Origin of the sequence: Brevibacterium sp. CT2-23B (assembly GCF_013168765.1) — a bacterium.
Lineage (GTDB): Bacteria > Actinomycetota > Actinomycetes > Actinomycetales > Brevibacteriaceae > Brevibacterium > Brevibacterium sediminis.
Map to the genome: position 1 here is coordinate 111,822 of NZ_JABBYK010000002.1, position 458,139 is coordinate 569,960.

The 458,139-nt window shown below is 64.3% G+C and carries 437 protein-coding genes, 3 tRNA genes, 1 other RNA gene and 1 riboswitch (2 of these 442 running past the window's edge); of the genes, 265 read left to right on the forward strand and 176 right to left on the reverse strand.

Going from position 1 to position 458,139, the window contains the following annotated elements:
• The 7 genes in view from HIM68_RS05600 to HIM68_RS05630 are tightly spaced (at most 21 nt apart) and all read left to right on the forward strand, a layout consistent with a single transcriptional unit that may run on beyond the window.
• Window positions 1-222: the 3' portion of a gas vesicle protein GvpG gene (locus HIM68_RS05600; protein WP_039206887.1), read on the forward strand. It extends 30 nt beyond the left edge of the window; only the last 222 of its 252 coding nucleotides appear in the window; its start codon lies beyond the left edge, outside the window; the stop codon is at window positions 220-222.
• Window positions 219-707 carry a gas vesicle protein gene (locus HIM68_RS18920; RefSeq protein ID WP_172170513.1) on the forward strand — a complete coding sequence of 163 codons (489 nt, stop codon included), beginning with the start codon at window positions 219-221 and terminating at the stop codon, window positions 705-707. Before HIM68_RS05600 ends, HIM68_RS18920 begins: the two co-directional genes overlap by 4 nt.
• A gap of 21 nt (window positions 708-728) precedes the next feature.
• Window positions 729-1,235, forward strand: coding sequence for a gas vesicle protein (locus tag HIM68_RS19165; RefSeq protein ID WP_172170515.1), 507 nt, complete (start codon window positions 729-731; stop codon window positions 1,233-1,235).
• Window positions 1,183-2,247, forward strand: a complete 1,065-nt coding sequence (locus HIM68_RS05615) for a gas vesicle protein (protein WP_216656961.1) — start codon at window positions 1,183-1,185, stop codon at window positions 2,245-2,247. Before HIM68_RS19165 ends, HIM68_RS05615 begins: the two co-directional genes overlap by 53 nt.
• The gene (locus HIM68_RS05620) at window positions 2,238-2,561 is read left to right on the forward strand and encodes a gas vesicle protein K (RefSeq protein ID WP_139908837.1); all 324 of its coding nucleotides are present in this window, start codon (window positions 2,238-2,240) and stop codon (window positions 2,559-2,561) included. The genes HIM68_RS05615 and HIM68_RS05620 overlap by 10 nt, the downstream gene beginning before the upstream one ends.
• Window positions 2,558-3,394, forward strand: a complete 837-nt coding sequence (locus HIM68_RS05625) for a GvpL/GvpF family gas vesicle protein (protein WP_172170517.1) — start codon at window positions 2,558-2,560, stop codon at window positions 3,392-3,394. Before HIM68_RS05620 ends, HIM68_RS05625 begins: the two co-directional genes overlap by 4 nt.
• Entirely contained in the window at window positions 3,391-5,037 is a 1,647-nt protein-coding gene (locus tag HIM68_RS05630; RefSeq protein WP_172170519.1) for an NAD-dependent epimerase/dehydratase family protein, read from the forward strand. The genes HIM68_RS05625 and HIM68_RS05630 overlap by 4 nt, the downstream gene beginning before the upstream one ends.
• 118 nt (window positions 5,038-5,155) lie before the next feature.
• Here HIM68_RS05630 and HIM68_RS05635 read toward each other — a convergent pair whose 3' ends face one another.
• The 4 genes from HIM68_RS05635 to HIM68_RS05650 all read right to left on the reverse strand — a co-directional run bounded on the left by HIM68_RS05635 (window position 5,156) and on the right by HIM68_RS05650 (window position 9,952).
• Complete coding sequence (locus HIM68_RS05635; RefSeq protein WP_172170521.1) at window positions 5,156-7,309, reverse strand: catalase; 2,154 nt, start codon at window positions 7,307-7,309, stop codon at window positions 5,156-5,158.
• A 44-nt stretch (window positions 7,310-7,353) separates the two neighbouring features.
• Window positions 7,354-8,538 (reverse strand): zinc-dependent alcohol dehydrogenase, encoded by a 1,185-nt coding sequence (locus HIM68_RS05640; RefSeq protein WP_172170523.1) that lies wholly within the window; start codon window positions 8,536-8,538, stop codon window positions 7,354-7,356.
• 62 nt (window positions 8,539-8,600) lie between these two features.
• Window positions 8,601-8,861, reverse strand: coding sequence for a CDGSH iron-sulfur domain-containing protein (locus tag HIM68_RS05645; RefSeq protein WP_139908832.1), 261 nt, complete (start codon window positions 8,859-8,861; stop codon window positions 8,601-8,603).
• Window positions 8,858-9,952 (reverse strand): iron-containing redox enzyme family protein, encoded by a 1,095-nt coding sequence (locus HIM68_RS05650; protein WP_172170525.1) that lies wholly within the window; start codon window positions 9,950-9,952, stop codon window positions 8,858-8,860. Before HIM68_RS05650 ends, HIM68_RS05645 begins: the two co-directional genes overlap by 4 nt.
• A 345-nt stretch (window positions 9,953-10,297) precedes the next feature.
• On the opposite strand from HIM68_RS05650, the gene HIM68_RS05655 reads away from it, so the two are divergent.
• A complete protein-coding gene (locus tag HIM68_RS05655) occupies window positions 10,298-10,711 on the forward strand; it encodes a CBS domain-containing protein (protein ID WP_172170527.1) in 414 nt (137 codons plus the stop codon).
• 9 nt (window positions 10,712-10,720) lie between these two features.
• Here HIM68_RS05655 and HIM68_RS05660 read toward each other — a convergent pair whose 3' ends face one another.
• From HIM68_RS05660 to HIM68_RS18800, 3 genes are all read right to left on the reverse strand, one after another.
• Complete coding sequence (locus HIM68_RS05660; protein WP_172170529.1) at window positions 10,721-11,032, reverse strand: hypothetical protein; 312 nt, start codon at window positions 11,030-11,032, stop codon at window positions 10,721-10,723.
• Window positions 11,033-11,150: 118 nt separating this feature from the next.
• Window positions 11,151-11,942 (reverse strand): GAF and ANTAR domain-containing protein, encoded by a 792-nt coding sequence (locus tag HIM68_RS05665; protein WP_367647443.1) that lies wholly within the window; start codon window positions 11,940-11,942, stop codon window positions 11,151-11,153.
• A gap of 130 nt (window positions 11,943-12,072) precedes the next feature.
• Complete coding sequence (locus tag HIM68_RS18800; RefSeq protein WP_216656962.1) at window positions 12,073-13,209, reverse strand: hypothetical protein; 1,137 nt, start codon at window positions 13,207-13,209, stop codon at window positions 12,073-12,075.
• Between the two features lie 294 nt (window positions 13,210-13,503).
• Here HIM68_RS18800 and HIM68_RS05675 point away from each other — a divergent pair, with 294 nt between their 5' ends.
• The 3 genes from HIM68_RS05675 to crtI all read left to right on the forward strand — a co-directional run bounded on the left by HIM68_RS05675 (window position 13,504) and on the right by crtI (window position 16,514).
• A complete protein-coding gene (locus HIM68_RS05675; protein ID WP_172170531.1) occupies window positions 13,504-13,869 on the forward strand; it encodes a VOC family protein in 366 nt (121 codons plus the stop codon).
• Window positions 13,870-13,932: 63 nt separating this feature from the next.
• On the forward strand, window positions 13,933-14,871 hold the full coding sequence (locus tag HIM68_RS05680; RefSeq protein WP_172170533.1) for a squalene/phytoene synthase family protein: 939 nt from the start codon (window positions 13,933-13,935) through the stop codon (window positions 14,869-14,871).
• Entirely contained in the window at window positions 14,868-16,514 is a 1,647-nt protein-coding gene (crtI, locus tag HIM68_RS05685) for a phytoene desaturase family protein (protein ID WP_172170535.1), read from the forward strand. Before HIM68_RS05680 ends, crtI begins: the two co-directional genes overlap by 4 nt.
• 18 nt (window positions 16,515-16,532) lie before the next feature.
• Here crtI and HIM68_RS05690 read toward each other — a convergent pair whose 3' ends face one another.
• Genes HIM68_RS05690 through HIM68_RS05710 form a run of 5 tightly spaced genes read right to left on the reverse strand, consistent with a single transcriptional unit; the run spans window position 16,533 to window position 21,163 of the window.
• Window positions 16,533-18,203: an FAD-dependent oxidoreductase gene (locus tag HIM68_RS05690; protein ID WP_172170537.1), complete on the reverse strand. Its 1,671-nt coding sequence runs from the start codon at window positions 18,201-18,203 to the stop codon at window positions 16,533-16,535.
• Window positions 18,200-18,538: a lycopene cyclase domain-containing protein gene (locus HIM68_RS05695; RefSeq protein WP_172170539.1), complete on the reverse strand. Its 339-nt coding sequence runs from the start codon at window positions 18,536-18,538 to the stop codon at window positions 18,200-18,202. The genes HIM68_RS05690 and HIM68_RS05695 overlap by 4 nt, the downstream gene beginning before the upstream one ends.
• A complete protein-coding gene (locus HIM68_RS05700; protein ID WP_172170541.1) occupies window positions 18,535-18,879 on the reverse strand; it encodes a lycopene cyclase domain-containing protein in 345 nt (114 codons plus the stop codon). The genes HIM68_RS05695 and HIM68_RS05700 overlap by 4 nt, the downstream gene beginning before the upstream one ends.
• Complete coding sequence (locus HIM68_RS05705; RefSeq protein WP_172170543.1) at window positions 18,876-20,126, reverse strand: cytochrome P450; 1,251 nt, start codon at window positions 20,124-20,126, stop codon at window positions 18,876-18,878. The genes HIM68_RS05700 and HIM68_RS05705 overlap by 4 nt, the downstream gene beginning before the upstream one ends.
• Window positions 20,123-21,163, reverse strand: a complete 1,041-nt coding sequence (locus tag HIM68_RS05710) for a polyprenyl synthetase family protein (RefSeq protein WP_172170545.1) — start codon at window positions 21,161-21,163, stop codon at window positions 20,123-20,125. The genes HIM68_RS05705 and HIM68_RS05710 overlap by 4 nt, the downstream gene beginning before the upstream one ends.
• Window positions 21,164-21,216: 53 nt before the next feature.
• Between HIM68_RS05710 and HIM68_RS05715 the strand changes: the two genes are divergently transcribed.
• Window positions 21,217-21,792: a MarR family winged helix-turn-helix transcriptional regulator gene (locus tag HIM68_RS05715; RefSeq protein ID WP_367647444.1), complete on the forward strand. Its 576-nt coding sequence runs from the start codon at window positions 21,217-21,219 to the stop codon at window positions 21,790-21,792.
• A gap of 53 nt (window positions 21,793-21,845) precedes the next feature.
• On the opposite strand, the gene HIM68_RS05720 is transcribed toward HIM68_RS05715, so the two are convergent.
• From HIM68_RS05720 to HIM68_RS05750, 7 genes are all read right to left on the reverse strand, one after another.
• On the reverse strand, window positions 21,846-22,127 hold the full coding sequence (locus HIM68_RS05720; protein WP_167198733.1) for a DUF6480 family protein: 282 nt from the start codon (window positions 22,125-22,127) through the stop codon (window positions 21,846-21,848).
• A 50-nt stretch (window positions 22,128-22,177) separates the two neighbouring features.
• Entirely contained in the window at window positions 22,178-23,071 is an 894-nt protein-coding gene (locus HIM68_RS05725; RefSeq protein ID WP_167198730.1) for an SDR family oxidoreductase, read from the reverse strand.
• Window positions 23,068-23,313 (reverse strand): hypothetical protein, encoded by a 246-nt coding sequence (locus HIM68_RS05730; RefSeq protein WP_172170547.1) that lies wholly within the window; start codon window positions 23,311-23,313, stop codon window positions 23,068-23,070. Before HIM68_RS05730 ends, HIM68_RS05725 begins: the two co-directional genes overlap by 4 nt.
• Window positions 23,314-23,387: 74 nt before the next feature.
• Window positions 23,388-23,912, reverse strand: coding sequence for a Dps family protein (locus HIM68_RS05735; RefSeq protein ID WP_172170549.1), 525 nt, complete (start codon window positions 23,910-23,912; stop codon window positions 23,388-23,390).
• 124 nt (window positions 23,913-24,036) lie between these two features.
• A complete protein-coding gene (locus HIM68_RS05740; protein WP_172170551.1) occupies window positions 24,037-24,453 on the reverse strand; it encodes a ChaB family protein in 417 nt (138 codons plus the stop codon).
• Window positions 24,454-24,558: 105 nt separating this feature from the next.
• On the reverse strand, window positions 24,559-25,806 hold the full coding sequence (locus tag HIM68_RS05745) for a cytochrome P450 (RefSeq protein ID WP_172170553.1): 1,248 nt from the start codon (window positions 25,804-25,806) through the stop codon (window positions 24,559-24,561).
• A 22-nt stretch (window positions 25,807-25,828) separates the two neighbouring features.
• Complete coding sequence (locus HIM68_RS05750; RefSeq protein WP_172170555.1) at window positions 25,829-26,731, reverse strand: Ku protein; 903 nt, start codon at window positions 26,729-26,731, stop codon at window positions 25,829-25,831.
• Window positions 26,732-26,837: 106 nt separating this feature from the next.
• Between HIM68_RS05750 and HIM68_RS05755 the strand changes: the two genes are divergently transcribed.
• The gene (locus HIM68_RS05755) at window positions 26,838-27,467 is read left to right on the forward strand and encodes a LysE family translocator (RefSeq protein WP_172170557.1); all 630 of its coding nucleotides are present in this window, start codon (window positions 26,838-26,840) and stop codon (window positions 27,465-27,467) included.
• Window positions 27,468-27,613: 146 nt separating this feature from the next.
• Window positions 27,614-28,711, forward strand: a complete 1,098-nt coding sequence (locus HIM68_RS05760; RefSeq protein WP_172170559.1) for a hypothetical protein — start codon at window positions 27,614-27,616, stop codon at window positions 28,709-28,711.
• Between the two features lie 45 nt (window positions 28,712-28,756).
• Here the strand turns inward: HIM68_RS05760 and HIM68_RS05765 are convergent, their stop codons facing one another.
• Complete coding sequence (locus HIM68_RS05765; RefSeq protein ID WP_172170561.1) at window positions 28,757-29,860, reverse strand: aromatic acid exporter family protein; 1,104 nt, start codon at window positions 29,858-29,860, stop codon at window positions 28,757-28,759.
• Between the two features lie 235 nt (window positions 29,861-30,095).
• Here HIM68_RS05765 and HIM68_RS05770 point away from each other — a divergent pair, with 235 nt between their 5' ends.
• The 4 genes from HIM68_RS05770 to HIM68_RS05785 are packed head-to-tail and all read left to right on the forward strand — an operon-like array spanning window position 30,096 to window position 33,080.
• Window positions 30,096-30,239, forward strand: coding sequence for a GPGG-motif small membrane protein (locus HIM68_RS05770; protein WP_172170563.1), 144 nt, complete (start codon window positions 30,096-30,098; stop codon window positions 30,237-30,239).
• 36 nt (window positions 30,240-30,275) lie between these two features.
• Window positions 30,276-31,532, forward strand: coding sequence for a phosphatidylserine/phosphatidylglycerophosphate/cardiolipin synthase family protein (locus HIM68_RS05775; RefSeq protein WP_172170565.1), 1,257 nt, complete (start codon window positions 30,276-30,278; stop codon window positions 31,530-31,532).
• A gap of 33 nt (window positions 31,533-31,565) precedes the next feature.
• Window positions 31,566-31,895, forward strand: a complete 330-nt coding sequence (locus HIM68_RS05780; RefSeq protein WP_172170567.1) for a DUF3224 domain-containing protein — start codon at window positions 31,566-31,568, stop codon at window positions 31,893-31,895.
• Between the two features lie 54 nt (window positions 31,896-31,949).
• Window positions 31,950-33,080 carry an XdhC family protein gene (locus tag HIM68_RS05785; protein ID WP_172170569.1) on the forward strand — a complete coding sequence of 377 codons (1,131 nt, stop codon included), beginning with the start codon at window positions 31,950-31,952 and terminating at the stop codon, window positions 33,078-33,080.
• Here the strand turns inward: HIM68_RS05785 and HIM68_RS05790 are convergent.
• Genes HIM68_RS05790 through HIM68_RS05805 form a run of 4 tightly spaced genes read right to left on the reverse strand, consistent with a single transcriptional unit; the run spans window position 33,064 to window position 37,331 of the window.
• The gene (locus tag HIM68_RS05790; protein ID WP_172170571.1) at window positions 33,064-33,726 is read right to left on the reverse strand and encodes a nucleotidyltransferase family protein; all 663 of its coding nucleotides are present in this window, start codon (window positions 33,724-33,726) and stop codon (window positions 33,064-33,066) included. The genes HIM68_RS05785 and HIM68_RS05790 overlap by 17 nt on opposite strands.
• Window positions 33,723-35,795, reverse strand: coding sequence for a xanthine dehydrogenase family protein molybdopterin-binding subunit (locus HIM68_RS05795; RefSeq protein WP_172170573.1), 2,073 nt, complete (start codon window positions 35,793-35,795; stop codon window positions 33,723-33,725). The genes HIM68_RS05790 and HIM68_RS05795 overlap by 4 nt, the downstream gene beginning before the upstream one ends.
• Window positions 35,788-36,822 (reverse strand): xanthine dehydrogenase family protein subunit M, encoded by a 1,035-nt coding sequence (locus HIM68_RS05800; RefSeq protein WP_172170575.1) that lies wholly within the window; start codon window positions 36,820-36,822, stop codon window positions 35,788-35,790. Before HIM68_RS05800 ends, HIM68_RS05795 begins: the two co-directional genes overlap by 8 nt.
• Complete coding sequence (locus tag HIM68_RS05805) at window positions 36,819-37,331, reverse strand: (2Fe-2S)-binding protein (RefSeq protein ID WP_172170577.1); 513 nt, start codon at window positions 37,329-37,331, stop codon at window positions 36,819-36,821. The genes HIM68_RS05800 and HIM68_RS05805 overlap by 4 nt, the downstream gene beginning before the upstream one ends.
• A 259-nt stretch (window positions 37,332-37,590) precedes the next feature.
• Between HIM68_RS05805 and HIM68_RS05810 the strand changes: the two genes are divergently transcribed.
• Window positions 37,591-40,155, forward strand: coding sequence for an ATP-dependent DNA ligase (locus tag HIM68_RS05810; protein ID WP_172170578.1), 2,565 nt, complete (start codon window positions 37,591-37,593; stop codon window positions 40,153-40,155).
• 36 nt (window positions 40,156-40,191) lie between these two features.
• Here the strand turns inward: HIM68_RS05810 and HIM68_RS05815 are convergent, their stop codons facing one another.
• The 3 genes from HIM68_RS05815 to HIM68_RS05825 form a co-directional block, all read right to left on the reverse strand.
• Window positions 40,192-41,289, reverse strand: a complete 1,098-nt coding sequence (locus HIM68_RS05815; protein WP_172170580.1) for a DUF418 domain-containing protein — start codon at window positions 41,287-41,289, stop codon at window positions 40,192-40,194.
• A gap of 57 nt (window positions 41,290-41,346) precedes the next feature.
• Entirely contained in the window at window positions 41,347-42,933 is a 1,587-nt protein-coding gene (locus tag HIM68_RS05820; protein WP_172170582.1) for an FMN-binding glutamate synthase family protein, read from the reverse strand.
• A 98-nt stretch (window positions 42,934-43,031) separates the two neighbouring features.
• Window positions 43,032-44,468: an MFS transporter gene (locus HIM68_RS05825; protein ID WP_216656963.1), complete on the reverse strand. Its 1,437-nt coding sequence runs from the start codon at window positions 44,466-44,468 to the stop codon at window positions 43,032-43,034.
• A gap of 160 nt (window positions 44,469-44,628) precedes the next feature.
• On the opposite strand from HIM68_RS05825, the gene HIM68_RS05830 reads away from it, so the two are divergent.
• Window positions 44,629-45,051: an organic hydroperoxide resistance protein gene (locus tag HIM68_RS05830; protein ID WP_139908814.1), complete on the forward strand. Its 423-nt coding sequence runs from the start codon at window positions 44,629-44,631 to the stop codon at window positions 45,049-45,051.
• Between the two features lie 15 nt (window positions 45,052-45,066).
• On the opposite strand, the gene HIM68_RS05835 is transcribed toward HIM68_RS05830, so the two are convergent.
• The 6 genes from HIM68_RS05835 to HIM68_RS19170 all read right to left on the reverse strand — a co-directional run bounded on the left by HIM68_RS05835 (window position 45,067) and on the right by HIM68_RS19170 (window position 50,018).
• Window positions 45,067-45,807: a TrkA family potassium uptake protein gene (locus HIM68_RS05835; protein ID WP_172170584.1), complete on the reverse strand. Its 741-nt coding sequence runs from the start codon at window positions 45,805-45,807 to the stop codon at window positions 45,067-45,069.
• Between the two features lie 64 nt (window positions 45,808-45,871).
• A complete protein-coding gene (locus HIM68_RS05840; RefSeq protein ID WP_172170586.1) occupies window positions 45,872-47,215 on the reverse strand; it encodes a TrkH family potassium uptake protein in 1,344 nt (447 codons plus the stop codon).
• Window positions 47,216-47,384: 169 nt separating this feature from the next.
• Entirely contained in the window at window positions 47,385-47,603 is a 219-nt protein-coding gene (locus HIM68_RS05845) for a hypothetical protein (protein ID WP_101555755.1), read from the reverse strand.
• A 180-nt stretch (window positions 47,604-47,783) separates the two neighbouring features.
• On the reverse strand, window positions 47,784-48,293 hold the full coding sequence (locus tag HIM68_RS05850) for a flavin reductase family protein (RefSeq protein ID WP_172170588.1): 510 nt from the start codon (window positions 48,291-48,293) through the stop codon (window positions 47,784-47,786).
• Complete coding sequence (locus HIM68_RS05855; protein WP_172170590.1) at window positions 48,290-49,051, reverse strand: pyrimidine reductase family protein; 762 nt, start codon at window positions 49,049-49,051, stop codon at window positions 48,290-48,292. Before HIM68_RS05855 ends, HIM68_RS05850 begins: the two co-directional genes overlap by 4 nt.
• Window positions 49,052-49,142: 91 nt before the next feature.
• Window positions 49,143-50,018, reverse strand: a complete 876-nt coding sequence (locus HIM68_RS19170; RefSeq protein WP_172170592.1) for a glycerophosphodiester phosphodiesterase family protein — start codon at window positions 50,016-50,018, stop codon at window positions 49,143-49,145.
• A 195-nt stretch (window positions 50,019-50,213) separates the two neighbouring features.
• Here HIM68_RS19170 and HIM68_RS05865 point away from each other — a divergent pair, with 195 nt between their 5' ends.
• Both HIM68_RS05865 and HIM68_RS19295 read left to right on the forward strand, forming a co-directional pair.
• Window positions 50,214-51,110 carry a CPBP family intramembrane glutamic endopeptidase gene (locus tag HIM68_RS05865; RefSeq protein ID WP_216656964.1) on the forward strand — a complete coding sequence of 299 codons (897 nt, stop codon included), beginning with the start codon at window positions 50,214-50,216 and terminating at the stop codon, window positions 51,108-51,110.
• 108 nt (window positions 51,111-51,218) lie between these two features.
• Window positions 51,219-53,111, forward strand: a complete 1,893-nt coding sequence (locus tag HIM68_RS19295) for a glycosyltransferase (protein WP_172170594.1) — start codon at window positions 51,219-51,221, stop codon at window positions 53,109-53,111.
• Here the strand turns inward: HIM68_RS19295 and HIM68_RS05875 are convergent.
• Complete coding sequence (locus HIM68_RS05875; RefSeq protein WP_172170596.1) at window positions 53,095-54,222, reverse strand: magnesium and cobalt transport protein CorA; 1,128 nt, start codon at window positions 54,220-54,222, stop codon at window positions 53,095-53,097. The two genes, HIM68_RS19295 and HIM68_RS05875, sit on opposite strands and share 17 nt — an antisense overlap.
• Window positions 54,223-54,276: 54 nt before the next feature.
• On the opposite strand from HIM68_RS05875, the gene HIM68_RS05880 reads away from it, so the two are divergent.
• The 11 genes from HIM68_RS05880 (at window position 54,277) to HIM68_RS05930 (ending at window position 65,620) form a co-directional block, all read left to right on the forward strand.
• Complete coding sequence (locus tag HIM68_RS05880) at window positions 54,277-54,540, forward strand: hypothetical protein (protein WP_172170598.1); 264 nt, start codon at window positions 54,277-54,279, stop codon at window positions 54,538-54,540.
• Between the two features lie 99 nt (window positions 54,541-54,639).
• A complete protein-coding gene (locus HIM68_RS05885; protein WP_172170600.1) occupies window positions 54,640-55,713 on the forward strand; it encodes an aldo/keto reductase in 1,074 nt (357 codons plus the stop codon).
• Window positions 55,714-55,761: 48 nt separating this feature from the next.
• On the forward strand, window positions 55,762-55,986 hold the full coding sequence (locus HIM68_RS05890; protein WP_172170602.1) for a DUF2795 domain-containing protein: 225 nt from the start codon (window positions 55,762-55,764) through the stop codon (window positions 55,984-55,986).
• A gap of 60 nt (window positions 55,987-56,046) precedes the next feature.
• Window positions 56,047-56,430: a DUF2267 domain-containing protein gene (locus HIM68_RS05895; RefSeq protein WP_172170604.1), complete on the forward strand. Its 384-nt coding sequence runs from the start codon at window positions 56,047-56,049 to the stop codon at window positions 56,428-56,430.
• 192 nt (window positions 56,431-56,622) lie between these two features.
• On the forward strand, window positions 56,623-56,922 hold the full coding sequence (locus HIM68_RS05900) for a hypothetical protein (RefSeq protein WP_172170606.1): 300 nt from the start codon (window positions 56,623-56,625) through the stop codon (window positions 56,920-56,922).
• A gap of 70 nt (window positions 56,923-56,992) precedes the next feature.
• Window positions 56,993-58,261: a CDP-glycerol glycerophosphotransferase family protein gene (locus tag HIM68_RS05905; RefSeq protein WP_172170608.1), complete on the forward strand. Its 1,269-nt coding sequence runs from the start codon at window positions 56,993-56,995 to the stop codon at window positions 58,259-58,261.
• A 103-nt stretch (window positions 58,262-58,364) separates the two neighbouring features.
• Window positions 58,365-58,754, forward strand: a complete 390-nt coding sequence (gene tagD, locus HIM68_RS05910) for a glycerol-3-phosphate cytidylyltransferase (RefSeq protein ID WP_172170610.1) — start codon at window positions 58,365-58,367, stop codon at window positions 58,752-58,754.
• A 65-nt stretch (window positions 58,755-58,819) separates the two neighbouring features.
• Window positions 58,820-59,650 (forward strand): CDP-alcohol phosphatidyltransferase family protein, encoded by an 831-nt coding sequence (locus tag HIM68_RS05915; protein WP_367647447.1) that lies wholly within the window; start codon window positions 58,820-58,822, stop codon window positions 59,648-59,650.
• Window positions 59,647-60,570 carry a glycosyltransferase family 2 protein gene (locus HIM68_RS05920; protein WP_172171357.1) on the forward strand — a complete coding sequence of 308 codons (924 nt, stop codon included), beginning with the start codon at window positions 59,647-59,649 and terminating at the stop codon, window positions 60,568-60,570. The genes HIM68_RS05915 and HIM68_RS05920 overlap by 4 nt, the downstream gene beginning before the upstream one ends.
• Before the next feature lie 162 nt (window positions 60,571-60,732).
• On the forward strand, window positions 60,733-62,853 hold the full coding sequence (locus HIM68_RS05925; protein ID WP_172170614.1) for an acyltransferase family protein: 2,121 nt from the start codon (window positions 60,733-60,735) through the stop codon (window positions 62,851-62,853).
• Window positions 62,854-62,968: 115 nt separating this feature from the next.
• The gene (locus HIM68_RS05930) at window positions 62,969-65,620 is read left to right on the forward strand and encodes a hypothetical protein (RefSeq protein ID WP_172170616.1); all 2,652 of its coding nucleotides are present in this window, start codon (window positions 62,969-62,971) and stop codon (window positions 65,618-65,620) included.
• A gap of 229 nt (window positions 65,621-65,849) precedes the next feature.
• On the opposite strand, the gene HIM68_RS05935 is transcribed toward HIM68_RS05930, so the two are convergent.
• Window positions 65,850-66,188, reverse strand: coding sequence for a hypothetical protein (locus tag HIM68_RS05935; RefSeq protein ID WP_172170618.1), 339 nt, complete (start codon window positions 66,186-66,188; stop codon window positions 65,850-65,852).
• 240 nt (window positions 66,189-66,428) lie between these two features.
• Between HIM68_RS05935 and HIM68_RS05940 the strand changes: the two genes are divergently transcribed.
• On the forward strand, window positions 66,429-67,547 hold the full coding sequence (locus HIM68_RS05940; RefSeq protein ID WP_172170620.1) for a glycosyltransferase: 1,119 nt from the start codon (window positions 66,429-66,431) through the stop codon (window positions 67,545-67,547).
• 76 nt (window positions 67,548-67,623) lie between these two features.
• On the opposite strand, the gene HIM68_RS19300 is transcribed toward HIM68_RS05940, so the two are convergent.
• Window positions 67,624-68,904, reverse strand: coding sequence for a CDP-glycerol glycerophosphotransferase family protein (locus HIM68_RS19300; RefSeq protein ID WP_367647448.1), 1,281 nt, complete (start codon window positions 68,902-68,904; stop codon window positions 67,624-67,626).
• Window positions 68,905-69,333: 429 nt separating this feature from the next.
• Between HIM68_RS19300 and HIM68_RS05950 the strand changes: the two genes are divergently transcribed.
• The 5 genes from HIM68_RS05950 (at window position 69,334) to HIM68_RS05970 (ending at window position 75,637) form a co-directional block, all read left to right on the forward strand.
• Window positions 69,334-70,929: a CDP-glycerol glycerophosphotransferase family protein gene (locus HIM68_RS05950; RefSeq protein WP_367647449.1), complete on the forward strand. Its 1,596-nt coding sequence runs from the start codon at window positions 69,334-69,336 to the stop codon at window positions 70,927-70,929.
• Complete coding sequence (locus tag HIM68_RS05955; RefSeq protein WP_172170624.1) at window positions 70,911-71,633, forward strand: 2-C-methyl-D-erythritol 4-phosphate cytidylyltransferase; 723 nt, start codon at window positions 70,911-70,913, stop codon at window positions 71,631-71,633. The genes HIM68_RS05950 and HIM68_RS05955 overlap by 19 nt, the downstream gene beginning before the upstream one ends.
• Complete coding sequence (locus tag HIM68_RS05960) at window positions 71,623-72,732, forward strand: NAD-dependent epimerase/dehydratase family protein (RefSeq protein WP_172170626.1); 1,110 nt, start codon at window positions 71,623-71,625, stop codon at window positions 72,730-72,732. The genes HIM68_RS05955 and HIM68_RS05960 overlap by 11 nt, the downstream gene beginning before the upstream one ends.
• Before the next feature lie 100 nt (window positions 72,733-72,832).
• Window positions 72,833-74,251, forward strand: coding sequence for a polysaccharide pyruvyl transferase family protein (locus tag HIM68_RS05965; RefSeq protein WP_172170628.1), 1,419 nt, complete (start codon window positions 72,833-72,835; stop codon window positions 74,249-74,251).
• Between the two features lie 27 nt (window positions 74,252-74,278).
• Entirely contained in the window at window positions 74,279-75,637 is a 1,359-nt protein-coding gene (locus tag HIM68_RS05970) for a polysaccharide pyruvyl transferase family protein (RefSeq protein WP_172170630.1), read from the forward strand.
• 337 nt (window positions 75,638-75,974) lie between these two features.
• On the opposite strand, the gene HIM68_RS05975 is transcribed toward HIM68_RS05970, so the two are convergent.
• Window positions 75,975-77,786, reverse strand: a complete 1,812-nt coding sequence (locus tag HIM68_RS05975) for a glycosyltransferase family 2 protein (protein ID WP_172170632.1) — start codon at window positions 77,784-77,786, stop codon at window positions 75,975-75,977.
• 240 nt (window positions 77,787-78,026) lie between these two features.
• On the opposite strand from HIM68_RS05975, the gene HIM68_RS05980 reads away from it, so the two are divergent.
• Genes HIM68_RS05980 through HIM68_RS06000 form a run of 5 tightly spaced genes read left to right on the forward strand, consistent with a single transcriptional unit; the run spans window position 78,027 to window position 84,279 of the window.
• Complete coding sequence (locus tag HIM68_RS05980) at window positions 78,027-79,052, forward strand: TetR family transcriptional regulator C-terminal domain-containing protein (protein ID WP_367647450.1); 1,026 nt, start codon at window positions 78,027-78,029, stop codon at window positions 79,050-79,052.
• A gap of 11 nt (window positions 79,053-79,063) precedes the next feature.
• The gene (locus tag HIM68_RS05985) at window positions 79,064-80,611 is read left to right on the forward strand and encodes an ABC transporter substrate-binding protein (protein WP_172170634.1); all 1,548 of its coding nucleotides are present in this window, start codon (window positions 79,064-79,066) and stop codon (window positions 80,609-80,611) included.
• 1 nt (window position 80,612) lies between these two features.
• Entirely contained in the window at window positions 80,613-81,566 is a 954-nt protein-coding gene (locus HIM68_RS05990; protein WP_172170636.1) for an ABC transporter permease, read from the forward strand.
• Window positions 81,563-82,480: an ABC transporter permease gene (locus HIM68_RS05995; RefSeq protein WP_172170638.1), complete on the forward strand. Its 918-nt coding sequence runs from the start codon at window positions 81,563-81,565 to the stop codon at window positions 82,478-82,480. Before HIM68_RS05990 ends, HIM68_RS05995 begins: the two co-directional genes overlap by 4 nt.
• Window positions 82,480-84,279 carry an ABC transporter ATP-binding protein gene (locus HIM68_RS06000; protein ID WP_172170640.1) on the forward strand — a complete coding sequence of 600 codons (1,800 nt, stop codon included), beginning with the start codon at window positions 82,480-82,482 and terminating at the stop codon, window positions 84,277-84,279. Before HIM68_RS05995 ends, HIM68_RS06000 begins: the two co-directional genes overlap by 1 nt.
• Before the next feature lie 55 nt (window positions 84,280-84,334).
• Here HIM68_RS06000 and HIM68_RS19305 read toward each other — a convergent pair whose 3' ends face one another.
• A complete protein-coding gene (locus HIM68_RS19305; protein WP_172170642.1) occupies window positions 84,335-85,060 on the reverse strand; it encodes a helix-turn-helix domain-containing protein in 726 nt (241 codons plus the stop codon).
• A 185-nt stretch (window positions 85,061-85,245) separates the two neighbouring features.
• Between HIM68_RS19305 and HIM68_RS06010 the strand changes: the two genes are divergently transcribed.
• Window positions 85,246-86,214 (forward strand): ABC transporter substrate-binding protein, encoded by a 969-nt coding sequence (locus HIM68_RS06010; protein WP_216656965.1) that lies wholly within the window; start codon window positions 85,246-85,248, stop codon window positions 86,212-86,214.
• A 12-nt stretch (window positions 86,215-86,226) separates the two neighbouring features.
• Here the strand turns inward: HIM68_RS06010 and HIM68_RS06015 are convergent, their stop codons facing one another.
• Window positions 86,227-86,457, reverse strand: coding sequence for a hypothetical protein (locus tag HIM68_RS06015; RefSeq protein ID WP_172170646.1), 231 nt, complete (start codon window positions 86,455-86,457; stop codon window positions 86,227-86,229).
• 103 nt (window positions 86,458-86,560) lie between these two features.
• Window positions 86,561-87,307, reverse strand: a complete 747-nt coding sequence (locus HIM68_RS06020; protein ID WP_172170648.1) for a GAF and ANTAR domain-containing protein — start codon at window positions 87,305-87,307, stop codon at window positions 86,561-86,563.
• Window positions 87,308-87,597: 290 nt separating this feature from the next.
• On the opposite strand from HIM68_RS06020, the gene HIM68_RS06025 reads away from it, so the two are divergent.
• Complete coding sequence (locus HIM68_RS06025) at window positions 87,598-87,771, forward strand: hypothetical protein (RefSeq protein WP_172170329.1); 174 nt, start codon at window positions 87,598-87,600, stop codon at window positions 87,769-87,771.
• Between the two features lie 65 nt (window positions 87,772-87,836).
• Here the strand turns inward: HIM68_RS06025 and HIM68_RS06030 are convergent, their stop codons facing one another.
• From HIM68_RS06030 to HIM68_RS06040, 3 genes are all read right to left on the reverse strand, one after another.
• A complete protein-coding gene (locus HIM68_RS06030; RefSeq protein WP_172170650.1) occupies window positions 87,837-88,271 on the reverse strand; it encodes a DUF6098 family protein in 435 nt (144 codons plus the stop codon).
• A complete protein-coding gene (locus HIM68_RS06035) occupies window positions 88,271-88,618 on the reverse strand; it encodes a hypothetical protein (protein ID WP_172170652.1) in 348 nt (115 codons plus the stop codon). The genes HIM68_RS06030 and HIM68_RS06035 overlap by 1 nt, the downstream gene beginning before the upstream one ends.
• 412 nt (window positions 88,619-89,030) lie before the next feature.
• Window positions 89,031-89,495: a DUF4383 domain-containing protein gene (locus tag HIM68_RS06040; RefSeq protein WP_172170654.1), complete on the reverse strand. Its 465-nt coding sequence runs from the start codon at window positions 89,493-89,495 to the stop codon at window positions 89,031-89,033.
• A 281-nt stretch (window positions 89,496-89,776) separates the two neighbouring features.
• Between HIM68_RS06040 and HIM68_RS06045 the strand changes: the two genes are divergently transcribed.
• Entirely contained in the window at window positions 89,777-90,814 is a 1,038-nt protein-coding gene (locus HIM68_RS06045) for a Vms1/Ankzf1 family peptidyl-tRNA hydrolase (RefSeq protein ID WP_172170656.1), read from the forward strand.
• Window positions 90,815-90,912: 98 nt separating this feature from the next.
• The gene (locus tag HIM68_RS06050) at window positions 90,913-92,463 is read left to right on the forward strand and encodes an SDR family oxidoreductase (RefSeq protein ID WP_172170658.1); all 1,551 of its coding nucleotides are present in this window, start codon (window positions 90,913-90,915) and stop codon (window positions 92,461-92,463) included.
• A gap of 23 nt (window positions 92,464-92,486) precedes the next feature.
• On the opposite strand, the gene HIM68_RS06055 is transcribed toward HIM68_RS06050, so the two are convergent.
• The 4 genes from HIM68_RS06055 to HIM68_RS06070 all read right to left on the reverse strand — a co-directional run bounded on the left by HIM68_RS06055 (window position 92,487) and on the right by HIM68_RS06070 (window position 97,350).
• On the reverse strand, window positions 92,487-93,353 hold the full coding sequence (locus HIM68_RS06055) for an NAD-dependent dehydratase (RefSeq protein ID WP_172170660.1): 867 nt from the start codon (window positions 93,351-93,353) through the stop codon (window positions 92,487-92,489).
• Window positions 93,350-94,786, reverse strand: a complete 1,437-nt coding sequence (locus HIM68_RS06060) for a deoxyribodipyrimidine photo-lyase (protein ID WP_367647452.1) — start codon at window positions 94,784-94,786, stop codon at window positions 93,350-93,352. Before HIM68_RS06060 ends, HIM68_RS06055 begins: the two co-directional genes overlap by 4 nt.
• Before the next feature lie 44 nt (window positions 94,787-94,830).
• Window positions 94,831-95,409, reverse strand: coding sequence for a MarR family winged helix-turn-helix transcriptional regulator (locus HIM68_RS06065; protein ID WP_172170662.1), 579 nt, complete (start codon window positions 95,407-95,409; stop codon window positions 94,831-94,833).
• A 105-nt stretch (window positions 95,410-95,514) separates the two neighbouring features.
• Complete coding sequence (locus HIM68_RS06070) at window positions 95,515-97,350, reverse strand: DEAD/DEAH box helicase (protein WP_172170664.1); 1,836 nt, start codon at window positions 97,348-97,350, stop codon at window positions 95,515-95,517.
• 416 nt (window positions 97,351-97,766) lie between these two features.
• Between HIM68_RS06070 and HIM68_RS06075 the strand changes: the two genes are divergently transcribed.
• From HIM68_RS06075 to HIM68_RS06095, 5 genes are all read left to right on the forward strand, one after another.
• Window positions 97,767-98,894, forward strand: coding sequence for an ABC transporter substrate-binding protein (locus tag HIM68_RS06075; protein WP_172170666.1), 1,128 nt, complete (start codon window positions 97,767-97,769; stop codon window positions 98,892-98,894).
• Complete coding sequence (locus HIM68_RS06080) at window positions 98,891-99,754, forward strand: ABC transporter permease (protein WP_172170668.1); 864 nt, start codon at window positions 98,891-98,893, stop codon at window positions 99,752-99,754. Before HIM68_RS06075 ends, HIM68_RS06080 begins: the two co-directional genes overlap by 4 nt.
• On the forward strand, window positions 99,730-100,503 hold the full coding sequence (locus HIM68_RS06085; RefSeq protein WP_172170670.1) for an ABC transporter ATP-binding protein: 774 nt from the start codon (window positions 99,730-99,732) through the stop codon (window positions 100,501-100,503). The genes HIM68_RS06080 and HIM68_RS06085 overlap by 25 nt, the downstream gene beginning before the upstream one ends.
• A 90-nt stretch (window positions 100,504-100,593) precedes the next feature.
• A complete protein-coding gene (locus HIM68_RS06090) occupies window positions 100,594-101,964 on the forward strand; it encodes an LLM class flavin-dependent oxidoreductase (RefSeq protein WP_172170672.1) in 1,371 nt (456 codons plus the stop codon).
• Window positions 101,965-101,966: 2 nt separating this feature from the next.
• Entirely contained in the window at window positions 101,967-103,076 is a 1,110-nt protein-coding gene (locus tag HIM68_RS06095; RefSeq protein WP_172170674.1) for an LLM class flavin-dependent oxidoreductase, read from the forward strand.
• Here HIM68_RS06095 and HIM68_RS06100 read toward each other — a convergent pair.
• The gene (locus HIM68_RS06100) at window positions 102,958-104,097 is read right to left on the reverse strand and encodes a phosphatase PAP2 family protein (RefSeq protein ID WP_253903776.1); all 1,140 of its coding nucleotides are present in this window, start codon (window positions 104,095-104,097) and stop codon (window positions 102,958-102,960) included. The genes HIM68_RS06095 and HIM68_RS06100 overlap by 119 nt on opposite strands.
• Before the next feature lie 141 nt (window positions 104,098-104,238).
• On the opposite strand from HIM68_RS06100, the gene HIM68_RS06105 reads away from it, so the two are divergent.
• Complete coding sequence (locus tag HIM68_RS06105; protein ID WP_172170676.1) at window positions 104,239-105,324, forward strand: AI-2E family transporter; 1,086 nt, start codon at window positions 104,239-104,241, stop codon at window positions 105,322-105,324.
• A 26-nt stretch (window positions 105,325-105,350) separates the two neighbouring features.
• Window positions 105,351-106,235 carry a YihY/virulence factor BrkB family protein gene (locus tag HIM68_RS06110; protein WP_172170678.1) on the forward strand — a complete coding sequence of 295 codons (885 nt, stop codon included), beginning with the start codon at window positions 105,351-105,353 and terminating at the stop codon, window positions 106,233-106,235.
• Here HIM68_RS06110 and HIM68_RS06115 read toward each other — a convergent pair.
• Window positions 106,196-107,257, reverse strand: coding sequence for an alpha/beta hydrolase fold domain-containing protein (locus tag HIM68_RS06115; RefSeq protein WP_367647453.1), 1,062 nt, complete (start codon window positions 107,255-107,257; stop codon window positions 106,196-106,198). The genes HIM68_RS06110 and HIM68_RS06115 overlap by 40 nt on opposite strands.
• Before the next feature lie 182 nt (window positions 107,258-107,439).
• Here HIM68_RS06115 and HIM68_RS06120 point away from each other — a divergent pair, with 182 nt between their 5' ends.
• The gene (locus HIM68_RS06120) at window positions 107,440-108,129 is read left to right on the forward strand and encodes a peptidyl-tRNA hydrolase (RefSeq protein ID WP_253903777.1); all 690 of its coding nucleotides are present in this window, start codon (window positions 107,440-107,442) and stop codon (window positions 108,127-108,129) included.
• 212 nt (window positions 108,130-108,341) lie between these two features.
• A complete protein-coding gene (locus HIM68_RS06125) occupies window positions 108,342-110,144 on the forward strand; it encodes a thiamine pyrophosphate-requiring protein (RefSeq protein ID WP_172170680.1) in 1,803 nt (600 codons plus the stop codon).
• Window positions 110,145-110,203: 59 nt separating this feature from the next.
• On the opposite strand, the gene HIM68_RS06130 is transcribed toward HIM68_RS06125, so the two are convergent.
• A complete protein-coding gene (locus tag HIM68_RS06130) occupies window positions 110,204-110,392 on the reverse strand; it encodes a hypothetical protein (RefSeq protein WP_139468354.1) in 189 nt (62 codons plus the stop codon).
• Between the two features lie 165 nt (window positions 110,393-110,557).
• Here HIM68_RS06130 and dgt point away from each other — a divergent pair, with 165 nt between their 5' ends.
• Entirely contained in the window at window positions 110,558-112,087 is a 1,530-nt protein-coding gene (dgt, locus tag HIM68_RS06135; protein WP_172170682.1) for a deoxyguanosinetriphosphate triphosphohydrolase family protein, read from the forward strand.
• A gap of 181 nt (window positions 112,088-112,268) precedes the next feature.
• Here the strand turns inward: dgt and HIM68_RS06140 are convergent, their stop codons facing one another.
• Window positions 112,269-115,919 (reverse strand): choice-of-anchor G family protein, encoded by a 3,651-nt coding sequence (locus HIM68_RS06140; protein ID WP_172170684.1) that lies wholly within the window; start codon window positions 115,917-115,919, stop codon window positions 112,269-112,271.
• A 477-nt stretch (window positions 115,920-116,396) separates the two neighbouring features.
• Here HIM68_RS06140 and lhgO point away from each other — a divergent pair, with 477 nt between their 5' ends.
• On the forward strand, window positions 116,397-117,611 hold the full coding sequence (lhgO, locus tag HIM68_RS06145; protein ID WP_172170686.1) for an L-2-hydroxyglutarate oxidase: 1,215 nt from the start codon (window positions 116,397-116,399) through the stop codon (window positions 117,609-117,611).
• A 96-nt stretch (window positions 117,612-117,707) separates the two neighbouring features.
• On the opposite strand, the gene HIM68_RS06150 is transcribed toward lhgO, so the two are convergent.
• Window positions 117,708-118,232: a Dps family protein gene (locus HIM68_RS06150; protein ID WP_172170688.1), complete on the reverse strand. Its 525-nt coding sequence runs from the start codon at window positions 118,230-118,232 to the stop codon at window positions 117,708-117,710.
• Window positions 118,233-118,318: 86 nt separating this feature from the next.
• On the reverse strand, window positions 118,319-119,374 hold the full coding sequence (locus HIM68_RS06155; protein WP_172170690.1) for a hypothetical protein: 1,056 nt from the start codon (window positions 119,372-119,374) through the stop codon (window positions 118,319-118,321).
• A 153-nt stretch (window positions 119,375-119,527) separates the two neighbouring features.
• Between HIM68_RS06155 and galE the strand changes: the two genes are divergently transcribed.
• Together galE and HIM68_RS06165 are read left to right on the forward strand one after the other, a co-directional pair.
• The gene (gene galE, locus HIM68_RS06160) at window positions 119,528-120,520 is read left to right on the forward strand and encodes a UDP-glucose 4-epimerase GalE (protein WP_172170692.1); all 993 of its coding nucleotides are present in this window, start codon (window positions 119,528-119,530) and stop codon (window positions 120,518-120,520) included.
• Between the two features lie 86 nt (window positions 120,521-120,606).
• Window positions 120,607-121,407, forward strand: coding sequence for a DUF3626 domain-containing protein (locus tag HIM68_RS06165; protein WP_367647454.1), 801 nt, complete (start codon window positions 120,607-120,609; stop codon window positions 121,405-121,407).
• A 10-nt stretch (window positions 121,408-121,417) separates the two neighbouring features.
• On the opposite strand, the gene HIM68_RS06170 is transcribed toward HIM68_RS06165, so the two are convergent.
• Entirely contained in the window at window positions 121,418-122,062 is a 645-nt protein-coding gene (locus tag HIM68_RS06170) for a YdhK family protein (RefSeq protein ID WP_172170696.1), read from the reverse strand.
• 285 nt (window positions 122,063-122,347) lie between these two features.
• Between HIM68_RS06170 and HIM68_RS06175 the strand changes: the two genes are divergently transcribed.
• Window positions 122,348-122,842: a CueP family metal-binding protein gene (locus HIM68_RS06175; RefSeq protein WP_367647455.1), complete on the forward strand. Its 495-nt coding sequence runs from the start codon at window positions 122,348-122,350 to the stop codon at window positions 122,840-122,842.
• A gap of 51 nt (window positions 122,843-122,893) precedes the next feature.
• Window positions 122,894-124,042, forward strand: a complete 1,149-nt coding sequence (locus HIM68_RS06180) for an FAD-dependent oxidoreductase (protein WP_172170700.1) — start codon at window positions 122,894-122,896, stop codon at window positions 124,040-124,042.
• 43 nt (window positions 124,043-124,085) lie between these two features.
• Here HIM68_RS06180 and HIM68_RS06185 read toward each other — a convergent pair whose 3' ends face one another.
• The gene (locus HIM68_RS06185; protein WP_172170702.1) at window positions 124,086-124,835 is read right to left on the reverse strand and encodes a class I SAM-dependent methyltransferase; all 750 of its coding nucleotides are present in this window, start codon (window positions 124,833-124,835) and stop codon (window positions 124,086-124,088) included.
• A gap of 25 nt (window positions 124,836-124,860) precedes the next feature.
• Window positions 124,861-125,844, reverse strand: coding sequence for an alpha/beta fold hydrolase (locus tag HIM68_RS06190; protein ID WP_253903778.1), 984 nt, complete (start codon window positions 125,842-125,844; stop codon window positions 124,861-124,863).
• Window positions 125,845-125,898: 54 nt separating this feature from the next.
• On the opposite strand from HIM68_RS06190, the gene HIM68_RS19310 reads away from it, so the two are divergent.
• Both HIM68_RS19310 and HIM68_RS06200 read left to right on the forward strand, forming a co-directional pair.
• Window positions 125,899-126,261: a MerR family transcriptional regulator gene (locus HIM68_RS19310; RefSeq protein ID WP_172170704.1), complete on the forward strand. Its 363-nt coding sequence runs from the start codon at window positions 125,899-125,901 to the stop codon at window positions 126,259-126,261.
• A gap of 211 nt (window positions 126,262-126,472) precedes the next feature.
• Window positions 126,473-128,179, forward strand: a complete 1,707-nt coding sequence (locus HIM68_RS06200; protein WP_172170706.1) for a formate--tetrahydrofolate ligase — start codon at window positions 126,473-126,475, stop codon at window positions 128,177-128,179.
• Between the two features lie 124 nt (window positions 128,180-128,303).
• Here HIM68_RS06200 and HIM68_RS06205 read toward each other — a convergent pair whose 3' ends face one another.
• The 3 genes from HIM68_RS06205 to bla all read right to left on the reverse strand — a co-directional run bounded on the left by HIM68_RS06205 (window position 128,304) and on the right by bla (window position 130,740).
• Complete coding sequence (locus HIM68_RS06205) at window positions 128,304-128,771, reverse strand: SRPBCC family protein (protein ID WP_172170708.1); 468 nt, start codon at window positions 128,769-128,771, stop codon at window positions 128,304-128,306.
• Between the two features lie 79 nt (window positions 128,772-128,850).
• Window positions 128,851-129,633 (reverse strand): NAD(P)-binding domain-containing protein, encoded by a 783-nt coding sequence (locus HIM68_RS06210; RefSeq protein ID WP_172170710.1) that lies wholly within the window; start codon window positions 129,631-129,633, stop codon window positions 128,851-128,853.
• A 177-nt stretch (window positions 129,634-129,810) separates the two neighbouring features.
• Entirely contained in the window at window positions 129,811-130,740 is a 930-nt protein-coding gene (gene bla / locus HIM68_RS06215; protein WP_172170712.1) for a class A beta-lactamase, read from the reverse strand.
• A 176-nt stretch (window positions 130,741-130,916) separates the two neighbouring features.
• On the opposite strand from bla, the gene HIM68_RS06220 reads away from it, so the two are divergent.
• Both HIM68_RS06220 and HIM68_RS06225 read left to right on the forward strand, forming a co-directional pair.
• On the forward strand, window positions 130,917-131,912 hold the full coding sequence (locus HIM68_RS06220) for a LysR family transcriptional regulator (RefSeq protein ID WP_172170714.1): 996 nt from the start codon (window positions 130,917-130,919) through the stop codon (window positions 131,910-131,912).
• A complete protein-coding gene (locus HIM68_RS06225; RefSeq protein WP_172170716.1) occupies window positions 131,909-132,808 on the forward strand; it encodes a serine hydrolase in 900 nt (299 codons plus the stop codon). Before HIM68_RS06220 ends, HIM68_RS06225 begins: the two co-directional genes overlap by 4 nt.
• A gap of 99 nt (window positions 132,809-132,907) precedes the next feature.
• On the opposite strand, the gene HIM68_RS06230 is transcribed toward HIM68_RS06225, so the two are convergent.
• From HIM68_RS06230 to HIM68_RS06240, 3 genes are all read right to left on the reverse strand, one after another.
• A complete protein-coding gene (locus tag HIM68_RS06230; RefSeq protein WP_139468371.1) occupies window positions 132,908-133,744 on the reverse strand; it encodes a MetQ/NlpA family ABC transporter substrate-binding protein in 837 nt (278 codons plus the stop codon).
• Between the two features lie 161 nt (window positions 133,745-133,905).
• Complete coding sequence (locus tag HIM68_RS06235; RefSeq protein ID WP_139468372.1) at window positions 133,906-134,580, reverse strand: methionine ABC transporter permease; 675 nt, start codon at window positions 134,578-134,580, stop codon at window positions 133,906-133,908.
• A complete protein-coding gene (locus HIM68_RS06240; protein WP_172170718.1) occupies window positions 134,580-135,548 on the reverse strand; it encodes an ATP-binding cassette domain-containing protein in 969 nt (322 codons plus the stop codon). Before HIM68_RS06240 ends, HIM68_RS06235 begins: the two co-directional genes overlap by 1 nt.
• A 406-nt stretch (window positions 135,549-135,954) precedes the next feature.
• Between HIM68_RS06240 and HIM68_RS06245 the strand changes: the two genes are divergently transcribed.
• The 3 genes from HIM68_RS06245 to HIM68_RS06255 are packed head-to-tail and all read left to right on the forward strand — an operon-like array spanning window position 135,955 to window position 139,071.
• Window positions 135,955-137,025 carry a glycosyltransferase gene (locus HIM68_RS06245; protein ID WP_229664254.1) on the forward strand — a complete coding sequence of 357 codons (1,071 nt, stop codon included), beginning with the start codon at window positions 135,955-135,957 and terminating at the stop codon, window positions 137,023-137,025.
• Entirely contained in the window at window positions 137,022-138,545 is a 1,524-nt protein-coding gene (locus HIM68_RS06250) for a hypothetical protein (protein ID WP_172170720.1), read from the forward strand. The genes HIM68_RS06245 and HIM68_RS06250 overlap by 4 nt, the downstream gene beginning before the upstream one ends.
• A gap of 13 nt (window positions 138,546-138,558) precedes the next feature.
• Window positions 138,559-139,071, forward strand: coding sequence for a GtrA family protein (locus HIM68_RS06255; protein WP_172170722.1), 513 nt, complete (start codon window positions 138,559-138,561; stop codon window positions 139,069-139,071).
• Between the two features lie 36 nt (window positions 139,072-139,107).
• Here HIM68_RS06255 and HIM68_RS06260 read toward each other — a convergent pair whose 3' ends face one another.
• The 8 genes from HIM68_RS06260 to HIM68_RS06295 form a co-directional block, all read right to left on the reverse strand.
• On the reverse strand, window positions 139,108-139,347 hold the full coding sequence (locus tag HIM68_RS06260) for a hypothetical protein (RefSeq protein WP_062243290.1): 240 nt from the start codon (window positions 139,345-139,347) through the stop codon (window positions 139,108-139,110).
• Between the two features lie 252 nt (window positions 139,348-139,599).
• Window positions 139,600-141,042, reverse strand: coding sequence for a DUF6716 putative glycosyltransferase (locus HIM68_RS06265; protein WP_253903780.1), 1,443 nt, complete (start codon window positions 141,040-141,042; stop codon window positions 139,600-139,602).
• On the reverse strand, window positions 141,029-142,030 hold the full coding sequence (locus tag HIM68_RS06270) for a hypothetical protein (RefSeq protein WP_062243292.1): 1,002 nt from the start codon (window positions 142,028-142,030) through the stop codon (window positions 141,029-141,031). Before HIM68_RS06270 ends, HIM68_RS06265 begins: the two co-directional genes overlap by 14 nt.
• Window positions 142,027-143,487, reverse strand: coding sequence for a polysialyltransferase family glycosyltransferase (locus HIM68_RS06275; RefSeq protein WP_172170724.1), 1,461 nt, complete (start codon window positions 143,485-143,487; stop codon window positions 142,027-142,029). Before HIM68_RS06275 ends, HIM68_RS06270 begins: the two co-directional genes overlap by 4 nt.
• Complete coding sequence (locus HIM68_RS06280; protein ID WP_172170726.1) at window positions 143,484-144,479, reverse strand: glycosyltransferase family 2 protein; 996 nt, start codon at window positions 144,477-144,479, stop codon at window positions 143,484-143,486. Before HIM68_RS06280 ends, HIM68_RS06275 begins: the two co-directional genes overlap by 4 nt.
• A 114-nt stretch (window positions 144,480-144,593) precedes the next feature.
• On the reverse strand, window positions 144,594-145,481 hold the full coding sequence (locus tag HIM68_RS06285) for an N-acetylneuraminate synthase family protein (protein WP_172170728.1): 888 nt from the start codon (window positions 145,479-145,481) through the stop codon (window positions 144,594-144,596).
• Window positions 145,478-146,932 carry an acylneuraminate cytidylyltransferase gene (locus tag HIM68_RS06290; protein ID WP_253903781.1) on the reverse strand — a complete coding sequence of 485 codons (1,455 nt, stop codon included), beginning with the start codon at window positions 146,930-146,932 and terminating at the stop codon, window positions 145,478-145,480. The genes HIM68_RS06285 and HIM68_RS06290 overlap by 4 nt, the downstream gene beginning before the upstream one ends.
• A gap of 430 nt (window positions 146,933-147,362) precedes the next feature.
• Window positions 147,363-149,246, reverse strand: coding sequence for a dolichyl-phosphate-mannose--protein mannosyltransferase (locus tag HIM68_RS06295; protein WP_253903782.1), 1,884 nt, complete (start codon window positions 149,244-149,246; stop codon window positions 147,363-147,365).
• Window positions 149,247-149,532: 286 nt separating this feature from the next.
• Here HIM68_RS06295 and HIM68_RS06300 point away from each other — a divergent pair, with 286 nt between their 5' ends.
• The 11 genes from HIM68_RS06300 (at window position 149,533) to HIM68_RS06350 (ending at window position 162,659) form a co-directional block, all read left to right on the forward strand.
• Window positions 149,533-150,234 carry a DUF4190 domain-containing protein gene (locus tag HIM68_RS06300; protein ID WP_367647456.1) on the forward strand — a complete coding sequence of 234 codons (702 nt, stop codon included), beginning with the start codon at window positions 149,533-149,535 and terminating at the stop codon, window positions 150,232-150,234.
• A gap of 406 nt (window positions 150,235-150,640) precedes the next feature.
• The gene (locus HIM68_RS06305) at window positions 150,641-151,096 is read left to right on the forward strand and encodes a DUF4190 domain-containing protein (protein ID WP_139468378.1); all 456 of its coding nucleotides are present in this window, start codon (window positions 150,641-150,643) and stop codon (window positions 151,094-151,096) included.
• Between the two features lie 192 nt (window positions 151,097-151,288).
• The gene (locus tag HIM68_RS06310; RefSeq protein WP_172170730.1) at window positions 151,289-151,723 is read left to right on the forward strand and encodes a DUF4190 domain-containing protein; all 435 of its coding nucleotides are present in this window, start codon (window positions 151,289-151,291) and stop codon (window positions 151,721-151,723) included.
• 131 nt (window positions 151,724-151,854) lie between these two features.
• The gene (gene rsmI, locus HIM68_RS06315; RefSeq protein ID WP_367647479.1) at window positions 151,855-152,727 is read left to right on the forward strand and encodes a 16S rRNA (cytidine(1402)-2'-O)-methyltransferase; all 873 of its coding nucleotides are present in this window, start codon (window positions 151,855-151,857) and stop codon (window positions 152,725-152,727) included.
• A 480-nt stretch (window positions 152,728-153,207) separates the two neighbouring features.
• Window positions 153,208-154,092 (forward strand): hypothetical protein, encoded by an 885-nt coding sequence (locus HIM68_RS06320; protein ID WP_172170732.1) that lies wholly within the window; start codon window positions 153,208-153,210, stop codon window positions 154,090-154,092.
• A 205-nt stretch (window positions 154,093-154,297) separates the two neighbouring features.
• Window positions 154,298-156,013, forward strand: a complete 1,716-nt coding sequence (gene metG / locus HIM68_RS06325; protein ID WP_172170734.1) for a methionine--tRNA ligase — start codon at window positions 154,298-154,300, stop codon at window positions 156,011-156,013.
• Window positions 156,013-157,014 carry a TatD family hydrolase gene (locus HIM68_RS06330; protein ID WP_172170736.1) on the forward strand — a complete coding sequence of 334 codons (1,002 nt, stop codon included), beginning with the start codon at window positions 156,013-156,015 and terminating at the stop codon, window positions 157,012-157,014. Before metG ends, HIM68_RS06330 begins: the two co-directional genes overlap by 1 nt.
• A gap of 218 nt (window positions 157,015-157,232) precedes the next feature.
• On the forward strand, window positions 157,233-158,444 hold the full coding sequence (locus HIM68_RS06335; protein WP_172170738.1) for a ubiquitin-like domain-containing protein: 1,212 nt from the start codon (window positions 157,233-157,235) through the stop codon (window positions 158,442-158,444).
• Window positions 158,445-158,835: 391 nt separating this feature from the next.
• Window positions 158,836-159,129, forward strand: a complete 294-nt coding sequence (groES, locus tag HIM68_RS06340) for a co-chaperone GroES (protein ID WP_039209993.1) — start codon at window positions 158,836-158,838, stop codon at window positions 159,127-159,129.
• A gap of 36 nt (window positions 159,130-159,165) precedes the next feature.
• Window positions 159,166-160,758 (forward strand): chaperonin GroEL, encoded by a 1,593-nt coding sequence (groL, locus tag HIM68_RS06345; protein WP_172170740.1) that lies wholly within the window; start codon window positions 159,166-159,168, stop codon window positions 160,756-160,758.
• A 281-nt stretch (window positions 160,759-161,039) separates the two neighbouring features.
• Window positions 161,040-162,659, forward strand: a complete 1,620-nt coding sequence (locus HIM68_RS06350) for a polysaccharide pyruvyl transferase family protein (protein ID WP_172170742.1) — start codon at window positions 161,040-161,042, stop codon at window positions 162,657-162,659.
• A gap of 233 nt (window positions 162,660-162,892) precedes the next feature.
• Here the strand turns inward: HIM68_RS06350 and HIM68_RS06355 are convergent, their stop codons facing one another.
• Entirely contained in the window at window positions 162,893-163,297 is a 405-nt protein-coding gene (locus HIM68_RS06355) for an SRPBCC family protein (RefSeq protein ID WP_172170744.1), read from the reverse strand.
• A 282-nt stretch (window positions 163,298-163,579) separates the two neighbouring features.
• Here HIM68_RS06355 and HIM68_RS06360 point away from each other — a divergent pair, with 282 nt between their 5' ends.
• Window positions 163,580-164,356, forward strand: coding sequence for an ABC transporter ATP-binding protein (locus HIM68_RS06360; RefSeq protein WP_172170746.1), 777 nt, complete (start codon window positions 163,580-163,582; stop codon window positions 164,354-164,356).
• On the forward strand, window positions 164,353-165,774 hold the full coding sequence (locus tag HIM68_RS06365; RefSeq protein ID WP_172170748.1) for an FtsX-like permease family protein: 1,422 nt from the start codon (window positions 164,353-164,355) through the stop codon (window positions 165,772-165,774). The genes HIM68_RS06360 and HIM68_RS06365 overlap by 4 nt, the downstream gene beginning before the upstream one ends.
• Before the next feature lie 137 nt (window positions 165,775-165,911).
• Here the strand turns inward: HIM68_RS06365 and HIM68_RS18950 are convergent, their stop codons facing one another.
• Entirely contained in the window at window positions 165,912-168,746 is a 2,835-nt protein-coding gene (locus HIM68_RS18950) for a PEP/pyruvate-binding domain-containing protein (RefSeq protein WP_253903784.1), read from the reverse strand.
• A gap of 144 nt (window positions 168,747-168,890) precedes the next feature.
• Complete coding sequence (locus HIM68_RS06380; protein ID WP_172170750.1) at window positions 168,891-169,613, reverse strand: hypothetical protein; 723 nt, start codon at window positions 169,611-169,613, stop codon at window positions 168,891-168,893.
• Here HIM68_RS06380 and HIM68_RS06385 point away from each other — a divergent pair.
• Window positions 169,604-169,951: a hypothetical protein gene (locus HIM68_RS06385; protein ID WP_172170752.1), complete on the forward strand. Its 348-nt coding sequence runs from the start codon at window positions 169,604-169,606 to the stop codon at window positions 169,949-169,951. The two genes, HIM68_RS06380 and HIM68_RS06385, sit on opposite strands and share 10 nt — an antisense overlap.
• A 243-nt stretch (window positions 169,952-170,194) precedes the next feature.
• Here HIM68_RS06385 and HIM68_RS06390 read toward each other — a convergent pair whose 3' ends face one another.
• Complete coding sequence (locus tag HIM68_RS06390; protein ID WP_172170754.1) at window positions 170,195-171,712, reverse strand: class I adenylate-forming enzyme family protein; 1,518 nt, start codon at window positions 171,710-171,712, stop codon at window positions 170,195-170,197.
• Window positions 171,713-171,847: 135 nt separating this feature from the next.
• Between HIM68_RS06390 and HIM68_RS06395 the strand changes: the two genes are divergently transcribed.
• Together HIM68_RS06395 and HIM68_RS06400 are read left to right on the forward strand one after the other, a co-directional pair.
• Complete coding sequence (locus tag HIM68_RS06395) at window positions 171,848-172,450, forward strand: TetR/AcrR family transcriptional regulator (protein WP_172170756.1); 603 nt, start codon at window positions 171,848-171,850, stop codon at window positions 172,448-172,450.
• A complete protein-coding gene (locus tag HIM68_RS06400) occupies window positions 172,447-174,120 on the forward strand; it encodes an acyl-CoA dehydrogenase family protein (RefSeq protein ID WP_172170758.1) in 1,674 nt (557 codons plus the stop codon). Before HIM68_RS06395 ends, HIM68_RS06400 begins: the two co-directional genes overlap by 4 nt.
• Before the next feature lie 121 nt (window positions 174,121-174,241).
• Here HIM68_RS06400 and HIM68_RS06405 read toward each other — a convergent pair whose 3' ends face one another.
• Window positions 174,242-174,694, reverse strand: a complete 453-nt coding sequence (locus HIM68_RS06405; protein WP_139468392.1) for a hypothetical protein — start codon at window positions 174,692-174,694, stop codon at window positions 174,242-174,244.
• A gap of 210 nt (window positions 174,695-174,904) precedes the next feature.
• On the opposite strand from HIM68_RS06405, the gene HIM68_RS06410 reads away from it, so the two are divergent.
• Complete coding sequence (locus HIM68_RS06410) at window positions 174,905-175,990, forward strand: pseudouridine synthase (protein ID WP_172170760.1); 1,086 nt, start codon at window positions 174,905-174,907, stop codon at window positions 175,988-175,990.
• 9 nt (window positions 175,991-175,999) lie between these two features.
• Entirely contained in the window at window positions 176,000-176,662 is a 663-nt protein-coding gene (locus tag HIM68_RS06415; RefSeq protein WP_025776861.1) for a GntR family transcriptional regulator, read from the forward strand.
• A gap of 64 nt (window positions 176,663-176,726) precedes the next feature.
• Here the strand turns inward: HIM68_RS06415 and HIM68_RS06420 are convergent, their stop codons facing one another.
• Window positions 176,727-177,041, reverse strand: coding sequence for a hypothetical protein (locus tag HIM68_RS06420; RefSeq protein WP_139468394.1), 315 nt, complete (start codon window positions 177,039-177,041; stop codon window positions 176,727-176,729).
• A gap of 171 nt (window positions 177,042-177,212) precedes the next feature.
• On the opposite strand from HIM68_RS06420, the gene guaB reads away from it, so the two are divergent.
• The 14 genes from guaB to HIM68_RS06490 all read left to right on the forward strand — a co-directional run bounded on the left by guaB (window position 177,213) and on the right by HIM68_RS06490 (window position 194,653).
• A complete protein-coding gene (gene guaB, locus HIM68_RS06425) occupies window positions 177,213-178,739 on the forward strand; it encodes an IMP dehydrogenase (protein ID WP_172170762.1) in 1,527 nt (508 codons plus the stop codon).
• A gap of 499 nt (window positions 178,740-179,238) precedes the next feature.
• Window positions 179,239-180,891, forward strand: coding sequence for an aspartate aminotransferase family protein (locus HIM68_RS06430; RefSeq protein WP_367647457.1), 1,653 nt, complete (start codon window positions 179,239-179,241; stop codon window positions 180,889-180,891).
• Window positions 180,888-182,321, forward strand: coding sequence for a lysine N(6)-hydroxylase/L-ornithine N(5)-oxygenase family protein (locus tag HIM68_RS06435; protein WP_172170764.1), 1,434 nt, complete (start codon window positions 180,888-180,890; stop codon window positions 182,319-182,321). The genes HIM68_RS06430 and HIM68_RS06435 overlap by 4 nt, the downstream gene beginning before the upstream one ends.
• Window positions 182,318-184,948: a GNAT family N-acetyltransferase gene (locus HIM68_RS06440; RefSeq protein WP_253903785.1), complete on the forward strand. Its 2,631-nt coding sequence runs from the start codon at window positions 182,318-182,320 to the stop codon at window positions 184,946-184,948. Before HIM68_RS06435 ends, HIM68_RS06440 begins: the two co-directional genes overlap by 4 nt.
• 698 nt (window positions 184,949-185,646) lie before the next feature.
• The gene (locus HIM68_RS06445) at window positions 185,647-185,916 is read left to right on the forward strand and encodes a TfoX/Sxy family protein (RefSeq protein ID WP_367647458.1); all 270 of its coding nucleotides are present in this window, start codon (window positions 185,647-185,649) and stop codon (window positions 185,914-185,916) included.
• A gap of 164 nt (window positions 185,917-186,080) precedes the next feature.
• Entirely contained in the window at window positions 186,081-186,479 is a 399-nt protein-coding gene (locus tag HIM68_RS06450) for a hypothetical protein (RefSeq protein ID WP_172170766.1), read from the forward strand.
• A gap of 110 nt (window positions 186,480-186,589) precedes the next feature.
• The gene (locus HIM68_RS06455) at window positions 186,590-187,687 is read left to right on the forward strand and encodes a LacI family DNA-binding transcriptional regulator (RefSeq protein WP_172170768.1); all 1,098 of its coding nucleotides are present in this window, start codon (window positions 186,590-186,592) and stop codon (window positions 187,685-187,687) included.
• A 92-nt stretch (window positions 187,688-187,779) separates the two neighbouring features.
• A complete protein-coding gene (locus tag HIM68_RS06460; protein ID WP_139468400.1) occupies window positions 187,780-188,874 on the forward strand; it encodes a substrate-binding domain-containing protein in 1,095 nt (364 codons plus the stop codon).
• Between the two features lie 98 nt (window positions 188,875-188,972).
• A complete protein-coding gene (locus HIM68_RS06465) occupies window positions 188,973-189,797 on the forward strand; it encodes an ATP-binding cassette domain-containing protein (RefSeq protein ID WP_139468401.1) in 825 nt (274 codons plus the stop codon).
• Complete coding sequence (locus HIM68_RS06470; RefSeq protein WP_139468402.1) at window positions 189,794-191,005, forward strand: sugar ABC transporter permease; 1,212 nt, start codon at window positions 189,794-189,796, stop codon at window positions 191,003-191,005. The genes HIM68_RS06465 and HIM68_RS06470 overlap by 4 nt, the downstream gene beginning before the upstream one ends.
• Before the next feature lie 151 nt (window positions 191,006-191,156).
• Window positions 191,157-191,290: riboswitch (TPP riboswitch) on the forward strand.
• On the forward strand, window positions 191,278-192,207 hold the full coding sequence (locus HIM68_RS06475; RefSeq protein WP_172170770.1) for a hydroxyethylthiazole kinase: 930 nt from the start codon (window positions 191,278-191,280) through the stop codon (window positions 192,205-192,207). Its footprint overlaps the riboswitch before it by 13 nt.
• Window positions 192,204-192,962: a thiamine phosphate synthase gene (thiE, locus tag HIM68_RS06480; protein ID WP_172170772.1), complete on the forward strand. Its 759-nt coding sequence runs from the start codon at window positions 192,204-192,206 to the stop codon at window positions 192,960-192,962. The genes HIM68_RS06475 and thiE overlap by 4 nt, the downstream gene beginning before the upstream one ends.
• Complete coding sequence (thiD, locus tag HIM68_RS06485; RefSeq protein ID WP_172170774.1) at window positions 192,959-193,828, forward strand: bifunctional hydroxymethylpyrimidine kinase/phosphomethylpyrimidine kinase; 870 nt, start codon at window positions 192,959-192,961, stop codon at window positions 193,826-193,828. The genes thiE and thiD overlap by 4 nt, the downstream gene beginning before the upstream one ends.
• Before the next feature lie 84 nt (window positions 193,829-193,912).
• On the forward strand, window positions 193,913-194,653 hold the full coding sequence (locus HIM68_RS06490; RefSeq protein ID WP_172170776.1) for a TenA family protein: 741 nt from the start codon (window positions 193,913-193,915) through the stop codon (window positions 194,651-194,653).
• 85 nt (window positions 194,654-194,738) lie between these two features.
• Here HIM68_RS06490 and HIM68_RS06495 read toward each other — a convergent pair whose 3' ends face one another.
• The 5 genes from HIM68_RS06495 to nadA form a co-directional block, all read right to left on the reverse strand.
• A complete protein-coding gene (locus HIM68_RS06495; RefSeq protein ID WP_139468407.1) occupies window positions 194,739-194,954 on the reverse strand; it encodes a hypothetical protein in 216 nt (71 codons plus the stop codon).
• Between the two features lie 128 nt (window positions 194,955-195,082).
• A complete protein-coding gene (locus HIM68_RS06500; protein ID WP_172170778.1) occupies window positions 195,083-196,336 on the reverse strand; it encodes a cysteine desulfurase family protein in 1,254 nt (417 codons plus the stop codon).
• A gap of 1 nt (window position 196,337) precedes the next feature.
• Window positions 196,338-197,189, reverse strand: coding sequence for a carboxylating nicotinate-nucleotide diphosphorylase (gene nadC, locus HIM68_RS06505; RefSeq protein ID WP_172170780.1), 852 nt, complete (start codon window positions 197,187-197,189; stop codon window positions 196,338-196,340).
• Entirely contained in the window at window positions 197,183-198,814 is a 1,632-nt protein-coding gene (nadB, locus tag HIM68_RS06510) for an L-aspartate oxidase (protein ID WP_172170782.1), read from the reverse strand. Before nadB ends, nadC begins: the two co-directional genes overlap by 7 nt.
• Window positions 198,814-200,097, reverse strand: a complete 1,284-nt coding sequence (gene nadA / locus HIM68_RS06515; protein WP_172170784.1) for a quinolinate synthase NadA — start codon at window positions 200,095-200,097, stop codon at window positions 198,814-198,816. The genes nadB and nadA overlap by 1 nt, the downstream gene beginning before the upstream one ends.
• Window positions 200,098-200,413: 316 nt before the next feature.
• Between nadA and panB the strand changes: the two genes are divergently transcribed.
• From panB to HIM68_RS06530, 3 genes are all read left to right on the forward strand, one after another.
• The gene (gene panB, locus HIM68_RS06520; protein ID WP_216656967.1) at window positions 200,414-201,382 is read left to right on the forward strand and encodes a 3-methyl-2-oxobutanoate hydroxymethyltransferase; all 969 of its coding nucleotides are present in this window, start codon (window positions 200,414-200,416) and stop codon (window positions 201,380-201,382) included.
• The gene (gene panC, locus HIM68_RS06525) at window positions 201,382-202,293 is read left to right on the forward strand and encodes a pantoate--beta-alanine ligase (protein WP_172170786.1); all 912 of its coding nucleotides are present in this window, start codon (window positions 201,382-201,384) and stop codon (window positions 202,291-202,293) included. Before panB ends, panC begins: the two co-directional genes overlap by 1 nt.
• Window positions 202,294-202,552: 259 nt before the next feature.
• On the forward strand, window positions 202,553-203,905 hold the full coding sequence (locus HIM68_RS06530) for a mechanosensitive ion channel (protein WP_367647480.1): 1,353 nt from the start codon (window positions 202,553-202,555) through the stop codon (window positions 203,903-203,905).
• A gap of 91 nt (window positions 203,906-203,996) precedes the next feature.
• On the opposite strand, the gene HIM68_RS06535 is transcribed toward HIM68_RS06530, so the two are convergent.
• Complete coding sequence (locus HIM68_RS06535; RefSeq protein WP_367647459.1) at window positions 203,997-204,722, reverse strand: LysE family translocator; 726 nt, start codon at window positions 204,720-204,722, stop codon at window positions 203,997-203,999.
• A 190-nt stretch (window positions 204,723-204,912) separates the two neighbouring features.
• Between HIM68_RS06535 and HIM68_RS06540 the strand changes: the two genes are divergently transcribed.
• The 10 genes from HIM68_RS06540 to HIM68_RS06585 all read left to right on the forward strand — a co-directional run bounded on the left by HIM68_RS06540 (window position 204,913) and on the right by HIM68_RS06585 (window position 214,419).
• Window positions 204,913-205,818, forward strand: coding sequence for a LysR family transcriptional regulator (locus HIM68_RS06540; protein ID WP_172170790.1), 906 nt, complete (start codon window positions 204,913-204,915; stop codon window positions 205,816-205,818).
• Between the two features lie 135 nt (window positions 205,819-205,953).
• Window positions 205,954-207,087, forward strand: a complete 1,134-nt coding sequence (locus HIM68_RS06545) for a GuaB3 family IMP dehydrogenase-related protein (protein ID WP_139468415.1) — start codon at window positions 205,954-205,956, stop codon at window positions 207,085-207,087.
• A 55-nt stretch (window positions 207,088-207,142) separates the two neighbouring features.
• Window positions 207,143-208,069 carry an SURF1 family protein gene (locus tag HIM68_RS06550; protein ID WP_367647460.1) on the forward strand — a complete coding sequence of 309 codons (927 nt, stop codon included), beginning with the start codon at window positions 207,143-207,145 and terminating at the stop codon, window positions 208,067-208,069.
• 2 nt (window positions 208,070-208,071) lie between these two features.
• The gene (locus HIM68_RS06555; protein ID WP_172170792.1) at window positions 208,072-208,509 is read left to right on the forward strand and encodes a DUF3817 domain-containing protein; all 438 of its coding nucleotides are present in this window, start codon (window positions 208,072-208,074) and stop codon (window positions 208,507-208,509) included.
• A gap of 170 nt (window positions 208,510-208,679) precedes the next feature.
• Window positions 208,680-210,263 carry a glutamine-hydrolyzing GMP synthase gene (gene guaA / locus HIM68_RS06560; RefSeq protein ID WP_139908708.1) on the forward strand — a complete coding sequence of 528 codons (1,584 nt, stop codon included), beginning with the start codon at window positions 208,680-208,682 and terminating at the stop codon, window positions 210,261-210,263.
• A 180-nt stretch (window positions 210,264-210,443) separates the two neighbouring features.
• On the forward strand, window positions 210,444-211,100 hold the full coding sequence (locus tag HIM68_RS06565) for a biotin transporter BioY (RefSeq protein WP_172170794.1): 657 nt from the start codon (window positions 210,444-210,446) through the stop codon (window positions 211,098-211,100).
• Window positions 211,101-211,114: 14 nt separating this feature from the next.
• Window positions 211,115-211,825: an energy-coupling factor ABC transporter ATP-binding protein gene (locus HIM68_RS06570; protein WP_216657007.1), complete on the forward strand. Its 711-nt coding sequence runs from the start codon at window positions 211,115-211,117 to the stop codon at window positions 211,823-211,825.
• A complete protein-coding gene (locus HIM68_RS06575) occupies window positions 211,822-212,520 on the forward strand; it encodes an energy-coupling factor transporter transmembrane protein EcfT (protein ID WP_216656968.1) in 699 nt (232 codons plus the stop codon). Before HIM68_RS06570 ends, HIM68_RS06575 begins: the two co-directional genes overlap by 4 nt.
• Window positions 212,521-212,628: 108 nt before the next feature.
• Window positions 212,629-213,579, forward strand: a complete 951-nt coding sequence (locus tag HIM68_RS06580) for a hypothetical protein (protein WP_172170796.1) — start codon at window positions 212,629-212,631, stop codon at window positions 213,577-213,579.
• A gap of 270 nt (window positions 213,580-213,849) precedes the next feature.
• A complete protein-coding gene (locus HIM68_RS06585; RefSeq protein ID WP_244882205.1) occupies window positions 213,850-214,419 on the forward strand; it encodes a cysteine hydrolase family protein in 570 nt (189 codons plus the stop codon).
• A gap of 114 nt (window positions 214,420-214,533) precedes the next feature.
• Here HIM68_RS06585 and HIM68_RS06590 read toward each other — a convergent pair whose 3' ends face one another.
• A complete protein-coding gene (locus tag HIM68_RS06590; RefSeq protein ID WP_172170798.1) occupies window positions 214,534-215,715 on the reverse strand; it encodes a glycosyltransferase family 1 protein in 1,182 nt (393 codons plus the stop codon).
• A gap of 250 nt (window positions 215,716-215,965) precedes the next feature.
• On the opposite strand from HIM68_RS06590, the gene HIM68_RS06595 reads away from it, so the two are divergent.
• From HIM68_RS06595 to HIM68_RS06605, 3 genes are all read left to right on the forward strand, one after another.
• Window positions 215,966-216,592, forward strand: a complete 627-nt coding sequence (locus tag HIM68_RS06595) for a LemA family protein (RefSeq protein ID WP_172170800.1) — start codon at window positions 215,966-215,968, stop codon at window positions 216,590-216,592.
• Window positions 216,589-217,443, forward strand: a complete 855-nt coding sequence (gene truA / locus HIM68_RS06600) for a tRNA pseudouridine(38-40) synthase TruA (RefSeq protein WP_172170802.1) — start codon at window positions 216,589-216,591, stop codon at window positions 217,441-217,443. Before HIM68_RS06595 ends, truA begins: the two co-directional genes overlap by 4 nt.
• A 231-nt stretch (window positions 217,444-217,674) precedes the next feature.
• Window positions 217,675-220,314 (forward strand): bifunctional UDP-sugar hydrolase/5'-nucleotidase, encoded by a 2,640-nt coding sequence (locus HIM68_RS06605; RefSeq protein WP_172170804.1) that lies wholly within the window; start codon window positions 217,675-217,677, stop codon window positions 220,312-220,314.
• 248 nt (window positions 220,315-220,562) lie between these two features.
• Here the strand turns inward: HIM68_RS06605 and HIM68_RS06610 are convergent, their stop codons facing one another.
• Together HIM68_RS06610 and HIM68_RS06615 are read right to left on the reverse strand one after the other, a co-directional pair.
• Window positions 220,563-222,905, reverse strand: a complete 2,343-nt coding sequence (locus tag HIM68_RS06610) for a hypothetical protein (RefSeq protein WP_253903787.1) — start codon at window positions 222,903-222,905, stop codon at window positions 220,563-220,565.
• Window positions 222,902-225,220: a hypothetical protein gene (locus HIM68_RS06615; RefSeq protein WP_172170806.1), complete on the reverse strand. Its 2,319-nt coding sequence runs from the start codon at window positions 225,218-225,220 to the stop codon at window positions 222,902-222,904. The genes HIM68_RS06610 and HIM68_RS06615 overlap by 4 nt, the downstream gene beginning before the upstream one ends.
• Window positions 225,221-225,636: 416 nt before the next feature.
• Between HIM68_RS06615 and rplM the strand changes: the two genes are divergently transcribed.
• The 3 genes from rplM to glmM all read left to right on the forward strand — a co-directional run bounded on the left by rplM (window position 225,637) and on the right by glmM (window position 228,466).
• Window positions 225,637-226,080, forward strand: a complete 444-nt coding sequence (gene rplM / locus HIM68_RS06620; protein WP_101554123.1) for a 50S ribosomal protein L13 — start codon at window positions 225,637-225,639, stop codon at window positions 226,078-226,080.
• A gap of 32 nt (window positions 226,081-226,112) precedes the next feature.
• Window positions 226,113-226,622, forward strand: a complete 510-nt coding sequence (gene rpsI / locus HIM68_RS06625; protein WP_025779545.1) for a 30S ribosomal protein S9 — start codon at window positions 226,113-226,115, stop codon at window positions 226,620-226,622.
• 491 nt (window positions 226,623-227,113) lie between these two features.
• Window positions 227,114-228,466, forward strand: a complete 1,353-nt coding sequence (glmM, locus tag HIM68_RS06630; RefSeq protein ID WP_172170808.1) for a phosphoglucosamine mutase — start codon at window positions 227,114-227,116, stop codon at window positions 228,464-228,466.
• Window positions 228,467-228,819: 353 nt separating this feature from the next.
• Here glmM and HIM68_RS06635 read toward each other — a convergent pair whose 3' ends face one another.
• On the reverse strand, window positions 228,820-230,682 hold the full coding sequence (locus tag HIM68_RS06635) for an ABC transporter ATP-binding protein (protein ID WP_172170810.1): 1,863 nt from the start codon (window positions 230,680-230,682) through the stop codon (window positions 228,820-228,822).
• Window positions 230,683-230,935: 253 nt separating this feature from the next.
• Complete coding sequence (gene coaA / locus HIM68_RS06640) at window positions 230,936-231,973, reverse strand: type I pantothenate kinase (RefSeq protein ID WP_025779539.1); 1,038 nt, start codon at window positions 231,971-231,973, stop codon at window positions 230,936-230,938.
• Between the two features lie 230 nt (window positions 231,974-232,203).
• Here coaA and glmS point away from each other — a divergent pair, with 230 nt between their 5' ends.
• From glmS to HIM68_RS06655, 3 genes are all read left to right on the forward strand, one after another.
• On the forward strand, window positions 232,204-234,078 hold the full coding sequence (glmS, locus tag HIM68_RS06645) for a glutamine--fructose-6-phosphate transaminase (isomerizing) (RefSeq protein ID WP_172170812.1): 1,875 nt from the start codon (window positions 232,204-232,206) through the stop codon (window positions 234,076-234,078).
• 73 nt (window positions 234,079-234,151) lie between these two features.
• A complete protein-coding gene (locus tag HIM68_RS06650; protein ID WP_139908697.1) occupies window positions 234,152-234,610 on the forward strand; it encodes a holo-ACP synthase in 459 nt (152 codons plus the stop codon).
• A gap of 44 nt (window positions 234,611-234,654) precedes the next feature.
• Window positions 234,655-235,275 (forward strand): DJ-1/PfpI family protein, encoded by a 621-nt coding sequence (locus HIM68_RS06655; protein WP_229664269.1) that lies wholly within the window; start codon window positions 234,655-234,657, stop codon window positions 235,273-235,275.
• Between the two features lie 27 nt (window positions 235,276-235,302).
• Here HIM68_RS06655 and HIM68_RS06660 read toward each other — a convergent pair whose 3' ends face one another.
• Window positions 235,303-235,803 (reverse strand): GNAT family N-acetyltransferase, encoded by a 501-nt coding sequence (locus HIM68_RS06660; protein WP_367647461.1) that lies wholly within the window; start codon window positions 235,801-235,803, stop codon window positions 235,303-235,305.
• 116 nt (window positions 235,804-235,919) lie between these two features.
• On the opposite strand from HIM68_RS06660, the gene HIM68_RS06665 reads away from it, so the two are divergent.
• The 4 genes from HIM68_RS06665 to HIM68_RS06680 all read left to right on the forward strand — a co-directional run bounded on the left by HIM68_RS06665 (window position 235,920) and on the right by HIM68_RS06680 (window position 239,652).
• The gene (locus HIM68_RS06665; RefSeq protein WP_139908696.1) at window positions 235,920-236,225 is read left to right on the forward strand and encodes a nucleotidyltransferase family protein; all 306 of its coding nucleotides are present in this window, start codon (window positions 235,920-235,922) and stop codon (window positions 236,223-236,225) included.
• A gap of 20 nt (window positions 236,226-236,245) precedes the next feature.
• Window positions 236,246-236,575: a DUF86 domain-containing protein gene (locus HIM68_RS19315; RefSeq protein ID WP_367647481.1), complete on the forward strand. Its 330-nt coding sequence runs from the start codon at window positions 236,246-236,248 to the stop codon at window positions 236,573-236,575.
• A gap of 124 nt (window positions 236,576-236,699) precedes the next feature.
• On the forward strand, window positions 236,700-238,016 hold the full coding sequence (locus HIM68_RS06675) for a M20 family metallopeptidase (RefSeq protein ID WP_172170816.1): 1,317 nt from the start codon (window positions 236,700-236,702) through the stop codon (window positions 238,014-238,016).
• 106 nt (window positions 238,017-238,122) lie between these two features.
• Window positions 238,123-239,652 carry a bifunctional ADP-dependent NAD(P)H-hydrate dehydratase/NAD(P)H-hydrate epimerase gene (locus HIM68_RS06680; protein ID WP_172170818.1) on the forward strand — a complete coding sequence of 510 codons (1,530 nt, stop codon included), beginning with the start codon at window positions 238,123-238,125 and terminating at the stop codon, window positions 239,650-239,652.
• Window positions 239,653-239,667: 15 nt separating this feature from the next.
• On the opposite strand, the gene HIM68_RS06685 is transcribed toward HIM68_RS06680, so the two are convergent.
• Window positions 239,668-240,345, reverse strand: coding sequence for a hypothetical protein (locus HIM68_RS06685; protein WP_172170820.1), 678 nt, complete (start codon window positions 240,343-240,345; stop codon window positions 239,668-239,670).
• A 152-nt stretch (window positions 240,346-240,497) separates the two neighbouring features.
• On the opposite strand from HIM68_RS06685, the gene alr reads away from it, so the two are divergent.
• The 4 genes from alr to HIM68_RS06705 are packed head-to-tail and all read left to right on the forward strand — an operon-like array spanning window position 240,498 to window position 243,548.
• On the forward strand, window positions 240,498-241,712 hold the full coding sequence (gene alr / locus HIM68_RS06690) for an alanine racemase (protein ID WP_172170822.1): 1,215 nt from the start codon (window positions 240,498-240,500) through the stop codon (window positions 241,710-241,712).
• Complete coding sequence (gene tsaE / locus HIM68_RS06695) at window positions 241,709-242,314, forward strand: tRNA (adenosine(37)-N6)-threonylcarbamoyltransferase complex ATPase subunit type 1 TsaE (protein ID WP_172170824.1); 606 nt, start codon at window positions 241,709-241,711, stop codon at window positions 242,312-242,314. Before alr ends, tsaE begins: the two co-directional genes overlap by 4 nt.
• Window positions 242,311-243,045 (forward strand): tRNA (adenosine(37)-N6)-threonylcarbamoyltransferase complex dimerization subunit type 1 TsaB, encoded by a 735-nt coding sequence (gene tsaB, locus HIM68_RS06700; RefSeq protein WP_172170826.1) that lies wholly within the window; start codon window positions 242,311-242,313, stop codon window positions 243,043-243,045. Before tsaE ends, tsaB begins: the two co-directional genes overlap by 4 nt.
• The gene (locus HIM68_RS06705) at window positions 243,042-243,548 is read left to right on the forward strand and encodes an N-acetyltransferase (RefSeq protein WP_172170828.1); all 507 of its coding nucleotides are present in this window, start codon (window positions 243,042-243,044) and stop codon (window positions 243,546-243,548) included. The genes tsaB and HIM68_RS06705 overlap by 4 nt, the downstream gene beginning before the upstream one ends.
• Before the next feature lie 18 nt (window positions 243,549-243,566).
• Here HIM68_RS06705 and HIM68_RS06710 read toward each other — a convergent pair whose 3' ends face one another.
• Together HIM68_RS06710 and HIM68_RS06715 are read right to left on the reverse strand one after the other, a co-directional pair.
• Window positions 243,567-244,205, reverse strand: a complete 639-nt coding sequence (locus tag HIM68_RS06710; RefSeq protein ID WP_172170830.1) for a heme oxygenase (biliverdin-producing) — start codon at window positions 244,203-244,205, stop codon at window positions 243,567-243,569.
• A gap of 143 nt (window positions 244,206-244,348) precedes the next feature.
• Window positions 244,349-246,835, reverse strand: coding sequence for an HtaA domain-containing protein (locus tag HIM68_RS06715; protein WP_172170832.1), 2,487 nt, complete (start codon window positions 246,833-246,835; stop codon window positions 244,349-244,351).
• 226 nt (window positions 246,836-247,061) lie between these two features.
• Here HIM68_RS06715 and HIM68_RS06720 point away from each other — a divergent pair, with 226 nt between their 5' ends.
• The 9 genes from HIM68_RS06720 (at window position 247,062) to HIM68_RS06760 (ending at window position 257,382) form a co-directional block, all read left to right on the forward strand.
• Window positions 247,062-248,309, forward strand: coding sequence for a hemin ABC transporter substrate-binding protein (locus HIM68_RS06720; protein WP_253903789.1), 1,248 nt, complete (start codon window positions 247,062-247,064; stop codon window positions 248,307-248,309).
• Window positions 248,306-249,520: an iron ABC transporter permease gene (locus HIM68_RS06725; protein WP_216656970.1), complete on the forward strand. Its 1,215-nt coding sequence runs from the start codon at window positions 248,306-248,308 to the stop codon at window positions 249,518-249,520. Before HIM68_RS06720 ends, HIM68_RS06725 begins: the two co-directional genes overlap by 4 nt.
• A complete protein-coding gene (locus tag HIM68_RS06730) occupies window positions 249,517-250,362 on the forward strand; it encodes a heme ABC transporter ATP-binding protein (RefSeq protein WP_172170836.1) in 846 nt (281 codons plus the stop codon). The genes HIM68_RS06725 and HIM68_RS06730 overlap by 4 nt, the downstream gene beginning before the upstream one ends.
• A 3-nt stretch (window positions 250,363-250,365) precedes the next feature.
• Window positions 250,366-251,775 (forward strand): hypothetical protein, encoded by a 1,410-nt coding sequence (locus HIM68_RS06735; protein ID WP_172170838.1) that lies wholly within the window; start codon window positions 250,366-250,368, stop codon window positions 251,773-251,775.
• A gap of 47 nt (window positions 251,776-251,822) precedes the next feature.
• Window positions 251,823-254,150, forward strand: a complete 2,328-nt coding sequence (locus tag HIM68_RS06740; RefSeq protein WP_172170840.1) for an HtaA domain-containing protein — start codon at window positions 251,823-251,825, stop codon at window positions 254,148-254,150.
• A gap of 95 nt (window positions 254,151-254,245) precedes the next feature.
• On the forward strand, window positions 254,246-255,193 hold the full coding sequence (locus HIM68_RS06745; RefSeq protein ID WP_172170842.1) for an aldo/keto reductase: 948 nt from the start codon (window positions 254,246-254,248) through the stop codon (window positions 255,191-255,193).
• Window positions 255,190-255,765 (forward strand): hypothetical protein, encoded by a 576-nt coding sequence (locus HIM68_RS06750; RefSeq protein WP_172170844.1) that lies wholly within the window; start codon window positions 255,190-255,192, stop codon window positions 255,763-255,765. Before HIM68_RS06745 ends, HIM68_RS06750 begins: the two co-directional genes overlap by 4 nt.
• A complete protein-coding gene (tsaD, locus tag HIM68_RS06755) occupies window positions 255,762-256,841 on the forward strand; it encodes a tRNA (adenosine(37)-N6)-threonylcarbamoyltransferase complex transferase subunit TsaD (protein ID WP_172170846.1) in 1,080 nt (359 codons plus the stop codon). Before HIM68_RS06750 ends, tsaD begins: the two co-directional genes overlap by 4 nt.
• Complete coding sequence (locus HIM68_RS06760; RefSeq protein WP_139908679.1) at window positions 256,819-257,382, forward strand: NUDIX domain-containing protein; 564 nt, start codon at window positions 256,819-256,821, stop codon at window positions 257,380-257,382. Before tsaD ends, HIM68_RS06760 begins: the two co-directional genes overlap by 23 nt.
• A gap of 162 nt (window positions 257,383-257,544) precedes the next feature.
• Here the strand turns inward: HIM68_RS06760 and HIM68_RS06765 are convergent, their stop codons facing one another.
• From HIM68_RS06765 to HIM68_RS06780, 4 genes are all read right to left on the reverse strand, one after another.
• Entirely contained in the window at window positions 257,545-258,672 is a 1,128-nt protein-coding gene (locus HIM68_RS06765) for a glutamate--cysteine ligase (RefSeq protein WP_139908678.1), read from the reverse strand.
• Window positions 258,673-258,770: 98 nt separating this feature from the next.
• Window positions 258,771-259,868 carry an ABC transporter ATP-binding protein gene (locus HIM68_RS06770; protein ID WP_172170848.1) on the reverse strand — a complete coding sequence of 366 codons (1,098 nt, stop codon included), beginning with the start codon at window positions 259,866-259,868 and terminating at the stop codon, window positions 258,771-258,773.
• Between the two features lie 5 nt (window positions 259,869-259,873).
• Entirely contained in the window at window positions 259,874-261,529 is a 1,656-nt protein-coding gene (locus HIM68_RS06775; protein WP_172170850.1) for a xylulokinase, read from the reverse strand.
• Window positions 261,526-262,539: a sugar-binding domain-containing protein gene (locus HIM68_RS06780; RefSeq protein WP_172170852.1), complete on the reverse strand. Its 1,014-nt coding sequence runs from the start codon at window positions 262,537-262,539 to the stop codon at window positions 261,526-261,528. The genes HIM68_RS06775 and HIM68_RS06780 overlap by 4 nt, the downstream gene beginning before the upstream one ends.
• Window positions 262,540-262,669: 130 nt before the next feature.
• On the opposite strand from HIM68_RS06780, the gene HIM68_RS06785 reads away from it, so the two are divergent.
• The 5 genes from HIM68_RS06785 (at window position 262,670) to HIM68_RS06805 (ending at window position 269,200) form a co-directional block, all read left to right on the forward strand.
• Complete coding sequence (locus HIM68_RS06785) at window positions 262,670-264,028, forward strand: sugar ABC transporter substrate-binding protein (protein ID WP_172170854.1); 1,359 nt, start codon at window positions 262,670-262,672, stop codon at window positions 264,026-264,028.
• Window positions 264,029-264,121: 93 nt separating this feature from the next.
• Complete coding sequence (locus tag HIM68_RS06790) at window positions 264,122-265,063, forward strand: carbohydrate ABC transporter permease (RefSeq protein WP_253903790.1); 942 nt, start codon at window positions 264,122-264,124, stop codon at window positions 265,061-265,063.
• Window positions 265,060-266,013, forward strand: coding sequence for a carbohydrate ABC transporter permease (locus HIM68_RS06795; RefSeq protein ID WP_245395713.1), 954 nt, complete (start codon window positions 265,060-265,062; stop codon window positions 266,011-266,013). Before HIM68_RS06790 ends, HIM68_RS06795 begins: the two co-directional genes overlap by 4 nt.
• A complete protein-coding gene (locus tag HIM68_RS06800; protein WP_172170856.1) occupies window positions 266,010-267,524 on the forward strand; it encodes a mannitol dehydrogenase family protein in 1,515 nt (504 codons plus the stop codon). Before HIM68_RS06795 ends, HIM68_RS06800 begins: the two co-directional genes overlap by 4 nt.
• Window positions 267,525-267,562: 38 nt before the next feature.
• Window positions 267,563-269,200 carry a glycoside hydrolase family 3 N-terminal domain-containing protein gene (locus HIM68_RS06805; RefSeq protein ID WP_253903791.1) on the forward strand — a complete coding sequence of 546 codons (1,638 nt, stop codon included), beginning with the start codon at window positions 267,563-267,565 and terminating at the stop codon, window positions 269,198-269,200.
• A gap of 107 nt (window positions 269,201-269,307) precedes the next feature.
• Here the strand turns inward: HIM68_RS06805 and HIM68_RS06810 are convergent, their stop codons facing one another.
• The 3 genes from HIM68_RS06810 to HIM68_RS06820 all read right to left on the reverse strand — a co-directional run bounded on the left by HIM68_RS06810 (window position 269,308) and on the right by HIM68_RS06820 (window position 272,668).
• Entirely contained in the window at window positions 269,308-270,210 is a 903-nt protein-coding gene (locus tag HIM68_RS06810) for a C40 family peptidase (RefSeq protein WP_172170858.1), read from the reverse strand.
• Window positions 270,211-270,569: 359 nt separating this feature from the next.
• Entirely contained in the window at window positions 270,570-271,403 is an 834-nt protein-coding gene (locus HIM68_RS06815) for a sulfurtransferase (RefSeq protein ID WP_253903792.1), read from the reverse strand.
• 47 nt (window positions 271,404-271,450) lie between these two features.
• Window positions 271,451-272,668 (reverse strand): class I SAM-dependent methyltransferase, encoded by a 1,218-nt coding sequence (locus HIM68_RS06820; protein ID WP_172170860.1) that lies wholly within the window; start codon window positions 272,666-272,668, stop codon window positions 271,451-271,453.
• Between the two features lie 116 nt (window positions 272,669-272,784).
• Between HIM68_RS06820 and rsmA the strand changes: the two genes are divergently transcribed.
• The 3 genes from rsmA to HIM68_RS06835 are packed head-to-tail and all read left to right on the forward strand — an operon-like array spanning window position 272,785 to window position 275,458.
• Complete coding sequence (gene rsmA, locus HIM68_RS06825) at window positions 272,785-273,738, forward strand: 16S rRNA (adenine(1518)-N(6)/adenine(1519)-N(6))-dimethyltransferase RsmA (protein ID WP_172170862.1); 954 nt, start codon at window positions 272,785-272,787, stop codon at window positions 273,736-273,738.
• Complete coding sequence (locus tag HIM68_RS06830; RefSeq protein ID WP_253903794.1) at window positions 273,735-274,682, forward strand: 4-(cytidine 5'-diphospho)-2-C-methyl-D-erythritol kinase; 948 nt, start codon at window positions 273,735-273,737, stop codon at window positions 274,680-274,682. Before rsmA ends, HIM68_RS06830 begins: the two co-directional genes overlap by 4 nt.
• A gap of 2 nt (window positions 274,683-274,684) precedes the next feature.
• Complete coding sequence (locus HIM68_RS06835; RefSeq protein ID WP_172170864.1) at window positions 274,685-275,458, forward strand: FCD domain-containing protein; 774 nt, start codon at window positions 274,685-274,687, stop codon at window positions 275,456-275,458.
• Window positions 275,459-275,520: 62 nt separating this feature from the next.
• Here HIM68_RS06835 and HIM68_RS06840 read toward each other — a convergent pair whose 3' ends face one another.
• Together HIM68_RS06840 and HIM68_RS06845 are read right to left on the reverse strand one after the other, a co-directional pair.
• The gene (locus tag HIM68_RS06840) at window positions 275,521-276,924 is read right to left on the reverse strand and encodes a GntP family permease (protein ID WP_139908669.1); all 1,404 of its coding nucleotides are present in this window, start codon (window positions 276,922-276,924) and stop codon (window positions 275,521-275,523) included.
• Between the two features lie 50 nt (window positions 276,925-276,974).
• Complete coding sequence (locus HIM68_RS06845; RefSeq protein ID WP_229664230.1) at window positions 276,975-277,487, reverse strand: gluconokinase; 513 nt, start codon at window positions 277,485-277,487, stop codon at window positions 276,975-276,977.
• Between the two features lie 125 nt (window positions 277,488-277,612).
• Here HIM68_RS06845 and gndA point away from each other — a divergent pair, with 125 nt between their 5' ends.
• Together gndA and HIM68_RS06855 are read left to right on the forward strand one after the other, a co-directional pair.
• Window positions 277,613-279,055 (forward strand): NADP-dependent phosphogluconate dehydrogenase, encoded by a 1,443-nt coding sequence (gndA, locus tag HIM68_RS06850; protein ID WP_172170866.1) that lies wholly within the window; start codon window positions 277,613-277,615, stop codon window positions 279,053-279,055.
• A 151-nt stretch (window positions 279,056-279,206) separates the two neighbouring features.
• The gene (locus tag HIM68_RS06855; protein WP_172170868.1) at window positions 279,207-280,349 is read left to right on the forward strand and encodes an alanine--glyoxylate aminotransferase family protein; all 1,143 of its coding nucleotides are present in this window, start codon (window positions 279,207-279,209) and stop codon (window positions 280,347-280,349) included.
• Between the two features lie 218 nt (window positions 280,350-280,567).
• On the opposite strand, the gene HIM68_RS06860 is transcribed toward HIM68_RS06855, so the two are convergent.
• The 4 genes from HIM68_RS06860 to HIM68_RS06875 form a co-directional block, all read right to left on the reverse strand.
• Window positions 280,568-281,617 (reverse strand): homocysteine S-methyltransferase family protein, encoded by a 1,050-nt coding sequence (locus HIM68_RS06860; protein ID WP_172170870.1) that lies wholly within the window; start codon window positions 281,615-281,617, stop codon window positions 280,568-280,570.
• Window positions 281,618-281,840: 223 nt separating this feature from the next.
• Complete coding sequence (locus HIM68_RS06865; protein ID WP_172170872.1) at window positions 281,841-283,247, reverse strand: acyltransferase family protein; 1,407 nt, start codon at window positions 283,245-283,247, stop codon at window positions 281,841-281,843.
• 113 nt (window positions 283,248-283,360) lie between these two features.
• Window positions 283,361-283,711: a TraR/DksA C4-type zinc finger protein gene (locus HIM68_RS06870; protein ID WP_229664229.1), complete on the reverse strand. Its 351-nt coding sequence runs from the start codon at window positions 283,709-283,711 to the stop codon at window positions 283,361-283,363.
• Entirely contained in the window at window positions 283,712-285,568 is a 1,857-nt protein-coding gene (locus tag HIM68_RS06875) for an ABC-F family ATP-binding cassette domain-containing protein (RefSeq protein ID WP_172170874.1), read from the reverse strand.
• 337 nt (window positions 285,569-285,905) lie between these two features.
• On the opposite strand from HIM68_RS06875, the gene HIM68_RS06880 reads away from it, so the two are divergent.
• The 7 genes from HIM68_RS06880 (at window position 285,906) to deoC (ending at window position 293,898) form a co-directional block, all read left to right on the forward strand.
• Window positions 285,906-286,967, forward strand: a complete 1,062-nt coding sequence (locus HIM68_RS06880; RefSeq protein WP_229664228.1) for a BMP family protein — start codon at window positions 285,906-285,908, stop codon at window positions 286,965-286,967.
• 74 nt (window positions 286,968-287,041) lie between these two features.
• Window positions 287,042-288,601, forward strand: a complete 1,560-nt coding sequence (locus tag HIM68_RS06885; protein ID WP_172170876.1) for an ABC transporter ATP-binding protein — start codon at window positions 287,042-287,044, stop codon at window positions 288,599-288,601.
• Window positions 288,598-289,830: an ABC transporter permease gene (locus HIM68_RS06890; protein WP_172170878.1), complete on the forward strand. Its 1,233-nt coding sequence runs from the start codon at window positions 288,598-288,600 to the stop codon at window positions 289,828-289,830. Before HIM68_RS06885 ends, HIM68_RS06890 begins: the two co-directional genes overlap by 4 nt.
• 1 nt (window position 289,831) lies before the next feature.
• Entirely contained in the window at window positions 289,832-291,115 is a 1,284-nt protein-coding gene (locus HIM68_RS06895; protein WP_172170880.1) for an ABC transporter permease, read from the forward strand.
• A 74-nt stretch (window positions 291,116-291,189) separates the two neighbouring features.
• Window positions 291,190-291,696 carry a cytidine deaminase gene (locus HIM68_RS06900; protein WP_139468462.1) on the forward strand — a complete coding sequence of 169 codons (507 nt, stop codon included), beginning with the start codon at window positions 291,190-291,192 and terminating at the stop codon, window positions 291,694-291,696.
• Between the two features lie 130 nt (window positions 291,697-291,826).
• The gene (locus HIM68_RS06905) at window positions 291,827-293,116 is read left to right on the forward strand and encodes a thymidine phosphorylase (RefSeq protein ID WP_172170882.1); all 1,290 of its coding nucleotides are present in this window, start codon (window positions 291,827-291,829) and stop codon (window positions 293,114-293,116) included.
• A gap of 134 nt (window positions 293,117-293,250) precedes the next feature.
• Entirely contained in the window at window positions 293,251-293,898 is a 648-nt protein-coding gene (deoC, locus tag HIM68_RS06910; RefSeq protein ID WP_172170884.1) for a deoxyribose-phosphate aldolase, read from the forward strand.
• Window positions 293,899-293,968: 70 nt separating this feature from the next.
• Here the strand turns inward: deoC and HIM68_RS06915 are convergent, their stop codons facing one another.
• From HIM68_RS06915 to HIM68_RS06925, 3 genes are all read right to left on the reverse strand, one after another.
• The gene (locus tag HIM68_RS06915) at window positions 293,969-294,385 is read right to left on the reverse strand and encodes a hypothetical protein (protein ID WP_172170886.1); all 417 of its coding nucleotides are present in this window, start codon (window positions 294,383-294,385) and stop codon (window positions 293,969-293,971) included.
• 94 nt (window positions 294,386-294,479) lie between these two features.
• The gene (locus HIM68_RS06920; protein WP_172170888.1) at window positions 294,480-296,291 is read right to left on the reverse strand and encodes a phospho-sugar mutase; all 1,812 of its coding nucleotides are present in this window, start codon (window positions 296,289-296,291) and stop codon (window positions 294,480-294,482) included.
• Window positions 296,292-296,352: 61 nt separating this feature from the next.
• A complete protein-coding gene (locus HIM68_RS06925; RefSeq protein WP_172170890.1) occupies window positions 296,353-297,162 on the reverse strand; it encodes a purine-nucleoside phosphorylase in 810 nt (269 codons plus the stop codon).
• Between the two features lie 44 nt (window positions 297,163-297,206).
• Between HIM68_RS06925 and HIM68_RS06930 the strand changes: the two genes are divergently transcribed.
• Window positions 297,207-298,247 (forward strand): GNAT family N-acetyltransferase, encoded by a 1,041-nt coding sequence (locus HIM68_RS06930; protein WP_172170892.1) that lies wholly within the window; start codon window positions 297,207-297,209, stop codon window positions 298,245-298,247.
• Here HIM68_RS06930 and HIM68_RS06935 read toward each other — a convergent pair.
• The 8 genes from HIM68_RS06935 to HIM68_RS06970 form a co-directional block, all read right to left on the reverse strand.
• A complete protein-coding gene (locus tag HIM68_RS06935; RefSeq protein ID WP_172170894.1) occupies window positions 298,221-301,991 on the reverse strand; it encodes an FtsK/SpoIIIE domain-containing protein in 3,771 nt (1,256 codons plus the stop codon). The genes HIM68_RS06930 and HIM68_RS06935 overlap by 27 nt on opposite strands.
• 146 nt (window positions 301,992-302,137) lie before the next feature.
• The gene (locus HIM68_RS06940) at window positions 302,138-302,623 is read right to left on the reverse strand and encodes a pilus assembly protein TadG-related protein (protein WP_172170896.1); all 486 of its coding nucleotides are present in this window, start codon (window positions 302,621-302,623) and stop codon (window positions 302,138-302,140) included.
• Window position 302,624: 1 nt separating this feature from the next.
• Window positions 302,625-303,074, reverse strand: a complete 450-nt coding sequence (locus HIM68_RS06945) for a hypothetical protein (protein WP_172170898.1) — start codon at window positions 303,072-303,074, stop codon at window positions 302,625-302,627.
• Window positions 303,067-303,465: a TadE/TadG family type IV pilus assembly protein gene (locus HIM68_RS06950; protein WP_172170900.1), complete on the reverse strand. Its 399-nt coding sequence runs from the start codon at window positions 303,463-303,465 to the stop codon at window positions 303,067-303,069. The genes HIM68_RS06945 and HIM68_RS06950 overlap by 8 nt, the downstream gene beginning before the upstream one ends.
• 58 nt (window positions 303,466-303,523) lie before the next feature.
• On the reverse strand, window positions 303,524-303,712 hold the full coding sequence (locus HIM68_RS06955) for a hypothetical protein (RefSeq protein ID WP_172171405.1): 189 nt from the start codon (window positions 303,710-303,712) through the stop codon (window positions 303,524-303,526).
• Window positions 303,713-303,922: 210 nt separating this feature from the next.
• Window positions 303,923-304,861, reverse strand: coding sequence for a type II secretion system F family protein (locus tag HIM68_RS06960; protein ID WP_172170902.1), 939 nt, complete (start codon window positions 304,859-304,861; stop codon window positions 303,923-303,925).
• The gene (locus HIM68_RS06965) at window positions 304,858-305,832 is read right to left on the reverse strand and encodes a type II secretion system F family protein (RefSeq protein ID WP_172170904.1); all 975 of its coding nucleotides are present in this window, start codon (window positions 305,830-305,832) and stop codon (window positions 304,858-304,860) included. The genes HIM68_RS06960 and HIM68_RS06965 overlap by 4 nt, the downstream gene beginning before the upstream one ends.
• The gene (locus HIM68_RS06970; RefSeq protein WP_172170906.1) at window positions 305,829-307,052 is read right to left on the reverse strand and encodes a CpaF family protein; all 1,224 of its coding nucleotides are present in this window, start codon (window positions 307,050-307,052) and stop codon (window positions 305,829-305,831) included. Before HIM68_RS06970 ends, HIM68_RS06965 begins: the two co-directional genes overlap by 4 nt.
• A gap of 394 nt (window positions 307,053-307,446) precedes the next feature.
• Between HIM68_RS06970 and prfB the strand changes: the two genes are divergently transcribed.
• From prfB to HIM68_RS07025, 11 genes are all read left to right on the forward strand, one after another.
• Complete coding sequence (prfB, locus tag HIM68_RS06975; protein WP_139908580.1) at window positions 307,447-308,571, forward strand: peptide chain release factor 2; 1,125 nt, start codon at window positions 307,447-307,449, stop codon at window positions 308,569-308,571.
• Between the two features lie 230 nt (window positions 308,572-308,801).
• Entirely contained in the window at window positions 308,802-309,491 is a 690-nt protein-coding gene (gene ftsE, locus HIM68_RS06980; protein ID WP_139908579.1) for a cell division ATP-binding protein FtsE, read from the forward strand.
• A complete protein-coding gene (gene ftsX, locus HIM68_RS06985) occupies window positions 309,488-310,402 on the forward strand; it encodes a permease-like cell division protein FtsX (protein WP_172170908.1) in 915 nt (304 codons plus the stop codon). The genes ftsE and ftsX overlap by 4 nt, the downstream gene beginning before the upstream one ends.
• Before the next feature lies 1 nt (window position 310,403).
• Window positions 310,404-311,633: a M23 family metallopeptidase gene (locus tag HIM68_RS06990; protein ID WP_172170910.1), complete on the forward strand. Its 1,230-nt coding sequence runs from the start codon at window positions 310,404-310,406 to the stop codon at window positions 311,631-311,633.
• A 163-nt stretch (window positions 311,634-311,796) separates the two neighbouring features.
• On the forward strand, window positions 311,797-312,267 hold the full coding sequence (gene smpB / locus HIM68_RS06995; RefSeq protein ID WP_101547462.1) for an SsrA-binding protein SmpB: 471 nt from the start codon (window positions 311,797-311,799) through the stop codon (window positions 312,265-312,267).
• Window positions 312,268-312,488: 221 nt separating this feature from the next.
• Window positions 312,489-312,866, forward strand: a transfer-messenger RNA (tmRNA) gene (gene ssrA, locus HIM68_RS07000).
• Window positions 312,867-313,035: 169 nt separating this feature from the next.
• On the forward strand, window positions 313,036-313,422 hold the full coding sequence (locus HIM68_RS07005; protein WP_172170912.1) for an SdpI family protein: 387 nt from the start codon (window positions 313,036-313,038) through the stop codon (window positions 313,420-313,422).
• Window positions 313,423-313,670: 248 nt separating this feature from the next.
• On the forward strand, window positions 313,671-314,228 hold the full coding sequence (locus HIM68_RS07010) for a hypothetical protein (RefSeq protein ID WP_172170914.1): 558 nt from the start codon (window positions 313,671-313,673) through the stop codon (window positions 314,226-314,228).
• Window positions 314,229-314,323: 95 nt separating this feature from the next.
• On the forward strand, window positions 314,324-315,532 hold the full coding sequence (locus HIM68_RS07015; RefSeq protein ID WP_172170916.1) for a sensor histidine kinase: 1,209 nt from the start codon (window positions 314,324-314,326) through the stop codon (window positions 315,530-315,532).
• Window positions 315,529-316,167, forward strand: coding sequence for a response regulator transcription factor (locus HIM68_RS07020; protein ID WP_172170918.1), 639 nt, complete (start codon window positions 315,529-315,531; stop codon window positions 316,165-316,167). The genes HIM68_RS07015 and HIM68_RS07020 overlap by 4 nt, the downstream gene beginning before the upstream one ends.
• Before the next feature lie 159 nt (window positions 316,168-316,326).
• Window positions 316,327-317,409 carry a DUF418 domain-containing protein gene (locus tag HIM68_RS07025; protein WP_172170920.1) on the forward strand — a complete coding sequence of 361 codons (1,083 nt, stop codon included), beginning with the start codon at window positions 316,327-316,329 and terminating at the stop codon, window positions 317,407-317,409.
• A 10-nt stretch (window positions 317,410-317,419) separates the two neighbouring features.
• Here the strand turns inward: HIM68_RS07025 and HIM68_RS07030 are convergent, their stop codons facing one another.
• The 4 genes from HIM68_RS07030 to speB form a co-directional block, all read right to left on the reverse strand.
• The gene (locus HIM68_RS07030; protein WP_172170922.1) at window positions 317,420-319,096 is read right to left on the reverse strand and encodes a thiamine pyrophosphate-binding protein; all 1,677 of its coding nucleotides are present in this window, start codon (window positions 319,094-319,096) and stop codon (window positions 317,420-317,422) included.
• A gap of 270 nt (window positions 319,097-319,366) precedes the next feature.
• Window positions 319,367-320,923: a sodium:solute symporter gene (locus HIM68_RS07035; protein WP_172170924.1), complete on the reverse strand. Its 1,557-nt coding sequence runs from the start codon at window positions 320,921-320,923 to the stop codon at window positions 319,367-319,369.
• A gap of 24 nt (window positions 320,924-320,947) precedes the next feature.
• Window positions 320,948-322,600 (reverse strand): thiamine pyrophosphate-binding protein, encoded by a 1,653-nt coding sequence (locus tag HIM68_RS07040; RefSeq protein ID WP_172170926.1) that lies wholly within the window; start codon window positions 322,598-322,600, stop codon window positions 320,948-320,950.
• A complete protein-coding gene (gene speB / locus HIM68_RS07045) occupies window positions 322,601-323,611 on the reverse strand; it encodes an agmatinase (RefSeq protein ID WP_139908563.1) in 1,011 nt (336 codons plus the stop codon).
• 145 nt (window positions 323,612-323,756) lie between these two features.
• Here speB and HIM68_RS07050 point away from each other — a divergent pair, with 145 nt between their 5' ends.
• Complete coding sequence (locus HIM68_RS07050) at window positions 323,757-325,178, forward strand: PucR family transcriptional regulator (RefSeq protein ID WP_172170928.1); 1,422 nt, start codon at window positions 323,757-323,759, stop codon at window positions 325,176-325,178.
• Between the two features lie 54 nt (window positions 325,179-325,232).
• On the opposite strand, the gene HIM68_RS07055 is transcribed toward HIM68_RS07050, so the two are convergent.
• The 7 genes from HIM68_RS07055 to HIM68_RS07085 all read right to left on the reverse strand — a co-directional run bounded on the left by HIM68_RS07055 (window position 325,233) and on the right by HIM68_RS07085 (window position 331,750).
• Complete coding sequence (locus tag HIM68_RS07055; RefSeq protein WP_172170930.1) at window positions 325,233-326,420, reverse strand: histidinol-phosphate transaminase; 1,188 nt, start codon at window positions 326,418-326,420, stop codon at window positions 325,233-325,235.
• Between the two features lie 70 nt (window positions 326,421-326,490).
• Window positions 326,491-327,276 carry a tetratricopeptide repeat protein gene (locus tag HIM68_RS07060; RefSeq protein WP_172170932.1) on the reverse strand — a complete coding sequence of 262 codons (786 nt, stop codon included), beginning with the start codon at window positions 327,274-327,276 and terminating at the stop codon, window positions 326,491-326,493.
• Window positions 327,273-328,457, reverse strand: coding sequence for a VWA domain-containing protein (locus HIM68_RS07065; RefSeq protein ID WP_172170934.1), 1,185 nt, complete (start codon window positions 328,455-328,457; stop codon window positions 327,273-327,275). The genes HIM68_RS07060 and HIM68_RS07065 overlap by 4 nt, the downstream gene beginning before the upstream one ends.
• The gene (locus HIM68_RS07070) at window positions 328,454-329,428 is read right to left on the reverse strand and encodes a VWA domain-containing protein (protein ID WP_139470366.1); all 975 of its coding nucleotides are present in this window, start codon (window positions 329,426-329,428) and stop codon (window positions 328,454-328,456) included. Before HIM68_RS07070 ends, HIM68_RS07065 begins: the two co-directional genes overlap by 4 nt.
• Complete coding sequence (locus tag HIM68_RS07075) at window positions 329,419-329,871, reverse strand: hypothetical protein (protein WP_139470365.1); 453 nt, start codon at window positions 329,869-329,871, stop codon at window positions 329,419-329,421. Before HIM68_RS07075 ends, HIM68_RS07070 begins: the two co-directional genes overlap by 10 nt.
• A complete protein-coding gene (locus HIM68_RS07080) occupies window positions 329,858-330,742 on the reverse strand; it encodes a DUF58 domain-containing protein (RefSeq protein WP_172170936.1) in 885 nt (294 codons plus the stop codon). The genes HIM68_RS07075 and HIM68_RS07080 overlap by 14 nt, the downstream gene beginning before the upstream one ends.
• A gap of 12 nt (window positions 330,743-330,754) precedes the next feature.
• Window positions 330,755-331,750 carry a MoxR family ATPase gene (locus HIM68_RS07085; RefSeq protein ID WP_139908556.1) on the reverse strand — a complete coding sequence of 332 codons (996 nt, stop codon included), beginning with the start codon at window positions 331,748-331,750 and terminating at the stop codon, window positions 330,755-330,757.
• A 702-nt stretch (window positions 331,751-332,452) separates the two neighbouring features.
• On the opposite strand from HIM68_RS07085, the gene nrdH reads away from it, so the two are divergent.
• The 4 genes from nrdH to nrdF all read left to right on the forward strand — a co-directional run bounded on the left by nrdH (window position 332,453) and on the right by nrdF (window position 336,363).
• Window positions 332,453-332,698: a glutaredoxin-like protein NrdH gene (gene nrdH, locus HIM68_RS07090; protein WP_025778731.1), complete on the forward strand. Its 246-nt coding sequence runs from the start codon at window positions 332,453-332,455 to the stop codon at window positions 332,696-332,698.
• A 2-nt stretch (window positions 332,699-332,700) separates the two neighbouring features.
• The gene (gene nrdI, locus HIM68_RS07095) at window positions 332,701-333,114 is read left to right on the forward strand and encodes a class Ib ribonucleoside-diphosphate reductase assembly flavoprotein NrdI (RefSeq protein WP_101546862.1); all 414 of its coding nucleotides are present in this window, start codon (window positions 332,701-332,703) and stop codon (window positions 333,112-333,114) included.
• Window positions 333,115-333,119: 5 nt separating this feature from the next.
• Complete coding sequence (nrdE, locus tag HIM68_RS07100; protein WP_259357927.1) at window positions 333,120-335,246, forward strand: class 1b ribonucleoside-diphosphate reductase subunit alpha; 2,127 nt, start codon at window positions 333,120-333,122, stop codon at window positions 335,244-335,246.
• A 145-nt stretch (window positions 335,247-335,391) separates the two neighbouring features.
• Window positions 335,392-336,363: a class 1b ribonucleoside-diphosphate reductase subunit beta gene (gene nrdF / locus HIM68_RS07105; RefSeq protein ID WP_172170940.1), complete on the forward strand. Its 972-nt coding sequence runs from the start codon at window positions 335,392-335,394 to the stop codon at window positions 336,361-336,363.
• Window positions 336,364-336,421: 58 nt separating this feature from the next.
• Here the strand turns inward: nrdF and HIM68_RS07110 are convergent, their stop codons facing one another.
• The 5 genes from HIM68_RS07110 to HIM68_RS07130 are packed head-to-tail and all read right to left on the reverse strand — an operon-like array spanning window position 336,422 to window position 340,055.
• Window positions 336,422-337,519 carry a site-specific integrase gene (locus HIM68_RS07110; protein ID WP_172170942.1) on the reverse strand — a complete coding sequence of 366 codons (1,098 nt, stop codon included), beginning with the start codon at window positions 337,517-337,519 and terminating at the stop codon, window positions 336,422-336,424.
• Between the two features lie 3 nt (window positions 337,520-337,522).
• Window positions 337,523-337,933 (reverse strand): ImmA/IrrE family metallo-endopeptidase, encoded by a 411-nt coding sequence (locus HIM68_RS07115; protein ID WP_172170944.1) that lies wholly within the window; start codon window positions 337,931-337,933, stop codon window positions 337,523-337,525.
• A gap of 39 nt (window positions 337,934-337,972) precedes the next feature.
• Window positions 337,973-338,737 (reverse strand): hypothetical protein, encoded by a 765-nt coding sequence (locus HIM68_RS07120; RefSeq protein WP_172170946.1) that lies wholly within the window; start codon window positions 338,735-338,737, stop codon window positions 337,973-337,975.
• Window positions 338,713-339,501, reverse strand: a complete 789-nt coding sequence (locus HIM68_RS07125; RefSeq protein WP_172170948.1) for a HipA family kinase — start codon at window positions 339,499-339,501, stop codon at window positions 338,713-338,715. Before HIM68_RS07125 ends, HIM68_RS07120 begins: the two co-directional genes overlap by 25 nt.
• Window positions 339,498-340,055 (reverse strand): hypothetical protein, encoded by a 558-nt coding sequence (locus HIM68_RS07130; RefSeq protein ID WP_172170950.1) that lies wholly within the window; start codon window positions 340,053-340,055, stop codon window positions 339,498-339,500. The genes HIM68_RS07125 and HIM68_RS07130 overlap by 4 nt, the downstream gene beginning before the upstream one ends.
• Window positions 340,056-340,295: 240 nt before the next feature.
• Between HIM68_RS07130 and HIM68_RS07135 the strand changes: the two genes are divergently transcribed.
• From HIM68_RS07135 to HIM68_RS07370, 48 genes are all read left to right on the forward strand, one after another.
• Window positions 340,296-340,574, forward strand: a complete 279-nt coding sequence (locus HIM68_RS07135; RefSeq protein WP_172170952.1) for a hypothetical protein — start codon at window positions 340,296-340,298, stop codon at window positions 340,572-340,574.
• A gap of 8 nt (window positions 340,575-340,582) precedes the next feature.
• Window positions 340,583-341,017, forward strand: a complete 435-nt coding sequence (locus HIM68_RS07140; protein ID WP_172170954.1) for a hypothetical protein — start codon at window positions 340,583-340,585, stop codon at window positions 341,015-341,017.
• The gene (locus HIM68_RS07145; RefSeq protein ID WP_172170956.1) at window positions 341,014-341,283 is read left to right on the forward strand and encodes a hypothetical protein; all 270 of its coding nucleotides are present in this window, start codon (window positions 341,014-341,016) and stop codon (window positions 341,281-341,283) included. Before HIM68_RS07140 ends, HIM68_RS07145 begins: the two co-directional genes overlap by 4 nt.
• Window positions 341,280-341,432 (forward strand): hypothetical protein, encoded by a 153-nt coding sequence (locus HIM68_RS07150; protein WP_172170958.1) that lies wholly within the window; start codon window positions 341,280-341,282, stop codon window positions 341,430-341,432. Before HIM68_RS07145 ends, HIM68_RS07150 begins: the two co-directional genes overlap by 4 nt.
• Window positions 341,413-341,631 carry a hypothetical protein gene (locus tag HIM68_RS07155; protein WP_172170960.1) on the forward strand — a complete coding sequence of 73 codons (219 nt, stop codon included), beginning with the start codon at window positions 341,413-341,415 and terminating at the stop codon, window positions 341,629-341,631. The genes HIM68_RS07150 and HIM68_RS07155 overlap by 20 nt, the downstream gene beginning before the upstream one ends.
• Window positions 341,628-341,843 carry a hypothetical protein gene (locus HIM68_RS07160; protein ID WP_172170962.1) on the forward strand — a complete coding sequence of 72 codons (216 nt, stop codon included), beginning with the start codon at window positions 341,628-341,630 and terminating at the stop codon, window positions 341,841-341,843. The genes HIM68_RS07155 and HIM68_RS07160 overlap by 4 nt, the downstream gene beginning before the upstream one ends.
• Window positions 341,840-342,028 (forward strand): hypothetical protein, encoded by a 189-nt coding sequence (locus tag HIM68_RS07165; RefSeq protein ID WP_172170964.1) that lies wholly within the window; start codon window positions 341,840-341,842, stop codon window positions 342,026-342,028. The genes HIM68_RS07160 and HIM68_RS07165 overlap by 4 nt, the downstream gene beginning before the upstream one ends.
• Entirely contained in the window at window positions 342,025-343,053 is a 1,029-nt protein-coding gene (locus HIM68_RS07170; RefSeq protein WP_172170966.1) for a lambda-exonuclease family protein, read from the forward strand. The genes HIM68_RS07165 and HIM68_RS07170 overlap by 4 nt, the downstream gene beginning before the upstream one ends.
• A complete protein-coding gene (locus tag HIM68_RS07175; protein ID WP_172170968.1) occupies window positions 343,050-343,919 on the forward strand; it encodes a RecT family recombinase in 870 nt (289 codons plus the stop codon). Before HIM68_RS07170 ends, HIM68_RS07175 begins: the two co-directional genes overlap by 4 nt.
• Window positions 343,919-344,395: a single-stranded DNA-binding protein gene (locus tag HIM68_RS07180; protein ID WP_172170970.1), complete on the forward strand. Its 477-nt coding sequence runs from the start codon at window positions 343,919-343,921 to the stop codon at window positions 344,393-344,395. The genes HIM68_RS07175 and HIM68_RS07180 overlap by 1 nt, the downstream gene beginning before the upstream one ends.
• Entirely contained in the window at window positions 344,373-344,753 is a 381-nt protein-coding gene (locus HIM68_RS07185) for a WhiB family transcriptional regulator (RefSeq protein WP_253903796.1), read from the forward strand. Before HIM68_RS07180 ends, HIM68_RS07185 begins: the two co-directional genes overlap by 23 nt.
• Window positions 344,750-345,370, forward strand: coding sequence for a DNA cytosine methyltransferase (locus tag HIM68_RS07190; protein ID WP_216656972.1), 621 nt, complete (start codon window positions 344,750-344,752; stop codon window positions 345,368-345,370). Before HIM68_RS07185 ends, HIM68_RS07190 begins: the two co-directional genes overlap by 4 nt.
• Window positions 345,371-345,857: 487 nt before the next feature.
• On the forward strand, window positions 345,858-346,172 hold the full coding sequence (locus HIM68_RS07195) for a hypothetical protein (protein ID WP_172170974.1): 315 nt from the start codon (window positions 345,858-345,860) through the stop codon (window positions 346,170-346,172).
• On the forward strand, window positions 346,169-346,585 hold the full coding sequence (locus HIM68_RS07200; protein WP_172170976.1) for a hypothetical protein: 417 nt from the start codon (window positions 346,169-346,171) through the stop codon (window positions 346,583-346,585). Before HIM68_RS07195 ends, HIM68_RS07200 begins: the two co-directional genes overlap by 4 nt.
• Window positions 346,582-346,959: a hypothetical protein gene (locus tag HIM68_RS07205; protein ID WP_172170978.1), complete on the forward strand. Its 378-nt coding sequence runs from the start codon at window positions 346,582-346,584 to the stop codon at window positions 346,957-346,959. Before HIM68_RS07200 ends, HIM68_RS07205 begins: the two co-directional genes overlap by 4 nt.
• 13 nt (window positions 346,960-346,972) lie before the next feature.
• Window positions 346,973-347,236 (forward strand): glutaredoxin domain-containing protein, encoded by a 264-nt coding sequence (locus HIM68_RS07210; protein WP_172170980.1) that lies wholly within the window; start codon window positions 346,973-346,975, stop codon window positions 347,234-347,236.
• On the forward strand, window positions 347,233-347,424 hold the full coding sequence (locus HIM68_RS07215; RefSeq protein ID WP_172170982.1) for a hypothetical protein: 192 nt from the start codon (window positions 347,233-347,235) through the stop codon (window positions 347,422-347,424). The genes HIM68_RS07210 and HIM68_RS07215 overlap by 4 nt, the downstream gene beginning before the upstream one ends.
• Before the next feature lie 2 nt (window positions 347,425-347,426).
• Window positions 347,427-348,266 carry a hypothetical protein gene (locus HIM68_RS07220; protein WP_172170984.1) on the forward strand — a complete coding sequence of 280 codons (840 nt, stop codon included), beginning with the start codon at window positions 347,427-347,429 and terminating at the stop codon, window positions 348,264-348,266.
• Window positions 348,263-348,676 carry a hypothetical protein gene (locus tag HIM68_RS07225; RefSeq protein WP_172170986.1) on the forward strand — a complete coding sequence of 138 codons (414 nt, stop codon included), beginning with the start codon at window positions 348,263-348,265 and terminating at the stop codon, window positions 348,674-348,676. The genes HIM68_RS07220 and HIM68_RS07225 overlap by 4 nt, the downstream gene beginning before the upstream one ends.
• The gene (locus HIM68_RS07230) at window positions 348,673-348,984 is read left to right on the forward strand and encodes a hypothetical protein (RefSeq protein ID WP_172170988.1); all 312 of its coding nucleotides are present in this window, start codon (window positions 348,673-348,675) and stop codon (window positions 348,982-348,984) included. Before HIM68_RS07225 ends, HIM68_RS07230 begins: the two co-directional genes overlap by 4 nt.
• Before the next feature lie 142 nt (window positions 348,985-349,126).
• Entirely contained in the window at window positions 349,127-349,375 is a 249-nt protein-coding gene (locus tag HIM68_RS07235) for a hypothetical protein (RefSeq protein ID WP_172170990.1), read from the forward strand.
• The gene (locus HIM68_RS07240; RefSeq protein WP_172170993.1) at window positions 349,368-349,625 is read left to right on the forward strand and encodes a hypothetical protein; all 258 of its coding nucleotides are present in this window, start codon (window positions 349,368-349,370) and stop codon (window positions 349,623-349,625) included. The genes HIM68_RS07235 and HIM68_RS07240 overlap by 8 nt, the downstream gene beginning before the upstream one ends.
• Window positions 349,622-349,894 carry a hypothetical protein gene (locus tag HIM68_RS07245; protein WP_172170995.1) on the forward strand — a complete coding sequence of 91 codons (273 nt, stop codon included), beginning with the start codon at window positions 349,622-349,624 and terminating at the stop codon, window positions 349,892-349,894. Before HIM68_RS07240 ends, HIM68_RS07245 begins: the two co-directional genes overlap by 4 nt.
• 114 nt (window positions 349,895-350,008) lie before the next feature.
• On the forward strand, window positions 350,009-350,308 hold the full coding sequence (locus HIM68_RS07250; RefSeq protein WP_172170997.1) for a hypothetical protein: 300 nt from the start codon (window positions 350,009-350,011) through the stop codon (window positions 350,306-350,308).
• A 542-nt stretch (window positions 350,309-350,850) separates the two neighbouring features.
• The gene (locus HIM68_RS07255; protein WP_172170999.1) at window positions 350,851-351,609 is read left to right on the forward strand and encodes a hypothetical protein; all 759 of its coding nucleotides are present in this window, start codon (window positions 350,851-350,853) and stop codon (window positions 351,607-351,609) included.
• A gap of 119 nt (window positions 351,610-351,728) precedes the next feature.
• Complete coding sequence (locus tag HIM68_RS07260) at window positions 351,729-352,361, forward strand: hypothetical protein (RefSeq protein ID WP_172171001.1); 633 nt, start codon at window positions 351,729-351,731, stop codon at window positions 352,359-352,361.
• Between the two features lie 101 nt (window positions 352,362-352,462).
• Window positions 352,463-352,672, forward strand: coding sequence for a hypothetical protein (locus tag HIM68_RS07265; protein WP_172171003.1), 210 nt, complete (start codon window positions 352,463-352,465; stop codon window positions 352,670-352,672).
• Window positions 352,669-353,310: a hypothetical protein gene (locus tag HIM68_RS07270; protein WP_172171005.1), complete on the forward strand. Its 642-nt coding sequence runs from the start codon at window positions 352,669-352,671 to the stop codon at window positions 353,308-353,310. Before HIM68_RS07265 ends, HIM68_RS07270 begins: the two co-directional genes overlap by 4 nt.
• The gene (locus HIM68_RS07275; protein WP_172171007.1) at window positions 353,307-353,567 is read left to right on the forward strand and encodes a hypothetical protein; all 261 of its coding nucleotides are present in this window, start codon (window positions 353,307-353,309) and stop codon (window positions 353,565-353,567) included. Before HIM68_RS07270 ends, HIM68_RS07275 begins: the two co-directional genes overlap by 4 nt.
• A complete protein-coding gene (locus HIM68_RS07280) occupies window positions 353,564-353,785 on the forward strand; it encodes a hypothetical protein (RefSeq protein ID WP_172171009.1) in 222 nt (73 codons plus the stop codon). Before HIM68_RS07275 ends, HIM68_RS07280 begins: the two co-directional genes overlap by 4 nt.
• Window positions 353,782-354,006, forward strand: coding sequence for a hypothetical protein (locus tag HIM68_RS07285; RefSeq protein ID WP_172171011.1), 225 nt, complete (start codon window positions 353,782-353,784; stop codon window positions 354,004-354,006). Before HIM68_RS07280 ends, HIM68_RS07285 begins: the two co-directional genes overlap by 4 nt.
• Window positions 354,003-354,260, forward strand: coding sequence for a hypothetical protein (locus HIM68_RS07290; RefSeq protein ID WP_172171013.1), 258 nt, complete (start codon window positions 354,003-354,005; stop codon window positions 354,258-354,260). Before HIM68_RS07285 ends, HIM68_RS07290 begins: the two co-directional genes overlap by 4 nt.
• 121 nt (window positions 354,261-354,381) lie before the next feature.
• Entirely contained in the window at window positions 354,382-354,528 is a 147-nt protein-coding gene (locus HIM68_RS07295) for a hypothetical protein (RefSeq protein ID WP_172171015.1), read from the forward strand.
• Entirely contained in the window at window positions 354,525-355,199 is a 675-nt protein-coding gene (locus HIM68_RS07300; protein ID WP_172171017.1) for a hypothetical protein, read from the forward strand. Before HIM68_RS07295 ends, HIM68_RS07300 begins: the two co-directional genes overlap by 4 nt.
• Window positions 355,200-355,507: 308 nt before the next feature.
• Window positions 355,508-357,010, forward strand: coding sequence for a phage terminase large subunit (terL, locus tag HIM68_RS07305; protein WP_367647462.1), 1,503 nt, complete (start codon window positions 355,508-355,510; stop codon window positions 357,008-357,010).
• Between the two features lie 17 nt (window positions 357,011-357,027).
• The gene (locus HIM68_RS07310) at window positions 357,028-358,581 is read left to right on the forward strand and encodes a hypothetical protein (protein WP_172171019.1); all 1,554 of its coding nucleotides are present in this window, start codon (window positions 357,028-357,030) and stop codon (window positions 358,579-358,581) included.
• An 11-nt stretch (window positions 358,582-358,592) separates the two neighbouring features.
• A complete protein-coding gene (locus HIM68_RS19320; RefSeq protein ID WP_172171021.1) occupies window positions 358,593-359,645 on the forward strand; it encodes a phage minor head protein in 1,053 nt (350 codons plus the stop codon).
• Complete coding sequence (locus HIM68_RS07320; protein ID WP_172171023.1) at window positions 359,642-360,679, forward strand: hypothetical protein; 1,038 nt, start codon at window positions 359,642-359,644, stop codon at window positions 360,677-360,679. The genes HIM68_RS19320 and HIM68_RS07320 overlap by 4 nt, the downstream gene beginning before the upstream one ends.
• Window position 360,680: 1 nt before the next feature.
• A complete protein-coding gene (locus HIM68_RS07325; RefSeq protein WP_172171025.1) occupies window positions 360,681-361,025 on the forward strand; it encodes a DUF2190 family protein in 345 nt (114 codons plus the stop codon).
• Window positions 361,026-361,051: 26 nt separating this feature from the next.
• On the forward strand, window positions 361,052-362,143 hold the full coding sequence (locus tag HIM68_RS07330; RefSeq protein WP_172171027.1) for a hypothetical protein: 1,092 nt from the start codon (window positions 361,052-361,054) through the stop codon (window positions 362,141-362,143).
• A 77-nt stretch (window positions 362,144-362,220) separates the two neighbouring features.
• Entirely contained in the window at window positions 362,221-362,586 is a 366-nt protein-coding gene (locus HIM68_RS07335; protein WP_172171029.1) for a hypothetical protein, read from the forward strand.
• Window positions 362,583-363,023, forward strand: a complete 441-nt coding sequence (locus HIM68_RS07340) for a DUF6093 family protein (protein WP_172171031.1) — start codon at window positions 362,583-362,585, stop codon at window positions 363,021-363,023. The genes HIM68_RS07335 and HIM68_RS07340 overlap by 4 nt, the downstream gene beginning before the upstream one ends.
• Entirely contained in the window at window positions 363,023-363,394 is a 372-nt protein-coding gene (locus tag HIM68_RS07345) for an HK97-gp10 family putative phage morphogenesis protein (protein WP_253903846.1), read from the forward strand. Before HIM68_RS07340 ends, HIM68_RS07345 begins: the two co-directional genes overlap by 1 nt.
• Before the next feature lie 66 nt (window positions 363,395-363,460).
• A complete protein-coding gene (locus HIM68_RS07350) occupies window positions 363,461-363,802 on the forward strand; it encodes a hypothetical protein (protein ID WP_172171035.1) in 342 nt (113 codons plus the stop codon).
• Between the two features lie 303 nt (window positions 363,803-364,105).
• On the forward strand, window positions 364,106-364,321 hold the full coding sequence (locus HIM68_RS07355) for a hypothetical protein (protein ID WP_172171037.1): 216 nt from the start codon (window positions 364,106-364,108) through the stop codon (window positions 364,319-364,321).
• Window positions 364,322-364,323: 2 nt separating this feature from the next.
• On the forward strand, window positions 364,324-364,842 hold the full coding sequence (locus HIM68_RS07360) for a hypothetical protein (RefSeq protein ID WP_172171039.1): 519 nt from the start codon (window positions 364,324-364,326) through the stop codon (window positions 364,840-364,842).
• A gap of 107 nt (window positions 364,843-364,949) precedes the next feature.
• Complete coding sequence (locus HIM68_RS07365) at window positions 364,950-365,594, forward strand: hypothetical protein (protein ID WP_172171041.1); 645 nt, start codon at window positions 364,950-364,952, stop codon at window positions 365,592-365,594.
• A gap of 161 nt (window positions 365,595-365,755) precedes the next feature.
• Window positions 365,756-365,905, forward strand: a complete 150-nt coding sequence (locus HIM68_RS07370; RefSeq protein ID WP_172171043.1) for a hypothetical protein — start codon at window positions 365,756-365,758, stop codon at window positions 365,903-365,905.
• On the opposite strand, the gene HIM68_RS07375 is transcribed toward HIM68_RS07370, so the two are convergent.
• Window positions 365,906-366,229 (reverse strand): hypothetical protein, encoded by a 324-nt coding sequence (locus tag HIM68_RS07375; protein WP_172171045.1) that lies wholly within the window; start codon window positions 366,227-366,229, stop codon window positions 365,906-365,908.
• Between the two features lie 55 nt (window positions 366,230-366,284).
• Between HIM68_RS07375 and HIM68_RS07380 the strand changes: the two genes are divergently transcribed.
• Genes HIM68_RS07380 through HIM68_RS07395 form a run of 4 tightly spaced genes read left to right on the forward strand, consistent with a single transcriptional unit; the run spans window position 366,285 to window position 375,520 of the window.
• Window positions 366,285-372,530 (forward strand): phage tail tape measure protein, encoded by a 6,246-nt coding sequence (locus tag HIM68_RS07380; protein WP_172171047.1) that lies wholly within the window; start codon window positions 366,285-366,287, stop codon window positions 372,528-372,530.
• On the forward strand, window positions 372,531-373,412 hold the full coding sequence (locus tag HIM68_RS07385) for a hypothetical protein (RefSeq protein WP_172171049.1): 882 nt from the start codon (window positions 372,531-372,533) through the stop codon (window positions 373,410-373,412).
• A 2-nt stretch (window positions 373,413-373,414) separates the two neighbouring features.
• A complete protein-coding gene (locus HIM68_RS07390; RefSeq protein WP_172171051.1) occupies window positions 373,415-374,410 on the forward strand; it encodes a hypothetical protein in 996 nt (331 codons plus the stop codon).
• Window positions 374,411-374,422: 12 nt separating this feature from the next.
• Window positions 374,423-375,520 (forward strand): hypothetical protein, encoded by a 1,098-nt coding sequence (locus tag HIM68_RS07395; protein ID WP_172171053.1) that lies wholly within the window; start codon window positions 374,423-374,425, stop codon window positions 375,518-375,520.
• Here the strand turns inward: HIM68_RS07395 and HIM68_RS07400 are convergent.
• Window positions 375,463-375,846 carry a hypothetical protein gene (locus HIM68_RS07400; protein ID WP_172171055.1) on the reverse strand — a complete coding sequence of 128 codons (384 nt, stop codon included), beginning with the start codon at window positions 375,844-375,846 and terminating at the stop codon, window positions 375,463-375,465. The genes HIM68_RS07395 and HIM68_RS07400 overlap by 58 nt on opposite strands.
• A 195-nt stretch (window positions 375,847-376,041) precedes the next feature.
• Between HIM68_RS07400 and HIM68_RS07405 the strand changes: the two genes are divergently transcribed.
• The 8 genes from HIM68_RS07405 (at window position 376,042) to HIM68_RS07440 (ending at window position 382,583) form a co-directional block, all read left to right on the forward strand.
• On the forward strand, window positions 376,042-379,545 hold the full coding sequence (locus HIM68_RS07405; RefSeq protein WP_172171057.1) for a hypothetical protein: 3,504 nt from the start codon (window positions 376,042-376,044) through the stop codon (window positions 379,543-379,545).
• Complete coding sequence (locus HIM68_RS07410) at window positions 379,545-379,745, forward strand: hypothetical protein (RefSeq protein WP_172171059.1); 201 nt, start codon at window positions 379,545-379,547, stop codon at window positions 379,743-379,745. The genes HIM68_RS07405 and HIM68_RS07410 overlap by 1 nt, the downstream gene beginning before the upstream one ends.
• Window positions 379,694-380,137, forward strand: a complete 444-nt coding sequence (locus tag HIM68_RS07415) for a hypothetical protein (RefSeq protein ID WP_172171061.1) — start codon at window positions 379,694-379,696, stop codon at window positions 380,135-380,137. The genes HIM68_RS07410 and HIM68_RS07415 overlap by 52 nt, the downstream gene beginning before the upstream one ends.
• On the forward strand, window positions 380,137-380,541 hold the full coding sequence (locus tag HIM68_RS07420) for a hypothetical protein (protein ID WP_172171063.1): 405 nt from the start codon (window positions 380,137-380,139) through the stop codon (window positions 380,539-380,541). Before HIM68_RS07415 ends, HIM68_RS07420 begins: the two co-directional genes overlap by 1 nt.
• A gap of 2 nt (window positions 380,542-380,543) precedes the next feature.
• Complete coding sequence (locus HIM68_RS07425) at window positions 380,544-380,852, forward strand: hypothetical protein (RefSeq protein WP_172171065.1); 309 nt, start codon at window positions 380,544-380,546, stop codon at window positions 380,850-380,852.
• 31 nt (window positions 380,853-380,883) lie between these two features.
• On the forward strand, window positions 380,884-381,156 hold the full coding sequence (locus tag HIM68_RS07430) for a hypothetical protein (RefSeq protein ID WP_172171067.1): 273 nt from the start codon (window positions 380,884-380,886) through the stop codon (window positions 381,154-381,156).
• A gap of 1 nt (window position 381,157) precedes the next feature.
• On the forward strand, window positions 381,158-382,231 hold the full coding sequence (locus HIM68_RS07435; RefSeq protein ID WP_172171069.1) for an N-acetylmuramoyl-L-alanine amidase: 1,074 nt from the start codon (window positions 381,158-381,160) through the stop codon (window positions 382,229-382,231).
• A 118-nt stretch (window positions 382,232-382,349) separates the two neighbouring features.
• Window positions 382,350-382,583, forward strand: coding sequence for a hypothetical protein (locus HIM68_RS07440; protein ID WP_172171071.1), 234 nt, complete (start codon window positions 382,350-382,352; stop codon window positions 382,581-382,583).
• A 75-nt stretch (window positions 382,584-382,658) separates the two neighbouring features.
• Here HIM68_RS07440 and HIM68_RS19325 read toward each other — a convergent pair whose 3' ends face one another.
• A complete protein-coding gene (locus HIM68_RS19325; protein ID WP_367647463.1) occupies window positions 382,659-383,432 on the reverse strand; it encodes an HIRAN domain-containing protein in 774 nt (257 codons plus the stop codon).
• Window positions 383,414-384,340 (reverse strand): hypothetical protein, encoded by a 927-nt coding sequence (locus tag HIM68_RS07445; protein ID WP_172171073.1) that lies wholly within the window; start codon window positions 384,338-384,340, stop codon window positions 383,414-383,416. Before HIM68_RS07445 ends, HIM68_RS19325 begins: the two co-directional genes overlap by 19 nt.
• A 73-nt stretch (window positions 384,341-384,413) precedes the next feature.
• Here HIM68_RS07445 and HIM68_RS07450 point away from each other — a divergent pair, with 73 nt between their 5' ends.
• From HIM68_RS07450 to HIM68_RS07460, 3 genes are all read left to right on the forward strand, one after another.
• Complete coding sequence (locus tag HIM68_RS07450; protein WP_172171075.1) at window positions 384,414-384,683, forward strand: hypothetical protein; 270 nt, start codon at window positions 384,414-384,416, stop codon at window positions 384,681-384,683.
• A 10-nt stretch (window positions 384,684-384,693) separates the two neighbouring features.
• Window positions 384,694-384,891, forward strand: coding sequence for a hypothetical protein (locus HIM68_RS07455; protein WP_172170331.1), 198 nt, complete (start codon window positions 384,694-384,696; stop codon window positions 384,889-384,891).
• Window positions 384,892-385,110: 219 nt separating this feature from the next.
• Window positions 385,111-387,465, forward strand: coding sequence for an FdhF/YdeP family oxidoreductase (locus HIM68_RS07460; RefSeq protein WP_367647464.1), 2,355 nt, complete (start codon window positions 385,111-385,113; stop codon window positions 387,463-387,465).
• 123 nt (window positions 387,466-387,588) lie between these two features.
• Here HIM68_RS07460 and HIM68_RS07465 read toward each other — a convergent pair whose 3' ends face one another.
• From HIM68_RS07465 to sdhC, 6 genes are all read right to left on the reverse strand, one after another.
• A complete protein-coding gene (locus HIM68_RS07465; protein ID WP_172171077.1) occupies window positions 387,589-387,759 on the reverse strand; it encodes a hypothetical protein in 171 nt (56 codons plus the stop codon).
• 415 nt (window positions 387,760-388,174) lie between these two features.
• Window positions 388,175-389,401 (reverse strand): D-alanyl-D-alanine carboxypeptidase family protein, encoded by a 1,227-nt coding sequence (locus tag HIM68_RS07470; protein WP_172171079.1) that lies wholly within the window; start codon window positions 389,399-389,401, stop codon window positions 388,175-388,177.
• A 242-nt stretch (window positions 389,402-389,643) separates the two neighbouring features.
• The gene (locus HIM68_RS07475; RefSeq protein ID WP_101546859.1) at window positions 389,644-390,432 is read right to left on the reverse strand and encodes a succinate dehydrogenase iron-sulfur subunit; all 789 of its coding nucleotides are present in this window, start codon (window positions 390,430-390,432) and stop codon (window positions 389,644-389,646) included.
• Window positions 390,432-392,192, reverse strand: coding sequence for a succinate dehydrogenase flavoprotein subunit (sdhA, locus tag HIM68_RS07480; RefSeq protein WP_139470358.1), 1,761 nt, complete (start codon window positions 392,190-392,192; stop codon window positions 390,432-390,434). The genes HIM68_RS07475 and sdhA overlap by 1 nt, the downstream gene beginning before the upstream one ends.
• A gap of 9 nt (window positions 392,193-392,201) precedes the next feature.
• Entirely contained in the window at window positions 392,202-392,651 is a 450-nt protein-coding gene (locus HIM68_RS07485; RefSeq protein ID WP_025778711.1) for a succinate dehydrogenase hydrophobic membrane anchor subunit, read from the reverse strand.
• 1 nt (window position 392,652) lies between these two features.
• Entirely contained in the window at window positions 392,653-393,030 is a 378-nt protein-coding gene (gene sdhC / locus HIM68_RS07490; protein WP_081770431.1) for a succinate dehydrogenase, cytochrome b556 subunit, read from the reverse strand.
• Window positions 393,031-393,375: 345 nt separating this feature from the next.
• On the opposite strand from sdhC, the gene HIM68_RS07495 reads away from it, so the two are divergent.
• From HIM68_RS07495 to HIM68_RS07515, 5 genes are all read left to right on the forward strand, one after another.
• Window positions 393,376-394,485, forward strand: a complete 1,110-nt coding sequence (locus HIM68_RS07495; protein WP_139470357.1) for a mannose-1-phosphate guanylyltransferase — start codon at window positions 393,376-393,378, stop codon at window positions 394,483-394,485.
• A gap of 150 nt (window positions 394,486-394,635) precedes the next feature.
• A complete protein-coding gene (locus HIM68_RS07500) occupies window positions 394,636-395,808 on the forward strand; it encodes an amidohydrolase (protein ID WP_172171081.1) in 1,173 nt (390 codons plus the stop codon).
• 110 nt (window positions 395,809-395,918) lie between these two features.
• Entirely contained in the window at window positions 395,919-397,085 is a 1,167-nt protein-coding gene (locus HIM68_RS07505) for a BMP family ABC transporter substrate-binding protein (protein WP_172171083.1), read from the forward strand.
• 35 nt (window positions 397,086-397,120) lie between these two features.
• Entirely contained in the window at window positions 397,121-398,224 is a 1,104-nt protein-coding gene (locus tag HIM68_RS07510; protein ID WP_139470381.1) for an adenosine deaminase, read from the forward strand.
• Window positions 398,221-398,661, forward strand: a complete 441-nt coding sequence (locus HIM68_RS07515) for a hypothetical protein (RefSeq protein WP_253903797.1) — start codon at window positions 398,221-398,223, stop codon at window positions 398,659-398,661. Before HIM68_RS07510 ends, HIM68_RS07515 begins: the two co-directional genes overlap by 4 nt.
• A gap of 301 nt (window positions 398,662-398,962) precedes the next feature.
• On the opposite strand, the gene HIM68_RS07520 is transcribed toward HIM68_RS07515, so the two are convergent.
• The 4 genes from HIM68_RS07520 to HIM68_RS07535 form a co-directional block, all read right to left on the reverse strand.
• Entirely contained in the window at window positions 398,963-400,318 is a 1,356-nt protein-coding gene (locus HIM68_RS07520) for an FAD-dependent oxidoreductase (protein WP_172171085.1), read from the reverse strand.
• A 153-nt stretch (window positions 400,319-400,471) separates the two neighbouring features.
• The gene (locus HIM68_RS07525; protein ID WP_172171087.1) at window positions 400,472-401,182 is read right to left on the reverse strand and encodes a hypothetical protein; all 711 of its coding nucleotides are present in this window, start codon (window positions 401,180-401,182) and stop codon (window positions 400,472-400,474) included.
• Between the two features lie 190 nt (window positions 401,183-401,372).
• The gene (locus HIM68_RS07530) at window positions 401,373-402,062 is read right to left on the reverse strand and encodes a GNAT family N-acetyltransferase (protein WP_172171089.1); all 690 of its coding nucleotides are present in this window, start codon (window positions 402,060-402,062) and stop codon (window positions 401,373-401,375) included.
• 85 nt (window positions 402,063-402,147) lie between these two features.
• Entirely contained in the window at window positions 402,148-402,642 is a 495-nt protein-coding gene (locus tag HIM68_RS07535; protein ID WP_139908546.1) for a MarR family winged helix-turn-helix transcriptional regulator, read from the reverse strand.
• A 197-nt stretch (window positions 402,643-402,839) separates the two neighbouring features.
• On the opposite strand from HIM68_RS07535, the gene sucC reads away from it, so the two are divergent.
• The 3 genes from sucC (at window position 402,840) to HIM68_RS07550 (ending at window position 406,338) form a co-directional block, all read left to right on the forward strand.
• Window positions 402,840-404,009, forward strand: coding sequence for an ADP-forming succinate--CoA ligase subunit beta (gene sucC, locus HIM68_RS07540; protein WP_139908545.1), 1,170 nt, complete (start codon window positions 402,840-402,842; stop codon window positions 404,007-404,009).
• An 18-nt stretch (window positions 404,010-404,027) separates the two neighbouring features.
• On the forward strand, window positions 404,028-404,924 hold the full coding sequence (gene sucD / locus HIM68_RS07545) for a succinate--CoA ligase subunit alpha (protein ID WP_139468939.1): 897 nt from the start codon (window positions 404,028-404,030) through the stop codon (window positions 404,922-404,924).
• Window positions 404,925-405,246: 322 nt separating this feature from the next.
• A complete protein-coding gene (locus tag HIM68_RS07550; RefSeq protein ID WP_172171415.1) occupies window positions 405,247-406,338 on the forward strand; it encodes a beta-eliminating lyase-related protein in 1,092 nt (363 codons plus the stop codon).
• 39 nt (window positions 406,339-406,377) lie between these two features.
• On the opposite strand, the gene HIM68_RS07555 is transcribed toward HIM68_RS07550, so the two are convergent.
• Complete coding sequence (locus HIM68_RS07555; protein WP_139468937.1) at window positions 406,378-406,788, reverse strand: universal stress protein; 411 nt, start codon at window positions 406,786-406,788, stop codon at window positions 406,378-406,380.
• Between the two features lie 316 nt (window positions 406,789-407,104).
• On the opposite strand from HIM68_RS07555, the gene HIM68_RS07560 reads away from it, so the two are divergent.
• The 7 genes from HIM68_RS07560 to HIM68_RS07590 all read left to right on the forward strand — a co-directional run bounded on the left by HIM68_RS07560 (window position 407,105) and on the right by HIM68_RS07590 (window position 416,317).
• Complete coding sequence (locus tag HIM68_RS07560) at window positions 407,105-408,481, forward strand: MFS transporter (protein WP_229664088.1); 1,377 nt, start codon at window positions 407,105-407,107, stop codon at window positions 408,479-408,481.
• A 314-nt stretch (window positions 408,482-408,795) separates the two neighbouring features.
• Window positions 408,796-409,590: a DeoR/GlpR family DNA-binding transcription regulator gene (locus tag HIM68_RS07565; protein WP_172171091.1), complete on the forward strand. Its 795-nt coding sequence runs from the start codon at window positions 408,796-408,798 to the stop codon at window positions 409,588-409,590.
• Complete coding sequence (locus HIM68_RS07570) at window positions 409,587-410,729, forward strand: 1-phosphofructokinase family hexose kinase (protein WP_172171093.1); 1,143 nt, start codon at window positions 409,587-409,589, stop codon at window positions 410,727-410,729. The genes HIM68_RS07565 and HIM68_RS07570 overlap by 4 nt, the downstream gene beginning before the upstream one ends.
• The gene (locus HIM68_RS07575; RefSeq protein WP_172171095.1) at window positions 410,726-412,876 is read left to right on the forward strand and encodes a fructose-specific PTS transporter subunit EIIC; all 2,151 of its coding nucleotides are present in this window, start codon (window positions 410,726-410,728) and stop codon (window positions 412,874-412,876) included. The genes HIM68_RS07570 and HIM68_RS07575 overlap by 4 nt, the downstream gene beginning before the upstream one ends.
• A gap of 38 nt (window positions 412,877-412,914) precedes the next feature.
• Window positions 412,915-414,585 (forward strand): phosphoenolpyruvate--protein phosphotransferase, encoded by a 1,671-nt coding sequence (ptsP, locus tag HIM68_RS07580; RefSeq protein ID WP_172171097.1) that lies wholly within the window; start codon window positions 412,915-412,917, stop codon window positions 414,583-414,585.
• Window positions 414,586-414,704: 119 nt separating this feature from the next.
• A complete protein-coding gene (locus HIM68_RS07585; protein WP_172171099.1) occupies window positions 414,705-414,986 on the forward strand; it encodes an HPr family phosphocarrier protein in 282 nt (93 codons plus the stop codon).
• Between the two features lie 53 nt (window positions 414,987-415,039).
• On the forward strand, window positions 415,040-416,317 hold the full coding sequence (locus tag HIM68_RS07590; RefSeq protein WP_172171101.1) for a class I SAM-dependent methyltransferase: 1,278 nt from the start codon (window positions 415,040-415,042) through the stop codon (window positions 416,315-416,317).
• Window positions 416,318-416,373: 56 nt separating this feature from the next.
• Here HIM68_RS07590 and HIM68_RS07595 read toward each other — a convergent pair whose 3' ends face one another.
• A complete protein-coding gene (locus tag HIM68_RS07595) occupies window positions 416,374-417,345 on the reverse strand; it encodes a hypothetical protein (RefSeq protein WP_172171103.1) in 972 nt (323 codons plus the stop codon).
• Window positions 417,342-417,689 carry a PadR family transcriptional regulator gene (locus HIM68_RS07600; protein ID WP_172171105.1) on the reverse strand — a complete coding sequence of 116 codons (348 nt, stop codon included), beginning with the start codon at window positions 417,687-417,689 and terminating at the stop codon, window positions 417,342-417,344. The genes HIM68_RS07595 and HIM68_RS07600 overlap by 4 nt, the downstream gene beginning before the upstream one ends.
• Before the next feature lie 175 nt (window positions 417,690-417,864).
• Between HIM68_RS07600 and HIM68_RS07605 the strand changes: the two genes are divergently transcribed.
• The gene (locus HIM68_RS07605; RefSeq protein ID WP_216656974.1) at window positions 417,865-418,485 is read left to right on the forward strand and encodes an HAD-IA family hydrolase; all 621 of its coding nucleotides are present in this window, start codon (window positions 417,865-417,867) and stop codon (window positions 418,483-418,485) included.
• Window positions 418,486-418,886: 401 nt separating this feature from the next.
• Here HIM68_RS07605 and HIM68_RS07610 read toward each other — a convergent pair whose 3' ends face one another.
• Both HIM68_RS07610 and HIM68_RS07615 read right to left on the reverse strand, forming a co-directional pair.
• Complete coding sequence (locus HIM68_RS07610; protein WP_172171107.1) at window positions 418,887-420,248, reverse strand: APC family permease; 1,362 nt, start codon at window positions 420,246-420,248, stop codon at window positions 418,887-418,889.
• Between the two features lie 15 nt (window positions 420,249-420,263).
• Complete coding sequence (locus HIM68_RS07615; RefSeq protein ID WP_216656975.1) at window positions 420,264-421,910, reverse strand: amidohydrolase; 1,647 nt, start codon at window positions 421,908-421,910, stop codon at window positions 420,264-420,266.
• A gap of 134 nt (window positions 421,911-422,044) precedes the next feature.
• On the opposite strand from HIM68_RS07615, the gene HIM68_RS07620 reads away from it, so the two are divergent.
• From HIM68_RS07620 to HIM68_RS07630, 3 genes are read left to right on the forward strand one after another with little or no spacing between them, the layout of a single operon-like run.
• Window positions 422,045-422,674 carry a TetR/AcrR family transcriptional regulator C-terminal domain-containing protein gene (locus tag HIM68_RS07620; protein WP_172171111.1) on the forward strand — a complete coding sequence of 210 codons (630 nt, stop codon included), beginning with the start codon at window positions 422,045-422,047 and terminating at the stop codon, window positions 422,672-422,674.
• Complete coding sequence (locus tag HIM68_RS07625) at window positions 422,671-423,192, forward strand: ASCH domain-containing protein (RefSeq protein ID WP_172171113.1); 522 nt, start codon at window positions 422,671-422,673, stop codon at window positions 423,190-423,192. The genes HIM68_RS07620 and HIM68_RS07625 overlap by 4 nt, the downstream gene beginning before the upstream one ends.
• Window positions 423,189-423,818, forward strand: coding sequence for a maleylpyruvate isomerase family mycothiol-dependent enzyme (locus HIM68_RS07630; RefSeq protein WP_172171115.1), 630 nt, complete (start codon window positions 423,189-423,191; stop codon window positions 423,816-423,818). The genes HIM68_RS07625 and HIM68_RS07630 overlap by 4 nt, the downstream gene beginning before the upstream one ends.
• 73 nt (window positions 423,819-423,891) lie before the next feature.
• On the opposite strand, the gene HIM68_RS07635 is transcribed toward HIM68_RS07630, so the two are convergent.
• Window positions 423,892-424,323, reverse strand: a complete 432-nt coding sequence (locus tag HIM68_RS07635) for a DUF1772 domain-containing protein (protein WP_216656976.1) — start codon at window positions 424,321-424,323, stop codon at window positions 423,892-423,894.
• Window positions 424,324-424,446: 123 nt separating this feature from the next.
• Here HIM68_RS07635 and HIM68_RS07640 point away from each other — a divergent pair, with 123 nt between their 5' ends.
• Window positions 424,447-425,094 (forward strand): MerR family transcriptional regulator, encoded by a 648-nt coding sequence (locus tag HIM68_RS07640; protein ID WP_253903800.1) that lies wholly within the window; start codon window positions 424,447-424,449, stop codon window positions 425,092-425,094.
• On the opposite strand, the gene HIM68_RS07645 is transcribed toward HIM68_RS07640, so the two are convergent.
• From HIM68_RS07645 to HIM68_RS07690, 10 genes are all read right to left on the reverse strand, one after another.
• Window positions 425,072-425,452, reverse strand: coding sequence for a hypothetical protein (locus HIM68_RS07645; protein WP_367647465.1), 381 nt, complete (start codon window positions 425,450-425,452; stop codon window positions 425,072-425,074). The genes HIM68_RS07640 and HIM68_RS07645 overlap by 23 nt on opposite strands.
• The gene (locus HIM68_RS07650) at window positions 425,449-425,913 is read right to left on the reverse strand and encodes a GNAT family N-acetyltransferase (protein ID WP_172171117.1); all 465 of its coding nucleotides are present in this window, start codon (window positions 425,911-425,913) and stop codon (window positions 425,449-425,451) included. The genes HIM68_RS07645 and HIM68_RS07650 overlap by 4 nt, the downstream gene beginning before the upstream one ends.
• A 194-nt stretch (window positions 425,914-426,107) precedes the next feature.
• On the reverse strand, window positions 426,108-427,373 hold the full coding sequence (locus HIM68_RS07655; protein WP_172171119.1) for an SLC13 family permease: 1,266 nt from the start codon (window positions 427,371-427,373) through the stop codon (window positions 426,108-426,110).
• Window positions 427,374-427,534: 161 nt separating this feature from the next.
• Window positions 427,535-427,616: transfer RNA gene (locus HIM68_RS07660), tRNA-Leu, on the reverse strand.
• Between the two features lie 136 nt (window positions 427,617-427,752).
• Window positions 427,753-428,226, reverse strand: coding sequence for a thioredoxin-dependent thiol peroxidase (bcp, locus tag HIM68_RS07665; RefSeq protein ID WP_172171121.1), 474 nt, complete (start codon window positions 428,224-428,226; stop codon window positions 427,753-427,755).
• Window positions 428,227-428,365: 139 nt separating this feature from the next.
• Window positions 428,366-430,135, reverse strand: a complete 1,770-nt coding sequence (locus HIM68_RS07670; RefSeq protein ID WP_172171123.1) for a biotin carboxylase N-terminal domain-containing protein — start codon at window positions 430,133-430,135, stop codon at window positions 428,366-428,368.
• Window positions 430,136-430,138: 3 nt separating this feature from the next.
• A complete protein-coding gene (locus tag HIM68_RS07675) occupies window positions 430,139-431,884 on the reverse strand; it encodes a carboxyltransferase domain-containing protein (RefSeq protein WP_172171125.1) in 1,746 nt (581 codons plus the stop codon).
• Window positions 431,881-432,696 carry a putative hydro-lyase gene (locus tag HIM68_RS07680; RefSeq protein WP_216656977.1) on the reverse strand — a complete coding sequence of 272 codons (816 nt, stop codon included), beginning with the start codon at window positions 432,694-432,696 and terminating at the stop codon, window positions 431,881-431,883. The genes HIM68_RS07675 and HIM68_RS07680 overlap by 4 nt, the downstream gene beginning before the upstream one ends.
• On the reverse strand, window positions 432,693-433,478 hold the full coding sequence (locus tag HIM68_RS07685) for a LamB/YcsF family protein (RefSeq protein ID WP_253903801.1): 786 nt from the start codon (window positions 433,476-433,478) through the stop codon (window positions 432,693-432,695). Before HIM68_RS07685 ends, HIM68_RS07680 begins: the two co-directional genes overlap by 4 nt.
• A gap of 2 nt (window positions 433,479-433,480) precedes the next feature.
• Entirely contained in the window at window positions 433,481-434,785 is a 1,305-nt protein-coding gene (locus HIM68_RS07690; protein WP_172171127.1) for an NRAMP family divalent metal transporter, read from the reverse strand.
• A gap of 205 nt (window positions 434,786-434,990) precedes the next feature.
• On the opposite strand from HIM68_RS07690, the gene HIM68_RS07695 reads away from it, so the two are divergent.
• Entirely contained in the window at window positions 434,991-435,629 is a 639-nt protein-coding gene (locus tag HIM68_RS07695) for a GntR family transcriptional regulator (protein WP_172171129.1), read from the forward strand.
• 228 nt (window positions 435,630-435,857) lie between these two features.
• Here HIM68_RS07695 and HIM68_RS07700 read toward each other — a convergent pair.
• The 6 genes from HIM68_RS07700 to HIM68_RS07725 form a co-directional block, all read right to left on the reverse strand.
• Window positions 435,858-435,930: transfer RNA gene (locus HIM68_RS07700), tRNA-Lys, on the reverse strand.
• 204 nt (window positions 435,931-436,134) lie between these two features.
• Window positions 436,135-436,455 carry a co-chaperone GroES gene (locus HIM68_RS07705; protein WP_039209700.1) on the reverse strand — a complete coding sequence of 107 codons (321 nt, stop codon included), beginning with the start codon at window positions 436,453-436,455 and terminating at the stop codon, window positions 436,135-436,137.
• Window positions 436,448-436,732 (reverse strand): DUF3618 domain-containing protein, encoded by a 285-nt coding sequence (locus HIM68_RS07710; RefSeq protein WP_062862037.1) that lies wholly within the window; start codon window positions 436,730-436,732, stop codon window positions 436,448-436,450. The genes HIM68_RS07705 and HIM68_RS07710 overlap by 8 nt, the downstream gene beginning before the upstream one ends.
• A gap of 96 nt (window positions 436,733-436,828) precedes the next feature.
• Window positions 436,829-437,551 (reverse strand): ASCH domain-containing protein, encoded by a 723-nt coding sequence (locus HIM68_RS18960; RefSeq protein ID WP_367647466.1) that lies wholly within the window; start codon window positions 437,549-437,551, stop codon window positions 436,829-436,831.
• A 6-nt stretch (window positions 437,552-437,557) separates the two neighbouring features.
• A complete protein-coding gene (locus tag HIM68_RS18965) occupies window positions 437,558-439,195 on the reverse strand; it encodes a hypothetical protein (RefSeq protein WP_172171131.1) in 1,638 nt (545 codons plus the stop codon).
• 131 nt (window positions 439,196-439,326) lie between these two features.
• Window positions 439,327-441,012, reverse strand: coding sequence for a hypothetical protein (locus tag HIM68_RS07725; RefSeq protein WP_172171133.1), 1,686 nt, complete (start codon window positions 441,010-441,012; stop codon window positions 439,327-439,329).
• 227 nt (window positions 441,013-441,239) lie between these two features.
• On the opposite strand from HIM68_RS07725, the gene HIM68_RS07730 reads away from it, so the two are divergent.
• The 4 genes from HIM68_RS07730 (at window position 441,240) to HIM68_RS07745 (ending at window position 445,697) form a co-directional block, all read left to right on the forward strand.
• Window positions 441,240-441,312: transfer RNA gene (locus HIM68_RS07730), tRNA-His, on the forward strand.
• Window positions 441,313-441,460: 148 nt separating this feature from the next.
• Window positions 441,461-442,306 (forward strand): ribokinase, encoded by an 846-nt coding sequence (locus HIM68_RS07735; protein WP_172171135.1) that lies wholly within the window; start codon window positions 441,461-441,463, stop codon window positions 442,304-442,306.
• A gap of 108 nt (window positions 442,307-442,414) precedes the next feature.
• Entirely contained in the window at window positions 442,415-443,332 is a 918-nt protein-coding gene (locus tag HIM68_RS07740) for a dihydrodipicolinate synthase family protein (RefSeq protein WP_172171137.1), read from the forward strand.
• 211 nt (window positions 443,333-443,543) lie between these two features.
• Entirely contained in the window at window positions 443,544-445,697 is a 2,154-nt protein-coding gene (locus HIM68_RS07745) for a choice-of-anchor I family protein (protein ID WP_216656978.1), read from the forward strand.
• Between the two features lie 95 nt (window positions 445,698-445,792).
• Here the strand turns inward: HIM68_RS07745 and HIM68_RS07750 are convergent, their stop codons facing one another.
• The gene (locus HIM68_RS07750) at window positions 445,793-446,611 is read right to left on the reverse strand and encodes a siderophore-interacting protein (RefSeq protein WP_172171138.1); all 819 of its coding nucleotides are present in this window, start codon (window positions 446,609-446,611) and stop codon (window positions 445,793-445,795) included.
• Between the two features lie 208 nt (window positions 446,612-446,819).
• Window positions 446,820-448,151 carry a glutaminase gene (locus HIM68_RS07755; RefSeq protein ID WP_172171140.1) on the reverse strand — a complete coding sequence of 444 codons (1,332 nt, stop codon included), beginning with the start codon at window positions 448,149-448,151 and terminating at the stop codon, window positions 446,820-446,822.
• A gap of 248 nt (window positions 448,152-448,399) precedes the next feature.
• On the opposite strand from HIM68_RS07755, the gene HIM68_RS07760 reads away from it, so the two are divergent.
• Together HIM68_RS07760 and HIM68_RS07765 are read left to right on the forward strand one after the other, a co-directional pair.
• On the forward strand, window positions 448,400-449,269 hold the full coding sequence (locus HIM68_RS07760; RefSeq protein ID WP_172171142.1) for a hypothetical protein: 870 nt from the start codon (window positions 448,400-448,402) through the stop codon (window positions 449,267-449,269).
• Window positions 449,269-450,003, forward strand: a complete 735-nt coding sequence (locus HIM68_RS07765) for a hypothetical protein (RefSeq protein WP_172171144.1) — start codon at window positions 449,269-449,271, stop codon at window positions 450,001-450,003. Before HIM68_RS07760 ends, HIM68_RS07765 begins: the two co-directional genes overlap by 1 nt.
• A 139-nt stretch (window positions 450,004-450,142) precedes the next feature.
• On the opposite strand, the gene HIM68_RS07770 is transcribed toward HIM68_RS07765, so the two are convergent.
• From HIM68_RS07770 to HIM68_RS07800, 7 genes are all read right to left on the reverse strand, one after another.
• Window positions 450,143-450,496 carry an antitoxin gene (locus HIM68_RS07770; protein ID WP_172171146.1) on the reverse strand — a complete coding sequence of 118 codons (354 nt, stop codon included), beginning with the start codon at window positions 450,494-450,496 and terminating at the stop codon, window positions 450,143-450,145.
• 139 nt (window positions 450,497-450,635) lie between these two features.
• On the reverse strand, window positions 450,636-451,934 hold the full coding sequence (gene nhaA, locus HIM68_RS07775; RefSeq protein ID WP_253903851.1) for a Na+/H+ antiporter NhaA: 1,299 nt from the start codon (window positions 451,932-451,934) through the stop codon (window positions 450,636-450,638).
• Between the two features lie 395 nt (window positions 451,935-452,329).
• Window positions 452,330-453,838 (reverse strand): SulP family inorganic anion transporter, encoded by a 1,509-nt coding sequence (locus HIM68_RS07780; RefSeq protein ID WP_367647467.1) that lies wholly within the window; start codon window positions 453,836-453,838, stop codon window positions 452,330-452,332.
• A gap of 26 nt (window positions 453,839-453,864) precedes the next feature.
• The gene (locus HIM68_RS07785; protein WP_172171150.1) at window positions 453,865-455,103 is read right to left on the reverse strand and encodes a M20 family metallo-hydrolase; all 1,239 of its coding nucleotides are present in this window, start codon (window positions 455,101-455,103) and stop codon (window positions 453,865-453,867) included.
• Between the two features lie 80 nt (window positions 455,104-455,183).
• Window positions 455,184-455,918: a DUF2993 domain-containing protein gene (locus HIM68_RS07790; RefSeq protein WP_172171152.1), complete on the reverse strand. Its 735-nt coding sequence runs from the start codon at window positions 455,916-455,918 to the stop codon at window positions 455,184-455,186.
• Between the two features lie 91 nt (window positions 455,919-456,009).
• On the reverse strand, window positions 456,010-456,732 hold the full coding sequence (locus HIM68_RS07795) for an LUD domain-containing protein (protein WP_172171154.1): 723 nt from the start codon (window positions 456,730-456,732) through the stop codon (window positions 456,010-456,012).
• Window positions 456,729-458,139: the 3' portion of a lactate utilization protein B gene (locus HIM68_RS07800; RefSeq protein ID WP_253903802.1), read on the reverse strand. The gene runs 113 nt beyond the window's last position; only the last 1,411 of its 1,524 coding nucleotides appear in the window; the start codon falls outside the window, past its right edge; its stop codon occupies window positions 456,729-456,731. Before HIM68_RS07800 ends, HIM68_RS07795 begins: the two co-directional genes overlap by 4 nt.

Consider the following 458,139-nt stretch of genomic DNA (forward strand, 5'->3'; position numbering starts at 1 on the left):
CCCTTGGCACCGCTCAAGGGAACCGTCTGGGTCGCTGAGCAGGTCAGAGGAGAAGCCGAGAAGCGCTATTTCGATCCCGGTGCCATCCGGCGCCAGCTGGAAGAGGTCGCCGGGGCCCGTGAGCGCGGATCGATCAGTGATGACGAAGCCGATGCCCTCGAGCGTGAGCTCGTCGGGCGACTGCTCGAGGGCCGTCGGCGCAGAACCGAGGAGGACCGATGAGCGAAGATTCGAAAGCGAACGAAGAGTCGAGAGCAGAGAGCAGCTCTGCAGACGATGGAGGCGCGACCACGAAGCGCGCCCGGAAGCCGGCTGAGAAGGAGCGCACGACAGAGGGGACGTCCCGCCGGTCGTCCGGATCGGTGTCGGCCTCACACGAGAGACCGACGTCCCGGGAGAAGGCGGCGTCGACATCGCGTTCGAAGAGCGGGTCTCACAGCGCGACCGGTCAGAGGATATCTGCGGTGAAAGCAGTGAAGAAGGCGATCGAGCAATTCAGCACGCTGACGGGCAGGCCTCCGGAATCCGTCGTCGGCACGAGGTGGCACGACGACCACTGGTCTGTGCGTCTGGAAGTCGTCGAATCACGACGCATCCCCGACAGCGCGGATCTGCTGGCCGAGTATGAGGTCGAGCTCGACGGAGCCGGAGAACTCATGGCCTATGACAGAAAGGATCGCTACGTCCGCGGGCGTCCGAGCGAGTGATCGGGAGGCGAAATGAGCATCATGAATCAGCCGAACGAGGCGATGCAGCCGCAGCGCAGCCAGGAGGGCACGCTGCTCCACGTCGTGGAGACGCTGCTGGACAAGGGCCTGGTCCTCAACGCGGACATCATGGTCTCGGTGGCCGGGGTCGAGCTTCTGGGAATTCGGATCAGGGCCGCCCTCGCTTCTTTCGAAACCGCGGCGCGCTACGGTTTGGACTTCCCGGCAGGCACGGACCGCGAAACCGTCGCGTGGAAGGAAGCAGTCGAGCAGAAGGACACCTGCCCGGAGTGCGGAAAGCGATCCGAGCTCGCGCAGCTGATGAACGACTACTGCCCGTGGTGCGGATGGCAGAGCGCGCGTTCGAGGCGGATCGAGGCAGGGGAGCCGGCTCAGCTGAACTCCGCGGACGACGACAGTGCCGCGGACGACGACAGTGCCGCGGACGACGACACCGTGGATGACGGCGCCGTGGATGACGACAGTGCTGCGGGCGACGTCGGTGCCCCGGACGGCGACGATCGCTGAGACGACCATGGCATCTCAGTCGGCCCTGCAGCCCACCCGAGACCCGCGGGCGACCCTGCCCGATCTCCTCGAGGTCCTCCTCAACAAGGGCGTCCATCTCGACCTCGATCTCATCATCTCGGTCGCTGACATCCCGCTCGTCGGTGTCAACCTGCGCGCGACGATCGCCGGTATCGAGACCATGCTCGAATACGGGATGATGCGTCAGTGGGACAGCGACACCCGAGCATGGGTGCAGAAAGCGGTCCGCAGACATCTGCCTCTCGCCGCCGACGAGGAGATCCTCGCGAAGATGGCCGGCGGACACTATCAAGACAACTTCTATCGGACCTGGCGGCCCGGCAGCGCCTATCTCACCTCGCAGCGTCTGATCATCCACCGGCGGGATCCGGCTGAAACTCTGTGGCAGGCGCGCCTGAACTCGATCGCCTCCGTCTCCGCGCTGCGCGAAGCCTCCATCGGAGGTGAGGAACGCACCCGCATCCACGTCCGCCTCGACGACGGCAGCGAGACCACCTTGTCGGCACTCGAGCCGGATCGTCTCATCTCTCTGGTCCAGGCCCAGCTCGACGGGGCCGAGGGCTCCTCAGCCTCGGGACCGGAGGCGAGAACGACCGCGGACCGCCCCCTGCGAGAGGGGAGGATGTGGTTCCTCGAGGAGCTGTCGTCCGGGAGCACGTGGCGCGGGGGACGGGCTTCGCTGTCGAACACGGAACTGACCTGGCGCTCGCCGATGGACGGGCGCGCACGGGTGAGGCTCTCGCCCGAGCAGCTGCAGGACTCTCGCCGGGAGGAGCGCAGCAACCCCACTGACGAGAGTCAGGTCCTCATTCTCGACATCGGCGACTCGATCATCACCCTGGCCGCAGACGATGCGGGTGCATGGTCCGCCGCACTCGACTCCTGGCGGACCGCGCCGCTGGAGAGCGGGCCCGGATCCCCCGGGGGCACCGTGCCACCAGGCCGCAGACACGACGAACACGCCGGAGAAGGAGGCGCATCATGGCACTGAACGTCGACGAAGAGAGCCTCAAACACGGGGTTCTCACCCTCGTCGTCACCCTCGTCGAGGTGATCCAAGAGGCCCTCGAGACCCAAGCCGTGCGTCGGATGGAGGGCGGGGACCTCACCGAGGACGAGCAGAACCGCCTCGGCGAGGCCCTCCTCGAACTCGATGAGGCCATGGACCAGATCAAGGACCAGCACGGGATCACCGGGTCCGTCGAGGATCTGCATCGCGGCCTCGACGACGTCGTCGACGAGGTCGTCGACAAACTCATCAATCCGGCCAGATGGGCCGAGGAGAACGGAAAGGGCGTCGAATGAGCGACGGCACAGAGATGCTCTACGTCTATGCCATCGTCCCCGGCGGCGACTTCACACCCGCCGGCACGGGAATCGATGGGTCCGCCCTGCACGTGGTCGGCCGCGATGCGGGACCGAAGGCCGTGGTGCACCGGCACACCGGAGGCCCCTACGACGGACCCGACGGGGATGTGCGCCGGTGGGTGCTCGAGCACAGCGAGGTCATCGACGATGTCTGGCAGACCGCAGCTGCCGTCCTCCCGGTCTCATTCAACGTCATCGTCCGTTCGGACCCCGACACCGAGGCGACCGCCGCCGAGCAGCTCGAAAGCTGGCTCGACGATTCCGCAGCTGCGCTTTCGCAGCGTTTGGTTGAACTGCGCGGCACGTGCGAGGTGCGTGTCGAACTCACCCTCGACAAAGACCGCCTCGATGACGTCCACGCAGAGGTCGCCGACATGAAGGCGGAGATGGAGAGCCGTCCCGCGGGTGTGCGCAGGCTGCTCGAGAAGCGTCTGGAGAAGACCGAGAGGGACCTGGTCGATCGAACAGCCGATCAGATCTATCCGGAGGTGAGAGGCAGGATCGCCTCCCACTGCCTCGACATCGAAGAGTACCGCTCGACCCGCCGTGAACCCGGACACACGCCGGTGCTCATGGCCTCCTGCCTGGTGAGGAGTCCGGAGGTCCCGTCACTGGGGGCGGAACTCACCGCATTGCAGACAACGCAGCCCGGGCTGTCCATCCGCTTCCTCGGCCCCTGGCCCCCGTATTCCTTCGCCGACGTCACCCTGGACAAGAAGCCCGCGCAGCCCACATCGAGCACCACCGCCCCGGAAGAGGAGAGACCATGAGAGTCGCAGTCATCGGAGCCACCGGGAACGTCGGCACGGCGATCCTCGACGTGCTGGGCCGGACCTCTGAAGTCACCTCGGTGCTGGGGATCTCCAGACGGACGCCCGACACCGAGGCCGAGCCCTATGCGAGATGTGATTGGAGATCGATCGACATCGCCGCCGCGAGCAGCGCGGACACGGCCCACCGCGATCTCACCGAGGCGCTGACCGGCGCCGATGCCGTCATCCACCTGGCTTGGCTCATCCAGCCCAACAGCGACCGGGATCTGCTCCGGCGCGTCAATGTCGACGGCACGGCCCGGGTGGCCGCGGCAGCGGCGGCGGCCGGCGTGCCGCATCTCGTCGTGGCCTCCTCGGTCGGTGCCTACTCTCCCGATGACAGTCTGGACAAACGCGACGAGGGGTGGCCGACCGAAGGCATCCGCTCCTCCCACTACAGCGTGGACAAGGCCGCCCAAGAACGCGTCCTCGACGACTTCTGCGCCGATCATCCCGAGATCACCGTGACCCGGCTGCGTCCCGCACTCATCTTCGGCGCCCCGGCCGCCTCGGAGATCCAGCGCTATTTCCTCGCAAACTGGATGCCCGTGCAGCTGCTGCGAGCAGGCCGTCTGCCGTTCCTGCCGCTGCCCACGGGACTGCGCGGTGTCCAGGCCGTGCATTCCACGGACGTCGCGCGCGCCTATGTGTCCAGTGTCCTCCACCGCTGTGCAGGAGCCTTCAACATCTGCGCCGACGATGTGCTGTATCCGAAGGACCTGGCCGAACTGCTCGATCACGGCAGACACGTCCCGCTTCCGTACGGTGCAGTGCGTGCCGCGCTGGCCGTGGGCCACAGCAGCTCGCTCGTCGCCGCTGACGAAGGATGGTTGGACATGGGGCTCAACGTGCCGCTGATGGACAACACCCGTGCCCGATGGGAACTCGGCTGGGAGCCGGAGTACAGTGCCATGGACTCCGCGCGCGAACTGCTCAAGGGGATGGCCGACGGCGAGGGCGCCGCTTCCGTCCCTCTGCGTCCGCGCGACCCCGAGCAGCCGACGCTGCGGGCGAAGGACGAGAGGAGCACCGGGCCCGAAGCCTCCGATTCGGGCGGGCAGCACAGCGAGGTCGACATGGACCTCCTGGGTCTCTATCTCAGCGATCACCTCACCGGCGCCACCGCCGGAGCGGAGAGGATCGAACGGATGGCGACCGACTTCGTCGATACGCCCGTCTTCACCGCTCTGTCCGAGTTGGCCGCGGAGATCCGCGGCGAGCATCTCTACGTCCAGCACCTGATCGGGCAGTTGGGTCTGCGCCGCCGTCCCGTCGCCGAGGCTGTGTCGTGGGCGGGGGAGAGGGTCGGCAGGCTCAAGGGCAACGGCTCGCTGCTCAGACGCTCGCCCATGACTCTCGTGCTCGAAGCGGAGCTGATGCGCAGTGCGGTCATCGGCAAGCTCGGGATGTGGCAGACACTTGAGGACAACGCCGAGGCGCTCGGCTTGGACGCCGAACAGTTCCGTGAGTTCGCGCAGAACGCTGAACACCAACGCGAAGTGCTCGACACAGTGCACAGCTACGCTCGGAGCCGAGCGTTCCGCCGGGATCTGGCCGTTTTTGATCAGTCCTCGGAAGTCAGCCCTGTGCGGGGCGACTGAGAGACTGTATCCTGCTCCGGTATTCGATGCCTCCGGGCGCATCGACGAGCTGCGAGCCGTCTTCCCGGGCTTCCGCTGCCGGAGACGTCACGTTTCTTCGGCAATGGCATGCAGTGCCTCAGGCCTCGACCCGAGCCCAGGCCCGGTGCTCGCTGAGACCGGCCTGCAGCTGCGACAGCGCGGAGTCGATGTCATCGATGCAGTAGACACCGGGATCTTCCGGCGCAATGCCGTACTTCTCCATCATCGTGCACGAGTCACCGCTGGCGGCGATGAATTTCAGATGTCGCCAGGCCTCCGTGACGAGGAGGTCGATCTCCGTCGTCAGCTCGGTGCCGTCGGCGAAGTAGAGAGCATCGAGCTCGCTCGACGAAGCGGTCGCGTGAGTCCGCTCGATCGCGATGCTCCTCTCACCGGAAGTGATGCGTCCGCCGACCGGGGCGATCGTGATGGGGACCATTCCCGCCTCGGCGATGAGGTCATACGCTCTGACCACCACCTTGGGATCGGTTCCGCTGCCGGTGACGATGCCGACCTTGCGTCCCTCGACGGGCCAGCGCCTGCCCACCTGGGACAGCGCGGGGCTGGGGCGAACCTCGCTTCGCGGCGGCGTCTCGGCCCCTGGAGCCTCGAGTCCGAGACCCTCGGCGACCATGCGGGCAAGCTCCGAGTCCACGGAGGCGAGCACAGCGACCTCGCGGGCCCGGATCGTCTCCTCGTAGCATTTGCCGAGCTCGAAGATGAACGCGTCGGCGAGGTGGTCCTGCTCGACGGGGGTCAGGCTCAGCCAGAACATCCGCGGCTGTGAATAGTGGTCGTCGAAGGACTCTGGCGAACGCCGCTCCTTCGTCGCTGCCGGAATCTCCTGGGCCACCTCGGCGAAGGTGTGCTCATCGGTCTTCTCCGCGGGGAAGGGATTGCCGCCGTCGAGCGAATTGGGTCTGTACGGTGCGGCACCGCGGTGGTCGGCGGTCTGGTGCATTCCGTCGCGGAACATGTCGTTGACCGGGCAGTGCGGACGGTTGATCGGGATCTGGGAGAAGTTCGGTCCGCCGAGGCGGGTGATCTGGGTGTCCAGATAGGAGAAGAGCCGCCCTTGCAGCAGCGGGTCGTCGGTGATGTCGATGCCGGGCACGAGGTGTCCGGGGTGGAACGCCACCTGCTCGGTCTCGTCGAAGAAGTTGCTGGGATTGCGGTTGAGCGTGAGCATTCCCAGCGGCTGCACGGGTGCGAGCTCCTCGGGCACGATCTTCGTCGGGTCGAGCAGATCGATTCCTTCGAAGGTCTCACCAGGGTCGTCGGGGAAGACCTGGACGCCGAGTTCCCACTGCGGGCATGCTCCGGCCTCGATGGCGTCGGCGAGGTCCCGGCGATGGAAGTCCGGGTCGACGCCGTTGACCATCTGGGCCTCCTCCCAGATGAGCGAATGCACACCGGCCTTCGGCTTCCAGTGGAACTTCACCAGGGAGGTCTCTCCGGCGGAGTTCTCGACTCGGAAGGTGTGGATCCCGAAGCCCTCCATCATCCGGAAGGAGCGGGGGATACCCCGATCAGACATCTGCCACATCGTGTGATGAGTCGCCTCGGTGTGCAGGGACACGAAGTCCCAGAAGGTGTCATGCGCGCTCTGCGCCTGCGGGATCTCACGGTCCGGGTGCGGTTTGGCCGCATGGACGATGTCGGGGAACTTGATCGCATCCTGGATGAAGAACACCGGGATGTTGTTGCCCACGAGGTCGAACACACCGTCGGTCGTGTAGAACTTCGTGGCGAAGCCCCGGGTGTCGCGAACGGCATCGGCCGAGCCGCGCGAGCCGACGACCGAGGAGAAGCGGGTGAAGACCTCCGTCTCGACGTCGGGGGCGAGGAAGGCCGCCTTCGTGATGGTCGCGGCATTGCCGTAGGAGACGAAGGTGCCGTGGGCGGCAGAACCGCGCGCGTGGACGACACGTTCGGGGATGCGCTCATGGTCGAAGTGGGTGATCTTCTCCCGCAGGTGGTGGTCCTGCAACAGGGTCGGTCCACGGGAACCCGCCTTGAGCGAATGGTCCGTGTCATAGAGGCGGGTGCCCTGGGCAGTGGTCAGCCAGCTGCCCTGCTGGGCCTGGTCCTCCTGCTTGTCGCGACTGGGTGCCCCTGTCGGCGACGTCGGCTTCGGTCCGCTCTGATCGGACTTCGGCGGCAACGGCTCTCGCGGCGTCGTCGGCTCCTCGAAGTCCGGAATGCGGGAACCGGGTTTGCCCGGAATGATCGGTCGATCTTCTGTACTCATGGTGTCTCCTCAATGGTGGGTTGACTGCAGAAGCGGTGGGCGGCTCACAGATCCGCGTTCGGGTCGAGGATGACTTTGATGCAGCCGTCGGTCTTCTGCTGGAACATCTCATAGGCTTCGGGAGCCGATTCGAGGGGAAGCCGGTGGGTGACGAGGTCATCGACGCCCAGCGGATCCTCGGAGCTTTCGACCAACGGCAGGAGGTCATCGGTCCAGCTGCGGACGTTGCACTGTCCCATCCGCAGCTGGACCTGCTTGTCGAAGAGGGTGAGCAGCGGCATGGGTGAGAGTGCCCCACCGTAGACACCGCTGAGGGAGAGGGTGCCACCTCGGCGAACCAGGTCGATCGCCGCGTGGAGGACGGCTGTTCTGTCGATTCCTCCGGTCTCCATGAGCTTCCGTGCGGCGGGCGGGGGCAGCAGACCAGTCGCCTGCTGCGCTGCCGAAGCCAGCGGTGAGCCGTGGGCTTCCATTCCGACGGCGTCGACGACGGCGTCCGGTCCTCGTCCGGAGGTGGCCTCACGGATGGCCGAATGTGCGTCCTCGTCGAAGTCGAAGACCTCGATCCCATGGCGAGCGGCCATCTCACGGCGTTCGGGCACGGGGTCGAGGGCGAAGACCCTCGCACCGAGGTAGTTGCCGATGCGCGCTGCGAACTGCCCCACCGGCCCCAATCCGTAGACTGCCAGCGAATCTCCTTCCCCGATCCCGGCGTATTTCGCTGCCTGCCAGGCGGTGGGGAGGATGTCGCTGAGGAAGAGGTAGCGGTGATCGGGCAGATCGGCACCGACCTTGATCGGGCCGACATCGGCGTAGGGGACACGGAGGTATTCTGCCTGCCCGCCAGGAACGGACCCGTAGAGTCGGGAGTAGCCGAACAGCTGCGCCCCGGACCCGTACTGCCTCACCTGTGTGGTCTCGCATTGGGTGAACAGCCCTTGCCCGCACATCCAGCAGCGGCCGCAGGAGATGGGGAACGGCACGACCACCCGGTCCTCGACCGCAAGGCCGGATTCGGGTCCGGCTTCGACCACCTTGCCCATCGTCTCGTGCCCGATGATGTCCCCGCGGTCCATGAATGGACCCAGCACTTCGTAGAGGTGAAGGTCGGAGCCGCAGATGGCGGTGGAGGTGACTTCGATGATCGCGTCGTTCGACTTGTGACGGATCGGATCATCGACCGTCTCCACAGAGACGTCTCTCTTGCCTTGCCAAGTGACTGCACGCATTGTCTTCTCTCCTTTTCGATCGACAGTGTGTTCGCCCGTCGGAGCGGTCGCTCGCCCGCGGGTCAGTCGTTATCCGATGGCTCCGCGGGGTCTGTCGGCTGGTCTTCTGTCGGCGGTGGTGCGGGAGCACGGAAGCCGACGGCCCGATGCGAGCCGTCGCACAGCGGTGGGATTCCGGTCTTCCCGCACCGGCAGAGGGCGACGACCCGGCGTTCGGTTGCCGTCTCCTCCCGTCCTGGTGCTGTGAGGACCGCGAAGTCGCCTCGGATCAGCAGCGGCCCGTCCGGGCACGGAGTGATGGTGGTGGTCGGAGTCGTGTTCACAGTGACCTCACGCCCGCTCGCAGCGAGCTGGCTCCTGTGGACCAGGCCGCGAGCATCCGGGAACCGGTGATGTCGTCGAGGCGTAGGCAGGCTGCGGCACCGAAGAGGATGTCGGGGATGAGTCCCGGTTCGTCGTCGGCTGCCCCTCCCGCGAGGTCATGCGCGGCGATCTGTTCGTGAACGGCGTCGGCTTCGACGTGTTCGTCGAAGTACCACGTGACGTCCCGACCGAAGCCGTTTCTGGAGAAGGCACGAGAGTAGAGGCCGTTGGGGATGGACGAGGTCATCTCGAACGCCGCGAGATGACCGATGGCGGCACCTCGCAGGCGCCGGTTGAGACCGAAGAGGTTCATCGCGTTCACCGAGGCGAGAGTGACCGCAGGCACGTCATCGAGGTAGTGATCGGGTCGGTCGTCCAGACCGAATCCGCGCAGCGTCTGGGCGAAGATCTCGGCGTGGACGCGCTCGGGTCTGCCGCCGCCGTATTCGTCAGCCTGGATCTCGACGAGGGCTGCCTTCGCCCGTCCGCGCAGTCGAGGTATCGCCCAGGAATGGGGATCGGCTTCGCGCAGGGTGTAGATGGACTTGTGGATGAGGAATTCCCGCAGCTGGTCGACGGACGCGTGCTTCGCCGCCCATGTGGCCAGCTCCGGCTGCGCCACCTCGCTGGTCATCGAGAACAGTGTCTGTGCGAGTTCGGCGCCGGTGTTCGGAAGGGGTTCCGGGAACGGTGCGAGCGCCCGCAGCGCCGTCTCGAAGCTCTTTTCGATCCGTCCTCGGACTCCGATCAGCAGAGGGTTCCACTCCCATTCACCGCGCACGAAGTCGGCGGGCCCGGTGTGGAGGAGGTAGAGGAGGTGGAGTGACAGCTGGAGATCCTCGTCTCGGAGCAGATCCTCACTCGCCGTCAGGCCGCGTCGGGTCGCGGCGTCGAGTTCGAGCAGCGCCTCGGCCGACACGTGGCCTTCGGCAGTGAGCACGGTGAGCAGAAGGGAGCTGACCTTGCCTCTCGGCCGGGGCGTGAGTCCGCTGCCCGTCGGGGGACTCAGAACTCGGCCGTCCTGCTCATCGATCGCACCAGTCTGTGTCATCCGCTGACTCCTCATCGTCGGCCGTCCCTGAGTAGACAGCGTGGCAAAGTGCGCTGCCGATGTCAGCGTCCGCACGAGACTCATACTTCATCGCCGCTGAGCCGTCGGCGGCCAGCGCAGGCACGGAACGCGGCCCGAGGACGGTCGCTTGGGACGGCGTGACGACCGTCTCTGTGTCCGCGTACGGCAACGTTGTCTGAGGCACCCGTCCTGGGCATCAGGCCCCTGGACACTCATCGGGAGCAGTCAGCATGATGAGTGTCCCGTGGACGACGAGGCGAGCTTCGGGCCGCCGCGTCCACGGGGACACATTGATCGGCACCAATCTAAGAGGAGACGATGACAATGACCACGGCACGCGAACTGATGACTCCGGGCGCGAAGTGCGTCGGAGAGAACGAGACGCTCGAGAAGGCCGCACAGTACATGCGCGAGGACGGCTTCGGGTCCCTGCCGATCTGTGGTGAGGACAACCGACTCAAAGGCATGATCACCGACCGCGACATCGTTGTGAAATGCGTCGCCGAGGGCGGCGATCCGAGGACGGCCACGGCCGGAGAGCTGGCCCAGGGCAAGCCGGTGACCATCGGTGCCGACGACAATGTGGGGGAGGCTCTGCAGACGATGAAGGATCACCAGGTCCGCCGCCTCCCCGTCATCGACGGCCACGAACTCGTGGGCATGCTCGCTCAGGCTGATGTCGCTCGCAGCGAGTGGGACAACCGTGTCGGTGATCTGCTGGAGAAGATGTCCGAGTGAGACCGGTGGTTAGTCGAGTGCGCGCTCGTGCTTGCGGCCCACGCTCTTGGGCAGAGCCTGCATCTGGGCACCGATGACCGGGTCGCTGTCGATGTGCTTGCGCGCGATCGGGCACGAGATGGTGATGGGGATCCGTCGATTCAGGGAGTCTTCGAGAGCCAGGCGCAGAAGCTCGCGGCAATGCCGGTCCGAATCGAGTGGCTCAATGGCCTCGCAGTAGACGAACATGATCTCGCCCGGTGTGATCGTGTAGTGAAGCGAGGCGACGAGATGTCCAGGAAGGTAGAGATCGAACTTGGACGCTTCGCTGTTGTTGAGCAATGTGTACACAGTGGTCCCCTTGAGAAAGGAAGGAGGCCATCTGCTTGACCGGCTTTCAGGTTAGCTCACCGGAGCACCGGACAACAAGTGGCACGTCGAAGTGAGTGAGAGTGCCGGATCAGTCGGTGACCGTGCCCGGCAGCGCACCGGTGCTGACGAACTCCTCGGCGACCTCACGCAGCTTCGTGTTCGTCTTCGAGCTCACCTTCGTGAGCAGCAGGAACGCCTCGTGCTCACTGATCTTGTGCCGTTCCATGAGAATCCCCTTCGCCTGACCGATGAGATCCCGCGAGGCCACTGCCTCATAGAGCTGTCCCTGCTTCTGCGCATTGGCCAGAGCCAGAGAGGCATGAGCGGCCACTCCGCTTCCGATGTCTTCCGATTCCTGGTCGAAGGCGCGGGGAGTCTTCGAATAGAGATTGAGGGCGCCGAGGCTGTCGACCTCGACGAAGAGCTGGAAGGCGAGCATGCTCCTCACTCCCTCCGCGACCGCGCTGGAGGCGAACCGGGGCCAAGGGGTGGGCTCGGTGAGATCCGGGACCCGGACGATGCGATGCTCGCGGATGGAGTCGAAGCACGGTCCTTCGTGCAGCTCTGACTGCAGGGCGTCCAGTCGCTCGGGGACCATGGCAGAAGGAGCCCGGGAACGGATGAGGTCATCGCGGCTGACGATTGAGAGCGACGCGTAATCGGCCCCGGGAATGATTCGCAGTGCTTCGTCCACCATCACCTTGAGGACGAGGTCATCGGGTTCGAGGACGAGCGAGCGTGCCCACTCGCCGATCTGCGCTGTCAGCTGATGCCGCTCGGACTCGGGATCGATCGGCGCGGTATCCGCAGCCGCATCGCTGGGTATTCCGACGTTGTCGTCGGTCGGTTCTGCCGAGGTCTCGTCCATCAGAGATGCCACTCCAATCGTGTCTCAGGTGTCGACCCTGGGATCGCTGTCTTCAGTATTCGTCCATGTCGGGATCTTCGTCAATGGCCTCCGACGGCCGTTTCTCGTCGCCTACCGCCGGACCTGGCGGCGAAGTGTCCCTTCACCGCAGAGTCGACTTCAGCTCCTCGACGCGTGCGGTGAGCCCGGCGATGTCGAGTCCCTGACTCTTCTCAATCAGTTCCCGAGTCTGTTCGGGGCAGAGGATGCCGGATGCGATGAGTCGGGAGACCGGCGTGTCCGGACGATCGTATTCGCGTCGACGCTCTCCTGCAGGAGAGAGGCGCCAGCCCACGGGGTTCTTGACAGGCATGAAGTAATTGAGGCGGTCGGCCAGGGCCGACCACAGCTGGTTGACTCTCGCGACCGCGGCATCGATGTCGTGCGGCGTGCCGAGCGGGAGGTTGAGGCCGCTGAACGTCCGATCGGGTACGCGAGACCCTTGTCGGAGATCGCTCATGCAGTGGAATTCGATGAGGTTGTCCTCTGCCCACTTCTCGATGGCGCTGTCCGGGACCGCCGGCGGCAACAGGATTCCGGTGACGATGAAAGGCACCGCGCGCACCATCTGCGCGAGCATGTCGACCACTTGCGTGCCGGGGGCGAAGGTCCTTGTGTGCACCCACCCGATCTCCACGTCGGTGAATGTCACTGTGACGCAGTCCTCGTCGGTCGGTGTCGTGATCGTCAGCAGTTCGACGAGGAAGTAGCCGGGTTCGGGCTCGAGGAGCGAACGCATGCGCTGCCGCGGGAGGGAAGCACGCATCCCCGCCCCGGTGCCGGTCAGCCACGAATCGTCGTGGTCGCCGGCCTTGGCACCGCGCAGGTACCGATCGATCGTCGCCGCGGAGATGTCGAGGAGTTCCCCTCGCACCGAGGGCGAATAGCCGTGCCGTCCCTCGCGGAGGTGACCGTGCCTCTCCAAGGAGTCGAGGCAGTCGGCCATCGCCGCCTCGAGGTACTTGCCGCAGGGGCGGCCGGAGGACTTCCACACGAGTTCGAGAGCCCGCTGGGCACGAGAGGAGAACTTCTTCGGCTTGAGGCGACGGCGGTCGACGACAGCGTCGAGGGAGACCCCGGCTCTGATCTGGTGGAACTGGCTGCGCAGCTGGTGGCGCGCGTGATCACGAGTCCACCCGGTCGCCTCCGTGAGCGTATCGAGGATCGTGCCCTTGCCCTTGCGCGACGACGCCTCATAGGAGCGAGCATAGGTGCGGGCCAGTTGGATGGGTGAAGTCATGATGTCATCCTCCGAATCGGATCGGGGAGCCACCGGGACTCCCGTTGTGCCAGAGACGCTATTGAGCGCGAAGTTTCTGTGGAAGGGTCTTTACAGATCCGCGGGTTTCGTCTAGGCGACCCGAGCGACCTCGGGAATCCTCAACCTCGGTCCTCGCAACGGCAAAGCGGGGGTTTGCATTGGGCACCGACGGGTCTTGTCGCTGTCAAGGCCGGGAGCATAACGTGGTCCCATGGAGACTGCGCTCACGGCCACAGCATTCCCCTGCACTTCGGTGAGGAAGGAAGGATCACGATGATCGGACGCCTCAACACCACCGCTATGGACTGCCCCGTACCGATCGAAACGGCCCGGTTCTACCGCAGGCTGCTCGGCGGCAGCGTATCACCGGACGAGGACGCCGACTGGGTCAACCTCTACGAGCCCTCGGGCCGGGAGATCCTCTCCTTCCAAAGGGCAGAGGACTATGTGGCCCCGACCTGGCCGGACAACTCCGTTCCGCTGCAGGTCCATATCGACATCCTCGTCTCCTCCTATGAGGACGCCGAGCCCACGGTGTTCGACGCCGGCGGCAGGCTCCTCGACGATTCGGACGAGCACCCGACCTTCCGCGTCTACGCCGACCCGATCGGGCGTCCATTCTGCCTGGTCCTCGAGTGACACCGCGACGCCACCCGAGCGGAGATTCGCTTACTTGGCAGATATTTAGCTAAGCTAACGAATATGACGCCGCGCAGCTCCACCCCGACCGATGAGCTCTACACGCGCACCGCCGAGGACGCGGCCAGGGCAGTGATCGCGAGCTATTCGACCTCCTTCGGGCTGGCCGTCAGGTTGCTCGGCGTCAGGAACCGGCACCATATCCGCAACATCTATGCCCTGGTGCGCATCGCCGATGAGATCGTCGACGGTCTGGCCGCCGAGGCCGGGCTTGCCGAGACCGAGCAGCGGGAGATGCTGGGCAGTTTCGCTTCGGCCACCCGCGCGGCGCTGCACACCGGCATCAGCGATAATCTCGTCGTCCACGCCTTTGCCAGGACCGCTCGAGCAGCAGGCATCGACGACGAACTCATCGACCCCTTCTTCGCCTCCATGGACGCCGACCTCGATCCCGCGGATCCCGGTGGCCCATCCGGCCTCGAGGTCGAGGGCGGTACGTCCCCGGTCCGCGGCTTCGACTCTCATGCCCACGATGAGTACGTCTACGGGTCCGCCGAGGTCGTCGGGCTCATGTGCCTCAAGGTCTTCCTCATCGATCTCGATCGCACCCCCGCCGAGGTCGCACGCCTCGAGCACGGGGCACGGCAGCTGGGAGCGGCGTTCCAGAACGTCAACTTCCTGCGCGACCTGGCCGACGACGATCAGCGTCTCGGCCGCAGCTACCTCACTCCGGGACACCGACTCACCGAGGGTGAGAAAGCCGAGTGGGTGGACACGATCCGGCAGCAGCTCGCCGCCGCCCAGGACGCCATCACCGAACTGCCGAAGGACGCGCGCACCGCGGTTCGCTGCGCCTGCGCCCTCTTCACCGCGCTGACCGACAGGATCGCCGCGACCCCGGTCGCGGACCTCTACAGGCAGCGAGTGCGGGTCCCGAATGCCGTCAAGGCTCGGCTGACCGCGCACGCGCTCATGACCGCAGCCCGTGAGGGGCGTTCATGAGCCGGCGGCCCGGTCCCGGCGCTCCCGCCGGGAGTGGTCTGCGAACCGGGATCATCGGTGGGGGAGCCGCCGGGCTGGCCACGGCGATCCTCCTCGCCCGCGAAGGGCACTCGGTCGACCTGTTCGAGAAGAACTCCGAACTCGGCGGGCGCATCGGCGTGTTCGAGCGTGAGGGCTTCCGCTTCGACACCGGCCCGTCGTGGTACCTCATGCCCGAGGTCTTCGAACACTTCTTCGCTCTCGCCGGCACCTCCGCCGAGGCCGAACTCGACCTGCGCACGCTCGATCCCGGCTACACCGTGTTCAGCCCACCGGGACCGGTCGATGAGAACACGGGGGCCCCGGGACGCACGCGAGAACTGACGATCCCGCAGGGCAGGTCCCGGGTGCGGACGACCTTCGAAAGTGTCGAGCGCTGCACGGGAGATGCCCTCGACGACTACCTCGTCTCGGCCGAGCACACAAAGGAACTCGCGCTCGCCCACTTCCTCTACAACCCCTTCACCTCGCCACGGTCCCTGCTCCATCGGGACATCCTCGGCGCGCTGCCGACACTGTTCCGGCAGTTGGGGACCTCTCTGACCGACTTCGCGAACGCATCGTTCCACGATCCGGTGCTGCGCCAGATCCTCCAATACCCCGCGATCTTCCTCGGCACCGACCCGCGACGGGCACCGGCGATCTACCACCTCATGAGCACCCTCGACCTCGACCAAGGTGTCAGTTACCCCATGGGCGGGTTCCATACGATCATCGACGCCCTCGTCCGGCTGGCCGAACGCTCCGGGGTGCGCCTGCACATAGGAGCCGATGTCACGCACATCGACACCGAGGCAGCACCCGGCCCCGGACGGACCGGACGCCGGGCAACCGGTCTGCGTTGGACCGATGGCGCTGGACGCACACGCACGCATTCCGCCGACGTCATCGTCTCCGCCGCCGACCTCCACCACACGGAGACGCAGCTGCTCGGCCCCGAGGACCAGAGCTTCCCGGAACGCTCCTGGTCGTCAGTGACGAGCGGCCCCGGGGCGGTGCTCGTCTTCCTCGGCATCGAAGGCGAGCTCGAGGAGGTGGCGCATCATTCGCTGTTCTTCACCGAGGACTGGGAGTCGAACTTCGACGCGATCTTCGGGTCCACGCAGAAGATCCCCTCACCGGCCTCGATCTATGCCTGCCGTCCCAGCGCCACCGATCCCACCGTCGCTCCGCCCGGGCACGAGAATCTCTTCCTCCTCATCCCCGTCCCCGCCGATGCAGGGCTCGGAGCCGGGGGAGACGACGGGACAGGAGATCCGCGGATCGAAGCGGCCGCCGATCGTGCGATCGACCAGATCGCCCGATGGGCCGACATCCCCGACCTGCGCCGGCGCATCAGAGTGCGCAGGACGCTGGGACCGACGGACTTCGCCGAGGACTTCAACTCCTGGCTCGGCGGCATGCTGGGGCCCGCGCACACGTTGCGCCAGAGCGCGATGTTCCGATGGCAGAACTCTTCGAAGGCAGTCGACGGGCTGTTCTATGCCGGTGCCACGACGGCGCCCGGGGTCGGCGTGCCGATGTGCCTCATCAGCGCCGAACTCGTCCTCAAACGCCTCCGCGGAGACTCCAGCCCGGGACCACTGCCGATCCCTGCACAGTGAGGGACTTGGGGTCGGCGGTCAGCGCCCGGTGCCTACTCCTCGCCTGGGCCCCGTTGCCCCACTCCTGCGCAGTGCGCCGAGGGGACCCCGGCGGAGCAGACCGCGCCGAGGCGGCGACCAGATCTCGGTTCCCTCCACCCGCCAACCGGCGAGCAGTTCGTTCGCGGCCATGAATCCCGTCGTCGCCGCGCGTTCCATGAGCGCCACAGGTGCCTCACAGCGGATCGAATCCCCGGCGAGCACCAGTCCGGGAAACGCAGTTGTGACCCCGGGGCGGTCGTCGTGCGGCCGCGTGTCGGCCAGTGCGCAGTCATCGGCGATGAGCAGCTCCTGGGCGGTGATGGGGTTGTCGGCTGTCTCGGGATAGACCTCGTGGAGGTCGGCCAGCAGTTGGCGCGTCACGGCTTCCCGGTCGACGTCTTCAGACTCGAGCATCCCTCGCGGGCTGCCTCGATGCGCGGTGCCGAGCGCATAGGCGTGGAGTTCGACGACGGAACCGCCGTGCTTGTGCCGCCATCTCTCGGCCCCGGCCTCGAAGCGTTCGAGGATCGAGATGTTGTCGAGCAGCGCATAGCCGGTCGTGCCGAGGAAGGCCGGGCGGCTCGGATCCACCTCGTCTTGCAGCCACAGTCTGAGCACCGCGAACGGCGGCGCATTCCGCTGCGAGGTGACACTGCTCAGCCACCGCTCTCGAGTCTCCGTGCCCGCGGCCGGTGAGCCGGCGGCCGTCGAATGGTCGAGAGCGTCGGCGTCGATCGAGTCCTCGAGTCCGGCCAGCAGCGTCCGAGTGCTTCGCGAATCAGCGGCGAGCACGAGCGCATCGCTCTCGAGCACCCCACTCGTCGTCTCGGCGCGCCACCTGCCCGCTCGGTCCTGTGGGCGGAGCGCGGTGACCGCGGTGTCGGTCTCGATCCGCACCCCAGCCTCGGCGAGGTATTCGCTCAGGGGCGACCACAGCGCGGTGTCGTAGTCATCGTCGGGGACGTCGAAGAGCAACCCTTCGGCGGAGCCCGTGAAGTACGTGTGGAACATCGCGACGAGCTCCCCGGCGGAGAAGTCCGCAGGGTGAGCGAAGAAAGAGCGGGCGAAGACCTCGAGCGCGAGATGCCGCGCCCCGACCGGGAACCGCAGCCGGTCGAGGAACTGCTCGGCCGACTCTCCGTCGTAGCGTCGATAGGAGTCCGGGAAGTCGACGTCGATGAGTTCGAATGCCGTCGTCAGGTCGACGTCGGCCAGACCACGCAGCGGGAAGGACGGGCTGGTGAGCACGAATCCCGCGAGACTGAGCGGGGGAGTCCGGGGAATCCGGGCGAAGGAGTCGCGCAGACCGTCCCGACCCACGAGTGGATAGTCCGTGACCGGGACCAGACGGTCGAGGCCGGGATCGGCGCGTGCGAGCAGGCTGCGGAGATTGTAGTACTGGCGGAAGAAGGCATGGAATCCGCGGCTCATCGACCGGTCCCCGTCGAGGCTCCAGGCCCGGACCCGTCCACCGAGGCTGGATTCGGCCTCGACCAGGTGCACACTCACGCCGTGCTCGGCGAGGACCGCGGCCGCGGCCAGTCCGGCGATGCCGCCGCCGACGACGGTCACCCGCTTGGGCCGCAGCAGACGCGGACGCCCCGGGTGGGAGGGGTTGAGGATCGCGTGCCGGTCGCGGGGGCGTAGCTGGGAGGCGCGGCGGTTCATATGCTCTCTTCTCCGGTGGACGCAGCGTGCCTGTTCAGGCGCCACTGCCAGAGCATGAGGACGGCGGTGATCATGGCGAAGCCGAAGCCGAAGTCCTCGATCGGGATGTCCCACGGGAACCGGATGCCGCTCAGACCCTGCGGATTGTAGATGACGATGGGATCCGAAAGCTTCGTCAGCCAGCCGTCGACGAAGCACTGGAAGACCATGCAGATGCCCAGCGCCGCCCAGTACTTCGCCCGGCGGAAGATGCCTGATCGGAAGACGAACAGCTCGAGGCCGACGACGAGGATCATCCCGACGACGGTCATGATCGAGTACTCGGGCACGCTCATCGTTCGCCGCCTCCTTCGGAACGGCGCTTGCGAACCGCCGTGAGCACCGTGCCGACCGCCTCATAGCTGAGCAGGGCGCACAGGGGGATGACGAGGAAGAACACGAGCTCCTCGAGCGGCAGGTTGCCGAGGTGGATGCCGGTGACGAATCGCGGGTTGTACACCCAATGGTCGCGGGCGATGGCCACGACGTCCCAGAGGCAGAAGACGACCATGACGGGCACGAGCGCCCACAGCACGGTTCTCCACCGGCGGTACACCCGAGCCCGGAAGAACAGCTCCAGGGGCAGGGTGATGAGGACGCAGGCACCCATGAGGAGCAGATACTCGAAGGCGCTCACGGCAGTCTCCTCTCCGGGCCGGAGCCCTCGTCGAAGACCAGTTGGAGTCCGCGCAGCCGGTAGCCCGAGATGACGCTGTCCCAGCCGATCTTCGGTTCGGTGACCAGTCGCGGGCCGCGGTCGAGCAGGCGATGGACGAGCGCATCGGTCTCGAACAGCGCCAGCGACTGCCCCGGGCACTTGTGCGCACCGTCGCTGAAGCTCATGCCGACCGCCGGGACGGCTTCTGCGGTGTGCCGCACCGGACACAGGGAATGCGGCTCGGGCCCCATCGCTTGCTCATCGGTGTTCGTCGCGCGGACGCAGACGTCGATGAGGTCCCCGGCGGGGATCGTCACGGTGCGACCCGGCGCTGTGACCTCGATGTCGGCCTGAGCGCGTCGAAAGAGGTGGCCGACGACCGGTTCGAGGCGGATGATCTCCTCGAGAATCTCCAACCGGCGAGGCCGGTCGGCCGCGAGGTACTCCGCCCCGAGCTCGTCATCGGAGAGCAGGTGCCAGCACGCCATGGTGATGAATTCGCGGGTGGTGACCATCCCGGCCGTGCCGTAGGTGACGCACTCGACGAGGATGTCCGACGTGCTGTGTCCGGCCCCGATGAGATGGGACAGGACGTCTTCGCGCTGCCTGCGGCGCCGGGCCCGAAGCGCCGGTCGGACGTCGGCGAGGTAGAACCGGACGATCGGGACGAGGCCGTTGACCGCGGCCTGCAGCCACTGCTTCCGGGTCCGCCCCCAACCGGGGGCGGCGAGGTTGACCGGCGGCTGGGTGAAGAATCCCTCGAGCCGCCTCGACATGCCCGTGATGGAGGATTCGGTCAGTCCCACGACTTCGGAGGTCACGGCCACGGAGAAGCGCAGAGCCACCTTGTCGAGGCGGCACCGGCCGGTCGCGGCAACACGGCCGACCGTGTCCTGCGCGAGAGCATCGATGCGCTCGCCGTACCTGTCGGCGATCACAGCGGGGGCGAAGAATCGGGCGAGCTCTCGGCGCTGCGAGTCATGGGACTCCCCGTCGGAGATGAGGATCGGGTGGCGGCGGAAGACGCCGCGAGGAATCCGCTCTGCGGTGAATCCGGCTTGAGTCGTGAGGTGTCGGGCCCGCAGCACCTGGCGGGCGGCGTCGAAGGAGCGGATGCGCCAGAGGTCGGGACCGTGTTCGAAGGGCACCTGCTCGACCGGGGGACCGTCCGGCTCGTCGCCGGGTGCCGCCAGCCGGCTTGGACGGTGCCGATCGGCCCCGCTCATGCGCACCTCAGACTGCAGGCGGAGGTGAGGTCCGCGAGTCTGCCGGCAAGCGCCTGCGGCAGCTCCGCCTCGGCGATGAGCCCGGCGATGGTCTCGCAGTGCTCGGCGATCATCGACTCGACGTATGCCCTCGCCCCGGACTCCTCGATGGCCTGCCGCAGCCGGAGGCCACCCTCAGCGTCGAGGCCCCGATCGCCGAAGAGATGGGCGACCTGGGACCAGGCCGAATGGGTTCGGGCCGTGTTGATGAGCAGGGTCTCCTTGCCTTCTCGGAGGTCGCTGAGTACGGATTTGCCGGTCTCGTGCTCATCGCCGAAGAGCCCGAGGACATCGTCCCTGAGCTGATAGACGATGCCGATGCGGCGGCCGATGGCGCGCAGCCGCTCGACCAGTCTGTCGTCGCTTCCGGCGAGGACCGCGGCGATGGACAGCGGGGCTTCGAACGAGTAGGCGGCGGTCTTGCGTCCGATCATCGTGAGCACGTCACCGGAGTCAGCCTCGTCGAGGTGGAGGCTCAGCCACACGTCGGACTGTTCTCCAGCGACGCTCTCGGCGATCGTCTCATCGTAGATGTCGAGGATCGCGAGTCTGCGCGGCGCCTCGAGGTCGAGGCGCGCCAGGAGGGACTGGGCCTCGTTGAGCATGAGGTCACCGGCGAGCAGGGACGAGGAGATCCCCCACGTCTGCGCTGCGGCGCTCGTGGCGCCGAGGAGCATGGCCTCGGAGGAGAACTGACCGGTGATGTTCATCTCTCCTCGCCGGACGGTGTCGTTGTCGATGACATCATCGTGGATGATCAGGCCGATGTGCAGCAGCTGCATCGCGCCGGCGGCGTCCGTCGCGGCCTGCGCTGCCGTGCCTCCCAGGCCCTCATGGGCATCGATGAGCAGGCGGGGCCTGATCATCTTTCCGCCCAACGCCATCCTCGACAGCGCTTCCCAGAGCTGTTCGTACTGCTGAGTTCGGACTCGAGAGCGTCGCCGAGCAGCGGCGAGGACTTCGACGAGGCGGGATTCGACGGTCAGGACGCTCTCCAATTTCTTTAGCCTGGCGAGAGTTCAATCTAACACGTCAGCGGTATGCTGTCAGCGTGCCGTCCGCAGACTCGAAGGCAGCTGGGCTGACCTACTTCTCGAATGAATCGGAGTTCTCCGATCGCTCGGCCCTGTCCGAATCCGAGATCGCGGAGTGCACCGCGCTGATGGAGGCCCTGCGGCAGTGGCACGAGGCCGAACGCGACCTCGCCGAGGCGTCGCGGCGGTATATGCAGCTCAACGACAGCGATATGCGCACCATCCGCCTGCTCATCCGCGCGCAGCGCCAGGGGCTCATCGTCACTCCCAAGGACATCGCTGCTGCCGTCGGGATCTCCAGCGCCTCGACGACGAAGCTCGTCGATCGCCTCGTCGCCGGTGGGCACCTGATCCGGGTTCCCCACCCCCACGACAGGCGCACCACCAGCATCGAGGTGACAGAGGAGACCGCGCAGGCAGCGCACGAGTCGGTGGGGCGCCAGCATGCCCGTCGCTTCGACGTGATCGCGACTCTGAACAGCCGGGAGCGCCAGGCCGTGCTGCGGTTTCTCTCTGCCATGACCGAAGCCGACCGCCCGCAGGGCGTGCTGGCTGATGACGGGAGCGGACGGTCGACGCAGGACCGTGATTAGGACCGGGCTGTTCCCGTTCCTCTCACCGCACCTGAGTCTTCGCTGCGGTCGGATCAGCCGAAGACCCCGACGATATAGGCGACGAAGAAGAAGATCATGATCGCCAGCAGGCAGCTGATTCCGACGATCACCCATTTCGTCTTCGGGGGCCGCGACGCCGGAGGGTGAGGCGGCGAGGCGGTCGCCGAGTGCGACTCAGGAGGAGTCGCACCTGGTCGGACGCTTCCGCCCTCATCGAGGTCGGGGTCACCGGCTGGGCCCGGATCGAGGTTGGGATTGCCGGTGCCGTGCCGGTCGGTGTTCGGTTTCGGCTGCTTGTCATCGTGTGAACTCATCAGGTCTCCTTCGGGGCGCGGGGCCGCGGCGACCGTCCTGGAGCGGCCGATCAGGGGGTGGGCTGGCCGCCGTTGACGTTGAGGGTCTCACCGATCACATAGCTCGACTCCGACGAGGTGAGGAAGACGTACGCGGGTGCGAGCTCTGTCGGCTGCCCTGCCCGTCCCAGCGGAGTGTTCTTGCCGAAATGCGGCAACGCCTCCTTCGGCTGGCCGTCCGAGACCTGCAGCGGGGTCCAGATCGGCCCCGGTGCCACGGAATTCACTCGGATGCCCTTCGGAGCCAGTTGAGTGGCCAACCCCTTCGTGAAGTTGTTGATCGCCGCTTTCGTCGACGCATAGTCGATGAGGTGAGCGGACGGCGAATACGCCTGCACGGAGGTGCTGTTGACGATCGTCGATCCGGGCTCGAGATGTTCGAGCGCGGCCTGAGAGACCCGGAACATCGCGTGGATGTTCGTCCGGAACGTGTCCTCCCACTGCTCGTCCGTGAGGTCGGCGATGTCTTCGACGGCGATCTGTCGGCCGGCATTGTTGACCACCGCATCGAGCCCGCCAAGTTCCTCTGCCGCCCGGCGGACCACTTCGCGGCAGTACTCGGGATCGGACAGGTCTCCCGGGAGAGGCACGGCCTTGCGACCGGCCTGACGGATGACTTCGCAGACGTGCTGGGCATCCTCCTCCTCGGCGGGCAGATAGGACAGAGCGACATCGGCTCCCTCACGGGCGAAGGCGATCGCGACGGCGGATCCGATGCCGGAGTCCGAGCCGGTGATCAGCGCCCTGCGCCCGCGGAGCCTGCCTGTGCCGGTGTAGCTGTCCTCACCGCGATCCGTGCCGGGGATAAGTTCCGCGTCGAGGCCCGGTTCGGGCTGATCCTGCTTCGGCGGTGAGATGTCGGGAAAGCGAGTGGTGGGGTCCTGGAAGGTCAGTTGGTCGCTCATCGGCTTCCTCCTTTGTCGTCGGTGGCCTTAGTATGTCCTGCCTCGCGCGCACAGTGCGAGCAGCAGAACACGGATTCGCCGTCATGGACTCCGTGGCCGAGGATGCGGCATCCGCAGTGTTCGCAGGTGGGTGCGGCCTTGTGTATCGCGCATTCGAAGCTGTCGAATGTCCACGAGCTGTTTCCGAATGACAGGGTGAATGTCTGTTCGTAGTCGTTTCCGCAGGTGTCGCAGACGGACATGGGAATCTCCTTGCTGGTGGGTGGTTCATCGGCACCGCTACCGGGGCGGCTGTGCCTCCACGGCGGGGGCGGCCTCAGCTGGGCCGGCGCGTCTCTGCGCTGATGAACCAGGCCTGCTGCTCGAGCTGGGCGATGTATTCGTGGAACAGATCGGCGGTCGTCGGATCGGCGGAGTCGACCTCGTCGTGGCAGCTGCGCATGCTGCCGACCGTCGTCTCAATCGCGTCCACGACGTGGTCGATCGCATCGTGAGTGGTGATCTCTCCGGCCGGGAACGTCGCCAGATCGGTCTGAGCGGCGATGACCGCGGGCCGTCCGTCGGGCGAACCGTGCAGCGCCCTCATCCGTTCGGCGAGGGCGTCGCTGCCGCTGCGGGCCACTGTCGTCACTTCGTCGAGGTTGAGATGGAGATCTCGGAAGTTCGTGCCCACGATATTCCAGTGCGCCTGTTTGGCGACCAGGCTGAGAGCGATGAAGTCGACGAGGACGTTCTGCAGGTTCTTCGTCAGCGACTCGGGTGCGACGAATCCCCTCTCGGCGTTCTCCCTCTGGGTGGCTTTGGATCCTTGCGGTTCGGGAACGGTGACTGTATCTGTCATGGTGCTCCGATCTCTGATTGTGCGTCTGTTGGGACAGCGGGACGGAGATCCTCACGCTAGTCCCGGCGTTCGGCTGCCGGAAGATCTCTCCATGCCGCTTCGTTTTCGCCGCTTCAGCTCGGTGTCAGGAGTTCTGCTTCGTCTTGCGCTTGCTCTCCTTCTCGAGTGCGTCGACGAGTTCTTTCTTCGTCATCGACGAACGTCCCGAGATCTTCAGCTTCTTCGCTTGCTCGTAGAGGTGCTCCTTCGAGGCTTTCGCGTCGACTCCGCCGGCGGTCTTGCGGTCGGTGTTCTTGCCACCGGAGCTCTGAGCGTCCGACGGGCCGGAGGAGTCCTTCGCCTCCCACTTGTCGCCGACCTTCTCATAGCTGTGTTTGAGCGCGTCGTAGGCGACCTGGTGAGCGCGCTTCTCGTCTCCGTATTGGTCGATGGCCGAGTCGTAGGCCTTGGCGAAGGTCCGCTGCGCCTTCTTGCTCGACTTCTCCAGCGTCGAGGGCAGCTCGCTCTCCTTCGGCTTTCCTGTCTTCGTCGTCTTCGGCATGGTGTGAACTTCTCCTTCGTAGTCGGTTCGAGGTTTCGGTCATTGAGGTGTGCGGTGTACGCAGGCCGGCGAGGCTCGCGTCGGATGCATCGGGTCTCCTCCTTCTCAGCTGTCCGCTCCGATGGTTCCGGTGTGGAAGACGAAACCGCTGCGAGGCAGGGTCGGAAAGCGGTTGAGCGGGATGGACAGGTCCTGAGTGGGTACGTCGGACGCGTCGCGTGCCAAGAGTCGGGTCGCTCGCTTGAGGAGCTCGACGGTGCTCCATTCGCCGGGACAGCGGTGGTCGCTCTCGTGTCGGCCTGCTCCTTGGGCGATAAGTGTGTTGGGGTCTTCGGCCCAGCGGAATCCGCGGAATCGTGCGGGTTCGAATGCTCCGGGGTCTGCCCACAGACGTCTGTCGTGGCAGGTGCCGAAGAGGTCGAGAACGACGCGGTCGTCGACGTCGAACCGATGGCCGTGCCATTCGAAAGGTGTGCGGACCCGTCCGGGGACTGCAGGGAAGAAAGGAAAGAAGCGGCGTACCTCTTGGACGAATGGTTCGAGGTCGGTCTCCTCGTCCGCTGCGAAAGCCTCGCGCCAGCGTGGGTGTTCGGTGAGTGCGACGGCGGCGAACACGATGAATCGGGCCACGGCGACCGTGGGACGGAGGACATTGATGAGCTCGACGGCCGCGACCTCCGGCGACAGGAGCTGCCCATCGGCATCAGTGTGGTGGGCGAAGACGGCCAAGGCGGCCTCGTCAGACGGCGACGAGTCGCCTCGGCGCACTTTCTCGATCTGCCGGGTCGCCCAGTTCTCCGCGCCGCGCCTGCGCCGCCGGGCGTTCCAATTGCTAGGTCCCTTCGTGCCCGCCCGGTCGACCATGAGGCCCAGCTCGCGCGTCAGGCGAGGCACATCGGTGTCCTCGATGTCGATGCCCGCCCACCGGCAGGCCGTGCGCGTGAGCACTGCGCGGGCGAAGTCGTGCAGGACGATCCGTCGCGGCCCGGGCCGAGCATCGCGTGCCAGCGCCCATTCCTCCTCGAAGATCTCGCCGAGGCGGTCGACCGATCCGCTGTCCATGAGCGAGAGGAAGGCCGCCTTCCTCCGGTGGTGGGCCGGTGGGTCGAGGGCTTGGACGGAGCCTTCGTCCTGGAGCAGATGCTGGACGCTCGTGGGCATCGCTCCCGCACGGGTGAGGTGCTCGCCGTCGTAGAAGATCTCCGCCGCCTCCTCACCGAGGATGAAGGTGGTCGGTTTGAGGAACAGACGCGTGGTGAAGAGGTCGGCGCCCTCGGTCTCGCAGCGGCGGGAGGCGAAGGCATAGCCGTCTCTGAGGAACGCGACCGTGCTGTCGATGGGCTGTCTCGTCATGCCGATTCCTCTCCGCGGCTCCTCATCCCGTGCGTTTCTTCGCGGTGGACGACTTGTTCGTCTCCGACTTCTTCGTCCCCGATTTCTTCGCCGAGGTCTTCTTCGCAGCCGACTTCTTCGATGACCCCTTCTTCGACGACCGCGAGCTGTCCACGGATTTGCGCAGCGCCTCCATGAGATCGATGACATCGCCCCCGGTGTCCTCCTCGGAGTCTTCCTCGTCGAAGGTCTTCTCGATGTCGAGGCTCTCGCCGGATTCGATCTTCGCGTCGATGAGTTTGCGCAACTCGACCTGGTAATCGTCGCTGAACTCCTCGGGGGTGAAGTCCTCCGAGTAGGACTCGACGAGTTTCTCCGACATCTCGAGTTCCTTATCCGAGATCTTCGCCTTCGAGTTCACTCCCTTGAAGTCGACGTCGCGAATCTCATCAGCCCAGCGCAGAGTCTGGATCATGAGGACCTTTCCGCACACCCGCAGCACGGCCAGACGCGTCCGGGTGCGCAGAGTGAGCTTGACGATCGCGGTCCGCTCGGTGTCCTCGAGCGTCTTACGCAATAGGAGGTAGGCCTTCGGCGTCTTCGACGTCGGCTCGAGGAAATAGGCCTTCTCAAGCATGATGGGGTCGATCTCGTCGCTGGGCACGAATTGCAGGACGTCGATATCGTCGTTGTCCTCTGCCGGAAGAGCCTCGAAGTCCTCACTTGTGAGGACCACGCGGTGCTCGCCGTCGTCGAAAGCCTTATCCATGTCGTCGTACTCGACGGTCTTTCCGCATTCCTCGCAACGATGCTGATTGCGGATCCGCCCTCCGTCCTTCTTGTGGACCTGGTGCATTCGCACGTCGTGGTTCTCCGTGGCCGAGTACAGCTTCACGGGCACATTCACGAGGCCGAAGGCGATGGATCCGGTCCAGATAGCTCTCATGCCCCCATTGAAACGCAGCTTTCGAGCACTGGCTAGCCCCCTCAGCTGTCCCCATGCCGATAAGTTGGCACGGTTGACTACGAACAGTTTCGCTCGGAAGAGGACAATGGAACCACAGCAGCTGATAGCCTGGGCCCTCGTGGCAGTCATCGGCGCGGCCACACCTGGAGTTGACCTCATGATCGTCCTACGGTCGACACTCTTCCACGGTCGGCGCTCAGGATTCGCCGCCGTTGTCGGTGTCGAAGTCGGGCATGCCATATGGGCAGTTGCCAGCCTCGTCGGCCTGACTGCGTTGCTTGCCGCCTCAACGATCGCATACGACGTGGTGCGAATTGCTGGAGCGTGTTATCTCGTGTGGCTGGGGTGTATGGCGATCTGGAAGTCCCTTCCGCGCAACCGGGCAACCGACACGGAGACTGCGGCACCAGCTCCACAGAACGCGATCGATGCTGCTCGCAGCGGATTGATCAGCAATATGCTCAACCCCAAAGTCGGAGTCTTCTACATCAGTATCCTTCCCCAGTTCCTCCCCACAGAAGCGACAGCCGGCGGGTGGGGAATGCTGCTGGTGTCCATCGCTCTGGCAGTCGGCATCTTTTGGCATTCGGCGATCGTCCTCGCCGCCACTCGCGCTCGAGGCGTGCTCACACGTGAACGCGTCAAGATCTGGCTCGATCGCACGAGTGCTGCCGTGATGATCGCTCTCGGAGTGCGCTTGGCAACCGACCATTGATGCAGCGCGGCACCGACCATTGACGCAGCGCTACCGGCGAGCAGACGTGCGACGGAGGCACACAGGATGGTGGGCTGTTCAATAGGCACCGGGCGCACCTGCAGCAGGGGGTAGACGGTAGGAGCCCCGTGATTCAGGATAAAAGCATGGGTTCAGAAGCGAAGGTTGTCGGACTGATGGCTGATCCTGGTGTGCCGCAGAAGATCGCTCAGTCGGTCGCAGGGTCTCTGAAACGAGAATTGGCCGATCGTATCGAGGACATCGAGTGGCACGTCGAAGTCAGCACCGAATCGTTCTCACTCACCCCCGACGGCGATATCCCCTTCATGGATAGAGCCGAAGACCTGCGAAGCCGGTACGAATGGGACTACATCGTCTACCTGACCGAACTGCCCCGTCACCACGACACTCAGCCGATGCTGTGCGAAGTCAGCACCGCCAATCGGGCTCTGCTGGTCTCGGTTCCGGCATTAGGCGCTCATCGTCTTCTGGCACAGACACGGAATCTGGTGGTCGCGCTCATCTTCTCGACGCAGGAAGGGACGGGACAGAGCTCGTTGGAGGACTCCGTGCGATCGATCGCGAAACTCAGAAGTGCGCGCGGGGGCCGCGGTGACTCCGGTCCGGGACGGGATGACACCGCCTACATCGTGATGCCCGGATGGCTCAACCGGCTGCGGCTGCTGACGGGAATGGTGCGCAGCAACCGGCCCGGGCGGATGCTGCCCGCGCTGACCACCTCCATCGCCGCGGCGGCGGCCGTGGGCACATTCGGTGTCTTCTACAGTTCGATGTGGACATTGGCCGATTCCCTGCATCCGGCGCGTCTGCTCCTGATCGGTCTGCTCGTCATCGCGGCACTGACCTTCTGGCTGATCTTCCGCAATCGCCTCTGGACCAAGCGGCGCGATGCGGTGTACGCATGGCAGGGCGGGCTGGACAACACCACCACGGTCATCATGGTGGGTACCAGCGTGGCCCTGATGTTCCTGGTCCTGTTCGCCTTCTTGTTCGCACTGGGACTGGTCGTCGTCGATGATGGTCAGCTCGGTTCCGAACTCATGCATTCCGTGAGCTTCTTCAACTATCCGAGGCTTGCGTGGTTGGCGGCTTGTCTGGGCACATTGGCCGGAGCACTCGGCTCCAATTTCGACAGCGACGATGAGATTCGGCGAGCAACGTACAGCAAGCGCGAAAGCGAACGCCGCGAACGCCGCGACACCGACGACGAGGCAGAGGCCTGAGTTCTTCGGGCTCAGACCCGCGCGTACGTTCCCAGGGCGTCGGGGTCAGTCGGATTCCCGTGCGCCGCGCGCCGAGGCGATATCGTCGACGATGACGACGATATGGCGCAGGCTCGTGATGAGCGAGCCGTAGATCGGCCACGTGGTCTCCGGAAGCGACCGGTCCTGGGAGATATCGGTCGACAGTTGTTGGAGACGGTCGAAGATCGGTTCGACCTCGGCATCGGGATCGGCGATGGACCGTCCGGCATCGGCGACGATCGACGCCCACTCATCGCGGAACCAGGTGTTCCATTCTCTTTCGGATGAGGAGGCCTCACGGAGAGTGCGGGCGAGGTTCCGCAGGTGGGAGATGCCTTCGTCGGCTCTGAACAGGATGTTCTCGTAGCTTTCCTTCTCCGCGGAGTCGGCTATGTCTCCCCGGCGTCGCAGTCTCCTGGCACGGATCGCTGTGCGGGGATTGATGCGTCGGCTCTCGCGGGCGAATCGCACGGTCTGCCACGCCGATTGGAGCTCTCGGCTCATGGACTCAGTCCGCTCGAACCACTCCTGGGCGGCATCCGAGTCCCAGGAGCGGGAGAACTGGTCCGACATGTCGATGAGGACTTCGCCCATCTGACGGTTGACACTGTCGATGTAGCGAGCCGCCTGCCGGTCCCGCAGAGGCGGGACCATGAGGAGGTTGACTGCGAGGCCGACTGCCACTCCGAGGGCGAGTTCGACGAGTCGGTCGACGAGCAGGGGCTGCTGAGAATCGAATCCGGAGCCGAGGATGAAGATCGCCGTCGTCGCGATCGCCACTCCTTCGTCGCGGATCCACGACAGGCGGGCACCGGCCAGACCGACGAACATGGCCAGGGCGAAGGTCCAGAGGCTGACACCGAGGTAGTTGCCGATGAGGAAGGAGACTCCAACGCCGATCGTCGACGCGATCGTCGTCTGCACCCCTCGAGAGAACGATCTGTAGACGGTGGCGTGGACCGTCAGCAGTGCCGTCCACGGAGCAAGGAACGGCATCTGACTGTCAAGCACGGCGTCAGAGACCCACCAGGCGCCGGTGGCGGCGATCACGCCCTTGGCGATCTGCAGCAGGTCGGTGACGAACTCCGGCCGCCGGAGATATCCCGCCTGTGAGCGATAATGGGGCATGGCTGGCTCCTCGCCTCGAAGTCCGGTCAGAACAGTTCAGCTTCGGCAACAGTGTACGGGGGTGGTTCGCACGCTCTTCCATCGGATTCGCTTGCCGGGAGTGTCGTTCCCGGTTCCACCTGCTGAGGCACCGTCGCCGTCCTGCCTGGTCAGCGAAGCGGTGTTAGATTGGCGATTCGAAGGCGAACCGGTTGCCGGTAAGCGGCCTTCGCACTCACCGAATGAAGGAGTACCCATGGCTGTCATTCTCTGGATCATCGCAGCGATCCTCGTCATCTCAGGAATCTTCGCCATCTTCAGGAAGCAGATTCTCTGGGGAGTCGTACTCATCGTCGTCGGTTGCCTCGTCGGGCCCGGGGGAGTGAGCATCTTCGCCTGAGAAGGGCGGAGCTGGCGGAGGGGATAGAGTGAGCGGATGTCTCCTTTGAGAAATCCTGCGCTCCGCCAAGTCGACCGTCTGCGTCGGATCGTGCCCTGGGTGGTCGCCGGACTCGCCAGTGCGGTGCCGGCGACCGTCGCCGTCTCGATGGCCGTCGACCTCATCCAGAAACGAGGCCGTAAGTCGCGCCCCGCGCCGCGACCGGGAACGTTCAGGTCGACGGTCGAACAGTCGGAGCTCGACATCTACACCGATGGTGCCACTCTTTACGAGGACATGCTCGATGCGATCGGCTCCGCACGCGAGTCGATCCTCATGGAGACGTTCATCTGGAAGAACGACGAGGTGGGTCAGAGGTTCATCGACGCGTTCAACGCGGCATCGGCCCGCGGTGTGGAGGTCCATCTCATCTACGACGGTTTCGCCAACCTATCGGTACCCAGCTCGTTCTACCATCAGCTCTCCGAGAAGGTCCGTGTGCTGCGCCTGCCGACTGTGGCGCGGAAATTCTGGCGGGGACCGATGCGGCATTCGGGTTTCAACCATTCGAAGATCCTCGTCATCGACGACGATGTGGCCTTCGTCGGCGGGTTCAACATCGGTTCTCTCTACGCCCGTCACTGGCGCGACACCCACCTGCGATCGGTCGGCCCCGGAGCCTGGGGTCTGCGGCAGACCATCGCGGAAGTGTGGAACGAGTTCCACGACTCCGGCGAACAGATCGCATGGGTGCCGCCCGCGGCCTGGGAGTCGAAGCTGCGGGTCTCGGCGAATCTTCCGATTCACCTCGTCTATCCCATTCGCAGTATGTATCTCAACGCCTTCGCCCGTGCGCAGAAGCGGATCTGGCTGACGACACCCTATTTCATTCCCGACCAGCAGCTGCTGCACTCTCTCGTCGAAGCGGCGGAGCGCGGCGTGGACGTGCGGGTCATGGTTCCGCAGGAGTCCAACCACATCCTCGGCGATTGGCTCTCGCGGGGATTCTTCGAGCAGATGATCAACTCCGAGGTCACGGTTCTGCTCTACACCGCGAGCATGATCCATTCGAAGGTCGCCACCGTCGACGGCGAATGGTCGACGGTGGGTACGGCGAACATCGACCGGCTGTCGCTGACCTTCAACTATGAGACCAATGTCGAAGTCATCGACCGTGCATTCGCCGCCGAGATGGAGAAGGTTTTCGACAGTGACTCCATGCACTGTGTCGAACTCGGTTCGGAGTGGCTCAACCGCCACCGGCTGGCCAAGCTCGCCGAACGCGCCCTAGTGCCGATGCGCCCCTGGCTGTGACGCAGACTTTCCGCACTCTTCGCTCCTGTCCTCGTGCGCAGTCCCATCCCGATCATTTTCGGGGTAGCGTGGAAAGTCAGCGGGTACTCGACGACGCTGTTCACCTACGCGGTGGATCATTCGACCGACGTCGGCGGCTATGTCGCCATGGAGTCGTTCGCAGGGAAGCTGCACGAACGCTCGGGCACCTTCAACTTCACTCATTCCGCGACGACATCCGGTGAGGACCGGGACAACGAATCGTTCGTCATCATTCCGTCGAGCGGCACCGGAGACCTGGCCGGGATCACTGGGATCGGTGGGCTGAGGAACGAAGCCGACGGCACTCATCGTGTCTGGCTGATGTACGAACTGCCCGAATAATCCGTTCGCGTCAAGGCTCTGTCGGTGAGGTTCCCGACGGTATAGTCTCGGCCCATGCTCGATGTTCTCTTTGCCGCCGCAACGCGGCTCTTCGACTCACAGGAGCCGCAGGATGTCGCCGTCGCGACGATCGTCGCAACCGAAGGGTCGGTCCCGCGTCCGGCGGGGACCTCGATGCTCATCGATGCCGCCGGCGGAATCGTCGGCTCACTCACCGGCGGCTGCGTCGAAGGGGCCGTGCTCAAGGCGTGCCGGGAGGCGCTCGCCACCGGGGACGCCTCGGTGCAGAGGTTCGGCTACAGCGATGAGGATGCCTTCGACGTCGGTCTGATGTGCGGTGGCCGCATCGATGTGCTCATCCAGCCCTTCCGCTCAGGTGACGCCTGCCTGCGGCTTGACGCCGGCGGAAGCGAACCGGCCGCGGTGGTTCTGCGGTTGCCTTCCGCCGACGACGCTTGTGCCCCAGTGGCGCTCATTGCTGCCGACTCCGGAGGCGAACGCAGCGTGACCGGCATCGACGATCTCACCCTCGGCCTCGACGGCGTGGTGCCGACATCGGTGCTTGAGACCGCCGCCCACCGTGTCCAAGCCTGCATCCGCAACGGCCGCACGGGACCGGTCCGCCTCGCCCCGCCCGAGGGCGGCAGCGAACCGATCGAACTGTTCGTCGAGACCCGCACCCTGCCGGCCCACCTCGTGGTCGTCGGCGCCAACGCTTTCAGTCTCGCCCTCGTCGAGGCGGCCAGACCCTTGGGCCTGCGCATCACCGTGTGCGACCCCCGTCCGGCCTTCACCGATCCCACGTCATTTCCCGGCGCCGAGGTGGTCCGAGCGTGGCCGCACCGATTCCTTGCCGAGGCGGTCGAGACCGGGGACGTCGACGAGCGCAGCATGATCTGCGTCCTCAGCCACGACCCGAAGGTCGACGTCCCCACCCTGACCGCCGCGCTCGACCTCGATGTGGCGTATGTCGGGGCGATGGGCTCGCGCCGCAGCGACCGTGACCGGCGTGCGGCGCTGCGTGAAGCAGGAGTGGAGAATGCCGCTCTGGCTCGGCTGCATTCGCCGATCGGTCTCGACCTTGAGGCGTTCACACCCGCCGAGATCGCTGTGTCGATCCTCGCCGAGATCCTCGCTGTCCGCAGCGGTCGGAAGCAGGTCGCTCCCCTCAGCGGCGAACTCTGACGGCAGCCCTCAACCTGAGCAGGTCCTCAGGCTCATCGATATCGGTCCCGTCGTCGAGGTCGGAGCAGTCGACGAGGTCGACGGCTGACCGGCGCGCCTCGAGCAGGTCGCGGGCACCGACGTCCCCATGGGCGGCAGCTGCCGCGTGAGGCGTCCACCTCGCGTCGAAGAGCACAGGGTGACCGCGGCGCAGCGATCCGTTCGGATCCCGGTGGCCCGCGGCGGTGATCGCACCGGGACGATGGGCGGCGATGAGGCGCGCGACCTCCTCGGCGCTGATGCCGGGTCGGTCCACCGGCGTGACCATGACGTCGTGGCTGGGACCGATCGTCTGCAGTCCGCAGCGCAGGGAGGAGCCCATTCCCGACGACCATTCGGGGTTGTCAACGATCGACACCAGGTCGCGGCCGTCAAGCACTCTCGCGACCTCGGCGCCTCGTGCGCCGGTGACGACAGTGATGTCCGTGCAGCCTCCGCCGAGGAGGGCGAGGAGCACTGACTCCACCAGGGTGAGCCCGTCTTCCCGCACCAGCAGCGCCTTCGGTCCCCGGCCGAGGCGGCGGCCTGCTCCGGCGGCGAGGATGAGCCCTCTAGGGCGGCGGGCTGTGCGCCGATCGGGATGAGCCGTGGCGGACTCGGCGCTCACGTCGGCAGGAATGCGTCGCCGAAGACCGGCAGATCGCGGACCCGCACCCCGGTGGCGTTGAATGCGGCGTTCGCGATCGCCGCGGCGGCACCGACGATGCCGATCTCGCCGATGCCGCGAGCGCCGAGCGGCCCGGCGTGCGGGTCCTCCTCATCGAGCCAGTCGGCCTCGATATCGGTGATGTCGGCATTGACGGGGACGTGATACTCGGCGAGGTCGTGGTTGACGACGTGACCGAACCGGGGATCGAGTTCGCCTTTCTCATGCAGCGCCATCCCCACTCCCATGGTCATCCCGCCGATGAACTGTGAGCGGGCGGTGCTCGGATTGACGATGCGACCGGCGGAGAACATTCCGAACATGCGGTTGAGCCGGATCTCTCCGGTGGCGGGGTGGATGCGGACCTCGGCGAACTGGGCCCCGAAGGAGTGCAGGGCGAACTTCTCCGCCGCCGGATTTGCCTCGGCCTCACCGCGGGCCTCGGCGCCGACGGCGGGGTCGGTGCCGTGTTCGGAGCGGAGCGCCTGCGCTGCGGCGACGATCGCGGTGCTCCAGCTGGCCAACCCTGTCGACCCGCCGGCCACGGTCGCATTCGGCAGCGCGGTGTCGCCGATGTGCAGCTCGACCTGATCGATGGGGACGCCGAGGCAGTCCGCGGCCGCCTGTGACAGGGCCGTCCATGTGCCGGTGCCCAGATCGGCGGCACCGATCGAGACCTCGAAGCCTTCGGGGGTGCGGCGGATCCGCGCGACGGAGCCGGGCTGCCGACCGGCCGGATAGGTCGACGAGGCCACCCCCATGCCGATGAGCCAGCCGTTCTCCCGCCGGGTGCGCGGTTGTGGATTCCGCTTCTCCCAGCCGAAGCGGTCTGCGCCTTCTCGCAGACAGTCGACGAGGCGGCGCTGATTGAACGGCAGCCCGGTGTCCGGGTCCGTGGTCGGGTCATTGCGCACCCGCAGCTCGATGGGGTCGAGGCCTGCGGCGACGGCGAGCTCGTCCATGGCGATCTCGAGCCCGACCATGCCCGGTGCCTCTCCGGGGGCGCGCATCCATGAGGGCACCGGAACGTCGAGCGGAACCACTCGTTGGGTGAGGCGGCGGTTGTCGCCGGCGTACATCATGCGGCCCGGCTTCGTCGCCTCCTCGGGGAACTCCTTGGTCTGTGAGGACATGGACACTGCATCGAAGGCGAAGGCGGTGATCGTGCCGTCGCTGCGTGCGCCCAGACGAATGTGCTGGAGGGTGGGTGCCCGGTAACCGGTGATCGCGAACATCTGCTGTCGGGACACGGCGTACTTCACCGACCGGCGCGGCACTGCTTCGGCCGCGAGGGCAGTCAGCATCATATCGGCGTGGGGAACGCCCTTGGAGCCGAAGCCGCCGCCGACGTGCGGGGAGATGATGCGGATCGCCTCCGGGTCGAGGCCGAGGACCGGTGCCAGAGTCGACCGTGCGGGGTGCACCCCCTGCGTGGAGGTCCACAGGGTCAGTGAGTCTCCGTCCCAGCGGGCGACGGTGGTGTGCGGTTCCATGGGATTGTTGTGCTCCATGGGCGTGCTGTAGCGCTCATCGATGCTCACGGCCGCCTCGGCGAGGGCCGTGTCGACATCGCCTGTGCGCACATCCCCGCTGCCGGACTCCGGTTCTCGCGCGGCGGGGTGGTCCTCCCGCAGCTCGACATCGTGATCGTCCTGATCGTAGGTGATATCGACGAGTTCGGCCGCGTGGCGGGCCTGCTCGGGGGTGGTCGCGATGACAGCGCCGAGGTACTGGCCGCGGAATCCGATCTCAGCAGAGCGCAGGATCGCGAGTTCGCCGTCATCGGTGCTCGCCAGCTCGGGTGCGTTGTCGGCGGTGAGCACGTACACCACCCCCTCGGCTGCTTCCGCCGCGGAGGCATCGATGTGCGCTGCGCGTCCGCGGGCGATCTCCGCCTGCAGGGGGTAGAGGTAGAGAGGATCGGTCAGGGGGTGTTCGTAGGCGTAGGGGGCGCGTCCACGCACCTTGTCGGGTCCGTCGAGGCGCACCTGGTGAGTGCCGACGGACGTGGTCGTGAGCAGGTCACTCATGAGCGTCCTCCGTGGTCGTCTCCGGCAGGTCTTCCGAGGCTCCGGTGAGCTCGGCGAGCACGGTGGTGATCGCTCCACGGGTCATCGGAATTTTGAAGCTGTTGCCCTCGAGGGGCTCCGCGGCCTCGAGCTCGGCGTCGGCGGCTGCCAGGAACGTCTCGGCGGTCGGTTCCGCACCACGCAGCACCGCCTCGGCGGCGCGTGCACGCCAGGGTTTGTGGGCGACTCCGCCGAGGGCGATCGAGGTCTCACGGATGATCGGTGCCGGTCCCGAGGCGTCGACGTCGACCCGGGCCGCGACGGAGACGAGAGCGAAAGCGTAGGACGCGCGATCGCGGATCTTCCGATACGTCGAACGTCCCATGCGCGCGCAGGGAAGTTCGAGTGCCGTGATGAGCTCGCCGTGCTCGAGGACCGTGTCCTGCTCGGGGCGGTCGCCGGGCAGCCTGTGGAGCTCGGTGACCGGGATCCGGCGCTCACCGGTCGGACCGAGGACGACGACCTCGGCGTCGAGTGCGGTCAGAGCGACCGCCATATCCGAGGGATGCGTCGCCACACAGTCCGCTGAGGCACCGAGGATCGCGTGGTAGCGGGTGTAGCCGCCGATGGCCGAGCAGCCGGAGCCGGGTTCGCGTTTGTTGCAGGGGGTCGTCGTGTCCTGGAAGTACACGCACCGGGTGCGCTGCAGCAGGTTGCCGCCCATCGTGGCCACGTTGCGCAGCTGACCGGAGGCGCCGGAGAGCAGGGCGCGTGAGAGCATCGGGTAGTCGCGGCGGATGCGCGGATCGGCGGCGGCATCGCTGTTGCGCACCATCGCACCGATCCGCAGGCCCCCGTCCGCCAGCTCTTCGATGTCGGTGAGATCGAGGCGATTGATGTCGACGACCAGGGCGGGTTCCGCGACCCCGAGCTTGAGATGGTCGACGAGGTTGGTTCCCCCGGCGAGGAATACAGCATCGGGTCTGTCGGCGACACTGGCGACGGCACCGGCGGTGTCGGTTGCGCGTTCGAAGTCGAAGGGGTTCATCGTGACTCCTCTGCGGCTCGGCTCACGGCCGCGACGATGTTGACGTAGGCTCCGCAGCGACAGAGGTTGCCGCTCATCCGCTCGCGGATCTCCTCCTCGGACAGCTCCACGGGCCCTTCGAGGTCCTCGGTGACCACGCTCGGAGCGTCATCGGCGGCCTCGGCCAGCATGCCGGCGGCCGAGCACACCTGCCCCGGGGTGCAGTATCCGCACTGGAATGCGTCGAGGGCGAGGAACGCCCGATGCAAGGTGGAGAGTTCGCCTTCGGGAGCCAGACCGTCGGCGGTCGTGACCTCGGCACCGTCGTGGGTGAGCGCGAGCGCGAGGCAGGAGTTGAGCCGACGGCCGTCGACGAGGACGGTGCAGGCCCCGCATTGGCCGTGGTCGCAGCCCTTCTTCGCAGACATCACCCCCAGCCTGTCCCGCAGGGCATCGAGAAGGGTGGTTCGGGAATCCACGACCAGGGTGTGCTCCTGGCCGTCGACGGTGAGGTGCAGCGAGTGTCCCATGAGGGCCCTCCAGACAGCGTTGTCGACGTCCGGCCAATCTAACCCCGTTCGGACACCCCGACAAGAGGGGTCAGCTTTCGTCATCGCGGCGGCCCTGTCTGTGACGCGGATACTCGGCCACCTGTGGTGAGGATCGGGCGCTCGCAGATGCGGGAGGTCGGGACGATCTCGCACCCCCTGTTGCCCATGGCGGTCTCCGACTACCGTGAAAGGACGATCTTGGGTATGAGCCCGAACGGTGCACAGGAGGAGGTGCCCAATGGCACGCCACGAGCAGAAGGTCACGGTCGAGGGCCATCGGCTGACATTGAGCAATCTGGACAAGGTCCTCTATCCGGAGACCAAGACGACCAAGGGTGAGATCCTCGACTACTGCGCCACGATCGCGCCGCATCTCATTCGTCATGCTCGGGACCGGATCGCCACGCGCAAACGCTGGGTCGACGGGGTCGGCACTCCCGATGACCCCGGGGACGTGTTCTTCGAGAAGAACCTGCCCGAATCCGCCCCGTCATGGATCCGCTCCCGCGCGATCCGACACAGCACCGGCACCAAACGCTACCCCCTGGTCAACGATCTCGCGACGCTGACGTACCTCACGCAGATGGCCGCGCTCGAGATCCATGTGCCCCAGTGGACGGTGAGGGCCGGGGCGAAGGATCCCGGCACGATCGATTCCGAGAGCAGATACCCTGACCGGATGGTCTTCGACCTCGACCCGGGCCCGGGACGCGAATTGGCCGACTGCATCGAGGTGGCTCAGCTCGTCCGCGAACTGCTCGAGGGCATGGGCCTCGACGCATACCCGGTGACCAGCGGTTCCAAAGGCGTCCACCTCTATGCACCGCTGGACGGGTCGGTGAGCTCGCAGCAGGTCTCCGATGTCGCCCATGAGCTCGCCCGCAGCCTGGAGGCCGACCACAAAGATCTCATCGTCTCGGCGATGAAGAAGACGCTGCGTGAGAACAAGGTGCTCATCGATTGGTCGCAGAACTCAGCGGCTAAGACCACGGTCGCCCCGTATTCGCTGCGCGGACGCTTCACTCCCATGGTCGCCGCTCCCCGCAGCTGGGACGAGTTCGATGATCCGGCCGCGGTCGAGCAGGTGCGTTTCGAGGAGGTCCTCGACCGCGTGGACGACTTCGGGGATCTTCTCGAACCCCTCGCCGAGGCGGTCGGAGGAACCGCCTCGGCGCCGGAGCCCGGAGCCGGTTCGGAGTCCAAAGCCGAGCCGAGGTCGGACGAGGCCCCGGAGGTCGTGCGCGACCGACTTGAGGTTTACCGGTCCAAACGGGATGCGAAGCGCACGAGCGAACCCGTGCCAGCGAAACAGGGAACGAGCGGGGACGAACTGACCTTCGTCATCCAGGAGCACCATGCGAGGAGCCTCCACTGGGACTTCCGACTCGAACACGACGGTGTGCTGGTCTCCTGGGCGCTGCCGAAGGGGCCGCCGACGGACCCGGGGAAAAACCACCTGGCGGTTCAGACCGAGGACCATCCCCTCGAATACGGCAGCTTCGAAGGCACGATCCCGAAAGGGGAGTACGGAGCCGGCGACGTGGAGATCTGGGACTCCGGAACCTGCGACATCGAGAAGTGGCAGGAGGGCAAGGAGATCATCGCGGTCCTCCACGGGCGTGAGGACGGCGGCCTCGGGGGAGTGCGGCGGTTCGCCCTGTTCAACACCGGGGGCCACGGTCCGAACAAGGACCCGGAGAAGAACTGGATGATCCACCTTATGGAGGACCAGCCGAAGAAGCAGTCGGCGGCGGACCATTCCTCGAAGAAGGACACTCCGACTGGTCGTTCCTCGAGCAAGCGAGCCTCGAAGAATTCGAAGAAGGAGGCTCTGCCGGCGGATCTGTCTCCGATGCTCGCGAGCATCGGAGACATCGATTCCGTGCGCAGGGAAGCCGAGGACTGGGCCTTCGAGATGAAGTGGGACGGCATCCGTGCCCTGGCGAGGGTGCAGCCGGGTGACGGGGACCGCAGCGGCAGCATCGAGCTGACCAGCCGCAACGGCCGTGACATGACGAGCACCTATCCGGAGCTTCGCGAACTGACCGACTGTGTCGATGTCGACTGCGTCCTCGACGGGGAGATTGTCGCCCTCGGGCAGGGCAGCAGACCGGATTTCGGGAGACTCCAACGCAGGATGGGACTGACCCGAGAGCGCGACGTCGAACAGGAGCGGCGACGCACCCCCGTGTACCTCATGCTCTTCGACGTCCTCCATGCCGACGGGACCTCGCTGCTACGCGTCCCCTATACGGAACGGCGCGAACGGCTGTTCGAACTCGTGGCCGAGAGCGAGTACATCCATGTTCCCGACGCCTTCGAAGGAAGCGTCGATGCCGCCTTCGAATCCAGTCGGAAGCTTCGACTCGAAGGGGTGATGGCGAAGAGGACCGACAGCGTCTATCTCCCCGGAAAACGCACCCGCACCTGGGCCAAGCTCAAGCACGCCTCGACGCGCGATGTCATCATCGTCGGCTGGCGGACCGGAGAAGGCGAACGCTCGGACAGCTTCGCCTCACTGCTGGTCGCCGCCCATGACGACGACGGGCTCCACTACCTCGGCCGCGTGGGCACCGGGTTCGACGAGGCGGCCCTGCGGAGTCTGCGCTCCAGTCTCGGTCGCCGGTCGCGGAAGACGCCGGCGCTCACGGTGCCGGCTGCTGAGTCGCGAGATGCCCACTGGGTGCGACCCGATCTCGTCGGGGAGGTGAGGTTCTCGGGCCTGACCGAGGCCGGACGCCTGCGCCACCCGGTCTGGCGCGGCCTGCGCGCCGACATCGACTCAGAGGATGTGCGGATCTGAGTTTCCTTTGGAAGGCGGACGGTCGCCTGAGACCGATCAGCTATGCGAGGCGGATTCCGACCGAGTTTCGGCGGCGTATCGGAGCGGTGTGTGCTCCCAATAGGTGCCGCAGCGCCACAGCCATTCCAGGGGGCCGTAGCGGAAAAAGCGCAGCCACACCGTCGAGAATGCACACTGGGCAATGATGATGACTGCCCAGACGATGAGCCCGCCAGCCGCGGAGACATGTCCGTGAGCGGTCAGGAGCGGGATGACCAGCACGCAGACCACGGTCTGTCCCAGATAGTTCGAGAACGCCATCCGACCGTACAGACGCAGAAAGGACAGGCTTCTTCGGCCGAGTCGGGTGCGCAGCAGAAGGATGAGACCGATGATGTACATGAGACCGGGAATCAGAGCGGTGCGGAAGGCGATCTCGTGAGCCTCGGTCGATCCTGTCCCGGCAGCGGTGGTCCAGATCCAGATCGGCACCGAGCCGAGGAGACTGAGGACGAAGAGTCCGGTGACCGGGACTCGAGTTGCTGCGGAGTACAGGCCGAGACCGGTCAGCCAGAACCCCAGCATCATGTGTCCCAGAGTCCGGACGTACGACAGGATGGGAAAGAGCAGCGCCGGCGGCTGGAGATCGCCGAGGCTCGACGCCAGCTGCAGCACGTCGGGAACCGTCGCCGCCGCGACGCCGAGAATCACGAAGGCCCAGCGCGGCAGTCGAGTCAGCGGCAGAAGCAGGAGCGCGAGGACGCCGTAGGAGGCGAGCACATCGATGCCTCCGAGGGCCGAGTTGATGATGCCGGCCGCGATGAGGATGATCATCCGTCGCACGTAGACCCAAGTCGAACGATGCTTCGCACGCAGCCTGCTCAGGAAGATGTGCACGCCGGTGCCGAAGAGGAAGGCGAAGACGAAATGGAACTTGCCGAGGGCGACATCGTCGACGACCTGCCAGATCACCGCGTCGGTACCGACGGGATCCTCTGTCTGCCCGGCTTGGGACAGGAAGTAGCCTAAGTTGATGAGCAGAATGCCGGCGATGGCGATGCCGCGGATGACATCGATGGAGACGATACGGTCTTTCGGATTCGACGGCTGCGTTGGATCGGCGGCAGATTTCGCGTGCGCGGGTTCGTGGAACACGCCGAGCCACGGTATCAGACTAGGTGCCTTGTCAGTGAAAATCGCCGAATCTCGTGTTCAGACCGAACGGAACGTTCCCGCATCGGCCCTCGCCCAGTCGCTGCTCCAGGACTCGGGCGGCTGCTCCAGCAGCTCTCCTGGTTCGAGCCAGTCGTAGAGCTCGGCGTACGAGAGGTGTTCGTTGCGGCCGATGTTGCGGTGGAGCTGCTGTGGCGAGAGCTCGGTGGGATCGCTGACACCCATGGATGCCATGATCTCCACGGCCTGCTGCACGGTCGCCTCCTGGTAGTTCCGCACCCGCTCACTCTTATCACCCACATGCAGAGCCCTCTGCCGTTTGGGGTCCTGGGTGGTGACGCCTACGGGGCACTGACCGGTATGGCAGATCTGAGCCTGAATGCAGCCGACAGCCATCATCATGGCGCGGGCCGAGTTCGTATAGTCTGCCCCCTGGATGAGGCGTTTGACGATGTCGTTGCCCGCGGCGACCTTCCCGCTGGCGCCGACGCGGATCCGATCTCGCAAGCCCGTTCCGACCAGCGCGTTGTGGACGGTGAGCAGGCCGTCGGTGAGCGGTGTGCCCACGTGATCCTCGTACTCCAGGGGAGCGGCACCCGTGCCGCCCTCGGAGCCGTCGACGATGATGAAGTCGGGTGCGGTCCCGACCTCGAGCATCGCCTTGCAGATCGCGAGCACATCCGTGCGGGATCCCACGCAGAGTTTGAATCCCGTGGGCTTGCCACCCGAGAGTTCGCGCATCCGGGCGATGAACTCGATGAGTTCGACCGGGGTGCTGAAGACGCTGTGGGCGGCCGGGCTCACGCACTTCTCGCCTTGCGGGACGCCGCGGGTTCGAGCGATCTCGGCGTTGACCTTCGCCGCGGGCAGGACGCCTCCGATTCCGGGTTTCGCGCCCTGGCTCAGTTTGAGTGAGACGCACTTGACCTGGTCGCGGGAGCTCTGGTCGGCGAACTGGACGGGGTCGAAGTCGCCGCTGTCGGTCCGGGCGCCGAAATAGCCCGAACCGATCTCCCAGACGAGGTCGCCGCCGTTTTCGAGGTGGTAGTCGGAGATCCCGCCCTCGCCGGTGTCATGGGCGAAGCCGCCGAGTTCGGCACCGCGGTTGAGTGCTCTGACGGCGTTGGGCGAGAGGGAGCCGAAGCTCATGGCGGAGACGTTGAGCAGTGCCATGCTGTAGGGCTTTGCGCAGTCGGGCCCACCCACCTGCACACGAGGCGTCTGGTCCGGAACCGCGACGGGCGCGGTGGAGTGGATGAGGAATTCATAGCCGGCGGAGTTGACGTCCCGTTCGGTGCCGAAAGCGAGCTCTCCGTGGATTCCCTTCGCACGTTCGTAGACGAGGGTGCGGATGTCTCTATCGAAAGGACGTCCGTCCCAGTTGCGTTCGATGAAGTACTGCTGGAGTTCGGGGCGGAGAGTCTCCAACAGGAATCGCAGATGACCGACGACCGGGTAGTTGCGCAGAATCGAGTGTTTGCGCTGAAGCAGGTCGTACGCGGCCACGCCGACGATGGCGAGCACCACCGCACCGAGGACCCACCATGCCCACGGTCCGACGGCGGCTGCCCAGGCGACTGCGATGAGCACGATGAGTGTCGACGTGATCAGCAGAAAACGTCCCATGAGTCCTCCTCAGACTGGAATCCGAGCCGAGGTCGAGCTGACCCGCTCTCTCACTCCATCGTGGACCTCCGACCGGTGCTTGGGAAGCGGCAGCGGCGTCAGTGGGACGTCGACTTGTCCTCGGAGTCATCGTCGGTGCCGTTGTCGTTGAAGCCGATGAGGTCGTAGCCCATCTCGGCCAGTTCTTCGTCTTCGGAGCCGGGTGGAGTGGCGCCGTCGATGGGCCGGCCCGCCGTCTCGTTGAAGAAGTGGATGCCGATGAGTCCGATGACACCGGCGGCGACGAGGTAGACGGCGGGGAAGAGTTCGAAACCGGTCTTCTGGATGACGAAGGTATTCACCGCTGCGGTCGTGCCTCCGAAGATCGCGGTGGAGATGTTGTAGCCGATGGCGAATCCGGAGAAGCGCACCTGTGTGGGGAAGATCGCCGGCAGGGTCGCCGAGACGCAGGATTGGAGCATCACCTGGAGCAGGGCGATGATGCCCAATCCCAGGATCTGCAGGACGGTGCCCTCGGCCTGTATGAGCAGGAACGCCGGCACGGAGAGGATGATGAACCCGATCGCCGAAGTGTAGAGGACCGGTTTGCGCCCGATAGTATCGGTCAGCCGACCCAGTGGAGTGATGACGACCATCATCGCCGCGAGCACAATGACGAGCGTGAAGTTGCTCTCGACCTCCGAATGGCCCAATGTGCTGCTGAGGTAGGTGGGCATATACGTGAGCACCATGTACTGGCCGATGTTGAGCAGGACCACGAAGGCCATGAGCATGGTGATCTGCTTCGAGTAACCGCGGAAGAGATCTCGGAAGGGCTTCTTCGTCGTCTGCTGCCGGCTCGTCGCCGCGGAGAAGGCTTCGGGCTCATCGAGCTTCATCCGCAGCCACAGTGCGATCCCGCCGAGCGGGAGTGTGAGCAGGAACGGCAGCCGCCACCAGCCGGCGTCCATGCCGTCGCTGCCGACGAGGACGAGCAGTATGGTGCAGACCAGGGCCGCCGAGGCGGTTCCGGCCAAGGTGCCGAGTTCGAGGAACGACCCGCAGAAGCCTCGGCGCTTGTCCGGTGCCGACTCGGCCATGTAGACGGCCGCGCCACCGTACTCTCCACCCGTGGAGAAGCCCTGGACCATTCGGCACAGCAGCAGGAGCACGGGAGCAAACGCACCCAGGGTGGCATAAGTCGGCAAGATGCCGATCAGCGTCGTCGGGATGGTCATCATGATGATGGTGAGGACCATGATGTGCTGTCGCCCCACCTTGTCGCCGAGGGGGCCGAGGACGAACCCGCCCAAGGGTCGGAAGACGAAGGAGAGGGCGAGGAAGGCGAAGGTGAGCGCCACACCCCACTCGCCGGGGAAGAACGCATTGGCGATGTAGACCGAGACGTAGGAGTAGACACCGTAGTCGAACCATTCGACGGCATTGCCGAGGGCGGAGCCGCTGATGGCCCGTTTGAGGGTGCGTCTGTCTCCGGGCGGCATCGTCTTGATGTCGATGCCGTCGGGTGTGGGGATCTTCTCATCGGATTCGCTCACGGCGTCTGTCCTCCCGTCTGCGGTCGTCTGTTCCGTGCTGTCTCAACGGCTTCTGGCCGGCAGGTTAGCACTGCGACCAGGGCTTCTGCGCCCCCTTACGGGAACGCGGCAACTGCGTTAGTCTCGGTAGACCTGTGACGTCATCTGTGAGGAGAAGACAATGAACACACCGGAGAACATCGCCTACACCGCTCGTGCGGAGATCACCGGCGGCCGGGACGGACACGGCGCCACCGATGACAAGATGGTCGACGTCGACCTGCGCACACCGAAGGAACAGGGCGGACCGGGAGGCGGGACCAACCCCGAGCAGCTCTTCGCCGTCGGCTACGGTGCCTGCTTCCAGGGCGCTCTCGGTCTGGCGGGCAAGGAACAGGGCGTCGACACCTCGAAGTCCGTCGTCAACTCGCAGGTTGGGATCGGCAAGGAGGGTGAGAGCTTCGGACTGTCGGTGAGACTTGAGGTGAGCATCCCCGATGTGGACCTCGAGACCGCGCAGAAGCTCGTCGACCGCACCCACGAGCTCTGCCCGTATTCGAAGGCCACTCGCGGCAACATCCCCGTCGAGGTGGTCGCGGTCTGAGACCGGTTGAGGACTTCAGCCCTCCTCGTCGTCCTCTTCGTCGAGAGTGCTGAAGTCCTCCACCTGGCGGGGAGATCCCGCGACGAGGATCTCATCGTTGGCATAGAGAGTGACATCCTGATCAGCGATGTTCCAGGTGTCCTCACCGTCGCGTCTGAATGCGACGACACTGATCCCGTACTCGCGTCTGATGTCGAACGATGCCAGCGGCGAATCCGAGATGCGCACCGGCGGGGCAGTGCGAGCCAGCACGAAGTCTTCGCTGACTGACATGAAGTCGGACATGTGTCCGCGGATGAGATGCGCTGTCCGTCGCCCCATATCGTTCTCGGGACGGATCACATTGTCGACGCCCAACTGCCCGAGGATGTCCGCATGAGTCTGGCTGACGGCTTTGGCCCAGATATGCTGATTCCCGATCTTGAGGACCTTCGAAGCGACGAGGATCCCGGCTTCGAGATCGTTGCCGATGGCGATCACCACTCGGCTGACCTCCTCGAGGCCCACCTGGCGCAGCACGGTCTCATCCGTCGCATCCGTCCGGGAGACGAAGGCCAGTTTGTCAGAATATTGGGCCACGACCGCCTCGTCGATGTCGATGCCGATGACGTCGACGCCGTAGGCGGCCAGTTCTGTGGCCAGTGATCCGCCGAAGCGGCCCAGCCCGATGACGGCCACCGCCCCGTCCCTGGCCAGGGGGTGGGGGTTTCCCAAGAAGAACGCCGCAGGTCGCGTGCGCCACTTTCTGCTCTTCATCTCCGGTCTCCTTTCCTTAAGTGCGTGGGGTCTGACTGGCAGGCAGCGATGTCGGTCGGGCGGCTCAACCGATGAGCGGCCGTTCGACCGGAAGTTCGTAGCGGATGGCGCGTGCCCGCAGCGCCAGGCCGGAAGCGACGGTCACCGGGCCAAGCCGTCCCAGGATCATCACTGTGATGAGGACGGCTTGACTCGTTCCGGGCAGTCCGGCGGTGATGCCGGTCGACAGGCCGACGTTGCCGAAGCCGGAGATGACCTCGAAGAGGAGTCGGTCCAGCCCGGGCCGCGGGTCGTCGAGCATGAGGACGATGGTGGCTGTGGCGATGAGCGCGAGAGCCAGAACGATGACCGTCGCTGCCTGTCGGTACGCCGATCGTGCCACGCGGGATCCGAAGAGGTTCGTGGCCGTACCTCCGGAGATCTCGGCCCAGGTCATTGCCAGCAGCACGAGAACAGTGGTGATCTTCACGCCACCCGCGGTTCCCGCGGGGCCGCCGCCGACGAACATGAGGATGTCCATGACGAACCAGGTGGCGGGGTGCAGCTGCGCGAAATCGACCGTGCTGAAGCCTGCTGTGCGTGTGGTCGTCGATTGGAACGCGGCCACCTGCAGTTTGTCCCACCAGTCGAATCGTCCCAGTGTTCCGGGATTGTTCCATTCGACGGCGGCGATGAATACCGTGCCGGCAAGGAGCAGAATCGGAGTGGCGGCGACCATCGCACGCGTCGTCATGCTCCACGCCAGCGGAGTCCGGTAGCGACGGACGATCTCGATGAGCACCGGATAGCCGAGTCCGCCGAGGATGATGGCCGCGGCGACGGGACCACAGACTAAGGGATCGGTGGCGTAGCCGGCGAGACTGTCGGATCTGAGACCGAAGCCGGCGTTGTTGAAAGCCGAGACTGCATGGAAGACCGCGTCCCACGCCGCGTCTCCGGCTTCTTCGCCGTAATGGGTGGAGAAGCGAAGAAACAACGCCACGGCAACGACCGCCTCGGTGGCGATGGTGAGACCGATGATCCGCAGAACCATGGGTCGGACGCCTCCGATATCGGAGCTCTTGGCCTCGGCGGCAGCCGACTCCCGGAGCCTGAGCCCGACCTTTCCCGCGAGGAGCATGGCCAGAAGAGTCGTGAGCAGCAGGACGCCGAGGCCACCGATCTGGATGAGACCGAGGATCACAGCCTGGCCGAAGAACGTGTAGTCGCTTCCGGTCGAGAGCACCTCCAGGCCCGTGACGCTGATCGCCGAAGTGGCGGTGAAGAGCGCAGACAGGACCGAGATGCCGCCGGGAGTGGACGTCGCTGCGGGCAGCATCAGCAGGCCTGTGCCGAGGAGCAGAGCCGCAAGGTAGGTCACTACTACACGGTCGATGGCATTGCGATGAGGATGATGCGCGGTCGGCATGCTATCGACCCCGAATCAGCTCTGCCGTTGTCGTAATAGCTTCAACAGTACTGATGTCTGACCGGGCCACAAGGGGGGTCTGTTCGGTACTTACGCATCGGGGCGCCCAGGGTCCTGTCGCAGGCCCGGACAGACCAGAGCCCCGGCGAACCGGGGCTCTGTCTAGACCTCATTGAAGACGTTGGAGAAGCATCTCCTTGCCTTGCTGTCCGGCCGTGCGGTTGTTCTCCTGGATCTTCCTGAACCAGTCGGCGAGCTCCTCATCGCCCTGTTCCCGAGCATCCTGGATGTAGGTCTCGAGCTTCCACACATTGCTCAATGACGCTTCGATCGCCCAGATGAGGTTGTAGTTCTTGTCCTTGACCGGGCTGCTGATGTCGGTGGCCATCGTAATCATCTCCTTAACGCTCTGCGGGGGCTTCTGCTCCCGCTGAGATGATCCACGCTACGGATGGAATCTCGGCCACGACAGGGGTTATCGACCACGCTGTCTCTTGTTACCGTGTGGAGGAAGTGTGTCTGACCGGCTGCTCCGTCATCGCTGACAGCAGATCGGCACGCGGTCGGCTTACGGGCGGATCGCCCGTTCCTCGGCGCTGTGCCCGGGGCTGAGGTCTCCCAGTTGTGAAGGGCGCAGCGACGCGAAGCCGCCCTTCGTCTCGGTCGCAAGCACACGGGCCGTGAGGCAGACGTGATCGCCTCCGTCGTCGAGCATCGTGATGCGTTCGACGATGAGGCGGTTCGGCAGGTCCGCGAGCAGCGGCACCCCATCCCCGGTGACGGTGAAGTCAAGACCGGCGAACTTGTCCGTCTCCGATCCGGAGCGCGACCCGAAAAACCGGGCGAGCTCACTGTCCGCGGTGGTGGGGAAATGGACGGCGAAACGCTCGGAACGCAGCGCCACCCGGTAGGTGTGGTTGGCTTTCGACAGCCAGAAGCAGTAGTGCTCCGGATCGATGCTCGCCTGCGAATGGAAACCGACCAGACAGCCGGCCCGTTCACCCTCCGCCGAGGTGGTGACGACGATGAGCGGGGAATCGACCGATCCCATGAGGTCGTCGAGCCCGGGGGTGCTCATGATCGTCCCTCGTCTGCCGTCTTCGATTCGTAGCGGAGGAAGAGTGTGTCGTCGGCGACCATCGTCGATTTCAGAGAGAACTGTGCGATGTCGGCTCCCGGCGGCGCGACGCTCACGGGCAGCGCATCGCCGCCCATCATCGGTGAGATCGACAGGCACAGTTCGTCGAGACGGTTCGCGGCGACGAGCTCACCGAGCCACCGGGGCCCGCCTTCGCAGAGGACGACCTGATACCCGAGACCGGCGAGGGCCTGCAGAGCCTTCGCCGGTTCGACCCGGTCGTCACCGGCGATGATGACCGTGGCCGCCTGTTCGGCGGCTGCCAGCCGCTTCGGATCGGCCCCAGCGCACGTGATGACGATGGTGCGCGCGTGCTCGGGTGCTGCGGCGAAGACCTGTGAGGACCAGTCGAGGTCGAGGCTGCGACTGACCACCGCGACCGGCGGCATCTCGGACTGTCCCCGCGTTCGACGTTGCGATCGGGCGGACTCGCTCAGCCGCATCGGGGCATAGCCTTCGCTGCGGACCGTCTGCGCGCCGACCATAACGACATCGGCGATCTGCCGCATCCGACGGAACAGGTCCTGATCGGGTTCTGTCGACAGGGCGCCGACGCGTCCGTGGATGGCAGCCGTTCCGTCGAGACCGGCCACCATGTGACCGGTCACCCAGCATTCGTGCCGCGGCTGGGTGCGGTCGACCTCGAGATAGGGTGTCAGCGGGTCCGGCATCGGTGTGCCGCGTTCGAGTGGCTCCATCCATGCAGTCTACTGAACCTCGCCAGCACTCGCGGCGACGATTTTCCGACCACCACCGGGACCCCGCTGACTGTTCATCGACGCGAGAAAGTCAGTCCGTCCAGGCGTCGTCGGTGAAGTAGCCGTCGATGAACCCGGGCAGACGGTGACCGTCCTTCGCGGTCGCCAGTGTGTACGGGGCGACGTGGAAGCCGGCCTTGTCGAGTTCGCGCATCTTGTTCGTCGGCAGGTTCTTGCTCGGTCCCACCCATTCGATGCCGGCGTCCTTGATCTCTGCCGGTGATTCCTTCGGCATGGTCGAGCCCATGAGGTAGAGCGAGGTGTAGCCGCGCTCGGCGATCGTCTTCGCCGCCTCGAAGTCGAAGGACTGGACGACGAGGGAGTCCTTCAATCCGCGTTCGTCGAATTCGTCGAGAACCCGGTCGACCTCCTCGGGGGTGGCCCCGGGCTTGATCTCGGGCACCATGACGACCTCACCGCCCATTTCGTCGAGGAGTTCGTCGAGGGTGACGGTGGCGGCTTCTTCTCCGCCGGCCGGGTGCTTGATCGTGGCGGAGTCCCATTCCTCGCGGCTGAGATCCCGGATGGGTCCGGTCGCGCCGTTGAGGGTGCGGTCGGCGGTGTCGTCGTGGATGAGGACGGGGGTGCCGTCTGCGAGGAACTGGATGTCCATCTCGGGGAGGAATCCGTCCTTCGCCGAGGCGGTGAATCCTTCCATGGATTCTTCCGGATAGACGTCGGCACCGCCCCGGTGGGAGATCGTCGTCGGGAATTCGATGTCATCGACCTTGTCCGGGGCGGTGAAGCCGCTGGGGGAGCCGAGTCCCGGTGCTTCGCCGGCGGAACCGAGCCCGGCGGCTGCTGCGGGGGCTAGTCCGGCGCCGAAAGTGGCCGAGGCCGCGAGAACTGCAGTGGCGAGAATCGTGAACGGACGGGTGCGTGTGGATGTCTCTGTCTGTGTATTCACGTCCGCGACGCTACGAAGCGCAGGTGATCGTGTGGCGAAGCCACCGTGAACGTCATCGGCAGAGTGGACGAACGGGTGGGAAATGAATACCTTCGCCGAGGCGGCCGCCCCTGCCGTACCCCTGCTTGGCGGGCATTGAGCTGAGGAACGTCCATCCCTGGTTTCGGCCCGGACCGGACCTCTATTCTGTGCGCTATGGTCACCGACCCCGCCCTCGGCAGAGCTCCTGTGGATCCCGACTTCACACGGGGCCGCCAGGGCGAAAGGGTTCTGCACAAGTACGATCGCCCGGTTGCGTTCTATGTGTGGGCGACCGTGCTGCCGTGGGTGTTCTGGTTCGCGGCTGCCTATCTCAGTCATCTGCCGGAGCAGAATCAGGCTGTGCTCGTCGCGACCTTGGTGCTGTCATTGGCGGGATTGTTTGCCCCTCTTGCCGTGGTCGTTGCTTTCGTCCGGCATCGCCCGGAGCTGCGAGCCGACATCGTCAGCAGGTTGAAGTGGCCGAGTTCCGCGCGGTGGCCGTTCCTCGTCGCCGCGGTGTTCCTCGTTCCCCTGACTCTGATGGCTGCACAGGGGCTGTCACTGTTCTTCGGCTACGACCCCGGCCAGTTCAAGTTCCGGGGTGGGTTCACCTTCTCGACGGGGCTGATGCCGGTGTGGGTGACCCTGATCGGGGCCGCAGTCATCGAAGAGCTTGCTTGGCACAGCTACGGCACCGACACCTTGGTGAGGAAGATGCGGGTGTTCTCGGCCTCGATGCTCTTCACTCTCATCTGGGCACTGTGGCATGTGCCGTTGTCATTCATCGACGGGTACTACCAGAACGAGGTCGTCGAATCGGGCGTGCTGCAGACCCTGAACTTCCCGGTCTCGATGATGGCGTTCGTGCTCGTGATGAACTGGCTGTACTTTCGGTGCGGGCCTAGCATCCTGGTTCCGGTGGTCTTCCACGCCTCGGCGAATATGTCCGCGGAGATCTTCATGACCGACCCGGATTCGAAGATCATCCAGACCGGCCTGATGCTCGTCCTCTCGGCGATCATCCTGGTCAGGGAACGCCGACTGTTCTTCGACCGGCCGGCTGCGCAATGAACCGTCGTGTGCGTCGGAATCCGCAAAGGTCCCTCGTGAAATGCGCATCACTTTTCGGTTGTGGTGTGTCGACGGTGGCCGCTGCCGCGTTCGACTTATATTTCTGTAGTGAACAGCATCCCCGAAACATCCCCAAGGCGCCCCCATCCCCATCGATTCCCTCATCGCGGTCTCCTGCCCGAAGGCAGCTACTTCACTCTGACGTGGACAATCGGCTACGACTTCGGCGGCATGACCACAGTCGCGCTTGAACGGAGCTCCGCTTTCGCTCGGCTGGACAATAGGCGCGTTGAGATTCTGACTCTGAGTCCGGAGATGAAAGATCTGGATCGGGAGCGCGAGCTCCGCGAGCCGGGGACCATCGACCGCAAGGTGAAGATCCGCAATCTGTGGCAGGACCTCACCGCGTGGTCCGACAGGAAGCTGCGTCGAATGGTCGGCACGGTCGATCCCGATCCCACAGCAGTCCATGATGTCTTGAATCGGACCGGTCAGGAATGGACTGAGCTGAGGAAGGATTCCGGCGACCGCCTACTCCAGGCTGACCGATACCACGATCGCGGGCATCTGCTTGTCATCGATCGTCAGGACATGAAGAAATTCGGACGCCGAGGCGGGCGCCGGATCACACTGTTCGACCGTGACCAGAAGGTGATTGCTCAATGGGGCTCGGCTCGTGAGTTCTATCAGGCCTGGCTCGATGTGGTGATCGGGACGAATCCGTCCTACCTCATCTGTGATTCAGCGTTCGTCGGAAACTTCATCCATGGGTATCGCCGCGAGAACATCATTCTCTGCCAAGTGGTGCACAGCCATTTTGTTGATGACGTCACCAGTGATCACCTCGGTGTGATGTCTGAGGACAAGTTCGGGCTTCTGCGGCATCTTGATGCTTTTGACGTTGTCGCGATTCTCACCGATGGGCAGCGGAACGATATGAGCAGTCTCAATCTGGCAGCTCGCAGCATGAAGACGATATCGAACCTGACGGAGAACCTGCACGGTGACTCGACGTTTCCACGCCCTCGAGGCAAAGGAGCGATGATTGCCCGGCTCGCTCCGGTCAAGAGAGTTGAAGACGCGGTTCACGCGATGGCCGAAATCGGGGCCTCCAACGAGACCAATGCGACGCTGGACATCTACGGCGAAGGTGAAGAGCGCCCACTATTGGAAACTCTGATAGATGGGACGGGGACGCAATCACGTGTGCATCTGCACGGACATACGCCTGGAGCTAAGAGCAAGTTTCTCACCAGCTCGTTCAGCCTTCTGACGAGCCGTTCGGAGGGGCAGGCTCTGGTCGTCGCAGAAAGCATGTCTGCCGGATGCATTCCGATATGCTACGACATCGATTATCGGCCCTCGGAGATCGTCGACCATGGGATCAACGGATTCATTGTGCCGAACGGTGACGTCGACGCGCTGTCTGAAGCCATCTTGGAATTCCTCAATATGCCAGAGAGCGATGTCCGACAGATGCGCGCCAAGGCGATCGAGCGGGCGGCCGACTTTTCGGAAGATGCCATCATCCGACGATGGGGGCAGGTCTTGGCAGAGCAGTCGTTTGCACCCATCACGCATTTGAAAGGTGTGAGTGCAAAGCTTCGCGAAGCGGTGGTCACTGCCGACGGAATCTCCATCACGGCAGCTCTGTCGGGAACCGGGAACACGTTCGTCGACGATGCTTTCATCTCGTGGAAGTCACGAACTGGAACCTTCTATGGGCGAATCGACGCAGATATCAGCGACGACACGGTCACAGCGGAAGTTCCAATGAGAAGGATCAGCCGCATCACCGAAGAGTACGTCGACTTCTCGCTTGACCTCGTCGCGAGACGAGGATTCACACGAGCGCGTATCTCCAGTGACGACGGTTCAATCGTCAACCATCCGGGTCAGCTGAAGCTGTACACGACCAAGCACGGCAATCTCAGCGGTCAAATGCTCGAAGGACAGGGCGACGCGACCGCCGAGGCGCCCGAGCTCACATCCACTTCTTGACGCGGAAGACGACGTAGAGAACAACGCCCAGACTGAGCATGAGCCCCAGCGCCATCGGGTAGCCGAAGGCCCAGTGGAGTTCGGGCATATCGTCGAAGTTCATTCCGTAGATCGCACCGACCAGTGTTGGAGCAAAGAGGATCGCCGCCCATCCGGAGATCTTCTTCATGTCCTCGTTTTGCCGCTGCGCGACAAGGGTGGAATTGACGTTGAGGATCTGCGACAGGGCTTCTCTCAGCTCGCCCGCCTCGGCGAGGACTCGCGTGAGGTGGTCGGAGACATCATCGAGGTAGGCGCGAAGGTCGTCGGGAATCGCGTACTTGGCTGCCCCGTTCCCCAGCGCTTGCGTCAGTCGATTGAGGTGGGTGGAATTGTGAAGGACGTCGATCACCTCCTGGCTGAGGAGGTAGATGCGCTCGGCAGCAGCTGTGTCTCCGCTGAAGACCTGCCTCTCGATTCCGTCCTTGTCGACCTGCAGGCCGTCGAGGACGGGGAAGTACGTATCGACCGCAGTATCGAGCAGTCGGTAGATGAGTGCTTCGGGACCGAGCGCGAGCAGTTCGCGATCTTTCGTCCAGCTGCGCTTCTCATTCGTGAAGTACTCCTGGACCCCGCTGGTGTCCGCTGGGATCGGCGTACCGTCGATGAAGCGATCACCTTGGCAGATGATGACGAGCGCGTCGTCCTTCATGAGGAGGTGGAATTCATTGAACTCGACCTCTTCCTTGGCATCGATGTAGACCGCCGATTTGAGGACGAGGAAGAGCACATCGTCGTAGCGTTCGACCTTGGCTCGCTGGTTCGCGTGGAAGAGGTCATCGACGAGGACCGGGTGGAGGTCCCACGCTGAGGCGATCTCCTCGAGCAGCCCGGGAGCGGACCTGGGGATAACGACCTGCGTGATCGAACCCGGGATGGACGAGCCGGAGCCGTCCAGGTCATGTGCGGACAGCGCCTCGGCGAAAGACCGGGCCACGCTCATCTCCTGCGGCTCGCTGTCGATGATCCGGCGACTCAAGAACATCGGTTCCTCGGGGGCCGTCGTCTTCGCCGCCGCCGATCGCTTACGCAGTGACGGTCGCTCGGCCTTGTGCCGGCGTGATCTGCCCATGGTGCTCCTTTTCGTCCAACAGCTCTTTGACGATACTCGAGGTTGTGGCAGGCCGTGGAATCATTCACCCTCCTCGACCTGCCATCAACTGGGGCGCCGATGACCGGGAAGCCGGTCGGTCCCGCGAGGATGGACAAGCGCTTCACAGGGGACATCAGTGGTCGTGCGACGACACTGTCCACCTACGCCTTGGACCCCTCGATCGATATCGGCACCGATCGCAACGACGAATCATTCAGCATCATTCCCTCGAGCGGCACCGGTGACCTGGGTGGCGGCGAGAGGAGAGACAAGCCCGAATTGTATCCCGATCCCTGAAATGAGGGGAGGGGTAGCGAAGCCCCTCACCGTTCTGGAATCGTGAGGGCACAGTCCGCACACGTGCTCACCCGACGATATGGCGAGGAGGAGCTGCTCATGGACTACACCCGACTCGGGAACTCAGGCCTGCGCGTCTCACGGCTGGCTCTGGGGACCATTCCGTTCGGATCCGGTGGCGGATTCGAGAGGATCGCAGGCGTCTGCGGAGATGACGCTCGACGCCAGTTCCGCGAGGCTCTGGACCGTGGAGTGAACTTCATCGATACAGCCAACCTCTATTCGGCCGGGGACGCGGAAAGAGTCCTCGGCGAGATCATGGGCGACAAACGCGATGAAGTCATCCTCACCTCCAAGGCGCGGATGCCCACCGGAGAAGGCCCGAACGACTCCGGGGCAAGCAGACTGCATCTGACGCGAGCAGTCGAGGACAGTCTGCAACGACTGCGCACAGATCATCTCGATCTGCTCTACATCCATCAATGGGACGGGCAGACGCCGATCACGGAGACCATCGCCACCGTCAACGAGATGATCCGGGCCGGGAAGATCCGGTATTGGGGAGTCTCGAACTTCAGTGCCTGGCAGCTGACGAAAACCGTCTACGAAGCGCAGCTGGCGGGCCTCGAAGGCCCGATCTCCCAGCAGGTGTACTACACCCCCGAGGCTCGCGAGATCGAATACGAGATGATCCCGGCCGCCCGCGACCTCGGCGTGGCGACGTTCGGCTGGAGCCCTCTGGGCGAAGGTCTCCTCAACGGGAAGGTCAGACGTGGCCGGCAGACGCCCTCGGACACTCGCCAGGGAACTGGTTGGCCAGAACCCCATGTCGCTGATTGGAAGCGGGCCTATGATCTCATCGAACTCTTCGCTCAGATTGCGAACGAGTTGGACTGGTCGATCCCGCAGGTCGTGATCTCCTGGATCCTTGATCGGCCGGGCGTGGACGGCACGGTGATCGCGGCTCGGAAGTTCGACCATCTCACTGAGGACCTCGACGCCGCTGAGCTGACGCTTCCGGCAGACGCCCGGGATCGGATCACTGTGGCGTCTCAGCTGCCTGCCTTCTATCCGCATTGGCACAGAATGATGACAGCGCAGGACCGCCCCGAACCCGCCGAGGCTGAGTTCCACGTCGAGCAGCGTCGCCATGTCTTCGGAAACGAGCAATAGTTCAACGCGACAACACAGATATCAATCACAGATGAAGGAGAACCACCGATGACCACACGTGACGAACTCCGTGCAGAGAAGGCCCTGCAGGGGATGGAATTCCCCGCCTCGAAGACCGAGCTCATCGACTATGCGACCGAACGCTCGGCCACTGCGAAGACACTTCAGGCTCTGCAAGCTCTGCCGGATCGACAGTTCGAGAACAAGGACGAGGTCGTCGAAGCAGTCCCGCAGGAGCCCGAAGGCGACGCACCCGGAGGGGTCCACCGATGAGATCGGCCAGCGCACTGACGACGTGACAGAAGACTGCGAATCGGAAGAAGGTGCTTGAACATGCGCAGTGATGAGTTCCTCAAAAACGTCACCGAAACCGGCGGACCCGGCGATCCTGAAAGCGCCGCCGTCGTGACCAGGACGGTATTGGATAACCTCGGCAAACAGCTCAAAGGCGGAGAGGCGGCGGATCTGGCCGCCCAGCTTCCTGCCGAACTGCAGGAGCCGCTCCAACGGCACGGCTCGGAAGCGCCGCTGACCGACGACGTCGATGATTTCCTCCGTCGTCTGGCTGATCATCTGGGCGAGGGCGTCGGCCCCGATACAGCGAGAGTCTACGCGCGTGCGGTGCTCTCGACGCTTGACGCCGCAGTCTCCGAGGGCGAGGTCGACGATCTCCGCTCACAGCTGCCCGCAGGCTTTGCACCGCTGTTCGAAGGTTGATCTCTGCGTCGCCCCTCATTCTGGTGAAGGCACGGTCTGCGCCGGAGTGAGGCGCGATCTGTCTCTGGCGACATGGCCGCCCCTGAAACCGACGGCGCGAACACTAGCGTGATGAATGATTCCCGAGGCCCTCTGGCAGGGCACAGCGGGCGAGCCCCCATCCGATCTTTCGAGGGCTACGAATACGAGAGTATGGACAGAGCCATTCAGTCAAGAGGGGCAAAGCTGGCCGAGGTGATCGACTACTGGAAGCTCTCCCTCGAAGGAGTCTGGTTGCACAGCGTCAGTTTGGGCAGTGAGCTGAGCGAGCTGGAAATCGATGCCTATCTCCACGGAGTCTTCGGGCTCTCCGGCTATCAGCACGACATCATTGCGCAGGCCGTCAATGAACTCATCGGCATGTTGCCGGATCCACCTCGGGCATCCTTCAGCACCGAGCCTGATCTCGACGAGGTTGAGCCCTTGGCTCCGGATGACGACTTCGGGGCGTAGCTGACCGCGATTAAGTAGGAACGGAGGTCGAGTTCAGGTCGGACACAGATAGGCATGCACAATAGTGGGCATGACCTTTCTTCCGGCAGATTTGCCGCATACCGCGGTTCGTGGCGCCAACTTCGCGCAGTCAGTGGCGAAACTCGCTGCGCAGAGACTGCGTGAGCGCGTTCGCGAGTCTCGGCTGTCTGATGAATTCCATCCTCACGACGACGACGAGTTCGTGGCAGCTGCCTACTTTGCAGGGGATCTCAGTTCGGTCTATCAGCTGGAACAGTGGCTGTGGCCATTCGCGCAGCTTGAGGCTCGACTCAAAGAGCTCGGTCACGGTGATCGACCCTTCGGCATCATGGTCCGGAATGCCTTGGTCGCCAAACATCTGAAGGGTGTCACCTCTTTTCCAGTTCGCTTCTCACGACTGACAAAGGGACTGGACGAGTTCATGCAGTCGCCAAGCCTGAGAGCGGTGTTCTATGTCAACCAGGGAACGAGTAACTTTCAGGCGCTGCGTTATCCTGAACCGGCTCATGTGCACCTCAGCCATGGTGAGAGCGAGAAGATCTCGATGATCTCCAATCAGCTCAAAGGCTATGACTACGTCTTCACCGCCGGTCAAGCCGCCAGACAGAGGATTGAGCAGACGCTCTACGGCTTGGGCAAAGATCGCATGTTCGATGTCGGTCGACCTCAGCTGGATCGCCCGCGTTCCGTTCCTCGCGAGTGGAAAGAGTTCAAGACGAAGAATCCTGATGGCAAAGCGGTCTTCTACGCGCCGACGTGGGAAGGTGATTCCCCATCGATGGCCTACGGAACCATCGCTTACAACGGAGAACAGATCGTCACTTCGCTGCTGGAAGCTGGCTATCGGGTGATCTTCCGACCGCATCCACGTACCGGAGTGATGCGTGAAGATTTCGGTAAAGCCGCAGAAAACGTGGCGGAGATCGTCGAATCTGACCCTCGTGGATTCCTTGACGAAAGTTCGGACGTTTCTTGGCAATTGTATGAAGCTGATCTTGCCGTAGTCGAGATGTCGTCGGTGGCATTCGACTGGCTCGCGTCCGGGAAGCCGCTTGTGATGGTCAAGCCCCATGAACCGGCCGCGGAGGTGCTCGAGGGAGGTCTTCTGGATCGATGTCCGGCAGTCGACCCGATGAACAGGCAAGGAGTTGTCGATCTCATCGAAGAGGCCGAAGCGCAAAGTGGGTTGGTCGCTGAATTGGCTCAGTTCTATTTAGGCGACACAGCCGCCGGTGAGCAGACTTCACGGTTCATCCAGTCGAGTGAACAAGTGATCAGAAATCGCTCGGAGGAACGTCGTTTGAAGCACGCTGAGTGAGCCGTGTGACATTTTCTTAACTTGAAGTAACAGAATGATAAACTAACGCGGAACTAATTCTGCGGCTCACGAGGTGAGCTTTGACCTCTGGACGGAATCAGCAATGAAACGAGTCATCACGTACGGAACTTTCGACCTGCTCCATTACGGGCATATTCGACTGCTCCAACGGTGCAAAGATCAAGGTGATTATCTTGTGGTTGCGCTATCCAGTGACGAGTTCAATGCTGGCAAGGGCAAGAAGTCGTACTTCTCCTATGAAGAGCGCAAACACATGCTCGAAGCGATCCGCTATGTCGATCTCGTCGTTCCGGAGGACAACTGGGAGCAGAAATCTACGGATATCGATAAGTACCATATCGACACTTTCGTCATGGGGGACGACTGGACCGGGAAGTTCGACTTCCTCAAAGACAAGTGCGAAGTCGTCTATCTGGAACGCACGCCCGAGATCTCGACAACGCGGATCAAGAGCGAGCTGGGCAAGTCCTGACAGCAGCGGCGTGAACTTCGCGCTATCGTTGCTGGACATCATCCATGGATCTGAGAGGAACGGACGTGCCCGAAAAGTCTTCGGCGAAACATCCGACACTGTCGGAGCTTCGGGCGAAAGCACAGCCGATCGAGGTTCGCAGTCGCAAGAATGCGGAACATTGGTCGGCGCAGCTCTACCTCCGCCATATCTCGATCTATTTCACGATGCTGCTCGTACGCACGAGGATCAGCGCCAACGGCGTCACCGGCCTGATGATCTTGGCCGGTTGGTGCATCGCATTGAGCCTTCTGATTCCGGGCATCTGGGGAGCTGTCCTTGCTGTCTTCTTCTCGCAAGTCCAGATGTACATCGACTGCTGTGACGGTGAGGTCGCCCGATGGCGCGGAACCAGCGGCGCCAAAGGTGTGTTTCTGGACAAGGTCGGCCACTATACGACCGAGGGCCTGGTTGCGGTTGCGCTCGGAATCCGAGCTGTGGGGGAGTGGAACAATCTGATCGACGACCCCGCCGGTTCCTACCCGCTCCTGCTTGCCGGAACGGTTCTGGCGGGATTGGTACTTCTCAACAAAGCCCTCAACGACATGGTTCACGTCTCCCGTGCATTCAACGGACTCGATAAGCTCGCGGATTCGAAGGAAGCCACAGCGCTGAACCCTGGAGTTGTTGCCACTCTCAAACGAATCGCTCGGTTCGTGCCTTTCCACCGCATATTCCACTCGGTGGAGATGTCATTGATGGCACTGGCGGCGAGTATCGTCACCGCGATAGCAGTATCGGCAGGAGCTGAGCCTCTATTCGGCGAACGGTGGCTCGTCCTCATCATGGCTCCGCTGTGCCTGCTCTCCGTCATCGGCCACTTCATGTCGATCATGGCATCAAGGAGGCTGTCATGAGTGAGTCATCGAGGATCCTCTCCCAGCGAATCGAAGACAATCGACGTTACACCTTCGGCGTTGTCGTTCTCAGCCAAGGTAAGCGGCTGGACGACCTCAACCGTGGATTCGAGTCACTGCTGGCGCAGAAGGGCGTCGATCTCGACATCGTCTGCGTAGGAAACGGCTGGGAGCCGGAAGGCATACCGGACCAGGTCAAGAAACTGGGATTGCCAGAGAACCTCGGAATCCCTGCCGGCCGCAATGCCGGAGTCCCTCACGTCGACGGCGAGTTCCTGTTCTTCCTTGACGATGACGCATGGCTGCCGGACGACACCTCGCTGATGCGCATGGCACAACTGATGCGGACTAAACCGCAGATCGGACTGATCCAGCCAAGGGTTGAGGAGCCCGGTGGGCCAGATGCACCGAAACGGTGGATTCCCAGACTGAAGAAGGGAAGCGCCGACCATTCATCGAATGTGTTCTCGGTGTGGGAAGGCGCAGTCTGCATGCAGCGCCGGGCCTTCGACGAGTGCGGTGGATGGCCGGCACCGTTCTGGTACGCGCACGAGGGAATCGAGCTCGCGTGGAGGGTCTGGGACGCCGGCTACATCGTCTGGTACATGGGTGACCTCGCCGTCGCCCACCCGGTGATCGACCCGAGGCGCCACGACGAATACTTCTACATGAATGCGAGAAACCGAGTTTGGCTGGCGCGGCGTAATCTGCCGTGGCCGTTCAGCTGGGCCTATGTGGGTTCATGGACATTGATGCAGTTCATCAAGTGGGCCAATAAGCCTCACCAACTCAAAGCGTGGATGGAAGGATGGCGCGCCGGATGGCGTCTCGACCCGTGGGGTCAAGACGAAGACAGGCAGAAGCTGTCAAGAAGGGGCGTGCTTCGAATGTCCCGGCATGGCCGGCCGCCGATCGTGTGACTTCACGCTGCCATGGCGGAACGGCGCGCATCGTTACAGCAGTAATCAGACTGGGGATTCTCCGGAGAGCATGCTGTCTGCTGCGTACGAAAGAAGCGAGAAATGACAGGGACCACAGTCGGGTCCGAACCAACCGGCTGAGAAACTGAGTGGAGCCGATTGATGCAGTCGACAGCCCCCGTCGCTGAATACTCCCCGCAGAGGTCGAGCGTGCCCAAATCCTCGGGCTTCCGTTCCGATATCCAGGGGCTGCGAGCCCTGGCCGTGGGTATCGTTCTGCTCTATCACCTGTGGCCCGATCGGTTCGTCGGCGGGTTCGTCGGAGTCGACGTCTTCTTCGTCATCTCCGGCTTTTTGATCACCAGCCACCTCATCAAGTCCCCGCCACAGAGTTGGGGGGACGTGGCAAAGTTCTGGGCACGACGGGTCCGGCGGCTGCTGCCGGCATCCCTGCTCGTCCTCTTCCTCGTCGGCATCGCAACCTTCTTGGTTGCTCCACAATCAATCTGGGCCGACACCGGACGCCAGATCCTTTCCGCAGGGCTCTACGTCGTCAATTGGGACTTTGCCGTATCCAGCGTCGACTATCTGGCCGCCGACAATGCTCCGTCGCCGGTCCAGCATTTCTGGTCGCTGTCGGTCGAGGAACAGTTCTATTTCGTCTGGCCGATGATCATCGGCTTGGCTTTCCTCGTAGGGACGAAACTCGGACGGTCCAAGAAGTTCGTCGGATTCACCGTTCTCGGGATCTTCCTGGCCTCGTTCGTCTTCTCTGTTTGGTACACCGCCAACGAACCTGCAATGGCCTACTTCATCACCCCAACCCGGATGTGGGAACTGGCCACCGGCGGCCTCGTCGCCGTCTTCGTGCTCTATGTTCGACCAGAACGGCTTCCATTCAGTTCAGTGCTCGGGTGGATCGGTCTCGCCGGAATTGTGGCTGCCACCTTCCTCATCCGCGCAGACATGCCGTTCCCCGGCTACATCGCGCTGGTCCCGGTGGTGTCGACTGCACTCGTCATCCTCGCCGACTCCCGGGGCCGGGCGTCTGTGCTTCCACTGTTGTCACTGCGTCCGGTGCGCTTCCTCGGTGACATCTCGTATTCCGTCTATCTCTGGCATTGGCCCCTCATCGTCCTCGTGCCGTACCTCTCGGCCAAGCTCGGACGCTCCGAGAGTCTCGGCGTCCTGGACAATATCGCCATCATCTTGGTCTCGATCATCGCGGCCTGGGCTTCGACAACCTGGGTCGAGAACAGATTCCGCAAGTCGTCGTTCTTCAGCAGTTCGAAGAAGACATTCGCGTTCGCAGCCTTGGCGATGGCGCTCGTCGCCGCACTGGGACTCAGCCAGATGGTCATCGCCAACACCATCGTCGAGCAGAACGAAGACAAACTGCAGGCCCAGTTGGACGATCCCGACTCCTGCCTCGGCGCAGGGATTCTCCTACCCAACGCAAAGGACAATCCCAACTGCGAAGACAAGGATTCGCTGCAGATGGAGCCCGCTGCGGCGAAGAAAGACAAGTCAAAAGCCTACGCGGATGGCTGTTGGGCCAGTGCGCCATACGCAAGCAAACCGGAATGCACCTATGGCGACGGGTCGAAACATGTCGCACTCGTCGGAAATTCGCATGCCGGTCATTGGCTGCCGACCCTCGAGCGTTTGGCCGATGAACAAGATCTGACGATCACCACTTTCCTCGCCTCGAACTGCAGCATTTCTACCCTGCCTCAGGACCTGTCGACGCAGGACGAAACCAAGGGGTGTCAGGAATACGCCGAATGGGTCTCGAAACGAACGACCGAAGGAGGCTTCGACGCAGTCATCACCTCCGAGCGGCAGTCCACGCCGCTGGAAGGTATGGACTGGGAAGAAACAGAGAAGAAGGCGCCTGAAGGACATCGTGAGATCCTGCAGCGCTGGGTCGATGCTGATTTGGATGTTGTGGTCATTCGGGATACCCCATACCCAGGCGGGGCAGGTGTCACCGTGCCGGATTGCGTTGCCAAGCATGAAGACGACCTCGAAGAGTGCTCCGGAACTCCGGAATCATGGCACTGGATGGATCCGCTCGCGGCCTCCGCGAAGACCATAGACTCGAAGAAGATGTCGGTCATCTACCCCCAAGACTGGTTCTGCCCCGAGGGGCGCTGCGAGCCTGTCATCGGCGGCGTCATCACCTATTTCGACACCGCCCATATCACCGCGACCTATGCGCAGACTCTTGCCCCGCAATTCGACGCAAGCCTCCGCAAGACGGGCCTCGGCACCTTCGATTGAGACCTATGCGGTTCAACGAACTGACAGTCAAGTCGTATACCGTGTGCCTGATTGCTCTTGACCACCGACTGCTACGAACGACCGATCACCGAAACCTCTGCAAAGGATTGAACGAGTGACCACTGGACGAAACGCTGCCGACCGATACTTCAGCAAGGGACGCGAACTGGTGAAGCCAGTCGTCCACGGAATCGCCCGTCGTGCACTGCCCGTGGTCGAGCGGGCCTCCGGGACGAAGTACGTGCGCGAGCGCGCATCCGGCGGCACCGGCAAGTCGTCCGGCAAACCGAAGAAAATCGCGACCGAGACCGCTCGCGCCTACCGGAAACTGGCAACAGGATTGCGCGGAGCGACAGCAGAGGACATCGACGGATGGACCGTTGCGCCGTCGACCCGAGAGGTCGACACCAAGGCACGGCAACTGGCACGCCTCAAGGCGCACGCGGCATTGTCCGAGGCCCTGACTCAGGGATCGTCGTTCGGTCCCGCAGCTGTGCAGGTCGGCCGGTCACTCGTCGCTGCCGGGCACCTGGCTGACACCGTGTCGATCGGGCTCAACCTCCGCAGCAATCCCTCCACCGAGGAAGCCGGTAGGGTTCTCCTAGGCATGGCTTACCAGCGGTCATCGGACTCCGAGGTTGCCTGGGCGCAGTTTGAGAAGATCGATGACCGGGACATCATCGTTGCGGCCGCCGAGGAGTATTACCCAACCGCGATCGACACGCTCGGACACGACGCAATCCCGATCCTGGAGAGTGCGGACGAATCGGGCGAGACTAGACGGTGGAGTGCGAAGGCAGTGCTGCGCACCGCCGAATCGGCCTTCTGCATTGACGCTTTCGACCATGTCCGGACTCTTGTCGAAACGCGTCTCGACCAGATGGATGACGAGGCGGATCCGGCCGTGCGCTACGAACTCAACCGCATGCGCGACTGGCTCCCGGGAGGAAAACACCTCGAATCGCTTCCGACGACTGCCGGCAAGCGCAACTTCGGTGTCCTCAGCTACGACCAGCCGGGGATCCGTTCGCGTAACATCGGCGACTACATCCAGACGATCGCGTCGATCGGCCATCTTCTGCGGTACGAAAATCTCAGCTTCTCGGGTGACCAGGGACTGACCGAGCTCTTCAAGAAGTTCCGCAGGTCAGTCAAAGAGGAACGAAAGTACGATGGACCTGAAGCTGAGCTCAACCTCGTCGAGGTCTATCGAGACGGCAACGTCTATCAGGACATTCCGGAAGACACCTGGTACATCGCCTTCGGCTGGTACATGCACGACATCTTCGGTAAGTCGTTCAACATCCCGTTCCACCCGAATCTCCGCCCGATCCTGCTGTCCGTGTTCGTGCGCTACCCCGAGATGCTCACTCCCGAAGCCATCGCCTACCTCAAGAAGTACGGACCGGTCGGTTGCCGCGACTGGCAGTCCGTCGCCGTGCTGCGCGCAGTCGGCGTGCCCGCATTCTTCTCCGGATGCCTGACGACGACGGTCGACACTCTCTTCCCTGCGCCCTCACCCGACCGTCGCTCGGGAACGCTGCGAGTCGATTGGACGAAGGACAACAAGGGGCCGAAGAAGAAGCAGACCGTCACCGCGATCCGCGACAAATCGTTCCCGGAGAACCTGGAACTCGCACGCAACTGGGTTGCTGACTATGCCTACAAGTACAAGCACGTCCTCACTTCCCGCCTGCACGCGAATCTGCCGGCACGATCGGTCGGTGCCGACGTCGACTTCGAACCTAAGAACAAGTCCGATTCGCGGTTCGGCGGACTCATCGGCATCGACGCTGCCGAGTTCGATGCCATTCGCAATGGAATCCTCGATAAGCTCTCGGTGCTGCTGCCCCTCATCGCAACGGGCGCATCCGAAGACGAGATCTACGCGAAGTGGGTCGAGATCACGGCAGACGCGATGGCATTGGCTGACGAGTACCTGGCCACTGCCGAACTACCCGTCGCGGAAAGCAGGTCCGTTGTCTCGGCGCTGAACGGGATCGAACGGCCCGTACCCGAAGCGCAGGTCACCGACATTTTCATGACCGTTGAGAAGGGCGAGGCGCCTTTGGTTGGGCAGGCTCTCCGCAGTATCGAGACCCACACGGGAGCCGCATACAGAGTGTGGCTGCCGAACGGTGCGTTGACGTCAACCGAGGTCGACGAGATCCGAGGCGAGCTCACCCAGGGGAGCATCGACATCCTTCCGGCGGTGGGATTGGGCGACGAGAAGAACACGTCTGAAGTTCTGTCTGCCGTTCTGCCTGCGCTGTTTGCGGACCATGAGCGTGTCGTCGTTGTGCCTGCGGCCGCCGAGGTATCCGCAGACATCACCGAGCTCTCGACCGTCGACTTCAAGGACACGCTGCTGGCTGCGAAACATGACGTCAGGAAGAATCGCTCCAGCGGTCTCACACTGATGCGGCGGATCGCGAGCTCGTTCGGTGACGATCACACGGGCGCCCTCGACTTCGTTTTCGCCAGCCACGCAGGGATGAGCGAAGACTTCGTGCCGTTCGATCCGCAGATTGCCGTGCTCAATCTGGCTCGACTGCGCAGCGAAGATGTCGTGGAACGAGTCCTCGGTCTCGTGCAGCAGAATGGCCTCAGCTATATCGAGGCGATGCAGATGATCGTGAGAGAACGGTATGCCGACCTCGGCGATGACTGGAACATCCAAGCCCAGTGGGAGGCATCGGACGTTCCCAAGATCGTCAATTGGCGCCGTCAGGCTCGCCACTTCGGCCATATGGCACTGACGCGCTGATTGCCCGTTTGTCGTCGATGAGCTTTGAGGAAAGGTACCACTTGTGAGATTGCAAGCCCGAACGAACCCAAACGGCAACAGCCGGGACGTTGAACCAGACGGTCCCGCATTTGGGACCGACGCAGTCCACGTATACAACGTGCTCTGGGGCATTCCGGAGTCCATGGGCGGCATGACGACGGCTGCGCTGCGTCGGGTTCGGAGCTTCCAGAACTTTGGCAGCCCGCTGTCACAGACCATTCTCACGTTCAGTCCGCGCATGGAGACAGATGAGATCAGGGATCGTCTGATCGCACAGGGGAAGATGCGAGAGGACGTTGAACTGGTCAATATCTGGCAGGATCTTCGAGGACGAAGCGAAGCCGAACTGGCCCGCCTTGAGGGTGAGCCCCCGAGGATGCCGATCCCCGACGAAGACGGCGAACTCGAGAACATCACCGCTTTCTACGACGTGTTCCGAAACTCGCGGACCGGTCGTGTCATCCGGCGCAACTACCTGCGGGGCGACGGAAGTCTGCTGCTTGCTGACATTGAGGATCCGAAACTGGGCAGACGGTTCATCCTGCATTCTCCGGCGGGGGAGCCGATGGTCGAATGGTGTCGTCCGCGCGATTTCTACAATGCGTGGATCACAGCGACCGTGACGAAGTCGCCGGCAGCTGTCATCGTCGATGACAAGAAGGTCAGTGAATTCATCCATGAGATCTCTGACCGTGACTTCGCGCTCATCCTTTTCCTCCACGGAAGTCATCTCCGTCGACCGTGGAACGGCGATCACGGGCAGCCACTGAGGGCTCGTACGGATACGATGCGCAACTTCGACCGATTCGACATCGTCGGAGTACAGACACAACAGCAGGCCGAAGCAATTCGAGCGATGGGCTTCTCCGGCGACAACATCGGGTTGCTGACTGGGGAGCTGCCGCAAGGATCAGTCGTCTCTGATCCACCGATGCGGCGAGACATGGGGAATGCTGTAATGGTCGCGAACCTCATTGACCTCAAACGCATCGAGCACCCGATTCGCGCGGTCGCGAAGCTGCGCGACCGCGGTATAGCAGTCTCCCTGACCGTGCTCGGAGAGGGACCCGCAAGGCCGAAGCTTGAAACCCTCATCGATGAACTCGACCTCGGCGATCGCGTCGCACTGCCTGGGTACGTCAATGATGTGCATGAACGATTGACGTCGGCGTCGTTCTCCACGCTCACCAGCACAAGCGAGGGTCTGCCGCTGTCCCTGCTGGAGGCGATGGGCGCCGGCTGTGTTCCCATCGTCTATGACATCACCTACGGGCCGCAAGATCTCATCGATCAGGGCGATAACGGCTTCATCACGCCGTGGAGCGACATCGACGCACTGGCCGACCAGATAGAGGAATTCCTCTCCCTGGAGCCCAGCGAAGTGGAGTCCATGCGTCGAGCAGCGGTGAGATCCGTCGAACGCTACCTCCCCGAAGCCGGATACCTTCGTTGGCGGAAAGCGTTAGCCGAAATGAGGCTCGCTGATCTCCCAGCGGTCGGCAGCGAATATGAGGTTCCGTCGGTCAGGGCCAGGAAGCTCACCTGCAAACCGATAACGGGAGGATGCAGAGTCGAGGTCGAGATCGGCGGGATCCACAAATCGGTTGCAGAGACACTTCAGTTGGTCGTCGCAGGCAGAGAGCTCAGTACGTTCTTCCTCTGCGACCAGTCCGAGATCTCATTCCGCCGGTTCGGGCACCGAACGGTGCTTACGTTCGACGTGGACGATGAGAGCTTTTCCGAGTCCGCTGGTGAGACATTCGATGTCTTTCTTCGCCGACCCCATGATCTGTGGTCATCGAAGCGGAGAATCAGCACTCCGAAGCGATTCCGCGTCACGACTGCGACAGCCAGAGAATGGTATGCGACGAAGCACGGGAACCTCTCGGTCAGACCTCGGAAGTAATTCGAGCTTCTGGCGTCCGCCTGTTCCGGTGACGCGCTGACCGCGGCGATGACCCGCTGGCCGAGTCCGGCCGCGGCTATTCGTCGTCGGCCTCGGCGTTGACGCTCTCGGTATGGTAGCTCTGCAGCGCAGCCGTACGATCGGCGATCAGCCTGGACACCGCCTCGGTGAACAGAACGGTCGATGATCCGGGTTTGCCGTCGCCGAAATAGTGGCGGCGGAGGTCATGCCTGATCTCTGCAGAAGAATCGCGCACAAGCATCTCTTTGAGCAGTGATTCGACACTTCCGATCGACTCATCGTTGATGAGGGGCGCGGCGCGGCTGATCGGCGCCTCGGCATTGAGTGATTCGGTGTCACTGCGACGGTCGGTGAGCACGAGCGGCTTATCCGGGTGGAGATAGAGGAAGTCGAGTCCGACGCTGGAGATATCGGTGATGAGCAGGTCGACCGTGTCGAACATGCCGAGGATGTCTCCCTGCATGAGCACCTGGTGCTGCTGAGTCTCGTTGGCGATCGACACATTTGCCGCCTCGATGAGGTCGAGGATTCGAGCATTCGCCTCGACCACGTCCGGGTCTTTGGAGGTTTCGACCCGAGGATGGGGTTTGTAGATCAGACGCGCACCGGGAATCCGGAGGGCGGCTTCGACGATCTGCGGACCAAAGCGATCGACCGAGGTGTAGTTGTTCGCATCATTCTCGCCCTCCCATGTGGGCGCATACATGATCGTCCTGGCCGACGAAGGTTCGAGCTCGAGCGGCCTTTCGATATCCAATTGGGGCCGGCCGACTCGGACTAGCTGGGATTCATCAAAGTCGATGAGAGCCCTGCGGTGTCGTTCCACAGCGGCCTCGCCGGCAATGAAGACCTTGTCATAGGCCTTGGCCTGGTTGGACACCATGCTCAGCTTGTCGGACTCACCATGATTGACATGGACATGGACCATCGGAGCGAAGCTGAGCGACTGGAAATTCGTCATTCCGTTGTTGACGTACAGAGCGAGCTTGAAGTCATTGGCGTGGTAGAAGGTCTGCAGAGGATCGAACTTTCGTTTGAACACCACGGGGAGGTGAGTGGTTTCCAACACGCTGGTCAAGGCTGAACCTTTTCGCACGACGATGACGACCCTGTGCTCCTTATGGAGCTGCTCGAGGACCGGGAGCCACTGTTCGAGTTGGTAGAACTTCGAACTGCGGTCGCCGAAGTAGACGACAACTTCGGCTTTGACATAGCTGCCGTCATATTCGTCTTCGAGGCGGTTCCACCGCTCGGTTCCCCTGATCCATTTGCTGGTGCGTTTCCACGCGCTAGAACGCACCGCGGTGCGTGCGACCCATCGGACCGGGTTAGCCACTGTTCGAACTCCTTGCAGTTGTGAATTCGGATTCGCAACGGCTCAATGCCTTAGATGCAACCGACGACTCGGCCAGAATATCGTTTCATGACAGCCCATGAGAACACGAAGCCACCGGCTCGGATGCGGTCCGCGGGCGTGTCGTTTAGTTACCGACTGCCACAGGCAAACTGCTAGGCTATCAACGTTAATTGAGAGTGAACGAGTTGCGTCAGCATTTCAAAATCATGCTGGTGAGGGGAACCTGTGGTAGATGAGCTGACAATTGAAAGAATCTCGTGGGAACGTGTGATTCTGACATTTGTCGTCAGGGTTTCCGGCGATGCCCCTGACTCGTTTTTCCTGACCCCGAACTCGCGACCTTATGAGGTCGAACTCCCGGTTCGTGCAGAACCTCTGGGGGAGGGGCGTTTCGAGCTTACGATCAACGTGACCCAGTTCAATCGTCGTGCTCAGGTTCCCAATGGGACGTACTACCTTGTGGCTCGACGCGGGGAAGAGAACCTTCCTGCCGCGTACCCCTTGGCGAGAGCTGAAGAGCTCGGGGATGCTTCACGAGCATTCGTCTACAACAAGAACTTCTCCGCATACACCGTGACGTTCGGCATCTCAGACGACGAGGCGGCTCCATATTTCCTCATGCGCACGTATTCCTTCGGACGTTCCGGAGGCAAGCCCTCGTCCACCGTGGCACGCCTGAAGTCGAAGGCTCGCAAGAAGTGGACGAAGACCAAGCGGAAGGCTCTGCGCACCGTATTCGCCATCTCTGCTTACAAACGGCCGTCTGACGGAAGCAACATCTTGTTCGCCTCCGAGGCCCGTCCGAACATGCAGGGCAACCTCAAAGCCGTACATGACCGCATGCTCGAACGCGGTCTCGATTCGCAGTTCAACTTCGGTTATTCGTTCCGTACCGGCCGTACCAGCAGCCGCCAGAGTGCGTTTGCGCTGGCCTGGGAGATGGGCAAAGCGAACACCATCCTCATCGATGACTACTTCGCCATCCTCAAGGACCTGGGCAACCGAGACGAACAGAAGATCATCCAGCTGTGGCATGCCGGCAGCGGATTCAAGTCAGTGGGATACAGTCGGTTCGGGCAGTACGGTTCACCGAATCTGCGAAACGCCCATCGCCTCTATTCGTATGCCATCTGCGGTTCCCAGCACTTGCGGGATGTCTACAGCGAAGCTTTCGGCATCGAGAGAGAAGCAGTCCTCGCGACCGGTCTGCCCCGTATCGACGGTTTCCTTAGAGAAGGACGTGCAGAAGCGGTCCTTGTCGACTTCGAGAAGCAGTTCCCGACGGCGAAAGGCAAGAGGAAGATTCTCTTTGCGCCTACTTTCCGCGGTCGCGGCTCTGGAGACGCCCACTACGACTACGACCAGATCGATTTCCGGGAGCTGTACGAGTCGTGCGGCGACGATTCCGTCGTGCTGTTCCGACAGCATCATTTCGTGCCTGATCCGGCTCCGATTCCACAGGAATTCAGCGACCGACTCATCGACGTCGCGTCTTGCCCGGACACCAACGATCTGATGCTCATCTCGGACGTGCTCATCACTGACTACTCGTCGGTCATCTACGAGTATTCGCTGCTCGAGCGCCCGATGATCTTCTTCGCCTACGATCTCGATACCTATTCTGCGACGCGAGGAATGCACAAAGACTACCGGGAAGCCGCCCCGGGAAGCATCGCTACGACCTTCGACGAACTCGTCGAACTGCTCCGCCGTCCCCAGTTGAGCAACGAAGCGACGAAGGAGTTCGTCAAAGAGAACTTCGACTACGTGGACACGAACAACTCCGACCGAGTGATCGACACGCTCATCCTCAGCGAGCCTGCCACGGAACCACAGGTGCCTTCCGAAGACGAAGATCACCGTATGTCCGAACGTGTCGGTGAGGAAGATCCCGGCGCACCCGGGCAAGAAGACCAGCTCAACGACCCGACGGACAACGATTCCGACGGCAGCTATAAGACCGAAGAAGAGGACGAGGAGAACCAATGGCAAACATCGCAGTAGTCTTCGCAGGAGGCGTCGGCGCTCGAATGGCGCACAGCTCACGTCCGAAGCAGTTCCTGGAGATCCACGGCCGACCGGTGATCGTGCACACGCTCGACATCTTCCAGCAGCATCCGGAGATCGACTCGATCGCAGTCGCCATCCTTCCGCAATATCGCGAGCACCTGGAACGCCTGGTCAAACGTTACGAGCTGGACAAGGTGCAATGGATCGTCGACGGAGGGTCGACAGGCCAGGAATCGCGACACAATGCGCTCAAGGTCGTTGCTGAACACAACGACCCGGACAGCATCGTGCTCATCCACGACGGTGTCCGTCCCTTAATCGATGCCGACCTCGTCTCGCGGAACATCGAGAGTGCTCGTGAATTCGGTTCGGCAGTCACCTGTACGAAGATGACAGAGACAGTCGTTGTCGAAGAAGGCGCCGGCATCAAAGAGGTCATTCCTCGGGACCCGTTGTGGACCGCCCAGGCCCCGCAGACATTCCCGCTCAAGGACGTCCTTGCCGGATACGACCGTGCTGTCGCTGAAGGCGAGAACGATTCCATCGACACATGCACGCTCATGAACGGCTTCGGATATAACGTGCACCGAGTCGAAGGTCCGCGGACGAACATCAAAATCACCACTGCCTCGGACTACTATGTTTGCCGGACATTCCTCACTCTCATCGAAGACAGGGAGGCCTTCGGTGGCGAATGAGGGCGGAGCGGTCGCATCTGTTTCGGAAGCAACGGACGTCGTTCTCTTCGACACGCCGGTATTCTCCGAGGACGTCGCACGCATCGCCTCGGCTCGGCTGCCATGGGAACAGTACCGGAATGCGAAGATTCTCGTTACCGGTGCCTCCGGCATGATCCCGATGTACATTGTTGGTTCACTGCTGGCCGCGAACAATGCCTACGACCTCGGACTCCATGTCACGGGAATGGTGCGGAACCGGGACAAGGCAGTAAAGCGATTCGGCTCCGCACTCGAGCGGTCAGATTTCACCCTGCTGGCCAGCGACGTCATCGACACGAAGAGTTTCGAACGCAAGTTCTCGACGATCTTCCACGGCGCCTCGCCGGCTCGACCGAGCTTGCATAAGTCGTCCCCCGTCACGACTCTTAAGGCGAATACCCTCGGGACGATCAACCTCCTTGACGCGCTTGTCGACGCGGGCGGGAAGTCCTTTGTCCTCCTGTCCTCGTCAGAGGTTTACGGGGCGGTGAAAGGCAGTGGCCTTATCAGCGAGGACGACGAGGGAACGTTGCAGCATTTTGCGCCACGCGCCAGTTATTCAGAAGGCAAACGCATCGCCGAGACTGCCCTGGCTGCCTATGCAGATGAGTTCGGTATCAGGGGACTCAGTCTGCGTTTCGGGCATATCTATGGCCCGGGAATGGCTCTCGACGACGGTCGAGTACAAGCGGATTTCCTCGCCGACGTAGTTCGAGGTCGCAATGTGCGGATGATGAGTGCCGGTGCCGCGACCCGGACTTACACGTACGTTGCGGACGCCGTGGAGGGACTGTTCTTCGCCCATCTGCGGAGTGACGAACAGGTCTACAACGTCGCCGATCCCGCTGGGAACATCAGCATCCGTGAACTGGCGGAGACCTTTGCCGCGGCACGGCCAGATAAGAAGCTCGAGCTGGATTTCGTCAATCCAGAAGACGGTCGTTCTTTCTCCCCGGTAGCGTCACTCGGCTTGGACGCTGCCAGGCTCACCGGGCTCGGTTGGGACGCGGGAACTTCGCTTGCCGACGGCGTCTCCCGGACAATACGTGCGTTCGAAGACGGGCCAGTCATCATCTGAGCGAAAGACGCGATGTTTCTTGCACTCACCAGCCGGCACGACGTGCCACAATATCGGTAACGGCGTCGATCGCTGTAACGACGAGGAGACTTGAACGACTATGAGCCCCACCAGAATTCTGTTACTGACAAACCGGGATTCGGACAATGTCGGCGATCAAATCATTGAGGCGACCGTGCTGTCCATCATCAAAGGCGTGATGAAGAATCTCGAATTCAGCACAGATGATTTTGTTATCTCCAGCCGTGCTGCGGGGATCATTTCGAAGAGATATATGGCCACGAAAGATCCGGAGTTGTTGAAAGCGGCTCGTGAAGAAATTTCGAAGGCCGATCTCATCATTTTTGGCGGGGCGCCCCTCTTCAACTATGCTTATCAGAATTTCTATCGTCGTACGATTATCACTCTGGAACTGGCTCAGGAATATGACGTTCCGGTGATCTTCTCGAGCATCGGTGTGGAGAAGTTCGATGCGGCGAACAAAAAAAGCCAGGCTCTCAAGAAGGCGCTTGAACTTCCGGTGGTCCGACAGATCACAACGCGCGATGACATCGAATCACTCCGGAAATATGCCGAAGGATCCGGTACCCCGGTCGCCCACGTTGCCGACCCCGCAGTACTGGCCGATATCGTCTATCGCAAGAAGCCAGAACCTGCCCCGGCGCCTAAGCCAGTGCCGTCCGTCCCCGTGCGAGCGAAGTGGAAACTCAAGCGAATTGTCAAAAGCATTGTCGCCAGGTCACCTGGAGCCAGCGTGGCTCAGCCCGCGACAGCTCCGGTTCAACCAGTTGCTAAGGCGCCAGGTGCTGCGGAACCGAAACCTCAACGTATCGGTCTGGTTGTCACTAGGGCGGGTATCTTCGCTGACAACCGCATCGACTTCAGTGAAGATGATCAGCGCAGATTCTGGCTCGAGACGATCGCACTGCTCGAAGAGAAGGGATACGACTACCGTCTCTTCACCACTGGCCATTTCTCAGATGAGGTGTTCCTCGACACCCTCATCAAGACCTCTGGTATTCCGGCCAAAAAGGCTGCAGTTACGGTGAATTCTCCAGACGAACTCATTCGCGAACTGCGTGGGTGCAACGGGGTCATCGCCTATCGGCTGCATGCGAGCATCACGTCGTTTGCGCTCGGCGTTCCCTCTGTCGGCCTGTCGTGGAACTTCAAGGTGCCGTATTTCTACGAATCCGTGGGCTATGGGGATCGTGCGCTGAGCCCGGAAGAGTGGCAAGCCGAGAAGGTCGTTCCCGCGATCGAGCGAGCGATGAAGGACGGAGTCGTCAAAGACGAAGAATTTCTCAAGTCCGTCTACGACACACTGTTCACAGGGATCCGAGACGTGCTCGCTCCCGGCAATCCTGCAACTCCCTACGAACTCTCAGAGCTCTGGGAAGGGATGCCGCGCCAGTTGGCTACTGGTCCCAAGGGGTACCGGGAGAAAGTCAACCGGAAGTTGCGTCGTACTTACGAGAACTACCAGAAGCTATACGACAAAGCACAGTCAATGGATTGATTGTTAACGCTAGAGAAAGAGCCAAACGTGGCACGCACTGAAGTTCTGCTGCTGACTAACCGAGATTCTGACAATATCGGTGATCAGATTATTGAAGCCTCTGTTATCAGCCTGTTGAAAGCGGCTGCAGAGAACCTTGGAATTGCATCAGATTCGTTCATTATTCGCAGCCGAGCCGCCAGCATCATCAGCAAGAAATACATGAGCACGGGTGACGAGTCTCTGCTCGAGCCGGCTCGACGTGCCATTTCCAGGGCGGACATCATAGTCTTCGGCGGCGCGCCATTATTCAACTACGTCTACCAAGTCTTCTACCGGCGAACTATCCGGACGGTCGAACTTGCCGAGGAGTACGGGGTCCCTGTGCTCTTCTCCAGCATCGGTGTGGAGCCCTACAATGACGCAGACGAACGTTCGCTGGCACTGCAGACTGCACTGAGGAAACCAGTCGTCCGCCAGATCACCACCAGAGACGATCTGGAATCGACACAGAAATACGTTGAGGGGACAGGGACTCCTACGGAGCTCGTGTCTGACCCCGCTGTCTTCGCTAATTCGGTGTTTGAGAAGGTGCTTCCGATTGAAGACCCGCGTGGACGCAGCCGGAAACGTATCGGCCTCGTCGTCACCAGGTCCGGTGTGTTCCCCGACAACGGAATTTCATTCAGCGAAGCTGATCAGCGCGACTTCTGGCTGGGTGTGATCGACGAGCTGAACGCTAGAGGCGACGACTATCGACTTTTCACCACTGGTCATTTCGACGATGAGATCTTCCTCGATTCTCTGGTTCGACACCACGGGGTGCAGGGGAAGAAGGCTGCAGTCACACTCAACTCACCAGAAGAGCTCATCGAACAGCTTCGCAGCTGTGATGGTGTCATCGCCTATCGTCTTCACGCGTCGATCACCTCGTTCGCGTTCGGGATACCTTCGATCGGGCTGACTTGGAACTTCAAGGTTCCAGACTTCTATCGGTCTGTGGGGTATCCGGAACGAGCGCTGGATTCGGCAGATTGGAAGCCGTCCACAGTTCTCAGCGCACTCGACAGAGCAATGAGCGAGGGAGTGGAGAAAGATGACGACTTCATGATCTCGGTCTATCGAACGCTGTTCTCGGGGATGAAGGACATACTGAAGCCTGGAGAACAGATGGAACCCTATTCGCTTGAAGAGCTCCGCGCGAAGTTGCCCCGATATGCGGGAACCTCGCGCAAACAGTACCAGGAAAAGATGCGTCGTAAATTACGCCGTTCTTACGGTTTTTATCAGGACCAGATCCGCAAGAACGTTGCCAGTGATACTGATACGGGACCAAAGAAAACAACGCCTCCGAACTCAGTCGGGCGTGTAATGAAGAAACTGCGCAGTCGATTGACCGGATCATGATGACAGGCTGATTCGTTGCCGCTGATTTTCGGGGCGAATTGGTGAGCGCCCCGTATGCCAGACTATGCAGTGTTAAATAGCAATTTATGCAGAGCGTGACCCGTTTCCCGGGAATACTGGTTGCGGGAAAGGGTCACGCTTGAAGTTTCCTTCACAGCACGGGCACAGCCACTTCACGAACTGGAAAGGAGAGCTGCGACAGCTCTTATTCGGCTGTGTCATTTCTCGCCGTTGCGAATGCCGATGTGCCGCGTTACGAGGGCGATCGTATCAAGTGTCGTCGTGGATGCTTCGAGGCGAAAGCCACCGAAGGGGCCATCTGAGTGGAAATGGTGGCCTACCGGTCTGAGCCCTGAATGTCGATGGTGGTGCCTCTTGCATCAGCGAGCGTCAGCGTCCATCCTCCCTTCTTCGTGATCCCATAGGGCATGATCACGGAAGCCGATGTGGGCGAATGAACGATGAGTTCTACTGGTTTTGTGTGCGAACCTGATTTTGTGCAGATTTTGGCTGAGACTAGATCGCGAACCTGGCCGGCGAGTATGCCGACCTCTGAACGTCCTACTCGGTAGGAGTCGACAAGGTGTGTCTCTCCTCGGTCCCTGGCGTTGGCGTGTTCCTCGGTGGGACCCACATCTACAGAGAGGCCTTCGGACTTGGCGAAGAAGACCACAGCATCGAGGGGATTCCCAATGAGCATAGGTGAGATGTCGAGACTTTTCGACCGCGACTGACCGAACCGTTGTCGGACTGGAATTCCGCCCCATGTCGCTTCGACATCGATGTCCCATACGGACGAATCGGTGAGCGCAGCGACGTCGAAAGTCGTCCGGAAGCGAACTCGCGTGCCGAAACTGCGTGTATAGGATCGTGCGGTGTCGAGTTCGTGAGTGATTTCATCACCAACTTTGCGGTGTCGGAATATTAGGCGCGCTGACTCCGGTGGTGTACTCAGTCCATTGACTCCCAACTCTCCGGTGAATGTGATCGCTGTGTTCTTGTTTGCGATCGACTCGAGGTGAGCGCGGAGGTTCACTTTGAGGTCGCCAATCTTTCCTCCACGCTGGGGAACATACACAAACTGCGACTCATCGGAATCTAGGCTGATGGGCAGTGGCTTCTTCTCGTGGAGAATGCGGCTCACCTCCTCGACTTCATCGAGGTCGCCCCTTAACGCCAAGTCGACGAGAACTTGTGACTCCGCAGTTCCGTGATCGCGGATTCGGGGATTCCACAGCGGTGTGACGACATCGCTGAACTCGGCGAGCATTTCCTCCCTCTCAGATCGGTTGTGTGCAGGGAGCAACTTTTTGCCGAACACCGCCGTGACTCCGGCACCCCCGATGATCGGGCGTCTAAGTAGATGATCTCGGCGTTCGCCTGGTTCGGTGTTATCGACGATCGTTTGGATGAGCGTGAGGATTCGGGACAGATGCTTGCGCGGGGGTTGGCCAGTCGCGGTGATATTGGTTCCGTCGTCTCTGCCGCGCAGCCAATAATAAACTTGATCAGTAAGTATCGAGATGTGGGGGCTGTGAAGGTACGCCTTCATTGTGAACGGCTGATCTTCGCCGATCTTGTATCCGAGCGGAAATCGGACGTCATTGTCCATCAAGATCGATCTGCGAAACAGTTTCCACGCACCGAGCGTCGAATTGGCCTTTGACTCGATGAAATCGACTGCAAAAAGAGTGTTACGGAAAGCAGTCGTCGGCACACTTCCGGCCCTCTGCTTGCCGAAGAGCCCCATCTTGCCGAGCACAACGCCCGAGCCTGTGCTGTCCGCGACCTCGGTCAGTCGAGAAAGCGCGTTCGGGGAGAACTTGTCGTCCGCGTCGAGAAAGAAGACATATCTCCCGCGGGCATGTTCCAGCCCGACGTTACGTGGTGCAGCAGCAGAACCGCTGTTAGGGATCGAATAGACGTGGAGGTCGTCGCTGGCTTCGGCTAGTTCATCGAGAATTTTCAGAGAATCGTCTGTGGACCCATCGTCCACGGCGATGATCTCTACCGACCCGGGGGGCATGTCCTGAGCTCTGACCGAGCCGATTGTCTCGTGTAGATACTTCTCGCAGTTGTAGACAGGGATGACAACGCTGACGTCAATTTCGTTTGAATCAGGGAAGATCTCGTTGGGGTTGTCCGTCATTTTTCGGCTCCAAGGCAACATATCCGGGGGGATGGGTTTGCTTCAGGCATAAGAGTACATCTGCTGTTGCCCGGGGTTAGGGAGGCGCGTCGATGGCGCCGAAAGGGAAAACTCTTCTTGCTGGTAACGCGGGGAACGTGTGAACTACAGAGTTCGCTCACCGTTTCATTTGTGTACCGAGCACAGCCCAAAGCCCCAGTAAGTCTTGCCAAAATCGCAACTCACGTGCACACTATAGTGGTGGTCACGACAAGCAATGGCGCTGACAGCGCACAGACGTTGCTGGTCACCCGTGTCCGCACAGCTATCCGAGACGCGGGAATCAACCACAGCGAAGTCGCCCGACAGGTCGGGCTGGACGCGAGCAAACTCTCGAAATCCCTCGCTGGAACACGAAAATTCCGGGTTGAGGAGATCTCTCACATCGCCGAACTCACCGGGGTCACCACGGATTGGCTGACGACCGGGCGAACGGCACAGCCGCCTCGGCGAACGATCGTCTCCGAAGCTGCCGCCGCACATGAGGATGAGCCAGCGACTCATGCGAACGATGCGCCGGCGGCTGCTGACGGGGGAGAGACCCCCGCTCCGCCGCCCACGGCGGACTGGATGTCGAAGGGCACCCGCAATCGGGTGAAGATCATCGCGGCAGCCTGGCGGCTCTATGCCGATCTCGGCATCGACAAGGTCCGCACCGAGGACGTCGCCCGTGCCGCCTCGGTGACCATCTCGGCGGTGAACTACCACTTCCGGACGAAAGACCAGCTGCTGCAGTCGGCCCTTCGCTACTCTCTCGACGTCATCGCCGAGACCCGCCACCTCAACGATTCCGCCGACCCCATCGGCGTGCTCCGCCACTTCGCACGCATCCATGCCGGAGTCGACCCGAAGATCCGGAGAGTGTGGTCGATCTGGCTCCAATGCTGGGCCCGTGCAGCCACCGACGAAAGCGCCCGTGCGAACCTCACCGCCGTCTACGGCGAATGGATGGACATGATCACCACCGTCATCGACGGCGGCCAGCGCACGGGAACGATCCGGAAAGGCAACACCGCACTGATGGTGAAATCCCTGTCGATCTTCATCGACGGCCTCGGCGTTGCCCGCACCACCGAGCACATGCCCATCACCGATGACGAGGCACTGACCATGCTCGAGAATTACCTCGCTGCTCACATCCTCAACAACGACGCGTCCACCGACGACACCCGACACCCGAAGTCAGACCGGGTCGCCACAGCCGGCCGACCCGAACCGACGTCCTAGGAAGAAGGCACATGAGATCACCGAACCGAAGACAAGCGCTGGGCGCAGGCCTTGCCGTGGCCGGCGTCGCGGGCTTGAGCGCCTGCGGCGGCGGGGAAGTCGGTGCCGCCGACGCCGGCAAGCCCGTCAAAGGCGGAACCCTGCGCGTCGGAGTCACCGGCGGCAACTCCGCGGACACCGTCGACGCCCACATCCCCGTCAACAACGGCGACGTCTGCCGAGCCGTCAACCTCTACAACGCCCTCTACGGCTGGGACGACGACTCCCAGGTCGTGCCCCTGCTGGCCGAATCGATCAAGGCCAACTCCGACTCCACCGTGTGGACGTGCACGCTGAAGGAGGGCATCAAGTTCTCCGACGGCAAGCCGATCACCTCCGAAGACGTCGTGTTCACGTTCGAGCGGATCAATGACCCCGACGATCCGAAGACTGCGGCCGCGAACTTCTCCATGCTGGAGAAAGTCGTCGCCAAAGATGACCGCACCGTCGAATTCCGACTCAGCGAACCCAACGGCCTGTTCAAGGACGCCGTCGCCGAATACACCGCCGCCATCGTCCCCGTCGGCTACGACCCGGAAAACCCGGTGTGCTCGGGACCGTTCAAACTCAAATCCTTCACGGCTGCTCAGTCGACGGTGCTCGTGCCCAATGAGCACTATTTCGATTTCGACAAGATGTACCTCGACGAGGTGGAGGTGCTCAACTTCAACGACGACGATGCCCTCATCAACGCCCTCCTGTCGACCCAGGTGGACGCGATCGCCGGCATCCCACTCGCCCTCGTGGAAGTCATCGCCGCCGATGAGCGCATGTCCATCCTCAACTCGAAGACCGGCATGTGGCTGCCCTTCACCATGCGCGTGGACAAGAAGCCCTTCGACGACGTCAAGGTCCGGCAGGCCTTCCGGCTCGTCGTCGACCGGGAGCAGATGATCGAACAGGTGCTCTCCGGCTACGGCACCCTGGGCAACGACATGTTCGGTCCGCTGAGCGAAAACTACCCGAAGTTCCCGCAGCGCAAACAGGACCTGGACAAAGCGAAGAAGCTCCTCGCCGAGGCGGGCTACCCCGACGGGCTCGACGTCGAACTCGTCACCGCCCCCATCCAATCCGGAGCCGTCGAAGCCGCCCAGGTCTTCGCCCAACAGGCCGCCGACGCCGGAATCCGAGTCAAGATCCGCAAGGTCGACGCCACCACGTTCTTCGGCGACGGATACCTCCAATGGGACTTCGCCCAGGATTTCTGGTACACACGTGACTTCATGCCGCAGGTCATCTCCTGCGCACTGTCCGAATCACCCTTCAACGAAACCCACTGGGACGAACCGAAGTTCAACAAGGTCTTCGACAAAGCTCGAGCCATTCCTGACGCAGGGGAGCGGCGAGACCTTGAACACGAGCTGCAGAAGATGCTCTACGACGACGGCGGATACATCGTCTGGGGCTTCGCCAACCAGGTCGACGCCTTCCAGAAGTACGTCGGCGGGCTCGTCCCCAACTCAACAGGACGACCCCTGAGCGGTTGGAGATTCGACCGCGTATGGATCGGAGAGGTCTGACATGTTCGGAAAAGTCATCGGTAAGCGGCTGCTTTTCTCCGCGTTCATCCTCATCGCAGTCTCCCTGCTCGTCTTCGGCGCCACCCTGCTGCTGCCCGGCGACGCCGCTAGGGCGATCCTCGGCCAACAGGCCACCCCGGAGCGCATCGCAGCCCTGAACGAACAGCTGGGACTCGACCAACCCGCCTGGCAGCGGTACTTCACCTGGCTGGGAGGACTGTTCGTCGGCGACTTCGGAACCTCCTCGGCGACGGGAGGATCCGTCGGGGCACTCCTCGGCGATCGGATCGGTGCCTCCTTCATCCTCATGGGACTGGCCGCGATCATCTCCGTGCCCTTGGGCATCGGACTCGGCGTCTTTCAGGCGCTGCACCGCGGGAAGCGCCGCGATCAGGCGATGACCGGAGTCAGCCTTGTGCTGGCGGCCATGCCCGAGTTCGTCATCGGCATCGGCCTCATTGCCATCTTCGCCACCTCGGTATTCCAGATCCTGCCGGCCGTCACCCTGGCCCCGCCGGGAGAACCCGTGTGGAACCGGCCTGAGCAGCTCATCCTGCCGACCCTGACACTCATCCTCGTCGTCACCCCCTACATCGTGCGGATGATGCGGGCGACGATGATCGAAGTCCTCGACTCCGGATTCGTCGAGATGGCCAGGCTCAAAGGTGTCCCGGAGAAGCGCGTGATCATGCGCCATGCCGTGCCCCACGCACTCGGACCGGTCGCTCAGGTCGTCGCGATCCAGCTGGCCTGGCTGGCCGGCGGTGTGGTCGTTGTCGAGTTCCTGTTCCGCTACCCGGGACTCGGCCAAGCACTCATCGATGCGGTCACCTACCGTGACGTGCAGGTCGTCCAGGCGATCTCCATGCTCGTCGCCGCGGTCTACGTCGTGGTGAACCTGGCAGCCGACGTCGTCGGCATCCTCACCAACCCGAAACTCAGGAGCGCAGCATGAGCACCGACGCCCACAGCCTTGACGACCTCAAGTCCGCGGCCACCGATGCCGCTGAAGTTCCCAAGGAATCCGCCACCACCTACGTTCCCTTCTACAAGCGGGTGCTCGCGCAGAAACAGGGCAAAATCGGCCTGATCATCACCGTGGTCGTCGTCGCGCTCGCCCTGTGCGGTCCGCTGCTGCTGCCCTGGGCGACGGGCAACACCGCCACCGAGTTCGTCACGAAGCCGTTCAGTCCCTACGGTCTGTTCGGCTCGGACAACCTCGGCCGCGATGTGTTCTCCCGGTTCCTCGCCGGCGGTGTGACACTCATCGTCTACGGTGTGCTCGCCACGGCGCTCGGCATGGTCGTCGGTGCGATCATCGGCATGCTCGCCGCCTATGTCGGAGGAACCTTCGACGCCGTGATCATGCGGCTCAACGACGTCATCCTGGCTATCCCGCAGCTCGTGTTCGCCCTCCTGGCGATCACAGTGTTGGGCCCGCAGGGATGGGTGCTCGTGACCGTCATCGGCCTCACCCACGCACCACGCATCGCCCGTGTCGCGAGGTCCGCGACCCTGGGCGTCATCACCGAGGACTACATCAAGGCGGCCGAGATGTACGCGATGCCCCGGTGGAAGGTGCTCATCCGTGAGCTGCTGCCCAACATCACCGGCCCGTTGAGCGTAGAGGCGGGCCTGCGTCTGACCTACTCGATCGGCTACATCGCGTCGCTGTCGTTCCTCGGACTCGGCCTGCAGCCGCCCGCGGCCGACTGGGGTCTGATGATCAACGAGAACCGCATCGCCCTGTCCATCCAACCCTGGGGCGTGCTGCTGCCGGTCATCGCGATCGCACTGCTGACCATCGGCACCAACCTGCTCGCGGACTCCTTCGCCCGAGCTACCGCATCGACATCCGTGGAGGCATGATGAGCCCGAAGACAGAGACCGTTCGCCACGATGATGCGAACGAACCGAACGAGAAGATCGTTCTGCGCGTCAGCGACCTGCGCGTGCTCACGAACGCCGGCGACGAGATCCTTCACGGCGTCGACTTCGCCCTGTCCCGAGGCGAGATCCTCGGGCTAGTGGGGGAGTCGGGTTCCGGTAAGACCACGGCCGGTCTGGCCTGTATGGGGCACTTCCGGGAGGGCCTGAAGTTCGGGTCCGGGTCCGTGAGCATCTGGCCGCGCGGTGACGCCACCCACCTTGAGGTCGGCGACCTCGACGAGGTGGCCCTGCGAGATCTGCGTGGATCCCGAATCGCATACATCCCTCAGGACCCGGCACTCTCGCTCAACCCGGCCATGCGAGTGGGCGAGCAGATCCAGGAAGTCCTCGACATCCACGACTTCGGAGCCTCGGATCGTGAGCGAGCTGATCGCGTCGCAGAGGTGCTCGTCGACGTCGGCTTACCCGGGGATCGTGCCTATCAGCGACGCTGGCCCCATCAACTGTCCGGCGGTCAGCAGCAGCGCATCGGCATCGCCATGGCCTTCGCGATGTATCCCGACGTGCTCATCCTCGACGAACCGACCACCGGCCTGGACGTGTCCACGCAGTCGGTCGTGCTCGACACGATCCGGCAGATGACGGTGGCGAACAACGTCGCCGGTCTCTACATCACCCACGATCTTGCGGTGATCAAGGACATCTCCGACCGGGTCGCTGTGATGCTGCGCGGCGACCTCGTCGAAGAAGGCCCGGTGTCGGCGGTGCTCGAACGTCCGCAGCACGAGTACACGAAGATGCTCATGGCGGCTGTGCCCGATCTTGCCGGACGCAAGACCATCGGCGACGGGGCCGCGGAAGCGAAAGCCGTCGCCGAGGCTGATGAGAAGACACATATTCTCGTGTCGACGGGGGAGAAGCCCGACGACTCGGGATCGGATCGGTCCGATGCTGACGGGGCGGCCGCCTCGGCGGTTGATTCCGATGTCTCCGCTGTGGAGGGGAAGGGCAAGTCCGCCGCGGCGAACGCGCCTCTGCTCGAGGTCAAGGATGTGGCGCTCGCCTACGGGAAGGCGCAGATCCTCGACGGGATCAATATGGTCCTGGAGCCGGGGGAATGCACGATGCTGCTCGGCGAATCGGGATCGGGCAAGACGACACTGTCGCAGTGCGTGGCCGGGCTCAACGACGACTACCAAGGAGCGGTGAAGTTGCGGGGAACCGAGTTGGCTCGGTCGACGCGCAAACGCACGAACGAACAGCGGGTGGGCATCCAATACGTGTTCCAGTCACCGTTCTCCTCGCTCAACCCGCGGCGGTCGATCGGTCAGTCGTTGACGGTGCCGTTGGAGATGAGCGGTAACGGTACGGCCGCGAGCAGGAAGGCCACCGTCGAGGAAGCACTCGACTCGGTGCGGTTGGGACGGTCGTTCTATCACCGACGCCCCGGCGACCTCTCCGGCGGTGAGCGGCAGAGGGCCGCGATTGCTCGAGCGCTGGTCAACGCGCCGTCGGTGATGGTCTGTGACGAGATCACCTCGGCACTCGACGTCAGCGTGCAGGCATCGATCGTGGCGCTGCTGCGCACCCTGCGGGAGGAACGTCAGCTGGCGATGCTCTTCGTCACCCACAATATTGCGCTGTCGCGGCATATCGCCGACAACCTCGCGGTGCTCAATAAGGGCAAGATCGTCGACTACGGGCCGACCGCCTCGGTGCTCGAGGATCCATCGCACGAGTACACGCGGGCGCTGATCGCCGACGTGCCGAAGTTCTGAGGGGGCTGTCCGGTAGGTCGGCGGTCACCACGAGCGGCGATAGCCGGAGTATCGGTCACCTTGTGCGGGAATCCGCGACCGCACCCGCCAGGTCGCCGGAGAGCTCTTCGCGGGTGAGGTGGGTGAGGCGACTGATCGCCCTGATGAGCCCATCGGATCCGAGGTAGCCGACGGATCGGGCAGCGGAGGCAACTGTGAATCCTGCGCGGATTCTGCGCAGGGCCAGGTTGAGTCGCTTCCGCGTCCTCCACTGCACGAAAGACATGCCCAGGTCGTCTTTGATGATCCGTTCGACGTGCCGTTTGCTCATCGAATGTCGCTGGGCGACTGCGGTCAACGGCACTATCAGGCTCATGGGGTCGTCCACGATCGCTTGGACTGCGCGGTATTGCGGTTCCGGAATCGGGAAGTCATCAACGGCGAAGGTGCCCAGCTCTGCGTCGAGGGCTTCCCTGAGCGGCCGGCGCTCGGCCTCGCTGTTCGGAGACGAGGCGAGGATGAGCAGGGCGGTTTCGCGGATGGCGGTTGACCGGCGGATGTGGAGGAACCCTTCGGGCGGTTCCGTCTGCGGTGACAATCGTGGGCCGAGCATGATGGAGTCCGATTTCGTCGTGACCGAGTGGTCGATGCCCGAGCCCAGCCACAGGCTGGACTCGGAGGCGAGGCTGTGATGCGTCAATTCGAACCCGCGCCCGCGCAGATGGACGTCCACGGAGCCGCTGATGACATGGATGAGCAGAGGGTATGAATGGCTGTGCCAATCATGCCCGGTGAGGAGCACTGGTCGTTCCGTCCCGCTGTCGTCTCGTCGCAGGCGAGCGTGTCGTGTTGGTCGGGTGATGATGTCGCCTTTGTCGTAAGTGAAGCGAGAAGTTTGGTTAGGCTGGGCTATGTTCTTCGAGTCTAGTCCGTACCCGTCAATCGAGGTAGTCAATGTCCTTGCTCCGTCGAATCAGTGCGCTCTTCATGGGTGCAAGTCTTCTGCTCATCACCGCCTGTGCAGGTCCCACGAATACGTCCGAGACTGGTCCTTCGGCGACTGGATCCGAGGCCCGTACGGTCGTAACCGAACAGGGCGAGGTCGAGGTTCCGGCCGATCCGCAGCGGGTGGTTGTGCTCAACTACGCTCTCGCCGGTTATCTCTTCGACCTCGATGTGCCTGTCGTGGCCACGACTCCCGAGGTCACGGAAACCGACGGGGAGTTCTCGCCGTTCTGGACTGAGAAGGCTGAGGCGCAGGGAACCGAATTCCTGCCGTGGAGCAACGATGGATTCGATCTCGAAGCCATCATTGAAGCCGAGCCCGACCTCATCATCGCCGGAGGGATCGGATTCCCACTCAAGCACGCGACCGACTCCTACGACAGACTGCAGGAAGTGGCGCCCACAGTACTCGTATCAGGAGACAAGCAGACCTGGCAGGACCAGTTCTCCTTCATTGCCTCCGACGTGTTGGGCCGACAGGCGGACTATGAGAAGTTCGAGTCAGCCTATGAGGACCGAGTTGCCGAGGTGAAGGACACCATCTCGATCCCCGAGGGAGAGATCTCCATCCTCACGCTCGACAGCAAGGACACTCCCTATATCCTCATCGAGGACAAGAGCCTGTCGGCGGAGCTGAAACCGCTCGGCTTCACGACTGCTCCGCTGTTCGACGAGAACGACATCGAACCCTACACTGCGGGCGGAGACATGTTCGGACCCTCGCTCGAGGTGCTGCCTGATGTTCTTCGCTCCGAGACGGTCTTCGTGGTCGGCTTCAACAATGCGAGCATCGGCGTCGACGACCTCAAGGACGAAACGTCGTACGACCGCATCCCAGCTTTCGAATCCGGTCAGGCCCACGATCTCCCGTACTGGTCGATGCGCGGCGACTATGACGAGGCGATGGCTCTGCTCGACATCGTTGAGGAGATGTTCCCCGCGACGCAGTGACGACGAAGGCGATCAGCGATCTGTCGACGGCGTATCAGCCGGCTCGTCCTCCTCGTCGGCGTTCTCCTCGTCCTCGTGATTCTCATCCTCGGCGGTCTCGTCCTTCCGGCCGAAGTCGTCGGGGTCGACCTTGTCGAGATACTCGGACGACGGCGCGCCTCCGGCTTCGTGGTCGAGATTCTCCGTTGCCTTGCGCATGCTGTCGGCGGTGCTGCCGTCGGTGCTGTTGTCGTCGGTTGACATTCGGATCACCTTTCGCTGGAGTGCGCGGATGAAGAATCAGTCTACGGGGTGGTCTCGAGTGCGTCGACCGAACATTTCGACAATCCGCTGGAAGGCCGGTCACTCACTCGGTGAATGGCGTGATCGGCTCGGGCTGACCGAGTGAGTTGACGAGTTCTCCGGCGAGCGTGCGCAGTTTGATATTGCGATGCGATGAGGCCCTCTTGAGAATGGCGACAGCTTCATCCTGGCTGCAGGCCGCCTGGGCCATCGTGATTCCGATGGCCACGTCGATGACGGTGCGCGATTCCATCGCCCGCTGTCGGTGTTCGGCCGCCTCGGCGAAGCGGGCGGTTCGGACCGCCACTCGCAATGACCTCTTCACCGGTTCCACGAATCTCTGCACGGCCGAGAGCGTCGGCTCCCCGAAGCTGTGGGGCTGCATGGCGTAGAAGGTCACGACCGCTTGCGCAGTGTCGTCGATGTCGAGCGGGACCGCCACCAAGCTTCGCAGATCGTGAAGCACAGCGATCTCCATGAAGTCTCGCCAGCGCTTCTCATCCTCGGCGTCCTCGACGCAGATGATCGCACCGGTCTTCTTCGCCTCCACACGCGGTCCCGCTCCGAGATAGGTGTGGATGTCTTCGAATCGTCTCGCTGCGTCGTCGCTGCCGCAGACAATGGTGCTGCGTCTGCTGCGGACCAGCATGATCCCGCACGAGACCGGAGAGTCCTGCCCGATTTCGGCGGCGGCCATGAATGCGAGCTCATCCACGAAGCTGCCGAGCTCGTCTTCTGAGGCAAGGAGTCTGATGAGGAGTTCTGCGACCGATTCGCGGTGGGGGTCGGACGCAGCAACGGTGTCCTTCAACGTCTGCGGTTCAGTTCTGAGCCGCTGGCATGGATGGTCCGCGCGAGAATCTGCGGGTGAAGGGGAAGGCGATACACAATCAGGGGTCCTCACATCTGGAGGCCGCCTGCTTGACCTTGCAATATCTTACTCAAGGCTGGTGATATGCCCAAAATCGGTTCCGGGCAATTGTTCAGGCGGTCAGGCTGGGACACGATGACACGATCGGCATACCGGGCAACACCCCTACCGAGCCGCCTGAAACAGTGTCAGCATGGGTTCATACACTCGATGGAGGAAGGAAGATCGTGATGAGTGTTCACAGCGAAGACGAGAAGGAACCGACAAAGGTCCCCGAGGAAGCCAAAGACGATGTTGCGGAAAAGCCCGGTACGGATTCCGCTTCGAAGCAGCACGAGGATGAATTGGTGGATGAGTGGGAGGAAGAATCGTTCCCCGCGAGCGACCCGCCCGCACACTACTGAGAGGTGAAAGTGAGGGCCCGAGACCTGATGACCAGGTGTCGGGCCCTCGCCGCTGAGGAATCCTCCTATGCGGGTTCCGAGTCCTCGGGACCCTTCTCCGCGTCGAAATTCCGCCGGTAGCGCTTCTCCGCTTCGTCGAGCAGCCTCGGGGAAAGGCGGGCGATCGGTTCTACCTCGACGAGCAGCGGTTCGCAGTCAGGACCACGCCCCACCTGCTCTCCGGTGAGTATCCAGGCGAAGCGGTCGGGGTTCTTCTCCTGGAGATGCTTGTACTGGCAGAGCTGGCGAGCCAGCCAATCGCCCAGTGGGCGGGTCCACCAGTCTTCAGGGGTTAGAGGATTGACGGCCAGGCCGGGCAGCTCGAGACCCGACTCGAAGTCGATGCTCCCGCCCTGGGTGTCACTCTCGTAGCCTTCCGAATAGCGGACATAGAGCGGTCGCCCGGACGTTGCGAGCTCTTCGATCGTGTCCAGACTGTCAAGCCTGAGTCTCTCCGGCATCAGTGTGAAACCTCTCTCACCTTGAGGGCCACTGGCCAGGTCACTGACACCGACATTCCTCGGCTTTCCACGGCTTCGGTTGCCGTTGTCAAGAGCATCCTGCAGTGTTGTGCGGCGGCCAGCGTCTCCTCGATCTCGCAGCAGACGAAGACGGCCTGCTGATTCTCTTCATCGAGTGTGTAGTACAGCGCCGCAACCACGTCACCGGCGCGACGAAGCTCAAAAGCGGCTGCTTCTCGATCATCGATGACGGAGTAGGAGTCCGCTTCGTCCATTCCCGTCGGAAGTTCGGCGACTCGAAGAGGGTCGACCGGCGTTTCGCTTCTACTGCCAAGACTCTTGGGCATACCCGTACCTCACAAAGGAGAGGGCCGACTTCTTGACCTGCTCGAACTATACGTACAGTGCGCTGACACGGCAATAGGACTAATGCCTCACCTGCCGTGCGCTCGCGAACGAGAATCTGATGCACCGGACGATGGGCCTTTCGCGATGCGGTCTATGGACGAGGGACCATAGACCTCGACGTCACCGAGAGCGCTTTCCTCGAAAAGGTCATCGAGCTCGAGCAGCTGCTCGATCATCATGCTCAGGACGAAGAAGACGAGCAGTTCCCGAAACTGCGCGATAAGCTCACCGGCCGCGAGTCCTGAGGTTTCGCCAGCACGAGACGTCCCTCTGCGCCTTCGATGATGTACTAAGTGACGATCGAATCGTCGACGCGATGGATGCCTTCTGCAACCTCGGTGAGCGAGTTGATCAGGGGTCCTTGGTCTTGAAGCGTCGGCGGTTGAGAACGAGTGCGCTGCCGATCATCACGATCGCCAGCCCGAAATGCAGCCAGTTGTCCGGAGTGTTGAGGGGAACGAAATTCGCCGCGGATTCTGAACCGATGACGAGCCCGTAAATCCACAGGACGGCGTAGACGATTCCGCCCCACAGCAGGTAATGGAACGACCCGGTAGGGGAGCGGCGGACGAGGGCCCCGACGATGCCGAAAAGCAAGTGGACGATATTGTGCAGGATCGAGACCTGGAACAGGCCCAAAAGCAGCGCGGTCGAATGGTGGCCGGCGAATCGCATCGACATATAGTTCGACGTCGCTCCCGGGATGAACCCGAGGACGCCGGCTGCCAGGAAGAGTATGGTGACGATGAGAGCCGCCCACTGGATCGGGCGACCACGCTCATGGGGAACGTCTGGCCCTAGCTTTTCGGCGGTCATAATGCCTCCTCGACTGACGAACTGATCAGATTGCTGACGAACTGGTCAGATTGAGGTCCACGTTAGATTGAGGCCCCGCACCCCTCAACAGCTGCAGGTGACTCACAGACAACAGACGTGTGCACGAGTAGAAGGCCGGGACAGGTAAAGCGGCTGGCGCGGATTGTCAAGACTGTTTACAGGGGTCGTCGCACAATGCCAGGCTGAGAGGACCGCGCAGAGCGCGGCGGAATCCAGCGGGATTCCGACAGGTGAACACAGATGCTGAGGAGGAACAAGGGATGAACAATCACTTGCGCACGGTCTACGAGAGCGGCGGTTCATATGCCACCGTCTACCTTGAGGGACGAACTCCATCAGCCGATGCCGAGACGCAGCTGCGCCTGCGCTGGTCGGAGCTGCGAGACCAGCTGTCCGAAAGCGGGGCAGGGGAGTCTCTCCTCGAGTCCATCGATGCGATCATCCTCGTCGACGAACCCACCGAAGTGCACACAGACGGTCGGACCATCGTTGCGAACTCGGGGGGAGTTCTGCTGGACGAACACTGGGACGCGGCGCTGGGAGATGGCGACGCGGCGTACTTCGGAGACGTCCCCGAACTCGGAGCCTACCTCCGCCAGGAGTGCAGACAGTTCGATGTCGTTCTCGTCATCGCCGGGCAGGATGGTGCGGCCGTCCGCGAACTGAGCGTGACTCCGGATCGCGAACGCACCGAGAACGAGTCGGTCCACGTGACCGGCGACAACGACGAAGACATCAACAAGCCGCGGCGAGGAGCATATTCGCACAACCAGATCCGCCGCCGCGTCGACGAGATCATCAAAGCGAACGCCCGCAGCGTGTCCGACTTCGTCGATCGGCTCATCACGGAGAACGCGCCTGATGCGGTGGTTCTGGCAGGTGAAGTGCAGGGCAGAACGGTCGTCAAGGCCGAACTGTCAGTGAGGGCCGAAGAGCTGCTTCACGAGATCTCAGAAGGCGGCAACGACGATGACGGTGCCGAAGAGGCAATCGATGTGGCGGTGCGAACGCTCGTGACGAGACTCGCCGGCGAACGCGAGGCCGAGAACTCCGAAAGACTGGCCGAGAGTAAGGCCCACGACCGTGCGGTCGAGGGCCATGCCGAAGTCGCGAAGGCAGTCGAGCGCGGTGCGGTGGCGACCCTGCTGCTCGACGATGCTGAGGCAGCAGAGGGCGAAGCAGACATCATTGCCCAAGCTGTTCTGTCTTCAGCAGAGATCGAGCTCAGTCATGAGCCGATGCCTGAAGGCATCGCTGCGATCCTCCGCTACGACGTCGGCGCTGCGCTGGCGGACTGAGGAGTAAGTATCTATCGGTAGATATTAACCAATGAGTTAATACAACGTGTAGGGTTGGTCCATGACAGCCGATCTCGGCAGGCCGGAAGGACCCTCTGATGAATCGACCGACGAATAGTCCGACCCCGAACAACTCGAAGCCACCTGGCGACGAAGTCATTCGGCAGGCCCGGGTCTCGCGCCGTGTCCTCGTGCTCGGGGCGACCGGCTATATCGGGGGACGCCTCGTACCGCGACTGTTGCAGGCCGGTCACCAGGTCCGAGTCGGAGTGCGGCGACCGGAGAAGCTCAAGCAGGTTCCATGGGCAGCCGATGTCGACGTGAGGACCATCGACCTCGACACCGGTCGCGGTCTCGAGGACAGCCTCAGCGGCATCGATACGGCCTATTACCTAGTGCATTCCATGGGGTCCGGTGGGGACTTCGAGGCTGCCGAGGCCGAAGCTGCCAAGCGTTTCGTCGGCGTTGCCGCGTCTGCCGGCGTGGGTCGCATCGTCTACCTCGGAGGGCTGCATCCCGAAGGGCGCAAGTTGTCGAAGCACATGCGCTCGCGGGCGACCGTCGGGCGCATCCTGCTCGACTCCGAGGTTGACGCGATCGTGTTCAACGCCGGCATCATCATCGGCTCCGGCTCTGCCTCGTTCGAGATGATCCGCCATCTCGCCCTGACGCTGAGGTGGATGCCGGCACCGGACTGGGTGGCCAACCGCGTCGAGCCGCTGTCGGTCCGCGACGCTCTCTACTACCTTCTTTCCGCCGCGGATGTGGAAGGAACGGTCAACCGCTCGTTTGATATCGGTTCGCGGCAGATCCTCACCTACGCCGAGGTGATGCGCACCTTTGCCGCTGTCGCCGGTCTCAAGCCCCGTCACGTCATCGCCCTGCCGCTTCCCGCCCCGACCCTGTCAGGTATCTGGGTCGGACTGGTCACTCCGCTGCCGTTCGCTCTCACACTGCCGCTCGTCCAGTCTCTGCAGGAGGATGCGGTGGCCTCGTCACACGATGTCGACGAGGTCATCCGGCCGCCCGAATCCGGTCTCATCGAATTCGGCGACGCCGTCCGACTCGCATTACGTCGTGAAGTCGAAGGCGCCGTAGATACGAACTGGGACGCCGATGCCGGAGGACTCGACGAGGCGGCCCAGCCGCTGCCGAACGACCCGCAGTGGGCGGGCCGCCGCATCTTCACCGATGAACGGTCGGCGGCGATCCCCGGTCTCTCAGCCGCCGATGTGTGGCCCGTGGTCGAGGGCGTCGGCGGATCCAATGGCTGGTACTCCTGGCCGCTGGCGTGGAAGGCTCGTGGAGTCTGGGACAAAGCCGTCGGGGGCGCTGGCCTCAACCGAGGTCGACGGCTGCCGGACGCCCTGCGGATCGGAGACCCGGTCGACTGGTGGAGAGTCGAACGGCTGGAGCGGAACTCTCGCCTGTTGCTGCGCGCCGAAATGAAAGTCTCCGGTCACGCGTGGCTCGAATTCACACTGGCAGACTCCGACGATGGCTGCGAGTATCACCAGACAGCGACCTTCATCCCCACCGGGGCACGCGGTCACCTCTACTGGGCCCTCGTCGCCCCGTTCCATCGGTTCATCTTTCCCGCGATGGCGAAGAACATCGCCGCCGAGGCACGCCGCAGGGTGAGAGCGTGAATGTTCCCCGGTCTTGTTCGTGATCAGGGCGCTGCCGGCAGCATCGAAGCGAAGCCGTCCCGGTAGGTGGGGTAGCCGAGTTCGCCCATGAGCGAGCCGAAGCGAGTTCCATCGATCCGTTTACCGCCCGGCTTCTCGTCCTCGACATGGCCGGGGACGGGCACGCCGAGGCGGTCAGCGATGAAGGCGGCGACGTCGCCCATCTGAGCAGGCAGGGAATCGACAGCGTGGACCAGGTCCGGCGGTTTCGAGTCAAGTGCCAAGCGCTCGAGGCCGTAGACCAGGTCGTCTCGGTGGATGCGGTTCGTCCACCGATGATGGTTGAACTGCTGTCCGCGTCGCACGGAGTCGATGAGACGGGTGCGGCCAGGCCCGTAGATACCAGCCGGGCGGACGATCGTGAGATGGTCGAAGAGCTCGGCCGCCTCGGACTCGGCCGCAGCGAGGACCTCACCCGGCCCGGACCCTGGAGCGAGCGGAGCGTCTTCGGTGATCACACGCGTCGGATCCTCAGCAAGGACACGCGTGGAGGAGACCAGGACGACTCGGCCCGGCTGTGACTTAAGCACGCGTGCGAGACCTCTCAGCCCGTGGAGGTAGGACCGTTCATATCCGGTCCGAGTCGGTTCGTCCGAAGTGAGAGTGATGACGACCGCGTCGAGTGCGCCCAGTCGCGAAACGCTGCGGACCGGGACATCTGCCCTATCGCGGTCGGGAGCTCCGAAGCGGGAGAGGTCCATGCTGATCGCCTCGAAGGCATCGGGCAGTTCGGCGACGCGTCGGCGCAGCCCGATCACCTGGTGCCCCTGGTCGACCAGTCGCAGGCCCAACCGAGTGCCCAGGTCTCCGCACCCGGCCATGAGAATCCTGCGTCCGTTCGTCGTGCTCATTCCGCCTCACTCTTCATCCGGTCATAGGCGGCCAAAGCCGCCTGGCGCGATGCCTTGAGATCGACGATCGGCTCGCGATCACCGTGCGAGCGTTCCGCCCGGGTGAGACCGCCCGGACCGCGGCCCAACCACCTGCCCACGTACTCGTTGTTGGGATCGAAACGCTCACGTTGGCGTTCGGGATTGAAGATCCGAAAATACGGGGCCGCATCCGCGCCGCACCCGGCCACCCATTGCCACGAGACGGGGTTGTTGGCTTCATCGGCATCGACGAGCGTGTCCCAGAACCACTGCTCGCCGTGCCACCAGTGGATAAGCAGATTCTTCGTGAGAAGGCTCGCCGTGGCCATCCGCACCCGATTGTGCATCCATCCGGTCTGCCACAGTTGGGCCATGCCGGCGTCGACGAGGTCGATCCCGGTCGTACCGCTGCGCCAATGGTCGAGTGCCTCGGGGTCGTCCTCATAGGGGAAGGATGCGAATTCCGGCCGCATCGGCTCGGACTCGACGGCCGGCAGGTGATAGGTCAGGTGCCAGGAGAACTCCCGCCAGTAGAGCTGCCGGATCCATGCATGCCGGTCATCGTCGCTCATCTCCGGTATGTCCAGGGCCGCAGCCAGCAGCTGCCGCGGGGATAGTTCGCCGAAGCGCAGTCGCGGCGACAGGCCGGACGTGCTGTTAGGGTCGGCGGGGACATCATGCGAATCGGCGTAACCGTCGATCCCGTCGCTCAAGCACGCGAGCTCACGGGCCGCTTCCCGGCATCCGGGGTTCCAGTGCTCGGCCACGGTCGTCCGCCACCACTGCGGAGTCCTCGCCGAGGCGAAGCTGCCCGAGCCCGTGTCGGTTCCGTCGAGGAGGCCAAGATCGTCGAGACTGCGTCCCCAGGAGTGATTGTCCAGATTCTTCCGGTCTGCCTCAGCCAGGGGGCTCTGTTCGTCGGGCGGCGGCAGGACCTCTCCGACCTCGCGATCGCGCACAGCGTTGAAGAACGGCGTGAAGACCTTGTAGAAATCACCGCTCTGCGGGCTGACCGTCCAGGGTTCGACGAGCAGCGCGCCGGTATGGGAGTGCACGGCACGACCGGCATCAGCCAGGTCCGTCTTGATCTGTGCGTCGAGGCGACGTGCAGCCGGCGCATAACGGCGCGACCATCGCACAGCATCGACTTCCAGGTCCGCAGCCGCCTGCGGGACGATGTCGGCGGCGGAGCCTGCTGCGAAGAGCAGCGGGATACCGAGCTGTGCGAGTTCGGTCTCCAGGACGCGCAGCGATTCGTGCGCCCACCAGCGAGTGGCTCCTCCCAGCGGGCGTGGGCCCAGGCCGTCGTCGCCGCGGCACTCCCTGATCCAGAGGCCGATCACCTGCCCGTCGCCGCAGGCCGCTGTCAGGGCCTCGTGGTCCTCGACGCGCAGATCGTCGCGGAACCACACCAGGGTGAGATGATTAGAGTCTGTACTCGCTGGGGAAGCCGCGATCACAGCTGGTTCGCCCAGTCAGCGTTGCTCAGGGACAGCTCATCGGCCATTCCGTCGAGGAAACGGATGACGGCATCGCGTTCACGGTGACTGAGGCGGGCGGCGGCGTAGACGCGTCTGGCTTGGGAACGCCCCACGGTCTCTCGTGCCGAGCGCGCCGTCTCCGCGGTGATCTCGATGGCGTAAGCTCGGCGATCACTGGGATGCAGCCTTCTGACGACATGCCCTTCACGCTCCAGGCGATTGATCAGCTTCGTCACCGAGGCCGCCGACATGGACATGTGAGCAGACAGCATCTTCGGCGTCACCACCGAATCCTGCCGCTCCGCAGCGAGGAGATAGTGCAGGGCGTGCATGTCCTGTTCGCTGAGCTTCATGAATCTGCGTGAAGCCGCGGAGAGTCTGCGCTCGGCCTCGCGCAGTCGGGCGAGTGAGTTCATGAGTCGAGCGATCTGCTCGCGGTCGACATTCGACAGGTCGGAGGAGTCGATGAGGTCGCCGGGAAAACGGTTTTGCGATCCGGTGTACATGTTCTCTGTGATCGGGTCGTGAGCGCCCGCGGCCTCTGATGACTCCATGCCGCAATCCTACTGATTCCTGCCCCTTGAGCGTAGAAGAATAACCCTCCTAATATAGTACACCGAAGCATAGTATATGCGGAGGGTTATTACATCGTGAGTATGTCAGCTGCTGGTCGAGTAGACCTGCTCGGAGCCTCCGGTGCGCACGCGATTGCGGCGGCGGGTCTCCGGGCTCGTGCCGCGCGAATCGGATGAACGGCGGTTGGCCGGCTGACCGGAACGCGACGCCGAACCCTGACCACCGGAACGGCTGCCGCGAGCCGACTCGCGACGGCGGCTGCCCTCGCCGCCGCGACCGCCCTGGCCGGATCCGCCGCTGCGACCGAAACCATTGCCACGACCGCCTTGGCCGGAACCGGTGCCGCGGTTGTTCTGTCGGGAGGCGTTGCCGTTGCGCTCTCCGCCGTTGCCACGGGACTTCTCGCGGCTGCGACCCGACTCGTCGGCGGTGCCATCGCGGCCCGCGCTTCCACCGCGTCCACCACGGCCGCCTCGGCGACGGGACGACCGGCCACCGGACTTCGCCGGTTCGGTCTTCTTGCGCGGCTGGACGGGTTCCTTCGGCTGCGGGGCGACGTATTCGGCGATCTCACCGACGAGCTCGGTCACCTCGGGGGACTCTGCGGTGACCTTCTGCGGGGTCGCTTTGATGGCGGCCTTGCGCAGGAGGATCTGGGTGTCCTTGCGCTCTTCGGCGGTCATCACCGTGACGACGTCACCGGCGCTGCCGGCACGTGCGGTGCGACCGGAGCGGTGCAGGTACGCCTTGTGCTCGGTCGGGGGATCGACGTGGACGACGAGCTCGACGGAATCGACGTGGACGCCGCGGGCGGCGATGTCTGTGGCCACGAGCACCTTCGCCTCACCATCGGTGAACGCGGCGAGGTTGCGATCGCGGGCACCCTGCGACAGGTTTCCGTGCAGGTCGACGGCGGGAATGCCCGCTGCCGTGAGCTGGCGGGCGAAGCGCTTGGCCCGGTGCTTCGTGCGAGTGAAGAGGATGCGGCGGCCCGTGCCGGAGGCGAGCTTGTGCACGAGTTCGTTCTTGTCGTCGACCGACACCTCGAACACGTGGTGGGTCATGGCCGAAACATGGGAGGTCGCCTCGTCGACGGAGTGGAGGACCTCGTTGTGGAGGAAACGACGGACGAGCTTGTCGACGTCGTTGTCCAAGGTGGCGGAGAAGAACATCCGCTGTCCCTCAGCAGGGGTCTGGTTGAGGATTCGGGTGACTCCGGGCAGGAACCCGAGGTCAGCCATGTGGTCGGCCTCGTCGAGGATGGTGACCTCGATGTTCTCGAGCGTGAGGACGTCCTGCTGGAGCAGATCCTCGAGGCGGCCCGGGCAGGCCACGACGATGTCGACTCCGGCCTTGAGTGCGACCTCCTGTCGACGCTGCTTGACGCCGCCGAAGACCGTCGTCGTCCGCAAGCCCACGGCCTTGGCCAACGGGTCGATGACCTCGGTGATCTGCGTGGCGAGCTCACGGGTGGGAGCGAGCACGAGTCCGCGCGGATGGCGGAACTTCTGCGAACCCTTGCCGGATTCGGCCAGTCGGGCGACGAGCGGAATGGAGAACGCCAGGGTCTTGCCGGACCCGGTCTTTCCGCGGCCGAGCACATCACGGCCGGCCAGCGTGTCGGGCAGAGTGTCCTGCTGGATCGGGAAGGCCTGGGTCTTGCCTTCCTTGCTCAGCGTGTCGACCAGCTTCTGGGGAACACCGAGCTCGGCGAACGAGGTGGGGGCTGGGGAGGCCTTCTTCGTGCGATTGCCCGAGGCGTTGGCGGCGGTTGTGGCGGTGTTTCTGTTGCTGCCTCCGCGGGTGCGGGTACTGCGGGGATTGGTGTGAGTCTGTGACGTAGTGATGGGGTGGCCCTTCGACGTGCCGGAGGCCGTGCCGGTGCCGTGAATAGGTGGCAGGCAGCCGCTTCCGGTCATGGAATGAGCGCTGTCGGCGCTCTCGATCGCCGAGAGAAAACGGCTTCGGAAATGCGCGGGTGCTTTCACCCAGCTGCAGAGACGAGGCGTCCTGACGACGCAGGGAACCCGAAAACGGGTTCGCAAGTAGCACCAGTCTACAGGGCGTCGGCTCCCGAATCACATTGACCCCGCTGCCGGCCTGACTTCATCGGTCTGTGACGTCAGCAGACGTTCTCTGTCGGACTGTGACGCCGGCGGACGCCGTCGTTCGGTCTGTGAAGTCGCCGGACGTCACTCGTCGGCCCGTGAACTCAGCGGACTCGACATGGCGCGATCACGATTCGGATTCGGGCGCTGACCATAGCGTGAGGTCATCTCGGATCCACTCAGCTGGGATTCGAGGGCCAGCCATCGAACGATAGGACACCAGACCCATGGCACTCTCTCGACCCTCCACCGACCGGCGGACATCTCCGCCGCGCCACGGACGCCGAACTCTCGGATTCATCGGATTCCTCGCAGCAGCCGCCCTGACATTGTCCGCCTGCGGGGGAGCAGCCTCGGGGCAGGGATCGGTCGACGACCTCAAGGATCAGGCTCTAGCAGACGATGTCCCCGCAGGAACCGTGCTCAACATCGCCGACCAGCAGGAACAGCAGCAGGTGGCGTTGAAGTCCTCCGGTGAGCTCGACGACTTCAGCTTCGAATACGAATTCTCGAACTTCGTCGGCGGACCGGAGATCCTCGAAGCCTTCCGGGCCGGTGCCGTCGACGTCGCCCGCGTCGGCGATACCCCGCCCATCCAGGCCTTCGCCTCCGGGGAAGTCGTTCCGATCATCCTCGCCCTCCAATCCTCACCCGACGTCATCCGTCTGGCCACCTCCCCGGGCACGGACGTCGACTCGATCAGCAAGATCAAGGGCGCGAAGATCGGCTACGCAGAGGGCACCGCCCAGGGATCTCTGGTGCTGCGACTGCTCGACAAAGCGGGACTGTCAACCGACGACGTCGAACTCGTCCGCCTGGAACTCGGCGAATTCAGCGAAGCCCTGCAATCCGACGAGATCGACATCGCCCCGCTCACCGGAGCCAGGCTGGCCCGCTACCTCCAGGGATATGAGAAGGAAGGAGCCGGCTACCTGCCCGACAAGGAGACCGCAGGGCTGGGCACCGGGCTGAACTTCATCTATGCCCGCAAGGAAGTGCTCGAAGATCCCGCGAAGTCGGCCGCGCTGAGAGAATTCGTCGCCCATTCGATCCGGGCCAATCAGTGGATCAATGAGAACACCGACGACTGGGTCGAGGACTACTTCGTGAAGAACCAAGGGCTGACCGAAGACGAGGGCCGCTTCATCCGCGAGCAGGAGGGCACAACGGTCTTCCCGAAGCTCGACGACGTCATCGCCACCGAACAGTCCACCATCGACCTCAGCTACGACTCCGGAGAACTGCCGGTCGACGTAGACGCCAACGACATGTTCGATCGGCGCTTCAACGACGTCATCGAGGACACCGTCGACGAGGTCGGCGCCCACCAGGACCGAAAGGAACTCGACGAATGAGTGTGACAGTCCAGCCTCCGGAGACCACGCGACTCGAACCCGGTCAACACAGCGTCAGCTCCGACATCTCACCGGCACCGGAGCCGCGCGCGCCATGGTGGAAGCGCTTCTCACCGACACGCATCTCTCTCGGCATCGTCATCCTTCTGGCCATCTGGGTGAGCGGTTCGGCCACCGGTCTCATCGACCCGCGCGTCCTGCCCGCACCGTGGACGGCGATCTCGACGGGAATCTCCCTGACGGAGAACGGTCGCCTGCCCGAGAACCTCCTCACCTCCCTCCAACGAGCGGCACTCGGCCTGGGCATCGGCGTGATCGCCGCGATCCTGCTCGCCCTCGCAGCGGGACTGACCCGCCTCGGCGAGAGCCTCATCGACGGTCCGATGAACATCAAACGCGCTGTGCCCACCCTCGCCTTCATTCCGCTGGCGATCGTGTGGCTGGGCATCGGCGAAGGCATGAAGGTCACCCTCATCGTCTTCTCGGTCATGGTGCCCATCTACATCAACACCCACGCCGCACTGCGCGGACTCGACGGCCGGTACCAGGAACTCGCTGCCACGCTGCGGCTGAGCAGACGCGAATTCGTCACGAAGGTCGCACTGCCCGGAGCGCTTCCCGGATTCTTCACCGGATTGCGCCTGGCCGTGACCAGCGCCTGGACGTCCCTGGTCGTCGTCGAACAGATCAACGCGACCTCGGGCATCGGATTCCTCATGAACCAGGCCCGCCTCTACGGACAGATCGACATCATCGTGGTCGGCCTCGTCGTCTACGCCATCCTCGGCGTGGGCAGCGACCTGCTCGTCCGCATCGCAGAAAGGAGGGCGCTGACATGGCGCCAGACACTCTCACGGTGACCGACTCGGACACCACGACCCAGAACTCCACCACCCCCGCCGAGGCGGCTCCGCCCCTTGTGCACGTGCGCGGACTCACCCGCCGGTTCGCTTCCCGCACCGTGCTCGACTCCGTCGACATCGACATCGCCGCAGGAGAATTCGTGGCACTGCTGGGCCGCAGCGGCTCCGGGAAATCCACCCTGCTGCGGGCACTCGCCGGGCTCGACCCCGACATCGAAGGGCAGATCGACGTGCCCACCGAACGCTCGGTCGCCTTCCAGGACTCCCGGCTGCTGCCGTGGCAGAAGGTGCTCGACAACGTCACCCTCGGACTGCGCGGGGAGGGCCCTGGGCAGCGGGCCCGAGAGGCACTCGCCGAGGTGGGGCTGGCCGGACGTGAGAAGTCCTGGCCCAAGGAACTCTCCGGAGGCGAACAGCAGCGGGTCTCCCTGGCCCGAGCCCTGGTCCGCGAACCGGCACTTCTGCTCGCCGACGAACCCTTCGGCGCCCTCGACGCGCTGACGAAGTCGAAGATGCACGGACTGCTCCACACCCTGCTGACGAAACATCAGCCGGCGGTCCTTCTCGTCACCCACGACATCGACGAGGCGCTGCTTCTCGCCGATCGGATCATCGTCCTCGACGACGGCCGGATCTCCACGGACATCCGCATCGACGCAGCGCACCCACGCACCGTCACCTCCGCAGAGCTCTCCGAGCTGCGAACCTCGCTGCTCGAGGCCCTCGGAGTCGACGTCGCGGTCTGAGCCTCCACCCAGCCGAAGACGCCCCACCCACCCGACGGCCCCCACCCGCCCATCCCGCGACACCCATTCCATGACTCGGAAGGCACCGCTATGACGACGACACCACCGGAGAAGACTCTTCACCTCAACGCATTCCTCATGACCACCGGCCATCACGAAGCCTCGTGGCGGCTGCCCGAAAGCGATCCCGAAGCCGGCACGGACATCGACCACTACATCAGACTGGCACAGACCGCCGAGCGGGGAGGCTTCGATTCGATCTTCTTCGCCGACGGACCGAGCCTCCGCGCCGAGGTGGGCAGACGACCTGCCGGCAACCTCGAACCGCTCACCCTGCTCAGCGCACTCGCAGTGGCGACACAGCGCATCGGACTCATCGCCACCGCCTCGACGAGCTATAACTCTCCCTACAATCTTGCCCGCCGGCTCTCCTCGATCGACCACATCAGCCGGGGGAGGGTCGGCTGGAATGTCGTGACCACCGCCGGCGCGGACGCGGCGAGGAACTTCGGCCTCGATGAGCTTCCCGCCCACCGGACCAGGTACGAACGCGCCGAGGAATTCCTCGAGGTCGTCCAAGGACTATGGCAGAGCTGGGACGATGACGCCGTCCTCGGAGACAAGGAATCCGGCGTCTGGGGTGATGCGGAGAAGGTCAACGCCATCAACCACGAGGGCCGCTTCTTCAAGGTCGCCGGACCGCTCAACATCCCCCGCTCACCGCAGGTCTACCCGCTGATCGTGCAGGCCGGATCCTCGGAATCCGGCAAGGAGCTCGCTGCCAAGTTCGCCGAGGCGGTCTTCACCGCCCACCAGTGGCTCGACGATGCGATCGCCTTCGCCGCCGACGTCAAGAACCGTGCGCTCAAGCACGGCCGCAACCCGGAGCATGTGAAGATCCTGCCCGGCATCGTCCCGGTGATCGGAGCCACCGAGGCCGAGGCACAAGCGAAGGACGAGGAACTCGACCGCCTCATCCGGCCCGAGTTCGCACTCGCCCAACTCGCCCAAACACTGCGGGTGTCCCCGGACGAACTCTCCCTCGACCGGCAGCTGCCGGCCGATCTTCCCGCCGAGGACGAGATCGAGGGAGCGAAGTCACGGTACACGCTCATCGTCGACCTCGCCCGACGGGAAGGCCTCACGGCACGAGAACTCATCGGCCGCCTCGGCGGGGGTCGCGGCCATCGGACCGTTGCAGGCACACCCGAACAGATCGCCGACGCAATCGAAGAATGGTTTCGTGCAGGAGCCGCCGACGGGTTCAATATCATGCCCCCGTCGCTGCCCGGCGGCCTCGACGATTTCGTCGACACCGTGGTGCCGATCCTTACGCGACGCGGCCTGTTCAGACGCGACTACGAGACGACGACTCTGCGCGGGCACTACGGCCTGCCGACCCCCGGTCAACGGGACCACGGCGATGAACACACTGAAACGACGAGCAACGAGGTGGCATGACCATGACTGAACCCAAATACCTCTGGTACATTCCCAACCAAACTGAGCCCGGACACCGCGGCGATGAGGTGCGGGCCGATCACAACTCGTTGGACACGCTGACCGAGCATGCCCGGGCGGTCGAAGCCAACGGATGGGCCGGGGCGCTGCTGGGCACCGGATGGACGCGGCCGGACACCTTCACCGTCGGCACCGCGTTGGCTGCACGCACCGATTCCTTCCAGCCGCTCATCGCGGCCAGGCCCGGGTATTGGCATCCGGCGAACTTCGCGGCCGCCGCAGCCACCCTCGATCACCTCAGTCGGGGGCGGGTACTGATCAACATCGTCTCGGGCGCCGATTCGGCGTCGGCCTATGGGGACACTGTGACCGATCGGAGCGACCGGTATGCGCGCACTCTGGAGTTCATCCACCTGGTCAGACGACTGTGGTCGGAGGAATCGGTGACCTATGACGGGCGGTTCTACACCTTCAACGACGCCGCTCTCGGGGCACGACCGTTCACTGTGGGTGATCGGACGCAGCCGACGCTCTACTTCGGCGGGGCCTCGGTCGAAGCGGAGAAGGTCGCTGCCGCCGAGGCGGACGTGCAGCTCTTCTGGGGCGAGACCTATGCTGCCGTGGCCGAGCGGATCGCGCGACTCCAGGCGCTGTCCGAGGAAGTCGGGCGAGTGCATGCGCCGTTGGAATTCGGTCTGCGGGTGACCGTCGTCGTCCGGGAGACGAGCGACGAGGCGTGGCGTGTGGCCCGGAACCGCGTGGCAGGCATGCATCATGAGAGCCAGGCGAAGGTCTGGCGGGAGAACCACCGGCAGTCGGTGGGTCAGGACCGCCTCGTTGCTCTCGCCGATGAGGGCGACGTCCTCGACGATGTCCTCTACACCGCTCCCGGTCGCCTCGGAGGGCAGGGCGCCGGCACCACCTGGTTGGTGGGTTCGTTCCAGGAAGTCGCGGATGCGCTGAACCGCTACCGGTCACTCGGGGTCAGCCACTTCATCCTGTCGGACGCACCGTATCTGGCAGAGGTTGAACGGGTCGGGCAGAATCTCCTGCCATTGCTTCAGCGGGAGGATTCGGTTGCTGTCGAGCCTGCTGGCGCGGTACTCGGATAGTGTCTCTCAGTGCTGTTCGGGAAGGGGTTCGAGCTCGGCGATGTCCGGTCACTCGAGCGGCGAGCATCACCGAAGCCCAGCCGATGCCGATGCCCGCGATGTCGTCGAGGATGTAATGCCAACCGAAGTAGAGCGTGGCCACGACCGTCACACCGAAGAAGATCCAGGTGAACGCTCGAACGGCGCGATGTTGTTTCGTCAGCGTCATGAACAGAGCAGCGGCGAAGGTGACGGAGACGTGCAGAGATGCGAACGCGGCGACACCCTGGATGGAGTCACTGCCGATCGGGTTGCTGAGGTAGTCGAGGCGAGTGTCGATGAGGGATTGCTGGAGCTCACTGACCCCGGTCTCGGGCAGCGCCCGGAAGACCTCCGGGTGGCTGAATACCGGGCCGACCGATGGCAGGAGGTAGTAGCTGACAGTGCCGAGCACCCAATTGAGGCTCAACATGGTCGTATACCAAGCGCCGACGGCGTATCTGCGATTGAGCACGAGGACCGCGCCGAGGCTGATCGGAATGAGCGGCAGGTAGGCGAGGTAGGCGATCGACAGCAGGTTCGCCGCGATGCCGGTGCCGAGGAGTTCGTGCAGGAGCACCGCCGGAGTGTTTCCGCCCATGAGCCAATGGTCGAGGCGGAACAGCTGCTGATCGAAGAGGGTGCCCTCGCGGAACACCGGCAGCACGCTCTTGAGATTGCGGTAGGCGACGTAGCAGACGTAGAAACTCAGCAGTCCGGCACCGATGCACAGCAGACGGTGGGTGTTCCACTCCTTCTTGGCGATGTCGACGACAGACGTCGGCAGATTTCGCCACCCGTTTCGCCTCACCGTTTCCACGATCAGCCCGGCACCGATGAATCCGAGAACCAGCAGAGGCAGACGGATGTATGAGGGGCCGAGGAATCCGTCGGGGTCCCGCAACGGGAGATCGAGGAAGAGAGAGGAGAACACGGCGGCCGCTCCGACGAGGAGGGACAGCGCCATGGCAAAGGTGTAGGGCCAACGTCGCAATCTGGTCATCGGAACACCGTAGTGATTCACTTTTAGTACATCTTCGGATTTCCCTCGGAGGCGGCTGACCGGAGCCCCGTCTCGCCCGCGCCGGCGGGGCAGAACAGAATGGTTCACCCACTGTGCGGCTCGCGGCATTAGTGTTGGTTCATGACAGAAGGTCCATTGAACGCGCCCCCGAATCGCGATGACCCGATACCCGAGGGACTCAGACTCGGTGCCCGCTTCACCGGATACCTGCTGGTGATCATCGCGGGAATCACAGTCGCGATCTTCGTGGCACTGCAGGTCGCGCAGATCGTCGTTCCTTTCCTGGCCGGGCTCGTCCTCTCTGCCCTCCTGGTGCCCATGTCGACGTTCCTGCAGCGGCATCGGTGGCCGAAATGGTTGGCGGTGGTCACCGTCTGGGTCGTCGTCCTCGGCCTGTTGGCCGGACTCGTCCTCCTCATCACCTTTCAGATCAGAAGTGAGATACCTGAGATCCGGAAGCAGGTGGCGACGACCCTGGACGCGGCGAAGCAGCTCTTGGCCACGCAGCCGTTCAGAATCACCGAAGCCAAACTCAACGACCTCGTCGATTCCTCGGGGAAGTGGCTGCAGGACAACGCCGCCGGTCTCGGCTCCGGTGCCGCCGAGGTGGGCACGACGGCGGCTCATGTCATCGAAGGCGTCATCATCATCCTGTTCGTCACCCTCTTCGCGCTCATCGACGGACGCGGCATCTGGACCTGGGTCGTCAACATCTGGCCGAAGAAGGCGCATGCGCGGATCTCCGCGGCCGGTGAGGCCGGTTGGAAGACGCTGACGAACTTCATTCGGATCCAGCTGGTCGTCGCGGCCAGCGATGCGATCGGAATCGGAGTGGGTGCACTGATCCTCGGCGTCCCCTTGGCGGTGCCGATCGCCATGGTGGTCTTCCTCGGTGCCTTCGTGCCGTTCGTCGGAGCGATCGTGGGCGGAGCGGTCGCGGTGGGCTTGGCGCTGCTCTTCAACGGCTGGGTGCACGGCCTGATCATGCTCGGGATCGTCATCGTCGTCCAGCAGCTCGAGAGCCACGTCCTGCAGCCGTGGCTGACAGGACCCACAGTGAAGATCCACCCCTTGGCGGTGATCCTCGGGGTGACAGCGGGAGCAGCGGTGGCGGGCATCGCCGGGGCGTTCTTCTCCGTGCCGGTCATCGCGACTCTCAATGCGATGATCCACGCGGCCAAGGACTACAGAGTGGGACAGCGTTGAGACGGGCCGGGCCACGGTTGAACCGAGTGCGGATCGTCAAGGGCGCTCTTCGGCGTCTGCTCGACGACGAGTGCCTCGACAGAGCAGCCGGGCTGAGCTTCTACGCTCTGCTCTCTGCTGCCCCGGCGATCCTCGCCATGGTGTCGCTGCTCGGCGTGGTCGGGGAAGCCGAGTCGACCACGAAGGCGGTGCTCTCTCTGGTCCACGGAGTCTCGGCCGAGGCCGCCACGGCGATCCGCCCGTTCATCGTCGAACTCACCGAGTCGTCCTCGGCCGGAGCCACCCTCATCGGCAGCCTGCTGCTGGCGATCTGGTCGTCGTCGAAATACATCGGCGCATTCGGCCGTGCTCTGAACGCTGTCTACCGGGTCGAGGAGACTCGGCCGTACTGGAAGTTCAAGCCGCTCATGCTCCTGATGACCGTGGTCACGCTCATCGTCCTGGCCGCTCTGGGGCTGCTGCTCGTGCTGTCCGGGCCCATCGCCGAAACGCTCGGCGAGTTCATCGGAATGGGCGCGGTTGCCCTGCTGATCTGGAACGTGGTCAGATGGCCGGTCTTCGTCTTCTTCGTCATGCTGCTCATCGCCCTGCTCTACTACGTGACCCCGAACGTCAGGCAGCCGAAGTTCCGGTGGGTCAGCCTCGGTGCGTTCGTCGCGTTGCTCGTGCTGCTTGCCGTGTCGGCCTGCTTCGTTCTCTACATCAACAACTTCAGCAGCTACAACGTCACCTATGGGTCGATCGGGGGAGTGATCGTCGGGCTCGCCTGGGTGTGGATGGTCAACCTCTCGCTGCTCCTCGGCGCCGAGTTCGACGCTGAGATCGAACGCGAGCGGCAACGGCAGTCCGACGGTGCCGCAGACCGCAGGAATCAGTTCAGACGACGTGCGGCGAACTCGGCGGCATTGTGAAGCACGGTGTTCGTGTCGTCGAGGATCCGACCGAAGTGGAGGAACGAATGGAGCACATGCGGATACTCCTCGAAGCGGACGTCGTCGCCTGCCCGCTGCAGGGTCCTGGCCAATGCCCGGCTGTCATCGCGCAGCGGATCGAGCCCGGCGGCCGCGACGAACACCGGCGGCAGACCGGACAGATCGGCGGTGAGGTGCGCGACGAACGGTGAATGTTCGTCCTCCGGGGTCGGCAGGTAGTCGTCGAGGAGGTTGCTGAGGTCGTGGATGCCCATGCCGTCCCAGTCGCCGCCGTAGAGCCTGCGACTGGCCGAGTCGATGAGACCGTGGCTGCCGTAGATGGGCAGGAGGGCGCGCAGAGCCGAGAAGCTCGCGGGACTCGCCCCGATGATCTCCGGTTCGTCGCGCAGAAGCAGACCTGCGCCGAGGGTGAGAACCGCCCCAGCCGAATCTCCGGAGATGGCCAGACGTGTGCCGTCAATGCCGAAATCCTCACCGTGGCCGGCGAGGTGGTCGACGACCCCGGCACACTCGTGCAGCGCCTGCGGGAACTTCACCTCCGGCGACAGCGAATATTCGACTCCGATCACGGCGAAGCCGCCGGCAGCGGCGAGCACGCGCATGATCCGGTCATGTGTATCGAGGTCGCCGAGGCTGAACCCACCGCCGTGGAGGAACAGGAGACCGGGCAGGACCGCCTCGGTGGTGGGGCGATGGATGCGGATCGGAACGTCGACGTCGGCGGTGCGGATGTGGTGATCATCGGTGCGGCTCATGGTGGGGCCGCCTTCGTTCCACAGCGTGCGTTCGGTCCGGTATTCGGCGCGTTTGGCGGCCAAGGATCGAGCGGCAGGGGAGAGGTCACCGGCAGCAGCGGCGAAGTCCTCGCCGGCTCGGCGGCACGCGTCGGCCCGAGTGGCCTGGACAGCCATGACCTCGCGCATCTGCGGCGACATCGACGCAACGATGTCGGCAGGAATGGTGGCCAGCAGCGCTTCGGTGAGCGCAGGGTCGACGGTCACGCCGGGAATCATCAGCCTCATTCTTGGTCGGCGGCAATGATTCCCAGCTTAGCGAGGCCAGCGGCGGCGGCCACAGTAGGACTCACCTGCGAAGATCCGGAATATCCGCCGATCGACGCTGTTATGACAAGGGGACTGTGACACCAGTCCTTCACCGCCGAAGACACTGCAGGAGCGAACCCTTGACCGAACACATGCGTCGACACGAAACCGACCACGAAATCCCATGGTCACTGCCGATCGTCGTGCGCCGGTCCAAGACCGCCATCGCTCGCCACATCGACGTCCTCGAGACCACCTCTCGTGCTGTCGTGACCTTCCTCGACGATCCGCGCTCACAGCCGGGCGGGGACTGGAACGAGGCCGTCGAATACTGGCGTGACGGAGCGATCCGCAAGGTCGTGCGCCGTGGCGACGGGAAGAAGCTCGAGGACGCACGGGCACTCGGGTGCGTGAGCGTGACCTTCGGCGGCACCGACGATTTCGCTCCCGCCGAGGCGTTCGTCTTCGCACCCGGCCCTGTCGAACCCCTGCCACCGGAGCTGAAGAAGCTGCAGGTCGGCGGCACCGAATTCCCGGATGAGGGCGAATCCTCGATCCCCGCCGCCGAGGCGGTCGTGACGATCGAACTCTCTCCCGAGCTGACGCTCACGACCGGGAAGGCCGCTGCGCAATGCGGACACGCCGCGCAGCTGGCGTTCGAGCAGATGCCCGATGAGGTGCGCGACCGCTGGCGTGAGTCGGGGTTCAGTCTGCGCGTGCAGACTGCGACGAAGGACGCATGGGCGGCGAACGACCAGCAGATCAGCGTCGTCGACGCCGGCTTCACGGAAGTCGATGGGCCGACGGAAACGGTGCGGGCCTCGTGGTGAGGCCGCAGCTCGCGAGGACAAGACCCCCCTTCTGTGCTGATCTCCTCCGCCGGGAGACATGCCGCGGCGATGGTCGGTGAGGCCCGGGCGCCGGGGCTTCGGAGTCTTGACAGCTGACGGTGCCAGGACAAGCCTGGAGGGCCAGGCCGGGCCACGTCGCAGCACGTCGGCTGGGCACATTCGACACGCGAATATTCGTGAGGAGAAGGCACATGGCGACCTCCGTCAGCGACTTCATCATCGATCGGCTCATCGCCTGGGATCTGCACCACTGGTACGGATACCCCGGCGACGGCATCGGCGGCTTCGACGGGGCTATGGGCCGAGCGCAGGACGAGGGCAAGGACTTCACCTATGTGCGCCCCACCCACGAGGAGGAGGCGGCGTTCATGGCCACCGCCCACGCGAAATTCACCGGTGAGGTGGGCGTGTGCGTCTCGACCTCGGGCCCCGGCGCCATCCACCTCATGAACGGCCTCTACGACGCCAAGGGTGACAACGCCCCAGTCGTGGCCATCGTCGGGCAGCAGGCGCGAGTGTCGTTGGGTTCCGAATTCCAACAGGAGATCAACCTCGAACGACTCTTCGCCGACGCCGCGGTGTTCGTGCAGACAGTGGCCGCGCCGATGCACGCGCAGCTCATCGTCGACAAAGCCGTCCGCATGGCCAAGGCCTACCGCGGTCCGGCCGTCGTCGTCCTGCCCGCCGACGTACAGACGATGGACATGGAAGAGCCGGCGGTCGAGCATTTCGTCTCCCGTACCGGCATCGGCCACGCCGAGGACCGCCTGCGACCCGACGACGACGCGCTCGCCCGCGCGGCCGAAGTCCTCAACAGCGGTGAGAAGGTCGCCATGCTCGTCGGACAGGGCGCGATCGGAGCGACCGATGAGGTCATCGCCGTGGCGAAGCGCCTCGGTGCTGGTGTGATCACCACCCTGCTGGGCAAACAGGTGGTGCCCGGTGATGTCGACTTCCACACCCAGCAGCTGGGTCTGCTGGGATCGCGGCCGAGCTACGACATGATGCAGAAATGCGACACCCTGCTGATGGTGGGCACGAACTATCCTTACGGTGAATTCATGCCGTCGACCGGCCAGGCACGTGCCGTGCAGATCGACCTGTCGCCGCGTCACCTGGGGATCCGCTATCCCACCGAGGTCAACCTGTGGGGCGACGCGAAGACCACGCTGGCTGCCCTGCAGTCGCATCTGAGCCAGCACGAGACCGGGTGGCAGGAGAAGATCGCCGATGAGAACCGGGCGTGGATGAAGGAGAACACTCGGGTCGCCATGACCGAAGCCGACCCGATCAACCCCCGCCGTGTATTCGTCTCCCTCAACGAACATCTGCCCGAGAACGCGATCATCACCTGCGACGCCGGGAGCACAGCCGACTGGTACGGCTTCCACATCGAACTGGGACCGAAACAGATGGGCAACCTCTCGGGTCGGATGGCGTCAATGCTCGCCGCAATGCCCTATGCGCTGGCCGGCAAGTTCGCGCATCCCGATCGCCCGGTAGTGTGCACCATCGGCGACGGAGCCTTCCAGATGATGGGAATGAACGGTCTGCTCACCGTCAAACGCCACTGGCGGGAATGGTCGAACTCCACCTTCGTCGTCCTCGTCATCGACAACGGCGACCTCAACCAGGTGTCCTGGGAGATGCGGGAGGCCGGAGACCCGAGGTGGGACACGGCCCAGCTGGTCGAGTCGATGGACTACGCCGGCTACGCGGAGCTGCTCGGGTTCAAAGGCATCCGCGTCGACGATCCGGAGAAGATCGACGGGAGTCTCGACGAGGCCTTCGCCGCCGACCGGCCGGTCGTCCTCGACGTCCGCTGCGACCGCAACACGCCGCCGCTGCCGGCGCACATCGCCTTCGCACAGGCCAAAGGACTCGCGGAATCGCTGCTGGCCGGTGACCCCGAGCTCGGGCAGGTGGTCAAGCAGAGTTCACGGGCCACCGCCGCACGGCTGTTCGCACGCATGGGCCTGACCTCGGATGATTGAGGAGTTCTCTGCACGTCACGAGTACGCTGCCGAACCCATCGTGGGCGGCTGGTTCGCGATCAGGTCTCGGGCGCCTCGTCGAGGTCTTCGAGTTCTTCTTCGGACAGCGGCCGCGTCTTCGTGCCGTTGCCGAATTCGTCGAGGTAGATGACGTGTTTGACCATCTCGCCGGTCTCTTCGTCCTCGACTTCGATGATGTCACCAGGTTGGGTCGCTGGCTGGTAGAAATCTTCATTGACTCCGGTCATCGTGACCACCTCCTATAGGTATCTTCACCATACGATGCTGTGATCTGAGTCTCAAGGGATCCCCTTACTACCTGACGGGGGCCCAGCAACCTGGCGCCAGGTTGCTGGGCCCCCGTCAGGTAGCTATAAAGGGTCTTCAGGGTGCGGAATCGGTAGTCTGAGTTCATGGAACGACAGAGATATCACACCACCGGAGGTCGCGATCGCAATGTCGCCGAGGAGGCCCGCCCCGGAGAGGACGAGTTCCGCGTCGATATCGAACGGATCCGGTTCTCCCCGTTCTTCTCCCGCCTGGCTTCGGTCACCCAGGTCATTCCGCAAGCCGGATCCGGCACCGTCATCCACAACCGGCTGACGCATTCGCTCAAGGTCTCCGCGGTGGCCCGGTCGATCGCGATCACGTTGAACAATGCTGACGAGGCGACCCGGGAAACGGTCAGCCGCCTCGGCGGATGTGATCCGGTTGTCGTCCAGGCGGCCGCGGCCGCCCACGATCTGGGGCACCCTCCGTTCGGCCACCTCGGCGAGAAGGAACTCGACCGGGTGTCGCGGCAGGTGCTGCGCCTCGAGGACGGGTTCGAGGGGAATGCGCAGACGTTTCGGATCCTCACCGCCCTCGACAGCTGCGAGGCCACGGCGCGCGGTCTCAATCTCACGCGCGCGATTCGGGCTGCGGTGCTCAAATATCCGTGGGAGCGCGGGGAATGGACAGGCGACCGGGCTTCGTCGGCGGCGCGGATGCCGCGCGGGGTCGGTGACGATGTCAGTGAGGGAGCGATGAAGTTCTCCGCCTATGCGACCGAGGTCGAGGAGATGGCGGACGTGCTCTCGGCGTTCCCGGCGATCGGGCAGTATCAGCAGACGCTCGAGTGCGCGGTCATGGACGTCGCCGACGATATTGCGTATGCGGTGCACGACCTGGACGATTTCTACCGGTCGAACGTGCTGCAGTACACGGCTGTGTCCGCTGAGCTCGGGCGGTGGCTACGCGATCATCGCGAGTTGGCGGCCTTGGACACTGCGGAGTTGGATCGACGCCGTCCTGGCCATGCGCTCGAGGCGATCCGGCGGCACATCGGGGAGAAGGACCCATGGATTGCGTCGGAGGAGGCGTTCCGGGATTCGGTGGAGCGCGTCAATCGGGACCTTGTCGAAGGTTTGCTCGGGGTTCCCTATGACGGGGGACTGGAGGCGGATCGGGCGGTCACCGGATTCACCCGGCGGTGGATCGACCGGTTGCAGGCGTCCATCGTCGTTGATCCGGATCCGCATATCCGCAGTGGTCATGTGCGGCTGAGCCAGGAGGCTTGGCACGATGTCGTGGTGCTGAAATTCGTGCATTCGCGCTTCGTGCTCGAACGGTCTGACCTGGCTGTGTATCAACGTGGGCAGACGCGGATCATCGCGTCCCTGGTCGAGGGATTCCATGAGTGGCTGCTCGACCCGGATGAGTCGACGCGGATTCCCAGGCGTCTGGTCGATTCCGTCGAGGCGGCCACGCAGGAGTATTCGGATCTGTATGCGCGCAACCCTGCTGCTTTGGGGGAAGAAGGCGCGGCCGGGATCGTAAGGCGTGGTCGAGCACGGGCGGTCGTGGACTACATCGCCTCGTTCACCGATGCGCAGGCGATGTCGGTCAACGCCCTGATCACCGGTGCCTCGGAAGAGCCGTGGGAGGCCGGGCGCGGGTTGTAGGTCTAGTGCGTCGGGGTCGGGGCTCACCGCGGTCCCTTGTCCGCGGTCGAGGCCGTGGCCTGTTGTCGGCGGTTAGGAAGCGACAGGCACGCAAACGACGGGCATGCGAACGGCGGGGCCGGAGTTCTCACTCCGACCCCGCCGTTGGCGGTTTCAGCTCAATGACTGAGCTGGGTCACCCTCAGTGCTTGCCTGCACGGTAACGGCGAGTTGCCCACACCGCTGTTGCGCCGCCGGCGAGGAGCAGTGCGGCGAATCCGACCATGGCCGGGAGGCCGTCGGCACCCGTCCGCGGCAGGTCGCCACCAGCATTGCCCGAGGCGTTCGTGCTCGAACCGGCCGAGGTGTTCGAACCGGATCCGGCGTTGGCTGCCGAACCTGCGTTGGCCGATGCGGCCTGGTCCGAATCAGCCGAAGCCTCATTTGCATCGTCTGCCGACGAAGCGTTGGCCTCGTCGCCGTCGGCCGAGGCGTTCGCCTCTGCGCCTTCAGCAGCTGCGTCAGCCTCAGCGCCGTCTGCCGCTGCAGAAGCAGAAGCCTCCGAGGAGGAGTCCGCCGTCGACGCTGCCGAAGCGGCGGCACCGGCGTTGGCGTTGGCTGCAGCCGATGCCTGTGCGTTGCTGTCATCCGAGTTGTCGGCGTTCGCGGCGGCGTTGGCTGCCTGCTGCGCCGAGGCGTTCGGATCTGATGTCGCATCCGCCGAGGTCTCCGAGGAGGCCTCTTCGTTAGCGGCGGATTCTGCTGCTGCTTCGGCGTTCTCGTCAGCTGCTGCCGATGCCGTGTTGTTGGCATCGTTGTCAGCTGCTGCCTGAGCGGCTGCCTGTGCCGCCGGATCTGCGTCCGCATCGGCGGTGGCCGTGGCGGACGCCGAAGCCGAGGCCGCTGCGTTCACATTGGCGTTCGCGTCCGAATCATCCGAAGCGGTGGCCGCGGCTCCGTCATCAGCTCCGTCGGCATCCGCAGCGGCTTCAGCCGAAGCTGCAGCCGAGGAATCGGCGTTCGCTGCCACCGAAGCGGCTACCGCTGCATTGGCATCGGCTTCCGCGGTGGTATCTGCGCTCGCAGAGTCCTCATCGTTGCTGTCGGCCGTTGCTGTTGCTGCGGCCTGGGCTGCAGCGTTGGTCTCGGTCGTCGCGTCGGCTGAGGTCTCCGAGGTCGCCTCTTCGTTGGCGGCCGATTCGGCAGCTGCCTCGGCGTTCTCGTCCGCCGCTGCAGATGCTGTGTTGTTGGCATCTTCATCGGCCGCGGCTTCGGCTGCTGCCTGAGCAGCAGGGTCCGTGTCAGCGTCAGCCTGAGCGGATGCAGCGGCCGAAGCCGAAGCATTCGCGTTCGCCGTGGTCTCATTGCTGGCATCCGCGACCGTGGAGTCATCCGCATCTGCTGCAGCCGAGGCCGAAGCTTCCGAAGAGGAGTCCGCCGTCGCTGCGGTGCTGGCTGCTGCCGCCGCGTTGGCATCGGCCGCTGCTGAGGTATCAGCGTTGGTCGAATCCGAGTTGTCGGCGTTCGCGGCGGCGTTGGCTGCCTGCTGCGCCGAGGCGTTCGGATCTGATGTCGCATCCGCCGAGGTCTCCGAGGAAGCCTCTTCGTTAGCGGCGGATTCCGCTGCTGCCTCGGCGTTCTCGTTCGTTGCTGCCGATGCTGCGCTGTTCGCATCGTTGTCGGCTGCAGCCTGAGCTGCAGCCTGAGCGGCGGGATCGCCGTCGACGTCAGCGTCGGCAGATGCCGAAGCCGAAGCCGCTGCATTCACGTTCGCATCTGCTTCATCAGCGGCATCCGCGTTGGGATCGGCATCTGCCGATGGATCGGCGTCGGCGTCTGCCGCTGCGTTCTCCGATGCGGTGGCTGACGAATCTGCCGTCGAGGCCGCCGACGCAGCTGCCGCCGGGTCGGCGTTCGCTGCGGCGGAGGATTCCGCATTCGTGTTATCGGTGTTGTCGGCGTTCGCTGCGGCCTCGGACGCGGCTGTCGACGACGCGTTCTCGTCTGTCGTCGCGTCGGTCGAAGCGGTGGTTGATGCGTCTTCCGTCGCCGCAGCCTCAGCCGCAGCTTGTGCATCCTCGTCGGCGGCGGCCGAAGCGGTTGACGTGGCGTCGTCGTTTGCCGCGGCCTGCGAAGCTGCCTGGGCAGCTTCGTTGCCGTCGTCATCGGCGGTTGCCGATGCGGCAGCCGAAGCCGCTGCATTTGCGTTCACATCATCGTCACCGGGCTCCTCCGGAGCGTCCGCGGTCGCACGGACCGAGGACGACGCAAGGTTGATGTCGATGGCGTCCGCGGCTGGGAGCAGTTCCAAACTCACTGCACTGACCGTGAAGCCAGGCCCATTGTTGCCCTTGACCTGGCTCTCCTCTGCCGGATCCTTCGCAGTCGGCTGCTCGTTGATCGTGAGATCGACGACCTGATTGAGTGCGTTGAAGACCGGGTCGAGGGAGGTCAGGAGTGGGTTGACGATGCCGGTGACACTGTCAGCGACCTGCTCGGCTGTTGAGTCAAGGATTCCGCCGATGAGTGGCTTGGTGATGCCGAGCAGCTCGCTGATCAGCGGCTCTGTGATGGCATTGAGCAGTGTGCCCACTGGAATCCCAAGCAAGTCAATGTCGGCCTTGATGGTCGGATCAGTGTCATCAGTGCCTGCCAGCTGTCCAAGAGTGGCGTCCACGTTGATCGCGCCGCTTGCCGCGCTTCCGCCAAGCAGCCTGATACTGGCCGGCAGATCGATGACAAGGTGCACGTCGTTGAGCGCATCGGTCAACGTCTCATTGACCTTGCCGGACAGGGCGCCGAGAGCGTCGGCCACAGCATCGGTGATCTTCGAGATCGTGTCCGAGGTGAGCACCTGGGTATTCGGGTCGAGACCGTTGAGGTCTGAGGCGTCTCCGCCCTTGACGATCTTTGCGAGGTCGATCTGGATATCGCCGTTGCCGAGATCGATCGAGACGATGCCTGCATCGTCCGCGAGCTTCTCCTTGACGACATTCTCGACGACGCTGTTGAGTGCGTCTCGCACCTGTACAGAGACCTCCGCATCGTCGCCACCGATGTTGACCGATGCGAGTAGCGGAATGTTGACATTGACGCCGACACCGGTGAGGGCACTGACTAGCCCCTCGTCACCGATGACCTCTTCGAGAGTGCCACCCGCACCATCGACGACCTCATCGAGAGCGCCCGAGAGGTCGCTCACTGCGGGGCTCGAGACCGTGAGGATGCCATCGGCGACGGCGTACTCTGAGTCATCGGCTTCGCCGTTGCTGTTGGCCGTCGACGCGATCGCGCCGAGCTCGAGGCTCAGTTCATCGACGATCTGATCGGTGACCCCGTCGAGGTTGAGCTGGCCGAGCACTGAAGTCAGATCGACTTTGGCGTTGCCGTACTCGCCATTGTTGATGTCATCGAGATTGAGACCGCCGTCCGTCCCGACGGCACCGGCACTGGCCGTGGCGTCGTTGTAGGCAGGAGCGTTCCCATAGGCATTTAGCGCTCCGCCCTCACCGAGCTCGAGGAGGCCGTCGCCGCCCTCGTTGCTGATGAGCGGGATGCCGATTCCGGGGAGTTCGACTCCGATGGCTTGGAGCACCTCAGCGTTGATCGGAGTGCTGTCCGCGTCCGTGCTGGACGGAGAACTGCTGTACGCCGAGAGAGCGTCGACAGCGTCTGCGGTCAAAATGTCGGCATCGATCAGTTGCCCGTAGGCTTCTGAGTCTTCGTTCGGATTCTGTTCATCGGCGGCACCGGGCGAGGTCGTCAGCAGGGTCAGACCCACTGCTGTCGCCGCGGCGACAGACCCCACCGCGATCTTCCGACCGGCTCCGGGCCGGCCTCTCAGTATTCTCATGGTTCTCCACATCGTTCAGACCCTGATCAGGTCCAGGCGCCGCCTGGACGGAAACAGGCAGTTTCCTGACAGGACGCTCACAACGTTACGGAGTAATCAAAAAGTAATCAGCAGATCACAGGAAAAGTTACCTCGTCGTTATAGTTACGCCAAGGTAGGTTCTGATGGCTACTGCGGATGTCTGCGGCGGCAAGCCCCGTTTCTGCGCGATTCTATGAACCTGCAGGTGAAAGGCTTGCTACGAGGAGTGCGGTCTGACGAACTGAAATTTTCCACAGTCATAGTTAAGTCACTGCACACTCCCTTTTATGTCACGTATTGAGACGCGGGCGGGCAGTTGTGAAATCCGTCTGTGACCGTATGGCGACCGGCAAGGTCACGACTCCCGCGGTGTGGGCGGGACGCGCAAGACACCTCGCCGTCGCCTAAAGTCGACTCAACCGCAGCGAAGACGGCAATCAACGAAGGAGTTGACGCATGGCGAAGAAGGCACGATGGGCTGTCATCGGAGCAGGAATCATCGGCGCCGCAGTGGCACGCGAGGTCCTCATCCGCCACGACTCTGCCGATGTCACCCTCTTCGAGAAAGAAGACCACCCCGCCGCCCATCAGACCGGCCACAATTCCGGAGTGGTCCACGCCGGGCTCTACTACGAGCCGGGCAGCCTCAAAGCCACCCTCTGCCGTCGAGGCGTCTCCCTCCTGACCGACTTCGCTGCCGAACACAACGTCGCCTTCGACGAATGCGGCAAGGTCGTCGTCGCGACCGACGACATCGAAGTGGAACGCCTCCACGCCATCCATGACCGTGCCCTGGCCAACGGCGTCCCCGGCATTGTGCTGCTCGACCGCGACGGCCTGCGCGAGATCGAACCGAACGCCGAAGGCCTCGCCGCCCTCCACTCACCTCACACCGCGATCATCGACTACCCCGGCCTTACCGACGCCCTCGTCGCCGACTTCCGCGCCCACGGCGGCCGCGTCCGCTTCTCAACCCCGGTCAAAAACATCGATCACCGAGGCGGCCCCACCTCCCACGGCTCCGCAATCGTCCACACCCCGGTCGACGCCCAGGAGTTCGACCACGTCATCGTCTGCGCCGGCCTCCAATCCGACCGCCTGGCCGCCCGCTCCGGACAGGAGCGCACTCCCACCGTGGTGCCGTTCTTCGGGCAGTACTTCATCCTCGACGAGGCACACAGCAACACGGTCAACGGACTCATCTACCCCGTCCCGGACCCGAAGTATCCTTTCCTCGGCGTCCACGTCACCCGCCGCATCGACGGGGGACTGATGCTCGGGCCCAACGCCTTCCTCTCCTTCTCCCGCGAAGGCTACCGAGGACTCGGCCTCAGTATCCCCGACTCCCTGGCCGTGGCCGCCGACCCCGGATTCTGGCGCTTCGCCGCAGCCAATATGGCCACCGCTGCCCGTGAGCTGCCCGGGGTGCTCTCGATCGAGAAATTCGTCGCCGAGGCGGCCCGCTACGTCCCCTCGCTCGCCGGAGCTGACGGTCACCGCGCCACACGTGGAATCCGCGCGCAGGCCATGAATCGGGATGGAACACTCGTTGATGACTTCGTCATCGATCGGGCGGGAGCCACGATGTTCGTCAGGAATGCGCCATCCCCGGGAGCCACCTCGGCGCTGGCCATTGCTGAACACCTCGTCGGCATCATCGACGGGCGATGATGCCGGTGCCGGGCGTCGACGACGAAAGGCCGCCTGCCCGACCGTGAGGACGGGGAGACGGCCCGACGATCAGGGTGGCTGCTCAGCCGCACCGACTCACTTGGGTGTGCGGGTCTCTGCGCTGATGAACCAGGCCTGCTGCTCGAGTTGGGCGATGTAGCTGTGGAAGATGTCGGCGGTCGTCGGGTCCGCCGAGTCGACCTCGTCATGGGTGCTGCGCATCGACGCCACGGTTGCCTCGATCGACGCGACTATGTGGTCGATGGCGTCGTGGGTGCTGATCTCTCCATTCGGGAACTCCGGCAGCCCTGTCTGTTCGGCGATCACCGCAGGGCGACCATCCGGAGAGGCGTGGAGGGCACGCATGCGTTCAGCGATCTCATCGCTGCCTGCACGGGCGATGTCCGTGACTTCGTCGAGGTTGAGGTGGAGGTCGCGGAAGTTCGTGCCCACGATATTCCAATGCGCCTGCTTGGCAGTCAGGCTCAGAGCGATGAAGTCAACCAGAACCGTTTGGAGGTTCTTGGTCAGGGCGTCGGAGGCGATGAAGCCGCGTTCGGCGTTCTCGCGAGTGGTCTTCTCTGAGCCATGGGGGTCGGGAACTGTCACTGACTGTGTCATGATTCTTGCTCCTGTTCTCTCCGGTTTCGCGTTGACCCGGAGCCTGTGCCCACCATAACGCTGTCGGAGATGGCACGTAACCCCCGTCAGGATGTGCCTGACTCATCGTCCTGGGCGATATAGACGCGGGAACGCAGCCGCTGGGCGTGCGTGAGATTCTTGAGGTCGATGTCGCTGTCGAAGCTTGAGCCGAGTGCGCCGGCGACGACGCCCATCGCTGCGCTCAACCACGCGATGTCGAGGTAGTTCGTCAGCCGGGCTTCGGGCCGGTGGATCGTCTGGGCCATGAACTCGGGGTCGATGACGATGAGCCCTCCGGCGAGGATGCCGATGACCAGCAAAGCGTAGAGACCGGTCACGCAGACGATGAGCGTGAGCACTGTGGACAGGTTGTAGTAGAAGACGACCTGAGCCAGGCGTTCATTGACCGGGCGATCCCACAGGCGATTGATCGTCAGCAGCCATCCGACCATGACAGCGATGGCGATGATGCCGATCGAGATGAGTCGGAGAGTCGAGAGGTGATGCGACATCTGCCAGATGGAGCTGTAGAAGATGCCGAACGCCCCGGTCGCGGCGGCCGCAGCCATTGCACGGGAGAGTTTCCGCGCCATCCGCAGCGGCTCATTGGCCATGGTCATGCCCAGCACGAGGCGGGTCCCACCGGTGAAGGTGTGAGCGTGGAGGGTGCGGCGGCCGGATTCGGTTCGACTCGACCACTGTCCCCAGCGCGGAAGCCGATTCCTCTTCGCCGGCACATGCCCGTCGGGCAGAAGCTGATTGACACAGCTCATATAGATCTTGAGCAGACGGCGCTTGGTCGTCATCGCACCGAGGGTGGGGCAGGAGATCACGGCGACTTTTCGGGCGGGCAGCACCTCGGCGATCAGTGGTTTGCCCTGGGTGTGGCGGGGAATGTCGGTGAGCATGATGACGAGATCGGCATCGGGATACTGGGCGACGATCGCGTCCAAGGTGGACAGCTCCAGCTGGTGGTCGGCCTGGACACGCAACGTCTTCGTGCACACATCGACAGTGACCTCGGTCTCGAAGTCCTGTTGGAGGTGGTCGAGGAACTCGTCCTGGATCGAGGCCACACGGCGGCTCGGGGGACCGGGATCGGAGATGAGGAGGACGTGCATTTTCCCACTGTGGCAGGGGCTTCTCCCGCATGGCCAGAGCGGCGGCGAATTCCGACGCTTTCCCCACCGCGCATTCAGCCCGAATCTGAACTCGGACACCTGAACGCGTATTCTGATACCGACGTGTCGACGAGACGAAGGAGGACGCGGTCAATGGCAGTTCTGGTGACCGGAGGGGCAGGCTACATCGGTTCGCACGTGGTGCGGCTGCTCACCGAACGCGGAGACGACGTGCTCGTCGTCGATGATTTCTCCACCGGCATCGACGCTCGCGTCGAAGGCCTGCCCGTGGTCAACCTCGACCTCGCCGCCGCCGACGCCGAGGAACGCCTGGTGTCCGCGATCAGGGAACACGGCGTCGACTCGATCATCCACTTCGCCGCGAAGAAGCAGGTCGGCGAATCCGTCGAAGAGCCGGTCATGTACTACCGGCAGAACATCGGCGCGCTGACGAATATCCTCTCAGCCGTCGAAGCGACCGGCATCGAATCGCTCGTCTTCTCCTCCTCAGCGGCGACCTACGGCATGCCCGATGTCGACATGGTGCCCGAGGACCTCGAGTGCCGACCCATCAACCCCTACGGCCAGACGAAGCTCATCGGCGAGTGGATGATCGACAACCAGATCACCGCCTCGCAGATGCGGGGAACCACGTTCAATGCCGTGAAGCTGCGCTACTTCAACGTCGCCGGCGCCGGCTGGAACGAACTCGCAGACACCGCCGTCATGAACCTCATCCCGATCGTGCTCGGACGGCTGAAGGACGGCAAGGCGCCGATCATCTTCGGCGACGACTACGACACCCCCGACGGCACATGCATCCGCGACTACGTCCACGTCAAGGACCTCGCCGAGGCGCATATCGCCGCCCTCGACTACATGAAGGCCGGCGGCACCACGGAGACCGTGTTCAACGTCGGCACCGGAACCGGCGCCTCGGTGAAGGAAGTCATCGACACCATCGCCGAGGTGACCGGCCGTGACATCGTCCCCGACATGGGCGAGCGTCGCGCAGGTGATCCGCCTGCGTTGGTCGCCGATGTCACCCGGATCTCCGCCCTGCTCAGCTGGAAGGCCGAGTTCGGTCTCGAGGAGATCGTCCGCAGCGCCGTCGAGGCCGCCGGGATGCTACCCGAACTTGACTGATGAACCAGCCGGGCCCATCCGCGACAGCGCTTCAGTGGGTCCGAGCACGCTCCGCGCCAGGGCAGGAGCTGCCGGCCGAGGCGCGAGTGGCACTGCATTTCCATCCCGGTGCTGATGCTTCGGGGGCCGGAGTGCTCGCGTCGATCCTCGACTGTGGGCAGTATGTGTCCCAATTCGTCACGGGCACGAGCAACGGGGGCCTGACCGCCGTTCCCGGTGGCGACCGATGGCATTGGGAGCAGAGGATATTCGGCGGAGCCTATGACCATGCGGAGGTGCACCACCGACCGGTCTATGGAGCTCTTGACCTCGACGGCGACCCCTATGGTCCAGCACCGCGATTCGGGTCGTCCTACCTGAGGCTTCGACCGGAGACACTGGTAAGAGCGACCTTTGCCTATCCCGATAGCACTTTCGGCCCGGAACTCTTCGGTGTCGCTGATCGCATGGGACTCATTGCTCACTTTCGTCGCGACGAGTTTGCGGACGATGGGGCTGCCGCTCAATCGGGCGGTATGTATCGCGACAGTCTCGACCACTACATCGAGGCTCATGTCCATGGAGGGGTGAAGGTGCCCGAAGACGTTGAAGCATTAGTCGTCGATCCCAGCTTCGACGATCACGCGGTGCTGGAGACGGCGGACCGCTGTGGTCTCGCCGTCGAGACTCATCCGGGCTATGTCGCCGAGGTTGCCGAAATCGCCGCGCATCCGGACTATCGGGGCCAGGAGGTGGCGGATCTCGCGCACCGAGTCGCCGAGGTTATGGGGAATTCGGCGCAGCTGAGACCTATCGATATCGCACGCGCCCGCCGGGCGTGGGATCTCGACGGGCAGCAGTTAAAGAAGGTCTGGCACTGCCTCGCGCGATTCGGACGGACCTGGTGAAACCACGCTGTCACTCAGCGGATTTCATTTCGCTTTCGACGACCCATTTGTGGTTCGTCATCTCCATCTCATCTGTCGTGATGTCGACCATGTAAACGGTCTCGTCGGTCGCTGAGTCGATGGTCGCCTCGGCGCCCTTCATGCCGGGCATATGGTCGGCATTGACCGTGACCTTCGCGCCCTTACCCAGCGGCGCTTTGCCCGGGTCCTCAAGCTCTTCGTGGACGACCCACTTGTGATCCCTGACCGGCTCTCCGCCATCGGTCGGTGTGTAGCTGATCGAATAGGTTGTCGTGTCGAACGCGCCGGAGACGGTTGCCTCGGCGTCCTTCATCCCCGGCATATGATCGGCAGAGAGAACGACTGTGTCGCCGACGTCGAATTTGGGATCGGCGGCCTTCGTGATTCCCTCGGGCGGGTCGCCGCCATCGGCTGAGTGTCCTTCGTGACCGCCTGATTCGTGTCCTGAATCGCCGCTGTCCATGTCTTCGTGATCGGATCCGCTGGATTCGTCTGATGCGGACTCGTGACTTCCGTGGGAGCCTTCGCCGTCGGATCCCCGGGTGTCATCATTCGCAGTCGAACAGCCTGCCAATGCCAGTCCGAGTGCTGCGATGACTGCCGCAGATCGGATGGTCGGTGAGAGCTTCTTCATAAGTGGTCTCCTGGTTCTGCGAGACGGTCGCGTCGGTTTCACTCAGCGGCAGATGGGACCACTTCACGGCATCCCATCCCATGGACCCGCCATGCACACCCTATACCCCTGAAGGGTATGATTGCCAAGACGACAGAGGTGCTCTGCACCCGTAGTGAGATGGGGATATATATGAGAACGACGCGATTCGTGCTAGGGACGGCGGCCCTCGCTCTTGCCCTGACTGGGTGTTCTGCTTCTGACCCTGGAAGTGAATCATCGACAGATTCAGGAGAGTCTGCAGCAGTGAAGCCGGGTTTGGCCGAAGAACTGCTGGCGGACCTCGACCTGGCCGACGAAGACGTCACAGGAGTCATCGATCAGCTCGATCGCCTCCCAGTCGACGAACGGCCCACCGGCCTCATGGCCTCGGTCCAGACCGACGAACTCGTCCTCACCGACGGCCAGCAGGAGGCAACGATGGCATTGCCGCAAGGCAAGAGCTACGTGTCCATCGCTCCCTTCGTCGATGAGACGCACGACTGCTACTACCACAGCCTCACGACCTGCCTCGGCGAGATGAGCGGAGAGGACGTGGACGTAGTGATCACCGACTCAGAGACTGGAGAAGCGGTGGTCGACGAATCGACGACGACCTTCGACAACGGATTCGTCGGGTTCTGGGTGCCGTCCGACATCAGCGGCACCATCCGAATCACCGCTGAAGGCAGGAGCGGTTCTACCGAATTCTCGACGAAGAGCGACGGACCCACCTGCGTGACCGACCTCCAACTGCAGTAAGCGCGAGAATAGGAGACCGGCCGCTTTCACTCACTCAACAGGAGAACTGTCATGCCCCACCACATCGTCATCGGAGCAGGGTTGGCCGGTGCCGCTGCCGCGTATTCACTGACCGCGCGGGGCGAGGACGTCACCGTGCTCGAACGGCATACCCCGGCCAACGACCGTGGCAGCTCCCATGGTTCGGCCCGCATCTTCCGCTATGCCTATCGGGATCGTTTCTACACCGAACTCGTCGTGCGTGCGCGTGAGCTGTGGGACGACCTCGAAGCGAAATCGGGAGCTGAGCTGATCACTCGCACGGGGGCGCTCGACTTCGGCGACGCCCGGCACACTGATCTGCTCGCCGAGATCTTCGATGATGTCGGCGTTGAGTACGAGGTCCTCGACCCTGAGAGTGCCGCGGAACGGTGGCCGCAGTTCGCCTTCGACACCGACGTGCTGTGGCACCCCGACGCCGGCGTCATCGATGCCGAGACCACGGTGACCACCATGCTCGACCGTGCGGTGGACACCGGACGTGCCCGGATCCTCACAGATTGGACGGTCACCGAGGTGGCCCGACGATCCGCGGGCGGCTTCAGTGTCATCTCGGCGCCGGGGGACATTGTCGAAGGTGACCGCGTCATCGTCGCGGCGGGAGGGTGGCTGCCCGACCTCCTCGGCGATCTTGGTCTTCCGCAAGCGTTCCTCGAGGCGCTGCCGACATTCGAAGTCCGGCAGGAACAGGCGTTTCACATGCCCTACCGTGATGCCGGTGCGGACGGTCGGCCGAGCACACCGTGGCCGACGTTCATCCACAAATCCGGGGAGATGTTCACCTACGGACTGCCCGGCGGGCGGGACGCCGGTTTCGCGGGGCAGAAGTTCGCGCAGTTCAACGGTGGCAAGGTCATCGATTCGGCTCTTGACCAGGACGGACAGATCACCGAGGAGATGCGGGCTCGGATGATCGACTATGCGAAGCGGAACCTGCCGGGACTCATTCCGGAACCGTATGCGGAGACGACGTGTCTGTTCACGAACACTCCGAACGAGGATTTCGTCATCGACGAAGTCGACGGTCTCGTCATCGTCTCGGCCTGTTCGGGGCACGGGGCGAAATTCGCGCCGCTGCTCGGCGAATTTGCCGCCGACTTCGCTACGGGTGCCGGCGATGTTCCGGATCGGTTCCGGGTGGGCGGCGCTTCGACGATGTGATCTGGCGGCGAGGTGTCTCAGCGTCCTGTCGCGATGAATTGCCTCAGCGCTTTGACGCGATGATGAGGTGCCGCGTCGAATGCGCGACGAAGGGCTCGCCGTTGCGCATCTGCCTGTCGAGCTCTTGCAGCTGCGGAAGATAGTCGGCAAGCGAGAAATCGGGCACCCACCACGGACATTTGCGCAAGATCCACACGATCGCACCGACGTCGAAGAACTCCATGCGGCAGCGCGCGGTGCGCAGCGTTTCAACCGTGAGTCCGGCCGCCTCGGCGGATTCGGATTCGGTCTGCGGGTGCCGTGAGCGGCGATTTTCCGGCAGCGATCCGAGGAAGAACTCGATGAGCTCGAACGCCGAGGCCGGACCGACGTGCTGGGCGAGATAGGTGCCTCCGGGGACAAGCACCCGGGAGATCTCCGACCAGGCGGGGCTCACGGGATGTCGGGAGGTGACAAGGTCGAAGCTGCCGTTGGCGAAAGGCAGCCTGTGTGGGTCGGCTTCGACGACGTCGACGCCACGCGGACCGAGCCGGTGACGGGCTACAGCGATGTTGGGGCGGTACGACTCGGTCACCGCCATGCGCGGCGGCAGCACCGGTGCCTCGTCGACGACTTCACCGCCGCCGGTATCGATGTCGAGGGCCGCCGTCGCCGTCGACAGCCGCCTGGCAAGAAGACTTGCGTAACCCCAGGGTGGTCGCTCTTCGGTGGCGCGCCCAGCGAGCCAGTCGAACCCCCAGCCGGTGACATCGGCGGACTGTGCTTCGGTGACGAGCTCGTCGAATGCGCGCATACCGCCATCTTCGCGCACACGACTCTCACGCGTCGAGCCAAGCGGTCACATCGACGAGCAGATCGTGCGGCGCTTCGAGCGGCACAAGGTGGCCCGAGTGCGGGAACCGGGCCACGTGCGGGTTTCCGGGAAGCGCCTCGGCGAGGCGATCGGCCTGGTCGACCGGAATCCACGGATCGTCCTCACCCCAACCGATACGGACCGGGCAGTGCACCTCGCCGAGGCGGTCGACGACGGGCGCCGTGTGCTCGGGGCGCAGCGCGGCGATCTGCCGGTAGAACGCAGCTTGACCGGCGTCGGTGCGCCAGGGTGCGCTGAGTGCGGCGATCCATTCCTCGCTGAGACTCGAACGGTCTTCGCCCGATGGCGATTCGTCGGCTGGCATGGCCGCTGCCCCGGAAATGTATTCGCGGACCAAGGCGCGATGGAGTCGAGGTGGGAGGGCGGCGAAGACCTTTTCGTTCTCGGCGACGAGGCGGAAGAACGGTGAGCCCCACGGGTCGAGAGTGACGATGTCGAGCAGATACAACGACGCGAAATCGCAGCCTTCGAGCAGGTGTGCGCCGAGAGCGACAGCGCCGCCGATGTCATGGGCGATGACGTGGGGATTCGAGACGTCCCAGCAGTCGATGAGCTCGGCCAGTCGATGACGTTGGGTGACGAGATCGACGGCGGGGGCCGCCTCGGCGAGGGGATTGTCCGTCGGCTGTGCCGACGTTTCGGAGGGATCGGGGATGGAATCGCCGGATGTGGCGGGAATCGAGTCGCCGTAGCCGGGCATGTCCCAGAGGCGGACGCGGTTCGTCTGGGCGAGCTCGCGGGCAAGCGGCAGCCACATCCGTGCTGACCACGGGGTTCCGTGGCAGATGATGACCTCGCCGAGGCGGTCCTGGACGTTGTCGTGGGAGGTCGGTTCGAGGGTCGTGGTGGCCACCTCGGCGCCGTCGCTCAAGGTGATGCGGTCGGTGGATATGCGGATGGTGGGGCTGCGATCGGTCGGCGTCATCATGGATCGACGGTAGAACTTCAGGTCAACCTGAAGTCAAGGTGTCATCATGGAGTCATGAAGATCGGGGATGCGGCAGCGCAGCTGGGAACGGCCGCGCATGTGCTCAGGCACTGGGAGGATGAAGGCGTCGTCGTGCCGGACCGGACTGCGGCCGGGCACCGTGAGTATTCGGATGAGCATCTGAGCCGGTGTCGGATTGTGCTGTCGTGTCAGAGCGTGGGCATGAGCCTTGCCGAGATCAGGGCGATCCTGCATCGCGGTGAGGCGGGGCGTGCCTCGGTAATTGCGGCTCGCTTGTCGGCGATTCGAGCGCAGCGGACCGCGCTGGACTCAGCTGAGAGGTTTCTCCTCCATGTTCGCCATTGCCGGCACGACCTTATGACTCGGTGCCCGGAGTGCTCGGAGTATGCGGGGTGAGCGGTCAGCCGCCTTGGTGTGGGCTCGCCAAACGCTCAGTGGGAGTTCCGCGATTTGCTCAATGGGAACATCGCGAAGTGCTCAGTTGGTTACGCGGCGGTCGGCCGCCTCGGCGAGTTCGATGTTGCGGTGGGCGGAACTCAGTGCACATTGCGCGAATTCTCGGGTCGGTGATGGTCACAAAATCTCGCAGAACGGGCATGATGGCCTTATGACCACAGATATGGATATTGCGCTCAGCGCCGAGCTCGATCCCATCGTCGATATCGCCGCTGGGCTGGGTCTCGACGCGAAGGACATCATTCCCCACGGATGGACGAAGGCGAAGGTGCCGATCGACATCCTCGATCGGGCGGCCGAGAACGCCACAGACGGCAGGCTCATCCTCGTCACCGCCATGAGCCCGACCCCGGCAGGGGAAGGAAAGACCACGACGAGCATCGGCCTGGCCGACGGACTCAACGAACTCGCGCGGTCGAAACCCGAGGTCGGCAAGGCCGTGCTGGCGCTGCGGGAGCCGAGCATGGGCCCGGTCTTCGGAATGAAGGGCGGGGCGGCCGGAGGCGGATACGCGCAAGTCGTGCCGATGGAGGACATCAACCTCCACTTCACCGGCGACTTCGCGGCCATCGCTGCGGCGAACAACCTTGCCGCGACGATGCTCGACAACCACATCCATTTCGGAAACGAGCTCGACGTCGACCCGCGGCGTATCCACCTCCGCCGTGTCGTCGACCTCAATGACCGCGCCCTGCGCGGAGTCGTCGTCGGACTCGGCGGGCTCAACGGGGGAGTGCCCCGCGAGGATGCCTTCGACATCGTCGTCGCCAGCGAGGTCATGGCGGTGTTCTGCCTGTCCACCTCGCTTGCTGATCTCAAGGAACGGCTGGGACGGATCGTGCTCGCCCACAGTAGGGGGCGGGAGCCGATCACCGTTGCGGACATCGGGGCGGCGGGCGCGATGACCGCGCTGCTGCGCAACGCACTGGCGCCGAACCTCGTGCAGTCCCTGGAACATTCGCCGGCGTTCATCCACGGCGGACCGTTCGCGAACATCGCCCACGGCTGCAACAGTCTCTTGGCTACCAAGGCCGGGCTGGCGCTGGGGGACTGGGTGGTCACGGAGGCCGGTTTCGGTGCCGACCTCGGAGCCGAGAAGTTCCTCGACATCAAGTGCCGCACCGCCGGGATCTGGCCCTCCGCCGTGGTCGTCGTCGCGACTCTGCGGGCCCTGAAGTACCACGGGGGAGTCGACGTGGCCGACGTCAACTCTCCCGATGTGGCGGCAGTTTTGGAGGGTATGAGCAATCTCGAGCTGCACTGTCGGAACCTGCGTGAGATCTACGGACTGACCCCGGTCGTGTGCTTCAACCGGTTCCCCACGGACACCGACGAGGAGATGGCTGCGGCGATCAAGCATTTGGATGGTCTTGGAGTTGCGGCCGTGGAGTCCACGCACTGGGCCGACGGCGGCAAGGGCGCTTTGGCTCTGGCGGAGGCGGTCGTCGAGGCTGCGAGCGGGGCGCCGGAGGATCCGGCCGCCTCGGCGAGGTATTCGTACGAGCTCGGGGCACCGCTGGAGGACAAGATCCGCACGATCGCGCAGCGGATCTACCAGGCCAAAGATGTCGACTTGCCGGCCAAGGTGAAGCGGAAGCTGCGTCAGTTCACCGATGAAGGCTACGCCGATGCGCCCGTGTGCATCGCGAAGACGCAGTACTCGCTGTCGACGGACGCGAGCCTGCGTGGGGCGCCGACCGACCACGTCATCGAGATCAAGGATGTGCGGCTGTCGGCCGGAGCCGGGTTCATCGTCGTCATCGCCGGCGACATCATGACGATGCCGGGCCTGCCGCGCGAACCCTCAGCGCTGAAGATCGACGTCACCGAGGATGGCAACATCACCGGCCTCTTCTAAGAGCTAATTACTACCCGACGGCGGCTCAGCAACCTGGCGCCAGGTTGCTCAGCCGCCGCCGGGTAGCAATAGGGGTCAGTCGGGGCGGGCAGCCAGTTCTGTGGTTGCTCCGTCTGCCTCTGCCCTAGCGTGCTTCGACGACCTGCTTGATCGCTGCGAGAGTCTCGGGAATGCCGGTCTGCGCAGACGCCGTCCGTGCGGCGATCTCCTCGGATGCCCGTGCACCGTACTTCTCTGCGAAGAACTCCTGCCCCTCCGGCAGGAACTCCCATGATTCGGTGAGCAGTGTGCCTCCATCCGCATCCTGCATACTGTAGGTCCAGTTGACTCGGCCGGGTCCCACGTTCCATCCGAAAGCCCGCCCATGGTCGGCGACGACTACACGACTGCGAGTCTGCCACTCACGGTCAGGGGTGACGTTGCGCCCGGTGAACCAAGCTCCTACTCGTGGACCATCGCCTTCGTCCCACCAGCACTCTCGGCAGATCGGCGACCACTCTCCAGTCCGAGTCACGTCCGCAACAGTCCTGTAGACCGTCATGGGGTCGGCGTCGATGTGGATGGAATCTGCGAAGGTGAGAGACTCGGTCATGCTGGTGATCCTAGCGACCTTCGGAAGCGTACGGGCGATCTCTCAAACAGTGGTCGGGCAGGCACTTTGAACGGTCAGGTCAGTCTCCGGCGTTTCCTGTGACGCGGTCGAATACGGCGTCGAGATTCATCGCCAGAGAGTGGCGGTTGGCCTCGTTCATCCACTCGTTGTTGAGCATTTCGTTGAGGCCGCCCGGGGTTTCGTGAGCTGCGACCAGGTCGTCGATGGGGTCGGTGGTCTGGGCGAGAGTGGTGCCGAGACCGACGAACTGACCGCGGATGAAGTGATCGGCATCCGCCTGGTCCCAGCCGCGGTTGACGAGCCATGCCGTGATCGTCTGCAAGAACGCGAAGTGCGCCGACATCGTCGCGGTCACGGCCGAGAGCGTGGAGAACATCGTCTCATCGGCTGCGGTCACCGATCCGCCGAGGTGGCTCAGCAGCTCTTCGACCGCGTCATTGGCCGGGTACACTGCGGTCACTCCCTTGCGCTCGAGGACAGCCGGCAGGGGGATGACGCGCACGATCGTCGGGGAATGCGGAAGATGGGTCCCGAGCGTGGGCGTCGAAACTCCAGCGACGGCGCTGACCAGGGTCTTCTCTGCCGGGATGTCGAGATCGTCCAGGACTGCGTCGGTCTGCTGCGGCAGGACCGCGAGCACGATGAGGTCGCTGCGGTCGACGACGTCCTGATTGCTCTGACAGACCGTAGCAGACTCGATGGACTCAGCGAGTTTCGCTGCACGGTCGGCATTGCGTGGGGAGAGGAAGATCTGGAGGTCGGCTTTCGCCTCGCTGTCGGCAAGACCTTCGACCATCGCCGAGGCGATCTCTCCGACTCCGATGAATCCGATGCGTGTCATGTGCTCCTCCTTGAGTGGCGTGTCCCTGTTCGCATTGTGTCATTGACTCAATGGTCCGGGTGCGGGGACCTCGAAAGGGAGGTGAGCTGCCGTGCGTCCAAACAACCCGACGGCGGCTCAGATACCTCGCGCGAGGTATCTGCGCCGCCGTCGGATAGTAATTCGAGCGGGGCGGAGTCACTCGAATTCGGCGAGGACCGCCTCGGCGACGGCGGCGACCAGGGCCGGTCCGTCCTCAGATTCGGGGTCGTCGGTTTCTGTCATCACGGAGATGACGATGGGTTCGCGATCAGGAGGTGTCACCACTGCGATGTCGTTCTGAATGGCGTCCGAGTGTCCCGATTTGTCTCTGACCACCCAGCCTTCGGGAGCGCCGGCGCGGATGAGAGGATCGCCCGTCTCATTTGCCGACATCCAGTCGAGAAGCACCCTGCGATCATCGTCCGAGAGTCGGTCCGGGGCGAGGAGTCCCTGCAGACCGGCGGTGAATGCGGCCGGGGTGGTGGTGTTGTCCGTGCTGCCCTCTTCGACGTCGTTGAGCTCCGGCTCTTCGTCTGTGACCTCGGTGGTCGTGTCTCCGGCCTTCTCCAGGGCATCGTCGAGAGCCTCGGGACCGCCGAGCTCATCAAGCACAATGTTCATCGCCAGGTTGTCGCTGACCCTCAGCGCGCTCTCGGCCACATCTTCCAGTGGCAGCCCGTCGTCGACGTGCTTCTCCGTCACCGGTGTCCATCCGGCCTCATCGACATCGGCCTGAGTCCAGGTCACGTTCTTCTCAAGCTCTTTCGGCGTCGTGAGATCGAGGAGTTCGGCGACGGCGAAGACCTTGAGCGAGGAAGCGAAGCCGAAGCGCTCGTCTGCACGGTGGTCAACTGATTCGCCGGACTCGGTATCGAGCGCGCTGACTCCGACTCTCGCGTCGTAGCGGTCTTCGAGGTTCGTAAGCTGCTCTTCGAGTCGCTGGTGGTCGTTGTTGTCAGTCGGGCTGTTTGAGGTTTCGGTCTGTGTATTGGACCGGTCCGGCTGAGCCTCACTCGGAGTGCAGCCGGCCAATGCCATGGCTGCCAGTGTCGACGCAGCGACGCACTGCAGGATACGGGCGTTCATCGATTCGTTCCGTTCTCTCCCCGACGGGAGTCGACTTCAGGTGGATCGGCGGGCCGAGCACTGTCTCGGGTTCGATGTGCTTGCGATGCTCGCTGTTGAACATCTTTCTCCACTGCTGCCATGCGGTCGAAGACTGAAACCCTCGTTCTCATATCGATAGCGCATACCATGAGGTCATGGACCTGGTAGACGCCTGTCGGACATTCACCGCTGTCAGCGAACTCGGCAGTATGTCACTTGGTGCTGCCGCCGACGGAATCCCGCAGCCGGTGGCCAGTCGGCGCATCGCAGGGCTTGAGAAGCAGCTCGGTGCGCGGCTCCTCGAACGGACCGGACGGGGAGTGAGTCTCACACCGTTCGGTCGCGACATGCTGGTCCCGGCAACGCGGCTGGTCGAACTGGCAGACGAGCTGCTCATCGGTGCAGACCGGGCAAAGTTGCGGCCCATCTCTCTGGCAGTCCCGACTTCCTGCTCGACACGAAATCTTGCGGTGCTGGCGGCATCGATGAAGGACCGGGGGCTTCGGGTCGACTTCCGCTCGAGTCCGCCGGGAAGGCGGTCCGACGATCTCGCCGGGAGACGAGTCCGCGCTTCGGTGCAGACCGTTCCCGCAGACGAAGGCACTTGGATTGTCGCGTTGGGGTGTGCTCATCGCTCTCCGCTGACGGCTCCGGTGCGGATCGCAGACCTGCGGAGATCTCGGGCGCGGGTCCCCGGCGATGATCTCGAACTTGCAGGTCGACGCCTGCGAGTGATGAGCGAGGACAACGTTCCGCACATTCGCGACCGGGTCCGACGGTCCGCCGAGACCGCTGGTCTGCTTCCCTACCAAGTCATTGTGGACACCTCAGACCCTGACGCGGTCGCGGCGGTGCTCAGTGACGGTGATCTGCTGCTGTGCAGCGAGGCCGAGGCCGCAGAATTGGATCTTCCCTGGGCACCGCTCATCGACCCGACGATTTCTCGGGGCTATGAATTGGCGGCCGCCGCGGACGAGGACATAATGCTGCTTGCCGACTTCACCGAGGAGGTCGCTGATTGCCTCGGCGGATCGGTCGCCTCCGAGGCGAACAGGCGGCCTTCGAGGTCGGGAAGGCGACGATCGCTGTCCAGCGGTGCCGCCTCGGCGCCCGTTCCGCGGACCACGCGGTCGAGGGGTGAAGCGCCATGATCGAACGGAAGAGAGTCATCAGGGCGGCCGGAGCAGAGCTTGAACAGGCGGGTCTGAGCGCCAGAATCATCGCCCGTGATCTCGATACGAACGCCGAGGTTGCGCTCGCGCCCGACGGAGCGCTGCCGCTGGCGTCGCTGGTCAAAGTGCCGATTGCAGTGGCAGTGCTCAATCGGATTGTGGCGGGGGACCTTGCCGCCGACGAGCAGGTCCGAATCGAACCGGCCGTTGCCGAATCTGCGAGTCCGACAAGTGCTGCACGCTTTCGGCATCCGGCGCGGATCGCGGTCGAGGATCTGCTCACCTTGGCCGTGTGCTTCAGCGACAACACTGCTGCCGATGCACTGCTTGACCTTGTTCCTGCAGCCGAGGTGCAAAGGGATCTCGATGCTCTCGGGCTGCGGACCATCGATATCCGCCACCGGCTCGATGCGCTGACGATGACACCGTTGGAGAGCCTCGACAGAGCCGAAGCGCACCTGGCCTACGACCTCGCACAGATTCGATCGTCCCAGGGCGACGGGCATCGGATATGGCAGCTCGACGTCTCCCGCGCCAACTCCGCCACGGCTCGCGGGCTGATGGGCCTTCTCGCCGAGGTCTGGCGCCCCGCGAGGCTCGACCTCGGCGTCGCCGCCCGGCTGCGGGAGCTGATGTCCGGGAACGTCGTTCGCCACCGACTTGCGCCCGACCTGATGTCCGATTCGGCTCGGTGGTCGTCGAAGACGGGCACCTTGCTCCATCTCAGGCACGAGATCGGTGTCGTCGACCACGCCGACGGTCAGGCGATCGCCATCGTCGTGCTCAGCGAATCGAGCAATCCCGCTTCGGTTCAGCCCGCCGCGGAGGCTGCTCTCGGTGCCGCTGCCCGTGCCCTTCACGATCTGCTGAGGTGAGGGGAACGTCGGTCCGCAGACACTCTTTCCCGCCCAGAACTACCTGACGGCGGCTCAGCAACCTCGCGCGAGGTTGCTGAGCCGCCGTCAGGTAGTAATTCAGAAGGAGGGGAGGACGGAGCCGTCGGCCCACTTCTTCTCGATGAACTTCTTCACCTCGGGGGAGTGGAGCAGCTCGTCGAGCTTCTTGATGTTCTCGTCGTCCTTGTTCTCCGTACGCACGGCGAGGAAGTTGCCGTATGGGTTGTCCTCGGCCTTCTCCAGCAGGATGCCGTCCTTGGCCGGGCTCAGACCGGCTTCCAGGGCGTTGTTGCCGTTGATGACCGAAGCATCGACGTCTTCGAGGGTGCGAGCCAACTGCGCGGCGTCGGCCTCGACGAACTTCACGTTCTTCGGGTTGTCCTCGACGTCGGAGAGCTTCGCGTCGACCGCGTCCACGCCGTCCTTGAGGGTGATGAGCTTCGCGTCTTCGAGCATCTTCAGCGCGCGACCCTGGTTCGACGGATCGTTGTTGATGCCGATCTTGGCGTTCTTCGGGATGTCCTTGACGTCCTTGATGTCCTTCGAGAACAGCGCGAAGGGCTCGAGGTTGATCGGCTCGAAGCCGGTGATCTCGTAGCCCTGGCCTTCGACTTCGGAGTCGAGGTACGGCTTGTGCTGGAAGTAGTTCGCGTCGATGTCGCCGTCGTTGAGCGCCTTGTTCGGCAGCGTGTAGTCCGTGTACTCGGTGACCTCGATGTCGAGGCCGGCATCCTCGGCGAGGTTCTCATCCACGTAGCGCAGGATGTCGCCCTGCGGCACCGGGGTCGCACCCACGGTGAGCTTCGTGATGTCGCCGTCCTTCTCGCCGACGGAATCCGTGCCGCCGCCGACGAGTCCGCAGCCCGAGAGCAGCAGAGTCGCGCTGGCCGCGATCGCAATGAGCTTGGTCTTCATGATTCTCCTTGATGTGTTCTGTGTGTTGTGCAAAGGGATGAGCAGTGGTGGCCGTTGAATGTGCGCAGATTGCCGGTTTCGTCGCCGATTCGGACAATCTGAGCACACTTAACTCGGAGTTCCGTCGCCGCGCCGGACGTGATCGACGCCGCCGAGGCGGCTCACCGGTGGTCGACCGTGCGGGCCAGCCGATCGCCGATGAACTGGATGATCGTGACGACGAGGACGAGAACGATGATGCAGGCGATCATTGTGTCCGCCTGGTAGCGCTGATAGCCGTAGGAGATCGCCAGCGCACCCAGACCGCCGCCGCCCACGGCACCGGCCATCGCGGTATAGGACACCAGCGTCACCGAGGTGACCGTGGCTGCTCCGATGAGACCGGGCAGAGCCTCGGGAACGTAGACCTGACGGATCACCTGGCCGTTCGAGGCGCCCATCATCAGTGCGGCTTCGATCTTGCCTTCGGAGACCTCGCGCAGCGAGTTCTCGACCAGACGGGCATAGAAGGGGATCGCGCCGATCGTCAGTGACACCACGGTCGCCTGCCAGCCCAGCGCCGAGCCGACGACGAATCGGGCGAAGGGGATGAGGGCGATGATGAGGATGATGAAGGGGATCGAGCGCGTGATGTCGACGATGAAGGACAGCACCCGGTAGACGACCGGGTTCGAGTTCAGCCCGCCCTTCGACGCGGTGAACAGCCAGATTCCCAAGGGCAGTCCGAAGAGGACGGCGAGTCCGGTCGACCAGGCCGTCATGAGCAGAGTCTCGATGGTGGCCGGCCACATCTGATCGGTGATCGCCGGGTTGTCGAACCATGTGGGATCGTTCATCAGGCAGCCTCCTCCGCATAGATTCCATCGGCTTTCAGGGCGCTGATCAGCTCTTTCGCCTGTTCGGCCGAGTCGACGGAGAAGCGCAGCCGACCGACCTGGCGGCCTTCGATCGTCTCCACGGCTCCGGCGAGGATCGCCTCGGCGCTCGCTCCGGCATTCCGTGCGGCGGTGAGCACGGTGGGCAGATCGGTGCCGGCCAGGGACACCTCGACGAGGCGGCTCGCCCCGTCGTCGAGGCTGACCGGAGGCAGAGGGACGAGATCCTTGGCCAGGACCGAACCGGGCTCGGCGATGACCTCGGCGAGTTTCCCGGTCTTGGCCACGCGCCCGTCGGCGAGCAGCGTCACGGAGTCGCAGATCTCGCGGATGACGGACATCTCGTGGGTGATGATGAGGACGGTGATGCCCAGACGGTCGCGCAGCGAACGGATGAGGCCGAGGATCTGATCCGTCGTCGTCGAATCCAGAGCCGATGTGGGCTCATCGCACAGCAGCACCTTCGGCTCTGCGGCCAGTGCTCGGGCGATGCCGACGCGCTGCTTCTGCCCGCCCGAGAGCTGAGCCGGATAGTTGTCGACGCGGTCGCCGAGGCCGACGAATTCGAGGAGCTCACGGGCCTTGGCCAGGCGTTCGGCCTTCGGCACGCCGGCGATCTTGAGCGGGTGGGCAACGTTCTTCAGCGCGGTGCTCGAGTCGAGGAGGTTGACGTGCTGGAACACCATGCCGATGCTGCGACGGGCCTCGCGCAGTCCGGCACCGGACTGGTTCGTGAGGTCGACGCCGTTGATCGACACCGTCCCGGAGGTGGGGGACTCGAGCCCCGTCAGGCAGCGGATGAGCGTGGACTTGCCGGCGCCGGAGCGGCCGACGATGCCGTGGATCTCTCCGGCGGGGACCGAGAGGTCGATCTCCTCCAGGGCGACGGTCTCTCCGAACACCTTCCGCAGTGCGCGCAGTTCGATCACAGGCGCCTCCTCGTGTGGTTGACGAATGCCGCGCACGGTGGTGGACGGCAGAGATTTGGGGATGGGCCGGTCTACGGTCCAGTAGTGCCGACGATTCAGGATGACAAGGAATCGCCTCGGCGGCGTCACGAGATGTCATAAAAGGACGCATTGGCGGTTCATCGTGACGAAGAACTCACTGCGGCGGGGAAGGGTGTTGTTGCTCTCTTCGGTGTCAACTGATCCCGACCGCCACGGCGGCAGAGATGACGAGACGGTGAACGGCGGTCGAAGTCGGGGCAGAATCCAGCAGCATTTTCCTCCGACGTAACCCGATGTCCATATCCGGGGCGTACCTGTGGTTGATCGACAGGTTCGCTTGCCCGGTGTACCGGCAGGCGGACGAGCTCCACGACGGGACCGGTGAATGTACGAAGAATCGAGCAGGATCGCGGCGATTGTTCCCTGCCACAACGAGGAGATCACCGTCGCCAAGGTCGTCGGCGACCTCAAGGCCGCCGTCCCGGGCATCACGGTCTACGTCTATGACAACTGCTCGAGCGATCGCACCTCGCAGCGCGCTGCCGAAGCCGGTGCCATCGTGCGCAAGGAGAACGTCCCCGGCAAGGGCAATGTCGTCCGCCGCGCCTTCGCCGACATCGATGCCGATATCTACGTGATGATCGACGGCGACGACACCTACGAGGCAGCCCACCTGCCCGAGATGATCGACACCCTGATCTCCGGCCCTTACGACCACGTGCTCGGTGTTCGCCAGGACAATCAGGAGACCACGTCCTACCGTCCCGGCCACGAAGCCGGGAACAAGATGTTCAACCGGCTGACCGGGTGGCTCTTCGGTTCGCAGGTGTCCGATATGCTCTCGGGCTACCGCGTCTTCTCCCGCCGTTTCGTCAAGTCGTTCCCCGCGATCAGCCGCCGGTTCGAGATCGAGACCGAGCTGACCGTGCACACGATGTCGCTGCGCCTTCCCACCACCGAGGTGGCCGTGGACTTCCGTGACCGACCCGACGGAAGCGAGTCGAAACTCTCGACCTTCAAGGACGGGTTCCGCATCCTCGGGCTCATCTCCGCTCTCGTCCGCCACGAACGACCCCGCCTGTTCTACGGCACGCTGACGGTCGTGCTCGCCGCCCTGTCGCTGGTCTTCGGTCTGCCCGTGGTGTGGGAGTTCTGGCAGACCGGGCTCGTGCCGAGGTTCCCGACTGCGATTCTTGCCACCGCGCTCATGGGGCTGGCGTTCCTGCTCGGCAGCGTCGGCCTGACCTTGGACGGTCTGCGCAGGGCTCGCCGCGAGACTTCCCGCCTGGTCTATCTCAGCTTGCCCGCGGTGACCGGTCGACCCGTCACGCAGCGTCAGACGCCGCAGCAGACTGCTCCCGCGGACCGAGAGTTTTCAGCCCCGGAGGCAGAGATCTTTGCCGACGCAGCACGGATGAAGCCGAACCGGCAGGTGCGGGCACGCTTCGCTTCATGAGTCGTTCTGCTATTCGCAGGTGGCTGACGTCCCCGCTGGCATGGGACCTGCTGCTTGCTCTCTTCACCGTTGCATGGTCGTTTATCTTCCTGCGCCTGTTCTGGCCCGGTCGGGTCAACGTCGATATCGCCAATCAGTACCTGCAGGCAACCGGGAAGATCCCGTACTCCGATTGGCATTCGCCGGTGATGAGCGCGGTGTGGCGAATCCTCATCGACATCACCGGAGACCCGGGCAGTCTGCTCCTGCTGCAGGTCGGCCTGCTGGCCGCGGCCGCATGGGGGATCGGGGTGCTCGTCCACCGTTCTGGGGCGCCGAGGTGGGTGTCGCTCTTGGGGCCGACAATCATGGTCACGCCTTGGGTCGTCTCCCAGATGACGACGCTGTGGAAGGATACGCAGATGGCCGTGGCCATCCTGCTCGCCGTCGTCCTCATCATGATCACCCGCTTCGTCCCGAAGACATGGCTGCTGTGGCTTCCGGCCCTGGCCCTCCTCGTCTACGCGGTGGGAGTGCGGAAGAACGCGGTGTTCGCGGTCGTGCCGATCGCCGTATACGGCGGATGGTGCCTGTTGCAGCTGTGGCGGAATCGTCGAGGACGACCTGGAGACTCAGCCACGTCTACGGGCTCCGCGTCACTGGAGACTTCAGAGCCGCCAGCGGCCTCCGCGAAACGGGGACGCCCGATACTGCTGACGGCGGCCTCGTCGCTGATCGTGCTCGTGCTCATCGGCGGAGGCGTCAAAGTCACCGACGCGGTCATCGCCTCGCAGAAGGGAGTGACGAAGACCGGTCAGATCTCACAGATCTTCCTCGACGACGTGATGTTCTCCGTGCCGGAATCTCGACTTCAGTCGTCTGACGCACCCAGAGCGCTCAAAGACCACATCAGTTCTGCGCGCGACAAATGCCTGAAGAGAGGCGAGATCTGGGACGCCTACTGGAACTGCTACGGCAGAGGCACGACTGGGAAGGCATTCAGTCCCATTGCCTACCAGGATGAGCTGAAGTCGCTGTGGTTGAGCGAAGTCGTCACTCATCCGGTCAGCTACGTGGAATATCGGATATCGGTCTACTCCTCCTACTTCTTCACCTCGAAGCTCGAATACTGGGAGGCCGACTGGGATGGTGATGCGCAGAAGGCACGCTTGCCCGCAGGAAGCGCAAAGGCTGACTACATCGTCCGACCATATGTCGAGGACTTCGCGCTGGGAACTTTCCCGATGCTCTTCAAACCCTGGTTCTGGGCCCTCGTCGCCGTTCTGCTGCTCGGTCTCGGGTACCGATCGCACTGCCGCACCCGTCGCGAACTGAACGCGTCTGCCCACCGGCCGCGGTCCTTCTGGCCCGAGATCACGGTCCTGGCCGCCTCGGCGCTGTGCTACATCTTCGGGTACTTCCCGATCGTGCCGGCGAACCATTTCCGGTACACGTTCTGGCCGGCGCTCGCCGTCACCTTCGCGTTCGTCCTCTGGCTCGCCCAGCACCGCATCCAGCGAGTCCGAAACATCGGGCCATAGACTGAGTGCAGTTATGAAAGAGTCATTCTCGGACCGTCTCCGGCGCCTGGCGGTGGAAGCCTTCAAGTTCCTCACCGTCGGCGGGCTCGGCTATATCGTCGACGTCGGCCTGTCGAACCTTCTGGCCTACGGGTTCGGTCCGATCCCCGCCCTCCTCGAGGGCAGTCCGATCAAGTCGAAGATCATCTCGACTATTCTGTCGATGATCGTCGTGTGGATGGGCAATAAGCTCTGGACCTACGGCGACCGGACCACGAACTCGAACATGCGCGGCATCGTCCTGTTCGTCGCGGTCAACCTCGTCGGCATGATCATCACCGTCATCCCGCTCGGTGTGACCTGGTACCTGCTCGATATGCGCGACCAGCTCACCTACAACATCTCGACGAATGTCATCGGCATCGGACTGGCGATGGTCTTCCGCTTCTACGCCTACCGCACCTGGGTGTTCAAGGACCAGGCCCCCGACACCGAGGTGGTCGTTCCCATGGAGGAATCGAGCCGGGTCCCCGACGACCGGGGCTGAGCGCCACCGGCCGACAGCGCCGGCGTGCTTATCGGACTAACGAGGGTTCGAAGACTGGTTGCGAGCTATTCGGTGCATCACGGCCAGTACCGCAAGAAGCACTGGACAGAGCATCGCAAGGCCGGCAGCAGCAAAGCCGAGTCCGACAAGCCACTCGGAACCGGAGAATCCGCCGCCTTCGGTGGAGAACGTGACTGCGGCTATCGCGAGGATCGTCAGAACGCTGCCGCCGAACAGAGACAGCAGAGCGATCACAATCGGCTTGGGGACGGTCATCGGATTCAGTGTCCTTTTGGTCGCTGCTTTGTCTGTGCGGTCGTGTGGTCGATCAGCTTACAGGCCGCTGCTCATCCGACTCCCGGAAACGGCTGGGCGAACCATCGCGTTCTGGGCTCCGAAAAGCGCTGTTCACCCCAGAACCTAGGTCAGCATCGGATAGTCTCGGGCGCCAAAAGTATCCGATACTGACCCATCTTTGGGCCCGAACGTCCGTTGGTGACCTATTCTCGGGGCGCCAGGGGTTGGCCGTCAGCGGGTGCGGCGCAGCTTGCGGTAGGCGCTGACGACGGGGGCCGGAGTGACGGTGCGCAGTTCGGCCCTGATGAGCATCCGCTTCTGCTTGAGCAGTGCCGACCGACGGTTCGGCAGTTGACCGGCCCGTGCTCGGGTGGCCAACAGCCCCAGATCTCGGCGCAGCTGTCCGTCTTGCGCGTGGAAGTAGTTCTCGGTCAGCCATTCCGGGTCAGGGAATCCGATTGACCCGGCAGTCACATCGGCCAATGTGCCGGTGGCACCGGAGTCTGCGAAGACCTCGTTGAGCAGCTCGGCGTTGAAGCCGAAGTCCGAGATGAGCAGGGTCGGAATGCCCCGATCGATGGATTCGAGTGCCGCAGTCGAGGACACCGTGACCAGTGCCGAGCCGTCGGTGAGGAACTCGCTGAGGGGACCATATCCGAGCTCGATGCGGTTCGCTCCAGGCACTCTGCGGGTGCGGAAGTCGTCGAGGATCTCGAAGTAGGAGTGCTGTTCGTGATGGGTTTCGAACTCACCGGGACGCGACCGCATCTTGATGACCGCCGTCGAATCCGGGTGCCGGTCGGCGAACTCGGCCAGTGCCGCGATGATCGCCTCACGGTCGGCTCGCTCGGCAGGAACCTTCGCCTGCGGGGCGAAGAGCAGAGTCCGTGGGGCCGCAGAGTCACCGGTTCGTGCGGCACCCGCTGAGGACGGCGCGGTGGCGACGGACGGTGGGGTCTCCTCGGCGAGGGGTTCCGCTGGTGCCGCGAGCTGCGGAATGCCCTCCGAACGCAGCATCGGCAGGCGCGCCAACAGAACTTCGCAGGGCACCCGCGACCGGGCACTCGCCTCGGTGTAAGCGGCAACCTCGGCGGAGGAATGGGCGATGAACGCATCCATCAGACGGCGATAGTTCATCCCCTTGCCGCTGGCAGGCAGACCCATTCCGGGCAGCCCCGAGATCAGGGCCGGACGGTCAGCGCGGGTGTGCGCGGTGAGGAAGACCTGGGCGACGATCGGGCCGGTGGCGGCACCGAGGACGATATCGGGGGAGTGATCGGCGATGACCTGCGCGAGGTCGGCCCGCGCGATGACGGGGACCTCTCGGTGTTCCCAGTCGGTGCCGGCGACGGCGCTGGCGATCTGCTCATCTGTCGGCAGAATCGGATTGTCGACGAGGAACACGCGTCCCTCCACGTCGGGCAGGGACGACAGAAGCTGGGTCGCCCACTTGAGATACGACTCACTGTCGGAAATCGAGAGGATGCGGATGGGCGCAAGCCCGGCCGATCGCCGAGGCGGCAGCACAGGACCGTCCGGGAAGTTCGACTGCGACGACTGACCGTCCGCGCGGGTGCGTTCGGTCAGGTGTGAGGGCCGTGGCGGGGCGTCGGAGAGCGACGGCGGCATGATCGGCCCGCTGTAGTGGGGATCGCCTGGTTCAGGAATCGTCATCTGCCTTGACTGACTGGGCGTTGAGGGACTTTCGCAGACTATCGGGTGAGGCGCCGGTCCACCACTTCGCGGGGATCTCGGTGACATCGATGGTCACATCCGGATTGAGTACTGCCAGGGACACCGCCGCTGTCGACGGCAGGCTGCGGATCGTCGAGTCCGGCGGCAGGTTGATCAGCCGCAGCTCGATGGGCAGGCCGAGATGCTTGATCCTCACGCGTTCGTCCTGGGCGAGATCGGCGAGGAATTCCTCGGTCTCACGGCGGTGCGGATAGTAGGTGATCGATCCGTGAGTGTCGATGATGTCATCGACCCACGCCCGGTAGGCAAAGGCATCGATGAGGCCGTCGGCGGCCAGGGACGAACCGATGACTGGATTGTCCCGGGGGTGGCTGCCGCCAGTGGGCAGAGTCTGGAGATGTTCGAACCGGTGGCGAGTGATCTCACCGCCTGATTTGAGGAAAGCCTTGCGCAGCGGCTTCGCCACCGGCAGCGCCGTGTGCCAGCGCAGCTTGCCCACAGTGGCGAGGTGGCGAAGCCGGTCGGCGACGTGAGCGGCCATGACCGTGCGCGAAGCTTTGAGCTTCTGCCGGGGACGGACGAGGGGACCGCGCTTGGCGGTGAGGATCTCGATCGCAGAGTACGTGGCCAGACCGTCATCGAGAATGACGACCTCCGGCAGACGACGTTCCAGGTATGCCAGCGCCAAGGCTCTGTGCACCTGACCGGAGCAGGCATCGCCGAGGTAGATCCGGTCGAAGTTCGTCTTCCGCAACACTCCCGGTTTCGCCCCATCTCGCTCGAGGCGGACATTCTTCGGCAACCAGGCCGGATCGAAGGCATCGAGGAAGGACGTCATGCCTTTCGCGCTTGCCCGGGCCCGAATGAGCAGATCCTCCGTCGGCTCATGTGATTCGAGCGCCGAAAGGAACTGCAGTGGGGATTCGACGAAAGCGACGGCGCTCCGGCGCTTCTTCTTCGGTGTCACCGCTGTTGGATCCGTTTCATGATGCGTTGTTGTTTTCTTGTCACGGCTTTGATCACGAGCGTTCCCGATCGTTTGATCATCCGCTTCGGAGCAAACGCCTTCGACGTGCTGCCCGGCAGAGCGAGCGCGGTCAGGCGTCGGCGTTTGAAATAGCGACTGAATCGGTCAGCTGACTCGCCGCGGCCTGTGCTGACGCCGAAGACCTCTGTGAGGAAGTCAGTTGCCGCGTCACGCAGATCGTGCGACAGCGTCGGTGCCATGCAGTAGGTGACGGCTGCGAGCAGACGCCCCAGCTGCGGATGCGCGTCGGTCTTGTCCGGGGCGCTGCCGTCGCAGATCTCGGAGATGATCGTCAATGGGATGCGATTGCTGTTCTGATAAGGAGCGATGGCTTCGAGCAGCAGATCCGTACCCACAGCCAGGGCAGGTACCTGATAGATCTGGCGAGCAGTCATCAGTGCGGTGGAGAACCCGCCGACGATGAGGTCGGGAGCCAGACGATCGATGATGACCTCGGCCATGACGGGCAGGTCGAAAAGCTGCAGAGTGATCCCGAGTCTCTGTGCCGCCTCGAACAGTGGTCCTGTCTGCGAGGGAGGAGCGGCCGGGTGCGGTTTGAACACCACGACTTCCATTCCGCGCGCAGCGGCGGCTTCGATCATGTCGATGTGCAGCTGCGTCTCTTCCTCAGAAGTGATGAGTCCGAGCGCCGACAGATACTGGCCGACAACCAGTGCCCACGGACGATTGCTCGACGGCGCGGCGCTGAGAACCCCTCCCAGCTCGTCCTCCAGCGCTTCGGCCGAATGCTCGCCGAGCTCGCGCACCACACCGGTGAACGACTCGACACCCAGTGGGCGGTGGACGATTCCGAACTCGCGGAGCAGCTTCGGCGAGATTCCCGGCACCAGTGGCAAGTAATGCAGCACGGACATCCGCTGACCGTTCGTCAGCGGAATCTGATTGCGGGTCGGGCCGAAGCTCATCAGTCCGTCGGCATGTACCCTGATCGTCGCGCGGGAGAACACTCGGCTAAGCGCAATGGCCGGGTTGACCTGGGGCGATTCGATTACGAGTTCGATCTCGTCGGTATCGTCCAACCCCCACCGGCCACGCAGATACGATTCCACGACCGGCAGATCCGTATGATCGGGCCGCCATGACGAAGGATGGACGTGCAGAGGCGCGAGCGCCTCATTGAGGTTGACGACCCGATCGAACCGGGCGATCAACGAGGCGGCTCCCGGCGAATCGACGAAGGATTCCGAGAGCTCCATGACCACGGCGTTGTTGCTGACCAGCAGGATCCGTTCGGTCGGAGCCGGGGTGTCCTCGGGCGCGAATCCATCGGTTCCCATCAGCGCCGGAGCCGCCGGCCGGTCGTAGTCACCGCCATCGATTCCTGCCGCCAAGCAGACGAGTTCGAACAGGGTCGAGGCCAGAAAGATCTGTTTCACTTCACCATCTCCAGCATTAACGAAGGTGCGTCATTGAGGTAGCTGCTGACGTTGAGCTGTCGTCCCTGTTTCTGCAGAACGAATTCCTCACGCAGATACTCTGGCGGAATCTTCGCCGAAATCGTTCGTGCACCCCTTCGCAACTGGTTTCGCAGGGACGCCGGCGACGCTGCGAAACGATTGATCTGATGGTCGAGGATTGCCAACCAGTTGCGGATCGCCTTCGGCCACAGTTGGTCGGCGTCCGGCTCGGCAGCGACGAGATCGAAGATCTGTCCGAATGCGCGGATGAAATCCAGCTGTCGAATGTCGACGATGCGCGACAGAGAGCCCGCCATCCCTCTTCGATAGAGGATCCCTGGAGCATCGACGACGGCGAAGGACTCGGCCTGCAGGTGCAGTCGCCAGATCCAGGACCGGTCTTCGGCAGTCATGAAGTTCTCCGGGAAATGGAGGATCCCCTGTTCGAGCACTCGCCGGTGGAAGATGCCGGCCCAGGCGAACGGATAGTCGACCATCGTCGATTCGTAGACGGGCAGGATCCCCACCTTGGGATCCAATGGCACTTCTCGGACCGACATCGGCGCGAGTTTGCGCACCCGCTTGGTCCCCTCGACCGTCGTATGGTCACAGCGGATGAAATCGACTCCGAGCCTATGTGCTGCGGCAAGCATCGAGGACAGATGCCCCGGGGCCAACCAGTCGTCCCCATCGAGGAAGATGATGTGCTCTCCCCGGGCAGATGCCAGGCCCTTGTTTCGGGCATTGGCAAGTCCCGTCGCCTCCGGGTTGGTGAGGACCTCGAAATGAGGGAACCAAGTGTTGAACTCATCGAGCAGCTCCGGCGTCTCATCACTTGATCCGTCATTGACGAAGATCAGCTGAGTGCGGTCCCAGACGGGGCCCTGCTGCCTCAGCGAACGGAACAGCGTGCTCAGGTAGGGGGCACCATCTTTTGCGGGAATGATGATGCTCAGGTCGAAATCGGTCACGGGCCTTCTCCGAAGATTGCGGTCATGGGTTGGTCCACCAGAAGATCAGTGGATCGGACATGGAAGAGCCACCTCGGCGCAGAAAATCCTCGCCGAGGTGGCTCAGCCGATTGATCAGGCCGTGACCTTGCGCAGGGAATCGATCTTCGATTCCTCGCCCGGCATGATGCGCTTGACTCCGTCGCCGAATGCGGTTTCGATGACGCGGACGCCCTTGACGAGGGAGGCGAACTCGCGCGGTTCCATCGACGCGGACTGGTCGGATCCCCACATGGAGGAGTCGAGGGTGATGTGGCGTTCGATGGTCACAGCACCCAGTGCGGCTGCGGCGAAAGAGATCTCGAGGCCGAGCTCGTGGCCGGAGTAGCCGACGGGAACACCGTAGCGTTCGCGCATGGCCGGGATGGCCTTGAGGTTGACCTCTTCGGGCGGCAGCGGGTAGGTCGAGGTGGCGTGCATGAGCACGAGCTTGTCGCGGTCGAAGACCTCGACGGCCTTGTCCAGAGTCTCCCAATCGGACATGCCCGAGGAGCACAGGACGGGCTTGCCGGTGGCGGCGATCGCGCGCAGCAGCTCGAAGTCCGTCAGCGAGGCCGAGGCCACCTTGTAGGTGAGCGCATCGAATTCGTTCTCGAGGAAGTCGACGGAGTCGGTGTCCCATGGGGACGCGAACCACTGGAGTCCGACTTCCTTGGCGTAGCGGTCGATCTCGGAGTATTCGTCAATTCCGAACTCGACGCGGTGCTTGTAGTCGATGTAGGTCATCTCGCCCCACGGGGTCGAGCGCATCTTCGACTTCTGGTGTTCGGGAACGGCCACCTCGGGGTTGCGCTTCTGGAACTTCACTGCCTGCGCACCGGCGGTGACGGCGACATCCATGAGCTGCTTGGCGATGTCGACGTCGCCGTTGTGGTTGATGCCGATCTCACCGATCATGTACACGGGCTGGTTCGGGCCGACGAGGTGCTCTCCGATGGCCACGGGGGCGAGTTGATCAGTCATGAAACCTGCTTTCGGTTGGCACGCGAAATCTCCGCGCGGTTGGTGAACTGCGGCTGGTGCCGCGGGACGGATGGTTGCTGGTCGGGGAAGGCGGACGCGTGGCCGGACAGGGCCGCCGACTGGTGGCCGGCCGGGCGTCCTGACTGGTGCCCTGCCAAGGTCGATGGGTGTCCGGTGGGCGACCGCAGTGAGGTCAGGGTCGGATTCGGCAGGGGTTCGGCCGCCTCGGCGGGGATGGGAATGAGGTCGCAGACCTCACGCACCGCACCCCGTCCGCCTGGCCTGTCGAGGATGACGCGGGCGGCGGCGAGGACGCGCGGGTGGGCGTCGGCGACGGCGATGGGCCAGCCGACGACGTCGAAGGCCTCGAGGTCGTTGATGTCGTTGCCGACGTAGGCGACGCGCGCCGGGTCGAGGTCATTGGCGGTGATCCATGCGTCGAGGATGCTGGCCTTGTTGTCGATGCCTTGGGCGACGTCGACGCGCAGCTTCTCCGCGCGGCGGGTGACGACGGGGTTGCGTTCCTTCGACAGGATCATCACGGGCACGCCGGACTTCACGAGTCGGGAGATGCCCATGCCGTCGCCGCGATGGACGCGGACCTGTTCGTTTCCGTCCTCGTCGACATAGGCGCCGTCGTCGGTGTGGACGCCGTCGAAGTCGGTGACGAGGGCGTCGACGTCGATGACCTGCGCGGTCTCCTGCGTCGAGGCGATGGCGCGGACGAGGGTGAGGTCGGACATGTCGTCGATCTCGCGGGCGTGCTCGGGCGGGACCTCCTCGATGCCGATGCGGCCGAAGAAGCGGTGCTCATGCTCGATGAGGCCGGAGGTGCGCATGACGTAGAACGCGCCGGTTTCGTTGAAGTGCTTGGTGCGGTCCTGGCGGCGCGGTCGGAAGCTGGCTTCGTGCCCGACGGCCACGGCCTGGGTGTCGTCGTCGAGGCGCCACAGGAAAGAGTGGTCTTCGACGGCGGAGAAGACGACATCGGCGTCGTCGTCACGGACCGTGCGCACCGCGTTCTCGATCGAGGCGGAGTCGATGAAGGGGGAGGTGCACTGCATGAACACTGTGATGTCGAAGTCCTCATCGAGGGTCGACAGTGTGTGGATGAGCGCGGATTCGCTGGTGGCGGTGTCGCCGGCGATCTCGGCGGGGCGGTGGGCCACTTCGGCGCCGGCACGCAGGGCTTCGGCAGCGATTCCGTCGTGGTCGGTCGAGACGATCACACGGTCGATGCTGGGGCTGGCCTGGGCGGCGTTGATGGCGCGGGCGAGCAGGGAGATGCCGGCGACCTTCTGCAGGTTCTTCAGCGGGATGCCCTTGGAACCTCCGCGCGCGGGGATGATCGCGACGGTTCGGTGGGGAGTGGGGGAGGTGGTGCTGGTTGATGCGGTGGTGCTTTCTGCCGCCTGGTTCGCGGCCACGGTGGTGCGCGCATCCGGCTTCATTTCCGACTGAAACTCGGTTGCGTTGGGCTCGTAGGTCGTCGATTGGTCATTCACAATGATTCGACGCTAACGACGGGGTGTTACCTCAAGGTGAACACGCCATGTCGCCGAGGCGACCCTTCGATGGCGAACCCGTGACGGATCTGCCGGTGGGCCGCGGGCGGGGCCGTGCGGCGACGTTCAAGCCGGCCCCTGTGCCCGCGGGCGGTGGGTGCTGAGTGGGCAGAGCCGGTGGGAGCCTCATCGACTCTTGGGTAGGCCCGTGCATCGCTTCATCGACTTTTGGGCGAATAATCCGGTTCGAACATGAGTATCTGATCAAAAGTCGATGACGAATGGGACAAAAGTCGATGACGCGCGGCCCGAAGCTGCCGGTGGGGTGATTCGACGGAGCCAGTGCGGTGCGTGGGTGCACGCCAACGTCAGCCGATCAGCGCCAGGTGATGTTCCACATGCGGTTGTTCCAGGCCGAGAATGGGATGACCTCACCGGTGTAGACGGGCCAGAAGTAGGCGAAGGCGAGGATCGCTGCGACGAGAATGAGCCCGACGCTCAGTCGCCTGGCGAACAGCGCCGCGGAGATCCGCGCGAAACGCTGCTTCACCGACGGCCCTGGCGAGTCTCGCCCACGAACAGGCACTCGACCCCAGACGAGTGTCAGGCAGTACGTCACGGCCAGCACGACGAAGGGCACCATGACGATGGTGTAGAAGGTGAAGATCGTCCGCTCCTGGTAGGCGAACCATGGCAGCCAGGTCGCTGCGAGCCCGGCGAGGATGACGGCGGGGCGGACGTCCCGGCGGATGATCCACACGATGAGGCAGACGAGCACAGCCAAAGCGGCCAAGCCCCAGATCACAGGGTTGCCCACCGAGGTGATCGCCGAGGAGCACTTCGCGACCGTGCACCCCATATCGCCCCGGTCGTAGGACTCGTAGTAGAACGACGTCGGCCGCCACTGCACGATCCAACCCCACGGGTTCGACATGTACGGATGCTCCGAGTCCAGCCCGACATGGAACGAGTACGCCGTGTAGTGATAGTGCGCCAGCGACGGCAGCCAATCCAACCACTGCGGCAACGCACGCCACCAGCCGAAATTCTCCGCAGCCCACTGTCGGTCCCACGCGTCATCCGAACGGATCCACCCGGTCCAGCACGCCACATAGGTCACGAGTGCGATCGGCACGAGCTTGAAGAACGAGGGAATGCTGTCGCGGATGAACATGCCCAGCCACGGATGCACGACCCCGGCCCGATACCGCGAATGCACATCCCACAGGACGATCAGAATCCCGAACGCCGCCAGCGCATACAGACCCGACCATTTCACCCCCGTAGCCAGGCCGAGACTGATCCCTGCAGCGAAGATCCAAGGCCGCGCGCCGAGGCGGGGCCCGAAGTTGATCACGTCCCTGGACTTCGTCCGATGCCGACGTCGGGCTTCCGCGGTGGGCGGGGCCGCCTCGGGGAGTGGGGCGGCGGAGGTGATCGACTCGCTGAGTTCGGTCGGGAAGGTTCGGGGGACCTCCTCGGGGTCGGATGAGGAGGAAGCGGCCGCCTCGGGGAGGGGATCTGGATTCTGCAGTGTGCGGGACGGAACGGAGCTGTCGATCTCCGCGGTGCGCTGGGTCCAAGCGGCCAGACGCTTCGTCACCTGCTCGCGGTCGAGGAGGATGAAGAAGAAGGCGAGGAGGACGAAGGCCATGAGCACGATGTCGAGCAGGCTCGTGCGGGAGTGGACGAAGTGCTCGCCGTCGATGGCGAGCAGGCCGGCGGCGACGCAGGCGAAGAACGCCGAACGGAAGAGCTTCCAGGCGATGACGCCGAGGAGGAAGATCGTCAGGGTGCCGATGATCGCCACGGTGAAGCGCCAGCCGAACGAATCGTCGGCGCCGAAGAGGTCGATGCCCCACCCGATGAGCCATTTGCCCAGCGGCGGGTGGACGACGTATTCGGGGGTGGGCTCGATGACGCTGGGATCGCCGGCGTTGAAGGAATCGTCGGCGTTCTCGGGCCAGGAGCGTTCGTAGCCGAAGTTGAAGACCGAATAGCCGTCCTTGACGTAGTAGGTCTCGTCGAAGATCAGGCGGTGTGGGAAGTCGAGGCGGAAGAGTCGCAGGGCCGCACCGATTCCGGTGATGACGAGCAGGGCCGGCCACATCCACAGCGGTGCTCGGGTGGCCCACATGCCGGCGTGGAAGGTTTCGCGGCGCATCGCAGCGGCGCCGGAACGCACCTTTTCGCGTTTCCTCGCCAGGCGCTCGCGGGCGATGCGCCTGGTGGGTGCCGGGGAGTCTGCGGTGTGTGTCATCGGAGTCCAGTTTAGAGATCTCGGCGGGCAGGGCTCTCATGCGACCCGCAGGGAAGGGCGGGGCATTGGGAGTGATCGGGCCGGCGGGGTGAGGGCGAGGTCGTGCCGGGCTGGCTGGCGTAGGTCGGGGAGTGAGGGCGAGGGGGAATGTCGGGCTGGCTGACGCAGGTCGGGAGAGACAGGCCGGCATGAGGTTCGGCACCTTGAGCAGGATTCTTGGGCATTCGCCACCGTGCATCACTAGAGTAGTGGGAGACAGCCGGAGTCAGAGCGAATGGTGCACAACGTGTCGAACAACCCCAACTACCGCCCGAGCGATCCTCCCCAGGTCGGCTCGCAGCAGTTCAACAACAACTATGGGTCCCAGCCGCAGTATGGTCAGGGACAGTCGGGTCAGTACGGATCCGGTGCCGGACAGTATGGGTCCGGTGCGGGTCAGTATGGGTCCGGTGCCGGACAGTATTCGCAGGGACAGCCGTATGGGCAGCAGAACTCCTATGGACAGTCCGGCGCCTACGGTCAGCAGAACGCGTACGGACAGTCAGGCGGATACAGCCAGCCAGGTGCGTACAGCCAGCCGAACGCCTACGATGCCTACAGCCAGTCGGGCGCGTACAGCCAGCCGATGACCTACGGCGCGCAGCCGGTCTTCGTCCGGCCCGCACCTAACAAGATGGCCGTGTGGTCGATGTGGATGGGCATTGCCGGTATCGGCGGCGGATTCGTTTGCGGCCTGCTGTCGATGATTCCGGTCATCGGCATCATCTTCAGCATCATCGCGATGTTCCTGTGGATCGCACCGGTGCTCGCCGTCATCTTCGGCCACATCGGCCTCGGCCAGATCAAGCGCACAGGCGAAGAAGGCCGCGGACAGGCGATCGCCGGGCTCATCATCGGCTACGTGACCATCGCCCTGGGACTCATCATGGCGATCGTCATGATCGGCATCCTGGGCATCGGCTTCTTGGGCATGATGAGCAGCTACTGAGCCGACCCGGGTGACCTCGGCGCTGCCCGGGGCGACTTCGGCGCCGCCCCGCGTGACCTCGGCGCTGCCCGGGGTGACTTCGGCGCCGCCCCGCGTGACCTGGGCGCTGCTCCGGATGACTTCGGACGGGTGCCGAGGTCACGCTCGATTCGTACGGTCGGGCCGCTCTGCACGACCCTGAAAACGCCTGCCCGCAGCGTTGCGTGCGCCCCAAGGCCACGCGGGTACGGGACGGTCGGGCCGCCTCGGCGAGGGGAACCTGCAACCTGTGGTGCAGGATTGCAACACGATTCGGCCGCCGCGCTCGCTGCACGTGGGTAGCGTTGATGACAGATATCGGGACACCCGTCGAGGACGGCCCCGAACAGATTCAAAGATCAACGACAGCCAGCGGAACGGAACGGACATGAACACTCGCGTACTGCCTCTCGGGAACACCTACACCGGATCGAAGGGTTCGGTCCACGCCCCCGTCGCAGTCCACACGCCCGCACCGGTTCATACTCCGGCCCACCCTCATGCCCTGGTCCAGGCCCCCGTGACGTACGGAAACCGAGCACCGGTCGTCGTCTACCAGCAGGTGGCGCCGACGAATTCCTCGTCGATCGTCGCGCTGGTGCTCGGCCTCATCTCGTTCATCTCATCGTTTTTCTTCCTCGGCTTCGTCGGCATCATCTTCGGACACATCGCCCGTTCGCAGATCAAGGCCCGCGGAGAGCGCGGCAACGGAATGGCCGTGGCTGGACTGTGGCTGGGGTATCTCAGCGTGATCTTCTGGGTCGTGTTCTGGCTGCTCTACTTCGGCGTCATCGCGCTCGTCATCGGCGCCTCGATCGCCGCTGGAAACGCAACCGTCAGCTGAGGACCGGGACTCCGGGAAGCCGGCCCCGGCAAACGATCTGGCGCACGGCCTCAACGTCCGACACACGCGCCCGTCCCGGCATCACATCGCAAGGTGCCCACCCCGCCAACTGTGACTGACCTGTAACCGCCCCGCCTTTTGCCGCCACCGACGACTCTGTACCGTTGAAGGCAACCACAAGGAGACTTCGCTATGAGCAGCCAGAACAACTGGAACAACCCGGACATGTACTACCAGCAGCCCCAATCGAACGCGGGCGGCTCGTACGGTGCCCAGTCCTACAGCCAGAACAGCGCCTACGCGGCCAATGCACAGTACGCCGGCGGACCCGGCTACGTGTACCAGCAGCTGCCACCGACGAACGTGCTGGCCATCGTCGGCATGTGCGCCTCGATCTTCGGCGTCATCTCGTCCGTCTTCATCGGCGGCATCGCCGGCATCATCATGGGCCACATCGCCCGCAAGCAGATCCGCGAACGCGGAGAACGCGGCGACGGCATGGCCGTCGCGGCCCTGTGGGTCGGCTACATCGGCACCATCCTCTGGATCCTTTTCTGGGTCCTCTACGTCGGGGTATTCGTCCTCATCTTCGGCGCGGCAATGGTCGGCGCGGGTTCGACCAGTTGAGTTCAGACTCCTTCGCGTCGTCCGGCCAGGGTGCCGATACGGATCTTGGGTTCGGTGACGACGACAACCCCACCGAGGCGGCCGGCCACAGAGCCGACGACAGCCCCACCGAGGCGGTGCCGTCCGACGACATCGACCTGACCGATGACGCGGGGCCAAGATTCGGTCCGAACCTCACCGGCGGTCGACTGATCCTGGTCGGGACTCCGATCGGCAACCTCGGCGATGCGAGCCCGCGGATGCGGGAGGCCATCGAAACTGCCGATGTCATCGCCGCCGAGGACACGCGGCGGTTCCTGTCGCTCGCGCAGCGACTCAACCTCACGCACACGAAGCGTGTCATCAGCGTCTTCGACCACAACGAGGGCCACCGCGCTCCCGAACTCGTCGATATCATCGCCGCTGGTGAGACCGTTGTTCTGCTCTCCGACGCGGGGATGCCCGCCGTCTCCGACCCCGGCTACCGCGTGGTCAAGGCCTGCGCCGAGGCGGGACTTCCGATCACGTCGACACCGGGGCCGTCCGCGGTGCTCATGGCGCTCGCGGTCTCGGGACTGCCGAGCGACCGGTTCAGCTTCGAAGGGTTCCTGCCGCGCAAGTCCGGGCAGCGCAAGACCCTGCTGACCGAACTCAAGGCCGAGAAGCGCACGATGGTCTTCTTCGAAAGCCCACACCGCATCGCCGATGCGATGGACGACTTCGCCGAGATCATCGGCGTCGACCGGCCTATGGCCATCAGCCGCGAGCTGACGAAGACCTACGAGGAGACTCTGCGCGGAACCGTCGGTTCACTGCGCGATCAGGCCGCCGAGGGTCTGCGAGGGGAACTGACCCTCGTGCTCGCCGGTGCCACCGAGGTCGAAACGGCTCCGGAGGACCACCTCGGCGAGGTCAGCGCACTGGTCGACTCCGGTTCGCGTGCCAAGGACGCGGCCGGGCAGGTGGCGAAGAAGTTCGGCCTGTCCAAGCGCGACATCTACGAGGCCTGGCTCCACCGCGACTGACACGACTCGTGTGCAGTGGGCTGTGGATAGTCAGTAGCCCAGTTTCGGGTGGATAGCCCATGTCGGGAGGTGGGCTATCTACCTCAAACTGGGCCATCAGCGCGGTTGAGATACTCCCCAAACGAGCCTGGTGCGAAAGGCACGAGCCGCTGTGAAGCCGGTCGACGACTCGACTCGAGCGTTGAGGCTTGTTGATTGACTCCTTACTGAGGCGCTGTCGCCGTGTGGACGCCGGAGCTGATTCCACAGCAACAGGATTGAGCATTGCTGAATCAACGCGGATTTCGGCAGTGTGCCGGCATGAAGAACAACGTCGTGTATTTCACGGACCTTCGCAATGCTGGAGCCTCAACGGCAGACATCCGCAGCGCTTTGGGCTGCTGTCTGCGAAAGCTCTCTCGTGGAGTCTATACAGTCGTCAGATGTTGTGAAGTCCGTGCCCACCGATACCTCTCTCCCTTCGCCACAGACTCGGATTGGATGACGTATCACGAGGAAGGACGCGACAAAGAGCGGTCCCAGCAACGCAGATACGAGGCGAATCTGAAGCGTCTGCAAGTCCTCCACTATCCCCACTACCGCGCAGGAGACATCGTGTTCGGGATCTCGGCGGCCCGGCTGCACAGAATCGGTATGTTCGACGAGCCGGACGAACCAGTGTCGGTGTTCCACCCCATATCAAGCACCAAGTCACCCGAGCTGATCAGGCGACGCAGAACAATCGCAGCTGATGACGTCTGCCAGGCGGAAGGGCTTCGCGTCACTACTCCGGCTCGAACTGCCTTGGATCTGCGGGCCGAACTCGGCAGCGCTGCGGCGTTTGCCGCGATGGAACAGGTGGTCAGATGGCAACTTCTCGGCGACGACGAGGATCTGATCTTCAGGCTCGGGTATCCGGCACATCTGCTGGACGAGGTTCCGGGTGCAGTCGCAGCTCTGTTCGCAGCGCCCATTGATCGCCTAGCACGGGGCGCAAAGGTGGCCGCGAGACTGGTCTCACTCGCATCTCCGTTGTCCGAAAGCTATGCGGAGAGCAGAGCCGCCTTCAATCTGCATCTTCTGGGTCTGCACGACTTCGTGCAGCAGGTGAAAATTGCCGATGGCAGCCGACTTCTCACGAGACTCGACTTCCTGTTCCGTGACGATAGAGTCGCACTCTACGTCGATGGGACGCAGAAGTACGTCGACGGCGGCTTCGACGTCATGAACAAGGAGAGCCGACAGCACAATCGACTGCTGGCGATGGGCTATAAGATCGTGCGCTTCAAATTCAATGAAGTTCTGGACCCGAGGACCTTCGGACAGAAGCTCTTCTTTCAGGCACCTGAACTGCGTCGCCGGTGTGGGAAACCGCTGGTTCTGTGAGCTGGTGTCCAGGTGCGAACTGTTTCAGCCCAGTCCGAGGTGAGCAGCCCATCTTCAAACATGGGCTACTCACCTCAAACCGTGCTATTCGCTAATCCTCGGCAAAGCCCCGCGCCCACCCGCTGACGGCACCACACTCACCCGAGGGGGCGGCTCCCGGACCCATGCGCGCCCGCCGCGCCGCGTCCCTTAGACTGAGTTCCCTATGGGTTACTACTTGACGACAGCGATTGCCTACCCCAACGGGGCCATTCACATCGGGCATGCCTATGAGTACATTGCGGCCGACACGATCGCCCGGTTCAAGCGACTGGACAATCACGATGTCTTCTTCTGCACCGGCACGGACGAGCACGGACTGAAGATGCTGCAGGCGGCGAACAAGCTCGGCATCACCCCCAAAGAACTCGCTGACGACAACGCGAAGAACTTCCGCGACACCCAGCTCGCCCTCGGCTCGACCTTCGACCGGTTCATCCGCACCACCGACGAAGACCACTACGCTGCCTCGCAAGCCATCTGGCGCAAGCTCGAAGAGGCCGGCGACATCTACCTCGACACGTACTCCGGCTGGTACTCCGTGCGCGACGAGGCCTTCTACACCGATGACGAGACCGAAGTCGTCGACGGCGTGCGCCTGTCCAAGGAGACCCGCACCGAGGTGACCTGGACGGAAGAGGAGTCCTACTTCTTCCGCCTCTCGAAGTACCAAGACAAGCTGCTCGAGCTGTACAAGAACCACCCCGAGTTCATCGGTCCCGACTCCCGCCGCAACGAGATCGCCTCGTTCGTCGCATCCGGGCTCAAGGACCTCTCCATCTCCCGCACCACCTTCGACTGGGGTGTGCCGGTGCCGGGCAACGACAAGCACGTGATGTACGTGTGGATCGACGCACTGACGAACTACCTCACCGCCGCCGGCTACCCCGATGACCAGGAGCGCCTCAGCAAGTGGTGGCCCGCCGACGTCCACATCATCGGCAAGGACATCATCCGCTTCCACTCGGTCTACTGGCCCGCGTTCCTCATGAGCGCCGGCATCGAACTGCCCAAGCGGGTCCACGCCCACGGCTTCCTCTTCAACTCCGGTGAGAAGATGTCGAAGTCCGTCGGCAACGTAGTCGACCCCCTCGACCTCGTCGATGCCTTCGGCCTGGACACCCTGCGCTTCTTCCTCTTCCGCGAGTTCTCCTACGGCCACGACGGCTCGTATACGAAGGACTCGATCATCACACGGAAGAACTCCGACCTCGCCAACGAGTACGGCAACCTCGCCCAGCGTTCGCTGTCGATGATCCAGAAGAACTGCGACGCCCAGGTGCCGCAGCCGGGTGAGCTCACCGAGGCGGACGAGAAACTCCTCGCCCTCGCCCGGGCCGTGCCCGACACCGCCCGACGCCACGTCGACACCCAGGCCCTCCACCTCTATGTCGTGGCCTGCTGGAAGGTGCTGTCCGAGGCCAACCGCTATTTCTCCGCGCAGGAGCCGTGGAAACTGAAGAAGACCGATCCCGATCGTATGGCCACCGTGCTGTGGGTGACGACCGAGGTCGTGCGCATCATCTCCATCCTCATCCAGCCGGTCATGCCCGATTCCGCGGGCAAGATCCTCGACCTCCTCGGTGTGCCCGCCGGCGTCGGTGAGGCCGGTGCGAAGGTCCTGCCGACCGCCGTCGATTCCGGGTCCGGCGCCGAGGCGATGGGAGCCGTATCCGCTAGCGCGGCCATCGGCGTCGCCGCCGGTGCGGCATACGCTTCGGCCGCCCTGGCGCCGAATGTCGCCGAGGCCGCTGCCGACGGCATCGCCGCCGCCGAGGCGGATCCCCGGTCGTTCGCGGCCGTCGGGTTCCCGCTCGAACCGGGCACGCCCCTGCCGAAGCCCGAACCCGTGTTCCCGAAGTTCGTGGAGGAGACCGAATAATGGCCTCGCGCGCCGCCGGAACCTATCCACCGGTGCCCGAACCGCTCGCTCATCCCATCGTCGACACCCACACTCACCTCGACATCTGCACGGGTGTGCGGCTGCCGCTGGGTGCTGGTGAACCCGAACCCGAGGTGACCCCGAACGCGGACGAAGAGTTCCCGTCGCTGGATTTCTTCCATGACACCGCCTCCGAGGCGGGAGTCCGTCGCATCGTCCAGATCGGCTGCGACCTTCCGGCAGCCCGGTGGACGACCGCGCTCGTGGCTTCCCAGTATTCAGGCACCCCCGCCGAGGCGGCCACGGAGGTGGGATCCCTCGCCGAGGCGGCCGACCCCCGTACTGTGCCGGGCCCTCCTGCCGAGGGACGGACGTGGATGATCGGCGGGGCCGCCCTCCACCCGAACGAAGCCCCGCGGCTGGCCGAGCGCGGCCTGCTCGATGACGCTCTCACCGAGATCGAATCGCTCGTGAGCTCGCATGAGCGCATGCGCGTGGTGGGGGAGACCGGTCTCGACTACTTCCGCACGGCAGAAGAGGGAGTCGCCGAACAGCAGCGCTCCTTCCGAGCTCATATCGAGATCGCCAAGCGCACCGGACGTGCACTGCAGATCCACGATCGGGAGGCACACGCCGATGTGCTGCGCATCCTCAAGGAGGAAGGCGCTCCCGAAGTCACGATCTTCCACTGCTACTCCGGCGACGAGGCGATGGCCCGCGAATGTGCGGCCGAAGGCTATTACATGTCCTTCGCCGGCAACCTCACGTTCAAGAACGCCGACGAGCTGCGGCGGGCCGCGGCGGCCGCTCCACTGGAGCTCCTGCTGACGGAGACCGACGCACCCTTCCTCACCCCGCACCCGCATCGCGGTAAGCCGGGAGGTCCTTACCTCACGGCGGTCACGGCGCGGAAACTCGCCGAGGTGCGCGGGATGAGCGAAGAGGATCTGTGCGCGGCCGTGTGGAACAACGCGGAGCGGGCCCTCGGCAGCTGGGGCTGAGCCGGGCTCAGCCCTTCGTTCTGTGAGCGAGATAACGGGACGCGGCGCCGCCTCGGCGGGGGAATGTCACGATCGGGAAGGCCCCGGAAACACTGGGAACTCCAGGTCAGACACGCCCTCAGAAAACTCACACCGTTACATTTCCGTGATATTTTGCGAACCGTGTAACGAATCGGTTACAGTGAACAGGTCGATAAACTCTGCTCAGGGATATTTTTGTGATTGATTTTCTGAAGAACCGCAAGGTTCAGATCGCTGCACAGGCGGTCGTGATCACCGGACTCGTCGGTGGCACGGGCGCGGTTGTGACCATGAACAAGCCCGTGACCTTGGAGGTCAACGGACAGGCCGAAGAGATCCGAACCTTCGGAGGAACGGTCGGGGACATCCTCGACAGCCACGAAATCGATGTCGACAAGCGCGACCAGGTCAAGCCCGGTGTGGGCACCAAGGTCGACCGTGATATGACGATCACCGTCAACACGGCGAAGAAGGTTGCGCTGTCCGTTGATGGCAAAGAGACGAACGAATGGACCAACGCGAACACCGTGGGTCAGGCTCTGGCCGACCTGGGTGTCGACGCGAAGGGCGCCGACCTCAACGCGAAGGCCAGCCAGCGTCTGAAGGACGAGGGCAATGACATCGACGTGACCACGTCGAAGGACCTCACCGTCGTCGCCGATGGCAAGGACCACAAGGTCTCGGCCGCTGTGGGCACCGCCAAGGAAGCCCTCAAGGACACGGGTGTCAAGCTCGACAAGGACGACTTCCTGTCCGTGCCGATGTCCGCCGAGGTCTCCGACGGCCAGGTGCTGACCGTCAACCGCGTGAAGAACGACACCGTCAAGGACAAGCAGGCCATCAAGGCCAAGGTCGAGACCAAGAAGTCCGATTCCCTCTACGAGGGTGAGACCAAGGTCGAGACCGAGGGCAAGGACGGCGAGAAGCAGGTCACCTACAAGGTCAAGACGATCAACGGCGAAGAGGTCAAGAAGGAGAAGAAGGACGAGAAGGTCCTCTCCGAACCCAAGACCAAGGTCGTCATCCAGGGCACCAAGAAGAAGGAAGAACCGGCTGACACCGGCGGTTCCGACTCGGGTGACTCCGGCGATTCCGGTTCGGGCGACTCCGGTGACTCCGGTGACTCGAGCACCGGCGGCGGCTCCGGCGGCGGTTCCATGTCCACCGCTGAGATCAAGGCGATGCTGGGTGGGCCCGGTTCCAAGTGGTACCAGGTCGTCGAGTGCGAGTCGAACTTCGACCCGAAGGCTTCGAACGGCACCCACTTCGGACTGTTCCAGTTCCTTCCGCAGACCTGGCACTCCATGGGAGGCAGCGGCAACCCCTCGGATGCCAGCCCGCAGGAGCAGTTCCAGCGCGCCAAGAAGCTCCAGGCTGAAGCCGGCTGGGGTCAGTGGACCTGCGCCTGATCTGAGATCAGGTTCGCAGCAGCCGACTGAGCGCCTGTATAGGCCATGAACTCTGGCCGCCATTGACAACAGATATCGACAACTGAGCTGAGGCGGTCAGCAAGGAGCGTGGGCCCCGAGGAGAGATCCTCGGGGCCCACGCTTTTCGGTGCCCCGCTGCCCCGGCTTCCGGTGCCCAATCTGAACTTTCGCCCAGAGCATGACGAATTGCTGGCACTCAAGTTGACCGAGTGCTAAGAGCGTTCTAGAGTCAGAATTAGCACTAGCACTCATTGAGTGCCAGTTTCATGAGACGGTCGAATCGCTCGGCACCCGCGACGACGAGAGGTTCATGGCAGCAGCCGCCGTCTGACTCGATGAAATAGAACCCAGCGAAGGGAGAGGGCCCGATATGTCGGTCTCCATCAAGCCACTCGAAGATCGGATTGTCATCCGTCAGGTCGAAGCAGAACAGACTACCGCCAGTGGTCTGGTCATTCCCGAAACCGCCAAGGAAAAGCCTCAGGAAGGCGAAGTTGTCGCAGTGGGCCCGGGCCGCGTTGCTGACAACGGAAACCGCGTGCCGGTCGACGTCGCCGTCGGCGACAAGGTCATCTACTCCAAGTACGGAGGCACCGAAGTCAAGTACGCAGGAGAAGAGTTCCTCGTGCTCTCGGCTCGCGACGTGCTCGCCGTCATCGGCTGAATCCCCTGAACAACAACTTCACTGACAGGAGGACGAATGCCTAAATCATTGGAATTCAACGACGAAGCCCGTCGTGCACTCGAAAAGGGTGTCAACACCCTGGCCGACACCGTCAAGGTGACGCTGGGACCCAAGGGCCGCAACGTCGTGCTCGACAAGAAGTGGGGCGCTCCCACCATCACGAACGATGGTGTGACCATCGCCCGTGAGGTCGAGGTCGACGATCCTTACGAGAACCTCGGCGCACAGCTGGCCAAGGAAGTCGCCACCAAGACCAACGACATCGCCGGTGACGGAACCACCACCGCGACCGTTCTCGCTCAGGCCTTCGTCAACGAAGGACTGCGCAACGTTGCCGCAGGTGCCGCTCCCGGACAGCTCAAGCGCGGCATCGAGACCGCCGTTGAGGCCGTCTCGCAGCAGCTGGGCACCATCGCCCGCGACGTCGCCGACTCCTCGGAGATCGCACACGTCGCCGGTCTGTCGGCTCAGTCGCCTGAGATCGGCAAGCTCATCGCCGATGCCTTCGACAAGGTCGGCAAGGACGGCGTCATCACTATCGACGAGTCGCAGGCCGCGTCCGTCGAACTCGAGATCACCGAAGGAATGCAGTTCGACAAGGGCTTCCTGTCGCCGCACTTCGTGACCGATGCCGATCGCCAGGAGGCTGTGCTCTCCGACGCCCTCATCCTCATCAACCAGGGCAAGATCTCCAATATCCAGGAGCTCCTGCCCGTCCTCGAGAAGGTGCAGCAGGCCGGCAAGCCGCTGTTCATCATCGCCGAGGACATCGAGGGTGAAGCTCTGTCGACCCTGGTCGTCAACAAGCTGCGCGGAATCATCAACGTCGCCGCCGTCAAGGCTCCGGGCTTCGGTGACCGTCGCAAGGCCATCCTCGAGGACCTCGCCGTCCTCACCGGTGGCCAGGTCGTCACCCCGGACATGGGCATGAAGCTCGACCAGGTCACCCTGGAAGAGCTCGGCAACGCCCGCACCATCACCGTCACCAAGGACAACACCACCATCATCGATGGTGCCGGTGCCGACGATGCTGTTGCCGGTCGTGTCGCTCAGATCCGCGCCGAGGTCGAGAACACCGATTCCGACTGGGACCGCGAGAAGCTGCAGGAGCGCTTGGCCAAGCTCTCCGGCGGAGTCGCCGTCATCAAGGTCGGCGCCGCCACCGAGGTGGAGCTCAAGGAGCGCAAACACCGCGTCGAAGACGCCGTGTCCGCTACTCGAGCCGCCATCGAAGAGGGTGTCGTCGCCGGCGGTGGCTCGGCTCTGATCCACGCTGCGAAGGTCCTCGACGGCAACGACCTCGGACTGTCCGGTGACGCACTCACCGGTGCCGAGATCGTCAAGCGCGGAGTCGTCCAGCCGCTGCGCTGGATCGCCGCCAACGCGGGCCAGGACGGCTACGTCGTCGTCGCCAAGGTCCAGGACCTCGAGTCCGGCCAGGGCTACAACGCCGCCATCGACGAATACGGCGACCTCATCGGCGCCGGAATCATCGACCCCGTCAAGGTCACCCGTTCGGCGCTGCGCAACGCCGCTTCGATCGCCGCCCTGGTTCTCACCACCGAGACCCTGGTCGTCGAGAAGAAGGACGAGGAGGACGAAGCCTGAGCCATTCGCTCGGACTGAGTCGTCTCTGACCACGACAGTGGCCCGGAACATCACGTTCCGGGCCACTGTCGCATTCATCGGCGTATTCACCCTCACCGAGGCGGCCCACCCCATGAGATCGCCCGTGCCGTTCCGAGGTCGCCGCCTTTGCGGGTTCGGCCTGTCGACCCCGCCTCTGTTCACTCGACTGTCGCGCCTCGTTCACTTTCCCGAGGTCTCTCGCGGCTATGGTGTCGCGGAGGCCCCCCGATCCGGGGCCTCACCGCAGATCCAAGGGAGATATGAAGCGCATTACGATGATCGGCGATGTCGGGTGGAGCCGGTTCTACCACCTCGGCGATGAGGCGATGACGGAGCTGGCTATCGAAGCGCTCCAACGCAGAGGCGACATTTCGATCACCCTCATCGCCGGTCAGCCGCAGCACGCCAGCGAGATGTATGGTGTCGATGCCATCTCCCGCATCGGTTTCAAACGTGATCGCGAACCGAATATCACGCGGATGGAGCGCATCCTCGAGTTCGCCGAATCCGAAGGTCGCAGCCGCACTCTCACCCCGAACGACCCTGCGCGCACCGTCATCGAGACCGTTCGCGACTCGGACGCCGTGCTCATCGCCGGTGGCGGAAACCTCAACTCCATGTTCGCCCACCACATCTATGAGCGGGTGACACTGGGGCGATTGGCGAAACTGTTCAATCGACCCTATGCGCTCACGAGCCAGACCCTCGGCCCTCTCATCTACGACGAGGATCGCAAGCTCGTCTACGAATTCCTCGCCGACGCCGAATTCGTCGGCAGCAGGGAGAGCTATACGACCACTTTCGCGAAGCAAGTCGGCGGCAAGCGTGCCGTCGTACGCAGGCAGGTGGATGACGCCTTCTCACTGACTGCCCGGGAAGAGGACCGCGAAGCAGTCGACGACCTCACGGCTGAGCCGTTCATCTTGGCCAGCTACGCGGAGAAGGCATCCTCCCCGGTGCTCGCGGACAGCGACTATCACGCCCATCTCGTCGACATCACGCGCAGGCTCGCCGACGAGACCGGACTGAACGTTCTGTTGGTTCCCCACGGAGGCGGCCTGCCGCCTGCCCTGCCGACAAGGGACCAGCTGACCAATGACCAGATCGCCGGTGAGGTCGGACGCGAGTCCGTCACATCCACGAGGATGCTCACCGCCAGAGAGCTTATCGCCCTGACCGAAAAGGCGGAGTTCGTCATCGGCACTCGCTATCATGCGGGGATCTTCGCCGGTGCCGCCGCGGTTCCGTTCATCTCGCTCGTCCCGAACCTCTATTCGTCCATCCGCATGCGAGGGGCGGCAGAGAATGTGGGGATGGAACAGTTCGTCCTACCTGTGGACAGTGTCGATGATGTCGTCGCGACAGGAGTCGGAGTGGCGCAGAACCGGGCTGAGTTCCACGCCGCGCTCACCGACAGCTCTGCCCGCAGACGCGCCGAACACGACGACTGGTGGGACTTCGTCGTCGCTCATACCGTCGGCGATGGGTCAGGCGAGACTCCTAGCGCGTCTTCGGTGCCGGCCCCGGATTTCTTCCACGCGGACGAGGTGGATAACCGATTCGATTCTGCGGCAGCAGCCAATCGCGCACGGCTCTCAGCAATCGAAGAATTCGGTCTGCTGCTGGCCAAGCGCGACCGCCAGCTGGCTGTGGCACGAAAGCAGGCGAGGGACGCAGCTGCCGCTCTGGAGATCAGCAACGCCAGACATGAGCGGCAGGACGGCATGCTCGCGGTGAAGGCAGCCAGGAAGGTGCTGAGCTGGCAGCGGAAGGTCAAGCGGCGCGTTCGGCGCGGTACGAAGGCCGTCGGCAAACGCTTCACTGAGGCAGCGCAACGCCGCGGTGAGTTGGCAACGATGCAGTCGCGCAAGCAGGTCTGAGCGGGCCTCGGGCGCGCAGAATTCCACTTTCGACACACCCTGCTCTGAAATGCACACTGAGGAGCCTGGGCAATTCAGAGACAGGTGTACAAAAAGCCTGATGCCACTGTGACCCAGTCGAGGTTGCGCGCTTCGTGCCGTCTAGGGCGTGCTCGGGCGTGGGTCCGTGTCGTTGGTGTCGGCTTTGCGCACGCGCGCGAGGCCTGGACGAAGGCTGCTCAGGCAGGGCGTGTTCAGGCGCGGTCGCTCTCGAGCTGAGTGCGCAGGCGGACGAGGTCGGCACGAACCATGTCGGCGTCCCGGTCGAACTCGGCGTCGTCGACTCCCGGCAGACGGAACAGAGTGAAGACCACCTCGGTGCCGGTGCCGTTGGCGAGCACCCGCAGGGGATTGTGCACGATCGTGCCGTCGGGGAAGATCACGTCGTGATCGAGGATGCCCAGCTCCGTGTGCGGGCCGAAGCGGACTTCGACCTCGCCCATCGGGGAATCCGTGATCCAGCGGCCGCCCGCCTCGCGGATTCCATTGCTCAGTCCTGCGGCCCAGGCCGGAAGGTTCGCGGGATCGCCGGCGAAGGCCGCCACCTCGGAGGGTGAGGCGTCGATGGACGTCGATAGGTGGAGCGCTGGATTCGTCATCTCCCAAGTGGACCACAAGAGAAGCCGCGCGGCCAGGGAAAGGGAGCGGACCATGGCAGGCGGGACGGCCATCGCAGGCGGGTCGGTACCTCGCACGCGGGACGGCCGTTGCACGCGGGCCGACCATCGCACGCGGTCCGGCCCAGAGTGCCCTCCCTCGTGCCGCTCGCAGCAGACCTTACACAGCTCGCTCACACCTACTGGCCAGTCGCTTTTCATGTTTCTTAAGCCCGATCCTCGTTAGTCTGGAAATGACAGCTTGCACCGACGCATGAGGAATCTATGACCACCGGCCCAACGATGCCCATCGCCCGACTTCGCGACGTTTCGAAGGTCTTCGATCCGAAAGGGGCCGCGGTCACGGCTCTCAGCGGGGTCAGCCTCGACATCGCACCGGCCAAACTGACCGCGGTGATGGGGCCCTCGGGCTCGGGGAAATCAACACTCATGCACGTCCTCGCCGGACTCGATCGTCCCACCTCGGGCTCAGTCCACCTCGGCGAACAGGAGATCACGAAGCTGCGCGACGACGACCTCACCGCCCTGCGCCGCCGCCGGATCGGATTCGTCTTCCAAGCGTTCAACCTCGTGCCCACGCTCACCGTCAAAGAGAATATCCGCCTGCCCTTCGAACTCGACGACCGTCGGCCCAATGCCGACGAACGCGCCTGGATCACCACGGTCGTCCACCGCCTGGGGCTGGAAGACCGCCTCAAACACCGACCCAACGAGCTCTCCGGCGGTCAACAGCAGCGCACCGCCATCGCCCGGGCGCTCGCAACCCGCCCCGACATCCTCTTCGCCGACGAACCGACCGGCAACCTCGACGCGAAGTCCGGTCGCGAAGTTATGGCGATCATGGTCGAGGCCGTCCGCGACTTCGGCCAATCTATCGTGCTCGTCACTCACGACCCGATCGTCGCCGCCCACGCCGACCGCGTGATCTTCATCGCCGACGGCACCCCCGTGACGGAACTCAACGACACCATCACCGCCGAAGCGATCGCCTCGACCATGCTCGACATCGACGAACGCGCCGAATCCGCGGTGAGTCGATGAACCCGCTGCGCGAAATTCGAACCAACCCGCGGCAGTTCTTCCCCAGCATCCTCGTCGTCTTCATCGCCGCTCTCTTCGGCACCGCAATCATGCAGGGCATCGCGATCCTGACCGCGTGGCTGTCGTCCGAGAAGATCATCGCCGAGTCCGAGACCGCGCAGAACTTCCTCTCGATGATCGGTGTCACCTTCTTCCTCATCGCTCTCTTCGTCTCCGCGATCGTCATCGCGAACACGTTCTCGATCATCATCGCCGGTCGCAGCCGCCAGCTGGCTCTGCTGCGCCTCATCGGGGCGTCGTCGAAACGGCTGCGCAGGGCCGCCTCGGTGGAGGGCCTGGTCATCTCCGTCCCCGCCGCGGTGCTCGCCTTCGCGGCGTCGACCGGGCTGGCGAAAGCGGCCCAGAATTATCTGGGCAGCGCCATCACCGAGGAGGTCGCCCTCCTCACCCCGGCCATGGCTGTTCCAGCGCTCGCCACGATCATCGTGACCTGGCTGTCGGCGTACCTGGGTGCGCGCCGCATCACGGGGATCTCACCGATCGAGGCGACCTCGCAGGCGGTGGAGGCCCGGCCCGAGGATGCCCGCGCCTCACTCGGCGGGCTCACCGCCTCGCTGATTCTGCTGTCCATGGGGCTGACGTTCCTCGTCAATTCCGTGATCGGGGCCGCCGATCATCGGATCAGCGTGATCAGCGTGGTGCTCACCGCATTCGGCTCGGGCCTGACCTTCCTCGGCGTCATCATCGGCCATCCGTGGATCCTGCCGCCCCTGCAGTCGGCGATCGGCTGGCTGTGCGGGCGCACCGCTGTGTCCCGGTTGGCCGCCTCGACGATCGCCCGCCATCCCACCCGGAACGCGCGCACGGTCATCGGACTCGTCATCGGCATCACGCTCATCGTCATGTTCGCCACCGCCATGACGACCTTCCGCGATCAGCTGCTGCGGTATGCCAGGTCGCTCGGCGAAGAAGGGTGGGGCGGCCTCGAAGACGCGCTGGCCACCGTCATCGACAAGTCGATGCTGTTCGCGTTGGCCCTCATCCTCTTCTCCGTGATCATCGCCGTCATCGGCGTCGCGAACACACTCATGCTCTCCGTGCGTCAGCGCACTCAGGAGATCGGGCTGCTCATGGCGCTCGGCCAGACTCCGAAGCGCGTGCGTCGGATGATCACAGCCGAAGGCCTGCAGCTGAGTCTGACAGCCTGCGCGGTCGCCGTGCCGTTGGGCATCGGCTTCGGCTGGGTCGGTGCACTGACCCTGCTCTCGCCCCTGCTCGGCCTCTTCGCACCGAGCGTGCCCTGGACGGTCGTCATCGCCGTCATCGTCGGCACCCTCATCGCCGTGTTCATCGCCAGCCGCGAACCCGCCCGCGCGGCCACCTCGATCAGTCCCGTCGAGGCGCTCGAAGCCGTGTGAGGTGCGGGTGCTGCGGATGGCTACCGGCAAGGCCGCGGCGAGCAGCCCAGTTTGAGGTGAGTAGCCCTGTTTCAAACATGGGCTATTCAACTAAAACTGTGTAGAACTGTCGCCCGGGCTGAATCGAGCTCTGCGCCTCAGTCGAGTTCGATGACGTTTCCGTTGGATCCGTCGACGCGGACGCGCTGGCCCGAGGTGAATCTGCTGGTTGCGTCGCGCACGGCCATGACAGCGGGCAGTCCGAGCTCACGGGCGGTGACCGCGCCGTGTGAGAGTGCCCCGCCGCTTTCGGTGATCACCCCGCCGGCCTGGTAGAACAGGGCGGTCCATGCCGGGTTCGTGGTGCGCGCGACGAGGATCGCTCCGTCGGGGAATGACGAGAAGTCAGCAGGGGAGTGGACGACGAAGACCTCACCTTCGACGGTCCCCGGACTGCCCGCGGTGCCGGTGATGTGGTCGCTGTCAGCGTCGACTGCGGCTGCTGCTTTGCCGTACTCCCATTCGGGTGTGCGATCGACCGCAGCCTGGTAGGCAGCCTTGTTCTGTGCGGCGATCTCGGTGAGGCTCGTCAGAGCGGATCCTGTTCCCGTGGTGCCCGCGACCGCGCTCGCTGAGGCGCGGGTTGCGGCAGTGCCGGTGGCGTACACCTCGCGGTACGCGGCGCCGGTTGCGCCCAGGTCGCGGTTCGCGGCGTCGGTGGCGCCCAGGGCGCGGTTCGCGGCGTCGGCACGGATCGCCGTGTCGAGGTGCTCGAAGTCGATGAAGTACACATCCGAGGCCTCAACGAGGACCCCGGCATCGACGAGCCTGCCGCCGAGCTCCTTCAGCGCGCGCCGCATCGGCAGGGTCAGCCGCGTTGTCTGATAGTGCTCGAGGTCATCGAGTGCCGTGTAGGTGCGGGCCAGACGGATGACTTCCTGGACGAGATAGCGCAGCTTCTCAGGTGCCGCATTGACGACGGCGAGTTCGGTCTCTGCCTGCACGATCTTGCGCTCCATGTCCGTCATCGGCGCGGTCGCGGCCCCTGTGCCCGAACCCGACTCCGGCGAGCCGATTGTCGCAGCGGCCGAATGGTCTCCACCACCCGCTGGACTGGCCCCGGCGTCCGAAGCCTCTGCCTCGGCCACGGTCCGGGCGGCGAGGAGTCGGATCTGGTCGAGCACGATGTGCGGGGCCTCGACCCAGGTCGGATGATAGGCGTCGAAGTCGAGCTCACGGTGGCCGTGCTGTGCGAGGAACCGGTCGAAAGACGCCTTGAACTGCGAGAACCTCTCCAACTCCGCGACTCCGGCCTCACCATGGTGGGCTTCGAGCGCGGCGAGCAGATCGGCGTCGGCGGCCACGAGCTGCGACAGTTCGCGCAGTTCAGCGTTGACCTGGGAGGTCTTCGTCTCCGTCGATGCCATGAGGCGTTCGAACACCACCTGTGCCTGCTCGTCATCGAGTGCGAGCGAGAGCATGTGCTGCAGAGCCGCATAGAGCGTGCCCTGAGTCAGCGAGATCGCGATGTTCGGCCGGAAATATTCGGTGCCGAGGTCACTGATCGCAATGACGTGATCCCACACCTGTGCCAGCGACTTCTCTTCCAACGGCTCGTTCGACAGGCGACCGATCCCGATGAGATACGTGTCGAGATCACGCATCCACTGCACCGGCAGCTCCTGCACCCACCCGAACTGCCGAGCGATCTGGGGCAGCGACTCGGTGATCGTCTCGACGCTGGAGAGCATGTTCGTCGGCAGCCGACCGGCGTAGAGATCGACTGCGGTCTGATTGCCGTAGATATAGAAGTCGCGCATGACGAACCATTTGTCATCGAACGGCGGCAGCCCCATGAGATCGAAACTGTGATTGAGCGAATGATGGAAGCCGGCCTCCACGAGATCCCAGGTCAGCGGTGTCACCGGGGTGGGGAAGCGCTCCGCGGACTCATCGCGGGTCCACCGCGGAGCCACCCGCGTGATCGGCCGCGACTGCAGCAGATAGAGATCGCCGTCATGCAGCGCCCATTCGATGTCTTGAGCGAACCCGAAATGGTTCTCCGCGGCCACCGCGAGCTCGGCGACCTGTTTCGCCTGCGCCGTTGTCAGCGCCGGACGCGTGCGCTGCTCCGCGCCGAGGTCGACGACCCTCGTCCGCGCGCCGCCTCCCTCACAGAGGCGGTCGCCGCCCCGACCGTCACCCTCACCGAGGCGGTCGCCTCCGACGTCGTGGCCAGCTCCGTCGCCCGCGCCGTTCCCACCGCCGGTCATGACGAGCGCGGTGGGCTTCTCGGCGATCTCGGATGCGACCTGCTCGCCGGTGTCCCGGCGGACCCGGAATTCGTCGACGGGTTCCTCTCCGCCGACAACAGTCTCACCGAGGCCGAAGGCTGCGTTGATGAGCACCTCATCGGTGTTGCCGCGCACCGGGTCGACGGAGAACGCGACACCCGCGGCTTCGTCGGCGGCGACGGAGACCATGAGCTGGACGACGACGGCCATCTTCGCCTCAAGCTGATCGACGCCGAGCTGCCGGCGGTAGCGGAAGGCGTGCTCGTTCCACAGGGAGGCATAGCAGTCGCGCACCGCCTCGGCGATGGCTGCGGTTCCACGCACACCGAGGTAGGTGTCGTGCTGCCCGGCGAACGCTGCACCCGGCAGGTCCTCCATCGTGCCCGAGGACCGCACTGCCACGGCCTGCCCGGTCAGTCCCGCCTCGGCGACGGCTTCGTCGAATTCGGACAGCCAAGCATCGGGGATGGGGGTGGCACGGATGAGGTCGGCGATCGCCTCGGCGGGGGAGTCGGTGCCGATAAGCTCGGTGATCCGTGACTGGAGCGGTGCGATGAACTGGGAATAGGCGTCGGCGGTGACTATGAAGCCGCCGGGAACGGGCAGGTTCTGCGCGGACTTCGCCAGGCTGGCGCCTTTGCCGCCGCTGAGGGCCAGCTCGGTGGCGAGGGGATCGGTGAAGCGGAGTGTGAGGCTCATCGGGGCTCCTTCGGATCTGCGGTTCACGAAACTGTTCATCGGGTGCGGTGCGGTTCGTCGGGTGGGGTGGGGTTGGAGGGTCGGTGCGGTTCGTCGGGTGGGGTGGGGTTGAAGGGTCGATGCGGTTCGTCGAGCAAGAGCGGTTCACAGCCGGATGCGACGGACTCCCAGCAGCAGCCAGCCGAGCACCCCGCTGAGGACGCCGGCGCCGATGACCGCGGGCCAGAAGAACGCCGCGATGATCAGCGCCGGTATCCAGACCATAACCGCTGCGAAGCCCGCGAGGATGCGAAAGAATGTGACAGTATTGCGACCCTCCGCGCGTGACCCGGCGACTGCGGCGGCCACAAGGATAGGGGCGAAGAGCCACAGAGCCAGGAATCCGACCCACCTGATGACGGGATAGGTTCGCGGTCTGGAGACGGTATTCGCCGAGGTGGTGCGGCCCTCGGCCTCGTCAGCCGAGGTGGGGCCGTCTTCTTTGGGAGCGACCGAACCGCTCGCGTTCTGCAGCTCGAGGAACGACTGGGCATAGCTCGCCGAGCTGCCCGGAGTCCTCCGCGCCCGGTCGAGGGCGCGGGCTTCGACAGCGGTGAACGTCGCTTCGTCGGGGCAGTTCACCGACACATCGTCAAGGGCGGCACCCATCGCCGAGGCGACCGCCGCCTCCCATTCCTTGTCCTCCCTGCCGTCGCGGTCGGGAATCGTGACCGCGTGACCGCGGACCACCTCGGCGCGGGAGCGGAACCGATCCGGGGTCGAATAGAACAGGCCCACGGGGATGACCTCGACGTCGATGCCGTCTTCGATGAGGGCACACGCGATCCGGGCAGCGCCGGACTTGTACGGCGCGGACGGTGGCCCCAATCGCTGCTGGCCTCGGGGAAGATGCCGAGGTCACCGCCTCGGCGCAGGTGGGCGAGTCCTGCCTCGACGGGGCTGGCCACGGAGGCGGGATCGAGTCCGTAGCGCTCGACGTCCTTAGGGCGGACGACGGGGATGCCGGCGATGAAGAGGCGGAGGAACCAGTGGCGCAGCAGCTGGATCGAGACGAGGAACTGAGCGTGCGGGAACGCTGCGAGCACCTGGTGGCCATCGATCGCGCCGTTGCGGTGGCTGGCGATGATGAGGCGCGGTCGCCGGACGGGACCTCCGTCGGGCGCGGAAGGAGAGTCAGCGGATGCGACGGGACGGCCGGCACCTGAGGCGGGGGTCGCCTCGGCGGGAGATGATGCCGACTTCGGTGGCTGGGAATCCGGGCTCGAGCTGAGGTCGAGCACGCGGATGTGGCCGAAGTACACGGTGCGCATGGCCGCGTTGATGATCCGGTGGCGCAGGCTCAGTGAGGCATCGCTCATGACACCAGTCCACCACAGGTCCGGGTGGGATGGGACGTCCTGGCTATGCAATCGACGGTCGGCCAGGACGACCGCGGGTCTCGGCCTTCGTCAGTCGGCAGCCACCTCGCTGCGCAGTTTGTGCTTGAGTAGTTTGCCTGAAGGGTTGCGCGGAAGTTCGTCGATGACGAAGACTTCGCGTGGCAGCTTGTAGCGGGCGAGCTTGTCAGCCAGGTGGTCGCGCAGTTCCTCGACACCGAAGTCCTCACCATCTGCAGTCGTGATGAAGGCGACGACCTGCTCGCCCCATTGCTGATCCGGCTTCGCCACCACCGCGACATCGGCGACCCGGTCGTGAGTGATGATGGCCTCCTCGACCTCGAGGGAGAACACGTTCTCACCGCCGACGATGATGACGTCTTTCGAGCGGTCGACGATATAGAGGTACCCGTCCGCGTCGAGCCGGGCGAGATCACCGGTTTTATACCACTCTCCCGCGAAGGCCGCCTCGGTGGCTTGGGGATTGCCGAGGTATTCGCGCATCCGAGTGTCACCGGCGAACCAGATCTCGCCGGTTTCCCCGGGACCCGCCTCGGCCCCGTCGGCCGTGACCACCCGCATCGCGTTGCCGACCATCGCGTGCCGACCGATGGATCCTGCCTTGCGCAGCTGATCCTCGGGCCCGAGAAGACAACCGGTCGGACCCATCTCGGACATGCCGAAGAGGTTGTAGAACTGGTTGGTCCCGTAGGCGTCGATGAGCATGGCTGCCGTCGACCGGTCGATCGGGGCACCGCCGTAGTTCCACCGGCGAATGGAGGAGAAGTCGTAATCACCGAAGTCGAGGCCGAGCTTCTTCGCGGTCATGATCGGCGCGACATAGGCGACGGTGGGTCCGAAGAACGTCGTGATCTGCTTCGCGGCGATGATCTGCATCGATTCGACCGGGTGATACGCCCGCTGGAGGACGACGGTTCCACCCATCTGGATGGTGGGGACGAGGGCGATGTTCAGCGGCGCCGAATGCCAGATCGGCATGCAGATGAGGTACCGGTCATCGCTCTGGTAGCCCATATTGAGGTTGATGAGTGTGCCGACCTGGACGATATTGCGATGCGAATGCACGCACCCTTTCGGCGAGCTCGTCGTGCCCGAGGTGTAGAGAATCTGCGCGACCTGTTCATCGGTGAAGTCGCCTGGCGCCGCCTCCGTGGAGTTCTCGAGCTGGACATCGAAGCTGCCCGGGTCGTTGGGTTCTGTCTCCAGCCAGGTGACGCCCGGTGCCCCGGCCCGCGCGGTTCCGGCGAGTTCGGTGCTGACGATGCCGAGCTTCGCTCCCGAATGCTCGACCGTGTATTTGACTTCCGGAGCTTGGAACTTGTGATTGATCGGCACAACCGTCGCCCCGAGGTACCAGGCACCGAAAGCGGCGAAGACGAAACCTGGAACATTCAACGTCATGATGCCAACGGCGTCGCCGGGCCGGATTCCGTTGTCGGCGAGCACCTGCGCTGCCTTGAGCGCCCGGTGCCGCAGCTCGGCATAGGTGAAGCGCTGATCCTCGTAGACCACGGCCTCTTTGTCCGGGTTCCGCAGGACGGTGGTGTCGAGCATGGTTCCAAGCTTCATTGCTTCTCCTTGTGACGAGTGCCATACTGAGAACAATTGAACCACGATTCATTTCTTTGGGGAAGCGACAGTTCGGGCTGGCGCCGAGGTTGATGACGTCGACACCGTGGTGCCGCTGCGACCGATGGGGTGAGGATGGCATATCGCGCAACCCAGCGCACTCGGGCCAACGCCGAGGCGCGCCGCGCAGGCATCGAACGTGCTGCCCGACACGTCATCGCCCGCGGTGGATTCGCCTCGGCGAATGTGGCCGCCGTTGCCGTCGAGGCCGACTGCAGCGCCGGGTCGATCTACACGTATTTCAGCAACCGGGATGAGCTGTTGCGTCTCGTCTTCGCCCAAGCAGCCGGTCACGAGCTGGATGTCATCGCCGGCACAGTCGCCGAAGCATCCACGGCCTCGGAGATCGCGGAATCGACTGTCGAGGTCTTCGTTCGCCGAGCCGTCGCGGGGCGCAGGCTCGCCCACGCGCTGCTGCTTGAAGAGGTCCCCGAACCCGTGCAGAGCGAACGGCTGCGGCTGCGCCGAGGATACGTCGCCGTCATCGGAACCGCCCTGGACCGCGTGGGCGGCACGCAGATCCCCGCCGAGGTGGCCGCCCGTTCGATCGTCGGATGCGTGGGAGAGAACCTCGTCGACATCCTCGACCCGACTACCGCGAACCCGAGTCCTGCGGAGATCGAAACTCTCGTCAAGGCACTGACCACCTTCACCCGATCGGCATTAGGAGAACCATGACCACGACCGCAGAACCGACCGCCCCGCGGACGACGCATACCGTGTTCAACCAGGCACCACCTCGGCGAGATATCAACGAGTTCACGCTGAATACGGCCCTGAAGGACGCGCTCGCCCACTATGCGCCGGATGCCTCGCTTGACGAGGTCGAACGCATCGGAGCGCTCGTCGGCAGTGCGGACTTCATCAGCGACGCTCGCCTGGTCAACGTCCACGGACCGGAGCTGCGGACCCACGACGACTGGGGTAACCGCATCGACGAGGTCGACTTCCATCCGGCCTATCATCGGATTGTCGGAGATGCGCTGGAGGCGGAAGCTCACTCCTACGCCTGGACTCATCCCGGGCCGGGGGCCAATGTCGAACGTGCCGTACGGTTCATGCTCTTCTCCCAAGTCGAGCCCGGACATGCGTGCCCGGTGTCGATGACGCACGCGGTCGTGCCGTCCCTGCGTGCCGATCCCGCGCTCGCCGATTTCTGGGTGCCACGCGCCACGGCCGCCGGCTATGATCCGCGGCGGATGGACCCGGCGTCGAAGTCCGCAGTGTCCTTCGGCATGGCGATGACGGAGAAGCAGGGCGGATCGGACATCCGCGCGAACACCACCTACGGCGTTGCGTTCGGCGACCACTACCTCATCACCGGCCACAAATGGTTCTGTTCGGCTCCGCAGTCCGATGCGTTCCTCGTCATCGCCCAACTCGATGAGGGCCCGAGCTGCTTCGTCGTACCCCGTGTTCTGCCTGGCGGAGAACGGAATACGTTCCGGATCCAGCGGCTCAAGGACAAGCTCGGGAACAAGTCCAATGCCTCCTCGGAGGTCGAGTTCGACGCCACACACGGATGGCTTCTCGGGCAGGCGGGCAAGGGTGTCCGCACGATCATCGAGATGGTCGCCCAGACCCGCCTCGACTGCGTCCTCGGTTCGACCGCTGGGATGCGCCAATGCGTGGCCGAAGCGGCCTGGCACGCTCGCGGGCGTGCGGCCTTCGGGGCTGCGCTCATCGACCAGCCGCTCATGCGCGCCGTCATTGCCGACCTCCAGCTTGAAGCTGAGGCAGCCACCTATACGGCGCTGCACCTGGCCGCGTCCTATGACGACGATAGCGACGAGGCGGCCGACTTCCGACGTCTGGCCACCGCCGTAGCGAAATACTGGATCTGCAAACGCGGTCCCGAACATGCTTATGAATCGCTCGAATGCCTCGGTGGCAACGGCTACACGGAGTCCTTCCCTCTGGCTCGCCGCTACCGAGAGCAGCCGGTGATGGCCGTGTGGGAAGGCTCCGGAAACGTCATCGTCCTCGACGTGCTGCGTGCCTTGGCCCGCGAACCGCGCAGCGCGAAGACGTTCCTCGGCTTCCTCGAGACCGGGCTGGGCAGACACGCGGACTTCGATGCGGCGTATGAGTCGTTGGCCCGGTCGCTGCAGTCGGCGGTGCAGGATCTGGATTCCGGGGATGCGGCAGCGCAAGCGGCGCTGCAGGCGCGAGGCCGTGTCCTTGTGGAGAAGATGGCGCTGCTCATGCAGGCGTCGATCCTCTTCGAATCCGCCCCAGCTGAAGTGGCGGCCAGTTTTGCGGCGGCCCGCCTCGGTGCCGATCGGGGCCGCGAATTCGGTGCCCTGCCCGACGGAGTCGAAGTCGACTTCCTCGTCGCTCGGGCGTGAGCAGGCGGCCCGGGCGCTGAAAGCACAGTTTGAGTTGAATAGCCCAGTTTCAAACATGGGCTATTCAACTCAAACTGTGCTGCAACCCTCGGGTGACCTGTGACCTCAGTCGCGGCGGAATTCAGTCGCGGCGGTGAGCGGAGACGCAGCGGCGGCGGTCGACGCGCATGACTCGGCCGCGGTTGCGCAGTCGACGCTGAACGCAGTCCGGCGGTCCCTCGAAATCCGGTCGCGGAGTGCGAGAGACGACAGCAGGTTTGTGCTCGAGGGCGAATGAATCGGCCTCCCATTCCGGGGCGCGTCGCGCACCGAACTCAGAAGTTTCGATGAACGACCGGAACTCCGCGACCAGGCGCTCCTGCATGTCGTAGAGGCTCTCATCGTTGCCTGGGTAATCGAGGAGGACTTCAACGGCCTCCCCGGCGACGACGATCCGCGCGAAGAGCCGACGCTCATCTTCGGTATCGCGGAGCATCGCGATGCTGTCCCACTCGTGATCGGCGAACATCGCGAGAACGATCGGAGTGACGACCTTCTCGCAGAGGACATCCTGCGTGAGTTCGATGCGGTCCATGTGTCCCACCATAGGTGCTCAGTCGTTGGGAGTTCGAAGGCGTCTCGGAGTTTTGCGGAAACCGCGGCGGATCTGCGGTATGCGGCAGACTTCGTGCGGTTCCACGCCAATGCTTCCGCGACCGCGACGACGACGGGGCACCGCAAAGACTGGGACGAAGACGGCACCGCAAAGACTGGGACGAAGACGGCACCGCATAGACTTGACCCCATGCCCCGCAGTCCGCTCTCGCCCCGAGAAGGAATCTCGGCGACCGCGCTGCGCGCCCCCGGCGGCAAGGCCACCCACGCGAAGAATCACCTGCCCGTTCCCGACTCGATCGGGGAGTGGCTCGAATCCGAGTTCCCCGAGGCGGCCCCCGATTCCCGACGGGCGCTGCTGACAGATGGGGACATGCGCGACGAGGCGGGGCTCCCGGTGGCCTGGGACGATCCGGTCATTCCCGGCGGGTTCTACTTCTTCCACCGTCCGGTCCCGCCCGAAGAGCGAATCCCGTTCGAGGTCGGGATCGTCTTCGAGGACGATGACCTCCTCGTCGTCGACAAACCCCATTTCCTCGCCAGTACCCCGAACGGACGATTCGTCCGCGAATGCGTCGTCACTCGTCTGCGCGTCGACCTCGGCCAGCCCGATCTCGTCGCCATCCACCGCCTCGACCGGATCACCGCCGGACTGCTGGTCCTGTCGAAACGGCCCGAGACGCGCGGCCGTTACCAGCGCCTGTTCCAAGACCGACGAGTCAGCAAAACCTACCGCGCCCTGGCGCCGGCCCCGCCGCCGGAGCTCGAATTCCCGCTCGTTCGCGAATCGCGCCTGGTCAAACCCGTCGGCGGACGCCAGGTGCACGAAGTCGCAGGGGAGCCGAATGCGGTCAGTCGGATCCGACTGCTTCGGACCATCACCCCACCGGACGGCGAGCCATCGCGAGGTGACACGGATACCTCGCCGCCACCTCGGCGAGGTGGAGCTGACGGTGCCCCGTCCGAACGGGCGGGGGACGGAAACGGAGCACCACCTCGGCGAATTGATGCGATTGCCGAATACGAGCTGAGTCCGGTCACGGGCAAGACGCACCAGCTGCGGGTGCACATGAACGCGCTCGGGCTGCCCATCCTCGGTGATCCGGTCTACCCGGTCGACCTCGCCCCGGACCCCTACGACTTCTCATCACCGCTGCAGCTGTTGGCCGCGGAGATCGCGTTCGATGATCCGCTGACGGGGCTGAGCCGACGATTCGAGAGCGGACTCGAACTCGAACCCGCCGCAGTCAGCTCCGATCCAGGCGAAACCCGGTAGCCTGGTGTTATGAGTCCACACGCCCCCGGATGCACATCAGAGGCCATCGTCGCCCTTGTCCGCACCCGCATCACCGACGGTGAATACCCGGCAGGAAGCCCGGTCCGCGATGGTGCCCTGGCCAAGGAATTCAACGTTTCGCGCAACACCGCCCGCGAATCGCTGAGCCTGCTGCGCCACGCCGGGCTGCTCACTCAGGAACCCAACCGGGGCTTCTTCGTCTCCACCTTCGGCATCGACGAACTCAAGGACCTCTACCGTGCCCGCCGGGTCTTCGAGATCCGCGCCGTCCAGGAATCCCAGGACGCCACCGACGAGGCGATGGCCGCCGTCGAAGCCTCCGTGGTCCGGGCCGAAACCGCACCGAAGAACGAAACCTGGGCCGACGCGCAGGAACACTCGGCATCGTTCCACCGTGCGATCGTCGGGCTGCTGGGTTCACCGCTGCTCGACGAGTTCTACCTCAATCTCATGGCCCGACTGTCGACGACATTCTCGCGCTCGCCCGAACCAGGCAAGTACCACTCGCACTGGGCGAACCCGCACCGGGACATCCTCGAGAAGATGAAATCCGGGGACCGGCAGGGCGCCGAAGGACTGCTGCGCATCCACCTCGACGATTCCGAAGCCTCGACCCTCGACCTCGCACGGTCTGTGGGGGAGGGGCGCTAGCGCTTCGGTGAGGATGCGGCGCAGCGACGATCTGTGCCTGTAGGGCACGGAAAGCGGGGCGGAGTCAGTCATCTCTGTGCTCGACAGCGATGCCGTACTGAGCAACCTCATCGACCAGTTGGCGCCTCACTTCGGCCTCGGCTAACTCCCACACTCGCATATTCTCGTTCGTGTCCCACCCTGTTGCTGTCGGAGTGGTCCAGAAGCTGGTGTCATGGCGTTCCCAGAAGTCATGGAGTGCTCGGAGATTCAGAGTGAGCTCATCGGAGAGATCGAGGTCAGAGGGTTTGAGGCACAGTTCGTCATGCTCCACGTCGCCCCAGAGCGGCCAGCGGCGTCCGTGGCTGGGAAACATGCGGATCTCCGGCGTCTTGATCATGGAGCCAGGCTACTGGACCGGATTCCAGCGCGAGGCGCATCGACGTGCTGATTTCAGCGCCAGTGCCTGTGTAGCCAGTCTCACAGTGCCCGGTGCTTGAACCCATAGCGGTCGACTCTCTCGCTCCGATAGCATTGAGCCACCGTATCTTCGCGTCGAAAGGCTGTCTTCATGGGAAACCCTGAGCAGGAATCACAGGCCGCAAAGGATCCGTTCTCGCTGACGGGACTCACGTATGACGATGTCCTCCTCCTGCCAGGCGACACCGATGTCATCCCTTCCGAAGCCTCCACCGCCTCCCGGCTGACCAAGGAGATCGAGCTCAACATTCCGCTCGTCTCCGCGGCGATGGACACCGTGACCGAATCCCGGATGGCGATCGCCATGGCCCGCATCGGCGGCCTGGGCATCATCCACCGCAACCTCTCCGCCGAGGATCAGGCGAACCAGGTCGACTACGTCAAGCGCTCCGAATCGGGCATGATCAACGACCCGCTGACGATCACCCCGGACAAGACTCTGGAAGAGCTCGACGAGATCTGCGGCAAGTATCGCATCTCCGGACTGCCGGTCGTCGACGAGAACAATGTGCTCGTCGGCATCGTGACCAACCGCGACCTGCGCTTCGTCACCCGCAGCGAATTCCCCACACGCACCGTCGCCGAGACGATGACGAAGATGCCGCTGGTCACCGCGCCCGTCGGCGTGGCTGCCGAGAAGGCGTTCGAGCTGCTCGCCGAACACAAGGTCGAGAAGCTGCCCCTCGTCGATGACAACAACGTCATCCAGGGCCTCATCACCGTCAAGGACTTCGTCAAGACCGAGGAATATCCGCTGGCGACCAAGGACGACGAAGGCCGCCTGCGCGTCGGTGCCGCCGTCGGATTCTACGGCGACGCCTACGAACGTGCAGGACTGCTCGCCGAGGCGGGAGCCGACGTCCTCGTCGTCGACACCGCCAACGGCCACGCCCGCGGAGTCACCGAAATGATCAAGAAGATCAAGTCGGACCCGGCGTTCTCCGCCGTGCAGATCATCGGCGGAAACGTCGCCACGAAGGAAGGCGCGCAGGCGCTCGTCGAGGCCGGAGTCGACGCCGTCAAGGTCGGCGTAGGACCCGGATCGATCTGCACCACCCGCGTCGTCGCCGGTGTCGGCGTCCCGCAGGTCACTGCCGTCCACCTTGCTGCACAGGCCGCTCAGGCCGCCGGGGTGCCGGTCATCGCCGACGGCGGTCTCCAGTACTCCGGTGACATCGGCAAGGCCCTCGTCGCCGGTGCCGATACCGTCATGCTCGGCTCTCTGCTGGCGGGATGCAACGAATCGCCGGGCGAACTCATCTTCGTCAACGGCAAGCAGTACAAGGCCTACCGCGGCATGGGTTCGCTGGGCGCGATGGCCCCGCGCAAGGGCAAGTCGTATTCGAAGGACCGCTACTTCCAGGCCGATATCGCCACCGACACCGACCTCATCCCCGAGGGCATCGAAGGCCGAGTCGCCTACCGCGGTCACCTCAAGCAGGTCGCCCACCAGCTCACCGGAGGCCTGCGCCAGACGATGTTCTACGTCGGCGCGCGCACCGTCGGCGAGCTCAAGGCCAAGGGCAAGTTCGTCCGCCTGACCACGGCAGGGCTGAAGGAAAGCCACCCGCACGATATCCAGATGACCGTCGAGGCCCCGAACTACGTCGTGAAGTGACGTAGGCAGGCACATCTGACGGAGATGCCTCTGGTCGATGAGAAGCCGCAGCTTCCGCGTTTGAGCGGAGGCTGCGGCTTCTTGCGTGTGCGGTCGGCTGAGGGCACGGGGCGAATTCCTGGCTGTTCAACGGAAATCTGTGACTCTGCAGTGCCTGAGCAAATTGTTGGGTCGATCCAAGGTGTTCTGCGGTCTGAAACCACCGTGGATCGACCCAACAAATCGCGGTCACCCGGGCGCCCTTGGTCTCACGATGCTGGATGACACACCCCGATGTGACGAATGCCACTCGCCCATTTTCCGGCCGATGCACCCGTAGTGCGAACGGCCGCCTTGCCGTGTGAACGCTGGGAAGCGGGGCATCGTCCTTGGTGAGGGGTCTACTTCCGTAGTCATCGAATCCGCCCGGAGGCTCTTCGGGAACAAAAGAACTTAGGGTAGGTTTCCCTAATGCGAGCCGCGCTTCGCGGTGCGCATCATCGAAGGAGGAAACCTCACAGTGACGACTTCTCTGCTCTACGACACCGAAGCGACACCCACTTCAGCACCCCTTCAGACTCCCGAAATTCCCCACCCGGACGCCGCCGGCACCTTCAGCGATCGTGGCGCCCACACCGATGCCCTCCTCGGCGCCCACAGCGCAGACGAGTACACATCGCTCATGCACGACGTCGTCGACATCCTCGGCGATCGGTTCCGCACAACTGAGCGGGCCGCCTCGGCGAAGGAACGCTCCGGACTCCAGGCCGCCGTCGACGCCGTGGATCTCGACACCGCAGGCGTCGGCAACGCCGAAGCCCTGCGCGAGGTCGACGCTCTCTACGCCGACAATGCCGTGTGGTTCCACCACCCCAGCTACGTCGCCCACCTCAACTGCCCGGTCGCCGTGCCCGCCGTCGCCGCCGAAGCGATGCTCGCCGCCATCAACACCTCGGTCGACACCTACGACCAATCCGAGGTTGCCACCCTCATGGAGCGCCGCCTCATCGACTGGACCTGCGCCCACCTCGGCTTCGCCGGCGGCGACGGAATCTTCACCTCCGGGGGCACCCAGTCGAACCTCCAGGCACTGTTCCTCGCCCGCGAAAACGTCCTCGCCGAGGCAGCGGGACACGTTGAGGCCGTTGACGCCGAATCCCGCCGAGGCGGCCCTGACCTGGGCGCGCCCAACCGCCGCGACCTGCTGTCCCGGCTGCGGATCCTGGCCACCGACCAGGCCCACTTCTCAGTGTCCCGTGCTGCGTTCCTCCTCGGTCTCGACGCCGAGGCGGTCGTGACCGTCCCGACCGATCGGTCCGGCCGCATGGATGCCGAAGCACTCAATGCCAGCCTCCTCGCGATCCAGGCGAACGACCAGATCCCCATGGCCGTCGTCGCCACCGCCGGAACCACCGACCTCGGTGTCATCGACCCGCTCGAGACCATCGCCGAGGTCTGCGAATCAGCGAACGTGTGGCTGCACGTCGACGCCGCATACGGCGGCGGACTGCTCTGGGCCCCACAACGCGCCCACCTGCTCGACGGGATCTCCAGGGCCACCTCGGTGACCATCGACTTCCATAAGACGTTCTTCCAGCCCGTGTCCTCATCGGCCCTGCTCATCAGGGACGCGAGCCTGTTCGCGCCGACGATCCACCACCACGACTACCTCAATCCCGAAGCCGAAGCGCAAGAAGCCGACGCCGAACCGAACCAGGTCGACAAGTCCCTGCAGACCACCCGCCGCTTCGACGCGCTCAAGCTCTGGACGACGCTGCGCGCCCGCGGAGCAGGGGAGATCGGATCGATGCTCGACGCCGTCTGCGACCTCGCGACCGACGTCCGGGCGCTGCTCGAGGACCAGGCGGACTTCGAAGTGCTCGGCGCCTCGGACCTGTCCACGGTGCTCTTCAGATTCACCCCGGCGACCGCGGACCAGGTCACCTGCGACGAACTCGTCCCGCTCATCCGCCGAGTCCTCTTCCGCTCCGGCCGCGCCGCCATCGCCCGCACCGTCATCGACGGCACGCCGTGGCTCAAACTCACCCTGCTCAACCCCGACACCCGCATCGACGACGTCACCGCCGTGCTCGACCTCGTCCGTGCCACCGGGCACGGCATCCTCGCCGGCCGGGACCTCGAGGACGCAGCGACAGAAGGAGGCGCAGCATGAGCGCAGATTCCACACACATTCACGACATCCTCGGCGTCGGCATCGGACCCTTCGGACTCGGCTTGGCCGCGCTGTCGGAACCGCTCGACGACGTCGACGCGATCTTCCTCGATCAGCGCCCCGAATTCCGTTGGCACCCGGGCATGATGATCGAAGGCTCGACCATCCAGGTGCCGTTCCTGGCCGACCTCGTCACCATGGCCGACCCCACCTCGCCGTACTCATTCCTCAACTTCCTCAAGGAGCGCAAGCGGCTCTACCCGTTCTACATCCGCGAATCGTTCTACCCCCTGCGCGCCGAATTCGACGAATACTGCCGGTGGGTCGCCGTTCAGCTGGATACGCTGCGATGGAATCGTCGCGTCGTGTCCGTGACCAGGGACGACGGTGTGTACACCGCCCTCGCCGAGGTGGTCGATGACTCCGGTTCGATCCTGACGACCGAGACCTACCGCGCTCGGCATCTCATCCTCGGGGTGGGAACGCAGCCGGTGCTGCCACCTGCGCTGCAAGGGCTCGGGGGAGGAACCGCCGACTCGCCCGCTGCCGGCCGGGACGGTGCCGTCGGCTTGCCCGCTGCCGGCCCGCTCATCCACACCGCCGACTATCTCGAGAACCGCGAAGCGCTGCTCGACTCGGGGGCGATCACGATCATCGGCAGCGGCCAGTCCGCCGCTGAGATCTACCGTGACCTCGTCGACGACGCAGAAGACCGCGGAGTGCGCCTGGACTGGGTGACCCGCTCGCCGCGGTTCTTCCCGATGGAGTATACGAAGCTCACCCTAGAGATGACCTCCCCGGAGTACACCGACCACTTCCGGGCCCTGCCCGATGAACTGCGCGAACGTGTCGGCCGGGAACAGCGCACGCTGTACAAGGGCATCTCCGCCGACCTCGTCGACGACATCCACGACACTCTCTACCGACTCAGCCGCGGCGGGCGGCAGCTGCTGACGAACCTCGTCTCCGAAGCCGAACTCGAGACCGCCGAGATTGATCCGATCAGCGGCGAATACCTGCTCGGCTTCCGCAACACGGCACTGGACAAGACGTTCACTCGGCGGTCCGGATCCGTGGTCGCCGCCACCGGATACAAATCGCAGGTCCCGGACTTCCTCAGCCCTCTCGGCGACGACATCCGTCTGGACTCCCGAGGCCGCCTCGACGTCAGCCGCCACTACACGATCAACGACGAAGGAACCATCCACGTCCTCAACGGCGAAGAGCACACCCACGGCGTGACCGCCCCCGACCTCGGCTTCGGCCCGTGGCGGGCCTCGGTGGTGCTGGCCGCAGTGACCGGCCGGGAACCCTATCCGATCGAACGGACCATCGCCTTCCAGACCTTCGGGGTGCCGGCCGACGAATCCGATGCCGTGCCCGATGCCGCCTTCGCACTCGACGACTCCAAGGAGATGTCACACGCATGACCACCGAACTCATCACCAGCCTGACCACCACCGAGGCGGACGAAACCGATCCGACCGATTCTGCTGTTGGTGCGAACGCCACCTGTACGCGCACGGACCGCAGTTCGGACATGAAGCTCACGGCCGCCTCGGCGACAGTGACCATCCGTCCGCTCGACGTCGACCGGGACACCGCCCGGATCCACGGGTGGCTGACCCACCCGCGCGCTCACTACTGGATGATGACCGACCTCGACGAGAACGAGGTCCGGACCTACTTGAATGGCATTCGCGACTCCGCGGACGACGCCGGTTGGGTTGGCTCCGTCGACGGCACCGACTGCTTCTACGTCGAAACCTACACTCCGGACACCCTCATCCCGCAGAACATCGTGGCGACCGGGCCCGCGGACATCGGGATGCACCTGCTCGTCGCACCGCCGGCAGGACCGGCCGTGCATGGCCTCACCGACCGCATCATGGCGGAGGTCATCGACTTCTGCCTGAAGCCTGTTGACCAGGGAGGACGCGGTGCCGAGCGCGTCATCGTCGAACCCGATGCCAGGAACGACGCGATCATCGAGAAGAACCGAGCTGCCGGTTTCACCCCCATCACCGAAGCGACCATCATTATGGGCGAGATCGAGAAACCGGCGCTCGTCAGTGTGTGCACTCGCGCGGATTTCGAGGCCAGCGCGCTGGCTCCGTTCGTCACGGCCGGTGCTCGGGAGTCGCGCGTGGCAGAGACCGGCGAGTCGGACAGTGACCGGAGGTCCACCAAATCACGCACGGGCCGGACATTCGCAACCCCGCCGGCACCGTACGCCCACCTCAACGGGGATGCGTTCGCCGTCGTGCAGCGCCACCTCGTCGCCAAAGCCCTGTCCGAATTCGCCCACGAACGACTCATCGCACCGGTGAGCCTCGGCGAGGGTGAAGGAGCGGCCGCGAACGGCAGTGCACATCCGGTCGGGGGAGCCGCCTCGGCGAATGGCGAGGGCCAGACCTGGGAACTGAGCATCGACGGCGCCAGCCGATACACGTTCACCGCGCGTGTGCTGCCGCTCGAGCACTGGGTGATCGACGAAGCGAGCATCACCCGGTGGCGCGACGGTACCGAGGTGCCGCTCGACGCGCAGGAACTCGTCGTCGAACTCCAAGACGAACTCTCCATCCCGGAGGACCTCATCTCCACCTACCTCGAGGAACTCGCCTCGACCCTGGCCGGGGCCGCGTTCAAACTCGAGGACGCCCGAGCCGGGCGCAGACCCGATGCACGTGCACTCGTCGAAGCGGATTTCCAGACCACCGAGGCGGCCATGACCGAAGGCCATCCGGGGTTCCTCGCGAACAATGGTCGCATCGGCTTCGGTCTCAGTGACTTCCGCAAGTGGGCGCCGGAGAACGGACAGCTCAACCGCATCGAATGGGTGGCAGTGAGGCGTGAACTCAGCCATCTGTCTTTGGGAGTCGGACTCGACGAGGAGAGCCACCTCGGTGAGGCTCTCAGCGAAGCCGAACGGGATCTCTTCGGGTCCCGGATCCGGGCGGCGGGACAGGATCCTGCGGACTTCCACCTCATGCCGATCCATCCCTGGCAGGCCGACCACCGCCTGGCGATCACCTTCGCCGCGGACATCGCGCGCGGCGATCTGCTGCCGCTCGGGGAAGGGCTCGATAAGCACCAGGCGCAGCAGTCCCTGCGCACGTTCTTCAACCATTCGCGGGCCGGAGCTCCGTATGTCAAGGTCGCGCTCGCCGTGCAGAACATGGGATTCCTGCGTGGGCTGTCGCCGAAGTACATGCGCGACACTCCAGCCATCAACGACTGGGTTGCTGGCTTGGTGGGCTCCGACCCCACCTTCGCCGAGGCGGGCTTCCGAGTGCTGCGGGAGCGCGCCGCACTCGGCTACACCGGTGATGTCTACCACCGGACGAAGGAGACGAACCCGCACCGGAAGATGCTCGCCGCCTTGTGGCGGGAGAACCCCGTCGAGCAGATCGATCCAGGTCAGAAGCTCATCACGATGGCTGCCCTGCTGCACCGGGATCACCAGGGGGTGTCGCTGGCCGGCGAGCTCATCAGCGCATCAGGCCTGAGCACCGCGGCATGGCTGCGCAGTTACCTGCGGGCGTACCTGAAGCCGCTTGTCCATGCGCTGCTGGCCCACGATCTCGTGTTCATGCCGCACGGGGAGAACCTCATCCTCGTCCTCGACGAGCATGTGGTCACCGGGGCGTTCATGAAGGACATCGGTGAGGAGGTCGCCGTGCTCGGCCACCGCGAGCTGCCTGCCGATGTCGAGCGCATCCGCGCCGTGGTGTCGGGGGAGGAGAAGGGCCTGTCGGTGTTCACCGATATGTTCGACGGGGTCCTGCGGCACCTCTCCGGCATCCTCGACGGCGATGGACTGCTGCCGGCCGAGAGATTCTGGGCGATCGTCGCCGAGACCCTCGACGACTACGAAGCGGAGCACCCGGATGATGCGCGCGGTGTCAGCGGCGACGTGGATCTGCGTGCCGACCACTTCGCTCATTCGTGCCTCAACCGGCTGCAGCTGAAGAACACGAAGCAGATGGTCGACATCGGCAACCAAGCCGAATCACTGCTCTACGCGGGCACGATGCCCAACCCGGTGGCTCGCTGAGTCATAGGGGGCCACGCCGACCGCTCACCTGAGCGGCGACCGCTCGTCGCATAACTTGATACAGCGACGGCAACTCGAGCGCTCAGTGAAGGATGACTGAGCCAGTGTGTGCGCTCGCCGCTGCGCTGAGCGGTCGGTGATTCGACGCAGCAGAACATGCCACTCGCCGAGGCGGGACTCCGGAAAGGAGTCCCGCCTCGGCGAGTACGTTCAACGAGTTGATCCGATGGCGGAATCGGCGCCATGTTTCTGAGCGCGTCTGCGGGCGATGAGCAGGCCGAGTGACCAGGCCAATGGGATGGGGATCAGCGGTCCGCAGAACAACCAAGTGAGTATCATCGCGACACCGGCCGAGATCCACCCGTCCTCAATGGTGCTCGCCCAGATGGTTACGACAATGCAGAATCCCAGGAGAAGAAGACACACAACTGACACGGCGGCGTAGAACCAGCGGCCCACTGTGGATTTCGGAATCACTCTGTCCTTCCGCAATCGCGGCGTACTGTGAGAATTGACGATACAGGCAATCTTGTCGAACTCATGTTGATTTTCAAGCGGTTACGGCATAATTCGATAAAGGCATCACCGTCGTAAACCACTCGTTTGGAACACTGCAGAGCCGACCGGAGGCCACTGATATGACTCCCGAGCAGACTTCACTTATCGAATGAATCCGTGCACTCATTGTCGAAGAGCCCGTGGTTCGAGAGGTCTCGATGTTCGGAGGCCGCGCGGTCATGGTCAACGAGAAGATGATCGTCAGTGCTGGTAAGACGGGTGATCTGCTGGCGCGTGTCGATCCCGACTGTCACGACAAGCTCATCGAGCGACCAGAAGCTGCACGGGCCACGATGGGGGCCGACCGCGATATGGGGCCCGGGTGGAACAACGTGAGCGCAGAGTCTGTCCGTGATGGCGAAACCTTGGCGTTCTGGGTCGAGACCGCTTTGGATTTCAACCGGCCCTAAGCCGTGCGGATATTTCGCGCCGAGACCTGATTGTTGCAAACGGTTAGCCCTATTGCGGGGACAGCGCGAATAGAGTGTCCAGAAGCACACAGGTTTCAGTGGTGTGTTCGGATCAGGCAGTCCATCCGTGCGGGATTTCGTGCGACATCTCAAAGGCGACAAACATGCTCAGACTCAGTGCGGCCCTCGCCTCATGCGGTGCCGTCTACGCCGCCTATGTTCTGTTCGACAGCGCCGATTTCGAGGCCGGAACCGTCAACTCCTACCTTTCGATGTGCGCGGCTTTCGCATTGATCGCCAGCACGCTCATCATTGCGGCACTGCCTCAGATATCAGCGGCGAGCGTTGCTGTGAAGTCAACAGGGGGCCTTGCCCTTGTTGTCGGTCTGTCGATAGCCGTGGCCGCCTGGTCGATTCCGTCTTCAGATGACTCGGGCTATCTCGGAATCATCACCGTCATGTTCGGGTTGCCAATGCTCGGGCTCTTGTCGGTGGCTACCGTTCTGGTGGCATTGGGCACACTGATCGCTGAACTTGTCGCATCCAAGGCGACCGGACGGTGACAGGCCAGCACAACTGAGTCCGTTGCGCGAGCGGTTAGTATCATTCCAACGGTTGCCTGTGCGTCGATGCGCAGATTCACGAACCGGTTCTCAGACTCAAAGGTGTGCGCATGGCGAAGCAGAACGATCGGCCGACCCTGGCCACGGTCGCTGCGCGTGCCGGCGTGAGCATCAAAACCGCCTCCCGCGTCCTCAACGGCGAAAAGCACGTTGCCGCCTCGACGGCGGAGAAAGTCGAAGCTGCCGCCGAAGAGCTCGGATTCCGCCTCAACCCCACGGCCAGACGCTTGCGTGCCGGAGGCCGTTCACCCTATATCGGCGTCGTCCTCTCCGACGCCGGTGATGCCTTCCAAGCCCGTGCGTTCGCAGCAGTGGAAGCCGAGCTCGCAACCCTCGACCTGCGCCCGGTGGTGACCGTGGTCGGAGACGACCCCGACCGGGAGGAAGCCTTCCTCGACGAATGCCTCGCCAACGACCTGACCGGGCTCATCGTCATCCGCGCCCACCCCGAGGCGGCCGAGACCTACGCACGAGCCGCCTCGGCGCCGGGCACTCGAATCGTCTCCCTCGACCCAGCGGTCGAAGGCCCTGGAATCAGCATCGTCGCAGGCGACGACCGTGAGGCGGGACGCCTCGCGGCCGAACAGCTGCTCGCTCACGGGCACATGGCACTCGGCGTCATCGGCGACCATTCGCCCAGCCTCATCACCACCCGCCGACTGCAGGGAATCCAGGACGCCATCGCCAGCCGCCGCGGCGTCGGCTGGCGCGCCTATATGCGCGAAGACGCCCACGACGAAGCCAGCGCGAAGAACGTCGTCGCCGCCTGGCTCGGTTCCCGCAGCGCACCCGGAGCCCTGATCACCCTGTCCGCCTCAGTGACCCAAGGCGCCATCGACGCCTGCCGCCGCCTCGGCGAATGGCCGGCCCTGGTCGGCATCGACGATTTCCCCACGGCCGAACTCCTCGATGTCACCGTCGTCGATCGCAACGTCGAATCCCTCGCCGCCGAGGCGGTCCGACGACTCCGGGTCGGTGGCGAACCCAGCGATGCTGGCGAGGGCGGGGACCGCCTCGGCGAAGGGGATGGCCCGATTGCGGGGGAGGCGAACCGGCGCGATCGAGTCGACGACGGCGTGCCCGATTTCGACAATGCGCTGTGCGTCATCGCTCGTGGCAGCGGTGAAGAGCCGCCGTACACCCGCTGAAGATTTTTGTCGAAACAGTTGACAGCAGGCGGCGTTCAGCGAATCATATTCAACAGCCTGACAACGTTGTCAGAAAGATTGAAAGGTTCACAATGAGGCACAACCTTAAGTCCCACAAAAAGCTGGCGCTCCTCGGTGCCTCCGTCGCGATCGGTGCTCTTGCGCTCAGCGGCTGCGGCAATCAGAAGGGCCAGGGAAACGACGAGGCCGACAGCGGATCCGGCGGCGACGGGGACGTCACCATCGCGCTGCTGCTGCCCGAGTCGAAGACCACCCGGTACGAGTCGCTCGACAAGCCGAACTTCGAGAAATACCTCAAAGAAGCCAACCCAGACGCGAAGGTCGAATACCGCAACGCCAATCAGGACGCGACTCAGCAGCAGCAACAGGTTGAGGCGGCCGTGACCGAAGGCGTCGACGCCATCGTCCTCGACCCCGTCGACGCTTCCGCAGTCTCATCCGCGCTGTCGAAAGCCGAAGCGAAGAAGATCCCGGTCATCTCCTACGACCGCTTCTTCGAAGGTGCGGATTACTACACCTCGTTCGACAACAAGAAGATCGGCAACCTGCAGGGCCAGGCCGTCCTCGACGGGCTCAAAGACGCCGGCGTCGACCCAAAATCGGGACCGGTCTGGATGGTCAATGGTGATCCGAAGGACCCGAACGCCGCGGACTTCAAGGCCGGCGCCGAAGAGACCCTCAAGGGCGCAGGCGTGGACATCGCCGCCAGCCACGACACCCTCGACTGGAACCCCGACGACGCCCGCCAGTGGGTCGAAGGTCAGCTGCAGGGCAAGGGCGAGAAGCCGATCGCGATCTACTCTGCCAACGACGGCACCGCCGGCGGCGTCATCGCCGCAACGAAGAAAGCCAAGGTCGAACCCGTCGTGACAGGTCAGGACGCCGAGGTCGACGGTCTGCAGAACATCCTCAAGGGTGACCAGTACGCCACGATCTACAAGTCGATCCCACCGCAGGCCGAGTTCGCCGCCAAAGCCGCCGTGGCCCTGGCCGCAGGCGAGGACGTCGACGCGGGCACGACCTACAAGGACACCCCCACGGACTTCGTCGAAGCCAAGGTCGTCACCACCGACACCATCAAAGACATCGTTGGTGACCAGATCAAGGCCGAGGACATCTGCACAGGCAAGGTGGAGAAGCTCTGTGCCGATGCCGGCGTGAAGTGAGCGCGTGCGCGTTCACAATCTGACGTGACCGACCTCGAGCCGGCGACCGCCACCGGTCGCCGGCTGCCGGGGTCAACGACTGCGACAAGTAGGAACAGATGACACCAGAGACACCCGACCCGGCAACTGAGGCGACGCGGACGCCGGGCAGCGACAGCGAGCCGGTGCTCGAACTGCGCGGAATCAACAAACGGTTCGGTGCAGTCCAAGCCCTGACCGACATCCATCTCAGCGTCGGTCGCGGCGAAGTCGTCGGCCTCGTCGGCGACAACGGCGCCGGCAAATCGACCCTGATCAAGGTCATCGCCGGAGTCCACGCCGCCGATGACGGCGAACTCATCATGAACGGGACGGCGCAGAGATTCTCCTCCCCGAAGGATGCACAGAAAGCCGGAGTGGCCACAGTGTTCCAGGATCTGTCCCTGTGCGAGAACCTCGACGTGGTGGCCAACCTGTTCCTCGGACATGAGAAGACCCGCGGCGGCGTCCTCGACGAAGTGACGATGGAAGCCAAATCCTGGGAGCTGCTGCGCAGCCTCTCGGCAAAGATCCCGAGCGTGCGCGTACCGATCGCGGCCCTGTCCGGCGGTCAACGTCAGACGGTCGCGATCGCCCGGTCCCTCCTCGGCGAACCATCCTTGGTCATGCTCGATGAACCGACGGCGGCACTCGGCGTCGCCCAGACGGCCGAAGTGCTCAACCTCATCGAACGGCTCAAAGAACGCGACCTCGGCGTGCTGCTCGTCAGCCACAATATGGCCGATGTGCAGGCGGTGTGCGACCGGGTGCACGTGCTGCGGCTGGGCAAGGACGCCGGTGATTTCCCCGGTGACGAGCGCACCGATGTGCTGGTCGCCGCGATCACCGGAGCCAGCGACAATGTCGTGACCAAACGCGCCGCACGGAGGGGTGAGCGTCGATGACCCGCAATTCCTTCATCACCGATGAGCGGATCTCGTCCGAAGGCGTGATCGGCACCTTCGTCCGCCGGGTCAAAGAGGGGCAGCTGGGGTCGTTCCCGGTCATCCTCGCACTCATCGTCATCGTCATCGTATTCCAGTCGGCCGACTCGAACTTCATCTCTCCGGCCAACCTAGTCAACCTCTCCACTCAGGTCGCGTTCCTCGCGATCCTGGCTCTCGGCATCAACCTCATCCTGCTCCTCGGCGAGATCGATCTGTCTCTGGCGCAATTGGGCGGTTTGGCCGCCTCGCTGCTCGGTGTCTTGGTGGTAAGGCAAGGTGTGCCGCCGGCCTTGGCGCTGGTCATCATGCTGCTGCTCGGCCTGGTCGTCGGCGCGATTCAAGGTTGGTTCTTCGCCGTCGTCGGCATCCCGGCGTTCGTCGTCACCTTGGCCGGTCTGCTCGCGTTCACCGGTCTGACTCTGACGACATTGGGCACGCAGAAGAACCTGTCGATGTCGGACACCTTCGCCTTCGACTTCGCCAGCTTCTACTTTCCTGCGATCTGGGCCTATATCTTCGGCGCCGTCGCGATCATCGGCTTCGGCGGCGGCATCATCTATTCGAAGCTGCGCCGCCACCGGGAGGGTCTCAGCGCTCCGAGCTGGACCTCTGTGATCGTGCGGATCGTGCTGCTGGCCGCGATCGTGTTCGGGTTCCTCATCCTCGTCAATCAGGACTTCGGTCTGGCGATGCCTTTCTTCCTCATGATCGTCATTGCGATCATCATCGACCTCGTGCTGCGCAAGACCCGCTACGGTCGTTCCATCTACGCCGTCGGCGGCAAGGTCGAAGCTGCACGGCGTGCCGGCATCCGCGTGACCTGGGTGCGCATCAGCGTGTTCATGGCAGCCGGAGTGCTGGCCGCATTGTTCGGCTTCATCAAGACCGGTGTGACGACAAATGCGGGATCGACGCTGGTGAGCACGCAGGACCTGCTCAATGCGATCGCTGCAGCTGTCATCGGCGGCACCTCGCTGTTCGGCGGACGAGGAACCGCCTGGGCAGCCGTGCTCGGTGCTCTGGTCGTCGGTGCGATCAACAACGGTCTCTACCTCATCGGCTTCAACTCCGATGCGCAGCAGATCATCACCGCACTCGTCCTGCTCACCGCCGTCGTCATCGACGCGCTCAGCCGCCGCGGACAGAGGTACGTCGGGCGCGGGTAGTGGGGCGTGAAGCTCCCTCTGCCGACCGCTCGCCTTAGCGTCGAGCGCGCAATGCATAGCTTGATACAGCGACGTTAAGTCGAGCGGTCGGTGCTGAGCATCCAAGCAGAGTATGAAGTCGCCCGGGTCCGACCGGGCTGATACAGTCGGAGCCAATGACATGGGGTGCCTCATGAGGATCCGTTCGCACTAAGACGCTGCGCACGGAGGACACCGAGGCTGAGAGAACACCCATCGAACCTGATCTGGGCCATACTAGCGAAGGGATCGTCATGGTTGACTTCGACCTGCGTTCTGCGAATGCGCATCTGCGCGCAAGCAATCCACTCATCCAGTGCATCACGAACACCGTCGTGCAGCAGTTCAGCGCTAACGTGCTCCTGGCCATCGGCGCCTCCCCGGCGATGCTCGACCATGAGGCCGATGCCGGACAGTTCGCCGGGATCGCCAGCGGAATCCTCGTCAACTTCGGAACGGCCTCGAACCATCAGCTGCTCGCCGCCGATGCCGCCATCGACGTCGCCAACGCCGCCGGCAAGCCCTGGGTCCTCGACCCCGTGAGCGTCGGTGCCGTCGATTTCCGCACCTCCCGCATCCGCCGCGCCGCCGCCGATCACCCGACCGCCATCCGCGGCAACGCCTCCGAGATCGCCGCACTCGCCGGAGTCGGACTCGGTGGTCGTGGAGTCGACTCCACCGATGAAGTCGACGCCGTCCTGCCCGCTGCCGCGAAGCTGGCCCGAGAGACCGGTGCCATCGTCGCCGTCTCCGGACCCACCGATGCCGTCGTCGCCCACATCGACGGCACTGACCACGTCGCCCGCATCTCAGGTGGACATGCGTTCATGCCGCTCGTCATCGGCACCGGCTGCTCACTCGGTGCCGTCACCGTTGCCTACCTGGCCGCCGCCCGAGCCGGACTCGCCGACCCCGACGCCGACGTCTCAGCCGTCAACGCCACTGAGCAGTCCGCGAACGGTGGGGCCGCCTCGGCGAAGTTCGAAGCCGTCGTCGCCGCCCACGCCCACTTCGCGGTCGCCGGGGAACTCGCCGCCGATGGCGCGAAGGGGCCCGGCAGCTACTCGGTGAACTTCCTCGACGCACTCCACGCCGTCGACGGTGACCGACTCGCACAGGCGAGAATCGGCCTCGACACGCTCACTTCTGCGAATGAAACCGCCGGCGAAGGCGTCCAGGCATGACCGCCGGTTCCGCCCACATCGCTGACAACCCGGCCGACGACGGCGCGACCGTGAGCGACCGAGCAGACGCGACCGACCGCTTCGCCGGAATCGACACGCGCCTCTACCTCGTCACCGACTCCGCGCAATGCGAGGCGGCCGGTCGCAGCGTCGCCGAGACCGTGCAGGCCGCCGTCGCCGGGGGAGTGGGCATCGTCCAGGTCCGCGACAAAGACATCGACGATGCAGGCTTCTATTCGCTCACCCGCCAGGTCATCGCCGCCGTCGATGCCGCCACCCGCGACACCGACCGCACGGTGCCCGTCGTCCTCAACGACCGCGTCGAGGTGGCCCGCCGCCTCATCGCCGAAGGCGAGAATGTGCATATCCACGTCGGCCAAACTGACACCACCGTCGCCGAGGTGCGCGCCGCCCTGGGTGCGGAACCGCTCATCGGTCTCTCGGCCGCGAACAGCGTCGAATTCGCCGCCGCCCGAGACTCCGGAGTCGTCGACCTCGTCGGCATCGGACCGGTCTATGACACCTCCACGAAAGCCGACGCCCCCGACGGAATCGGACCGGACCGCCTCGGGGAACTGGTGGCAGAAGCGGGCATCTCCGCGGTCGCGATCGGCGGCATCAACGCCGATCGTGCTCCTGACCTGCAGGGACGTGGGCTGATCGGGATCTGCGTGGTCTCGGCGATCTGCATGGCCGACGATCCGAAGACGGCAGCAGAGGAGCTGCTCGCCGCATACGCCGGGAGTGCACAGTGACAACCCGCCCGCCGATCACCCTGTCGATCGCCGGCACCGATCCCTCCGGCGGTGCCGGAATCCATGCCGACCTCAAGACCTTCACCGCGCGGAAGACCATGGGCACGACCGTCATCACCGCCCTCGTCGCGCAGAACACGCACGGTGTGTCCCGCGTCTATCCGATCGACGTCGATTTCGTCGCCGATCAATTCGACTCCGTGCTCGGCGACCTGCCCGTCGATGCGACGAAATCGGGGATGCTCGGCAGCCGTGACCTTGTCGAACTCGTCGTCGCTCGCGCCGCCGAAGGCCGGCTCGGCTTCTATACCGTCGACCCGGTGATGATCGCGACCTCCGGCCACCGCCTCCTCGAGACCGATGCCGTCGAGGCCGTGCGCACCCACCTGCTGCCCGTCGCCGACCTCATCACCCCCAACCTCCCCGAGGCGGCCCTGCTGATCTCCGACGACGAACCCGAAGCGCAGACGACTGAAGCCATGCGTGACCAGGCTCGTCGCCTGCTCGAACGCGGGCCCGGAGCGGTCCTGCTCAAGGGCGGACACGGCAGCGAGGACGAGGTCATCGACATCCTCGCCACCGCCGACGGTCAGGTCCGCGAGTTCACCCACCCCCGTGTGACGACGATGAATACGCATGGAACCGGGTGCACTCTGTCGGCCGCGATCACCGCCGAGGTGGCCGTCCTCGGCCGCGAACGCACAGAGATCGGGTCGGACATCCTCGGCGAGGCCGTCGACAATGCCCTCGATTACCTTGCTCGCGCTCTCACTTCGGCCGCGGATTGGCAGCTGAGCCTGAATCCGGAGGGCGCCCACGGACCGGTCGATCACCAAGTCGACATCGTCCGCGGTCGACCCGCCTGACGTATCCATCCCGCCTGACCGCTGCCGCACGCGAACCGCCAACTCAGTCGAACCACCACGTCACACGAGCACAAAGGAGTTCCCATGACCGTCACCTTTACCGCCGGCCCATTGACCACCCAGCTGTGGGACCGTGTCCGCCCCATCGTCAAGCAGATCGAAGAGCTGCCGTTCCTCGCCCAGCTCGCCGACGGCAGCCTCGATCCGAAGGCCTTCGTCAACTACATCTCGCAGGACAGCCTCTACCTCAACGGATACGCCAAGGCCATGTCGTTCCTGGCCGCGAAGACCGTCGACCGTGACGAATCCCGGTTCTGGGCCGGATCCGCCGCCGAGGCGATCACCGTCGAAGAGGAGATGCACGGAGAGCTGCTCGCCGACGCCCGACTCGCCTCGGCGCTGGGAGAGCTCACCGCGGAAGGCTCCCGTTTCAAGGCCTCCCCGACGACGCTGGGTTACGTGTCCTTCCTCGTCGCCACGGCCGCCAGCCGTTCCTACGGCGAAGGCGTCGCCTCAGTCCTGCCCTGCTTCTGGGTGTACGCGCATATGGGCAAGGTGCTTGTCGACCGGGCCGGGCAGATGGCCGACGACCACCCCTACCGCACCTGGGTGCAGACCTACGACTCACCCGACTTCGACGAATCGACCCGCCACGCCGTGCAGATCCTCGAACAGGAACTCGCGAAGGCACCGAGCGAAGAAGCCGCCCGCATGCGCGCCGCCTTCGAGCAGGCTTGCGTCTTCGAACTCCACTTCTGGGCCTCGGCACACGCCATGCAGAACTGGGACGTCTCCGTGTTCCTGCCCCAGGAAGTCACCGTCTGATTCCAGGGAGCATCGGATCCCCCTCGCCGAGGTGGCCCTGACCTTGAGTCGGTCACCTCGGTCGGCGGGCGGAAGCGTTCCCGCCTCAGGCGCGGGAGGCTCCATAAGGGTCATCCGGGTAATGAGTGAGCGGCCCGAAGGATCCGAGCGCATGCCAGCCGCGGCGCAGAGTCGTCCACAGAAGCACGTGATCGACCTCGATGAGGGGCACTCGGTCGTGCTTCGGGCAGGCGAACCGACCGATGAAGAACACAACGGTCGCAAACATCACTGCGATCATGAACAGAATCAAAAGATCCATGGCGGCCCCCTCACATCCTGATACGAATGCCTCTCTTTCAGTTTCGCCCCAAAATACAGAGAAAGATAGGGCTATCCCACCTGGTGAGCGTGAAGGTGATCAAAATCAACTCGGGTGTGAGACGCCGTTCATGCAAAGGACGAGGCGAGGCTCTCGGCAGCGCTGATGACGGCTCGGGCGGCCGCACGTCCCTGGTCGGGGGTGATCGAGGACGGGAAGGTGAAGCGCACACTCGTCTGCGCGACCTCGGGCGCGACCCCTAAGGCCGTGAGCACATGGGAGGGCTCATCGGAGCCGACCGCACAGGCGGAACCGCTCGAGGCCGTCACCCCGAGGCGCTCGAGCTCGAGCAGCACTGCCTCGCCGGAGGTGTTCGAGAAGCAGAACGACGCATGATTCGGAGTCCGAGTCGCCCGGCCGTCAGGGCCGGCCGTGCTCGCCGCGCCCGTCAGAAACGACCCGGGGACATGGCTGAGCACTGTGGAGATGAACTCATCGCGGATGGCTCGGACGCGATCGGCGGCCTCATGCCGATCCGCCTCGGCGAGTTCGAGTGCCGTGGCGAACGCAACGGCCAAAGCCACGTTCTCCGTGCCCGATCGTCGGCCCGACTCCTGCCCGCCGCCGTGGATGAGTGGTTCGACGGGGACGCGGGCGCGGATCGCGGCCACACCGATGCCCTTCGGCGCCCCGACCTTATGCCCGGCCAGACTGAGCGCATCGACGCCCAACCCGGTCAGCGGCAGCCACCCGGCCGCCTGCACGGCGTCAGTATGGAAGAGAGCACCGGCCTCATGGGCGATTCCGGCCAGGGTCGGAATGTCGGCAACGGTGCCGATCTCATTGTTCGCATATCCCACGCTCACGAGCACGGTGTCCGGGCGGATCGCCGCCGTGAGAGCTTCGGGGGTCACGGTCCCAACGGAGGTCGGGTCCACCTCGGTGACGGTGAATCCGTGGACGCGGGTTAGGAACTCCACCGAGGCGAGCACCGCTTCGTGTTCGATGGGAGAGGTGACGATATGTCGCCGAGGCGGCGCCGCGGTCCCGGCCCGGCCCTCGGGCTGAGCCCGATCTTGGGTGTGCGATCGACCCTGGGTCTGAGCCCGATCCTGAGTCCGAGCGCCGAGTGCCATGCCGATGATTGCGAGATTGTCCGCCTCGGTGCCGCCGCTGGTGAACGTGATGTCCGTGGCGCGCATGCCAAGCACCTTCGCCACGCGAGCACGGGCATCGGCGAGGGCTTCGGCGGGTCCGCGCCCGAATTCGTGGTGGCTCGACGGGTTGCCGAACGCCCCGGCCAGATACGGCCAAGCGGCTTCGAGGGCTTCCCTGCGCACGGGAGCCGCGGCCGCGGTGTCGAGGTAGAGGCGTCCGGTCATCTCAGGCCTCGAGGGAAAGGTCGAGACCGAGGTCAATCGCGCGGACACTGTGGGTCAGCGCGCCCGAGGAGATGACGTCGACGCCGGTGGCGGCGATCTCCGGGATCGTCTCCAGGGTGACGTTGCCGCTGGCTTCGACTACGGCGCGGCCGCCCACGAGTTCGACGCCTTCGCGCAGCTGAGCCGGGGTGAAGTTGTCGAGCATGATGATATCGGCGCCGCCGTCGAGCACTGCGGGCACCTGGTCGAGCCGGTCGACTTCGACCTCGATCATCGTCGTATGCGGCAGACGGGCGCGGGCGGTGCGGATCGCCTCGGCGACGCTGAGTCCGGCACCGGTGAGCAAGGCGAGGTGATTGTCCTTGGCCATGACCGCGTCGGAGAGGCCGAAACGGTGGTTGTGTCCGCCGCCGCAGACGACGGAGTGCTTCTCGAACGCGCGCAGCCCCGGAGTCGTCTTGCGGGTGTCGACGATGCGCGCCCGCCCGGCGGCGGCATCGACATAGGCGCGGGTCTGGGTGGCGATTCCGCTCATGCGCTGGCAGAAGTTCAACGCGATCCGTTCGGCCTGCAGCACCGCCCGAGCGGGACCGGTGACCGTGGCAAGCACCTGACCTGCGGTGAAAGCGTCTCCGTCGGCGGCAGCGAGGTCGACCGTGACGCTCTGGTCGACGAGTGCGAAGGCACGGGCGAAGACCTCGATTCCGGCGAGCACCCCGTCTTCGCGGGCACGCAGCTCGGCCCTCGCCGAGGCGGCGGCGGGGATGAAGGCCTCGCCGGTGATATCTCCCCAGGGAGCGTCTTCGTCGAGGGCAGCACGCAGTGCGGAATCGATGGTTGAAGCGGTCAGCATGCGGTGGCCTCCTGAAGCAGAGCGGTGGGCGAAGTGGCGGTGGACGGCGCGGTCGTCGACGGCGTGAGTGTCGTATCCGTGCGGGTATGCGCGCCGAGGCTGTGCTCGCGGGCCAGGGCATGCCGAGCCATATGTTCGGCGATGAGGGCGAGATTCGCGGTCTCGAGTGCGTCGGCGAGGGCCGCAGCCGGGGTGGTGGGGCGATCATCGGCATTGTGGGCACGGTTGGCGGAGGTGCCGGCGTTGCGGGCCCCGGCGTTGCGGGCACCGTCACCGAGGCGGTCGAGCAGGGTCCGCAGGCCCGTGGCGGTGCGCTCCACGCCCAGATGAGCCCAGGTCAGGTCCTGCAGCTCGGTTCGTGTCAGTGCCGTCTGGTGGAGTGAACGGGACTGGGGGAGTGGGAGTTCATGGTCTCTGTTGACCGGCAGTGCGTCGATCGCCGCGGCGGCGCGGGCGGCGAAGACCGCGCCCTCGAGCAGAGAGTTCGAGGCCAACCGATTGGCTCCGTGCACTCCGGTGCACGCGACCTCGCCGACCGCGAAGACTCCGTGGATGCTCGTGCGACCATCGCGATCCGTGGTCACCCCGCCCATGAAGTAGTGGGCGGCGGGAGTGACGGGGATGAGGTCCCGGGACAGATCGAGACCGTGAGCGGCCAGACCGGCAGTGATGCTCGGGAACGTCGCCTGCACATCCGGGACGGCCCGCGCATCGAGGAAGCACGGACGACCGTCCTGTACCGCCTGGCGACGGTGCAGGGCGAGTGCGACGACATCACGAGAAGCGAGCTCGGCGCGATCATCGATGTCAGTCATGAACCGGTGGCCGTGCTCGTCGAGGATGAGAGCACCGGCCCCGCGGACGGCCTCGGAGATGAGGAAACCGGGACCTGGAAGGGCGGTGGGGTGGAACTGGAAGAACTCGAGATCGGAGACCTTAGCACCGGAGCGAATGGCAGCGGCCAAACCGTCTCCGGTGGCAGCTGCCGGGTTCGTCGTGTGTGCGAAGAGCTGCCCGACACCGCCGGTGGCCAGCACGATCGCATCAGCAGCCAGGGCCGCGACGCGGCCTTCGCGGAGCACGGTGACTCCGGTGGCTGTGGCGACTCCGGTGGCTCGACCCTGTCGGCGCTCGTGGGCGTCGGTGGTGAGGATGTCGACGAGCATCGTGTCCTCGAGGAGGGTGATTCGCCCTGCGGCGACTTCGGTGCGCAGCTTCTGCGCCAGGGCGGTGCTGATCGCCCGACCTGTCGCATCACCTCCGGAATGGAAGATGCGCGGATAGGAATGCGCCCCTTCTATACCCCTGGCCCAGGCTCCGGTCGGATCGGTGTCGAAGTCCACCCCCGCCTCGGCGAGGGAGACAACCGCGCCCCCACCTGCTTCGCACAGGGAGCGCACGGCCTCCGGATCACAGTGTCCGGCGCCGGCCGCGAGCGTATCGGCGATATGGGAGTCGACCGTGTCGTCGGGACCGATGACACCGGCGATGCCGCCCTGCGCCCACTCGGTGTTCGACTCGCCGAGGCGGCCCTTCGTCACGAGCGTGACCGTGTGACGGCCGGACAGGCGCAGTGCCGCGGTCAGCCCCGCGATCCCGGAGCCTGCGACGATGACGCTGCTCATCAGATCCGCGGCTTCGCGGCGAGCATCCGCTCCAGGGACACACGGGCAGGGTCGGCCACCTCGGCGTCGACGGAGATCTGATTGACGACCTGTCCGTCGATGAGCGATTCGAGGACCCAGGCGATATAGCCGGGGTGGATGCGGTACATCGTCGAGCACGGGCAGATGACGGGGTCGAGGCAGAAGATCTCGTGCTGAGAGTGTTCGGCGGCCAGCCGCTGGACCAGGTTGATCTCGGTGCCGATGGCGAACGTCGTCGGTTCGGTCGCCTGTTCGATGGCCTTCGTGATGTACGCGGTCGATCCGGCCTCATCGGCGGCCTCGACGGTCTCACGCGGGCATTCGGGGTGAACGATGACGCGCACGTCCGGGTGCTCAGCGCGGGCCTTGTCGATCTGGGCCGGGGTGAAGCGCTTGTGCACGGAGCAGAATCCCTGCCACAGGATGACCCGGGCCTCACGCAGCGTCTGCTCGTCGTTGTTGCCCAGCGGCCTGGCGGGGTTCCACAGCGGCATCTCGTCGAGACCGATGCCCATGTTCACCGCGGTGTTGCGGCCCAGGTGCTGATCGGGGAAGAACAGGACCCGCTGCCCGCGTTCGAACGCCCATTCCAGAACCACCTCGGCGTTCGACGAGGTGCACACGATTCCGCCGTTGCGGCCGCAGAAGCCCTTGATCGCGGCCGAGGAATTCATGTAGGTGACGGGGATGACCGGGACGCGATCGTCGGCATCGGCTTCGGTGCCGAAGACCTCGGCGAGCTGCTCCCAGCAGTCCTCGACCTGGTCGATGCTGGCCATATCGGCCATCGAACAGCCTGCGGCGAGGTTGGGCAGGATGACCGACTGCTCCGGCTTCGACAGCAGGTCGGCGGTCTCGGCCATGAAGTGGACGCCGCAGAAGACGATGGCCTCGGCCTCCGGATGGTTCTGGGCGGCCCGGGCGAGCATGAACGAGTCGCCGATGTAGTCGGCGTGTTCGACGACCTCGACTCGCTGGTAGTGGTGGCCGAGCATGACGACACGATCGCCGAGGGTGGCCTTGGCGGCGCGGATGCGGGCATCGAGCTCTTCAGGCGCGGCCTGCTTGTACTCCTCGGGGATATCACCCTGACGTGGGGCGGCGACCGGAATCGGGTCGGCCATCGAGGAACCGGGACCGTAGCCGGGACGTTCGTCGACGTCCCACGGGGCATCGAGCAGGTCCGTCGAGCACATTTCGTCGTTCGCTCCCGAGGCAGAGATGTCCTTGAGTGTGAGTTCGATCGAAGCTGTTGTGGTCATCATCGTCCTTCGCTCGGTGGGCGGGACCCGTGCCTGAAGTGCCTCGCACGTGGTGAGAGCCGCCCGAAATCTTTTGCGCAATTGTGCGTTTATTTCTTTGCGCAGATTTGAGCTTAATCCTGTGGGCGGGCAATGTACAACTCGCCGGCGATGGCTCTGCGCCGGGGGATGCAATAGGCTGTGGTCTGGCTCGCAATCCGAGTCGATGCGCACTGCGGTGGGCGCCCCCGTGAGAGTCGCCGAGGCTTCGGACCGAAGCGTCGGTCTCGCCCCGCCCGCGCCGGCACCGACGACATCGCATATCTGAAGGATTCTCATGCCCGAAGCGGCACACTCGAACCAGTTCACCTCCCCCTCCGCCACCGGCATCGCGGGCAACGCTGCTGCCGGTGGCAATGCCCCGGCCGGCCCCGCCGCGACGGCGGGGGCCGCCTCGGCGGAACAACCGGCCCCGTACGGCGGTCCGGTGTCCGCACCGGCAGCGCCGCCTCGGCGAATTCGGACCCTCGATCTCATCAAGGCCAAGGCCGAAGGCCGGCGGTGGGCGATGCTGACCAGCTACGACCAGTACACGGCGGCCCTGTTCGAGCAGGCCGGTGTCGAGGCCCTGCTCATCGGCGATTCGGCGGCGAACAATGTCTATGGCCACGCGACGACCCTGCCGGTCACCGTCGACGAACTCATCCCGCTGGCCCGGGCAGTCGCCTCGGCGACGAGCCGAGCGCTCATCGTCGCCGACCTTCCATTCGGCAGCTACGAGATCTCCGATGAACAGGCCGTGGCCACGGCCGTGCGGTTCATGAAGGAAGCCGGAATCCACGCGGTCAAACTCGAGGGCGGGGCGCGGATGGCCTCGCGGATCAAGGCGATCACGACGGCGGGCATCCCGGTCATGGCGCACATCGGCTTCACCCCGCAGGCGGAGCACAACCTCGGCGGCTACAAGGTCCAGGGCCGCGGCGACGCAGGCGGCGCCCTGCTCGACGATGCCCGCGCCGTGGCCGAAGCCGGAGCCTTCTCCGTGGTCATGGAGATGGTGCCCTCCGGGCTGGCCGGCCAGGTCACATCCGAACTGACGATCCCCACCGTCGGGATCGGCGCCGGTGCGGACTGCGACGCCCAGGTCCTCGTATGGCAGGACATGGCGGGCCTGCGCACGGGGAAGGCCCCGCGCTTCGTCAAGCGCTACGCAGACCTGCATTCCGTGCTCACCGAGGCGGTCGGCACCTATGTCGACGAAGTGAAGTCCGGGGTCTTCCCCGAGCCCGAGAGGAGCTTCGACTGATGGAGGTCGGCGGCATCCAGGCACTGCGCCGGTGGCGGGCCGAGCAGTCGGGCCGCATCGGTCTCGTCCCGACGATGGGCGCCCTGCACTCCGGGCATCAGGCACTCATGACACGTGCACGCGCAGAGTCCGAACTCGTCGTGGCCTCGATCTTCGTCAATCCGCTTCAATTCGGTGCCGACGAGGACTTCGTCCAGTACCCGAGGCCGATCGAAGAGGATCTGAGGAAGTGCGAAGAGGCCGGAGTCGACTTCGTCTTCGCCCCGGCGCTGGCCGAGATGTACCCGTCCGCACCCGAAATGCGGGTCGTCGCCGGGCGCATGGGGGCCGTGTTCGAAGGCGCGGCCAGGCCCGGGCACTTCGACGGCGTGCTCACCGTCGTGGCGAAGCTCTTCACCCTCATCGCCCCCGACGTCACGGTATTCGGGCTCAAGGACATCCAACAGTTCGTCCTGGTCAAACGCATGATCGCCGACCTCAACTTCGATATCGAACTCATCGGCCTACCCGTCGTCCGGGACGCCGACGGGCTGGCCATGTCGAGCCGCAACTCCTACCTGGCGCCGGACGACCGTGCCCGTGCTCTGGCGATTCCACGGGCTCTCACCGCCGCCTCCGAGGTGGCCGAGCGAGGCCGTGGGGCGGCGGAGTCCGGCATCGGTGGCGGTTCTGGCTCTGGGGCCGGCACCAGTGGTGTTTCTGCTGGCTTGCCCGCTGCCGTCGAGGCGGCCGCGCTCGCCGAGCTGGAGCCGGCTGCTGAACGTGGGGATCTCGAGATCGTCTACTGCAGTCTCGTCGAGGCCGCGACCCTGCGGCCGTGCCCACCGGCCTTCACGGGACCGGCTCTGCTGCTCGTCTCCGCGACGGTCGGTGGGACTCACCTCATCGACAATCTGCCGCTGGAATTCTGACGCGATATGCAATTGTGATGAGTTTGTGAAGATTCTGTTGAGCGATCGACATATGCATATGTAACCGACCGAGATCCATCGACAACTGTGGTTTCAATTCACGGCTATCAGTCGCTGGCCCCTTGTTCTCAGTGTTCGCTGAGAATAGACTCAAAATCAGCAAGAGAAAATGAAACTTGCCGAATCGCTGAGTTCGAAGGAGATAAGCGACATGCAAGATCTGGATATCTAGTCGGTCCTGACGAAAGTCGGACTGGCAATCGTCATTCTCATTGTCACCTGGATTCTCGCCGCCATCGTCAAATGGGCGATCGGCAAACTCGTCACCAAGGTTCCCGCACTTCAACGCGACGGAAGCAATGGTCAGCAGATCGGAAAGTCGGTCGGGCAGATCGCCGGTCTCGTCATCTGGCTGCTCGGACTCATCGCCGTGCTCCAGCTGTTCAACCTCGATCAGGTGCTGACTCCGCTGCAGGGCCTGCTCGATGGAATCTTCGGATTCCTGCCCAATATCATCGGCGCGGGATTCATCTTCTTCATCGGCTATGTCTTCGCGAAGATCGCCAAACAGCTCGTCCAGACCGCCCTCAACGCTGTGGATCTGACGAAGCTGACGTCGAAGTTCCGCTCGCTCGGCGACAAAGCCACCGGAGCGGCCGAGGGTGCCGGAAATGCTCAACCGCATCCCGACGCCACTCAGCAGTACGCCGCACAGGGTCAGCAGGGCATGCCGCCGCAGGGGCAGCAGGGTATGCCGCCGCAGGGCGGACACCCCGGTCATGCACCGAACCCGAACGCGGAGGCGAACGCGAAGATCTCGAACCTCATCGGCAACCTGGTGTTCGGAATCATCATCATCGTCGTTGCGATCTCGGCGCTGCAGGTCCTCGGCATCAAGGCGATCTCGGAGCCTGCCCAGCAGATGCTACAGATCTTCCTCAACGCGATCCCGCTCATCATCGCCGCCGGCATCCTGCTGGCCATCGGCTTCGTCATCGCCAAGTTCCTCGGCAATCTGCTCGAACAGATCCTCCAGGGCATCGGCACTGACAAAGCCATCAACGAGATCGGGATCGTGCCCGAAGGCACCAGCGCCTCTAACGTGATCACCCGCCTCGTGCAGGTGGCGATCATGATCTTCTTCGCGATCATGGCCGCCCGGATGCTCGGATTCCCCGAGATCACGAACATCCTCAACGAGATCCTCGACCTCGGCGGCAGCGTGCTCTTCGGCGCTGCGATCATCGCCGCAGGATTCCTCATCGCCGCGATCATCGGCAAGTTCATCACGAACAACCTCGCCAGCAAGGTGCTGCGCTACTCGGCGATCGCCCTGTTCATCGCCATGGGCCTGCGCTACATGGGCCTGGCCGATTCGATCATCAACCTCGCCTTCGGAGCCGTCGTCATCGGCGGTGCCGCAGCGGCCGCTCTGGCCTTCGGCCTCGGCGGACGTGAGGCGGCCGCGAAGATGCTCGACAAGGTCGACCTTGCCGAGGCGGCCGAAAAGACGAACCCGGACGCCGTGGACAGCGGCGCACCGGGGACCGGAACGCGCACTGACGGAGGTGGCAGCGGGAACGGGGGAGCCTCCTCGGCGAATGAGAGCTGAGTGAGGGTCTGCCCACCGAACCGAAAGGGGCGGGGCACCGAGGATCGACCTCGGTGCCCCGCCCTTATCTTGTTTTCCGGGCAACCGCGGCTCAGATGGGGATCGCGATGACGGCGATGCCGATGATGAGCAGGATGAGCGTGGAGGCGGCTTCGATGAAGAAGTCGGCGCTGCGGTGGGCCATCGCCGATGCCGCGAGACTGGCCAGGCATGCGAGGACAAGCTGGTACGACAGAAGCACGCCGAGGATCAGGGCGACGAGCACGGTGTAGTCGATGCCGGTCGGGGAAGCAGGGACGAGGGTCGGCAGGATCGCGAGGAAGAACAGGCCGACCTTCGGGTTGGACAGCGACGAGATGATGCCGCGGCGATACGACACGAACGAGCGCAAGTGGCCCCACGAGGTCGACTCCATGACGTGAGCGATCTCGGTCACGGGCCCGTCGGGGGAGTCGGGGGCGGTCGATGGGGTGGGGGTGGCGTTCGCGGTGGGGCGGTCGGTCGCCTCGGCGGCCTTCAGCTCCCGGCGCAGGCGAAGCGCCTGCCGACCGGCGAGGACGCCGAGGAGACACAGATAGAGGCCGCCGCCGATCTTGAGCACCTGCACGGCAGCCGGATAGAGGGTCAGCAGTGCGGAGACGCCGGTGAGCGCGAGGACCATCCAGATCACGGTGCCCGTGGCCGTGCCGAGCGCATAGACGAGTCCGGCCTTGCGGCGCAGCGAGGACAGGCGGATCGTCAGGATCGTCTCCGGTCCGGGGGTAACGGCAAGCGCGGCCGCTGCTCCGGTGATAGTGAGGATCTCGGGTCCGGTCACGGCACTCCTTCGGGGGTGATGGGAATGATCAGCGGGGATGGTGCACGGGTGTCTCGGGGCATCGTTCGATGGCATCAGGAACGAACACCATTCTGCCGGAACCGATCAATCGGGAAAAGCAATTGATCACGAATGATCATCAGGCAGTGCCTAATGATTTATCCGGCGCTCAGCGGCTACTCTTGGAGGTATGTGGGATCTCAATCGTCTGCGGGTGTGGCGGGCCGTCGCGGCCACCGGTTCCGTGGTCGACGCGGCGAAGAACCTCAACTACACACCGGCGACCGTCAGTCAGCACATCACCACCCTGCAGAAGGCCGTCGGGACGCCGCTCTACCGGCGGTGGGGGCGCGGCATCGAGGTCACCGAGCTCGGCCGGCGTCTGGCCGATGATTCGGCGGAGGTCTTCACTGCGGTCGGCCGCCTCGACGATCTGGTCGAAGGCTTCCGCAGCGTCAGCAGGCCCCGGCTGCGGATCGCGGCGTTCACTTCGTTCAATGCGCGCCTGCTGCCGGGCATCATCGATGCTGTGGCCCTGGAGCATCCGGATCTGCGTTTCGACATCCAGCTCAACGAACCGGCGAAGAACCGCCGCGGGCACTGCCTCATCGAGATCCGTGCCGAGGCTCCGCAGGACGGGGAGAACCATCTGCCGGAGATGACGCGCATCCCGCTCTTCGACGACGACTATCGGGTGGTCGTCCCCGAGGGGCACCGATTCGCAGGCCGTGAGTCCGTGCCGTTCATCGACCTCGAGGACGAGCACTGGGTCGACTACGACATGTGGGCCGGACCCTCGAGCAAGGCCGTCGACCATGCGTGCGCCGCGGCCGGATTCGAACGCAGAAGCTTCGCCGCCTGCGAGGACGACTTCGCGGCATTGGCCCTCATCGCCTCAGGCATGGGCATCACGGTCCTCCCACGGCTCTCGACTCTGCAGCTGCCGCCCGGCCTCGTCGCCGTCGACCTCACCGACCCCGTCCCGATGCGCCGAGTCGTCATGCACATCCGCGACAAAGACGCGCACTTACCCCACGTCCGCGCCTTCGCCACAGCCACGTCGAAAGCGGTCGAGTCTCACCTCGCCACCCCCTAATTGCTACCCGACGGCGGCCCAGCAACCTGGCGCCAGGTTGCTGGGCCGCCGTCGGGTAGTCCTGGGAGGGGAGATGCGCTGTTCCTCATAGTGGGCTGAGACCTTGCGCCAAGGGCGGTGGGATAGGCTGTTGGGGTGAGTTCTGAAATCGAAATCGGCAGAGGCAAGCGCGGCCGTCGCGCCTATTCGCTCGACGACATCGCCATCGTCCCCGCTCGGCGCACCCGTGACCCCGAAGACGTGTCCCTGAACTGGCAGATCGACGCCTACCAGTTCGAGCTGCCCTTCATCGGCGCCCCCATGGACTCGGCCATGTCCCCGGAGACCGTCATCGCGCTCGGCCGATTCGGCGGACTCGGCGTTCTCGACCTCGAAGGTCTGTGGACACGGTACGAGGACCCCACCCCGCAGCTGGCTGAAATCGCCCAGCTGCCGGCCGAGATGGCGACCTCCCGGATGCAGGAGCTCTACTCCGCACCCATCCAAGCCGAACTCATCACCGCTCGCCTCGAGCAGATCCGCGAAGCCGGAGTCACCGTCGCCGGTGCTCTGACCCCGCAGCGGACCCAGGAGTTCTACAAGACGGTCGTCGACGCCGGAGTCGACATCTTCGTCATCCGCGGCACCACGGTCTCGGCCGAGCACGTCTCGACCCACACCGAACCGCTCAACCTCAAGCAGTTCATCTACGAACTCGATGTGCCCGTCATCGTCGGCGGAGCCGCCACCTACACCGCGGCCCTGCACCTCATGCGCACCGGTGCCGCCGGCGTCCTCGTCGGCTTCGGCGGGGGAGCGGCAGCCACGACCCGCAAGACTCTGGGCATCCACGCGCCGATGGCCACGGCCGTCGCCGACGTCCACGCCGCCCGGCGGGACTATATGGACGAATCCGGCGGCCGCTACGTCCATGTCATCGCCGACGGCGGACTCGGCACCAGCGGCGACATCGTCAAGGCCTTCGGGGTCGGCGCCGATGCCGTCATGCTCGGCACCGCCCTGGCCCGGTCGACCGAAGCACCCGGCCGCGGAATGCACTGGGGCGCCGAAGCCCATCACCCGGATCTGCCACGCGGACACCGTGTGGAACTCGGCACCGTCGGCAGCCTCGAGCAGGTGCTCTTCGGCCCCGGCCGCACCGCAATCGGCGAACTCAACCTCGCCGGCGCCCTGCGTCGGGCACTGGCCACCACGGGCTACCTCGACCTCAAGGAATTCCAACGCGTCGACGTCACCGTCTCGCCCTACCAGACTGGTTCGGTGGTCTGAACTGTTCCGCCTGGCACTGACTCCCAAATGGCTGGGGTCCCTGCTCCTCGTCCTGGTGCTCGTCACCTGCTTCGTCGGACTCTCCGCGTGGCAGGTCGACCGGGCCCAGCACAAGAACGACGTCGCTGCGTCCTCCGGAGTCGATGAGCTCAAGGACTTCAACGACGTCATGGATGCCCAGGCTCCGATGCCCGGCATCCTCGCCGACCAGCGGGTCAGCCTGTCAGGACACTGGATCCCCGATGCTCAGATCGTCGTTCCCGGACGCGTCCAGGACGGCGATACCGGGTATTGGGTCGTGACGATGTTCGCCCCGGACGGCGGTCACCTCGGTGAAGGCGTCGAGGCCGCGAGCGCCGACGAGAAGACGATCGCGATCCCCGTCGTCCGCGGTTTCACCACCGACGAGGACACGGCGATGACGTCTGAGGCCCGGGACGGCCAGGTCGAGCTGACCGCGCGCATCGGACCCATCGAAGGCCCCGTCGAGGGCAACGATCTGCCCGAGGGGCAGGTGCACACGGTCTCGACCTCGCAGATCATCAACCTGTTCCCCGACCTGCTCACCTACTCCGGATTCCTCATCCCGGAGAAGGCCACCGGTGCCGCCGCCTCGGTGGGCACCGACGGTCTCGCACAGGTTCCGACTACGACGACACGCGACGAGGGCGGATTCGATCTGCAGTCGGCGGTCTACGCTCTCGAATGGATCATCTTCGCGGCCATGGCCCTCTACATGTGGTTCCAGCTGCTGCGCGATGATTACCTACGGCGCCGCCTCGGCGAGGATTCCCATGATTCGGAGAAGAGCGTCGAGTATGTTGTCGTCAAACCCGCGGGCGACGCGACCATCGACCCCGAGGTGATGTCCGGACTCACCGGACTGCCGGCCCACCGCCACGGAGGCGCCAAGCCCGGCAGGAAACGAAGCAAGAACGCCGATGCCCGAAACACTGACACCCGCACGACCGGAGGAAACTGAGCGTGAGCGAAGAACACGAGTCCTTGGACTCCCGCCCCGACTTCGACGAGAACAACGTGTGGAGCGTCAAACGCTTCACCTCGGCCCGCAATGCGCTGAAGTTCTACCGCGTGATGGCGCTCATCACCGGTACGATGCTGCTCATCCTCACGGTCGAGATGATCTACAAGTACCTCATCGCCGCGGACGCCGAGACGGCCCTGAACTTCGGCGGCTTCAACCTCGCCGCAGCCATCGCGATCTGCCACGGCTGGTGCTACGTCGTCTACCTCATCGGCTGCTTCTGGCTCAACCAGCAGATGCGCTGGAGCCTCGGCCGCTACCTCATCCTCGCCCTGGCCGGAGTCGTGCCCGTGATGTCGTTCATCCTCGAGCGTCGCATCCACCGTCAGGTCGACGCCGAGCTCGAAGCCGCCGTCGTCGTCGCCCCCAAGTCCTAAGAGGGACCCCACCTTCGCCGAGGCGGCCCGCCGACCCGCGGTCATCGGCGGCGGCGAAACCGGCCCGGCCCACCTTCGCCGAGGCGGCCCGCCGACACGTGCGCATCCGCCCTGCGAAGGGAGCACGACCCGAATTCGGGCGTCTGGTCGCCGACGCTTAGAATTGGATCATGACGCAATCCCAGAGCACGCAGGTGCCCCCCGTCCTCGTCGTCGATTTCGGCGCCCAGTACGCCCAGCTCATCGCGCGCCGCATCCGCGAAGCCGGCCTGTACTCGGAGATCATCGCCCACGACGCCCCGGCGTCCGAATTCGCCGCGAAGAACCCCGTGGCCATCGTGCTCTCCGGCGGACCCTCGAGCGTCAACGACGCCGGCGCCCCGAGCTTCGACACGTCCGTGTTCGACCTCGGAGTGCCCACGATGGGCATCTGCTACGGCTTCCAGCTCATGTCGACCGCACTCGGCGGGCGCGTGGCCAAGACCGACAAGCGCGAATACGGATCGACCCCGGTCTCCGTGTCCCAGACCGGCTCGCTGCTCGCCGAGACCCCTGAGAACTACAAGGTCTGGATGTCCCACGGGGACTCCGTCGCCGAGGCGCCCGACGGCTTCGACGTCCTCGCCTCCACCCCGGACACCCCCGTCGCGGCCTTCGAATGCGCGGCGAAGAGGTTCGCCGGCGTGCAGTGGCACCCCGAGGTCCTCCACTCGGAGAACGGGCAGAAGATCCTCGAGAACTTCCTGTTCAACGTCGCCGGCCTCACCGCCGACTGGACGAACGAATCCGTCATCGACGAGCAGGTCGAACTCATCCGCGCCCGCGTCGGCAACAAGAAGGTCATCTGCGGTCTGTCCGGCGGAGTCGACTCCTCCGTGGCCGCAGCTCTCGTCCACAAGGCCATCGGCGACCAGCTCACCTGCGTGTTCGTCGATCATGGGCTGCTGCGTCAGGACGAACGCGTCCAGGTCGAGAAGGACTACGTCGATTCGATCGGCGTCCGCCTGGTCACTGTCGATGCGCGTGAGCAGTTCCTGTCCCAGCTCGCGGGGGTCACCGACCCGGAGGAGAAGCGCAAGATCATCGGCCGCGAGTTCATCCGCACCTTCGAGACTGCTGCCGCCGACCTCGTGCTCGAGGCTCAGGAAGGCGAGGGCGAAGAGATCGCGTTCCTCGTCCAGGGCACCCTCTACCCGGACGTCGTCGAATCCGGCGGTGGATCGGGCACCGCGAACATCAAGAGCCACCACAATGTCGGCGGCCTGCCCGATGACATCCAGTTCCAGCTCATCGAGCCCCTGCGCGCCCTGTTCAAGGACGAGGTCCGCGCCATCGGCCGCGAACTCGGCGTGCCCGAGGTCATCGTCTCCCGCCAGCCGTTCCCCGGCCCCGGACTGGGCATCCGCATCATCGGCGAGGTCACCGAGGAGCGCCTGAACATCCTGCGCAAGGCCGATGCGATCGCCCGCGCAGAGCTGACGAAGGCCGGCCTCGACGGAGAGATCTGGCAGTGCCCGGTCGTGCTCCTGGCCGATGTCCGCTCCGTCGGCGTCCAGGGCGACGGCCGCACCTACGGCCACCCCGTCGTGCTGCGCCCGGTCTCGAGCGAGGACGCGATGACCGCCGACTGGACGCGCATCCCCTACGATGTGCTCTCCGTGATCTCCAACCGCATCACCAACGAGGTCGACGACATCAACCGCGTCGTCCTCGACGTCACCTCGAAGCCTCCGGGCACGATCGAATGGGAGTGATCCTCCGCGACCGTTGAGGGGCACTGCGCGTGTGAACGTGCGGACACCCTCCTCGAGGCGGCCTCGACCGCAACCCCGAATACCGCTCCTGAACACCGTTCAGTTACAGTGGGAGGGTGCTCGAGGCCGCCTCGGGCGTCCCCGATCCCGTCGGGGAGGATCACGACCAATGGAGTACTCATGACACCGACCCACAGCACCACCTCGGCGGGAATCACCCGTCCTCGCTCGGCCGGCAGCGATATCGCCCTCGTCGCGGTCTTCGCGGCGATGCTCGCGGCCTTTGCGATGATGCCTCCTGTCCCGGTGGGTCCCCTCGGTGTGCCGATCACTCTGCAGACCTTCGCGATCGCACTGTGCGGGATGGTGCTCGGACCCTGGCGCGGATTCGCAGCCACCCTGCTCTATGTCGTCCTCGGCCTCGTCGGACTCCCGATCTTCTCGGGAATGCGCGGCGGAATCGGCGTCCTCGCAGGTCCGAGCGCCGGCTACATCCTCTCCTTCGCGCTCTACGCTCTCCTCGCCGGGCTCATCGCCCGCTGGGCCGTGCGCCGCTTCAGCGGAATGAAGCTCGGCGTGGTGCTGTTCCTCGGCGGCTTCGGCGGCAGCCTCCTGCTCAACCACCCGCTGGGCATTCTCGGCATGTCGATCAACGGCGATCTGCCGCTCGGCGTGGCTGCGGTCGCGGACCTCGCCTACTGGCCCGGTGACATTGTGAAGAACATCCTGGCCGCCTCGGTGGCGGTGCTCATCCACCGTTCATTCCCCGACGTGCTGCGCCGTCGCGGCATCAGCGTCGAATCGGTGTCGGCCGGGCAGGCACAGGGCGCGAAGTGACTCGTGAGATCCGGTTGAGCGACGTCGGCGTCGGAGTCCTCGACGACGGACCCGACGGCGATGTCGTGCGCCCGATCCTCCAAGACGTCAATCTCACCCTCACCGAGGATGTCGTCGCCGTCATCGGTGCCAACGGCTCGGGGAAGTCGACCCTGCTGCAGCTGTTCAACGGGCTGGTCACCGCGAACGCCGGAGAGGTCCTCGTCGACGGTTTCGACCCGCGCCGGCAGGCGGCGAAGGTGCGCTCAATGGTCGGCTTCGTCTTCACCGATCCGGCCGCGCAGCTGGTCATGCCGACCCCGATCGAGGACATCGAACTGTCCCTGCGCAAGTCCGTGCCCAAACGCGAACGGCGGGCAGCGGCACTGGCGGTGCTCGACGAGCTCGGCATCGCCGACCTGGCTGAACGCAGCGTCTACGAACTCTCCGGCGGTCAGCGTCAGCTCGTGGCACTGGCCGCGGTGCTTGCGGTGGATCCGCAGATCCTCGTCCTCGACGAGCCGACGACCCTGCTCGACCTGCGCAACAAGGAGCGGCTGCGCGTGCATCTCCAGGAGCTCGTGGACAGGCGCGGGGTGCGCATCGTCCTCACCACCCATGACCTTGAGTTCGCGCAGATCGCCCAGCGCGCGATCGTCGTCGACGACGGTCGGATCGTGGCCGATGCCGCCCCCGCCGAGGCGGTCGCCGCCTACCGGAATCTCATCATGAGCGATACGCCATGAGCGGGAAACATCCTGTCGGGGCCGGTCATACCGGCGTTGGTGCCGGTGACACCGGAACGACGTGGCGGAAGCACGCCGGCATCAAGGCCCGACCGCAGCTCTTCGGGAAGGTGGCGCATCCTCGGGGATGGCTGCATGCAGTGCCGACGGGAGTGAAGCTGGCGGTGATCGCCGTGATCGGCATCGTTGCGCTCATCTTCCGTGATGCGGCGATCAACTGGTCGATGTTCGCTGTCCTCGTGGTCCTCGGCTTCACCGCCCGGCTGCGGGTGAAGCACTTCCTGCGCACATGGATCTATGTGGCGGTGCTCGTGGCGATCGTCATGGGGCTGCAGTACTTCTTCGGGTCCATGGAGTCGGGGCTGGCTGTCGGCGGGACCGTGTTCGCCTGTGTGCAGGCGGCCCTGATCCTAACCCTGACGACGTCGGTGGCGCAGCTGCTCGACACGTTCACGGTGCTGGTCTCGCCCTTGCGGTTCTTCGGCGCGAACACCGAGGCGATCGCACTGACAGCGAGCCTCATGGTCAGGGCGATCTCCCATATCTCCGGTCTGCTCGGCGAAGCCGAACGCGCAGCCCGGGCCAGGGGACTGGACTCGAGCATCAGGGCCCGAGTGGTGCCGGCGATCCTGCGGTCGGTGAAATACGCGCAGGACACCGGTCGGGCCCTCGACGCTCGCGGCATCGTCGACTGAACCGCCCCCGTCGGTCGTGTCAGGACCGCCCCATAGAGTGTTCGGCACATCATCGGATGAGAGCAATGCTGCTCGAAGAGAGCAGCGTTGCCGGATGAGAGCGGAGATATGTCGAGCCCAAACCTGCGGTCACCTGCACTGGAGAGGTTCTACCTCGCCGCTGCCCCGAACCCGATCGCGTTCATCGACGAGTCGATGAGGCAGCCGACAGGCGCGGCGGAGGGCACCTTCTCTCGAACGCGGTTGGGTCCGGCGGAGGTCTCGTTATATCAGATGGCCGCGGTCATCTTCTCTCATGCGCGCTTGGATTCCATTCGCGAGCGATTGGTGGAAGTGGCCGACGGAACCTACTGGCATACGAACAAGAAGTTCCGCGGAAGCGACTTCGACCGCGGTGACATCGTCGAGATGGTCGAGACGATCACCGAGGAATCGGTGTGGAATGTCATTGCTGTGAAGATGCCGTTGGCGGGCAGTTCTCAGGGCGACATTGCGAGGGCCAGGGCGCTGTGTCTCGACCGGCTCGTCCGTAACCTCACGAGCGGTACCGGAGAGGGGGCTGTTCGGGGGATCGTCGCTGACAACAATAGGGATCAGAGACTCAACCGTGCAGATGAGCGGGTGGTCGATAGTTTGCGGAGGACGGGCGCGATTCACCCTGGTGTCGCCTTCACTCACGGCGGAATGGCGTTCGAACCGTTGTTGTGGTCAGCAGACGCGATCTCATGGGCGATGCAACGTGACTTCGCGCGCGATGATGTCAGATTCATCGAGCCGGTTCTGCAGGAAGGCAAGTTGACGGTCATCAATGCTGTCGACGGAAAGCTCTTGAATATGAAGCACCCCCTGGGTGCTTCCGCATTCGCCAGGGGGCCGTCTTCCCAAAGGCCGGGATTATCCGGTAGCCCGGGGCATGACGTTGCTTCATCATCCAGGATACCAGCGCGTTATGCGGTCGACAACGGCGCGTTGTTTGCTCCCGGCCAGTCGGTGGGCCATGATCTTCTGCGCCAGATCCGCGCCTTGGGCGAAGCAGCTCGACGGAAGGCAGGCGGTTGAAACGATAGGTCCGTGAATATGAAGCACCCCCTGGGTGCTTCCGCAAAAACCAGGGGGCCGTCTTCCCAGGGGCCGGGATTATCCGGTAGCCCGGGGCCTGACGTTGCTTCCTCTTCATCATATCGATGCCGCCTTCGGCGGACAACGGCATTCCACTGCTAGCCGTCGCTCCGGTCTCAGTCGGCATTGAGCCTCGACTCAGCGGACCAACTGGAGTCAGGAGTAACCTCGGCGGAAGAGGGAATCAGCCCCGCACGAACCGAAGGAGACATGATGACCGGCACCGAGAACACAGTCCTGTTGGCCATGGACTTCCAGAACGGCATCGCAGGTGACGACGCCTTCGCCTCGACCGGTGTGCTCGAACGCGCACGTGACGCCGTCGCCGCAGCCCGCAGCCACGACATCCCAGTCGTTTGGGTGCGAGTGGCGCTGCGCGAGGGGCATCCGGAACTGTCGGCAACGGCATCGTTCGCGCAGATCGCCGCCCACGGCGACCTTGACGAGACCCATGCCTCGACGAGCATCCACGACACCCTTGACCGGCATCAGGGCGAGCCGATCGTGACCAAGCGTCGCATCAGCGCCTTCACCGGCAGCGATCTCGAGGTGCTGCTGCGCGGCTACGGGGCATCGTCTCTCGTGCTCGCCGGAGTCGCCACGAGCGGTGTCGTGCTCTCGACGGTGCGCCAGGCCGCCGATCTCGACTTCGAGCTCACTGTGCTCTCCGACGCCTGCGCCGACCGCGACCCCGAGGTCCACGCGGTGCTCACCGAGAAGGTGTTCCCCAAGCAGGCGACAGTGGTCACCGTCGCCGACTGGACGGCCGGCCTCGCCTGAGCTCGGCAGCTGAAGGCTCGCGCGCGCCGACCGCTCACCTCGGCGCCCAGCGCTCACCGTATACGGAACTTGAGCGGTCGGCGAAAGGGCCGGAAGCTGACCTGCGCGATCGCCTCAGTAGGGCAGTGGATTCTCCAGTCCGGAGTTGACCATCGAGCTGAATCCGCGGCCGAGCACCTGCGGGGCTGGATTCTCGATCGCCCGCGAATAGTGGCCGACGAGCTGTGAGCACACGCTCTTCCAACTCCTGGCCTGCACCTGCTCACGACCGGCGACCCCGAAGGCCCGCCGTTTCGCCTCGTCGCCGAGGAGGTCCGCCGCATGCGCTCGCATGGCAGCGAGATCCTTCGGGGTGTAGAGCCACCCGGTGCGCGAGGAATCGACGAGGTCGAGTGGGCCGCCTCGGGCGGGAGCGATGACCGGCACCTCGGAGGCCATGGCCTCCTGAATCGTCTGGCAGAACGTCTCGAGCTCACCCGGGGCGACCATGAGGTCGAAGCTCGCCACCGCCTGGGCCAGGGCATCCCCGCCGAGGAACCCGGTGAAATGAGCCTCCGGCAGCAGCCGCTGCAGACGCGTCCGCCAGGGACCGTCACCGACGATGACGACCTTCGCCCCGGGCAGATTGGTGAGCGCAGCAAGGTCTTCGACCTGCTTCTCCGCGGCCAACCTGCCGACGAAGCCGATGATCTTCTCACCATTCGGGGCAACGCTTCGACGCCAGGCCTCGGACCGGTGACCCGGGTCGAAACGGGAGGAATCGACCCCACGGGCCCACAGTGCCACCTCGGCGACCCCGAGCCCTTGCAGCTGATCGATCGTGTACGACGATGGGGCCAGCGTCAGAGAGGAATGCTGGTGGATATTGCGGACGTGGTTCCACAGCATGGCCTCGATGCCGTGCATTCCGTACCGGGCGGCATAGGCGGGAACCTCGGTCTGGTAGATCGCCACGGTCGGCAGATTGAGTGCCTGGGCGGCGAGGACCCCGCGCCAACCGAGGACGAACGGGCTGGCCAGATGGACGACGTCCGGGGCGAACCGCTGCAGCAGCCGGCGGATGCGGGTGACGCCGCCGGGAGCGACACGGATGCGCCGATACTTCGGCAAGGCGATCGAGGGAACGCGGACGATGCGGGCACCGGCGACCTCCTTCGGACCGTCCCTGCGTGTGCCCGGAGCGATGACGAGGACTTCGTCGCCGCGGTCGGCCAGATGGTCGAGGACCCGCAGGAGTGAGTGGGTGACCCCATTCATATTGGGGAGGAAGGATTCTGCAATGATCGCTACTCTCACGACTTCCAGCTAAGGCCCGCCGAGTGACGAACGCATGACCCGAAGGCGACAGGTCGGCGACATCTGGCCGAAATCGGTCCGCACTCTCTGCGGTGACCGCAGAATGCCGGGGCCGGTGTCCGGGCGCGGTCCTTCTCGGTGACTCTTCTCAGTAGCCTCGGTGTCCGGATGATGACCTGTTCGCGACGAGTCTGAACCCCGCGTAAACTGAGGTGTCGGAAATGCTCGTGCAGCACATGGAACGAGGGGAATGGCCGTGGTCTGGTTCATCGTCGGCGGTTGCGTACTCGCCGCTCTCATCGTCCTCTTCGTCATCCTCACCGTCCTGCGCTTCAACCAGCTGTCCATGGCCCGGTCGCTGTGCGATGAAGCCAAGCGCCAGCTCATCGGCGAGATCCGCGCCCGCCACGCTCTCGTGCCGGCCTATATCGGCACCCTCCAGCAGATCGCCGGACAGGACCTGTCCCGGCTGGAACTCGCGCTCGCCTCTGCCGAACGCGCCCCCTTCGACCACCGCGGCGCTGCAGCCGAAAACGCCCTGACCGACGCCGTCGATGACGCCGCACTCATCCCCGCGGCGCTGACGGAGAGGTCCCTGACCTCGGACTCTGCCCGTCCCCAGCGGGCTGCGGTCAATGAGGAGATCGACACGACGATCCAGCTTCTGCACGGTCAGCTGCAGGTGCTCACCGAACGGATCCTCGCCGGCGCGCGTTTCTACAACACGAACGTCGAGCGCTATCACCGGCAGCGGGCGCGACTGGTCTCCCGCCTCTTCGGAGGGGTCTTCAAGCCCCGCGCCCCATTCACCGAAGCGATCGATGACGATGGCGGACCCGGAACGGCGGGCCCCGCCTCGGCGAGGATGACCCGATGACCCGCTTCCGCCTCGACCTGGGCTATCGCGGCACGGATTTCCATGGCTGGGCCAAGCAGCCGGGGCTGCGCACGGTCCAGGCCGCCATCGAATCCGGACTGGAGAGGATCACCGGCATCGAGGTGGCCACCGTCGTCGCCGGCCGCACCGACTCCGGCGTCCACGCCCGTCGTCAGGTCGTGCATATCGATCTGGGCGATGAGGCGATCGGCAAGCTCATCGGCCAGTCGAATCGATCCGCCGAGGCGGCCCTCCTGTCACGTCTGCGCGGAGTCCTGACCGCCGGTGAGTTCCACGACATCGTCGTCCACGCGGTGGCCGAGGTGCCCGAGGACTTCGACGCCCGGTTCTCCGCGCTGTGGCGGTCGTATCAGTACCGGTTGGCCGATCATCGGTCATTCATCGACCCGCTGCTGACGCAGGTGACGCCGCGGCACAAGGGCGAACTCGATGCCGAAGCCATGGCCGAGGCCGCGAGCGAGGTCCAAGGGCTACACGACTTCCTGCCGTTCTGCAAACCCCGGGAGGGCGCGACGACGATCCGCACCCTCCACGAACTGCGAGTCTCGCGCGATCAGGATGCTGTGATCACCATTGATCTGCGCGCCGACGCCTTCTGCCATCACATGGTCCGTGCACTCGTCGGCGGACTGATCAAGGTCGGATCCGGCAATTGGGCGGTGACCCGCCCGGCCGAACTCATCGCCGAGGCGGACGCCGGGCTGACCCCGGATGTGCCCATGTTCGTCACACCTGCCGAAGGACTCGTCCTCACCGAGGTCGGCTATCCGGCACCCGAGGACTACGCGGCTCGCAACGCCCAGACGATGGCCCGCCGCGACCAGGAATAGGCCGACGGTTCGGCAGGTCGCTGGCAGAAACATCAACCCGCAGCATCAAGCCGCCTTTTATCGCGCGAGTCGCGATCATGTGAGAATTCCTCTTTCCAGTTGTGAGAATCCTGTGTAGATTCACACTTAAGTAACTTTCAGTTCGCATTGGCACTGCAGGATGGAATCCGTCTTCAATCCCACCGGCACGGTTGATGTGCGCCTCACTGAACGATCGAAGGAACCGAATACATGTCGAAACTTGTGACCAAAGTGCTGGCCACGGGCGCCGCGGTGTCAATGCTGACTCTGCCCGGCCTCGCGCCTGCCATCGGGGCACCCTCTCTGGGCAACGGAAACTCCACCGACGACAGCGCCACGGCACCGAGTGAAGCGGCTCCCGCGGACCCCGACGAGTCGTCGAACGATTCGACCGACGGCAAGTCCGCGCCGTCGGACAACGCCGGCGACGAGCAGGATTCCGGCAGCGATGCGCAGTCGGCGCCCGAGGGCACCAAAGTTCAGCTGCTCAATATCACCGACTTCCACGGACGCATCTCCGAGGCAGGCACTCAGGTCGCCTCGGTCGTCGAGGAGGAACGAGCGAAATTCGGCACCGGCGGCGACAATATGGGTACCGCTCTGCTCTCGACCGGTGACAACATCGGTGCCTCGACCTACACCTCCTCATCGCAGAACGACACCCCCACGCTCGATGTCCTCAACGCCATGGGCGTCGAGGCCTCTGCTGTCGGCAACCACGAATTCGACAAAGGCATCGATGACCTCAAGGGAAGAGTGAGCGACGAAGCCGACTTCCCGTACTCGGCGGCCAACGTCTACGACAAGGGAACTCAGAACGTCGTCGACGGCCTCGACGAGTACTCCATCGTCGACGTGTCGGGAGTCAAGATCGCCGTCATCGGCGTTGTCACCAAGGACACCGCCTCACTCGTCTCACCGGACGGCATCGCCGACCTCGACTTCGGTGACCCCACGGACGCAGTCAACCGCGTCGCCGACGATCTCGAGAACCTGCCCGAGGACGAACGACCGGATATGACGGTCGTCGAGGCCCACCTCGGCGCGTCGTCGACCGAGAGCCTGGAAGACGCGAAGGCGTCGAACGCGGAGTTCAAGAAGCTCGTCACCGAGGCCGACGCCTCGGTCGACGCCATGTTCACCGGCCACACCCATTTGCCGTATGCCTTCGAAGCGCCGGTGCCCGGAGAACCCGATCGCACCCGTCCCGTCATCGAGGCCGGCAGCTACGGCGAATACGTCGGGCAGGTGACCATGAGAGTCGACGGCAACAGCGACTGGCAGGCCAGCGGCATCGATCTCATCGAGACCGAGGGCAAGAGCTATGACTCCGAGGTCGTCGACAAGGTCGCAGGCATCGTCAGCGACGCAGAGGAGAAGGCCAAGGAGCTCGGCTCGGAGGTCACCGGCACGATCAGCGAGGACATCACCCGAGCGAAGAAGGACGGCGAGGAGGACCGCGGTGCCGAGTCCACGCTCGGCAACCTCGTCGCCGATGCGCTCAAGGAAGGCGTCGAAGAGACCCAGCTGGAAGAAGCCGACTTCGGCATCACGAACCCCGGCGGTCTGCGCACCGATCTGCTCTGCGATGACATCTACAACTCCGAGGAGAAATGCGAAGTCACCGTTGCCGAGCTCAACAGCGTGCTTCCCTTCGCCAACGACCATGGTGTCGTGACGATGAAGGGTTCGGACGTCATCGGCCTCTTCGAAGAGCAGTGGCAGCCCGACGGTGCCTCCCGGTCGTTCCTCCACCTGGGCATCTCCGATGACCTCGACGTCGTCTATGACACTGATGCCGACAAGGGCGAGCACGTGAAATCCGTCAAGGTCGATGGCAAGGACATCGATCCGAACAAGGACTACCGGGTGGCGACGCTGAGCTTCCTCGCCACCGGTGGTGACAACTTCTCCTCCTTCGCCAAGGGTGATTTCGAACAGTCGGGACTCACCGACTTCGAGACCTGGGAGAACTACTTCAACAAGCACCAGGCCGAAGGCAAAGACGTCACCCCGGATAAGAACGAGCGTCAGGCAGACGCGGCCAAGGACGTCATCGACAAGGGTGATCTGAGCGCCGAGCTGACCGGGCCGAAGGCCATCAAGCCCGGTGAGAGCGCTGAGTTCGCGCTCAAGACGAACGCGAAGTCCGAGGTTGCGGGTCCCATCGACGTCACCGTCGACCTGCCGGAGGGCTATACCGCCGAGGCGGCCGCGCAGTCCGAGTCCCGGTCTGCTTCCAGCAGCGCCACCAAGGGCAGGGCCCCTGAGGTCAGCGCCGAGGCGGCCAAGACGATCACCCTCGATTCGATCCCGGCGGGGGAGTCCGAGACTCCTGTGACGGTGACCGCGCCGAAGGACGCCTCCGGTGAGGTGACCGTCAAGGCCAGCGTGCAGGCGAATTCCGATGGTCCATGGTGGGATGACAACCCGCTGCCGCTGGCGCATGAGTTCGAAGCCACCGCGGCAGTCGGTGACGATGCGAATGCCTCAGCCGGCGATGACGGTTCGGCCGACGGCGGCAATGCCGATGGTGGTTCCGCCGATGGCGGCGCCGCTGACGGAGGAGACATCGCGGCCGGCGGCAATGCCGATGGCGGAGACAGCGCGGCCGGTGGGTCGGACGGTTCGTCGAACGCCGGCAGTGGGGCTGACGGCGCGAATGCGTCTGCCGACGGTGGCTCGGCCGATGGCTCTGGGGCCGATGCGAACGGTTCGAAGGATGGAGGCGACCTGCCGCGCACCGGCTTCGAGACCGTCAACATCGTCGCCGCGGCCCTGGCGCTCATCGTCGCCGGCACCACTGCGGTCACGATCGTCCGTCGCCGCAAGCTCAGCCTCCAGAACTGAGCCAGGCTGTTCAGAAGCACCTGACACTCAGGCGAGATCATCGCCGAGACGGGCGGGGCCGGAGAGTTCTTCTCTCCGGCCCGCCGTCGTATACAGGCACATTTCTCGCGGAGCCATCCCGCACCCTTGGCGTCATCCCCACCCGGTAGTCGCACAACACCCCGGTGCACCGGGGTGTTGTGTCGCTGCGGGGGTGGTTTGCGAGGAAAGGTGGGTGCTGACGCTGCCGGTGGGTGATGCCGACAGTGTCAGGGGCGTGACGATGAATCGGAGCCGTCGGCGTCGGCCTCGGCACCGGAGTCGGCAGGGGCCGCGTCAGCATCGTCGGCACCGTCGCCGGCGGCCTCGGCCGCTGGGACCGGCGGGCGACCGGCGCGGAAGGTCTCGAGGTGAGTGAGCACCGGGACGAGGAAGAGGATGCCGACGGCCGGCACGACGATGCCCGAGTCGTTGATGAGAGTGCCGACTCCCAGCAGGATCGCGAGGCTGATCATCGCCGCCCTCAGCAGAGGGATCCGGCGGTAGGTGTCCTGGAGTCCGTGCAGTCGGAAGCGCGCTGGATCGAGCGCCATCCAGAACACGCCGATGATGACCAGCGGCAGCACCAGAGTCATCCACGACTGGGTGAGGATGTCGATGTTCATCCCGATCTTTCGAGCCAGAACGCTGACCGCCTGACCGCTGATGATCGAGTCGAAGAACCGTCCGAAGTGCGTGCGCTGATCGGCCGGGCGCAGCCAGTCGAGGAACAGCACGGTGAGCATGACGAACCCGGCGATGCCCACCGTCAGTCCCAGCCGTTTGAGCGAGAACCGGATGCTCGCCGCGGCCAGAACGAGGTAGGCGACTCCGATGATGAGGGTCGGTACGGACCCGAACTTCGTGCCCAGACCTGGTGCTGCGAGGATGACGCAGGAGGCGAGCACGGGAACGGTGACGATGAGGACCCGATGCAGCGGCTTCGTCACCAGAGACGCGAACCCTGCGACCGCCAACAGCAGCGCACAGCAGTACAGCGCCAGTGCCGAGTTCCCGATCCCGTAGAACCGGGAGGCGATGAGCAGGGGCTCACCCAAGAGCGTCGACATCTGCAGCTGGGATCCGGTGACGACGTCGTAGGCGAGCACGGCGACGGTCACGGTGGACACGAAGAGCACCGGCCCGAACTTGTGCCGCCGCCAGGGGCCGAGGAGCGCCAGCACCCCGAGCAGCAGCGCCCACCCGGCCAGGGCTCCGAGCATCGCGATGTCCGGATTCGTCGCCCGCTCCCACGGCACGGTATTGACCAGATACGTCGAGATCGGCATCGCCGCGAATACGACACCGAGGCGGTACGCCCCGGAATGGACGAGCTCCCGGTGGTTCTTCCGCATGAACCACGCCAAGGCCAACAGTCCGATCATGAGCACGGCGACCACGGGGAAGAACCACGTCGACAGATCGTTCTGCGTCTTCACCGCCACCTGACGATCGAGGACTGCCTGATAGCGCGAATGCCAATCGGACCCATGCGCCCCCGAGGTCATCGGCGCCCCGGCCGCATTGTCCATCTCCTCGGCACCGGACAGTGCCACGAGCGTCGGTGCCAGGTCGGGCACCTGCACCAGTCCCGGCTGCCGCGTCGACGAGGAGGTGAGCAGTCCCGCCTGCTCGCCCGGGGCGACCATCATCGTCGCCTGCATCGACGAACCTTCATGCGTGCCGTCGGCGATCGATGAGAACACCACGGGAACGCGTCCTTCGCCGAGGCGGTTCGGCTGATCCGCGCTCATCCATCCCGTCGATTCGAGGATCTCCCCGACCTGAGCGTCGAGGCTCTTCAGCGAGTAGCCGTCGGCGGCGGTATTGCCGAGATCGACGAGCGTGAGCTCGCCGTCTGCGGTCGATTTCGCGACGTCCGCTCCAAGGTCGGCTCCGACGGGCGACCAGTTCTCGACGCGGCCGGTTGGGGTGGCCGCGGCGATGGCGGCACCGTTGCCGAAGGCGCGGATATCGGGCACTGCCTCGGCCAGGGCCCCGAGGGAGGCATCGTAGTTGTCGCCGCGGGCCACCTGCGCGTACACGTCCCAATCGGCGACCCAGCCGTCGAGCGGAGATGCCGGTTCGCGGCACTGATCGCGGGGTTCGTCGGCGGCTCGCCGCCCGGATCCGAGCCCCAGCCAGCCGTCGACCGGGCAGCTCGTCGAGCGCACGCTGCGCGGTGTGATCGTCCCGATCTGCCCGCCCTTCATCATCACCCACAGGTGCGGTGTGGTGCGCGGATCGAGGTCCTCGAAGCTGAACCCGGAGACGCTGATCGACACGACCCCGGGACTTGCCGAGGTGGTCCCGCCGTCGCCGTCTTCCGAGGCCGGAGCCGTGCCCCCGTTCCCGCCCGCCGCCTGGGCATCGGCTCGAGCCGACGCACCCGCGGCCGCATTCGCGCCCGCCGCCTGGGCGTCGGCCCGTGCCGACGCGCCCGCAGCAGCAACCGCGTTCGAGCTCGCGCCCGGGACCGCCTGCCCGGCTTGGGGCAGGCCGAGGACGAACAGGGCGATGGCCAGGATCCCGAGCAGAACCCGAGCGGCGGGGGAGGTCACGGGGGCTCTCATCGGTGAGCCTCCTCGGCGTGCTCAGCACTGAGCGCCAGCAGGAAGGGCAGCAGAACCATGGCTCCGGTCGAGGGCACGGCGACCCCGGAATCGGTGAGCACGAGCCCGACGCCGAGCCCGGTGGCGGCGGCCAGGAATCCATAGTGCAGGTCTGAATCGGTGAAGAGTTGGGGGAGCCGTCCGCGCCATTTGTTGACCAGGCGCCCGGTCCGGCTGCCGGCGTGGACGCGGGGGAAGTGGAGGAAGTAGCGGAGGAAGATGAGGATCGCGATGGCCGCAAGCGGGGTGACGATGGCCAGAGCCGGATTGACCTGGATGATGTGGAGGTTCGCGCCGAGCTTGCGGCCGACGACCTGCAGGGCCTCACCGGTGACGATCTGGTCGAAGAACGTGCCGAAATGTGAGCGCGCCCCGGCCGGGCGCAGCCAGTCGAGGAAGGCGATGCCGATGAGCACGGCCAGCGAAGACAGACCGATGAGGGCGAGGCGCAGCAGAGTCAGTCGGATCTTCGACAGCAGTGCCAGCAGGACCATGAGTCCGGCGAGGATGGCGATCGTGCCGCCGAACTTCGCACCCCAGGAGGGGTTGCCGGAGACGAACACGGCGGCCAGTCCGACGACGACCGGCACGATGATCACGGCTTTTCGGTGGCCCCGCGTCCGCAGCCAGGACACCACAAGCCCTAAGAAGATGAAGAGGCTGACGATGAAGATCGCCGCACCCTGATTGCCGAGTCCGTAGTAGCGGCCGCCGACGATCGGGTTGTACCCGAGCAGCGAGTTCGCCTGCAGATGGGACCCGGTGGCCAGGTCGGCGGCGAGGATGAGCAGGTTCGCCCCGGCCAGGGCGCCGACCCGTCCTCGCCAGGTCCGACCCCATGGCGGGATGAGGGCAAGGACGAACAGAACGGCGGCCGTGCCGATGACCGAGAGGAACAGGCCGAGCCCGGGATCGGCCATCCTCGACCAGGGGAGGAGCCCGGCGAGGAACGCGCCCATCGGCAGGGACGCGACGCCCAGGGACACCCACCCGAGGAAGCGGTGGACGTGGGACGCTCGGGTGGCACCGCCTCGGCGGCCGAGGATGGAGCGGTTGAGCAGGACCGCGCACGCGATGAAGAGGATGTAGAAGATGACGTCGAGGGTGATGGAGAACGTCGAGAGATTCTGATGGATCGTCGTCGACTTCTGCGCCTCGGCGACGAGATCGTCGATGCGCTGCTGCGGATCATCATCGGTCGGGGTGGAGTCGAAGCCGACGGCGCGCGGGGAATCGACTTCGAGGACATCGAGGATGCCCGGCGCCAGATCGGTGATCTGCAGCAGCCCCGGGGTGCGGGTCGTCGCCGAGGACAGGGACCCGGGTTCGAAGCCGGGCCCGGACGCGATGAACGCGCGCAGCTGCGGCAGACCGGAACTGTCACCGAGGCCGGCGACGATGATCGTCGGATCCGCGGCCCCGTCCTTCGCGTTCTCCCGCACCTCCTGCAGGCGCACGCCGAGGCGGCGGTCGGCTTCGGCGACTCGGGTCTCCCGGTCGTAGTTCGGCGGAACGGTATAGGAGTAGTTCGGGATCGGGTCGAACAGCCAGGAGCGGATGCCGATCGCGCCGAGGTCGACGACGCCGAGGCGGCAGTCCGTGGCCAACGCATCGTCCGTGAAATTCGTCACCACCCCGTCTTCGTCCGCGGCGGCATATGCTGCGCCGGGGCCTTCGGCTGCGACGCAGGGTTCGAGCAGGGAGTCCGCATCGGTTGCGTCGGTGCCGGCGGGCACGGCGCTGCCGGCTTCTGTCACGGCGCGCGCGAGCATGCCGTAGTCGACGGAGTAGCCGGAGCCGATATTGGGTTCCTTGACCGCATCGAAACCTTCGATCCGAGCCGTCGTCGTTCCGGCCGCGGATTCGTCGCCATGAGCTTCGTCACTGTTCGCCGTCTCCTTCGCCGAGGCGGCCCCGTCCTCGTCGTCCACGGAACCGTCCGTGGTGGGGGCGATCATCGTCGGGCAGCGGGCCGAGTCATCGGGGTCGGCATCCTCGGCGATGGGGGAGGGACCGGCCTGCGCGCGGGCGCCCGCGCCGAAGGACAGCCAGCCGGAGGCGGGGCAGGTCGCCGAGCCGATCGTGCGCACGTTGAGGTTCGCGGCCGCGCCCTCGGAGAGCAGACGAAAGAGGTTCGGAGTGCGCTCTGGGTCGATATCATCGATGGTCAGACCCGGAATGCCGAAGACGACCGTCTGCCCAGCCGGGGGCCTGCCGGTGTCAGTGGACTGCGTGGAGGACGCATTCGCGTTGGCCGAACCGTCGGTCGGTGCCATGCTGTCCGTTGATGCCGAGCCGTCGGTTGATGCCGATGCGGAGGAGGGGCCGAGTCCGAGGCCCGCCGTCAGGAGCCCGACCAGGAGACCCAGCATCAGGAATCTCAATGCGGGAAGTCGGAAGGGCAGGCTGGAGTGAGTCGGCACAGATCAATACTATCGGCTCGGGTTTCAGCTGGCCCTGAGACCGCTCTGGGCGTTTGCTCCCCGGGGCTGAGGGCATGTATATTTGATTGTCGTTGTGTGTGCTTGTCGCACTCCCTTACATAGCCTCATGCGTTGCAGGCCCGTAGGTGAGGGGAATGCGTCGATAGGTTCACCCGATTGAAGACAACCAGCGCTTGAGACCCATTGGACTCACGACCCGATGAGGATCCGGCGCTGCACTGAACACAGATACGAAAAGAAGGCTACTTTTGCGTACGTATACAGCTAAGCCCGGTGACGTTGAGCACCAGTGGCACGTCATCGACGCCACTGACCAGGTGCTTGGTCGCCTTGCTTCGCAGGTTGCACGCCTCCTGCGCGGCAAGCACAAGACCACGTTCACTCCGAACACCGACACCGGTGACTTCGTCATCATCATCAACGCCGACAAGGTCGCGCTGACAGGTGCGAAGCTCGAGAAGAAGCGCGCTTACCGCCACTCCGGATACCCCGGTGGCCTCAAGAGCGTGAACTACGCCGAGCTCCTCGCCACCCACCCCGAGCGTGCAGTCGAAAAGGCTGTCGCCGGTATGGTCCCGAAGACTCGTCTCGGACGTGCCCAGATGCAGAAGCTGAAGGTCTATGCAGGTGCCGAGCACCCGCACGCCGCTCAGAATCCGCAGCCGTACGAACTCAGCCAGGTCGCGCAGTAAGCGCCTGAGCTCTAGACATACCGAGGAGAACCGTGGCTGATACCACCAACGCGACAGAAACTGTCGAAGAAGAGATCACCGAATACACTTCCGAGACTCCCGCATCCGCTGGCCTGGGCGAAAGCACCGCCGGCGGACGTGGACAGTCCCTGACCGCCCCCGGCAACGGAGTCGGCCGCCGCAAGCAGGCAATTGCTCGTGTGCGCCTCGTCCCCGGCACCGGTGAGTGGACCATCAACGGACGTACTCTCGAGGAGTACTTCCCGAACAAGCTGCACCAGCAGCTCGTCAACGAGCCCTTCACCCTGCTGGACCTGGGCGGACGTTTCGACGTCATCGTCCGGATCTCCGGCGGTGGACCCTCCGGCCAGGCCGGCGCCGTCCGCCTGGGCGTGGCTCGTTCGCTCAACCAGATCGACGCGGAGTCCAACCGCGCCGAGCTGAAGAAGGCCGGATACCTCAGCCGCGATGCTCGCGTTCCTGAGCGCAAGAAGGCCGGTCTCAAGAAGGCCCGTAAGGCACCTCAGTTCTCGAAGCGCTGATCTCGCTGGCGAACCGACTGCGGCTGGTCTGCCACTGAGTCGCAGTCATCGACAGTTCAGCATCATGAACACGAGAATGCGGCCCCGAACCAGGTTCGGGGCCGCATTTCTCATATCCGGACTCATCTCACACGGTCACTGACTTAGCCGGCGTTGCGCGCGACCGCGGCTGCGGTCGGGTGTGCCGCCTCGGCGCATAGTCCGTCGTTCAAGCCTGAGCGCGAATATCGCATTGTGCACCGCACGATAAGCGCGCTCCGCCTTGAACGAACTGATCACCTTCCGCTCGTTCCCGTCGTTCAAGGCGACGCACATCTTTCGAGCTGTGCACCGCGCGATAAGCGCGCTCCGCCTTGAACGGACACTCGCGACGCCGCAACCACAGGAGCCACGGCTGCGGGTGAGCCGCCTCGGCGAGGACGCCGACATCACGAGCGACACACAGCGGATCGACTAAGATCGACTCCGACATTGACGAAAGGATCTCCACTATGTCTCGACTCTTCGGCACCGATGGAGTGCGCGGACTGGCCAATCGCGATATCTCGGCCAAACTCGCGCTCCAGCTCTCGGTCGCAGGTTCACGCGTGCTCAGCCGCGGCTGGACGGGTGAGAAGCGCCCCTTCGCCGTGGTCGGACGTGATACGCGCGTTTCCGGCGAATTCCTCTCCGCCGCACTGAGCGCCGGAATCGCCTCGACGGGAGTCGACGTCCTCGACGCGGGCACGCTGCCGACGCCGGGCATCGCCCAGGTCGTCAAGGACACCGGCGCCGCTTTCGGCGTCGTCATCTCCGCCTCCCACAACCCCATGCCCGACAACGGCATCAAGTTCTTCGCCGCGGGAGGCACGAAGCTCGACGACGCGGTCGAAGACGAGATCCTCGCGATCTTCGATGAGGACTGGGACCGTCCGACCGGCGCGGACGTCGGCCGCATCTCGCGCTACCCGGCCGCTGCAGACGAGTACACCGAACACCTGGTGCGCTGTGTCGACGCCGACAATGTGCGCCCGCTGTCGGGACTCAAAGTCGTCGTCGACTGCGCTCACGGTGCGGCGTCCATCGTCGGACCCGCCGCCCTGCGCCAGGCCGGCGCCGAAGTCATCGTCTCCGCCGCCGAACCCGACGGCTTCAACATCAACGACGGTGTGGGATCGACCCACCTCGGACCGCTGCAGCGCCTCGTCGTCGAGACCCAGTCCGATCTGGGCGTGGCTTTCGACGGTGACGCCGACCGCTGCCTGGCCGTGGACTCCTTGGGGCGGGTCGTCAATGGCGACCAGGTCATGGGCATCCTGGCGATCGGGCTCAAGGAGCTCGGTGAACTGCGCGGCAACACCCTCGTCACGACCGTCATGTCGAACCTGGGTCTGAAGCAGGCGATGGACAAATACGGCATCGATACCGTGCAGACCGCTGTCGGCGACCGGTATGTGCTCGAGCGGATGCTCGCCGACGGGTATGCGCTCGGCGGGGAGCAGTCCGGACACGTGCTCATGCTCGATCACGGCACCACCGGCGACGGAGTGCAGACCGCCCTGCATCTGATGAAGCGGATGGCCGATGCCAAGCGCACCCTGGCCGACCTCGCCGCGGAGATCCCGCAGCTGCCGCAGGCGCTCGTCAACGTCAAGGGCGTGGACAAGAACAACGTCGATCACCCGCAGGTCGCCGCCGAGGTGGCCGCTGTCGAGGCCGAACTCGCCGACACCGGTCGCGTGCTGCTGCGCGCCTCGGGCACGGAGCCGCTCATCCGGGTCATGGTCGAAGCCGCCACCGAGGATGCCGCCTCCGCCCAGGCCGAGCGCCTGGCCGCGTCGGTCAAGGAGCACCTCGCGCTGTAAACGCCGAGCCACCGGCTCCGGCGTGCCTTGCGGGGCGCCCTTCGCTCGATCAAGGGCTCGCTCAGATATGTCGCGGTCTTCCGCAGCATATTCGGGCGGGCCCTTGATCGACGTTGAGAGGCGCAGGGTTTGCCGAGTGCGCAGTGCCGCGCCGATCGCCAGTTTCAGAGGGGCCCTGCCGTGGCGACCGCGGGGCGGAACGACCTTCTGCCGCGGCGTTAGGCAGTCAACTGTGCGCAGTTTGCACAATTTCGGCTCGAAACCGGCAATCTGCGCACACTTGACTCGAGGAAGTCTCTGACCCTGCGGCGTCGGTGCGGGACTCGCACCGAGAGTGGTTCAGCGTCGCGCCCTCAACTCGAGGCGAACTGGGTGGCGTAGAGCTCGGCGTAGCGGCCGCCGCGACCGACCAGCTCCTCGTGAGTGCCCTTCTCGATGATACGACCGGCCTCGACGACGAGGATCGTGTCGGCCTGCCGGATCGTCGACAGACGGTGGGCGATGACCAGAGCTGTCCGCCCGTGCATCGCCTGGGCCAGGGCACGCTGGATCGCGGCCTCATTCGTCGAATCCAACGCCGAGGTGGCCTCATCGAGCACGACGATCTCCGGAGACGCCAGCAGCATCCGGGCGATGGTCAGGCGCTGACGCTCGCCTCCGGAGAGACGGTACCCGCGCTCTCCGACGACGGTGTCCAGTCCATCGGGAAGCGCATCGATGACGCCTTTCAGCTGTGCCCGTTCGATGGCATCGAGCATCTGCTCCTCGGTGGCATCGGGATTGACCAGCGCCAGGTTGGCGCGGATCGACTCGTGGAAGACATGTCCGTCCTGGGTGACGACGCCGACGGCCTCGCGCAGATCGGCGAACGACAGATCGCGAACATCGACTCCGCCGATGGTGATCGTGCCGCCCGTGACGTCGTAGAGCCGCGGCAGCAGCGACGCGATCGTCGACTTTCCCGCACCCGAGGATCCGACGAGGGCAACGGTGTGCCCGGCGGGAATCGTGAAGCTCAGATCGTGGAGAACCTGATCGCCGCCGCGGGTGTCGAGCACGGAGACGTCTTCGAGGCTGGCCAAGCTGACCTGCGAGGCGCTGGGGTAGGCGAAGTCGACGTGATCGAACTGCACATCCAACCCGCCGGCGGGCAGGGCCTTCGGCTGCGACGGCTCCTTGAAGTAGGGCACGAGATCGAGGATCTCGAACACCCGCTGGAACGACACCACTGCGCTCTGGATGTCCAGGCGCGCGTTGGCGAGCATCGTCAGCGGCGTGTAGAGCCTGGTCAGCAGCAGTGCCAGGGTCACGACCTGACCGGCGTTGAGGTTGCCGACGACGGCCTGTGCACCGCCGACGCCGTAGACGAGAGCCAGCGCCAGGGCGGAGACCAGAGTCAGTGAGGACACGAACGTCGACTGCAGCATCGCGACCTTGACCCCGATATCGCGGACCTGGCCGGCGCGGTCGGCGAACTCCTCGTTCTCCTGGCGGGGATTGCCGAAGAGTTTGACCAGGGTGGCACCGGCGGCGGAGAAGCGCTCGGTCATGCGGGTCGACATGTCTGCGGAATTGTTGGCCGCTTCGAACTGCAGGGATGCGAGCTTTCCGCTGAGCATTCGGGTGGGGATGATGAACAGCGGCAGCAGCAGGATCGACAGCACGGTCACCTGCCAGGAGATCGTGACCATGACGCCGACGGTCAGGGCCAGGGAGACGAAGTTCGACACGATGCCGGACAGGGTGTTCGAAAACGCTCTCTGCGCACCGATGACGTCCGTGTTGAGCCGGGAGACCAGGGCGCCGGTGCGAGTGCGATTGAAGAATGCGATCGGCATCGACTGGACGTGATCGTAGACGGCCGTGCGCAGATCGAAGATGAGTCCCTCGCCGATCCGTGAGGACAGGTACCGGTTCGTGATCGAGATGGCCGCATCGGCGATGGCCAACCCGCCGATGGCCACGGCCAGCCATACGACCGTGGACACGGGCCCGCCGCCGGTGATCGCGTTGACGACGTCGCCGGCGAGGACCGGGTTGAGGACGCCGATGCCCGCGGTGAGCACGGACAGCAGCAGGAAGATGATGAGTTTGCGCTTGTGCCGGGTCGCATACCCGGCGATCCGCTTGTAGATGCCCGGTTGGATGCGCGTCTCGGGGGTCTTCTTGCTCTTGACCGAGGAGTACATGAGGTGATGTGCGGATGGCACGCTCATACTGGGTCCCTTTCTGCTGCCGAAACGACCGAGCATGCACGGGGGAGCCCGTGACGGCGCGAGGATCGCTCGCGTCCGGCCGCCGCCGCGGGCGGGTGGCCTGCCGGCGGTGAGTAGTTCAGTGCACACTGTGCAACCGCCAGAGCGGTGAAACTATTTCCTCACCGCCCGGCGACTCCCATCACAGGTACCATCGCAAGCTCGCCGAGGCGGCCCGCCCCGTCCGAGGTCCCAGACCCACCAGCGACTCCCGTCACAGCTTCCGCAGCTGCACCTTCCGGATGGTGTGGTCGGAGGATTTGTGGAGCACGAGATCGGCTCGGCCGCGGCTGGGCTGGACGTTCTCGCGCAGGTTCGGGAAGTTGATGGAGTCCCAGATCTCCGTGGCCAAGGTGATCGCTTCGTCGTCGTCGAGCTGAGAGTAGCGGTGGAAGTAGGAGTCCTCGTCCTGGAACGCGCCGTGCTTGAGTTTGAGGAACCGCGAGATGTACCACTGGCGGATGTCACGGGAGCGCGCATCGACGTAGACGGAGAAGTCGAAGTAGTCGCTGATGGCCAAGCCCACGGTCCCGTCCTGACGGGGGCGGGCGGGTTGGAGGACGTTGAGGCCCTCGACGATGAGGACATCGGGGGAGCGCACGACCACCTCGGCGCCGGGAACGATGTCATAGGTGTGGTGCGAGTACACAGGCGCACGGACCTCGGGGGCCCCGGATTTCACGGCGGAGATGAACTTGAGCAGCTTGCGCCGGTCGTAGGATTCGGGGAATCCCTTCCGCCCGTTGAGGCGGCGACGGTCGAGTTCGGCGTTGGGGTAGAGAAATCCGTCGGTGGTGATGAGCTCGACGCGCGGAGTGTCGGGCCAGCGGGCGAGCAGTTCGCGCAGCACACGTGCCGTCGTCGACTTGCCCACGGCCACCGATCCGGCGACGCCGATGACGAAGGGCGTGCGCTTGGCATCCTGCGGTTCCAGCCCGCGTTCGTGCAGCGGAGAGAAGAACTCCCTGGTCAGGTCATGCTTCGCCCGCCGTGCGGAGACGTAGAGGTTGAGCAGTCGTGACAGGGGCAGATAGACCTGGGCCACCTCGTCGAGGTTGATCCGATCCCCGAGCCCGCGCAGCCGTTCGATATCGCGCTGCTTCAGCGGAAGCGGCGTAGCCTGGGCGAGCGTACCCCACACCTCCCGATCGAACTCCCAGAACGGAGACGTCGTGTCCGGCTCGCTGCGCCGGGCGGTATTGAGGCCGGCGAGCTTGCGCGCACGGTCCAACTGAGGGTCGACATGGCTCATCCCACCATTGTGTCATGCGTCATGTTCGCCACCCGCCCCAGGTCGGCGAAAGCCCCCACCCCCACCGAGGAGCCCCACCCTCACCGAGGTGACCGTTCCGTCTCCGGCCCCGTCAGGTGTGCCCCGACCATCTTCTCCCGCGCCCGCGTGCGCGTGCAGTTCGTCACGTTGACCCGATCGTGACTCGCCGGAATACCCGAGATCGGCTATCAGTGCGTAAAATCTCCCTCATGTGTGGAATCGTTGGCTATGTATCCAAGGCCCCCGTTGACAATGCCGACCACTCGGCGCTCGATGTCGTGCTCGGCGGCCTGAAGAGGCTCGAGTACCGCGGCTACGACTCGGCCGGCGTCGCGCTCGTGACGCCCGAGGGTCAGCTCGCCTCGGCGAAGAAGGCCGGGAAGTTCTCCGCCCTGACCGAGGAGATCGAGGCCAACCCGCTGCCCGCTGCGCAGACCGGAATCGGCCACACCCGCTGGGCCACCCACGGTGGACCCACCGACCTCAACGCCCACCCGCACCTGGCCGACGGCGGCAAGCTCGCGCTCATCCACAACGGGATCATCGAGAACTTCGCCCACCTGAAGAAGGACCTCGTCGCCGAGGGCGTCGAGTTCCTCTCCGAGACCGACACCGAGGTGGCCGCCGCCCAGCTGGCGAAGAACTACAAGGCGACCGGCGACCTCACCGCCGCGATGCGCAAGACCGCCACCGAACTCGAAGGTGCGTTCACCCTGCTCGCCGTCCACGCCGACGCTCCCGGTCAGGTCGTCGCCGCGCGCCGGAACTCACCGCTGGTCATCGGCCTCGGTGAGGGCGAGAACTTCCTCGGCTCCGACGTCGCCGCGTTCATCGACTACACCCGCACAGCCGTCGAGATCGGCCAGGACGAAGTCGTCACCATCACCCCGGAGACGGTTACGATCACGGACACCGAAGGCAACTCCGTCGAGGGCGAGCAGTTCGAGGTCGACTGGGACACCGCCTCGGCGGAGAAGGGCGGCTTCGCGTCCTTCATGGACAAGGAGATCCACGATCAGCCGCAGGCCGTGGCCGATACCCTGCTCGGCCGCCTCGACACCGAGGGCCGCCTGACGCTGGACGAGATGCACATCGATGAGAACGTGCTCAAGTCCGTGGACAAGATCGTCGTCATCGCCTGCGGCACCGCAGCGTACGCCGGTCAGGTCGCGAAGTACGCGATCGAGCACTGGTGCCGCATCCCCACCGAGGTGGAGCTGGCCCACGAATTCCGCTACCGGGATCCGGTGGTCACGGAGAAGACGCTCGTCGTGGCGATCTCGCAGTCCGGGGAGACCATGGACACGATCATGGCCGTCCGCCACGCACGTCAGCAGGGTGCGAAGGTCATCGCGATCTGCAACACCTTCGGCTCGACGATCCCACGCGAATCCGATGCCGCGCTGTACACCCACGCCGGCCCGGAGATCGCCGTGGCCTCGACGAAGGCCTTCCTGTCGCAGGTCGTCGCCTGCTACTTGCTCGGCCTCTACCTCGCCCAGCTGCGGGGCAACAAGTTCCGCGACGAGATCGGCACGATCCTCGCCGAGCTGCAGTCCATCCCTGCGAAGATCCAGCACATCCTCGACGAGACCAAGTCGCAGGTCCTCGCGCTGGCCGACCGCAACCAGGAGGTCGGTTCGGTGCTGTTCCTCGGCCGTCACGTCGGCTACCCGGTGGCGATGGAGGGTGCGCTCAAGCTCAAGGAGCTCGCGTACATCCACGCCGAGGGCTTCGCCGCAGGTGAGCTCAAGCACGGACCGATCGCACTCATCGACGACGGTCAGCTCGTCATCATCGTCGTCCCATCCAAGCGAGGCCGGGATTCGCTGCATGCGAAGGTCATCTCGAACATCCAGGAAGTCCGCGCCCGCGGTGCGAACACCGTCGTCATCGCCGAGGAAGGCGACGAAGAGGTCGATCAGTTCGCCTCCGAGGTCATCTACGTGCCCGAGACGACGACGCTCATGGCGCCGCTGCTGACGACGGTTCCACTGCAGATCTTCGCGATGGAGTTGGCCACGGCCAAGGGCCTCGACGTCGACCAGCCGCGCAACCTCGCGAAGTCGGTCACGGTCGAATGATCCACCTCGGTGCCGGGCACGACAATGGTCGGTCCGGCATCTGAGTCGGTCGGGTATCTGAGGAGGTTCGGTTGTGGCGATTCTAGGGATCGGCACTGACATCGCCGACGTGCCGCGCTTCGCGGAGCACATCGAACGCGTGCCTGAGCTGCTCGACCGCCTGCTCACTCCCGGTGAGCAGCTCAAACGCAACGGCAAACGCCGGACGGATGCCTCCTTGGCGGCGCGATTCTCTGCGAAGGAGGCGCTGAAGAAAGCGATCGGCTTCCCCGGATGGCTGCCGTGGCAGTCCGCCGAGGTGGTTCCCGCCCGGTCCGGTGCGCCGAGTTTCCGTCTGCGCGGGCTCGTGCTCGAGCACTTCCGTGCCATCGGCGGGACGAACATCCACCTGTCGATCACCCACGATGCTCACCTGACGATGACCTTCGTCATCGCCGAGGGCGACGGGCCGTCCCTGAGTCCCGGCATCGACGGGGCCGCGGAGCACTTCACCCATTCGATGTACAAGCGAGTTCTTCGGCCGGAAGACTGAATCCGCGGCAGGAAGACTTACGCTGCAGCTGGGACAATGATTCGATGGACTCAATGACTAGCAATGTGGCGGTAGTGCTCTTCGACGGCTTCGAAGTTCTCGATGTATTCGGCCCCGTCGAACTCTTCAGCCGTCTCCCGGATTCCTTCACCCTCTCCTATGTCGCCGCTCAGCCTGGGCCCGTCCGCAGCGCTCAGGGCATCGAGGTTATCGTCACCGAGTCCTTCGACACAGCGAGCAACCCGGACATCGTCATGGTTCCCGGCGGGATGGGCACCCGGCAGCTGGTCGACGACCGAGCATTCCTCGACCGCCTCGTGAACTGGTCGGCCGGTGCCGAGCTCATCACCTCTGTGTGCACCGGTTCGGCGGTGCTCGCTGCCGCCGGCCTGCTCGACGGGTACCGGGCGACGTCGAACAAGAAGGCTTTCACGTGGGCGTCCGAACACGGCGAGGATGTCACCTGGATACCGCAGGCCAGATGGGTCGAGGACCGGGATCGATGGACCTCATCGGGTGTGGCCGCTGGCATGGACATGACTGCGGCACTCATCACCCATCTCTACGGCGCCGAGGCGGCCGCCACCGTCGCCCGTGAGATCGAGTTGGATATCCACACCGATCCCGATTGGGATCCCTTCGCCGCCCACCACGGGCTGGTCTGAACCGTCGACTTCTTGCACAGTCGAGCATCATCGGGACGCGAGTCTCAGTAGACCAGCATGTGTTCGGCTGAACCCGCACGAATCATGATAGAAAACTTCGAGGTGCGGCTCATAGTCGACATGCACCCATTCGCAGCCGGCGGCTTTGATTTCATGAACGAGAGTCTGGACCAGTCGTTTTCCGATACCACGCCTCTGATGTCCCGGATCAACAATTGTGTCGAGGACGAACGCGTGCACCCCGCCGTCCCAACAGGCGTGGACGAACCCGATCAACTGGTCGTCGGCGAACGCACCGATCCACGTCAGGCTGTGCCGCTTCAGGCGCGCTCCCCACGGTTTCACCTCTCCACCTGAGTGTCCAAACGCTCGTGCATGGAGCGCAGATAGGTGGGCGTCATCAACAGTGAATCGCACACGAAGGTCTATGTCCTGGGCCATGACGATCAGTATGCCGTATCGATCAACATGGTGAGCTTCGCTGAATTCTCTGTCTGCCACCGAGAACCGGGACCCCTGACGCTTCATGAGATCCGTCCATCGCCCACCACCGCGTACGGTTCACGTCCGATGGAGGTGAATGTATTCGCAAGGAACTGTTATATGGCCTGGTTGAGTCGCTCCCGATCTGGGAGAATAGATTTATGGAATCCGCCGTGGTACTCGACACTGACGCAATCAGGAGCGCTTGCGAAAGATTCGGTGTGGAACGGCTTCGCATTTTCGGGTCCGTGCTCACGGATCGGTTCAATCCGGAGACGAGCGACATCGACTTCCTCGTCACTTTTCGACCGGAACGGGACAATCTATTCCACGACTACTTCGATCTGAAGGCTGAGCTGGAGCGGATCGTCGGACGGCGAGTCGATCTGGTCATGGAACGCTCGGTGAAGAACCCCTTCTTCAAAGCGGCCGCGTTCGAGAGTGCGCGGGATGTCTATGCAGCGTAAGACAGGTGCGCATCTCTGGGATGCCGCTGAAGCGGCTAAGCTGGTCCGTGAGTTTCCTGGCGGCAAGACCGAAGAGGAATTCATTTCCGATCTCGTCGTTCGCTCAGCGATCGAGCGCCAACTGGAGATTTTGGGGGGAGGCGCTGAAGCGCCTCCGCAGAGACGATGCCGACACCGCTGCTCGTGTGCCCGGACTCGAACGAATCGTTGGGCTGCGGAACGTCCTTGCCCATGAATACGGTGACATCAACTACGAAATACTTTGGTTGGCGACCACAACCGAAATCCCCGGCCTGATCACGATCCTCAATGAGCCCGTCGATGAGGCCAGAGACGCTACAGGACTGTAGCGGCTCCATTGCGAAGACTGCTGATCGATCACTGCCGCCGGAAGAATCACGCGTAGGGCGCGGATTTCTAGGAAGGCTGATCGGTCTCAATCCGCCTGCGCCTGGTGGGTAATAGACTCAAGGCATGAGTTCACTTCCCAACGACACCGACAACACCGCCGCTGCCGACCTCGCCGCCCCCACGATCCCGACCCCCGTCGAGGCGGTCGCCACCCAGGTGCACCTGCCCACTTCCGATGACGCGAACGACATCGCCCCCGGTCTGGTCACCCTGCGCCGTGCCCTGCACGAGAACGTCGAGGTCGGACTCGACCTGCCGGTGACGCAGAAGCTCGTCCTCGACGCCATCGAAGGCCTCGACGTCGAGGTCACAACAGGGGAGCGGCTGTCGTCGATCGTCGTCGTCCTGCGCGGCGGTGCCCGCAGGGAGGACTCGACCGGAGTCGTACCTGCCGTGCTCCTGCGCGGGGATATGGACGGACTGCCCGTCGCCGAGGCGACCGGATTCGACTTCGCGGCCACCTCGGGGAGGATGCACGCCTGCGGTCACGACCTGCACACCGCCGGGCTCGTCGGCGCACTCAAACTCCTCCACCGCGACCGCGACTCCTTGCCCGGCGATGTCGTGTTCATGTTCCAGCCCGGTGAAGAAGGATTCGACGGGGCCGGGAAGATGATCGATGAAGGCGTCCTCGACGCCGCGGGTCCCCGCGTCAAAGCCGCCTTCGGCATCCACGTCTCCGCCGACGCCGACCTCGGGGTCGCCAGCTCCCGCCCCGGTCCGTACATGGCGGCGTTTTCGAAGATGACGATCACCGTGAACGGCAAGGGCACGCACGCCTCCCGCCCGGCCACCGGCAAGGACCCCATCCAGGTCGGTGCGATGCTCGTGGGCCAGCTGCAGGAGTACGTCACCCGCCGCTTCGACATCTTCGACCCGCTCGTGATCACCGTCGGCCAGTTCAACGGCGGCACCGCTCCCAACGTCGTCCCCGACTTCGCGACCTTGGTCGTCAGTGTGCGCACGTTCTCGGAAGCTGTGACCTCCCGCGCCGAGGCGGAGCTGCCTCAGCTTGTCCGTGACCTCGTCGCCGCCCACGGTCTGACCGCCGACGTCGAGTACGAGCAGATCCTGCCGCCGACGATCAACGACGACGCCGAAGCCGAGTTCTTCCTCTCCACCTTCACCGACCTCTTCGGCGAGGAACGGACCGTGCGCAAGGCGAATCCGCTGCCCGGTTCCGAGGACTTCTCCCGTGTGCTCGACGCCGTGCCCGGAGCCTATGGACACTTCGGAGTCGCCCTGCCGAATCTGCCGGTCGAAGAACGCGAAGCCAATCATTCCCCTCGCGCCCGCCACAGCGACGACGGTCTCGCCGACCAGGCTCTGTTCCTCGCTCATCTGGCCGGGCGCCGGCTGGCGCAGCTGTCCGAGGGATGATCCGCCCGACCCCTGGCCTGGATGGTGGAAAAGGCATACGGTGCAGGGATAAGTCCCGTGCAGGGCGACGTCGTATCAGGAGCAGAGTTGTGAAGAGGAACAGTCGATGAGCATGTTCGCCTACCCGAGTGAAACCATCAGGGAGGCCGAGAATCCGCTGCTCGAAGCCGGCATCCCGCTCATGGCCAGGGCCGCCCGAGCACTGGCGAACAGTGCGGCCGCCATGCTGAAGGCCGACCACGGACAGGTCACCGGCACCCGCGTGAGCGTACTGGCCGGGCCCGGCAACAACGCCGGGGACGCACTCTTCGCCGCGGCGACTCTGGGAAGGCGCGGTGCCGCCGTCACGGTCATCACCCTCTTCGATCGCACTCACGACGATGGACTGGCCGCGGCACACAGCGCCGGTGCGCAGGTCATCGCGTTCACCTCGGCCGAGTCCGATGCGGCCCGGGCCGACGCTCTGCGGGAGCTCTCCCGGGCCGATCTCGTCCTCGACGGCATCCTCGGCACGGGCGGTCGGCGCGGACTGCCTGACCACATCTCCTCACTTACCGCCGATTGGGCCCCGCACCGGACCGGCCGCCTCATCGCCGTCGACGTCCCCTCCGACCTCGACCCGAACCACACCGGGGCAGAGAAAAGACTCCACGCCGACCGCACTGTGACCTTCGGTGGACTCAAGGCCGAACTCATCGATCCGCGTGTGGACGAGTTCATCGGAACCATCGACGTCATCGATATAGGCCTCGGCCTCGACCCCCGCTCGGCCGCCGCGGAGCTGCTCGATCACGATGATCTCGTCACCGGATTCCCGCGCCCCGATGAGACCGGGCACAAGTACTCCCGCGGTGTCACCGGGGTCCTCGCCGGCTCCGAGGACTACCCCGGCGCGGGCGTGCTCACCACCACCTCGGCGGTGAACACCGGAGCAGGGATGGTCCGCTATCTCGGCTCCCCGCTCGTCGCCGAATACGTCCTCGGCCTCCACCCCGAGGTCGTCAACGCCTCCGGACGCATCGACTCCGTCGTCCTCGGCCCGGGCGACCCCGAACCCGAATTCGTGCAGGGCGTCGCCGAGGCGCTGGCCGGCAACCGCACACCGGTCGTCGTCGACGCAGGCGGCCTCGACATGATCGCCCGCGCCGAATCGATGGCAGGCACCTGGCTGGCCGACCGCCCGCTCATCATCACCCCGCACGCCGCCGAGCTGGCGCGGCTGCTCAGCCGCCTCCTCGGCGAGATCATCACCGCCGGTCGGATCGGGGCGAACCCGATGCGATGGGCGCGGCGAGCCGCGGAGCTGAGCGGAGCGATCGTCCTGCTCAAAGGCCATCACACGGTCATCGCCGCCCCCGACGGACACGTCGTTCTGCCCGCGCCGGGGCCGGGCACCCTCGCCACGGCGGGCTCCGGGGACGTGCTCGCCGGGATCCTCGGCACGCTCGCCGCGATCACCGCCGCCCACGGCCGCTATGACAGTGACGATCGGACGCGTCCACCCCGCGAGTGGGCTCGCCTGGTCGGACTCGGAGTGCTGCTGCACAACGAGGCCGGCCAGCGCGCGGTGACCGCGTCCGGGCTCGCCGATGCCCTCGCTGAGGTGGTCGGCGAACTCATCCACGGCACCGACTGAATCTGCTCATTTACTTCAGTGGATGAGGATCTGCGTCTTCGTCGAGCCCTCCCACTTCATCGCCTTGACGAGACTGGACTCGTACATCGACACACAGCCGGCGGTCTTCATCGACTCCGTGTTCGCATGGAGGAAGATCGCCGATCCCTTCCCCGGTGTGCGAGCCTCGTTGTAGCCGATGACCTGGGCATACTTGTACGGCTTCGGCTGGTAGAGGGATTCGCCCTTGTACCCTTCGGACTTCCGCTGCATCGTGTTGTAGCCCTCGGCCTTCGTCGCGTCACCGTCGACCCAGACATGATCGCGGGTGACCTTCGTCCACGGCTTGCCCAGCCCGGGATTCGCCGAGGTGCCGAAGCCATCGCGCATCCAGAACACACCCTTCGGGGTCTTGCCGTCACCTTCCCGTTTGTTCGAGGTGATGCCGTTATAGCCGAGGCGGGCCTTGAACGGGCCGCTGTCGCGGACGTACCGGTCGCCGGATTTCTTGCACAGGTAGATATCGGCGGTGATCGTCGACCGCTGCTTGACCTCTATGGCCTTCGCGGCCGTCACCGAGCTGTTCGCCTCGACGCCGGTGCAGTACTTCGCGGCCGCCTCGGCGGGACCGGTCTGTCCGATCACGGTGAGGCCCGCCGCGAACAGGACAGCCGTAATCACCATTGCGAGGATGCGGGCTGGTGTGGTGTGCATGATGTCTCCTTCTTCATCGAATGGCTCGTCGAGCCGGTCTTCGCCGAACACGTCGTCGGCTGCACCTGCGACACCGGCGCCAGAGCCGAATGTCGCGGGGGATCAGCGTAACGAAGGTGCTGGTCGACGGGGGTCGGCGGTAGTCTTATCCAGTGACATCTTTCGACATCCCCGAGGCTCTCGTACGGGCCGAGATCGACGAGACAACCCTGTGCGACAACGCCGCCGTCCTTGCCGATCGGCTATCACCCGCCCGCCTCAAATGCGTCGTCAAAGCCAACGCCTACGGCCACGGCATCGACCTCGTCGCACCCGCTCTCTTCTCGGCCGGGTGGCGCGAGTTCTGTGTGGCCACGATCCCCGAGGCCCTTCGTCTGCGCAGCCTGCTCGGCCCCGAAGCGCAGATCCTCGCCTGGCTCTACGGGCCGACCACCGACCTCGACGAGGCGGTGCGCGCCGGCATCGAACTGGGAATTTCGACGGTGGGCGCCCTCGACCGGCTCGCCGAGGCGGCCCGCCGCGCCGGCGTCACCGCCCGAGCCCACCTCAAGATCGACACCGGACTCGGCCGCAACGGTCTGTCCCCGGAAGCACTCGTCCGTGCCTTCGACTGGCTGCGCCGCCACGCCGAAGACAGCCACACCGACGACTCCAAGACACGCGATGCCGGAGCCGATATCCGCATCGTCGGAATCATGAGCCACTTCGCCGTCGCCGACGAACCCGAACGCCCCGAGACCGCAGCGCAGAGCGCGGTCTTCTCCTCCGCCCACGGGCAGCTTCGGGCCGTGCTCGACGCCGCGGACGGCCGCCTCGGCGAATCGGATGACCTGGATGTGCACATCGCGAACTCACCGGGAGCGCTCACCCTGGGACCGTGCCCGGGCACCTCGGCGAGGGTGGGGCTCGCCCTCTACGGTCTGTCCCCGCTCGAAGACGGGGATCCGGCGGCTCTCGGGCTCCGCCCGGTCATGCGGCTGACCTCCAGCGTCATCAATCTCAAGGACATTCCCGCAGGTCACGGCGCCTCCTACGGGCTGACGTTCACCGCCGCGACCGACACCCGGTTCGCGCTCGTGCCCGGTGGGTACGGGGACGGACTGCCGCGGGCAGCCTCGAACCGCGCCGAGGTGGCCATCCGGGATCGTCGTTACCCCGTCGTCGGGCGTATCGCCATGGATCAGATGATCATCGACATCGGTGCCGGCAACGATGAGGTGGCCATCGGCGACGAGGTCGTCATCTTCGGTCCCGGTGGGCCGAGCGCGGCCGAATGGGGGACCTGGGCGAACACGATCAACTACGAGATCGTCACCCAGCTCAGCGCCCGGGTCGACCGGGTCGCCCGGAAGGGAGACGGGCGATGAGGGTCCATCTCGAATCCTTGGAGCAGATGCGCACGTTCGCTGCGGTCCTGGCCGACCATCTGCGCGCCGGTGATCTGCTCATCCTCACGGGCAACCTCGGAGCGGGGAAGACGACGTTCACGCAGTCGCTGGGCAAAGCCCTCGACGTGGCCGGGCGGATCACGTCGCCGACGTTCGTCATCGCCCGCGAACACCCGTCGCGCTCTGGCGGACCCGCCCTCGTCCACGTCGACGCGTATCGGTTGGCCGACGGGGAGGAGCTCGAAGATCTCGACCTCGACTCCGAACTCGACGAGTCGATCACGGTCGTCGAATGGGGAGCCGGCCTGGCCGAGCAGCTCAGCAGCGATCACCTCGACATCACCATCACCCCGGTGTGGGATGAAGCCGCGGGGGACGATGACTCGGTCGGTGTGGACGACGAGGACGAGGTGGAGGACGAACGACGCACCGTCGACCTCACCGGCCGCGGGGATGCATGGATCGAACGCATGCCGGCGGTTGAAGCCGCTGTCTCGGCGCTGGCAGGCGTGCGAGTCGACGACCCGGCCTCTGCAGATCTGCCTGCCGAGGACTTCGCGGATGAGGGAGACGAATCATGATCGTTCTGGCCATCGACACCTCGCAGTCGGCCTCTGTGGCCCTCGTGGATACGGACACCGGTTCGGTCATCGCCGCTCAACAGGCCGATGACCAACGTCGACACGTTGAGTTCATCGGTCCTGCGCTCGCCGGCGTGCTCGCCGAGGATGCCCAACCCGAACTCGTCGTCGTCGGCATCGGACCCGGACCCTTCACCGGTCTGCGGGTGGGCATCGCCTCCGGAATCGCCGTCGGTCAGGCTCGTGGGATTCCCGTCAAGGGACTGCTGTCCCAAGCCGCGATCGTCGAAGAGTTCGTCCGCAGGGCAGAAGGCTCCCCAGCACTTGCGTCGGAGGTCGCGTCGCCCGCCGCGACCGAATCCGTTCGCCCCGTCCTCATCGCTTCGGACGCCCGCCGCAAAGAGGTCTACTTCAGCGTCTACGACTCCGCCGACGCCAGACTGAACGCCGGGCCGTTCGTGGCCAAACCGGCCGAGGTTGCTTCAGTTCTCGCCGACAACGGCTACCGGCTCGATACGATCGATCAGAAGCTCGGCCGCGGATTCCTCCTCTATCCGGACGTCCTCGGAGCGTCGACCTCTGAGTCGATCACCGATCCTCGTGCCGAATATCTTGCCTTCGCGGCGGCACGGGAACTCGCCGCCGGTCGAGACCTTGCCGACCCGATCCCCGAATACCTGCGCGAACCCGATGCGAAAGCAACCCCGGTACGCGAGAGCTCATTGAAATGACCTCCACGACCATCGCCGAGCTTCCCTGGTGGGACCTCGCCGAGGTGGCCGACCACGATGCGGCGATCTTCGGACCCACAGCCTGGACGCTCGGCTACTACTGGTCGGTCAAGGCGCAGAACGGCACGGTCATGCTCGCCGCCAGGACCGCCTCGGCGGGGGAAACGGATGTGGACGGCACAGCCACGGATAGTGAGTTCACCGCCTCGGCGGGGGAGTTGGCAGGGTGGATCGTCATGTCGGGCGCCGGTGCGGAAGCCGACGTGATGACGATCGCCACCACCGAGGCTGCGCGCGGCACAGGGATCGGACGTGCCCTGCTGCAGGCGGGAATCGATTGGGCGAAGGAACGCGGTTCCGAGGTCGTCCACCTCGAGGTCGACGAACGCAATGCTGCGGCGCTGGGGATGTACGCATCCTTCGGGTTCGAGGAATGGGGGCGGCGCCCGGACTACTATCCGGGCGCCGCGGGAATTATCATGCGTCTGCGGATCGGCGACTGATCCTTCTCAAGTCGCGCCCTAGGCGACGGGAACCGCACGGTTATCGGTCGCCTCGGTGAGGTCGACGAGCAGCGCTCCATTGAGTCGGAACGCTTCCATCGTCTCGTCGACGACGATCTGCTCGTCACCGCCGGTTGCCGCAACCTGGTCGAGGAGTCGGCGGTAGGCGTCCTTGTACGGCTTCGTCTTGCCGAGCTCGGCGAAATCCCACATCGTCAGCGAGGTCGCCGGCAGACTGTAGTGCCGGCCCATGAGGGTGCCGATCGCCTGACCGCCGGAGAGGTCGCCGAGGTAGCGCGTGTAGTGGTGGGCGATGACCTGCTCGGCGCGGTCGAGTCCCGCCAGGTGCGCGGCATAGGCGGTGGCGCTGGGCATGACAGGCAGTTCGGTGCCGTCGAGCGCGGCCAGGTCGGCGGCGATGCGGTCGGCCCGGAACAGATGGGCGTCGAAGAACGGCGCGAAGACAGGATAGTCGGCGAACTCCCGTGACTTCGACTCGAGCACGCCGTAGATGACGTCGTACTGCTTGAGCAGCAGGGCGTAGGCCCTTGCGTCGAGCCGTCCTTCCATGAGGTCGACCATGAACGTGGTGTGTTCGACCTCGTCGTGGATGGTGGCGGTGCTGGCCTTGAGGCGAGCGGAGAACGGTTCAGACATGATGTTTCCTCATTGAGAGATCGTCGATCCGAATGACGGTTCGCGATAGTGGGACTATGGGGGTGAGTCCGTCCCGGTTCGGAACTCTCGTGCCGAACCGGGACGGACTCGCTGGCTCACTACAGAACTTGTCTGAGGCCAGTCTAGCGCTTGCGCATCCGCGAGAACATAACAGAACCTGCGCCGAGGATGAGAAGACCGATCGCGATCGGCAGAGTCATCAGCTCGGCACCGGTACGCGGGAGGTTTCCTCCGTCGGAGCTGCCCGACTCGGAGCCGCCTGTCGACGAACCTTCGGATCCGGCAGAGGACGAACCTGCTGCGCCGGAGCCGTCGGACGCACCGCCTGAGGCGCTCGAGCCGCCGTCGGAACCGGCTTCGGCTCCGTCGGTCGCACCGTCGTCACCGGATCCGGCGGCGTCGGCTGACCCGCCGTCCGAGCTGCCTTCGCTGCCGGCGTCGTCATCGGCGGCTTCGTCTTCGGTCACCGTGACGGTGAACTCGGCAGGGTCGGACGGAACACCGTCGACCGTGGCGATTGCCGAGTAGGCGTACGTGCCCTTGGCACTCGGGGCCTTGGCGGAGAAGTTGCCCTCAGCGTCGGCAGTCACCGTGACGTTGTCCTCGGACGGGACCTTCGCGGCGAAGGCCTTGATCTGGCTGTCCGCGTTCTTCTCGACCACGGGGGTCCAGGCAAGATTCACCTCGGCGTTCGGGGCGGTCTTGCCCTTGACGAGACGGTCCTCGCCGACTGTCTGGTCTGCGACGACCGGCTTGGCAGGCTTGTCTTCGTCACCGTCGGAACCGCCGTCGGAGTCATCACCGTCGGCAGCGCCTCCGGCATCCGAGTCGGAACCGTCGGCCGATCCGTCTGCTGCGGCGCCGGCCTTCGACCCGTCGGCTTCGCCTTCGGCTGCATCGGCCGTACCGTCGTCACCGGCTTCAGCGGCATCCGACGCCCCGTCTTCCGCACCCTCGGCTGCATCGGCTGAACCATTGTCGTCGGACTCGGCACCGTCGGCTTCGCCTTCGGTCGCATCGGCTGCGCCCTTGTCGTCGGCTTCACCTTCGGCAGCGTCGGCTGCACCGTCGTCACCGGCTTCAGCACCGTCGGCGCCCGTGTCTGCGGTGCCGTTATCGTCGGCTTCGCCTTCGGCCGCATCGGCTGCGCCCTTGTCATCGGCTTCGCCCTCGGCGGCGTCGGCTGCACCGTCGTCACCGGCTTCGGCTCCGTCGGTCGCGCCGTCGTCAGCTGCATCATCTGCATCGTCGTCACTGGGGAACAGGGCGTTCTTCTGCTCGTCGGTCAGTTCGATGGGTTCGCGATAGAGCTCGGCATCTCCGGTGGGCAGGCCGTGGGCGACCCAGGTCAGCACGTCGTAGTCCTTCGACTCGTCGAGGTCGACGGTCTTTGCGGTGACATCGACGTCGATCTTGCCGTCCTTGATCTGCGGCGGCATCACGTACTGCACAGCGGTCGTGTTGCCGGCGGTGACATCTTTGCTGGCGAGGTCACGATCAACGATGGCGGCATACGCGCCTGCCGACGGTTTGCCGAGGCTGGAATCGGGGAGATTGTCGTAGCCATCGCCTGTGACGTTGACGGTGAGGCCGTCCTCGGCGCTTGCGGACTTCACGGAGTGTGACGTCGAGACGTCGGGGGCTGGGGCCTGAGCTGTGTACTCGACAGTGAGCGGATTCGTCTTCTTCCGCGGCTGGATCGAGGTGCTCGCTCCGGCGGTGGTGTACCAGTAGGAGTCCTGACCGGTCTCGACGTTGAAGTCGATCCAGTCCTGCGGCATGGCGCCCCACCAGGACTCGTTCTCAGACGACTTCGGCGACTGCAGGTTGCGGCCGTCGGTGGCAGTCTCCACGCCGAGGTAGTCAGGGGTGAACTCGAAGCCCGAGTCGGTGACATCGACCTCGCCCTGCTGGATTTCGACGATATCGCCGTCACGCGCATCGAGCTTCTTCCAGATGCTCAGATCGTCCATATCGGCACCGAACCCGGAGTAGGTTCCGGTGATGTTGCCCTTGCCGTTCTTGACCTCGAGCTTCGGATCCGAGATCGTCCAGTAGGTCATTCCGCCGTAGTACGCGAACGACCAGGAGCCCTCCCACTGGATGGAGGCATTGTCGTTGTCGGGATCGACCGTTCCGGTGCCGTTCTTGATCTCTACGTGGTCACCTGTGTGGTTGTTCGGCGCTTCGGCGTTGATCTTGCCGTTGACCTTGTTGCCCTCACCATCGGTGCAGCGGCTGTCGAAGTCCGACAGTTCGCCATTCGTCTTGACGATCGAGGTGTTCCCATCGGTGAACTTCCCCGCGTCATCGACGGAATAGATCGATCCTGCGTCCTTGGCGGTCCAGATGCGAGCCATGCCCGTGTCTCCGGCTTCACCCGCTGCGAGGAAGTTGCACCCACCGAAGTAGGCGCCGCCGGTGGACTCGTTGTTGACCGACCAGCTGAACACAGCATCGTCAACGGTCTTGTCGACCGCTCCGAATGCCGGGGCGCTCATGCTCATCCCCAGCAGTCCGGTGGCGGCTGCAATCGCCGCTCCGGCCGCCAGCGGCGAAGTCAAGCGTCGTGCCTTCGCGGCACGTGCGCGTGCACTCTTGTGCGTCATAGATTCTCCTCATTTTCAACGTCGCACACGGCGAAGACCGCGTGGTGCCAGGCCTCGGAAAAGATCCTGGATTCATCATCAGCAGAAGTTGTGGATTCGCTGAACGATAAATAGACTACACAGACATATCGTAAAAAGCCAAGGTTAGCCTTACTTATGAATGAGTAGCCTTGCCTTAATTAAATGACTTTCAGGGATGTTCGAGTAACTCATGCAGAAGTGGTCTTTGCGCAGGACTGTGCGCCGTCGATCGTTCCGCCGGACCGCGTGGCTCGCCGGCGGTCTGGTGCTGGCGGTCCTGCTGTGGAACAACGGAATCCACAACATCGGTTCGATCAACGCCCAAGGTGAGGCCGCATGTCAGCAGCCTCCCGCCCGGTCGACGCCGAATCTGCCCGACGTTCCCGACGTCGACCGGAAAGCTCTGCCCGACCCGACGGAGATCACGGGGCAGACGACTGCGTATACGCAGGCCGGCGAGATTCCGCCGGTCTCCGATACGGCCGCGCACGAAGCGAACCTGCCGGTGACGGTGAAGAGCAATGACGGTCCCGAGCAGACGGTGAAGAAGACCGACCGAATCCTCGCAATGAACCAGAACGGCGGGATCGCCGCCGCGGTGGTCGGTCTCGGACTCGGCTGCAACCTCGTCGGCAGAGACATCGCCACTGACTTCACTCAGCTCGTCCCCGGTGCCGAGCAGCTGCCGCTGATCACTCAAGGCGGACATGAGATCAACGCCGAGGCGGTGCTCGCGCTCTCGCCCGACGTCGTCCTCACCGATACGACCATCGGCCCCTACGACGCGCAGCTGCAGCTGCGCAATGCCGGCATTCCCGTCATCTTCATCTCATCGTCGTATTCCGACGGCGTGCGCTCCGCGGGACCGCAGATCCGGGAGGTCGCGGATGCTCTCGGTGTGCCCGAACTCGGTGACAAGCTCGCCGAACGCACCGTCCGCGAGATCAACGACACGCAGAAAGCCGTCGCGAGGCTCGCTCCCGAGGATCCCGCCGATCGCCCGCGGACGGTCTTCCTCTACCTGCGCGGCAACATCTACTACTGGTTCGGCGTCGGCTCCGGCGCGGATTCGCTCATCCAATCCGTCTCCGCCCGCGATGTCGCCGCCGAAGTCGGATTCGAAGGCATGTCACCGACGAATTCAGAAGCACTCATCAAGGCAGCCCCCGACGTCATCATCGTCATGACCCTGGGGCTCGCCTCGGTGGGAGGCATCGACAAGGCTCTCGAACTGCCCGGCATCAAACAGACTCCGGCAGGGAAGAATCGGCGGCTCGTCGATATGAGCGACTACGAAGTGATGAGCTTCGGCCCGCGTTCGGCGCAGGTGCTCGCGGCTCTCGGCACCGCGATCTACGCGCCCGAGCTCGCCTATCACCCGGACCATCCGCCGAAGTCCATCGAGAAGCGACTGAAAGAGATCAATGAGGAACTGGAAGAGGATGAGGCATGAGTGAGTCCACCGAGATTCGGGACACCTCGCTGCGCCGATCCCGCCGCCGCCCCGACCCGGCCGAAGTCGGTACCGGTCCCGCCGCCCCCGCGGCGGGCGGACGCCCCGACCCGACGAGCCGCCTCGACGCCGTCCGAGAAGATCAGGGGCTCGACCTCGGACGCATCCGCGGCCAGCGCACCGCCAGAGCGGGAACCCTGTTCCTCGTCCTCACCATCGCCCTCATCGCCGCATGCGTGCTCTCTGCCGCAATCGGTCAGCTCTTCATCCCGCCGCTCGAGGTCATCGGCTCACTGCTGGGCAAAGTCGGACTCGACTGGCTGCCGGGACCGAGCCACGATTTCGGTGAGGAAGCACTGTGGCAGGTGCGCTTCCCCCGCGTGGTCATGACCGTCCTCGTCGGTGCCGCTCTCGCCGTGGCAGGAGCCATGATGCAAGGCGTTTTCGGCAACCCGCTGGCCGAACCCGGCGTCGTCGGAGTCTCGTCCGGTGCCGCGGTCGGCGCCAGTGCCTCGATCCTCTTCGGCTGGTCCTTCCTCGGTGCCTTCACCACCCCGACCTTCGCCTTCGTCAGCGGTCTGATCACGACCTTCATCGTCTACACGGTCTCCCGCTCGGGAGGGCGGACAGAGGTGATCACGCTCGTGCTCACGGGTGTCGCGGTCAACGCCATCGCCGGAGCCGCGATCGCGTATATCACCTTCGCCGCACCCACCTCGGCGCGGGAACAGATCGTGTTCTGGCAGATGGGCAGCTTCAACGGCAGCCTATGGTCCCAGGTCGGGCTGATCCTCCCGCTCATCGTCTTCGGGATCATCATCGCCCAGACTCTCGCGCCGGGCCTCGACATCCTGTCGCTGGGGGAGAAGAGCGCCCGTCACGTCGGAATCAATGTCGAGCGGCTGCGCATCATCGTCATGGCCGTCGTCGCCCTGCTCGTCTCCGCAGCTGTAGCCTTCTGCGGGATCATCGCCTTCGTCGGCCTCGTCGTCCCACATATCATCCGCATGATCATCGGCCCCGGGCACCGGCTCCTACTGCCGGCCAGCGTGCTCGGCGGGGCCGTGCTGCTCTCGATCGCCGATCTTGCCGCTCGCACCCTCGTCGAGTTCGCCGATCTGCCCATCGGCATGCTCACCTCGCTGGTCGGCGGGCCGTTCTTCTTCTACCTCATCAGACGCAGCCGCAAGGAATCAGGAGGATGGGCATGAGCATCATCACCGTGGGCAGATCGGCCGTGCGCCGCCCGGAATTCCCCGTCGCCGGCAAGCCGATCATCTCCGTGCGCGGAGCCGAGGTGAGCTTCGGCGAACGCACCATCCTCGCCGGCATCGACCTCGACATCCGATGCGGGGAGGTGCTCGCCATCGTCGGCCCCAACGGCGCCGGCAAATCGACCCTGGTCAATGTCATCACCGCCGACGTCGAGCTCGACGCCGGGAAGGTGTTCATCGACGACGAAGTGGAGTACTCCTGGTCGACCCGAGAACTGGCGATGCGCCGAGCGGTCCTCCTCCAGGACATCGGAATGGCATTCCCATTCACCGTCCTCGAGGTCGTCGAAATGGGCCGCTCCCCGTGGGCGGGCATGCGCGAATCCCAGCACGACGACCTCATCGTCGCCGGATCGATGTCGAGGACGGAGACCGTGCAGTTCGCGGCCCGGAAGTTCACCTCCCTGTCCGGAGGCGAGAAGGCCCGGGTCGCGCTGGCCCGGGTGCTTGCGCAGGCGACCCCGGCGCTGCTCCTCGACGAGCCGACCGCACCGATGGACATCCGCCACCAGGAGCTCGTCCTCCAACAGGCGCGCGACTACGCCTCGACCGGAGGCGCCGTGGTCATCATCGTCCACAACCTCGATCTCGCCGGTGCCTACGCCGACCGGATCGCGATGCTCTCCGACGGTTCGATCATCGCCGACGGTCCACCCGCCGAGGTGCTCACCGCCGACCGCATCAGCGACGTCTACGACTATCCCGTATCCATCGTGGCCGACCCCAACACCGGAGCACCGTTGGTCGTGCCCGTGCGCGCCGGCCGAAAGGAAGACTGACCCATGTTGACGACTGCACTCCACCGGACCATCGCCTCGGTGCCGGTGAAGCGGATCCTCGCGCTCATCACGATCTCCGCGCTCTTGGCCTTCGCCGTGGGCGTGACGACGACGATGCTCAATCCGACCCCCGCCGAGGCGGCCCCGAAGGTGTCCGTGTCCGGCACCCCGAAGGCCGACGGCGAGTCGACGCTCAACCTCTCCGGCTCCGGTTTCCAATCCGTCGAAGGCGGATTCGGTGGGATCTACGTCCTCTTCGGCTGGGTCGACGACGCCTCCGGCGGATGGCGTCCGAGCAAGGGCGGAGTGACTGGGTCGAACTACCGCTATGTCTACGACGACGAGACCAAACCGGCCGGCTACCAGCTCTTCGTGACCTTCCCCGGATCGAGCACAGCGTATGCCGCCAACGGCGGCGAAGTCGCGGCGAACGGGACGTGGAGCGGAACCATCAAGGTCCCCGGTGAGAAATTCACGACCTATGACCGGTCGCAGAACGAGACCGAAGTCGACTGCGGCGAGGTCCAGTGCGGCATCATCACGATCGGCGCCCACGGCGTCGACAACGCAAACAACGAATCCTTCACTCCCGTCGACTTCTCCGCCTCCGGTGCCGCCGCAGGCAAGGACGCCGAGAAAGACGAGAAGAGCGAGAAGACTGAGAAGTCCTCCGGCGATGAGAAGAGCGACGAATCAAGCGCTGGTTCCGGTGACGATGGAGGCGGAGCGGAAGCGAGCTCCGGCAGCGGCAACTCCGGCGGAGAGGACACCCAGACCGTTGACCCTGCACAGAACCCGAATGTGGCACCGGTGGCCAGCGAACCGCCGATGAGCACATCATGGCTGATCTTCTTCGCCATCCTCGCCGGAGTGCTCGTGCTCGGGTCGATCATCGCGATCGGTCTCGGGTTCGGCATCGGCGGCTACCTCGCGGTCAAGAGTCTGCTGCTGGGAGTCAGCCCGGCGGCGATGGAGAAGGAACACGACCGACGCGAGCGGAAACGGATGAGGACCCAGCACAAGCTGGCCAAACGTCGGCTCGTGATGCAGCGGAAGAAGAAACTGCAGCTGGCCAAGCTCGAACGCGGCTCCGAGCGTGCCGTGGCGCACGCGAACCACCAGAGCCTCGGTCCCGGCACCGGGAAACTCCCTCCGCAGGTCATCGCCTTCTTCGAGGACGAGGACCGGAAAGCCGCGGGCAGCCGCGGCGACGAAGGCGTCGGCGCTGCGCCGAGCTTCTACACCGGAGGCGTCATCACAGCCGAGTCCGGCGCCAACAGCACGGGACCCGGGGACGGTGGGGCCGCCTCGGCGGGGGAGACCGACCCGGAGGATCACAAGGACACGCGAGTCCTCACGGCGGTCGCTCCGGACGGCACCGACAACTCTGACGACACGACGACGCACTCATGACACACGAACGGATCGTCTTGCGGGACGAGAACGGACGAGGAACGACGATGCACACTCACACCTCCACCCGCAGGGGTCGAATTCTCACACGCACCGCGGCAGGGATCGTTGCCCTGGGGCTGCTCGGTTTCGGGCTCACCGGACCGGCGCAGGCGGTGACCGCGCCGTACTCGGTGCCGGGAGCCGCCTCGACGACTTCGCCTGAGGACGAAGCGACCGACTCGGGCGAGCAGGACATCGACGATGCGGTCTTCGAATGGTCGGTCAATGACGAATCCACCGGCGGATCGTACTTCGGCGGCTGCAACTTCCTGGCCGCAGGTGAGGCTGGGGATTCTGAGATGGCCCGGATATGGACGGACAAGGACGCCGGTACTCTGTTCAAGGTAAACGGCGAGAAGAACTTCGTCGACGGCAATGTCTCGATCGTCAAGGAGGACAATACTTACTCGAACTTCGGGAAGCGGTGCGCGAAGCCAACGGAGGAAGACGAAGAAGGAAAGATGCAGTATGCCTCGGTGAACAACAAGGTCAACGCCGAGGCCGAGAACAACCACACCGGTGACCACGTCCGAATCGACAACGGCTCGGGCATAGTCGATCCCGACAATAACAATGCCTCGATCCAGTGGGAAGGTTCCTGGACCTTCGCCTACTACGGCGGCATGACCTACTGGACGATCTCGGACCCGAAGCTCGAGGTCAAGGACGGCAAGGGCACGATCACCGGCACCTACTCCGGTTACGGCGCCGATATGGACGACCTGAGCATCTGGAAGAAGCTCGATGCCCGCGACGGAGACATCGTCGAAATCCAGCGGGGGAACGTCGATGTCACTGACACCGGATTCACTTTCACTCCGGACTTCCTCGGTGTTGCAACGAGCGCGGACGGACGCAATTCTCAGACCCCGAAGACAGCGGAGAACGAATCATGGTGGGGAGCGATGCCGCAGGACTGGATCAACTTCAACCTCGAGACCGGCCAGGACTCCTACTGGTACACGACCGCGGGCGGCCCCACCTCACTGCAGCCGCGGAAGAAGACCAACGACCTCACCGTCACCTATGACAAGACTGTCGAGGATCCCGATGATGGAGACCACACTGAACCGCCCGGACCGGATCCAAAAGAACCGGATACTCCAGGCGATGGCGGCAAGAGCGATGACGACAAGAAGAGCGCCGGCGACGGGACCGCGACTCTGTACTGGTCGTTGAACCGGGAAGCCAACGGCGGAGCATTCTTCGGCGGCTGCAACTTCCTCTCGGCGGGCAAGGCGAAAGACTCCGGCAGCGCCCGGGTCTGGCCCTCCGGCGGAGGCGGATTCTACAAGTCGAAGTCCGGGAACGTGACGATCCAGAAGCCCACCGGGTCGACGTTCAAGGAAGCCACGTGGGACTCCCGGTGTCTCGATGCCGAGGGTGAGGCCGTGTCGACTTCGCGCAAGGACTCGTGGACCCAGTCGCGCGTGGCCATCAAGGACGGCGAAGTCAGCGAGACCCACAGCGGCGTCACCGTGCAGTGGAAGGGCAGCTTCACGGTCGCGTTCTACGGCGGCATGACGTACTGGTCGGCGACCGACCCGAAGCTCGAGGTCGACAGCAGCGGGAAGGGCCGCCTCGTGGCGGACCTCAGCGGCTACGGAGCCGACATGTTCGACTCGTCGAAGTGGGTCACTCTCAAGCCCGAATCGATCACGATGGCGAACTTCAAGAACATCGACGTCGACGCCCTCCTCGACGACGGACACATCACGGCCACCCCGGACTACCTCGGCGTGAAATACGACAACAAGGGCAAGTCCGGCTCGTCCGGCAGCGCGGTCGGCGGTGCTGATGAGAACGCCTCGGTGCAGGCGAAGAAGACCGGTGAGAACAGCGACTACTGGGGTGCCTTCCCGCAGGACTTCATCGACTTCCAGCACAAGACAGGTCAGTACTCCTACTGGTTCACCTCCGACGGAGCGCGGGATCCCTACAAGCCGGCCCAGCCGATGACCATCTCCCTCGGCGACTATGAGCCGGGCGCCGGAGACTACGCTCCGGGTGCAGGCTCCGGCGCGCCCGGTCAGAACGCTGCGGGCAGCGGCGGTCAGCCGGGAACCGGGCAGGCCAGTGCCGGAGGAGCCGGCAGCGGAGCAGGCGCCGGCTCGGGCAAGGGGGCCGACGGCAAGAAGTCCGAGAAGAACGGCGACATCGACGACGAGACAGTCTTCGCCCAGGAGGCTGAAGAAGCTCGAGCCGCCTCTGAGGTGCCCATACGGGCCTGGATCGTCATGGGCACCGGGCTGGCCGTGGCGATCGTGGCCGGGTTCGGCATCCGGTCGGGAATCCGCCGCCACATCGGCCTCGATCCCTCGGACCTCGCCTGAGGGCAGGAGACCTGACCGAGCAGGGCTCGGTTCGCGGCGGATCTCACCGTGAACCGGGCTCTGACCGGAATGTTTCGGAGGGTAGTCTGGAGGGCATGACACGTGTGCAATTGGCAGATACCGATCTCTTCGTCCACCCTCTTCAGCTGGGCGGCAATCCCTTCGGCTGGGGTGCGGATCGGGATCAGAGCTTCGCTGTTCTCGACGCTTACGCCGAGGCCGGCGGAAACTTCATCGACACCGCCGATGCGTATTCGGCCTGGGTCGAGGGGAACTCGGGCGGAGAGTCCGAGACGATCATCGGCGAATGGATGAAGGCTCGCGGCAACCGCGACGAGATGATCATCGCCACCAAGGTCGGCATGCATCCCAAGCGCAAGGGCCTTGACCCGGCGAATATCCGCATCGCCGTCGACGACTCGCTGCGCCGGCTCGGCACCGACCACATCGACGTCTACTATGCCCACAGAGACGATGATGACGTCGATCAGGTCGCCGTCGCCGAGACCTTCGACGCGCTCGTCCGATCCGGCAAGGTCAGCTACCTCGGGGCATCGAACTTCAGCCTCGAGCGACTGCAGAAAGCCCGGAAGATCTCGACGAAGTTCTCGCTTGCCTGCTATCGAGTCGTCCAGGACCGGTTCAACCTCGTCTCCCGCGCCGCCGTCGATCCGCAGAAACAGGCGTACCTGCGTTCTGAGGGCATCGCCGAACTGCCGTTCCACTCACTGGCCTCCGGTTTCCTCACCGGCAAGCACACCGGCGGCGACGCCACCGGCAGCGTCCGCGGTGACCGTGTCGCCGATTTCGTCGATGACCAGAAGGCCCTCGGCGCCCTCGAAATCCTCCACGATGTCGCCGCCAATCACGGTGCGTCGATGACGGCCACGGCCATCGCGTGGCAGCTCACTCACGATTTCATCCCCTCGACGATCGCCTCGGCGCGAGTGCCCGAACAGCTCACCGAGCTGCTCGTCGGAACTGAGATGCAGCTGAGTCCTGATGAGAAGGCGGCCCTCGACGGCGCCTGGGTGGAAGCATGAGTGGGACCAGCCCGCGCCTGGTCACCTGGGAGAACGGCACCGACCTCGTCATCGAGGTGCTCCTCGAGCGTGACGTCGAAACGGTCTGGAACGCACTGACCGATGCTGAGAGTGCACGGGTCTGGTTCGCGCCGTTCCGCCTCGGCGAGGAAACCGGGGCAGAGGAGTCCGATACGGCTGACGAAGCTGATTCGGACGGATCCGCAGCCCGGCCGATCACGTTCGCGCTCGAGGACATCGACCTGAACGGATCTGTCCTCAGCTGTGAGGACTTCGATCACGTGCTGCTCGAACTCGACGACTTCGGCGTGCTCGGCATCCGCGTGCTGCCGATCGAGGGGGAGACCGGTCAGGAGACCCTGCTCGTGCTCACCCATACCGCGCCCGATGCCGAGACCGCCCGCGGTCAGGCCGCCGAGGTGGGGCCGATGTGGGACACGCATCTGCGCCTCTTCGCCCGCACCCTCGGTATGGACATCGCCGAGGTGACCGAGCCCGAACTCGTGGCCATCTACTCCGACCTCGACCTCGAAACCGCGGAGTCTGCCGACGCACCGGAGGACGGATCATGAGCGACCCACTCGTCCTCGGCATCGAATCCTCGTGCGACGAAACCGGGGTCGGCATCGTCCGCGGGCGCACGCTGCTGACGAACACCGTCTCCTCGTCGATGGACGAGCATGTGCGCTTCGGCGGGGTCGTGCCCGAAGTCGCCTCCCGCGCCCATGTGCAGGCCATCGGCCCGGCCATCGCCTCGGCGTGTGAGACCGCCGAGGTGGAGCTGTCCGAAATCGACGCCGTCGCCGTGACAGCGGGGCCGGGTCTCTCCGGTGCACTGATGGTCGGGGTCGGCGCGGCCAAAGGGCTTGCCGCTGCTTTGGGCAAACCGCTCTACGGAGTCAACCATCTGGCCGCTCACGTGGCCGTCGATCTCGTCGCCGAGGACGTTGACGGGCTGACCACTCCGACCATCGCCCTGCTCGTCTCTGGTGGGCACACCGAGATTCTGCGCATCGGCGACGTCGTCGAGGACATCGAACTCCTCGGCGCTACGATCGATGACGCCGCAGGTGAGGCCTTCGACAAGACCGCGCGCCTGCTCGGGCTCAACTATCCCGGCGGACCGAACATCTCGAAGGCAGCTCTTGGCCTGCTCGACGGCACCGGGATCCCCGGCGACCGGAAGGCAGTGAAGTTCCCGCGCGGACTGGCGAAGAAACAGGACCTTCGGGACCCCGAACGCCGGTATAACTTCTCGTTCTCCGGGCTCAAAACCGCTGCACTGCGCGAGGTGACGAAAGCGGAGACTCTGGGTGCGGACCTGCGTGTGGCCGATATCGCCGCCGGGTTCGAAGACGCTGTCGTCGACGTGCTTGTGACCAAGACTCTGCTCGCTGCGGCCGATACCGGAATCAATCATGTCGTGCTCGGTGGGGGAGTGGCCGCGAACTCGCACCTGCGTGAAGTGCTCTCGGCTCGCTGCGCCGAGGCGGGCGTGACTCTGCGGGTGCCGCCGTTGAAACTGTGCACGGATAACGGAGCCATGGTCGCGGCTCTCGGTGCGGAGCTCGTCTCCCGCGGAATCGGACCGAGTGACCTGTCCTTCGCCGCCGTCTCCTCTTTGGATGTCGATCATGTCCTCGTCTGAGAGCGACCCGAACAGCGCCGCCGAACGCAACGCACAGGCGGCGAAGTCAACGCGCCTGCCTGCCGGTCGGCCGCCTCGGCGATCGGGTGACGGGTGGACGTATGGGTCCGATGGGAAGAAGCATTGGGGTCTCAACGGGGCCGCGGGGCTCATGCTCGTCGATCCCGAGCGCGGGGTGCTCATGCAGCACCGGGCGCTGTGGTCGGTCGAGGGCGGGACCTGGGGGTTCCCCGGCGGTGCCCGCGATATGGGCGAGTCGGCGGTCGAGGCCGCGGTCCGGGAGTCCTGGGAAGAGGCCGGGGTTCCTGACCAGGATGGATCGGGCATCGAGATCCTCGAGACGCACATCCTCGACCTGGACACCTGGTCGTACACGACGGTGATCGCGAAGACCCTGCGCCGCTTCGACGCTGTCATCAATGACCCCGAGAGCATCCAGCTGTCGTGGGTGCCGTTGGACGAGCTCGAGGACTACGAACTGCACCCGGGAGTCGCCTCCGCGCTGCCGACGCTCTTGGAGCTGCTCCGACCCCATCTGTGAGCTCGGCTCGCTCGCCGTTGGGGCTGTGCCTGCGGGCCCACGTGTCTCCTGTGGGTGGATCCGTCTCGAAATCTCCTTGCGAATCGTGGTGGATCCACCCCTAGGACGCATGAGGGGCTGATGCGGCCGCGGGTGGGCGCAATCGAACCCGGAAGAGCCGCCTCAGCTGTAGGAGTTGCGGAGGTCGCCGATGAGCGAGCGGGTCACCTCGGTGAGCGAACCCGTGGTGCCGAAGACCTTCTGCAGGCGCTGGTAGGGCACGCCTCGTTCGATGATCGAGGTGATCGAGTGCAGCTCGTCGACACAGCCGAGGCGTTCAGCGACGGGCGAGAGTCGTTCGATCTCGTCGGCGAGGCATTCGGTGACGAGACGCTCGTCGGCCGCGGCGTTCTCGATGATGATGGCGTCCATGCCGTAGCGGGCGGCGCGCCACTTGTTCTCGTTGTGGAACCAATCGGGCATCGTCGGCAGGGTCTCACCGGCGTCGAGGCGTTCGGACATGTCATCGACGAGGCACTGGATGAACGCGGTGACCGCGAGGATCTCCTCGAGCGTCGGCAGCCCGTCGCAGACACGGACCTCGACGGTGCCCCAGTGCGGGGCCGGCCGGATGTCCCAGCGGATCTCGTTGATGTTGTCGATGATCCCGGTGGTGAGCATGTCGTCGACGTACTTCTCGTAGTCCGCCCACTGATCGAACTGGAACGGCAGACCGGCCGTGGGCAGCTGCTGGAACATCATCGCCCGGTTCGAGGCATAGCCGGTGTCCGTGCCGCCCCAGAACGGAGACGACGCGGACAGTGCCTGCAGGTGCGGGACATAGGCGAGCAGTGCGTTGACGATCGGCAGCACCTTGTCGCGCGAGTCGATGCCGACGTGGACGTGGACGCCGAAGATCAGCATGTTCCGACCCCACCACTGGGTACGATCGACGAGTTCGAGATAGCGGTCCTTCGCTCGGACCTCCTGCGACTGCCACTGCGCGAACGGGTGGGTGCCCGCCGACATCAGTTCGACACCGCGTGCCTCGGTCAGCTTCCGCAGCGCCCCGATCGAGGTGGCCAGATCCTCGGCGACGGTCGACACCTGTTTGTGCACGCCGGTGACGAGCTCGATCGTGTTCGTCAGCATCTCTCCGACGATGTGCTTCTCGTACTCGGGCGCATGCTCGGCCACATCGGCCAACAGAGTCTCGGCAGCCGGGGTCAGATCCAGGCTGCGAGAATCCAGCAGAGCCAGTTCCCACTCGACACCGAGGGTGGAGCGGGGAGAGCGTGCGAAATCGACCATGATCCGATCATAATCGCGCACGCCCGATTCCCCGGACTCAGCGGCGACATTCGAGCTGTGTGATGCCCCGCATTCGCGCGCCGAGGCGACCCCGCCGGTCACGCGGCGCGGCGTGCGTCCTCGGCCAATCGGCTGCCCGAGTCGGTGTCGAAGAGGTGCAGGCGCGCGGCATCGGGAGCGACGCGCACGGTGTCCCCGCGGCGGATCGTCGATCGGCCGGCGACGCGAGCCACCACTGTCTTCTCGCCCGAGGCCAGGACTGCTCGACCGTGGACGTAGGCATCGGCGCCGAGCTCCTCGACGAGATCGACGGTGACCTCGAGGCCTTGCGTCTCGGTGACCTGCAGATCCTCCGGACGGATGCCGACGGTGACCGTCTCACCGGTGACCTGCTCACGCTGTTCCGCGGTCAGTGAGAGTTCGACATCGCCGAGGCGCAGCGACGTTCCCTCGACCGGCACCTCGACGAGGTTCATCGCAGGCGAGCCCATGAAGCCCGCGACGAAGAGGTTCGCCGGTCGATCGTAGAGGTTCGCGGGAGTGTCCACCTGCTGCAGCCGGCCATCGGCGAGGACCGCAACCCGGTCGCCCATCGTCATCGCCTCTACCTGATCGTGGGTGACGTAGACGGTGGTGACGCCGAGGCGGCGGGTCAGCGAGGCGATCTGTGCGCGGGTCTGCACCCGCAGCTTCGCATCGAGGTTCGACAGCGGCTCGTCCATGAGGAAGACCTGCGGGGACCGGACGATGGCACGCCCCATCGCCACGCGCTGGCGCTGCCCACCGGACAGCGCCTTCGGCTTGCGATCGAGGTACGCTTCCAGGTCGAGCAGCCGGGCGGCCTCCTCGACGCGCTGATCGCGTTCCTGCTTGGCGACTCCCGCGATCTTCAGGGCAAAGGCCATGTTCTCGCGCACGCTCATATGCGGGTAGAGCGCATAGTTCTGGAACACCATCGCAATATCGCGTTCCCTGGGGGAGAGATCCGTGACATCGTGGTCGCCGATGCGGATGTGACCGGAGTCGACGGGTTCGAGCCCGGCGAGCATGCGCAGGGTCGTCGACTTCCCGCAGCCCGAGGGGCCGACGAGGACGAGGAACTCCCCGTCGGCGATGTCGAGGCTGACCTCGTCGACGGAGGGTTTGAGCGCCTCGGGGTATTGACGAAGTGCTTTGTCGAAGGTGACTGTGGCCATTGTTCTCAACCTTTCACGGATGCGTGCGCACCCGAAGATCCACGGTGATCGGTCAGTGATTGATCGGACGATGAGCGTTCGGACAGAGAGGGTTCTGACGAAGTTGGTTCCGACGTTGCGTGGCCCGGCGAGACGAGACTGGCCGTCTGCTGAGCAGCCGTCCGCGCTGCACAGGACCGGTACTGCTGCCGCACCCGCGATGGACGCGGATGCAGAGTGGCGACGAGCTCGACGGTCCAGTCCGGCAGGGTTCCCGAGAGTGTCCACGCCGCCTGCCGAGCCGCCCCGATGGCGACGTATTCGGCCTGTTCGGGCACGTCGATGGGCACGGTGAAGATATCGCGGGCGACCTCCCGGACGGCAGGATTGCGTGCCGCCCCGCCGATGAGCAGCAGCCGTCCGGCCTCCAGGCCCTGCGCCTGCACCGCGTCGAGCCCGTCGGCCAGACCGCACAGCATTCCTTCGACGAAGGCGCGGGCGACGTTCTCCGCCGAGGAGTTCGCCAGGGTCATCCCCTCGAGGCGAGCCGTGGCATCGGGCAGGTTCGGGGTGCGCTCGCCCTCGAAATACGGGACGAGCGTGAGCCCGTCCGCTCCCGGCCGGGACGCCAGCGCCAGGGCCGCGAGTTCGTCGTGGCTGACCCGCAGCAGCTTCGCCGCCGAATCAAGGACGCGGGCGGCATTGAGCGTGGCGACCAGCGGCAGGCGCCCGCCGTCGGCCGAGGCGAAACCGGCGACCGTGCCGGACGCATCGGCGATGGGCAGGTCGGTGGTGCCGAAGACCGTACCGGACGTTCCGATCGAGATGACGAGATCCCCCGAGGTGACCCCGAGTCCCAGCGCCGCGGCGGCATTGTCCCCGGCCCCGGGGCCCACGACGATTCCGTCCGGGCTGTGCCCGGCCGCCTCGTCGGGGGCGAGGACGCGGGGAAGGATGATCGCCGAGGCGGCTTGCCCGTTCCCGCCCAGGTTCGGTGAATCCGCCTCCACGTCCGTATCCGCGGCGCACGGCAAGCCCGCTGCCTCACGGGCGGACGCACCGAAGGCGATGCGGAAGAGATCGAGATCGTAGCGAGAAGCGGAGGGGTCGAAGTAGGCGGTGCCGCTGGCGTCGGACGCATCGGTGACCAAGGCCTCGAGCACGGGACCGCGGACGGATGCGTCGGTGGGGCCGTATCCGAGGAAGCGCCAGCTCAGCCAGTCGTGCGGCAGGGCGACGGCGGCGACCCGGTCGGCATTGTCCGGTTCGGCATCGCGCAGCCACCGCAGTTTGGCGGCGGTGAAGGAGGCGACGGGCAGGACCCCGGTGCGCGCGACATAGTCGGCGGCTCCGACCTCGGCGATGAGGTCTCTGGCCGCGGCCTTGCTGCGCAGATCGTTCCACAGCAGGGCATCGCGGATGACCCGGCCCTCGGCGTCGAGGGCGACGAGTCCATGCTGCTGACCGCTGATGCTCAGACCCGCGACATCGTCGAGTCCGCCGGCTGCCGCGATCGCCTCCTGCAGAGCCGTCCACCACGCTTCGGGGTCGACCTCGGTGCCGGGAGGGTGCGGGGCCGAACCGGTGCGGATGATGTCACCGGAGTCCGGATCGGCGATGACGACCTTGCAGCTCTGGGTCGAGGAGTCGACACCGGCGACGAACCTGCGATTCGCACTCATCGGAACTCCTCCTCAGCTGGCGCGGCACCGGGGTCGGCCGCCTCGGCGAGGATCTCATCGGCCAAGGAGCGGTCGATGATCGCGATATCGAGGATCCCGGCGGCACAGGCGGCACGGACCGCGCGGGCGCGCTCGGCTCCACGGGCGACTCCCACGGTCGTCGCAGCCCGGCGGAGCTGATCGAGGGTGACGGCGATGACGCGGTCGTCGATCGTGGTGACATCGGATCCGTCGGCGGCGAAGAGACGTCCGGACACCTCGGCGATGGCGCCGTCGTCGATGCCCGCCTGACGCTGGGCGGGGGAGCACTTATCCCACACCGAGGACAGGCCCTCGGCCCAGGAAGCCACAGAGACCACGGCAAGATCGAGGTCATCGGCGGCGGCCAGGGTCCCGGAGATCTCGGGCAGTGCCCGCAGGTCAGCGGCGGTTCCCGCCTCGGTGACGAGCAGCGGGGCGGGCAGACGGACCATGCTCACCGCCGGATCCTGGCCCAGCCGGGTGAAGATCTCCGAGCTGGGACGATGCGATTCCAGGCGGAGGGCACCGGCGAGCTGGACGATCGTGCAGCGGGGCAGGGCCGGAGTGAACGCGGCCGCGGAATCCAAGGTGCGCGACCAGGACAGGCCGATGCGCATCCCCGCATGGGCGTGGCGGCCGACCAGCGATAGCGCGGCCCGACCCATCTGCTGGGAGGCCTGAGTCTCGTCGGGGATGTCGACGATGACGACCGAGTCGAGGCCGAGCGCTGCGGCGACCTGCTCGGCCAGACCGTCGGCTTCACCGGCATCGGCTTCGATGGTGATCGTCACGACCCCGGTGTCGACGGCCTCCTGGAGGAGGCGGGCGACCTGAAACCGGCTGAGTCCGTTCGACTTGCCGATCTCGACCTTGGACCGCCCCTCAAGGTAGTGATCGCGGGCCAGCTGGGCGAGGAAGCGGCGGTGGCGGGCGGTGGGCACCGTGGACATGGGCCTCCCTTCGGCGTCGACGACTGTGTGTTCGCTCATATGTGAAGTGTTGCACATCTGATTGGTTCGTGACACAGTATTGCACATATGAGCACGGATGCTCATATGATTTTCTCGCAGCGAACCGACGGCGGGCTGCGATCCCGCAAGGACGAGGGAAGGCGCAACGATGAAACACCTGATCACAGGCCGGAGAGCCACTTGGGCGGCCATCGGCATGGTCGGAGCACTGGCATTGTCCGGCTGTGGTGGTGCCGGCGGCAGCTCGGCCGGCGGCGGCGGCGACGAAGTCAACGTCCTCATGGTCAATAACCCGCAGATGCAGGACCTGCAGAAGCTCACGGCCGATCATTTCACCAAGGACACGGGCATCAAGGTCAACTACACCGTGCTGCCGGAGAACGAGGTGCGGGCGAAGATCGGCCAGGAGTTCGCCGCTCAGGCCGGCAACTACGACGTCGCCTCGATGTCGAACTACGAGATCCCGACCTACGCGAAGAACAAATGGCTCACCCCCATGGACGAAGGCGTCGTCGATGCCGAGGGCTTCGACCAAGACGACATCCTCGCCCCGATGGCCGAGTCGATGACGGTCGACGACCAGGTCTATGGTGAGCCGTTCTACGGTGAGGGCTCGTTCCTCATGTACCGCACGGACATCTTCGACAAGGCCGGCGTGGAGATGCCGGAGAATCCGACCTGGGACGAAGTCGCTAAGCTCGCTGCGAAGGTCGACGGTGCGGAGAAGGGCACGAAGGGCATCTGCCTGCGCGGACTGCCCGGCTGGGGCGAGATGTTCGCTCCGCTGACGACCGTGGTCAACACCTTCGGCGGAACCTGGTTCGACGAGGATTGGAACGCGCAGGTCGATTCCAAGGAATTCAAGGAAGCCACGAACTTCTACGTCGACCTCATCAAGGACCACGGCGAATCCGGAGCCCCGCAGGCCGGCTACACCGAGTGCCTGACGAACCTGCAGCAGGGCAAGGTCGCCATGTGGTACGACTCGACGGCCGCCACCGGAACCCTCGAAGCCGATGACTCTCCCGTCAAGGGCAAGATCGGCTACGTCGCGGCACCGGTGAAGGATACGGAGTCGAGCTCCTGGCTCTACACCTGGGCATGGGGCATCCAGGCCGCAGGCAAGAACCAGGACGCGGCGAAGCAGTTCGTCGCCTGGGCCTCGTCGAAGGACTACGAGGAGACCGTCGCCGAGGAGCTCGGCTGGCAGCACGTGCCGGCGGGCAAGCGGACCTCGACCTATGAGAACCCCGAGTACCAGAAGGCCGCGAAGCCCTTCTACCAGCAGACCGAGGACGCCATCAACTCGGCCGATCCGGTCAGCCCCGGAGTCCAGCCGCGACCGACGCTGGGAGTCCAGTTCGTGACGATCCCCGAATTCGCCGACCTCGCCACGGGCATCTCCGAAGACGTCAGCTCTGCCATCGCCGGTCGGACGTCGGCCGATGCGGCCCTGAAGAAGGGCCAGAAGGAAGCCGAGAAGGTCGGAGACAAGTACAAGAAGTGACCGAGCGCCTCGGGGAGGGTGATCGTCGCCCTCCCCGAGGCGGCCCCGGCCCCATCCGCACCACCGCCTGACCCACCACCCGCCTGACGAAGGATGTTCGAAGTGTCAGCTCCAGCCGCCGAGCGTGCATCGCAGCCGATCACGCCGCCGAAACCCCGTGCCAAGGACCGATGGCTCAAGCGCGCGCCCATGCTGCCGGCGCTGATCTTCGTCATCCTCGTCACCCAGATCCCGTTCGCGATCACGATCATCATCTCGTTCATGAACTGGAACGCCGCCTACCCCGATGACATCAGCTTCGGCACCGTCCAGAACTACGTCACCGTCTTCACCGATGCGAACCTGCTCAAGGCCGTCATCGTCACCGTCGGGCTCACGGTCGGCGTCGTGCTGGCCTCGGCTCTGCTGGGCCTGGGCATCGCCCTGCTGCTCGATCGGAAGTTCATCGGCCGCGGATTCGTCCGCACCCTGATGATCACCCCGTTCCTCGTCGTCCCCGTCGCCGCCGCGCTGCTGTTCAAGCACGCGATCTTCAACCCCTCGTACGGCCTCATCAACGGGCTGCTGACCACCATGTTCGGAGAGAACGCCCCGCAACCGGACCTCATGACCTCGAACCCGCTGCTGGGCATCGGGATCGTCCTCGTCTGGCAGTGGACGCCGTTCATGATGCTCATCATGCTCGCCGGACTGCAGTCACGACCCATGGACGTCTACGAGGCGGCCCTCGTCGACGGCGCAGGACCCTGGCAGACCTTCCGCTTCATCACCCTGCCCCACCTGCGCCGATACATCGAACTCGCCGCACTGCTGGGCACCATCTACATCGTCCAGAACTTCGACATGGTCTTCACCATGACCTCCGGAGGGCTCGGCACCGCCACCCTGCCGTACGTCATCTACCAGGAGTTCTTCGTCGCTCAGGACTACGGAGTCGCCTCCGCCGTCGGTGTCATCGTCGTCATCGCCTCACTCATCACTGCGACCTTCGCCCTGCGCACCGCATCGACCCTGCTCAAGGAGGAGAACTCATGAGCACCCCCGACCTCACCGTGGACGACCACCCCGCACCCGGGGTGACCCCCACCCCGACCGAACCGGGCGGACCCGGTTCCGCAGAGCCGCCTCGGCGAAAGGCGAACGCACCGAGGCGGCCCGGCCAGGGGCGGGCGGGCAAGATCCTGCTCGGCCTGTTGGCCTGGTTCGTCGGACTCCTGTTCGTCTCACCTCTGCTGTGGATGCTGCTGACCAGCCTGCACGCGGAGACCGACGCCTCGACGAATCCGCCGAGCTACTTCGCCCCGCTGACGCTGGAGTCCTTCGTCAACTTCTTCGGCGGCGGCAACGGCGCGAACCCCTGGCCGTTCCTCATCAACTCCGCGGTCGCCGCCATCGTCTCGACCCTCATCGTCCTCGTCCTCTCCACGATGGCCGCGTACTCACTGGCGATCCGCCGCATCGAACGCTGGTCGGACGTGCTGTTCTTCCTTCTGTCGACGAAGATGCTGCCGATGGTTGCGGGCCTCCTGCCCGTCTACCTCGTCGCGAAATCCTTCGGCATCCTCGACACCTGGCTGCTGCTCATCATCATCTACTCGGCGATGAACATGCCGATCGCGGTGTGGATGATGCGCTCCTTCCTCGCCGAGGTGCCCGTCGAAGTCCTCGAAGCCGCCGAACTCGACGGCGCCCGCCTGCCGCGCGTCTTCCTCCAGATCCTGCTGCCGCTGACCGCACCCGGACTGGCCGCGACCGCCCTGATCTGCTTCATCTTCTCGTGGAACGAACTCCTCTTCGCCACCGTGCTCACCTCCACGGCGGCATCGACGGCACCCGTGTTCCTCACCAGCTTCGTCACCTCCCAGGGTCTGTTCCTGTCGCAGGTGTGCGCGGCCTCGCTCATCATCTCCGTGCCCGTGCTCGTGGCCGGAATCGCCGCCCAGGACAAACTCGTCCAGGGCCTGTCCATGGGAGCCGTCAAATGACCGCACCGACCACCGCGCTTTCCCTCAACACCCAGAACCTCGCCGAGGTGGCCGACCACGGCATCGCCGTCCCCACCTATGATCGGTCGGCCGTGAGCCCCGGCATCGTCCACTTCGGAGTCGGCGGATTCCACCGCGCGCACATGGCCATGGTCCTCGATGACCTGCTCGGGGCTGGGCTGGCCGCCGACTGGGGGATCGTCGGGGCCGGAGTGCTGCCCCACGACGTGGCCATGCGCGATGCGCTCGCCGACCAGGACCACCTGTACACACTGACGCTCAAACACGCCGACGGAACCAAGGAACGTCGGGTGATCGGGTCGATCATCGACTACCGATTCGGGCCCGATGACCCTGCCGGACTGCTCGATCTGCTCACCGACGAGACGATCCGGATCGTCTCCCTGACCGTCACCGAGGGCGGATACAACGTCAACCCAGTCACCGGAGAGTTCATCACCGATGAGCCGACGATCGTCGCCGACGTCGAGGCGCTGCGGTCCGGTGAGCTGCCGGCCACTGTCTTCGGCTATGTCGTCTCCGCTCTGCGGTCACGGCGTGAGGCCGGAGTCGCACCGTTCACCGTGCAGTCGTGCGACAACATCTCGGAGAACGGCGATGTGGCGGCGAAGATGTTCTCTGCCTTCGCTCGCCTCGTCGATGCCGAACTCGCGGAGTGGATCGCCGAGTCCGTGGCGTTCCCGAACTCGATGGTCGACCGCATCACCCCGGCCACCACTGATGGCGACCGCGCCGACCTGGTGGCCGACACCGGAGTCACCGATGCCTGGCCTGTCGTCGCCGAGCCCTTCTTCCAGTGGGTACTCGAGGACGATTTCACCTCTGGTCGTCCTCCCTATGAAGAGGCACGGGTGCAGGTCGTCGACGATGTGCAGCCCTATGAGCACATGAAGCTGCGGCTGCTCAACTCCGGGCATCAGGGGCTCGCGTACTTCGGCCTCCTCGGCGGATACACCTTCGCCCATGAAGCGATGGCGAACCCGGACATCCCCGTCTACCTGCGCCGATACATGGACGAGGAAGGCACACCGAGCCTGGCGCCGCTGCCCGGAATCGACCTGGACGCCTACAAGGACTCACTCATCGAACGCTTCAGCAACCCGGAGATCCGCGACACTCTCGCCCGCCTCGGCGCAGAGTCGTCCGACCGGATCCCCAAATGGCTGCTGCCGGTCGTCAAGGACAACCTCGCCTCGGGCCACCCGATCGAGGTGGCCGCGGCGATCTGCGCCTCGTGGGCCCGGTATGCCGAAGGGCACGACGAATCCGGCGGTCGGTTCACCATCGTCGACCGCTATGCCGACGAACTGCTGGCAGTGGCCGCGACACAGGCAGAGGACCCGCTGGCCTTCGTCCGGCAGGAACAGTTCTTCGGACCGCTGGCCGAGGAGCCGAGGTTCACTGAACCGTATCTCAAGGCACTGACATCGCTGCACGAACGGGGAGCGACGGAGACTGCCCGCCGCCTGGCCGCTCACGAAGAACTCTGAACGGGCGGTGAGCTGGCGGGAACGTCTAGCATGGAGACATGTTGCGTTCTCGCCTGAGCCTCCTGGCCCTGACCACGACTCTCGCGCTCGTCGGCTGTTCCGGCGGAGCGTCAGCCCCCGAATCCTCCACGGCCGGGCAGAAGTCCTCCGCCGATTCCGGTGCTGAGACCCAAGCGCAGTCTGAAGCCCAGTCCGAATCGTCCCTGGACAACCCCGCCGACGCGGATCCAGCCGACTTCAAGGACGAGGCCGCGGACATCGTCGGAGACTTCTCCGACGAGGAACTCGCCGGGTCCCTCATCATCGGCACCTGGGAAGGCACCGACACGCAGACCCCGGTGGACATGGTCAAGCAGAACCACCTCGGCGGAGTCATCGTCATGGGCTACAACCTGCAGGAGAACCCGACGAAGGACCAGGTCACGGAACTGACTGATCAGATCTCCGGGGCCCGGACGCAGGGGCAGCCCGTATCGATCGGCGTCGATCAGGAAGGCGGACCGGTGTCACGCCTCGGCACCGCAGCGCTGCCGTTCCCGCCGCTCATGGGCCTGGCCGCGACCGATGATTCCGACCTCATCACCGACGCCACGACCGTGCAGGGGCAGAACCTCACCGACCTGGGCTTCACCATCGACTTCGCTCCGGACTCCGACGTCACGGTTGGGCCGAAGGACAAGGCGATCAACGTCCGCTCGGGCGGCACCGACCACGAGGATGTCGCCGAGGTCGTCGCCGACGCCGTCGAGGGATACCGGTCAGGTGGGGTGTCGAGCTCGGCGAAGCATTTCCCGGGGCACGGCCGCCTCGGCGTGGATTCGCACGAGAGCCTGCCGGTGTCGGAGAAGTCGATCGAGGAGATGGAGGACACGGACCTCCTGCCGTTCAAGTCCGCGGTCAAGGCCGGTGTGCCGATGGTGATGATGGGCCATATCGGTCTGCCCGATGCGAAGACAACGCCCGCGACGCTCAACGAGAAGGCCTACTCGGCGCTGCGTGAGACCCTCGACTATGACGGTGTCATCACCACGGATGCGCTGAACATGAAGGCTGTGCCGCAGAACCTCAATGGCGGAGAGACCGTCAAGGCGCTCGCTGCTGGAGCCGATATCGCGCTCATGCCCCCGGATTCGGCGGCCGCGCAGAAGGCGATCGTCAAGGCGATTGGGGACGGGACGCTGGAGAAGAAGGACCTCGTCGAGAAGTCCGAACGCGTCGTCGCAGCCCAGCTGGCCACCGCCGAAGCTCAGAAGAGCGTGCAGGCCGGGGACTCGGATGCGAAGGATCCGAAGAAGGTCCTCACCGAAGTCGCCGACAAGTCGCTGACCGTGCTCAAGGGCGAATGCTCCTTCACCGGGACCGATTCGATCTCGATCGTCGGCGGCAGCGACAAGGAGAAGGCGGCACTGAAGGAAGCCGCCGAAGCCGAGGGCCTCACCGTGGGATCCGGTGGAACCTCCGTGAGCCTGAGCCCGTCGACCTCCGCCGAGGTGGCCGTGGGCACCGCTGCTCCGTGGACGATGCGCAGCACCGCGGCGAAGTCCGCCGTGACCGCGTACGACTCGAACCCGTATGCTCTGCGGGCCGTGGCGAAGTGGCTGAAAGGCGACCTCGAGGCATCGGGTCAGCTGCCTGCCGAATACGACGGCAGCGACAAAGTTCCCGACTGTGGGTGACCAGCAGGCTGCGCTCATGGTCGTGAACGAGCGGCGCACATAAGAGATCCCCTCGCCAGCACTGTGCCGACGAGGGGATCTCTGTGTGTTCGGTTCCGGGGAGGGGCTCAGAGCACGCGGATGAACTGAGCACCCTGCTGGGTCATCCAGTCCACGCTGCGGTAGCTGGTGTTCACTCGAGTGTTGCCAGCGTCGTACATCATGCCGTCACCGGCGTAGATGCCGACGTGGCCCGGTGACCAGATGATATCTCCGGCCTTCGCCTCGGAAGCCGAGACGATCTGCCCGGCGCCCTTCTGCGCATCGGACGTGCGCGGCAGGTTCACGCCCACCTTGCCGTAGACGAATGAGGTGTAGCCGGAGCAGTCCCAGCCGCTGGTCGAAGTCCCGCCCAGCACGTACGGCGTGCCGACGTACTGCTTCGCGATGGCGATGACCTGCTCGGCCTTCGACCCGTCCGGGACCTTGACGTCGCCGGAGCCCGAGTCCGCGCCGTCGTCCTTGCTTTTGTCTTCGCCCGAATCGGCCGGACCCTCATCGCTGGTGCCGGCGGAGTCATCGTCCGAGGACTCGCTCGGCTCATCTTCGGGCTCCTCAGCGGGAGCCGGCTCGGCGACGGTCGTCTCCGGCTCTTCCTTCGGCTCGGGCTTCGGCTTCGGTTTGGGCTTTGGCTTGGGCGCGGCCTCGGCGGTGACGACGTCCGTGTCGACGGTGACTTCAGCTTCCTGATCACCCTTCTTCGACGCGCCGCCGGCATCGATGGTCGGTGTCTGGTTCTTGAACTCGACCGGCGCCTGCTTCTCGGACTCGGCTGCGACCTTCGCCTCGTCGTCGGCTCCCTGCCCGGCGGCGGGGAGGACTGCTGCGGTGAGCAGTCCGCCGCTGGCGGCGACGACTGCGGCACGGCGGCCGAATGCGCCGGAGTTCGCTGCGAGCAGTTCGCTCAGCTCGGTCAGTGGTGTCTTGGCCTTGGCGTTCGCGGCGCGGCGGCCGTGCTGCTTAGATGCCACGATTTCCTCTCGTTGCCTGTCTGAGTGTGACGATGTCCTCCACTGTAACGAATTCGTGATCTTCTGTCACGTTTTTGTTACAAAAGGATTCTCGGGCAGGTCCGAGGGCATAATCCCAGGTCACAGGGGCAGTGCGGACAAGAATGGCTGGTGGCGGGCTGTGGTTCCGCCTGATTGCGACTGTGATTCAGCGCTCAGTCTCAGTCTTGAATAACGTTTCGTGACATTCGCGAGCCGCGATTCCTGGGTCGATCCGCGGCGTTATTCGCGGCCAAACCACCGTGGATCGACCCAAGAATGCCGTCGACGTTTTATCGCGCGCGGACGCGGTGGCGCGCACGTGCGGTGATGACTGAGCGTCAGGAGCCGGTTTCGACGGGTCGGTCGGGATCGGATGACCAACCGGACCAGCTCGCGGGGTAGAGGCTGGCCTCGACGCCCAGAGTCGCCAGCGCCAGAGCGTTGTGGCAGGCGGTGACTCCCGAACCGCAGTACACGCCGACGGGACCATCGAGGGCACCCAGTTCATCGAAGCGTTCGCGCAGCAGCGCCTCGGGCAGGAACGTCCCCGCAGGAACGTTGTCCGTGGCCGGGGCGCTCTTCGCCCCGGGAATGTGACCGGCCTGCGGATCGAGCGGTTCGGTCTCTCCGCGGAAGCGCTCACCGGCGCGAGCATCGAGCAGGACTCCATCGAAACCGGCTGCCGCTTCGGCGTCGATGACGGGCAGTCGACCCGGGCTGATCTCCACGGCACTCGGTGTGACCTCGAGGGAGTCGCCGGTCTCGAGCGTCCCTCCGGCGTCACGGAACGCGGCGAGTCCGCCGTCGAGGACCCGCGCGCTCAGCCCGGCCCAGCGCAGCAACCACCAGGCCCGGGCCGCGCCGAGGGAGGAGTTGTCGTCATAGACCACGACCTCGGTGTCTTCGTCGATTCCCCAGGAGCGAACCGTCTCTTGGAAGGCTTCGGGGTTCGGCAACGGGTGGCGACCGGCCGTCGGATCGGTGGTGCCGTGGTCGGCGAGCTCCGTGTCGAGATCGACATAGACAGCGCCCGGGATGTGTCCGGCGGCGAAGTCCTCACGGCCATCGGGCTTCGGCAGGGTCCAGCGGACGTCGAGCAGCCTCGGCGCTGGGGAGTCGGCCATTCGGATGAGCAGTTCATCGGCGCTGATGAGAACGTCGGAGCGGGACAATTCGATCTCCTTCACGGGCAGATATCTTCACGGGCAGGTTGAAGGGGTCACACGGGTTGGGTGAGCAGCACGACGTGCTTGTCGCCGAGCCGGGTGAATACGAGCGTGGCTTTGTCTCCCTTGGGCAGTTTGAGTTGGCGTCGGACCTGGTCGGGCACGATGTCGGCACCGCGTTTCTTGATCACGACCGAGCCGATTCCGCGGGAGACGAGCTCCTTGCGCAGGCTCGGGACCTTCGCGGGCAGAACGTCGACGACTTCGTAGGAGGTGACGCCTGCGGCGGCCGGGCCGCTCGGTTCGACGTCGGTGGTCAGATACGCGATCTTCGGGTGGAGTCGGCGCGTCTGCAGCGGTGCACACAATGCGGCGACGAGTCCGGCGCGCACGATCGCCCCGTCGGGTTCGAGCAGATATTTCCCGAGCTCCCCGATGCCTGACTCGTCCTCAAGAGGGAGATCGTGTTCATGGACGAGGAGGGTGCGTTCGCCCATGACGAGGGCTCCGCGGCCGCGGCGCTGCCTGGCCGCACCGAAGTAGAGGCAGACCTCGACGACCTCGCCGTTATGGGAGACCCACTGGGCTTCGGCATCCTCGGGGACGAGGTCGTGGTCGAGTGCCGGGCCGAGCTTCACTCCGGCCGCCTTCGCCGTACTCGCCTTCTCGATCACCCATGACAGAGAAGGGGAGAAGGCCTCGGGGTCGGTGATGCGGGAAGTCGATCCGCGTTTGTCGGCCTTGCCGATGGTCCGCCGGGCCGGATCGAACCAGAGGGCATCGAATCCATCCAGGTCGACATCCTCGGCGCGAGTATGTTCGACGGCCGCATCGGGCAGGTGGCGGAGGTTGAAGGCGGCGATGGCAGCGGTGACCTCGTCGGCATCGACAGCCGAGACCTGCGCGCCCATTCCGGCGAAGGCGACCGAGTCCGCGCCGATCCCGCATCCGAGATCGGCGATGCGGAAGGACTCACCCTCGGCCACGTCGCCGATGAGGCGACGCGCATGATGAGCGGCGACCGGCAGCCGCGTGGCCTGGGCCAGTCCGTCGCGAGTGAAGAGCATGTCCTCCGCGAAAGGTCCGAGCTTCGCTGCCGCCTCCTGACGCAGCCGCGCCTGAGTGAGCAGGGCCGCAGTTACCTCGGAGGAGTAGCCCTCCTTGCGCAGGGCCGTGGACCGGGCGAGCTCATCGCCCTCGAGGTCGTCGATGCGGTCGAGACGTTCGAGGACGGCGACGTCGAGCAGTTCGGTCAGTGTCTGCGGATCCATAGGCTTCACCCTATCGTCTGCGCGGTGGGGTCATTCCCCGCGGCGAGGCGGACCGGCCGAACCGCCGGGCCGCCGAGGTGATTGTGCGAGCCGACCGTTGCGGTAAGTTGTTGGCTGTGACGTTATTGACCGCCCGCGATATCCGCGAATTAGCCGCTGACATCGGTCTGCGCCCGACGAAGCAGAAGGGCCAGAACTTCGTCATCGACCCCAACACCGTGCGCTCGATCGTCACCGCCGCAGGGCTCGATGAGAACTCGAACGTCGTCGAGATCGGTCCGGGACTCGGTTCGCTCACCCTCGGCCTGCTCGAAGCCGGTCACAGGGTCACCGCGGTCGAGATCGACGAACTGCTCGCACAGAAGCTGCCGAGCACCGTCGACAGGTTCGCCGGCAGTGACGCACCGTTCCAGCTGGTCAACGCCGACGCCCTGCGCGTCACGACGCTGCCCACGCCGCAGCACACCACCAAAGCCGCGACCGACACGCCTGACGCCGATGCCGAGAACCAGCCCGATGCGCTCGTGGCGAACCTGCCCTACAACGTGGCCGTGCCCGTGCTGCTGCACTTCCTCGAGACCTTCCCGAGCCTGACAACCGTCCTCGTCATGGTCCAGCTCGAAGTCGCCGAACGGCTCGCCGCCGCCCCCGGCTCCCGCACCTACGGAGTCCCCAGCGTCAAAGCCCAGTGGTACGGGGACGTGCAGCTGGCGGGCAAGATCGGCAAGAACGTGTTCTGGCCGGCCCCGAACATCGACTCCGGACTCGTCCGCATCGACGTCACCCGCACCGACCGCGACCCGGCCGTGCGCAGCCGCCTCTTCACCCTCATCGACGCCGCTTTCGCCCAGCGCCGCAAGACCCTGCGCGCAGCCCTGTCCGGATGGGCCGGCAGCCCCCAGCAGTCCGAAGACCTGCTGACGGCCGCCGGAATCGACCCGAAGACCCGCGGCGAGGCCCTCACCGTCGCCGACTTCCAACGCCTCGCCGCCGTTGCCGTCGACGACGGTGGCGCCTCCAACGGAGATGCCGCTGCACCGGCCCCGCCCGCCGAGGATCCCTCACCATGACCGTCCCGCTGCATCCGCGCATGACGATCCCGGCCCCGGTGAAAGTGCAGGCGCCGGGGAAGATCAACATCCACCTCGGTGTGGGTGCGGCGAACAACGGGTATCACGAACTCGCGACCGTATTCCAAGCGCTCAACCTCGGCGAGACCCTCACTCTCATTCCGGGCGGAACACGAACGATCATCGTCCAGGGCCGCTACGCGGATGCCGAGGTCCCACGCGATGAATCGAACTTCGCCAGACGCGCCGTCGACCTCCTCATCGCCGCGCTCGAGGGCGACCGGGATGTCGATGTGCTGCGCGACCTCGACATCGTCATCGATAAACAGGTGCCCGTGGCCGGCGGAATGGGCGGGGGATCGGCCGACGCGGCCGCCGCGCTCGTCGGAGCCGCTCACCTCGTCGGCGGAGTCGATGAGGCGATCCTCCACCAATGCGCGGTCGCCGTCGGGGCCGACGTCGCTTTCCTCCTGCGCGGAGGCACGGCCATCGGCCACGGTCGCGGGGAGAAGCTCAGCCCCGTGCTCACCCGCGGAACCTTCCACTGGGTGATGGCCACCTCGGCGTCGCCCCTGCCCACCCCGGACGTCTACGCCCGCTTCGACGAACTCAACCCCGACCCGGCACCCGCGACCGTCCCCGATCAGGTGCTCACGGCGCTCGCCGCCGGCGAACCGGACTCGCTCGCGGAATTCGCGGCGAACGATCTCACCGAGGCGGCCGTGTCCTTCATGCCCGAAATCGCCGAGGTGATGGAGGCCGGCCGGGACGCCGGCGCCGTCCTGCCCCTGCTCAGCGGGTCGGGCCCGACGATCGGCTTCCTCGCCCGCGACGCCCACCACGCCCTCGACCTCGCCGTGCTCCTGCAGGCCACGAGAGGCGTCAACGAAGCGCTGCGCACCACCGGGCCCGCCCCCGGAGCGCGTATCGTGGACGAAGGCTGACCGTGGGGGAGGAGAACCGCACCCCCGCCGAGGCGGCCGACAGTCCGAAATCGGGCCCGGAGAACCGCGGCAACCTCCATGAGACGCTGCGGGACCAGGTCGGACAGGACATCGTCTCCGGGCGACTGGCCGCCGGGACGATCATCAAGGCCGAGGATCTGCGTGCACGCTACGATGTGTCGCTGTCGGTCGTGCGCGAGGTCGTCCGAGTCCTCGAATCATTGGGCATGCTGCAGCCGATCCGTCGGGTCGGCCTCGTCGTGCTCGCGATGAGCGAATGGATGCTGCTCGACCCGCTCGTCATCCGCTGGAGGATGACCGAGGCGCCGGCGCGGCAGCTGCGGTCGCTGACGGAACTGCGAGTGGCCATCGAACCCGAAGCGGCCGGACTGGCCGCACAGTATGCCCCTGCAGAAGCCGCCGAGGAGATCATGGGTCTGGCCGCTCGGATGCGAGCCTCGGGCAGGCAGGGCGATGTCGAGGCGTTCCTCGAAGCCGATGTGGAATTCCACCGGGCAGTGCTCGGCGCCGGAGGCAACGAGCTCTTCGCCGCCTTCGACACCGTCATCGGCGAGATCCTCGCCGGCCGCACCGGAGCGGGACTGATGCCGAAGTTCCCGCACCCGGATGCCCTGCAATGGCACTTCGACGTCGCCGATGCCATCGGCGGGCAGGACCCGGCCCGGGCGAAGGACGCGATGGCGAAGATCGTGGCCAAAGCCGATGCGGAGATGGGCAGCGTCTGGGCCGACGAACCCCGGCACCCCAGCAATTGACGAAGGTGCCGAGGCGCCCGGGCATCTGAGCACCCAAGCGCCCGGGCGGCTGAGCACCGGCTTCAGAACAGGCTGACGACTCCGTAGAGGGCGAGGCTGAGCAGGAATCCGACTGTGCCGAGCAGCGTCTCGGCGACGGTCCAGGTCTTCAGCGTCGTCTTCGTATCCATGCCGAAGAAGCGGGACACCAGCCAGAAGCCGGAGTCGTTGACGTGGCTGGCGAAGACCGAACCGGCGGCCAGCGACAGCACGATCGCCACGACCTGCAGGCTCGAGAAGTCCGGATTGCCGACGACGATCGGCTGGACCAGCGCCGCCGCGGTCGTCAGCGCCACCGTGGCCGAACCCTGTGCGATGCGCACGATCGCGGCGATGACGAAGCCGGCGACGATGACGGGCAGGCCGAGAGCAGCCAGCGAATCGGCCAGGGAATCGCCGATGCCGCTGGCACGCAGCACTCCGCCGAACATGCCGCCGGCACCGGTGATGAGGATGATCGAGCACACCGGGCCGAGCGCGGAGTCGACGACGGTCTCGATGAGCGACTGATCCTTCTTCTGCTTCCAGCCGAGCAGCCACATGGCGATGACGACGGTGATGAGCAGGGCGATCGGGGTCTCTCCGAGCAGTCGCAGGGAGCTGATGCCCACCGATTCGATATCGACCCAGCCTGCTTCACCGGCGAAGTTCAGCCCGGTGTTGAGGAAGATGAGCACGAGAGGCAGGACGAGGAGGAAGATGACGTGGCCGAGCTTCGGGCGCGAGGCGAAATCTTTGAAGTTGTCGTCCTTCCCGGCCGAAAGGACCGTCGGGACCGGGACGTCGATGCGTTTGCCGATGATGAGCCCGAACAGATACCCGGTGAGGTACCAGGAGGGGATGGCGATGATGATTCCGCAGATGAGGACGAGGCCGACGTTCGCGCCGAGCAGTCCGGAGGCTGCGACAGGGCCGGGGTGCGGGGGTACGAAGATGTGCATGGCGGAGAATGCCATGGCCGCAGGCATCGCGTAGAGCAGCAGAGACCCGCCGAGGCGGCGCGCGATCGTGAAGATGATCGGCAGCATGACGACGAGGCCGGCGTCGAAGAAGATCGGGAAGCCGAAGAGCAGCGAGGTCACGCCGAGGGCGAAGGGTGCGCGCTTCTCACCGAAGAGGCGGATGAGGGCGTCGGTGAGCACCTCGGCGCCGCCGGAGAGTTCGAGCATCCGCCCGAGCATCGCACCGAGTCCGACGAGCAGAGCCACACTGGCCAGGGTGGATCCGAAGCCGTCGTAGAGGACGTCGATGAGGTCGCCGGGCATGATGCCGGCGGCCAGTGCTGTGATCACTGAGACGATGACGAGGGCGATGAAGGCGTGGACGCGTGCCTTGATGATGAGCAGGAGCAGCACGGCGATCGCCGCGGCTGCGATTCCCAGCAGGGCCGGAGTCGGCAGGGTCCAGGCCAATTCGAGTTCGGTCATTGTTCCTCTTCCTTGAGGTCAGATGGATGGGCGGACGGTGGACGGGACGATCATGCGTTCAGCCGCTTCACGGATTCGAGGATCGCATTCAGAACCTCGGGAATCGACCGGTCGACGTCGACGGTGGCGTGAGCTTCCTCGGCAGCGAGCGGTTCGAGGGTGGCCAGCTGCGAATCGAGTAGATCGGGAGACATGAACTCGTGGTCGCGGCGGGCCAGATGGTCGGCGATGACCTCGCGAGGACCGTCGAGGTGGATGAAGACGAGTGAGGGTGCCGACCTGCGCAGCAGGTCACGGTAGGTGCGCTTGAGCGCGGAGCACGCGATGACCGGGGCCGGGGTGCGGGCGGCCTCGACGGCGACGCTGTTGAGCCAGGGGGAGCGATCCTCATCCGTGAGCGGCACCCCGGAACTCATCTTCGCTTTGTTCGCCGCGGAGTGCAGATCGTCGGCGTCGACGAATCGACGGTCGAGGGCGTGCGCCACCTGCGCGCCGAGGACGGTTTTGCCGGTTCCCGAGACGCCCATGATGACGAGCGGTGGAAGGAAAGGGCTGTGACCCATAACCGAAACCTCTCGATAAAATATGAAGAAATATCTATAATCAGTTATTAAAACAGATTTATTGCACCGTAGTGCTGGTGGGAAGCGACTGTCAACACTGCTGATCACAGGGAAGAAGGATGCTCATGAAGGCCGATGTCGCGGTGATCGGAACCGGCGTGATGGGGTCGAATCTCGCCCGCAACCTCGCCCGTGAGTCGGGCCGCCGAGTGGCCGTCTACGACCGCGACGTCGAGCGCGCCCAGAACCTGGCGCAGGACTTCCCCGAGGCGGACTTCCTCGTCGCCACCGACCCGACCGACCTGGCCGGGAAGCTCAACGAACCACGAGTGGCGATCCTCATGGTCAATGCCGGAGGCGCCACGGATGCGGCGATCGGCGATCTCGCCGAGGCGTTTGCCCCCGGAGACATCATCGTCGACGGCGGCAACTCCCACTTCCGGGACACGATCGCCCGCGGGACCCGACTCGATGGCACCGGCATCGAGTTCGCCGGGGTCGGCATCTCCGGGGGAGAGGTCGGCGCCCTGCTCGGACCCTCCCTCATGGTCGGCGGATCGGAGACCGCATGGCAGCGCCTGCGTCCGCTGCTCGACCCCATCGCGGCAAGGGCAGGAGACGAGGCCTGCGTCGATCACATCGGCACCGACGGGGCCGGGCACTTCGTCAAGATGGTCCACAACGGCATCGAGTACGCCGATATGCAGCTCATCAGCGAGGCCTTCACCTTCCTGCGTGACGGCCTGGGCATGACACCGCCCGAGATCGCCGAGGTCTTCGCCGACTGGAACACCGGAGAGCTCGAGTCCTACCTCATCGAGATCACCGCCGACGTCCTCGCCCATGTCGATGAGGCGACGGGCCGGCCGTTCGTCGACATTGTCGCCGACGCCGCGAAGGCCAAGGGCACGGGTGCGTGGACGGCGCAGGTCGGACTCGATCTCGGGGTTCCGGTGCCCACCATCGCCGAGGCGGTCTTCTCCCGTTCGCTGTCATCCGCGGTCGATCTGCGCGCTCAGGGACTCCGCTTGGCCGGTCCCCGTCCCGTCGCTGAATCGTCGTCGTTGTCTCCGGACGAGCGTGCGGCTCGCATCGAGGAGATCGGCAAGGCCCTGCTGCTGGGCAAGGTGATGGCCTATGTCCAGGGCTTCCACGAGATCGCGGTAGGGGCAGCCGAACAAGGATGGGACATCGACCTCGGGGCGCTCGCCGGAATCTGGCGGGCCGGGTGCATCATCAGGGCCCGCCTGCTCGATCGAATCGTCGAGGCCTTCGACGTACCGACTCCGCCCGAGAACCTGCTCGCCGCCGACTTCGTCCGGGAAGTCGCCGACCGCTGCCAGGAATCCCTGCGGACGACCGTGGTCGAGGCCATCGGTCACGGAATCGCCGTGCCTGGACTGTCCTCGACGCTGGCCTACTTCGACGGACTGCGCACCGAGGCGGGCAGTGCCGCCCTCATCCAAGCCCAACGCGATCGCTTCGGTTCGCACACCTACGCACGCACCGACCGTCCCGGAATCTTCCATACCCTGTGGTCGGGGGATCGGGGCGAAGTCGAAGTCTGATCGTCGGGCCGCCTCGGTGATGGTCGACCGGAACGACGGGGCCGCCTCGGTGCGGGGTGAAACTGACGTTCGGCCGCCTCGGCGAGGGTCGCTGCGGTCTCACTGATCGACTCCGGTGGCCCGGATGGCGGACTGTCGATATGTTAGAGCCATGACTTTGCCACACGAAGATGTTGACCCGGACGGACTGCTCGAATACTCGGTGGTCTTCACCGACCGATCACTCAACCACATGTCGCAGCGGTTCGTGTCCGTGATGCAGGAGATCAACCGGATCCTGCGCTCGGCCTACGATGCCGATTCCGCTGCCATCGTCCCCGGCGGCGGCAGCTACGCCATGGAATCCGTTGCCCGTCAGGTCGCCACCGGCAAGAAGGCGCTGATCGTGCGCAACGGTCTGTTCTCCTTCCGCTGGTCGCAGATCCTCGACGCCGGAGCCATCGCCTCGGAGACGACCGTGCTCAAGGCCTCCGCGGACAGTGCCGAGCACCAGTCGCCGTGGTCGCCGGCCCCCGTCGCCGAGGTGGTCGCCGCCATCGAGCGCGAGAAGCCCGCTGTCGTGTTCGCTCCCCACGTCGAGACCGCCTCGGGGATGCTCCTGCCCGATGACTACGTTCGCCAGGTTGCCGAGGCTGTGCACTCGGTCGGCGGAATCTTCGTTCTCGACTGCATCGCCTCGGGCGCGGTGTGGGCGTCGATGACCGACCTCGGGGTCGACGTGCTCATCTCCGCTCCGCAGAAGGGCTGGAGCGGATCGCCGTGCGCCGGCTACGTCATGCTCAGCAAGGCCGGCCGTGCCGCCGTGGAGGCGTCCACCTCGACGAGCTTCGCGATGGATCTGAAGAAGTGGCTGTTCATCGCCGACGAATACGAAGCCGGCCGTGCGCCCTACCATGCGACGATGCCCACCGATGCTTTGGCGCACAATGCCAAGCTCATGGTCGAAAGCGAGGAGCGCGGCTTCGATAAGCTCGCCGCCGCGCAGGCCGAACTCGGACAGCGCGTGCGCGCGGTCTTCGCCGAACGCGGACTGCCCTCGGTGGCTTCGGACGAGTTCGCCTCGCCGAGCGTGGTCGTCGTCCACACCGACAATCCGAAGCTCGCGACCGGTGCCAGCTTCAAGGAAGTCGGTGTGCAGATCGCTGCCGGAGTGCCGCTGCAGTGCGATGAGCCCGAGGACTTCTCGAGCTTCCGCATCGGCCTGTTCGGTCTCGACAAGCTCGGCGACATCGACGGCACCATCGCGCGCCTCGAGGCCGCTCTCGACTCGATCGGCGTGACCGCAGAAGCCTGAGCACACACGCGCCGTAACCGGCACTGCCTACAGGCAGAACGCCGGGAAGCATCACGCACCGCCAATGCCACTGCCTACCGGTAGTCGCAGCACATACAGTCAGCGCCATAACCTCCCGTTGCAACGAGGGGTTATGGCGCTGACTGTATGTGGTGGCCCTGACAGTGAGGGGTGCTCGGCACCCTCATTTGCCTAGCGGTGAGCGATTCTCCCGAGCCTCAGGCAGTGTCTCCGAGGGCCACGACGTTGTCGGCGAGCCGTTCGTTGCTGCCGTACATGAAGTGGTTGGCCATGTTCTCGGAGAAGCGGCTCGCATCGGTGGTCAGTCCGACCGCCTCGGCGACCTCGCGGATGTGCATCGGGGTCGCGCCGCAGCACACTCCGATGTAGTTGACGCCCAGGTCATAGGCTTCCTTGGCGAACGCGCCGATCTCGTAGCGGTTGGTCTGCAGGGGATCGAGAGCGGTGGGGAACGTGCGTCCGTGCGGGGAGGCCACCTCGGCGCGGGGGTCGGAGAGGTTGAAGAACGTCGGCTCGTCCTCCGTGGTGCGGTAGGGGATCGGCAGGGCGCCGACGTGACAGGACACGGCCGCGCGGATCTCCCCCAGCCACGGCAACATGGTCGCGGGACCGCGGAAGCAGTTGAGGCCGACGACGTCGACGCCGAGCTGTTCGAGCCGCTGCGCGGTCTCGACGATCCCGACCCCGTCGGCCATCTCCTGGAAGGCCATCGGGGCGAGCGTGAGGACGACGGGCAGTCCGCTGGCCTTGGCGATCTCGGCGGCGGCGATGGCCTCACCAGCGAAGTAGAAGGTCTCGCCGATGATGAGGTCGGCACCTTCCTCGACCGCCCAGGCGACCATTTCGGCGAACATGGCCCGCACCTCGGACTGCTTGGACTCGTCGGCGGGGTCCCAGATGTTCGAGTTCGAAATGTTGCCGGCCATGAAGTTCCCGGGCTTGGCGTCGGCTACCGACCGGGCGATCTGGAGGGCGGCGCGGTTGAGCGGTTCGAGCAGATCTTCCTTGCCGATCACGCGCATCTTCTCGCGGTGCCCGTTGTAGGTGAAGGCCTCGACGATGTCGGAGCCGGCCCGCTGGAAGTCGACGTGGAGGGAGCGCAGGGCGTCGGGGAACTCGAGGGCCACCTCGGGGACGAACTCGCCGGCAGACAGATATCCGCGCTTCTCGAGCTCGAACAGGAAGCCTTCCGCGCAGATCACGGGGCCGGCATCGAGGCGTTGGGTCAGGGCGTTGGTCGCGGTCATGGATGCTCTCCGATTCGATGATGTGGCCGAGCCCGGGCAAACGGCCCGAACATTGTTATCACACCATCAATCGGCGCAGTGAGGTCTGTCACATCGACATAATTCGACGCTGAAGGCCATGGAAGGATACGAACCTCGCCGAGGCGGCCCGACCGAAAGCCTGCAACGCTGGGCTCCGGTGGGGTCCCCACAAAGATCAGCGACCGCCGAGGCGGCCCGATCGTCAGCGGTCCTCGTCGCCGCTGAGATAGACCGGCAGGCGACGGTAGCGCACTGCCCGCTGGGCTGCGCCGGCGGGCACCTCCTGAGTGGGTTCGTAGGTGGCGTTGTTCTGCGGAACCTCATGTGAACCCGGCAGGGGGTACGGCTCGCCGGCAACCGGGGCGGGGGAGGCGAAGGACTGCTGCTGACCGGGCTGCTGTTCGTAGCCGGGGGAGTGCTGGTAGCCGACTCCGGGCATGGGCTGCAACCCGAGACCCTGCCGGTCCGGTCCGTCACCCTCGCTGTACGCGTCCCCGGGGTGATAGGTGTCGCCGAGATAGCCGGCATCTCCACGGTGACCACGATCTCTGCGATTTCGCCCGCTGCGACCACGCTCTCCGCGACCTCGCCCGCTGCGACGGTCGGAGTCCTCCGGCCGGAGGAAGGGGAACGGTTTGAGCAGCAGGCCGGTGACGGTCGAGGACCACCAGCGCAGGGCTCGTTCGAAGGGCGACCAGGCGAGCAAGCCCGTCCAGACGACGGCCAGGGCCACACAGATGAGCAGGACGACGGCGTCGTGGAGGACGTTGCGGCTGTCGTCGAGGACCGGCTGCAGGGCGCGGACGACGAATCCGTGGAGGATGTAGACGGCGAGGCTGTTCTTGCCGATCGTCGCGATCGTGTCCTTCGTATTGCTCAACCAGGACAGAAGGGCCAGCGTCAGCAGCACCGCTCCGATGTCGACGATGAGTCGCAGTCCCACACCTTCGGGAACGCTGACGTCGAAATGGGCGAAGTTGAGGCTGCCGTAGAGCCAGTTGTAGTCGACCTGGTCGAGGAAGAAATATCCGACGGCCGCGAGGGCAGCGGCACTGAGACAGAGTTTCTGCCAGATCGCGAGGCTGCCCGCCCAGTCGATGATCTGCTTGCCGTAGAGCTTGCCGATGACGAAGAACGGCCAGAACGCCATCGTCCGAGCCGCGGAGAGTTCGGTGTCGAGGACCGGCAGCAATCCGCCGAAGAGCCCGACGACCAGAGAAGCGACGAGCATCGTGCGCGGGAATCGCTCGATGAAGGGGACCGTGATCATCCACCACGCCATCGACAGCAGGAACCACGTGTACCAGAACGGTCGGAGGAAGTCGTAGTCGGGATTGAGGCCGAAGAGCCACATCCACCCCCACATGAGCGGCAGCACCGTGGCGAGGAGGACGAAGTAGGTCAGAACCCGTTCGGCCAGCTTGTTCGACTTCGCCGTGATGCCGGCGAGGAAGACGAACGCCGGCATGTGGAACATGTAGATGAAGTACATCGGTGCGCCCAGGATCGGCGACTCCCATGGGGAGGTCCTGGCGAGGAGGTGGCCCAGAACCACCAGGAAGATGAGTATTCCCTTGGCGCGGTCGATGCGATAGTCCCGTGATGACACGCCGATACACTACCGCACCCGGCCGGATATGGGGAAAGTTCAGACCGTCGCCGAGGCGGTCGCCCGGTCGTGTGCGACGGTGCACTCGTGCGTGCGAACGGGGATGGAAACGACTAGCCGCGGGCGGCGCAGTTCACGCATTTGGCCGCGTAGGGGCGGGCCTCCAGCCGAGCCTCGGCGATGGGTCTGCCGCAGTCGATGCAGGTCCCGAACGTGCCCGCGTTCAGGCGGTCGACCGCCTCGGCGATCTCCTCGAGGCGGTTCTCGGACTGTTCGAGCAAGGTCGCGGCCTGCGACCGTTCGAAGGCGAGCGTCGCCCCTTCCGGGTCGTGCTCGTCGTCGCTGTTGTCGCCCTCACGAGCGGCCGAGACCTCATCGATTCCCTGAGTCAGGCGGTCGATGAGCGCCTGCGTCTCCGCTCGTTCCGCCTCGAGCAGGTCTCGCATCGTCGCTTCGTCGACCACTCAGGCCTCGAGAGCTTCGGACGCTTCGAGCCAGCGCAGCTCGAGTTCGTCGAGTTCGTCCTGAGACTCGCGGATCGCAACCGTGAGCTTGGCCAGTCCCTCGAAATCGGTCTGGTCGTGGGCGGCCATCTCCTCGTGCTTCTTCGCGATCTGAGTGTTCAGCTTTTCCATCCGCCGCTCGATCGACGACAGTTCCTTCTTCGCCGCCCGGGCTTCCGCGCCGGACAGCTTCGGAACCGAGGAGGATCCTCCGCTCGCCGAGGCGGCCCCACCGGAACCGGTCCCGTCGTTTCCCGCTGTGGCCCCGTTCGAACCGCCGGAAGCCCTGTTCGAACCTGCAGCGCCGCGACGTTCCTGTTCGGCTCGCAGCCGCAGATACTCTTCGACGCCGCCGGGAACATGGCGCAGACCGTTGTCGAGGATCGCGTACTGCTGATCGGTGACCCGCTCCAACAGGTACCGGTCGTGGGAGACGACGATGAGAGTGCCCGGCCAGGAATCGAGGAGATCCTCCATCGCCGCGAGCATGTCCGAGTCAACGTCGTTCGTCGGCTCGTCGAGGATGATGACATTGGGTTCGGCCATGAGCAGCAGCAGAAGCTGGAGTCGGCGCTTCTGCCCGCCGGAGAGCTCCTTGACCCTGGCGGACAGATGCTCCTTCGCGAAGCCGAGCCGTTCGAGCAGCTGGGCCGGAGTGAAGTCCTTGCCTTCGATGTTGAACGAGGTCTTCGACTCGGCGAGAACCTCGCGCACACGGGATTCGGCGATGCGGGCCAGATCCCTGAACTGCTGATCGAGCACACCGATCTGCACGGTCTTGCCGCGCTTGACCCGACCCGCATCGGGTTCGATCTCACCGGAGACCAGAGCTAAGAGCGTCGACTTCCCGGCACCGTTCGGACCGAGGATCCCGGTGCGCTCACCAGGGCCGATGCGCCACGTGACATCCTCGAGGATCGTGGTCTCGCCGAAGCGCTTGGACACGTCGAGCAGATCGACGACGTCCTTGCCCAGACGGGCCGTGGCCATCTTCTTCAGCTCGATCGGATTGCGCACCTCCGGCACATCGGCGATGAGCTGGTTGGCGGCTTCGATACGGAACTTCGGCTTCGACGTCCGGGCGGGAGCGCCGCGTCGCAGCCACGCGAGTTCCTTGCGCATGAGATTCTGTCGCTTCGCCTCGGTGGCGGCGGCGATCCGATCGCGCTCGACGCGCTGGAGGACATAGGCGGCATAACCGCCTTCGAAAGGCTCGACGATGCGGTCGTGGACCTCCCAGGTCTTCGTGCACACCTCGTCGAGGAACCACCGGTCGTGGGTGACCAGCAGCAGGGCTCCGGAATTCTTCGGCCACCGGCCGCGAATATGCTTCGCCAGCCACGCGATGCCGTCGACATCGAGGTGGTTCGTCGGCTCGTCGAGGATGAGCATGTCCCAATCGCCGATGAGCAGAGCCGCCAGGGCCACTCGACGGCGCTGACCGCCGGAGAGCGAGGAGATCTGCGCATCCCAATCGAGATCGGCGATGAGACCGGAGATGATGTCACGGGCCCGCGGATCGGCGGCCCATTCGTGATCGGCGGCATCGCCGACGACGGAGAAGCCGACGGTCGCCTCGTCATCGAGGTCATCGCGCTGGCCGAGCATGCCCAGACGCAGCCCGCCGCGATACGTCACGCGTCCGGAATCGGGTTCGATGGTGCCTGCGAGCATGCCGAGCAGGCTCGACTTACCGTCGCCGTTGCGGCCGACGATGCCGATCATGTCGCCGGACTCGACGCCGAGAGTGACCGAGTCGAAGACGACTCGCGTGGGGTATTCGAGGTGGAGGGCTTCTGCCCCGAGGAGATGTGCCATAGCAGGCTCTAGCCTAGTTCACCGCGGTTCGCCCGATTGACCGGATGGGCCAGTTCGGCCGGCCGCCGGCCGCATCGTTTGCCGCATCTTTCTGTCTCAAACACAAGGCGTTTTCTGTTCGCATTTCGGACCGATAACCCCACCGCATGACGGATTGTTTCTTTTTCATATCGGTGTCTGCGATTGAGGTGCTAAAGGACCTTTCCAAATGACCTCAGTGCATTAGACTGACCGAAACTCATCAAAATATGACAGTTCGTCCAGTGGTTTCACATTTTCGGTAAGGGCAGACAGGGCCCTCATCCGTGTGCGCTGTCTGTATCAGAAAAGAGAAAACGTGAAGAAGCTCGCTTCAGCGGTGTCGATGATCGCCGCATCTGCCCTGGTCCTCTCGGCTTGCGGCTCAGGTGGAGAATCCGGCTCCGACTACATGGCCTGCATGGTCTCCGACTCCGGCGGTTGGGACGACCAGTCCTTCAACCAGTCCGGCCGCGAGGGCATGGAGAACGCGAAGAAGAACCTCGGCATCGAAGAGAAGCTCGCCGAGTCGCAGGGCGACGCGGACTTCAAGCCGAACGTCGACAACATGGTGCAGCAGGGCTGCAACCTCACCTTCGGTGTCGGATTCCTCCTCGAGGACACGATCCAGGAAGCCGCAGAAGCGAACCCCGACCTCAACTTCGCACTCATCGACTCCACGTTCTCCGACGCCGACGGCAAGCCGGTGACCATCGACAACGCCAAGGCCGTCGTCTTCAACACCGCCGAGGCCGCGTACCTCGCCGGCTATGTTGCGGCCGCGACTTCGAAGTCGGGCAAGGTCGGCACCTTCGGCGGCATCCAGATTCCGTCGGTGACGATCTTCATGGACGGATTCGCCGACGGCGTGGACAAGTTCAATAAGGACAACAAGAAAGACGTCAAGCTGCTCGGCTGGAACAAGAAGAAGCAGGACGGATCGTTCTCCGGTGACTTCGAGAACCAGGGCCAGGGCCAGGAGCTGACCAAGCAGCTCATTTCGCAGGGCGCCGACGTGATCATGCCCGTGGCCGGGCCCGTCGGCCTCGGTGCCGCGGCCGCCGCGAAGGAAGCCGGCGACGTCAACCTCGTGTGGGTCGACTCCGACGGCTACGAGTCGACCGAATACGGCGACATCATCCTCACCTCGGTGGTCAAGCAGATCTCGCAGGCCGTCGAAGACACCATCAAGGAAGGCTCGGAGGACAAGTTCTCGAATGAGCCCTACGTCGGTACGCTCGAGAACGAAGGCGTGGGCCTCGCTCCGTACCACGACTTCGAAGACAAGGTTCCCGAGGACGTGAAGAAGAAGGTCGAGGATCTGAAGAAGCAGATCGTCGATGGCAGCCTGGTCGTCGAGTCTGAGAGCACACCGAAGTAAGCTCGTCGGTTAAACTGCAGGGCCGAGTTCTTTCGGCCCTGCAGTTTTCAAGTTTGTGAGGAGAACCGGAAGCAGTGAAACTCGAGCTTCGCGGGATGACCAAGGTGTTCGGATCGTTCGTGGCCAACGACCACATCGATCTCACCATCGAACCGGGCGAGATCCACGCCCTGTTGGGTGAGAACGGCGCCGGCAAATCCACCATGATGAATGTCCTCTACGGACTCTACGACGCCGATGGAGGAGAGATCCTCATCGACGACAAGCCGGTGAAGTTCTCCGGGCCGGGCGACGCCGTCGCTGCGGGCATCGGCATGGTCCACCAGCATTTCATGCTCGTGCCCGTGTTCACCGTCGCCGAATCCGTGGCGCTGGGCTACGAACCGACGAAGAGCCTCGGGCTCCTCGACATCAGCGAGGCGCGCAAGAAGGTCAAGGAGATCTCTTCGCGCTTCAATTTCAACATCGATCCCGATGCCCTCATCGAGGATCTGCCGGTCGGCGCCCAGCAGCGAGTGGAGATCATCAAGGCCCTGTCCCGGGATGCCGAGATCCTCATCCTCGACGAGCCCACGGCTGTGCTCACTCCGCAGGAGACCGACGAGCTGATCTCGATCATGCGCCAGCTCAAGGAGCAGGGCACGTCGATCGTCTTCATCACCCACAAACTCCGTGAGGTCCGCGCGATCGCTGATTCGATCACGGTCATCCGCCGCGGAAAGATCGTCGGAGAGGCCTCGCCGGAGTCGACCGAGACCGAGCTGGCCAGCCAGATGGTCGGCCGTGCCGTGTCTCTGACGACCGAGAAGGATGCCGCCGATCCCGGCGATGCCACCTTCCAGGTGCGCGGACTCACCGTCGTCGACAAGGCCGAGAACGTCGTCGTCGACGACGTGTCCTTCGACGTCCGTCGCGGCGAGATCCTCGCCGTCGCCGGTGTCCAGGGCAACGGGCAGACCGAACTGGCCGAGACGATCATCGGTCTCACCGAACCGCGGTTGGGCACGATCACCCTCGACGGGAAGAAGCTCGTCGGGGATTCGGTCAAGGACCGCCTCGGTGCCGGTATCGGCTTCGTTCCCGAAGACCGGTCGACCGACGGCATCATCGCGGAATTCGCGATCCGCGAGAACATGATCCTCGACGTCTACGACCGTGAGCCCTATGCCAAGGGTCTGAACATGCGATCGAAGGTCATCAGCGAGGAGGCGAAGAAGAAAGTCGAGGAGTTCGACATCCGCCTCGGCAGCGTCTCCGACCCGATCTCGACCCTCTCCGGCGGAAACCAGCAGAAAGTGGTGCTCTCCCGCGAGCTCGGCCGCGATCTGCGACTGTTCATTGCCAGCCAGCCCACCCGCGGACTCGACGTCGGATCGATTGAATTCGTGCACAAGCGCGTCATCGCCGAACGCGATTCCGGCACCCCCTGCATCATCGTCTCGACCGAACTCGACGAGGTCTACGGCCTCGCCGACCGAATCGCCGTGATGTACGCCGGGCGCATCGTCGGCATCGTGGGACCCGAGACCTCCCGCGAAGCACTGGGCCTGATGATGGCCGGCGTTCCCGCCGACGAAGCCCTCGAAGCAACGGACGAAGACTCAGCCACCACCTCGGCGGAGGAGACCAAATGACGACTGATATCTCACCGGCGGCTCCTTCCGCGGCACCGCCGCCGGAGTCCGAGACCGAGGACGGCAAGGAACAGACTCTGCTCCAGCAGATCATGTCGGGATCCTGGCTGGTCTCGCTGCTGGCGATCGTTCTCGCCCTTCTGTTCGGCGGTGTCCTCATCGCCGTGTCGAACGCGGAGGTCGTCGCGGCGGCCGAGAACTTCTTCGCCGCTCCCGGCGAGTTCTTCGCCACGCTCTTCCGGACCGTCGGCAACGCCTATTCGGCGCTGTTCCGCGGAGCGGTCTTCGACTGGGACGCACGCACCACCGAACGCGCCATCCGCCCCCTGACCGAATCGATGGTCTCGGGCACCCCGCTCATCCTCACCGGTCTCGGCATCGCCTTGGCCTTCCGCTGCGGTCTGTTCAACATCGGCGGTCAGGGCCAGGTCATCCTCGGCGCGACCATCGCCGGATTCCTCGGCTACGCGCTGCCGCTGCCTCCCGTCGTCCACATGCTCGTGGCCGCGATCGGCGGAATCATCGGCGGTGCGATCTGGGCGGGAATCGCCGGTGTCCTCAAGGCACGCACCGGTGCCAACGAGGTGATCGTGACGATCATGCTCAACTCGATCGCCGGCTACGCACTGGGCTACCTGCTCAAGCAGAACTGGTTCACGCACACGACCTCGGCGAACCCGCAGTCCCGCGTCATCGACGACTCCGCGCAGATGTTCCTGCTGCTGCCACCGCCGTTCCGTCTCCACTTCGGGTTCGTCATCGCCATCCTCGCCACGATCTTCGTGTGGTGGCTGCTCGAGCGTTCGACGATCGGCTTCGAGTTCAAGGCCGTCGGCGCGAACCCGCACGCGGCCCGGACCGCAGGCATCTCCGTGTCGAAGGTGACGATCCTCGTCATGATCGTCGCCGGTGCCCTGGCCGGACTCGGCGGTGCCGCTCAGGTGCTCGGCACCGAATACAAACTCACCGGCGGAATCAGCGGATCGATCGGCTTCGACGCCATCACCGTCGCCCTGCTGGGACGGTCGAAACCGCTGGGGACGTTCCTTGCGGGCCTGCTCTTCGGCGCGTTCAAGGCCGGCGGCTACCTCATGCAGTCCCAGACCGGTACGCCGATCGACATCGTCCTCGTCGTCCAGTCCGTCATCGTGCTGCTCATCGCGGCCCCGCCCCTGGTGAGGTCGATCTTCCGGTTGCCCACACCGGTGCTCAAGCGGAAGGAGGACTGAGATGACTGCTCAGACCATGGATAAGACACCTTCGATCCAGGTCAAGGCGCTTGCGCCGATCGCCTGGAAGTTCCCGATCGTCTATACGATCCTCGCCCTCGTCTCGCTCATCTTCTTCGGCCTCATCGGCCGTGACGGGGAGACGACCTTCCGGGTGGCCACCGGCGGAGACTTCTTCGCCATCCCCGACTTCGCCGTGTCCTCGACCGCGGCGGGGCTGACGCTGGGCATCCTGCTCATCATCATGGCCGCTGTGTCCATCTATGTGGCGATCAGGCGCATCGACCTCGGCTCGTGGTTCCCGATGCTCTTCGGCGTCATCTTCGTTCTCTCCTTCCTCGCCTGGGCCGGCGGCGGATCCGGAGGCGTCATCCCGCTGACGACGCTGCTCGCCGGTGCCCTGGCACTGTCCGTGCCGCTGATCTTCGGCGCCATGTGCGGTCTCGTGGGAGAACGTTCGGGCATCATCAACATCGCCATCGAGGGCCAGCTGCTGGCCGGTGCGTTCCTCGCCGCGGTGGTCGCCTCGGTGGTGAAGAACCCCTACGCAGGACTTCTCGCCGCTCCCATCGCCGGTGCCCTGGTCGCCGTGGTGCTCACCTTCGTCGCGGTGAAGTACTGGGTCAACCAGATCATCATCGGCGTGGTCCTCAACGTCCTCGTCGTCGGCATCACGAGCTTCCTCTACTCGACGGTTCTCACCCAGGACCCGGGACTATGGAACTCCCGCCAGAAGCTGCCGAACCTGCCGATCCCGCTGCTCTCGGACATTCCGGTGCTCGGACGGGTGCTGTTCGACCAGAACATCCTCGTCTACATCATGTACGTCGTCGTCATCGCGCTGCAGATCTTCGTGTTCCGCTCGAAATGGGGTCTGCGGATGCGCGCCGTCGGTGAGCACCCGAAGGCGGCGGACACCGTCGGCATCAAGGTCAACTTCACTCGTGTGCGCAATACGCTGCTCGCCGGTGCCATCGCAGGCCTCGGCGGTGCCTTCTTCACCGTCGGCTCCGGATTGGCGTTCGGCAAGGAGATGTCGGCCGGACAGGGCTATATCGCCCTGGCCGCCATGATCCTGGGCAAGTGGAACCCGAAGGGTGCGCTGTTCGCTGCCCTGCTGTTCGGCTTCTCCAAGAGCCTCGGCAACACTCTGCAGTCCATCGGCACCCCGGTGGCCAACGAGCTGCTGCTCATGCTGCCCTACATCGTCACCGTCTTCGCCGTCGCCGGATTCGTCGGTCGGGTCCGCCCGCCGGCCGCGGAAGGTGTGCCCTACGTGAAGTGAGCCCCGCCTCGGCGATGGATCGGCATTTCCCCTCGATCACCCCACAGTCACCACCCGAAGGAAGAGATATCCCCATGACTGCCCCCGAACCCCGCGCTTCCGCACCCGAGTCGACCGACCCGGTCTGGAGCGAGGAACCCACCCCGGTCAGCCCCGAAGACCTCAGCGAAGGCACCTGGGAGCTGCTGCGAGCCGAGGCGACACGGGCGATGACGAAGGCCTATGTGCCGTACTCGAACTACCCTGTCGGAGCCGCCGGTCTCGTCGACGACGGTCGCATCGTCGGCGGCTGCAATATCGAGAATGCCTCGTTCGGGGTGACGCTGTGCGCGGAATGCTCGCTGGTCTCCGAGCTGTTCATGACCGGCGGGGGCCGCCTCGTCGCCTTCGACTGCGTGGACGGAGAGGGCAACACCCTCGTTCCCTGCGGGCGATGCCGACAGCTGCTGTTCGAACACGGGGGCAACGAGCTCGTCATCAACATGCCCAGCGGACGCGCCCCGATGTCCGTGGTCCTGCCCGAAGCCTTCGGCCCCGAACACCTGGCCGGGGCGCACGACGGCCATGAGGCCAAGCACTGACGAGTCCTACCCCCGCCGAGGCGGCTGTGGCCCGGAGTGTCACCACAGGGATTGATGACAACGAAGATTTCGACGACAACGCACGCATCGTCGACAACACAGATTTCGACGAGAACGAAGGATTGAGACCGTGAGCGTAGAAGCATTCGACACCGTCGACGTCATCGCCGCAAAGCGAGATGGCCGAGCCCTGAGCAAGGAGCAGATCGACTGGGTCATCGACGCCTACACTCGGGGTGCTGTCGCCGAAGAGCAGATGGCGGCCCTGGCCATGGCGATCTTCATCAACGACATGGCACCGGTTGAGATCGCGCACTGGACGCAGGCGATGATCGACTCCGGTGAGCGCATGGACTTCTCGTCCCTGTCCCGGCCCACCTCGGACAAACATTCGACCGGGGGAGTCGGCGACAAGATCACCCTGCCCCTGGCCCCGCTCGTCGCCGTCTTCGACGTGGCCGTCCCACAGCTCTCCGGCCGCGGCCTCGGCCACACCGGAGGCACCCTGGACAAGCTCGAATCGATTCCCGGCTGGCAGGCGGGACTGAGCAACGAGGCGATCGTCGACCAGCTCGAGGACGTCGGCTCCGTCATCTGCGCCGCCGGATCCGGATTGGCGCCGGCCGATAAGAAGCTCTACGCCCTGCGCGACATCACCTCGACGGTCGACTGTATCCCGCTCATCGCCTCCTCGATCATGTCGAAGAAGATCGCCGAGGGCACCTCCGGTCTCGTCCTCGACGTCAAGGTCGGCTCCGGTGCGTTCATGAAGGACCTGGCGAAGGCTCGCACACTCGCGCAGACGATGGTCGAACTCGGCAAGGCCGCAGGCGTCAACACCTCGGCGCTGCTGACCGATATGTCCACGCCCTTGGGCCTGACCGTCGGCAATGCCCTCGAGGTCCGCGAATCCGTCGAGGTCCTCGCCGGCGGCGGACCCGCCGACGTCGTCGATCTCACAGTGGCTCTGGCGGAGGAGATGCTGCGCCTGGCAGGCAAGACCGATGTCGATGTTCGAGCCGCGCTGGCCGACGGTCGGGCCATGGACAAGTGGAAGCAGATGATCCGCGCCCAGCACGGCGACCCGGACGCCGCTCTGCCGGTCGCCGAGCACACTGAGGTCGTCACAGCGACCGACTCCGGGGTGCTTACGAAGCTCGACGCGCTGGGCGTCGGGGTGGCATCGTGGCGTCTCGGCGCCGGACGGGCACGGAAGGAAGACCCGGTCCAGGACGTGGCCGGAATCGAACTGCACGCCAAACCAGGGGACACGGTCACGGCCGGTCAGCCGCTCATGACACTGCACACGGCGACCCCGGAACGGTTCGAGCGCGCCATCGAGGCTTTGGAGTCCGCGGTCGAGATCGGCGGGGATGCCGCCTCGGTGCCGGAATCGATCGTCTTCGACACGATCACCTGAGCCGAATCGCACACTCTCAGCACTGCCGCGCGGCCGCTGGCCTCGCTACGCTGGACCTGATGACTCTGCGCGGCACCTGCACGCGCAACCATGCACGACCACGCAACCTTGCACGACCACTTCTGGAGGACCGAATGACCAGCCGCACCGATGTCGCGAACATCATCGACCACACCCTGCTCAAGCCCGAAGCGACCCGCGCCGACGTCGATGCCCTCGTGGCGGAGGCGAAGGAGCTGGGCGTGCTCGCGATCTGCGTGTCACCGTCCATGCTGCCGGTCACCGATCCGGGTGAGCTCGTCGTGGCGACCGTCGTCGGGTTCCCCTCCGGCCAGGTGAAGCCGGAGATCAAAGCCGCCGAGGCTGCTCAGGCCGTCGCCGACGGTGCTGCCGAAGTCGACATGGTCATCAACATCGGACAGGCCGTCGCCGGGGACTTCGACGGACTCGAGGCCGATATCCGCGGCGTCGTCGAGGCCAGCGGGGACGCCCTCGTCAAGGTCATCATCGAATCGGCTGCGCTCAACGACGAGCAGATCGTCGAGGCCTGCCGCCGCTCGGAGGCCGCAGGAGCCGGATTCGTCAAGACGTCGACCGGTTTCCACCCGGCCGGAGGCGCCAGCGCTCATGCTGTGTCTCTCATGCGCGAGACCGTGGGCGACCGCCTCGGGGTGAAGGCCTCCGGCGGAATCCGCACCGCCGAAGCCGCCGAAAAGATGATCGCTGCCGGCGCGTCCCGCTTGGGCCTCTCCGGCAGCACCGCAATCCTCAACTCCCTCTAATTGCTACCTGACGGCGGCCCAGCTACCTCGCGCGAGGTAGCTGGGCCGCCGTCAGGTAGTTCTGGGAGTGTCAGAGGGCGATGGCTTCCCGGATCTTAGTGACGGCCTTCTGCGCCGTTCGCTGTTTGATGAGGCCCTCTTTTGCATGGGCCGCGATCCCCAGGGTCGACTCTCTCCGGTCGAGTACGACGATGACGTAGGCCGGATTCATCGACGCGAAGCCTGATCCGATGACACCGCGGATGGTGACGACAGGGTCGTCGGTCGCAGGAATGTGTGCGGACACCAGCTGAGTCACCTGATTGAGAACGCGTTCGGTCTCATCCGGTGGAACTTCGATGACGGCGTGATGGGTTTCGGTCTTCAGCCGCTTCGCCGACCATTCGGCACCGAGTCGACCGGCACCGAAGACGCTGCTGCTTTCGCCCAGTGATCCCAGCAGGCTGGTCAGAACCGCGTCGACCTCTGGATCGTGAGGAACGTCCATCGTTACCTCCTTCTTATTTCTACGGGCCCTAAATACTACGTGACGGCGGCCCAGCAACCTCGCGCGAGGTTGCTGGGCCGCCGTAAGGTAGTAATTAGAGGGCGAAGAAGGTTTTGAGCTCGGTGGTGATCGTGTTCAGGCGCTCCGTTAGGGCCGGTTTGAGCGAGGCGCTGGCCGAGGCGGTCGGTAGGCGCACTCCGGCGCTGGCCGCAGCACGTGCATCGGCCTCGGCCGCAGCCTGGATTTCCGAGGGTTCGGCGACGACCTCGAGATAGCATTTCAGTTTCGGCTCGGTACCCGAAGGACGCACGATGACCCGCGAGTTCGACTCCGAGCGGAGCAGGATTCCATCGGTCGGCGGCAGCCCCTCATACCCTGCCGACAGGTCGTGGACCTCGGCGACCGGGGAGCCGGCAAGAGCGGCCGGAGGGTTCTCACGCAGCTTCGCCATCGCCGTGCCGATGATAGAGACATCGTCGAGACGGAAACTCAGCGGAGCGGTGGCGAAGTATCCGTCGCGATTGCGGATGCGATCGAGCTCGGCCTCGATGCTGCTGCCCGCAGCCTTGAGCCGTGAGGCCAGCGCTGCGAACGTCACAGCCGCCGAAATCCCGTCCTTGTCGCGTACGATCATAGGGTCGACGCAGTAGCCGAGTGCTTCTTCGTAGCCGAAGACAAGCCCGAGACTGGCACGAGATATCCACTTGAAACCAGTGAGTGTGTTCACTGCGGCGAAACCGTGGCTCTTAACCGCAGCCGCGAGAGCCCGGGAGGACACGATCGAGTTCGCGAAAACGGCGCCGTCTGAACCGCTTTCTGCGAGTCGGCCGGCGAGGTCCTCACCCAACAGTAGCCCCACCTCGTCGCCGGAGAGCTGACGGTAGCCGATGGCCGCCGACTCATCCGGGATGGCCGCGGAGAATCGGTCGGCATCCGGATCGTTGGCGATGATGAGTTCGGCACCGACCGCACGGGCCAGGGCAAAGGACTCATCGAGTGCGCCGGCTTCCTCCGGGTTCGGGAAGGACACCGTCGGGAAGTCCGGATCCGGTGCCTGCTGGGAGGCCACCGGGTGGAGGCTTGTGAACCCGGTGCGGGTCAGAGCAGCCTCGGCGACTCCGGCACCGACACCATGCAGCGAGGTCAGCACGATCGAGAGATCCGACTCCGCCCGGACACCCAGATCGTCGATGCGCGACAGATAGTCCTCGACGATCGACTCGTCGAGGTGCTGCCACCCGGACTCAGCCCGAGGCGCAGAAGCGACGGATTCCACGGCCGCGATCTTTTCGGCGATGAGCGCATCGGCCGGGCTGACGATCTGGGCGCCAGAACCCGCGAGAGCATCAGCCTCCGACCCTATCTCCTGCAGCGGACGCTGTCCCAGGTAGACCTTGTACCCGTTGTCAGCCGGTGGGTTGTGGCTGGCCGTGACCATGACACCTGCATCAGCCCCGCGCTTCAACAGAGCATAAGCGAGCAGCGGGGTCGGCAGCTGCTCGGGCAGCTGAATCGCGACTCCGCCGGCGGCGGTGATGACGGCGGCAGTGTCGGCGGCGAACTCCGCGGACTTGTACCGGGCATCGCACCCGATGACGACTTGGAAGCCCTCACCGACGGCGTCTGCGAGGAATGCGGCCAGTCCGGCGGCGGCACGGATGACGACGGCTCGGTTCATCCGGTTAGGGCCGGCGGCGATCTCGCCGCGCAGACCGGCCGTGCCGAAGACGAGGGGACCGGAGAACCGGTCCTCGAGATCGGCGACCGCCGCCTCGTCGCCGCTCTCGGCCTCGGCGAGGATGTGCTCCAAGGAGATGGCCGTCTGCGGATCAGGGTCGTCGGCGATCCAGGCACGGACCACCTCGGCGTCGAATCCATTCGTGAAGCGGTCGGCTACGCGGGTCATATGAGGTCCTTTGCGAATTCGCGGTGGCGGGGCGGGGGAGCGCGGAGTGGGGCTGGCCGTCTCAGAGCTTCGCGACGATGTCGGCGAGCAGACGGGAGATGCGCGGGGCGGCCGCGGCTCCGGCTTCGATGACCTCTGCATGAGAGAGCGGGGTCTCCTGGATGCCGGCGGCAAGGTTCGTCACCAGCGAAATTCCCATGAGTTCGAGCCCGGACTGACGTGCGGCGATGGCCTCCAACGTCGTCGACATTCCCACCAGATCGGCACCGAGGACCCCGGCCATGCGCACCTCAGCGGGGGTCTCGTAATGAGGTCCGCGGAACTGTGCGTACACCCCCTCGTCGAGCGTCGGGTCGATCTCCTTGGCGATGGCTCGCATACGCGGGGAGTACAGATCGGTGAGATCGACGAAGTTCGCGCCCTCGATCGGAGAGGTGCCGGTGAGATTGATGTGATCGGAGATGAGCACCGGAGTGCCGGGCCCCCAATTGCGGTTGAGCCCGCCGCACCCGTTCGTCAGCACCAGCGAGGAACAGCCGGCAGCCGCGGCGGTGCGCACACCGTGGGCAACCGCCCGGACACCCTTGCCCTCGTAGTAGTGGGTGCGCGATCCGAGGACGAGCGCATGCTTGCCGCTGGCTTCGATGCGCACCGTGCGCAACGTCGCGCCGTGGCCCTCGACGGCGGGGGCGTGGAATCCGGGGACCTCCGCCGCGGAGATCTCGGCAACGGTCTCGCCGAGGAGGTCCGCCGCCCCACCCCAACCGGAGCCGAGGACGAGCGCGATGTCATGGGCTTCGATGCTCGCGTTCGCGTTGATGGTCGTGGCCGCGGCGTGCGCGGCGGCGGTAGGATCGCTTAAGTCAGTCATGACGCCAAGATTATCAAGTTCCCCACCGCCCAAGGAGCGAGCACATGCCGATTCGAGAGCTGACCGACGGTGACGATCTGCGCCTGAATGAGGTGTTCGCCGACGCGACCACCCCGGCCGGTCATATGGCCAGGTCCTTGTTCCGTCCGTCCTCGGATTCGCCGTTGATCCGCTCCGTCGTCGCCGAGGTGGTCCCCGACGTTCCCGTCGGAGCCGCCGCGATCGCCGAATCCCCGCTTCACCCCTACCGGGCGTGGGTCCACGTCGAGGTCGCCGCCGAGGAGCAGGGACATGGTCAGGGGCGTGAACTCTTCGACGCAGTGTGCGCGGAGACGCGGGGAACCGCACTCGAGGGCCTCGATCTGCGTGCCCGTGTGCACGCCGGCAGCCCGGGAGAGGGCTTCGCGCAGGCGCTCGGGTTCACTCCGTTGACAACGACCCGCGTGATCCGGGTCCCCGCTGGTGCTCTGCCTCCGGCCGGCGGCGGTCGGGCCGAGGACCTCGAGATCGTTGCTACCGGTTCGGTGAAGCTGACGAAGGCATTCCTCGCCTGGTACACCGCCGTCAACCGAGACGATGCCGTCGGTCAGCTGACCATCGGACAGGTGAATAACGCTTTCCTCTCCGAGGCGGCCGGAGCTCATGGTGCCGCGCTGCTGAACGGCGCTGCCGGAACCGCCGAGGCGGGTGGACTCAGCGCCTTCGCCGTGTCCTATGCGCGGGAGGCCGATGAGACCGCCGGTGTTCTGCCCTCGGCCGGTGAACCGGGTGCCGGAGATGCTGTCGGGGACGGCAGGGCCACCGTCGATCAGGTCGACGAGGAACCGCCGACCGAGCTCATCCTCGGGTCGATGTTTGAGACTCGCGACGATGCCGCAGACACCACGGGTGAGGACTTCGCCGCGGCCGTCGCCGATGCCGAACTCCTGTTGGCCAGGCTGTCGGTCGACGCCGATGTCGTCATCGAAGTCACGAGCGGAATGCCCGTGATCTCCTCGCTCGCCGATCGACTGCTCGACGCCGGAACCGCCACTGAGCTCTACCGCTACGAGACTCTCTCAGGACCGCCTGCCGACGTCAACTGACTCAGGCTCGACTCCCGTTGGGCTGAAGAGGCGAACAGGGCGAGCCCGGTCCTCGGTGACGAACCAGCCCGTCCCCGGCAGCCCGTCGAGCGGGGCCTGTCGCAGCACTCCGAGCCCGGTGAGATCTTGCCTGGTATGCGCACCGAGCACGAGAAGCGGTCCGAGACTCTGTGCCTTCGCCAGAGAGGAACCATAGCCGGGAGTGAACCGTGTCGGCACAGTGAGCACATGGAAGCGTCCGTCGAGCAGATCCCAGTCGTCTGGTTCCGATTCCATGTGCACATCGTCGTGGACAGAGACCCCGCCGAGGCGGCCCAGGTACGTCGCGAATCCGGTCTTGCCGCTCTGCGGAGAACCGCGAACGGTGAGCACTGAACCGTCTCGCCGCGGATCCCACACCACGAGGTCGTCGAAAGCATCAACGCCGACCGGGATGCAGCCCGGCATGCCGCTGAAGGGTTCCTCGCCCACGCCCACAGATTGGTCAAGCCCCCGCCAGCGTGGAGCGAATCCCTTCCGGGCCTCCGGAATGCCGGGTGATCCGCCGAGGATGCTGGTGCCCGCCTCGGACATCGACGAATCGAATCGTGCCGCATCACCGGGTGCGAACTGCACATCAGCACCGTCCCCGCCGGCGGCCTGCGCGCGGGGACCGCGGATGACGGCGCGGAGATCCGGCCACGAACCGGCGAATCGCTGCCGGCTGAGCCCGACGCTCGTTCCGTCTTCGCCGGCCTCGGGCGGAAAGATGATCTGGGTGGAGAAACGAGAGCTCCTGCTCGTCATATTCCGGCACCCGGCGAGCAGGAACACGAGATCCGATTCGGCACCATGTCCGAGGAGACGTTCGGCCCGTTCGGCCCAGTAGTGGTCGAGCGAGTCGACGAACTCGGCCCAATTGCTGCAGACGATCAGGCTCGGTGGCTGTCGACTCTGCCTCGACCCGGTCGGGGAATCTGTGCTTTCACCGGCGCGCGAGAATCTGCTCGGGTCCCCACGGGCAGAGAGATGGTCGAGCACCGCCTGAATCCGCCAGCCCGAGCTCAATCCGCAGCTGATCTCGGCCCAGTCGAGGACCGCGGCGATTCTGCCGATCGCGATGATCCGTCGGGTCGGAGCGGCCGCTCGTGCCATGGTCGCAAGCACGGATTCCACGGTGTCCGGGCTGCCGCCTGTGAGGATCGTGGATCCATCCACGTCCGGGTCGAATGACCACATCTGCTGCCGCTGCTGACTGGGAACATCGATGATCCCCGTGACTGTCGGCGCGAATTCACCACCGTCCGTCACCGGTCCCGCAGAGGAAGCGGCGAGCTCACCATCAGGATGGGCCAGTGCCCCTGCCGCCCAGGCCGGCATCTCTTCAGGTCCCGGCAAGGGAGGCAACACCACCTGTCGATGAGCCGAAGCGTCCTCGGCCCTGGCGATGTCGTGAGCCGCGGCGATGATGTTGTCGACGTGAACGCCGTGGGCGCCGCTGGCCAGGGACGGAACCGGCCCCGGAACCCAGGGACGAACGCGAGGGCGGAGGGCCGCCTCGGTGTGGGCGTCATTTCCGAAAGGAACCGCCACGCGGAATCGGGAGACGCAGATCCCGGAGTCCAGACAGGCGGCGCCGGGCTTGTCCGCGGGCAGGAACGCACCCGCCTCGGAGCCGATGACGTCGAAGGAATCGGTCTCATCGCGCACTCGCAGGCACACGCGAATGTTGATGTTCGCCTTCATCTGCCCGGTGACGACGCCCATCGGGCGCTGAGTGGCGAGAATGAGGTGGACGCCGAGGGACCGGCCGAGAGCTGTGAGGTGTTCGAGGAGGTCGGCGGCGCGAGGATGAGTGGCCATCAGCGCATGGAACTCGTCGATGACGACGACGAGTCGTGGGGGAGGATCGGCGAGATCGGCGACATCGGCACACCCGTGATCGGCCAACAGCCGCTCTCGATGGGTGATCTCGGCGCGCACGGAGACGAGAGCGCGAAAGGCGAGACCGGAGTCGAAGTCGTCGAGCACACTGTCGGTGTGAGGCAGATCCTGCAGCGGTGAGAACGTGGCCCCACCTTTGAAATCGATGAGGACGAAACACAATCGCCGAGGCGGCTGTGCCAAGGCCATCGACAGCAGCCATGTCTGCAGGAGCAGGGATTTTCCGCTGCCCGTGGTGCCGGCGACGAGAGCGTGAGGACCGTCGGAGAACAGATCGACGCCGACGTCGCCGTCGGTTCCGCGCCCGATCGGCACCGACCCCGAGGTAGGAGACCGCCACCGTTGTCGGATGGCCTCGGGTGCATCGTAGCAGAGCTCGCCGAGACCATGGTCGGGCCAGGTGCGGGGGCCGCTTTCGGCTGAGCGGCCACAGTGCAGAGTGACGAATCGCGCGGCCGGCATGAGTGTGGCGACGAGTGCCCGTCCTGGCACCGGGCCACCGGGCGCAGTCGAGGACGTGGTGCGTGCCTGCGCGAGAGAGCCCACCGTCAGCGAGACCGCGGAGCCGGCATGCGGGGCGGTGAGCGTGAGCACGGCGGGGTGAACCGCCTCGTCGAGGGTGATCGAGATGGCATCGTCGATGCCGGCGTCTGGGCGTGAGCCTGACCCGCCCGTGGTCGATGCGTGGTCGGTGGAGAACCCGGTGCCTGCCAGTTCCGGCAGCAATGAGAGTTCGGGACTCGGTCGCCATCTGAATCGCCGATCGGACAGCCAGGCGAAGGCCATGGTGCGCAGGACTGCGGGTGTTCCGCTGACGGTGACCGTGGTCGTACGTGGATCGATGCGGACCGGCATATCGGTGCAGACGATCCGACCGTCGATGTGGTCTGTTCCATGCTGCAGCCGTTCGTCGATAGTGAGGTCGCTGAAGACCGTCCCGAAACCCAGACACAGACCAGGGGACGAGAAGATCATCTGACGGTGCGACGTCTCCAGGTGGCTCAGCCTGGCCCGCGCCTCGGCCAACGCCTCGTCGCGGTCAAGTCGACATTGCGCGCTGTCGCGAGTGAAGCGCTTCTTCTCCACCACGTAGGCGACCCACCCGGAGAGCGGGGCCGAGACGCTGAAGAGCAGGAACCACCACATTCCGGTGGCCACGGCCAGCACCACGCCGATGCCGACGGGGATGAGGAACGTCCACCACTGTGGGGGTCTGGCCGGCCGAGGATCGTCGACCGTCTTCGGGGCGATGTGGATGTCATTGCTGTGGTGCAGCGGCGGGGACCGGATCGGCGGAGCCGAACGGGCAGCCGAGGAAGAAGTGCCGACTGAAGAACCGAATGACGGGCCCGGTGCGAGCACAGTCGCACCCAGAGCTACGGCGGGCCCAGTCCCCGTGGCATCGAGTCGCAGCGGCTGAGGGGCGCGGGAGATGCTGGGGTCGATGATGGTCAGACAGTCGGGGTGGGGCAGTCGAGACAAGTGGGCCCGCCGTGGGTCGAGCGTCAGGGTGAATCCCGCATCCGGTCCTGCCAGGACGGACACGTTCGTCCGCGCGGAGTCGGCACAGTCGTCGGTGGTGCGCAGAACATTCGCCCCAACAACAGTGATGGGATTGAGTCTCTGCCAATGACCCCAGCTGATCGACTCGATTCTGTGGTTGTCGAGCCGGTTGCCGGCGGCCAAGTCCTGGGAAGTCAGTTCCGGTCCGAGGGCAGACCGGAAGACCTCGAGGGCCGGTTGGGCTGATTCGGCTTCGATGCTCATGCTCGTGACGGCTCCGTTCGTCTCAATACGGTGGATGAGTCCCAGGGTTCTCATGCCCACAGACTCACCGCGAGCGCATGGCTTGGGCAAGAGCGAGAATGCGCCCTGTGGATACGCTTTGGGCATCCACAGCCTCAGGATGCGTGAGTGGAGCCTGTGCCCACAGGAATCGGCGTCGAGGTGGAGACGGCTCGGGTTGATCAGTCGAGGCGCAGGGCACCCCGGGCATAAGCGGTGGCGTGGAGGTCGATGAGGCCGGGGACGAACGGCGAGAGCAGCGCCGGAGAATAGCGGGCTTCGATGCGGATGCGCACCGAATGCGTTCCATCGGCGTCGGCGCTCAACCGCAGATTGCCCATGTCCTTCGGAGTCGGCACTGCGTCGAGGTACCGTCCGGCGGCGCGTTTGGCCGCTGGAGGTGAGAACACGAGACCGGGATCGTCTCCGGGAGCGGGTTCGAATGAGTCCGAGGCCGCCAGCGCCGCAGAATCGGCCAGCCCCTGCAGCTCTCGGCGGGCCATGTGCAGGTCGGTCAGGGCAGCGATGAGGAAGGCGAGCAGCAAGGCGATGACGACGAAGCCGATCGCCAGCGGCGTGATCGACCCGGCATCCGAATCATGATCCGATTCGCGGCCGATCTGCGATTCGCGTCCCCGTTCACAGCGGTGCCCTCCCGCGGTCGGCATATCACTGATGTCCTGTGGCGACGACGTCGGTGTGGTTTGCGCGCAATGTGATGTGTGGAGACCGGTCGGAGCCGAAGAGGAGCGGGAACCCGGGCAGTGACACTTTCGTCTCGACTCGAGCGGTGACGAGAGAGCCGGCCTGTCCACAGGGTCCGGCACACGAGTAGGTGATGGAAGTCGGCGCATCACGCAGCCCGAAGTCCGCGAAATGCATTTTCGCGACGGCATGGGCGCGAGCCTCCGAGGGGTTCGCGTCGCGGGCGGCGATACGTGAGGCCGACATCGCCGCCGAGGTGGTCGCATAGCTGGCCGCCTGCAGCTGGGAGAGGGTGAGCATGAGGTAGATGACCGGGATGAGCAGGACGATGGAGGCGAAGATGAACTCGATGACCGCCGTTCCTTCGTCTGCGTCGTCGGTCGCGACTCCCTGAACGAACGCGGGTTCAGTCACGGTCGACGTCCTCGACGATGGATCGTCCGCGCAGGTCCCAGACCTCGGCGGGTCCCCAGAGCCCGAGGACGGGCAGCGGGGTCGTCACCCTCACCTCGACGATCTCGACGGCACCGCGCTGTGACGTCGAGACTGTGACCTTCTGGGCATAGCGCTCGCCCACGGACACTCGGATGAGGTCGCGGGTGAGCTTCTGCCCGTCGCGCGGAGTCTGATCGGCCAGGCTCGCCTGCCTCGCCCCTGCGATGGCGGAGTCGATGACAGTGTTGCGGACGTGGATGACGAGACCGATCTGCAGGGCGCCGGCCAGGATGAGGGCCAGCAGCGAGGCGATGAGGGCGAACTCGGCGACGGCGGATCCCGAATCGCTGTGCTCGCCTGCCTCCGTCATCGAGGCAGCCCTCCTCCGACTTCCCGGTAGTGTCTCGTCGCCACTGGTCACAGCTGGGTCACCCGGCCCCGCGGACCTTGTTCATCGCGTCTTGGAACATCGAGGTGAAGGCCTCGCCGGCCAGAGCCCACAATGCGACCACTAACCCCGCAGTCATCAGGGTGATGAGGACCCAGCCGGGAACGTCCCCGCGATCGGGACGGTCGACATCGGCGGTGAGGTTTGAGTCGATGCCGGTCTCGGCCACCTCGGTGATGGTGGTTCCACCTCGTGGAGGAGGACCCGGGATGAGCCCGAGCATGAGCGGGACGAGGCGGTAGGTGAACTGGCGGAACATCGTGTCTCCTTCATCGGCGAGGTCGAGGTTTCGATCCGCGTGGTCGGTAGTGCGGGACTGGCTGTGGGAGCGGGGCGTGGTCAGTGGTGCGGGCGTGGTCAGTGGTGCGGAGTGCGGTCGCTACGGGCTGAGGTCGAGGACGGTCAGGGACGGGAAGACGGCGAAGATCACGGTGACGGGAAGCACGAATACGACAACCGGAATGAGCATCCCGATCTCTTTGCGACCGGACAGTTCCAGCAGCCGTCGTCGAGACTGTTCGCGCACGTCAGCGGCTTGGGAGCGGAGGACTTCGGCCAGCGGGGTGCCGCGGGTCATCGACACGGCGAGGCCGTCGACGAACTGGACGATCTCGGGGATGGCGATGCGCGTGGCCATCCCATCGAGCGCTTCGACCAACGGTGTCCCGGTGCGGGTGGCGGCCAGGGCTGCGCGGAGTTCGTCGATGAGGTCGCCGGAGCAGGTGCGGCACACGCGTTCGAGAGCCTCGACGATTCCCTCACCGGCGGTGATGGACAGTGCGAGGAGCTCGGCGACGGTCGGGAATTCGGCGAGCACACGGGATTCGTGGCGGGCGATGGCTTGGCTGAGTCGCCAATCATTGAAGACGTGCCCGGCGATGCCGCCGCTGATGACGAGGACGACGGTGACGATGGGGGAGAAGCCGCGCTGCGCCGACAGTGCACCGGCCAGACCGCCGGCGACGATCATCCCGACGAGGATGCTCAGCACCTGGCTGATGCGGAAGCGTTCGATCGTGGCATTGCCGCCGAGGCGGTCGATGCGCAGCCGCAGAGTCGCATCCGTGGTGATGCGCGACGTCACCCACAGGGTCGAACCGATCAGCCTGGACTTCACCAGTCCCCAGAACCCCTCGGTGCGAGGGGTCGGCGGAGCGTAGATGTCGATCAGGGATTCCTGATCCCGCAGATAGGGTGCGATCCGCGACGACAGAGTCGGTCTGCGCAGCGGCGGGAGGGAGAGGACGAAGACACACAGGGCGAAGCCGTTGAAGAGTCCGAGGGCCAGGACCGACAGGGGCTCGCCGAGGGGACTCATGCCGCCCGCCGGTCCGCAGCGTCTTTGTCGTCGGCCGAGAATCCGCCACTCGCGCCGGGGCTGCCCGCGAAACGTCGGTGGGCGGCGCTGAGTGAGGACCCTTCGATGACTCTGGGTTCGGACGGGAGCCGACCGATGCGCTTCATCGCCTGATACGCCAGCAGAGAGACGACGAAGCCCGCCGCCAGGAGGATCAGCCCGGTCCGCGAGTTGTACGCCACGGCCGTTTCGGGTCGCGTGGAGAGGAATGCGAGCACCACCCACGGTGCGGCGACGGCCAGTCGGGCACCATTGACCGTCCATTGCTGCCGGGCGGAGAGCTCGTTGCGGGTGCGGGCATCGTCGCGGACGAACTGAGCCAAGGCTCGGAGCATGGTGCCCAGATCGCTGCCGCCGACCTGCCTGGTGACGCTGAGCGCGACGACGATGCGGTCGGCCACCGGGTCGGCGCTGACTTGCCGAAAGCGCTCCAACGCCAATGCGAACGAACCGCTGGCCCGATATTCCTCGGCGAAGACTTCGAACAGCGGTCGCAGCGGTTCGGGCCCGCGATGAGCCAGAGAGCTCAGTGCTTCAGGCAGGGACAGACCCGCACGGACACCGGAATTGAGATGGTCGAGAGTCTCTGGCCACAGCTCCCGCCGCATCACCTGTCGGCTCCGCGCCCGATGCTGCAGCGCCCGATGCGGCAGCCAGGAGGCGAACAGACCGAAGCACAGCGCGATCGCCCACGATCCGGTGAGCACTGTCGCGACGACCGCAACGACACAGAACGCTGCGACGGAGATGAGCAGCAGGTGGGCCGGCCGCAGCCTGGGGAATCCGGCCCCGGTGAGCATGGCATCGAGCTCGCGCACCCACCGCGACTGAGTCCTCTTGCCCTGTGGTCGCCGCCACAGCGACATCCAGATGAGGAACAGTCCTGCCCCGAGGCAGGCACCGATGAGCAGAGCGGACTGCGAATAGCTCACGCCGCCTCCAGAATGGCGTGAAGATCGCGGCCGATGGCCGCAAATCGCTCGCCGAGGTGGCCGAACCCCTGACCGCGAACGAGCTGTCCTCGTGGCGAATGGAAGATCGTGTCGAGTTCGACGACGTCGCCTTCGACTCCGCCCGGCACCGCGCAGATCTCATCGATTCGACGCACTCCGGACGGATCCCTGCGCAGGTGGACGACGACATCGAGGCTGACTGCGACGGTGGGCACGACGAACGCCGAGGAGATGTTCGCCCCGGCCAAAAGAGGCAGAGTGCAGATCTTCGTGATCGCCGCCCGAGCAGAGTTTGCGTGGATTGTGCCCATCCCGGGCAACCCGGAATTCAGCGCGACCAGGAGGTCCAGGCTTTCGGCTTCTCGGACCTCGCCGACGATGATGCGCGTCGGTCGCATGCGCAGCGCCTCTTTGACCAGGGCGCGGAGGGTGACTTCGCCGGTTCCTTCCAGTGACGGCTGGCGGCACTGCATGGGAACCCAGTCGCGGCTGGGCAGATTGAGTTCGAAGACCTCTTCGCAGGAGATCGTGCGTTCGCGGGCCGGTATCGAGCCGGCCAAGGCGTTGAGCATAGTGGTTTTGCCGGCCTGAGTAGCCCCGGAGACGAGGATATTGGCACCGCACGTCACGGCCGCGTCGAGGAACTCGGCGGCCCCAGGAGTCAGTGAGCCGTGAGCGACGAGATTGGCGAGGTTGCGCGGCCGGGCGATGAACTTGCGGATATTCACGGCCGGGTGGGTGCGAGTGATATCGGGCAGCACGACATGCAGCCGGGACCCGTCGGGCAGAATGGCGTCGACAAACGGCTGGGAGAGATCGACGCGACGGCCCGAGGTGCGCAGCATCCGCTCGATGAGGTCATCGAGTTCGCCCGAACTCAGCTTCGTCGTCGTCAGCTGGTGGATTCCGTCGACGGCGATGAAGACCTCGCTCGGGGAGTTGACCCAGATCTCTTCGACGTGCGGATCATCGAAATAATCCTGCAGGGCACCGAAACCCGAGAGCTGATTATCGATGTGCCGAAACGTCGCCTCTTTATCCTCGAGCACGGGGAGATCGGCGACGAGGCTGCGTTCGTCGTATTCGGCGATGACGGTGCGAATGAGCTCGCGAGAGCGCTGAATATCGGCGCGGGGATCCACATCGAGATCTCTGATCCGCTTGTGAACCTCGCTGGTGATGACTTCGGTGGCTTCCACTCTGAACCCTTGCCCGATCATTCAATTGACAGCGTGATTTGCTGTTTAACCTATCTGTAGTCGAATGAAGAATCTAGTGAATTCCGAAATCTGTGGATAACTGGGAATGAGTTCTGCAAATGCTCACGGTGTAGTTTCACGATTGTCATTGCGGGGCGTTTTCGTCTTGCGCAAGGGTGGGTTTCGGTCTATATTTTCCTCACCAGTCTTCGTATGAAGCGACGTGAGCCGCGCCGCCGGCGGGATGAATCAGATCTCCCGCCGGCGGCGCTTTTTGGGGCCGGGGCGACTGATCGGGGCTTGCCTCGACCGATCAGCCCTCGATATCTCAACGGTCGACCGCCTCGGCGCCGTTTCATGCTCGGGGGAGGGCATGCACTAGAATCGGATCATTATGGCCTCCACTGATTACTCTTCTGAAATCGCCAACCTCCGCCAGACGTACAAAGCGATTCTCGACGTGTCCGATCTGGACAACCTGCGCGACGAGGTTGCCGAACTCACGGAGCAGGCGTCGTCGCCGACGTTCTGGGACGACCCTGATTCGGCGCAGAAGACCTCGGCCAAGCTCTCGCACAAGCAGGGCACCCTGGAGAAGCTCGAGAAGTTCGGTGAGCGGATCGACGACGCTGAGCTGCTCGTCGAGATGTCCCAGGATGAAGGCGACTCGGACTCGCTCGAAGAGGCCGACCGCGACATCAGAAAGCTGCGCGATCAGCTGGCCGAACTCGAGATCTCGACCCTGCTCAGCCACGAATACGACGAGCGCTCCGCCGTCGTGACCGTGCGGTCGGGTGCCGGCGGCGACGACGCGACCGACTGGGCGCAGATGCTCACCCGCATGTACGTCCGGTGGGCGGAGAACCGCGGATACAAGGTCCAGGAGCTCGACACCTCCTATGCCGAAGGTGCGGGCATCAAGTCCGCGACCATCCAGATCGACGCGCCCTACGCCTACGGCACGTTGTCGGTCGAGGCCGGCACCCACCGTCTCGTGCGCATCAGCCCCTTCGACAACCAGGGCCGCCGCCAGACCTCCTTCGCGGCCGTCGAGGTGGTCCCGCTCATCGAATCGACCGACCATGTCGAGATCGACGAGAACGATCTGCGCATCGACGTCTACCGGTCCTCGGGCCCCGGCGGGCAGTCGGTGAACACGACTGACTCGGCCGTGCGCATCACCCACATCCCCACCGGTGTGGTCGTGAGCATGCAGAACGAGAAGTCCCAGATCCAGAACCGTGAGGCCGCGATGCGTGTCCTCCAGTCGCGACTGCTCGACCTCAAGCGCCAGGAAGAGGCCGCGCAGAAGAAGGAGCTGGCCGGCGATATCAAGGCCAGCTGGGGCGATCAGATGCGCTCCTACGTCACCCATCCGTACCAGATGGTCAAGGACCTGCGCACCGGCTACGAGGTCAACAACCCCTCGGCCGTCTTCGACGGTGACCTCGACGGACTCATCGAGGCCGGCATTCGCTGGCGCAAGGAACAGGAGATGGCCGAAGAGGCCGAGGCCTGATCCTGATTCTTCGAGTAACTGGCTCGACTCTTCGGGCAAGGGTGCCGAGCCGTATCGCTCGGTCGATGGCCGACTGAGGGTCGGCCGCCTCGGCGAGGTTTCGACCATCACCGAGGCGACTGTGAACTTCATCAGATCGCAACACACGCCCGGCCGCCTCCGCGAACATCACGGAACTGTTACGTACAGTGGAATCGGCCGAGCCACCCGCAACATGATTGAAGACCGACTTGATCAGATTCGACTCCGTTTCGAAGTCCTACGACACGCGTTCCCGCAAAGCACTCGATGACATCTCCTTCGAGGCTGACCGCGGGGAATTCGTGTTCCTCGTCGGGGCGTCCGGCTCGGGAAAGTCCACGGTCATCCGACTCATCCTGCGTGAAGAGGTCCCCAGCTCCGGTCGCATCCACATCGCCGGAAAATCCGTGGTGAAGATGCCCAGCTGGAAGGTGCCCTACCTGCGGCGGGGGATCGGAACCGTGTTCCAGGACTTCCGCCTGCTGCCGAACAAGACCGTGTTCGCCAATGTCGCCTTCGCCCTTCAGGTGATCGGAAAGTCCCGCGCGGCCATGTCGACCCTCGTCCCCGACGTCCTTGAGACCGTGGGCCTGGCCGGCAAGGAGAAGCGGTACCCCAGTGAGCTCTCCGGCGGTGAACAGCAGCGTGTGGCCATCGCCCGCGCCGTGGTCAACAAGCCCGGAATCCTGCTCGCCGACGAACCGACGGGCAACCTCGACCCGGCGACGAGCGCTGACATCATGAACGTTCTCGAGAAGATCAACCGCAACGGCACCACGGTGCTCATGGCCACCCACGACGGAGAGATCGTCAATCGGATGCGCCGGAGAGTCATCGAACTGCGCGAAGGCGAAATCGTCCGCGACGTCGAAGAAGGCACCTACGGAGTCGCCTCATGAGGGCCGGTTTCATCCTCTCCGAAGTCTGGTCAGGTCTGCGCCGGAACTTCTCCATGGTCATCTCCGTCGTGCTCGTGACCTTCGTGTCCCTGCTCTTCGTCGGTGCCGCGATCCTGCTGCAGATGCAGGTCGGGCAGATGAAGGACTTCTGGTACGACCGCGTGCAGGTCTCCGTGTTCCTGTGCCCGCCGGATTCGGAGGCGACGAACTGCGTCGACGGTGAAGTCACGGGCGACCAGAAGGATCAGATCCGGGCAGAACTCGAAAGCTCCGATCTGGCCCCCTATGTCGACAAGGTCTATTTCGAGGACAAGACCGAGGCCTACGAGCACTTCCAGGAGCAGTTCAAGGGCACCAGCCTCGAAGGCACAGTGCCCAAGGACGAGATGAACGAGTCCTTCCGGGTCAAACTCAAGGACGCCGAGAAGTACGACATCATCAAGGAGACGTTCTCGTCGACTCCCGGGGTGGAAGAGGTCGTCGACCAGAATCAGCTGCTCGACCGCCTGTTCGGGGTGCTCAATATCGCGACCATCGTGGCGATCGCGATCGCCGGCATCATGCTGCTGTGCGCGATGCTGCTCATCGCCACCACCATTCGACTCTCCGCGTTCTCGAGACGCCGGGAGACCGGCATCATGAGGCTCGTCGGCGCGTCGAATACCTTCATCCAAATGCCGTTCCTGCTCGAGGGCGTCATCGCCTCGGCCGTCGGTGCGACGCTGTCCGCCGGTGCCCTGGGACTGCTCGTCCACTTCGGAGTCAGCGGTTGGCTGCAGTCGCAGGCCACGGGATTCAGCCTCATCTCCGGAAGGGACGTCCTCCTCATCACCCCCGTGCTCATCATCATCGGCGTGCTCATGGCCGGAGCGTCGTCGCTGATCACGCTGAACAAGTACACGAAGGTCTGAGATGAGACGCAGACTCGGACTCGTCCTCACGGCAGCTGCGCTGGCAGTGGTCATGCCGGTCACCTCGGTGGTGGCCGATCCTCGCGACGACAAGAGCGAGGTCGACGAACGCGTCAAGGAGCTCCAGCAGGAGTTCGAAGGTCTCGATGAGGACCTCGCCCGCGTCATCGCCGAACGCGATGCGGCGCAGGAGAAGCTGCCGGATGCCGAAGCCGAATCGAAGGCCGCCGACGATGCGCTTGCTGAGGCGATCGAGAAGGATGAGGACATGGCCGCGCGCCTGACCTCGGCGGAGAACGCGCAGAAGGATCTCAAGGACACGATCAAATCCGGCACGGAGGAGATCGACAAGCACAAGACCTCGGCGGCGCGCATCGGACGACAGGCCTACCAGAACTCGGGCATCACGTCCGATCTGGCTATGCTGCTGCAGATGGCCGAGGGTACGAGCGCCGACGGCGGCATCGGTCGCGTCGACTCGGCGGTGCGGTCTCAGCAGCGCACAATCGACAAACTCTCCGAACAGCGGGCGCTGAACAAGAACAACGAAGAGCGGCTCTCGGGCGTGACGGATAAGATCTCCGACCTCAAGGACGAAGCCGCCGAGGCGGTGCTGGCCAAAGAGGCCGCGCAGGTCGATGCGAAGAAGAAGGCCGACAGCCTCAACGACCTCATCTCCGCGAAGGACGATGCGGAGAAGACGATCTCCGACAACAAGGACAAGACCGAGAAGCAGCTGGCCGATGAGAAGGCCGAGCAGGACCGGTTGGCCGAGAAGGTCCGGGAATGGGAGAAAGAGCAGGAGAAGAAGGGCAAGTTCGTCTTCGGCGACGGAGTCCTGGCCAACCCGGCCAAGGGATACCCGACGACGTCTCCGTTCGGATACCGGGTCCACCCGATCACCGGTGCACGGAAGCTGCACACCGGAATGGACTTCGGCGTTCCCTGCGGAACCCCGATCCGCTCGGCCGGCGACGGAATCGTCGTCACCTCCGGCTGGACCGGCGGTTATGGCAACCGTGTCGTCATCTCCCACGGCAAGATCAAGGGCAAATCTATCGCGTCGACGTACAACCACAACACGAAGCTCAAGGTACATGACGGGCAGAGGGTCAAGAAGGGCGATATCATCTCGTATTCCGGTACGACGGGAGCGTCGACCGGCTGCCACCTGCACTTCGAGATCATGGAGAACGGCGGCTACGTCGACCCCAAACCCTTCATCTTCTAATTGCTACCTGACGGCGGCCCAGCAACCTCGCGCGAGGTTGCTGGGCCGCCGTCAGGTAGTTCTGGGAGGGGACGGGCGTGCGGAAGGGCGGCGATGGGATAGAATTGATGGCTGTGCCCGCAAATGCGTGCACAGGTGATCGGGAGCAGAGAGGAGGCCGGTCATGCCGAAGGACACAGGCAAGAAAGTCATTGCGAGGAACCGCAAGGCGCGCCACGACTACCACATCGAAGACACGTGGGAGGCCGGACTCGTACTCACCGGCACCGAGGTGAAATCGCTGCGCGAAGGCCGAGCCTCGCTCACCGACGGCTTTGCCCTCATCTTCCAGAATGAGGCCTGGCTGGAGAACGTCTACATTCCCGAATACCTGCAGGGGACGTGGACGAATCACTCGGCCCGCCGCCGTCGTAAGCTGCTGCTCCATCGCGAGGAGATCCTCAAGATCTCGCAGAAAGTCAAGGAATCCGGCCGGACCCTGGTCCCGCTGGAGCTGTACTTCGACGGCTCACGCGTCAAAGTCGAGATCGCCCTGGCCCGCGGCAAGCGCGAATGGGATAAGCGACAGGCACTGCGCGAAGCGCAGGACAAACGCGAAGCCGAACGCGCCATGAAGTCCAAGCAGTACCTGTAAGGGTTGGTCGACGGCGGGTTCGATTCCCGCCATCTCCACCGTCTCTCGGCTCCGTCGCCGAGGCGGTCCGAGCGCATCCGAGCGCGTCCGGTCACGTATTCGCGGAGTTCAGGGAATGCAATTGGCTCGGTCTGCGTTGTACGAGTATGCTGGAGTATCTGATCGGCGCCAGCAGCCGCCTCGGCGGATGAAACAGCTGATCAGGTTTGGTAACAGAATATGGGGATGATCGGTTTCGACGTTGGACACTGCGTCGGGAGAAGCGGGCCGAGAATGCAGAGTCATCTCGTTAATGTCCTCTGCAAAACAATAGGTGCTAAGTCTAACAACCGCACCGATTTCGCCCTCGCTGCCTGATAGAGCGCGAGCTGCGAATCCGTCAGCCTAGAGTTGCCTCTGCTCTAGATCCTGGCGTCGCTTAAGAGGCCACTGCTTCAGGCACATGTTGGGGGTGCCTGAGGGACTTTCACTCAACTCCGTTCGTTGGCTTACGTGTTCGTGCGATAGCCAGAACCTAAGACACTAATTCACGAACTGCGCCCGGAGAAGTCCTGACAATCTGCCGACGGACGCGGGTTCGATTCCCGCCATCTCCACGTGTCTAAGCCCCGGATTCCGCAAGGATCCGGGGCTTTTCGCTGTCCGGATATCCCCAGACCTGCAGTTTCACCACATCGACACCGGTGAACACCATCGCCGAGGCGGCCGGACAGGGCCGTTCCCACCTGTCCTTTGGAGAGCGGCTGGGTTCAGCCCCGATGAGATACGGTGGATCCGAGTTCAGAGAGGGGACCGGCACCGATGTTCTATCCGCCGCTGATCGGCTATCTGCTCCTCGCCGTTGTCTGCGTCATTCTCGTGTTGGTCATCCGCGGCGACCGTCTGCCCCGCAATCGTGCAATCGGAATCCGGTCGGCGCTGACGCTGCGGTCCGAGGCTTCTTGGAAAGCTGGCCACCGTGCGGCGATTCCCGTGCTCATCACCATCAGCATCGTCGCCGTCGGGTTCTCGATTGCACTGTTGAGCGTTGAGAAATTCGCCTGGCCGCAGGCAGTCGGAGCCGTTCTCGCGGTTTCGGGGTGGCTGTTCATCCTCGGCCTCTTTGTCAGAGTCTGGATGACGGCCAACCGCGCGGCACGGTCCGCGGACAACTGACCTGCCACGGTGACGACCTCCCACGGCGTCGACCGCCATACCGTCGTCTGGGCACCCACTTCGCGACGCCCTCGCGAGACCCGGGAGTTCCGACCACTCGGCCGATCACGATCAGCCATTCGGCCGAGGCCCGGCCTCCCCGAAACGGGAAGGATCGAGGGTGTCAGACAGCAGCCACGCGCCGGTCGTGAAACCCCGGCCCAGCACAGTGACTGCTCACTCCGATCCGATAAGGACGCTCCACACTCATGAAGAAGGCACTCATCGCCCTCGGCACCATCGTCATCATCCTCATCGCCCTCATCGGCGGACTCATCGTGGCTGAGAACCGTGCGAAAGTCGCACTCGAAGCCGACGTCGCCGACTACCTTGACGGCTGCGCGATCACACCCGACACGATCGACGTCCACGGTCGCCCCTACCTCCTCTACGCTGCACAGCACACCGCAGACCTCAGCTACGTCGATCTCAACCCAGCGAAGGGAACGAACAAGGATCAGGTCCTCGTCCACCACCTCGTCAACGGCCACGCCGACCGGCTCACCCGCTTCATCACCTTCGACTACCCGTCAGGCCAGGTCCGGCCGGTGAAGAATCCCGATGACTCCTACACCGAGGTGGCCACCATCGACGGCAAGAGGGTGACCTTCTCCGCCCGGGCGGAAGGCAACCGGCTCGATGTTCTCGCCGACGAGCGTTTCCTCACCGACCGCGCCCTTCCGCAGGCGGCCGAAGTGCGGAACGTGTCCGCGGGAGACGATGGCGTCGTCGTCGAGGTCGAATACGCTGACACCGACTGCCGCTGACACCGACTGCCGCCGATTTGGTCAGCGCAGCGCACGACACTGCCGATCCCGAGAAACCAGAACCTGGCATCCGGCGTTGACTAGACTGTGTGCAAATGAGACGACTCCTCACCTGGCTGTGGCTGATCCCGGTCCCGCTGACCTTCGCCTTCGAACTGCTCGTCGGCAGCGGGTGGCCGCTGATCCTCGGCAACGTCATCGCCGTGGCCGTCGGCCTACCCATCCTCATTCGAGCTCAGTTGCGTCCGGGACGGTCTACACGGCTGGAGTGGGCCGTCCTCGGACTGCTCGGCGGCCTCGTCCTGGCCGCCGTCGCCGTCACGCTGAGCCTGACGACTCTGTGGCTGAGCCTGGTGGCGCTGGCGATGCTCACGCGCGCATCCTCGGGCCGGGTGAGCATCGTCTCCATCATCGTCCTCGCGATTGCGAACATCGTCTGCCCCATGGCAATGGCTGACGATGGAACCTTCGCGCTTATGGTGTTCCCGCTGGTCATCGCCGCGATCGCGATCGGTCTGATGCTGCGATCGAACGACCGCACCCTGATCGAGAGACAGGCCACCGCCACCGAGGCGGAACGACGTCGCATCGCCACCGAACTCCACGACCTCATCGCCCACGAGGTGACCGGAATCGTCGTCCTCGCCCAAGCCGCCGGGCGCAGCGACAACCCGGACCTGAGAACAACGGCCCTGGCGAAGATCGAAGATTCGGGGACCCGCGCGCTCGAGGAGATCCGCCGCCTCGTCTCCGACGCTCGAAGCGGCACGCGAACCGATGACTCACCCGCCACCGCTGCGGGAACGGTGTCCGATCCTGGCCCGGGGGCCGCTTCCCGCACCCCGATCGCTTCGGGGCCGCAGGCTCTGCGTGACCGGGTCGCGGCGTTCGGCAAGTCTGCGACGATCACAATCGACACCCCCACCGAGGTGGCCGCCCCGGTCTGGCCCGTCCTCGACCGTGTCCTCGTCGAATCCCTGACGAACGTGCGCCGTCACGCCGGCGCCGATGTCCCGGTGACGGTCACCGTCATGACCGAGCCCACCACCCCGACTGTCTCAGCCGTCGCCGAAAACCTCGCCGGGCCCGACGTTCTCGGCACTCTGGTCATGACCGTGACCAACGGAGTCGGTTCCGGTGGGGTCGGTGCCGGTAGCGGCACGGGACTGAACAGTCTGCGCGTGAGGGTGAGCCACCTCGGCGGGAGGATCGAGGCGGGACCCGAACCCGGGGGAGGATGGAGCGTGGTCGCGCGACTGCCGCTCAATCCACTGAACGACCACCGAACAGGGGAGAACCGATGATCACCGTCGCTGTCATCGACGATCAGGAGATGGTGCGGATGGGATTCTCACTCATCCTTGACGCCGAAGCCGATATCCGCGTCATCGGGCAAGCCGCCGACGGCGTCGACGCGATCGCTCTTGTCAAACGCGAACAGCCCGATGTGGTGCTGCTCGATATCCGCATGCCGCGCCTCGACGGTTTGGCTGCGCTTCCGCGACTGACTCCGTATTCGCAGGTCATCATGGTCACCACCTTCGACGATGACGACTACGTCGATGCGGCTCTCGCCGGGGGAGCCAGCGGATTCCTGCTCAAGGACGCCGGAGCCGACCTTCTGCTCGCCGGAGTCCGAGCGGCGGCGAACGGCGATGCGCTCATCTCGCCCTCGCTCACTCTCGACCTGCTCCGACGGCGCACCGCCGCACCCCGGTCGGAGACCGCGCGCATCGACCGCCTCAGCGATCGGGAGACCGAGATCGCGAAGCTCGTTGCCGTGGGGCGGACGAACCAGGAGATCTGCACCGAGCTCTTCATCTCACTCGGCACCGTGAAGACCCACCTGGGCAGCATCCAGACGCGACTCGATGCCCGTAACCGCGTCGAGATCGCCGCCCGGATGTGGGAATCCGGGGCCATGAACTCCAACGGCTGACGAGCGCGGACTCTTCTCCCACGCTGCAGTCGTCTCACCTACCCCAACCGCACCCACCCCGCCAGCCGTGCCGGGATCAGCCGAATGGCCGACCCCGTTCGTCGATTCTCGGTCGCACGGCCGATTTGCCAGATCTCCGTTTCGGGAAGGATAGAAGCCATGACACGACCTCAACCCGACACCACACGCCCTGCCGACACCGCGAGCCTCGCCGATACCGCGAGCTCTGCCGATATTCGATCTCGACCCCGCATCGCCGCACTCGACGTCATCCGCGGGTTCGCCCTGTGCGGGATCCTGCTGGTCAACCTGCCGCCGATCTTCGGCCTCGGCGTCGAGGGTGGGGCCCTCGACTTCTACCGTTTCTACGAAGACTTCGTGCAGAACCGCTTCTTCCCGATCTTCTCGTTCCTCTTCGGAATCGGGTTCGGACTCATGTGGCTGTCCGCCCGGGACCGCAGCCACCGACCGCGCCTGGCTCTGCTGCGCCGGTTCGCCTTCCTCAGCATCCTCGGTGGCCTCCATCAACTCCTCCAACCCGGCGAGGCGCTGCTTCCATATGCACTCGCCGGGATCGTCTTCCTGCTGCCGGCCACGTGGATCGCCGACCGGTGGCGGAACGTCATCACTGCGATCCTCGGCGTCGTTCTGCTCATCGCCGGAGTGGCCACCGGAGGCGGAATGGCCGTCATCCCCGGACTCTTCCTGCTCGGCTTCGCCATCGGCGGCAGCGATTTCCTCCGATCCGTGCTCAACCGCCCGGGGCGAGTCGCGATCGCCGGTGGTCTCGCACTGCTCGTGACGATCGTCGGCTTCGCCGTGACGGACTACACGACCCGTCAGATCAACCAGTGGATCAATGCCGGCCTGGGCCTGTGTATGGCCCTGACCTATATCGTCGCCATCCTGCTGCTCCTGCGCACCCCCGCCGAGGCGGTCCTGAAGTCCGTATTCGCACCGCTGGGTCGGATGGCGCTGAGCAACTACGTCGGCGCCACCGTCATCCTTGTCGCCGTTCGGCTGGCAGCGCCCGACCTCGCCCGGTTCGACGACCACGGAGGATACGTCGCCGGACTCGTCATCTGTGCCGCGATCATCATCGTCCAGGTCGTCGTCTCAACTCTGTGGCTCCGCCGTTTCGGACAGGGTCCGCTGGAGAAGCTGTGGCGCCTCGTCACCTGGGGCCGGTCGGCACAGCAAGACCAGCGTCTGAACCAGGGCCGCCACCAGCTGCGCAACTAGCCGGTCACCCTCACGAGTTCACGCGAATGACCTCTTCTTGGTACGGTGCGATGATCTCACCGGAGATCCGCAGGTCGAGGAGCAGGAAGGGCCGTTCGTCGACCGGGCGGGACTTCCACTCCTCGACGACTGCGAGATCGCTCATGGTGCGGACGGCGACCCCGTGCCCACCAGCTGCTGTGGCGAGGGCCGCGAAATCGATCTCGTCGATGAGCATGGGCGACTTCTCCAGCCCCTTGAGCCCGTACAGGTTGACCTCGGCACCGTAGGCCGCGTCATTGAAGACCACGGCCAGACCGCGACCGCCGGCCACCCGAATCGCGGTGTCGAGGTCGGACAGTGCCATGGCTCCGCCGCCGTCACCGGTGGTGAGCACGATCGTCGAGTCCGGGTTCGCGCGGGCGGCCCCGGCGACGCTGTGCCAACCGAGTCCGATCGATTGGAAGGCGGTGCCGACCATCGCCAGTCGGTCGGGTGCACTGGGCTCCCAGAACATGTTCGCCCAGGCGATGAAATGTCCTCCGTCGGAGACGACGACCCGATCCTCGGGCAGAACCTCGCCGAGGCGGTTCGCCGCCGCACGCGGATCGAGCCGACCACCGTCGGCGAGCTCCGACCCGACGACGTAGGCACGGTCGGCAGCGGTGTCGACGGAATCGTGCCAGCGTGCGTCGGCACTGTCCGAACTCCCAGCACTGCCTGCGCCGGTCGCCGCCAGGCGCGCGATGAGTTCGGCGGCGGCGAGTTTCGCATCGGCTCGGATGAAGCCGCCGACTCGAGCATTCGTGGCACGGTCGTCGGTGTCGATCTGCCATACAGTCGTCGAGGGATGGAAGAGGTCTCCGAAACGCATGGTGAATTGATTGAGCGAGGCTCCGAAGACCACGGCCACATCGGCCTCGCGGACGCGCTCCATCGCTGCCGGGGCACCGAATCCGCCGGCGACTCCCAAATCGTGTTCGGCAGCCGAGAAGATGTTGCGTCCCAGCGCGGTCGTCACGGTGAGTGCTCCCGTGATGTCCACGAGTTCACCGAGTTCGGACTCGGCTCCGGCCAACCAGGCACCGCGGCCGGCGAGCAGCAGGGGACGTTTCGCTCCAGACAGATCGGCGGCAAGGCGATCAAGAGCCGCATGTGCGAATTCGCCGGTCGGTGCCATCGGCGAGGGACGACTGGGGCCGGGGACAACCGGGATCTCACCGAGGTCCAGAGTCGCCACATCGTAGGGAATGGCCAGGACGACGGGCATTCGGTAGGTCAGCGCATGCTCGATGGCGGTCACGGTAGCTGCGGCGGCATCGACCCGACCGACGGTGTAGGTGCGCACACCCACGGCGGAGGCCATGGCGATCTGGTCGACGTCCCATGGGCGGGGGCCGGACGTGGGCTCATCCCCGACGACGAGGACGAGGGGAACCCGGGCTTGTGCCGCCTCGGCGAGGGCGGTGAGCGTATTCGTGAACCCCGCACCATACGTCGTTGTGGCCGCGGCGATCTGCCCGGAGGTGCGGTAGTGAGCGTCGGCGGCGACGACGGCTCCGGCCTCGTGGCGGACGGCGGTGTAGGTTGCCGAGGTGTTACGCAGCAGGGCGTCGAGGAAGTAGGCATTGCCGTTGCCCATGAGGCCGAAGACCTCGTCGATGTGGGCGGCAAGGGTGTGCGCGACGTGCGCGGAGGTATGAGCCATGGCAGGCCTTTCGCGAATGAGATATGGAAATGAGGGATCCATATATGTCTCACACGCGCGGTTTGCGGCTTCGTGCTCCTTTTTCGAGCACCGGCTGATGTGCCGCTCGCCCTGGGCACCCATTTCCGGGGGCTGCCGTGGGCGGCTCAGCCTGACTCTTCGAATATAAGTGACTGTGGTCTGAGACACCAAGTCGAGCGAGGTCCTAGAACTACCTGACGGCGGCTCAGCAACCTCGCGCGAGGTTGCTGAGCCGCCGTCAGGTAGCAATTAGCGGGTGATGCGTTCCTTCCAGGCGGCCATGACCTCGGGCGAGGTCGGCTTCGACGCGAAGGACCCGACGAGGTAGCCGACCAGCGAGGCGATGAGGCCCAGGTAGATGGCCTCGTTGGCGTAGATGCCCGCCACGATCATGACGACCACGGTGGTCACGGCGCCGAGGATCATGCCGGCCATGACGCCGACGATCGTTCCGCGCTTGAACACGAGACCGCCGAGGATCGGGATGAACAGACCGGCCACCAGCAGGTTGTAGGCCACGGTGAGCGCCTCGACGACGCTGGGCATGATCATCGCGAGCACCAGCGTGACGACGCCGAGCACGATGAGGTAGATGCGCGAGTCGCGGATCTCATCTCCGGTCTCGCGCACCAGCGATCGCACGAGCGTCGACTTCGCACCCGAGCCGGATTCCGAGCCGGAAATGCCGGACGCACTCGCCGAGGCGTCCGATCCATCCGTCGCCGCATCCTTCGCACCGGCTCCCGCACCGACGCCGTCGCCGCGTTCAGGAACGATGTCCTTGCGGGCGAGGATCGGTTCGACGATGTCCTGACGACAGACGGTCGAAGCGGCCATGAGCGAACCCGATGCCGTCGACATCATCGCGGCCAGGGCCGCAGCGAGCACGATTCCGGCGAGCACCGGAGACATCGAAGCATCGACGACGGCGACGAACACATCGTCCTGGACTTCGATGCCGGGCACGATCTTCGTCGCGGCCATGCCGATGAGCGCACCGGCGACAGCGTAGAGCAGGCAGTAGACGCCGGCGGAGAAGCCGCCCCACCTGGCCACACCCGGGCTGCGGGCGGTGAACACGCGCTGCCAGATGTCCTGGCCGATGAGCAGTCCGAGGGTGTAGATGAGGATGTAGCCGAGGATTGCCTCCCAGCCGATGCCCACCGGTGAGGTGTGCGATTCGGGCAGCGAGGAGAACAGCTCGGAGATGCCTCCGGACTTCGAAAGCACGATGGGCAGCATGATGAGGAAGATGCCGATCGTCTGGATGAAGAACTGCACGAAGTCCGTGAGCGTGATCGACCACATGCCGCCGAGCATCGAATAGAGGATGACGATGCCGCCGCCGATGAGCACCGACCACACCTTGTTGAGATCGAACAGGGCATGGAAGACCGTGGCGTAGGCGACCGTCGACGTCGTCGAGATCATCAGACCGTAGGCGGTCATGATCGCTCCGGAGACGAAACGGGAGCCCTTGCCGTATCGCAGTTCGAGCATCTGCGAGACCGTGTAGATCTCGAGCTTCTGAATCTTCGGAGCGAAGAACAGCGAGAGCGCGATGATGCCCAAGCCGATCGCGAAGACGAGCCACATTCCCGACAGCCCAGCCGTGTAGCCGAGGCCGACTCCGCCGATCGTCGACGCGCCGCCGAGGACGACGGCCGACATCGTGCCGGTGTACAGCAGTCCGCCGAGGCGGCGCCCTGCGACCAGGAAGTCCTCCTGGTTATGGGCCTTGAAGCGGCCCCAGACTCCGAATCCCACCATGGCGGCGAGATAGATGATGACTACCAAAGAGTCCACAGCGACCCTTTCTGTTGGATCGGCTCAGTGACCGACGGTGATGTGAATGGCGGTGGGAACGGTGCGATCGAGCGCCTCGGCGATGGCTTGCGGCAGAGCGGAATCGATGTCCGCTTCGGCGATCGTCACCCCGGCCCCACCCATGGATTCGCCGAGCTTCGCGAAGTCCGGACGGGCGAGCCTGACAGCGAAGGGTTCGATGTCGCGGTCGACCATCTGACCCTCGATCTCCGCATATCCGCCGTTGTCGACGACGACGAAGGGGATGCCCAGTCCCAGCTCGGCAGCGGTCATGAGCTCCTGGATGGAGAACATGGCCGCACCATCGCCGAGGATGCACACGACCGGTCGCGCAGGATCGGCGACCTTCGCTCCGAGGGCGGCGGGAATGCCGTAGCCCAAAGTGGCGAATCCCGGCATGTAGAGCAGCTGGTCGGGCGTGCTCGCCGTCAGCGCGTGCACCGTGCCGTCGTAGGTGACCTGCGAGGAGTCACCGGAGATGACGACGGTCGATCCCGCACCTGCTTCGACGAGTCGGGTGACCCGGGCACCGATCGCATCGAAGTCGAAATCGGTGGCCCAGGTCTCTCGGATCCGGGCGACCCGATCGGCCCCGGAGTCCTTCGCCGAGGCGGCGCTGTCGTTTCCGATTCCGAGCGCGCTCATGAGCGCGGTGAGGAACTCGGAAGTGTCCGCGCAGGCGAGGATGTCCCCGGGCAGGTTCTTGTTCAGCTGGTCGGGGTCGATATCGCAGCGGATGACGGTCTGTCCGGCAGACTCATCACGCACACCGATGCTCGTCTGCGCACCGATGACCCCGCCCCACAGGTCGGAGTCGGCCAATTCGGAGCCGAGCACGATGAGCACATCTGCCGCCGCGGATTCGGCCTGCACGCTGGGGAAGCGCACATTCGAACCCAACGACAGAGGATGCGTCTCGGACACGATTCCCTTGCCGTTGGCCGTCGTCGCCAGCGGAGCGTCGAGGCCCTCGACGAGACGAGCCACCTCGGCGTGGGCGCCCCTGGCGCCGCCGCCGGCGATGACCAGCGGACGCTTCGCCGTACGGATCGCCTCGGCGGCGCGGGACACCACATGATCATCGAGTCCGGGACGGCGACCCGCGAACGGGACCGGAACGCTTCCGTTCCATGCGCCCTCGAGCACGTCGAGGGGAACCTCGATATGCACGGGTCCGGGACGGGCCGAGTCGAACATGGCGAACGCCTCGGCGACGGCCTGAGCAGCACCTTCGGCGGTGCGGGTGCGCTGGGAGGACACGAGGAGGTGGCCCACCGCACCGGAGGAGTCCTTCGTCTCGTGGAGCATGCCGACGTCGGCGCGCTCGAACCCGGTGGGCACACCGGGGGAGAGGATGAGCATCGGTCGGGACTCGGCATAGGCGGTCGCGGCGGCGGTGATGACGTTCGTCAGCCCCGGTCCCGAGGTCGTGATGACGACCCCGGGCTTGCCCGAGACGAGGAAGTACCCGTCGGCACCGTAGCCGGCACCCTGCTCGTGGCGGGGTGTGACGGCCCGGATCCCGAATTCGGGCAGATGCCGGTAGAGCTCGAGATTGTGCGTGCCGGGGATGCCGAAGATCGTGTCGACACCGTGGGCGGCCAGAGTCGCGACGACCGCGCGACCACCGTTGCGGACGTTCTGTTCGGTGCTCATTCAGACTCCGAGGGCATCGCCGGCGGGCCCGGAGGGAGCGGTGACTCCGTTGTTCTCCGCCGCCCAGAGGGACAGGACCTCGTAGCCGACATGAGCGGCGGCGAGTCCGGTGACTTCGGCATGGTCGTAGGCGGGGGCGACTTCGACGATCTCGGCGCCGACGACATTGAGTCCCTGGAGCCCGCGGATCGAGTTGAGCAGCTCACGGCTGGTCATTCCACCTGCCTCGGGGGTGCCGGTGCCGGGTGCGGCCGCCGGATCGAGGACGTCGATGTCGACGGACAGGTAGACCGGAGCGTCGCCGAGGCGACCCCGCATCCGGGCGACGACGTCCTGGACGGAGGTGAACTGGTATTCGTCGCTGCGGATGATCTGGAAGCCGAGCACCTCATCATCCTCGAGGTCCTTCTTCCCATAGAGGGGACCGCGGATGCCGATGTGCATCGAAGCAGTCATGTCGATGAGGCCCTCTTCGCTGGCGCGGCGGAAGGGAGTGCCGTGGGTGTAGGGCGCACCGAAGTAGGTGTCCCAGGTGTCCAGGTGCGCATCGAAGTGGAGCACGGCGATCTTGCCGTGCGTCTTGTGCAGCGAGCGCAGGTTCGGCAGGGCCAGGGTGTGATCCCCGCCGAGGGTGAGCAGCTTGGCCCCGTCGGCGCGCATGGCGTCGGCGTTGGCCTCGACGGTGGTGATGGCCTCTTCGATGTCAAAGGGATTGACGCCGAGGTCACCGCAGTCGGCGACCTGCTGCCAGGTGAACGGGTGGACGTTCGTGGCCTGGTTGTAGGGGCGCAGCAGCTTCGAGGACTGGCGGATGTGAGCAGGTCCGAAGCGGGCGCCGGGACGGTAGCTGACGCCGGCGTCGAAGGGGATGCCGATGACCTTGACGTCGATCTTCTCGCCGGGACGCTCGGCTTCGACTTCGTCGATGCGCGGCAGCAGTCCGAACGTCGGGGGTCCTGCGTAGCGGGGTGTCTTGCTGTAGTCGGCTGGGCCGAGCGGCTGAGACGTCACTGGCTTGCTCCTTCGTCGTAGCGGCTGACCCGACCCGAACGGGCCGGAGGTGATGCCCTCAGCCTAGGACGTGGGTCACACAACACCGATATCCATTAAGGAGCAATTGAAACCACTACTGTCCAGAATGGATAGAATCGGGTGCATGGTCACCTTGGAACAGATCTGGTCACGCGCAGAACTCGCGCTCGAAGTCATCGTCGATTCGCCCACCGCAGCGGAGCAGAACGTCACGATCGTGCACTCCTCGGAGCTGCCGGAGGTCGACGAATGGCTTGCCGGCGGTGAGGTGCTGTTGACGATCGGGGTCGGTCAGGACCTCGGCGGGGACACGGTTGGGGACTATGTGCGGCGCCTCAAGGCTGTCGGCGTGCATGCGCTCGGCATCGGGCTGGGCTCCGACCTGCCGTGGCAGCGGGTTCCGCCGAAGCTCGTCGCCGCCGCGCGGGAGGCGGGGCTGGCGCTGTTCGGCGTGCCCGAGCCGGTTCCGTTCGTCGCCGTCGTCGATGCCTTCACCCGGATGCGTGAGGCCGAGACCAACCGAGAGCTGACCCGGGCGAGCAGCGCCGCCCGCCGTTTCGCAACCGCATTGGCCGGGGAGGGGCCTGCGGCGCTTGTGGCCGATCTGGCAGAGACGCTGAAGGCTCCGGTCCGGTTCGTCTCGCTGACAGGCAGGGCGTTGAGCGGTGACGACGCCGAGGAAGACGTGCGTTCGGCACTCATCGAGGAGTCATTGAAGCCGACGTCGGGGCCTCGCCTGATCCGCACCGGTTCGCGGATCGTCGAGGCCGTTCCGATCGGAGGTGATCATCCGCTCGGGTGGATCCTCACCCCCGCCGAGGCGGCCGGATCTCCGAAGACGCGTGCCCTGCTGCTGTCGACCGCCTCGGCGCTGTTGGCGATGTCGTTGGCGGATCTGCCCGTTCCCTCCGGTCGCGCGCTGCTCTTCGACGCCGATCTCAGTGACGACGAAGCACGTGGGGAGTGGACCCGGGTGACGGGGTTGGCACCGGTGGCGACGGTGGGGATGCGCATCTTCGGCGGTGTCCGTGGGGACTCCGCCGAACGCCTCATCGCCGATATCGTCGGTCGGAGCCTGCTCACTCGCACCGGTTCGCTGCTCGGGGTGGTCGGGGCGCAGGAACGCGGACTCGATGAGCTGGTGACGCGGGCCGCCGAGGTCACCGGCCTGGACGTGCTTGCGGAGAAGAGGCTGCCGTTGGGTCAGCTCCATCACACGTGGATGCTGTGGCGGACCCAGCACGAGTCCGAGGCCTCCGAGGTCAGGGCGCTGCTGTCGGCGGTCGATGAGGAGGCTGCCGACCGATTCGTCGATCGGATTCTCGGCGAACTCTTTCGGGCCCGCGGTGGTCAGGAGCTGTTGGAGACTCTCCGGGCCTTCATCGCCGCGTCCGGGGCACGCGAGCGCATCGCCGCCGAGTTGGGAGTCCACCGGCATACGGTGCGGGCTCGGTTGGCGAAGATCGAGAAGCTGCTCGGCCGGGACCTCTCCCGTGCCGAAACGCTGCAGGCGGTGTCGTTGGCACTCGAACTTGCCGAACTCTGAGCACACCTCTCACCGACTGCTCGGCACGGTGTGCTGCGCGGCGGTGCTCTCCGATCAGTCCTCGAAGTGTTCGATGTGGAAGCGTTCGGCGATCTCAAGCACTCGGGCGAGGGCTTCGTCTTCGCCGATGCTGATGCGCACACCGGCCCCGAGGTTGCGCACGGCCACGGCCTGTTCGACGCAGGCATCTTCGAAGGCATCAGATTTCTCCCCCAGCGGCAGCCAGACATAGTTCGCCTGTGCTTCGGGCACCTCCCAGCCTTGTTCGCGCAGTGCAGCTGCGAAGGCATCGCGGGTCTGTGCGATCTCGCCGGCCCGCTCGAGCACTTCGTCCCAATGATTGAGGGATTCGAGGGCGGCTGCCTGGCTGAGGTCGGTGACGCCGAAGGGGATGACGGCTTTGAGCAGTCCTTCGATGACCGGCGGGTGGGCGACGGCGTAGCCGACACGCAGCCCGGCGAGTCCGTGTGCCTTGGAGAAGGTGCGGAGCAGAACGAGATTCGGATAGTCGCGGACAAGACCGAGTCCATCGGCTCGCCCGGGTTCGGTGGCGAACTCCCAGTACGCTTCGTCGAGTGCGACGAGGACGTGGTCAGGTACCTTGTCGAGGAAGGCGCGGACCTCGTCGTCGCGCAGCACCGGGCCGGTCGGGTTGTTCGGCGAGCACAGGATGATGAGGCGGGTGTCTTCGGTGATCGCCGCCGCCATTGCGTCGAGGTCGTGGCGACCCTCGGCTGTCAGCGGCACTTCGCGGCGGGTGGACCCGACGAGCCCGGTGGTCTGCGGATACATCTCGAACGACGGCCACGGATAGATCGCCTCGGTGGTGGCGTCCGAGGTGATCTGGGTCAGCGCGACGAGCAGTTCGCTGGCACCGGTGGTGACGACGAGCTGATCCAGCCCGACACCGAGGCGGTCGGCCAGTCCCTGACGCAGCGCCAGCGCCGCGTCGTCGGGGTAGAGCGCGGGGTTCGTCGCGTGAGCGACCATGGTTTCGAGCACTGCCGGCAGGGGAGGCAGGAAGTTCTCGTTCGAGGAGAGTTTGAACGACTCGAGGCCCTCGACCTGGCGGGGAGGCTTGCCCGGAACATAGGGCGGGAAGGTCTCCAGAGCGGCCCGCAGCCGCGGTGACGGTGCCGAGGGTGCGGAGGCCGAAGCGGTGGAGCCGGATGCGCTCGAGGACGAAGTCCCGGGCGCGGAGGTGGACGCAGAATCTGAAGCAGCGGGGTCGGAGGCGTTCATGGACTCATGATGTCACAGCGGGTCAGCGCTGCCACCACGCCCCGGAGGGGTCAGACTTCGTCGACGAGGATCACCAGGGTTTCTCCGGGGTCGACCGGCCTCCCTCGCCGCCGGGGCCCTGCTGTTGCTGCTGTCGTTCGGAGTCCTCGCGACGCTTCTCAAGCTCGTCCCGCTTCTTCTCTCGTTCGGACTTGCCTGAGGAATCGTCCGGCTTCTCCTCATCTTCCCCGGGATCCTGGCTTTCATCTCCGGAGGATTTCTCGTCCCCGGAGTCCTTCTCCTGCGAGTCCTCGTCCTCGGACTCGCTGTCGTCGGTTCCCTCCTCCTTGGCTTGCCCGCCCTGCTTCTTGTCCTCGACGCGTTCCTTCGCCTGGCTGCTCTTCTGCTTCTCTTCGCTCTTCTTCGGCTGGCATTCCTCGGGCGCGTCTTCGAGGGTCCTCAGTGACCGGTCGTAGAGTTCCTGCGACTGGTCGGGGTCCTGGGAGGCGATCTGATCTGCCTGCTTCTCATAGACAAAGGACAGGTTGATCCGCACAGCACATTCGGCCGAGGTCGGAGCGATCTCCAAGGCGGCTTCGAGATCGGTCTGGGCAGCGTCGTAGTCGCCGACGGCCGCCTCGGCGGTGCCGCGGTTGAAGTAGCCGATATGGCGTTGGAACGGGCTGACCCGTAGGAACGCCGTCGCCGCCTTCTTGGCACCGGGGAAGTCATTCGAGGTGTATCTGACCTGCGAGGCTGTTCCGAAGTATGTAGCCATGGCGATATAGCCGAACACCAGGGCGAATATCGTGCCGAGGATGAGGTTGATCTTCGTGATCCGACGCAGCCGTGACCACAGATTCTTCAGGCGGTTCATCGCTGACCTCCCTGATAGGGCACCGGCTGGTAGGGAACCGATCCGCTGGGACCGGGTGGGCCTCCGGGACCTAGAGGACCCCCGGGACCAAACGGACCTCCGGGACCGGGTGGGCCGCCTCGGCGAGGTCGTTTGGGGGTGATCGCCTTGAGGCGAAGGTATTCGCGGACTCCGAAGACGAGTTCCACGGCGATCCACGCGAAGACGAGGATGAGCGGGACCCAATAGTATTCGTCGACGGTGACCCGGCCGTCCTTCTTCACCAGGGCCTGATCGTACTTCGGGGCGGTGTAGACGCTGGAGATCGCGCCGTTTCCGTCCCGGTGGTGGTAATCGACGCCGAGGTCCGAGGCGATCTGGCGCAGGTTGCCCTCGTCGATCTTCGAGATCCCCGGATTGCCGTTGCGGTCCTGGATGTACTCGGGAGGTGCCTGATCGTCATCTGGGTCATCGGGGTCGCCGATGCCGGGCGCATTGCCGGGATCACCGACACCGGACCCGTAGCCGAAAGGCTGGCTGTCGCGCATCTTCCCGCCTTGATCGGTGCCGTATCCGAAGACGGCGCCGCTGTCGATGCGGGAGGCGAAGGGCGACCACGACTCCGGATTCTCCGATACGGTCTGCTCACCGTCGCCGAAGTAGAACACGACGTTCTTGTTCTCCGGACGGTCCTCATCGTTCGAGGTCATCCGCTTATCGAGCTCCTCACCGGCCTCGGTGATCGATGAGCCTCTGGAATTCATGGATGATTCGGGTTCGAGGACGTCGACGGCGGAGGCGAAGGCGGCGTGGTCGGTCGTCAGCGGCATCACGGTGGCTGCGGTCGAAGCGAAGGTGATGATGCTCAGCCGGGTGCCGGGGAAGGCGTCGGCGAGTTCGAGCATGTCCTTCTTGACCCCCTCGAGGCGGGTGTCGTCCCCGTCGAAATCCTCAGCGGCCATCGACGTCGTGACGTCGACGACGAAGTACACATCGGCTCGTGCCTCGTACTCCTCGGTCGAGGATTTGATGGGGATCCCGGGGCGTGCCAGTGCGATTGCGAGCACGGCGACGACACCCATGCGGGCGAACCACTTCCAGCGTGCTCCGTCGCCGCGGATGGCGGGGATGATGCACACGGTGAGCAGGGCGATGACGATGAAGCCCCAGCCGAACCAGGTGAAGACGGGATCGAAGATCATGATTTCGTCCTCCACGCCAGTACGAACACTCCGGCGAGGCCGAAGACGGCGAGTGCGAGCGGAACCACCGGCATATCGTGGACGATCGTGTACGAACGGCCGGGGGTGTTCGCCGCTTCCTGGCTCTGGATCTCCTCGACGATGCGGTCGATCGTCGAGGCCGAACCCATGTCGAACTGTTCGCCGCCGGTACGGTCGGACACGGATCGCAGCTCCTTCGTCTGAGTGGTCGTCAGCACCGAGGGAGGGGAGAGGCTGTAGACGCGGACCTTCGCGTCGACGGCGATATCGGCGGCTTCGTTGAGCTCGAAGAGGGGCTCACCGGCGAGCATATTGTCCGTGGCGAAGATGATCGACCGGGACCGGTCCTCGTCCTGCCGGTCGAAGTTGTCGACGCAGCTGACGAGTCCGTCGCCGATGAGTGAGGAGCCGCCGATGTTCGGGGGCGACGTCGACCACGAGTAGTCGGTGCCCTCTGCGCCCCAGGTGCGGAACCCCTCCTCGGCCTCGGCGAGGTAGTTCTGGACCATGTCGTAGTCGTCTGTGAGCGGGAATGCGGAGACCGCGGTGGCATTGAAGACGGTCAGGCCGATGCGTTCGCCGTCGAAGCGGTCGACGAGCTCCTGGTAGGACTCCAGCAGATCGGCATCGTAGCCGAGCATCGACCCGGACACATCGAGGCAGAGCATGACATCGCGCATCTTCCGCTCCGGGTTGACCGTCTCCACCCAAGCCGGACGTGCGACTCCCGCCAGTGCCGACAGCCCGGTGAGGACGATGACTCCGAGGAGGGCGACCGTGGTCACCAGTCGTCTGCGCATGGCCCTGCGGAAACTCGGCAGGCTCGTCATCCGTCCGCTGTGGGCCACGGCCAAAGAGGACTCCGTCGACTTCGGACGGCGGAACCAGAAGACTGCGGCTGCGGCGAGGGCCAGCAGGATGAGCGCCAGCCACCAGAACATCAGGACCATCGCGCCACCAACTTCCGGGCCTCGGCGATCTGAGGCTGCAGACCGGCCGGTTCGGCCTCGGCGAACTCCGCCTCGTAGAGGCCGAGCAGGCACTGCGCGAGGTCGTCGAGACCGGCGACTGCCGCATCGCGGTAGGTCAGGTGCTCGGCTTTGACGCCCCAGGCGTCATGGGCGAATTCGCGCACGATCGTCGCCAGCTGCTGTGCCGATTCGCGCACGTCCGCCGATTCTGCGGTCAGTCCCGTTTCCACGGCGCTGATGCGGGAGAGGTAGGTGCTGCGCACGGGAATCGGGATGCGCGGTCCGTCCGCTGCGGTGACTCCGGCGGCAGCGCGGAAGAGAGGGGCGAAGAGGTTTCCGCACGCCAGCAGCAGGACGAAGCAGGCTGCCACGTACCACGCCGGTGAGACCTCCAGGGGCCCGATGAGTTCAGCGGGGCCCACGGCGGTGCCTCAGCAGAAGAGTATGCAGTCGGCCGAGGGCCGACTTCGGATGGTCGATTTCGATGTGGGCGATGCCCAGCTTGGCGAGAAGGTCGATGCGCTGCTGACGGCGGGCCGCCTCGGCGAGGGCGAATTCCTGTCGGACCTCGGGTTTCGTCATCACCGAGGTCGGCAGTCCATGGTCGGGTCGGGCGACGTCGAACGGCGCCGAGGCGGACGGCAGTCCTGCGAGGTCCGCGTCGGTGATCGTGATCCACAGGACCTCATGTTGGGCGCGCAGCCGACGGATCGTCGCTTCGGCCTCCGGTCCCAGCGGAGCCTGATCGGAGATGACGACCAGCAGCATCCGATGGTTGATATGGCTGGTGATCCACTGCAGCTGAGTGTTGATCGACCCGGGGGAGTCGCTGCCGGTCTCGGCGAGGATCTGCTGCAGGAGATGCTCGAGGTGGGCCTCGCTGCCTTTCCGCGGTGAAGCGGTGGTGCGACCGGCGTTTCCGTGGATGAGCATGACGTCGTCGGCGTGGCGGACGGCGAGGTAGCCGACCATCCCGGCCATGAGGATGGCCAGGTGGCGTTTATCGGCTCCGGCGGAGGTCACGGCGTCGAAGTTCCGGGAGGTGTCGACGACGAGGCCGAGTATGTGCCGACGGTGGGCGACATAGCGTTTGACCAGGGGCTCTGTGTGCCTGGCGGTGGCTTTCCAGTCGATGTCGCGGATCTCGTCACCGGGGATGTAGTCGCGCAGATCGTCGAAGTCGAGGCTGTGGCCGTGGAAGACCGAGGAGTAGTCGCCGTCGAGGAGGCGCCGGGTCCGCCGATGGGCGTGGATGGTCATCCGCGCCTTGATTCGGTTGAGCAGGACAGTCATCGCGGCAGCCGATCAGGGAGTGGGCACTGCCATGAGGAGGGCATCGACGATCTGGGCGCTCGTGATGTTCTCGGCGGCGGCTTCGAAGTTGAGTTGGATGCGGTGGGCCAGCACTCGGTGGGCGAGGTCCTTGATGTCTTCGGGGATGACGTAGTTGCGGCCGCGGATCATCGCCAGCGCCCGGCCGGCGTTCGTGAACGCGATGGAGGCACGTGGGCTGGCTCCGTATTCGATGAACGGGGCGAAGCGGCCGAGGTACTTCGTCGTATTGCGGGTGGCGTGGACGAGTTCGACGAGGTAGCGGGTGATGGCCGGGTCGATATAGACGGTGCGGGCGTAGCTCTGCATGGTCACGACATCGTCGAGTGAGCAGGCCGGATCGGGCACCGAGTCCTTGTCGAAGACCCCGGAGTCGAGGCGGGAGAGGATCTCGACCTCTTCGCCGGGGTTCGGGTGGGTGAGCAGGTCCTTGATCATGAACCGGTCGAGCTGGGCTTCGGGCAGCTGGTAGGTGCCCTCCTGCTCGATCGGGTTCTGCGTGGCCATGACGAGGAAGGGGCGGGGGAGTTCGAAGCGTTTGCCGCCGATCGTCGTCTGCTTCTCCTGCATGGCCTCGAGCATCGCCGACTGGGTCTTCGCCGACGACCGGTTGATCTCATCGAGGAGGACGATGTTCGCATGCACGGGACCGAGCACGGTGTTGAACGACCCCTCGTGTGCGTTGTAGATCTGCGAGCCGATGATGTCGGCCGGCAGCAGATCCGGGGTGCACTGGATGCGGGAGAACTTGCCGTCCACGGCATTGGCCAGAGCCGCGGCCGCCGTGGTCTTCGCCAGCCCCGGCACGCTCTCCAGCAGCAGATGACCGCTGGAGAGAAGTCCGATGAGCAGGGATTCGCGCAGGCGCTGCTGCCCGACGACGAAATGGTCGAGGTAGGACTCCAGAGCCTTGAGGATCGTCTGTGCGTGCGCGATCTCCTGCGTGTTCGCCGGTGCCGTTGCCGTCATGGTCCCTCAGTCTCTCGGTGTCACTGGTGCATCGATGCCACGTGTCTTTCGGTGTCACTGTGGTCGTTCAGCCACGCCGTCTGATGCGTTTCTGTGGTCTCCAGCATATTGGCTGGCACTGACACGCGACAGCCGAGAACGTTGCAGTGCTGACACACAGAGCAGTGCTGTGCCCGACGTGCGTCCGTCCGCCACCTGCCATTCACAGCGCGGCCATCTCATGTCAGGACCGGGCTGTAGCGTCGATGGAACCGACGGACGGATGTGAGGAGGTGCTGTGATGATCGCCTCTGCCTCGACGTGATCGGTGCCGCACTAAGGAGTTCGGAATCGTCGGTCGTGGACTCCGCGACATGCCCACAGGCAAAAATTTTTTCTGTGGAAAGCGGTGGAAAACGGAGGTGGAGAACGGGTCGAAAATCGGCCCTGAAGCCGCCGATCCCAGCGTCCGCGCAGGTGATCGAACTACATGATTGTCGTTCACAGCCTGTGGACGATTGTGGACGGTGATGACACAGGGTGTGGAACCTGCAAATGACACTGGTGTAACACTGGATATAGGGGTAAGGTCTAACCCGAACACAACATCTAGTGGTCACCCCTGAGCCTGCGCCTCGTGATATTCATCATGATCGAGCAGTTGACGGGACACGGTCACAGCCATCAGAATGCCGAACTGCACAGCAGAATGAAGGAGTCGTCATGATCACCGTGTACACCAAGCCAGCTTGCGTCCAGTGCAACGCCACCTACCGTGCTCTCGACGCCAAGGGCCTGAAGTACAAGTCGGTGGATCTCAGCGTCGACGAGAACGCCCTCGATGTCGTCAAGGCCATGGGTTACATGCAGGCTCCCGTCGTCGTCACCGACAACGATCACTGGTCGGGCTTCCGTCCGGACAAGATCGCCACCCTGACCGGCGAACAGTCTGCGTCCGTCGTGGCCTGACAATGCTGCTGGTCTACTTCTCCGCCAACTCCGAGTACACGCACCGCTTCGTCGCGAAGCTGCGTCACCCGGCAGTGCGGTTGCCGACGTTGACCAAGGAGCCGACGCTGCGAGTGGATGAGCCATTCGTTCTCGTCACCCCCACCTATGGGGCCGGTCGCAATCGCGGGGCTGTTCCCAAACAAGTCATCAAGTTCCTCAATGTCGAAGAGAACCGGCGCCATCTGGTCGGTGTCATCGGCGCCGGAAACACGAACTTCGGCATGGACTACTGCCGCGCGGCCTTCAAGGTCGCGGCAAAGTGTCAAGTACCCCTCATGTATCGAGTCGAACTCCTGGGCACTCAGGAAGATGTCGACGCTGTCAACCTAGGATTGGACAAACTGTGCGCGAGCTCGCTGAAGACCGCAATGTAGAGGACATCATCCGCGAAGAGACGGATCTGGATTACCACGCGCTCAACGCGATGCTGAACCTGTACGACGAGGACGGCAGGATCCAGTTCGAGCGTGACAAGCAGGCTGCCCGGCAGTACTTCCTGCAGCACGTCAACAACAACACCGTCTTCTTCCACAACCTCAAGGAGAAGCTCGACTACCTCGTCGAGAAGGACTACTACGAGCCCGAGGTTCTGGAGCAGTACTCGTTCGATTTCATCGAGCAGCTCTCGACGCGCGCCTACGATCAGAAGTTCCGCTTCCAGACCTTCCTCGGCGCGTTCAAGTTCTACACCTCCTACACGCTGAAGACCTTCGACGGAAAGCGCTATCTCGAACGCTTCGAGGACCGCGTCGTCATGGTCGCTCTCTTCCTGGCTCGCGGAGACGAGACTCTGGCCACCCAGCTCGTCGACGAGATCATCGCCGGCCGCTTCCAGCCGGCCACCCCGACGTTCCTCAACGCAGGCAAGAAGCAGCGCGGTGAGCTCGTCTCCTGCTTCCTCCTGCGTATCGAAGACAATATGGAGTCGATCGGCAGGTCCATCAACTCCGCTCTGCAGCTGTCCAAGCGCGGCGGCGGCGTGGCCTTCGCTCTGACGAACATCCGCGAGTCCGGTGCACCGATCAAGAAGATCGAGAACCAGTCTTCGGGCGTCATCCCCGTCATGAAGCTGCTCGAGGACTCGTTCTCCTACGCCAACCAGCTCGGAGCCCGCCAGGGTGCCGGTGCCGTGTACCTGCACGCCCACCACCCCGACATCTATAAGTTCCTCGACACCAAGCGCGAGAACGCCGATGAGAAGATCCGGATCAAGACCCTGTCCCTGGGCGTCGTGATCCCGGACATCACCTTCGAACTGGCCAAGCGCAATGAGGACATGTACCTCTTCAGCCCCTATGACGTCGAGCGCGTCTACGGTGTGCCCTTCTCCGACATCAACGTCACCGAGAAGTACACCGAGCTCGTCGACAACGCGGCGATCAAGAAGAAGAAGATCAACGCCCGCGAGTTCTTCCAGACTCTGGCCGAGATCCAGTTCGAGTCCGGCTACCCATACGTGATGTTCGAGGACACCGTCAACAAGGCGAACCCGATCGACGGCAAGATCATCATGTCCAACCTGTGCTCGGAGATCCTCCAGGTCTCCGAACCGAGCAAGTACGACGACGATCTCGGCTATGACGTCGTCGGCAAGGACATCTCCTGCAACCTCGGTTCGCTCAACATCGCTCTGACGATGGACTCGAGCAACTTCGGGCAGACCATCGAGACCGCGATCCGCGGACTCACCGCGGTCGCCGAGACCTCGAACATCCAGTCCGTGCCTTCGATCGCCCGCGGCAACGACATGTCGCATGCCATCGGCCTGGGGCAGATGAACCTCCACGGCTACCTCGCTCGTGAGCACATCTACTACGGTTCCGATGAGGGCCTGGACTTCACGAACATGTACTTCTACACCGTCGCCTACCACTGTGTGCGGGCGTCGATGGAAATCGCGAAGGAGCGCGGTGAGACCTTCGCCGGCTTCGAGCGGTCGAAGTACGCCACCGGCGAATACTTCGACAAGTACACCGATGAGGTCTGGCAGCCGCGGACCGCTCGCGTGACCGAGCTTTTCTCCGAAGCAGGCGTGCACATCCCGACCCAGGACGACTGGCGCGAGCTCAAGGCTCAAGTGGCCGAGCACGGCATCTACAACCAGAATCTCCAGGCCGTGCCGCCGACCGGTTCGATCTCGTACATCAACAACTCGACCTCGTCGATCCACCCGGTGGCCTCGAAGATCGAAATCCGCAAGGAGGGCAAGGTCGGCCGTGTGTACTACCCGGCTCCCTTCATGGACAATGACAATCTCGAGTACTACCAGGATGCCTACGAGATCGGCTACGAGAAGATCATCGACACGTATGCCGAGGCCACGAAGCACGTGGACCAGGGGCTGTCGCTGACACTGTTCTTCATGGACACCGCCACCACTCGTGACATCAACAAGGCGCAGATCTACGCGTGGCGCAAGGGTATCAAGACCATCTACTACATCCGGCTCCGGCAGCTCGCTCTGCAGGGCACTGAAGTCGATGGCTGCGTCTCCTGCATGCTCTGATGATGGAATCGGCGGACCGATGTGAATCGGTCCGCCGGCCTCGTGCGGGCCCCAAGCCGCCGGCTGGGCCCGAACACATGACTTTCGTCTGCCGCGCAGACAGCACGTACTCACGACGAACAGCACTTTGGGAAGAGAGAAAGCGTTGGAGAATCTGACTCTGGCATCGCATGTCGATGCCATCAACTGGAACCGCGTCGTCGATCCGATCGATGACGAGGTCTGGGATCGCCTGACCGGCAACTTCTGGCTGCCGGAGAAGGTCCCGCTGAGCAACGACATCCAGTCCTGGGCGACTCTGACCGACGATGAGAAGACGCTGACGATGCGCGTCTTCACCGGTCTGACCCTGCTCGACACGATCCAGGGCACCGTCGGTGCGATCTCGCTCATCCCGGATGCTGTCACCCCGCACGAAGAGGCTGTGCTGACGAACATCGCGTTCATGGAGAGCGTGCACGCGAAGTCGTACTCCTCGATCTTCTCGACCCTGTGCTCGACGAAGGAGATCGACGAGGCCTTCCGCTGGTCGCGTGAGAACAAGTACCTGCAGTCGAAGGCGGATATCATCCTCAGCTACTACCGGGGTGACGATCCGCTCAAGCGCAAGGTCGCCTCGACGCTGCTCGAGTCCTTCCTCTTCTACTCCGGCTTCTACTTGCCCATGTACTGGTCGGCACACGCTAAGCTGACGAACACCGCTGACCTCATCCGTCTGATCATCCGCGATGAGGCCGTGCACGGCTACTACATCGGCTACAAGTACCAGAAGGGTCTGGAATCGCAGTCCGAAGAGCGCAAGCAGGAGCTCAAGGACTACACGATGAACCTCATGTTCGAGCTCTACGAGAACGAGGTCGCCTACACCCACGATCTCTACGATCCGGTGGGGCTGGCGGAGGACTGCAAGATGTTCCTCCACTACAACGCCAACAAGGCGCTGATGAACCTCGGCTACGAGGCGATGTTCCCCAAGGAGGTCACGAAGGTGAATCCGGCCATCCTTGCGGCTCTGTCGCCCGGCAGCGATGAGAACCACGACTTCTTCTCCGGTTCGGGATCGTCCTACGTCATCGGCAAAGCCGAGAACACCGAAGACGACGACTGGGACTTCTGAAACACTAGGTCAGCGGCCCGCTCAAGCAGAAATGTTTGGGTGGGCCGCTTTTCTGCATTCACTCCCCAGCGGGGATCGTATCGCCGTCTGCCCACGTTTTGCCCATGTTTCGTTTTCGCGCCTCGTCGATTCGCTCGGCAACATCATCCACATCGGTGTCGAACAGATCCGAGTACACGTCCAAGGTCATGGCCGCGGAGGAGTGACCGAGCATGTTCTGCACGACCTTCACCGAAGCGCCAGCGGATACCGCAAACGATGCCGCCGAGTGGCGCAGATCGTGAAACACGAACCCCTCGTCAAGCTTGGCCTTCTTCCGCACAGAAAGAAACCATGACTCCTGATTCTTCGGCTCAGCCAAATCGGGAATGAGGAGACCACCGGGAACAGCTTTCAGCGTGAGAGCTCGGAACCGATCGTGCATGAACTTCGGATACCCGACTGACCGTTCCCTGCCGTTCTTCGACACTTCGGCGCGAACCCGCACGCGCCGGGCCTCCAGGTCGACGTCCTCCGGTGTCAGGGTCGCGATCTCATTCCACCGCAATCCCATGTATGCGGCAATGTAAAGCACGAACCCGTACCGGCCGCGCTGAGCACGCAAGTGATGCTCATCCGCAGCTTGCGCCACCTTCTCTACCTGCTCATAGGTGAGGTATACGTTCTTCCGGTGAGTCATCGACGGTAAATTCTTGACACCGTTGGCGGGGTTGCGCGGGATCAGGTGATCGTCGACCGCCGTCTGAAGAACTGCTTGGAGTACGTAGTGTGCCCTGCGGACGGTTCTGGCAGCTCGCTTCTCCGACAGCTCCGCAACCCACTCTCTGACGTTCGATCGGGATACCCCGTTCACGGGTAGTGCGCCGAACTTCGGGTAGATGTGAACACGCAACGCGGTCTCGTACACCCTTTTCGATGATTGCTTGGCGCTGACAGTTTTCAACCAGTGCGCTCCGAGCTCCTCGACAGTGATCCTTCCCCTCGTCGGGTCCACGTAGGTGCCCTCAAGCTTCGACACTTCGACTGTGTTGAGGAAGATCTGGGCCTCGCGTTTCGTGCGGAATCCGCGGCGGTCGGTGGGCTTCCGGTCGGGCTTGGTGTACCGAACCCTGTACCGGCGCCCCTTCGCAGTCTCGTACGGTTCAATGCTGGCCATGTGTCATCCTTGTCGTGCTGCCCCGATGAGTCGGAGCAGGTGTTTCTCGTGAGGGTGGAGGAACCGGAGGCGGTCCTCGAGGACTTCAGGTGTCACCCAGAGTTCTTCGGCCGCCTCGTGGGCCGTGTGGGCCCATTTGAAGACGTCGACGAGCGCATCCCAGGCGATGAGTTTCTGGGCTGTGAGTCGGCGTGCTGCTTGTTCTTCTCTCGGGTCGTCACAGTTCGTGTGCCCGAGATCGATGTGTGCTTGCTCGTGCTGGATGGCGCAGCGGCGCTCGACCTGCAGTAGATCCTGGTCGAGCCAGATGGCGTTGTTGCCGTTCGTTGCGGCTACTCGAGTGTCGTTGAACCTGGTGAAGTGCAGGACAACGCCGTCCCCGCGTTCACGTAGTTCTCTCCATGGATGGTGCATAACTCAAGACCATATGAGGAGGGGGTGACACAAGGATGCCTAACGCAGACTAACCTGCTGCACCGTCGCAATTGCACTCTGCTCATCATCAACGTCAATGGCATAAGCTTCGCTCTCAACTGGGAGAAGGAAATCGTCTATATCTTCGTCGTGCCCTGATCTGGCGTAGAAGAAGGCAAACTGCGCGCCAGAGTTCAGGTTTCTGACAGCTTCCATTTTGCTTCGGAGTCCAAGCGCCGCGCTCAACCCCCCTCTCGAAGAAGCAAAGTCGAATGCCACGTTCTCATTGCCTCTTACGCCGTAGTCAAAAGGTAGTTGAACGGTCTCGGAAGCTGCTCCAAATCGGCCAGGGAGCCTGAGGTGTTGTCGATAGTCGATGTTGGCTTGGTCGAAAATCGTCTCGATTCTCTGTTTCATCGATGGCTCGTCGTGTTCTGTTGTGCTTGTCGCGACTAGTTCGTTGAACAACTGAGCTGAGAACGACATTGCGCTCTCGATCTCAACGTATTCATGGCCGGCCAGCTCGACCCAAATGGAGGCAGGCTTGCGCTCTCGGTAGGAGAGCAGCGTAGCGAATCGCTCGGGATCGAGGTGGTCTTGAATGTATTCAATCCAAGGCGAGAATGCTTCTCGCGAGATACCGTACTTTCTCAGCTTCCTGCCATCAATGGAGTTACCATCGGCAGCTTTTCCGATGAAGTTGAAAGCGAAATCTCCGTCATTCTCAACGACCACTCCCACATTTCTGGGCTCTTGTCTCCGAGGATCGGGGACATACTTCACGAGAAAATACTTGGCTGCCATTCCGCACCTCCCGAGTGGCCGCATCGGATGAGATCATTCTTCAAAATGCCGAGAAGGTTATTATGCCTCCTCTCTAGTAAATCGTACACATGTTCTATGACATCAGGCTCCGCGATCTTCCGAAGTCGCGCCTCGGTGCAATAGGCGAAGGCGAGGTCCATGCCATTCTGCTTTAGGCATTCGGCTTCCTCCAGGATGAGTTTCGGATCTATCGTCAGGGCGCCTTCGTCGAGGTGTCGGTAAACCGGCGTTCTCGCCAGCCTCTCAGCGAGCTCTGCAGATGGGGGCCGCTGACCGAAAAAGGCCCCTTCGTGGTCGATTGCCCAGAAGCTACCCTTGTCTTCGGCTATCAGGTTCTCTTCGGTTCGGTCGTCGTTGTGAATCCAGGCGTCAAAGACCAGCAGCTTCGCGATAAGTTGCGGCTTGAATGCGCGTTGTCGTGAGACGCTAACGGGCGGTGCGTCCCTGGTTGATTTTCCAGCTAGCGCGGAAACCCAGGCGGTCGACGCGTCTGGTAACTTCGCAACTTCGCCAAGTGGCACCGGTAGGCCAAGTGCAAGTGCTAGGCGCTCGCCGAGGAACTCATACAGGAGCATATTAGGGTGGTCTGCTTCACTCAGCTTGATTAGTGCCCTTGCTTCTCCCCATCTCACCGGACGAGAGCCATACTGCGCCTCAACCTCATCGCGAAGAATCGACAACCCGGGCAGCAGTCCGTTAAGTGGCTTCTGGGCACCTGGCACAAGTGGGGAACTTTTGCTCACTCCCAGTCCTCCGGATCTTGCGATTCCTCCCCACGCTTCTCCGACTCTTCCTTCTGCTGCTTGCCCCGATTGGGTGCATCGTAGGCGGCAGTGTCTTCGCGCTCTGGCGGGGGAGTGAACAGTTCGTGCACGTTGTCGCCGGCGCCGTCGTTCACGGATTCGTGGTCGAGGTCTCCGCGGGCACGGCCTCCGAATGAGCCGAGCCCGTCGTCGTCGCTAATTGCCGACTTCCCGCCGGCCTGGTTCATGGGGGTGGCACTGTGTTCACTGCCATCACCTGCTCTCGTGTTCGCTTCCGCAAATTGGCGGATGATCTCGTTCACAGCGGCTCGCTGCGGACGTGTGAGCAAGTTCGCCGACTCGTCGGGCTCGAACTCCCCAAGATCGGAGGGGAGCCCGGCCAACCGTCGCACCTCATCGAGGGGCAGGCGGAGGACGAACGCCAACGCGGCGAGTGTTGCCGGGTCAGCGGTCGCGGGGTGCGAGCCGTTGGTGTACACGGTGGCCGAATAGTTCGACAACCGGTAGCCATTGGCTTGCGCTAGCTCGGACATTTTCCGGGTGGAAATCCCGAGCTTGCTCTTCGCGGCCGCTAGATGGTCGGATAGCTCGCTCACAACAATCACTTTCGTGCAGGTGGGTCTGTATATACAAACTTACCCTTGCCAGTGTTGGCACGGAACTACAACGCTGTAATTCGTTGAGCCTAAGCCGTATATGCGGACTTCGAAAATTCCTACTTGCCACCACCCGGAAAGCGCTATACGATAGATCTAGCAACCAAGGAGGTGAACATGAAGTACAAAGTGAACCGGCGAATCTTCAATCAGTACCTGGCTGAAGAGGTGAAGGTGCATGGATCCGAGCGCCGAGTGGCACTGCGCACCCGTCTGTCGCACACGCTCATCCAGTCCCTGCGCAAGGGGTTCGAGACCACAAAGGACGGCCGACGGATTCCCAAGACTCAAGTCAATCTGGCGACCGCCAGAAAGATTGAAGCTGCATGGGGAATCCCCAGGGAGGTCTGTTTTTTGCCCGAAGTGCTAGATGCAAGATCAAGCGACGCGGCATAGGAGCTGACATGAACCAGGACAAGAAGAAAGCCCCCAGCAGTGGAGTGCTGAGGGCCAAAGACACCAGGAAGGTGAACCAAATGTCTACAACCAAGGCTAACAGCCCAACCGGCGAAGACCTCCGCAACGAGGGGCAACACATCGTCGAGATCAACGACTCAGTAGAGGCGAACGCCGGTGCCGTCATTCGCGCCACGCTGGATCGCCTCATTAAGTCGGGTGAGCCGTTCTCGGCAGACGAGATCCGCGACGCACTCGAAGGTAACGACACTGTCGAACGGGCCATGTTCAAACGCCCGAACCTGCTGCCCGCGATCATCGGCGGCGCATCCCGTAAAGGACTGATCGAGCCCATCGGCATCGTGAAACCGACGCGTCCTTCCCGGCATGCCAACCGGAACCTCATTTGGCGGGCGACGAACCGGCAGGAGATGGCGGCATGACTATCAACCTGGTCGCCTTCGACTGCGGCGACGGAATCCCGCTCACAGGCAATGCCACCGTCAACTCGATCATTACCGCACACCTCGAAGCATGCGGCGACTGTGCGCGTCTAGACCGGGCCCTCGACCACCGAAACCAAGAGTATTCAGACTTCGCAGTCATGTCCGACGCCAGCGTCCGCGACCTCAACCGCCACCCCGACAGGGACTGGCCCCTCGAAATCAGTGGCGACGCAATCGCCCTCCACAAGGAGACGCACTCATGAACGCCCTGATCCTCGCGCTCGCCGCCACAGGCCTCGTCCTCACCGGACTCGGGGCACTCGCCCTCGCCGGGTGGGCCGACTACCGGCAGGCACGCGACCAGCACCGCAGCATCCAGAAAGGAAACGTCCATGGCCGCTCTCCTCACTGACAAAGAAGTCGCCGAACAGATCGGCTACAGCGTCTACCAACTCCAAGCAGACCGGGCCCTCGATCGCGGAGACGGCGGAGATCGAGTCCCCGCATGGATCGAAGTCGGCACGTCATGGAGACCTCGCGCCAGAGGCACACGTCAGTCCGCTGTCGACGCATGGCTCGACCGGCACGAAACGAAAGGAGCCGCGGCGTGATGCACTTCAACGCGAAGACCGCGACCGTCAACTGCATCAACGGTGAACTCCACGTCGAGTTCCTCACCGTCAAAGGCAAACAGGTCACCGGTGTCCTCGCCGACGGCGCCGGGGAACAGTTCCTCAACGACGTCGAGGACGCAGTGCTCGAACAGGGGCACGCCAAGAACAAGGGTGCTGCTGGTCCGTGGGATCGGGGGCGTGCCGCATGAGTCGCCTCCCCATCCACCGGAAGCGCCGCATCGCCTGGCTGTACACGCCGATCCTCGTGACCTCCATGGCCGCGTACTTTTACAGCTACACCCAAACCATCACCCTCAACGGCCTCGGCCTGCTCACCATGCTCACCGCATTCGCAGCCCTCGTCGCCATCACCCGAGAAGGAACAGAAAAGTGACCACGAAACCCGACTTCCGCGTACCCAACGCGAAACTCATCCTCCCCGCCGACGCATCACGGCAGGACTGGCTGAACACCCGTCGCAACTACCTCGGCGGATCCGATATGGCTGAAATCTCCGGCGCCTCGAACTTCACCACCCCGTTCCAGATCTGGCAGGACAAAACTAGCACCGAGGATCCCGTCGAAGAAGAGAAGGACATCTTCTGGTTCGGCCAAGAAGTTGAACCACTGCTGGCTGCCCGGTTCACTGCGGACACCGGCATCGCCACCCGCAACGTCGGCACCTACCAGTCCAAGGAACACCCGTGGGCCATGGCGAACCCCGACCGGCTCACCGCCGACGGGGGAGTCCTCGAAATCAAAACCACCGGCATCTACACGGACAAAGCCAAGGACTGGAAAGCCGGCGAAGTCCCCGACAACGCGTACGTGCAAACCCAGTACTACCTCGGCGTGACCGGACGCTCGCACGCATGGTTCATCGCCCTCGTCGACCGGACCCCGCACATCATCGGCCCCGTCGACCGTGACGAGAACCTGATCGCTGAACTCATGGCGACCGGTGCTGAGTTCTGGGCGTACGTGGAAACGAACACACCGCCCCCGGTCGACCTGACCACGGTCACCGCCGACGAGCTCAGCGTCCGGCACCCGCAGGTACTCGATCCGGAGTCGTGTGCGGAAGCCCCATTACCGGAGCTTGTCACCGATGACCTGAAGCGCCTCGCCGAGGTTAAGGACACCGAGAAGTCGATCAAGGACGAACGGACAGCGATCGAGACGCGACTCAAGGCTGTCATCGGGGATCACGAATACCTCACTGTCGACGGTCGCCCTGTGGCTCGCTGGCAGTCCGTCGCCGGGCGCCGGTCGTTCGACAAGACCGCGGTGCTGGAAAAGATCGCCGCCGAACGCGGACTGGAGCCGACGAAACAGAACCTCAAAACCATCGAGGACGAGTACACCAAGACCGGCGCGCCCTCCCGTCGCCTGTCCATCATCGAAGGAGCAGCAGCATGAGCAACGAAATACAGCACGGCGGGTCAACTCTCGCCGTCCACCAGGACCAGCAGTTCTGGACCGACCAGCAGATGGCCGCGCTACAACAGCTCGGAGTCGCCACGAACTCGCAGGGCGACCTGGCTGTGTTCTTCCACCAAGCGCAGAAATCTGGCCTCGACCCGTTCAAGCGCGAAATCTACATGATCACCCGCTCGGGTAAGCCGACCATCCAGACCGGCATCGACGGGTTCTACAAGATCGCCGACCGGGTGACCACGAAGACCGGGGGTACTTGGGGAATCTCCGAGACGTACTGGTGCGGCCAGGACGGACAGTGGGTCGACGTATGGCTCCAGCAGGGCGCCCCTGCCGCCGCGAAGGTCATCGTCGAGCGCAACGGCTCAAAGTTCACGACCGTCGCCCTCACGTCTGAGTACACGGCGACCGGGCCGATGTGGAAGAAGATGCCGGCCCGGATGATCGCGAAGTGCGCCGAGGCCCTGGCGATTCGCAAGGCCTTCCCGGAAGACCTCAGCGGACTGTACACGTCGGACGAAATGGCGCAGGCCGACAACCAGCAGGTCGTAAACCGTGCACCGCAACAGCGACCCCGCACGACTCAGCAGCGCCAGCAGATGCAGGCGAAGCCGGAACCCTCGGGGCGCGACTGGTACGCCGAAGCGGGGGAGTGCGAGACCGCGGATGCGCTCGCCGCCCTGTACAAGGAATGCGCCGCGTCGGGGGAACTGGATGACGACCTGAAGTCGTTCCTCATGACCACCGGCACCGCTCTCCGCCAGATGGAGCAGAACCAGCAAGACGAAGAAGTCGTCGACGGGGTCCTCGTTGATGAAAACGGAGAAATCAAGGGAGAGGCAGCCTGATGGCAGATGCACGAGTAACCATTGACGGCGGAATCGTCGCCGGCCCGAGGTTCAACACCACGAATAGCGGCAAGCACGTCGCGAACCTCACGATCCGCGCTGGCCGGTCCAAGAAGAACGACGACGGTTCGTATGAGCAGCTGTCATCCACGGCCTACGACGTGACGTTCTGGGGCGAACACGCTGACCTCGTGAGCGCCCTGACTCCCGAACGCGGTTCGCAGGTGACCGTGACCGGAACCATCACCGAGCTCGCGTCGTATGACGGGCAGAACGGGCAGTCGTTGTCCGCGAAGGTCAACGGTGACGGGATCCGCGTCTACCCGAAGCGACAGCAGCCCGGGGGCGGGAACTTCGGCGGCCAACAGCAGCAGTCCCAGCTGGGAGGCGGTTGGGGCAACCAGCAGCAGGCGCAACAATCACCAGCGTGGGGGAGTAACCCGGGAGCAGCCGATGCAGACCTTCCGCCATTCTGACGACTGGGAGGGAGCGGTCTGTGCCCAGTTGGGGGCGGAGGTGGCAGACGAATTGTTCTTCCCCTCCACCCCCGACCGGGCGGCCGCCGGCGTACGCCTCTGCTGGGACTGCCCACTCCGCGCAATCTGCGCCAGCAGGGCTCTCGAGGAGGAGCGCGGCAAACCCGCAACCGAACGGTTCGGGATCCGCGGCGGCCTCACCGCAGCACAGCGTGCCCAACTTGATCCCGGGAAGATCTGCCCCGACTGCGGCTCACCCGTCATCACGAAATCACCCCACTGCGACGACGACCGCGAAATCCACCGCCTCAAACACCGTCGCGAATACGAACGCGAACGACGAAAGGACGCGGCATGACCGACCAGATGGAACTACCGCAGGCAATGACGCGCCTCGTCGAAGTCGACCGTCCCCGCATCGGGTCATTCTGCAGCGGATACGGCGGACTGGACATGGCCGTCGAGGAGGTCACTGGTGGCAAGACCGTGTGGGTGTCCGACATTGATTCGGGCGCGTGCTCGATCCTCGAGCACCGGTTCCCGGACGCACCGAACCTCGGCGACATGACCGCCCTCGCTTGGAACGAAGTGCCGACCGTGGACGTGATCTGCGGCGGCACACCCTGCCAAGACCTCAGCGCCGCCGGCCGGAGAGCAGGAATGAAAGAAGGCACCCGCTCAAACCTGTGGGTCGCCATGAGAGAAGCAATCGCAACCATCAGACCACGCCTCGTCGTGTGGGAAAACGTCAGAGGAGCACTCAGTGCATCAGCAAGCAGCGCAAGCGACATGGAATCCGGAGAGGGATCTGTGGGAGACGGACAGCATGGACCTGTTCTCCGGGCTCTCGGACGTGTTCTCGGAGACTTGGCCTCGCTCGGGTATGACGCGGAGTGGACGACTGTTCCTGCGTCCGCAGTCGGAGCCCCACACCGGCGGGAACGAGTCTTCCTCATCGCCTGGCCGGGTGTTTGACACGCCAGACACGATGCCGGATGCACCCAACTCAGGGAGCAACCGAAAGTCGCAACCAGCCGGCTTGGGTAATCAAGTGAGAGCACTACTTCGGACACCCTGCGCGGCCGAGGCAGAGGGCGGGATGCTCCACCCGGATAAGGCGGAACGTCAGGGGCAGACTTTGCGCCTGTCCTCGCAGATCGTCCACATGGTCGCACCTGATCAGCTCAAGGACGAATTACTCCCAACGCCCTCCACGATTGACGGCAAACCGGTGGACGTGAAGAACCAGGTCGCTACTCGCAACTCGCCTGGGTTGCAGTGCATGCCTGCCCTGCTCGGGATGCCAGAAGAAGTGTGGCCGGAAACCGATATGACCGGGAACGCTGCTCGGCAAGTCGGAGAGGCAGAGCGCCGGCGGTCGCTGCTCCCCACGCCGAAGGCTGGTGATGCGGACTTCGGACTCCCTCGCACCTCGGGCAGACCGCCGGAGAAGTCAACGCACTTGGCGACTCGCCTGCACTACACCGATTTCGGACAGTACGCGCCAGCCATTAAGCGCTGGGAGTCCGTCACGGGACGTAAAGCACCCGCCCCGACCGAGCTCACCGACAAAGGCAAGCACCGCCTGTCTGCGGCGTTCGTGGAGTGGCTCATGGGCCTCGACGACGAGTGGGTCACGGATCCCGACCTCGGCCTGTCCCGTGTCTCCCAGCTCAGGGCGCTCGGCAATGGTGTCGTCCCGCAACAGGCCGTCTACGCAATCACATGGCTCCTCGAACGAGCCGATCTCAACCTCACAGAAAGGACAGCAGCATGACCACCACCTGCAAAGTTTGCCACCGCGAACGGCACATCAAGGCCGCAGGCATGTGCCGCACTTGCCGCGAGAAGCACCTAAACAAACGGATGCGAGCCGTCGGTGAGGCGAAAGCCCGCCTGATTGAGCTCATCGACCATTACGGCACTCTCGGCACCACGGCCAAGGCGATCGGACTGGCCCGCAACACTGTCGTGCGGATCCAGGGTGCAGAGCTCGACAGCCGCATCCAGCGTGCCGCGTACGCCGCGATCATGAAACACCGGATCGCTGACCCGAATGCGCCTGTGGCGAAGCGCCCCGACCCGATCACGTGGCCCGAGGTCGCCGAGTTTGCGAAGACGACGGAGGGGCTGGCGTTCATTGAACGATACAAGCGGCCCGCCGCCTACCGAACAAGGAAGGCCGCATGACGGAGCTGACCGTCGACGTGCACAAGAGCATGTGGGTCTCGGCGAACAGCCGGCTCCACTGGGCTGCCCTTGCGAAGCGGAAGAAGCACATCCGCCAGCTCGCCCACTACCTCACCAGGCAGCAACGCCTCACGGTCCCGACACCGTGCTTCATCGTCGCCACCATCGGCTACCTCACCACGGGCAGGGCGGACGTAGAGAACGCCTCAGTGGCGGTGAAAGCCGCAATCGATGGGTGCGTCTCAGGGGGAGCTCTCGAAGACGACAACAGCGAGCACGTCGTATCCGTCCAGTTTGAGCGAGGCCCCAAGAGCCCCGTCAAAGACCACTACCGCATCCACTTCAAGTTCGTCGACCAACGAGTCACATTCTGAAAGCGAGACCATCATGGCCATCACCATTTACGAAACCCCAGGCTGCTCCGGTTGCAGACTCACGAAAGCCATCCTCGACCGTGCAGGCATCACATACAGCACCGTCGACCTCAGCGAATCACTCGACGACTACCGAGCCGTCAAAGCCATGGGATACACGCAAGCCCCAGTCGTCTGCGTCACCTACCCCGACGGCCGCAACGACCACTGGAGCGGCCTTCGACCCGACCTCCTCGGCAAGTACATCACCTCAGAGAAAGCGCAGGCCGCAGCATGACGAACAGCATCGGGTACGCGAACCCCGCCGGAGCCAGCCTCAGCACCTACTCGCTCGAGAAACTCAACAACACCCCACACGAACGCCGACAAGCCACCGCAGTCGTCCAATCATGGCTGCCCGCCCATGAGGCGCGAGACGTCCTCGAAACCCTCGGACTGCTCCCACCACGACCAGGGAGGGAATGACAATGGCACGACGCGAAGGTCTGTTCGCACGCCTCTCGCTCGACTACGCCGACCACCCGAAGATCGCCGTCCTATCCGACGAAGCATTCCGCGCCCACGTCGAGATGATCCTGTACTCACGCAAGTACATGACCGACGGGCAAATTGCTAAGCAAATTGCTAAGCGATGGCCACAGCAAGCGCTTACCGAACTGCTAGCAAACGATTCCGAAGCTCCGTCGCTGCTCGAACTCGACTCCGGCGACTACCTGCTCCACGGATTCGCGGACATGCAGGAGACGAAACAAGAGATCGAAGCAAAACGCCAGGTCAGAGCCGAGGCGGGGCGAAAAGGTGGCAGAGCGAAAAAGCAAAATGCTAAGCCCATGCCAAGCAAAACGCCTAGCAAACAGTCAAGCAATTTGCTTAGCAAAAACGTAGCAGAGATAGAGACAGAGTCAGAGACAGAGGTAAGTAATAAACCCCCTGTAAGTCCCCCAGCAGGGGACACCCACAAACCCGCACCCGCCGGCCGCAAGACTCGGATCCCCGACGATTGGGCACCAAACGAATCGCACGAAGCGAAAGCAGCCGAACTCGGGATCGACCTCCATGCTGAGGCGGAGAACTTCCGAGACCACGCCATCGCCAACGGCAAAACGTTCGTCGACTGGTCACGCGGATTCCACACCTGGCTGAACAATGCCCTCAAGTTCGCACCACGCCCAGGCAGCCGACCACCCGAGCGGGGACCAGCCCGCAACCGAGCCGATGAACGCATGGACCAACACCGAGCCGTCATCGAAAACCTACGCCGCATCGAAGAACAGCAAGCCACCACCATCCAAGGAGAACTGCTATGAGACTCACCGAGACAGGTGCCCTCCTGGCGCTCATCAGCGCCTACGACAACCGCAACTTCAACGAAGAGACCACGGCCGCCTGGTACGACCTCCTGGGCCCGTACACGCTCGCCGAGGCCAAGCACGCGGTGAAGAAACACTACTCAGAGACGAGAGACTGGCTGATGCCCGCCGATGTACTGCGCATCATCAAAACCGAACGCCGGGCGCGTCTCGCGAAGGTCGAAACGATCGTCCCGTCCCGTGCGGACATGACCGACACCGCAGCTGAGCTCGCCACGACGAAAGCACTGTCCAAAGCGATCGCGTCGGGGGAACTCACACCCGAAGCGTACGAAGCCTACGTGCGCGGCAACACGCCCTGGTCGACGTACCGGCGGGGGATCCTCGCACTCAGGGGAGCGGCATGAACACCGTCGACGAAATCCTCGCCTCAGGCAGGTACACGGACAGGCGGGGCCGGGAGTGGCAACACGCATGGTTCGGGTGGTGGACACCTCGCGGCGGCGTCGAGCTGCCACCTGCCCAGATGCGCCTGTTGATCGAGCGCGATCAGCACAGGGCAACGTGTCCGGGGCTGTGGACGTGCACCGACCATCCCGTGCCCGCCGTAACGCTCAGCCGGACGTTCAGGCCTCGCGTGTACGTCGATGGTGAGCCCTATGCCTGGTTCTCCGAAGCCATAGACGCTGCTCGCGCATTGGCGGTGGGCGAATGATCCGCCTCATCGAGTACCTCATCACCCGCCGGCGACTCACCCAAGCACACCGAACCTCACCAACCATCAACCCCGAAACGGAACCTCACCAACCGCGTGTCAGGACTGGGAAAAGTCCCGTGGGTCGGGATGGAATCGAAACATGGGAGACAAAGTGACCACCTCAATGCCCGGCAACCCGTACGCCGAGCTCCACCAACATCAACCCGGAGCCACCGAGGGAGACGGCGAGTGGGCCATTGCGCAGGCCACCCTGGCCCTCGCTCATGAGCAGCGCACGTTGACGCTGGTGAACGTGGTGCGCATGTATGCCGACCTGGGCATGGGTGACCAGGCGGCCGGGGTCATCGACGCAATCAGCAACCGACTTGGAGGGTACGACCATGAGTGAGAAGTACACGCCCGACGAGGTCGAACTGGCCCACTGCTACGCCGGGGCCATGGAAGAACAGGCCGGCGAAAACTACGACGAAGCCAAAGCGGACGCAGAGCGTGGGATCGCGAAGATCAAAGCGGATGCGCTGAGGGAGGCGGCCAAGCAGTTTGGCCCAGGACAGATTACGGGCCTGTTCAGAAGCCCATACGACTACGCGAGCATCTGGCTCAAAGAGCGCGCCGACCGGATCGAGGAGGAAGCATGAGTGACACCGTGAAGTCGTGGATCGAGGAACGATGGGAGTTCGTGCAGGGTTCGAAGCTGCGCCGGTGGGGCGACAAAGACATCCGCCGACTCACTGATGCCATTGAGGCGGTGCTTGAGCTGCACAAGCCGTTCGAGTGGTCATTCGGGTTCGAGACGATCAGGTCGTGCCTGGCATGCGCGGAAATGGGTGCGGAGCAAGACTGTGCCAATTGGCTGTGTGCGACTGTTCAAGCAATCGAAGGAGCAATCAATGGTGAGCGAGGATGACCTGCCGTTCAGGTGCTCACGGTGCGGCGCATTCGTCGGACAAGAACGACTACATGACGCAGACGACTTCGGCCCAGCACCATGCAAACCATGCAAGCGAAAGGGGTATTGGCAATGACTGACCAGGACAACCTGAGAGACAGGATCGCGGCGGTCATGTACTGCCACATGCATCCGTTAGCTCGGATGGAAGACGCGCTGAGAATGGCCCGAGGCGAGGGCATGGACTCGAAACGCGGCCAGACGAACGTCGTGCAACGCCAGTACCTCCCGTGGGCCCAGGCAATCATCGACGAGTTCGGAATGACCGTGGATCGCGCCGTTGATACGGGCAATCGAAGCTACGACAAGCGAACGGGCATCATCACGAACGGATGGAAGTATCGCGTCGTCGGGAAGTGGGAGAAGCAATGACCACTCACACCAGCCGCCGGCGCAAGACTACAGAAGGCGAATACGATAAGCCGAAAGACCAACCACGAACATCGACGACAGAACAGGAACCGAGAACAATGCCTAAGTACACGCTACGCGACGAACCCCACGCCGCCCTCTCATCGCAAGAAGAAGGCAGCTGGCAAGGCATAATCAACCGCCCACTCAAACTGAGCGCGAGACGCGCAGTGTGGAAATGCGACCACCGCCACCGAGCGGAAGCCGAAGCCCTAATCTGCGCGCAGAGAGAGTGGGATTTCGGACGATGATTGACGACCGGAACGACCTTCTTCGCGGCAACCGCGCCTGACAGGCGCTGAAATGCATCCTGCACGACCTCTTTTATCTCGGGCCCACACCCACACATGGTAAAAAGCGGGGCAAGCGCTTCGCTGGCAGACGGGTGAAACGATGGAGTTACCGTTGCCAAGTTGGCCCCCGTGGCGGCCAAACTACTCCGACCGCTGAAATATACATCTGGGACAGCACCGAACGCTTCGGCGGGCAATAGGATCAGCAACATGATTGAAATTGACGTAACCGATCCTCAACTCAGTTGGGACGACTACACCGCCGACGAGCTTGTTCATGCTCAACTGATAACTCCCCGCGTAGACGGGGTCAACATCACATCAGCGGATATGGAGCTAAAGGCTCAAGCGGAGAGCGCACTGCGAGAATACCTGTCCGCAGAGGACGAAGATCGCCGAATCAGGGTCCTGTGGCATCGAGCAAAGGACACCCTCGACAACGCACGCGAAGCAATGACGTCAATGGACAGCATCCGCGCCAATATTAAGACAATGCAAGGCGCGAAACCGGTACCACTGAATTTGAAACCCAAGCTCAATGTGGACATGGACAAAGTGCTCAGGTCGATGACGAATCAGCTTTCGCACCAGCTACGGGTTAAGATCGCTCCTGACGGGACACTCACCTCGATCCCGATTGACTCGGAGGAGAAGGTTGCTCCCGAGCCGGAACTCTCCGACTCCGAGCAGGAACAACTTCGAGAAGTACAACAAATAGCCGATTCACCGTCAATGCTTGCCATAGTCAACTATTTGGAAGACATGTCGACGAGACTCGTCGAAGGTGAGAAGCAGGCCGAGCAACGTAGAAGAATCGATTCAAAGTTTCGTTGGGCATCAATCGGGATTGCCGCGCTATCCCTCATCATCGCAACACTCACAGCGGCAACCACGTTTTTTGGGCCCACTCCAACCGTTCAGTTCCCGGACAAGCCAGTGCCGGTCATCATCGAACGATCCACTAAATAGCTATGTCCTGGCGTGGAGTCTGCTTCTAGTCCTCAAACTGAGGCGCATTGTTGCTTGCAGTTTGGTAACGAAGCCTGTAGTAGTCAAAGGTTCAAGGAAACACCGGATACTCTTCAGGAATGAAGAAGATCTCCACCGCGATCGCTGTCGTCGCGGCACTCTCCCTCGCTGGTTGCGGCGGACCGGATGCGCAAACATCATCCGATCAGCAGTCACAGTCGAAACCAGCTCAAACGACTCAGGCAGCCGCCAATGACGATGGGTTCGGTGTCTACAGCGCCGAAACACCTGAAGGAACCGTCTACACGCTCGATCTAAGCAAGCCTTACTCCGACGAGCTCACGGACAAGACGGACAAGGCGACCTTTGAAGCACTCGAGATCCCCGAGGAAGAACAGGACGGATGGCAATGGTTCGAGCTATCCATCGACAACGCGAATGGCTCAGAGTCGAGCAGCTACAGCATGACGGATATCGCCCTGGTGACGGAAACAGAAGAACAGATGTACCTGACCACCGCGATCAGTGAAGTGTTCGGTGATGTGACCGGAGACTACGAAACCGAACTCGTCGAACAAGACCGGATCGACGAATCCGAAATCTACACGGATGTCTACAACGAATGGCTGGACACCGAGATGCCAGATGTGAAGCCCGGGGCGAAAGCCTCACAGCCAGCATGGCTTATGGGCACTCCCGAAGAAATCAAATCTGTGTGGTTCGGCGACATAGAAATGCAACTCAAGAAGTAAGACATCCACACGGGAGGCCCTTATCGAACAGATAGGGGCCTCTTCGCATCTCCGCGTGTCGTCCCTGGTAACTCTCCCGTACCCGGCGTTTAGCTTCGTGCATGATCGTCAGACACCTCAACGCAAGCGACCTCGGCAAGACCGTCACCCTGCCGACTCTCGCAGCCCTCGGCCGATGCCGTAGCGGCACACTCCACTCCATCACCCTCGAAACCGCCACCGACACCAGCACCCTCCGCATCGGCGACCACCTCCACTCGGTACCCAACAACGCGACCGTGTACGTCACCACCGAAGTCTCGGGGCTGTGACCATGGCCGTCGACAAGAGCAACTGGGATCCGAAGAAATGCCAGGCCGAGTCGAAGAAGCGACCTGGCGACCAGTGCCGCAACTACCCTGTACGTGGCCTCCGCGTGTGCCTGCGCCACGGTGGGGGATCGAAGAAGGCCAGGGCGGCCGCCGCCCGGAACCTCGAGCAGGAGAAGCTCACCCGCGTCGCCCGCCGCCTTGGTACACCCCACGAGAATCTTGACCCCGCACAGGCGCTCCTCGACCTCGTCGCATCCAAAGCCGGAGAAGTCGAATGGCTGCGGCACCAGGTGGAACTCCTCGAAACCGATGGCGACCTGTGGTGGGGTGAGACCAAGGTTGTCGGCAAGGACAACCCGGAGTTCGGGGAACAGTTCGAACGTACCGAGGAAGCCCGCCAGCACGTCGTATACACGCTCCTACACAAAGCGCAGGACCAGCTCGCCAAGTACGCCGCCGAAACACTCAAGGCCGGCGTCGACGAACGCCAAGTCAAACTGGCCGAGCAGACGGGCGCCCAGTTCGAAACCGTCCTCACCTCACTCCTCACCGCCATCAGTGCCACACCCGAACAAATGCAGACCGCGGCCACCGAGATCCCGCGGATCCTCCGCAACCTCGCAGGAGGCGGCAAATGACCATCCAACAAGTCATGGCGCAACGACAACGCCTCTTCCGTGCCGCAGGCCTCCTGGCACTCGAATACGAACGGCTCGGGCGCACACCGGACGGATGGAGTATCGCCCACCACCAAGAAGTCATCGCCAAAGAGGCGATCGAGCAGGCCGAGAACATGGCCGCAACCGGGGCAATGCTCTGGACCCACGCGGCCAGCATGATCGCCGAAAAACTCGAAGAGAACACCACCGGATTACAGAAAGTGCGCACACCATGAGCAAAGTCATCACACGCAGCCAGCTGATCAAGGCCATCGAAGTCCTCGGCTTCGAACCGAACACAATTCTCGAGCTCCACATCTTCCCGACCTACGCGACCGGCGAAGAGATCGTCACGAACCTCAAGGGCGACGACGTGAAGCTGGGTGGAGTGACGGTGGAATCCGGCAAGGTGCCGCGACGAACCTTCAACGTTCAAGTGGAGGACGACCGATGATCCTCCTCGCCTACATCGCAATCGGCCTCATCTGCGCCATCATTGCCGCCGCGCACATGAAGATCGAGACCGGCACCAAAGATGACGACCTCACCGACTACATGACCTACACCGCAGTCGGTCTCTTCACCGGCATCGGATGGCCCGTAGTCGTGCCCATCGGACTCATCGCTGTCGCGTGGGAACGAATCAGCGACCGCAGGGAAAGGAAAACCCGATGACCGAGAATCCATGGTTGCCGATCGACACCATGCCGCTATCCACAGTCGGCACCGAAGTGGATCTGAGGGACGAGAAGTGCCTGTACACCGGCATCCTCGTCACCGGCATCAACCTCGAACGCGTCGTCGTCAGGGACCGCGAAATCACCGGCAAAGAGCACTTCTACCCCGGCCCTGTCGACGACTTCACCATCACCCACACCACCGGAACCATCCGCGCCACGTTGAAAGCTGAATGGAGGCCACATGCCTGACAATCTTTGCACCCCGGGAATGTTCCAGCCGCCACGACCGGAGCTGGTCGTTCCCCCGTCAGGGCCGAGATATGAGTTCACCTGCATCGTGCGCAGGCGCGACACGTACAACAGAGAGTACGTGAGCAAAGTGCCAGCATCAGTGTTCGCCGAAACCATCGACGAGGCTACGGACAAGCTACGTGACGCATTCGGGGCGAAGTACGACGACTTCCGTAAGTTCTGGTCGCACAGTGTGCTCATCGAGTCCGTCAAGGAGGTCCGATGACTGACCCAACCCCAGCCGGACGCATCCGGGCGCTCTGCGACCGCATCAGCGACCTCATCGAAGCCAGCATCCCCACAGCCAGTGTGCAACGACTCAGCGACACAGGCGGAGGGAGCGACGGCAGATGGCGGGCACCACTCCACCACGACACCATCGACGCCCGCGACAACCTCAAACAAATCCTCACATCCTGGGCACTCCTCATCGTCGAAGAACGGGGAGTCGACTACGATAGCCGCGACGAAACCACCGCCATCGCCGCATGGACCTTCCAACAGGCCGACTGGCTCGCCCTGCACCCCGCCTACGACGACTTCATTCTCGAAGTCGAAGAAGCCATCGACGCGCTCGCCCGCATCGTCAACCGCGGAGTCAGCGCACGCCGCCCCGACCTCGCCAGAGCCGTCCACCCGGAGGACACCCTCAACCAAGACCTCACCGCCGAAGACTGCGCCACCGCGCTCACCCAACTCCACGATCACCCCATCACCGCGAAACAGATCCTCAAGCTCGTGGAAGTTGATCGACGGAAAGTCGCCGCTGGCACCCTCCATCAGCTGGCAGCACTCACACCCTCCGGCAAGGATGGGCGACGGCCACTGTTCCGTGTGCAAGAAGTTCTCACCAGGGCAAAGAAGTCGGGGTGTCGATCTGGACAAAAAGCAGGTTAGGGGATTAGCTATGCGGTAGATGGGTCGAAGTGTCTACGGGCACCGGTCCATCTTTCGCATTCCCGGGGTGTTTCGTCACTTTTCTACCCGCGGAATGCGTCCCCACGCCCCTCGTTGAAGACGCGCTGCTGCTGGCTCCGAGGGGCACTCAAACCAACGTGACCCGACACGAGCGAAAACGGGCCGAACCGGGAGGCCAGCCGGATCACCACAAGCAGCTCCGCACCGGGCATCGCTACCTACCGTGCCGGGCTACGAGTTCGCCGGCACTCGACTCAAAACCGGCATCAACTTCATGGAGGTGCGTCGTGTCCGTTGACTGGATGACGGCGCTCGCAGACAAACTCGAAGCACACAAGGTCGACAACGCACCCGTCTGGGACACACCCGGTGCCATGGCCCAACACCTCGACCACCGCACCAAACAAACCCCAGCACTCGAACTCATCGACCAAAAACTCGTCGAAGCGTTCAACACCCCAGACTCGCGGCTCATCATCTCCATGCCACCCCAGGAAGGCAAAAGCCAACGCGCATCACGCCGGTTCCCACTCTGGGCACTCACACAAAACCGTGACCTGCGCATCGCCATGGCCTCCTACGAAGCCCGAATCGCCGAACGCTGGGGTCGCACAGTCCGCGACGACATCCGCCAAAATCCCGACATCGGCCTCACCATCCGCGACGACGTGTCAGCACAACGCGAATGGCAGCTCGACGGCCACGACGGCGGCATGTTCTCCACCGGTGTCGGCGGCGCCATGACCGGCCGCCCAGTCGACCTCCTCCTCATCGACGACCCCATCAAAGGCCGCGAACAAGCCGACAGCCCCACCATCCGCGAAAAAACATGGGAATGGTGGACAGACGTCGCACTGTCCCGGCTCGCACCCGGCGCACCAGTCATCGTCATCCTCACCCGGTGGCACGCCGACGACCTCGCCGGCCGCCTCCTCGCAGAAGCCGACACCGACTGGGACTTCCTCAACATTCCCGCCCAAGCTGACCACCGTCCCGAACAGGGCGAGACCGACATTCTCGACCGCGAACCCGGCGAGTTCATGATCTCCGCCCGAGGACGCACCCTGGCCCAGTGGGAGTCCCGGAAGAAAGCATCCCGACCGAAGACGTGGGCCAGCCTCTACCAAGGCCAACCCAGCCCCGGTGAAGGTGGTGTGTTCCCACCCGAAGAGGACTGGGCACGCTACCAGCAACCCATGTGGGTGCAACGCCCCGACGGTTCACGCATCATCCCCGGTCTGGCCGAGAACGGGTACGAACTCATCCAGTCCTGGGACATGGCGTTCAAAGACACCAAGGAATCCGACTTCGTGGTCGGGCAAGTATGGCTGCGCGTGGGTATTAACGCGTACCTCCTCGACCAAGTCCGCGACCGACTGAACTTCAACGCCACCGTTGATGCAGTGAAAGCGATGACCGCGAAATGGCCGCAGGCCTCCGCGAAACTCATCGAAGACAAAGCGAACGGTTCCGCGGTGCTCGCACACCTGGCGAAGCAAGTCGCTGGCATGATCCCCATCGAACCCGAAGGCTCCAAACTAGCCCGGGCGAACGCGATCAGCCCGTTCGTGTTCGCCCGCAACGTGCACCTACCCGACGCGGCTCTACTGCCGAACGCGGGCGACCTGCTCGAGGAAACCAAGTCGTTCCCGAACAGTCCCCACGACGACACCGTGGACGCACTCTCACAGGCCGTGTCCTACCTACTCCTGCACGGCCTCATCGACCAGGCCGACCTTGTTGCCGAGGAATGGCAGGACGACCGCGAATGGTCCATCTCCCCGTACTGATTGGAAAGGAGGCCCGCATGGGCATGCTCGACTGGCTCGGCCTCCGAGAATCAGTAAGTGACACTCCAGAGTTCAAACGCATGCAGGCTGAACTCAACACGGCACAGTTCCGGCTCGAGGAAGCCGCCCACAGCATGGAAGCCCTGTATCGGGAAGACCGCGGTTGGGTGCAAATCGGGCAGAACTTCGAACAGGAAATGAGCTCCGAGGGCCGACGGCAAGCCGCACAGTTATGCCGAGCCATGGCAACCCTCAACCCTCTCGTGAAGCGTGGACTCTCCATCCGGGCAGGCTACGTGTGGGGGCAGGGAATCGGAATCCAAGCTCCTGACGGAAAAGAATCGGGCACACAGGACGTCAACGCTGTGGTGCAAGCTTTCCTCGACGATCAAGGGAACCGTAAAGCGTTCACAGGTGCGCAAGCGCACGAAGAGCTGGAGAAGCAGCTCGGCACTGACGGCAACGTGTACGCGGTCGTGTTCAGCAACCCGCAGACAGGGTTTTGTCGCATCCGCACCCTCGACCCCATCGAGGTCACGGACATCATCACCAACCCCGAAGACAAGTCCGAAGCCTGGTTCTACCGCCGCGACTATGTGGAAACCACGATCGGTGAACGCACCGCGAAAGTCACCACTCGTCAGAAGACCACCTGGTATCCGGCGCTCGGGCACAAACCGACCCGGAAGTTCCCCGTCATCGACGGCAACCCTGTCGACTGGTCTGCACCAGTCCTGCAGATCCGGGTCAACGCGGTGGGCAAGTTCGGTGTGGGTGACGCCTACGCTGCCCTGCCCTGGGCCCGAGCGTATCGGGAGTTCCTTGAGGACTGGGCGAAGCTCATGAAGGCTCTGTCGCGCATCGCCTGGAAGATGTCGGGCAAGAGGTCCGGCTCCCAGCAGGCACGAACTGCCCTCAACGGGTTGACCGAGGCCGGCGGTGTGGTCGGAATGGATGCAGGCACCCAGCTCGAAGCGGTCCCGAAGTCCGGCGCCACGATCGACGCTGAGTCTGGCCGGCCGCTGGCGACGATGATCGCCGCGGCCTTCGGATTGCCAGTCACGACACTTCTCGCGGATCCGGGCCAGACAGGTGCGCGAGCCGTCGCGGAAACCCTGGATCAGCCGACCCGTCTTGAAATGAACGGTCGTCGTGAAGTGTGGACGGAAGCGTACCGAGCGATTCTCGGCCACGTCATCGACCAGGCTGTCCTTGCACCACAGGGGCCACTCAAGGGCGGCACCCAGGTCGACCACTTCACTCAGCAGGAAGAAGTGATCCTGCAGGGCGAATCGGATCGCACTTTGACGATCACTTGGCCCGACATTGACGAAACTCCGGTCGACGTCATGGTGAAGGCCATTGTCGACGCGGACGCCACTCAGAAGCTTCCACCGTTGGAGACGATGCGTCTCCTGCTCCGTGCACTCGGAGTCAGGGATGTCGACGAAATCCTCGACCAGTTCACCGACGATGCCGGCAACTTCATCGACCCAAACATCAGCGCGGGGGATGCGGCCGTGGATGCCTACAACCGTGGCGAGGATCCCGCAGCAGTGCTCAACCAGTAGGAGGTGCCGGCGTGGCAATCACAGAGTTGACGTTACGTCGGGCCGCCGAACTCAGGGCCATGGTCGACGACTACGTGGACGCCTCCACCCGGGCACTCACTGCCCGCTGGGCGCAAGCCTGGCAGGAAGTCGCCCAGGAATGGCAGGACACGATCGCCGTCATCCTCGCAAGGAAAGCCGCAGGCGAATCGCTCACACCGGCTCAGATCACGAACCTGGCCCGCACCCAACGAGCGTTGGCGATGACCGCGGCGAAACTGCGTGAACTCGCCGCCGAACTCGGGCCACTACTCGAGGATTCGGTGCGCGAAGTCGTCGAACGGACAGCGGACCTCACCACCGGTGTTGCGGCGTCCCAAATGCCGCCCGTTGACTCCAAACTGCTCCCATCGTTTACGCGTGTCGACCAACCAGCTCTTGAGCAGATAATCGAACGGTCCCTCGGTCAGATCCACGCCTCATCCCTGCTGCTGTCGGATGAAGCTGTCGACGCGATGAAGAGTGCGCTCATCCGTGCAGTCCCGAGTGGCTGGCACCCGGACAGGGCAGCACGGGAGATGCTCAAACGAACACGCTCCGGTTTCAACGGGGGACTCACACGAGCTCTCCGCATCGCCCGCACTGAACAGCTGGATGCGCACAGGGCCGCGAACCGAGCACAGAACATCGCCAACCCGGCCGTCACCGCGGTCGTGTGGCATGCAGAACTCTCATTCCGCACCTGCCCGTCGTGCATTGCGAAGCACGGCACCGAGTACCCGCCCGACACCGAAGGGCCGTTCGATCACCAGAACGGCCGGTGCACGTTCATCCCCAAAACAAAGTCCTGGCGCGACCTCGGATTCGACATCGACGAACCACCCGACATCACCCCCTCAGCCTCGGACTGGATCGACCAGAACCCTCACGACGCTGTTGCCGCCCTCGGTCCCGACCGATACCGGATGCTCCAAGACGGGCAAATCAGCCTGGCCGACATGGCCCGCCGCGTCGACAACCCCGACTGGCGGACCTCGTATCAGGCAACCCCACTCGCAGACCTCCGCAGGAAGGCGAACCAATGACCCAGATCAAGGAATCCGGCACCCTCACCAAAGAAGGCGGCCGCTGGCTCATCCAAGCCATTTCACCCGGCAAGGGTAGCTCCGGTTCTTACCCACAAGAAGTGCTCGAAGCAGCCGCGAAGGATCGAGTCTTCCCTGCCGGGACCATGATGATGGTCGACCACGCCACCGAATCACAGGACTGGGAACGTCCCGAAGGATCCATCAAGGATCTTGCCGGCGTCCTCACCGAAGACGCCCGCTGGGACGACAAGCACGGTGCCCTCGTCGCTGAGGCGAAGATCTTCGAGCATTGGCGGCCCATTCTCGAATCCATGCGCGAGGAAATCGGCATCAGCATTCGCGCCTCCGGTGAAGTCGAAGAAGCTGACGGTGGCCGCGTCGTGAAGCGCCTCGTCGAAGGCCGCTCAATCGACTTCGTGACCCGTGCGGGCCGAGGTGGTCGTGTTCTCGAAGTCCTCGAATCCGAACGCCCGTCCACGCTCGACGAAATCGCGGAGATCTTTCGCCCAAACACACCTGCCTCGGCCCCGGCTGAGGAGGATCACATCCATTCCGAAACGAAGGAGGCAGCCGCAATGGCTGACGAAATCACGGATACCAGCCGGGTCGACGAAGCCGACTCGCAGAAGCCCACTCCACCCAACAGTGGCGGTGGCAACGGCGGCGGCAGTGAACTCGAACGACTCCGCAAGGAGAACGCCGAACTCAAGGCCGAAATCGCCCGACTCAAGGCCGCCAAGGCGAAGGAAGCCCGCCGAACTGAAGTCGCGAACGTCGTCGAGGAAGCATTCGACGGAGTCGACCCCGGCATGGTCAAAGACCTGCTCATCGACCGGCTCGCCGAATCCGACGCCACCGGGGACGACCTGATCAAGGAGGCCCGGACGTTCGCCGAGGACTACAAAACCAAGACAGCCGGTACCGGTCAGGTTCGTGGTCTGGGAGAGTCCCGACCCATCACCACCGACACCACTGCCACCGAAGCTGAGCTGCCGTCGTACGACGAACTCACAGCCCTGAAGGGAGCCTGACATGGCGAAGAACCAGAAGTACCCCGAGAACAAGCACATCGCCTTCACCGCCGACAAGGCCTACAAGTCCGGTCAGGCTGTCGCGATCGGCGCCTACCGGGGTGTCGCTCTCATCGACGCCGAACAGGGCGACCGAGTCACCGTGTGGCTCGACGGCTCCTGGGAGATCGACGTCACCGGTGCCCTCACCGAAGGGCAGGTCGTCTACCTCGGCTCCAGTGGTCTCACCGCAACCGCGAACGACACCCCTTGGGGTGTGTCGAACCAGGCCAAGGCCACCGGCACCGGCCCTGCCGAAGTCGCACCGTTCGGTGCCGTCCCACCCGCACCCGCCGCCGGCGCCTGACCCCACCACACTCTTAGGAGATAACAATGGAACTTGATCTGCTGGCTGAGGCGGAATTCCGCACAGCCCCCAACATGAAGCAGAAGGTGCTCAGCGCCGCCAAACTGTTCAACGAAGCCCAGAAGGGCACCAACCTCGGACTTGCCCAGTTCCGTGAGGCCATGTCCACCAGCGACTTCCCGATCCTCCTGTCGAAGGGGTTCGAAGTCGAAGCCATTCAGGCTCAGAAGGACGCCGTCAAGGAGTACGAAGCGTTCGCGATCGAGAAGAAGGTTTCCGACTTCCGACCGAAGAAGCTGCGCGACCTGTTCGGCAACACCGAATTCGAAGAAGTCGGTGAAGGCGAAGAGTACAAGGCTGACAATCTCGACGAACTCGAGGTCGAGTACAAGGTCGGCAAGTACGGTCGCCGCTTCGGGTACACGTGGGAGCTCGCACTGTCCGGTGACTTCACCGAAATGGCCGACTTCCCCCGCCGTCTCGGCAACGGTGCCACGGAGCGTTCCAACCGGAATGTGTTCGAAACCTTCGTGTCCGAGACCGGCCCCCGTGCTGATTTCTTCGACACTGTCGACACGAAGCCACTCACCCCGGTCAATCTCCAGGACGCCGTGAAGTCGTTCGCCCTGAAGGAAGACCACCGTGGCGACCTCGTCGACACCACCGGCCTCGTGCTCGTCGTTCCCCCGACCCTGCAGATCGAGGCGAACAACATCATTAACGCAGCTGAACTCGAACTGCAGGTCACTGACGGAAACAAGGTCACGAAGACCCGCATGGAGAACCCATTCCGCGGACTCGTGACTGTGGTTGTCGCGAAGTGGCTGGCGAAAATCGATAAGTCGGCCAAGCGTGGCACCACCTGGTATCTGCTGGCGAACAAGTCCAGCGACCACTTCGCTGTCATTCACGCTCAGCTGCTCGGCCACGAGAACGTGGACATTCGGACCAAGCGCGACCAGGGCAACCGAGTTGGCGGCGGCGAAATCCCGTTCGAGGAAGGCTCCTACCACGACGACACGATCGACTTCCGCGGTCGTTCCGTCGATGGTGCCGCGAAGGGTCTCGTAGACGCTGATGGTAAGGCGCTCGTCGCCTACGCATCGACCGGTTCCTGACCCCATCTGAGCACGGGCCCCGCCCCACTGTGACCACCATCCAGCGGGGCGGGGAACGGCACAACCAAGGAGTTGTGATGGTCGACTACAACGAACCAGTGAGCCAGGTGCGGCTCATCATCGGCGACACCAACGCGGATGACCCAGACTTCGACGACGACCAGATCCTCGGCTTCCTCACCATTGCTCGCAACAGTGTCTTGCGGGCGGCTGCGGACGCCCTGGACGCGATCGCGTCGAACGAAGCACTCCTGTCGAAGAAGATCACCACTCAGGACCGCTCATCAGATGGGCCGGCTGTCGCGGACGCGCTCCGCAAACACGCGACAGCACTCCGGTCCCGGGCCAAGGAGGAAGAGGACACTGAGGACGACGAACCGTTCTTCGTAGCCTTCAACCTCGACGGGGACGGTTCACAAGAGGGTGAGGAGATGCGGTTATGACTCGCATCGCCCGCGGCCGCCTCAAAGTGATCCCCGACCATTGGGCGGACACACACCGCCCCACCGCGTACGGGTTCCTCACCGGCGAATGCACCGCATACACGCTCGGCGGTATTCCTGACTGGCCCGCACCGCAAGAACCGGAAGTCTCCCCGATTTGGGAGTCCGCGCCGTGCTCGGTGCAGTTCCTCACCCAATCGTCCCGACCAGTGTTGGTGGCTGATGGTCTCGAAGTCATTGCCACCCACCGGGTATCGGTGCCGATTGCCGCGAAATGGCTGCACTACGGAACCACGATCAAGGTGCTAGACAACCCGGACGACCCGAACTTGAACGGGCGAGAGCTCCAAGTGCTTGTGGCCGAATCGGGGACCACGAACTGGACACGCGACTACCTGTGCCAGGACGTGAACGGACAGGAAGTGAGGGCTGCGTGATGGTTTTCGACGCCAGTGAGCTCCGCCAGTTCGGCAACGACCTCACGAAGATGGGCGCGGACGCCAACCGAGGCGGACGGCTCGTCGTCGAGAAGACGGCCGCCAACATCTCCGGAGACGCCAAGAAGATCGCATTCGACAAAGGTGTGATCGACACCGGCAACCTCATCAACTCCATCGGCTACGACGTCACTCATCGACCCGGCGAATCTTCTGCAGAGATCGGACCCACGGTCGAATACGCCGGCTACAACGAATGGGGAACATCGCGAATGCCGCCCCGCCCATTCGTAGGACCGGCATTCGACCGCAGAATTCCGGGGTTCGAGAAAGCCCTCGGCAACATCGTCGATGGCACATGGAAGGGGTGAGCCAACACGGACATCATCACCCTCAACACCTGGACACTCGACAGGCTGAAATCGATCGGCGTTGACGTGCACGACGGGCGCGTCCCAGACAGTGTTCCCACCACGACCGGCGGCTTCATCCAGCCATACCTGGCCGTGTGGACCGAGCCGCTGCGCGAGCACGACGAACAACCACTCGACTACTCGAAGCAGGAGACCGCTGGGGCGCTCACGGTCACGGCCGCCGGCGCGACAGCGGGAACAGTTCGCAACCTCTCACAAGAGGTCATCCTCAAACTCCACCGCGCCCCCGCTCCCGGTGGGGGAGAGTACCGGCACGTCGAACCGTTCCTGAAAGTTCAGACCGACAACCAGATAAGCCCGGCGCGGCTGTATCTGCCACTGTCATTCGAGTTCCAGCAACCGTGAGGAAGACCGGACGATCACCCCTTCATCCACTTGCGCGCTTCAGTGAGTGACATGGACTCACCGGACCGCTTCATATGTGCCTGCAGCTCTGCTGGCGTGGACGAGCGATTTAGTCCCTCTGCGATCGCTTTCGCCCGCTTAACTTCACCGTCGGCAATTGACTTGATCACCTTGCCGGGATCTTTGTCCCACTTAGCCCCCAATTTTTCACTCCCTTGTGACAGATGGTGAAACCACTCTAATCGCACAACCCCGCAAGCCACGGCGAACCTGTGGCTTTTTCGTGCCCGAAAAGGAGTCGCTATGGCCGAAACCTTCGACCACTTCAAGAACGCCTACGACAAACGCACCGGGGACAAACTCCCGCACAAGGTGCCCGAGTCTCACTTCGCGATCTTCCCCGAAACGCTCTCACCCGCGGCGAAGCCGCAGGTCCGCAGTGCAGCCCCGACCCGACCCACCGCATCCCCCGAAGTCGCCTCAGTCGTTGAGGTCGTCAACAAGCAGGAAGGCAAGTAACCATGCCCACACCACTCGCAGATGGAAAGACCAAGGTCACCATCCTCCCCACCGCGCCCGCCAACCCGAAAGCCATCACCCTCGCCGAACTCGAAGCCGGCATCGACGCGTCCTGCGCGATCATGATGTCCGACTACAACGTCGGCGCCGCCACTTCCGAGTCCGTCGACGAGAAGGCCCTGTGCCAGGAAGGGAATGCCACCACCTGGGGCGCCAGTAACGGCACCATGGAATTCACCCTCTTCCTCGACTACGACGAGGACCACAAGCTCGACGTCACCTCAGACCAGGGCAAGGCCTACGAGGCTGTGAAGTTCAAGGGCACACAGGTGTACCTCGTTCAGCGCGAGACCTCGAAGACCTCGAAGGAAGACTGGGCGACTGGCGACGAGTACGAGTACTTCCACGGCATCGCCGACAATCCCACGCACATCGACCGCACCGGATATGTGAAGCGGAAGGTGACGTGCGCGTTCCAGGAGATGGAGCTCCACGGAGTCGTCGCCAGCACCACTCCCTGATCTTCGGATCATCCCCAAGACCCCAGTGGGCAGGTTCCTCCATGGCCTGCCCACTGGTCTACCCCGCACATGGAGAACCCCACAACTTTCACATGGAGGAACAGAAAATGGCTTTCAACCCCGACGATTTCATCGCAGGAATCAGCGCAGCACAAACCCCAGTCACAATCTTCAAGAACGCCGAAGCCGCCGGCCGCCTCCGAGCGGTCGAAACAGACCTTGCACTCCTCGGTGACGCTGACGAAGAGCAGACCCTCGACGCCGGTGCTGAGCGCGCAGAGCTGGCAGAGAAACGTGACCGTCTCCAGGCTGAACTACAGGACTCCGCGGAGGAGTTCATCGTCCAAGCGATTGAGCAGGACAAGATCGAAGAGATCACCAAGGAAGCCCGCAAGGCCGCGAAAGACCGGGCTGATCAGGCTGCCAAAGATGCTGCTGGCTATGCGCGTGAAGAGTGCAAGCGTGCCGAGATCGGCGACGGCAAGGAGATCCGCGAAGCCGTCCGCCGAGCATCAACCGCAGCGTCTGACGCTATCCTTCGCAAAGAAGCGGGCATCCACATCCTCTCCCATGCAGTCGTCACTGACGCGGGGGAACGTGCGTTCACTCCTGATCAGATGCGTGTTGTGTCTGAAAAGCTTGGTGATCCTCAGATGGACAAGCTTTACAACGCGTTCTACGAACTGACGAGCACCGATCCTGGAGAGCTCATCCCAAAATCGCGGAAGCCTGGGCCGACGGTCGAGGACTAAGCGCACTCACCGAAACCCGCGCAGCACGAGCATGGGGACAAGCCGTGTCCGTGTTGCGCGGGGAACGGAAGCCCGGGAAGAAGTGGTCTCAAAAGGACCGCGCCCTTGCCCTGGCACTCACCCTCTATGAGGCGGATCTATGCCAGGGGTGCGGTCAGCCAATGTCCCTCTCGTCCGGAGAGCACCCACACGACTACGAGGTCAGGAATACCCGATGCATGGCGTGCGCGGAGATCGAGGAATTCCAGGACTCCGGCAAGGCGAAGACCCTCGACAGTGGCACGAAAACCTACGTCGTTGTCGACGGCTGACTAACGCTTGAGCGCAGCCACCAGTCGCACGACGAGAGCAGCAAAAGCCGAACCGACCGCCACAAAAAGCGACACAGCCAAGAGGATCGTGAAGATCACCTGTAAGGCCACCGCCGACGCAGACGGAACCGCAAAGTGGCCCACGAGCAAGAGCACGAAATAGAGGACCGCGGAACAGATCGCAATCAAGAGAAGCAGAACCGAACGCTTCTTGAGCCTCGTGTATTGACGCTCCCTGCCGTCTGCCGTTGCTTTATCAGGCCGAGCTCCTGAGAAGTCAGTGACAGGTTTGTACGGATTTCCGTGCCTGCTCGTCCTGGCCATGGTTAGTCCTATTCATCCCGCTTGTAGTCCCCAAATCATATAGGAGGCCACTGCCATGTCCGAAGTTCGTAGCGTCTCCGCTCTGCTGTCGGTGAAGGTTAACCAGTTCAAGGCCGACATGGCCTCGGCAGGCAAAGCTGCAGTCGACGCCGCGAACAAAACGGAGACCGCCTGGGACAAGTCCACGACAGGTGCTGGCAGGGCCATGAAGGCGGCTCAGCAGTACAGCCAAGAAATGACTACCGTGGGCACTGGTCTCGCGACGTTCGGCGGCATCGTTGTGGGTGCACTGGGACTCGCCACGAAGGCGACAATGTCTTGGGAGTCCGCATGGACCGGCGTGATGAAGACTGTCGACGGCACTCCCCGTCAGCTGGCCGACATTCAGTCGGGCCTGCGTGATCTCGCTAAGACGCTACCCGCAACGCATGAAGAAATCGCAGCTGTCGCTGAGGCGGCCGGGCAGCTGGGTGTGAAGACCGATGATGTTGTGTCATTCACGAAGACAATGATCGACCTTGGGGAGGCCACGAACCTCACCGCGGAAGAAGCAGCAACCTCGATCGCTCAGATCACCAACGTCATGGGCACTGCTGGGAAGGACGTAGGCCGCTTCGGTGCCACGCTTGTCGAGCTCGGCAACAACGGGGCATCGACTGAGAAAGACATTCTCAGTATGGCCCAGCGCCTGGCCGGTGCCGGCAAGCTCGCTGGTGCTTCTGAGGCTGACATCCTCGCCCTGTCGAACGCGATGGCGTCTGTTGGCATCCGAGCGGAGCTCGGCGGCGGCGTGATGACGCGTGTCATGAACCGCATGTACGCCGACGTGAAGAACGGCGGAGAAGGCCTGGAGGAGCTGGCCCGCGTCTCCGGAGTCACCTCGAAACAGTTCGCTCAAGCCTACGAAGAAGACCCTGTCCGCGCTGTCGCGATGCTTACTGATGGCCTGAATGGCGTCAAGGAAGGCGGCGGCAACGTCGTCGAGACCATGAAAGAACTCGGCATCAAGGGCACCGAGGAAACCCAGGTTATGCTCCAGCTGGCCGGCGCCGGAGATCTCCTCACCGAGTCACTCGACATGGGCAAGTCGGCTTGGGAGGAAAACACTGCCCTCGTCCAGGAGGCATCGAAGCGCTACGAAACCGCCGAGTCGCGAATCAAGATTGCCGGAAATCAGATCAAAGACACTGCAATCACCCTGGGCGGCACTTTCGCTCCTGCGGTCGCCGGTGTTGTCGAAGGTGTTGGCGATCTTGTCGGGATCGTTGGCCAGGCGCCGGAGCCTGTAATCAAGCTCGGTGGTGCGCTCGCCGGTGTTGTTGGCTCAGCCTCCCTCGCTGCTGGCGGATTCTTACTTCTCGCCCCGCGCATCGTCGACACCATTGACGCAGTCAACACCTTGCGTACGAAGTCTGAAGCGCTGGACAAGGTTCTCTCACTGCCAGGCGCATCGAAAGCAAAGGGCGTAATCGGTGGAGTCACCAAGGCCGCCGTCGCCGCCACAGGTGCTGTCACCGCTCTGATCGCAGCAGGGGCGGTTGCAGACATGTTCGCCGGCAACGTGAAGAGCACGCAGGAACTGACGAACGCGCTCATCCAGCTCGACGATCAGAACAGCTTGAGTGTCGCGTCGCTGAACCAGTTGTTTGAGGTGACAGGATCTGGCGCGGCTCATATCAATGGATTCGGTGATGCCCTGGACATCATCAACCAGAACGGCTTCATGGGGTTCCTTGATAGTGCAGGATCCGCCTTTGGAATCTTCGACTCGAACGCCGAGCTAGCGAAGGACTCCATGGAAGCCATGGACCAGTCGCTGAGCTCGATGATGTCCGCGGGCAACATGGACATGCTCGAGTCGAACTTCCGGGCCGCCGCAGAATCGGCGAAGGAGTTCGACTATTCCGCAGGCGACGTAATCGCCAGCATGCCCACCCTGCAGGGTCAACTCATCGAGCAGGCCCAGGCCATGGGGTACGCGACTGACAACGCCACCCTGGCGAAGATCGCATTGGGAGATCTTCCCGTCAACGCGAACGCCGCGGCAGGCGCTGTCCAGGGCGTGGGTAGCGCAGCCGGTGAGGCATCGGACTCCTTGTCGGACATGCTCGACGGTCTTGTGGCCCTCGGACTCGCCAATCTGGATGAACGCGAAGCGATGCGGCAGTACGAGGCCGCGATCGACGCGGTTACTGACTCCATCAAGGAGAACGGCACCTCTCTCGACATCACCACCGAGAAGGGCCGCAACAACCAGGATGCCCTCGACGGTATCGCCAGCGAGGGCATCGCCGCCGCACAGGCTATGGCCGAACATGGCAGGTCTCAGGAGGATGTCCAGGGCCAGCTGCAGAACACCTACGACGACCTAGTCGCGGCCGGTAAGCAGTTCGGCTACGGAGGTGAGAAGGCCAAGAAGATGGCTCGGGAGATCCTCGAGATCCCCGACGGCGTCAGCGTGAAGTCATGGATGGACGACGCGGCCCGAAAAGAGGCGAAGAAGACCAAGGATGAAGTCAACGGCATCCCGAAGAAGGTCAGCGTCAATGTCGTCTTCAACGTCACTGAGCCGAAGAACGGCATAAAGAACATGCCGGAGAACCTGCTCAACCCGAACAGGAACCGGAGCAAGAAGCCGGGAAGCCTGAATCAGTGGGAACCGAACTACTACGGCAACATCCTCACCCCGATGGCCGCCGGTGGCTTCTCCGGTGCCGAGATGGTCAAGCCGAACACGTGGCGAATCGTCGGTGACCGCATGGACGTTGATGAGGCGTTCATCCCGCTCGACGGGTCTCGTCGCTCCTGGGAGATCATGCTCGAAGCTCTCAACCGTATGCCCGGAGCCATTCCCATGGCCAAGGGTGGAATCGCGTCGGCTGAGAAGTCGGTCGACGCGGCACAGGATCGTCTCCGTACGGCCCGTCGCGAGAAGTCTGATGCGAAGTCTAAGAAGGCGAAAGCGCAGGCTGACCGCCGCGTTCGAATCGCGGAGGACGAACTCGAGTCGTCGAAGAAGTCTCTGAAGGCGGCCAAAGAGAAGCAGAAGGCTGAGGAGCGTGCGGCGAAGATCGCCGCCGATCGCGCTAAGGAGGAGCGTGAACGTCGTGCCCGTGTGAACGATCTCCGCACGGATCTGCGTGTGGACCTTCGTCGCGGCAACATTCGTGACCAGGTGACCGGTGGTCTGTCTGGCGGCTACTCGGCCGTTGACCGCCTGTACGATCTGGGTTCGAATCAGGACTTGTCTCGTGGTTCGCGGTCGCGTGCGAATTCCTCGGCTCGGAAGTTCGAAGCGAACCTCCGCAGCCTGTACGCGCAGGCTGAGCGTATCGACAACCGGCTGAAGAAGGCGCAGGACAAGGCGACCGAGCTGAAGGGCATCAAGGACTCGGTTGCGTCCTCGCTGCTTGGTGGCCGTGACCTTGATGTGGGAACGTACCAAACCCGCGTTGATGGCCAGTGGCAGTCGCAGTCGAACCTCGGACAGGCCGCTAAGGGCCTGCGTATGGACGTCGGTGCCATGAAAGCGTTCGCAGGCAAGCTGAAGAAGCTCACCGAACTCGGCATTCCCGGCGCCATCATCCAAGAGATCGCACAGGCCGGAGTCGAAGAGGGCTCCAACATGGCCGACTCCTTCATCGGTGCCACCGCCGCTGAACGGAAGTCGTACCTGGGTGCATGGTCGGATTACGAGAAGTACGCCAACCAGGCCGGCCAGTACGTCACGGAAGGCTTCTACAAGGGAGGCTCCGCCGCCGCTGACGGTGTAGTGAAGGGCCTCGAGGGCAAGCAGAAGAACGTTGAAGCCGCGATCGCGAATCTCGCGAAGACCATGGAATCGACGTTCAAGCAGGTTCTCGGGATCCATTCGCCGTCACGTGTCATGTCTGAGCTCGGTGGGTTCACTGCTGAAGGGCTCGTGCAGGGCATGCTCGGTGGTGTTTCGGATGTTCAGTCTGCGGCCGCCGCACTTGGGTCGGCTGCTGTCCCGAACATGATGGCGTTCCAGCCCACTGACATGTCGATGGACGTGGGCGTGAACCCGGTCATGGCTGACGACGAGGGCATGGCGGGTCTTGCTATGCAGGACATGTCGACGACCACTCTCGAAGCCATGCAGGCGATGGGGCTCGCTGTGTCTGATGGGTTCGCTGGAATGTTGGCGAACACGCAGGCGGCGCAGGCGCAGATGCTCCTGGATACGCAACTCAACCAGACGGGCATGCTCACCGCGACACAAGCCGCGAACCTCGGTCAGCTCACTGACACTCAGGTTCAGCACGCCGCAATGCTGTTGGACACACAGACGCAGCAGGAAGCAATGCGGGCCACAGTGCTCGCAAAGCAGACGGGCCAGCGGACTGCTGCAACTGAGCAGCAGGAACTCATGCGGCTGATGCTCATCGACAAGCAGTCTCAGATGCTGTCGAAGTCCGCCACGGATTTCGAGTCGTTGAAGTCGACGACGGGAACAAAGTTCTCGGACATGCGGAAGAACACCGACGGCACCATGTCGGGCATGTACAAGGACTATGACACGCGTCTGGTCGACCTGAAGGGCATGAATAAACGCGGGTTCGAGTCCTTGCTGTCTACCTCCAACAGCAACATGGAGGGCATCAAAGACGGCATCAACGGGAAGATGGGTGAAGCGAAACCCGTTCTCGGAAACCGGATGAATGCTCTCATCGGTGTCCTGTCCTCGTTCACCGCCAGCGTGAACAAGGCTTTCGGTGATGTGGGCGTGAAACTCGACGCACCGAAGTCGCTGAAGTTCGCTGACGGTGGTGTCATGCCCGGGTACACACCGGGCAGGGACGTTCACCAGTTCTACTCACCCACGGCCGGAAATCTGCACCTGTCCGGTGGGGAAGCGATCATGCGCCCCGAGTGGACTCGCGCCATGGGCGGCGAGGCTGGCGTGAAGGCTCAGAACGATGCTGCACGTCAGGGGCGTCTGGACGATCTTCTGCATGCTCAGTCTCAGGCACTCGCTACTGGTGGCGTGTTCGGTCGCATCCCGGGTGTGAACGCGTTCGCGGATGCTGGTGTGTGGCGGAACCTTTGGGCGATCACCAGGGACCAGTTCCCGGACGCTCGCCTCACGTCCGCTTACCGTGGTGGTTCCCGCACAGTGTCGGGCAACGCTTCGTACCACTCCAGGGGTATGGCGATCGACGTGTCCCCGTCGATGGACATTTTCAACTTCTGGCGCAATAAGTACGGTGCGAACCTCGCCGAACTGATCTACTCGCCCGCGAACGGCAAGCAGATCAAGAACGGTTCGAACCACTACTACACCGGTGCCGTCCGCGGCATGCACTTCAACCACGTCCATATCGCCGCAAGGCAAGCATTGTCGGATGCCATGGCTGGCGGGCTGCCGGGTATGGGCGGGGCAATGTCTCACCCGTTCCTTGATCGTGCTGGTGTGACTGCCGGTTCGGACTTGCAGGCTTCCTACGCCAAGGCGGCCGAGAAGCTGACCCAGCAGATCTACGCCAAACACGCCAAGCAACTCCCGGACGGGATTGCCGGACAGCTCGGTAAGGGCATCATGTCCCAGGTCTCCGAGAGCCTGATCGGCAAGGCGAAGGAGTACGGCAAAACCACTGCCGTGTCCGGAACCACTGCCGGCGACCCCGCAGTGAAGGCTGCTGTCCGCAAAATCGCGGAGCAAATGGGGTGGGGCAAGTACTGGGGCGACATTGACTGGTTGGTGAACAAGGAGTCCTCGTGGAATCCGAACGCCGCTAACCCGTCCTCGTCGGCCCGAGGCTTGTTCCAGAAGATGACTTCTCTGCATGGTCCTGTTGAGGACACGGTGGAGGGTCAGGCTCGTTGGGGTTTGAACTACATCAAATCCACGTACGGGAATCCTGCGAAGGCTCGTGCTCATCATCAGCGTTCCAACTGGTATGAGGGCGGCACAGAGCGTGCCAAGAAGGGCCTCGCAGTTGTCGGTGAGGAGGGCCCGGAGCTCGTCAACTTCCAGGGCGGCGAACAGGTTATGTCGACCGCGGATTCGATGAAGTTCATGGCCGCGAACCGCACCTACATTCCGACACAGTCGTGGCCGTCGTTCGATGCGTCCGCGTTCACGGATGCTGTCGCTCAGGCGGTACAGGGCGGAGGGGTCACCCCAGAAGCCGTGGCCGCGGCGATGGACGGGATTCGGATGACTTTCGTCACCGACTCCGGCCAGTTCACTGGCGCTGTCCATGCCGCAGTCGCCGCCGGTTACGACCAGTCACGGTCACGTTTGTCGAAGTCGTCTCAGAAGATCGGAGCACGCTAAATGGAACTCCACAACGGCGAGTTCGCGATCAACGGGTACAAGTTCGGGTGTGGGCACAACGCCAACGTGGCCACTCTCAACGCCACCGGTATCAGGTGGCGGGTGCAGGACCAACCGAACCCGGTCGGGGATGACATTCTCCTTGGACGCGACTTCATGGACCCTCAACCGATCAAGTTGGGGGTCTTCTTCAAGGGACAGACAGCCCAGGAGGTGGCCCAGGCTGCGGCGGAATTCGCCAACGCCTGGGCCACCGCCCGTGATCGGAAACCGGGGGAGTTGTCGGTCCTCGGGATCGGTGTCCACGGTCGCACTGTCCGCGCTTACGGGCGTCCCCGCGACCTCGACATTGATGACACGGAGATCTTCGCCCGCCTCCACGCCGACGGGACCGCGGTATTCGACCGCAAACACGCACTGTTTTACGGCGACCCCGACTCTGGCGGCGGGGGAGAGGTCACACTCTCCATCACCCCGCCACAGTCTGCAGGCATCAAGTCACCGATGCGGTCACCGATCGTCACTCTCAAAGGTGGCATTCGCCAGGGCATCGTCACGAATCCCGGCTTACGTTCCACGACCGATGTCACGATCACCATCCGCGGCACCGTCAACCGGCCCGTCGTGTCGGGCAATGGCTGGGAGATCGAACTCAACACGAACCTCGCCTACGACCGGTCAGTCGTCATTGACGCCATGAACAAGACCGTCACCCGCGACGACGGTGTGTCCCTGGCCGGGAAGCTCACCCGGAAGTCCCGACTCGATCAGATCCAAGTCCCCGCTGGGGCATCCGAGTTCACATTCCGTGGCACCTCCGTTGACGGGTCTGCCACGGCCACTATCCGTTGGGGTTCCGCCCACACAAGCCTAGGAGCATAACGATGGCCCTTTACCCTGTCCCATGGTTCACCACCGGCGGTGTCGAAGGTGAAGGCGGTGCAGAGAACTACGGTGAACTCGCACGAGCGGATTCGTTCATTGGTTCAGCCGGTGCCACGGGCATCATTGCGCCCACCGATTTCAAAGTAGTCCAAACCCCTACGCCTGGCGCTGCGGTGCGCGTGCGCAAAGGCACAGGCGTGATTGCGTCGACCTACCCCAACGTTTTCGGACAATCGTACGTGGTGCAGGAACAGTCCTTCACCGACGTTCCTGTTGCAGCCACCGGGTCATCGGGCGGCGCGACAAAGTACGTGTACGTACTCATTGAAGACACGCAGTACACCGGTCAGGCGCCCGTCTCGGTCGAGAACGGCCCGTACAACTCGTATCAGGTGACCACGACTCTGCCGCAGTTCAAGCCCTACCTGCTGCTGGCGAAGATTGAACAGCCGAAGTCCACGGCCACGATCACGAACGCAATGATCACTGACCTGCGCGAGATAGCGAACCCCCGCACCTACCCGACGCTACGGGTGAACGCGCTGACGAGCGACGAGGCGGAAACGCTCACAGCTACAGCTGACGCAGGTGAGTGGTTCCCGAACGCAGGCGGCGGACAGGTCATCAAGATCCCAGAATTGGCGACCAGGGCGATTATCGAGGCTGAGTGGTTGCAGGTCAACGAGCGCAAAGGCAACTCATATGGCGGCATCTGGGTCGAGTTCGGCCCCTACGTCACCTCCGGCGTCCGCCAGTACGCGACCTCTCATTTGCGGTGGAACTCGTCCACGGCGGGGGACAACGCTCGCAACACTTGGAAGTGCGCGGACGAGGTGTATATCGACCCGAGCATTCGCGGCACTGAGCAGTGGTTCGCTATGAAGGCTCGAATCTCTTATGCGTCGGCGAACGCTGCTCGCCCTCAGATGGACAACCATTCAGCCGCGTTGCTGAAGGTGACGTTCCTGCAGGTTCCCGATCCATCTACATCCTGACGAGGAGATCTCATGTCTGAGTGGCGCTACATCGCCGCCCGTCTCAACGGTGACGGTACTGAGACGTTCCTGAACTGGAACCTCCCACTCTCTGATGTGTCCGTGCAGGAGTCTTTGTCGGGGCATGGGGGACTTGATGCGAAGATCACTCCCGAGGTTGCCAGCCTGAAGGATGATGACGGTAAACCGATCTTCGTTCCCTGGTCGACTGCGATCTATGCGGAAGCGTCCGGGCAGATCCGTGGCGCCGGCATCGTCACTCAACTGCCCATGGATGGGCCCACCATCAATCTCGACTGCATCGGCTTCTCCGGCTACCTGGAGGGCCAGCCGTGGCTGGGGGAGGACAAGTACGACACTGCCGATCCTCTCGTGATTGACCGGTACATCATCGAGGAGTTCCAGAAGAAACCGTTCGACCTCGGCCTTGTTCCTGCTGGGGCGAAAGAGTCTCAGCGTGTGCAGTTGTCGGAGACAGTGACGGGGAAGAAGGAACTGTACTACCTCGCGTACTGGCAGACCCTCGACCTGGACAAGGAGCGGACCCAACTGGCTGAGATTGGCGGGTACGAGTGGACGGTCAAACACCGTTGGGCAGATGGTGACCAGGACCGTATCATCCACGAGATCGAATACGGGTACCCGAAACTCGGATCACGCCGCACCGACTCGAGGTTCGTTGTTGGGGAGAACATTCCCGACAACAGTCCCGCCACGGACGACGGCGACGAATACGCATCCCACGTCCTTGTACTCGGCTCCGGGCAGGGCCGCAAGATGGTCCGCGCCGAGGACTCGAAACCCACGAAGCGCCTGGGTCGATGGAAGGTCGTTTCCGACAAATCGATTGGCAAAGACCAGGTCGCGAAGACTCGCGTCGCTTCGGAGTTGAAAGCCCTGTCTGGTGAACTCGACATCACTGAACTCACCGTGTGGGATCACGACAACGCGCCCGTCGGCACGTATCACGCTGGCGACGAGATCCTCATCCAATCCGGTGTCGGTTGGGCTGACTTCGGTGATTTGTGGGTACGCATTCTCGGCGTCATCCATCACCCGGAGAAGAACACTTCCACATTGCAGATCCGCAGATCGGAGAAAATCACATGAGCTTGTATTCGCGTCTTGACCGGCTCGCTGCTGATGTTGCGCGTCTGGACCGGCAGCTCACGTCGGTGTCGAACCACCCTCAGTCTCAGCGCACCAGCGTCGAGGGCGGCTCCATCGACTTCAACGATGACGACGGGAACCTCATGGCGATTGTGGGTTCTCAGGACGACGGCGGCAACACCATCAACGTCATCTCTGGCCCCACCCCACCCACACCGGTCGGGTTCACAGTCGACGTCGACCACGGCAAGTTCATCGTCCACTGGTCCGGTGACTTCGAGGGAGACGCGCTCGCCCCTTCGGATTGGTCGCGTGCTGAGGTGCATGCCTCCCAGGATCCGTTCTTCGTTCCGTCCAGGGCGACGGCTCGTGGGTCGATTGTGTCGGCTGCGGGTGGTGAGGTGACGATCGGTGTTCTCAAGGGTCCGTGGACGATCAAGATGCTCGCCTGGTCGCAGGCGGGAAAGATGTCTAGCCCGTCCGTCCCGGTTGATGTGGAGGTGCCGGGGTACGGGGAGATCGTGCTCGAGGAGATCGACGCGGCACAGACCCGGATTGAGAACGCTCGCGCAATCCTTGTCGACGGTCAGGAAACTCTCGGCACGAAACTCGACGAAGCAGACACTGCGCTCGCCTCGTTGCGTGATTCCCTGGACAACCTCGATTCCACAACTCTCCCGGCATTGCGGCAAGACCTTGATGCGGCTGAGGGGCGGTTGGATTCTGCTGAGGGTCAGATTACGGATGCGTTCGGTCAGTTGGATGCTGTGCCGGGGCAGATCAGTGATGCTCGGCAGGCGGCAATTGATGCGGCCGCAGCTGATGCACAGGCGAAAGCGAACGCGGCACGTTCTGCCGCGGAAGCCGCAGCCGCGCAGGATGCCCTGAGCAAGGCGAATGCCGCACGGAATGCAGCTATCGCATCGGCGTCGTCTGACGCACAAGCCAAGGCTGAAGCCGCACGGCAGGCTGCCGAGACTGCGGCGAAAGCTGATGCCAAGGCTAAAGCTGACGCGGCTCAGGCGGCTGCCATTGCTGCCGCTGCTCTCGACGCGACTCAGAAGGCTAATTCAGCACAGTCAGCCGCTGAGGCGAAAGCCGCAACCGCCCAGCAGCAAGCTGACCTCGCCAACGACAAGGCTCAGGCCCTGATCGAAGCTGGACCGAACATCATCGTCAACGGTGACTTCGAGAACCCGAGCCCGAACATCTGGCCGAACACTACTTATCAAACTGGCATCAGCGTCGTGTCTGCAGACCATGCGCGCTCAGGCGCTCATGTGATGAGAGCAGACTCGACGACCGGAAACCGATATCCGCTAACAGACTGGCGTGATTCTGCCGCCGGACGAATCTACTATGCCGAAGTCTGGTGCTATCACAACGACACCGACATGACCCTGCGCGGCCGCGTTTCGTTCTACGCTCAGGCACAACTGAAAGACGGGTCGACCCCGGGATTCTACGGGGCGGATCTAGACGGAAAAGCCGTCTACATCTACCAGGACCAGATGACTCCTGGTCAGTGGAACAAGATCGCCGCGTACATCACCACACCAGCTGACACTCTGCGTATGCGGGTGGCCCCACACGTGTTGCGGAACGAAACGCCGTACGACTTCGATGACTTCAAGGTCATTGACGTGACTGAGGCTGTTGGCGCGCTTCGGGAGGCGAGGGCGGCGCAGGCTCGTGCGGACGCCGCTCACACCGCCGCCGGGTCTGCACAGGCCGCCGCGGATGCGGCAATGAGTGCCGCGAACGGTCTAGCAAAGGTCCTGCATGGCACGACTGTCGCTACGGGTACGGCACCGAACGGTTCAATCTGGTGGCAGCACCAGGGCACGCTGTCAGGTCCGGTGATCGGTCAGTGGAACCGGGTGAACGGATCGTGGGTGTCGACACCCATCAGTTCGGAAGCGATCGCGAACCTAGATGTTGGGAAGCTCACGGCTGGTGCCGCCGAGCTTGCCACAGTCGTGTCTCAGAAGATCGCGGCCGCTGTCGGTCGGTTCCTCGAACTTGATGTGGGACAACTCACGGTGACGGGTGCGTCGAAGCTTGTCAGTGTGGTCGCGGAGCAGATCGCCGCCGACGTGGGCGAATACGTGAAACTCTCAGTCGGCCAGCTCGTCGCCGGTGAGGGTGTCATGGATGAAGCAGTCATCCAGAAACTGTTCACCGATGTCGTGGTGGCCGGCATCTCGCAGGCTGAGGAGTTCATCGGTGAGAACGCGCTACTGACGAACTCGGTCACTGCTCGGAAGATCGTGGCGTCGGAAGAGCTGTGGGCGAAACTGGGTCAGTTCGTGAAGATCAGAGCCGAACACATCGAGTCTGATGCCCTCGACTTCATGGTCGCTCGAGGAGGCACCTACCTCACGTCGGGCGGCAACGGTTCGTGGTCAGACAACGGCTTATTCATTTCCGGCCCGGACGGCACCTCCCTCGTCCGGTTCCCCACCGACGGAACACCACTGAGCCTGACAGCTTCGGACGTGCAGATCGACCGCGCATCGATCGGTGAACTCGACACCACGCAACAGACAGTGCGATCCGGTGGCACGGTGACCCTCGCATCCGGAGTGACAGCGCCTGCATCACCGCCCGAGTTGACGGCGGCGTGGCAGCGCGACGTGGTGTTGAATGCACCGAATCCTGGCCTCGCCTATGACTGGACGGGTCTGGCACGGTGGGGCGACAAGTGGGTGCGTGGGGTCAACGTCCTCACGACCGCCGGGGATGACCTGGACGCAATCGAGCTGTACAACCCGGACGGAACACTCAACAAGACCATCAAAATCGACCTGAACCCTCGCGCTGGCGTAACTGTGATTGGCGACATCGTGTACACGATCGGACCCGACCACGTTGCTCGGCCCGGCGCGGAACGACAGTGGTGCCACGGCTTCAATTTGAACACTGGGGCCCGAGTGTCCCGGTGGGAGTTCACTCGCTTCACGGCATCCGGGCAGAAGCAGTTCGCTGTCGGTACGGACGGGACGAACCTGTTGACTGCTGGTGTGACCCCAACTCCGAACCTGTACGTCATGAAGTACAACCCGGCCACGGGGGCGCAGATCGGTGGTACACCGAATCCCCCCTCGACGGGTGGAGACCTGATCGATTTCGGATGGGACCTCCCCGCCCGCGACTTGTTCGGGGTGCGCCAGTCCGGGAACGACCTGTTCGTCTCACACGTTGGCGGAACCCGAATCTACACCGTCTCGGGAACGACGATCACCCGCAAACCAGACACCAACAACAGCGACGGTCTGGCAGGCTTCGCTCACGAGAACCGAAGTTGCGCCGGAGTTGCCTGGGTGTCGGGCATCCCGCTTGTTGTTGACCCCCAGGGGCGCATCCTCGAAGGGTCGAAGTTCGGGTCTGATGCCTCGATTCAAGCGTGCGTGACGTGGGTCAACGGGTCACAGGAAACAACAGCGTCCCCGCAGGCGACTCTGAACGTTCCCGCACGCGCCACACTCAGTGTGTCACTGCCGAAGCGTGCGGGGTTGCAGAAGAATCTGTATCTGAAATCTAGTCAGTACGGTGGCGGTTGGGTGAAGGTCACGATTCCCGAAACCACCACGTCGGTTGTCCTTGATGAAGTACTGGCAGGCCTCGGCCAGCTGCCCGCACAGAACACTTTCCCGGCCTCGACCCCTGCAGTTTTGAAGTCGGGCAATGGGGGATTCGAAGCCAGAGGCGACGGATCCGGCAAGTGGGGGCCGCTCACGTTCGGCGCGGACGGGTCGATGACGGGAATACGGAAAACAGCGTCGGGGACCCTCGACATCACTCCGATAGCGGCGAACACTCCCCGCGAAGTGTGGGTGACGTTCCCCGTCGGCCGCTTCACCACACCCCCAACAGTGGTTGTCTCAGCACGTTCGACAGTGCCCGGAACTCGAGTAACAGGTGTCGGGTCGGGTGGGCAGACAGCTGCAGGGTTCAATGCCTATCTCACCAGAACCGACACAACCACTACCGGCTTCAACTGGATAGCAATCGAGGAGGGCTGATGTACGCGACCTGCGAGACAACTGGTTGCGGGAACGCCTGGCAACCCGTTCCGGTGCCCCCTGACATGACCGTCATCTGCGGCGTGTGCGGGCAAGAAGTCACCAACATCACCGACATCAAACCACAGGAAGGGACGGTGCTGCCGGAATGGATATCCGAGATGCTTCAGACGCAGAACTCTGCCGGTTTAAAACCATGATCGACGGGGAACTGGATCGTCGGCAGACCTTGGCCACGGCCGAGAAGCAGGCGACCGAGCTCAATAACGCCTACCTGGCAGCGGCAGGCGTCGAACCCGGCCAGGAGTGGAAGCAACCGACCTCGGCGGTGGATGCATACCCGAAAGACTGGGAGGTCACGTTCGAGGGCAAGACCTTCGTCAGCCTGACACCCGCAAACGTGTGGCAACCACCGACCGGGTGGCGCGAGGTTGTCGAGGAAGGGGCACCTGAGTGGGTGCAGCCGACTGGCAGCCACGATGCCTACAGCAAGGGCAACCAAGTGACCTTTGGCGGTGAAGTATTCGAGTCCGTTATCGATGCGAACACATGGAGCCCGGAAACCTACCCCGCAGGATGGAAGGCAATCTGATGGACCGCACCTCTCGAATCCTCCGCACAGTCGGCTCAATCGTCTTCCTCGCGGCCGGGGCCTTCTACGTCTTCGCCCCGCCGAACACCACCACGTCATTCTTCGACACCCCCGCACCAGCAGTGGCGTGGGGGTGGGTGTTCGCGGCGGGGGGATTCGTATCCCTCCTCGGTACGCTCTCCCGGATCGTTCACGTGGAACGACTGGGAGTACTCTTCGTCATCGTTGCCGCCGCCATGCTCACTGCCGGCCAATCCCTCGTTATGTTCGGATCAGAAGAAGTCACCTGGACCCGCGGAGGCGGCACCCTCGTCTATTTCGGGTTCGGCCTCTGGGCCTTCGAACGCTGGTGGAAGCTCGGCCGTGATGAGAGAGCAATCAACGATGTTGCAGATGCGAGGTAGAGATGGATGCGGAGATCATCAAGTTCATCATCGGTGGTGGCCTCACCGTCCTCGTCGGAGCAGTCGGGAAGTTCATCTACGACCTGATCCAGGGCCGGGTCATCAAGGAAGACTCCGCGGTCGCCCAGTGGAAGGGCATCGCCGAGTCGCGGCTGCAGGAAATCCGCGAGCTCCGACGCGAGCTCGGCTGGTACCGCGGTGTCTACCCGAGGCTCTGGCACGCCTACGAACGTCTCGAACCGCCGGACAAAGAGAAGTTCCCGACCGTCCCACCACCACCCGATCCCATCCCGGACAGCCCCTCCCAGTGAGGGGCTTTGTCATTGCCCGAAGGAGGCAACCATGAACGCTGAACCCTCAGCCAAGACCGGATACACGGTGCTTGCCGGCGCCGCAGTCTCGATCCTCGTATGGATCGTCACCACCGTCGCCAAGGTCGACATCCCCGCCGAGATCGCCGCGGCCGCAACCACGCTCGTTGCCGGCGCGATCGCTATGCTCGTCCCGGCGAAGTCCGGCACCTACATCACCACCAACCCCGACGTTGACCGCGACTGGGATCCCGCTGTGCACGGGTCCATGTCCGACTTCGCCGACGAAGTAGAGGAGGCCTGACGTGTGGCTTACAGCACTGGCGACGATCGCCAAGCGCACCGGATACCCGGTCGTCGAACGGGCCGGATGGAAGACTCGAGGACGCGCACCGATGTCCGGCGCGAAGTCCATCATCTGCCACCACACCGCCGGCGGACCGTCCGGGAACTACCCGTCGCTGGGTGTCGTGCAGAACGGTCGAGCAGGCCTCCCCGGCCCCCTCGCCAACTACGGTCTCGGGCGTGACGGCACCATCTACGTCATCGCCGCAGGCCGTGCCAACCATGCCGGTGTCGTCGACACCACGGCGCACTCGAACTCCTACGCCATCGGTATCGAGGCAGAGAACACCGGGCGCGGTGAGAAGTGGTCGAACGCGCAGATGGACGCCTATGCGAAGCTGTGCCGTGAGCTCTGCGACCACTACGGCATCCCGATCTCGCAGGTGCGAGGACACAAGGAAGTCGCACGCCCGAAGGGTCGCAAGCCGGATCCTTCCTTCGACATGGCGGCGTTCCGCAAGATGGTCAAGGCACGCAAGGGAACAGGCGGCAGCTCCTCAACCACCACCGGCGGATCCTCGGGCGGCACGTACAAGACCGTCGCCTACGGGAAGACCCTCGGCAAGTGGGACAAGGGCGATCCGGTACGCGACTGGCAGGACTTCCTCGTCGACCAGGGGCACAAGCTCAAGGTCGACGGCTACTTCGGTGACGACACGGTGAAGGCCACGAAGTCGTATCAGAAGAAGGTCGGCGTGAAGGCTGACGGCCTCGCCGGCACTGACACGTGGGCCAAGGCCAAGGCCGACGGGTTCACGTGGAAGCGGAAGCCGAAAGCGTCCGCCCCGAAGTCTGACCCGTTCCCGCTGCCGAAAGGCCACTTCTACTACACAGAAGACCCCCGCAACACCGTCCACTCCGGCTACTGGGAGAAGGACCGTGCCGCGATCCGCAAGATCCAGAAGGCCGTCGGCGCGAACCCTGACGGACGATACGGCCCGAACACGAAGTCGAAGGTGCAGGCGAAGCAGCGCAAGCTTGGCGTCACTGCTGACGGCGCTATCGGCGCGACCACCTGGTCGAAACTCTTCTGACCCGGCACCACTTGACCCCCACCGCATTACGCGGTGGGGGTCTTTGTCGTGTGCGAGCTGATTCGTAGTATTCTGCCCTGCTTGTGTCTCATACTTGTGGATAACTACGAGTGATTGGATGAAAGCCATGGTCGATGAAGAGCGAATTCGCAAAGCAGTCGAGGAGGAGCTTTGGAAGAGGGGAGTTCATGAAGGGCTGGCGCCTGCGGTCGCACCTGGTGCATCTGCCTTGACAATCGAGGAGCACGAGCTGGATGTTGCTCAGCTTCGCGAAGAGTTGCACGACAAGTTCAGCCGCGAATTTGCCGCGGAGGAGGAGTCGCGACCCGACGAGAGCAACCCAAGGAACTGATAGCGAGTGAAGCAAATAGCCCCGACCCCACCTAACGGTGGGGTCGGGGCCGCGTTGCTCATGTAATCTTCTGAGCTACCAGGTTTCCCAGCGTGATCCAGCGAAGTCTCCGGCTGATGAGCTTCCCGGACATCTAAATTCCACTAACAGGCGCTGGTGAAAACCTGCTTCGGCAGAGTTGCGTTGAACAACCGTCAGCGAATACTTGTTCTTTCGCACCGCGGACCCAATGTACTCGATCAATGGGTGCGGAACGTACCCCAATTTAGCGTCCTGACTCTCGACACGAAGCGCTAGTTCAGATTCCATATTCATTGGTTCACGTTCAATTTCTAGCCGGTCGCCAGGCGTCAGTGAGTCTAGTACTGCATAGCTATTCCGGTCCTCAAGATGACGAACGCCGTGCACAAAGAACGTCAGTGAGTGATTGCCCTGAGGATCTACGCTTGGCAACGGCAATAGCTCGATCGTGTCGTTCTTGCGTATCCCGCCCGACCTAGCCAAAATCTCATATGGTCTGGCTGAAGACTCAAGATCTAGGTACATGAGCGATTGTGAGCGATCAGGCCGACCAGCAGAAATCACTCGCTCCGCAAAAAACGGAAACAGACGCGAGGAATCAATGCCGCCTCTCTTGAGAGGCAATCCTGGGAGCTCACGAAAATGTTGCCCGTTCACATATGACGCTAGATACTCAAAGCGATACGCCGAGTCACCCCGTTGCTCGAGGAAGCCGAGCTCCGTGTAAAGATTTCTTGGTGGCAGCTTCTGAGTGACGAGGAGCTTTCGTGCAATGGCACCACTAGCACTGGTCGGATTAGCCGACGTCTCTACCTGTGTGGGGAACATTCCAGAATCCTTCGTCTGTTCACTTTTAATATGTTAATCATCAGGCTAGCGCGAGGCTCTGACACGAACTGATGTTCGTTGCAAAGTCGTTCAAAGTGGCTCTCGTCGAGTTCCATGAGTCTATCCGACCAAGACCAGGCTCGGTCGCTCGACACGTCGAGAGATGCGCGCCAGAGTTCTACCAGAGTCTGACGCTGGTTCTCGAAGCGTTTAGACAAGCCCTTTTCGCAGAATTTCTCGATCCCGAGTAGCTTCTTTCTGCAAGCGGAATCCTCAATTGAGGCTGCGAGAGCGGATCCATGATCGAAGCTGGCCGCCAACCTATCAGGATCGAGGGGGTCGATCATAGAATATTCGACCGCCCAGTTTTCGGCATGGCGATCGTTATTGGCGATGAGAGCGTCAAGCATAAGATAACCGCTGAAGACGTCGATAGCTGACCAGTCTTCATACGGAGTATTCGAGGGCCCCTTGAGTCCATCCAAAGTGGCGGCGATATTCGGAAGATTGTGGCCTGGTCTTGGAGTTACTCGATCGTCGCCTGAACAACTCACGTACCCGGGGGTGCCGAGGAGGCTCATGTCGCCAGTAAGGGCGCTGTGAGAGTCCCTGATTACATTTCGGGAGATGACGCCCTCCGCTTCGTTGCGCACGGCAAGCAGCGCTCGCGCCGTGGGGATTCCAAGCAGACTTGCCAACTCGTGCACGATCACTTCTACGTAGTCGTCGTATCGGCGATATGTTCTTCCATTGGGGTGCTCGCCTGACTTGGCGCTCTTGAATAGCCAAGAAGTCGACGGATCTCCTATTGGCAAGTCTTCACCATTCGGAGTCAACCAAATCTTTGGGTCTTTACCCAGCGGTTCTTGGTCGTCCACCAACCAGTCGCTCACATCGATTCGGTTCATCTCATCAGTCTAAGTGAGGAGTGATAGGCACCTGATCGTGCGGGCGGTGTCAGCTTGAATCATAATAGAACGTATGAACGATTCCGAGGACTACGGCACAGCCACATGGCGCTACTGGCAGAAGGTCTGCAACGATGCCGGCGCCCGCGGTTCGTACCAGGACCGCTCACCGATGTTGGTACGTGCTCGGATCGAGTGGGAGCGCGACGGTGAAGAGTGGGTCGACGGCACTGCGACACGGCTAGGGTTCGATGGCGCGATCTTCGTCGAGCTCAAGGATCGACGGTGCCAAGCGATCGGTGTGTGGTTGCCGCCGGCTGATGTGTGGTGGCCGGGGAAGTGAGTGCCCACGGTTGCCCAGAAATTGCCCACACTTCGCCCATATCAACCCGCATTCAACCCAGGCGCACCCCACCCGGCAGCCGCGGGAATTCAACGATCACACCGTTCACCTCGGAGGGAGAACGAACCACGACTTCTTCTCCGGTTCGGGTTCGTCCTACGTCATCGGCAAGGCCGAGAACACGGAAGACGACGACTGGGACTTCTGAGTCCTCAGCCCTGACCTGACTTTTCAGCATCGAGGCGGCCCATTCCGACGGAAAACGTTTGGATGGGCCGCCTCGCTGTTCGTGGACCGGGGCGGTTGTTCGATGAGCGTCAGGCGGAATGTTCGGAATGCGAGATTCTTTCCTCGTGGTTCGGATACTATGACTCGGCTCAGATACGATCATCGGAATCAAGTCCGCCGAGGTCAGAGGTGATCGTCAGTGTCGAACGTACGTGGACGCCGAGTCGAATTCGATGATATCGACGAGAACGATCTTGTCATCAGCGAACCGAAGACCGCGGCAGCGGGACTCAAAGCCGTCGAGGTTGCCTTCGAACGCGGACTCAAACAGGGCGGCGCGAGCCGGACCGTACGGTCGATGTTCCGCGTCAATCAGCCTGACGGCGTCGACTGCCCAGGCTGCGCGTGGCCGGAATCGATCACCGGTGATCGGAAGAAGATCGAGTTCTGCGAAAACGGGGCGAAGGCGCTCGCTGAGGAGAACACGACCCGGGTGGCGACCCCCGGCTGGTGGGAGCAGCACCCCATCTCCGTGCTCGAGCAGAAGACGGAGTACTGGCTCGGCCAATCCGGCCGCATCACCCATCCGATGATCATCCGCGAAGGGGAGTCGCACTACTCACCGATCTCCTGGGCCGACGCCTTCGAGACCATCGCCGAGCACCTCCGCGCCACCGAACCCGACCGGTCGGTCTTCTACACCTCCGGTCGCACTCCCAATGAGACAGCGTTCCTCTACCAGCTGTTTGCCCGCAGCCTGGGAACGAACAATCTTCCCGACTGTTCGAACATGTGCCACGAATCCTCCGGCACGGCACTGTCTCCGACGATCGGCATCGGCAAAGGAACCGTCTCACTTGAGGATCTCGAGAAAGCCGAACTGATCTTCGTCGTCGGGCAGAACCCGGGGACGAATCATCCGCGTATGCTCGGCACGCTAGCCGAGTGCCGGCGCAACGGCGGCAAGGTCGTCGCGGTCAATCCGCTGCCCGAGGCGGGGCTTCTCCGCTTCAAGGATCCGCAGACGCCAAAGGGCCTGCTGGCCGACGGGGAGCGGACCAGTGACGAATTCCTCCAGATCCGGGTCGGGGGAGACCAAGCGCTCTTCCAAGCGCTCGGACACCTGCTGTTGAAGAAGGAAGCAGAGACTCCGGGAACGGTCGTCGACCGGGAGTTCATCGAATCCTCCACTGACGGCTTCGCCGCCTACTCGGAAGCCAGGCAGGAGCTCAACTGGGCGGAGATAGAGCTCGCCACCGGTCTCGAACGAGCCGAGATCGAACACGTCGCGGATCTGCTGGCGAAGTCGAGGGCAACGATCTTCTGCTGGGCATTGGGCATCACGCAGCAGCCTCATTCGGTCGACACGATCAAAGAGATCATCAACCTGCTCTTACTCCAGGGCAATTTCGGTAAGCCCGGGGCAGGGGCCTGCCCGGTGCGGGGGCACTCGAATGTCCAGGGCGACCGCACCTTCGGGATCTGGGAGAAGCCGAAGGAGGACTTCCTACAGCGCCTGGATGCCGAATTCGGCATCAATGCGCCCCGGAGGCACGGCTATGACTCCACAGAGGCGATGCATGCCATGGCCCGCGGAGACGTCGACGTGTTCATGTCCTTGGGCGGGAACTTGGCCATGGCCAACTCCGACACCGCCGCAATGGAGGCCGGACTCAAACGCACAGGCCTCACCGTGCATATTTCCACGAAGCCCAACCGTTCCCATGTCGTCCACGGCAAGACGTCGATCATCCTCCCGACGCTCGGACGCACCGACAAGGATGACAAGCACCCCGGAGGAGCACAGTTCCTCTCGGTCGAGAACTCCATGTCGGTCGTCAGCCGCACCCAAGGTCGGCTCGAGCCGGTCTCCGACCACCTCCTTGCCGAACCGGTGCTGCTGGCCCGGATCGCCGAGGCGGTCTTCGGACCCGATCACGTCATCGACTGGAGGGCGATGGCCGAAGACTATGACGTCATCCGCGACCGCATCTCACGGGTCGTGGAAGGCACCGAGGACTTCAACCGCCGCGTGCGGGACAAATATGGCTTCGTTCTGCCCAATCCGCCCCGTGATACACGGACTTTCGCGACAGCCGAAGGACGGGCGCAGTTCAGCACGCGCGAACTCGAATATCTGCTGCCGCCGGAGGGACACCTGGTGCTGCAGACGATGCGCTCGCACGATCAATACAACACGACCTTCTACGGGCTCGACGATCGCTATCGGGGAATCTCGGGCGGGCGCAGGGTGATTCTCATCAATCCTGCCGATCTCGGCCCTGCCGGTGTCGACGACGGTCAGCTCGTCGATGTCGTCTCGGTCTTCAACGGGGAAGAGCGACGGGCGGAGAAATTCCGGATGGTCGCCTATCCGACGGCCCGCGGCTGTGTCGCTGCCTACTATCCGGAGGCGAACGCGTTGGTTCACCGGGACCTCGTGGCCAGAGAGTCGAACACCCCGGGATTCAAAGCCGTTATGGTGCGGTTCGAACCACGCACCGATGATGAGGAACCTGCAGAGATCCACAGCCTCGTTGACGCGCATGGGTGAACGACAGACGCCCACCTGCTGCGTAAAACCCGGCAGCAAGTGGGCGTCTTCTCAATCAGTGAGGATCAGTCCGGCCCGGTCGGGCCATGCCGATCCCTGCAGATCAGGGCGACCGAGGTTCGGTCAGGCGGCGGCCATCGGCGTGATCTCACGCAGCGAGGTGCCGGTGAACAGCACAACTCGACCGGTCGCATCCTTGATCGTGATCTCACCAGGAGCCTGACGGCTGATCCGGGGATCGATCAATCCTGCGTGTGCGAGCCCGCGCTGGACCCACTGTGGGAACTCAGACATGGTTCCCTCCTTTCTTCAGTTGTGAATAGCAGGCAACGACGCGCGCTATTCTTCAGGTTCTCAATACGGCGATTGGGTGATCGCCATGGGGATCTGCGATTCGAAGAGACACAGTGTCCGGAACATTCATCTGCAAAGTCGAACCATGATCGGGGCCTACGACTTCAAAAGCTTGTCGTCAGGAGCAACGCAACGATCAGTTCGATGAATGCGGACAACTTCGAACGCAAGTTGTAAGCGTAACGCGCCTATGTCGACGTTGTCCAATTGAGGTCAGAACCCTAGGCTCAGGTCGACCGACCCTACCTCCGGCCATCTCGCCGAGGCGGCACCGAACCTTACCGTTGATCCTCTCGCCGTGGTGGACCTGCAGATCGTTTTTGCCGGCCTCTGGCCGAGGAGGCTCTGAATGCCCCTATCGTCGGCCCTGCAACCGTGCCCGGAGTCGCAGCCACAGGATCACCGTGGCGATGAAGAGCACGACCCCACCCGCCAAGAGGACGAGCGCCAGGGGATTGTCCAGTGCCGCACCGACGGTCTGGGACGCCATGGATGACTCCGATTCATCGGACTTCTGGGACTCCGTCGTTCCGCTCGAATCCGATTCGGCGCCCCCGGCATCACTCGAGCTGCCAGTGGCGGTGGGGGCCGCCTCGGCGGTGGCCTGAACCCCGACGGGCACGGTCTGCAGCGATTTCGGGTCCTTCTGGGCGAAATCCCAATCGAGCAGGTCCACGGCGACCTGGCGAGAGTTGTTGTCGATGCCGAGCATCGTCGCGACCACACGGTGCCCGTCACGCTCGGCCACGGCGACGTACGAGCCCTTCGCGGCTCGAGTGAACCCGTTCTTCAGGCCCAGCCCGCCGTCGACCTGGCCGACGATCTTCGTATGGTTCTGGATCTCGTAGCCCTTGAACTTCTCTTTCGTCTGCGGGTTCTTTCCGCCCGGGAATTTGAACGTCTCTGTGCCGATGACCTTCATGAGGTAGTCGTCTTCGCACACCGCCCACGCGAGCTTCATGAGGTCCTCAGCGGTCGTGTACTGGCCCTTTGCGTCGAGTCCCGAGGTGTTCTTCGCCCGCGTATTCGACATGCCCAGCTCGGCGGCCTTCTCGTTCATCAGCTTCACGGCCTTGTCCTGTCCGCCTGCTGCACGACCCAGAGCATTCGCCGCGTCATTGGCGCTCGACATCAGCATCGCGTGGAAGAGCAGATCGATTGAGTACTTGTTCGTCTGCATGAGACCGACCTTCGTCCCATCGACTTCCATGTCCTCGAACTCGGCGGTCACTTTCTTCTTCTTGTCGTCGAACTCGTCCACGAGCGCCAGAGCCGTGAGCAGTTTGATCGTCGACGCCGGGGCGTGCCGCTTCTCCACATTCTTCGCCACATGCAGCTCCCCGGAGTCGAGGTCGCCGACAAGCCAGGACGTGCCCGTCGGCTTCGGCGGCTTCGCACCGTCACCGAGGTCCTCTGGACTGACATACGCCGGTGCTGTCGACTCCGCCGGCTGCGGCACCGCGTGTGCGGGGGCGGGGGAGTGGACGAGCTGCGCGGCGAGCATCAGCAGTGCGGCGGCGAAGCCGAGGATGCTCAGGGGCAGGCTGTGTAGTGAGGAAGCAGTCGAGCGGGTGAAACGCATGCGCACCAGTCTACTTTCGCCGCGAGCAGCTCGTCCTCAGGATTCGTTCACTCGAGACGGCACCTCACCGAGACGAAGCTTGTGGTGGCAGCCCAGTTTGAGATGGATAGCCCACGTTCAAACGTGGGCTATCCACCCTCAACTGGGCCGTGGTGAAAAACACCCAATCACGGCGGGACAGACGAAAGCGGCCCCGCACCGTGTGGTGCGGGGCCGCTGCAGTCGGGATCAGACTGGCGCGATCAGAATGCGCGCTGCAGGATCGCCTGCTTCACCTCGGCGATGGCCTTGGTGATCTCGATGCCGCGAGGGCAGGCCTCGGTGCAGTTGAAGGTGGTGCGGCAGCGCCACACGCCTTCCTTGTCGTTGAGGACCTCGAGGCGCATGTCTCCGCCTTCGTCACGCGAATCGAAGATGAAGCGGTGCGCGTTGACGATCGCGGCCGGACCGAAGTACTGGCCGTCGGTCCAGAACACGGGGCACGACGAGGTGCACGCAGCGCAGAGGATGCACTTCGTGGTGTCGTCGAAGGCCGCACGCTGTTCGGCTGACTGCAGACGCTCACGCGTGGGCTCGTGTCCCGAGGTGACGAGGAACGGCATGACCTCGCGGTACGACTGGAAGAAGGGCTCCATGTCGACGATCATGTCCTTCTCGAGCGGAAGGCCCTTGATCGCCTCGACGGTGATCGGCTTGGACGTGTCGAGGTCCTTGAGCAGAGTCTTGCAGGCCAGGCGGTTGCGGCCGTTGATGCGCATCGCATCGGAACCGCAGACGCCGTGGGCGCAGGACCGGCGGAAGGACAGCGAACCGTCGATCTCCCACTTGATCTTGTGGAGAGCATCCAGCACACGGTCGGTGCCGTACATCGTGATGCTGTATTCCTCCCAGTGCGGCTCGGAATCGACCTCGGGGTCGAAGCGAGCGATCCGGAAGGTGCAGTCGAAGGACGGGATGGACCCGCCTTCGCCTGACACATGTGTCGGCAGGTCGATCTTCGACGCTGGCTCTGGGGTGGTATCGGTGCTCATCAGTACTTACGCTCCATCGGCTGGTAACGGGTGACGATGACGGGCTTCGTCTCAAGACGCATGCCCTTGATGCCGTCGGTCTCCGCTTCGGGATCGAGGTAGGTCATCGTGTGGTGCATGAAGTTCTCGTCGTCACGATCCGGGAAGTCCTCGCGGAAGTGTCCTCCACGCGATTCCTTGCGGTGGATGGCGGCGACAGAGATGACCTCGGCGAGCTCGAGCAGGAAGCCGAGCTCGACGGCCTCGAGCAGATCGAGGTTGTAGCGCTTGCCGCGATCCTGGATGCCCACGTTGTTGTAGCGCTCGCGCAGTTTGGCGATCTCGTCGAGAGCGTCACGCAGAGTCTCGTCGGTGCGGAACACCTGCACGTTGGCGTCCATGATGTCCTGCAGATCCTTGCGGATCGCCGCGATGCGTTCGGTGCCGTCCGAGGTGCGCATCTTCTCGAGCATCTCGACGACGTCGTTCGCCGGGTTCTCGGGCAGTTCGACGGACTCGGCGGTCTTCGCGTATTCCGCAGCGGCGATGCCGGCGCGCTTGCCGAAGACGTTGATGTCGAGCAGCGAGTTCGTGCCCAGGCGGTTCGAACCGTGCACCGACACGCAGGCGCATTCACCGGCGGCGTAGAGGCCGGGGATAACGGTGTCGTTGTCGGCGAGCACTTCGGCTTCGATGTTCGTCGGGATGCCGCCCATCGCGTAGTGCGCGGTCGGGAAGACCGGCACCGGCTCCGTGTAGGGCTCCACACCGAGGTAGGTGCGGGCGAACTCGGTGATGTCCGGCAGCTTCTCGTCGATGTGTGAGGGCTCGAGGTGAGTGAGGTCGAGCAGGACGTAGTCCTTGTTCGGTCCGCAGCCACGGCCTTCGCGCACTTCGTTGGCCATCGAACGGGCCACGATGTCACGCGGGGCGAGGTCCTTGATCGTCGGGGCATAGCGCTCCATGAAGCGCTCACCCTCGGAGTTGCGGAGGATTCCGCCCTCACCGCGAGCCGCCTCGGACAGCAGGATGCCCAGGCCGGCGAGGCCTGTCGGGTGGAACTGGAAGAACTCCATGTCCTCCAGCGGGATTCCGCGGTTGTAGGTCACGGCCATGCCGTCGCCGGTCAGGGTGTGTGCGTTCGAGGTGGTCTTGAAGACCTTGCCGACACCGCCGGTGGCGAAGACGACCGACTTGGCCTGGAAGACGTGGATCTCACCGGTGGCCAGTTCGTAGGACACGACGCCTGCGGGGCGCTTGACCCCGTCGACCTCGGTCATGAGGAGGTCGAGGACGTAGAACTCGTTGTAGAACTCCACGCCGTGCTTGACGCACTGTTGGTACAGGGTCTGGAGGATCATGTGACCGGTGCGGTCTGCGGCGTAGCAGGAGCGGCGCACGGCGGACTTGCCGTGGTCGCGGGTGTGACCACCGAAACGACGCTGGTCGATCTTGCCTTCGGGGGTGCGGTTGAACGGCAGCCCCATCTTCTCGAGATCGAGGACGGCGTCGATGGCTTCCTTGGCCATCACCTCGGCGGCGTCCTGGTCGACCAGGTAGTCACCGCCCTTGACGGTGTCGAAGGTGTGCCATTCCCAGTTGTCCTCTTCCACGTTCGCCAGTGCGGCGCACATTCCGCCCTGGGCGGCTCCGGTGTGCGAACGGGTGGGGTAGAGCTTGGTGAGAACGGCGGTGCGGGCACGCTGGCCCGACTCGATCGCCGCACGCATGCCGGCGCCGCCGGCACCGACGATGACGACGTCGTAATGATGTACCTGCATGTTTCTCCTTTAGGCCTTGCAGAACTCAGCCAGGACCGAGGGGTCCGCTCCGGCCGGGCAGGGATCGAACGTGAAGATGACGAGCGTGCCGAGCACGATGACGATGACCGAGGCGATGTAGAGGATCACCTGCAGGGACATGCGTGTGCCGGGCTTCTCGGAGTAGTCCATGATGATGGTGCGCAGACCGTTGGTGCCGTGCAGCATCGCCAGCCACAGCATGAGCAGATCCCAGATCTGCCAGAACGGGCTGGCCCACTTGCCTGCGACGAAGCCGAAGTCGATGGCCTGGACGCCGTCGCCGGCCCACAGGTTCACGAACAGGTGGCCGAAGATGAGGATGACGAGCACGACGCCGGAGATGCGCATGAACAGCCATGCGAACATCTCGAACTTCGAACGCGTCGACTTGTGCCGGGAGTAGCCGGTCCGCGGAGCCGGAATGGATGTTGTGCTCATGTCAGCCTCCGAAGGTGTGCATCAGCTGGCGGGGAATGAAGGCGATCATGATGATGAGCCACACAACCATGACTCCCCAGAACAGCTTCTTCTGATTTTTCGGGCCACTCTTCGAGAAATCGACGAGAATGACGCGCAGACCGTTGAACGCATGGAATGCGATTGCGGCGACGAGCGCGATCTCACCGAATGCCATGACCGGTGTCTTATAGGTTCCGATCACTGCGTTGTAGGCCTCGGGCGAGACGCGGACGAGTGCAGTATCGAGCACGTGGACCAGAAGGAAGAAGAAGATTCCGACGCCTGTGACGCGATGCGCGACCCAGGACCACATTCCTTCGTTTCCTCGGTACAGAGTGCCCGTAGACGCTTTGGCCACGGAGCATCCTCCATCTTGAATATTCGGGTGTGTACGTCTAGAAACTACGCCGAAGACCGCTTCCGTGCCAGTCGAGACACGGCTGAGCGTTCCGGATCACACCGCAACCCTGGCAATTCCCTCAAAACTGGGATTTCGCGTCTCACGAAATTTCAATTACATCACAGTCGTGTGCTCTAAATTGTTGCGCTCCCGTCCTGACCTGGGCGGCCCGGGAACTCAGGTGCACCATCCCCGAGGCGGCTCTGAGGTGGGGAGATCCCCACCGGATCCCTGGGGATCGGCTCATCCGACACGGCGGGCAACCTCGGGGAAGGTGTGCCCGAATTCTGAGACACTGAAATCGTGAACACGCACTTCCACGCCATCATCCCCGCCGGCGGATCCGGAACGCGCCTGTGGCCGCTGTCTCGCCGGGCGACGCCGAAGTTCCTCCACGATGTCCTCGGCCTCGGCCGCAGCCTCATCCAGGCCACCTGGGACCGGGTCGCGCCGATCGTCGGCGAAGACAGGGTCTGGGTGGTCACCGGTGAGAGTCACTTCGACCAGGTCGCCGAGCAGCTGCCGCATATCGCTCGCGCCCAAATCATCGCCGAACCGTCCCCGAAGGACTCTGCCGCCGCCATCGGACTGGCGGCCATGATCATCGCCCGCGAGGACCCCGACGCCATCGTCGGCTCGTTCTCCGCCGACCATTCGATCACGAACGTCGACGAATTCCGTCTCGTCATCGACCAGGCCGTCGCTGCCGCGGAGACCGGTGACATCGTCACCATCGGCATCATGCCCCGCAATCCCGCCACCGCCTACGGTTATATCGAGACCGGTGACCTGCTCGGGCTCGACGGCGCACCCACGGCCAGGCGGGCGCTGGCATTCGCGGAGAAGCCGGAGGCGAGCACGGCTCGTCAGTATGTGAATTCCGGACGCTACCGCTGGAACGCGGGCATGTTCATCGCCAAGGCGTCCTCCCTCCTCGACATCCTCGCCGAGGAGGACCCGCCGCTCTATTCGGGACTGGCCCGAATCGCCGAGGCCTGGGACACTCCTGACCACGACGAGGTCCTCAGTGCTGTGTGGCCCGGACTGGAGAAGCGAGCCATCGACTATGTGGTGGCCGAGCCCGCGGCCGCGGCCGGTCGTGTCATCGTCATCCCCGGTGACTTCGGCTGGGACGACGTCGGCGACTTCGACTCGGTGGCCCGCCTGCGGCAGCCGGTGCCCGGGGAGCCGCGCGGAGTGATCTCGATCGGCGGGAACACCGACCTGCTCGAGGTCGATGCCTCGGGGGTCGTGTTCTCCGAAGGACCGCGGACCGTGGCGATCGTCGGACTCGAAGACCTCGTCGTCGTCGACACCGACGACGTCCTGCTCATCACCTCCCGCTCGCACGCCCAGGACGTGAAGAAGGCCGTGTCCGTCGCCGGTGAGCGCGGACTCGACGAACTGCTCTGAGTCGCTGGGCCGCCTCTGGGCGTGGGGGATCGAACTGCGAAGTATGTCGAAATTGGTCGCAATGGGCACATTTATGACATCGAGTGCTTAGCATTGCTTGAAATGTTCGACATCGCCCATCCCCGACCTCCCCGCCCTGAAGGACCCGACGTGATCAGCTCGACAATCGCTGAGATCGGTGCAGAACTCATCGATTTCCGCCGCGACATCCATGCCCATCCGGAACTGTCCTTCCAGGAGTTCGAGACCACCGACAAGATCGTCGCCCGCCTCGAGGCCGCCGGTCTGGGGCCCCAGCGCCTCGAAGGCACCGGGGTCGTCTGCGAGGTCGGCGAAGGACCGGTGGCCGTGGGACTGCGCGCCGATATCGACGCCCTGCCCGTCGATGACCTCATCGACGAGGAATTCCGTTCCACTGTTCCCGGCGTCGCCCATGCCTGCGGCCACGACGTCCACCTGACCTCGCTCATCGGTGCCGGCATCGCCCTGCAGAAGATCCACGAAACACGGCCCGGCGGCCTCGGCGGACGCGTGCGACTGATCTTCCAGCCCGGTGAGGAAGTCACCCCGGGTGGCGCGCTGCGCGTGATCTCACAGGGCGTCCTCGACGATGTGCCCGAGGTCTATGCCGTTCACTGTGACCCGAACGTCGACATCGGCAAGGTCGGTTCGCGCATCGGCGCCATCACCGCTGCCGGCGACACGGTCATCATCCGCCTCTCCGGTCACGGCGGGCACACCTCCCGTCCCCATCTGACCGAAGACCTCGTCTATGCGCTCGGCAAGCTCGCCACCGACCTGCCCTCGACCCTGGGCCGGCTGATCGATCCGCGGCACGCGATCTCCCTGGTGTGGGGCGAGATCAGCGCCGGTCACGCAGCGAACGTCGTTCCCAGCGAGGGGATTCTGCGCGGAACCCTGCGCTGCCTAGACGTGGACGGCTGGAACCAGGTCGCCGAGGTGCTGCCCGAGCTCGTCGACCGCATCGCCGGACCGTACGGAGTCGAGGTCGACCTCGAACACCGCCGAGGCGTCCCACCGGTGGTCAACACCGAAGACCAGGTCACCCTCATCGAATCCGCGGTCCGCGGTGAGCTCGGCGAGAACTCGGTGCAGCTGACCCCGCAGTCCATGGGCGGTGAGGACTTCGCGTGGTACCTCACCCACTGCCCGGGTGCGCTCATCCGGCTGGGCACCCGCACACCCGGCGGCATCACCTACGACATCCACCAGGGTGATCTGCTCATCGACGAACGCGCCGTGGAGATCGCCGCCCGCGTATTCACCGCCACCGCTCTCAAGGTCCTCGACCGCGACCGCTGATCGACCTGTCACGGTCCGCGACCAAACGACAGCGATCGGTGGCTGCTCGGCTGCGCCGGCTGTCCACGCTGATTACCCGGCCGAGATGCCGGGCCGATAATCTTGATGTCATGAGTCTCCGAGCCTGCAGCACCTCCATCGCCGCCTTCACCGCGGTGGGCACCCTGGTGCTGACCGGCTGCTCCGTCACGACTCCCGAAGCTCTCGAAGAGGAACGGCTCGGCTGCCTCGTCTCGGCTCCGGCCGGCTTCGACGATCACTCGGCCGGTGCGCTCACCCTCGAGGAGGCGGAACTGGCCCGTGGGGCCGGGGTCTTCTCGGGTACCTCGAGCCAGCGTGTCTCGGGTGGGTCGGCCACCTCGGCTGCATTGGATCGGATGCACAGAAACGACTGTGCCCTGACCACGGTCATCGGCCCCGGGGGAGCGGACGAACTCGCGGACTTCGCCGCCGCCCACCCCGACGATCTGTTCCTCGGGGTCTCCAGCGGCACCGCTGACCTGCCGAAGAACGTGCTGAGCATGGACTTCGACCTCGTCCCGCCGGCGTTCATCGCCGGATACACCGCGGCCACCGCCTCGGAGACGGGGAAGGTCGGGGTCGTCGTCGAGCACGGTTTCCCGCAGTCCGAACGCATTCTGGCCGCCTTCGACGCCGGGGTCGACCTGTACAACAAGGAGAAGGACGAGGACCTGCCGAAGGCGGAGTCCTACCGTCCCTCCTCCGGCGGGGCCGCCTCGGCGAACGGTTCGCCTCGGACGATCGACGATACCCGCGACGCAGGGAAGAACTACTTCGAACGGTCCTTCGATGCCGATGTCGACGTGCTCGTTCCCTTCGGATCGGCGGCCGCGATGGGGGTGGTCACCTCGGCGGATGAGAAGCGGAGCGAACTGACCGCGGCCACACAGGACCCGGACGTCGACGACGAGGGACCGAGCCTGCCGAAGATCGTCTGGTACGGCACCGCCGGCGGATTCTCCAAGGCGATCGTGGCCACCCTGGAGCCGAACGTGCGCCGCGGACTGCGCACGATGTTCCCCGACTGGCCGCAGAGCAAGAACCCCGACGAGGTGGCCCCCGCCCCGAAGACCGGGCCCGAGGAGGTCGGCGGCTTCCGCGTCGCCGACCGCCACTACTGGGGCACTCTCGACAACGGGGGAGTGCGCATCGTCGCCGAGGACGGATTCCTCTCCCGTGTCTCCGACGCCGGGCGCGGAATCACGGACCTGCGCGAGCGGATCAAGAGCGGAGAGATCGACCCGGAGAAAGGATGAGGGGCGCGCGCCGCATCGGATAAGCTGAGACGGTGATGAATGTACCCGCCGGCGTCGCATCGGACGACCCCATCCTGCAGCTGCCCAAAGTCTCCCTCCACGATCACCTCGACGGCGGTCTGCGCCCGTCGACGATGCTCGAACTGGCCGACTCGATCGGTCACACCCTGCCCGCCTCCGATGCCGAATCGCTGCGCCGGTGGTTCTCGGAGTCCGCGAACTCCGGTGACCTGGTCCGCTACCTCGAGACGTTCTCGCACACCGTGGCGGTCATGCAGAGCGAGGACAACCTGCGCCGCGTGGCCAAGGAATGGGTCCTCGACCAGGTGGCCGACGGAGTCTTCTACGCCGAGGCCCGGTGGGCTCCCGAACAGCACCTCGAAGGCGGACTCGAACTCGACGCCGTCGTCGAAGCCGTCCAGGACGGTCTGGAAGCCGGCGTCTCCGAGGCGGCGGCCGAGGGCAAGTACATCCGCGTCGGACAGCTCATCACGGCCATGCGTCAGGCCGACAACTCGCTGGCGATCGCCGAACTGGCCATCCGCCATCGTGAGAAGGGTGCGGATTCCGGTGTCGTCGGCTTCGACATCGCCGGGCCCGAGAACGGCTTCCCGCCGTCTGCGCACCTCTCCGCCTTCAACGCCCTGCACCAGGCATATGTGCCGGTGACGATCCATGCCGGTGAGGCCGCCGGCAAGGAATCCATCCACGAGGCGGTCACGATCTGCCACGCCCAGCGTCTGGGCCACGGTGCGCGCATCGTCGAGGACATGGACATCGTCGACGGCCAGGGGCAGCTCGGCAGCCTCGCCGCCTGGGTCCTCGACCAGCAGATCCCGCTCGAACTGTGCCCGAGCTCCAACCTGCAGACCGACATCGGCGGCACCATCGCCAGCCACCCGATCACGGGGCTCAAGGATCTCGGATTCGCTGTCACCATCAACCCGGACAACCGGCTCATGTCCGGCACTTCGGTGTCGCGTGAGATGCGTCTGCTCGTCGATGAGGCCGGTTGGAACCAGACTGACCTCGAATGGGCGACGGTCAACGCCATCACCGCTGCCTTCCTGCCGCTGGATGTGCGCGAGCGCATGCTCGACGAGATCCTCATCCCCGGATTCGCCCGGGTGACCATTTGAGCTCACACAATGACCGGGCCGCAGCGTCCGGTGCCTCACCGGAGCCTGAGGGGCACGGCGTTCCGACCCCACGGGCGATGCTTCTGCCCGTGAGCGTCCTCGGCATCCAGGCGCTGGCCCTGGTCGGTGCGGCGGTGTCATTCGTCATCACCGCGATCACCGCCGGCCCCTTGGCGGCTTCGCTGATCGGTCTGGCCGTCATGTTCCTCATCTTCGCGGCCGGTGTCGGCGCCGCGGCCCGGGGCGCCTGGCGTCTGCATCGGTGGGCGCGTCCGGCGGCGATCGCCTTCGAGCTGCTCGTCATCGTCTTCGCCTTCAGCGTCATCGGCGGATCCCTGTGGCTGGGGCTGGCCTGCCTGGTCACTGCCATCGCCGTGCTCTTGGGCTTCTTCCTGCCCGCCGTCGTCGACGCCTACAACCGAGCGCTGACCGACTAGGCAGGTTTAAGCGGGTACTCGTCCGAATGTAGGTCGTTATCGGATACTTTCGAGCGAGAGAAGTATCCGATAGCGACCTGAGTTCTGCGCTGGGTATCTGTTGGCGACCCAGGTTTTTCGAGTTCAAGCAGCTGGGGCGACCCGACGCTGCTGGGAGAACGCGTTAACTGTGCGGAGATTGCCAAAATCCGGCGTCTGATGGGCAATCTGCGCACACTTATTTCATGTCAGCGGTGCTGGTTGGGCAGATTCCGACCGACAGCGCCGTCCGCAGTGCGCCAGTGGCTGCCGACAGGCGGCATCACAGCGTCGGCGGCGACCATTTCTGGACGCTCGCGGCCTGAGCGGCGATGAGTCGCGACGGAACCGCTGAGAAGACGGCATTGCGCAGCCGCGCCAGCAGCGGCGATTCGAGTTGGGACACCTGCCCCATCAGCCGAGACTTCTGTGCGATCGACTGCGTCCGCGGACGCCGTAGCGAGTCATAGCGGCTGAGTGCCGCACCGAGGTCTGGCGGCGCTGAGGCGCGCGGGTCCGAGTCGTGGGCCGGGTTCACACCGGCGCGTGTGCCCACATCGTCGGCAGAGTTCGCACCTGCGCCCGCTCTAGCACCTGCGCCCGCTCCCGCACCTGCAGCGGAGACTGGTATCTCGGCTTGCTCCACCATCCGCCCGGGTCGATTCGCCTCGGGCCCCGGAGACTTACTGATCAGCGGGGCAAGCAGGACGGTGAGCGTCGCTGCGTCTTCGAGGGCCTGACCGCCACCCTGACCGAGGTTCGGCGTCATCGCATGTGCGGCATCGCCGAGGAGGACGACTCGGCCGCTGTGATAATGACGCAACCGGCGGGAGAGGTCGGAGATCGCGGTGCGGCGGACCTCCTCGGCGGGGGTGGCGGCAATGAGCTCGGCGATGGGGGAGTGCCAGCCTGTGAACATCTGCTCGATCGTCGCCTTCTCATCGGCGAAGACCGCGTTCTGCGGCATATTCGCCACGGCGAACCAGTACACTCGGCCGTCGGCCAGCGGAGCGATGCCGAAGCGGCGTCCGTGCCCGACCGACTCCCCGGCCTCGCCGGACAGATCCACCGGCACCGAGGTGATGCCCCGCCACGCGGAATACCCGGAGTACCGCGGTGCCACCGGTTCACCGTCGACGACGGTGCGGACCCGGCTGTGCAGACCGTCGGCGCCGATGATGAGGTCGAAACGCTCTGCCTTCGACTCCATCGTGCTCGAATCGTCGGCGGACCTGGCCCTGATAGTCAGCGTCCCGTCGGTGCCGGTCGCCGTCGCCTCGGTGCCGGTGCGCACTGTCCCGGGAGCCAGAGCATCGAGGAGGATGCGGTGGAGGTCGGCCCGGTCGACGATGCGCAGCGCACCGACCGAATCATCGGGCACCTGAGCGATCCAGTGCCCGTCTGCGCGGCGCTGACCTGCGGCGAAGCCTTCGACGCTGGAGTCGGTCACGGCGTCGAACGCCTCGCGCAGACCGAGCGACTCCAGTGCGGCAAGCCCGTTGGCGAAGATCGACAGTCCCGAACCACCGGCCCTCACTTCGGGGGCACGTTCGAACACGGTGACCTCGGCGCCGGCCCTCTGCAGTCCCACGGCCGTCGAGAGTCCGCCGATTCCAGCTCCGATGACAGCGATCTTCATGAACTCATCGTCGCACGCGGAACGCCGGGTGGCGCCACCGCCGGTTGACCGTTGGTACGCGTTAAGTGTGCGCAGATTGCCCAAAACGGGCTTCAGAGTGGCAATCTGCGCACACTTAACACGCACCGAGGCAAGGCGAGGAGCGCCCAGAGATTACTGGAGGAACTCTCCGCAGGCTTCAGTGAGGTAGTCGCCGGCGACTCCGCCCTCTTCGCCGAGGCTGATAGCGGTCATCTGGATGCCCCACCACACGCGCGGCGAACCGCCCCACTGTTGGCGGAACTCCTCGCGACGACCGGGATCTTCGGCGAGGTCGTCGGCGGCCAGGCCGATGCGGTCCTGGGCATCATCGGCGGTGCAGCGCTTCTCGTCATCCGGGCCCTTCGGGTCGAGCTCGGGGATGTCTTCGTCATCGACGGTCTTGAGGGTGTAAGCCGAGTTGCCGATCTCTTCGACCTCGAAGGTGCCGTGGATGAGCAGGAACGGGGAGGCACCGTCGTCGACGTTCTTCGAGTCGACGGTGACGCTGACGCTGTCGGGGCTGTCGGCGGTCACGGTCGTCTCGCCGGAGTCGGGGACTTCCGGGTTGCCGGTGTGCACGTAGACCTTGAGGTAGGCCTCGGTCTTCTTCTCGGCCGCCTCGGCGAGGCCCTGCCACAGCGGGTCGGTGTCCTTCGCCCCACCTGGCGAGGAATCGACGATGGACACCTTCGGTGCATCGTCTGGCGTCTCGATCGGGGTGACCTCTTCTTTGCTCACCGAGGGGCGCGGCTGGGGTCGGGTCTCATCGGGAGTCGACACGCAGGCCGTCGTCGTGGCCAGCAGTGCTGCGGCGGACAGCAGGGCAAGGGGGCGAAGTCGCATGGTTCCTCGAGGTGTCTCAGCGTCCAAATGGTGTCGCTTCCACCCTAATGCGCGGGACGGCCAGAGCCCGGATGGACGCGCGGCGATGCGGCGAAAGCGGCGCAGGTGCGAGGCCTCTGCGCCGGGATGCGACGCACTGACCCTGACGTCACAGGCCGGCCGCCCAACCGCGGCGCGCGACCCTGCTGCCTCAGCCGCGGCGCGCTGCGGCGATGAGTTCGCGCAGGCTCTGCCGCTGGCCGCCCGCGGCATCGAAGTTCGCTTCGTCGAGCCACTGCTCATACGCCGATCGCAGCGCCGGCCATTCGCTGTCGATGATCGAGAACCACGCGGTGTCGCGGTTGCGGCCCTTGTACACGACGTGCTGTCGGAACACTCCTTCGAAGGTGAACCCGAAGCGTTCGGCGGCCGCTTTCGACGGGGCGTTCGCGTCATCGCACTTCCACTCGAAGCGTCGGAAACCGGAGGCGAAGGCGAGATCGGCGCAGAGGAAGAGTGCCTCGGTGGCCGCCCGCGTCTGCCTGAGCGCCGGACCCCAGAGGATGTGCCCGATCTCCATGACCCCGTTGGCGGCGTCGATGCGCATGAGTGCCTGCCGCCCCTCGGCCCGACCGGAGGATCGGTCCACGACGGCGAAGAAGAGGGGATCGGACGACGTGGCCGCCTCGGCGATCCAGGTATCGAAGTCGCTGCGTTCGGTCTGCGGAGACTGCGGCAGGTAGCGGAACCGCTCCTCGATCCCGTCGGCAACTGAGACCGCAGCGAACAGATCATCGTCGTGGACGGCAGGATCCAGGGGTTCGAGATCGACGTAATGACCGTGGATGGGCTCTCGCCGAGGCGGCTGTGCACTTGTGAAATTCGTGAGGTCGTCGTTCATGGCTGGGTCCTCGTCGTCGGGGTTCGGGTGGCTTTCGTGTGTCCGTGTCTGTGGTTGGGCAGGTGTGACTGTGCTCGGAGTGGGTTCAGTCTTCGCTGCCGTCGAAGCCGGTGGAAAGCTCGCGCAGAAGTCCGGCGAGCTTGCGACTGCCGGCGGGGGTGAGGCCGCTGAGGATCTCGCGCTCCTTCACGAGCAGGTCCGCCAGGGCAGAGTCGACGGTGGCGCGGCCGCTGTCGGTGAGGTGGACGAGCACTCCGCGGCGATCACCCGGATCGGGGCGACGCTCCACCCATCCGCGGGCCACGAGGCGGTCGATGCGATTGGTCATGGTGCCGCTCGTGACAAGCGTCTCCTGCAGCAGGGTCGAGGGGGAGAGCTGATAGGGCTCACCGGCTCGGCGGAGGGCGGAGAGCACGTCGAAGGCCCATCCCTCGATTCCGTAATCGGAGAAGCTCGCCTTCCGTGCCAGGTCCAACTGCCTGGCCAGCCGCGAGACTCGGGAGAGGATCTCCATCGGGGAGACGTCGAGATCCGGACGCTCACGTCGCCAGGCTGCGACTATTCGATCCACTTCGTCCATGAATCGATTTTACGTCCATATCAAGAATCTTGAGCGCAAAGATACTTTTTGACGAGAGATTCCTTACTCTCAGGGTCCGTTTAACCTGCAGGTTTGGATGGACGGGTGCGTTTGGGAATATGGTTGTCCTTGGTTGTTGCATCCGTCAACGAACCTGCAGGGGCCAACCACCCGGCAGCAGAAACGAAGGAAAACACGTGGATCTTTTCGAGTATCAAGCACGTGACCTGTTCGAGAAGCACGGAGTGCCCGTGCTCAAGGCCCAGGTCGCGACGACGCCAGAAGCAGCGAAGAAGGCAGCCGAAGATCTTGGCGGCGGTGTCGTCGTCGTCAAGTCGCAGGTCAAGATCGGCGGCCGTGGAAAAGCCGGCGGCGTCAAGGTCGCCAAGAACCCCGATGAAGCCGAGGCGCGCGCCAAGGACATCCTGGGACTCGACATCAAAGGCCACATCACCGAAAAGGTGATGATCGCCGAGGGTGCCGACATTGCTGAGGAGTACTACTTCTCCGTCCTCCTCGATCGGTCCAACCGCACCTATCTGGCTATGTGCTCGAAGGAAGGCGGCATGGAGATCGAGCAGCTGGCCGTGGAACGTCCGGAAGCGCTCGCCAAGATCCCCGTCTCCGCCATCGACGGCATCAACGATGCCAAGGCAGCAGAGATCGCCGAGGCGGCCGGCTTCGATGCCGACACCGCCGCTAAGGTCGCCCCCGTTCTGACCAGCCTGTGGACCGTCTTCGAGAAGGAAGACGCCACCTTGGTCGAGGTCAACCCGCTGGTCAAGACCGGTGCCGGTGACATCATTGCTCTCGACGGCAAGGTCTCGCTCGACGACAACGCCGACTTCCGCCAGAAGGAGCACGAGGAGCTGCGCGACATCAGCGCAGAGAACCCGCTGGAGCTCAAGGCCAAGAAGCTCGACCTCAACTACGTCAAGCTCGACGGTGAGGTCGGAATCATCGGCAACGGCGCAGGACTGGTCATGTCGACCCTCGACGTCGTCGCCTACGCAGGTGAGAACCACAACGGCGTCAAGCCCGCGAACTTCCTCGACATCGGAGGCGGCGCCTCGGCTGAGGTCATGGCCAACGGACTCGACGTCATCCTCGGCGATGATCAGGTGAAGTCCGTCTTCGTCAACGTCTTCGGCGGAATCACCGCCTGTGACGCCGTGGCCGACGGCATCGTCAAGGCCCTCGAGATTCTCGGCGACCAGGCCACAAAGCCGCTCGTCGTCCGCCTCGACGGCAACAACGTGGAAGAGGGACGCGCCATCCTGCAGAAGGCCGCGCACCCGCTCGTCACGCTCACTGACACGATGGACGGTGGAGCCGACAAGGCCGCCGAACTGGCTGCTGCCAAGTAAGGAAAGGTCTTTACAACAATGTCTATCTTCCTGAATTCCGATTCGAAGATCATCGTCCAGGGCATCACCGGCGGAGAGGGCTCGAAGCACACCGCCCGCATGCTCGCAGCCGGATCGAACGTCGTCGGCGGTGTCAACGCCCGCAAGGCCGGCACCACTGTGAAGCACAACGACCAGGCCGGCAACGAGGTCGAACTCCCCGTCTTCGGGTCCGTCGCCGAGGCGATGGAAGCCACCGGTGCCGACGTGTCCGTGGCCTTCGTGCCGCCGGCGTTCTCCAAGGACGCCGCGATCGAGGCCATCGACGCCAAGATCGGTCTGCTCGTCATCATCACCGAGGGCATCCCGGTGCAGGACTCGGCAGAGGTCTGGGCCCGTGCGCAGGCGGCCGGAAACGCCACCCGCATCATCGGACCCAACTGCCCCGGCATCATCACCCCCGGTGAGTCGCTGGCCGGCATCATCCCGGCCAACATCACGAAGAAGGGCAAGCTGGGCCTCGTCTCGAAGTCCGGCACCCTGACCTACCAGATGATGTACGAACTGCGTGACCTCGGCTTCTCGACCGCCATCGGCATCGGCGGAGACCCGGTCATCGGCACCACGCACATCGATGCGCTCGAAGCATTCGAGGCCGACCCGGAGACCGAAGCCATCGTCATGATCGGCGAGATCGGCGGAGACGCCGAAGAGCGCGCAGCAGCCTTCATCAAGGAGAACGTGACGAAGCCGGTCGTCGGCTACGTCGCAGGCTTCACCGCTCCCGAGGGCAAGACCATGGGCCACGCAGGCGCCATCGTCTCCGGCTCCTCGGGAACCGCTCAGGCCAAGAAGGAAGCCCTCGAAGCTGCAGGCGTCAAGGTCGGCAAGACCCCGACCGAGACCGCCGAGCTCATGCGCGGACTCCTCGGCTGAGTCGAGCACTCCCGCATCGGGTGAGCGCCTGACCGGCACTGATCCGAACCACACTGCGGCCCTCCTCCACAAACGGAGGCGGGCTGCAGTGCGTTTCGGTCGGTTGGGGCGGCGCAGAGCCCTGCAACTGGTTCAAAGTGTGATTGCCGCGCACGAATGATCTGCGTATGCATTTTGAAGCCGTTATTGCCCGCAGGAGGGGCGTCTGAAGCTCCGTTGACGTCGCGCGGACCGTCGTGTCAGGGCCCCGCGGAGGGTCTAGGCTGGGATCGTGAACTCTCAGACATCTGATCAGACAGCGCAGTCGACGAACCCCGCGGACATCCTCCCCGACACCGGCACCGCCGCCCCACCTGTCGACACCAGCCCCGAGGCGCACCCGCGCAACTTCGGCTCGGACAACTGGGCCGGAGTCCATCCCGAGGTCATCACCGCCATCGCCGAGGCCAACGTCGGCCATACGCCCGGCTACGGCGGAGATCCGTGGACACAGCGCTTCCACGACATCATGGCCCACCACTTCGGGCCCGAGGCTCAGGCGTTTCCTGTCTTCAACGGCACCGGCGCGAACGTGCTCGCCCTGCAGTCGGCGCTGCCGCGGTGGGCGGCGGTGATCACGGCCGCCTCGGCGCATATCAACTACGACGAGACCGGCGCCCCGGAGAAGGTCGGCGGACTCAAGATCATCGGTGCTGCCACCGAGAACGGCAAACTCACCCCCGAGACGGTCAAGGGTGCGATCATCGGCCGCGGCAGCGAACACAATGCGCAGTCGTTGGCCGTGTCGATCTCCCAATCGACCGAATGGGGCACGACCTACACCCCGGACGAGATCGCGGCGATCGCGTCCACCGCGCACGAGAACGACATGATCCTCCACATCGACGGATCCCGACTCGGCAATGCGGCCGCCCACCTCGGCGTCGGCCTCGGCGACATCACGACCGCGGCCGGAGTCGACATCGTCAGCCTCGGCGGAACGAAGAACGGCTTGCTCGGCGCCGAGGCGGTCGTCGTCCTCAACCCGGAGATCGGCCAGGGACTGCGGTTCCTGCGCAAGATGAACCTGCAGCTGGCCTCGAAGATGCGCTTCCTCTCCGCCCAGCTGAACGCCCTGTACGAAGGCGACCTGTGGCGGAACTCCGCCACCCGATCGAACGAGATGGCTCAGTATCTCAATGAGAGACTCGCCGAGGTGGCCGGCAGCGGCCGTGTCCCCGGACTGGAGATCGTGCAGAAGGTCGAGTCGAACGTCGTGTTCGTCCGCATGCCCGCCGAGGTGGCCGCTCGCGCCCGGCAGAAGTTCGCCTTCGCGGACTGGCCCTTGGAGAAGGACATCGTCCGCCTCATGTGCGCCTTCGACACGACGGCCGAAGACGTCGACGCCCTCGTCGCCGCCATCGCGGGGGACTGAAAGACCTCAGGCGCGGCGCTGGGAGTCCTTCGCCGCAGGCTACTTCTTCTTCCGGCGATCGACCTTGACGGAGACGACGGGGACGTCGGAGTCGAGGATGATGCGCTGAGCCGTCGAGCCCATGATGAGCTTACCCACGGGGGAGCGGCGGCGTGATCCGATGACGATCATGCGGGTGTCGGCGGTCGCCTCGGCCAGCGCCAGAAGCTCTTCGACGGGGTCATTGCCGCGGAGGAACTGAAGGATCTCGTGGGAGACCTCGGAAGACTTCAGCGTCTCCTTGAGTTCCTCGATGTCTTTGCTGGTGGCGACGCCGCGCTCGTCGGGAGTCTCACCGATTCCGGCATTGAGCACGACGAGGACATCGTCGAATGCGCGGGCCTGCTCGATGCCGAATTCGACAGCGGCCTTGCCTTCGGGCGAGGGGGAATAACCGACGAGGATTGTCATGATCTCTCCTGGTGCGACATTGGACGAAGCTCTCTCAATTAGTAGCATATCCGCGCTGTTCGGACGGGCGGCAGCTCACTCTGCGACGAGGGAAACGGGGAGCTTCGACTGAGATCTTCCTCACCTCACCAGGTACGGGATCGTCAGCATCGAGCGACTTCTGCTCTGTAACCGCGCGAAAATCGTGCGAAGACCCCGCGGAATCGGGCCTCCGACCCCAAATCTCAATTACTGACTGAATCGTCAGTTCGATTGACTCGGCAGTAAGGTGACCTGGGCGCTGCGTGCGCCGCGTACGAGTGAGAAAGAAGAAGCATTGACAGATCAGAATACGCATCTCGACCAGGCAGAAGCCGGTGAGACCCCAGCGCAGAAGAAGTCGGAATGGAAGACGGTCAAGGCCATCATGGCTGCCTCTTCGGGCAACCTCGTCGAATGGTTCGACTTCTACATCTACGCCTTCTTCAGCGTCTACTTCGCCGACCAGTTCTTCGTCGCTGACAACCAAGCACTGTCACTGATGCAGGCTGCCGGCGTCTTCTTCGTCGGCTTCCTCATGCGTCCCATCGGCGGCTACATCTTCGGTCGCGCCGCCGACCGCCTCGGGCGCAAGAACTCGATGCTCATCTCCATTCTGCTTATGTGCGCCGGTTCGCTGATGATGGCTCTGCTGCCCACGAGTGCGGTCGTCGGCTCCTGGGCCGCGATCCTGCTGCTCATCGTGCGCATGATCCAGGGGCTGGCCGTCGGCGGCGAGTACGGCGCCACCGCCACCTACATGTCCGAGGTCGCCACCGAAGGCAAACGCGGCTTCTACTCCTCCTTCCAGTACGTCACTCTCATCGGCGGCCAGCTGCTGGCCAGCCTGCTGGCCGTCATCATGACCCACACTCTGGGCACCGACCAGATCGAAGCCGGCTGGTGGCGACTGCCCTTCGCCATCGGCGCTGCCGCCGCGATCGTCTCCCTGTGGCTGCGCCGCGGACTCGAGGAGACGACCTCGGCGGACACCCGCAAGGACGAGAACTCCGGCAGCTTCCGCGAAGTGCTGCGCCACCCGCGCGCCTTCTTCGTCGTCCTCGGCATCACCAGCGTCGGATCGCTCGTCTTCTATGTCTTCACCACTTACATGCAGAAGTTCCTGCTGCTGCAGAACGAAGGCACCCCGGGCGAAGCCGTGTTCAACAAAGGCTCCATCGCTGACCTCATGACAATCTGCCTGCTCATCTTCGTCGTCATGCAGCCCATCGCGGGCAAGATCTCGGACAAGATCGGCCGTAAAAACAACATGCTCATCTTCGTCATCGGCATGATCGCGCTGCCCATCCCGCTGCTCGGCATGATCGGCAAGGCCGATTCCGTCCTCACTGCAGGCATCCTCATCGTCATCGCCATGGCGTTCATCAGCATGTACACCTCGATCTCCGGAATCGTGAAGGCCGAGATGTTCCCGGCCCACATCCGCGGAATCGGCGTCGGCTTCACCTATGCGGTCGGCAACTCGCTGTTCGGCGGCTCCGCCGAATACGTCGCGCTGTGGTTCCGCAACGCAGGAATCGGCACCTGGTTCGCCGTCTACGTCGTCGTCATCGCGATCGTCGGCTTCGTCGCCGTGGCTTTCATGCACGACAACCGCAAACACTCAACGATCGACAACGCCGATTCCTCGGCGTACAAACGCATCGGCAGCTGAGTGACCGACGGCTGATCCCATCACTGAGGCGGCTTACCCGGTCCGCTGATCCCTTCGCCGAGGTGGCCCACCCTGACCGTGAACGACGAGTGCCCCTGAACGCTGAGTTCTGGGGCATTCGTCATTCATCGATCTCGCCGCCTCGGCCGAGCCGCCTTGCCGGGTCGACCACTAGGTGATGTGGGAATAATTGGAAAGATGTTGGAATGTGATTGACGGTGCGTGAATAGAGTCCTAAGATCGTTCAAACCAACAGATAACCACGTGGTTATTCGTCCGTATGACGATGAGCCGCGCGAAGGGAAAGGCCGGACGTGTTCGCTGAAGAACGGCAACGACGCATCGCTGAGCTCGTCAGCGAAGCGGGCCGGGTCAATGTCACCGATCTGGCCGCCGATTTCGACATCACGACGGAAACCGTTCGACGCGACCTCGCCGCCCTCGAAAAGGCCGGAGCCCTCCAGCGCGTCCACGGGGGAGCGGTGCCTTGCCGTCCCCACAGCCTCGAAGAGCCGGCCTTCGACGACCGCGAGATCCACAACCTCGATGAGAAGACAGCGATCGCCCGGTCAGCGCTGAGCCTGCTGGAGGAGACGATGAGCATCTCCGTGGACGGCGGCACGACCTGTGCGGCCTTCGCCCGCGCGATCGCCGACGAAGCCCATGGCCGCCTCGTCGCCGGACAGGCACCGCGACAACTGCGCGTCATCACGAACTCCCTGTCCGCCATCGACAGCCTGGCCGGAGCGCCCGGCGTCGACATCTTCGTCCTCCCCGGCCGGTTCCGCCCGGTCACCCGGGCCATGGTCGGACCGCAGACGATCACGGCCATCGAGGGCCATCGAGTGGATCTCGCGGTGCTCGGCACCAATGGACTCACCGGCGACGGCGTCTCCACGCCCGACCATGACGAGGCGGCGACGAAGTCAGCGTTCGTGCACTCCGGACGTAGGGTCGCCGTGCTCGCCGACTCAGCGAAGTTCGATGCCATCTCTCTGGTGCGGTTCGCGGAACTCGACCAGATCGATGTCCTTATCACCGATGACGCGCCGGAAGAGTCGTTGTCGGCCGATCTGGAGACTGCGGAAGTCGAGGTCGTCACTCCATGATCCTCACCCTCACCGCCAACCCCAGCCTCGACCGGACCATCGAAGTGCCCGGCCCCGTTCTCCGCGGCCAGGTGCAGCGCGCCGTCTGGGCCGGACAGCAGCCCGGCGGCAAGGGAGTCAATGTCTCCCGTGCCGTGGCGGCCGCCGACCGTGACACCCTGGCGGTCCTGCCCGGAGACATCGACGACCCGGTGCTCACCGGACTCGACGCGATCGGACTGGCTCATCGCTCCGTTCCCACCGGCACGCCGCTGCGGTCCAATATCACCGTCACCGAACCCGACGGCACGACGACGAAGATCAACGAACCAGGCTCGCCTCTGAGCCCGCAGGCTCAGGACGAACTGCTCGATCTCGTGGCCGAGCAGGCAGTCGGTGCGAGCTGGGTCGTCCTGGCCGGTTCGCTGCCTCCAGGAGTCGACGATGACTTCTACGCCCGCGCGATCAAACGTATTCGCCAGCTTGATCGTCCGCCGCTGATCGCCGTCGACACCTCCGGTGCTCCTCTGGCTGCAGCCCTGATGGCCTCACCAGATCTCATCAAACCCAACGCCGAAGAACTCGCCGAGCTCCTCAACGCTGCCGGCCTCCTGCACGCCTCCGGTCTCCGGGACGATTCTGACCCACGTGACGCCGTCGAATCCCTCGGCACCGCCGAACTGCACACGATCGCCGACCGCCTCGAGTCCTCACCGCAGCTCACGGCTCGCGCCACATCGACCCTGCTCAACGCGCGCGGCCCCCGCCCACGGTCGATCCTTGCGACCTTGGGCGCCGGCGGCGCAGTGCTCGCCCAGCCGGACGCTGCCTGGCATGCCCAGCATCCGCCTACGGACGTCGTGAGCACCGTGGGCGCGGGCGACTCCACCCTTGCCGGGTACCTGCTGGGTCTGACCGGCGGCCGTGAACCCGATGCGGCCCTGGCGCGAGCCGTCGCCTACGGAGCTGCAGCCGCCCGTCTGCGCGGCACCGGAGTGCCGAGCCCGGCGGACACCCGGACCGACGCGGTGACCGTGACGTCACTGGAGACATCCGCAGCACCGCTGACAGGTAGTCCCACAGCACATACAGACACGCATACCGACGACACTTCCCACCGACATGAGGGCACAGCCCCCGAAGCCGAGGAGGCACGATGACATCGCTCATCACAACAGACCTGGTGGTCCTCGGCGCGGATCAGGGGACGGAGTCGTCCGCTGTCATCCGCGCTCTGGCCGCCACGATCGCCGAACAGGGCCGCGCGAACTCCGCAGACGGATTGGCGGACGCGGCGATCGCCCGCGAAGAGAAGACCCCGACCGGCGTTCCCGGCGGCATCGCCATCCCGCACGCCCGCACCGAGGCGGTCACCGAACCCAGCCTCGCAATGGCGCGACTGAACCCGCCGGTCGACTTCGGTGCCAAGGACGGCCCCGCCGACCTCGTGTTCATGATCGCCGCCCCCGAGGGCGCCGGGAAGGACCACCTCAAGCTCCTGTCGAAACTCGCGCGGTCACTGGTGAAGAAGGACTTCGTCGCCTCCCTGCGCGCGGCGACGACCGAGCAGGAAGTCGTCGACCTCGTCGAAACCGCCCTCGGCCTACGCGAGACGCCCGAAGAGTCGACCAGCACCGAGTCGACCCCCACCGAATCCGCCTCATCCTCGACCGACCACCCCCGCCGCGTCGTCGCCGTCACAGCCTGCCCGACGGGAATCGCCCACACCTATATGGCTGCCGACGCCCTCGTCCAGGCCGGGTCCGACATGGGCATCGACGTTGTCACCGAGACCCAGGGCTCGAGCGGCACGACTCCGATCGACCAGTCCGTCATCGATGCCGCCGATGCCGTCGTCTTCGCTGTCGACGTCGACGTCCGCGACAAGGCGCGGTTCGCCGGCAAACCCTATGTGCAGGTGCCGGTCAAGGCCGGAATCGATGATCCGCAGGGCCTCATCGCGAAGGCCCTCGCCGAGGCGGACGCTCCCAACGGCCGCAGGCTGGCCGCCGCTCACGCCGCCGCCGACGACGAATCGTCCACGGCAGGAAACTCTCGCGAAAGCATCGGCGCCCACCTCAAGCGCGTACTGCTGACCGGTGTCAGCTACATGATCCCCTTCGTCGCCGCCGGCGGACTGCTCATGGCACTGGGGTTCCTCCTCGGCGGATTCGACATCCCCGACTACGCCGAGGACATCGTTCTGGGCAACTCCCTGTGGAACCTGCCCACCGAATACGGTGACCTGGCATTCGGACCCGTCGGCGCCTACCTGGGCGCCGTGGCCTTCCAGATCGGCAACCTGTCGATGAGCTTCCTCGTCGCCGCCCTGGCCGGATACATCGCCTACGGCATCGCCGACCGCCCCGGAATCGCTCCCGGCTTCACCGTCGGCGCCGTCGCCGTGCTCATGGGCGCCGGGTTCATCGGCGGCATCATCGGCGGACTCCTCGCCGGCTATATCGCCCACTGGATCGGCTCCTTAGCCGCACCGAGGTGGCTGCGCGGACTCATGCCTGTCGTCATCATCCCGCTGGTGGCCTCCCTTGTCTCCTCCGGCCTGATGTTCATGGTCCTCGGCGGGCCGATCAGCGCCCTGACCAAGGGTCTCGACAGTTGGCTGAGCTCGATGACCGGAACCGCCGCCATCGTCCTCGGGCTCATCCTCGGCGCGATGATGGCCGTCGATCTGGGCGGCCCCGTCAACAAGGTTGCCTACTCGTTCGCCGTCGCCGGCCTCGCCGCAGGCTCCGTCGGCAACCCCGTGCCGTGGGAGATCATGGCCACGGTGATGGCCGCCGGAATGGTTCCGCCCCTGGCCATGGCGCTGGCCACCGCCGTCCGCCCACGCATCTTCTCCCAGGCGGAGAAGGAGAACGGAAAGGCCGCCTGGCTGCTCGGCGCCGCGTTCATCTCCGAAGGCGCTATTCCCTTCGCCGCCTCCGATCCGCTGCGCGTGATCCCTGCCTCGGTCGTCGGTGCCGGCGTCACGGGCGGCATGACGATGGCCTTCTCCGTCACCAGCCAGGCCCCGCACGGCGGCGTGTTCGTCTTCTTCGCCATCGACTCGTTCCTGCTGTTCCTGCTCTCCGTCGTCGTCGGCACGATCATCAGCGCCGTGCTGGTGCTCGCGCTCAAGATCCTCGTCCGCAAGGGCGGAGCGGCGGGCCTCGCCGAGGCGGCCGACCGGTCCGCACCGGCGACGACCGCAGCCACGTCGACCGGTTCGACCACCGGATCCGGTTCGGCCGGTGAGGCTCAGCCGGCCGAACCGGTATCGTCGAACGCTGACGCCACACGAGTCTGACCGCTCTCACCGACGAGGCAAGACAGGAAGGAATGGGGATGTCCGCAGAGTTCTCAGGCATCGGAGTCGTACCCGGACGGGTCATCGCCCCGGCGCTGACCATGCCCGACCCCGTGTCCGCACCCGTGGCGAAGCCCGCCCCGGCTGATCCCGAAGCGGAGGCGAACAGGATCCGAGAGGCCTCGGCCGCCGTCCACGCCGAACTGCGTGAGCGCGCCGAATCCGTCACCGGGGACGCCCGCGACGTGCTCAAGGCCACCGCCCTCATGGCCAAGGACCCCACCCTGGTGAAGACGGCGATCAGACGCCTGTCCGACACCGACGCGGAGACCGCGATCTGGACGGTGGCCGCGGAGACCGCTGCACAGTTTGAGAAGCTCGGCGGCTATATGGCCGAACGCGCAGCCGACGTCCTCGATGTCCGCGCCCGTCTCGTCGCCCATCTGCGTGGAGTGCCGGCCCCCGGCATTCCACACGCGGCCGAGCCCTTCGTGCTCATCGCCACGGATCTCGCTCCCGCCGACACCGCAACTCTGGATCCTGAGCTGGTCGTCGGACTCGTCTGCGCAGAGGGTGGACCGCAGAGCCATACGGCCATCCTCGCCAGGTCGTTGGGCATTCCCGCCGTGGTCGCAGCCGCCGGCGTCCGCGAGATCACCGACCACACACCCGTCTTCGTCGACGGCGGTGCCGGAGTCCTGCGCACCGAACCCGGAGCGACGGAGACCGGCCTCGTCGAGGCATGGGCGGAGACGGCTGGCCGTCTGCAGTCGTTCACCGGACCCTGTCTCTTGAGCGACGGCACCCGGATTCCGCTGCGTGCGAATGTCGGCGACGGCGCTCAGGCACGGGCAGCGGCAGCCGCCGGTGCCGAAGGCGTCGGCCTGCTGCGCACCGAGTTCTGCTTCCTCGATCGTGACACCGAACCCAGCGTCGAGGAGCAGGCCGAGGCCTATGGGCAGGTGTTCGTAGCCTTCGATGATCACAAGGTCGTCGTGCGCACCCTCGACGCCGGAGCCGACAAGCCTCTGCCGTTCCTCACCGACGCCGATGAACCGAACCCGGCCCTGGGCGTACGCGGATTCCGGACCAGTCGCCGGGCTCAGGGCGTCCTCGAACGTCAGCTCGAGGCGATCGCGCTCGCCGCCTCAAGGCATGCGGTGACCGTCCACGTCATGGCTCCGATGATCGCCACCGCCGAGGAGGCCCGACAGTTCGCAGACCTCGTTCGTGCGGCAGGACTCCCCACCGCCGGTGTCATGGTTGAGGTCCCCTCGGCGGCGCTGCAGGCGGCCACGATCCTCGAGGAAGTCGAGTTCGCGTCCATCGGCACGAATGATCTCACCCAGTACGTCATGGCCTCCGACCGCATGCTCGGCGGCCTGGCCGAACTCAGCGACTCGTGGCAGCCGGCAGTCCTGCAGCTCATCGGCATCGCCGCCGCCCAGGGCGCTGCGGCGGAGAAGTCGGTGGGCGTGTGCGGAGAGGCCGCGGCCGATCCGGCATTGGCCGTCGTGCTCGTGGGCCTCGGAGTCACCAGCCTGTCCATGGCGCCGCGGGCTCTGCCGGCAGTCGCCGAGGTGCTGTCCGGTGTCTCCCTGGACCAGGCACAGCAGATCGCCCGCAGCGCACTTGCGGCGAGCAGCCCGAGCGAGGCGAAGGCCGCGGTCCGAGCCGAGCTGCCGATCCTCGACGAGCTCGGCCTGTGAGTCCGGCCGTCGGGCGAGTGGCCCCGTGACATACTCAGCACCACCACAGACACCACCAACAGTAAATGCCGAAACACCGGTCCGGCCAAATCGGCCGAACTGACAGGGAAGGACACCTCATGGCAGAGACCATCGCAACAGTCGGAAGCACCGTCGGCCTGCACGCCCGGCCAGCAGCACTGCTGGCCGAGGCCGCCGCGGACTATGATCTCGAGATCACCATCGCCCTGGAGGGCGAACCGGCCGAGGATGCCCTCGACGCGGCCAGCGTGCTCTCCCTCATGGGCCTCGGCGCGGAATACGGTCAGAAGGTCGTTCTGCGCGCCGAGGGTGACGGAACCGACGAAGCATTGGCCCACCTCAAGCAGCTCATCGAGACCGACCACGACGCCGAAGGCTGAGCGGCACACCCTCGAGGAGGCGGCGACCGGTCCGCTCGGATTAGACTGATCGAATGTCCGCCTCCCTGCTGCCCTCTGACTCTGCCGCCGCCCACCGCAGCCGGGATCTGCTGGCGATATTCCCTCAGTTCAGTGACGTGCCCGGTCTGCCGCAGGCACGCATGCTCATCGACTACGTCATAGGTCGCCGACTCGGAGTCCTCGACGTCTCGGGCCGGGACACCGAAGGCACCTTCGTGGCCGCCGAACTCTCAGCCGAGGTTCCGGAGAACCTCATCCTCGTCGACGATGCGCACGGTCTGCAGGCGACCCTGCTCAGCCGGCTGACGCAGGTATGCACATACAACGACCGGCTCGACGAGGCACGGACTTTGGCCGCAGCGGTCGAGTCCCTGGCCGGAGCCGGCGAATCCGCGGGAGTCGCCGGAGAGCCAGGTGCCGAAGCGGCCCCCGTGCTGGCGGTGAGCGAGCTCAATGAGATCGCGGGACTGGCCGAACTCGGCGTGGGGGAGACGTGGGCAGTCGTCAACGCTCCGAAGGCGATGAATGCGCTCACCGAGACGATCGCGGTACTGCAGCCGTTGGCGAGCACCATCATCGTCATCGGCCGCAGCGATGCGATGAGCCGCGGCGTCAACAAGGAGCTTGCCCGCGGCTTCGGCCGAGTCGATGTCTCGCCGGGGGTCGGCAAGCACCGGATGATCATCGGCAGCCGCCCCCTGTCCTCTCCGAGTCTGCCGGAATTCCCACGCCGCGGGGTGATCACCCATCGCGGTGTCGGTGAGCTCGAAGTCCGCGCTCATGGGGCCTGTTTCTCAGGGACGAAGCGCGATGAGGGCTCGGAGCTGCTCATCGACTCACTGCTGGGACTGCTCCCAGGTGGGGCGCCGGAGTCCGTGCTCGACCTCGGCTGCGGCAACGGCTGGCTGCTCACCGCGGCCATGCGGGCCTCGGGGGCGAATACGGGGCTCGGCGTCGATGTGTCGAAGGCGGCGGTCGCCTCGGCGAGGGCCACAGCGGAGGCGAACGGAGTCGGAGTCGATATCATCCTCGGTGACGCCGCGGATCCGGGAGAACCGGCGCTCGCGGACCTGGGCGAATTCGATGTCATCCTGCTCAATCCGCCGTTCCATCAGGGAACGGCCATCGAGACCGAGACGGCCGCGGCGCTCATGGCCACGGCCGCCGAGCATCTGGCGCCGGGCGGGCAGGTGCTCACGGTGTTCAATTCGCATCTGCGCTACCGGGATCGTCTCGAATCGATCATCGGACCGAGTCGGCAGCTGGCCCGGAACAAGAAGTTCACTGTCATCGCCAGCCGCCGCGACTGAGATCTCTCACCAGCTGTGCGATCGGGTCGGCAGGTGGCCGTCCCGATCGCACAACTTCACCGACGATTGCGGCGATAGATCCGCCAGGTGCTCACCTGATCCCAGACGGTGATGATCCAGATCGCGATGACCGTGATGATCTGCTGGAAGTCGGCGTTCCCGGTGTTCGTGAGCTCGGGGTGGAGGACCGGCTGAGTCAGCAGCGCGATGGTGAGGAAGACGGCCATGGCGATGTCGACGATCCCGCCGATGATGGCCACGGTCGGTTTCGCCGAGGCGGTCGTGAACTTGATGACCTCGACTGCGGCCATGAGCGCGAGGAACGCCCAGTAGCCGAGCAGCCAGCCGACGCCGAGGTCGGGGTTGACGAACGTCTCCCCATCGTTGAGGTGGCCGACGTAGAGCAGAGAGGTCGGGATGAGCGGGACCGTTGCCAGGGCGACGATGAAGACCAGCCCGAGCCCCGCCTCGGCGCGGATCTGCTTGCTGCGGGAATCACGTCGGTCGAGATCATCGATCGTCCACGTGCCCGGTTTCCGCTTCCGGAGCGAATCGGCTGCGCCGCCGTCCATTCCGCGATCGCCGAGGCCGATGATGATCGTGATGACGGCGAATGCGGTCAGCAGGGCGATGACCGTGTTGCCGGCCGTCTTGCCGATGATCTCTCCGATCTGGACTCCGGGGGAGACGGCGACGGTGGTCACGATGTTTGTGAGCACGGCGAGCAGACCGACGATGGGCAGGACCCAACGCAGCGCCCAGATATAGAGCGGGTAGGAATTCGGGCCGATGAGGTGCTGCGGAGAGTTCGAGTACTCCCGCGACAGCGCGACGGGATCGCCGAGCTCTTCGAGGACTTCGCGTTCGACGGTCGCCGTGTGATCCGGGGACGAATCCGCATCCTCGCCGAGGCGGGCGTCGACCATGTCGTCGATCGTGGCGGTGATCTCGGCGGCGATGTCGGGCCGGGAGTCTTCGGGGAGGTGCCGGGTGACGTTGTCGACGTAGATTTCGGTGAGCGCACTCATGGTGTGCCGTCCTTCCAGAGCTTGGTGATGCTGGAGTTGAGTTCGAGCCAGTGGCTGTGCAGTGCGGCGGCGACTTCGGCGCCGTTGTCGGTGAGTGTGTAGTACTTGCGCGGGCGGGCTTGTTCGGTGTTCCAAACCGATGTGAGCAGGCCCTGTTTCTCGAGCCGCCGCAGGAGGGGGTAGAGGGTGTTGGCCTCGGTGGCGATGCCGGCTTCGGTCAGCGTCGTCAGCAGCGAGTAGCCGTACTGCGGCCGTCGACAGGCGACGAGGCTGGCGAAGACCACGGTGCCGCGTCGCAGCTCCTGTTCGTGGGTGGCCAGTACCTTGTCTTCATCCCCGTTCATGCATCACACGATAGTGTGTGTCACACACTATTACAAGAGGCGGGGTATTCTTTGCTGCGGCACGGTGCGCGGCACGGTTTAGGGTGAGCAGCCCACGTTGGAACATGGGCTATTCGCCTCAACCTGGGCTTTCCGGCACACGAGTAGCGCGAGCATCGGTAGGTAGTCTTGCCTCATGAGTTTGAGGAAGTGGGTGCTCTTCGATATTGGGGGAGTGCTGGAGGTCGTTGATGATGACACCTGGGGACAGCTTTTCGTTCGCCGGTGGCAGGAGCGCTCTGGATTCTCAGCGGAGGAGTATCGGGCGCGCATTCTGGCGGCGGACTTGCCGGTCATCGACCGTAGAGCGGACACGCGGGACGAGTACTGGTCGAAGTTGGGTCGAGCGCTCGAGATGTATTCGAACCTGATCGAGGCTATGCAGGCCGAGATGTGGCACGAATACTGCGGGAGTCTCAATACAGAGTTGTTTGAGTATGCAGCTGCGCTGCGGCCACGCGCCGGTGTGGCGATTCTGTTGAACTCAGTGGACGGGGCGCGGCGCGAGGAAGAACGGCGGTTCGGGTTCAGTGAAGTCTTTGACCCGATTCTCTACAGTCACGAGACCGGTCTGCTCAAGCCGGAACCGGAGGCCTATGAGAATGCGCTTGAGCGGATGGCTGCGGACGCCGGAGACGTGTTCTTCATTGATGACCACGAAGTCTGTGCTGAAGGCGCCCGTGCCGTCGGCATGGATGCGATCGTGCACCGTGACAATCGGTCGACGATTGATGAGATAGAGCAGTTTCTTCTTTAGGCGGCTTGACTGAACAGGAGTGAATGAAATGGCGAACAACAGTGCTTTGGCTGGTTTCATCCTCGGGCTGGCAGTGTCTGCTGGGGTGTTGATGCTGTTGATTCCTGGGCTTCTTGAAGGGCCTGAGGCATGGCAGGTGTGGGTAGCTTGGATGGCCGCCGGATGTGCCATCGCCTGCGCGCTCGGGACGGTATTGTCTCGAGCCCGCGGGCGATGATCGAAGCGCATCCTCTTCAGGCTTTTGCCACGGATCCCGGCTGATCTGAGTCGGCCGAGTCAACGGCGAGTTCGGAAAGCTGGGTGCGGAGGCCCTTTGTTGCCACGGCAGGGATGACGGCTCCGATGACGAGCCGGATCGTGTCGAGGGTGATCGCGTGCCCGTTGAGCCGAGTAGGTCAACGTCAGTCCGTCAGGTCGAGCATTGGTGTCGGCCGACGGAATCCCCGTGTGACGAAAGCGAGGTATCCGACTCCGAGAACCAGCCAGATTGCGCCGATGAGAAGAGTTCGCGGAGACAGGCTCGTCCACAGCCACAGGGTCAGACAGAATCCGATTCCCGGTAGAACGATCGAACTGAGAACAGCACGTGAACCACGATTCTTCTCGTCGATGATGAAGTGCTTGATAACCGACAAATTCACTGCTGAGAACGCGATCAGAGCACCGAAGCTGACCATCTCCGATATGAATGCGAGGTCGACGGCGAGCGCAAGCAGAGAGACTGCGCCGACAGTCAGAGTTGCAATCGTGGGTGTGTGAAAGCGCGGTGACAAGCGGCCGAAGTAGCTTTTCGGGAGCACGCCGTCTCGACCCATCGCGAAGAGAATGCGTGAGACTGATGCCTGCGAGGTCAGAGCAGAGCCGCATGCTCCGGCGACATAGGCGGCGGTGAAGAAGGCGGTGAGAAATTCGCCGCCGGCCGCCGCCATGACGTCGAGCGCGCCTGAATCGACATCGGCGAACTGATTCGACGGGTAGACCAACTGAGCCAGGTATGACAGAACAATGTAGATGAGGCCGCCGGTGACAGTGGCGATGACGATTGCGCGGGGGACTGCTCTCTTCGCGTCCTTGGCTTCCTCGGACAGAGTCGAGACCGCATCGAAGCCGAGGAATGACAGACATAGAATCGCTGCGCCGGCCATGACATTGTCGAATCCGGGGGCCGAGCCGTCACCAGTGAACGGCGCCGCTAGGTCGACAGAACCGGATCCGGCGAATGAGGCGATGCCGAGTGCTGCGAAGACAATGATGAAGATTGCTTGAGCAGCGATGATGACGATGTTGGCGCGTGCAACGGAGACGATTCCGATGACATTGAGGATCGTGACGACAACAATGGCAGAGACCACGAAGACCCAGGCAGGGATCATGGGGAAAGCCGCGCTGAGGTAGATGCCGATGACAAGATAATTGATCATCGGCAGGAACAGGTAGTCGAGAAGCAGCGCCCAACCGGCAACGAAGCCGATTCCAGCTCCGAAGCTCTTCTGCGTGTACGTGTATGCCGAACCGGCAAAGGGCATGGCGGCAGCCATCTTCGCATATGACCGCGCGGTGAACACCATTGCCAGCAGGGTGATGACGTAAGCGGCTGGGACGCGGCCCCCGGTGACCTGGGTGACGATTCCGTAAGTCGTGAAGACTGTCAGTGGAACCATATAGACGAGGCCGAAGAAGACGAGTGAAGGTACCCCGAGCGCACGCTTCAGGTGAGTCTCGGAGGTGTCTTGCGTGGTGGCGTTGTGATTGGAATGGGACATCATTGTCCTTTCGATTCAGTCCGCTGAATGGACGGCCACGCCGCGCAGGTATGTGCGGCGAACTGGGGTGGCAGACAGTTCCTGTGGGAGCAGTGCTCGGGGATCCGAATCGAGAACGATGAAGTCGGCGCTCGCGCCCGGACGGATCGCTCCCCACTCGTCTGTTCTATGGTCTGCAAATGCTTGGTGGGCCACCGCAGTCGAGTAGGCGTCGAGAGAGCGTTCGATGTCGAGGATCTCATCGGGAGTCCACCCGCCGTCGGGCTCACCGTCATCGGTCTGTCTGCTCACGGCAACCGCGAGACCCTCGAGCGGCGCCCCTGAAGTGCAGGGCCAGTCCGAACCGAACGCAAGGTGCCCGCCGCTGTCGAGGACGCTGCGCATCCGATATTGCGCCACGGCTCGTTCTCTGCCGATCCGGGGGACGGTGAGTACTGTCATGAGGTCATCGAGCTGAGCCCACAAAGGCTGCATATTCGCGATGACGCCGAGTTCAGCAAAGCGGGACAGGTCGGCAGAGTCGATGATCTGGGCATGTGCGATCACCGGCCGTCGATCACGGGCTTCGTTGTTCCGGATTGTGTACTCGATGGCATCCAATGCTTGTCGAACGGCCGCGTCGCCGATGGCGTGGATGTGGATCTGAAAACCTGCCGCGTCGACTTCGCGAACCGCCTCTGCCAGCGAATCTCCTTCCCAGACTCGCATGCCGTGGTTGTGAAGGGAGGAGCAGTAGGGCTCGATGAGCGCACCGGTTTCGTTCTCGATGACTCCGTCGGCGAAGAACTTCACGGTCTGAGCGGTCAGGAACGGATCCGAAAGTTCCTCGATCCTTCGGCGCGCAGAAAGCATTTCGGGCAGCTGTTGCGTGAAGCGGCGGGGATCGGCGTAGAACGCGAGGTTGAATCGCAGTTTGAGCCGATCCTGCTGAGAGGCGGACGCATAGGTCTCGACATCGGCTGGCTCCACCCAAGCGTCCTGGACCCAAGTGACGCCTCGAGCCAGGTAATAGTCGGCTGCCCGATCGAGAGCGCGAAGTCGGACGGAATCGTGGTGTGGCGGACGAACGGCGTCGATCAGATCAATTGCACCCCATTCACGCAGAGTGCCCAGCGGTGAGCCGTCGTCTCGGCGAGGAATCTCGCCTATCTGCGGCTCCGGGGTTGCCGCGGTGATTCCCGCGAGTTCCAATGCTCGAGAATTGCACCACACGGTGTGGTAGTCCCAAGCGCGAAGGACGACCGGTCGGTCGGACACGGCTCTGTCAAGCCATTCGGCGTCGAAGAGGCCGTCGCGTACGAGGCTGCCGTCATATGAGGCACCAGTGATCCAGTCGTCGTCGGGATGAGCCTCGGCGTACCGTTTCACTTCAGCGATGATCTCTTCGACGCTCGTGCACGATCTCACCTGTGGGCCCTCTGCTTCCATGCCACCGAAGATCGGATGAGCATGGCCGTCGCCGAAGGACGGCATGAGGAACCCGCCGTCGAGATCGATGGACTCAAACTCTGCGCCGTCGTGGCTCGAAACTTGATCGAGGACGGCCGCCACCGCATGTGAACCAGAGGCAACGACAGTGCCATCTTGAACCACAAGGGAATCCTCAGTTTGGGCGCCGGCGCCCAACCAGATGGTGCCGTTGTGGAAGTGCTGTGTCGTCAAGACTGCCGTCCTCCTGCTCCATTGCTTGTGGCCGGCCGCACCGGCGTTTACACGAACAGTGTTCGTATGTGACTGGGAACACGATACACTGCTCGAAAGATGTAGGGAAGTGCGAAATTGAGAGCGAGCATTCTGTGAGATTGAATCAGGATCGGCTGGTTGATGCCGCGCTCGCGCTTGTCGACGACCTCGGCGAAGAGTCATTGTCGATGCGAACTCTGGCGGCTCGCGTCGACAGGCAGGTGTCCTCTCTGTACAACCATGTCTCCGGCCGAGGTGAACTCATCGAATTGATGCGCGCCCGTATTGTGGCTGGAATCGACGTTCAAGTATTTGCCGGGATTGAGGAATCGTCGGAGAGCGTGTCGTGGGACAGGGGGCTGGAACTGTGGGCCCGGTCGTATCTCAGGGCGTTTGCCGACCATCCGAATCTCATCCGGTTGCTGGCCACGACCTCGATTCGAGACCTCTCAACGTATGAAATGTATGACTCAGTGATCGGTGGACTTCGTCGAGGGGGATGGCCCCAGGGTCAGACTGTGGCGGTGATGCGGTCTGTCGAAGCCTATGTCCTCGGTTCCGCTCTGGACATCGTTGCTCCGGTCGACCTCATCACTCAAGAATCGGCCGGAGACAGATTTGCGGAGATTCGAGGTGCGCTGGATCCTCGATTCGGCGAGAACTCGTCAGCGGTGGCGTCCTTCGAGTTCGGGTTGACAAGCCTGATCCAAGGTCTGAAGCACCAGCTTGAGGCCGTGTCATGAGCCATGCGAAGAAGGTCGGCGCCGCACTCGACTCGTTCTGGGGGCGGGTCCGCGCCCGGAGCCCCGACCTGCCGGAGGCGATGCCTGAAGCATGGGCGTTCGGCGCGACTCCCGAGCATGCGGACGACCTCCTCGCTCTCGTGCTGGCTGGGACCAAGACGGGCACCGCCTCGGCGCTGTGGGACATCGAAGCCGATGACGAATCCGTACCCGAGGTGGGTGAACTGAGCATCATCCTCGACGGCCGAGGCCGGCCGAGAGCCCTCATCGAAACCACGGCGATCGACATCGTTCCGTTCTGCGAGGTGACCGCCGAGCATGCCCATTCGGAAGGGGAAGGCGACCGAACCCAGGCTGCCTGGCGCGAGATCCATGAGCGTTTTTGGCAAGAGCATGGCCGGCGCGGATTCGCGCCCGAGATGCCGGTCGTCTGCGAACGCTTCCGGTTGCTGTTCGAAGTAGAAGACGATGGGTTCTTCAGCATCTCCGGCGACGAATCACAGGGGACGAGCAGATGAACGAAGCCGAATACTGGGACCTCATCCACACGGAACGCGCGCGCCTGGCCGATCTGCTCTCCACGCTCGAACCGGAGCAGTGGGCGCTCGCCACTCTGTGTGCAGACTGGACGGTCGAGCAGGTCGTCGCCCACCTGACAGCCGCAGCCAACACCGGGAAGTGGGCCTGGATCCGCAGCATCGTTCGGGCGGGATTCGATCCTGCCAAACACAATGCGCGACTGCTCGAGCGCCGCCTCGGTGGCTCACCTGAGGAGACCCTTGCGAAGTTCCACAGCTCGATCCCACTGACTATCGCGCCGACCAAAGACTTCCCGGCCTTCCTGGGTGAAGTCATCGTCCACGGCCAGGACATCGCACGACCACTGGAACTCGACCTGACCCCTGGCGCCGAGGCGACCGTCGAGGTGGTCCGATACTTCGCCTCTAAGGACTTCGCCGTGAACTCGAAGACCCTGGTCAAAGGGCTGAAGCTCAGTGCTGTCGACGCCGACTTCGAATCCGGAAGCGGGCCGGAGGTGACCGGACGTGTCCTCGACCTCCTCCTGGCCATGGCCGGCCGACCGGAAGCACTGACAGAACTGACCGGGAGCGGAGTCGCCGAACTCCGGCAGCGGATGGACTGAAACCTCAGCGGTCAGAGTGCTGCGACGCGCGTGCCGGAACATCCCTGACGACGAGATGAACGTTGACGGGTGCTCAGCCGAATCCGACGACTCCGACCGCGACAAGAACGAATCCGAGCAGCTGCAGCGAAGCGCGCACGATCTGGAAGACGTCCCATCGTCTGCGCATGGCGATGAATCCCTCGGGGGCGGTCTCCTCGGTGATTCGTCCCGTCCGGGAATTGATCGGCACGTTCCCGACGATCGTCACGACCAGAGCGACGCCGAGGCTGATCGCAGCCGATACCAACCATGCGTTGGGCTCATCGATGGCAATGATGATGGCCAGCGCTGTCGCCGCGGTCATCCCCACCGGCATCACCCGGCCGAACGTCTTCAGCAGGCCCCTCTCCATGATCAGCTGATCGTCCGTCCTCAGCTGACGGATCACTGGATGAACCAAGGCGGCCGATCCGAATTCCGCTGAGCCGACGAAGCCGGTGACGAGGACCGCAGCCAAAGTCAAGGCATCTATGACCTCTCCTCTTGATAGGTAGTTATACTATCCATAATAGATAGTAGAGGTATCTGCTAGGGTCGAGCAAGATCAGTCACCGAACATTGCTGTCAGTGCCGGGAGGAGATGACGATGCAGGAATCAGCGGAGAAGTCGGGGATGAGGATGGCGGAGCTGTCCCGTCGTTCGGGCCTCAGCGTGCCGACCATCAAGTACTACCTCCGCGAAGGACTGCTGCAGCCGGGACGACGGACAAGCGTGAATCAAGCCGTCTATGATCGCACTCATCTCGAGCGGCTGCGCCTCATCGGGGCGCTGACGTCGGTGGCCGGACTGCCGTTGGCGAAGGTGCGAGCCGTCGTTGATGCTGTGGACGGGCAGGCCTCGGAAGTCGAAGCGATGGGCGTCGTCCAGGACGCGCTCATCGACGAGGCCGAGACGGACGATACAGCCGCCTCGGCGATACTCGACCGCGCGATCACCGCGCGAGGGTGGCACTGCGCGAAGTCGTCACCGGCCTATCGGGCGGCTGTGAACGCGGTTGCCATGTTGACTACGGAGAACCTGACTCCGATCCTCGACCGGCTCGACGCCTATGTCGAGGCCGCTGAAGACGTCGGTCGCACCGACCTCGACGCGATCGGCGACGCAGACAGTCTGGAGGAGCGTATCCGCGGAGTCGTCCTCGGCAGCGTGCTGCGCCGACCGCTGCTCGAGGCGCTGGTCCTGCTCGCACAGCAGCACTTCGCGCAGGACCTCACTCGGTCGGAAGAAAGCTGACCGGGAACAGCTCCGTCCTGGCGATGACGCGATCGCGTTCGGCGGCCTGCTCCTGACGTCGCGGATCTGCCAGGTAGGAATCGAGCGCTTCCGTGGATTCGAACCGATAGAGCTGCACCTCGTCGGGACGCCCCTGAGCCCCGTCGCTCTTGGCACGATTGACGACGCGCCCTCCGTGCTCGGAGATGAGCGCGAGAACACCGTTCTCGTAGGCTGTCAGTGCCTCGGCCTGTCCTTCGCGCGCCCACAGCAGGCAGCACAACAGCACCTCGCGGTCAGCACCGGCGTTCGCTGAGCTTGCCTGTTCTTCCGGCTCCACCGAGCTCGGCCTCTCCTCACTCGGCAACTCAGTGCTCACGACTCCGTCGGCTTCGCGTCGTAGGTGAGCCAGTTCGTCTTCGCTGCGACATCGTCATAGAGCACCTGAGCCTGAGCGTTGTCATCAGCGGTGATCCACCGGACCACCGAACAGCCTTCGGCCGCGGCGATCATCTGCAGCCGGGAGATCAATGCACGACCGACACCTCGGCCGCGCGCCTCGGGATCGGTGAAGAGATCGTCGAGCCAGATGCCGACGCTGCCTGTCGAGGGACGCGAGAAACGACGATAGTCGGCGATTCCGACGATCGATCCGTCCGCCTCGGCGACGAGCCCCTGGCACTCATGGGCGGAGTCGGTCAGCCACGACCACACACGGGAGACGATCTCCTCGGAGGGCTCCAGTCGGTAGAACTCGCGGTAGGCGCGGAAGAGCTCCTTCCACCGGGCCTCGTCGGCAGGAGCGGTGGGGCGGATCGTCGGGGCTGAGTTAGAGGGCATCATCGTCCTTTCTGGAGCTGCAGGCTAATGACCACATTACGTCTCTCACTTCAGATTTGCGGCCTGATGATCGGACCGAAATGTGGCCGCAAGCCTACGAAATGTGAGCGTCCGAGTACGGACAGTGGCGGGCCTCCGATGTGCTGACCCAAGCTGGCTCTCAGACTCGGCCGCCCAGTCTCGGGCGCTCGTTCTCATACCCCAAGGGTCATCGGAATGATGGACAGCAGTCCGGGAGCCACCGCGGTCAAGCACAGAGACGTGGTGAGGAAGATGCGGAAGACATTGTTCTGTCGGTCTTCCTGGGCATTGGCGATGACCAAGGTGCCCGCGATGTGGATCGGGTTCATCACCATGAGTCCGGAAGGGACGGCGATCGCGGCCACGATCCAGAAGATCTCTGGTGAGTCGCCGAAGAACCCGAACGCCAAAGGCATCGTCAGGCTCAGTACGCCGAGGGCGGAGGATTCCACGTTACACAGCACCGCTGTGAGGTAGGCGAGGACCAGAAGCAGGACCGCCCCGGATCCCACTGCGCTCATCGAGCTCTGAATGGAATCGATGGTGCCGATGGACTCCAGCAGTCCGAGGTAGGTCAGCAGTCCGCCGATGAGCAGTGTCGCTCCCCAAGGCACTCGACTGAGCATGTCCTTCTGAGCGGGGTGGAAGATCAGCTGCAGAACTGCCGCGACAGCCATGGAGGTGAGTCCGACGTCCAATCCGAAGGCGATGACGCAGAGGACGAACAACAGCAGACCGATGATCGAGCTCACTGCATATGCTGTGCTGACTGAAGCCGAACTGGATTCTTCACCACCCTTGACTTCGGAAGCCTTGGGCTCGGCGAGTGCTTTGCCGCTTTTGGCGAGCCGGGCGAACATGATTTGCAGTGCAGCCAGTGCGACCGCTGTGACGATGACTGCGACGGCCCAAAGCGACCACTCCGGGTAAGAGGCCCCGGCGTTGTCAGCCAAATGACTGATAGTTGCACCGGTGGGGTTGAGTGGAGACATCCCGAGACCAATAGATCCCATGATCACTCCGAGTGCGTTGATGAGATAAGTGCCGGGGTACTTCACTGAGATGAACGCGATGATCGGAACCAGGATCGCCACCGGCCCGGTGCCGAAGACCCCGACAGTGGAGAGAAAACCGCCCAGAGCGAAGCCGACCCATGGAATCAGCCATTTCCTTTCGCCGACGATGCGGAACGCGCCGTTGATTATCCAGTGGATCGCACCGCTGAGTTCGAGGTGACTGAACATCAGCGAGACGCCGATGATGAGAACGACGAGATTCGCTGGGAAGCTGTTGTACACAACTTCGGGCGAGGGACTGACGATAACGAAGAGCACGAAAGTCGCCAAGAGCGACAGGATGCCGATGTTGATCTTCTTCCAGACTGCTCCGACCAGGATGAGCACCAGAAGTATGAGGGATATGAGCTGAGGTGTTGTCATGTGAGATCCTCTCCGACGCAAAGTGACGGCCCAAAAAGGGCCAATTCACGCTATCAGGAGTCCTTGCCAGTGAATTCACCGGGCACCGTGCCCGAAGAAGATTTGACGAAGCCCTTCACTTCAACCTCTGAAAGGTATCGGTGAAGGGCTTCTGTCCGCGGTACGCGAGAGGGGACTTGAACCCCTACGTCCGAAGACACTGGAACCTAAATCCAGCGCGTCTACCAATTCCGCCACTCGCGCTGAAGCGGCCGCCCACGCGGCCACAACGTCCTCAAGATTAGCAGGGGCGGCCCGAGTTGTTGAAAACTCGGACCGCCCCGATGCTCACGTTGAGCACGGGCAGTTCAGCCCGCCCGACGCTCAAGTTGCAGCAGACTCAGGCGGCGTCGATGCCGAGCTCCTTGCGCACGCGGGCGACGTGCCCGGTGGCCTTGACGTTGTACTGGGCGAGTTCGACCTTGCCCTCGGCATCGACGACGACGGTTGAGCGGATGACGCCCTGGACGACCTTGCCGTAGTTCTTCTTCTCGCCGAAGGCACCCCATTCGGTCATCATCGTCTTGTCCTCATCGGAGAGGAGGTCGAAGTTGAGACCCTCCTTCTCGATGAACTGCTGCAGCTTCTCCGGCTTGTCCGGGGAGATGCCGACGACGGCGATTCCGGCGGCCTTGAGTGCCGACAGCGAGTCCCGGAAATCGCAGGCCTCGGTCGTGCAACCCGGGGTCATAGCGGCGGGGTAGAAGTACACGACGACCTGCTGACCTCGGAAATCGCTGAGGCTGACGGACTTCCCGTCCTGGTTGACGAGGGTGAACTCCGGGGCGGTGTCGCCGACCGACAGACGTGACATGAATGCTCCTCCTGATTGGGGTGGTCTCCATGATGGACAACCATTGCTGACCACCACTCTATTCCGTTGCCGAGCCCGATGCCTCGACAGATACACGCAATCACCTCGACCGATCCTTTCGCCGAGGCGGCCCGCCGTCTCAGTCGACCCGTGCGATGGCCTGCCCGACCGCCACGACGTCGCCGACCGCCGCGACCTGGCGCAGCGTTCCCGCGACCGGGGCTTCGACCCGGGTCTCCATCTTCATCGCCGAGAGCACAGCGACCTCGTCACCGGCCGCCACCTGCGCGCCGTCTTCGACGAGGAAGTCCACAAGGCTGCCCGGCACAGGAGCGGTGACATCCCCGGCACTCGCCGAGGCGGCTCCACCGTTTCCGGCGCCACCGGCCTCGCCGCCTTGACCCGTGCCGCCCTGACCGGTCCCACCGACCGAGCCGAGGGCAGCGAGCAGTCCGGCGGGCAGTCCGATCGTGGTGAGCTTCCCATCGATCTCGATCGACATCCGCTGCATCTCGCCATCGGCGACCGGGGCCGGGCGGTCCTGAGTCTCGAAGCGCGGCAGCAGCTCGGCCTCGATCCACTGCGTGTGGATGCCGTCGACACCGTCGACGCCGAGACCGGTGAACGCCTCATCGGTGAGGATCGCCAGGGAGCACGGCACCACCGTGGCCGGACCCTCGACATGGAGTTCCTTCGCCGCTGTCACGGTGCGCGCGATCGCCTGCTCACGGTCGGGACCGTGGACGATGAGCTTCGCGAAGAGGGAATCGAAGGCCGGCTGTACGGTGTCACCGGCACGCACACCGGAATCCCAGCGCACGCCGAGGCCCCCGGGCACGTCGAGGACATCGATGCGTCCCGGAGTCGGCAGGAAGCCGCGGCCGGGATCCTCGGCGTTGATGCGCAGCTCGATCGCATGACCGACCGGCTGCGGGGTCGACTCAAGCGACAGTCCCTGTCCGAAGGCGATGCGGAACTGTTCGGCGACGAGATCGACCCCTGAGGTCACCTCGGTGACGGGATGTTCGACCTGCAGTCGGGTGTTGACCTCGAGGAACGTCATGGTGCCATCGGCAGCGAGCAGGAACTCGACGGTGCCGGCACCGCGGTAGTCCACCTCGGCGCAGATGGCTTCGGCCGAACGGTGCAGGCGCTCACGCTGCTCTGCCGTCAGCCCCGGGGCGGGTGCTTCCTCGATGAGCTTCTGATTGCGTCGCTGCGCGGAGCAGTCGCGGTCACCGACGGCCACGACCCGGCCCTGACCGTCGCCGACGATCTGGACCTCGACATGGCGGGGACGCTCGAGGAACTTCTCGACGAAGCACTCGGGCCTACCGAAAGCCTCGACGGCCTCACGGGTCGCCGATTCGAAGGCACCGGCTACCTCGGTCAGCTCGTGGACGATCTTCATTCCGCGTCCGCCGCCACCGTGGGCGGCTTTGATGATGATCGGCAGTCCCGCCTCGGCGGCGAAGGACTCGACCTCGGCCGCGTTCTCCAGGGGACGGTCGATGCCCGGTGCCAGGGGAGCGCCGACCTTCTGCGCGAGCTGACGGGCCGTGACCTTGTCGCCGAGGGCCGTGATCGTGTTCGCGGTCGGACCGATCCAGATGAGGCCGGCGGCTTCGACGGCGGCGGCGAAATCGGCGTTCTCGGACAGGAATCCGTACCCGGGGTGGACGGCATCGGCACCGGCGGACTTCGCTGCGGAGAGGATCGCATCGATGTTGAGGTACGTGTCACCCGCTGTCGTCCCAGGCAGAGCGAACGCTTCGTCTGCGAACCGGGCATGCATGGCGTCGGCGTCCTGATCAGCGTAGACAGCCACCGAAGTGTGCCCGTGCTGGGCGCAGGCACGGATGATGCGGACGGCGATCTCGCCGCGGTTGGCGATGAGGATTCTCGACATTGTTCAGCCTTCGTTCTCGTTGGTGCGGGATCCTGCTGCGGTGCGGGACGCCTCGGCCGGGAGGGCGTTCGACGTCGGTCGGGCAGAGGTGGTGAAGCGCAGCTTCACGCCGGGAGGCAGCTGCGCGGCGAGGTCGACATCATCGACGCTGGCGATGATCGGATAGCCGCCGGTGAGCGGGTGGTCGGGCCCGAAGAGCACCGGCTGACCGTTCGGCGGAACCTGCAGGGCACCGGTGACCGCGCCTTCGCTGGGCAGCTCTCCGGTTCGGGCACGTTCGAGTGGAACCTCACCGTTCAGGCGCAGCCCGACCCGGTCGGATTCGTGGGTGACCGTCCACTCCTGTGACAGCAGAGTCTCGATCCCGGCCTCGGTGAACCAATCCTCACGCGGTCCCAGCGTCACGCTCAGCGTCACGGTCTCACCCGCCTGCGGAAGATCCCTTGGCTGCGTGGGATTGGGATCGACGAGGTGGGGCGCCGTCCGCGGATCGTGCACTCCCACCGTGGTGCCTTTGTCCACGGCGGCCGGACCGAGCCCGGCCAGGGTGTCGGCGGAGCTGCTATCGAGAGCCGTCTCGACAGCGATTCCACCGCGCACGGCGAGGTAGCGGCGGACTCCGCGCTCGGTTGGTCCGAGCTCGAGTTCGTCCCCGTCGGCCAGGGCAAAGGCCTCGCCGAGGCGGGGCGTGAGGACCGTGCCATCGGCAGCGGTCACGGTGATCGCTCCGGTGGCCCCGGTGACGGCGGCGACGCCGTCACCCGTGGAGCGCAGGAGCACTGCGCCCCCGAAGCTCTCCAACCCGGCAGCGCTTTCGGCGTTTCCGACAAGACGGTTGGCGGTGGTCAACGCGGTGCGGTCGGCGGCACCGGCGGCGGAGACTCCCATCGAAGCGAAACCGGGCCGCCCGAGATCCTGGACGAGCAGCTGCAGCCCGGGACGCAGCACCTCGAGGAAGGGGGAGGCCGCTGTCGCCGAATCGGATGCCGGATCCGCTGCTGATTCCACCGCAGAATCCGACGCCGCACCTGGCGAACCTGAGAAATCTGACGAACCCGAGAAACCTGACGAACCTGACCCCGCACTCGAGCCCGCGACCTCGACGGTCTCGCGCCCCGCCTCGGCGAATTTCACGATCGTGCCGGGTACGAACAGGGCCGGTGGTTCCCGGTCCAGGTCCCACAGCTTCGCATCGGTGCGTCCGATGAGCTGCCAGCCGCCGGGGGAGGAGCGGGGGTAGACGCCGGTGAACTCGCCGGCCAATGCCACCGATCCCACGGGCACTCGCGTGCGTGGGGACGAGCGGCGGGGAACGTTGAAGAGTTCGTCGTCGCCGGCGAGGTAGCCGAAGCCGGGGGCGAACCCGGCGAACGCGACCTGCCAGGTTGCGGCCTGGTGGCGTTTGATCACCTCGGCGGGGGAGACGGAGAGGAGGTCGGCCACCTCGGCGAGGTCGTCCCCGTCGTAGTGGACATCGATCGTCACCTCACGGGCCGCATCCGAGGCCGACTCGGTGTGCCCGAGCCCGCGCACTGCCTCGGCGAGGATCTCGGCTTTCGTGCGTGCGGGATCAAAACTGATCAGCACTGTTCGGGCGGCGGGGATGAGTTCGGTGACGCCGGGCAGATCGGCGGCTTCAAGACTGTGGTGCAGGGCCATCGTCGTGCCCAGGTCCGCGCATTCGACGAGGAGGTGGCGCGTGGAGGCGGTGTGGAAGGTCAGGGAGTCGGCCGGAGGTGTCGAGGTCATTGGCGGTAGGTGTCTTCCGGTTCGTCAGTGATGAACATCTTCCCAGGTGAGTGGGTGATCGCGAAGGGGATTCCCGACGCCTGGATGGCTGCCTGTGGAGTGACTCCGCAGGCCCAGAAGACGGGAATGTCGCCGTCTTCGATGGCCGGAGCATCACCGAAATCCGGGGCGCCGAGGTCATCGATGCCGATCTGGGAGGGTTCGCCGATGTGGATCGGTGCACCGTGGACGGCGGGGAAGCGGTCGGTGATGCGCACTGCCTCGGCGACTTGGGAGGCCGGGATCGGGCGCATGGACACGACCATGTCTCCGCTGATCCGGCCGGCGGGACGGCAGGCCGTCGACGTGCGGTACATCGGCACGTTGCGACCGGCCTCCTGGTGGCGGATCGGGATGCCCGCTTCGGTCAGGCCGTTTTCGAAGGTGAATGAGCAGCCGATGAGGAAGGACACGAGGTCCGGATGCTGCTCCCAGACTGAAGTGGCGTCGGTGACCTCGTCGGTCAGGGCGCCGTTCTCCCAGATCCGGTATCCGGGAATGTCCGTGCGGATATCGCTGCCCGGGGCGAGTGCGGATGCCAGCTGTCCGGGTTCGAGGACGTCGACGACCGGGCACGGCTTCGGGTTGCGCTGGGTGAAGAGGAGGACGTCGAAGGCCCAGTCCGCGGGGACGGAGATGAGGTTCGCCTGGACGAGTCCCGGTGCCATCCCCGAGGTGGGACCGTCGAATCCTGCCCGGATGCGTGCGCGGGCTTCCGCACCCGCAGCCCGCATCGTGTCCATGGAAGATGTGCTGGTGGTGGCAGTGTTCATCGTCCGGCTCCGGCGAAGGCGGCGATCGTGACGCCTTCGGATTCGAGGAGATCACGGGCGGCCCGGGCCATGTCGATGGATCCCTGGCTGTCGCCGTGGAAGCAGATGGACTGCGCGTCGACGTCGACGAGGGTGCCGTCGACGGCTTCGACCTGTCCGGTCTGGACGAGGCGCAGGACGCGGGCGGCCACGGCCTCTGGGTCGTGGAGGACAGCGTTCGGCTCCGACCGGGAGACCAGGGAGCCGTCGGGGTTGTAGGACCGATCGGCGAAAGCCTCGGCGGCCACGGTCAGCCCGGCTTCGGCGGCGACGCGGTTGGCCACGCTGCCGGCGAGTCCGAGGAAGACCAACGAGTCGTCGATGGCTGTGATCGCGTCGACGACGACCTTCGCCTGCGCCTCATCATGGACGATCGCGTTGTAGAGACCGCCGTGGGGTTTGACGTAGGAGACGGTTCCGCCGACGGCTGTGGTCAGGCCGATGAGCGCGCCGATCTGGTATTCGACTTGGGCCTGCAGAGTGGCGGCGGGCACGTCGAGGGCGCGGCGGCCGAAGCCCTCGTAGTCGTCGTATCCGGGGTGGGCCCCGATGACGACTCCGCCCTTCGTGGCGGCGTCGACGGTGGCGCGGATGCCTTCCGGGTTGCCCGCATGGAACCCGCAGGAGACGTTGGCGCTGGTGACGAGGTCGAGCATGGCGGCATCGTCGCTGACGACACGGTCGGGGACGTTCTCCCCGAGGTCAGAGTTGAGGTCGATTCTCAGTTCGCTGTTGACAGACAATGTCACCCTCCGATTCCGATCATGGAGAAGATGGGGCCGATGGACTGTGTGGCCGTGTACCACGTGACCAGTGTTGCCGCGGTGCCGATGATGAGCAACCACTTCGGGTACGAATCAGTGCGCAGCAGGCGCGGCCTGAACCAGCCGATGTACATGAAGATCGTCAGACCGATCGGCAGGATGAGCCCGTTGAAGCCGCCGACGAAGACGAGCAGTGTGGCAGGTGCCGTGCCGAGGACGAGGTAGACGACGAGCGAGACGACGATGAAGGACACCGTCGCCAGTTGCAGCGGCCAGCCGCCTTCGAGGCGTTTGGAGAACGCCGAGAGGAACGTTGCCGAGGTGTAGGCGGCGCCGATGACCGAGCTCAGAGACGCGGCCCAGAAGATCGCGCCGAAGATGCGCATTCCCGCATCGCCGAGGACTGCGGCGAAGGCCTGACCGGCGGGGTTGGCCACGCTCGAGTCGAGGTCGAGAGCGACGCCGGAGGCGACGACGCCGAGGATGGCGAGGAAGAGGACGTAGCGCATGACACCGGTGACGAGGATCCCCGACAGAGCCGAGCGCATGACAGAACCGGCATTCTCCGGGCCGGTCTTGCCCGAGTCGAGATAGCGGTGGGCGCCGGAGTAGGTGATGTAGCCGCCGACGGTGCCGCCGACGATCGTCGTCACGGTGGCGAAGTTGATGGTGTCGGGCACGAACGACTGTTTGATCGCCTCACCGACCGGCGGGTTCGAGACGATGGCGACGACACAGGTGAGGATGATCATTCCGCCGCCGAGGACGAGGACGACGGCGTCGACGACCTTTCCGGCGCGTTTGAACAGGAAGATGCCGATCGCCAGGACGCCGGTGAGCAGTCCGCCGAGCTTCGGGTCGATGCCCAGCAGCGCATTGAGGCCGAGGCCGCCACCGGCGATATTGCCGATGTTGAAGGCCAGTCCGCCGACGACGATCAGGACGGACAGGAGGATGCCCGAACCCGGCACGGCCGAGGAGGCCAGCTGGGCTGCGCGTTTGCCCGAGGAGGTCACCATCCGCCAGATATTGAGCTGGATGGCGATGTCGATGAGGATCGACGCGAAGATCGCGAAGGCGAAGGCCGCACCCATCTGAGCCGTGAATGTGGCTGTCTGGGTGATGAAGCCCGGACCGATCGCCGAGGTGGCCATGAGGAAGATGGCGCCGATGATCGCGCTGCGGCTGATCTTGGATCCGATTTCGCTCTTGGCATTGTCAAGGCCCGAGGCGGCCCCATCCGTAGAAGAGGATTCCGGCGGTTGGGATTCCGGTGCGTGTGACATGGGAGTCTCCGACTGTCTGGTGGTCAATTGTTCCTTCGTGTGCGCCGATGGGTGAGAACAGCGATGTCTGTGTCCTGGCACACGTGAAGTGGTAAACAATCTAGCACTCATTGTTCAACAAACATAGACGGGGGTCACACTTTTCTTCGTCGCTTTGTCGACGGACGGATGGGAGTTCGGGGTGCTGTTTCAGTAGGATGGAGAGGTGAATCACGATTCGTCCCTGGTCAACAGGCTCACTGACCGCCTCATCGCTGGAGAGCTGCGCCCCGGTGAGCGGCTGTCCGAAACCGCGCTGGCGAAGGAATTCGATGTTTCGCGCAATACTCTGCGTGAGGCGTTCCGGGTCCTCGGGGAGCAGGGCCTGGTCACGCATATCCCGCACCGAGGCGTCTCAGTGGCGTCACCGAGCACCGCCGATGTCGTCGACATCTACCGGGTGCGCCAACATGTCGAGTGCTCGGTGCTCGAGCACGCTCCGCGCAATCACCCGAACGCCGTGAGGATGGAGGCGGCCGTCGAAGCCGCCGAGAAGTTCGCTGCCGAAGAGAACTGGCTGGAGGTCGGCACGGCGAACATGGAGTTCCACAATGCCGTCGTCTCGCTCTCGGACAGCAGGCGGCTGATGCAGTCGTTCTCCAATGTGCTCGCCGAGCTGCGGCTGGCCTTCCTCAAGGTCGAGGTCCTCGACTTCCTCCACGCGCCGTTCATCGGCCGCAACAAGGAAGTCGTCGAGATCTATCGCACGGAGGGACCGGTGACTGCGGCGAAGATCCTCGGCGCCTACCTCGGTGATTCCGAGCGCCAGGTGCTCGGCGCATACGCCCGGGCTGGCCAGGACTGAGCCGCGGGGCGGCAAGCCGTACGCCATGAGCGGCCCGGCCGGAATCCCGCAATAGCCCACTCCGAGGTGAGCAGCCCAGTTTCAAACATGGGCTGCTCACCCCCAGTTGGGCTATTGGCAAATCCCGCAGGCGAATGCTCCTCGCCGGAAACAGAACCCCACCGGCAGATGGTGTGAATGCGAAAGAACCGCCTCCGACCGAAGTCGAAGGCGGTTCTCTCTGTGCTGTGCACCCCCCGGGACTTGAACCCGGAACCCACTGATTAAGAGTCAGTTGCTCTGCCAATTGAGCTAGAGGTGCTTGCCGCACATGCTGTGCAACGAGAATTAATATTACTCAGGTGTCGACCGATCATGCAAACCGAGATCGGCCCATATTCAGTTTTGTGATGAAGGTCGCAAGCCCCTGGTCAGAGTCCCTTTGCCCGCGAATCCGGCGACCCGGAACCCACTGATCAATAGTCCTTCCACCGCACCGGATTCGTCCTCGATGCCCGGAGGCACTTCAGAGATACATTCCGGAACTCGACTGTTCGGCCGGTTCGGAGATCGCGTGGACGTCGCGTTCGCGCAACAGCACATACGCGCGTCCCTCGAGCTCCACCTCGGCGAGTTCCTCGGGATCGTAGAGGACGGTATCGCCGAGGTTGGCCTGCCTCACATGGGGGCCCGCCGCTACGACCTTGCCCCACACGAGGCGTCTGCCCATGCTGGCGGTGGCGGGAATGACGATGCCCGCCGAGGATTTGCGTTCCCCGGCTTCCGCGCTGGGTTCGAGCAGGATCCGGTCATGGAGCATCCGGATCGGTAGTGCGGCATCAGCCACGCTTGCGACCGGAGAGTCCGACGATGAGGGCGGCCACACCGAGGACGGCACCGGCACCGAGTGCGATGATCTCGGGCTTGGGGGAGCCGTCTTCCTCGACGACCTCGGACTTCGCCTTGTTGACTGCCCGCGTCGCCAGCACCTTCGGGTGGATGCGGCCGACGAGCTCGTCGATGTTCTCGGCGATGCGCTCCTCGCGCAGTCGGATCGACTCCGCGAGCTGCGCGGTTGTCGCCTGGTCGACGGTCACATCTGAGGTGTAGACGTTGTCAGTCATCGGGTCGAGTCCTCCCGGTCGAGAATGCTTTGCTGCGTCTGTGACCTTGTGCCACAGTGCTTCGCTGTCCAGCTTAGCGGCTGGGCACTGTGAGTGTCAGATATCGGCCGCGGTTCGACGGAATCTTACGATCTCGACGCTCGCGTCCGCGGGCATGGTCGGGTAGTGACCGCGGAGATTGGCGATATACCGCTCCAATCCACTCGGGCGGGTGAGGTCGAGATCCTCAGGTCGCAGTTCGTCGAGTCGCTTCACCATCACCGAGGCGACTTCCACGGGGAGCGTGCCATGCGCGGTGTTCTCGAAGTACGCCAGAGCCGGACCCGTGCGGTGGCCTTCGTTCCACCGCACCGTCAGTGTCTTCGTCCCGTCCGCGACGGCATCGAAGTATCTAGCGTGGAACCTCAGCAGCCGTTTGGGATCAGAATCCGGATGTCGGTAGGAGTGGGGGAGCAGGGCGGGGATCGGGGCGATCGACGTCTGGCCAGTGGTGTTGTCGGGTACGACGACGAGCGCATCAGGATGGAGGTCGAGGATGACCTGACGGCAGCGTCCGCACGGGGCCAGCACACCGCGGTTCCGGTCGCCGACCGCAGCGATCGTGACCAGTGGTCCGGCGTTCGCTGCCGCGGCGGCACCGATCACGACGAGTTCCGCGCAGGGTCCGCCGGTGAAGTGAAAGACGTTGACGCCGGTGTGGATGCGACCGGAGGCGTCCATCGCAGCAGCGGCAACGGTGTGGTTGTCATCGCTGCCGAGTCCGCTAACGAGCTGCTCGGCAGCGGCGATGACTCGCAGTTCGGAGTCGAATAGGTCCACGCGGCCTCACTCCTGTTTTCCGCGGCGTCCCATGAGGTAGATGATGAACCCGACCGCGGCCATACCGGAGGCGGCGAGGACGAAGATGGGCCAGGAGCTGACGATCGTGGAGATGATGGATTCGCCGAACGAGGTCGCCGGATTCTGGTTGGCTCGCGGGGACGGCTGATCGCCACCCGTGATGAGGTCCGTATCGTCTTTGGGCGCAGGCTCGTCGGGGTTGCGAGGCACAGGGTCCGAGTAGTCAGGGGTTTCGGTATCCTCGTCATCCCCGGGCAGCCATTCGTCACCAGCGTTGCCGGGAATGGTCTCGCGCTCATCATCGGGGGAGCCGTTGCCGTTCGACGGGTCCGGGGTGGTGCCGTCGGCATCAGAGGCGCCGATCGACGAGCCGGAACCATCCTTGTCCGAATCTTTCTCGTCATCGTCACCGGAATCCGAACTGGAGCCCGACCTGTCGGAATCGCTGCCGCGAGAGCCGTCCGAGCCTAAACCGGAGTCGGCGTCAGATTCTCGGCCGTCGGAGTCCTTGTCGCCCGAGGAGTTCGCGCGATCCTTCGATCCCGAATCCGATGAGGTGGAGCCATCGGTCGAGGTGGTGCTGTCGTCAGAGGCTTCGCTGTCCGCGGAAGAGCCGTCCTTGCCGGCCCCGCGGTCGTTCGCAGAGCCGTCGTCGGAGGTGGCGCCGTCCTTACTGGCGGTCTTTTCGCCGCCCGAGTCGCTGTCGGCGGTGGCGCTGTCGGAAGAGGTTGCGCCATCGTCAGAAGCGGAGAAATCGTTGTCGGTCGTCCCGTTATCAGCACCGGAATTCGAGTCGTCCGAAGTGGAACCGTCCGGGTCGGTGGATGCGTCTGCCCCGTCTCCGGCATCATCAGGGTACGGTTGCCCATCGGTGACGACTATCTGGTTCTCGCCGTCGACCTTTTTGATTCCGAATTTCCACTTGGGCTGCGGCCCTTTGACGTCATCGAAGTTTTCGAAGCTTACTGGCTCTTTCTCTTTATCGTCGAGGTCGACGATCTCGCCGTTTTCATTGAACATCAGGGTATTCGGGACAGAAGCTTGTGCGGTAGCTTCGGCGACGGGCTGGCCGCTGTCGTCGGTGTCCGAATCGTTCTCGGTCGACGCATCGGAATTGGTGTCGGACGACTGCGCCGGAATGCGCTTCATCGCCTGTTTGGGGACTTTGAATGGCTTTCCGACCCAGCTGTTCGGCAGGGTGCCTTCAGGCTCGTCCTGATCGTTCGCTGGAACTGACAGCTGACTGCCGATCGTCTGCCACTTGGCGGTGAGCTCACCTTCGATCTCGCACGGTTCGTCCGAGTTCCACTTCGGATCCCTACAGGCCTTGTCACCGTCTTCGGTTGGGCCCGGATCGGGGCCGCTGTCGGCCCCTCCCTCGGATTCGGCACTGCTCGAATCGGCGTCGGCGCCATCGGTGCTGTCTGCTGTCGAACCAGCGTCATCGCCGGAATCGGCTCCTGCGGACGCACCAGCCTCGGCACTCGAACTGGCGTCTGCCGTGGGGGTGGGGCTCGGCTGGGCGAATGCAGGTGTGAACGTCGCCGAGATAGGTAGTGCTGCCAGGGCAAGCGCTGCGCCGATTGCGGCGGCTCTGCGGCTGAACCTGTGTGAGACTGGCACTACGTTCCTTCGCGGTGGGGATTCCGACTTCATTGGGTCAAGGGGACATGACGTTCAGACACATCGGGCACTATCTTAATGTCTCGGCCAGATGTGTTAAAGCCGTAGGCGTGTTTCGCCGTGGCGCGGAATCAGCGATCCTGCGTCTCTGACTTCTTCGGATATGCGCGAACGGTCGAGTCGTCGCCGAGCACCAGGGCCTCGTTGCCCTTGTCGACGACCGCCAGCAGGTCGGTATCGGTCTTGAACGCCTGTTTGCCGGCGAGCAGGCACGAGGTGCTCGTGTCCATCGTGCAGGGCACGATGGATCCGCGCGGTTCGGAGAGATGGATATCACGGCTGGAGACGTCCATCAGCAGCAGACCCGTCTCCAGGTCGAAGAGATACGGACCGATATAGGCGCGTTCTCCCGCCTGCCCGCGCACCCAGGACTTCTCGCCGACGATGTCAGTTGTCGTGGTCACGGTCGAAAGGATCGACCCGTCGTCGAGGGAGTGGACGACGAGCTGGATCCTGTGACCCGAGTTCGTCGAAGCGCCCTGTTCGCCCCACAACGTGATCGCCTTGCCGTGGCCGGCGGAGATCCAGTCGATGATCTTCAGTTCGTCACCGGGGCTTTCGAGCTTGATGCTGCGTTCGTCGCCGGACTTGATGTTCTTCGCTGTGACCGGACCGTTCCAGTCCGAACTGAAGATCTCATCATCGTCGATGGCCATCGGTGTCGAGCCGGCCTGCGGGGTGGGCACGTCTTCCAGGCCCTCGGCGCCGAAGGTCGAGAGCTTGTTGCCCGACTTGATGAGCACGCTCTTGCCTGCGGAGGTGATGCGGGCCTTCTCCGGCAGCTGGTAGGTCTTCGGCTTTGATTCCCCGTCGAAGAGCGCCTCGGCGGTATTGCCCGACTGCCACAGCAGGGCCGGGCGGCCGTCGATGACAGTATCGACGGCAAAGGTCGGGGACTGATCGATCTTGGCTTTGTACCGGGACTTGCCGGTGTCGGCGTCGAGGACTTCGAGGCGGTTGTCGTTGACGAGGAGCACGCCGCGATCGGAGGCTGTCACCGAGGCGCGCTTGGGCACCTCGGCTTCCCACGTGGGGGAGTTGTCGTAGCTGGGAACAATGTCCTGGGTATTGTCGACGGAGAGTTCGGAGGCGGGGTTGACCTGCTGCTCCGAACCGATCGTCTGCGGGGTATCGGGGGAGTCGACGGGGACGATATTGGGAACGACGAAGGCGCCGATCATAAGGATCGCCAGACCGATGAGCACGAGTCCTGGGATGGTGATCTTCTTCAGTCGCTGCGGACGGTTGCGTGTCGACCGTTTGCGCACCGGTGTCTTCTTCACTGTCGGCGTGGCCGGTGCGGCCGGTCCGGAGAACGGAGTGCCCATCGGGTAGCTGTCGCCGTTCGACCCTGATGAGTCGTCATAGGCTGCGAAGCCGTTCTGCCCGCTGGCGGACTGGCCGTGTGTGGTCTGGCCGTTCGTGTTCTCGCCGCCTGTGTTCTGGTCGGCGTCGTCCGGTTGTCCGGCCGTCTCAGCCGAACCATGCGCGGACGAAGCGGTCGACGATTCGTCCGCGACCTCCTCGGCGCCGGTGTTGTATTTGGGAACCGCCCCGACTCGGCCATTCACATCGATGCCGATCTCGGTCGTCTTCGTACCGTCGTCGATCGTCACGGTCAGGGGAGTCGCGGTCTCCTTGGCATAGTCGCCGAGGTAGGAGATGGCCTGTCCGGTGTCCGAATAGCGACTCGTCGCCCCGTTGAGGGTGGTGTAGGTGAACCCGTCATCAGAGACGGAGATCAACGCACGAGGCATGTACAGGGTTCCTTGACAACTATCGAGGACAGGGCCGAGTCAATACTAATGAATGTCGAGGGTCGCTCCTACCAGTTTTCCGAAACCGTTATAGATCGCTACTGAATCGTTGCATGTAATGAGATCTGCGTCTCATCGGGCCGAAGGGGCGGTTCTGGTTTGCCCGGGTCAGGCGGGTGCGGTTAAGATGTATCTTGCTGTCTGCGCCTGAAGTCGCAGCGCATGTGGTGGGTATAGCTCAGCTGGTAGAGCGCCGCGTTGTGGTCGCGGATGTCGCGGGTTCAAGTCCCGTTACTCACCCCGATCGGGAAGCCCCGTGATCTGTGCAGATGGATCGCGGGGCTTCTCTCATGTTCGCTGTGTGCCCACGTTTTGCCAACACCCGCCCGATTCCGATCGCCGACAATCGTCGTCGATCCGCCCTCTTTCGATCGTCGATAATGGGGCCATGACCATCGACTGCTCCCTGACGGTCGTCGGCAGCATCAACGCCGATATCACCGCCACCACTTCCCGACTTCCCGCCGCCGGCGAGACCGTGGGAGGAGGCAGACTGTCCCGTTCTCCCGGCGGTAAGGGGGCGAACCAGGCCGCCGCTGCCGCCCGCCTCGGTGCGCGGACCCGCATGATCGGTGCGGTCGGCCCAGACTCCGACGGCAGGGCAATGCTCGAGGCCCTCCGCGCCGCCGGGGTGGATACCGATGACATCGCCGAGGCGACCGCCGAGACCGGGACCGCGCTCATCATGGTCGACGCCCACGGTGAGAATCAGATCGCCGTCTGCGAAGGAGCGAATGCCGAGGTCAGCCTCGACGGTATCGAATTCCGGGCCGACGAGGCCGTGCTCACCCAACTCGAGATCTCCCTCGATCTCATCGTCGAGCTCGCCGACCGCGTGCCCGGATTCCTCGCCGTCAATGCGGCTCCCGCCCTTCAACTGCCCGCCGAGGTGGTCGACCGTGCCGACCTCATCATCGTCAACGAATACGAGTACTCCCAGCTGCCGCAGCTGCAGAACGCGAAGCTCGTGGCCGTCACCTACGGGGCGGAAGGGTCGGCACTGCTGCAGAGAGGTGAGCAGATCGCCTTCGCCGAGGCGGTCCCCGCGAATCCCGTCAGCACCGTCGGTGCCGGAGACGCCTACTGCGCGGCGCTGACCATCGGCCTGACCAGCGGACTCGAACCGGAGCGCGCGCTGCGGGCTGCCAACGCCGTCGGTGCGGCGGCCGTGGAGGTCGCCTCGGCACAATTGGAGTTCGATCGGTTCGAGACGTACCTGCCTACTCTCGACTGACCTGGCAGACTGAACGCAAGCGGGCCCATCCGCTGCTGCCGACCGCGTTTCGTCGCGGCCACCCGAGGTTCGCGCCATCGGTGGCCCGCGTCCACCCGAGGAGGATCATTGACGAACACCCCCGACCCGTCCCTGTTCACCGGGCTGAGTGCCTTTCCGCTGACCCCGCTGAAGGACGATTCCCTCGACGAGGATGCCTTCATCGGGCTCATCGAACGTCTCGTGCTTGCCGGAGTCGACTCGATCACGGCGCTCGGATCGACCGGTTCGTATGCTTACCTCGACACCGACGAACGCGCCCGGGCGGCGCAGCTGAGCGTCGAATCCGCCCTGGACATCCCCGTCTTCATCGGAGTCGGTGCGCTGCGGACGAGAGACGTTCTGGCCAATGTCGCCTCCGCCGAAGCGGCCGGAGCGCAGGGGCTGCTGCTGGCACCGGTGAGCTATCAGCCGCTGACCGCGGATGAGGTGTTCGCACTCTTCAGCACCGTCACAGAGTCCACCGACCTGCCCGTCGTCGTCTACGACAACCCCGGCACCACGCACTTCACGTTCACCACCGAGCTCTACTCGCGTCTGGCCGGGCTCGACGGTGTGGCCTCGATCAAGATCCCCGGAGCACCTGCCTCGCCCGCCAAATGGGACGAGCGCATCGGCGAGATCCGTGCGGCCATCGGCAACGAGGTGACGATCGGCATCTCCGGCGATGCCCATGGTGCCGAGGGCCTCATCGCCGGCTGTGACGCCTGGTACACGGCAGTCGGCGGCACCATCCCCGAGCCGATGCTCGCGATCACGCGGGCCGCGGAACTCGGCAATGCACAGCTCGCCCGCGAACTCTCGGCCGAGCTGCAGCCGCTGTGGGATCTGTTCACCGAATTCGGCGGAAGCCTGCGCGTGACCGCCGCCATCGCCGAACATCTCGGGCTCGTGAGTGCGGACAGCCTGCCCCTGCCGGTCCGCGATCTCGACGCGGCGGCGAAGCGCAAGGTCGCCGAGGTGGCCGACAACCTCGATCTCGGCTGAGTCTTCCCTGGCGACGTCACCGACCGCTCGCCTCAGCGCCGAGCGCTCACTGTATACGTATAACGTGAGCGGTCGACGTTCACTGACGCAGTCGCTGAGTGTGTTCACCATCCGTCCATCTGCGGTTCGGAACCGGTCCATTCCGGGTGCCTATGAATAGGTGTTTGCGGGTTCAGTCGGCCCGCGACGCCCAATCGATCCCGGAGAACCGATGCCGATCCCACTGTCCGCGAAGACGCTCACGGCCCAGGCGGCCGCCCTCCTGTTGGCCACCGGTTTCACCGTCGGCGGCACGGGGCCAGGCACGAGCACCGCTCACGCCGCGGAAGTGGACGATCCCATCAGCTCCTCGGCCTCGGACGCGCAGATCGAGATGGGCTTCCTCGGGTCCCACGAGACCGGACAGTTCGACGAATCCGCCGCCGAGATCACCGCCGTCCACGGCGACACGGTCTTCACCGTCAACGCTCAGGCGGCCACCGTGGACGTCATCGACGCCTCGGACCCGACCAACCCGCAGAAGGTCTCCGAGATCACGGGCACCGGGGTCGCGAACTCGATCTCCATCCGTGAGGACGGCCTCGGCGTCATCGCCCTCGAGGACGAGGACAAGACACAACCGGGAACCGTGATGTTCTTCGACGCGAACGACCCCGAGGCGGACATCCTCGGCGAGGTTCCCGTCGGGTCCCTGCCCGACATGGTCACCGTCGCCCCGGACGGCAGCCATGCCCTGGTTGCGAACGAGGGCGAACCGGCCGATGATTTCTCGACCGATCCGCAAGGGTCGGTGTCCGTCATCGATCTCCCAGCCGAGGTGGCCGCGCCGTCGGACGCGGACGTGCACACTGCGGACTTCCACGAGTTCGAGGAGGGCGGAGCGAAGACCCTGCCCGAGGATGTGCGGATCTTCGGACCCACACCCGAAGAGGACCTGCCGATCTCGCGCAATCTCGAACCCGAGTACATCACTGTCGCCGGTGACAAGGCCTACGCGACCCTGCAGGAAGCGAACGCGATCGCGGTCGTCGATATCGCCTCGGCTTCGGTCGAGGAGATCCTCCCGTTGGGCCTCAAAGATCATGGCCAGGCAGGCAACGGACTCGATGCGTCGGACCGGGATCCCGAGGATGCTCCGACCGTGAACATCACGGAATACGAGGGGCTCAAGGGCGCCTATATGCCCGATACGATCTCGACGTTCACCTCCGGCGGCACCGATTACCTCGTGACCGCGAACGAGGGCGACTCCCGTGAGTGGGGCGACTTCGTCGATGCGGCCAGGGTCAAGGACCTCGGCGAGGACGGCCTCGCACCGGTGTGCGAGACCTCGCCGCTGGCTGACAGACTCGGCGACGCGGACCTCGGACGGCTGAACATCATCACCGATCTGGGTCTCAACGACGCCGGCGACTGCTATGAGGAGCTCGTGGCTTTCGGCGCCCGCTCATTCTCCGTGTGGACCACCGACGGGAAGCTCGTCGCCGATTCCGGGGACGAGTTCGAGAAGCTGACCGCCGAGGCGGTGCCCGAGTTCTTCAACTCCAACCATTCCGAGTCGAACCGCGAAGGACGCAGCGACGACAAGGGCCCAGAGCCCGAGGCGCTGACCATCGGCGAGGTGGGGGAGACGACCTACGCGTTCGTCGGCTTCGAACGCATCGGCGGAATAGCGGCCTTCGACCTCAGCGACCCGAGCGCCCCGAAGTTCGCGACCTACTTCAACAATCGGGCCTTCTCGGTCTCCGTCGAGGACGAGATCGAAGATGCCTCGGATCCTGCTGCGCTGCTCGCGAGCGCCGGAGACCTCGGACCGGAGGGCATTACGTTCCTCGGCTCCGATGAGTCGCCGACGGGTGAGGCTGCGCTCGTCGTCGGCAATGAGGTCTCGGGCACGACGAGCCTCTACTCGGTGGCCGATCTCGCGAACGGTGGAGACGACGGCGACGATGAGAACGCCGGGACTGACGAGGATGCTGGCGACGATGAGAACGCCGGGACAGATCAGGACGCCGGCGCAGACGACAACGCGGGTGCCGACGACAACGCGAACGAGGATGCTCAGGCTGACGCGGCCGGCAGTGAGTCCAACTCCGAGGCCGGTGCGAACGACAACGCTCGGGCCGATGCGGGCAGCGAAGCGGATTCGCGCGCTGACGGTGCGGTTGCTGACGGGGCGGAGTCGGACAGCGAAGCTGGCTCGAGTGCAGACGGTTCCGAAGCTTCCAACGACGCCGACGGTGACGGTGGCCCGCTGCCGCGCACCGGTGCCGACCTCGGTCAGTACCTCATCCTCGGCGGCATCGCTGTCGGTCTCATCGCCATCGGCACAGCGGCCTACTTCTTCGCCCGCCGTCGCAGCTGAACCCCAGCCGATCGCTCACCCTATGGCGTGAGCGGTCGGCGACAACTCGAGCGGTCGACGGCGACCTGAGCGGTCGCTGTGACCAGGCAGGGAAATCAGTCGATTTGGCCGATGGGCTCGCGCTTCTCGGCCTGGAACTGGTCCTCGGCACGGCCGCGGGCCCAATACGCCGAGATCGACAGCGACTCCCGCGGCACTTCGCGGTCCTTGAGGATCTTGCGGATCGCCTTGATCGTCTCACGCTCGCCGTGGGCGAAGACCTGCGGAGTGCCCGCACGCCACTCGAGCCCCTCAACTGCGGCAATGAGCTCGTCGTCCGAGTCCACCCATCTCACCTCGACGCCTTCCGGCGCCTCGGGCAGAACGCGATCGGCGTGGTCGGCGACATAGGCCAGGACGACCCCGGCGGCTCCGGTGGGCATGGCCTCGATGGCCGAACTCACCGCGGGGATCGCGGAATGGTCGGCGATGAGCAGGTGCCAGTCGGACTCGGCGGCAGGGGCGTACTTGCCGCCCGCGCCGGAGAGGACCAGCGTGTCTCCCGGCTTCGCGCTCTTCGCCCACGGTCCGGCGATTCCGTCATCGTCGTGGATGACGAAGTCGATGCTCAGCCACTTCTCGTCCAGGTTGATCTCGCGCACCGTGTAGGTACGGCGACTCGGCAGCTTCTCGGGGGATTGCTCGCGCAGCTTCGTCAGGTCGTAGGGCGGGACGAGCCCGTGTGCCGGATCGGCGAAGAGGAGCTTGACGTACTTGTCGGTCGCATCGTTCGAATCGATGTTGTCGAAGGTGTCCCCGCCGAGGCGGATCCGCACCAGGTGCGGGCTGACTTCGGTCGTCTCGAGGACAGTGAGAACAGCCTGCTGGCGGACAGGTCGTGCGGTGCGTTCGGGGGAGTTGGGTGCGGTCGTCACAGGCGGCCTTTCTCAAACGGGGTGCCCCTGGAAGCTCACGGTCGGCCTTGAAGTGTGGAGCCGCCTCGGCGCAGGGGTTCAGTAAGGCTCACCTTATCAAATCCCCATCGGCGGGCGGTTTCGGATCCCAGCGGACGGATTCTACCCCTCCCGCCGCGCGGATCGGCCCCCATCGCTCGCGCCGGTGGGACCGGCCCACCGGCCCCCGTCAGTTGGAGCGGTCGGCCATCTCCCGGCGACGATCGTCGCGGATGCGTTTGAGTCCTTTGACCGATTTGAGCGAATCGAGGATCTGCACGCCCGGAAGCGCGGAGTTCGGCCCCTTGCACTGCATCATGTCGTCGGGGTCGAGCAGGACCACGCGGATCCCATCGTCCTTCATTCGTGACAGCGCCTCGGTGAGCATGCTCCGGGCGACGGAGTTGATCTCGTTGACGCGGCGCAGGTCGAGGACGAAGGTGTTCGTGGTGGAACCGGGTTCGTCCATCGTGCGCAGGACGTTCTCCGAACCGCTCCACTGGATGAGTCCCTGCAGGCTGCAGATGCGGACCATTTTGCCCTCAGAGTCGACGAAGCGACGGTCGCGGCGGATGATCGAGCGGGCCGGTTCCGGAGCATCCATGATGTGCAGGCTCAGCCAATCTGAGAGGTCCTGGAAGATCTTTGCTCCGCGCACGCTCGTGCCGTGCCTGTCCAGCCGCGGAGAGAACGTGGCGATGCCGACCTGACCGGGCATGACACCGAAGACACCGCCGGAGACTCCGCTCTTGGCGGGGATCCCGATCTCTGTCATCCAGTCGCCGGCCGCGTCGTACATGCCGCAGGTCATCATGACTGCGAGCACCTGCCGATTGACCCTGGGGGAGAGCACCTGTTCGCCGGTCAGCGGGTTGATGCCGCCGCCGGCCAGCGTCGAGGCCATGATGGCGAGGTCCTTGACGGTGACGGTGATCGCGCACTGTTCGATATAGCCGCGGACCACCTCGTCGGGGTCGTCATAGAAGATGTCGTAGGACCGGAGCATGTTCGCGATGGCGACGTTGCGGTAGGCTTCCCGCCATTCGCCGTCGGCCACCGATTCGTCGATCGACAGCTCTCGGCCGGCGAACCGAGAGAGTCCGGCGCGCACGATCTCCGTGCGTTCGGCCAAGCTTGCACCCGGATCGCCGAGGATGGAGTGGATGGTCATGGCCCCGGCGTTGATCATCGGGTTGAGCGGCCGACCCGACTTCTTGTCCAGGGAGAGCTCGTTGAACTTCTCACCGCTGGGTTCGACGCCGACCATCTCGAGGACCCCGGCCAGGCCCTCCTGCTCGAGGGCGAGGCCGTAGATGAAGGGCTTCGACATCGACTGGATCGAGAACTCATAGTCGGCATCGCCGGAGGTGTACTCGACGCCGTCGAGGGTGGAGATGCAGATCGCGAGCTTCTCCGGATCCGCTGAGGCGAGGTCCGGGATATAGTCCGCATTCTCGCCGGACCGATCCGGTCGGAATCGGTCGAGCGTCTCATCGAGGAAATCCGGGATAGGCGATCGCATGGCACCTCCTGCTGCAGTCGTGGTCGGTGGGCACAGCGTAGCTTGACGCAGACTGCCATTCTCACACACTCCTCCGCCGGCTGCCGATCGTCGGCAGCAGAGCCACCGGTTCGGCCGAACGGGGCCGGTGCGGAGGTACTTCGATGACGCACTCAGCGGCACAGTCTCAGCGCCGCACCCAGCGATTGTTCCAGGTCTGGCACCGACTGTGCAGCTCCTGTGACGGGACCCGGCCATAGTGTGAAGTCATGACCCGCCCCAAGCTGCTCCTCCTCATCGGCATCGCGTTCACTGTCGCCGTCATCGGCGTGATCGTGATCGCGCTGGTGCTGCGGTACTCGGCTCCCCACCCTGAGACCAAAAGCCTGCCCGAACATGCGCTGACCCCGCAGGAAACCATCACCGAGGTGGACCCGCACAGAGACGGCACCGTGCAGATCCGCCAAAGGCTGATCTTCGAAAGCCCGCCTGAAGGCGGAAAACCGGTCGGTCTGTGGATCAGTGATGTCGGCGTGGGCAGTGATCCGCGGACCGGCAACAGGCTGGCGATGATGCCGAAGCCGTCGGCGCTGAGAGCAGTCGAGCTGAGCACAGCCGACGATTCGACCCAGGCATCGCCGAAGACAGTCGGAGAGCTGCACATCGACGTCGAAGAGACGAAGCAGGAGGGCTTCGACCACCCGCGGGTTCTCTTCGAGTTCACCTCGCAGGATTCCGACGGAAAGGCCGTGCCGTGGAGCGAAGGCCGTCATGTCGTCGAGCTCGAATACGTCCTTGACGATGTGTTCATCACCGTGGCCGGCGAGGAATTCTTCGCCGTGCCCGTCCCCGTGATCGGGAATGGTCAGCGCACACCGACGACGCACACTTTGGACATCGACACCGACGGGCCGGTGTACTGTCCGGCCGACAACGTCGACTTCGATCTTGGTGACGGGTGTGACGCTGAGGCATTCTCGCGAGTCGATGACAGCGATGCGATCAACAGCGGCGACGCGGCCGAAGACGGAACCCATATGGTCTGGCGGGAGTCCCTGACGGACAGTCATGAAATCATCGCCTTCACTCCTCCCACAGGAATGACAGTATCCCCGATCCCTGCAGAGGAGAGGCAGTGATGAGCGACACGAAGAGAGGATTCGGAACCCGGGGAGCGTTCTCCATTATGGCGGCGCTCGCCGTGACTGCGGTGATCACGACTGTGATCGCAGCGCTCGGCGGAGTGGATGCAGCGCCGAACCCGCTGCGAGACAAGACTGCTGAGCACACGGTCAGCATCGCCTCCGATGGCAGCTACTCGGTGCGGATGGATACGAAACTCGAGCTGGCGCTGGAGACAGCATGGGGATTCGGTGGTGACATCCATGACGGATTCCGCCTGCCCGACTCCGAGTCTCTGCTGCCGCCGTACCTGCGTGCGCGCTATTCGAATCCGCAGGGAACCATCGATTCGGCTCCCGCCGAGGCGACTATCGAGGAAGAGCTGCATTCCGTCGATATCGGATTCTCCACAGACAGGCTCACTGCAGGAGCTCATCGAGGGGTCCTCAACTACGAGGTGGCGGGGGCAGCGGTGCCTGGAGCAGACATGAACGGCGATCAGGACAATGGCGTCGTCTTGTATGTCCGTCCCTTGGACCGAGGAGACCTCGTCATCGAGTCCGCGGCACCGATCTCTGCCGTCGACTGTGAGGTCTTCTCTCCTCGTGGCGAGTCATGCGGAGAGAAGACGGGGGACTCGTGGACTGTACCGGCCGAGGATCTCCTGCACGATCGTGCTGTCATCGACGCAGTGCGGATCACGATCGACGCCGATCCGAAGGGTGTGCCGGCCCCGGACATCGATTCCTGAGCCAGGATTGTCTGCACAGTCGCATATCTGACCCTGCTGGCCGCACCGTCAGCCGCACCGCTGCGTCCGCTTAAGACCGCCGAACAGAGATCGAGCCCCTGCCGCAGTCGGCAGGGGCTCGATCAGGTGACGCAGATGATCAGCGGTTTCCGGCAGGTCCGTTGCCGCCGTCGAGACCGTTGTCGCCACGATCATCTCCGCGGACATCGTTCCCACGAACGTCGTCGCCGCGGTTCGCACCGCCGGGCTGATCGTCGCTGCGATTCGCTCCACCGGTCTGATCACGGTCATTGCCGATGGCATTGTCGGCGGCGTCCCGGGCCTTCTTGATCTTGTCCGAGTGCTTGCCTCCGGTCAGGGAGTCAGCGACACCGGCGGCCTTGTCGAGGACCGAGTCGGTGACCTTCTCAGCTTTGTCAGAATTGAGCTTGTCCTTGATCTTGGGATCGTTGGCGAGGTTCTTGGCCTTGTCGAGGAATTTGTCGAATGCCATGGCACGGTCCTTCTCAGTTGGTCGAATACACTGTCGATGCTGATCGTGGGGATGAACACGGACGATTCGAAGCCTAGTGCGGCTGTCTGTGACGGAACTGGCAATCGCCCGGTGCGGATTCGCTGGTCACCGAGCTCGTTCACACCTGCGACCGTCGATGGTGCGCCTGAGACCGGCGACGGTGCTGGGCATTTCGGACGGTGAGGATGAGCGCGGCGAGTGCCGCCGAGAACAGAGAGGCACTGAGAACGGCGACCTTCGCCACATCGTGTTCGACCGAACCGGCGGTGAAGCTGAGCTCGGCGACGAGGAGCGAGACGGTGAAGCCGATGCCGGCAAGCAGTCCGATGCCGGTGAGGTCGGCCCAACGCAGACTGGGATTCAACCCACCGGTGAACCGGGTGACCAACCAGGTGGAGACGAGGATGCCGACAGGCTTGCCCACGATCAGTGCCGTCACGATCCCGTAGGTCAACGGGTGGGAGAACGCCGAGGCCAGACCGTGGGTTCCGCCGATATCGACGCCGGCGGCGAAGAATGCGAAGACCGGGACGGCGAAACCGGCCGACAGCGGTCGAAGGCGGTGTTCGAGCGCCTCGGCGAGGTCGATTCCGACCCCGTCCGCGCACTCGGCAGAGGGATCGAGGTCTTTAGGACGACCGTGTTCGGCATCGATCGCGCGGTTCGAACCACGACCGACGACGGCGGGGATCGTGAAGCCCAGCAGCACTCCGGCGATGGTCGCGTGGACGCCGGAGGCGTGCATGAACGCCCAGGCGGTGAGTCCGAGGGGCAGGAGGATGACCCACGAGGCCCAGGTACGGTCGACGAAGAAGCGACGGAAACGGCTCGCGATGAGCCCGTAGACGATGACGATTCCGAGCGCCGCGACAAGCGGGAGAACCGCGATGGACTCGGTATAGAAGATCGCGATGATCGCGATCGCCAGCAGATCGTCGACTGCGGCCAGGGTCAGCAGGAAGAGGCGCAGCGCTTTCGGCAGGTGGGAGCCGACGATCGCAAGGACGGCGACGGCGAAGGCGATGTCTGTCGCGGTGGGGATCGCCCAGCCGCGCAGGAGCTCCGGGCGGGTGAGCAGAAACGCCGCACAGATGAGGGCGGGGACGAGGACGCCGCCGGCCGCCGCAGTGATCGGGACGACGGCGGTGCGGAGCCGACGCAGGTCACCGCGGGTGAATTCCGCCTTGAGCTCGATACCGACGAGAAAGAAGAAGATTGCGAGCAGTCCGTCGGCGGCCCATTGCCCGATGCTCAGCCGCAGATGCCACGGTTCGTAACCGAACTCGATATCGCGGAGTGCGAAGTATCCGGCCGACGCCGGTGAGTTCGCCCAGATCAGAGCGGCAGCTGCGGCGACGAGGAGAAGGGCGCCGCCGACGGTGTCGCTGCGGAGCGCCTGGAACAAGCGCTGTCCCAGAGGGGTCGGTGAGGCGAGTGGTGAAGCGGTTGCAGAAGTGGTGGTCACAGTTATCCCGTTCGTGGTCGGCAGAGAAAAGGGTTCGACCCGAAGAGTGGATGTGCAGACTGTGCTCAGTTCGTCGACGCTGAGCGTACGTACGTGAATCGAGCGGACGACGTCGGCTCGGACGATGAACTCTGTCGGAAGATCACACCAGGGGTCGGGGCGGAAGATCTCCGCGTCCGAACGGCTGTGTGCCCGACTGCATTTCGCCCCACGAAGTGATGTAGCCGTTGGTGCCCGAGTGCGGAAGAACCCACACTTTCGGGCGGAAAGCGGCATCCGGGGCTGACTGTGACATTGCGGACAGTCTACCTCAGCGGATCGCGCGCCTGCCCGACTTCACCGGGCAGTTATCCCAGCCCGCCGGAGAGTCGCGTATGCAGAGTCTCGGTATACGCATTCATTCCGGTGATCTCCACGTTCGTGCCCAGCGCCTCGTACTTCGTCACGATCGCATCGAGGGCGGCCACTGTCGACGCATCCCAGACATGCGATTCCTTCATATCGATGACGACCTGATCGGGATCATGTGTGTATCGGAACTGAGTGGTCAGGTCATTCGAGGAGGCGAAGAAGAGCTCGCCGCGGACCACATACCGGGCGACCGCCTCGGTGACCGTGCGCTCGACGGTGACGAAGTGGGCGACCCTCCGAACGAAGAGCACACTGGCCACGAACACTCCGACAACAACGCCGATGGCGAGGTTGCCGGTGGTGACGACGACGGCGACGGTGGCGATCATGACGAAAGTCTCGGACTTCGGCAGCATCTTAAGCGTCGAGGGACGGATGGAATGCCAGTCGAAGGTGTCGACGCAGACCATCATCATGATGGCAGCGAGTGCGACCATCGGGATCATGCCGACGATGTCGCCGAGCACGACGACGAAGATGAGCAGGAACGCTCCGGCCATGAACGTCGAGATCCGAGTCCTCGCCCCCGAAGCGCGGACATTGATCATCGTCTGCCCGATCATCGCGCAGCCGCCCATCCCGCCGAAGAGGCCGGAGATCATGTTCGCAGCCCCTTGACCCCAGGACTCACGGGTCTTGTTCGAGTGCGTGTCGGTGATCTCGTCGACGAGCTTCGCCGTCATGAGCGACTCCATCAGCCCGACCAGTGCCATGGCCAGCGAGTAAGGGGCGATCGTCGTAAAGGTCTGCCAGGTCAGCGGCACATGCGGGATGAAGAGTTCGGGCAGACTGCGCGGCAGCTCGCCCTGGTCGCTGACAGTAGGGACATCGACGGCGAACACGACGACGATGCCGGTGATGATCACGATCGTGATCAGCGGTGCCGGTACGATCTTCGTCAGCTTCGGCATGAACACGAGCACGACGATGGCGATGGTCAGCAGAGGGTAGACCATCCACGGCACTCCGATGACGTGGGGGACCTGTGCTGCGAAGACGAGGATCGACAGGGCGTTGACGAACCCGACCATGACGCTGCGGGGGATGAACCGGATGAGCTTCGCGACTCCGGCCACGGCCAGCAGGATCTGGAACACACCCGCGAGCATGACGGTGGCGATGAACATGTCCATCCCGTGCTCGCGGGCGACGGGGGCGATGACGAGGGCGACGGCTCCCGTCGCCGCGGAGATCATGGCCGGGCGCCCGCCGAGGAACGCGATCGAGGTGGCCATGATGAATGCGGAGAACAGCCCGACCTTCGGATCGACCCCGGCGATGATCGAGAACGCGATCGCCTCGGGGATGAGGGCGAGCCCCACGACGAGTCCGGCCAGGACCTCACGGGTGAGCAGCCTCGGTGAGGTCAGTGCGGTGAGGACGGTCGGATCGGGGCGGTAGCGGCGGGCATCATCGGCGGTTTCGGCGGGAATGGGAGTCGTCACGACCGGAACATTACCCGCCCCCGCGGTCAGCCGCGACTGCGGCGGTCGATGCGCAGAATGGTTTCGAGAAGGACAGAGATGCCGGGCATGATGTCGGCAAAGTCGGTGAACTCTTCGGGACAATGGCTGCGGCCGTCGACAGACGGAACGAAGATCATTCCCACCTGGGTCTTTGCAGCGATGATTCCAGCATCATGACCGGCACCCGAGAACATGGTTGCGCGCGAGAGACCGAAATCGTCGGCCACCTCAGTGATTGTGGAAGTGATCGGCTCATGCAGGGGGACCGGCGCATCATCGGTGGTCCATTCGATTTCGACCTCGACTCCGCGCTTCTCGGCCTCGTTCCCCGCCGCCGCAGTGAGGCGGCGCTGAGCTTCGTTGAGCCAGGAGCCTTCGGGGCCTCGGAACTCTCCTTCGAAGCTTGCGATCTGCGAAACGACGTTGACTGCCTCGGGAGTGAAGCTGATCTGTCCGCTGGTGCCTCGAGTATTCAATCCGGACTCGGCGATCGATTCTACGGCGAGCACCGTTCCAGCCGCCGCGCAGCCGGCATCGGCCCGTACGTCCATCGGAGTCGTACCCGCATGGTCCTGGCGGCCGGTGAAGAGGGCCCGGAAGTGATTGATACCAGTGATTGTCTCGACGACGCCGATCTGTCGCCCCGCCCGTTCGAGCTCTGGGCCCTGCTCGATGTGGAGTTCGAGGAAGGCCGTGACCGGATTGAAATCGTAGGAGGCGGAGAGGAAGTCGTCGGGGTCGATACGGGAATCAGGCAGTGCGTCTGCCAGAGAACGTCCGGTGGGATCCGTCATGGCTAGGGTCTGACGGTCGACCTGACCGGTCATCGCGCGGGAGCCGACGCAGAAGAGGCCGAAGTCATTGGGCTCCTCGTTGAAGAACACCACGACCACAAGATCGTGATCGACGAGGATGTCGTGCTCCCGGATGAGCCGCACTACCTCGATTGCGCCGAGCACTCCGGTGATCCCATCGAAACGTCCGCCTCCGTCGACGGTGTCGGTATGCGATCCGAGCATGATCTGACGACCACCGAGGCGGCCGGGCAGCACTCCGATGACATTGCCGGCGCCGTCGACGCGGGTGTCCATCCCGGACTGTCGCATGAGTCTGCGGGCGAATTCTCGACCCGAAACGTCGAATTCGCTCAGGGCGCGCCTCGTCCAACCGGGACGATCGGAGTCAGTCAATGTCGACAGCTCGGTGAGTTCGGAGTCGACGCGTTCGCGTGCGGGAGTGATCATGCTCATCATTGAGTCCTCTCATAAGTCAGTGCCGGAGCTTCCGCGACCCCGAATCTTCACGCAGGTTCTGTTGGGTTCGTCTACTGCAGGCTGACGCCGGAACCGTGGAGGCGGACCTGCAGTCCCGAGTCGGTGGCGGTGATGTCGGTGAGTTCGAGTCCGGCGGGCAGGAAGTCGAGATCGATGACGATATCGGAGATCTCAGAGGTGAGGAAGCCAGGCAGGCGATCAAGGGAGAACTCCGCCGAACCCAGCTTGATCGTCGTCGCGTCGACGACGGCCCGCCTGCCGTCGGCCTTCGGGTCGATGCCCACAAGCAGATCCTGACCGAGCATCGACCCTTTGAGGAAGAGTTCGCCGTCGACGGTCGTGAACGACATCCCCTCGGGCAGGTTCGCATGTTCGGCGGCGAGCTCGTCGAGGGTCGAGTGGGGGAGCACCGCAGTGCCGTCGACGGTGCCGATCGGCTTCGACCCGCCGGTGGGAACGTCATAGAGCTTCGCATCGACATCGGTGAAGTCGACACCCTCATAGGTGGCCTCATCGGCGGTGACATGCACCGTGTTCAGTTCTCTGGAAGCCAGCTGCGTGAGGATGGGGAAGCCTTCGACGGAGACCTCGGCTTCACCGTAGTCGGCAAGTCCGTCGGCGATGCGCTGCTCCGTGGTGTAGTCGACGATGCGGTCGGCCGCGACACTGCCGATGATGAGGGTGAGGACGATGACGACCGCGGAGACGATGAACGTCGTCCGCCGACTGCGACGTCGAGGCCGGTCATCCGGCCGCGGGTACTGAAGGGTCTGCGCCGTGGTCATGGGCTCCATTGTTCCGCACTCGCCGGTCCGTTCGCATTCGCCGGTCCGAGTGCGCTCGCCGGCTCGGCCGAGTCGAAGGTCCTCGCTGCGCTCAACTGCTGAGGATGATGACGTCGAGGGTGCGCGGTCCGTGGACTCCTTCGACCCGGCTGAGCTCGATGTCGCTCGTGGCCGAGGGGCCGGAGATGAACGTCAGCGGTGCGTGCGCGTCGAGCCGGGAGATTCCCTCGGGGACGATGTCGACGATGTCGTCCGTCCGGACGATGCACACGTGATGGTCGGGCACGAGCGTGATCGCCCTCCGTCCGCACTCGTCCGATCCGTCGAGGACGATGGTGCCCGTCTGCGCGATCGCCACCGCCGAGGCGGTCACCACCGCCCCCTGAGCGTCGAGTTCGTCGACGCTGAGTTCCTCACACGGAGCATCGACCCGCACATCACCGGAGTACCCCGCCAGCCAGGACGAGTCGAGGCCGCGGGGGACGACGACCGAGGAATGGTCGCCGATGAGTTCGGCGACCGTCGCGCTCGGGTCGCCGTCGGCGCGGTGGACGTTGGCCTTGTAGTCGACGAGACGGTCGATGAGCAGCTCGACGAGGTCCTCACCCGTGTGTGTGCCCTCATGGTGGTATCCGGCGTCGGCGGCCGTGGCGGCAGTGTTCGCCGAGGCGACCCCACCGGATACTGCATGTGCCGTGCCAACGGTGCCCGGTACCGCCGTCTGCGGAGACGACGACACGTATTCCCCGCCGCCGCGGCGACCGAGTGCTTCGCTGATGCGGGCGAGGATCTCCTCGCGGGCGGCGTCTGTCATCGCTGTCCCTCCTCGTCGCGGTTGTCTGCTTCCTCTTCGGCCCACAGCTGTCGGAAGCTCTTCTCGGGCAGGGCCGGGATGTCCCGGCTCGAGGTCCAGGCGCCGGCGATACCGGGCAGGGCGTTGATCTGCTCACCGCCGGTGACCTTGTGCGCGAGAGGCAGTCCCTTCTCCGCCGCGGCCATCCGCTTCCCGTCGCCCATCATCCACGACGCACCGGTGAGGGCGGCGTCGAGCTGGGAGGACACAGGGGAGTGGTTGGCCTTGACATCTTCGCCCCGCAGATGGACGAGGATCTCCGGGATGTTGATCTTCACGGGGCAAACGTCGTAGCAGGCGCCGCACAGGCTCGACGCGTACGGCAGCGAACCGTTGCCCTGCTCTTCGACTCCCGTGAGCAACGGGGACAGGATCGCTCCGATCGGTCCCGGATAGGTCGAGCCGTAGGCGTGGCCGCCGGTGCGTTCGTAGACGGGGCAGACGTTCATGCATGCCGAGCAGCGGATGCAGTTGAGCGCCGTACGCCCGTGCTCATCGGCCAGGGCCCGGGTGCGTCCGTTGTCGAGGAGAACGAGATGGACGTTCTGCGGACCATCCCCCTCGGACTTCCCCGTCCAGAACGAGGTGTACGGGTTCATCCGCTCACCCGTCGACGAGCGTGGCAGCAGCTGCAGGAACACCTCGAGATCGGCGAACCTCGGCAGCAGCTTCTCGATGCCCATGACGGTGATGAGCGTCTCCGGCAGGGTCAGGCACATGCGCCCGTTGCCCTCGGACTCCACGACGCCGAGGGTGCCGGTCTCCGCGATGCCGAAGTTCGCTCCGGAGATCGCGACCTTCGTGGTGAGGAATTTGTGGCGCAGGTGTCGGCGGGCCGCCTCGGCGAGGACGGCCGGTTCGTTCGTCAGCTCCCCGGCGTCGGGCATCTTGTCCATGAAGATCTCACGGATCTCATCCCTGTTGCGGTGGATGGCGGGAACGAGGATGTGGCTGGGTTTGTCCTCGCCGAGCTGGACGATGAGCTCGGCCAGATCCGTCTCGAACGCATCGATGCCTTCGGCCTCGAGGTGCTCGTTGAGTCCGATCTCCTGGGTGGCCATCGACTTGACCTTGATGACCTCGCGACGACCGGTCTCGAGCATCGGCGCATTGTCCTCGACGAGTCCGGTGACGATGGCATTGGCCTCATCGGCGTCGCGGGCCCAGTGGATGATGCCGCCGGCAGCGGTGAATGCCTCTTCGAACTGCGCGAGGTATTCCGGCAGGTTCGCCATCACTTCGTTCTTCGTGGTCTCACCGGCGTCGCGCAGGGCTTCCCAGTCGTCGAGCTCGGAGACGACCTCGGCGCGCTTGGACCGAATCGTCGAGGTGGCGTGGCCGATGTTGTTGCGCAGCTGCTGGTTGCTC

Excerpts from the sequence above, each read along its gene's own strand:
- HIM68_RS05690 (WP_172170537.1), bottom strand. The coding sequence starts at position 18,203 with ATGAACCGCCGCGCCTCCCAGCTACGCCCCCGCGACCGGCACGCGATC.
- HIM68_RS06745 (WP_172170842.1), top strand. The coding sequence starts at position 254,246 with ATGACACGTGTGCAATTGGCAGATACCGATCTCTTCGTCCACCCTCTT.
- HIM68_RS07525 (WP_172171087.1), bottom strand. The coding sequence starts at position 401,182 with ATGCGACTTCGCCCCCTTGCCCTGCTGTCCGCCGCAGCACTGCTGGCC.
- HIM68_RS05740 (WP_172170551.1), bottom strand. The coding sequence starts at position 24,453 with ATGCCGAAGACGACGAAGACAGGAAAGCCGAAGGAGAGCGAGCTGCCC.
- HIM68_RS07630 (WP_172171115.1), top strand. The coding sequence starts at position 423,189 with ATGAACGAAGCCGAATACTGGGACCTCATCCACACGGAACGCGCGCGC.
- HIM68_RS07025 (WP_172170920.1), top strand. The coding sequence starts at position 316,327 with ATGACACGACCTCAACCCGACACCACACGCCCTGCCGACACCGCGAGC.
- HIM68_RS07285 (WP_172171011.1), top strand. The coding sequence starts at position 353,782 with ATGATCCTCCTCGCCTACATCGCAATCGGCCTCATCTGCGCCATCATT.
- HIM68_RS05820 (WP_172170582.1), bottom strand. The coding sequence starts at position 42,933 with ATGGGACGTTTTCTGCTGATCACGTCGACACTCATCGTGCTCATCGCA.
- HIM68_RS07245 (WP_172170995.1), top strand. The coding sequence starts at position 349,622 with ATGAGTGACACCGTGAAGTCGTGGATCGAGGAACGATGGGAGTTCGTG.
- HIM68_RS06320 (WP_172170732.1), top strand. The coding sequence starts at position 153,208 with ATGACGTATCACGAGGAAGGACGCGACAAAGAGCGGTCCCAGCAACGC.
- HIM68_RS06680 (WP_172170818.1), top strand. The coding sequence starts at position 238,123 with ATGAGCATGTTCGCCTACCCGAGTGAAACCATCAGGGAGGCCGAGAAT.
- bla (WP_172170712.1), bottom strand. The coding sequence starts at position 130,740 with ATGAACGCCCGTATCCTGCAGTGCGTCGCTGCGTCGACACTGGCAGCC.
- HIM68_RS06050 (WP_172170658.1), top strand. The coding sequence starts at position 90,913 with ATGAATCGACCGACGAATAGTCCGACCCCGAACAACTCGAAGCCACCT.
- HIM68_RS05720 (WP_167198733.1), bottom strand. The coding sequence starts at position 22,127 with ATGAGTTCACACGATGACAAGCAGCCGAAACCGAACACCGACCGGCAC.
- deoC (WP_172170884.1), top strand. The coding sequence starts at position 293,251 with ATGACCAGCCGCACCGATGTCGCGAACATCATCGACCACACCCTGCTC.
- HIM68_RS06820 (WP_172170860.1), bottom strand. The coding sequence starts at position 272,668 with ATGGATCCGCAGACACTGACCGAACTGCTCGACGTCGCCGTCCTCGAA.
- HIM68_RS05800 (WP_172170575.1), bottom strand. The coding sequence starts at position 36,822 with ATGAACCCCTTCGACTTCGAACGCGCAACCGACACCGCCGGTGCCGTC.
- HIM68_RS07770 (WP_172171146.1), bottom strand. The coding sequence starts at position 450,496 with ATGGCATTCGACAAATTCCTCGACAAGGCCAAGAACCTCGCCAACGAT.
- HIM68_RS05760 (WP_172170559.1), top strand. The coding sequence starts at position 27,614 with ATGGGTTCAGAAGCGAAGGTTGTCGGACTGATGGCTGATCCTGGTGTG.
- HIM68_RS06440 (WP_253903785.1), top strand. The coding sequence starts at position 182,318 with ATGACCACCGAACTCATCACCAGCCTGACCACCACCGAGGCGGACGAA.
- HIM68_RS05830 (WP_139908814.1), top strand. The coding sequence starts at position 44,629 with ATGAACACACCGGAGAACATCGCCTACACCGCTCGTGCGGAGATCACC.
- HIM68_RS07450 (WP_172171075.1), top strand. The coding sequence starts at position 384,414 with ATGAACGATTCCGAGGACTACGGCACAGCCACATGGCGCTACTGGCAG.
- HIM68_RS07155 (WP_172170960.1), top strand. The coding sequence starts at position 341,413 with ATGGCCGCTCTCCTCACTGACAAAGAAGTCGCCGAACAGATCGGCTAC.
- HIM68_RS18950 (WP_253903784.1), bottom strand. The coding sequence starts at position 168,746 with ATGAGCCTCACACTCCGCTTCACCGATCCCCTCGCCACCGAGCTGGCC.
- HIM68_RS07205 (WP_172170978.1), top strand. The coding sequence starts at position 346,582 with ATGACGGAGCTGACCGTCGACGTGCACAAGAGCATGTGGGTCTCGGCG.
- HIM68_RS07365 (WP_172171041.1), top strand. The coding sequence starts at position 364,950 with ATGGCTTTCAACCCCGACGATTTCATCGCAGGAATCAGCGCAGCACAA.
- HIM68_RS05705 (WP_172170543.1), bottom strand. The coding sequence starts at position 20,126 with ATGAGCGGGGCCGATCGGCACCGTCCAAGCCGGCTGGCGGCACCCGGC.
- HIM68_RS06400 (WP_172170758.1), top strand. The coding sequence starts at position 172,447 with ATGACCACGACCGCAGAACCGACCGCCCCGCGGACGACGCATACCGTG.
- nrdH (WP_025778731.1), top strand. The coding sequence starts at position 332,453 with ATGATCACCGTGTACACCAAGCCAGCTTGCGTCCAGTGCAACGCCACC.
- HIM68_RS07265 (WP_172171003.1), top strand. The coding sequence starts at position 352,463 with ATGATCGTCAGACACCTCAACGCAAGCGACCTCGGCAAGACCGTCACC.
- HIM68_RS06930 (WP_172170892.1), top strand. The coding sequence starts at position 297,207 with ATGCCGATTCGAGAGCTGACCGACGGTGACGATCTGCGCCTGAATGAG.
- HIM68_RS05620 (WP_139908837.1), top strand. The coding sequence starts at position 2,238 with ATGGCACTGAACGTCGACGAAGAGAGCCTCAAACACGGGGTTCTCACC.
- HIM68_RS07070 (WP_139470366.1), bottom strand. The coding sequence starts at position 329,428 with ATGGTCCTGATGTTCTGGTGGCTGGCGCTCATCCTGCTGGCCCTCGCC.
- HIM68_RS06220 (WP_172170714.1), top strand. The coding sequence starts at position 130,917 with ATGGACCTGGTAGACGCCTGTCGGACATTCACCGCTGTCAGCGAACTC.
- HIM68_RS06875 (WP_172170874.1), bottom strand. The coding sequence starts at position 285,568 with ATGGCACATCTCCTCGGGGCAGAAGCCCTCCACCTCGAATACCCCACG.
- HIM68_RS07470 (WP_172171079.1), bottom strand. The coding sequence starts at position 389,401 with ATGCGTTTCACCCGCTCGACTGCTTCCTCACTACACAGCCTGCCCCTG.
- HIM68_RS06080 (WP_172170668.1), top strand. The coding sequence starts at position 98,891 with ATGAGTGTGACAGTCCAGCCTCCGGAGACCACGCGACTCGAACCCGGT.
- HIM68_RS07310 (WP_172171019.1), top strand. The coding sequence starts at position 357,028 with ATGGGCATGCTCGACTGGCTCGGCCTCCGAGAATCAGTAAGTGACACT.
- HIM68_RS05675 (WP_172170531.1), top strand. The coding sequence starts at position 13,504 with ATGATCGGACGCCTCAACACCACCGCTATGGACTGCCCCGTACCGATC.
- HIM68_RS07795 (WP_172171154.1), bottom strand. The coding sequence starts at position 456,732 with ATGACAGACGCCGCCCGCGAGGAGATCCTCGCCCGCATCAGCGAAGCA.
- HIM68_RS07080 (WP_172170936.1), bottom strand. The coding sequence starts at position 330,742 with ATGACTGTCCTGCTCAACCGAATCAAGGCGCGGATGACCATCCACGCC.
- HIM68_RS07505 (WP_172171083.1), top strand. The coding sequence starts at position 395,919 with ATGAGTCTCCGAGCCTGCAGCACCTCCATCGCCGCCTTCACCGCGGTG.
- thiE (WP_172170772.1), top strand. The coding sequence starts at position 192,204 with ATGACCGCCGGTTCCGCCCACATCGCTGACAACCCGGCCGACGACGGC.
- HIM68_RS07110 (WP_172170942.1), bottom strand. The coding sequence starts at position 337,519 with ATGGCCAGCATTGAACCGTACGAGACTGCGAAGGGGCGCCGGTACAGG.
- HIM68_RS07230 (WP_172170988.1), top strand. The coding sequence starts at position 348,673 with ATGAACACCGTCGACGAAATCCTCGCCTCAGGCAGGTACACGGACAGG.
- HIM68_RS07385 (WP_172171049.1), top strand. The coding sequence starts at position 372,531 with ATGGAACTCCACAACGGCGAGTTCGCGATCAACGGGTACAAGTTCGGG.
- HIM68_RS07185 (WP_253903796.1), top strand. The coding sequence starts at position 344,373 with ATGCAGACCTTCCGCCATTCTGACGACTGGGAGGGAGCGGTCTGTGCC.
- HIM68_RS07335 (WP_172171029.1), top strand. The coding sequence starts at position 362,221 with ATGGTCGACTACAACGAACCAGTGAGCCAGGTGCGGCTCATCATCGGC.
- HIM68_RS06040 (WP_172170654.1), bottom strand. The coding sequence starts at position 89,495 with ATGACCGCCGAAAAGCTAGGGCCAGACGTTCCCCATGAGCGTGGTCGC.
- HIM68_RS07415 (WP_172171061.1), top strand. The coding sequence starts at position 379,694 with ATGGATATCCGAGATGCTTCAGACGCAGAACTCTGCCGGTTTAAAACC.
- HIM68_RS06405 (WP_139468392.1), bottom strand. The coding sequence starts at position 174,694 with ATGGACCGCATCGAACTCACGCAGGATGTCCTCTGCGAGAAGGTCGTC.
- HIM68_RS05785 (WP_172170569.1), top strand. The coding sequence starts at position 31,950 with ATGCTCGATGTTCTCTTTGCCGCCGCAACGCGGCTCTTCGACTCACAG.
- HIM68_RS07290 (WP_172171013.1), top strand. The coding sequence starts at position 354,003 with ATGACCGAGAATCCATGGTTGCCGATCGACACCATGCCGCTATCCACA.
- HIM68_RS06845 (WP_229664230.1), bottom strand. The coding sequence starts at position 277,487 with ATGGGTCACAGCCCTTTCCTTCCACCGCTCGTCATCATGGGCGTCTCG.
- HIM68_RS06015 (WP_172170646.1), bottom strand. The coding sequence starts at position 86,457 with ATGTCAACCGACGACAACAGCACCGACGGCAGCACCGCCGACAGCATG.
- HIM68_RS06360 (WP_172170746.1), top strand. The coding sequence starts at position 163,580 with ATGACCACCGGCCCAACGATGCCCATCGCCCGACTTCGCGACGTTTCG.
- HIM68_RS06925 (WP_172170890.1), bottom strand. The coding sequence starts at position 297,162 with ATGACTGACTTAAGCGATCCTACCGCCGCCGCGCACGCCGCGGCCACG.
- HIM68_RS07180 (WP_172170970.1), top strand. The coding sequence starts at position 343,919 with ATGGCAGATGCACGAGTAACCATTGACGGCGGAATCGTCGCCGGCCCG.
- HIM68_RS07145 (WP_172170956.1), top strand. The coding sequence starts at position 341,014 with ATGACTATCAACCTGGTCGCCTTCGACTGCGGCGACGGAATCCCGCTC.
- HIM68_RS07215 (WP_172170982.1), top strand. The coding sequence starts at position 347,233 with ATGACGAACAGCATCGGGTACGCGAACCCCGCCGGAGCCAGCCTCAGC.
- HIM68_RS07275 (WP_172171007.1), top strand. The coding sequence starts at position 353,307 with ATGACCATCCAACAAGTCATGGCGCAACGACAACGCCTCTTCCGTGCC.
- HIM68_RS06470 (WP_139468402.1), top strand. The coding sequence starts at position 189,794 with ATGACCCGCAATTCCTTCATCACCGATGAGCGGATCTCGTCCGAAGGC.
- HIM68_RS05990 (WP_172170636.1), top strand. The coding sequence starts at position 80,613 with ATGTTCGGAAAAGTCATCGGTAAGCGGCTGCTTTTCTCCGCGTTCATC.
- HIM68_RS05835 (WP_172170584.1), bottom strand. The coding sequence starts at position 45,807 with ATGAAGAGCAGAAAGTGGCGCACGCGACCTGCGGCGTTCTTCTTGGGA.
- HIM68_RS06410 (WP_172170760.1), top strand. The coding sequence starts at position 174,905 with ATGCCCCGCAGTCCGCTCTCGCCCCGAGAAGGAATCTCGGCGACCGCG.
- lhgO (WP_172170686.1), top strand. The coding sequence starts at position 116,397 with ATGGCGAAGAAGGCACGATGGGCTGTCATCGGAGCAGGAATCATCGGC.
- HIM68_RS06365 (WP_172170748.1), top strand. The coding sequence starts at position 164,353 with ATGAACCCGCTGCGCGAAATTCGAACCAACCCGCGGCAGTTCTTCCCC.
- HIM68_RS07535 (WP_139908546.1), bottom strand. The coding sequence starts at position 402,642 with ATGGACGAAGTGGATCGAATAGTCGCAGCCTGGCGACGTGAGCGTCCG.
- HIM68_RS05955 (WP_172170624.1), top strand. The coding sequence starts at position 70,911 with ATGGCAAACATCGCAGTAGTCTTCGCAGGAGGCGTCGGCGCTCGAATG.
- HIM68_RS07605 (WP_216656974.1), top strand. The coding sequence starts at position 417,865 with ATGAGTTTGAGGAAGTGGGTGCTCTTCGATATTGGGGGAGTGCTGGAG.
- HIM68_RS07390 (WP_172171051.1), top strand. The coding sequence starts at position 373,415 with ATGGCCCTTTACCCTGTCCCATGGTTCACCACCGGCGGTGTCGAAGGT.
- HIM68_RS07030 (WP_172170922.1), bottom strand. The coding sequence starts at position 319,096 with ATGGCTCATACCTCCGCGCACGTCGCGCACACCCTTGCCGCCCACATC.
- HIM68_RS07190 (WP_216656972.1), top strand. The coding sequence starts at position 344,750 with ATGACCGACCAGATGGAACTACCGCAGGCAATGACGCGCCTCGTCGAA.
- HIM68_RS06635 (WP_172170810.1), bottom strand. The coding sequence starts at position 230,682 with ATGAGCGTGCCATCCGCACATCACCTCATGTACTCCTCGGTCAAGAGC.
- galE (WP_172170692.1), top strand. The coding sequence starts at position 119,528 with ATGGCAGTTCTGGTGACCGGAGGGGCAGGCTACATCGGTTCGCACGTG.
- HIM68_RS05875 (WP_172170596.1), bottom strand. The coding sequence starts at position 54,222 with ATGGGCAGATCACGCCGGCACAAGGCCGAGCGACCGTCACTGCGTAAG.
- HIM68_RS05625 (WP_172170517.1), top strand. The coding sequence starts at position 2,558 with ATGAGCGACGGCACAGAGATGCTCTACGTCTATGCCATCGTCCCCGGC.
- HIM68_RS06235 (WP_139468372.1), bottom strand. The coding sequence starts at position 134,580 with ATGAACGATCCCACATGGTTCGACAACCCGGCGATCACCGATCAGATG.
- glmS (WP_172170812.1), top strand. The coding sequence starts at position 232,204 with ATGTGTGGAATCGTTGGCTATGTATCCAAGGCCCCCGTTGACAATGCC.
- HIM68_RS07520 (WP_172171085.1), bottom strand. The coding sequence starts at position 400,318 with ATGAAGATCGCTGTCATCGGAGCTGGAATCGGCGGACTCTCGACGGCC.
- nrdI (WP_101546862.1), top strand. The coding sequence starts at position 332,701 with ATGCTGCTGGTCTACTTCTCCGCCAACTCCGAGTACACGCACCGCTTC.
- HIM68_RS07395 (WP_172171053.1), top strand. The coding sequence starts at position 374,423 with ATGTCTGAGTGGCGCTACATCGCCGCCCGTCTCAACGGTGACGGTACT.
- HIM68_RS06105 (WP_172170676.1), top strand. The coding sequence starts at position 104,239 with ATGACAGAAGGTCCATTGAACGCGCCCCCGAATCGCGATGACCCGATA.
- HIM68_RS06735 (WP_172170838.1), top strand. The coding sequence starts at position 250,366 with ATGTTGACGACTGCACTCCACCGGACCATCGCCTCGGTGCCGGTGAAG.
- HIM68_RS06780 (WP_172170852.1), bottom strand. The coding sequence starts at position 262,539 with ATGAGCGAACACACAGTCGTCGACGCCGAAGGGAGGCCCATGTCCACG.
- HIM68_RS06890 (WP_172170878.1), top strand. The coding sequence starts at position 288,598 with ATGACGACTGATATCTCACCGGCGGCTCCTTCCGCGGCACCGCCGCCG.
- HIM68_RS07360 (WP_172171039.1), top strand. The coding sequence starts at position 364,324 with ATGCCCACACCACTCGCAGATGGAAAGACCAAGGTCACCATCCTCCCC.
- HIM68_RS06660 (WP_367647461.1), bottom strand. The coding sequence starts at position 235,803 with ATGAAGCGTCAGGGGTCCCGGTTCTCGGTGGCAGACAGAGAATTCAGC.
- HIM68_RS07115 (WP_172170944.1), bottom strand. The coding sequence starts at position 337,933 with ATGCACCATCCATGGAGAGAACTACGTGAACGCGGGGACGGCGTTGTC.
- HIM68_RS06760 (WP_139908679.1), top strand. The coding sequence starts at position 256,819 with ATGTCGATCATGTCCTCGTCTGAGAGCGACCCGAACAGCGCCGCCGAA.
- ftsX (WP_172170908.1), top strand. The coding sequence starts at position 309,488 with ATGAGGGCCGGTTTCATCCTCTCCGAAGTCTGGTCAGGTCTGCGCCGG.
- HIM68_RS18920 (WP_172170513.1), top strand. The coding sequence starts at position 219 with ATGAGCGAAGATTCGAAAGCGAACGAAGAGTCGAGAGCAGAGAGCAGC.
- HIM68_RS06070 (WP_172170664.1), bottom strand. The coding sequence starts at position 97,350 with ATGACCGGAAGCGGCTGCCTGCCACCTATTCACGGCACCGGCACGGCC.
- HIM68_RS07625 (WP_172171113.1), top strand. The coding sequence starts at position 422,671 with ATGAGCCATGCGAAGAAGGTCGGCGCCGCACTCGACTCGTTCTGGGGG.
- HIM68_RS07140 (WP_172170954.1), top strand. The coding sequence starts at position 340,583 with ATGAACCAGGACAAGAAGAAAGCCCCCAGCAGTGGAGTGCTGAGGGCC.
- HIM68_RS06210 (WP_172170710.1), bottom strand. The coding sequence starts at position 129,633 with ATGACACGCATCGGATTCATCGGAGTCGGAGAGATCGCCTCGGCGATG.
- HIM68_RS06305 (WP_139468378.1), top strand. The coding sequence starts at position 150,641 with ATGAACACTCGCGTACTGCCTCTCGGGAACACCTACACCGGATCGAAG.
- HIM68_RS05805 (WP_172170577.1), bottom strand. The coding sequence starts at position 37,331 with ATGGGACACTCGCTGCACCTCACCGTCGACGGCCAGGAGCACACCCTG.
- HIM68_RS05920 (WP_172171357.1), top strand. The coding sequence starts at position 59,647 with ATGAGTGAGTCATCGAGGATCCTCTCCCAGCGAATCGAAGACAATCGA.
- HIM68_RS06185 (WP_172170702.1), bottom strand. The coding sequence starts at position 124,835 with ATGCGCGCATTCGACGAGCTCGTCACCGAAGCACAGTCCGCCGATGTC.
- nadA (WP_172170784.1), bottom strand. The coding sequence starts at position 200,097 with ATGACCACAACAGCTTCGATCGAACTCACACTCAAGGACATCTCTGCC.
- HIM68_RS05975 (WP_172170632.1), bottom strand. The coding sequence starts at position 77,786 with ATGACGGACAACCCCAACGAGATCTTCCCTGATTCAAACGAAATTGAC.
- HIM68_RS07055 (WP_172170930.1), bottom strand. The coding sequence starts at position 326,420 with ATGAACGCCTCCGACCCCGCTGCTTCAGATTCTGCGTCCACCTCCGCG.
- HIM68_RS06460 (WP_139468400.1), top strand. The coding sequence starts at position 187,780 with ATGAGGCACAACCTTAAGTCCCACAAAAAGCTGGCGCTCCTCGGTGCC.
- HIM68_RS05940 (WP_172170620.1), top strand. The coding sequence starts at position 66,429 with ATGCGCAACTTCGACCGATTCGACATCGTCGGAGTACAGACACAACAG.
- HIM68_RS07085 (WP_139908556.1), bottom strand. The coding sequence starts at position 331,750 with ATGACGGCAACGGCACCGGCGAACACGCAGGAGATCGCGCACGCACAG.
- HIM68_RS06180 (WP_172170700.1), top strand. The coding sequence starts at position 122,894 with ATGCCCCACCACATCGTCATCGGAGCAGGGTTGGCCGGTGCCGCTGCC.
- HIM68_RS07675 (WP_172171125.1), bottom strand. The coding sequence starts at position 431,884 with ATGACCTCGACACCTCCGGCCGACTCCCTGACCTTCCACACCGCCTCC.
- HIM68_RS05985 (WP_172170634.1), top strand. The coding sequence starts at position 79,064 with ATGAGATCACCGAACCGAAGACAAGCGCTGGGCGCAGGCCTTGCCGTG.
- HIM68_RS05895 (WP_172170604.1), top strand. The coding sequence starts at position 56,047 with ATGCGCAGTGATGAGTTCCTCAAAAACGTCACCGAAACCGGCGGACCC.
- HIM68_RS07050 (WP_172170928.1), top strand. The coding sequence starts at position 323,757 with ATGGTCACCTTGGAACAGATCTGGTCACGCGCAGAACTCGCGCTCGAA.
- HIM68_RS07555 (WP_139468937.1), bottom strand. The coding sequence starts at position 406,788 with ATGACAATCCTCGTCGGTTATTCCCCCTCGCCCGAAGGCAAGGCCGCT.
- HIM68_RS05900 (WP_172170606.1), top strand. The coding sequence starts at position 56,623 with ATGGACAGAGCCATTCAGTCAAGAGGGGCAAAGCTGGCCGAGGTGATC.
- HIM68_RS07600 (WP_172171105.1), bottom strand. The coding sequence starts at position 417,689 with ATGAACGGGGATGAAGACAAGGTACTGGCCACCCACGAACAGGAGCTG.
- HIM68_RS07120 (WP_172170946.1), bottom strand. The coding sequence starts at position 338,737 with ATGGCAGCCAAGTATTTTCTCGTGAAGTATGTCCCCGATCCTCGGAGA.
- tagD (WP_172170610.1), top strand. The coding sequence starts at position 58,365 with ATGAAACGAGTCATCACGTACGGAACTTTCGACCTGCTCCATTACGGG.
- HIM68_RS06795 (WP_245395713.1), top strand. The coding sequence starts at position 265,060 with ATGAGCACCCCCGACCTCACCGTGGACGACCACCCCGCACCCGGGGTG.
- glmM (WP_172170808.1), top strand. The coding sequence starts at position 227,114 with ATGTCTCGACTCTTCGGCACCGATGGAGTGCGCGGACTGGCCAATCGC.
- HIM68_RS06100 (WP_253903776.1), bottom strand. The coding sequence starts at position 104,097 with ATGACCAGATTGCGACGTTGGCCCTACACCTTTGCCATGGCGCTGTCC.
- sucD (WP_139468939.1), top strand. The coding sequence starts at position 404,028 with ATGTCTATCTTCCTGAATTCCGATTCGAAGATCATCGTCCAGGGCATC.
- HIM68_RS06475 (WP_172170770.1), top strand. The coding sequence starts at position 191,278 with ATGGTTGACTTCGACCTGCGTTCTGCGAATGCGCATCTGCGCGCAAGC.
- HIM68_RS06855 (WP_172170868.1), top strand. The coding sequence starts at position 279,207 with ATGACTTTGCCACACGAAGATGTTGACCCGGACGGACTGCTCGAATAC.
- HIM68_RS07240 (WP_172170993.1), top strand. The coding sequence starts at position 349,368 with ATGAGTGAGAAGTACACGCCCGACGAGGTCGAACTGGCCCACTGCTAC.
- HIM68_RS07280 (WP_172171009.1), top strand. The coding sequence starts at position 353,564 with ATGAGCAAAGTCATCACACGCAGCCAGCTGATCAAGGCCATCGAAGTC.
- HIM68_RS07530 (WP_172171089.1), bottom strand. The coding sequence starts at position 402,062 with ATGAACGACGACCTCACGAATTTCACAAGTGCACAGCCGCCTCGGCGA.
- HIM68_RS06140 (WP_172170684.1), bottom strand. The coding sequence starts at position 115,919 with ATGAGAATACTGAGAGGCCGGCCCGGAGCCGGTCGGAAGATCGCGGTG.
- HIM68_RS05655 (WP_172170527.1), top strand. The coding sequence starts at position 10,298 with ATGACCACGGCACGCGAACTGATGACTCCGGGCGCGAAGTGCGTCGGA.
- HIM68_RS06310 (WP_172170730.1), top strand. The coding sequence starts at position 151,289 with ATGAGCAGCCAGAACAACTGGAACAACCCGGACATGTACTACCAGCAG.
- HIM68_RS05725 (WP_167198730.1), bottom strand. The coding sequence starts at position 23,071 with ATGAGCGACCAACTGACCTTCCAGGACCCCACCACTCGCTTTCCCGAC.
- HIM68_RS06575 (WP_216656968.1), top strand. The coding sequence starts at position 211,822 with ATGAGCGGGAAACATCCTGTCGGGGCCGGTCATACCGGCGTTGGTGCC.
- HIM68_RS07400 (WP_172171055.1), bottom strand. The coding sequence starts at position 375,846 with ATGCACCTCAGCACGCGACCAATCCGAAGGGGCGAGCGCGTCTCCCTC.
- HIM68_RS06895 (WP_172170880.1), top strand. The coding sequence starts at position 289,832 with ATGACTGCTCAGACCATGGATAAGACACCTTCGATCCAGGTCAAGGCG.
- HIM68_RS06045 (WP_172170656.1), top strand. The coding sequence starts at position 89,777 with ATGAACAATCACTTGCGCACGGTCTACGAGAGCGGCGGTTCATATGCC.
- HIM68_RS06655 (WP_229664269.1), top strand. The coding sequence starts at position 234,655 with ATGGACTCAATGACTAGCAATGTGGCGGTAGTGCTCTTCGACGGCTTC.
- HIM68_RS07445 (WP_172171073.1), bottom strand. The coding sequence starts at position 384,340 with ATGAACCGAATCGATGTGAGCGACTGGTTGGTGGACGACCAAGAACCG.
- HIM68_RS07680 (WP_216656977.1), bottom strand. The coding sequence starts at position 432,696 with ATGAACACTGCCACCACCAGCACATCTTCCATGGACACGATGCGGGCT.
- HIM68_RS06225 (WP_172170716.1), top strand. The coding sequence starts at position 131,909 with ATGATCGAACGGAAGAGAGTCATCAGGGCGGCCGGAGCAGAGCTTGAA.
- HIM68_RS06255 (WP_172170722.1), top strand. The coding sequence starts at position 138,559 with ATGAAAGAGTCATTCTCGGACCGTCTCCGGCGCCTGGCGGTGGAAGCC.
- HIM68_RS07010 (WP_172170914.1), top strand. The coding sequence starts at position 313,671 with ATGAAGAAGGCACTCATCGCCCTCGGCACCATCGTCATCATCCTCATC.
- HIM68_RS06490 (WP_172170776.1), top strand. The coding sequence starts at position 193,913 with ATGACCGTCACCTTTACCGCCGGCCCATTGACCACCCAGCTGTGGGAC.
- HIM68_RS05680 (WP_172170533.1), top strand. The coding sequence starts at position 13,933 with ATGACGCCGCGCAGCTCCACCCCGACCGATGAGCTCTACACGCGCACC.
- HIM68_RS07655 (WP_172171119.1), bottom strand. The coding sequence starts at position 427,373 with ATGACAACACCTCAGCTCATATCCCTCATACTTCTGGTGCTCATCCTG.
- HIM68_RS06665 (WP_139908696.1), top strand. The coding sequence starts at position 235,920 with ATGGAATCCGCCGTGGTACTCGACACTGACGCAATCAGGAGCGCTTGC.
- HIM68_RS06150 (WP_172170688.1), bottom strand. The coding sequence starts at position 118,232 with ATGACACAGTCAGTGACAGTTCCCGACCCCCATGGCTCAGAGAAGACC.
- HIM68_RS06960 (WP_172170902.1), bottom strand. The coding sequence starts at position 304,861 with ATGAGTCCCCTCGGCGAGCCCCTGTCGGTCCTGGCCCTCGGACTCTTC.
- truA (WP_172170802.1), top strand. The coding sequence starts at position 216,589 with ATGACCCGCTTCCGCCTCGACCTGGGCTATCGCGGCACGGATTTCCAT.
- HIM68_RS06290 (WP_253903781.1), bottom strand. The coding sequence starts at position 146,932 with ATGAAGCCGGATGCGCGCACCACCGTGGCCGCGAACCAGGCGGCAGAA.
- HIM68_RS06075 (WP_172170666.1), top strand. The coding sequence starts at position 97,767 with ATGGCACTCTCTCGACCCTCCACCGACCGGCGGACATCTCCGCCGCGC.
- HIM68_RS06565 (WP_172170794.1), top strand. The coding sequence starts at position 210,444 with ATGACACCGACCCACAGCACCACCTCGGCGGGAATCACCCGTCCTCGC.
- HIM68_RS05615 (WP_216656961.1), top strand. The coding sequence starts at position 1,183 with ATGACGACAGTGCTGCGGGCGACGTCGGTGCCCCGGACGGCGACGATC.
- HIM68_RS06035 (WP_172170652.1), bottom strand. The coding sequence starts at position 88,618 with ATGCCCAAGAGTCTTGGCAGTAGAAGCGAAACGCCGGTCGACCCTCTT.
- HIM68_RS06915 (WP_172170886.1), bottom strand. The coding sequence starts at position 294,385 with ATGGACGTTCCTCACGATCCAGAGGTCGACGCGGTTCTGACCAGCCTG.
- HIM68_RS07760 (WP_172171142.1), top strand. The coding sequence starts at position 448,400 with ATGACCCGCCCCAAGCTGCTCCTCCTCATCGGCATCGCGTTCACTGTC.
- HIM68_RS05855 (WP_172170590.1), bottom strand. The coding sequence starts at position 49,051 with ATGGAGCCACTCGAACGCGGCACACCGATGCCGGACCCGCTGACACCC.
- HIM68_RS06415 (WP_025776861.1), top strand. The coding sequence starts at position 176,000 with ATGAGTCCACACGCCCCCGGATGCACATCAGAGGCCATCGTCGCCCTT.
- HIM68_RS06355 (WP_172170744.1), bottom strand. The coding sequence starts at position 163,297 with ATGACGAATCCAGCGCTCCACCTATCGACGTCCATCGACGCCTCACCC.
- HIM68_RS07375 (WP_172171045.1), bottom strand. The coding sequence starts at position 366,229 with ATGGCCAGGACGAGCAGGCACGGAAATCCGTACAAACCTGTCACTGAC.
- HIM68_RS07430 (WP_172171067.1), top strand. The coding sequence starts at position 380,884 with ATGAACGCTGAACCCTCAGCCAAGACCGGATACACGGTGCTTGCCGGC.
- HIM68_RS06260 (WP_062243290.1), bottom strand. The coding sequence starts at position 139,347 with ATGACCGTCCCCAAGCCGATTGTGATCGCTCTGCTGTCTCTGTTCGGC.
- HIM68_RS07425 (WP_172171065.1), top strand. The coding sequence starts at position 380,544 with ATGGATGCGGAGATCATCAAGTTCATCATCGGTGGTGGCCTCACCGTC.
- HIM68_RS07755 (WP_172171140.1), bottom strand. The coding sequence starts at position 448,151 with ATGCGATCGCCTATCCCGGATTTCCTCGATGAGACGCTCGACCGATTC.
- HIM68_RS06595 (WP_172170800.1), top strand. The coding sequence starts at position 215,966 with ATGGCCGTGGTCTGGTTCATCGTCGGCGGTTGCGTACTCGCCGCTCTC.
- HIM68_RS07165 (WP_172170964.1), top strand. The coding sequence starts at position 341,840 with ATGAGTCGCCTCCCCATCCACCGGAAGCGCCGCATCGCCTGGCTGTAC.
- HIM68_RS06295 (WP_253903782.1), bottom strand. The coding sequence starts at position 149,246 with ATGACACACACCGCAGACTCCCCGGCACCCACCAGGCGCATCGCCCGC.
- HIM68_RS06500 (WP_172170778.1), bottom strand. The coding sequence starts at position 196,336 with ATGACCGGACGCCTCTACCTCGACACCGCGGCCGCGGCTCCCGTGCGC.
- HIM68_RS07300 (WP_172171017.1), top strand. The coding sequence starts at position 354,525 with ATGACTGACCCAACCCCAGCCGGACGCATCCGGGCGCTCTGCGACCGC.
- sdhA (WP_139470358.1), bottom strand. The coding sequence starts at position 392,192 with ATGCAGGTACATCATTACGACGTCGTCATCGTCGGTGCCGGCGGCGCC.
- HIM68_RS07585 (WP_172171099.1), top strand. The coding sequence starts at position 414,705 with ATGGCAGAGACCATCGCAACAGTCGGAAGCACCGTCGGCCTGCACGCC.
- HIM68_RS07320 (WP_172171023.1), top strand. The coding sequence starts at position 359,642 with ATGACCCAGATCAAGGAATCCGGCACCCTCACCAAAGAAGGCGGCCGC.
- HIM68_RS06940 (WP_172170896.1), bottom strand. The coding sequence starts at position 302,623 with ATGCCGACCGCGGGAGGGCACCGCTGTGAACGGGGACGCGAATCGCAG.
- HIM68_RS05635 (WP_172170521.1), bottom strand. The coding sequence starts at position 7,309 with ATGAGTACAGAAGATCGACCGATCATTCCGGGCAAACCCGGTTCCCGC.
- HIM68_RS05735 (WP_172170549.1), bottom strand. The coding sequence starts at position 23,912 with ATGACAGATACAGTCACCGTTCCCGAACCGCAAGGATCCAAAGCCACC.
- HIM68_RS06025 (WP_172170329.1), top strand. The coding sequence starts at position 87,598 with ATGAGTGTTCACAGCGAAGACGAGAAGGAACCGACAAAGGTCCCCGAG.
- groL (WP_172170740.1), top strand. The coding sequence starts at position 159,166 with ATGCCTAAATCATTGGAATTCAACGACGAAGCCCGTCGTGCACTCGAA.
- nadB (WP_172170782.1), bottom strand. The coding sequence starts at position 198,814 with ATGAGCAGCGTCATCGTCGCAGGCTCCGGGATCGCGGGGCTGACCGCG.
- HIM68_RS06715 (WP_172170832.1), bottom strand. The coding sequence starts at position 246,835 with ATGACGCACAAGAGTGCACGCGCACGTGCCGCGAAGGCACGACGCTTG.
- HIM68_RS05840 (WP_172170586.1), bottom strand. The coding sequence starts at position 47,215 with ATGCCGACCGCGCATCATCCTCATCGCAATGCCATCGACCGTGTAGTA.
- HIM68_RS06935 (WP_172170894.1), bottom strand. The coding sequence starts at position 301,991 with ATGAGAACCCTGGGACTCATCCACCGTATTGAGACGAACGGAGCCGTC.
- HIM68_RS07735 (WP_172171135.1), top strand. The coding sequence starts at position 441,461 with ATGACCATCGACTGCTCCCTGACGGTCGTCGGCAGCATCAACGCCGAT.
- HIM68_RS06610 (WP_253903787.1), bottom strand. The coding sequence starts at position 222,905 with ATGAGAGCCCCCGTGACCTCCCCCGCCGCTCGGGTTCTGCTCGGGATC.
- HIM68_RS06860 (WP_172170870.1), bottom strand. The coding sequence starts at position 281,617 with ATGACCGCGACCAACGCCCTGACCCAACGCCTCGATGCCGGCCCCGTG.
- HIM68_RS06055 (WP_172170660.1), bottom strand. The coding sequence starts at position 93,353 with ATGAGCACGACGAACGGACGCAGGATTCTCATGGCCGGGTGCGGAGAC.
- HIM68_RS05640 (WP_172170523.1), bottom strand. The coding sequence starts at position 8,538 with ATGCGTGCAGTCACTTGGCAAGGCAAGAGAGACGTCTCTGTGGAGACG.
- HIM68_RS05865 (WP_216656964.1), top strand. The coding sequence starts at position 50,214 with ATGGTCACCGACCCCGCCCTCGGCAGAGCTCCTGTGGATCCCGACTTC.
- HIM68_RS07765 (WP_172171144.1), top strand. The coding sequence starts at position 449,269 with ATGAGCGACACGAAGAGAGGATTCGGAACCCGGGGAGCGTTCTCCATT.
- HIM68_RS07255 (WP_172170999.1), top strand. The coding sequence starts at position 350,851 with ATGATTGAAATTGACGTAACCGATCCTCAACTCAGTTGGGACGACTAC.
- tsaE (WP_172170824.1), top strand. The coding sequence starts at position 241,709 with ATGAGGGTCCATCTCGAATCCTTGGAGCAGATGCGCACGTTCGCTGCG.
- HIM68_RS06920 (WP_172170888.1), bottom strand. The coding sequence starts at position 296,291 with ATGACCCGCGTAGCCGACCGCTTCACGAATGGATTCGACGCCGAGGTG.
- HIM68_RS07325 (WP_172171025.1), top strand. The coding sequence starts at position 360,681 with ATGGCGAAGAACCAGAAGTACCCCGAGAACAAGCACATCGCCTTCACC.
- HIM68_RS06450 (WP_172170766.1), top strand. The coding sequence starts at position 186,081 with ATGCTCAGACTCAGTGCGGCCCTCGCCTCATGCGGTGCCGTCTACGCC.
- HIM68_RS06435 (WP_172170764.1), top strand. The coding sequence starts at position 180,888 with ATGAGCGCAGATTCCACACACATTCACGACATCCTCGGCGTCGGCATC.
- ptsP (WP_172171097.1), top strand. The coding sequence starts at position 412,915 with ATGTCCGCAGAGTTCTCAGGCATCGGAGTCGTACCCGGACGGGTCATC.
- HIM68_RS05995 (WP_172170638.1), top strand. The coding sequence starts at position 81,563 with ATGAGCACCGACGCCCACAGCCTTGACGACCTCAAGTCCGCGGCCACC.
- HIM68_RS07670 (WP_172171123.1), bottom strand. The coding sequence starts at position 430,135 with ATGTCGAGAATCCTCATCGCCAACCGCGGCGAGATCGCCGTCCGCATC.
- HIM68_RS05905 (WP_172170608.1), top strand. The coding sequence starts at position 56,993 with ATGACCTTTCTTCCGGCAGATTTGCCGCATACCGCGGTTCGTGGCGCC.
- HIM68_RS05845 (WP_101555755.1), bottom strand. The coding sequence starts at position 47,603 with ATGGCCACCGACATCAGCAGCCCGGTCAAGGACAAGAACTACAACCTC.
- HIM68_RS06990 (WP_172170910.1), top strand. The coding sequence starts at position 310,404 with ATGAGACGCAGACTCGGACTCGTCCTCACGGCAGCTGCGCTGGCAGTG.
- HIM68_RS06710 (WP_172170830.1), bottom strand. The coding sequence starts at position 244,205 with ATGTCTGAACCGTTCTCCGCTCGCCTCAAGGCCAGCACCGCCACCATC.
- HIM68_RS05745 (WP_172170553.1), bottom strand. The coding sequence starts at position 25,806 with ATGACGAGACAGCCCATCGACAGCACGGTCGCGTTCCTCAGAGACGGC.
- bcp (WP_172171121.1), bottom strand. The coding sequence starts at position 428,226 with ATGTCACGTCTGTCGGTCGGCGACACCGCCCCGGAGTTCACCCTCGTC.
- HIM68_RS07570 (WP_172171093.1), top strand. The coding sequence starts at position 409,587 with ATGATCCTCACCCTCACCGCCAACCCCAGCCTCGACCGGACCATCGAA.
- HIM68_RS07785 (WP_172171150.1), bottom strand. The coding sequence starts at position 455,103 with ATGATCACTCCCGCACGCGAACGCGTCGACTCCGAACTCACCGAGCTG.
- HIM68_RS06805 (WP_253903791.1), top strand. The coding sequence starts at position 267,563 with ATGTTGCGTTCTCGCCTGAGCCTCCTGGCCCTGACCACGACTCTCGCG.
- HIM68_RS05810 (WP_172170578.1), top strand. The coding sequence starts at position 37,591 with ATGGCACGCCACGAGCAGAAGGTCACGGTCGAGGGCCATCGGCTGACA.
- HIM68_RS07200 (WP_172170976.1), top strand. The coding sequence starts at position 346,169 with ATGACCACCACCTGCAAAGTTTGCCACCGCGAACGGCACATCAAGGCC.
- HIM68_RS07420 (WP_172171063.1), top strand. The coding sequence starts at position 380,137 with ATGGACCGCACCTCTCGAATCCTCCGCACAGTCGGCTCAATCGTCTTC.
- HIM68_RS06830 (WP_253903794.1), top strand. The coding sequence starts at position 273,735 with ATGACCGTCCCGCTGCATCCGCGCATGACGATCCCGGCCCCGGTGAAA.
- HIM68_RS05925 (WP_172170614.1), top strand. The coding sequence starts at position 60,733 with ATGCAGTCGACAGCCCCCGTCGCTGAATACTCCCCGCAGAGGTCGAGC.
- HIM68_RS07135 (WP_172170952.1), top strand. The coding sequence starts at position 340,296 with ATGAAGTACAAAGTGAACCGGCGAATCTTCAATCAGTACCTGGCTGAA.
- dgt (WP_172170682.1), top strand. The coding sequence starts at position 110,558 with ATGGAACGACAGAGATATCACACCACCGGAGGTCGCGATCGCAATGTC.
- HIM68_RS06465 (WP_139468401.1), top strand. The coding sequence starts at position 188,973 with ATGACACCAGAGACACCCGACCCGGCAACTGAGGCGACGCGGACGCCG.
- HIM68_RS06730 (WP_172170836.1), top strand. The coding sequence starts at position 249,517 with ATGAGCATCATCACCGTGGGCAGATCGGCCGTGCGCCGCCCGGAATTC.
- metG (WP_172170734.1), top strand. The coding sequence starts at position 154,298 with ATGGGTTACTACTTGACGACAGCGATTGCCTACCCCAACGGGGCCATT.
- HIM68_RS06495 (WP_139468407.1), bottom strand. The coding sequence starts at position 194,954 with ATGGATCTTTTGATTCTGTTCATGATCGCAGTGATGTTTGCGACCGTT.
- HIM68_RS07485 (WP_025778711.1), bottom strand. The coding sequence starts at position 392,651 with ATGAGCACAACATCCATTCCGGCTCCGCGGACCGGCTACTCCCGGCAC.
- HIM68_RS07370 (WP_172171043.1), top strand. The coding sequence starts at position 365,756 with ATGTCCCTCTCGTCCGGAGAGCACCCACACGACTACGAGGTCAGGAAT.
- HIM68_RS07465 (WP_172171077.1), bottom strand. The coding sequence starts at position 387,759 with ATGTCTGAGTTCCCACAGTGGGTCCAGCGCGGGCTCGCACACGCAGGA.
- HIM68_RS05730 (WP_172170547.1), bottom strand. The coding sequence starts at position 23,313 with ATGTCCGTCTGCGACACCTGCGGAAACGACTACGAACAGACATTCACC.
- HIM68_RS06190 (WP_253903778.1), bottom strand. The coding sequence starts at position 125,844 with ATGATGACGCCGACCGATCGCAGCCCCACCATCCGCATATCCACCGAC.
- HIM68_RS07260 (WP_172171001.1), top strand. The coding sequence starts at position 351,729 with ATGAAGAAGATCTCCACCGCGATCGCTGTCGTCGCGGCACTCTCCCTC.
- HIM68_RS07220 (WP_172170984.1), top strand. The coding sequence starts at position 347,427 with ATGGCACGACGCGAAGGTCTGTTCGCACGCCTCTCGCTCGACTACGCC.
- HIM68_RS06095 (WP_172170674.1), top strand. The coding sequence starts at position 101,967 with ATGACTGAACCCAAATACCTCTGGTACATTCCCAACCAAACTGAGCCC.
- HIM68_RS06285 (WP_172170728.1), bottom strand. The coding sequence starts at position 145,481 with ATGACTGATCAACTCGCCCCCGTGGCCATCGGAGAGCACCTCGTCGGC.
- HIM68_RS06395 (WP_172170756.1), top strand. The coding sequence starts at position 171,848 with ATGGCATATCGCGCAACCCAGCGCACTCGGGCCAACGCCGAGGCGCGC.
- HIM68_RS07015 (WP_172170916.1), top strand. The coding sequence starts at position 314,324 with ATGAGACGACTCCTCACCTGGCTGTGGCTGATCCCGGTCCCGCTGACC.
- HIM68_RS06420 (WP_139468394.1), bottom strand. The coding sequence starts at position 177,041 with ATGATCAAGACGCCGGAGATCCGCATGTTTCCCAGCCACGGACGCCGC.
- HIM68_RS07710 (WP_062862037.1), bottom strand. The coding sequence starts at position 436,732 with ATGACTGACAACGTCTACACCTCAGATGTGACCGTCGACCAGGCGACA.
- HIM68_RS05695 (WP_172170539.1), bottom strand. The coding sequence starts at position 18,538 with ATGAGCGTGCCCGAGTACTCGATCATGACCGTCGTCGGGATGATCCTC.
- HIM68_RS07040 (WP_172170926.1), bottom strand. The coding sequence starts at position 322,600 with ATGAGCACCGAACAGAACGTCCGCAACGGTGGTCGCGCGGTCGTCGCG.
- HIM68_RS05965 (WP_172170628.1), top strand. The coding sequence starts at position 72,833 with ATGAGCCCCACCAGAATTCTGTTACTGACAAACCGGGATTCGGACAAT.
- HIM68_RS06705 (WP_172170828.1), top strand. The coding sequence starts at position 243,042 with ATGACCTCCACGACCATCGCCGAGCTTCCCTGGTGGGACCTCGCCGAG.
- HIM68_RS06725 (WP_216656970.1), top strand. The coding sequence starts at position 248,306 with ATGAGTGAGTCCACCGAGATTCGGGACACCTCGCTGCGCCGATCCCGC.
- HIM68_RS07790 (WP_172171152.1), bottom strand. The coding sequence starts at position 455,918 with ATGACCACGGCGCAGACCCTTCAGTACCCGCGGCCGGATGACCGGCCT.
- HIM68_RS07640 (WP_253903800.1), top strand. The coding sequence starts at position 424,447 with ATGCAGGAATCAGCGGAGAAGTCGGGGATGAGGATGGCGGAGCTGTCC.
- HIM68_RS06750 (WP_172170844.1), top strand. The coding sequence starts at position 255,190 with ATGAGTGGGACCAGCCCGCGCCTGGTCACCTGGGAGAACGGCACCGAC.
- HIM68_RS06950 (WP_172170900.1), bottom strand. The coding sequence starts at position 303,465 with ATGACGGAGGCAGGCGAGCACAGCGATTCGGGATCCGCCGTCGCCGAG.
- HIM68_RS06800 (WP_172170856.1), top strand. The coding sequence starts at position 266,010 with ATGACCGCACCGACCACCGCGCTTTCCCTCAACACCCAGAACCTCGCC.
- HIM68_RS06785 (WP_172170854.1), top strand. The coding sequence starts at position 262,670 with ATGAAACACCTGATCACAGGCCGGAGAGCCACTTGGGCGGCCATCGGC.
- HIM68_RS06065 (WP_172170662.1), bottom strand. The coding sequence starts at position 95,409 with ATGGAGTCATCAGAGGCCGCGGGCGCTCACGACCCGATCACAGAGAAC.
- HIM68_RS06230 (WP_139468371.1), bottom strand. The coding sequence starts at position 133,744 with ATGAAGACCAAGCTCATTGCGATCGCGGCCAGCGCGACTCTGCTGCTC.
- HIM68_RS07690 (WP_172171127.1), bottom strand. The coding sequence starts at position 434,785 with ATGTCACACGCACCGGAATCCCAACCGCCGGAATCCTCTTCTACGGAT.
- HIM68_RS06685 (WP_172170820.1), bottom strand. The coding sequence starts at position 240,345 with ATGCACACCACACCAGCCCGCATCCTCGCAATGGTGATTACGGCTGTC.
- coaA (WP_025779539.1), bottom strand. The coding sequence starts at position 231,973 with ATGAGCCATGTCGACCCTCAGTTGGACCGTGCGCGCAAGCTCGCCGGC.
- HIM68_RS06765 (WP_139908678.1), bottom strand. The coding sequence starts at position 258,672 with ATGGTCGATTTCGCACGCTCTCCCCGCTCCACCCTCGGTGTCGAGTGG.
- smpB (WP_101547462.1), top strand. The coding sequence starts at position 311,797 with ATGCCGAAGGACACAGGCAAGAAAGTCATTGCGAGGAACCGCAAGGCG.
- guaA (WP_139908708.1), top strand. The coding sequence starts at position 208,680 with ATGACGCAATCCCAGAGCACGCAGGTGCCCCCCGTCCTCGTCGTCGAT.
- HIM68_RS07650 (WP_172171117.1), bottom strand. The coding sequence starts at position 425,913 with ATGCCCTCTAACTCAGCCCCGACGATCCGCCCCACCGCTCCTGCCGAC.
- HIM68_RS07345 (WP_253903846.1), top strand. The coding sequence starts at position 363,023 with ATGGTTTTCGACGCCAGTGAGCTCCGCCAGTTCGGCAACGACCTCACG.
- HIM68_RS19325 (WP_367647463.1), bottom strand. The coding sequence starts at position 383,432 with ATGTTCCCCACACAGGTAGAGACGTCGGCTAATCCGACCAGTGCTAGT.
- tsaD (WP_172170846.1), top strand. The coding sequence starts at position 255,762 with ATGAGCGACCCACTCGTCCTCGGCATCGAATCCTCGTGCGACGAAACC.
- HIM68_RS19165 (WP_172170515.1), top strand. The coding sequence starts at position 729 with ATGAATCAGCCGAACGAGGCGATGCAGCCGCAGCGCAGCCAGGAGGGC.
- HIM68_RS06250 (WP_172170720.1), top strand. The coding sequence starts at position 137,022 with ATGAGTCGTTCTGCTATTCGCAGGTGGCTGACGTCCCCGCTGGCATGG.
- HIM68_RS07225 (WP_172170986.1), top strand. The coding sequence starts at position 348,263 with ATGAGACTCACCGAGACAGGTGCCCTCCTGGCGCTCATCAGCGCCTAC.
- HIM68_RS06740 (WP_172170840.1), top strand. The coding sequence starts at position 251,823 with ATGCACACTCACACCTCCACCCGCAGGGGTCGAATTCTCACACGCACC.
- HIM68_RS06770 (WP_172170848.1), bottom strand. The coding sequence starts at position 259,868 with ATGGCCACAGTCACCTTCGACAAAGCACTTCGTCAATACCCCGAGGCG.
- HIM68_RS07440 (WP_172171071.1), top strand. The coding sequence starts at position 382,350 with ATGAAAGCCATGGTCGATGAAGAGCGAATTCGCAAAGCAGTCGAGGAG.
- HIM68_RS06130 (WP_139468354.1), bottom strand. The coding sequence starts at position 110,392 with ATGACCGGAGTCAATGAAGATTTCTACCAGCCAGCGACCCAACCTGGT.
- HIM68_RS06330 (WP_172170736.1), top strand. The coding sequence starts at position 156,013 with ATGGCCTCGCGCGCCGCCGGAACCTATCCACCGGTGCCCGAACCGCTC.
- HIM68_RS05775 (WP_172170565.1), top strand. The coding sequence starts at position 30,276 with ATGTCTCCTTTGAGAAATCCTGCGCTCCGCCAAGTCGACCGTCTGCGT.
- HIM68_RS06350 (WP_172170742.1), top strand. The coding sequence starts at position 161,040 with ATGAAGCGCATTACGATGATCGGCGATGTCGGGTGGAGCCGGTTCTAC.
- HIM68_RS07410 (WP_172171059.1), top strand. The coding sequence starts at position 379,545 with ATGTACGCGACCTGCGAGACAACTGGTTGCGGGAACGCCTGGCAACCC.
- HIM68_RS07150 (WP_172170958.1), top strand. The coding sequence starts at position 341,280 with ATGAACGCCCTGATCCTCGCGCTCGCCGCCACAGGCCTCGTCCTCACC.
- HIM68_RS06580 (WP_172170796.1), top strand. The coding sequence starts at position 212,629 with ATGTCGAGCCCAAACCTGCGGTCACCTGCACTGGAGAGGTTCTACCTC.
- HIM68_RS07610 (WP_172171107.1), bottom strand. The coding sequence starts at position 420,248 with ATGTCCCATTCCAATCACAACGCCACCACGCAAGACACCTCCGAGACT.
- prfB (WP_139908580.1), top strand. The coding sequence starts at position 307,447 with ATGGCCTCCACTGATTACTCTTCTGAAATCGCCAACCTCCGCCAGACG.
- HIM68_RS07330 (WP_172171027.1), top strand. The coding sequence starts at position 361,052 with ATGGAACTTGATCTGCTGGCTGAGGCGGAATTCCGCACAGCCCCCAAC.
- HIM68_RS06775 (WP_172170850.1), bottom strand. The coding sequence starts at position 261,529 with ATGAGTGCGAATCGCAGGTTCGTCGCCGGTGTCGACTCCTCGACCCAG.
- HIM68_RS05935 (WP_172170618.1), bottom strand. The coding sequence starts at position 66,188 with ATGCAGGATGAACCGTCTGCCCAGTTTCGGATCCTCAATGTCAGCAAG.
- HIM68_RS05885 (WP_172170600.1), top strand. The coding sequence starts at position 54,640 with ATGGACTACACCCGACTCGGGAACTCAGGCCTGCGCGTCTCACGGCTG.
- HIM68_RS18800 (WP_216656962.1), bottom strand. The coding sequence starts at position 13,209 with ATGACTTCACCCATCCAACTGGCCCGCACCTATGCTCGCTCCTATGAG.
- nadC (WP_172170780.1), bottom strand. The coding sequence starts at position 197,189 with ATGCTGACCGCTTCAACCATCGATTCCGCACTGCGTGCTGCCCTCGAC.
- HIM68_RS05750 (WP_172170555.1), bottom strand. The coding sequence starts at position 26,731 with ATGAGAGCTATCTGGACCGGATCCATCGCCTTCGGCCTCGTGAATGTG.
- crtI (WP_172170535.1), top strand. The coding sequence starts at position 14,868 with ATGAGCCGGCGGCCCGGTCCCGGCGCTCCCGCCGGGAGTGGTCTGCGA.
- HIM68_RS06615 (WP_172170806.1), bottom strand. The coding sequence starts at position 225,220 with ATGGCACCGACCGACGGTTCGGCCAACGCGAATGCGTCCTCCACGCAG.
- HIM68_RS06790 (WP_253903790.1), top strand. The coding sequence starts at position 264,122 with ATGTTCGAAGTGTCAGCTCCAGCCGCCGAGCGTGCATCGCAGCCGATC.
- HIM68_RS07060 (WP_172170932.1), bottom strand. The coding sequence starts at position 327,276 with ATGAACCGCCTGAAGAATCTGTGGTCACGGCTGCGTCGGATCACGAAG.
- HIM68_RS06030 (WP_172170650.1), bottom strand. The coding sequence starts at position 88,271 with ATGCCGGAGAGACTCAGGCTTGACAGTCTGGACACGATCGAAGAGCTC.
- HIM68_RS05795 (WP_172170573.1), bottom strand. The coding sequence starts at position 35,795 with ATGAGTGACCTGCTCACGACCACGTCCGTCGGCACTCACCAGGTGCGC.
- HIM68_RS07510 (WP_139470381.1), top strand. The coding sequence starts at position 397,121 with ATGAATGTACCCGCCGGCGTCGCATCGGACGACCCCATCCTGCAGCTG.
- HIM68_RS07210 (WP_172170980.1), top strand. The coding sequence starts at position 346,973 with ATGGCCATCACCATTTACGAAACCCCAGGCTGCTCCGGTTGCAGACTC.
- HIM68_RS06170 (WP_172170696.1), bottom strand. The coding sequence starts at position 122,062 with ATGAAGAAGCTCTCACCGACCATCCGATCTGCGGCAGTCATCGCAGCA.
- HIM68_RS07340 (WP_172171031.1), top strand. The coding sequence starts at position 362,583 with ATGACTCGCATCGCCCGCGGCCGCCTCAAAGTGATCCCCGACCATTGG.
- groES (WP_039209993.1), top strand. The coding sequence starts at position 158,836 with ATGTCGGTCTCCATCAAGCCACTCGAAGATCGGATTGTCATCCGTCAG.
- HIM68_RS07595 (WP_172171103.1), bottom strand. The coding sequence starts at position 417,345 with ATGAGTGCGCTCACCGAAATCTACGTCGACAACGTCACCCGGCACCTC.
- HIM68_RS06205 (WP_172170708.1), bottom strand. The coding sequence starts at position 128,771 with ATGACCGAGTCTCTCACCTTCGCAGATTCCATCCACATCGACGCCGAC.
- tsaB (WP_172170826.1), top strand. The coding sequence starts at position 242,311 with ATGATCGTTCTGGCCATCGACACCTCGCAGTCGGCCTCTGTGGCCCTC.
- HIM68_RS05650 (WP_172170525.1), bottom strand. The coding sequence starts at position 9,952 with ATGACACAGACTGGTGCGATCGATGAGCAGGACGGCCGAGTTCTGAGT.
- HIM68_RS06900 (WP_139468462.1), top strand. The coding sequence starts at position 291,190 with ATGACTGCCCCCGAACCCCGCGCTTCCGCACCCGAGTCGACCGACCCG.
- HIM68_RS06455 (WP_172170768.1), top strand. The coding sequence starts at position 186,590 with ATGGCGAAGCAGAACGATCGGCCGACCCTGGCCACGGTCGCTGCGCGT.
- HIM68_RS07475 (WP_101546859.1), bottom strand. The coding sequence starts at position 390,432 with ATGAGCACCGATACCACCCCAGAGCCAGCGTCGAAGATCGACCTGCCG.
- guaB (WP_172170762.1), top strand. The coding sequence starts at position 177,213 with ATGGGAAACCCTGAGCAGGAATCACAGGCCGCAAAGGATCCGTTCTCG.
- HIM68_RS06245 (WP_229664254.1), top strand. The coding sequence starts at position 135,955 with ATGTACGAAGAATCGAGCAGGATCGCGGCGATTGTTCCCTGCCACAAC.
- HIM68_RS07355 (WP_172171037.1), top strand. The coding sequence starts at position 364,106 with ATGGCCGAAACCTTCGACCACTTCAAGAACGCCTACGACAAACGCACC.
- panB (WP_216656967.1), top strand. The coding sequence starts at position 200,414 with ATGCCCGAAGCGGCACACTCGAACCAGTTCACCTCCCCCTCCGCCACC.
- HIM68_RS06090 (WP_172170672.1), top strand. The coding sequence starts at position 100,594 with ATGACGACGACACCACCGGAGAAGACTCTTCACCTCAACGCATTCCTC.
- HIM68_RS06200 (WP_172170706.1), top strand. The coding sequence starts at position 126,473 with ATGACCACAGATATGGATATTGCGCTCAGCGCCGAGCTCGATCCCATC.
- HIM68_RS07250 (WP_172170997.1), top strand. The coding sequence starts at position 350,009 with ATGACTGACCAGGACAACCTGAGAGACAGGATCGCGGCGGTCATGTAC.
- HIM68_RS05630 (WP_172170519.1), top strand. The coding sequence starts at position 3,391 with ATGAGAGTCGCAGTCATCGGAGCCACCGGGAACGTCGGCACGGCGATC.
- HIM68_RS07020 (WP_172170918.1), top strand. The coding sequence starts at position 315,529 with ATGATCACCGTCGCTGTCATCGACGATCAGGAGATGGTGCGGATGGGA.
- HIM68_RS07575 (WP_172171095.1), top strand. The coding sequence starts at position 410,726 with ATGACATCGCTCATCACAACAGACCTGGTGGTCCTCGGCGCGGATCAG.
- HIM68_RS06265 (WP_253903780.1), bottom strand. The coding sequence starts at position 141,042 with ATGACGATTCCTGAACCAGGCGATCCCCACTACAGCGGGCCGATCATG.
- HIM68_RS06085 (WP_172170670.1), top strand. The coding sequence starts at position 99,730 with ATGGCGCCAGACACTCTCACGGTGACCGACTCGGACACCACGACCCAG.
- HIM68_RS06155 (WP_172170690.1), bottom strand. The coding sequence starts at position 119,374 with ATGCACGTCCTCCTCATCTCCGATCCCGGTCCCCCGAGCCGCCGTGTG.
- HIM68_RS05890 (WP_172170602.1), top strand. The coding sequence starts at position 55,762 with ATGACCACACGTGACGAACTCCGTGCAGAGAAGGCCCTGCAGGGGATG.
- HIM68_RS06125 (WP_172170680.1), top strand. The coding sequence starts at position 108,342 with ATGGCGACCTCCGTCAGCGACTTCATCATCGATCGGCTCATCGCCTGG.
- HIM68_RS06675 (WP_172170816.1), top strand. The coding sequence starts at position 236,700 with ATGAGTTCACTTCCCAACGACACCGACAACACCGCCGCTGCCGACCTC.
- HIM68_RS07725 (WP_172171133.1), bottom strand. The coding sequence starts at position 441,012 with ATGCCTCGTGCGTTGATCTCCGTCTCTGATGACGGGTTCACCTACACC.
- HIM68_RS06605 (WP_172170804.1), top strand. The coding sequence starts at position 217,675 with ATGTCGAAACTTGTGACCAAAGTGCTGGCCACGGGCGCCGCGGTGTCA.
- HIM68_RS06585 (WP_244882205.1), top strand. The coding sequence starts at position 213,850 with ATGATGACCGGCACCGAGAACACAGTCCTGTTGGCCATGGACTTCCAG.
- HIM68_RS07590 (WP_172171101.1), top strand. The coding sequence starts at position 415,040 with ATGTCCGCCTCCCTGCTGCCCTCTGACTCTGCCGCCGCCCACCGCAGC.
- HIM68_RS07065 (WP_172170934.1), bottom strand. The coding sequence starts at position 328,457 with ATGATCTTCGATCCCGTCTTCACCTGGTTCGGCTGGGGCTTCATCGTC.
- HIM68_RS05770 (WP_172170563.1), top strand. The coding sequence starts at position 30,096 with ATGGCTGTCATTCTCTGGATCATCGCAGCGATCCTCGTCATCTCAGGA.
- HIM68_RS06840 (WP_139908669.1), bottom strand. The coding sequence starts at position 276,924 with ATGACCGAACTCGAATTGGCCTGGACCCTGCCGACTCCGGCCCTGCTG.
- HIM68_RS07130 (WP_172170950.1), bottom strand. The coding sequence starts at position 340,055 with ATGTCCGAGCTAGCGCAAGCCAATGGCTACCGGTTGTCGAACTATTCG.
- panC (WP_172170786.1), top strand. The coding sequence starts at position 201,382 with ATGGAGGTCGGCGGCATCCAGGCACTGCGCCGGTGGCGGGCCGAGCAG.
- HIM68_RS19315 (WP_367647481.1), top strand. The coding sequence starts at position 236,246 with ATGCCGCTGAAGCGGCTAAGCTGGTCCGTGAGTTTCCTGGCGGCAAGA.
- HIM68_RS07380 (WP_172171047.1), top strand. The coding sequence starts at position 366,285 with ATGTCCGAAGTTCGTAGCGTCTCCGCTCTGCTGTCGGTGAAGGTTAAC.
- gndA (WP_172170866.1), top strand. The coding sequence starts at position 277,613 with ATGAAGGCCGATGTCGCGGTGATCGGAACCGGCGTGATGGGGTCGAAT.
- HIM68_RS07745 (WP_216656978.1), top strand. The coding sequence starts at position 443,544 with ATGCCGATCCCACTGTCCGCGAAGACGCTCACGGCCCAGGCGGCCGCC.
- HIM68_RS07235 (WP_172170990.1), top strand. The coding sequence starts at position 349,127 with ATGGGAGACAAAGTGACCACCTCAATGCCCGGCAACCCGTACGCCGAG.
- HIM68_RS06000 (WP_172170640.1), top strand. The coding sequence starts at position 82,480 with ATGAGCCCGAAGACAGAGACCGTTCGCCACGATGATGCGAACGAACCG.
- HIM68_RS05765 (WP_172170561.1), bottom strand. The coding sequence starts at position 29,860 with ATGCCCCATTATCGCTCACAGGCGGGATATCTCCGGCGGCCGGAGTTC.
- HIM68_RS05755 (WP_172170557.1), top strand. The coding sequence starts at position 26,838 with ATGGAACCACAGCAGCTGATAGCCTGGGCCCTCGTGGCAGTCATCGGC.
- HIM68_RS06010 (WP_216656965.1), top strand. The coding sequence starts at position 85,246 with ATGGGTGCAAGTCTTCTGCTCATCACCGCCTGTGCAGGTCCCACGAAT.
- HIM68_RS06390 (WP_172170754.1), bottom strand. The coding sequence starts at position 171,712 with ATGAAGCTTGGAACCATGCTCGACACCACCGTCCTGCGGAACCCGGAC.
- HIM68_RS07175 (WP_172170968.1), top strand. The coding sequence starts at position 343,050 with ATGAGCAACGAAATACAGCACGGCGGGTCAACTCTCGCCGTCCACCAG.
- HIM68_RS19310 (WP_172170704.1), top strand. The coding sequence starts at position 125,899 with ATGAAGATCGGGGATGCGGCAGCGCAGCTGGGAACGGCCGCGCATGTG.
- HIM68_RS06540 (WP_172170790.1), top strand. The coding sequence starts at position 204,913 with ATGTGGGATCTCAATCGTCTGCGGGTGTGGCGGGCCGTCGCGGCCACC.
- HIM68_RS05850 (WP_172170588.1), bottom strand. The coding sequence starts at position 48,293 with ATGAGCACCCCCGGGCTCGACGACCTCATGGGATCGGTCGATTCCCCG.